We start from the raw sequence: 461,373 nt of genomic DNA, 5'->3' as shown, positions 1-461,373 counted from the left end.
GCTCTATTTAAAGACACAGTTACAAAAGCATTATGAAGTAATTACAGCACGCAATGGTGAGAGTGGGTTACACAGGGCAAAGAAATTCGGTCCGCAACTCATTGTTAGTGATGTAATGATGGATGAAATGGATGGAATTGAGTTGTGTCGGCAAGTGAAGTCGGACATTACGCTCAGCCATATTCCAGTTATTTTACTCACAGCCAAAGGAACAGATACCGATCGGTTGACAGGTTTAGCAGAAGGCGCGGACGATTATGTTGCAAAGCCCTTTATTATGCGAGAATTGGAACTGCGCATGGCAAACATTCTTACTAATCGCAAGCGCGTTCATGAGCTTTATCATAAAACAAACAGGTTTGTTCCAGAAGCGATTAAGGTCACCAGCCACGATGAAAAGCTTATGGAAAAGTTTATAAAAACCGTGGAATTAAATATCAGCAGTGAAAATCTTTCGGTTGAATACATTAGGCAGGAATTAGGATTGAGTCGCGTTCACCTATTTCGAAAAATTAAAGCATTAACAGGTCAGGGGCCGGCTGACTTCATTCGTAATTACCGTTTGCAAAGAGCTGAACAATTACTTCAGCAGAATAATCTGAGGGTTGCAGAAATTTCCTATGAGGTCGGTTTTCAGGATGTTACCTATTTTAGCAAATGTTTTAAAAAAGCATATGGCTGCAGTCCTACCGAATACATGCAAACTATACAGACAAAAGTATAGAAACGCTTTATCGCCACATTCATGAGTGAATACTATTATGTTTTACTATTGCTTCTTACCATCGGCTTCATTATTCTTTCGGGCAGCTATCTTAAATGGCATCCGTTTTTAAGCTTAGTAGTGGCTGCTATTGGTTTTGGTTTGCTTGCCGGCATTCCACTTCTTCAACTAGTTTCTGCAATGGGTTCAGGCTTTGGCACATTGCTTGGAGCCATCGGACTCATTGTTGTACTCGGCAGCATCCTGGGAACAGTACTGGAAGAATCAGGCTCCGTTCAGCGCTTAGGCAATGCTTTACAAAAACAAGCCAGAGGTAATCCTTCGCTGGGCATTTCTTTTCTGGGGATGATATTAGGCATTCCTGTTTTCTGCGATTCGGGATTTATCATACTAGTAAGTCTTGCTAAATCCATTTCTGCAGCTGCAAAAATTCCATTACCTGCCATGACCTTGAGTTTGTCAGGTGGGTTATATACAACACATACATTAGTACCGCCCACGCCCGGACCGGTAGCAGCTGCTGGTAACCTGGGTGTAAGCAGTTCCCTGGGGCTTATTATATTATTGGGTATAGTGATTTCCATTCCGGTGGTGTTTGTTGCTCACTATTACGCCAGGCGTATTGGTAAATATTTACATTTTGAAATCACCACACATCAAACAGAAGCTCGGCCGATTCAAGGTTCCCTGTATAAATCTTTGTTGCTACTGGCATTACCCGTTGTCCTTATTGCTACAGCTTCACTATTGGAACTGTTGTATAAAGGAGATAGTTTCATTTTTACTATTCTTCGATTTGCCGGCAACCCCATGATAGCTTTGTTACTTACAGTTTCATTGGCACTTATTTTCTTTCAATCACAAAAGCAATCCAGGGTGTGGATTGAAAAAGGAATTCGTCAGGCAGGGCCAATATTGGTATTGACCGGATGTGGCGGGGCATTGGGGGCGGTGTTGAAAGCCAGTCCGATAGCCGATATGATCAGCGCATGGGCAAAGGATCAAACACTTTCCGGTATGGGTTTTTTGTTCATTGGATTTTTGATCAGTTCACTGTTTAAAACGGCACAAGGCTCCAGTACAAGCGCCATTGTCATTGTGAGCGCGTTAATGGCACCACTTACCATAGAGGCAGGGTTTAGTGACCCGATAGAATTATCGTTGTTGGTGCTGGCCATTGGGGCGGGATCAATGGCCGTTTCACATGCCAATGATTCCTACTTCTGGGTGGTGTCGCAGTTCAGCGGGTTCGATCTGAGTACTGCCTATCGTGGCATTACCATAATGTCTCTTATTCAAGGGGTAACTGCATTACTTATGGTTTTACTTCTTTATCTCATCGTGGTATGAACATCCTGATTGCCCCTGATAAATTCAAAGGTACACTAACGGCCTCGCAGGTGTGCAATGCCATTGAAGCGGGATTAAACAAATCAGGAAAAGAATTTAGGATTCGAAAATTTCCGTTGGCCGATGGGGGCGATGGCACATTGGATATTTTTCTTTATCACCAACAGGGTGTACTTATTGAAGTGGAGGTTCATGATCCGCTCATGCGAAAGATAAAAGCTGTTTATGCGCTGTCGAAAGATGGTAAAACAGCCTTTATTGAAATGGCAAAGTCGAGTGGGTTGATGTTATTAAAACTGGAGGAGCACAATCCATTAAAATCCAGTTCTTACGGAACGGGAGAGTTAATCAGCCATGCGCTGAGCAAGGGTGCTGAACAAATTATAATCGGGATTGGTGGCAGCGCTACCAACGATGCTGCTTTGGGTGCAGCGGAGGCTTTGGGGTTTCAATTTTTTGATTCGGCTGGCAATCGTGTAAGCCCTGATGGGGAATCACTTGCAAAAATTGTACGCATTGACCGAAGTAATGTTCATCCACGACTGGAGCAAGTTTTGCTGACCGCCATCTGCGATGTAACCAATCCGTTTTATGGTGAACATGGTGCTGCTTTTGTTTATGCGCCTCAAAAGGGTGCTTCACCTGCTGACGTTATCAGATTGGATTATGGGTTGCGGCAAATTGCCGTGTTTTTTAATGAACAATTTGGGATTGATGTTCAAGCAATACCGGGTGCAGGTGCCGGGGGTGGTTTTGCGGGTGGGGCATATGCGCTGTTTGGCGCTGAGCTTAAACGTGGAATAGACGTGGTATTTGAACTAACCAGCTTTAATGAGGCAATTGCCTGGGCTGATGTTGTGATTACTGGTGAAGGAAAGTTTGATCAGCAATCCTTACAGGGCAAAGTAGTGGACGGGGTGGTTAGACGCGCAAAGAAGTCTGGGAAGAAAGTATACGTTGTATGCGGACAAAACGAAATAGGCGAAGCAGCGTGGAAATCGCTGGGTGTAGAACGAGTTGATTCTCTTACAGAATTTATTGGAAAAGAAAAAGCACTTTTGGAAAGCAAGAGTGGACTGGAGGAACTTGCCTTCTCAGTGATGAGCCAATATCTGTAAAAAAACAAAAGGCAACCTTGGGCTGCCTTTTTGCTTCGTATAGTGCAATAATTAACAATACTCTTCAAACACTTCCAACAAATGATTGCCGATCATTTGTGCATTGCGCCCTTCAATATGATGACGTTCAACAAAGTGAACCAACTCACCGTCTTTAAATAAGGCAATAGATGGAGAAGATGGTGGATAGGGCAGTGTGTATTCTCTTGCCTTTGCCACAGCTTCCTTATCTACACCGGCAAACACGGTAGTCAGGTGATCAGGTTTCTTGGTGGACTGTTCAATAGCCCAACGCACACCTGGCCGTGCAGCGCCTGCTGCGCAGCCACAAACGCTGTTAATTACAAGCAGGGTGGTTCCTTTATGGTCTTTTAAGTGGTTATCGACATCTGCAGCGGTTTTCAATTCAGTAAACCCTGCAGTGGTTAAATCGGCCCGCATGGGGGCTACTAATGGTTCGGGATACATATTTTAATGATTTGTTGATTTGTTTATTTAGTGATTTGTTGATTGAACATAGTTACATAAAGCCTAGTTCCAGTTTAGCAGCCTCGCTCATCATATCCTGTGAATAAGGTGGGTCGAAGGTGATTTCCACTTTTACATCGTTAATACCTTCGATACCTTTAATCTTCATTTCTACTTCTCCGGGTATTACTTCTGCCGAGGGGCAGGATGGAGAAGTAAGCGTCATTAAAACATAAACGTTGTTGATTGGATATACGTTGATTTCGTAAATTAATCCGAGCTCGTAAACATCAACCGGTATTTCCGGGTCGTATACCGTTTTGATGGCCTGAACGATTTTCTCCTTCAGGTTTGGAATATCAATTTCGTTTTTTGGTTTGCTATCGTTTGTTGTTTCAATCATGCTTCCTGTTTGGTTTTAAACGCCAGTGCATACAATTTCATCTGCTTGATCATAGCGGCAAAACCATTGGAACGTTGCGTTCCGATAAACCGTTCCATGCCAATTTTATGCATAAAATATAAATCGGCATTCAGAATATCATCCGGATGCTGACCGTTGAATATTCTGACCAACAAGCTTACCAGACCTTTTGTAATTGCCGTATTGCTGTCGGCTGCAAAATAAATTTTTTCATGCTCCAGCGCAGCCGTTAACCACACCTTCGACTGGCAGCCTTTTACAATATTGTCTTCAGTTTTATCTGCTTCATCCATGGGTGGTAATTTCTGCCCGAGTTCCATCAGATAAAACACGGTCATCTCCATGTCGCCATCCAGTAAGGCAAACTCGCTGATTATTTCATCTTGTATGGTGGTGATGGTGGCCATTATTTAAACACTGTCAGTTCAAGCTTCGAAATTCTTTTTTCATGTTCGGCAACAAGTCGAATTTCATCCGCTAGCTTAAGGATGGCTCTTGAGTTTTCTGCGGTCTGAAGTCCCTGCTTCATGATTTCAACATTCATTTGTTGAATTTCTCCCTTGACACTTATTATCTCTTCCTTCATTTCGGATACTTCTCCCACAAGCCTATCTTGTCCACGGACCATTTCGGCCAGTAACTCAATAATTTTCTCTTCGTTTTTCATGATAGCGTTATTTTGATGACATGAAGTTAATGATTCTGTCCAGCCCTTCCACCAAACTATCAATTTCCTGTTTTGTATTATATACTGCGAAGGAGGCCCGCACGGTTCCCTCAACACCAAAGTGATCCATTAACGGTTGTGTGCAATGGTGTCCGGTTCGAACGGCAATTCCGCGGGTATCCAGCATTTGTCCGATGTCGAATGGATGAATGCCATCAATAAGAAAAGAAAGCACACTTACTTTGTTTTTTGCAGTGCCAATAAGTTTTACACCCTTAAGCGCTGATACTTTTTCAGTAGCATAGGAGAGCAGTTCATGCTCATGAGCTGCTATATTCTCTTTGCCTAATTCATTAATGAATTGCAAAGCAAAATTAAAAGCCACCACATCGGCAATATTGGGTGTGCCGGCTTCAAACTTATAGGGCAAATCGCTGTACGTAGTTTTTTGATAGGTTACTTCTTTGATCATTTCACCACCGCCCTGGTAGGGAGGCATCTTTTCCAGTAGTTCCTTTTTGCCGTAAAGAATTCCAACCCCTGTTGGGCCGTACATCTTGTGGGCCGACAAGCAATAAAAATCGCAGTTCAATGCCTGTACATCAATTTCAAGATGGGCGCCTGCTTGTGCACCATCAATCAACACCACTGCACCTGTTTCATGGGCAAGATCAATGATTTCCTTAATCGGATTAATCGTACCCAAGCTGTTGGATGCATGGTTAACCGAAACAATTTTTGTTGTAGCGGATAGCAGTTTTTTAAAAGCATCTAAATCCAATTCGCCATTTTTCAAAACAGGAATAACTTTTAGTGAGGCCTGTTTTTCTTCACAGAGCATTTGCCACGGAACAATGTTGGAATGATGTTCCAGTCCGGAAATAATAATGTCATCACCTGCTTTTACAAATGCTCTTCCGTAAGTCGATGCTACCAGGTTGACAGCTTCAGTAACGCCACGTACAAATACTATATCCTGTTCGGAACTGGCATTGATAAATGCTTTTGCTGAGTGCCGGGTATCTTCGAATGCTTTGGTTGCTTTCTCGGCCAGTGTGTGAATGCCACGATGGATATTGGCGTTATAGCCTTTATAGTAATCCACTAATGCATTTATTACACTTACCGGCTTCTGACTGGTGGCGGCATTGTCGAAATACACCAGTGGTTTTCCATTTACCTGCTGGTGAAGTACCGGAAATTGCTGCCGTATTTTTGTACTATTCAAAACACCGGTGAGAGGAGCATTCATGGAATTAAAAGTTTTTATGAAGGCGTTCGCTGATCAATGAATCGAAATAGTTTCTCAAGGGTTCAGAACTGATCTTTTCTAAAACTTCCCCTGCAAACGCGTATAACATCATGGCACGAGCGGTTACTTTATCAATTCCTCGTGCTTGCAGGTAGAACATAGCCTCTTCATCTAACTGGCCGGTAGTGCAGCCGTGTGAACATTTTACATCATCGGCCCAAATTTCAAGTTGGGGTTTGGTGTTTACGGTTGCTTTATCGGAAAGTAAAATATTCCGGTTCGACTGAAAGGCATTGGTCTTTTGTGCATCGGGGCGAACATAGATTTTTCCATTGAACACGCCCTTACCATTACCATCGATTACGCCTTTGTACAATTCGTTACTGTTGGCATTTGGCTTTCTGTGATCAACAACGGTGTGATTATCCGCCAGTGTGTCCCCCTGAAGAATATACAATCCGTTCATATGCGACTCGCAGCCTTCACCATCCAGTATCAATTGCAGGTTATTGCGTATGAGCTTGCCATCCAGCGTAAGGGTGAATGTGTTTACCCGGCTGTCGCGATCTTGCCAGATGGTGGTTTGACTAAAATGAATTCGCTTTCCGCCATCTGCATGGATACTGTAAAGATGTAACTCGGCATTCGCTTCTACGAAGCCTTCGGTAACAACATTAGAAAATCCGGCATGTGTTCCAACGGTATCCTGCTTTTCAACAACGGTAAGTTTACTGCTCTTGCCCAATCGTATAATGTTTCGGGTAAAGGATTTAGCATCACCCTGCGTAGTGTCATTAATGTAATGTAGGATAACAGGCTTATGAACTTCTGTATTGGCAGAAACATCGAGTGAAATTCCACTGGTCCATGCTGCAGTATTCCAGGCCACCAAAGCATCGGATTTAAAATCTGCTAATGAAGCGAATCCTTTTTCTTTACCATCAATTGGTTTGATGTGAAGCTCCTTGTGATTATATGTTGAAAGTTCTTCTGAGAAGACTCCGTTTATAAATATCAGGGTGTTGCCTTCAAGGTCGGGGATAAGAAATTCATCAATATTTGAAATATTGGTTTCGCGACTCGTCTCACCAAATGAAAAGTTTTTCTCCAACAAACGGGTTATAGGCGTGAACTTGTATTCTTCGCTTTTATTACCGGGCAGACCGAGTTGTTCAAGTATGGCAAGCGCATCAGCCCTTAAGCCTGCCTCAGGTTTGATGGAGGCAAGAATATCAGCGAGAAGGGGAGTTGTTTCGGTTGTTGTGCTCATACCAGTCTACACTACAGCTACTTCATCTTTAATCCAGTCGTAACCTTTCGCCTCCAGTTCTAAGGCAAGATCCTTGTTTCCGGATTTTACAATTTTTCCTTTGTACAGTACATGAACAAAATCAGGAACTATGTATTCGAGCAGTCGCTGATAATGGGTTACAACAATAATTGCTTTGTTCTTATCGCGAAGTTTGTTCACGCCATTGGCCACAATACGCAAGGCGTCAATGTCAAGACCTGAATCTGTTTCATCTAAGATGGCAAGCTTTGGTTCCAGCATGGCCATTTGAAAAATTTCATTGCGTTTCTTTTCTCCACCTGAGAAACCTTCGTTTAGCGAACGGTTTAAAAGGGATTGATCAATTTCAACCAGTTTCATTTTTTCTTTCATCAAGCTCAGGAAAGAGACGGCATCCAAAGGTGCTTGTCCGCGACCTTCACGCACCTGGTTTACAGCAGTTTTCATAAAGTTGATGGTGCTCACGCCTGGAATTTCAACCGGGTATTGAAAGGCTAAGAAAACACCTTCGCGTGCGCGTTCTTCCGGTGCAAGTTCAAGTAGGTTTTTGCCCAGGTAATCAACAATCCCCTCAGTCACTTCAAACTCCTCACGACCAGCCAATACAGATGCTAACGTGCTTTTGCCTGAACCGTTAGGGCCCATAATGGCATGCACTTCACCAGCTTTCACTTCCAGGTTTAAACCATTTAGTATCTGATTATCTTCAATCTTTGCGTGTAAATTTTTTATCGACAACATATGATTATTCAAAATTCATGATTTAAAATTCAAAATTTTACCCATAGTCTTCACTCGGTTCGCTAACGTATTTAGAACCTTTCATTTCAGATTTACTCAGATAAGTCATGAAGCCCGATAGTTGTTTACCCACATCAACCGTTTTTTCTTTTAATAATTCAAATTCAGATGGATTAATATGGTTCCGATCGAGCGCGCGATAGAGTTGTGATCTTACTTCCGCAGCAGAACCTTTGGCTATGGAAAGGAATTGAATGAACTCCCTGTTTCCACCTCTGTCAAAACCTTCTGCTATATTATCCATGATTGATCCGGTCGTCTTATTAATTGGATCTTTCAAAGAGTAATCCTTTGAAAAACTCCCAATTTGAGTGAGCTCAAAGATGGCTATTGAGAGTTCACTGGCTTTTTTCCAAACTTCCAAATCTTCGAATGTATTAATCTTGGCCATCTAATTTTGAATCTTGAATCCGGAATCTTGAATCTTGAATATTGAATTAATTACCCAACACTCCCTTCCAACGTCAACGCTAAAAGCTTCTGCGCTTCTACCGCAAACTCCATAGGCAGTTGATTGAGTACTTCTTTTGCATAACCATTTACAATCAGGGCCACGGCCGATTCTTCATCAATACCGCGTTGCAAACAATAAAATATCTGATCCTCACCAATTTTTGAAGTGGTTGCTTCATGCTCAACCTTGGCGGATTTATTTTCTACATCGATATAAGGAAAGGTATGGGCGCCACATTTATCACCCATCAACAAGGAATCGCATTGCGAAAAATTCCGGGCACCTTCAGCGCGCTTCATAATATGCACCTGTCCGCGGTAACTGTTTTGTGAGTGTCCTGCGGAAATTCCTTTCGATACGATTCTTGATTTGGTGTGCTTACCGATGTGAATCATTTTGGTTCCGGTGTCGGCTTGCTGATAATTATTGGTTACAGCAACTGAATAAAATTCGCCTGAAGAATAATCTCCTTTTAAAACACAGGAAGGATACTTCCAGGTAATGGATGATCCTGTTTCCACTTGAGTCCATGATACCTTTGAATGATCGCCAAAGCAAAGTGCGCGCTTGGTTACAAAATTGTAAATGCCGCCTTTGCCTTCTTTGTCGCCCGGGTACCAGTTTTGAACCGTGGAGTATTTTACCTGCGCATCCTTCATGGCGTAAATTTCTACCACTGCAGCGTGCAATTGATTTTCATCGCGCTGGGGGGCAGTACAACCTTCGAGATAGCTGACATACGAACCTTCATCGGCAACGATTAATGTTCTTTCAAACTGACCTGTGTTAGCTGCGTTGATACGGAAGTAGGTGGAGAGTTCCATTGGGCATCGAACGCCTTTTGGAATATAGCAGAATGAACCATCGCTGAATACAGCTGAGTTCAAGGCTGCAAAGTAATTGTCGTTCATGGGCACTACTGAGCCCAGATATTTTTTGATCAATTCAGGATGTTCTTTTACAGCTTCGCTGAATGAGCAGAAAATTATTCCGAGTTCTCCCAGCTTTTCTTTAAACGTTGTTGCCACAGATACACTATCCAACACAGCATCAACGGCAATGCCTGTTAGTCTTTTTTGTTCGGTTAAGGATATGCCAAGCTTTTCGAAGGTCTTTAGTAATTCAGGGTCCACCTCATCCAGGCTGTTAACTTTAGGCTTTTGCTTGGGAGCAGCATAATAAATTACATCCTGATAGTTGATTTTGGGATAGCTTACGTTTGGCCATGTGGGCTCCTTCATGGTTAGCCAGTGACGGTAGGCCTTAAGTCGCCATTCCAGAAGCCATTCGGGCTCATTTTTCTTAGCAGAAATAAAACGGACAATATCCTCATTTAAGCCTTTGGGCGCAGACTCCATTTCGATGTTGGAAGTCCATCCATGCTCGTATTCCTTAGAGGTTAGTTCTTCAAGAACCTGATTGTCTTTGCTCATTTCAGCCTATTTAGACTAATTTTAAATATCCGCAAAGATATAACAGAAAGGCCAGTTTTTGGTTCGAAATGCCGATAAGTTTGTATTCAGGCAAGGTCCAAGTTACGGTCCAGGCTTTCCTCCAGGCTTATCATGGTCTCGGTTCGCTCAATCCCATCAACCTGCTGAATTTTGTCGTGGAGGACCTCTTTCAAATGGTTTGTATCACGGCAGTGGATTTTACAGAACATGCTGTAGTTGCCGGTTGTGTAATGAATGTTTGTAATCTCCGGAATGGATTTAAGTTTGGCCAGAACGCGGTCATATAACGCACTCTTTTCCAGGAAGATACCCAAAAATGCTGTAATGTCGTAGCCGAGTTTTGCATAGTTTACCTTGAGTGTTGTCTTTTCTACTATGCCAGCCTCTTCCAGCTTATTCATTCGAACATGCACCGTTCCGCCCGATACAAATACCTTTTTGGCTACCTCGGTATAAGGTCGTTTGGCATCCTGCATGAGTATTTCCAGGATCTTGAGGTCGGTATTGTCAACTTGATAATTCTCGGCCATTTCCAAGCTATTAAATTTTAAAAATTTTAATAAAATTATAAAATACTAAATAATTCATAAAATTTATGAATATATGTTGATGTATATTCAATAAAATTGTTGTTTTGATGCATCAATTACACTGTAGGGTGTTGAAATTGGCAGACAAGCCCTCCTGTCTCGGGGGTGGGGAGCCAAGGATAAACGCAGGATAATGCCTGCCAGGGCTTACGCTTCGGCAGGCTGGGGTTGACCACTAATGTTCTCTCTGTATGTCCTGTAGCTAACTTCCCCGTGGAGGTTCGAACCCTCCCTCTACAGCAAACTCTTCGTGGTTAATTAAGTTTGAGTAAGTCCTGGCGGTAACGTCAGGACTTTTTGTTTTTGATGCCAACGGCATTCATGTTTTAGGATTGTCCTTTATATTTGATTCAAACAAACGTTTGTAATTTTTTAAAGCTGTTTAATCATGATAGAATCGCCCTGGATTAAAAATTACCCCGCAGGAATTCCAAGTGAAATCCATATGCACGACTATGATTCACTCACGGATTTGTTTGAAAAATCTTGCAAGAAGTTCAGTGACCGTGTTGCCTTTGAAAACATGGGTAAAGCCATGACCTATGCTGAGGTGGACAGGCTTTCCTTACACTTTGCCGCGTACCTTCAAAGTCTTGGTTTACAAAAGGGCGATCGCATAGCCATTCAAATGCCAAATGTCTTGCAATTTCCGATAGCCTTTTTTGGTGCATTGCGGGCCGGGCTCATCGTTGTGAATACCAACCCCTTGTACACACCGCGCGAAATGGAGCACCAGTTTAAAGACTCGGGTGCAAAGGCAATTGTAATCGTGGCCAATTTTGCGCACAGCCTCGAAAAGATTATCGCTAACACACCTATTAAACATATTATTGTTACGCAGTTGGGAGATATGCTGGGTGGTTTGAAAGGGTGGCTGGTAAACTTTGTTGTGCGGAAAATAAAAAAAATGGTGCCGGCTTACAGCTTGCCAACGGCCGTTTCCTTTACTGAAGCACTTGACAGAGGAGCTTCCGTATCCTTTACAAAACCATCCATCACATTTGATGATACAGCCGTTTTACAATACACCGGTGGAACAACAGGGGTTGCAAAGGGTGCTCAGCTCTCGCATGGCAATATTGTTGCGCATAACTCCATGGTAACCTTTTGGTTCCAGCCGTTCCTAAAACAATCACCGGGTGTTCAAGAGGTAATTATTACGGCTATTCCCATGTACCATATTTTTGCACTTACCGTAAATGGTGTGCTTATGTTTAGCGTAGGGGCAAAGAGCATTCTGATAACAAACCCGCGGGATATACCCGGTTTTGTGAAGGAGTTGAAGAAACATAAGTTCTCTATTATCACGGGGGTTAATACGTTATTCAACGGGCTGCTCAATAACCCTGATTTTGCAAAACTTGACTTTTCCTTTCTGAAAGGAGCCGTAGGCGGTGGCATGGCCGTGCAAGATGTTGTGGCAAAAAAATGGGAACAGGTTACCGGCAAGCCCCTGGTTGAAGGGTATGGGCTAAGTGAAACATCACCTGTACTGTGTTGCAATCCACTGGATGGCACTCACCAAATGGGAACCATTGGCTTGCCCATGCCCAGTACGGAGGTTGCTATTTTTGATGATGACGGAAACCTTGTTCCACAGGGCGAAATCGGTGAGATATGCGCCCGTGGTCCCCAGGTAATGTCTGGCTATTGGCAAAAGGATAATACAGGTGTATTTTTCCCGGGAGGATGGTTCCGCACGGGCGACATTGGGTTTATGAACGAAAAGGGCTTTTTCAAAATTGTCGACCGGAAAAAGGACATGATCAAGGTTTCGGGGTTCAATGTTTACCCCAACGAAATTGAAAACGTGTTGGCAGCCCATCCGAAGATACTTGAAGTCGCGGCCATTGGTGTGGAGGATGAAAAATCGGGCGAGGCCATAAAAGTATTTATTGTTAAGCGCGATCCATCCTTAACAGAGGACGAAGTAAAAGCTTATGCACGGGAAAACCTTACTAACTATAAGGTGCCGCGCCATTATGAGTTCCGAAACGAACTTCCTAAAACCAACGTAGGCAAAATATTAAGGCGCGCACTGAAAGAGGAAACATCAGCGGCTGCCTGACAGCCTGGAACAAGCGGTATTTATCTTTCGTGATGGGGTATAATTAAATCCTCCATCCTTATACTTTTGCGGCTTCTTAACTTAACTAAAATGATCTATCGAATACTTCTTATCCTAAGCGCAGCTTGTTTTGCCTTTTCGTGTACTTCAAAAAGAGAGACTGTAGGAGAAACACACCAACCGGATAATTTAAAATATGAACAGGAAACCCACCTTAAAAACCTTCGCCAGTTAACCTTTGGGGGCGACAATGCCGAGGCATATTGGAGTTTTGACAATTCCATGCTGGTATTCCAATCTAACTATAAAACCTGGGGCGTTGGGTGCGACCAGGTTTTTTTTACTAAAGTTGGTCACGATGATTTGAAGCATAACAAACCCGTTATGCTTAGTACAGGAAAGGGCCGCACAACCTGCTCTTATTTTTTACCGGGCGATACCACTATTGTTTATGCTTCCACCCATTTGGGAGGTGATGCCTGCCCACCAGATCCTGAACGTGTTCCGGGCGGCAAGTACCTGTGGCCGATTTTTCCTTCGTTCGATATTTTTGTGGCCGATCTGAAAGGCAATATTGTAAAGCAACTGACGCGCGAAACCGGGTATGATGCCGAAGCAACGGTTTCCCCAAAAGGTGACAAAATTGTTTTCACCTCAACCCGCAATGGAGATTTGGATTTGTACACCATGAACATTGATGGATCAGATGTGAAGCAAATAACGTTCGAGTTGGGTTACGATGGTGGCGCCTTCTTTTCGCCTGATGGAAGTAAAATTGTTTTTCGTTCGTCACGTCCAAAAACTGATGAAGAGATAAAAGAGTATAAAGATTACCTTTCCAGGGGACTTGTGGCACCGACCAACATGGAAATTTTTGTCTGCAATGTTGATGGTTCTGAACTTAGGCAAATAACAAACCTGGGCAAGGCAAACTGGGCGCCATTCTATCATCCATCGGGCAAAAAAATTATTTTCTCATCGAACCATCATGGCCAGCGTGGTTTCCAGTTTAACCTGTTCATGATCAATGAAGACGGAACCGGGCTTGAGCGAATCTCGCACGATGAAGTATTTGACTCATTCCCCATGTTTTCGTACGATGGCAAATACCTTGTGTTTTCCTCAAACCGCAATAATGGTGGTACCCGCGATACCAATCTGTTTATTGCTGAATGGGTAGACTAACCTTACATAGGTGCCGGGTAATGCAAACGGGGCTTTTGACCAAAAGCCTCGTTTGTTTAATTTGCCAAGCCAATTAATGCAACCACAGCCATGAAAGGTTTTTTCGAGCACCAGTATCTATCCTACAAAAAGAACCACTTAAAAAACCTGTTAGCCCTGGCCAATGCCGATGGGAACATCCATAAAAAGGAGCTTGAACTCCTTTTTAAAATCGGGAAAAAGTACGGATTGAAAGATTGGCAAATTCAAAACCTTGTCGATTCCAAAGAAACGTTTGAGCTGAACATTCCGGATAATTTCCACGACCGGATGAACCTGCTTTATGATTTAATGCTTATGGTATATGCCGATGGCAAAGTGGAGAAGCGTGAAATTGAGTTTTGCGAAGATGTAGCCAAGCGATTTAAGATGCAAAAAGCAATTGTTACATGGCTGTTGGATAAATTCGACCGGGGCTTGCCGCCACCACCTGATTTGTGGGAAGAAATGAAAGAATATGCGCGTGAAAAGTACACGAAAGCTTAGTGCATCGATTTTTCAATAAGCAAGCTGCGGTACTTATTGAAAATATTCGATTTTGAAATAAACCCTAAGTATTTCCCATTCTCGGTAACTGGTAAATTCCACGACCCGGTCGAATCAAATTTTTTCATCACCTCATCCATCGATTCAAAAGGTTCAATTACTGCAGGCGATTTACGCATCAACTCCTTAACCAATACCTGGTCATACAATTCTGTATTGAACATAATTTCGCGAATGGAGTTGAGTTCCACCACACCCGCAAGTTTACCATCCGCTGTGATAACAGGTATTATGCTTCGTGTTGTTTTCTCAATCACCTTAATCAGGTCGCGAAGCCGGGCGGCTTCCTGAATCGTTTGAAAATTGGTTTCGATTAAATTAGATAGTGATAAATCAGAAAGAATTTTTTTGTCCCGGTCGTGAATGATTTCAGCACCTCGTTCAGCAAGTTTTCTGCTTTCAATGGATTCAGACTGAATAAATTTAGCCACGGTATAACTGATGGAGGAAACAATCATGAGGGGGATCATTAGTCCATAACCTCCAGTTACCTCGGCAATAAGAAATATGGCGGTGAGTGGGGCATGCAGTATTCCACTCATTACACCAGCCATGGCTACCAGGGTAAAATTGCTTTCCGGTAATTTGCCTAGCCCTGAAAGATTGACAGCCCGTGCGAAGAAAAACCCCAGAAAAGCTCCGGTCATTAAGGATGGGGCAAAGTTACCTCCATTTCCTCCGCTGCTTATAGTGGCACTTACGGCTACAGCCTTAATAAGCATAATCGAACCTATAAAAAACAGAATTATCCATTCATTGGTGATGAAATCTTTAAGCAGACTGGTATTTAATAATGCGGCTGTATTTTTTTCGGACAGTGCAATAACACTCGAATAGCCCTCACCAAAAAGAGGAGGGAACATCAGAATCAATACTGCAAGTATGATACCTCCCAGTAATGCCTTCGTATAAGGACTTTTCCTTTTACTAAACCACGAGTCAATCTTTAAAAAAGTTCTTGAATAATAGGTTGATATCAATCCGGCAAAAACAGCCATCAATAAATAGTAAGGAACATTATGGAAATTAAAAGGCACTTGCGTTTTGAAGGATAGCAGAATGCCATCCTGAAGAATGATGTTGGAGCATAAGGCGCCCATCGCGGCCGCAATAATCAATGGAATAAAAGCGGTGGCGCTGATGTCAAGCAACAGTACTTCAATGGCAAATAGTACGCCCGCTATAGGCGCGTTAAAAGCTGCTGCAACTCCCGCTGCAGCACCGCAGGAAAGCAACAGTGTTCGTTGCCGGTAATTCAGGTGATAAGTGCGTGCATAGTTCGAGCCAATGGCCGAACCTGTTGTAGCAATAGGTGCTTCCAGGCCAGAGGATCCTCCAAAACCAATAGTAACGGCACTGGTAATGATATGGGCAATCATGTGGAAGGGAGCCAGTAAGCTTGACTTGCGGGTTATCGAGTAAAGTACAAATACAGTCCCCTTATCAAAGGTGTCTTTGTGAAATCGTTGCACATAGAATACCGAGAGTAGTAAACCAATAAACGGAAGGAAGATGTAAATCGAAAATTGAAAAGGCAGACTGTAGTCGCTGGAAACTACTTTGTAGATAAAGTGAACAAGTGTCTTTAAAAGTACCGCAGCAAGACCTGCCGTTAAACCCACCAGCACGCTGGAAAGAATTAAAAATTGTCGTTCGCTAAGTCGCTGCTGAAGCCAGTTTAAAACAAGTGCATGTTTGCCTAACCATGAATTCATTGAGAAGGGTAAAAATGCCTGCTACTTCAATCCCAGTTTGTCAAAACCAATAAACTTGTCAATAATGATCATGAGAGAAAATATACCGAGCAATACCGGGCATATGTAGCGAATGGTAAAATTAATGTAGCGTTCATAAAATGAACCTATGTAGGTAGGATTGCCATGCGCTAATTCCTCGCTCATATTTTTTGTGCCCCACCGGGTGGCAATAAAGTAAGTCATCAAACATCCGCCCAGCGGCAAGCTGATATCGGAAAACACCTCGCTCACAAAATCCAGGGTTGATTTGCCGTTATAAAAAGGTAATGACGAAAACATTTTCACCGCACCTTGTGAAAGCATGCTGGGTAAACCCAGTAAAAAAACCAGGGTAGCCAACGTCCATACGCTGATTTTTCGCGGTATTTTCTTTTCATCTACAAAATAGGCCACCGGTACTTCAAGCAAAGAAATGGTTGATGTAAGCGCGGCAAAACAAAGCAATAGGAAAAAACCCCCGCCAATAATTTTGCCCAACACAGGCCCCATGGCCTGAAAAATTCCGGGTAACACCACAAACACCAAAGCAGGGCCCTGTTCAGGCGATTGCCCTTGCGAAAAAACCAACGGGAAGATGAGCAAGCCCGCCAGGAAGGCCACGGCAATATCCAGTAATGTAATGGTGGCGGCCGATTTTAGTATGTTTTGGTTTTTGTCAACATACGAACCATAGGTAATCAGGGCGCCCATACCGAGCGATAATGAAAAGAACGCCTGGCCCATGGCCGAGTATAAGGTCTCGATGGTTATTTCACTGAAATCGGGCAGCAGGTAAAACCGAACTCCTGCCATAGCATTGGGCAGGGTGAGGCTATATATAATGAGTGCTATAAGAATGATAAACAACGTGGGCATCATGATTTTGGAAGCCCGCTCAATGCCTTTTTGAACTCCTTTAATAACAATAAATGCAGTGATAAACATGAAGCACAGGGAAAAAATCAGGTTGTCCCAGAAATCAACCACATAACGCCCGAAAAACGCCCCGTAATTTTGTTCCTCCAGCAAATCGCTAAATGAAATTTCAAGGAAATAACCGAATGCCCACCCGGCTACAACATTATAGAAGGATAGGATCATAATTCCACAGATGATACCGTACAAACCGAGGTAACCCCATTTTTTGCCTCCTAGTTTAGAATACGAACCGAAGGCATCAAGCCCGGCCCCCCTGCCAATGGCGATCTCGCCAATCATAACCGGGTAGCATAATAAGAAGGTTAAGGCTAGGTAGATCAGCAAAAAAGCTGCACCACCGTTCTGACCGGTTTCGTAAGGGAATTTCCAGATGTTGCCTAGGCCTACGGCCGAACCTGCCGCTGCCAGTATAAATCCTATCCTGCTGGTAAAACCTCCGCGTAAATCCATGTGTTATAGATATAAGTAAGGATGGAAAAATAGGCCTTAAAGGTCAATTATCAAAAAAGCAATAAAGGATGGGGCGTTCGTTAATAGGTTGTTTAACTTTGAAATGATTTTTTTAACAGGGCTTTAATCAACAGTTGGGTTATGGATGAATTTAGGAAACTTACCACGCAAGAGAAGGCGCTCAGAATAAATTTGAGCAAAGAGGTCTACGGCTCTTTCGCTGAAATTGGAGCAGGGCAGGAGGTAGCAGCAAATTTTTTCAAGGCAGGTGGCGCTTCTGGCACCATCGCTAAAACCATGTCAGCTTATGACATGAAATTCAGTGATGCTATTTACGGGTACTGCGAACGCTACGTGTGTGAGCCCCGCCTCATGAAAATGCTTGAGCATGAATTTCCATTATTGGCCGAGCGGCTTCCGCACCGTGTAGAGACCACCCGCTTTTTTGCTTTTGCCAACACGGTTGAGATTTTGAATTTTGAACGCACCAACCAGGCGCATGGCTGGATTGGGTTGCGGTTTCAGCTGCAACCCAAGGCCGAATACAACGATTGTGTTATCCATGTGAAAATGCACGATAACGACCCATTGCAGCAGCAATACGCACTGGGTGTGGTGGGTGTTAATATGATTTATGCCTGTACGTTTTTCAGCGATCCTGAACAAATACTGATGTCGTTGTTGGATGGCCTGCATGGCCGTAGGATTGAAATTGATATGTTTCGTATTACCGGCCCCGATTTTAAACATGTGGATAACCGGTTGATGGCGTTGAAGCTGGTAAAAAACGGTTTGACAAAAGCAGCTATGTTTGGTCCCGATGGTGAAGTGATGCAGCCATCAGACGAGCTGTATAAGAAAAATGTGTTGGTTTTGCGCGGCAGGTTCCGTCCACCCACCCATGTAAACGTAGATATGCTGCTGGCCGCACGGAGAAAGTTCAAGCACGAGCCAGACGTTGAGCGGTCAAAAATTGTGGTACTGACCGAACTTACACTAAACGATTTGAGTGCTGACGGCACGATTGATGAAACCGATTTCCTGCACCGTGCCGATATTATATGCTCGCTGGGTCAACACGTTTTAATTTCAAATTACTTCGAGTATTACCGCTTGGTTGATTACCTCTCGCGCATTACCAAAGGCAAGAAAATCGGTATTATCATGGGCATAAATGCCTTGCAAAAAGTTTTTGACGAAAAAACCTATGAGAATACCCGTGGCGGAATTTTGGAATGCTTTGCATCGTTGTTTGGAACTAACGTTAAGCTTTACATCTATCCGGCACTCATACGTGATTCAGAAAAATTGTTAACACTGAATGACTTTGAGGTTGATCTTCCGGTCAACTTAAAAAATTTATTTAGGTACCTGATGGATAATAACAAGTTGGAGGACATTCAAGACGCCAACGTTAAAAACCTGCATATTATCTCCGATAATGTTTTGGCCATGATTAAAAACGGTGCCACCGGCTGGGAAAAGTATGTTCCGCACAAAGTAGCTGAAGCCATAAAGGAGCGTGGCCTTTTTGATTATCATGCCCGCCCGGTAGAAATTTCTTAACCTTCGTTCTTCTTCAAATCGGCAAAGTAGCGTCTGGCTTCTTTCATCACTTTAGGCGCTAGTGCAAACCCCGACAGCATTGTGGGGATAGCCATTAACGCATAAGCAATATCAATGATGTTCATGATATCGTGCATGGATGCGATTGCGCCCAGTACAATGGTGAGTAAATAAAAATAATTGTACCATTTGCTGGCCCTTACACCAAGTAAAAATGAAAGCGACTTACTCCCATAATAACTGTATGAGAAAACAGATGTAATGGAAAAGAAAAATGCGCACAGTAACAGAACGTACTTTCCATACCCGGGCATTGCTGCTTGAAAGGCAGCCGCAGTAAGGGATACACCTTTCGCATCTGAAGTTTGCCACACATCGGTAGCCAGTATTGCCAATGCTGTCAATGTGCAAACGATTAATGTATCGATCGCAGGGCTTAACATAGACACAAGGCCTTCACGTATAGGTTCTGTACTTTTGGAAGCCCCCAAAGCAAGGGGCGCTGTTCCAATTCCGGCTTCATTAGAAAAAGAAGCCCTTCGGATACCCATGATAATTAAGCCACCGACTATTCCTCCCAATGCCGGGCTGCCATTGTAATTTTCTGCAGCAAAGGCATCGGCTATTATCATCCATAAATAATGGGGTATCTGGTTCAGGTGCATAATTAATATCCCGAAAACAGAAAGAAAATAAATAATGATCATCATGGGCACCATCTTACCGGCCCAGTTTCCAATGCGTTGAATGCCACCCAGTATAACAACGCCTGCAATAAGCATGAGGGTGCTTCCGATAATAAATTTTGGTGTGCTGATAACAAAACCAACAAACGTAAAGGTGGATGTCCTGATTTTCTCATCGTCAATCCCAATATCTACAATGGCCTGTGTAAGTTGGTTAGCTTGAAAAATCGGTAAACAACCGATCAGGCAGCACACGCTAAATAGAATTGCTAAGGGTTGCCACTTTTTTCCAAGTGCTTCGCGGATTACGTACATAGGGCCTCCCTGTATTTCACCTGCTGAATCTTTGCCACGATACATCACGGAAAGTGTACTGGTGAAAAAGTTAGTCGACATGCCCACTAAGGCAGTAACCCACATCCAGAAGAGCGCCCCGGGACCACCCAATGTGATGGCTGCAGCAACCCCGGCAATATTCCCCATGCCAACCGTGGACGCCAACGCTGTAGAGAGTGCCTGATAGGGATTAATCTGTCCGGGATCGTTGGGATTGGCGTACTTGCCCCGCAGTATGTTAATGGCGTGCTTGAAATACTTGTATTGCACAAAGCGTGAAAAAACTAAAAAGAACAGCCCGCCAAGTATTAAAAGAAAAGCAACGGGAGTATAAATTTCGTTTGCTATTTGTGCAATAAGCTCGCTCATGAAAGATTGATTAGTGCTTGTTAACGCGCTAAAAATATAAATTCTTTCCGGATAAATAATTTTTGCCTGCTTGTGGCCACGATACGCAATTATTTGCGCTTGCAGTGCCTTCGTTAATAAATTTTAATGATGCATTTCTGGTATTTCAATTCAAGCATTTTTTGTTTTGCATTAGCATGGTTTGGAACCGGCTTGATACGACTGTTAATCAGCACTTTGTGCAACGTTTTATACTCGCTTTTCAACATCATTATCAAACTATAAAAATGGGTTGCTACACGATCAGCAAACCATCATCAATGATTTGTCAAATTTGATTTTTTAAAATTTTACAGATATTTGGGCTCTTTGATAATGTGATGACATGGGAAAAAATCTTGTAATTGTTGAGTCACCTGCTAAAGCAAAAACCATTGAAGGATACCTGGGAAAGGATTTTAAGGTGGCCTCCAGTATGGGGCATATCCGCGATTTGCCCAAGGGCTCTGGTGCAATTGATATTGAAAATGGTTTTGAACCAACATACGAAATCAGCCCCGATAAAAAAGATGTTATCAATAAACTGAAGAAGCTTGCCGAAGAAGCCGAAATGGTTTACCTCGCAAGCGATGAAGACCGTGAAGGAGAGGCTATAGCCTGGCATTTAAAAGAGTCGCTTGATTTAAACGATAAAAAAACCCGCAGGATAGTTTTTACCGAGATCACTAAAAAGGCAATACTTAATGCCATTGAAAACCCCCGCGGTATTGACGTTGACCTTGTTAATGCACAACAAGCGCGCAGGATATTGGATCGGCTTGTGGGGTATGAACTTTCGCCAATACTTTGGAAAAAAATCAAAACAGGTCTTTCGGCAGGACGCGTTCAATCGGTAGCCGTTCGCCTGGTTGTTGAACGTGAGCGTGAGATAACCGACTTCAAAGCAAAATCGGCTTTTCGTGTAACCGCTCAGTTTGATTTAGGTAAAGGCAAACAACTGCAGGCCGAACTTCCTGAACGCTTTGATACGGAAGAAGAAGCCTTGGAATTTTTGGAATCCTGTAAAGGTGCTACATTTTCCATTGCAGATTTGCAGACCAAACCCCTCAAGCGTTCACCGGCCCCGCCCTTCACTACGTCAACTTTGCAACAAGAAGCTTCGCGAAAGCTCAGTTTTTCGGTCGTACAAACAATGATGGTGGCACAGAAACTGTATGAAGCAGGTAAAATCAGTTATATGCGTACCGATTCGGTTAATCTTTCGGACGAGGCGCAACAAGGTGCCAAGCGTCAGATCGAAACGGCTTACGGAAAGGAGTTTGTTAACCTTCGCCAGTACAAAACCAAATCATCGGGTGCACAAGAAGCACACGAGGCCATTCGTCCTACCGATTTTTCCCTACTCGATCCGGGTATGGACCGGAATGCACAGCGCCTGTATGAGTTAATCTGGAAGCGCGCCATTGCTTCGCAAATGGCCGATGCTGAGTTGGAAAAAACTACGGCTACTATCGGAATATCCACTAATCCACGAACCCTTACAGCGTCTGGTGAGGTAGTTAAATTCCAGGGATTTTTGTCTGTATATATGGAGTCGGGCGATGATGAAGATGATGAGCAGAATGGTAAAGTTCTTCCGCCATTAAGCGTTGGCCAGGTGTTGAGCCTGGATGCGTTAATGGCGCGACAAACATTTTCACGCAATCCGCCCCGGTATACCGAAGCAAGCCTTGTTAAAAAGCTTGAAGAACTAGGCATCGGCAGGCCTTCAACCTATGCGCCAACAATCTCCACCGTGCAAAAGCGTGGGTACGTTGTCAAAGAAACCCGTGAAGGTGTTGAACGTGCTTATCGCGTATTAACGCTGGCTGGAGATGAAATCTCAAAACGTGATGAAATGGAGATAACCGGTGCCGAGAAAAACAAATTGTTTCCTACTAACATCGCCATGGTGGTAAACGATTTCCTGGTGGATCATTTTCCCGACATTACCGATTACTCTTTCACATCAGAAATTGAACAAGAGTTTGATGAAATTGCCACCGGTAAATTAGAGTGGCATCAGATGCTCGATAATTTCTACACACCGTTTCATAAAAAAGTAAAGAAGACCGAACAGGTTGAGCGATCGTCAGCCAGCAAAAACCGCGAACTTGGGGTTGATCCGAAAACAGGCAAGAACGTTTATGTAAAGCTGGGCAAATTTGGTGCTTATGTACAAATTGGTGAAAACCCTGATGACAACGGTGGTGAAAAACCTAAGTTTGCAAGCTTACGCCCCGGCCAGTTCATTGAAAATATTACCCTTGAAGATGCATTGGAACTGATGAAAATGCCCCGTGAATTGGGCATGTTTGAGGATAAGCCGGTGGTGGCTAATATCGGAAGGTTTGGGCCATACGTTTTGCACGATAAAAAATTTGTATCCATACCCAAAGGAGAAGATCCGTACACCATCACCCATGCGCGCGCTATTGAGTTGATTGAACAAAAACGGATTGCAGATGCCAACAAAACCATTAAACTCTTTGATGAGAACCCGGATATACAAATATTGAATGGACGCTTTGGTCCCTATATCAAAGCCGGCAAGAAGAATGTAAAAATCCCAAAAGACAAAGAACCAAAGGAACTGACTTTAGAAGAGTGTTTGGAACTTGCCGCCAATACCCCGGAAAAGAAGGGAAGATGGGGTAGGGCTGTTGTAACTAAAAAGAAAGAGGATGTTGAAGGACCTGTAGCAAAAGCTGAGAAAGCAGTAAAACCCAAGGCAAAAAAGACAGTTAAAAAAGCTGTCGCCCGAAAGAAGAAATCTTAATAAGGATTTAAGTTAAATTCCTCTGTAGAAGTAAGTTAAGCAACCGGGTTCACAAATAAGTTTTCAACACACTTAACCCGACAATTCGGGTATTTTCGGGATTTCGTCTGATAATTTTTAAACCACGCGATGAAGAAGAAACTGGTAGTGCTAACCGGGGCTGGTATTAGTGCTGAAAGTGGTATACCAACCTTTCGCGATGCCGGAGGATTATGGGAAGGCTACCGGGTAGAGGATGTAGCCTCGCCTGATGGTTGGGCACGTAATCCCCAACTGGTGCTCGACTTCTACAATCAGCGAAGAAAAAAAGCGCTTGAGGTATTTCCCAACCGGGGGCATGAAATTTTGGTTGAATTGGAAACTCATTTTGATGTTACCATTATAACTCAAAATGTTGATAATCTTCATGAACGTGCCGGATCATCACAGGTAATTCATCTTCATGGAAGCTTGTTTGAGTCGCGCAGCACAGGCGATGAATCTTTGGTATATCCCATAAAAGGTTGGGCTTTAAATTGGGGCGATATGTGTGAAAAAGGTTTTCAACTTCGCCCAAACATTGTATGGTTTGGTGAGTTGGTTCCGATGATAGAAGTTGCAGCAGACTATACATCACAGGCTGATATTTTTTTGGTGGTGGGCACCTCCATGTTGGTTTACCCCGCAGCGGGCCTGATCAATTATGTTCGCTACGATGTCCCGAAATTCCTGGTCGATCCTAAAGTTCCGGATATCGCCTATATTCGAAACCTGGAAACGATTCAGGAGAAAGCCAGTACTGGCCTTGCGCGTTTAAAACCCAAACTGATTGAACTTTCATGATACTTGTACTCGATATTGGCAACTCAGATATCACCATTGGTCTTTTTGACCAGCAGGCGTTAAAATACACATGGAGAATACCTGCCGTGGCCGACAGGCCTGAGTTGTATTATGGTATCAAGTTTCGCGATTATTTGTTCGAAGCAGGGTTGTCAATCAGCAATGTTGAAAAGATCGTGCTGAGCAGTGTCGTACCAAACCTAACCGATAAAATCATCAATGTAACGGTAACTCTTTTCGAGAAAAACCCGATTGTGCTTGGGCCGGATATTTATAAGAAACTTCCCATTGTGGTTTTGAACCCTTACGAAATTGGCTCCGACCTGGTGGCCAATGCCGTTGCTGCGCACACATTGTTTAAGAACAATTGTGTGATCGTTGACTTCGGTACAGCACTTACCTTTACAACCGTATCCGGGGAAGGTAAAATTTTAGGCGTTGCCATCGCGCCCGGGTTGAAGACGGCTATTAGGGCCCTTTCTCAAAACACAGCCAAACTTTTTGAAGTGCCGTTAGAACTCCCGCAATCTGCCCTAGGCAAAAATACAGTGCATGCCATCCAGGCTGGTATTTTGTTAGGATACGAAGGGTTGGTAAAATCCATGCTTGACAGGATCCGGACAGAGTTGAATGATCCTGATCTTTCAACGGTTGCCACCGGAGGTCTGTCATCCGTTATTACCCCGGCATCAAACGGAACGTTTACCAGGATTGAACCTAACCTTACACTGGAAGGATTACGCCTGGTGGCAGGTTGTGTTTAAAGCTTTTTCGCGGCAAGTTCTTGCAGCATTTTTCTGTACTTTTCAGAATTGTAGTTGGTGCTGCCGATTTTCTGATGTGTTATTTTACCATCTTTACTAATGATAAAGGTTGTTGGAATGGAAGGTACATTAAGTTGTGTTGACATTTTTTCAGTAGGCATATACGCAGTAAAGGTGAAGTTATTGCGTTTCAAATAGGCTGCAACCTTGTTTTGGTCTCCTTCCTTATCTACCGATAGCATTACAAATACGATATCATCCGATTTTGTATTTTCAAAGAGTTTCTGGATACCCGGCATTTCGTCCCGGCAAGGGCCACACCACGTAGCCCACATATTTAAAAAAATAACTTTGCGCTTCAGGGTTTCCATTGATAGGCGATCGCCCTCCAGGGTTTTAAGCGTAAACTGGTAATTGAAATCCTCATCTTTTAAATTAGCCGTCCCTGTGTGGTTAAAGCCGGTAAGGTAAACGCCTATGACCAAAAATACGATTAGCAGAAGGAGTATATTTTTTATTTTAAGCATCGTGGGCTCGGTAGTTTAAATTTTTGGCGTGGTAATTGAAAGCGGTAGTAGTCTATAATCAGAATTTAATTAATTTCGAAACTAATAAGTTCCAAGGTAATGCGCAACGTACTGATAGCCAAGCTTTTTGTTTTACTTTTATTGCCTGCTCTTTCACAGGCCCAAAAGCTTAAATACAAAGAAATATTCACCTTGATCGAAGCCAAGCAATATGAAAAGGCTGAACCGTTTTTACGGTCATACATCAATGAAAACAAATCGCCAGAGCCTAGTTCCTTTCTTTTTATGGGCATCATTTGCCAGGAAAAAACCAACAAGGACGATATTTTAAAAAATGTGCAGGGTGCTCTCAATCATATCGATTCGGCCTTGTTGTTTTACGACAAAGCCTATAAAACCATAAATGATAAAGAATTTAAAGGCAGTACAAAGGACTATTATGCCATGTACAGCAAACGTGATTTGCGTACAGGCGAATTTGGTGTGAAACTATCGGATGTGCAATTTGATATTGAAAAGCGCACAGCGGCAATGCGCGAACGTAAGGACAAGATTGGATTGGTGAAATTGTATTTCTCGCAAGCCGAAGATTTGTACAAGCGTTCAAACGAACTATTCAAAGTTATCCAACATGCCTTTCCGGGTGAACGTGAATTTTACCTTCGTACCGATGACCTTGTACTCAAGCAGCTTGCGCTACTGGCTGCACGGTACGATTCAAGTAAGCGAGCCTTTGATCTCTATAAATCGAGTGTGGGGCACTTGGGAAAAATTGGGTATAACCACTCCTGGAATGCGCGCGAGATCAAGGATTTTAAACGCGATGGTATTACACTTACTGATTTTTACCAGGATAACCTGGAGGTTTGGGATTATAAAAAGTTTGCTGATCAATCCGTAGCGGTTGTGAATAATGAGTTGAAACCCATTCGCGAAAATTTATTGAAATACGATATTGAGATCAACAAACTCAGGGAAAAATTGAAGGAAGATTCTGTGTCGGTGAAAAGTGATTTGACCAAACTTGTGGCCAGCTTACTGGGTGAAAAACTTAAAAAGTTTGACCCCGATCCGTTACCCATGAATGTGTTTGCCTTAAAAGTTGCTAACCTTGAATATCGTTCAACACTTGTCGAACACATTAAAGGCGAAAAGACTAACAACGTTTTCGACCGTTTAAAACAAAAGGAGGAGGAAGTAAAGCGCTTAGGTAAACTGGATAGTGTTGCCGCCAAACTTCAGTCGGTGAATATTGATGAGGAAGCCCTGAATTACAAAACGTTCATCGCAGAAGCTTATACCAATACTGTCATCCTAAAAAGTTATGTAAAAGCCGAGAAGGAATACGCAGAACGCGAGAAAAGAATCAAGGAAAGGGAGCTGGCGAACCGGAGGCGGGCATTAAACTGGCTTGTTAACGGTAACGATTCTATTCCGCTGGTGTTAGAGCCTACCAATGCAAAATTCAAGCCTCTTGTTGTTGAAGCTGAAAATTACACCGCAGGCATTTTCTTTACCGATTCTGTATCAGGTGAAGGTTATTTTTATACCATAACCGGATCGCGCATTCCGGATGTGCGTGTAAAATTCCCGATCGATAAGACAGTATTCCGGGAACAGCGAATGCGCACCACCAAAGCCTTGGCAACCACCAATGAGGGAAATCAAATCTTCTTTGTGCTGCTGTATTCAGAAAATAAAGTGAAGGACAAATACCCCGTAACCGTAGCAAAAATATATCGCTCGGATGGATTGTCGTGGAGCCAAAACTATACACTGGATTTTACCCCTGAAGAATTACAGTTTACACAGGAAACAGGGGAACTTCGGGTTAAGGGAAGTGATAAGACTGCCTTACTCGACAAAAACGGAAAGTTGAAATAGTGCAGGGGGCGTTATGAGCCCACCAACTTCTTCCAATCCTGAAAGCGCATTTCAATCCTGGTAGCCATTTTTTCGTAGTTTTCCCAGCTGTCGGTTACATGGTAAATAGAAGGTAACGACTTAACCAACAACTCATCATAGTCATTACGGTATAAACCGCCACCATAATAGTAGTAGGTAAACATGTTTCCTTGTCGGTTAAACAGTTCATACCCTAAATAACCGTCCCAGATTTCGCTGAGGATTGTACAGGAAATTTCACGCCTCTTAAAACGGAAAATCTGGATGGAGGCCTCTTCTTCAAAAAAGTCTGAATACAACTCATGGTCTATGATCCAACCCAGGTACATGCCTATATGTACATAGGCCTGTTCGATGGGCAATGAATCGGGAAAATTCCCCAAAAAATGCGACTTGGCGTTGTCGTAGATGGTTTTTTGAATTTCAGCTTTGCGTGGTTCCATAATACAAGTTTAACAAAAATATGAATAGCCTCTGTGGTGTGGTAGTTTATTCAGTTACCCTTGGCACCCATGTAATAAAGCGTTAAGTATTTACTAAATTGAGAATATGACAGGCGGCAAGGCCCGCGGTTTCTGTTCGGAGCCGGTTATTGCCCAAGCTTACTTTTTTATAACCCTTTGCCAGTGCGGTAGTTAGCTCATCCGGTGTAAAGTCGCCTTCAGGGCCTATCAGCACCACGTACTGTTGGCCAGGCTTTGCGGCTGATAGTAAATGATAGGAGTTAGCGGTATCTACAATAGCTATAAAACTTTCCGAGTTGGTAAGTGGTGAAATGTTCACGAATTCCTGAAATGAAATTAAAGGGCCGATTATCGGGGCGGTAGCCCTGAATGATTGTTTCATAGCACTCAGGGAAATCTTCACGATCCGTTCATATTTAAGGGTTTGCCGTTCGGTGTTTTTGCAATTCAAAAAGGTAATCTGGTCAATGCCTAACTCAACACACTTTTCCACCATCCATTCTATGCGGTCGGGGTTTTTGGTAGGGGAAATAGCCAGATGGATGGAGAATTTTTTCGTTGGCTCCTGCCAGGTGTCCTGAACCGTAAATTGGCATTGATTGGCGTTGTCATCGGTTATCAGGGCGTTGTAGAAATTACCCGAGCCATCCGTAAGGATTATGGAATCACCATTTTTTTTCCGGAGGACTCTTATGCAGTGTTTTGACTCTTCCGGTGAAAGGTAGTATGTTCCCTGATTGATGCCTGGTTGGTAAAAAAGGTTCTCCATTCAGGAGCCGTGAAGTGAATTATTTATACTCTTGAGAAAGGGCGTCCATAAAGCTGATGTACTCCCGCATGGCATCTTCTTTGGATTTGCCTTTCAATTCGGCCCACGCATCGTATTTGGCAATTGCTTTAAAGTCAAAACCACCCGGGCGATCGCCCGCCACATCACCTTCCGATCCTTGTTTAAAAAGGGCATACAGTTTTAGTAACTCTTCATTGGAAGGGCGCTTGGTTAACTCTTTTGACCGGGCAACCGATGCTTCGAATTGCTGTTGCAGTTCCATAGTTGAAGGAAATTTTTCGAGCGTTGAAAAATCCATGCAGTGAAGCCTCATTGGTACACTGCATGGACAATAGGATCATTATTTGCGTTTGCTTATTTCTATGTAAGGTTTCACCACGCTGCCGGTATAGATTTGTCGTGGCCGGCCAATGGGTTCATTGTTTTTACGCATCTCCAACCATTGTGCAATCCAGCCGGGCAACCTGCCCATGGCAAACATCACCGTAAACATATCAACCGGTATGCCCAGGGCGCGGTAAATGATGCCTGAGTAGAAGTCAACATTAGGGTAAAGCTTACGCTCAACAAAGTATGAATCTTTCAAGGCTATTTCTTCCAGTTTCATAGCGATTTCGAGCACGGGATCATGCACGCCTAATTTCTTCAGCACATCGTCAGCGGCTTTTTTGATAATCTTGGCGCGTGGGTCGAAGTTTTTGTAAACGCGGTGACCGAAACCCATAAGCCTGAAAGGATCATTTTTATCTTTCGCCTTGGCCATCCATTTGTCGGCATTGCCGCCATCGGCCCTGATGTTTTCCAGCATAACAATTACCTCTTGGTTGGCACCGCCATGCAATGGCCCCCAGAGGGCATTTATACCTGCCGAGATGGATGAATAAATACTGGCTTTTGATGACCCGACAATCCGTACGGTAGAAGTTGAACAGTTTTGTTCGTGGTCCGCATGCAGGATGAAAAGTTTATCCAATGCATCGGCAACTACGGGGTCAACTTCATAGTCCTGGCCGGGCAGGGCAAACATCATTTTCAAAAAGCGTGCACAGTAATCAAGTTTGTTATCCGGATAATTGACCGGATGGCCTACGGCATTCTTATACGACCATGCTGCAAAGGTTGGCATTTTACCCAATGACCGGATAATACTTAAATAGACACCATCCGGTGGTCGATTAGGATTTAGTGATTCGGGATAGAATGCTGTTTGTGCGCAGAACAAAGAAGACAAGACACCCATGGGGTGGGAAGTGGAGGGAAAGCCATCCAAAATTTTCTTGATGTCCTCATGTACAAGGGTACGCTTGGTTATGTCACTGTTCCACTTGTCGTATTGCTCTTTGGTGGGCAGTTCGCCAAAGATCAACAGGTAGGCAACTTCCAGGAAGTTAGATTTTTCGGCCAGTTCTTCAATGGCATAACCACGGTAGTGCAATACTCCTTTTTCGCCATCCAAAAAGGTAATAGCGCTTTTGGTGGCCCCGGTATTTTTATAACCTACGTCAAGGGTAATGTACCCGGTTTTGTCGCGCAAGTCACTAATATCAATGGCTAATTCGTTCTCCGTTCCTTCCACTACGGGAAAGGTGTATGACTTACCGTCAATGATCAATTCTACAGTTTTGGACATAGTAAAAAGGCTAAATTTTTAACGATTTAAATATATAGGTTCAGGTTCGGAGAATGAAGCCCTTGGTGTAATTTAAAGGCTAATTCCCGCCCAAAATCAAGGGCAAACCACCGTCCTTGCCACTGCCCACAACAATAACTTTGGCATTGGGCGATTTGGACAATTCAAGGGTGGCTTCAATACCCCTCATTTTTAAAAGCTTATCGGTTAAACTGTTATTGATGATGTTGTTGGCACGGGCTTCACCCTCTGCCTGGATGCGCTTGCGCTCGGCTTCACTCTTTTCCTTATCCAGGCGGAACTGATAGGCCAAAGCTTCTTGCTCCTGTTGTAACTTGTTTTGTATGGCTACTTTTATTTGTTCAGGGAGTTGAATGGAACGGATAAGCAGGGCTACCATAGTCACGTTATTTTGGCCCAGTATTTTCTCTGATTCAGTTTTAATGGTTGCCTCAACTTCTGCTCGTTTGGTTGAATAAATTTCCTCTGCCGAATACCTGCCCATGATCTGACGTACTACCGAACGCATTTCTGGGATAACCAAAACGCTTACATAGGCGCGGTTGAACTTTTCATGGATGTATCCGATTTTTTCGGGCACCGGGTGAAAGCGCACCGAAACTTCAACATGAATAGAGAGTCCATTCCTGTCCAGCACATCCATGTTCTCATCGGCTGAGGTTTCGCGTACGGCATAGATGTACACTTCATTCCACGGTGCTTTCATATGAAAGCCGGGCTGTACAATGTGGTCCTTATCAAGCCCTTCACCGAACTTGTAAAAGATCACGGCCCGCTCATCGGCCTGAACGGTAAAAAATAGGCTGGAGGAAATTCCTGCGACCACAAAAAGGGCGATGACGCCAAGGATTATAAAAGGTAAAAGTCTGCGGTTGTTCATATTAATTTTCTGGTTTAAGATTCGGAAGATTCAGGAGGTTTAGGCAGGATCATCAGGTTGCCGATGATCAGTACGGTGAACAAAGTTCCCCAAACTGCTTCAATAACGCTAATGTTCTTGATTAGTTTATTTGCATCGGGGTAGTCGGTATCAATACCGCCCAGTACGTGAAAGGAATAGGACACACACTCGGAATAGTTGGGAATGCCCAACGCGATATCCACGCCCAGGCTTCCCGGCATGGCAATGCATATTAAATCATACAGGCTGCCAAAAGAAATACCGATCATCAGGAAAACACAGGCTGAACCCCAGAGCTTATCCGTAGTGAAATACTGCCCCATAAAAATGTCGCGAATAGCGAAACTGATAATGGTAACCTCAATCGGGAAAAGGAGCCCATGGATGAGCAGCAAGGCGCCCTGCCGGTTCTCAATATGGATAGCTTTGTAGTAGGGGAATTCGATTAAAATGCCAAAAATGGAGATGGCAATGAGGATGACCAATATGGTTAGGATAAGCGTTCTGCTTTGGGTGAAGTTCCTCAGCAAATCCCAAAGCAAAAAAGCATACAAACCACCGAAAGCTGAAAAAAGGGTAATCAGGAATTTGGATACCTGACTGGTGGGGTTGTCTAATAATGGGGCATATAAAACCAGCCCCAGGGTAACGATTATAACCTGGGTTATCACCACGTTTCGGTAATCTTTTTGTTTTTCGCGTTGTAATTCAACCCGGCTTAACAGCGACTTTAAGGACTGGATTTTCATAAATTTATTGGACGTGAAAGATAATTTACTTTTGTCAATTGCCTACGGTAATAATTGTGGGCCCTTATGAGTAAATTAGGTTACCATTTTTTTAAAAATCACAGTAAATCATTGAAAAACAATAGGATAGGCGGTTTTAATAAAAAAGCCAAATGCATTTGGTTTACCCTAATCCTTTTAAGTAGTGCGACCTTCCATGGCTTAGCGCAAACCCCTGCGGCTGACAGCCTTCAAAACCTTTTGAAACGGTTGCCTGATTCTGAAAAGCGGGTCGACCTGTTAAATGCCCTTGCATTTGAATTGTATGATCATAGCGACAGCATGGCGCAAGCATATGCAGAACAGGCTTTGTCCCTAAGCCAACGAATCAATTACCCAAAAGGGCTTAAAGATGCCAATACCCTCGTTGGTTTAGGGTGGATCAGCAAGGGTAATTACAAACTTGCATTCCGGTATTTACGGCTGGCCGAGCGCATTGAAGTTAAAAATGCTCCTGAACTGGATGCCTATAATTATACCCTTATGGGCAACATCTATAGGGATATCAGCCAGTATGATTCTGCCATATTCTTCTACAACAAAGTGCTTGGGTTTGAACAGGGCAAGCTTTCGGATAACACCCTGGCCACAGTCCTGAAAAACCTGGGTTATCTATATAGCATACTTTGGCGGAATGATGAAGCGTTGAAGGTGCTTCACCAGGCGGAATCACTCGTAGCGGGTACTCATGATCTTTATTTGTTGGGGGAAATATATTCTACGTTGGGCGTTGTTTATGAGAATATAACGGAGTTTGAAAAAGCTGATGCCTACTTTAAAAAGTTTTGCTCGCAATTAACCCCTGGTACAAACTATTTTCATTTAATAAAATGCGAGTTACGACAGGCTGAGCTTTTGCTCCGACAAGCCTTATATTCCGAAGCCTTATCACATTGCTTTAATGCTTTTACCCTTCTTGAACATTATGAATACCCACCCCAAACCGCTGAAGTATATACGTTAACCGGTGAAGTGTATGCAGAACTTGGGCAATATGATCTCGCTTCACGTTATTATTTTCAAGCACTTAAAATAACGGAGCAGTTAGGCTTAAAAAGAACTACAGCAAGGTTGTATGCCGAACTGGGTTGGGTATATAAAGAGCAGTTTAATTTTGATCTGGCCCTTAATTATTTGAACCGATCGCTTGCATTACGTGAAGCAATCGGTGATAGGTATGGTGTTTCGAATTGTTACAACATACGTGGGTTAGTATACTACCAACAAAAGAAATATGCCCAGGCCATACAGGATTTAAATACTGCAATCTCCATGCGTAAGGCAATCGGTCATGTTAGCGGGGTGGCGGCATCAATCTTTAACCTTTCCCTGGTTTACGAAGCGCAAGGACGTTTTCAACAGGCACTCAACTTACTGTATGAATCCAAAGCAGTCGAGGAAAATAACCCGGATCTGGTTAATGTTGGGATAACGTATAACCAGTTGGCTGCCCTGCTCATAAAAATGAAACGGTTGGATGAGGCCGAACAATACTTAAACCTGGCGGCTGTCAATGCCGGCAAAGCCTCTTCGTTGCTGCTTAAGCGCAACAATTTCCGGTACTACAGCCAGCTTTATGAAGCAAAAGGTGATTTTAAGAAGGCCTTTGAATACCTGAAACTATTTCAACAGTATGACGATAGCGTATACACGCAGGCCAGCGCTACCAAGCTGGCCGAACTGGAGGCACTTTACCGGGTTGAACAAAAGGAGCAACAAATTAAATTACTAAACCAGGAGAAGGAATTGCAGGGAAATAAGATGGCCTTGCAACAATCACGTATCCGTGCACAAAATATTATCATTGGCTCCGCACTGCTGGGCCTTGTTTTGGTTTCGGTTTTTGCTTTCAATATTTTCCTGTTAAACAAACGACTACAAAAAGCAAATTTTGAAATACTTGAGCAGAAAGAAGAAATACAAACACAAACTGAAGAGTTGGTTGATGCCAACGGGATATTGGTTCGCTTGAACCGCGAAATCAGTGAAAAGAACGAGGAGATTCAGGCCCAATCGGAGGAGTTAATGGAGGCCAATCAAACCATAAACGAAATTAATGTTGGCCTGGAAGAAAAAATAAATGAGCGTACCAACAAACTCAAAGAAGCATATAAAGAACTGGATACATTCTTCTACCGGTCATCGCACGATTTCAGGCGTCCGCTCACCACATTTATGGGCTTGTCCGAAGTGGCCAAGATAACGGTGAAGGATCAAAATGCTTTAGAACTTTTTGCTAAAGTAAATGAAACTGCGCACACGCTTGACCGCATGTTGGTGAAATTACAATCGATAAGTGATGTAGGTGCACAGCAACTCGTTTATAAGGAAGTTTTCCTCACGGAAATGATCAGCGAAGTATTGCTGGGCTTTAAAGATGATATCCAGCAAAAAGGAATAAAAACACAAATCAACGTTCGGCTAAGCGATGTATTCTGTTCGTACCCTGCTATGGTAAAAATCATTCTCGAAAACCTGATCGAAAATGCCGTACAATTCAGTTCACCTAATGAGCCCTATATTCAGGTATCTGCTTTTCAAGAGCACGGTGAGGTTGTGCTAGAAATACGGGATAACGGACAGGGCATCGATGACGAGCTTAAGGACAGGATATTTGATATGTATTTCAGGGGCACCGAACGATCAAAGGGGAATGGCCTCGGCCTCTACATTGTAAGGAAAGCTGTCGAGAAACTTAACGGAACAGTTACCTGGTCGGGCAAGCAATATGCCGGTACAACCTTTATCGTCAGGCTGCCCATGTCGGCACCTGTCCATTCATGAGGTTTATCATTTGCTAATCGGTTTTAAACCTGTATTTTTCGAACATCATGTTTAGCGTGTTCAAGCATAAAAGTTTTTCTATTGACCTGGGTAATAACAATACCCTGCTGGCCAGCACCGATAAAATGCTGTTGGCACAACCTTCATATATTGTATTCAATGCCAACCATTCGGTGAAGGCAGTGGGTGAGAAGGCTTTTGAGATGTTTGAGAAAACTCACGAAGAACTTACCCCGGTTAAGCCCCTAAAAGGTGGGGTTATTGCAGATTTCGATTCGGCGAGTACCATGTTGCGTGAAATGGTAAACCGGGCTTACGCAAAACGTTCTTTCCTTTCCGGCTTCGATCATATTATATCAGGCGTTCCTTATTATACTACCGAAGTGGAGCGCAGGGCGTTGCGCGATGCCTTGGATCAATTCAATCCGCGCAAGCGATCATTGTTGTTCGAGCCGTTGGCTGCCGCTATCGGCATGGGGTTAAACATTCAGGAACCTGATGGCAAACTGGTGATCGACATTGGTGGGGGGATAACGGAAATCGTGATTATCTCCCTTTCCGGGGTGGCAGCATTCCAATCACTAAAAGTAGCTGGCGATACCTTTGATGTAGCTATACAAGATTACTTTCGCAGAAGCTACAACATGGCTATTGGCCTGAAGACAGCCGAGTACATTAAGATTGCCGTTGGGGCGGTTTGGGAGCCTTTGGAAATGACACCTGAAACGTTGGCCGTTAAAGGTAAGGACATGGTTACGGGCATACCGGTTGTGCGCAAGATCAATCACCGCGAGGTGGCTTTTATCCTTGAAAAGTCTATCTCAGCCATTGAGCGAGGCATCATTCAAACCCTTGAAACCTGCCCACCCGAGTTGGCTGCCGACATTTACCAAAACGGAATGCACCTTACCGGGGGAGGTGCTTTGTTGAGGGGAATAAAGGATCGTTTTGAACATACGATAAAACTTCCCGTTCATGTCGATAAGCATGCCCTATCCTCTGTGAGTAAAGGAATTGCCGGGGTGCTGGCCAACCCAAAGAAGTACGCAGCAGTGCTAATTGACTAGTCCATGTTCCGTTTACTGGCCTCCTGCATTTTAAGGCTTATGGGTTGGGATACCACACCACAGGGGTATTTTCCCGTAAAGCCAAAAAAGTATATACTCATCGTTGCGCCCCACACCAGCAATTGGGATTTTATTATCGGTGTTTTGTACCGGAGTGTTTTGGGCATGACCAAGGCAAAATACCTGGGTAAAGCAGAGCTTTTCAGGCCACCGTTCGGGTTTATGTTCAGATGGCTGGGCGGCACACCGGTTGATCGGAGCACGAGCCAAAATATGGTTGACCATGTTGCAAAGTTGCTTGAGCAACATACCGAATTGGCAGTAGCCTTGTCACCCGAGGGTACCCGCAAACGGGTAGACCGGCTCCGCACAGGTTTCTATAACATCGCCAAAAAAGCCAACGTGCCTATTGTCATGGTGGGTTTCGATTTTAAAAACAAGCAGGTGATTTTTGCCGAACCCTTCTATGCTTCGATGGATCAACGGAAGGACTTTGATCACATCTTGCGCTTTCTTGGCCCCGTGCAGGGCAGGTATCCTGAAAAGGGTTTAACTCATTTAATGCCGGGACAACACGTTATCTAAAACAAAAACCCTGTCGGTTCGGACAGGGTTTTTTGTGCTTGGTAAAAAGCAGTTTAGTTTCCTGAACCTGTAGGGTTGTCGAACAGGGAAGGGGCTGGAGCGGGGGCAACCGGAGTTATAGGGGCTACCGGGGCAGGTGCAGGTGCTGCTTTTTTAGGCGCAGCCTTCTTCTTTTTCGGTGCGGCTTTCTTCTTGGGTGCAGCCTTCTTCACTACTTTTTTAGCAGCCTTTTTCTTGGCAGGCTTACTTACCTTTTTACCTTTTGCCTTTGAGGCAGACTTCTTAGCGGCCTTCTTTTTGGCAGGTTTCGCTTTTGATTTTTTAGCAACTTTTTTCTTAGCCATAGCAACGTTTATTTAATGAAGCGAAAAGTTAAGTATTCTTTATCAATACAAACTTCAACTACGCTAATTTTTTTACTAACTGTTGGTTCAGGAAATTACCTTCTTCGGCCTGCACCTCTCCGGTTAAAGTTGCCTTGCTTTTTTGAGTCGTTGTTCCTGCCCGAACGACCTGACTTTTCTTTACGGCCTTCGGTTAGTTCCACCCGTACCTGTCTTCCTTCGTACTCAACACCTTGTAATCCCGGGATAATGGCATCGCTCTTTTCCTTCTCCACTTCAAAAAAGGAGTAGGCACCCTTAATGTCGATTTTGCCAATGTATTTCTTGCCTACGCCACAACAGTCATCGAGCATCTCCAACAGATCGGCCTTATCGAGGTTATCCATTTTACCAAGGTTAATGAAATAGCGGTCGCCCGTGCTATACCGTTCTGCCCCACGGTCGTTCGACTGGGCAGAGATGTTCAGGTCGGGGGCATTTCGATAGTAATCGAGAAAGCGGTTGAATTCAATGGAAGCAAACCGTTTAATCAATTCATTCTTTGTAAGGTCCTTAAGTTCTTCATAAACAGCGGGTAAAAAGGCCTCAATTTCAGTTTCATTTACCTTAACATCGTGCACCTTCTTCATAAGGGCCAGCAGTTGCTTTTGGCACACTTCCGGGCCACTGGGTACCTGCATTCGGGTAAAGGGGGTTTTAACCGTCTTTTCAATCTGCCGTATTTTACCCACTTCTTTGGCGTTAACCAAGGCAATGGAAACACCCTTTTTTCCGGCACGTGCCGTGCGGCCGCTGCGGTGGGTATAAAACTCCATTTCATCGGGTATGTTCATATGGATAACATGGGTAATGCTTTCCACATCAATGCCACGGGCGGCCACATCGGTTGCCACTAAAATCTGAACGGCCCGGTTCCGGAATTTCATCATCACCTTATCGCGCTGGGCCTGGTTCAGGTCGCCATGGAGTGAATCGGCATTATAGCCATCTTTCATAAGCATTTCGGCTATGCGCTGGGTATCAATGCGGGTGCGGCAAAAAATCAGTCCGAATATGTCAGGGTTAAAGTCCAGTATGCGCTTTAAAGCATTGTACTTATCCTTATCATGTACCACCACATACTGGTGATCGATGTTGGCATTGCCGGTATTTTTATCGCCCACCGTCAACTCTACCGGGTCGGTCATGTAATTGTTGGCAATAGCCCGCACTTCGCGTGGCATAGTTGCCGAAAACAACCAGGTTGTTTTGGTTTCCGGGGTTTTGGACAGTATTTCGTCTATATCTTCCTTAAAGCCCATGTTCAGCATTTCATCGGCTTCATCCAGCACCACATATTCAACGGTACCCAGGTTGACGGCCTTTCGGCCAAGCAAATCAATTAACCTACCGGGGGTGGCCACCACGATTTGAGCGCCCCGTTTTACTTTGCGTATCTGTTCGCTAATGCTGGCCCCACCGTATACGGCCACGATGTTCAGCTTTTTGAATTTTTCGGAAAAGTCTTCCAGGTCGCTCACAATTTGTAAGCCCAGTTCACGGGTTGGTGCTAATACCAGGGCCTGGGTGGCCGATGAATTTTCATCGACAAGTTCTAACAAGGGAAGCCCAAAGGCGGCTGTCTTGCCTGTGCCGGTTTGTGCTAACCCAATGAAATCGCGGTTTCCGGTAAGCAACATTGGAATGGCTTTTTCCTGGATAGGCGTTGGTGTTTCAAAACCAATAAGTTGTACTGCATCGGCAAGTCCTTTCGACAAGCCGAGCGCTTGAAAATTTTTCATGTAATGTTTCGTATGTTAAGGTTTGCAAAACAACGTCATTGCGAAGAGATCCCGTGTGTGCCCGATGCCAATCGGATGGGGGATGACGTTGCAAATCCCGTATGTTAAGATTCTACAAAGGTAGGCTTAATAATCGGTAAAGCCGCATGCTTGCTTAAATTAGGGAGCTTATACGGTTTATCAGCTTTATGACAGAAGTATCTGTAGTCATTGTCAAAAATACCTTCAACATATTTTGTGTAAAACCAGAAGCGTAATGAAAAGTATTTCATTATTTACCTATAGCGCGCCTGATATTAAGGTTAGTATTGAGGCTTATTTCGATGGGGATAAACTCATTATTGACGGATATGATATCGGCAAACGGGTTGAGGAATATTGGGGCGATTCGGATTATGAATATGTGCTGACGATTCCTCCAGCGGGGGTTGATTTTTTGTTTGGGTACTTTAACCTGGCCGGTAAAAACAAGGAGGATTTACTGAACTCGCTTGCCGTAAAATTCAATACCAATACATGCTATTCCGACATCCAAAAATTACTGAGCGATAACGGGATTACCTATGAGAGTTTTAGCTGGCGCTGACATAAACCTTTTTTATCCGTTCGGGGTTAATAACCGACTGAACTAACACTTGATATTTGATTAAGATCAACACACAACTGACATGATAAAAAGCATAAAGCCCCTTGGCTTCCCCTGGCAAACGCAAGATCCTTTTTTGTTTTGCGTGCACCATCATGACGACTACCCGAAAGGTAATGAAGTGATGGGGCCGGCAGCCTCCTTATCCGGAAGGTCAATCGGCCAGGATTTTACGCCCAACAAAGAAGGTTGGCGGATGTATCATGGTACACAGGTTCCGGGGTTTCCGGCTCACCCGCATTGCGGTTTTGAAACGGTAACCATCACCACAAAAGGATTTATCGATCACTCCGATTCGCTGGGTGCTGCCGGGCGCTTTGGTTTTGGTGACGTTCAGTGGATGACTGCTGGTAAGGGTGTGCAGCACTGTGAAATGTTTCCATTGATACATCAGGATAAGGGAAATCCATTGGAGCTTTTCCAGGTATGGCTGAACTTGCCTAAATCAAAAAAGAAAGCTGATCCCTACTTTGCTATGCTCTGGAGTGATGAGATTCCTGAGGTTAATTTTAAAGATGAAAGCGGTAAATCAACAACCGTAAAAGTAATGGCAGGGAAAATCGGTGATGTTCATGCTCCTTCCCCTGCGCCTGATTCCTGGGCGGCCAATCCTGAAAATGAAGTGGCCATTTGGACCATTCGGATGGAGCCCGGTGCCGTGTGGTCGTTGCCGACCGCATCTGCCGGGACCAATCGGTCTTTATATTTCTATGAAGGCGATTCAGTGGAAATTGCCGGCCGGGAGTTTTTGAAACATCAGGCGGTTGAGCTCTATGCTGATAAAATAACATCACTCAAGAATGGTTTGAGCCATAGTTATTTCCTGCTTTTACAAGGCAAACCTATTAACGAGCCCGTAGTTCAACACGGTCCCTTTGTGGGCAACACACAAGCCGATATACAAGAGGCGTTTCGGGAATACCAACAAACTCAATTTGGCGGTTGGCCTTGGCCCAGTTATGAACATGTTCACGCGCGCAACAGGGGCAGGTTTGCTAAATACCCTAATGGCAGGGAAGAGACGAAGCAGTAGTTGATATAGATCAATCGCTGCCAATAATCATCCCGTTCACTAACAAACATCATGTCCGGTCTTTACGATTTGTGGTAAAATCGTTTAATAAAAACCACAAACCATGGGCCTCTTTCATGAACCCAAAAAAACCAATCATGCAGACCTCGAAAGGATCAGGCCTGTCATTTTCAATATCAGTTTAATCATTACGCTATTGCTGGTGATTGCAGCATTTGAATGGCGTACCGCTGAGAAAGTAGAGCAAAAAGTTGTTGCCCTTCAGACTTCCGATTTTGAAGAAGTGATGGATGTTCCGCAGACCGAAATCCCGCCACCACCGCCACCTGTTTTGCAGCAGCCCCGTATTGTAGAAGTGCCGAACCAGGAGGAGATTAAAGAAGAGATTAAAGTACAATTTGATATTGATGTAACCAACACTACCGTTTCGCAGGAGTTTACCATTGAAACAGCGCCTGTAGTGCAGGTGGAGGAAGAAGAAACCGACAAGATATTCCTGGTGGTAGAGCAGAGTGCAGCACCTAAAGGCGGTATGGCCGCTTTTTACGATTATGTTTCCAAAAACATTAATTATCCGGCACAGGCCAGGCGAATGAATATTGAAGGAAAAGTATTTGTTGAATTTGTAGTGGATAAAGATGGCACCTTAACCAATTTTGTTGTGGTGAAAGGCATTGGAGCCGGTTGCGATGAAGAAGCTTTGCGGATTATACAAAGTGCGCCACCGTGGACACCTGCCAAACAACGCGGTAAGCCGGTAAGGCAACGGATGGTGTTGCCTATTTACTTCAAGCTGGCGGCTCGCGTTTAAATGTTTCAAAATTACGGTGCTGTTGCCAATTAAAAGGTAAATTGAAATCATGAAACTGGTACTTGTTCCTACTGATTTTTCTGAAAATGCTTCCCATGCTTTAGAGTATGCCGTTGAGACGGCCAATGCAATAGGAGCAGGTTTGCTGGTCATGTCGGTTTATAGCCCACCCGTTTCTGTACAAAGTGCCCTGCAAACAGTAGTTGCCGAGGATACTGCACGCGTTACCAAAATTTATCGCGAAAAATTAAACACAATAGCCGAAACCGTTAAGACAGAATTTCCATCGGTTTCTTGTGCTGTTCAGGTGACGGTTGGGGATGTGGTTAGTGAAATCGTTTCGTTAGCCGGTGAGAAAAAAGCTGACCTGATTGTTATGGGTACCCAAGGTGCCAGCAAAGTTGTGAATGTTTTGTTTGGCAGCAATACGGCCTCTGTTATTGAAAAAGCAGCATGCCCAGTGTTGTGTATTCCTCAAGGCTTAAGTTACCAAACACCCAAAAGGATACTCTTCGCCACAAACTTTGCCTACAGCGATATTGAAGGAGCAAAACAGTTGGTGGGGTTAGCCAAAGCGTTTGGTGCCGAGGTTGTTTTTGGTCATGTGGTGGTTGGTGCTGAGGAAACTGAGGAAGAGAAAGCAGTTGTTGATAAGTTTGCCATAGAAATCCGATTGCTGACAGGATATGGGAAAATCAGCGGAAAGGTAATCAGTGATGCGCATGTCAATGCCGGGCTTGATGCGCTTATTGAACAAAGCCAGGTAAATATGATTGCTCTGTCTACCCGTAAGCGTAACCTGTTTGAAAAAATATACAACCCAAGCATCACCAAGAAGTTTTCATATTATACCAATATCCCGTTACTGGCCTTTCATGCACCAAATGATATGTAGAAGACCGGTAGAGGTTTCTCAAGTAATACCTCAGGTTTATCCATTTAACATTTACCGCTTAAATAATTTCAGTATACACGGTAACTATTCTGTTTGATTTCTCCGGTGTGTTTCTTCATTCTTGCGTTTTCAAATCCATTGCTATGATGAAAAAGATAAAGTGGGTGACAGGAATGTTAATCATGCTTGCCCTAACTGTATTACATCCCTTACAGGCGCAAAAGAAATCAAAGGCAGCGCCATCTTCAACGCCAACCCAACAACCGGTAGCACCAAAAGCCGACACGGCCAAAGCACGCAATGCCGGAGCCCTAAAACCCTATAACCAGGTGATCACAGCCAAAGCCAAAACACAACAAGGTTTATTCACTGTTCATAAGGTTAATGATGATTATTTCTTTGAAATTGAGGAGGCTATACTTGATAAAGAATTTATGGCGGTAACACGTATCGCCAAAGCACCAACCGGTGCCGGGTATGGTGGCGAAGAAAGGAACCGCCAGGTGTTGCGTTGGGAAAAGGGGCCTAATAACAAGCTTTTTTTAAGGGCGGTTTTGTACATCAATGCCAGTGGCGACTCCACAGCGCCTATCATGGAGGCTGTTCGCAATTCGAATGTTGAGCCTATTGTTTCAGCGTTCGACATCAAGGCCATCAACAATGGTAAAAGTTATGTGATCAATGTCAACGAATTTTTCAATGCCGATAACCAATTGGTATCGCTTAGCCCGGTTGTTAAGAGAAATTTCAGTTTAGGAGCCATTCAAAAGGACCGCTCCTACATTTCCAGTATCAGGTCTTATCCTATTAACACTGAAGTACGGGCAGTAAAAACATTTGCCTCCAACTTACCTCCTCAAACATCCGGGCCTTCAACCGTTAATCAATTGCCTGCCGGAGCCAGCACTGGGTTTGTTACACTGGAAATGAATGTTTCCATGATTTTACTTCCGGAAAATCCCATGCGTAAACGCTTGTTCGATAACCGTGTTGGATTTTTTGCGAATGGTTACACGGTTTACGGTGAAGAATCCCAGCGTGCCGAGCGTGAAGTGTTTGCCGTGCGGTGGAGGTTGGAACCGAAACCTGAAGACGTTGAGAAGATGAAGCGGGGTGAGTTGGTTGAACCAATAAAACCCATTGTGTTTCACATCGATCCGGCCACGCCTGAGAAATGGAGAAAATACTTAAAGCAGGGTGTAGAAGACTGGCAGGTTGCTTTTGAACAAGCTGGTTTTAAAAATGCCATCCAGGCGAAAATTATTCCGGCAGGGGATACGTCCATCAGCACGGAGGATGCCCGTTACTCCTTCATTCGTTATTTCGCTTCTGATATTCAAAATGCTTACGGCCCGAATGTTCATGATCCACGTACCGGTGAAATACTGGAAAGCCACATTGGGTGGTATCATAACGTAATGAACTTGCTGAATAATTGGTACACGATTCAGACAGCAGCTGTTGATCCGCGTGCCCGCACCCGAAAGTTTGATGATGAACTGATGGGGCAACTGGTTCGCTTTGTGGCTGCGCATGAAGTAGGGCACACGCTTGGCCTGCGACATAACTTTGGAGCAAGCTTTGCTACACCGGTAGAAAAATTACGCGACAAAGAGTTTTTACAAAAGTACAGACATACATCGTCCATCATGGACTATGCCCGCTTCAATTATGTAGCTCAACCTGAAGATAATATTCCGGCTGAGTTGCTTTTCCCCGGTGTAGGTGTGTACGACCGTTGGGCGATTGAGTGGGGGTACAAGCCTATCTTCGACACAAAAAGTCAGGAAGAAGATAAAAAGATTTTAAACAAATGGGTGCTTTCCCATGCCAACGATCCCATGTATTGGTTTGGCACCGAAAGCAACCCTTACGATCCGCGCACGCAAAGCGAAGACCTGGGCAACAACGCCATGCTGGCCAGCGATTATGGTATCAAAAACCTGAAGCGCATCCTTCCTTCTTTGTCCGACTGGTATAAGGAAGAAGCTGAGAAGTATGCCATGCTCAATGAGATGTATAACCAGGTGGTAGGACAGTATCGCAGGTATATGGGGCATGCTACCAAAAACATTGGTGGCATTTATGAAACGCCAAAAACGTATGAACAGGTAGGTGCAGTATATGAACCCACACCGCGAGCTATCCAGCGCGATGCGGTTACCTTTTTAAACAAGCAGCTTTTTGAAACGCCAACATGGTTAATGAATCAGGATGTGCTCAGTAAAATCCGACCAGGCTCCGGTGTAGAGCAGGTAAAGACTATTCAGGAAGCCACGCTAAACAGCATTTACGATTACGCACGCATGCAGCGCCTAATTGAATCCAGTGCTCAATCCAGTAATGCGTATAGCCTTGATGATTTATTCACCGATATGCGTTCAGGCATCTGGTCGGAGTTGCGTACAAAAAAAGCAATTGATGTGTACCGCAGGAATCTGCAGAAAGTTTATGTGGAGAAAATGGTGAGTTTGTTAAACCCACCCGCTACACCACCAGCAGGCGGACAGGGATTTGTAAATCCAAATGCCTCACCGGCTTCACCGGTTGCCGATCCAAAGAAAAGTGATGTGATTTCAGTTGCACGAGGTCACCTGATTGCCCTTCGCAGCGATATCAATGCTGCACTTCCCGGCACTACCGATAAGATGAGCCGCTACCATTTGCAGGATGTGGTGACACGAATTAACCAGGCATTGGAGCCGAAGTAAGCCAATGTTAATATTGTATTTAAAAAGAAGTCTGTGTTTTACAGGTCTCTTTTTATTTTATGCGGGTTCTTCATTCTGAATTACCTTTACCCCTTATGCAATACCCGATTCTGGAGATACTTCCATCATTAAAGGCAAGTTTGGAGCTAAGCAAGAAGGTAATCTTACAAGCTCCACCCGGTGCGGGTAAGTCAACCCTTGTGCCGTTGGAGTTGATGGATGAGCCTTGGCTGAAGGAAAAGAAAATCATCATGCTGGAGCCGCGCAGATTGGCTGCGCGATCAGTGGCCATGCGGATGGCCTCGTTACTGGAGGATGAGGTGGGGAAGAAGATTGGATATCGTGTACGCTTTGAAAATAAAGTAAGCAATCAAACACGTGTTGAAGTAGTTACAGAGGGAATCCTTACCCGCATGATTCAATGCGACAATGCCCTTGAAGATGTCGGACTAGTCATCTTTGATGAATTTCACGAACGAAGCCTGCAAGCTGATTTGGCGTTAGCGCTTTGTATTCAAACACAACACGTGCTGCGTGATGATTTGCGCATACTGATTATGTCAGCTACGTTAGATGGGCAAGCACTATCAGAAAAACTAGCGGCCCCGCTCATCAGCAGTGAAGGAAAACAATACCCGGTAGAGGTACACTACCTGGGCGATGATAAGGATGTTCATGCGTCTGTGTATACGGCACGGACAATCCGAAAAGCTTTGATGGAAGAAAAGGGCGATGTACTGGCATTCTTTCCCGGTACGGGCGAAATCAGACGCACAGTTGAATTATTGGAGCAGGAAAATTTACCTGTGATTCTTTTTCCGCTGTATGGCGACCTGCCGTTCAAAAAACAACAAGAAGCTATTTTACCCGATCCACAAGGAAGGCGTAAGGTTGTTTTGGCAACGAGTATTGCCGAGACATCGCTGACCATTGAGGGTATTCGTATGGTTATCGATTCAGGACTTTCACGTGTACCTAAGTTTGATCCGCGTAGCGGGTTAACCCGTTTGGAAACTATTCGTGTTACTAAAGACGCAGCCGATCAGCGCACGGGCCGTGCCGGGCGACTTGGCCCCGGTGTTTGTTACCGGTTATGGAGTGAAGCAACACAACGAAACCTTCAACCAAATCGCAAGCCAGAAATTTTGGAAGCCGATCTTAGTTCATTGGTGTTGGAACTAGCGGCATGGGGCATAACAAATGTTAATGAGTTGACATGGATAACACCTCCACCACAAGGAGCGGTAAGTCAGGCGAAAGAATTATTGACACAGTTGGGCGCTTTGGAAGATGACCGCGTAACAAAACATGGACGGGCCATGGCCGAGTTGCCAACACATCCGCGGATTGCGCACATGCTGGTAAATAGCGCAGATGAATCTGCTTTGGCATCCGATGTTGCCGCGTTATTAGAGGAGCGCGATCCATTAAGTGCTTCAGGAAGTGCTGATCTTACCTTACGCCTTGAGGCTTTGCGAAAATGGCGAGGTAAGGAATTTGTTCAGGCCGACCGGAACGTATTGGAGCGAATCGAACGTTTGGCACAGTCGTGGCGAAAATCATTTTCCATACAAGCCGATAATAAAATTGTCAGTGATTATGAGGTTGGGAAATTATTAGCCCTTGCATACCCTGATCGTATTGCCAAGCGAATGGAGAAGCACAGTGAGCGCTATAAACTCATGAACGGTCGTGTTGCAAAACTTCCTGCTCACGATCCGCTGATGCATGCCGAATGGATTGTGGTGGCGCAACTTGATGCAGGCTCAGGTGAAGGAAAAATATTTCTGGCGGCTCCGGTGCACGAAGAAGACCTGAAACTGATTGCCAGACCGGTGCAGGAAGTCAGGTTGAACAAAGAACGTGGAGTAGTTGAAGGGGTAGAGGAATTTCGAATTGGAAATCTTGTATTGTCACAGAAAAAGCTTACGCCAATTCCTGACGATAAGCGAATCAGTATACTATGCTCGGCCATACACGATGAAGGGATTGGTGTATTGGGTTTCCCTGAATCTATTCGTGAGCTGCAGTTGCGTGTGGGTAGCTTAAAAGTTTGGCGGAAGGATGAGGCATGGCCTGATATGTCGGATCAATCTTTATTGAATCACATATACGATTGGCTTCCGCCTTTTTTAAATCAGATCAATTCATTAAGCGAGCTGCAAAAGCTTGATTGGTATTCAATTTTGCTCACGCTGATTCCATGGGAGCTACAACGAAAGATTGATGAGCTTGCTCCTGCTCGACTGGAAGTACCGAGTGGATCGTTGATTAAAATCCAGTACAACAGCAATGGACAACCACCGGTGATGGAAGTACGGTTACAAGAATGTTTTGGTTTGCTTGACACCCCTGCTGTAAATGAAGGTCGGGTGAAGATAACCATGCATTTGCTTTCGCCCGGTTATAAGCCCGTTCAGGTTACACAAGACCTGAAAAGTTTCTGGAACACCACCTACCACGAAGTAAAGAAAGAGTTGAAAAGACGTTACCCCAAGCATTCATGGCCGGATGATCCGTGGACAGCGCAAGCGGTGAGGGGAGCGGTTAGGCGCAGGTAATAATAGTTGTTGGTTGTTAGTTGTTCGTTGTTCGTTGTTAACTTAGACTCACCTAACAACAAACAACCAAGAACGAACAACTAATGGAGAATAACGATGAACAAACAACTATTTCTTTAATTCCAACACCACCATACTCACCGGCTTGATTTTAAATGGAGCAGAGATTTGTATGGATTCACCCGTAAGGACATTGTTTGCATTTGTAAAACCAGCAGTACGTTCGATGTATTTTGAAAAATCTACCATCATTTCCTTTTCACCGGTATTCATCACACACATAACGGTTTGATTATTATCGTAGCGGAAGTAAACATACAATCCATCCACGGGTACGTACTGCATCATCTTCCCAGTTTTTAGGGCGCTTGAAGTTTTGCGGAAGTTGGCCAACGTACGAATTAACGTAAAAACCTCTTGTTCTTCTTTTGTCCTTCCTTCGGCAGTAAACTTATTTACTTTATCATCAGGCCAGCCACCGGGAAAATCCAGCCGAACCCATCCATCCGGATTGGCAACACCTTTCATCAGTATTTCACCACCGTAATACATTTGTGGTATGCCACGTGAAGTCAACAGCCAGGTAAAGCCTACTTTTATTTTGTTTAAGTCTTCATTTACCACTGAGAAGAAACGACTCAAATCGTGGTTGTCCAAAAAGATAACTTGTTTCATTGGGTCCTTATAAACCAAGTCATTCGACATGGTTTGGTAGAGCCGACTTGCACCCTCCGTCCAGCCAAACTTTTCATTTAATGCGGCCTGAATTCCATAAAAAAGTGTTTGAAAGTCGTTTGTCGCAGGAAGATTACTCTTAAAAGAAAAATTCAGATTGTTTTCTACAAAGTAAGCTTGATTAATGACGCCATGTACCCAAGTTTCGCCAAACATAGAGATAGAAGGGTACTCATCCATCAGTGCCTTGTTACAGCGGTTCATAAATTCAAGGTCGTTGTAATGGTAGGTATCAATTCGCCAGCCGTCAACACCGAATTCTTCCACACTCCAGATGGCATGCTGAATCAGAAACTTCTCTACAAAGGGATTTTGATGGTTAAGGTCGGGCATCATTTTCGTAAACCAGCCATCGCTCATTTTTTTCTTTTCAGATGGAGCCACATAGGGATCAAACAAGGTTTGATCGCGGTAGCTGGTATTGGTGTATTCCGGCCATTCGTGCAGCCAGTCTTTCATGGGCTTGTCTTGAACAGTGAAATGGTATAGTCCAACATGATTGTACACAGCATCCTGGATAAGTTTCATGCCCCGCCTATGCAATTCGTAGCTAAGTTTTTTATAAGCTTCTTCTCCGCCAAAGCGTGGTTCAATTTTGTAATGATTGGTAAAAGCATAACCGTGCTCGGTTCGGTTTGGCATATCGTTTTGGATAACAGGGGTCATCCATAATGCGGTTATGCCTAAATCCTGCAGGTAGTCGAGTTTATTGATTACACCTTGCAAATCACCGCCATGCCGGTGAAAAATCGAGTCGCGGTTAAGGGATTGATCGCGCATGCCGGGAAGCCTGTCATTTGAAGGATCACCGTTGCTAAACCGGTCGGGCATTAACAGGTATATAAAGTCGGAAGATGTAACACCTTGGGCAAATTCTGTCCCCTTGCCATTGCGCCTCGGTTTCAAGGTGTATTCGATCACAGCCGGTTTTGCTTTTTGATTGATCGTCAGGTTGAATTTTCCTGGCGCGGCTTTTGGTGAAACATCCAGGTCGATGAACAGGTAATTATTGTTTTCTGGATAATGCACCTTCTTAAGGGTAACACCGGGATATTTGAGTGTAACCGTTGGGTTATCTTTACCGATATCGGTACCATGCACCATAAGTTGCAGTGAAGTATTTTTCATACCACTCCACCAGTGGGGCGGATAAACTTCCGGATTTTGTGCGTTTGCAAAAAAACTAAGCAGTACAAAGAGTAAAAAGGGTGCTGACGGTTTCATGTTTGGATATCGTTTTTAGTTAGAGGCCATATCAAAAATAAGTTTAACCACTAAGGACACGAATAAAGCACAAAGTTTACAGAGACGAAGCCGCTGAATTGTAGGGCCTTTGTGCAGATCTTTGTGTACGCTGTGGTTTCAACAATTGTATTTTGAGATGGCTTTAAAAAAATGGCACCGGTTCAGGTGCCATTATATACATACAATTAAGGTCAATATTAATCCTGCAAAATTTCTATTTCAATGCGGTTATTAAGTTTGGCGGCAACGGTGGATCCTTGCTTCACGAGCATTTCCATTCCGCCCCAGGCGTAAATTTCGGTACGCTTTTTATCGATGCCATTATCCACCAGGTACGATTGAATCGTTTCTGCCCTCAACTTCGACAGTTCTTTTCCGTTGCCGTTTTTGGTAGATGAACCTGCCATGGCAAAATAGTTTTTGTCTTTGCCCAACGTAGTGATGCGAATGTTCTTATCGTTACCGTTGTTGTGCCCGTGAATTTTGATCCGGTAATTCGGATTCATGCGCATCATGTTAACCAACTCATCTAACTCCGTTTTTGATGCAGGCGTCATAATGGCCGCATCCTTATAAAAGGCAACATCGTACATAACCGACACATCGCCTTTTTTTAGCCGCTCGAGTTTATAGGGCACAACCCATGCGCCCTTTTCATCGCGGGTAACATCGGGTGTTTGGCCGGGGTCGTTGTAGTTGATGATTTTGATCTCTTCTTTAAAGCCGAAAATGCCGCAAACGATCGTCAGGGGTATGGCGGGGTCAGCCGGACGAAGGATGTCAACATATTCATCGGTTTTGTAGGTGGCCAAATCACGGCCCTGCATCCGGTCAACATTGTGTACCTGCGAACTTAATGTTTGACCGTCTTGTGTCATGACCACAAATTTAAAGTACTGTCCGCGGGCAGGAGGTAAGGGCTTATCCTCTACGACCGGTTCGCGCTTAGGTTCTTCTCTAGGCTCGGGCTTGGGTTCAGGTTTGGGTTCTGGTTTAGGTTCTGTCTTTGATTCTTCCTTTACCACCACAGGCTCAGGCTTTTGCTCAGTAACAGGTATTTTCTCTTCCTTTGGTTCTCGTTTAACGATGGGTTGAGTGGGTTCACCCGTGGTTAGTGGCCCTTCGTACAACCAGGCATCTTCAAACTCGGTCTCCTTCTGTAGCCTGCGCGTCATGGCCGATGCCTCCTTCTTATCGTTTGTTTTTAATACATAGATGTAGGTAAGGTTTCGTTGTTCGTGTTTTCCCTGTTGGGCATCGAACTTGGCATTTCGGGCATAACCGGTAAAAGCATCAGCATATTTTTGAACGCGATAGGCGCCAATAACAACGTAGTAATCTTGTGCGAAAAGTCCGGCTGAAGATAAGATCAACGCTACGATAAATAGCGATTTCACAGTGGGGAGGGTCATGGGCAAAAGTTTAGTGCTATCAATTGGCTAAGATAGCATTCAGGCTTTAAAATTCAAGGTTAAATCCTTACCGGATGGGTTATTACTTCCCGATACAAAACTTACTAAAAATATTATCCAGCAAATCTTCCGTGGTAATGGTGCCGGTGATTTCGCCTAAATAATGGAGTGCCTGCCGAATATCCATGGCCAAAAAGTCTCCGGTTATGCCATGGTCCAGCCCATCCAGTACGCGCTGAAGCGCATCGAAGGTCTGTGTCAGGTTATGGTAATGGCGCAAGTTTGTAACCATTACATCGCCTTGCTTTACGGTGTTGATGTGAAAATGGGCAAGAATCTTGTCTTTTAATTCCTGTATGTTGTTTTTCTGCGCTGCCGATATGAAAACAAAGGCACGATCTGTGAGTTTTTGCATTAACTCGGGGTTGGCCTTATCGAGTTTGTTCCCCACTTTAAGGTAGGGTATGCCCAAGGCTTTTAAGTGAGCTTCTTCCTTTTCGATTTCTTCCCAGGATGTATCGGCAAGATCGAACAGGTAAATAATCAAAGCGGCCCGTTTCATATGTTCGCGTGTGCGCTGCACACCAAGGGCCTCGATAACATCATCGGTTTCGCGTAAACCGGCTGTATCCATAAACCTGAAGTTGATTCCGCCCAGCACAATTTCGTCTTCAATGGTATCGCGTGTTGTACCGGCTATTTCAGAAACTATGGCGCGATCTTCATTCACCAACGTATTCAACAAAGTTGATTTTCCGGCATTGGGTTTTCCGGCTATTACGGTAGGTACCCCGTTTTTAATAACATTACCGGCATCGAATGAATCGATCAATACGCGCAGGTATGATTGGATACGAAGGATCAGTTTACGCAAATCATCCCGCTTAGCGAACTCTACATCTTCTTCGCCAAAGTCAAGTTCAAGTTCAATTAATGAAGCAAAGTGGATCAGCTCTTCACGCAGGTGGTTGATTTCTTTTGAAAAGCCGCCACGCATCTGGTTAATGGCTGCTTGTCGGGCATTATCCGTTTCAGCACTGATAATGTCTGCTACAGCTTCGGCTTGGGCCAGGTCTATACGGCCGTTCAGGAATGCCCTTCGGGTAAATTCACCCGGCTCGGCCAATCGTGCGCCTGATTTTAAAAAAAGTTTTATCAGTTCTTTCACCGCTATGGGTGAGCCGTGACATGATACTTCTACTACATTTTCACGCGTAAAAGATTTTGGCGCTTTAAAAATTGTAACCACTACCTCATCAATCACCTTTTCGCCCTCCGCAATCAAACCAACATGCGCAGTATGGGTAGCCTGCTTTTCCAGGTCTTTTCCGTGGAAAACTTTATTGACAAGGGTAATAGCATTTGCTCCGGACAAACGGATAACGGCAATTGCACTAATGCCTTGCGCAGTGGCAAGAGCAACAATCGTATCGGTATGGTCGAAAATTTTGGCTGCCATGGGCGGCAAGTTAATGCTTAAAGTGCTTGGCGCTAATGTGCCCCGGCCTTGATTTTCCGGAAGAAGATACCATGTACTGGTGAAAAGATCAGGGCTAACCCAAACTGCAAACCGTTCATGGCTGCTATGGCCCCGGCAATGGATCCATCCAGCCAAACCGCCAGGTAATAACCAGTTATGGAAGAAGTGGCTCCGGCAAAACAAGCTATCGCCAGCATGGTTTTAAAATTATCGGTCAACAGATATGCTGTGGCGGCAGGGGCAATGAGCAGCGCCACCACCAGTATGGCACCAACAGATTCAAAGGATGCCACGGTTGTCATGGAAACGGCACCCATTAGTGCATAATGCCAAAGGGTGGTGGATATACCAATGGCACTGGCAAAAGCCGGATCAAAGGTTGTAAGAAAAAGTTTGCGGTAAAAAAGCAAAATGAACAGCAGGTTTACGATAAGGATAGTACCCGATACGTACAAGGCTTTTGGGCCCAGATTTATTCCACCTTGTGTAATGATAACATCCAATGGTACGTATGCAATCTCACCATAGAGCACACAGTCCTGGTCGAGGTCAACTTTTCCGGCAAAGATCGAAATCATGACCACACCTATGGCGAAAAGCCATGTAAAGGTTACGCCAATGGATGCATCGGTTTGCAGACGTGCTTTTTTGTGGAAGAATTCAATTAAAAAAGTAGTGAACATACCAATAACCCCGGCACCAATCAGCATGGTTAATGAGTCACGCGATCCGGACAATAAGAAGGCGATAACAATACCGGGCAGCACAGCATGCGAAATGGCATCGCCCACCATAGCCATCCTGCGTAAAATCAAGAAACTTCCCAGCAGGGCACAGCTCGCAGATACCAGGGAGGCGGTTAGTATGATGGATAAATCGTTGTTCATGAACTTTTTAATTGTAAAAGTTTTAAAGCCTATTAGCTGCAAGCTTTAAGTTACAAGCCGCAAGCTTATTGCAACTTTTAGCTTAAAGCCTGGAGCTCGTGGCTCGTAACTTTTAAGAAATGACTCATGTATTACCATAGGGTATCTCAGATTTGTGCGGATCAACTTTGGGATAGCCCAAAAGTTTTTCCAGTTGTTCTTCCAGTTCGGGTGTTAATAAGTGCTCAATGGTGTCGGCATCTTCATGCACGTGATCGGGTGCAATGCGCATGTAGGTAGTGAGGTACAATTCCCAAAGCCGGTGAATTTTTACCACACGCTGCGCACGTTTTTTTCCCTCTTCGGTAAGTGCCCAAAGGTTGCGGGTGCGTTCAATGTATCCTTGCCGTGCAAGGCGTTTAAGTATGCTCATCAAAACCTTTTTATCGTAAAACCTTTTGCGGATAATTTCTGTGGTTAATCGCGGGATAAAAAAGTTCCGGTTTTCTTCACCAAGCTGGTAGATAATCTTTAAAACATTCTCGTCATTTATCGTTTTACGGATTCGGGTTTGCCGTACCAACCGGCTTATAACGCCACGGTTTGGGGCCAGAAAGAATGAAATAAATGCGATGGATGATATAACAATAACAATCCAGGGGCCGGTGGGCATAGAAGGCGCAGTATAGGAAATGAAGGCCCCGCTTAATCCGCTGATAGCACCAAACACACTGGCCAATAGAAACATCGTTGTAATCTTATCTGTCCAAAACCTGGCCGCGGCTGCCGGGGTAATAAGTATGGCGGCCATTAACACTACCCCCACAGCCTGAATGCCAATAACCACGGCCAACACAATCAGTGAGGTGAGGATCAATTCAATTCCTTTTACAGGAAGCCCGATTGAGCGGGCATAATCTTTGTCAAACGCCAGCAATGAAAACTCTTTAAACAAAGCAAATACCATCAGCAATAAAATAACAGCCACTATACTAAACGTTAGCAGGTCGCTACCGACCAGCGAAGCAGCCTTTCCGAACAGGAAATGATCGAGGCCGGATTGCGAAGCATTGCCACTTTTTTGAATTACGGTAAGCATAAGGATACCTATGCCAAAAAAAACCGAAAGGATTAAACCGATGGCCGTATCTTCTTTTATACGTGTTTTTGATACAATAAATTCAACCAATACAATGGATAACCAACCGGTAACAAATGCACCGGCAATAAGTGCAACCGGGTTTTTGGTTCCGCTCATAATAAAACCCAGGCAGATACCGGGCAATACGGCATGCGCAATAGCATCGCCCACCAATGATTTTTTGTTCAGGAAGGTAAACGATCCTACCAGGGCCGAACTGGCCGTAAGCAAAACCGAACCAAGCGCTACGTAGCGGATGTTTGCATCGCTGAAGGACAAAAATTCCCAAAGGGCATTCATGATTTGATAATGTTTTCTTCGCGGCTCGGATAACTTTCCCTGCGCATCAGGTCCGCCACATCGGTAAGTAAGGTGAGTTTGCCACCGTAGGTCGCTTCTAGGTTTTTAGAAGTAAAAATCTTGGATGTTTCACCGGCAGCCACCAGGCGGGTATTTAGCATAACCACCCAATCAAAATACTGGCTTACCGATTGTAAATCGTGATGAACAACGATTACGGTTTTATTTTGATTTGTCATTTCGCGCAATAGTGTAACAATTGCTTTTTCCGTGGCCGCGTCTACACCGGCAAAGGGCTCGTCCATAAAATACAAATCGGCTTGTTGTGCCAGCGCCCTGGCCAAAAAGGTGCGTTGTTGCTGGCCGCCTGAAAGCTGGGATATCTGCCGGTTTACCAAACCCTCCATACCAACCTTCTTCAGGCAATCTAGGGCTACATCTTTATCTGCTTTGCGTGGTCGCTTAAATAAACCCAGTTTGGCGTAGCGCCCCATCAGCACTACGTCCATTACCGAAGCCGGAAAATCCCAATCCACTGATTCGCGTTGGGGAACATAACTTACACGATGGCGCACTTCGTTAAGGTCCTTGTCGAAAAGTTTAACGAAGCCGCTACTCAACGGTAAAATGCCCATGGAGGCCTTAACCAAAGTAGATTTTCCGGCACCGTTAGGGCCAATAATGCCTACCAGCTTTCCTTGTGGGATAGTGAGGTCGATGTTCCACAAAACTGGTTTGCGGTCGAACGCTACGGTAAGGTCATGTATCTCCAGTGCAGTATTCATACTTTATTTTATCATCATTATTTCAAGGCGTCAACAATGGTTTTTACGTTGGCATGCACCATGCCTATGTAGGTGCCTTCCGGTGTGCCGGGGTTGCCCATCGCATCGGAGTATAGATTTCCACCAATTTTAACCTGCCAGTTTTTCTTTTTACATCCTTCCTCAACAGCCTGGATGGATTTTGGCGAGATGGACGACTCGACAAAAATCGCTTTGATTTTTCGTTCGATAATAAAATCAACCAGTTCGGTAACATCACGCAAGCCGAATTCGGCCATGGTTGAAATTCCCTGCAGCCCGCGAACCTGAATGTTATATGCTCGCCCAAAATAACCGAAGGCGTCATGCGCGGTTATCAGCACCCGTTGTTCCTCAGGAATGGTTAGCAACTGTGCCCCAATGGCGCGGTGCAGGGAGTCAAGCTGTGCCGTGTAGGCCTGTGCAGCCGAATCGTAATAAGATTTTTGAACAGGGTCTATTTCAACAAGAAAGTTGTGGATGGTGCTTACTACCTGCATCCATAGTTTTACATCAAACCAGACGTGCGGATCGATTATCCCATTAAAACCTTCAACGTGGAGCAAGGCGCTGTCGGGCAAAGAGGCTGCAACGGCCAGTACCGGTTTGCTACGCGATAACTTCTCCAATACTTCACCCATTTTACCCTCCAGGTGCAGGCCGTTGTAGAATACAATATCGGCTTCGGTTAATTTTTTTAAATCACCTTGTGTGGCTTTGTATAAATGCGGGTCAACCCCCGGCCCCATAAGTGCCTCAACGCGGGCATGTTTACCGGCAATATTTTTAACAGCATCTTGTATCATGCCGGTGGTGGTAACGATTTTTAATGCCCGGTTTTCTATGGTTTCGGTTTTTCGCGAACATGCAAAGACAATTAAACCACTGACTATTACTGTGAATATCGGGCGCATCATTCTGTTACCAGTATATTTTCACCGGCCTCCTTAGAGATGAAAACTCTTTTCTTTCCGTCAATTGCAATTTCGAGTGAGCCATCAAACTCCAGTCGTTCCAGCACCTGCACGGTTGCCCCGATATAGATGCCGATTTTGCTCAGGTAATCCAAAAAAGAGGGTGAGCTGTTCCGCACGGCCCGCACTTTGGTTTTTTTTCCGGTGGCTTCAACCAATGGGATTTGTCGTGAAACGTGAAACTTTCCGTTTTTGTCGGGTATTGGGTGGCCGTGCGGATCGGCAGCTGGAAAGCCCAGGAATTCATCCAGTTTTTCAATCAGCAAAGCAGATTGTATATGCTCCAATTGTTCGGCAACATCGTGTACCTGGCCCCAGTCAAAACCCAGTTTCTCTACCAAAAACGTTTCCCATAACCGGTGTTTTCGGATAATGGAAAGCGCTTCTGATTTGCCGAGTTTTGTCACGTTAACGCCATAATATTTTTCATAAGTGATCAGGTTTTTACCGGCCAGTTTTTTCACCATATCCGTTACGGAAGCAGGCCTTGTTTGTATCGATTCGGCAATCTCATTGGTAAGGACTGCCTTTAAGCCGCCATCCGAAAGGTGATAGATAGCTTTGAGGTAATTTTCTTCGGTAAGACTAAGCATACGTCAATAATAACGGTACGCAAAGGTATAAAGTTTAGGTTAGTCTAAAAAAATATTTAGGTAGTTTATTTACCCAGTGCCTCTACCAAAGCCAAAACATCCTCATCAAAATAGCTATGCTGTCGTTCCTGGGGCAGGCTAAAGGTCTTCATATTCATGAGTAATTTCTGGTAATCAACAGGTTGTGCGAGTATAATTCCGGCTCCTTGCTGTTGAACAAGTTGTTCCGTCTCCGGAGTATGTGAAACCAAAATCGCCAGGTTTAGCCCTAAATACTCGAATAGTTTTGTTGGAATGGAACAGGCGGTACTGGGGTTAGGCGGGTACCATACAATTCCGAAATCGGCTTGGCCCACAGCCTTAAGAATTGTTTTGTGGGGCACGGGATGTTCACTTCCACGATAATCAATGCAGCTTTTTTGTCGAGCAAGCTCAAGCAACTGCAGGTGTGTGGTGTGGGATGTACAATGACCGATTAGGGTTAGGTGGATATTATTATCAAGGTTGTGCAATTCTTCTGCAAGTTGAATGGCGTGAAACACACCCGTTGTTTCGGCCAGTGTACCGCTGAACAGCAATCGCGAATAGCCCGTATGTTTTTCCTTTTTGAATTGCCCGGCCATGACCCGGGTTATCTTGTTTTGCAATATGATATGAGGTTTTGCAAACCGAAGTTCTTGTTGATAGCCTTTTTCGGCCAGCAGGTAAACGTGAATGATTGGGTGCAGCAGGCGCTCTTTAAGCCTTACCCAACAAGCCAACACAATACGCATACCGGCAGGAAAAGCATTGGTAAAGCGAATGTTTCGGTAATAGTTTTCTTGTACATCATAGATTACTTTGCATCCTGTGATCAGTTTGCACCACCACGCCATAAACAGTAACTCATGCGTGGTGATAATGAGATAATCGGGCCTTACCTGAAGGGCAATACGCAGCGCTTTAAAAGGTGTCAACAAACGCGTCAGGCTAAGCCTCGAAAAAGCTTGGTTTGCAATCGGGTGGAATTTTACTGCCGGGTCAGGCTTAGTGTGTTGGGTTGGAAAGCCTATAATGTGAACTTCATGCCCTGCCTGCGCCAACGCAGTACCTATTTTTGCAAACATGCGGGTTTCATCCACAGGTTTCAGCACTGAGGCAATAACTATTCTGCTGATTTTGTTTACTTGCGGCAAAATTTAATCGCATTAAAACCGGTGCTAAAGATGGAACTAAAACAGATCATTGAAAAGACATGGGAAGACAGAAGCTTGTTGCAGCAACCCGATCACCAGGCTGCTATCCGTTCGGTTGTTGAAAAGCTGGATAAAGGCGAGTTGCGCGTAGCCGAACCAGTAGCTAATGGCTGGCAGGTGAACGAGTGGGTTAAGAAGGCCGTAATTTTATACTTCCCCATCCAGCAAATGGAAACCCTTGAAGTTGGCCCATTTGAATTTCATGATAAGATCGCACTGAAAAAAAATTACAAGGCCTTGGGTGTTCGCGTAGTGCCGCATGCCATTGCGCGTTATGGTGCCTACGTAAGCAAAGGTGTAATTATGATGCCTTCGTATGTAAACATTGGCGCCTATGTTGATGAAGGCACCATGGTGGATACCTGGGCGACCGTTGGCAGCTGTGCCCAGATTGGAAAAAACGTTCACCTGAGCGGTGGGGTAGGTATTGGCGGTGTTTTGGAGCCTGTTCAGGCAGCACCGGTAATTATTGAAGACAATGCTTTTATCGGCTCACGCTGCATCGTTGTGGAAGGAGTTCGGGTTGGTAAAGAGGCTGTATTAGGCGCAAATGTTGTGCTAACGGCCAGTTCAAAAATCATTGATGTGACCGGTGCCGAACCCATCGCGTATAAAGGATACGTACCTGATCGCGCTGTGGTCATCCCCGGATCGTATACAAAAAAATTCCCGGCCGGAGAGTTTGCGGTGGGCTGTGCACTGATCATCGGTAAACGCAAGGAGAGTACCGATAAAAAAACCTCGTTGAACGATGCTTTGCGCGAAAATAATGTTTCCGTTTAGGTCCATCGTTTTGGCATCGGGTTTGAAAGGTTATGTTTAGGAAACAACTGTTTTATACCTTTGCGTAATCTTTGCAGTATGCGAACCCTGATTGTAAGCGCAACGTTAGTAGTCATTCTTTCGGCTTTTACATCCGGTCAAAACGATATTTACCCCTTCGTTAAGAACAACAGCTTTACCAAAGGCGAAGTGCTGGAGTATAAAATGAGTTACGGCATCTTTACAGTAGGGAAGGGCTCCACCGTCATTCACAGCAATTACCACAAAATGAACAATCGCGATTGTTTTAAGGTGGATGTATACGGGAAAACAACCGGTATGGTCGATTGGGTTGCCGATGTGAACGACCAATGGGGTGCTTATATTGATACCGTGGCACTGGTGCCGCACATGACTTATCGAAAAATCCGAGAAGGAAAGTATAAGAAAGATGAAGTAGTAAACTTCGATCATGTAAACGGTAAAATTGAAGCCAAAGTGCTGAACCAGAAGACCGGAGAATATAAAGAGCCGCACCACTACGATGCACCGCCACAGGTGCGTGACCTTATTGCAGGGTTTATGTACATGCGTACACAGGATTTCAGCAAGGTTAAGGTAAATGATACGATTGTAGTGAAAGGCTTTTTTGAAGATACCCTTTATGAGTTGAAAATACTGTATAAGGGTAAAGAAGTAGTGAGGACAAAAGCCGGTAAATTCAACGCTATTGTTTTGAAACCCCTGATGCCCGACAATAAATTATTCAGTGGGGAAAATTCTATAACCGCATGGTTCTCGGATGATAAGAACCGTATTCCGTTAAAGATCAGCGCCAACATGTTTATCGGTAGTGCCGGGGTTGAACTCACCGCTTACTCGGGCGTGCGTAACCCACTTAACCGGGTGAAGTAACTTTTTGACTTTCGGGTTGTTACCTTACTTGTGCGTAAATTCCTGCTAAAAATATTTCCATTACTTATTGCCGCTAATTTACAAGCCCAATCGGGTTTAGGCCAATACAGGTTAATTTACCTTTTCGGTGATAGCACCCAGGTCGTGAAACAGCAACGTTGGCTTTCAAGCGATGCGGCAGGTTGCAAGGAACGGTCCATTAAAATCATTCTGGCAGACTCTTCTGTGCATGGGCAAGCATTGTATAGGCAGTTCAATGTTACGAACCCGGTTTTTACATTGATCTTAATGGGCAAGGACGGGGGAGAGAAATTCAGGAGTTATGAGCCTGTTACCCCCCACCAGCTTTTTGCCATTATTGATCAAATGCCCATGCGCAAGCAGGAACTTAAATTAAGGCCAAACCACTAAACATTTCCCAATAACTTTTTATGTTTACAACCTAACCTCTTAACCTATGTTACAAGAATTCAAAAAGTTTGCCATGCGTGGCAATGTTATCGATCTGGCCATTGGTGTGATTATCGGTGGCGCCTTTGGCAAAATTGTAAGCTCATTAATTGATGATGTGATTACACCTTTGTTGCTCAAACCTGCCCTTGAGGCTGCACAACTCACAGAACTAAGTGAATTGACGCTGTGGGGAACGGTGAAGTATGGTAATTTCCTGGCCGGTGTTTTAAATTTTATCATTATTGCCTTTGTACTCTTCCTGATCGTGAAAGGAATAAATGCAGCTAAGAAGAAAGAAGAAGCTGCCCCGCCACCACCGCCACCGGCTGATGTGCAATTGTTGACGGAGATCAGGGATCTGCTTAAGAAGTAGATCGTTGTTCGTTGTTGGTTATTTGTTGTTGGTTTTTTTACGAACAACGCATAACCATCAACTAACAACTATTTGAACTGATCAGCAACAACCAAATCTTTACTGCCAGCCGAGTATTTATAAAATCCGCTTCCGGATTTCACACCTTTGTGACCAGCCTGTACCATGTTAACCAACAACGGGCAGGGCGCATATTTGGGGTTTCCGAATCCATCGTGCAGTACCTTAAGGATCGATAGACAAACATCCAACCCGATAAAATCTGCTAGCTGTAGCGGACCCATCGGGTGGGCCATCCCTAATTTCATTACGGTGTCAATCTCGCTTACGCCCGCGACCCCTTCATAAAGGGAGTAGATCGCTTCATTGATCATGGGCATTAAAATACGGTTGGCCGCAAAACCAGGATAGTCGTTCACTTCAACCGGTACCTTTTCAAGCATTTTGGAAAGGTTCATGATGGTGTGCGTTACTTCATGGCTGGTATTATAACCACGGATTACCTCAACCAACTTCATCACGGGTACCGGGTTCATAAAGTGCATACCAATTACTTTGTCGGGCCGGTTGGTTACAGAAGCTATTTTTGTAATGGAAATGGAGGAGGTGTTGGAGGCCAGGATAGCATCGGCCTTGCAGTATGCATCCAGGTCTTTGAAAATTTTAAGCTTTAATTCAATGTTTTCAGTGGCGGCTTCAACAACCAGGTCGGCTGTGGAAACCCCAGTCTTCAGGTCGGTAAACGTGCTAATGTTTGCCAATGCAGTTGTTTTGGTTTGCGGGGTAATCAATTGCTTTGATACCTGTCGTTCAAGGTTTTTTTCAATGGTGTCGAGGGCTTTTTGCAACGCACCATCGGCTATATCAACCAGGTTTACAGCATAACCATACTGCGCAAAAACATGAGCAATGCCATTGCCCATAGTGCCTGAACCAATTACTGCAATCTGCTTCATATCATTTCGTATTTTGTGGCGCAAAGATATACTTTACACCATGGTTGAAAAACAAAAAACCATTCGTTTATCCTCACGTTTTTTGGGTTCGTACCGATGGGTACTCTATGTGCTCTACATTGTTTTTTTTGGATTAATTGTAATTTCATCTATCCGGGTAGGATGGTTTTATGCAATAGGTCAAACTGTCGTATATGGCTACTTTTTATATGCCGGTATCCGCATCGTGAAAAAATTTCAACAAGCATCGTTCGATGAGGAGTTTTTATATGTTTATCAGAAACAACAGGATTATGTTATCCCCCTGGAAAACATTGAATCCGTAGAAATTGAATCGCTCGGTGGTGTGTACAAAGTAAACCTGTACCATCCCGAACAATTGGGGAAAGAGTTCTATTTCAAGACCTCACTAATCTATCCATTGAATTACAAATCGAAAGATGAATTGGTGAATGTGCTTCGCAGGGCCATCGCCAACGCAAAGGCGCGCAGGCAACAGTTGCCCCACAACGCATTGATGAGTTAGTGTGTTATTCGTTACGCCTGAGGTGGGGCAGTACTTTACTGGCACTCCTGGGTGTGCCAAGTTTCAGGATATCGGACGGTTGATGACAAACGATAGCCTTACCATTAAAAATGGCAATGGGATTTTTAATGAGCTGGGGATTGTGCATAATAATGTCCAGCCAACCTGTCATCGTATAGGTTTGATCACCCACTTTTAATTTGTAATCCGGATGCGATTGATCAAGCAACTCCTGCGGGTCAACGCCCAACATGGATATAACTTCTTTCCAATACGTGGGGCCAACTTTTTCGTGAAGTGAATCTACTTCGTTAATGTGGCTGCAAATGTCCAAGGCCATAGCTTTTGTCTTTTTCCCATCGCTGGAATGAGGGTTATAAAGCAAAAACATTTCATTGGGGTGAAATTGCATGGCTACATTGTTTAGTTGGATGGAAGTTACAAAATTCCTAACCAACATGAAAGGCAAATCACTCAACCGTTACCTCATTGGCCAGGCCCATGGCATTGAAGCGTACAATAAGCTTTAACGGTTGCCCTGGGGATGGATCGCAGGCAGGGCCGTGTGCCAAAAAGTAGGTATAAAATTTCTGGTTACGTTTATACAATTCATTTTGATCAGGCCGACCAAGTATGGTAATCACCTGCTTTTCGTCCAGGGCAAGCAATTTATCTTTCTCACTTCGTATGGCTTGTTCCATTCCTGCCCGTTGCCCGTTGCAACCCTCACGGTCGCTTCGCCATTCGTCCAGGTTTAAATTGTTTAATGCGGGCAATGGCTTACCACACGAAGCAAACAGCAAAAGGATTGATACAAAGCTAAGCCAACTGTAATGACGCATGTTTTTTGGTTATCGAATAAAACCAGGTAAATGAGATGATAAAATACCCAACCCCAACGGCATAATACCATGTGGGCAAACGGAAGTAAAATGTTAGGGCCAGCAGTAAAGCAGGATAGAAGATAATACGAATCCACTCCGACCAAACTACCCATTTCCGGTTTTCAAACAGCACGCCACAATTTACCACGGTAATGGAAATCAGTAGGGTAATTATGGTTTTCTCCGCAAGCGAAAAAGTTGATGACTTGAACAGGAATAAAGCAGTAGCCAACAGACATAGTGTGTATTGGAACAAGACATAAAAGTTGAGCCTAAAGGGTGCGGGGGTATCGTACTTTTTGTAAGTAGCTTTATCTACTGCTGGTGCTGCCCGGTAGCCACCCATGTAGTCCGGTAGCCACCCGGGCTTCTTGAACAAATAGCGCAAGCGGTCACCCCACTTCGGAATTTGCTTTATATCCTTACTCATTTCGGCATAATGGCTAATGTTGGCCCAGATGGGATTCCAACTGTTGATGGGCTTTGTGATGCCGTAGGTTGGCCGTTCTTCTTCTTCCTGAAAGGTGCCGAACATTTTATCCCAAATGATCAGTGTTCCGGCATGGTTCTTATCGATGTATTTTGGGTCGCGCCCGTGATGCACGCGGTGGTGTGAAGGCGTATTGAAAATATATTCAAACCATCCCATTTTATTAATGGTTTCGGTGTGTATCCAGAACTGGTAAAGGGTAATGAAAGCCGACATTAACGCAAAATCAAGTGTTTGAAAACCAATAAACGCCAGGGGCAGGCTAAACGCAAATGTCCAAACCACTTGCAACGAACTTTGCCGCAGCGCTACCGATAAATTATATTCTTCACTCTGGTGATGCACCACATGCCCGCCCCAGAATAAATTGATTTCATGGCTCATCCGGTGTGCCCAATAGTACGCCATGTCGGCCAGTAAGAACAACATAAGCCAATACAGCCAGGTGCGTTCCAGGGTGAAAAAGGCAAAGTGTTCGAACAAAAACTGGTAAGCGCCAATGGCAAATATTTTAAGGAACAACCCTGATAGTTGGCTGGTAATCCCACAGCTCAGGTTGGCAATGGAATCCGGTAATCGGTAAAGCTTCTGATGTGTCAGGCGCTCAACGATCAGTTCAATTCCCATCAGGATGAAAAAGATAGGGATGGAAAGTACAATCGGGTTTACGTTCAAGGTGATTTGTTGTTTATTTGCGGGGCTAATTTACAAACATGATTTCAAAAGTTTTCAGAGGGGTTTGGTTCATATCGTTTCTGGCTGTTGTGGCCAATTTAATGTGGGTATATGCCGGGTTGCCGGAACAGGTAGTGATCAGGGAACTGGAGGTTTCGACATACGCCATGGATAAAGAAGTTCTTTTTTACGCCTGGCTGGCTATCATTGGCATGGGCAACACCATGGCATTTGTATTTGGTAAACCAAAGGGTCCGGATGAAGGATTTAGGACCTGGTTTACAGGGTTGGTGATCACCATCAATATTTTTCTGGTTATTGCCTTTAGTTTTATTGGCCTTTATAACAGCACCGAGAAGTTTGATTTTGCCAGGGCAGGTGTGGTGCTTTATTTCGGTGTAGGGTTAATCGGGGTGTGGATTACCAGTTGGCCTATAATTGTCCTCTACCGAAAAATCTTTTCTTGATTTATCAGTTCTATACTCAGTACAATAGTATTTGTTAATCAGTCTTTTATGATTACCCAGTTTACAAATTTTTGTAGTTCAACATTGTTGAATAAAAGTTGCAGTGATCCAAAATTTCGCGTTATTGGCAAATAACCTCATTTTTTTAACTGGTTCTTGAATTTTTATGGCTAAAGCTTCTAAACCTGAAAAAGCTTCTAACATGTTTGAGTACACCGAAGCCAGCATCAAGTCACTGGACTGGCGGGAGCATATTCGGCTGCGGCCAGGCATGTACATCGGTAAGCTGGGGGATGGTTCATCCAAGGATGATGGTATTTATGTGCTCGTCAAGGAAGTAGTTGACAACTGTATCGATGAGCACATGATGGGCTATGGAAAAACCATCGACATCACCATTAACGAAAAAAATGTTACCGTGCGCGATTATGGCCGGGGCATTCCGCTGGGTAAGGTGGTGGATGTGGTCTCCAAAATCAACACCGGTGCGAAATACGACTCCGGTGCCTTCCAAAAATCGGTAGGGTTGAATGGTGTTGGTACGAAGGCGGTTAATGCACTCTCCAACTATTTCAAGGTTCAGGCTTTCCGCGATGGCCAGACCAAACTGGCCGAGTTTAAGAAAGGTATACTGACCAGCGACCCCAAGGTGGCCAAGACCAAAGAGCGCAACGGTACATTGGTTGAGTTTGAGCCTGACAATACCATGTTTAAAAACTACCACTTCATTCCCGATTATCTCGAGGACCTGATGTGGAATTATGCATTCCTGAATGCCGGGCTTACCATCAATTATAATGGTAAAAAATTCTTTTCAAAAGATGGTTTGCTTGACCTGCTAAAGCAGAAAACTGATCCCGAAGAAATACGGTACCCTATTGTCCATGTAAAGGGCGATGACATTGAGTTTGCCCTAACGCACGGCAATCAGTATGGTGAAGAGTATTACTCATTTGTTAACGGACAGAATACCACACAAGGCGGAACGCACTTAGCCGCCTTCCGCGAAGGCATGATCAAGGGCGTTCGTGATTTTTATAAGAAAGATTTTGATGCATCCGACATCCGGGCCAGCGTAATCGCTGCCATTGCCGTGCGCGTGCAGGAGCCCGTGTTCGAATCACAGACGAAAACCAAGCTGGGTTCGGTTAACATGGCACCCGAGGGCCAATCGGTACGATCTTACGTGGGCGATTTCGTAGCAAAAGAACTGGAAATATACCTGCATAAAAACCCTTCGGTAGCCGATGCCATGCTCAAGCGCATCATGCAATCAGAGCGGGAGCGGAAGGAAATAGCCGGTATTAAAAAGCTGGCCAACGAACGGGCTAAAAAGGCCAACCTGCACAACAAAAAGCTACGCGATTGCCGCTTTCATTTCGATGAGCAGGACCAGCTCGGTTTCGGTTCCATGATTTTTATTACCGAAGGGGACTCTGCCAGTGGCTCGATTACCAAGTCAAGAAATGTGGAGACGCAAGCTGTTTTCTCGCTGAGAGGTAAGCCGTTAAACTGTTTTGGCTTGACCAAAAAAGTGGTGTATGAAAATGAAGAGTTCAACCTGCTTCAACATGCGTTGAATATTGAAGATGGCCTGGATGGCTTGCGTTACAACAAAGTGATCATCGCTACCGATGCCGATGTGGACGGCATGCACATCCGTTTGCTGTTGATGACGTTCTTCCTTCAATTTTTTCCCGATTTGGTGAAAGCAGGGCACGTGTTCATTCTGGAGACGCCCTTGTTCAGGGTTCGCAATAAGAAAGAAACCATTTACTGCTACAGCGAAGAAGAAAAGCAAGATGCGATAAAGAAATTGGGCAGTAAGCCGGAGATTACCCGTTTCAAGGGCTTGGGTGAAATCTCTCCAGATGAATTCGGCAAGTTTATCGGGGACAACATCAGGCTGCAGCCAGTGCAGTTGGATAAAGACAGCCACCTGCGCGATGTATTGGAATTTTACATGGGTAAGAACACGCCCGATCGCCAGGATTTCATCATTGACAACCTCCGGATAGAGTTGGACAAAGTAGAAGCCACAGAAGAAGTTGAAGCAACCGTTTAGTTATCCCTGCAAATGAGCAAGAAAAAGAAAGTTGTAAAAGCACCTGATGTGAAAGGTAAGAGCAAGAAAGGCCAGGAGGGGATTATTTCTGTTGGTGTGGATGGCCTTTACCAGGATTGGTTCCTTGATTATGCTTCGTATGTAATACTGGAGCGTGCCGTACCGCGCATTGAAGATGGCTTTAAGCCGGTGCAGCGCAGGATCATGCACTCGTTGAAAGAGATGGATGATGGCCGCTTCAACAAAGTGGCTAACGTAATCGGTAACACCATGCAGTATCACCCGCATGGCGATGCTGCCATCGGAGAGGCCATAGTAAACATCGGTCAGAAAGATATTTTGATCGAAACCCAGGGTAACTGGGGCGATGTGCGCACAGGTGATAGTGCCGCTGCTCCCCGATACATAGAAGCCCGCCTTTCCAAATTTGCGCTGGATGTGGTATACAATGCCCAGACAACCGAATGGCAGCTTTCGTACGATGGCCGTAAAAAGGAGCCGGTAACGCTTCCGGTCAAGTTTCCATTGTTGTTGGCACAAGGTGTTGAAGGCATTGCCGTAGGTCTTTCCACCAAAATACTCCCGCATAACTTCTGTGAGTTAATTAAGGCATCTATTGATGTACTCAAAGGCAGGAACCCAAAGATCTATCCGGATTTCCCGACAGGGGGTATTGGCGACTTTTCCGAATACAACCAAGGTTTGCGGGGTGGTAAAATCAAGGTGCGTGCAAAGATTGATATAGTTGATAAAAAGACCCTTGTAATCAGGGAGATACCTTTTTCTACCACTACTACTTCTTTGATGGAATCCATCGTTAAGGCCAGCGAGAAGGGACAGATTAAAGTTAAACAGGTGGTGGATAACTCAGCTAAGGATGTAGAAATCCAGATCAACCTGCAACCGGGCCAATCTCCAGAAGTGGCCATGGATGCGCTGTATGCCTTTACGGATTGCGAAATCAGCATTTCGCCCAATGCCTGCGTGATTGTGGAAGACAAGCCGCAATTCATGACAGTAAACGACATTCTGAAGTACAACACCCATCAGACGGTTAAGCTGCTCAAACAGGAGCTGGAGATCAAAAAGGCCGAATTGAAGGAGAAAATCCTGTTTTCGTCTTTAGAGAAGATTTTCATCGAAAACCGTATTTACCGCGACATTGAAGAGTGCGAAAGCTGGGAGGAAGTCATTTCAACCATCGATAAGGGCCTGAAACCCCATAAAAAGAAGTTTTACAGGGAAATCACCACCGATGATATCGTTCGGCTTACGGAAATCAAGATCAAGCGCATTTCCCGATACGATTCATTCAAGGCGGATGAGTTGCTCAAAGACCTTGAAAAGCAGTTAAAGGAAACAGAACACCACCTAAAGCACCTTACGGACTATGCAATATCTTATTACCAGAACCTGCTGGATAAGTACGGTAAAGGCCGTGAACGCAAAACGGAGATTAAGAGCTTCCAATCGGTTACAGCAACGGAAGTAATTGCCATCAACCAAAAACTTTATGTAAACCGTACCGATGGTTTTGTGGGTTACGGCTTGAAGCGCGATGAGTTTGTGTGCGATTGTTCCGAGTTGGATGACATCATCGCCATCCGCAAAGATGGCAAAGCATTGGTGAGTCGCATTTCTGAAAAAGTCTTTATGGGTAAAGACATTCTGTATGTAGGCGTGTGGAAGAAAGGCGATGACCGCATGGTGTATAACCTGATCTACTCCGATGGTAAAACCGGAAAAGGTTTTGTAAAGCGATTCACCATGCCGGGCGTTATCCGCGACAAGGAATATGATCTGACTCAAGGCCATCCGAACTCGAAGATTCATTATGTGACGGGCAACCCGAATGGTGAAGCAGAAATTGTTGAAGTGAAGTTATCGCAGTCGAGCACAGCGCGTAAAAAAATATTCGAATTTGATTTTGCCGACCTTGAAGTAAAAGGCAGGGGAGCGCGTGGTAACATTCTCACCAAGTATCCCATCCGTAAAGTCGACTTCCTGCAAGCGGGTACATCAACTTTAGGTAAACTTAATTTGTGGTACGATGCCGATGCCGGTAAGCTGAACAAAGATGAGCGTGGCAAATACCTTGGGAAGTTTGCTGGGGAGGATCAGATTATTACCTTCCTACGCAACGGTTCGTACCGGATAACCGGGTATGATCTCACCACTCGGTTCGATCCGGAAAAAACACTGACCGTAGAGAAGTTCAGCCCCAAAAAAGTGATCTCGGCCGTGTACATCGATGGGGAATCGAAGCAGCATATGGTGAAGCGATTTGTAGTTGAAACCAGCACAGCCGATAAGGAATTTGGGTTCATCTCCGAAACCATAGGATCACGTCTGGTATTGGTAACCACAAGCGATACACCGGAAATTGAACTTGAGTTAATTAAAGGTAAAGACAAAAAGAAGGTTACAGAGGTTATTAACCTGGAGGATGTAGTGGATGTGAAGGGTTGGAAAGCTTTAGGCAACCGACTCAGTCAGTTTAAGGTAACGAAGGTGCATTTACCGGACGAACCGGAAGAGCAATCTCCAGGCGAAGCTGACGACATTGAGGCGACCGAAACCGGAAAGGGTGGCGAGTCGCCAAAAAAAAAAGAGGGGGAGCCCAACGAGCAAGCCAGCCTCTTCGAAGAGCCCAAAAAGCAAAGCCAGGAAGGCAACCCAAGCGGCAAAAAAGCAAAGCAAAAAGTCGAGCAAGCCAGCCTCTTCGAAGCGCCAAAGCCCACCGAAAAAAGCGAGCAAAACCAAAACGAAAAAAGTGAGCCGAAAACGGTAGCCAAAAAAACCGACAAGCCATCAAAAGGCGGTAAGGCTTTTGGGGTGGGTGAGACGATTGAGTTGGAGTTATAAGATGGTGTATTATTTATACTTTTGATCTGAACCTGCATGTTCAGTAATGCTTCTTATACCCTTCATCTCCATTGCCGGAATTGCCATTGCGCTGTTTACCTGTAGCCTTATTGCCACACGAGGCACTATCCGTCTTGCTGATGGATTATTGATTTCATGGCTCCTGGCACTTGCACTAAACCAAACTTATTTTCTGCTAACCGGAATTGAATTTGCTGATATCGTAACCCTACCGGCACATTGGCATTTATTCGGTATTTCAACTGTTCTGCTGCATTCGCCCTTGCTTTTTTTGTTCGCAAAGCATGCCTTTTCATCAAACTTGGGGCTCAGGGAAATAATTCATGCATTGCCGTTCGCTCTTTTTATGATTGGCTTTAGCATACTGGTAAGCAAACATCCCGATAAAGTTATCTTTCGGTATGGTCTTATCGGGTTTAAGGAAAACCTGATTCCGTTCACATACTATGGACTTTATATCGCTTTTATTTCGGGACTTTACACAGTTGCGGCTTTTTTTACCATCCGAAAGCACAAACAGCATTTAAGTCAAACACAATCCAGCGAAATAAGAAACGTACTTAACTGGCTGCAATATTGGATTGTAGCTGCGATGATCTTTTTTGTTGCGACTTTTATTATCGTGGAGGTATCAGTTTCCGGCCAACAATTCGATTCCCGGTTTACATTCCAGGTGGTGAGCGTTTTTATCACGTTTTATATCGTTTATGTTAGCTTTTGGGGAATACGTAAAACAGATGCGTTCCGGAATTTAGCACCAATCGAGCTGAATGTTTCGGTAACGATCGTTGAAAATAATAATGATGCGGATGAGCTTTTGCAGGTTTTGCAGGAAAAAATCGAACGAGGTCAGCACTACCTTGATCCTGATCTTTCTTTAATCAGGCTGGCTGAAATCATTAAAACTCCGCCCGGTAAGCTATCCAATGCTATCAATAATCGTTTGGGTAAAAACTTTTATGACTTTGTAAATGAATATCGGGTAAAGGAATTTTTAAAACGGCTTTCTGAAAAGCAATATACCCACCTCTCACTGCTTGGTTTGGCCTTCGAATGTGGATTCCGGTCCAAATCAACTTTCAACGCCTTTTTCAAGAAGCAAACCGGCCAAACACCCTCAGCATACAAGAAAACCTTGGAAAAGAAGTCCGGTTAAATTTCTGCGGACGCGCAGACTTTCGGTTGGAAATACTTTTGGCTCATGGATTCCAAAAATCTGTTTGAGCTATGATACGACAAATTTTACTCGCTGTTGCCTGCGTTTCATTTACGATGCTGTGGGCGCAAGACACTACCCTTAAAATAGTTGTACAAAAAGTTCAGCCCGGGCAAGGACGCATTCGAATATGTCTATTCGATAATGAGAAGGACTTTTTAAACCGTGCCAGGCAATGTATTGATGTTGATGCTACCGGTGAAACTTCTGTTCAAACTACTTTTCAACAGGTAGAGAATGGCACTTATGCTGTAGTTGTTTACCAGGATATGAACAGTAATGGTAAACTCGACAGAAACTGGATGGGGTTACCTGCAGAGCCGTATGGTTTTTCCAATAATCCATCAACGCTATTCGGGCCACCGTCATTTAGTAAAGCGTCCTTTTCGCTCACAAAGTCAACCTCCATAATCATTCTCTTATGAAGGCATTTATTCGGTTGTTGTATCACCAAAGCGGGGTTCTTTATTATACCGGACTTATACATTTTGTTCTCGCTGTCGTTTTCCTGCTGTTGATGGGTATAGATTCCCGTACTGTTCAATTGGAGAGCGTTTGGCTTAAGCCATTTCGGTTTGCTGTTTCCATCGGTTTATTCACGTGGACATTCGCCTGGTTTACAGGCTTTGTTCAAAAATATACCTGTACAATCAGAATACTTAATGGGATGATAGCTACATGCATGTTTATTGAAATTATATTGATCAGTATGCAATCAGTTAGGGGAGTAGATTCCCATTTCAATGTGAGCACATCCTTTGATGCAACTGTTTTCTCCATTATGGGCGGTGTTATAGGATTTAATGCCATTGTTGTAACCATTTGGTTTATAGTTTACAGCTTTCTCGAGAAAGGCGGAGAGGGATACCGTTCATCTGTTATTTGGGGATTGTTGCTCTTTCTGTTGGGCAACTTTTCGGGATACTTGCTTACCCGGTATGGTTGGCCATCAACTGAAGCAGAAACAATCCAGAACATGCCGCTTACGGATTGGAAAATGAACCTTAAAGATCTCCGTATATCCCATGCTTTAGGCTTGCACGCGATACAGGTACTGCCACTATGCCGATATGTTATTGGTAGGTTGCTATGGAATAGGGTGATGGTGCATTTCGTGGGGGTTACTTATGGAATTGTTTATGTAGTGGCTGTGATCTATGGCTTCCTATGGTGAAGTCTTAGATTTTTTCGTATTCAAAAGTATGCCAATTCCGATTCCAACACGCAGGCCAGCCCATTGGGCCGTCAGGTCTTTACCCTCGGGTGTAGTTAATGCAGCATCTTTTTCGGTTTTCAATTGTCCGTTGCCTTGAAAGTCGTAGCCAAGATTTGCCTGAGTCACAAAATTATCGAACTTCCGTTGGATCATTAACCCAGGCCGAAACCCAAAGTTTACTGACCTGAGAGAAATTTGTTCAGTTGCTTGAGTTGTTCCGATCACCAATTCTGTTCGTATTGTTTCCTTAGAAAAAATTGCTGAAAAATGTGAGGTTATAAAGAAAGGCCACATGTTGGAAGTATTCACTTGCCATTGATAAAAAACACCAGTTTGCACGCATTTCAAAAGTTGGTCCATTCGTGCATAGCCCGAATAATCCTTGTAATGAAGTGTACCGCCTGTTGATGTATAATCAAGCCATAAACCCACGGCTGATTGATCGAAGGCTTTGAAAGCGACTTCGCCACCAAAAGTAAGATATGCAGGAAAGGTATGAACAGGCTTTAGTGGTATATCAGTGCTTTGCATAAATCCTTCCTGAAATTCTCTCTGCGTTTTCATCCTAAAAGTTCCAACACCTACCCGAAACAGCAGGCTAGTGTTCTGGGGCATTGCCAGCACAGGGGTAAATATGAAAATGAAAAAGAAAAAGAAATACTTGCTCATTGTATTGGTTCAATAAATCCTCTTCCGGTTAAGTGATAGTTATTCGCATAAGCATGCCCATGTGTGGTATACGACATGGCTTTTTCTGTACCTAACAGTTGAAAATTACTTATAGTGTATAGCCTGATGATCGAAAAAGCATTTTCCATATATCGTGTATACAAGATTTGTGTAGCAGGATCATAACGCAATTCCCAAAGCATTTCATCGCCCAGCCACATTGGTGTAGTGAATGATCTGATTTTAGTGAAGGTACCCTCTGGGTCAGTTGGTGGGGCGTTAAGGTCAAAAATACTAAAGCCGTATTGTGAATAGGATTCATATGGCTCTAATGCAGTTGCACTGATCAGTTCGGTAGTATTCCTTCTGAAGAATTTTCTACCACTTTCGATGTTGCCTAATAAATTGAACTCATCCCCCGAACGAATATATACCTTACCGTTTGGGCTGCCGGGCTGGTCATAAACCAGATATTCGCTGTTGCTGGAAACAACCGGAGGCCTTACAATGTTAAAGTAAATGAACTTTGCTGAAGACCACCGCATCACATCAGCATTGATGTCATACACCATTCCCCATTTGTCGTTAAGCTTGGTTAGTGTTAGCGTAAGAAGACCAGTGTTTGAAAGATTTCCCAACACAATATTGTTGACGTTGTTCGTATTGCCGGTTGCCGGTATGGACGCATTGTAAATGTTATAGCTTGCACGATGGCTGAAATTCAATGGATCGAAGCTAATTATGTCAGCAGTACCAGCCACAATCATCGCTTTCGATTCATCTTCATTCACAACCAGCGAAGATAAATTACCCAACCCCATTTGAAGTGCTGTAAGGCTGTCTTCTAAAATCAAAGCCGGGAGACTATAGCGGTAGACAGCACCTGAAGATTGAATCAAAAGTTTATTATGCTGTGGAAGCATAGCAAAATTATTGAACGCTTTGAGGTTTGGAACTGAGTTCACCCCTTTGATGACTGTATTGGCCTGTAAAGGGTAACCTGCTCGACTGGTTTCAATAAAATAATTTCGGTCTTCAGCTAAGGCCAGTGTATCAATTACCAATTGCCCCATTTGCTGCAATGGAAAAGTAATCGGTTCCCCACCGGACTGAATAACAATCGAAGTATTATTTGTATTGATTTTGGAGTGAGTCCATGATAACGTAACTACACGGTTAGCATCATAGTTTACTGTAAAATCTACGGGAGGTTGATCAAATAAATCAACAGACCCAATCTCATGTTGATAAAATCCGTAACCTGTTACCACAATCTTATATGTAATATCACCGCCTACATAGCCAAAATCTACAAGGTGATCTTGTTGTGTATTGATAATCAATGTATCCTTTAATTGATAGTAGGGTTTATATATGCGTTTGATTTCATAATAGAAGTTTTTCTTTGCAGGAGCATTCCAGCGCAGTGTCAGGTAACCATTTTCATAGGCAAGTCTTGGCGGACTGCTGAGTGTTGGTGGGGTACGATCGGTAATAACCGCAAAACTCTTTTCAATCAGATAATACTCAGCCCCCAACTTTTCTGCCAGGCTTCCGGTTTCAGTAGCTACCCTTATGCGAATATCTACACGGTGGTATCCATCCGGATAGGTGTTCGGAAACAAATGAAAGGAAATGACATTTTCACCGTTCTCTGATGCAGTAACCGGGTAATCATTAAACGTAACCTCATAGCCAATAATCCGCTGTGAGACACCTTTTAACGTAAACTGAAACTGTGTAGGCCTAATCAAATAATAAGGGTCAGTAAATTCGGGATGATTTACTTCAATGATGTAACTAAGCGGACCCGGTGGCTGTATTGGGTTGATATATTCATTGTGTGGAGTAAACGTACATCCGCCACTGAACAAGATAAAAACAGAAACTAACGATGCGTAGCGTCTCAAACAAAACATTTATTTAGAACTTGAAATATAAATATTTAGTTTGAGATAAATCTACTACCGCTTAAACTTCTCCTTCAGTAAGGCCAGTTTTTCTTCCATGCTCAACTCGGGTTGTTTAGGCTTGTGTTGGGGTTTTTCTTTAGGTTTTGACGATGACAGTTTACCTGGGCTGGCCTTTTTACTGGGAGCAGGTTGCTGGGGCAGTTCAGCAAACGGATCACTTTTTATAGATAATCCAATGCGTTTGCGGGCAACATCAACTTCTACTACCGTTACGTTAACCTTCTGTTGCACGGCAACCACTTCTTTCGGGTCTTTAATGAACCTGTCGCCTAAATGGCTGATGTGTACCAAACCATCCTGGTGAACGCCTATATCGACAAACGCGCCAAAGTTGGTTACGTTGGTCACAATGCCGGGTAGTTTCATACCCACCTTTAAATCGGCTATTGTATTCACACCTTCTGTAAAACTGAATACTTCGAAAACCTTTCGTGGATCACGACCGGGTTTTTCCAGTTCGGTAACAATGTCGGTAAGGGTGGGCAAACCTGTTTTTTCGGTGATGTAATTTTTCAGATCAAGCCTCCTGCGCAATTCCACGCTGCTCATCAAATCTTTTACGGTACAGTTCAGGTCTTTTGCCATCTGGTTCACGATCGGATAGCTCTCAGGGTGCACAGCACTGGCATCCAACGGATTTTCAGCTTCACGTATGCGCAGAAAACCTGCTGCTTGTTCAAATACTTTCTCTCCAAAGCGAGTTACTTTCGTCAACTCTTCACGACTTTTAAACGGTCCGTTTTGATTGCGGTATTCAACGATGTTACGCGCCAGGGCAGGGGTTAATCCGGAAACATAGGAGAGTAGTTCCTTGCTTGCAGTATTTACTTCAACCCCAACGGAGTTCACACAACTGATCACCACATCATCCAGGCCTTGCTTGAGTTTAGTTTGATCTACATCATGCTGGTATTGGCCCACACCAATGGATTTGGCATCAATCTTTACCAGTTCGGCCAACGGATCCACTAATCTACGGCCAATGGAAACGGCTCCGCGCACGGTTACATCCTTATCCGGAAATTCTTCACGCGCAATATCGGAAGCGGAGTAAACAGAAGCACCACTTTCATTTACCATCATAATAATGATGTTATGCGGTAAGCCAATCTTCTTTACAAATGTTTCTGTCTCACGGCTGGCCGTGCCATTACCGATGGCTATCGCTTCAATTTGATATTGTTCGCAAAGGTTTTCAATCAAGGCAGCTGATTTCGCTGTTTCCCGTTGTGGTTCATGGGGATAGATCACATCGTGATGAACCAGTTTTCCTTGCTTATCCAAACACACCACTTTACAACCACTGCGAAAACCAGGATCAAGCGCCAGCACATTTTTTTGCCCGAGGGGGGCAGCTAACAATAACTCTTTCAGGTTGGTAGCAAATACTTTTATGGCTTCTTCATCGGCCTTCATCTTCGACTCCATGCGGATTTCGGTTTCCAGCGATGGGCGTAACAGCCTTTTGTAGCTATCGTGAACGGCTAACTTTACCTGTTCTGCGGCAGCGTTGACACTTTTTATAAACTGTTGCTCCAACAGGGCAATGGCCGATTCTTCCGGAGGGAATATATCCAGTGTAAGAACACCTTCTTTCTCGCCCCTGCGCAGCGCCAACAACCGGTGTGAGGGGGCTTTTGATATAGGCTCACTCCATTCGAAGTAATCTTTAAACTTCTGGCCTTCTGTTTCCTTGTTCTTAACAACTTTTGAGGTTACTGTACCTTCTTTCCAAAAGAGTTCGCGCAGGTTCTTTCGTGTTTCGGTGTTTTCGCTTACCCACTCGGCTATAATGTCGCGCGCACCGGCCAGCGCTTCCTCCACATCAGCCACACCTTTACCGGTATCAATGAACGATTGAGCAAAGGTTTCAAGGTCAAACTTTTCCTGGTCAAATAGTTTCACCGCCAGTGGTTCAAGACCTTTTTCTTTGGCTACGCTGGCACGTGTTTTACGCTTGGGCCTGAAGGGCAGGTAAATATCCTCAACTTCTGCCAGTGTTTTTACCTTGGCCAAAAGGGCCAGTAGTTCAGGAGTAAGAAAACCCTGTTTCTCAATAGAGGTAATCACGGCCTCCCTGCGCTTGTCCAGTTCCTGAAGCTGTTCCAGCCGATCACGAACGGTGGCGATACTCACTTCGTCCATGCTACCGGTCATTTCCTTGCGGTAGCGCGAAATGAAGGGGATGGTAGCGCCTTCGGCCAGTAATTCGGCCACAGCACGTACATTTTTTACGGGTTGGTTTAGTTCCTCAGCAATCAGGTCGGTATAGCGGACCAGCGTTTCTTGTTCCATTATCTTTTAAAGCAGGTGGCAAAAATAGGATAAGGTTCTTAACCCGCAAGGAGATTTCACTAACAGATTTTGGTGCACTTTATGAACTCATTTGTGACCTATGTGGAATCTTTTTCACGCAAAGGTCGCCAAGCAAATGCGCAAAGAAATCGCAAAGAGTAACAAGTGGATTTTCAGATATATTCTTCTATCCAAATTTATATTATGTTAGCCCTAGCATTTATAAAACCTGATCTTCTATGTCTCCCTATCTCGCTGAATTTTTGGGCACATTAACACTCATCTTGTTAGGTGATGGTGTGGTTGCCTCTGTTGTGTTGAAACAAACCAAATCGGAAAATGCCGGCTGGCTTACGGTCGTCATTGGCTGGGGGCTTGCTGTTACACTGGCCATTTATGCGGTGGGTCAGATCAGCGGTGCGCACATCAATCCCGCAGTAACCCTGGCGCTGGCATATTCAGGAAGTTTTTCGTGGGATCTTGTTCCCGGATATTGTCTCGCCCAACTTGCGGGCGCATTTACCGGTGCTATACTGGTTTGGCTGCATTACCTCCCGCATTGGTCGGCTACCGATGATCCTGCCGGAAAGCTCGCAATCTTTTCTACGGGTCCTGCCATTCGTTCAACCTTCAGCAACTTGATCAGTGAAATCATTGGAACGGCCGTATTGATTTTGGGATTGCTAACTATAGGTGCAAATAAATTCACCGAAGGGTTAAACCCGCTGGTGGTTGGCTTATTGATTATTTCAATTGGACTATCCCTGGGTGGCACCACAGGTTTTGCGATAAATCCGGCACGGGATCTTGGTCCGCGCCTGGCTCATTTCCTTTTGCCTATCAATGGCAAGGGTTCTTCCGATTGGAGCTATGCGTGGATACCGGTAGCGGGGCCTGTTTTCGGTGGTTTGTTGGGGGCGTGGCTGTATCAGGTGCTTTTTTAAATACACTATCAAATACAAACTCTATGTAAGTTTAGGAGGCACTTGATTGTCAGGTTGAGCTTGTAGAAACCTGACTTCTAATCCTTTTTCTTCTTCGATTTGTTTAGCTGAAGTGTGGTATTGCCTCCGGAAACCCGACCATCTTTGTCATACACGTAGTCAGACTTTACTTTCTTCTCTTCGGGTGCCGATCCGGTTTCGATTTTGTAGGAATTTTGTTTTGCGTTCATTCGCAGGGGTGAGGAGTTGGCTATTCGGGTTGAATCGGCTTTCCATCGCGCAATGGAATCGATCCGGTGCAGCGAATCACGTTTAGGTTTTTCTTCCGATTGACCAAAGGCTACGAGCGTGGTTAAGGTAAGGGAAAGGGTTAAAAAAAAGGCTTTCATTTTCTGGAAGAGTAAGTTAATCGTTAACAATACTAAGCACTAAATGTTTTGTTAAGTATGGAAAAAATCAAATCTGTTATCAGCAACCTGGTTTCAGTAACGGAAAATGAATTCAGTAAGTTGCTATCTGACTGCCCTGTAATGAATTTTAAACGTAATGAGATAGTAAGCTACCCGGGAGAAATCCCTCAGGCAGTGTTTTTTATTAATAAGGGAATAATCAGAGTAACGGTAACCGACAACGAGGGTAATGAACATACGATTCACTTTGCACTTGAAAATCAATTTATAGCCGATTACTCCAGTTTCATATTAAAGCAACCTGCATTGTATGCATTACAGGCCTTAGAAGATACTGAAGTGGTGGTTATGTCCCGGAAGGCTATTGAATGGGGCTACAACAACATGCGTGAGGGTGACCGGCTCGGGCGTTTGATAGCCGAATTTTATTTCCTTTACCAGGACAATCGGATAAAAAACCTTTACGCAAGAACACCCAGGGAGCGTTACGATTCTATTGCTGAAGTTTTTCCCAACATCCACAACCGGGTACCTCAACATATGATTGCTTCCTACCTGGGCATTACACCGGTGCATTTAAGCCGGTTAAAAAAATCAGATCTTTTGAAATCATAACATTTGTTATCGTTCCATAAGTCAATGCCTCCGTTGTTTTGTAGTAAAAACGCTATGAAACTATCATCTGAAGAAAAGTTGCGCTTAAAAACTTCCTATGGTCCGTGGGCTTTAATAACCGGGGCATCCTCGGGTATAGGTCTTGAACTGGCCACGCAATTGGCCGGGTCGGGGCTGAACATTATGCTCCATGGACGCAGGGCATTGGCATTACAAAAGATTGCGCAAGAACTGAAAGAACGCTATGCCGTACAAACCGAAAATTGTTTCGGTCGATTTAGCGACTGATGATGGGGTGCAGGAATTGCTGCAGGCGACAGGAAAAAGACCAATTGGATTGGTAGTTGCATCGGCCGGTTTTGGTACCTCAGGTTTATTTTACAAGGCTAACCTGGACGATGAGGTAAACATGCTTCGCGTCAATTGTGAAGCAATGATGTTGTTGGTCCATTATTTCAGTAATCAATTTATAAAACAAAAGCGTGGTGGTTTTATTCTATTAAGTTCTATGGTTGGTTTTCAGGGAGTACCTTTTGCGGCCCATTATGCTGCTACCAAAGCGTACGTGCAATCGCTTGGTGAAGCCCTGGCGGTTGAACTTAAGCCTTATGGTGTTGATGTATTGACCGCGGCACCGGGCCCGGTATCCAGTGGTTTTGAAGCACGTGCCAACATGAAGATGAACATGGCCATGCAACCTGAGCAAGTTGCTATTCCGATGCTGAAAGCATTAGGTAGAAAATCTATGATCCTTCCCGGATTCTTAACCAAATTTTTGGTGGGCTCGCTGCGTACTGTGCCGCGCTGGGCCAAGGTAAGGATTATGCAAAAGGTGATGGGCGGAATGACGGCTCATCAACGTACTGAAATCGGGTAAGGGTATGAAAGAATTTTTATTCCTGTTGAAAGAGCGCAATGAAGTGCTCTACTATTTTGGTTTGATCTGCCTGATTGCTGCTGCGGGTTGCCTGGTTCTGACCAAAGTATCAACGCTGCAGGTGTTGGGTACAAGTGCCTGGCTTAAGCCTTTAAAATTTTTTCTGTCCTCTGCAGTTTTTGTATGGTCCATGGGTTGGTATCTTCATTACCTGGGGCAGTCGCCTGGCATTCAATGGTATTCCTGGGGCATGGTGGTTCTCTTGGGGCTTGAAAATTTGTACATCCTCCTTCAGGCATATCGTGGAATAACCTCTCATTTTAATGTAAGCACACCGGCATTTGCATCCCTTTGGGGTTTAATGGCTGTTGCAGCCGTGGGTATTTCCTTATGGACTGCACTAATAAGCGCTCGTTTTTTTACCGATGCATTTCCAGCGTTACCGGTTGCCTACTTATGGGGAATACGACTTGGTCTGGTTGTTTTTGTAATCTTCAGCCTTCAAGGTTTAACCATGGGTGCCCGTATGGCGCATAGTGTTGGAGGGCCCGATGGCCGCCCGGGTTTACCCTTGGTGAACTGGAGTACATTGCATGGCGATTTGAGAGTGGCTCATTTTATGGGCATGCATGCCTTGCAGGTTTTACCGTTATTAGGATTTTTTGTGCTCCGTAAGTCACCATTAATCCTGTTGGCAGGATTACTTTATATGGGCATTACTGTTGGGGTATTTATTCAGGCTATGCTGGGTAAACCGCTTGTGAAGTTTTAATGAATCGTTATTGGCTATAAATACTCCGACAATTGTTCAAACACATTCGGCCATGAAATGTTGCCCTCGCGCCTGCCAAGCCGGACCATAATCAGGTTTTTCGTTGGGTGAACATAGATGTATTGGCCATGCAACCCATTGGCATAAAATCCATTTTTACTTAACCACCATTGGTATTTATAGTACTTCACACCGCCCGTTTCTGTTGTGGCCGTGGTGGATGCCTCCACCCACGATTGGGGTAAAAGTTGGGCCCCGTTCCAATTGCCTTTGTTCAGGTACAACCTCCCGAATTTCGCGAAGTCACGTGCTTTGGCGTTGATGCAACAAAAAGTTTTTTCCAGTCCGTTGTTCTTTTTATCGATGCTCCAGCTTGCATCATACTCCATATCGAGGTGCCCCCAGATTTTTTCATTCATGTAATCGGTAACAGGTTTGTTGGTTGCGCGCTCAACAATTAGTCCGAGTAATTGAGTGTTGACACTTCGGTAGGCAAATTTTGTTCCGGGTGGGTAATCTGTTTTTAAATGCTTCAGGTAGTTTCTTAGTGTTTTGCCGTAGTATAATTTGGCGGCCTGCCCAAATGGGTTATAGTAGCTTTCGCTGGCTTTAATCCCGCTGGTCATTTGCAACAGGTGGCTGATGGTGATGGCCTCAAAACCCTTTTTATTTTTTAATTCAGGAATGTAATTGGTAATGGGTTCGTCCACGCTTTTAATGTAGCCATCGGCCAATGCTGCGCCAATCAGTGCTGATGTATACGATTTAGCCATTGAAAACGAAGCTACGGTTGAACTTTCTTTATAGCCTTGGTAATACCGTTCCAGAAGCAACGAATCGTTTCGGATGATCAGGAATGCTACAGAATTATTGGCGATGGCTATGCTATCAATCCGGTGAACGCGGGCTTTGCCCACCATTTCGGTTTGAGGGGTTTCAACAAAACGAAACGGCTCAATGGCCTTGGGCAATGGCCGTGATGGAAATATTTTGTGGTCGGTTATATCCGAGAAATTGTAGAGGACAAACCGCCCTACCAGGCACGATGGAAGGATCAGCAAGGACACGAAAAGAAAGGAATAGATAGTTTTTTTCATAGCTTATGGATAGACGTAATAACCTGTGAAAAGTTATCATGTTTTATTTTTTTGGCTGTAATAATGCTTTGGCTCATGTTACTCATTCAAAAAGTCAGTTTATGAGTATTAAAAATCATTCTCCTAAACCCAAGAGCACCCACTTAATGGCAACGCTGATTGGAATTGTTGCCGGTTTTATATGCCTGGGTGCACTTTATGCCGGCTATACCGGAGAAATGCCAGCAGAATTTTTGGTTCTGCTGACAATGATAACCGTTTCCATAAGCCTTTTGCTGTTACCAACCCGTCCTTCTGGAATTAAGCAATCTTTAAAAAATCAAAACCGATGACAACAATACAGACAACTCCTAAAAAAGCCATGCGCGATTGGTCAGGCCCCTTTAACCGGGTACTTTATTTTTCATTTGTGTGCCTGGCCATCTACTTTCTTTCCGTAAGCCGTGATGTGGGTTCAGCTATGAGTAACCTTGGACTGGCACTCATCTTCGATCCTTTCAAACAGGAAGTCTCGTGGAACAAACGTCCGACTTATCAGAAAGTATGGTTGCTTACACATGTTACGGTAGTGTTTCTTCTGTTGGGTATCATCCTTGTAAAAAAATTCATGTAACACCGGAAGACACCGTCATTTAACTTCCTTCGTTCTGCAATTCTTTGTAGTTTGGGAAGACTATGAACGTGTTTATGCGCCAGTCCCATCTTCAGTCCATTCAGCTGGAAAAATTTGATTTATTGATTATTGGTGGCGGTATTACGGGGGCAGGTATAGCATTGGATGCTGCTTCGCGCGGATTAAAAACAGCCCTCATCGAAAAAAATGATTTTGCTTACGGTACAAGTTCACGTTCTACCAAACTTATCCATGGCGGGCTGCGCTATTTAAAGCAACTTGAATTTGGTTTGGTTAAGGAAGTGGGCAGTGAACGTGCCATCGTGCACAAGCTTGCCCCGCATTTGGTAATAGCCGAAAAAATGCTCCTACCCTTAAAGAAGGGAAGGGGATTTGGCACGTTGCTTACTTCGTTCGGTTTAAAACTTTATGATTGGCTGGCCGGAGTAAATGAAATTGACCAGCGTAAGATGCTTACCCGGCATCAGACGCTTCATCATGAACCGCTGTTGAAACCCGATGATGTTAAAGGTGGCGGTTTGTATGCCGAATACCGTACCGATGATGCACGCCTTACCCTCGAAATAATGAAAACGGCTGCCGCACATGGCGCATGCGTGGTCAATTATGTTCAGGCTACCGATTTTAGTTACGAAGGTGGCGCGGTGTGCGCTGTGAAAGCTACTGATGTGCTAACACAACAAACCATCACCATCAGCGCCACTACTATTGTAAATGCCGCAGGACCGTGGGTAGATGAATTACGCGTACTGGACAAATCGAAAAAGGGAAAACAACTGCACCTCACCAAAGGTGTTCATATTGTGGTTGATCGTAAAAAATTTCCGGTGCGCCAGGCTATTTATTTCGATGTGCCCGATGGGAGAATGATTTTTGCCATACCCAGAGGAAGAACCACCTACATTGGCACAACAGATACAGATTATCATCAGGCGATTGATGAGGTAAAAACAACAGTGGAAGATGCCCGGTACCTGATTGAGGCTGTGAACGATTCCTTCCCGGAAGTTAACCTTCAGCTTGCTGATGTAGAATCGAGTTGGGCAGGGTTGCGGCCACTGATCCATGAAGAAGGAAAATCAGCCTCCCAACTTTCGCGAAAAGATGAAATCTTTCAATCACCCTCCGGATTGATTTCCATAGCCGGTGGTAAACTAACCGGTTATCGTAAAATGGCCGAACGGGTGGTTGATATGGTCATCAGCGAATCGTTCGAGGGCCGCGATTTAAAATCCTGTTATACCGATAAGATCAGTCTGTGTAATGAAGCTTTCAGTAACGCTGATGATGTGCGTGCCTATAAAAAAGCTGTAGCGTCAAACCTTACGCCTTTTGGTTTGGAGCGCTATGCCGATTATCTGGTTGAAACTTACGGCAGGCAAACGGATGATATACTGTTTGGACTCGAAAAATTTTCGGGTAATGATACGGGCATAAACCTGGCCCGGTCAGAACTCTTTTTCACACTTGAAAACGAAATGGTTCAAACCCTCCTTGATTTTTTTATTCGCAGAACAGGCATGTTATTTTTTGAAATGCCCCGTCTTAAGCTGGTGATGAATACCATTCTTGTTGACTTCAAAGAATATTTCAGTTGGAATGATGAGCAATACAATCAGGAATTGGCTAAGTTGGAACACGCAATTCAGGAGGCACAACTAATTACCTATGACTAATGACTAAACACATCATCGCCCTAGACCAGGGAACCACCAGTTCACGCGCTGTACTTTTTAATGAGCAGGGAGAAATAAAAGGTGTCGCTCAAAAAGAATTCAGACAAATATTTCCACAGGCCGGCTGGGTGGAACACGATCCTATGGAAATTTTAAGTTCACAATTAGGGGTACTGGATTCCTTAATCCGCCAGCATAAGGTTGATGTGGCTTCTATTCAAGCCATCGGCATTACCAACCAGCGCGAAACAACAGTAGTATGGAATAAAGCTACCGGTGAGCCTATTTATAACGCTATTGTGTGGCAGGATAAACGAACCGCTTCTATTTGTGAAGATTTAAAAGAAAGGGGACTCACAGCCTACGTTCGCGAAAACACCGGGCTGGTTATCGATTCTTATTTTTCAGGAACAAAGATTAAATGGATATTAGATAACGTAAAAGGAGCGAGGGAACAGGCCAATAGGGGAGAACTAGCTTTTGGTACTATTGATACGTGGCTGATCTGGAATATGACTAACCGAAAAGTACACGCTACGGATGTTACCAATGCATCGCGAACCCTCCTGTTTAATATCCGAACACTACAATGGGACGAGCGCTTGCTTCACGAACTAACAATTCCTGAAAACATGCTGCCCTCCGTCCATCCATCAGCGCATAATTTTGGTTATATTCAATTAAACGACACCTACATTCCTATTTGTGGTGTTGCAGGTGATCAGCAAGCTGCTTTATTCGGGCAGGCGTGTTTTGAACCGGGCATGGCAAAAAATACCTATGGCACAGGTTGCTTTATGCTGATGAACACCGGCACTAAAATTCAGCAATCAAAAAATGGATTGATCACCACCATTGCGTGGCGACTGGGCGATAAGGTTGAATATGCGCTGGAGGGAAGTGTATTCATTGCCGGTGCAGCCGTGCAATGGCTGCGCGACAGTTTGGGCATAATAGACGAATCAAAAGACTCGGAATATTTTGCAGCGAAAGCATTGGGGTCAAGCGAAGTGTATGTTGTTCCTGCCTTTGCCGGATTAGGTGCACCGTATTGGGATATGTATGCACGGGGTGCTATTTTTGGTTTAACGCGCGATACCGGTAAAGATCACATTATCAAGGCTACGCTTGAGTCATTGGCGTACCAGACCAAAGATGTGCTGAATGCCATGGAAGAAGATGCCGGATTGAAACTTGCGAAACTCAAAGTGGATGGTGGAGCCTGCGCGAATAACATTCTCATGCAGTTTCAGGCCGATATACTGGGAACCGAAGTGGAGCGTCCCGAAGTGATTGAGTCTACCGCCATGGGTGCAGCCTTTTTAGCCGGCATATACGTGGGGTTATGGAAGAAAGAGGATATTATTGCGAACCGAAGGATTAACAAAACATTTAAAGCTTCAATGGATGCCTCTACACGTGATCGGCTTTATAGCGGCTGGAAGAAGGCCGTGGAGCGGTCCAGGGGGTGGATTGATCCTTAGGTAACTAAATTATTGTACATTCGATTTTACAAATCAACCATTATGAAGTTTACGCTTTTCCTGTTCACGGCTTTTGTTTTTCCATTTCTGCTTTTCGCCCAGGCCGATGTATATAAAATTGTGGCCAACGAAACCTGCGCGTGTTTGCAGCAGAAAGATATTTCAAAACTGAAGAACCGCACAGAAGTAGAAATGGCCATGGGCTTTTGCATGTTGGAAAGTGCCGGCCGTCAAAACCTGGATATCGATTTTTCCGACCAGGAGGCCATGCGAAAATTCGGGGAGAAGGTGGGCGTGCAGATGGCATTGATTTGCCCGGAAGTGTTCTCTTCTTTTTTTAATAAGGATGAAAGCGAGGAGCCGGCACTGCTTTCAGGCCAGGTTAAATCGGTTGATGTTGGGGAATTTGTTTACCTCAATTTCAAAGAAGATGGGGGCAAAGAACACCGGTTGATCTGGACACGGTATTTCCCCGGCTCCGATGATTTTATGGACAACCCCAAAAAACTGGTGGGCAAAAAAGTAAATGTTGCTTTTGCGGGGGCCGAGTTTTACTCGCCAAAGTCAAAAGCCTACTTTATTGCCAAGGAGATAACCGAGCTTCACGTACGCTGATTAAATTTCTATTGGAATGAATAATACCGCACCACATCCTTTATCCGTTCGCCAACACGTGGTTAGGATTTGCTTGTTTCTTGTTGCCGCTATTGCCCTTACAGGCGGGGCGTTGCAATTTTACCTGGGCCAACCCGATACTTCGCCCAGGTTAGATAACATTCATAGGTTTATGGCCGGTATTTACTTTTCGTGTGGGGTAATTGCACTTTGGGCTGCGGTAACCGTGCGCCAGCAGGGCACACTTATTTACCTGATTGCCCTTGCCATATTTATGGGTGGCGCAGGGCGTTTAGTGTCCATGGGCATGGTGGGGATCCCGGAGCCGCAATGGCTGTGGTTAGCTTATCTTTTTCCCGAGCTGCTGGTCCCCATTGTTATGGTAAGTGCGCATCGGCCTGCCGGTTACAAAATGCATTAATGGACTTAGTTCAAGTCACTTTTGGTGTGCGTAAAATCTTTTCCATGGCCCTGCCTTTTGCCAGTTCATCCACCAGCTTATCTAAATACCTGACTTGCCGCGTTACCGGATTTTTTATTTCCTCTATCCGGTAACCGCAAATTACACCGGTTATCTGGTTAGCGGCCGGGTTTAACCTGGCCTGCCTGAAAAATTCTTCAAACGTTACATTTTCCTGAATCAGTTGCCTGGTTTTATGTTCATCGAAACCGGTAAGCCAGGTAATTACGTTTTGCAATTCTTCTTTTGTTCTTCCTTTGCGCTCAACTTTTGCAACGTAATGCGGGTATACCGAAGCAAAGGTAAGGGTGGCTATGCGTTTATCATGCTCGGGTGTGGTGTTCATGCCATTCTGGTTTAGATAAAGGTTAGCTTGTACAGGCAGGCAGCATGTGCCATACGCTTATTTTCTTCCAGTTATTGTTGGGGGCGATTGAAATAGCCTTTTAAAATACGGGTGCCTGAATACGATCAGCAAGATAGCCGTATAGGTCACTAATTCTGCGGTCATGGCATAATACCTGGTGGGGCTTGTCATAAATCCTAAAGTTTCAATAACGCAGATTGTGAAAAGCATCGTGTATGCCGCCAGCAGAAACGATGGGGTTTTGCTCCAGGCTGTAAAATAGCCAATCAGGAATCCTGTTGAGGCAATTATTACAGAGCCCCAATGAATGGGTAATAACCACTTCGGAAAGTCATGATTTGTATAGGGAGGCCAGGGTACTTGCGGAGAAAGTAATTCTACCATGCCACCGGTAGCCCATAGCAGCAGAAAAATATGGATGAGTACTAAAAGATATCCAAGGTATTGCATGACTGTTGTATTATAATTTGAAGTAGTTTAGCACTCAACTGTCATAGTAGCACTTCACCCGCCATTATGCCAAACTGCTGTTAGCTGTGGTTTTTTCTATTTCGTAAATCGTTTTTTGAAGGCCGTTTTCGTTGCTAATTAAACTTTGTATATGTTTTGCATTGGTATAAAGTTGTTCGTTTGTCAATAGTTCGTTTATGCTTTGCAAAAATATCTTTTCTGTCATTTTACTAATGGGTGTCGGTTTAACTGCAAGTCCTTTTTTGTAAGCGTGATTTCCCCAAAACTTTTGGTCGCCAATAGGATAAAGTATTGGGCAAATTAGAAAAGGCTTTCCTGCTCTCAAACATTCTGCTGTTGTCCCTATGCCACCGTGATGAATAATTGCTTTTGTCAAAGGGAATAGTTTTTCGTAAGGTGCTGAAAAAATAACTTTAATATTTGGGTTGTTTTCAAGCCTCTCGGTTTGGTCAAGTCCCCAACCTTTCACTACAACTATTCTTGTGTCAAATTGTTCTGTTAGCTTAACAATGGCTGTCTGTAAATCAAATTTGCTCTTAAACGGCATACTCCCAAATGTCAATAGCAATGGTGGTTCTCCTGTATTGATGAAGTCTTTAAGGTCTGTTGTCAATTCAGTAGATGAAGTCCCAAACCAAAATCCTGTAAATTTTGAATGAGTTGGAAAGTCTTGTGGAACTGATAAAAAATGAGAACTTATTCCGTAAATATTCTTCACTGTCGGAAGTAAAAACTTTTTAGGTAAATCAAACTTTGCTCTAAATTGTTCGATTGGCTTTGATAATAGTTTAATGCTCAGATTTGAAAACTTGTAAGTCAGTTTGTTCAGAAAACTTGGTATTGGCAAGCCACTAAATACAGGATTTGCAAATTCACTTGTCAGCTCAACGATAGGTAAAACATTAGCTCTAATCATTTTGTGAGGAAATTGGTCAGCAAAACTGTCCGCCAATGTCTTTACGTGATAGAGGACGATGTCGCTATCCTTTGCTAATTTGTAAAACTCTGTCAACGAGTTTGCAATTAAAGGATAAACCCAGGTGTTTAGATTTCTTTTCACTGCAAAAGGATTTCCTTTCATCATCTTTTTCCCTTCGTCCGAGTTTAAGATTTCTTGAAAATCCGCTTCTACTGGGACAAAGTCAATGTCGTAAGAATTTACAAGTTGTTTAAAGTTTTTTGCTGTGGATAAAGTTACTTGATGTCCACGTTGTATGAGAGCTTGTCCCAAGACCGCATATGGTTGAACATCTCCACGAGTTCCAAGTGTCAATATGGCTATCTTCATTCTGTTACAGTCGTCTTTTTAAGATTGCCTACAACGTTTCGGGGTTTGCGATGGCGGGGAGTTTTAGCACTAAACTTTGTTCGGAGAGCTGAACTTCCACCTTGCACAAATGTGTCTGCGAAGCACGAAACCCCCGCTATCGCAAACCCCTTGTTATCTGCTACCTTTCCCATCTGTCAATGCACTGCTGTTATGTTTACCTTTTCAATTCCTTTCAAGTGAAGTTCAATATGTCTGTCGTGTGCTTTGTTGTGAAACTCACTTATGATTTCTAAAATGTCGTAGTCAATGAAATTACACTCGCTGCCGTCAATTGTAAGCACACTGTATTCGGGTATTTCGTCTAATGCTTTACGCAACTTTACTTTATTTAAGAAAGTAACATTGCTATTGAGTTTGATGTAATAAGTTTCTATACCTTCATGTATTGACTTGGTGAATTTATATTCAGCTTTGAAATTGTTTTGAACGATAAAGTAAATAGAAACTAAAAGTCCGATACTTACCCCAATTAATAAATCAGTTGAAAGAATTACAAGTATGGTAATGAGAAACGGAAGAAATTGTTTCCACCCTAAGCTCCACATATTCCGAAGCAGTTTCGGTTTGGTAAGGTTATAACCTGTAACAAGCAGAATGGCTGCAAGCGAAGCGTAAGGAATTTTGTTTAGCAGAAATGGAACAAGCAACACTGCAAGCAAAAGAAACAGTCCGTGAGTGAAGGCGGAAAGTTTTGTTCTGGCTCCAGCGTCCACATTTGCAGCACCCCTCACTACAACGGCTGTCAGCGGTATTGCTCCTAAAAGTCCACAAATCATGTTTCCAATTCCTTGTGCAATGAGTTCACGATTAACGGGAGTGATGCGATTGACTTTATCTAGTTTGTCAATTGCCTCAATGCAAAGCAGCGTTTCTAAAGTTGCAAGAAGCCCGATGATGATTCCGTCTTTCCAAATCTCTGCTGTGGAAAACAGCTTTGAGAAGTCAGGGAAAGTTATGCTTGCAAAAATGTTGGAAGGAATATTTACTAATTGAGTTTGCTTGAGTGAAAAATCAGAAGCTGCGTTTGTGAAAAGAATGTTTGTGATGATGCCAACAATAACAACTAAAAGCGGTGCAGGAATTACTTTCAATCTTTTCGTAAAAGCTTGTTGAAGTATAACAAGAATGATTAAAGAAACAATAGTGATTAAAATTGCTCCTCTCGTTATGTGATGATTGAAGTTGTCAAAGCTGCCAAGAAAGTTGTCAGGAGAAAACAATTTTAGAAAACCACTTGTCCAAAAGTCGGGTTGGTCGTAACCCAATGCTAACGGAATTTGTTTTGAAATTAGAATGATGCCGATTGCTGCTAACATACCTTTTATAACTGATGAAGGAAAATAGTTTGCGATTGCCCCAAGTTTTAAAAGTCCAAGAGTAAGTTGAAATAAACCTGCAACCATAACAGCAAGAAGAAAAATTTTGTAGTCGCCTAGCGAAATGATTGAAGCAGCAACCAAAGTTGTCAAGCCCGCGGCAGGTCCCGAAACTGCAAGCGGTGAACCGCTAATAAGTGCAACTACAAGCCCGCCAATGATGCCCGATAAAAGTCCTGCATAAAGTGGTGCTCCTGAAGCCAAAGCTATACCCAAACAAAGAGGAAGTGCAACAAGGAAAACCGAAAGTCCGGCAGGTAAATCGTGTTTGAGCCAAATTATACGATAATATTTGATTGTTCTTTTCATGTAATTAGTTGTCTGAAAAATGTTCGTTCAAAGGTAGAATGTTTCAAGTTAGCAGTGTCCCCAAAGGTTGCCGTTAACGTTTTGCCGCTTTGCGAAGGCGAGGATTTTTAGACACTGCCCAATTAACTGTGTAAGTGCTGGTAACGACTAAGCAACTGCGTAAAGGTTTTATATTTTGCATCTACCTTCGAAGATAGTTAAAAATTGATTTACGATTATTGGCCAGTTCCTCACGGGCAATGTCCATTTTTTGGTGATCTCCCGTAAAGCCAGGTACACCGCTTTCATTACAGCCTGGTCGTCAGGGAACGAAAGTTTGTTGTTGGTATACTTGCGGATTTTTCCGTTGAGGTTTTCGATAATGTTCGTAGTATAAATCAGTGTTCGGATTTCGATCGGATAATCGAAGAAGTGCGTGAGGTTATCCCAATTTGTTTTCCACGATTTGATGGCATGCGGATATTTTTTGCCCCATGTTACCTCAAGCTGCCCCAAAGCCTGTGCAGCCAGCTCTTTGTTAGGCGCGCCATAAACATTTCTCAAATCAGCTACAAATTGCTTCTTGTCTTTCCAGACTACATAGCGAAGCGCAAATAACCACTTTTAAAATTGCTACTATCAGCTTTAGCTTTAATAATGTTCTTCGCCAACAAGGCCGGGAGAATGGTATATCCGGTCATGAATTGTCCTTATATGCTAAAAAAGCAATTTCTAATTCTGTAAAATACTTTGCCCTTAACCGTCTTGGAAATTGGCTACAGCAACCGAAACATGAAAGAAAATTTTATTTATTTTGTTGCTGTACCCGGTTATCTGTGCAAATAATCTTACATTAAAATGCTGAAAATAGTAACATCGAATTTAATATTATGTCTTGCCACTTGCATCCTCCTGTCGTGCCAACCCAAACGGGGTCCGGAGGAAACATCTGTTGATGTTGATAAACTTGAGTTGACCGGTAAAATACTTATTTACGGGCCTGATGTGGACGCTACCACCTGCGAGGTTTTCGGGCAGTGCGATTGCTGTGCAGGACATTATGTGTTTATCAATGAAAGCGAATTTATCGCTATTGATTATTGCGAGGCGGATCAAACTTACCGGATGGGAACTTATAAAACCAACAATAATATAGTTAGCCTGCACGTTAAGGAGTTGGTTGTAGACCGCACGGCCAATTGGCCTGCAGAAGGTGATGAGTCCGGTATGGAAGAGATGAGCTATACACTAACCGAACGAAAAGTTGACCCTATTACCATTACATTAACGCTTCAGCAATGCGAAAAAAATATTTTGTTCGAGGTTGATTCGCAGGAAACACCCTTTGCGGCAGTTGATAAGAATACCCTGTTTTCGGATGTTGTTGACCGAATGAAACAACACGGTGTTTGGCCTTTGCTTGGCTTAAAGGAATAGGTCCGCAGATAATTACCCAAAATTTTACTTTTTCTATTTTCAGGCATGAAACGCGTTCAGGTATTTATAGGTGCATTTTTAGTGTTGGTTCATTTCAGTAGGGCGCAAAGCTTTGACGAGTTTATTTTTCGCAACCGCTACATTACCTGCATGGATGTAACCTATAATGCGGCCAGCATTATTGCCTCGCTTAGCCAAGCCCAACGGTACGATAGTCTGTACAGCTTTTTAACCTATTGGGAAAATAAGTGCGGAAAGGTGGAGCCTGTTTACAGGCTGCAACTGATCCTGGACATTAAAACCGGCAGGTTCAACCCCGACCAGGTTACCCGTGAGATGCTGGTTTATATGATGGAATATCGAAACGTTGTTGACGATCGGTTTAGTTTATTCTATCGCGATCGTGAACCTTATATCGACTATCAGCAAAGCATCAGCAACATTAATTTAGAAATCAAACGGTTGGCGCAATCGGTTTCCTTTTCAGGCTCAACCGATGAAGCTTTGATTGTACAGTTCTATTCCATGGAAAAAGCTGATTTTTCGGCTGTAAAAAATACACCTGTTGGCGAAAGTAACCTGAGACGGGTATATGATGAGTACAAGGCCGAAACCGAGCGGATTACCGAAGGGCATTTAGCCCTTATTGTGGGGCATTACAAACCTTATGGAAAAATCGGTCTGTTTGGTTCACATCCTTCCATTGGAATGGTTTATGGATTTCGCAAAATGCAGCATTCGGTTGATCTTGTCCTTGATTTTCGAATCGGCCCCTCGAAAGAAAACTATACAGTTTATTACCAGGGCCAGTTTATCACCGACAATACCTGGACAGGGGTGTTTGCAGGTGTTGAGTACACCTACGATTTCATCCGCCACAAAAAACTTCGGATTGGTTTATCGCCCGGTGTTGCTTACGAAGGGATAACCGCCCTTACAACTGACAACGATTATGGTGAAGACTCCAAAATACTACCAAGCCTGAACATTAACGGAGGGCTTGTGGTGAAACAACAATTAAAACGCAATGGCTACCTCGGCCTGCACGTTCGTTACAACCATGTTGACCACAAGAATGTTGGCGGTACAGAGCTGAATGGCAATTATTTAAACGTGCGGTTTATCCTCGGTAATTTTTTCAATTATGCGCGCGACAGCCGCATGCGCTTATTGGAATAAGTTATTTACCGTATACAGGCGATAACCATTTTTCAGGAGCATCATACTTACTGGCGCTGGCCCATTGAATACCCCGCTTTAGCAACGTTACGGCATCGGGTTGGGCGGTAATGTGTGCCAGGTTATGGCCTAATGAAGTATAGAAAATCCTGCCCTTGCCATACATTTTCTTCCACGCTACCGGCATTACGCTGCCATCAATCCACGGGTCATGTTCTCCGGTAAAGCGTGTGGTGGCCAAAACTTTTACGTTTGGGTCAACATGCATAAAGTATTGTTCGCTGGTCATGTTAAAGTCGCGAAGGCCCTGGGTTAATGCATCGCTCTTGTCGGTGATGTTCACACGATAATCAATAACACCACCCGGGTGCGAAACCCATTGGCCGCCTGTCATATACTGGTACTCGGTATTGTTCCGGAATGCATCGCACAAGCCACCATGCCAGCCGGCTATGCCGGTGCCGTTCACCTTTATGGCTTCAAGCAAGCCGGCTTCCTGTTCTTTATTGATTTGTGACATGGTAAAAATCTGAACCACCAGGTCGATGGTGTCTATTATTTTTTTGTTGGTGTACACATCCAGCGTATGGTGCAACAACACGTCAGCGCCTTCTTCTTTCATCCACGGTACCAGGTAGTCTACAAATTTTTGCGGTTCATGTCCGTCCCATCCGCCATGCGTGAACAAAACCTTTCTTCCGCGCAGTGCTGGAAGTGGTGGAGCAGGAGTTACGTGCTGGCGAAATCCAATGAGCGGAAAGGTTGAAGCCATACCGGCTGCCACCAATAGTTTTGACAGGAAAGATCTTCGGGTGCGGTTCATGTTTACTGTAATTAGGAATGACCTAAAGATACATCAGGCGTAGTCCTCATACCAACTGAAACGCTCTTTAATAATGCGGGCTTTTTCGCGTTGAAGAAAGCCGGCAAAGGCCTGGGCCACCGGGGAGAATTTTTTTCCTTTTAAGGATATAAGCTGCCATTGCGACTTAATGGGCAAGCCCTTAACGGGGATAACCTTAAGTTGACCGTTGTTAAGTTCGTTGCGTATCCCGATCAACGGCATAATGGAACTGCCCAGCCCGGCAATAATGGCCTGCTTCACGGCTTCATTTGAAGTGAGCTCAAGCTTCCTGCGGATGGTGAGCCGTTTTGCATGGATGTATTTTTCCATGATTTGCCGCGTGCCCGATCCGGCCTCGCGGTAAATAAGCGGGGTACTGTCTAGTATTGAGTTGACTTTCGCACCTGATTTTAATTTGGCTTTTACTTCAGGGCTGCTTACCCAATAAAGTTTGTTCTGGAGCAATTCGATGCGGTTAACATAAAGATTTTTTGGGAGTATGGATACGAGGGAAAAATCTACAGCATTGCTTTCCAGGCTTTCAATCACTTTCGATTTATTGGTAACATCCAATTCAAGCTCAACTTCAGGATGTTGCTGTAAAAAGTCAGCAAGAAAAAAGGGCATTACGTACTTGCCGGTTGAAACGGTGGAAATCTTGAGCCTGCCGGCCAGGTGCCCGCGGTAGGCTTCGGATTTGTAATTGATGGCGTATACTTCGTTCAATATATTTTCGGCAGCCTCGGCAATTTCGTTACCGAATTCCGTAATAAAGAGCTTTCGGCCCACCACTTCCGTAAGCGGAATCTCAAATTGATCCTGGAAATTCTTCAATTGAATGGAAACCGCTGGCTGCGTAAGGTGAAGCTCCTCGGCAGCCTTGGTAATGCTTTTTACTTGCGAAACTTTCAGGAAGATATGGAGTTGGTGCAGTGTGTAGTTCATAAAAATGATTAATGATTTTGATTATAAAGTTAAATAAAAATATATAATCATTCCACCCCATCTTTGCGTTGTTAAACCAAACGAAATACTATGTTGCTGAAAGAAAAGAATAATCCCGCCAAAGAAAAGTCGCAGGACTATAAACTGATCGATGGCACGTTTATGCCTGCCGATGCCAACCGGTTTTTAATGCAATTGATCAACAGCAAAATTGATTACCATAACCTAGAAATATTATCCATGCGCGAGCGCTTTAATGGCGATGTTTCGCATTCCCTGAAGCGCATTGAAGAACTGAAGGAAACACAGGAGGCGCTCCGCCAATTGCTCAACATTGCCTTCGACAATGAAATGGAGGTGCGTGTGCACTGCTCCGTTCAAATTGAATTGGTGAAGTAGAATGGATTTAAACCTGCTGCTGGAGAACCTCACCAATCCGGCACTTCTCTTCTTCGCGTTGGGAATTCTGGCCGTTCGTGTGAAAAGCGACCTGGAGATACCCAACAATTCTTCCAAGTTTATTTCGCTTTATTTATTGTTTTCCATCGGTTTTAAAGGCGGACAGGAGCTGGCCCACAGTAATTTTTCCTTTGAAATTGTGTGGTCGCTGTTGTTTGGCATGCTCATCGCGCTCATCATCCCGATCTACACCTTCTATTGGCTTAAGCGAAAATTCAATATCGATGATGCCGGAACAGTAGCTGCGGCTTATGGATCGGTGAGTGCTGTTACCTTTGTAACCGCAGTATCTTTTTTGGAGAGCCACGCGATTGACTTTGGCGGCCACATGGTTGCCGTAATGGCGCTAATGGAAGCCCCGGCAATTATTGTAGGCGTTATTCTAATTCGCTGGTACACCCCCGATAAATCAAGCGTGCCTCGGCTTCGTTCCATCATTAGTCATTCCATTACCAATGGCAGTGTGTTTTTGATTGTAGGCAGCCTTATTATTGGATTTTTAGCCAACGATCAGCAAGCTCAAGGTATAAAGCCTTTCACTACGGATATCTTCAAAGGTTTTTTAGCCATATTTTTGTTAGACATGGGCATTGCCAGCGGCAGGCGACTAAATGACTTTTTCAAATGTGGGTTGTTCCCGGCTTTTTTTGCCGTGATAATACCAGCTCTGAATGGTTTGGCGGTTGCTATACTAAGCAGCCTTATCACAAGTGATGTTGGTAATCGTTTTATGTTTGCTGTATTGGCGGCCAGCGCCTCTTACATTGCAGTGCCTGCTGCCATGAAGATTGCTGCACCAAAAGCTAATCCGGGTATTTACCTACCCATGACGTTGGTCGTTACTTTTCCGTTTAACATAACGGTGGGCATGCCCTTATACTTGTCGGTAATAGGATTTTGATGAGCCTTTAGTTGGCCATCGATTATGTAGGGAATAGGAGGGTTTAGGTTAAAACAAAACTTAATTTACCCTTTCTATAGCCGGCAGAACAATTTCAAATTCAGTTCCTTTGCCAGGTTCACTATGAACGGTAATGTTGCCACCTATTTTTTCAACGGCCTCCTTAACAATATACAGGCCTAAGCCCGAGCCTACGCCCTTCGTTGAAGCCCGGTAAAACATATCGAATATTTTAGGCAGTGCCTCATGGGGAATACCCTCACCATTATCAGTAACCCGCAGTATGGCTTGTTGTGGGTTGGCGTTTACGCGCACTTCAAGCGATGGATTTTCCTTCCGCAGGTCGGCATATTTTATGGCATTTGAAATTAGGTTGTTCAGGATGATCGCAAGCCGGCTGGGTGCACTGTAAAAATCACCCTCTTGCTTCACATCCACCACCCGCCAAATGCGCTCCATATTATCCATAAACTGAAGTTGTTCGAAAGCATTATGGATAAGCGTTTCGAAATTAACTGCTACAGCCTCTACCTGAAGGCGCATATTCCGGGAGTGATCAACAATATCTTTGATGAAGTGATCGAGGCGTAAAAGACTTTTCTTCTTTAGGTCGAGTAGTTGCTCCAGTGAGGTCGGGTCTTTCTCCAAACGTGCAACTTCAATGAGCCCCAGCAGCGATGCTATGGGCGCACGTAAATCGTGTGATGCTGAATAAACAAAGCGGTCTAATTCAGCATTTATTTTAACCAACTCTTCGTTGCGTTCTTCCAATGCCTGTTGACTTTCCTTTCGTTCGGTAATATCACTTTCAATGGCGATAAACTTGCTCACCTTTCCATGTTTATCGTAAACAGGCTGCACCTCTATGGATACCCAATATGGTTTAAGATCTTTCGTATAATTGATGAGTTCTATATTTTTAAATCCTTTACCAGCACGCAGTTGGCCTCCCATCAGCTTTGATGCCTCAGGGTCTGTTAACGGTCCGCGAAGAAATGTGCCAGGTTTTTTCCCGATCACTTCGTTGAGGGTATAACCCGTGGTGCGTTCAAATGATGGGTTGACCCACTCGATTTTTCCTTCACTATTGGCAATAACCACCATGTTGGTAGTTGCATTGGCCACCAAGGCCAGCAATTGGTTTTCGGCTTCGGCTTTTTTGCGGTCGTTGATGTCGCGTACAATGGCCAGTATTTGCACATCGCCTTCCAGGTCGAGGCGGTTAAGCGAAACTTCTGCCTCAAAGGGTGTTCCATCAAGACGGATGTGCCTCCATTCAAAAAACTGGGGTTCTCCGGCCAAAACGGCATTGATTTTTTCCATAGCAGCTTCCTCCGATGTTCGGCCATCGGACTGATAGGCAGGGGAGAACCGGTAAGGTGTTTGACCAACTATATCCTCTTTCTTACATTGAAAAATCCGCAGGGTAGCATCGTTACAATCCGTAAAAGTTTTGTAATCCATTGTAAAGATGGCATCATGTGCGGAATTAAACAGTGTTCTTAAGCGAAATTCATTTTGACGGATTAATTCAGTTGCCCTTTGTAAGGCTTCCTTTTCGCTAAGCAGTTGTGCAGTCAGGTTGGGCGGGTTATCACTCATCATGTGCAATTTTGCTCATTTGGCGGGTTTGAAAAATCAACAATTGAACAAATACTTACATCTTTATCACCTATATTGAACTACAACTTTAGCTTATGTACGTACGTAGAAATTATAGTTTTTGGATGACCGTGAACTGGTCGAGAAAACCATTCCTATATGGATTTATTTATGCTGCTGCCATCACGGCTCTTCATAAGTTCACACCGTTGAGCATTGTTATTCCCTGGCAACCGCTTAGTGTTATGGGTACTGCCGTAGCATTTTACCTGGGTTTTAAAAATAACAGTTCCTACGACCGTACCTGGGAAGCACGCAAAATCTGGGGGGCCATCGTGAATAACAGCCGGTCATTTGCTGCATTGGTACTCGCCTATATCAAAACCGAAAACAAAGATGAAGAGTACTCCATCAAACAAGCACTGATTTACCGGCACATTGCCTGGCTTACAGCTTTGCGTTATCAGCTTCGTTTAAGCCGTCAATGGGAGCATATCCACGAGCGGTTAAACGGAGTATATGTACCCACGGTATGCGAAGCATACTTTAACCAGTTGGATCGTGAGGTTGTTTCGTTCATCCATGCCGATGAGCTTGAACACTATAAGCGGCAAACCAACATGGCTACACAATTGCTTGCCACCCAAAGCAGTAAGGTAAAACTACTTAAAGACAAGGGATACATAAGCGAGATAGAGCAGTTGAGGTTGCAGGAATTGATTGGTGGTTTATACGATGAGCAGGGGAAATGCGAGCGCATAAAAAACTTTCCATTTCCGCGGCAATATGCTTCAACCGCCCTATGGACCACTTTGGTTTTTAGTTTGCTTGTGCCTTTTGGATTATTGGGTGTATTTAATGAATCGTATTGGATTTGGTTAAGCGTACCTTTCTCGGCTCTGATTATTTGGATTTTTTTTCTGATGGAAAAGATTGGCGACTACTCGGAAAACCCATTTGAAGGGACTTACAATGATGTACCGATTACCTCCATTGCGCGTACGATTGAAATTGACCTGCGTGAAATGCTTGGCGAAACGGATATTCCTCCACCAATACAGGAGGAGAATGGCTTTTTAATGTAGTTGGAAAGTTAATTGTTGCTGGGGCGTATCATTTCCATTAAATCGGGGTTAAGCATAAAGGCAATAATCATAACCACGGCCGTAAACAGAAAGAGTGACAACCAAAAAAATAATTGTACGAAAACACCTCGTACAAAAGCCCAGCCTGGCCGATAGGCTTGATACAGTTGGGTGCAAGCCCAGGCGTAATAAATGGCACTGGTGACGGCAAACATAAAAATGTTGAAGTAATGCCCCGTAAATTTAAAGAGAAACAAAAATGCAATGGAAATCCACTGGAAGTGCCCCTGGGTGTAAAAAACCAAAATGGAGTGTTCCAGTAAATTGAATTTACTTTTTCGGAAAAACAATGCGGCACCAAAAACATAGAACGGAACAAATATAAACGACACAATGCGTTGATTATCTTTAATCCAGCCCATAAGCCCCCGGTTGAACTGTTCCTGCCCGCTTCCTTCCTTAATTTCAGCATATGGATTTACCACTTTCGCCATTTCGTTCATGTCGATCTGCAGAAATGAAATGACTAGAATGTAAAGCGTGAGCATCAGGAAAAAATATCCCACCGGGCCGTAGTAAAGCACACGGTTTCCGTTTACATAATGCCGGGCAACAACGCCCGGGCGTAACGTCAGGTCGCGGATGGTTCGTGGAAACATACCGTCAAATCCGTACACGCGCGACCAAAAGTCGTTCCAGCCTTCACGGAAAGTAATCCGCTTCACGTTTGTTCGTTGCCCGCAATTCGAACAGAATTTTCCGGTTACTTCTTGCTGGCAGTTAATGCAGGTCATACTATTTGAAATGGTACAAGAAAACTATGGTAGCTGTAAAAGCCGGTTTAGGATTGTCTTTTATTTCAAGGGTCACCTTCATTTCGGTTTTGGTAATGCCGCGCAGATTGGTAAGTGCCTGAAGTACAACATGCAGTCGCACGTATTGATTTACCAAAACCGGCTGATTGAATTTCAGGTTTTCAATACCATAATTTACCAGCATGGTAAAATTGTTAACCTGTGCAACTTGCTCCCAAAGGTAGGGGATCAGTGACAGCGTGAGGTATCCATGTGCAATTGTGCTTTTAAACTGGCTTTCTGTTTTAGCGCGCTCCGGATCGGTGTGTATCCATTGCCTGTCGAGGGTGGCTTCGGCAAACTGGTTGATTTGTTCCTGGGTAATCTGATGATAATCGGAAACCCCGAGTTCTTTGCCGATGTGTTGCTCAAATTCAGCAAAGTTATTAATGGTAAGTTTTGGCATGGTGGTTAAAAATAAAGAAAAATCCGGAACCTCACGACTGTACACCATTGAACATTTAACTGTACAGATACGGATAGTGTTAGGTACTGCTCGATTTTAAAGTTCTATTATTCAGACACTTATAGATATGGCTCGATTATGAATCCGGATGTAAGAAAAACTCTTGTATGCGCACGCTACTCGCTCTCATCCTCTGGTGTATTCTGTTTGTCCTTTGCTGGCCTTTGGCCATTCTCCTCATCTTTATCTTTCCCTTGGTTTGGTTGATTCTGCTGCCCTTTAAGATAGTAGGCTTATCCATAAGCCTGCTGTTTCAACTGATTGGGGCTATACTGATGTTTCCGTTTAGGATTCTTGGGATACGGTAACTGAAGGTCGATAGAGACCTTTGCGTCTCAGCGCCTTAGCGGTATTTTAGTCAGCATATGATTGCCATATTTTAACCGCAGGGACGCAAGGACGCAAAGGATAAAATTATTTCTTAACAATCGGTAATGTGATTACTGATGGATATTTCTTTGAGTGATGGATTGAATTTGTCGCCACTACACCCTTCGCCTCATCAAAATTATTTCCACCTGTGTTCAGGTTTCTCTCGAAGCGTGGAAAATTACTGCTGGAGACCTCAATCCGAATCCGGTGGCCCTGTGCAAAATAGTTGCTGGTGCTCATCGGTGTTAGCTTAACTTCATATACTTTTCCTTTCTCCATAAACACTTCCTTTTCGTATCCTTCGCGGTAACGAACACGCTGAATAGTTTCATCAAGGTTATAGGCTTTGCCATCCGGATGCACATCAATCAACTTGATGGTGACATCGGTGTCCTTTACATCAGAGGATAAGTATAATGTTGATTCAATGAAACCACTTACCTCAACTCCCTCTTTTAATGGTTCGGATGTGTATACCAGAATATCGTCACGCAACTCCATTTCCGACTGATCAAATGCGCCTCCCTGAACAGCATTTCCTGTGCAACACACATTGCCACCATGAGATTTAACAGGATTCATCGGATCATACTTGAACGTGTCAGACTTGTCGGATGAGGGAACTTTTGTTACCAGTTTGCCATCACCATTTCGGGTGTTGGCCTTTCCTTCGCTGCTCAGGAAGTAATTTGTCATCACTGAATTTTTAGGTGGCCACGTTTCTGATGTTTGCCATTTGTTGCTACCCATGGTGTAGTACTGAACACGCGGAGTGGTTTTCTTGAAATCATTTTGCTCACCTTTCAGCAACATATCAAACCAGCCCCAGGTGAGGTCATCATAGTTTAATCGTGCATCGCCCACACTGCGTTCGCCTACAATTGTATTTTCTGAAGCACGCTTAAAAGCACAATGCAGGGTAGGGGCAATAACCAGGTATTGGTTGTCGGCTATGGCTTTGTTTGAATTATTACGCGCATGGTTGAACAATGCCAGGTTAGGACTGGAGGCAACATCGTACCACGACACAAACCAATAAGTAGGAACATCCAATGGCATGGTGTCGTGATACAGTCCACCGGCAAACCAGGCCGGGTCGTTGGGCTTACGCCTGATCATGTGTTCATATATACCATCCTGGCCATTTACATTTTTGATAATGTCTTGTACGGGTAAATGCTGTAGCGCTTGTGCCCAGTCCACACGTGGCATTTCGGTGGCCAAATCGTAAAACCGTTGCACGCGGATCAAATCCTGTTGTGTGATGTCTTTCGGGAAGGCAGGCCTGAATTTATCGTTTTGTGTCCCGTAAAGCCATGCCGTAAACAACATTTGTTGTGCTCCGCCACGGTACCAGTTTCCCTGTTCGTAATATTCGCCTACCTTACCTACTCCTGCTCCATAACCTTGCGCCACCATAGCGGCCAGTGCAGGGTGATTAAGGGAGGCAACGGCCATTTGCCACTCGGCCGTTGATGAACAACCTATTACGCCAACCTTTCCATTCGACCAGGGTTGTTTGCTCATCCATTCAAAAGCATCATACCCATCGGTTAGCGGTGTGCCCAGTATATCCCATTCGCCTTCAGAGAAAAAACGGCCGCGTTCGTTTTGCACAACATAGGCATAGCCGCGCTGCACGGCTTCCATGGCGGCTTCGAGTGTGCGCGTGCGCATTTCACCATCTACCCAGGTATTGAAGTTGTAGGGGGTTCTTGAAAAAACGATCGGCACTTTCGCATTTCCCTTTGGCCGGTAAATGTCGGTGGCTAAACGAATGCCATCACGCATGGGCATCATTACTTTTTGATCGATGATGGCGATTTCTTCGAGTTTCCTGTAAACATCCTGTGGGTTTTGGGCGAATATAAAAGCCGTTATGAGCCAGCCCGACAATAAGAGTAGATAGTTTTTCATGGACGATTAGGTTATGCTTAAAGTTGTAAAAACTTTTTAAAAGGTTTTCAGGTTTTTACGGGTAATTGCCTTTTCAATTACATTAACGGTAAATGTCAACTTGTTCTTCAGGAAAGCGATCGTATTTAAATGAGGATATAGCAGTAGAAGCCCTCATAGAAGCACACGTGCATTTTGATTATCGGAAGCATTCTGGCCCTGTTGCCGTATATCGTTGTGATTCGTGCGGTCAGTTTCACCTTACCTCTTCAGGGCCGATGAACCAGAAACTGATACAGGCTATTGATGATGGTACACTTGAAAAATTACGCACGGCAAAAAAGTGGTCATCAAAATGGGAATAGGGAAGTAGCTGCTAATCCTTAGTGGGTGGATTGATCATAATATGTGCCCGGTGTGTTCCCGGATCCATGATCCACGGCATGCCGGGAGCTTCAGGCTTCAACGGTAAGCCCGTGCTTTCTGCGGTGGCCCAGGGAATATAGACCACATAACGGAATGTGCCTTTTGTTACCTCACCGGTTTGTGAGTTATAGTTTTCGGCAGGGGCGGTAAACACCTGTAAGTTGGTAGGTTGTTTGGGCATAAAAAGTTTTCCTGATTTCACTTCTTCTTCACGCATGTTGAAGATTTCCTGGAAAGATTTTCCTTGTGCTTTCAATTCGCGCCCTCGTGCCATAAACGGTTCCAGGTCTTTGTGATAGCACGAAACATTTAAGCCGCTTGCTTTGGGATCATCCGCCAGGCACACAAATTCGTTGGTACCTTTTCGAAGCACTACAAATTCACCTTTGGGGTTGTAACCATAAACCATTGCTCCATCCCGTTTATCTTCCGGGGCGGCAAGTACCGCTGTTTTGATTTGAATTTCAGTTGTGGGTATTTGTGCTAACGATACTTGTATCGTTAGCATAAACATGCATATGGTTTTCATATTGCTTAATTTAATTTTATCTACTTCTTAGTACTTCAGCTTTAAGTCTAATTAAGTTTTTTGTTTTTTCTTTTGGGCCGAAGGAAATAATACATTATTCAAAATCAACCGATAACCCGGTGAATTTGGATAAAGGTTTAAATCTGTAGGTGCCCTTCCCCGGCCGGGAATTCCTTCCGGGTCGTGCCCGCTGTAAAATGTCCAGAAGCCTTTTCCCAATTCACTGAACATATACCGTACATTCCTTTCTTTTCTGTTTTCACCCAGCAGCAGCACCTCAGGTTTCACCAGGTCCTTATTGAAAGCCGTGGTGAGTCCGGAAAATTCACGGATAACATTGGCGTGGTTTTGTGTAAGTAGTGAGGGTATGAGGTCCCACTTAGCGGAGAATGTAAATAGGGAAAAGTAATCACCGCTCGGCATGAAATCGCGCCTTCCAACATTAATATCCGAGAATCTTCGGCTGTACGGTGGTTCAATGCTAAAATTTTCAAAGGCAAATGTTTGGGTGTAATCCAGCCGGGAGGTGTCGTGCATTTCTTCATCCGAAAGTTCGTAGAGTTCCGAACCGTTCATGGCCAGGGCAACATCAATGGATTCGGCTGCCGAGCACATGGCAAACAAGTAGCCACCTGAAGCTACAAAGGTTTTAATTTTTTTTGCCATAACCAGTTTCATTTCAGGTACACTGGTATACCCTAGCTTAGCAGCTGTTAGCTCTTGCGCTTTGTATTCCATCACGGATGATTCGCGCCAGCGTGACCGGCCCGGTTGGCCGGTAAAATCTTCGTGGTGGAGATGGAGCCAATCGTAGCGTGCAAGTGCTTGGTTATGGATTTCCTCATCATAAATTATGTCGTAAGGTATTTCGGCATAATCCAGTACCAGTATTACGGCATCGGTTTCATCCAATATAAATTCGTTTTTAGGCGAGTACACGGCAATACGGGGCACGCGTTCCAAACGAACGGCATTCATGTTTACGGCCGGGCTTGCCAGTTCATTCAATATGCGGTTAACGGATGCTGCACTTAATATTTCATAGGAAACGCCACGGATCCTGCATTCAGTTTCTGCCATGGGCGAGTATTCTATCAAAAAACTTCCACCGCGATAGTTCAATAACCAATCTACGGTTACATCCTTTTGCAGCATGAAATAAGCTATGCCATAGGCTTTGAGGTGGTTTCGTTGTGCTTCGTCCATGGCGATAAGAATGCTGTTGGACCATGCATGTCCCCACACCACAACAAGGAAAAAAAGAAAACACTTTTTTTGCATGACGAAGCTATAATGAATGGATTAAAGCTCCGCAGATTTTAGCAGAATTTCAACTGGCTTTGTTATGACCGTGTAAACGGCTTTGTTGGTTCAGCAACGTGTATTAATAAGCAGGGTACCAATTACGAAGCCTTACATCAATGGCCAAATTCCCTTTTTGAATTAGCTTTTTAAATGCTTCAACATCACTTAACCCACCTTGGCCACGATAATGAAAGGGATAAACGATTTTAGGTTTAAATTCCAGCACAGCACTAGCGGCTTGCTCAATGGTCATGGTAAAGGGTTGGTTCATGCAAACAAATGCAAGGTCAATATTTTTCAAAGCTCGCATTTCAGCAATGTCTTCCGTATCTCCTGAAATATAGATTTGTTTTTCGCCCAAGCTTAATACGTAACCATTGCCGCGGCCTCGCGGATGGCGCGAATCATCCGTTTCAGGCAAGTTGTACATGGGTATGGCGGTAATGGTAATATCAAACTGTTTAATGGAAGAACCATTGGCAAGGGGTATGGTTTGATTGGCCAGGTTTTCGGGGAGTTGCTCTCGCACCGCATGCGGTGCGATAATGATAGCGCGTGCCGTTTCGATGGTTTTTAAGGTTTCCATATTCAGATGATCGCCATGGATGTCGGTGATCAGAATAAGGTTTGGTGCGGCTAATCCTTCAAAAGCTTTTGCACCACCGTAGGGATCGACATAGATGGTAATTCCATTCCAGGTTAGGACAAGGGTGGCGTGCAGGATGGGTTGAATGGTTAAACTGCCTTTAGCGGTTTCAATGGCATCGGGTTTAGGGCGTTGCGCCTGTATTAATGAGAAAGAAAAAATAAGAAAGTATAGGGCAATGATTTTTTTCATGCGATAAAGGTAAAAAATTCAAACGCGCAATAAAAAACCGGCCGAAGCCGGTTAATTAAACTGTAAACTATTGTGCTCTATAGCTATTTACAAACCTGGTCGAAAGCAAAAACATGACCGGCTACATCGGCCCACTTTATTTTTTCGCCTTCAAATGCCTGCAGCATGGCCGGGCATTTTGCATATAGTTCTTCGAAGTTTTTCTTGTAGCTGCCTTTTTTTACCAATACGGCTTTTTCGTTGTTTTGTACAAACAAATACGACTTGTCGATTCCTCCGGTAAGTTTTACCCCTGCAACACCCACACCTGTAGTTTCTTTGGCATTCGGGTCGGCAAACACTTTTATTTGGCTGTCGAACCCGGGGTTAAGCAATTGCATTAACCTGAGTTTGCTGGCTTTGTTATGACGCATGGCCGTTTCGAAGATGAGGTATTCGCGGTTTACAATTTCATCAAAGTTGGTATTGGTCATTTCCTTTATCGACCCGGTTGATTCTGCCATCATGGCCAGCTTCGCCATTTTTGAAGCTTTGATAGAAAGCCGCTCAACATCTTCTGGTTTAAATTTGGCCTTTTCACCGTTATCCAAACGGATGTTGAAATTACTTAGGTACCCGTTTACCATGGTGCCACCTAAAAACTTACCTGTAACTTCTTCTCCGGATGCAAGCTTAACGATGCATTCTTTATTGTTTGCAAAAATGGGCATGTCATCGGCATCAAGTGGAGTTATAAAACCTTGAGCCATTGCTGCGCTGGAAATACATACCAGCATGATGAGGATAAAGTTTTTCATACGTTGGGGGATTAGAGTTTAATGTTACTCAAGATAGCACATTTCGTACCAATTCGGGCGGCAGTAACAAATCCATACTATAAGTTTATATAGATTCCACTTCACGGATAACGACCTTTTCCATAACATCGCCCTGGCGGATCTGGTCAATTACGTCAAGCCCTTCATATACTTTGCCAAAGCAAGTATGGTGGCGATCGAGATGGCTGGTGTTGTCGCGGCTGTGGCAAATAAAAAATTGTGAACCACCGGTGTTCCTGCCGGCATGTGCCATCGACAATACACCCCTGTCGTGGTATTGGTTGTCGCCAGTTAGTTCGCACTTGATTTGATAACCCGGCCCACCGTTGCCTATTCCATTGGGACATCCGCCCTGGATAACAAAGTTGGGGATTACCCGATGGAAAGTCAGCCCATCATAAAAGTTATGCTCGGCCAGGTCAATGAAATTCTTAACGGTATTGGGCGCATCTTTTTCAAAGAATTTGATTTTCATAACGCCCTTTTTGGTGTGGATTTCTGCAATTTTCATAAGTAAACATTAGCATTTAAAGGTGCAATATTAACAGGTGGCACGCATATTCCTTGGATTAATTTTTTAAGTTTAAATCAAATCAGCCAACACAGCCATTTTTATGGAAGACATTATTGCACAACTGCAGTCCAGTATTGAAGATGAGTTCTTTTCAAAATCGGAGCGCAGATCGTTAAAAGCTATTTTAGCTGACAAACCGTTGGATCAGCACCAGTTGAATTTTTTAAGAAGTAAAATTTATGAGTTGGCCAACGCACGCGTTAACGCCCAAAATTATCAGTTTATAATTGAATGGATAAAAAACGCCAACAGTGCTTTGCAACCTGCTTCAAGTACCGGCCTTGACTCTTCCGATGCTTTTTTTAGCCCTGGCGAAGCATGCCAGGCAGCCATAATCCACCAGATAAACCAAGCCATTCGGGAATTGAAAATATGTGTGTTTACCATTAGTGATGACTCGATTTCGGAGGCACTTATTACCGCGCACAAAAAGGGTGTTAACGTACAGATTGTTACCGATAATGATAAGTTATTGGATGAAGGTTCCGACATTGAAGCGTTGGCAGAAGAAGGAATTGCTATACGCATAGATGATACCCCATACCACATGCACCATAAATTTATGGTAGCCGATGAGCGGGTGCTGCTAACCGGAAGCTACAACTGGACACGCAGTGCCGCCCGGTATAATCACGAGAATATTTTGCTTACCCGCGAAGGCGGTTTGGTCAGGTCTTATTTAAAAGAGTTCAGCCAATTGTGGAAGGTTATGAAACCATTCGGTTAGAGGCCTGCAAGTGGGGTCGCAAATCATGCCGCTGCATGATGTAAGTCATAGTAAAGGCTTGCCCAAACCGATAGTATTCGGTATGAATATATACCGAAGCGCGATAAACCATGAAAGGATTGTCGGCCAGTTGGAAACGCTGGCTGCCGACATGAAACATATTGAAGACTCCTTTCGGACAACGCTGGAAAATATCCATATCAGTAACCGGATCAGCGCGGTAAACCTGATCCATTACCTGGTGTTGCGCACAGCCGAAATCAGGCAAGTACAGGAATACCTGCACCAGATAGGACTTTCATCCCTTACCAGTTGTGAGAGTCATGTATTGTCACAACTCAGCAATGTTTTGCGTTGGCTCTCTCCAACCTATGTTCAACGGGATGACATCGCCTGTACCTTTGAAACGGCCGGAAGAATACGCCAGGAGAAAAGGGAACTGCTGCTTGGTGCTGATCCCTATGCCGGAAGGCCCCACATTATGGTTACCTTATCGGCCGAGGTGGCCCATGACCGTATGCACATGGAAGAAATTTTATTGGCAGGCATGACGGTAGCCCGCATTAACTGCGCACATGATGGCCCTGATACATGGCTGCAGATGATCAATACCTTAAAAAAATCGGTAGCAAAAACCGGTATTCCGTGCAAAATCTACATGGATCTTGCTGGTCCCAAAATCAGGATAAAATCCATAACCTTTAATGCCGAACAGCAGGATAAACTTAGAGTAAAAGAGCAAGATCAATTGTGCATTGTTGGTAATTTGATTGATGCAACCTTGAATGAAAAGATTGTTCAAGTTGAACCTGCTGAAATCGTTTCTATGATTAAGCCGGGTGAGCACGTATTTATCGATGACGGTAAATTTGAAGCTAAGGTTTTAAAAGCAGGAGCAGGCAAAGCAATCATTCAAATTGTTCGTATCTCTACCAAGAAACCATTTTTACGCCTTGACAAAGGCATTAACCTGCCTGATTCTGAATTATCCATTGATTCGTTAACGGCATCAGATTTATCCTGCATACCTTTTATTTGCAAGCATGCCGATATGGTTGGTTATTCATTCGTAGGCACACCCTATGACCTGGAGCGGCTCAGGAACGAACTGCGCAAACACGGCAGCGAAAACAAGTTACCTGCTATTATTTTAAAAATTGAGCGCTTGTTGGCCATTCAAAATCTACCGGGTTTATTACTTACCGGTATGCGCGATGAAAGTATGGGGGTAATGATTGCCCGTGGCGACCTGGCTGTTGAAATTGGATTTGAACGGTTAAGTGAAATACAAGAAGAAATTTTATGGATTTGCGAAGCTGCCCATGCTCCGGTTATCTGGGCAACCCAGGTGCTTGAATCATTGAATAAAACCGGCTTTGCCACCCGATCGGAAATGACAGATGCCGCTATGGGCGTAATGGCCGAATGTGTCATGTTGAATAAGGGCACACACATGGTAAAAACCATACAGGTGCTTGACAATATACTGAAGCGCCAAATAGGCCATGTGGATAAGAAGCGCTACATCATGCGGCCATTGGGTATAGCAAAAAATTTTTTAGACGAAACGCGGTTGATGGAAAAATTGTAGCGTTGGATTTATGTGATAATTCCGGTCAGGTTAAAATGATGATATTTACAAGAAGCAGTAAGGGCTTATGAGAAATGGATTATTGTGTGGCTTTCTTTTTGTTGCTTTTTCCGTGTTTGGGCAAACGGAAATGGTGCTTTCGGCCAGGGACAGTCAATTGATCATCAGCGGAACATCATCTTTACATCCCTGGCAATGCAAAGCCGAGCAACTGTCAGGACAGCTAAAGGGCGAGTTGCAAAACGGGACGATTAAAGTAATCCATTCGCTGGTGATCAATTCGGCAACTTCATTTATTCGTAGTATCAAAGAGAATGGCGAGTACTACGACAAGAATATGGATAAAAATATCTACAAAGCCCTTGATGCAGGCAGGCACCCTAATATTACATTTACATTTAACCGGCTTATTTCCAGTAAACCTTCGGGTGTAGAAATTACCGGAATACTGCGCATTGCCGGAACCAGTAAGGAAATTGTTTTATCCGCAAGGGCAACCCCAGTATCCAATGGTATAGTCTTTGAAGGTAAAACACCAATAAAAATGACAGATTATAATGTTGATCCACCCACAGCACTTTTTGGCACCATCAAAACCGGGAATGAGGTTATCGTTGAATACAAAGCAACTTTTTTTGCTGTTAAATAATCTGCACATTCGTTTATTGCCAAATTATTAATGCCTGTATGTTTCGCCTTACTACCGTGTTTGCTTTTATTACGGCATTTGTACTATTGGGTTACGAAGTTGGTGCCCAGGAGTATCGTATCTTCATACATCCCACCAGTAAGGTCACTGTTTTTGGTTCAACCAATGTTAATACCTTTAAGTTTGAATATACCGAAGAAATTTCAATTGATCGTCCTGTCCGTGTTACTATGAAGGATGGGGTGCTACGCTTATCAGGCGGAATAATTAATCTAAAGGTCCGCGCTTTTGATTCAGGCAATGGTATCATGAACAAAGACTTTCGAAAAATGTTATTGGAAGAAGAAAACCCTTTTATACAGGTGGAATTGCAAGCCCTTATGCCAACCTGGCAACCTAACGAAGTGTGGCAAGAGGGTAAAGCAGAAATTACGATAAATATTAACCAAGTTGTTAAACGCTATACCGTAAACTGTAAGGTTGAGAATCCGGGCAGCTTATTGATTTATGGAAAACAAAGGGTGTTGCTTACCGATTATGGTTTGGTACCACCCGTGCGCATGATGGGTATGGTAAAAGTAAGTGAACATGTAGACCTTGATTTTGCTTTACGCTTTGCTACCGATAGGTAAATCAGGAGGCTTTATTATGGTTTGTATTTTTTCTTTTACTTCTTCATCATTATTATTTAAATTTCGATCCATCCTTTAGATTTTAATTACTTTGGCTTACACCAGAATCATGTATGGTTCCTGATGAAAACTTTATGCGCAAAAGAAATCTTTATCCGGTAGCGACTGGTATTGCTGTTTTCCTGTTAATCAGCATTTACCTGAGCTATCAAAATAGCGTTACTATCGAAAATAACCGCAAGATTCAGGATGAAGCAGAACAAATGAAAATCAAAACGGGAAGCATAATCAGGAATTTACACCTTGCCGACCTGGGGCTTCGTGGAACAGCGCTGGTTCCTGAAAGTAGAGCGCTAAGACTTTCAACCGATTCGGCACGTCAGGCTGTTGAAGAAGCTTTTACTTCTATGGCACCGGTTTTGGAACGTCAAGGGTTCGACATGCCTTCCTTCGTAAATTTTAAAGTTAAAGTTGACTCCTACTTTCAACTTATCGATAGCATGTTTCAACTAATCGATTCAAAAAAATTGATTGAGTTTAAAGCTGTGCTGGCGGAAGATCGCGGGTACGCCCTTTACCTTGAGTATATGAAATTCCGAAATGCAGTTTTTAGTTTAGAAAACTCCATAAAAGACAAAAGTGAAGAAGAGTACCATGTTGCGCTGCGCAATGCATATCTCATCCAGTTGTTGATTTTTTTTATTACGGTGCCCATGGTTTTCTATGGCGCTTACCGATCGCTGCGGTTAATAAAAGTGGCCGAGCAACTTCGTGAATCAGAGTTGGCGCGAAACAAACTATTGGCCGATCAGAACGTCATTCTTGAAAAACTGGTGGCTGAGCGAACCAAAGAGATTTTAGCGCAGAATGAAGAAATATCTGCCCAGAATGAAGAAATATCTGCCCAGAATGAAGAGATATCGGCACATAACGAGCAACTATCGCTGCAACAAAAGGAAATTGAACTGCAGCGGAATGCACTGCTCCAGCAAAACGAAGAACTAACCGCTGCAAACACAACCATTCATGAACAAAACCTGACTATTGAGAATATCAATAAAGACCTTAAACATGAGGTTGAGCGACAAACACTTGAGTTGCGCAATGCCAATGCAGAATTGGTAGAGCACAACAGCAGGTTAAAGCAGTTCTCCTACATTGTGTCCCATAACCTGAGAGCTCCAGTGGCACGTATTTTAGGCCTCAGTTCAATTCTTAAAGCAAGCCAAAGCAAGCAGGAGACTGAAGAAATTCTGAACCATATTACGCAAGCCATAAGCGACCTCGACCAGGTAATACGTGACATCAACCAGATATTGGAAATCGAAAACCTTAATACAGCGCAATTAGATCAGGTTGATTTAAGGAAGTCGGTTGAGCGGGTACTCGATGTGCTTCAACCGGAATTGACCCTTACCAATGCCAATGTAAAATTGAATCTTGATGCCGTTAACGCTGTCAGGTTCCTTCAGCCCTACATGGAGAGTATACTTTATAACGTAATCAGTAACGCCATTAAATACCGTAACCCCGATCGGAAACTCGAAGTTGAGATAACCGCAATGGAGGAACGTGATTTCGTTCGCCTTGAAGTAAGGGACAATGGATTGGGTATAGACCTTGGAAAATACGACCAGGATTTGTTCAAGCTGTACAAAAGGTTCCATACCCACGTTGAGGGCAAGGGACTTGGCCTTTACCTGGTAAAAACCCAGCTAACTACATTGGGTGGAAAACTAAAGGTAGAGAGCAGGCTAAATGAGGGTACGGCATTTATTCTTTATTTTAAGAAGAATGTTTGATCTGGTCAGAATAAGCGCCCGGAACTTGTTGATTCTTCAGAATATCTATCGGATTTTTTGGTTTTTGACGGATGGCAAGGTAGTACAGCCTGTTAAGGCCCAGGATTGGTTTCCGGTAGCCGTTGTTTGCCAGCCCGTGTTTTCTGGGGTTTGTCTTTATATAATGGCCTTTTTGAACTATTTTTGCACGAAATCGTTCATTCCTTCATGAGACAGTTAAAAATCAGCAAACAGATTACGAATCGGGAAAGTCAATCGCTCGATAAGTATTTACAGGAAATCGGAAAAGTAGACCTCATTACGGCAGAGCAGGAAGTGGAACTTGCCAAGCGTATAAAAGCTGGAGACCAGGTAGCCCTTGAAAAGCTGACAAAAGCAAATCTGCGATTTGTTGTTTCTGTGGCAAAACAATATCAAAACAACGGCCTTACCTTAGGCGACCTTATTAATGAGGGTAACGTAGGCCTTATAAAAGCGGCTACACGCTTTGATGAAACACGCGGGTTTAAGTTCATTTCTTATGCCGTTTGGTGGATTCGCCAGTCTATCATGCAAGCCCTGGCCGAGCAATCGCGTATTGTACGGTTACCCTTGAACCGTGTAGGGTCTTTAAATAAGATTTCGAGGACATTCTCAGAACTGGAACAGAAGTTTCAGCGTGAGCCCTCGGCCGAAGAATTAGCCGAAGTATTGGATATAACCACCCAAGAGGTTCGCGATAACCTGGGTATATCCGGCCGACATGTTTCAGTAGATGCCCCATTTGCCCAGGGTGAAGAAAGCAACCTGTTGGATGTGCTGGAAAACAACAGCGAAGAAACACCCGACTCAAGCCTGATACAGGACTCACTCCGCAAAGAAGTACAGCGTGCTTTGGCTACGCTTACACAACGCGAAGCTGATGTAATTGCTTACTATTTTGGTTTGAATGGCGAACAGGCCATGACCCTGGAAGAAATAGGAGAGAAGTTTAACCTTACCCGTGAACGTGTACGCCAGATCAAAGAAAAGGCAACCCGCAGGTTAAGGCATAGCTCGCGAAGCAAGAGCTTAAAAGCATATTTAGGGTAATCGATTATCGCCCCGTCAACACAAAGGCCCCCCAGTAATACGGATCTGGGTGGGTCTTTTTAATTTCCTGCTGGGCAGCCCGAAATGCAGCACGCATGTGGCCCGGATGTTTCAACCATCGCCTGTAAAAGGCAATCATCAATTGTTGCGTAACAAAATCATCCACCTTCCATAAACTCATAATTATGGTGGAAGCACCCGCTGCCGATAAAGCCAGGCGCAATCCGTATACGCCCTCGCCCGGGTAATATTCACCAAGCCCTGTTTCGCAAGCTGATAGCACTACCAGTAGTGTATTATCCAAATTCAGGTTTACGGCTTCATAGGCTGTAAGTATTCCATCGTCCTGGTCCAGCAATGCGGGCTGATTGGCACCCGCAAGCACAACACCCGAGTTGATTAACATCCATACCAATGAATTTGATTGGCCATCATGGCCGCTAAAAAAACCATGTGTGGCCAGGTGTAAAATTTCGTTTTCTTTTATCGACTTCAACCGGGTTTCCGTTGCTGAAGAACCTTTGTACCGATCGACCGACCATCCTTTGTTTTTTAGTAGTGTATAAATCGCATCAACCTCTTTCTCAGTTCCTGGAAGGTCAGTAAACAATTGATTGGTTTCGGAAGTGATTACGGAAAATGCCGGATTTCCAAAGAGCGTAGCGCGTTGCATTACCGATTTATTTGCTTTGGGTTTTGGGCCTACGAGTTCTTTGGTATTGATGAGCTGGTGGATTTCTACCTGGTCGATCAGGTATTTTCCAGATTTTGTGTCATAAAAGGTATTCAGGTTTATCTGGTTATAGATGCCATCCGGAGAAAAATAGACACGCTTCAATTTTTGATTTTTAGGAAGGGCTTGCGAAATAGCATCGGCTATGGGTTTCCAATAAACCGCATACGAAAGGGTATCGGTGTACCTGAAGTTTATGGCATTAATGTATTGTCGTGCATACTCTTTTTCAAGTCTTCTTATCTCACTACCCTTCACAATAGCCATGCGCGGCCGGTCATCCGTTTCTTTTGTAACAATAAGGGCGGCATAGAGCAAACCGTTGTACATGCTTACCATTTCCACGGCTGCTTCACCTGGTTTTAATTTTTTCTGAATATCCCTCCATGAAATTTCTTCAACCAGGAAGCCCTTTTTGAAAGATGCTGACGCGCGACTAAGTTTTATTTCCATTTCCTCTACATAGACTGTGAGTTCGGCTATTTGATTTGCAGATGGGGTTTCGCTTCGAATCAACTGTGCAAGTTCATTTTTTAAGTATTCCCACCGTTGATAATCGGCCTTTAGTTGTTGGTTATCCCCGTTTAGAATGATTGTTTTCATTTTATGGCTTGCATTCAGAATAATGCCCTTTGTTGAAAGCTGAAGATCAAAGAGCCTTTTAGTGATATCGGGATTTTGGAAGTCTTGTCCGGGTATTGTGCCCGAAACGGTTAAAGCGAAGAGTAAATATTCCTGGAGGATATCCCGTTGGTTTCTGTAAAATGAAATTTTTTCATTCTCGCTAAGGTAGGTGAAGTTGTGTTTTACTTCTTTAAGCAAGTGGTCTGTTAGACTGTTGAATGCTGCGTCTGCTTCTTTAAAATTGGAATTATAGAAATAAGTTAGTGCCAAATTAAGCAATGTGGTTTGGTATATTCTTGGATTAATACTACCTGTTTTTTCAAGTAATGCCCTGGCTGCACGCAAATGCCCAAGAGCCTCTTCATAATTCTCCAGATAACTATATACCTCACCGAGGTTAGTTAATATTGAAATGTGGAGTTGGCTGCCATAGTAGAGGCCGTGTTCAATCATTCCCAATGCCTTTTGCCAGGAATGTATGGCTGAATCGGTTTGTTCAAGCCTTCGAAAGATATTTCCATGATTTTGAAGCGCATATAGGTAGGAGAGTGATTGTTTATTTTTTATGAGGGAAATGTACTCTGTATTCAGCAAGGTCGCTTTTTCGACCGCTCCATACTCCAGATAATAATTACACAGGTTACTGAGTATGGTTTTGTATTCGTTCAGGCCCAAAACTTCTTGCCCCATTGCTTCTTTTAAAAAGGTAATGGTTTCTTCCAATTCAGTTATTGCCTTCTTAAGCTGTCCGGTTCTTCGATGTAGGGAAGCCATAGAATTTTGAATGTGTGCAAAAGCCAGGATAAAATTCAATATGTTGTTGCTGTAGTACTCACGGTTATTGGTATATGCCAACTGAATAAAATCAAGGCATTTTCTCAGGTAAATTTCACAGCTATCGTATTGTCCTGATTCTAAAAATAAATTGGCAAGCTCAACCCGTGTTTGAATACGGTCGATATGGCCAAAATCGTATTGTTTGTCGGCAACAAAAATGGTGAAACGAAACATATCAGCAGCTTTTCCATAATTACCGGTAGCCTTATTGATTTGCGCGAGCGTTGTGAGGCTGCTGGCGTAGGCTGAACTGATTTTTCCTGAATCAACTTCAGCTCGGATCAAAGCTTTTTCTATTATTTCCTGAGCCAACGTATAGTTACCTTCAATGTAAAGTTTTAGTCCTTTGGTATTCAGCGAATCCCATGTTTGCGCCTTAACTGTTGGTATGATAAGGGTTACCAGGAGACTATAGACTATACGCATCATAATTGTTCAATGCTGATCAATTTTATCCTTTAGCCAATCTTCAGCTGCTTGCCGATCCGTAAAAATTTTAAACTGATAGCCGCGTATGCGGCAAATTTTTTCCCAAAAAGCATCAAATTGTTCTTCGGCCGGGTTAATAACAACGGCCATTACAATATCTTGAAATTCAGAAACACGGGATTCATAAATCCTAACAATATTAAAGGCATCGGTAGCAAGAAGCCTGGTTACAACCTCGGAGTAGTCGACTAATAAGTATTTACTTTTTGTTTCACTTAAAGCCATGGCAATTTGCCGTGTACCTTCTAAAACTTCAGCTAATGTGTTGCGTCTTCCATAGCCTTTTGCCACGAGATAAGAATCAGATAGTTGAATTTCTAAGGTAAAGGATGACATGAGAGGAATAAACCTCTAAAGTATCAATTTTAAGCAACAGAATATGATTATTTTGATCGTTGAATAGCCTAGGCTGGAACAGCCCTGATTTCGTCAATGCACTTTTTCATTTTGTACAGTGTGTCTTCAATGTTCGCATCCAATCCAATACTCATACGAATAAGGCCATCGCCAAGTCCCATCGCCTCGCGCTCGCCTTCGGGTATTTCAGACGAAGTGCTGCTTCCGGGAGCGCTGAATAAGGTTTTATAAAACCCAAGGCTGACAGCCAGGTACCCCAGGTTTTGTTGCTGCATGCGTTCCATAAGCTTGTATGCATTTTGTTTTGTTCCAACATTAAGCACCAACATACCTCCGTAACCAAATTCAGGGTTCATTGTCGCTTTCATCAGGGTATGTTGCGGATGGTCAGTAAGTCCGGGATAACGGACTTCCATGCCTGATTTTGAAAGTTCAGTGGCCAGGTAGAGTGCGTTTTTACTATGTTGTTGCATACGAACGTGCAGGCTATGTAGATTTTTCAGTACAGAAGCTGCACGCAGGCTATCCATTACTGGCCCCAATAACATAATCATTCCATTGTTCACATCACTTAGTTTATGGATAAATTCATCCGAAGCGCAAATTGCACCAGCCACGGTATCGCTGGTTCCGTTTATGAACTTTGTTAAACTGTGAACAACAATATCTGCTCCCAGCTTGGCAGGCGAAATAATCAATGGGGTAAAGGTGTTGTCCACAATCAGTTTTAGGCCATATTTATTACTTAGTTTGGAAAGTGCCTTAATATCCGTAACCTCAAGTAAAGGATTACTTACCGATTCACAGTAGATGACTTTTGTTGCCGGTGTTATGGCCTTTTCTACACGATCAATGTTGGTGATGTCAACAAAGTTGGTCTTAATACCAAACCGGGGAGCGACATTTTTTAAGAACGCATATGTTCCTCCGTATACCATGCGATTACAAATAATTTCATCGCCTTGCCTGCATAGCTGCAGCAAAGTTGTGGTTATCGCTGCCATTCCTGACGCGGTTACTGCAGCCGATTCTGTATTCTCCATTTTGGCCAAGGCCTGGCTCAGGTATCGGTTGGTTGGATTCCTTCATGGCCCGCACGTTGGATCGACTGGGTAAGGGTATTCGTACCGGTGCCCGTGATGCCATGCTTTCGGATGAAGCTACATCAGAAACAAAGGGGAGGGTGTTTGGGCTTCATCGGGCTATGGATACGTTGGGTGCTGTAGTTGGTCCGCTATTGGCGTTGCTATTCTTATACATTTACCCGCAGCACTACAAAGCACTATTTCTGATTGCTTTCATTCCGGGTGTTATTGCAATTAGTTTCACCTCTTTACTAAAAGAGAAAAGTAAACACATTACAAAAGTTGATTTCAGAGGCACATCAGTATTTGCGTTTGCCCGATATTGGAATGAAAGCTTACCTTCGTACAAACGACTTGTCGCTGGATTACTGGCCTTTGCATTGATTAACAGTTCGGATGTTTTTTTATTACTCAAGGTAAAGGAGAGCGGAATGGATGATACTGTAGTTATCGGGGTTTATATTTTTTATAACCTCATTTACGCACTAACGGCTTACCCGATGGGCAGGCTTAGTGACCGGATTGGTTTTAAAAAAACTTTTATAATGGGCTTGACCTTTTTTTTGTTGGTGTATGCCGGCATGGCTTTCGGTACTACGCTTGTGCACTTCCTCATACTATTCACCATTTACGGATTGTTTGCCGCTGCTACTGAAAGTGTGGCAAAAGCCTGGATCACTAACATTAGTCATAACCGCGATACAGCAACGGCCATTGGTACTTATACCGGATTTCAAAGTGTATTTACCATGATGGCAAGCATAATTGCCGGTTGGTTGTGGATGGCTTATGGGGCAAGCACTGTTTTCCTACTAACATCTTTTTTCACTGCCCTAGTAGTATTGTATTTTTTGCTTGGTGGTATCAATGAAAAATCAGTAACTGAGTAATGACCATTCGGTCAATGCTTCATTGATCTTCTGTAGGCAATCTGAACTGAAATTCTCAAGCTCGGCAACCGTTGGACTTGACTTTATTAGTTGCTGCTCATCGGAAATAAATTGTTGTTGTAATGAAAGCCTATTCTCATTTATCAATGATTTTCTATGCTTATAATCCTTACCTATCCACTTGTGAAGCATTTCGGCTTTCCACCAGAGTGAATCATCAGGTTTTGCTGATGGCTGCTTAATCTTACTGATAACATTCGTCCCAAAAAAGAATGGTATATATACGGATAAGCAGGGGTGCGGAGTGCCTGTTAACCATACAGTAGGTGGCCCCTCAGTCCTGATTTGTGCAACCATACTTCCGGTGGTACTGCTTGGATTTAGTAGTCCTGTAGCATGCATGCAAATTGAACCTGTATTCGCTCTAGAAGGTTTAAATGTTGATTCCTCCGTATTATGAGTTTGTAGAATAGTCATACAGTCCGCTGCTGTAATTTTTCCTCTTTTGCGAATGGCAAGTTCTGCCGTGCAGGCTTCACGTTTGGCGGCCCTGCCCATGCGCGTGTAAAACCAATCTGAATAAACTTGGTGAAAATCAAATGTTTCCTCCTCATTCCACCATTTATTCTTTTTGGCGAATGCCATTGCACCCGAACTTAGCTGATCATAGCGAGTTCCTATACTCAAACGGTTTGAAATACTTCTTATGTCTTTTACTTCTTGTACAACCCATTCCCGTCCTGCAGTTTCCAACACAAATGCGGATTGACTGTCGGCAATCAAAAAACTATTATGATAATAGAATCGCTTGTTCTTATAGCCACCACATGCATTCTGACCATACAACTCAAGAAGTGAAGTAATGCAGGTAACAGCTTCACGTGCCGACTGACTTCTCTCCAGGGCCAACCGTAGTAAATCCATTCCCGTGAGACCATTATTATGCTTTTCAAACTTTGCTTTGGTAAACACCGCTTCGTTGCCAATGGCTACGCCATATTCATTGACCCCCATTTCCGCACCCCACATCTGAAATGGTTTTGATAAAATGCATTCGTAGGTCTCGGAAACTTGCGGGATAGAAATGAAGGTACAATGAACAGAGGCTTCTGTCCGGAGCATTCGCGGACAATAGATTATGGATTGCGCTTCATCAGGTTCGCGATCAGAGTTCTTGGCTAACAGCAATTGACCATCATGTGTGGCTTTCGGAAGGGCAACAAACGTATCGCACATAAGTTAAAAGCAAAGATTCCAGATTCCAGCCTGATCAGATTTCTGCACGGGAAGTAATTGACCATCCTTAATGAAAAAAGGCTGCCCATCACTGCCTAAATCCCACAATTCTCCTCGCAAGAAAACATTTACGCCAATCGTTGCCCCGCAACTTTTTAGTCTGCCAGGTAGTGCGTACTTTATCCAAGCTTCCTGTTCGGTGAGTTTGCCAATGTCATCATCAATTACATCACCGGGTTCATTACCTCCATCATATCCTTTCCACTCCATAGCCATAGTATTTTCACCGGAGCAATAGGAATTAACCAATACCACATCAGCTTTCAGTTCACTAATCTGTGCATAACTTTCAGGATACCACGAGTCGGCACAAACGAGTACAGCTGTTTTACCAACTGAAAGATCGTAAGCCTGCAACTCATTTACCGGATAGGCACTTACAAAGGGTTGTTCACTGCTAATGGGGAAAGATTTTCTTGTTACGATTTGATCAATTTTACCATCAGGATAGAAAATGAAACTGGCATTATATAATGGCTTTGATAAAACAACATTGATCTGGTTTGTGTTGCGAATAGTCGGGCCGGGCAAAACAATAGAACCCGCATTTATAGTGACGGCATACTCACTGGAGAGTTTCGTAAAAACCTCGGCATAAATGTGAGCCATGGCTTGTGCCTTCATTCTGAACAGGGCAGCAGCAAATGCATCTTTTTCATTTTGCCCCTTTCTGTAGGCTTGTATGAATTGAATCGGATTGCTCAGAACCATCAAAGTCATGGCAAAATTGATGGAGGAGGCTTCAATAACAGATTGTTTTTCATGGCTCACCACCAGCCAGGTTCCAAGGTATTCCGGAAGAAGTACAACGGTATTGGTCTTGAAATACCCCGCCTTACTGGCTTCATCAAAGTATGTCCTCAGCTTTCCATAAAAATGGTCCTTGCTTTGGTAATCGGTGGGAAGCATGTAAGGCTGAATACCCACAATATTTCTGTGGCACAACGAGTCGTCTGCTGAGATAACTTCAATCTGATCTAAGTAAGAATCTGGCTTTAGTGGCAGTTCATCGCGACCAATAAATGTCCAGGTACTATAAAGAACAGCAATAATTACTAAAACAAGTATTATTCTTTTCATTTATCAAATTAGCTTAACTACTTCATTTGCTGCACGTTCGCCTGCCCGAACAGCACCTTCAATATAGCCATACCAAATATCCGATGTTTCGGTGCCAGCCCAGTGTATCCTTCCAAAGGGTTTGGATAATTCATCTTGAAAGTTAGTCCATGCCCCGGTTGGATAAATGCCGGCATAGCATCCACGGCTCCATGCCTCGTCAGCCCAACAATGATCGATATAGTGCTTAGGGTATGAAGCTTCCTTGCCGAAGTACCGCGCAAAGGAGTTGAGGGCAATTTGCTTACGCATTGTTTCTTCTTTAGAAAAGAAATCACGTGCCCGGTTGGCAATACAGAAAGCCAGCAATACTCCATATTCTCCGTCAACGGGTGAGGAATCAAAAAAAGTTTGAAATGGACTTAGCTCATCGGCCACTACTTGTCCGCTAAAACCTTTATCGCGCCAGAATGGCTTTTCATAGATGCCTAACACCTTTCCAACAATGCCCATCGACATTTTATCCAGCAATTGAGATTTATGTAATGGGAGCGATGGTTGAAAATCAATTGCTTTGATAAGCGGTGGGGGAATGGCTACAATTGCCCGCCTGGCTTCATAGGAGAATCCTTCTCCTATGACAGTCACCGAGTTATCATGTTGAATAATCTGCTTTACTGCACTATTCAAGCGTATAGAATGCATCAACGATTCAGCAATTCGATCGGTCAACTCCTGCATACCACCTTTAATACGATGCTGCTGTGCGCCATCTTTAATACTTAAGAGTGTATTCAAATTGGTGCCCGAGCGAATGTAGAACAATGCGTGCAGCAATGACACTTCATTTAGCTCGCAGGCATAAACCGTTTCGAGACCGGCCCGAACAACTTTATAACAATTTTTTGTGTAGCAGTTTTTCCTTACAAATACTTCAAGCGATAGGCCGTCCCATGCTGCTGCGTGTTTGTTCTTCCACGGTTGCTCCACTGAAATGCCTTTTGCTAAACGATCCAGTTTCTTCAACAAAAGATCAATATTGATTAGTGAGGCAACATCCATTTTTGGAATTAAGCCGGTGTAGGTTTTAATGATCTGGTTTAGATCAATAATATTTTTCCCTTCGTTGTAGGTCTCGTACCACTGAACATTGTGTTGTTTGCAAAGTGCATACATACGGTCTTGTGTGGGGCCAATCCACTGCCCGCCAAGGTCTACATAGCTTCCATCCTCAAGTCTTTGCGTATGAGTTCTTCCGCCCAACCTGTCGCGTGCTTCCAAAAGCATAAATGATTTGTGAGACTTCAGTAAAGCCTGTGCCGCAGCCAGCCCGGAAAAACCTCCGCCTATCACGATTACATCAAGCATAAAGTAAGTAGTTATTTATTTTGTTCATCTTGAATAATCTTCACTGCCCAGTAAATTCCCTTTACATTTTCGCGCCAGGTGGGCAATATGCCGATCATGATAATCTCTTCAATGATTTCGATGGCGGTTAATGCAACAGCAACGTAGAATAACCTATAAACGGGTTGTTCTATAAAAAACATAGTACACATAAAAACGCCTTGAAAAACGGCAGCAACCTTAGCCAGTAATGTATGAAAGCTGGTCATTTTGCGGTAACGGATTAATGCATACACCAGTTGTACCAGGTAAATGATAAAAAGAAAGAGAATAATTAGCCCCTGATCTTTTAGGAATTGAGGGTGCACAAAGAACAGCCCGATTATTGCTGCCAATACGGTTAAGTCATCGCCAATGGAATCAAGACGTGAACCAAGAATACTGGTCACGTTGAATTTCCGTGCAAGGTATCCATCCAGTGCATCAGTTAAGAAGCTGATTACCAGCAACCACTTAAAGTAATCGTATTTACCCTGGACAAGCAAAAAGATAAAAATGGGGAAGGCCAATATCCTGAAAAAGGTGATGAAATTTACCAGGCGCATAGGGCGCCTTGCTCGGAAAAGCAAGTAATGCAAAGAGCGAATCGGTCCGGAAGAAAAGCTGGTATTATTCATCTCAATTAAAATTGAGATAAATATTTAACACCGCAAAGCGGCTAAATTATTGAAAGCTCAGTTGTGTAAGGTTTAAGAGCAGCTGACTATCGGGCAGGAACTTGTTTTTGGAAACGCAACAGACCTCTCTCTTTCACCAGGTACTCAAGTATTTCTTCGTGTTTACCGGTACTATCTTCAATTACCAGGGTATATTTCCCGTAGGGCAAGCCATTAAAATTATACGGGCGGGAGAACGTGCTCACGTTTACAATGACCTCGGAAAACACAGCCCTGTTCTTGCTATCGTAAATGCTCACCTTAATTTTATCGGATTGCCTACTGTGGTACGAAACAGTGAAGATACCTGATCCATTGTTTTCTACAGAATAAAAACGATCTGGATCGGATGCCAGAGTAGAAATGGAGAGCAATACTAAAATGATGCAATAAAAGGCTTGTTTCATTTTTCCGTTATCTTATCCGTAATGAGTTGACCGCAAATTTCACTTAATGAAACGCTAAATGATGCTAATGGTTTTGAAGTAACCGTTGCGTGTAAGGATATGGTCAAGATTCACAAGACCGAATTTTAGGATGTAAATGGTTGCTTTCAGCATATTTTCGTTGGTGTAGCCGTGCTCTGTTCCATTTGTATTGGTTCGCTACGACTGCCATCAAAATTTTATGTGGAAACTTATTGTTGATCACTAAAAATAAGTTAACAAAACCTTAACCTTTTGCTGGCGCGCCCGTCAGGTGCTGAGGCTATTTCACTTGCGTTTGGTAATTCCTCCCGGAAGTTGGAGGAACCAAAACAACAGGAATGATGCCGTCATCAGTATGATAAAGCCAAAGAAGATCGAAAGAAGGATCATTGAACTCCATAAAATTTAAAGGTGTAACAAATAAATACGATATGGTCTGCATAACCTTACCTTACTTTAAAGCAATCTTATCCATTTCATTAGGCGCAATTGGGGAAGGCACCAGGTTTTCAACAGGCTTCAGTGAATGGAGGTATGCGAAAATGGCTTTTAACTCGTCATCGGAAAAATTTCGGTACATTTCCCAAGGCATTGGCGGTAATAAACTTCTGCTTCCTTCAAGACCTTTATATTTTCCTTTGCGTATAGCGGTTTTAAATTGCTCGAAACTCCAGTTTCCAATACCCGTATCGTCTGGTGTTAAATTGGCAGCATACGATATGCCCCATGATCCAACAAACCCAGTTAACCCTTGACTGAACAATATCCAATTCTGGCTGCCGGCCGGTATTGCAGGGAGTTTTTCATCCTTCGGGTGGCCAGACAATAATTTCTCAGGATCGGGAACTGGCCCTTCAGGTGTCATTATTTTTGGCGAGTGACAATCATGGCATGCGCTAACCGTAACTAAATGCTGACCTCTTTTTATTAGCTCTTTATCCGAGAAATCAATACCGGTTGTTTTCTCAGGTGAGCGGAACATACATCCGGTTATTCCAATAATTGTAGCAAAGCCAATGAGGGTTATATGTTTCATAAAAGATTGTTTTTGGCATATACACGGCTGATGATTTTGTGGGTAGTACGCGAAATCACTTTTTTGTTTAATGGTATGGACTTAATTAATTAAAATTTCGATGTAACCTTAAGCGCTTTATTTCGTCCATATGCACCATAAGCCATTCGTACGATGCATACAGGTAAACACAGTACTATACAAAATCCTCGTAGCACTGTGGTTTTGCACCCACATGCGGATTCCTTAATGCCGGTCAGCTACAATGATCTGGAATGTGGACACTTCAATGATAAAGATGGTGAGGTTTGCAGTTCGATACGACATTACCTGATACAGCATTTTTTAGAAGATCATACACTGGAAAAGCTATCAAGGTACTTTGGTATTAATCCAAATAAGCTCATGTACCTGTTTCGTAAGGCCTTTAACAAAAGTGTTTTCGAATATCTTGCCGAATTACGAATGGAATTTGCAAAGCGCCTTTTGCAGAAGGGTAATATGCGTGTGGTAGATGTAGCCCGAGCCATTGGCTACAAAAACCCGAATCACTTTTCTACGGCCTTTAAAAGACGGTTTGGGGTTTCGCCAACTGCAATAAAATAGCATATAAGAATGTAACCTTTTAAAAAGGGTATGGTAAATCCTAAGCAACCTTTTTAATTGGAATAGGTCTCTTTTGAAATTTACATCCATGCTTAAACACAACCTGGTCATTATTTATAGGAATTTTCTTCGCAGTAAAGGATACTTCCTGATTAACCTCATAGGCCTTGCTGCAGGCCTGGTGTGTACATTATTAATATTTCTATGGGTTCGTGATGAACTTACTATGGATAAGTTTCATAAAAAGGAATCCCGGTTGTTTCAGGTTATGGAACATCAGCAATATGCCTATAATATTATGACCACAACGTCTACTCCGGGTATCTTGGCTGAAACCCTGAAAGAGGAAGTTCCTGAAGTAGAATATGCTGCCACTACCATGTGGATAGAGCCTTATACACTAAGTATTGGTGAGCATAATGTAAAGGCTGATGGATACCATGTGGGCTCGGACTATTTCAATATTTTTTCATTTCCATTACTTGAGGGTGATGCCAATACAGTATTGAATGACAAATATGCTATGGCTATTTCAAAAGATTTGGCACTCAGGCTTTTTAACACTACTGAAAATGTTGTAGGTAAAACGGTGGAGTTTCAACACGAAAAGGTATTTACTGTAAGTGGCATATTTGAGCCGATACCCTCTACTTCATCCTTTAAGTTTGACTTTGTAATGAACTATGAGGAGCGTAAAGCCGAGCAGGAATGGCTTCGTAGTTGGGGAAGCAATGGGCCGTCAACCTATGTTGTTCTTCATGAGGGGAGCGATGCAACTGCTGTAAGTGAAAAGATCAAGGACTTTGTAAAAGCAAGAAATGAGCAATCAAACGTAACCCTGTTCCTCAAACCATTTTCCGAGCGCTATTTGTATGGTCGTTATGAAAACGGAAAGCCTGCCGGAGGGCGCATAGAGTATGTGCGGTTATTTGCCATTATTGCTGTATTCATCTTGCTTATAGCCTGTATTAATTTTATGAACCTTTCCACAGCTCGCGCATCGCGAAAAGCAAAGGAAGTAGGCATCAAAAAATCCGTGGGTGCGCAACGATATTCACTGGCTGTACAATTTCTGAGTGAGTCTTTGATTACTGCGTTGCTGTCATTGTTTTTAGCATTAGCCGTAGTGTGGTTGTTTTTGCCTCAATTCAATTTAATCACCGATAAACAAATAGCGATGTCATTCAATAACCTTACCGTAATGTTGGTTGTTATATCAATTACAATCATAACCGGGTTGGTTGCCGGTAGTTATCCGGCTATTTTTCTTTCGGGTTTTAAACCAGCAGCAGTGTTGAAAGGTGAACTGAAGGGATCGTGGGGTGAGTTATGGGCGCGTAAGGGTTTGGTGGTATTCCAGTTTTTTCTTTCGATAATACTGATCGTTTCAGTACTGGTTATATACAAACAGATTGAGTTTGTTCAACAGAAAAGTCTTGGGTATAAGAAAGACAACCTGATTAAACTTCCCATTGAGGGTAAAGTTGAAACCTCACTGGATGCATTTTTGAATGAAGTAAAAAACATTCCGGGTGTTCTTAATGCTTCCAGTATGGGCCATAGTTTGCTGGGACGTAATAACAACACCAGCGGACTTACCTGGGAGGGGAAGAATCCGGATGACCTGATCTTATTTGAAAATGTCAGGGTGAATTATGATTTGCTCGAAACGCTTGGTGTGCAATTGGCTGAAGGTCGTTTTTTTTCAAGAGATTATGGCGCAGATACAGCAAAAATCATTTTCAATGAAGCTGCTATTAAGGTAATGAACCTTGAAGATCCCATTGGAAAAGTAATCAGGCTGTGGGGGCAGTATGATCTGGAAATTATAGGTGTTGTGAAGGATTTTCATTTTTCATCACTGCACGAACAGGTTAATCCTTTGTTTTTTGTGCTCAATCCGGGCAGCACATGGAATGTTATGATAAGGATTGAAGGAGGTAGAGAGAAAGAGGTCATATCATCGCTAACACAATTTTATTCATCGTTTAATCCAGGTTTTACTTTCGATTACCGTTTTCAGGATGAAGACTATGCACGGTTATATAAATCAGAAAAGCGTGTAGCTTCCTTATCGGGATACTTTGCCGGATTTGCCGTGCTTATTTCGTGCCTGGGCCTGTTTGGATTGGCCGCCTTTACGGCTGAACGGAGGCAAAAAGAAATTGGGATACGAAAGGCTTTGGGATCTACTTCGGCAAATATTGTACTGCTCTTATCGGGTGATTTCACACGCATGGTATTGACCTCTATTCTGCTTGCCCTGCCAGTAAGTTATTGGTTGCTGGCCAAATGGTTGGAGCAATTCGCCTTTCATATTGAACTGGAGGCCTGGTACTTTGTAGCCGCAGGTTTACTAGCTTTGGTAGTAGCGTGGTTAACGGTTGCTTCCCAGGCTATTAAAGCATCATTGATAAACCCTGTACTGTGTTTACGAAATGAATAACAAGGTGCTGAACGGATGAAAACGAAAATCAGGACTGATCACTTTTGTTCTTGCCCAGGGATATTTTGTAATTGTCAGGAGTACCGGTTAACCGAAGGTTAATAAACCTGACCTTCTTCGACTCATCACGGTATTGGATTTCATCTTCCTGGTCAGCATTATCCTGCCTTTTTCCAAATAATTTTGTCATGCCCACTTGGGTAACCAGTTTCAGGGGAATGCTTAAGTAATATTCCATGTTCATGTTCAAATCCTGCTTGCCCGAAAGTTCAATAAACCCCAGGGTTGAGTTTATGGTCATACGGGGAATGGTTAGTGTACCGTTATTGATCGTAAATGTATTTCGCAGTGTATCGAATCGTATCCTGTTAAGGTTTTTGTCTTTAAAATAGTCGGCCAAAGCATCCAATGCAGCGTAGCGTTCTAATCTTCCTTGCGTCACTTCTACATCCAACTGTATTTCTGAATCATCCAGTATGGGAACCATATCAGCGTGTACATGGATTTTACCTGTGAGCCTGCCATTGAGCTTTCCATGCAGGTTCTCGGAAACCAGGTGCTCCTGCCCAAAGTTTTCAAATTTGAAGAGTAATTTATCCAGGTCAACGTTTTTTATTCGCATATCCGGACTTAGGTAAATTTTATTCCTGTCAGATCCGTTAAAATATCCTTTCATTGATATTGCTCCTCCTGCGGCCCGTAATGACAGTGTATCAATAAATATATAGTGATCTTCCCGGGTCCGTGCACGGCCAAAGAAATCATCGATCAAGTATCGGTGATAGTTAAGATGCTTGATGTCAAAAACAAAGTTCATATCCGTAAAGGGAAGATCGTATATATTGAACACGGCTTCGTGGTCTTCCGGAGTAAGTTGTTTACCCGCTGGTGGCGGATTGTAATTGAATAGTTCGTCAAAATCGAGATGAGCTGACTGCAGCGAAAAGTGATTGTCTTTTTTTCTGATGGCCTTATCCTGACCTAAGTAGTAATTCATGTTTGCCAGAAATTCACTTTTACCAACTTTACCGCTCATATTTTCAACCGCCAGGTGCTCATCTTCATAATGAATTCTTCCCTTAAATTTCTCGAAGCGCATGGGGTGTACCTTCATCTGCGCCTCAAGTTTATCGATGTATATATCGGAGGACGCCAGTCCTTTGTTAAAATGCAAATCGGCCTGTCCATGGATTTTTAAATCTTTGAATTCCTCATGCCGGTAATCCTCGGGCACGTAGTTCTCTCCGCCATATGAAAACAGATCTTCCAGTTGCAATAATTTCGAGTTGAGGTTAAATTCGATTCGTGTGTCGCCAAGTGGTTGTTGCAAAAACCATAGATCGTAATGGCTCAGTTTTCCGTTGAAGTGGAAATCGCTTTTATCGATCATTCCGGTAAAGTCAATGATCCGGAAATTCTCATCATCAATAAATACATCTGCATGAAAATCGTGAAGCGTATGAGGATAATGCGTGAGCTTGGCATATAAATCCTCAATAAAAAACTCGCCTACCGGTAAGTTAGGTGATTCCGTAAATGCCCGTGCAGAACTGTTGAACTTGAATTTCATACTCAGGTCCCTGATTTGCTCATTTACTGGTTTATGTTTCAACGTGTCGCCTGAGGTGAGTTGCTTAACATCTAACAAGTTTGATTTAATCAGCAATATGGCACTTACAGGGTCAGCGGTGTGGTGGAGTATGGCCGGTAAATCGCTTATGCTGGCTTCAATCGAAAGATCGGATTCGCCAACCTTCATACGAAAATGGTCAATGATAGCTTTATGACCATCCATGGACGCTTTTATATCAATATCCCGAAAGGGCAAGTGGAAGGCTGAGGACTTAAAACCAAGTTTGCTTACTTCCAATTCTGTGAAGTAAGATTCATTCAGTTTCTCGATACTTTTTTCGGGATTGGCCAGGTCAACGATATCATGAAAATTCATGGTGAGCACAACGTGGCCCCTCAGGTCTTCGATATCGGTTATGTTTAAGAAATCTGTTAAAAAGTCAAGTTCAAAATCAGAACGTATCTGCATGTCAATTTCAGGTGACTCAAAATTTTTTACCACTAAATTGCCGCTAAAGGTTCCGGCTTCAGGCCTTGCACTAAAGTCCATCAAGCCAAATTCCATGGTAGAAACTTTTCCTGAATCACCGGTTGTGAAGTAGCCCCTGAAAAACAAGTCATCCAACCTTTTGCTGGAGCGTTTATTGCTGAAAAATGCTTCTGCACATCCAAACTCGGCCAGCACCATGGGGTTATATCCGTTTATGGTTTTGCCTTTTACAGATGCTTTAAAAAATATTTTACCGGCATTTTCATAACGTTGAAACACGGGCGTGATTTCTTCGGGCGCGAAGGCGAGGAATAAATCAAAGTTTGGCTTTTGTCCTTCAATGGCTATATCAACATACAAGTCGTCATCAAAATCGGCCTGGCCATACATTTTGAACAGCGCATTTTCAAGTTGTACTTCTGACGGCTTTATGGTTAAAATTTTCTCAGTCTCTACATAATCAAGTTGCGTGTTCAGGCGGAAGTGCTTGTGCTTGACAAACGTAGTGTCGCCTTCTTTTACGATGGTTAGCTCAAACTTACTGTCAATGCCAACCATAATCCGATTCTCACTTGTTTTAAATTTTGATTTAGCATGCGCAATGAAAACGTCCAGCAGTATCCCGGTTTCTTCATTAAGTTTAAGCAAGTCTATGTTTTGCAGTTGTATGGTTTTAATGTCCATAGCAAAGCCAGTATCAGATGATTCCTCTTCTTTGGTGCTGGATAGAGCATTGGCGATGTTAAAACTTCCGTCCGCTAATTGAACAAGGTTGATTGCGCCATCTGAAAGTTTCACGGATTTTATTTCGAGGGAACCACGAAGAAGGGTGAAAATATCAAACCCTACGTACACATCAGCCACGTCCAGTATTGGCAATGCGCCTTGCAATTTGTTTTCATAAACCGTTACATGATCCAGGTCGATGGATACGTAAGGGAAATTAACAAAGGGGGAGATGTGGCTATCTTCAATTTCAAGCCTGCCCCTGAAGTCTTCATTTACCGTTGAGAGCAAGTGCTGTACAATGGCATCCTGTTTCCAGAAAAGGATTAGCGTGACCGAACAAAACAGCACAACAGGAGCAAGTAAAGCTAGTATGATAATCCGCTTCCAGAATTTGCTGTTTTTTAGAAGATTTTTATTCATGGCCTACAACTTCAATCAACAATTAATGACGCGAAGTTAGCAAACCCGGTTAAAACGATTTCTGTTTTCCTTGCCATCCGGGGCCACGCACCACCCGGCCAGGCTTGGCCCCGGTGTGTTCACCGTCATTTAATACTTGAACACCGTTTACAAAAACATGCACCATACCGGTGCTGTATTGGTGTGGTTTTTCAAAGGTTGCATGGTCTTGCACTTTAGCAGGGTCAAAGATGGCTATATCTGCAAAGTAGCCAGGTTGCAGCAAGCCCCGTTTTTCAATTTTTAGATTAGTAGCCGGTAATAAGGTAAGCTTACGGATGGCCTCTTGTAAGGTGATGACTTTTTCTTCGCGAACATATTTGCCGATTAACCGGGAAAAGTTGCCATAAGCGCGTGGATGGGGATTGTATTTTAAAAAATGACCCTCTGTAGCCGGAGCCTCTGCATCCGAACCAAAACTCATGTAGGGGAGAGCGATCTGGCGTTTCACATTTTCTTCCTTCATTAAAAAATACACTGTGCCAACCCGGGTACTATCGGCACATACCAGGTCCATGGCCGTTTCCTCTGCACTTTTTTTATGGATGTCAGCAACTTGCTTCAGGGTCATACCGGTAAAGCGCTTTAGCGAGTCGTTTGAGAAGCCAACAAGCAATACATTGTCAGGATTACCGGCCAACAGCAAAAGATTTTCCCATGCCTCAGAAGGCTCGCGCATTTCGCGCAAAGCTTTTGAACGGGTTTTAGGATCTTTCATACGGGCAATCCATTGGTTTATGCCGCCTTCCTGCAACCAGGTGGGCATGGAGGCATCAAGGCCTGTAGCACCGGCTGTGTAAGTATACATGTCAGTAGTGATGCGAAGCCCCTCGCGCCTGGCCGCTTCAATCATGTTTATTACCGAATCGATTTTGTTCCAATTTCGCTGGCCAGCAAATTTCAAATGGTAAATCTCAGCCGGTATGTTTGCTTCCCGTGCAATGCGAATAGTTTCGTTTACCGCACTGAAAATATTATCGCCTTCGCTACGCATATGGGTAATATACATGCCCTTGTAAGCTGATGCAGCCTTACACAAGGCGATCAACTCTTCGGTAGAGGAATAACTGGCCGGTGCATAAATGAGGCTTGAGCCAATACCCAGTGCACCTTCTTCCATAGCTTGCCGGGCCAATGCTTCCATGCGTTCCAATTCTTCCGGGGTGGGCGGACGATTGGCATACCCCATTTCATGGATGCGAAGCGTGGTTGCGCCAACAAAAGAAGCAACGTTTACTGCACTACCACTTCGCTCCAGAAATTCCAGGTATTCGCCCAGGGTAGTCCAACCTATTTCATGGTCGAGGCCTGATCGTTTAACGTCTTTCCGCATCTCTTCTTTCATCTGGTCGTTGAGCGGGCCCATGGAGAAGCCTTCACCCATCACCTCAAGGGTAACTCCTTGACGGATGTCGGATTGTGCGTTTCCATCAATAATCAGCGACTCGGTGGCCCAACTTAACATGTTTATAAAACCGGGCGAAACGGCCAATCCGGAAACATCATGTTGAGTTTTTGCTTTCGCTTTCGATAAATCACCTATGAAGGAAATGGAATTGCCTGTTATGCCAATGTCGGCAATAAATGGATCTTCGCCTGACCCATTATAAATCGTGCCACCCATTAAAATAACATCGTATTCGGGTGCCGTGGAACAGGTGGTTAATAATAAGATAATGCCGGTGATAATCAGGGAATTTCTCATAACGGGTAGATTAGTGTAGTAAAATACAACATTATCCAAATATGGATTGTTGTTTTGTGTGGAAGCGAGTTTAGATTAGTCCAGTGGTAAGAAGAACATTAGCAAAATTAAAGAATGTAATGCTGTTGGCTTTAAAGCGAGGCACCACTCCACGTATGTTGGCCATAACCTGTGCATTGGGCGCTGTGCTGGCTGTTTTCCCCGTGTACGGAGGCACTACACTATTGTGTTTTGTTGCAGCTATTGTATTTCGTTTGAATGTTGTTGTAATACAGGCCGTAAACTATGCGCTTACACCCGTTCAACTGCTTTTGATCGTGCCCTTTATGCAGGTTGGTATAGCCTTGTTTGACCTGCCAGCAAAATCGCTTGAGTATGATGGACTTATTGATCGTTTTAAAGATGACTCCAACTCCGTTATTTCAGAATTTTTGGGGGCATTGTTTGGAGGGATAGTGGTTTGGTTTTTTATCGCCATACCGATCTTTTTTGTGCTTTTTTATCTGTTTTACTTCCTATTCTCCAGACGGAACAGTAAATCCGGCTGCAACAGTTGATTTCCAAAACATTTTTTTGCGCTTAACGTTATAATAGCATTACTATCATCTTCGACAGTATGCGTATCAAAAAGCTTTTTTTAATTGTTTGCGCCTTCTTATTCCTTGGTGCTGATTTACAAGCAGCCACAGCTACCTGCATCAACGAAACTTACGAGCAGGAAGCTTTTGATTTTACGCGAACCCGGAATTTTGGAGTGGCCAGGGCAGAGAGTCAGCGTTCCTCAACCACTAACTTCATTGTTATTTTATTTCCCAAACCTGAAAAATCAAATAGGGTTAACTTCAGCATCAGTGAGAAGTTTCCGTTCGTTCAATCCCTCACCATCCTTTTCCAGGTCTTTAGGATTTGAAACCACAGCTTCGATTATACCACTGGTAATTCGACAGCTTATACACCCATCCGGTGGGTTAGCTAATTAATTCACTTCTAAAATCTCATTTTATGATTAAAGTTAATCAAATGCTTACGGGCATAGTTGGTGCCGTTGGCGTATTCATATCATCTGTATTGCCTGCGCAATCGGCAAAAAACTATACCTCGCTTGAACAAGCCTTATTTTTTCCTGACAGCGTGCAGTGGTTGTCGTTGCGTAATAAAGGGCTTACCGAAATGCCAGCTGGACTGTTTGCTTTGCGCAACACCCGGTATCTGGACTTAAGCCTTAACCCAATAAAGTCTATTTCGGGTAGGATTGAAAATCTGGAAAAGCTTTTTTATTTGGATTTATCAAATGGCGAGCTTACACAATTGCCTGAGGAGATAAAATCGTTATCCTTTCTCCGCTATGTTCATTTGCGGTATAGCAAGCCAGTAAATCTTGATCGTGACTTGCAACTGCTTGCCCAACTGCCAAACCTACGGGCCTTACATTTGAAAATACCGGGGCTTGAGGAATTGCCGGAATCAGTAGGGCAGTTAGCGCATATTGAGTACTTCGAATTGTCTGATACGCATATTAAAAACCTGCCGGAGACATTTGCCGAATTGAAAAACCTTAACGTACTCTATATCAATAATGATATGCGCTTTGATATGCTAAACAACATACGCGTGTTGGCCAGGTTGCCTAAGTTATCCGAACTGCACCTTGAGGGTGACCAATTCACCAAATTGCCTTCTTCAATCAACCAGTTGCGATCGTTGGAGTATCTATACCTAAATAATAACAGGCTAAAAGAATTGCCCCCAGAAATTCAGGATTTGAAAAAGCTGCGCTATATCGATGTAAGCAACAATGATATACCGAACCTGTTGCTTGATCAGTATCGCGATCAATATGCGCCAACGTTGCGTATTCGATTCTAAATTTTTTTAACCGTAAAATTTATACGATTATGAAAACATCAATGCTAGAATATTGTAAACAAGTTCTTCAACGTGTAACCTTTGACAGGCGACTTTGGACTAAAGAGTACCGAAAATCCCTCCAATGGTTAACCGTTAGTGAGTCCAAGCAGTTGCGTGAATGGGTACGTTCCTCTAAACAACAAATGAACCAACTATGAATTTTTCGATGGAGCATACCACCTTATATTGGGTTGCGTTTAATGTATTTGTTCTGGCCATGCTTGTTTTAGACCTGGGCGTTTTTCATCGGAAGACCAGGACGATTGGCGTTCGTGAGGCACTGGGCTGGACATTCTTTTGGATTGTGCTCGCCTTACTGTTTAATGCGGTAGTGTATTATCAGTTTGGACAGCAACGCGCTGTTGAATTTTTCACCGGGTACCTGATCGAAAAATCACTCAGTGTTGACAATATTTTTGTGATGCTGATAATATTCTCCTATTTCAATGTGCCGCAGCAGTATCAGCATAAAGTGTTGTTTTGGGGAATATTAGGTGCTTTGGTCTTTCGTATCATTTTTATTGTTGCAGGTATTGAACTGATCTCCAGGTTTCACTGGCTTATTTATTTATTCGGGGCATTTTTGGTTTACACCGGAATCAAGTTGTTATCTTCTACAGATGAAAAAATTGAACCTGAGAAAAACCCAGTGCTCCGTTTTGTACGAAAGATAATACCCGTAACCAGTTCTTATCATAACGATAAATTCTTTACCCGTATTGATGGTCGCTTATGGGCTACTCCTTTGTTTTTGGTGGTGATGGTTATTGAAGCAACCGATGTGGTTTTTGCGGTAGATTCTATTCCGGCTATCCTGGCCATATCAAACGATTCGTTTATCATTTATACCTCCAATGTGTTTGCTATTTTAGGATTACGGTCACTCTATTTTGCCATGGCAGGTATCCAACAGTACTTCAGTTATCTTAAATATGGTTTGTCCATTATCCTGGTTTTTGTTGGAGGTAAAATGTTATTGAGTGAACTTTACCCAATACCGGTTGAGGTCTCTTTACTGGTAATCTTGTCCATACTAACCGGGGCTATTGCACTTTCATGGATTTTACCAAAAAGGTCAGGTGCCATAGCGGTTAATGCTGAACATCCAGGTAAAGCTGGCCATACTCCATAAACTTACCGATGTCCGGCTTCCTTCGGGAACAACCGGACATCGGATTATTTAAAGTTTACATATCCATTGATTTGGATAATCATTTGCCCGCGATGCGAAATTATCGGTGAGATGCCGGTATGCGGATCGCATTACCTTTGGTATGTTTTGATTTCGGAAACTTTTAATCTTGTTTCAGTTAAAAATTAGGGTAGTTTTAAAACTTTATCAGTTTGATATTTCAGCACCCTATGTTTTTTTGGAAAGCAATATCTGTGCTTCTGTTTTTAATGCTATCCTTTAGCAGCAGCGGACAGCGAAAAATTTTTGGCATCAGCCCGCTAACCGATACGGTGGCCATAGAAAAGAAAGGTTTTTTTCTGTTACCCTTGATTTACTACACGCCTGATACCCGTTGGGCTTTTGGCGGAGCCGGTGTATACTATTTTAAAGTCGAGCCAAAATATGAATATGAACAATTGACACGGATTTCTTACGTGCAGTTTCTAGCCGACTATACACAGAACGATCAGTTAGATGTATGGGGCTTATGGAATATTTTTACACGCAATGAAAACTTTCTGTTTAAAGGTGAGCTACGTTACCGGAATTTTCCTGACCGGTTTTATGGGATTGGCAACGCCACTTTAAAAGCACAGGAAGAAAAGTATGCTTATAACCTGGTAAGCATTAAAAACCTGGCGCTAAAAAAAATCAAACCTTCATTGTTTGTTGGTCTGGATTATCATTTTGAACGTGAATATGGATTTTCCTATACAGCAGGCGGAAGCCTTGAACAAGGTACAATTACCGGTTATAAAGGAGGGACGGGATCAGCGATTGGTATGGTTGGTGTTTTAGACAGCCGCGATAATGCGATTAATGCGCATAGCGGCAGGTTAGCAGAACTTTCTACCTATTTATATACACGTGCCCTGGGCAGTACGTTCTCTTTCTTTAACCTGAATGGTATTTACCAGCACTATTGGTCCCTTGGAAAAAATAAAACACTAGCCCTGCAAAGCAGGCTTCGCTTAAGTTTTGGCGATGTTCCCTTCCTGGATATGTCTACCGCAGGTGGTGACGATCTTTTACGGGGTTATCCAAAAAACCGTTTTCGCGATCAGCATTTTATTGGTTCACAACTCGAATATCGTTATCCTTTATTTTGGCGATTAGGACTGGTTTCATTCGCTGGGTTAGGTGATGTATTCAATAGCATCAACGACATTAAGGCTAATACCCTTAAATATTCCATTGGATCAGGATTGCGGTTTGTAGTGAACCCTGCTGAACGCCTGAACATTCGTGTTGATTATGCCCTTGGCCGGGAGGGAGGGTACTTCTATTTTTCAGTAGCAGAAGCTTTTTAACAACCCATGTTAAATCCTTTCAATAACAGTTGCATAACCTTGCCCCAACCCGACACACATAGTACATAGTGCATATTTTTTCTTTTGTTGTTGAAGTTCAACGGCAGCAGTAAGTAAAATGCGAGCGCCCGACATCCCCAGCGGATGACCTAATGCAATTGCCCCACCGTTTGGATTGATACGTGGGTCATCATCAGTTAAACCCCATGAGCGAATACAGGCCAAACTTTGAGCTGCAAATGCTTCATTCAGTTCAATCACATCAATATCGCTCATTTTTAGACCGACTTTCTTCAGTGCTTTGTTGGAAGCTTCCACCGGTCCAATGCCCATAATGCGTGGTTCAACACCTACAACCTGTGACGCAACAATGCGTGCCATAGGTTTAAAGGAATATTTTTTTACAGCATCTTCAGAGGCAACCAACAAAGCGCATGCGCCATCATTTAGTCCGGATGAATTGCCGGCTGTAACGGTACCATTTTCACGGAAGGCCGGTTTAAGATTAGCCAAGGCTTCAAGTGTAGTGTCGGGTTTTATAAATTCGTCTTCTGAAAAGAATAGTGGAGAACCTTTGCGTTGCGGAATTTCTACAGCAAAAATTTCCTGAGCTAGCCGTTTTGTGTCTCGTGCCTTTGCTGCCTTTTGCTGACTGCCAAAGGCAAATAAATCCTGATCGCTGCGGGAAATGCGATGTATGTCCACCAGGTTTTCGGCAGTTTCGCCCATGGCTTCAGTGCCGTAAAGCTTCTTCATTAAAGGGTTAATAAAGCGCCATCCAAAACTGCTATCGTAAAGTTTGGCATCGCTGCCGTAGGGTAATGAAGTTTTTGAAAGTACATATGGGCTACGGGTCATGTGTTCGACACCACCTGCGATAAACACCTCGCCATCACCTGCTTTTATAGCCCGATTTGCATGAATTACAGCCGACATACCTGATGAACATAAGCGATTGATGGTTTCACCCGGCACAGAAACCGGCAAGCCGGCCAGCAGGGAGGCCATACGGGCGACATTTCGATTGTCTTCACCGGCCTGGTTACTACAGCCAAGAATTACATCGTCTATGGTGCTGGGGTCAAAGTGAGGTAGTCGTGTGATCAAAGCTTTTATGGTCAGTGCAGCCAGGTCATCAGCTCGTACTTCTGACAACCCGCCTCTAAACCGTGCAATAGGGGTACGTACTCCATCGATAATAAAAGCGTCTTTCATATAGTGTTCAATGTTTGTTTATGAAGTTTTAACATTTGTATCTCTTATATAGAAGTGATTGAAGTTTTCTATGAAAACCTGGCCGCTCATAAAATATTTTCATCGCCAAGTTAAACATTTTAATATACTGTAGGTTTTTATACGATACCAAAAGCTAAAACACACTCTATGAAGATTCAATTTTTAAAAGGTAACCTCCGTAAACAATTAGCGGTACTAAATAACCAGAATGATACCTATCAAGCTTATATTAAAGAGGCTTCAGAATTTATAAACAATATCGAAAAGGGGAATTTCAATCTTGACATTTCAGAGAGATTACTGGAAAGTGAGTTAGGGGCTGCTTTGGCCTCCATGAAAGGACACCTGCTGGAAATTGCTGAAGAAGAGCAGAAACGGAGTTGGTCAAATGCAGGGTTGGCAAAATTTTCTGATATCCTGAGGAACAAACAATCCCTGACTCTTGAAAATCTGGCAGACGATATCCTTCTGAATTTGGTAAAGTATGTTGGTGCCAACCAAGGGGCTTTATTCATACTGGAAGGAGAGGGAACGGAGCGGGAGCACCTTAAGATGATTGCCTGTTACGCATATAACAGAAAAAAATTCCTGCAAAAGGAAATCCTTCCTGGTGAAGGTCTTGTCGGGCAATGCTTACTGGAAAAGGAGGCAATTTTTATGAAGGAAATTCCTGCCGACTACGTAAACATAACCTCTGGATTAGGAGAAGCCACCCCTCGCTCAGTACTTATTTCGCCATTAATGATCAACGAAAAGGTGTTTGGAATAGTTGAACTTGCATCGCTTAAGGAATTTCAGCCACACCAGATCGATTTTATTAACAAGCTGGCGGAAAATATTGGTGCTACAATCAAAAACGTTAAAGAGAACGAACGGACAATTGCCTTGCTGAATGACAGCCAGCAACAAGCTGAAGAGTTGCGTTCACAGGAAGAAGAAATGCGTCAGCATATGGAAGAGATGCAGGCTACTCAGGAAGAGATGAAACGTCAAAGCGAAGATTTAAATCGGACTACGGCTGAGATGAAAGTAAAATTTGCAACAGATATTACTGCGGAACAGGAACGATTAGCTGAGAATAAAGGAATATTAAATGGCATAGATTCCACCATGGCAACCATTGAGTTCAAGCCAGATGGAACCATTATAAGTGCGAATCATAACTTTCTTAAAACGGTTGAGTACTCGCTGGCTGACATCAGTGGTAAGCACCACAGGATGTTTGTTCCGCAGGAGATACAAGAAACACCTGACTACAAATCATTCTGGCTGCGGCTTGCTGCAGGCGAATCAATCACGGGTACCTTTAAGCGGATAGCTTCCACCGGTAAAACTATTTGGTTGAATGCTATCTATAACCCAATCCTAAATGCCAATGGTGACGTAGCGAAGGTTATCAAATTCGCTACCGACATAACAATAGAGCGCGAGATGTTGGCAGAGGGTGAAGGGCTTTTAAAGGGAATTGATTATTCCATGATAACTATTGAGTTTAAACCGAATGGTACAATTATTAAAGCCAATGCTAATTTCCTGAAAGCCATGAATTATTCCCTAAAGGAAATTCAAGGCAAGCATCATAAGATTTTTGTTCCAGACACCATAAAAAAATCTAAGGAGTATGAGGATTTCTGGTCGCGTTTGGCCAAAGGTGAACCTATGACCGGAGTTTTTGAACGTGTTACTGCCGATGGAAAGCCTGTTCTGTTAAATGCCATTTATAATCCAATAGTAAATGCAAACAATGAGGTTACTAAGGTTGTGAAGTTTGCTACCATTGTAAATTCATAACAAGAGCAATAATGCTCTTCTTATAATTGCTCCGCTTTCAATCATATTAGTGCTATCTTAGATGATCGCAAAGTGCAAGTAGTGCTCATTAAGTATGATTGAAATAGTTATAGAAGCAAGAAATACTGCTTTGGCCCCCGGTATGGAGGTAAAAAGAATACTTCCATTCCGCCAGAAGCGTATGGTTGGCCCATTTATTTTTATGGATCATGCCGGACCAGTTCATGTACAGCCCACTGAAGCTTCGAACATGGATGTTTTGCCTCATCCACACATAGGTTTGTCAACGGTAAGTTATCTGTTTGGCGGAAAAGTAATGCACCGTGATAGCCTGGGAGTTGAGCAAATGATTGAACCGGGCGAAGTAAACTGGATGACAGCCGGCAGTGGCATTGCGCATTCCGAACGCTTTGAAGACCCTAAAGTATTGACAGGAGGGGAGTTGGAAATGATCCAGACCTGGGTAGCCTTGCCTGAGAAAGATGAAGAAGCAAATCCTGCTTTTACTAACTATAAACCCGAAGTATTACCTGTTTTTACAGATACCGGTGTATGGATGCGATTGATTGCCGGAAATGCATATGGATTAAAGAGTAATGTAAAAACTCACTCGCCCTTGTTTTATCTGCACGCCACACTCGAACAAGAAGCACGGTTTGGTCTGCCGAAAGAGCATTCGGAACGGGGCGTTTATATAGCCAAAGGAAGCCTTGAAGTTTCGGGAAGAACCTATTCGGCAGGGCAGTTACTGGTATTCAATAAGGGCATTGATCCAGTTATTGTATCAAAAGAACCGAGTACACTAATGTTGTTAGGTGGTGAGCCTTTGGGTGAACGTTTTATCTGGTGGAATTTTGTTTCCTCGCGCAAAGAGCGAATAGAGCAAGCTAAGGAAGATTGGAAGCAGGGCAGGATTATACTGCCACCAACCGATAATCACGAATTTGTACCCCTTCCGGAAGATAAATCCAGGCCGGCCGGAAGTCCTTCACCGGGGTTGCTTTCTTAAGCCTAACATCAGTTTTATCCCTTGAAGCTGTAAAAATAGTTCTATAAATTATTGCTTTACTTTGAAATACAAAGTACTTTTGAATCAATAAAACAATAAAAGTATATGAAGGCATTACTGAAATTTCCCCAATCCATCTTTGGGGTTGCTTTAATCACCGCACTCATCTTAATGGTGCCGTTGGTTGCCATGCAATTTACCAATGAAGTAAACTGGAGTTTTAGCGACTTCCTCATTATGGGTATTCTGTTGTTCAGTACCGGGCTTGGCTATGTACTACTAACCCATTACTCACCAGGCTTAATCAATCGGGTGGCATTTGGTTCGGCTATCGGTTCAACATTCCTTTTGATTTGGGTGAACCTGGCTGTGGGATTAATTGGTGGTGGGCCAAATCCTGGTAATCTAATGTACATAGGGGTAGTGGCCATAGTTATTATCGGTACCTACTTTTCCCGATTCACATCAAGGGGTATGGAACGAACCATGCTTGCTGCATCACTAGCAGTAATCTTGGTCGCTGTAATCGCCTTGCTAACGGGTATGCAACATTATCCAGGCAGCTCAGTTGGTGAGATTATTGGAGTGAATGCATTCTTTGTTATGTTGTTTGCAGTTTCAGGCTTAGTTTTTCGGAAGGCAGCGTTAGAGCAAGCAGCTAAAGGCAAATAAATCACTATTCACTTTTCAATGATTCAATAGGATTAGTCCTGGCGGCCACAATGGATTGGTAGCCCATCGTTAACAACGCCAGTAAAAATGTAATAATACCTGCACCTGCATAAATCCACCACGTGATCTGACTTCTAAAGGCATATTCCTGCAAATACCAGTTGATGGAATATGCGGCAATGGGTACCGCCAACGCAAAGCCGATGAGAATTAATTTGCTGAAGTCGAGAGATAAAAGCAAAACAATGTTTTGTGCTGTAGCTCCCATTACTTTTCGTATTCCTATTTCTTTGGTGCGTTGTTCTGCCGTGTAAGCAGTTAGGGCAAACAAACCAAGACAGGCAATGATGATAGCCAGTGCAGTAAATGCCGTGAACAATTTCCCCACCTTTGCCTCAGTATTGTACAGGCTCTCGAAGTTCTCATCCAGGAAACTGTAATGAAACGGCTCTCCGGGAGCAAGGGCTTTCCATTTCTTTTCAAGAGTGTTGATCACTTCTTGTGTATTAGTGGTTTCGTAACGAAAGGCGATGGATTGACGGCTTGAGCCAAAAAACAATCCAAGAGGGGTGATGTTCTTTCGCAACGATTCAAAGTTGAAATCTTTCACCACACCAATTATTTCCCAATGCTCAAGGTGCGATTGATCCTGCGAGCCATCAGCATTTTGACGGAATAAGGAAATCTTTTGGCCAATCGGGCTATCTGGAAATGCAAACCGGGCCACGGCTGTTTCATTTAGAATTACCGCAGAGGAGTCGGAGGGATGATCGGGTGAAAAATTACGTCCTTCAATAATTTCTAAACCAAGTGTTGGAATGTATTCATAATCCACCATCCACTTTTCTCCATTCACTGAGTTTTCCGGTAATGGTAGCGATCCGAACTTCCACATGAGTGGTGTATTTCGTGCAGAACCAGGACCGGGGAGATAAGAAGACACCGAACCCGATTTGATCAGGTTATTATCCATCAGTTCATTCCTGATGGCCTCTAACTGTGCACCTACATTTTCAACATCACGTAGCACAACAACCTGCTCTTTATTAAAGCCTAATTTTTTGTGGCGCATGTAATCCATTTGCAGATGCAACGCAATAGTACCAATAATAAGGAAGATGGAGACCATGAACTGGAACACTACCAGTCCGCTTCGCAGCGTGGAAGAACCACTACCGGTTAATTTTCCTTTGAGTACATGGGCTGGCTCAAAAGCAGACAACACAAAGCCGGGGTAAAGCCCAGACAGAATGCCAACCACAATGGCAGCTATTAGCAAAACAATACCCAGCCAGATATTGGTGATGGGAATCGCCAGGTTCATTCCGGTAAGCGCGTTGAATACTGGAAGCAGCATGGAGGTTAGTGCCAATGCCAGTATAAATGCCAGCAGGCTTAGCATAGTAGATTCACCAATAAACTGCAGCGCTAAAAAGAAACGACTCGATCCAATTACTTTGCGAATACCCACCTCGCGTGCGCGCCTGGCCGATCGTGCCGTTGCAAGGTTCATAAAGTTGATGCAGGCAATAACAAGCGTGAACACGGCAATGCCCGTAAAAAGGTATATATAGTCAATATCACCATTGCCTTCAAGTTCATTTCGTAGATTGGAGTGAAGATGAATATCCGTTAACGGCCTGACACGCAAGGTTAGCGTATTACCTTGAGTGATAAAGCTGTCCATGAAGGACGAACCCAATGAAGATTGTGCATTCGGTAGTACATACTTTTCAACCATTACCTGAATTTTTTCTTCAAAGTCTTTTACATCCGTGCCCGATCGCAAAAGAAGATAGGTGTTGAATGGCCCGCCAATCCAGTTGCCGTTTTTTGATTCCGGCAATCCTTCCATCGACAAAAACATTCGATAATGAAAATGACTGTTTTCCGGAAGGTCTTTAACAACTCCGGTTATGGTGTATAGTGTTTGATTGTCTTTTAGTAAGGTTTTACCGAGTGCATTCTCACCCGGAAAAAATTGTTCGGCACATTTCTCCGTAATCACCATCGAGTGGGGGTCTTTCAATGCCATAGACGGATCGCCATAAATAAATGGAATGGTAAAAATGTTAAACAAGTCATTATCGGAATAGACAACCCGCCATTCTACAATATTCTCCACATCGCGTTTAAACTGAAATGAACCGCTGTAGCGGAATCGTGTGGCCGCTTCTACTTCCGGAAAATCGCGCACGAATACTTCAGCCATGGGTGGCGTTACTGCAGCATTGTAGGTACGGGTTTCTCCCATTTGAAGATCCCAGTCAATGCGCACAATCCTGTCCGCATTAACATTGAACCGATCGTAGCTTAATTCAAAGCGAACAAAAAGTAGAATGATCAGGCATACGGTTATGCCGATGGTAAGACCAATAACATTGATAAGTGTGTAGAAACGGAACTTATAAAAGTTGCGCAGGGCGGTGATGAGGTAGTTGCCAAACATAGATTTAAAGTATAAGCATGCATTATGAACACTCCAAGGCACATGCCACCGTGCATATTGCAATCAATTTCGAATTTATCAGATTATGGGGCATCAAACCATGATCAAAATCATACACCAAACGTCCGTTGACGAACAGGTTAAAAAGGGTTGTATTCAAGCGGATATCTTTATAGTATTGAGAAGATCATTTAATCAGTAATTACAATGAACCGGGCCTTTTTTACAGTCTTACTTATTCTTTCTACCGCAATAATTTATGCACAGGAACTCCGCTCACCCAACAATCAGTTGGTGATGAGCTTTTCACTTCAGGGCAATGGCATCCCCACGTATCAACTATCCTATAAAGGAAAACCTGTAATCAAACCCAGTTCCCTCGGATTGGAATTGAAAAACGATTCGAAATCACTAATGAATGATTTCTCCATAAGCAATGCACAAACTTCTACACATGATTCATCATGGCAGCCTGTGTGGGGTGAGGTTAAAAGCATCCGAAATCATTACAATGAGTTGGCCATTACACTAATCCAAAAGGAAACTAACCGACAACTGATCATCCGGTTTCGGCTGTTTGATGATGGACTCGGATTTCGCTATGAATTTCCCCTTCAGTCAAATTTGGCATACTTCATTATTAAAGAAGAGCGAACCCAGTTTGCTATGACGGGCGACCACACCGCATTTTGGATTGCAGGTGATTACGATACGCAGGAATATGATTATACCACCTCTCGCCTTTCCGAAATCCGCAAGCTGAGTAAAGACGCTGTTACACCAAATGCCTCACAAACACCGTTTTCGCCAACCGGAGTGCAGACTGCCTTGATGATGAAAACCGATGATGGACTGTACATTAACCTGCACGAAGCTGCGCTGATCAATTATTCCTGTATGCACCTTAACCTGGATGATACGAATATGATATTTCAATCGTGGCTGACGCCCGATGCCACAGGCGATAAAGGAAATATACAGGCCCCAGCACAATCACCCTGGCGCACCATTATGGTAAGTGACGATGCGCGCACCATTTTGGCTTCTGCAATGACGTATAACCTGAATGAACCATGCAAGATTGAGGACACTTCGTGGATTAAGCCCATGAAATATATGGGCGTGTGGTGGGAGATGATTACCGGAAAAAGTTCATGGACTTACACAAACGATTTACCGTCTGTACAATTGGGCATTACGGATTACACCACTGTAAAACCAAATGGTACCCACGGGGCAACTACCGCAAATGTGAAACGCTATATTGATTTTGCTGCCGAACATGGTTTTGATGGACTATTGGTAGAGGGTTGGAATATTGGTTGGGAAGATTGGTTTGGAAACGAAAAAGACTACGTGTTTGATTTTGTAACACCGTATCCGGATTTCAATCTGCCGGAAGTTCGTGATTACGCCCGCCAAAAGGGAGTGAATATGGTGATGCACCACGAAACTTCCGGATCGACACGCAATTATGAGCGCCACCTGGACAAGGCTTTTCAGTTTATGAAAGACAATTATTATGATGCCGTTAAAACAGGTTATGTCGGGCCAATCCTTCCGAAGGGATATCACCATTATGACCAATGGACGGTAAATCATTATCAGTATGTGCTCGAAAAAGCTGCCGATTATAAAATTATGATCAACGCACATGAGGCAGTGCGACCTACCGGTATTGCGCGCACGTATCCAAACCTTATCGGTAATGAATCTGCCCGCGGCACGGAGTTCCAGGCGTTTGGTGGATCAAAGCCAAACCATGTTACCATCTTGCCTTTTACACGGTTGATTGGTGGCCCGATGGATTATACGCCCGGAGTTTTTGAAATGGACATTAGTAAACTTAATCCCAATAATAACTCGCATTGCAATAATACATTGGCTAACCAATTGGCCTTGTATGTAACCATGTACAGTCCATTGCAAATGGCAGCCGACCTTCCTGAAAATTACAGCAGGTTTTTAGATGCGTTTCAGTTCATAAAGGACGTAGCAGTAGATTGGGATGATAGCAAATATCTGGAAGCCGAACCCGGACAATACATTACCGTTGCCCGCAAGGCAAAAGGAAAAAAGGATTGGTATGTTGGTAATGTAAATGGCGAAACGCCACGAACATCGACTATTTCATTTGGCTTCCTTGAAAATGGCAAGACTTACCTTGCTACTATTTATGCCGATGCCGCAAATGCACATTACAAAACCAATCCACAGGCATACACCATACGAAAAGTTGCAGTAACTAATAAATCAAAACTATCACAACGTTCGGCTGCAGGTGGCGGATTTGCAATTAGCATAGTAGAGGCTAATAAAGCGCAAGTGAAGGGGTTGAAGAAGTTATAGAAGTGCCAGATGCTTAGCTTCAATCTAATAAGTAGAAGCCATCTCAAAAATAAGGTTAACCACTAAGGGCACGAAGAAAGCACAAAGTTCACAGAGAAGAAGATTCTGAATTGTAACGCTTTGTGTCCTTTGTGCAGATCTTTGTGTACTCTGTGGTTTAAATAATTGCATTATTGATATGGATTCTAATTTCTTTAATAGGCGAGATGTATACCCCTCAACTTCAGATAGACGTATGACCTGTAACTTTATGGTGGTCAGAATCGTCTCTAACCTTTAAATAATCAATATGAATGATCAGCAAAAGGATTTGGTTGCTACTGCCCGCATAACAGGCATGTGGTATTTGGTTTTGGCCGTTTCTGGCGTGGTAGGTTTTCTTGTTGTGCATCCGCAGGTTTTTGTATCCGGTGATGTATCAAAAACAACTGCCAATTTAAGTGAACATGAAACCCTTGCCCGCCTGCGACTTTTGCTGGAGTTTGCAATTTTGGTTTCACAAGCCCTGGCTGCGGTTTATTTCTTTAAGCTGTTTAAAGACATCAATCATTTCGCTTCGTGGGCGTTGGCCGCCTGGGGCATGATGAATGCGGGGGCAATCATGATAAGTGCTATAGCAATGGGTGGGGCTATTAACGTTGCAAACGCTGATGCAATAGTGGGAGACAAATTGATCATGATTCAGATTTTCGATCAGCTTATTAAAAACGCCTGGGGGGTAGGAAGCCTCTTCTTTGGCCTTTGGCTTATCCCGATGGGGTATATCGTGGTACAATCCCAGCGGATGCCGGTCTGGTTGGGTAGGGTACTGATACTCGGTGGAGCCGGTTATGTCGCCAGTGCCTTCTTGAATTATGCAGACATTAACTTTCCAGGCGATGATTTGATAACAATACCGGCAACGGTTGGAGAGTTTTGGATGATTGGCTATTTGTTGCTATTCGGAATACGGCCAAAACAATGATTAACCGGTTCTTAACTATAGTAAATTAATGCCCGCACCGGTGAGAAAAATTTTAACCAAATGATTTTGGTGTTTATTGTGGCTGTATTTAGCTTTCGGTATCCATAAAATGAATTTTTCAAAATATGACCAAGCCTGACACAAAGCGTACCACCATCGTGTTCTGGATTTTTACGGTATTGTTCTGCGCTTTCATGATGATGTCTACCATACCCAACATTCTTTCAGCACCCGAATGGGTAGAGGTTTTTAAACAACTTGGGTACCCCCTGTACATGTTGCCCTTTATTGGTGTTGCCAAATTGCTGGGCATCATCGCCTTACTGGTGCCTGGTTTTCCCCGCATTAAAGAGTGGGCCTATGCCGGTATGTTTTTCGATTTAACCGGGGCTGTTTACTCTGGTTTGATGACAGGTGGCTTCCATCCGCAAATGTTGATTATGTTAGTGCCCTTTGTTTTAGGAGGATTATCGTACATATATCATCATAAACGACTATCGGCAATAAATTAAAATGCGTTTTATTTATTGTGCAATGGTCGAGTACACAAGAACTGCCGAAATCGACAAATAATCACCAACCTTTTGTGTAACGAGCATGCATCGGGTACTGTGCGCATGACTAATCATGTATTGAGCGGAATAAAGTTATGAGTTTTTTATATCCGTTTTTTTTTGAACAGTTTACCTTTTCAACGAAAGAAACCCTGTGCGAACAGTACCCCTTTTAAAGACTATTTTGTATAGGTAGGTTCCTGAGGGAAGTTCACTTCCATTTTTAGATGTGCCCCTAAAAGCCCGGGTGGTATTGTTGTAGTCCTGAGTTTCCCAGACTACATCGCCCCATCGGTTATAAATGATTACCCGGTTTTCCTTTGTTTCGGGCAATAAGTCAATGTATTCAAGGTATAAGAAGTCATTTTTTTCATCGTTGTTTGGCGACAGTGCATTGTATACCGTGATATCGCCAACCACCTCCACTTGAAATTGCTGATCGGTGCAGGTGCCCAACACATCACAGGCTCGTAAGGTAAAGAGGTCTGTTCCTGTAAACCCAATACCTGTATAATTAATAGTAAGAATGCCGGTGGCATCAATGAAGGTAGGTGCACCGCTAACGGTAGGGATAGTGATTTGCAGCGAACTAATATCAAGCGTATTGGAAGTTGTTATAAGCGGTATCAAATCTATGGTTACAATACCTCCGATTTGTGTCAATAACGGAACAGGATTTATTACTGGCGGGATCAGCACAACTGTGAAGTTCGATGCACTTAAAGTAGAATGGCACCCAACGGTTACTTCAATAAATCCGCTAGTTGTGCCTGCCGGCACTTGTGTAAGTACGCTGGTTGTAGTGCTAGCCGATACAGACGCGGTTAGGCCATTAAATTTGACAAGGTTATTGGCTGGGATGTCACTGAAGTTGGTACCCGTTATCGTAACGATCGTTCCGATGGGTCCGCTGGTAGGCGAAAAGGAAGTAATTGTAGGAGCCAATATGGAAAAGATTGGCGAGCAGGTTGTTCCAACCGTTATTCCGTTTACGCTTGCCCCGGTAGCGGTGGCGCTGTTTGCCACGGTTATTCCCGCACCCTGGCCGGCCTCATTCAATTTATAATAGGCTACCAAACCGGGCTCATTTCCGGTAAGAGCGGTATTCATGTTTGCGGCAATATCGGTCTGGGTTCGGGGAAAATTCCAAAGCCTGACTTCGTTTATTCTCCCGTTGAAAAACCCCTGAAAGACACCGAAATCACGATCAACCCCAATAGCAAACAGATCATTGTCATAGATAGGAAGCGGTGCAAACCCACTGGCAACCAAAGCACCATCAATATAGAGGTTCTGTGCAGTTGAAATATGATCATAGGTATAGGCCACATGGTACCACTGATTGATCAGGGGAGACCAGGGTGCAAGGATTCGATACGCCAGGTTTGATGGATCGATACCTGCGCGCAGCGAGCCGTCCTGATACCATATAGCATACGAATTTCTCAGGGTTCCGTCTGTGTTATAACCTTTACCTGCAATTGCCTGGTAAATGCCGGCCAGCGATGTGAAATTTACTTGTGCTTCGATGGTTAAACTGGAAGGACGTAAGGCAGGATTATCAGGAACCTGAACATAGTCTGTAATACCATTCAATAGAATGCCCTGGGCGCAAGCCACGAAGGAATGGAAAATCAATGCAAGCAGAAAAACTACTCTTGTGGTTCTTATTGACATCTGCTTATCAATTTGCGAATAACTTCTCATGATCTGGTTAAAATACCCGTTTGTTTACTTCACCGTAAACATCCAGGTAGTCTGAATAAAGGTTCCATTATTATTTTTATCCGTAACACTAACCTGGCACGTGTACGTCTTGCCAACTTCCATGGGTGCTCCTACTGTAAATGTTGCCCGCAGTACCAAAGCATCTTCCACCGACATACCTTCTGAGTACGAAGCCAGCAAATCATCTTCGCCCACCACGGGTCCGGTATCGCCCATTAAAATCATTCCGAGTTTAGGGTAGGCTTTACCGTCTTTAAGTGTGTAGTTTTTAATTCCCTCCAGCACGATGGAGAATTTGGAGTTGAGCGGCACTTCTTCTCCTTTTATCTTTTTATCGTTGCCATCAACGAGATGTATCTTTTCAACCGTAAGCCCCTCATAAATGGTTTGCAGGTTCGTATTGTCGATGTCACCTTTAAAGCCTTTGGTTCCATCCGTTGTGGTAATTTCATTAGCCTTGATTTCCATGTCACCTAACTTTATGGTTTCAGATTCCTTTTTTGATGAGCCGCCACATCCAGTGAGCAATAAACTTGTAAGGGTCATTGCTACGATTGCTTTCTTAATGTTCTTCATATGGTTTGGTTTAATTCTGTTGAGCATTTGTTTACTTCACTTTTACTAAAGGATAATGAACACCCGGGGCATCTTTCTTGGCCATGTGTAATATCCGGCCACCTCGCACCGCTTCAAAGTAAGCGGTGAAGACTTGTGTTTTGCCACCATAACCGGTGAAGGTAATTTCCCAATCGGTTACGTTAAATGTCCCTTTGTGTTTGTCATTAAAGAATACCTGCGAGCCTCCCATGGTTCCTATGGCACCCGAAATGTTAGCGTTGTAGTCGTCTGTGCTTCTGAAGAAGAACTCCTGTCCGCCTTGCGAATATTGCATTCCCGCACTCTGCCCCGTATACACATTATAATATTGGAGAGCTGAACCATCCGAACCGCTCCAATCGCCAACCACATCCTGCTTGGTTACGGCAAAACGATTACTTCCGCGCATGTCTTTCAAACTGGCTATGCTTGGAAAATGCTTCAGGTATTCCTCCTTGGTGGGGGCAACGGCTTCTACACAGAAATAGGCTCCGTTAATGATCGTGCGGAAGCCAATAAATACCTGGTTGCCAGTGCTACGCTCAATGGCTGTTCCTTCGGCATAGTAGTTATATAATCCACCAAATGAACCTACATCAGGATTTAGCCAAAGGTTGATTACATCATATCGCGGAGTAATCAGTTTATCCCAGTTTTCCTTTGTAGTGCCCGACTCACTTGACAGCGAATTGGGTGGAATGGGAAAACCGTAGTGGATATAAAACTTTGTGTTTTCCTTGGTTACTAAAACATAGTCATCCATCGCTTTTGCTGTCCAGCCATCATCAAAGTATGTGGTGGATTTGGTAATGCCGCTTCCGTTGGCGCCACTGGTAACGGGCTTTGGGTCGGATTGTGTCAGGGTTGGCGCTGGTACAGTTGATGACGGGGACTGTGACGGCTTTTGTAAATCGATGGAATTAAGAAATGCCTGAATATGGCTCATATAGGTTTGCGAATTCATGGTTACGGTAATCACAACTTCGCGTCCATAGCCGGAAATGGTATTAAGCAAAATAAGGGACGACTTACCTTGCCACGTAAACGGACTTACACCTGAATGGGCTGTCCAGCCGTCTTCAACAGATGTTTCCGGTACAGGTTTGGTAGAGCCTTGGTAGACTTTGGTAACTAGTTCATTCCACTCATGATCAAAATCTGCGGCAGGGGTACGATTACTGATGATACTTTTGTAAACTGAAAGCCGGCTCCAATTACCCGTTTTGTTATTGGTGATGACAAACGAAACAACATTATTGGTGCTTTCCCTTTGCCATCCCTTTGGAGGAGTGAAGGTAATGATATCGAAGGTTTCGCGGAGTTGCGCCTGTGCGGCATAAACGGATAGTATAAGCAGCAAGGGGAAAACAGGTTTTGCAAATGGTTTCATTTCCCGAGCATGGTTTTGAGTGAAGTAAAGTCAATTGCGTTCAATAAATCTTCCTTTGCCTTCTCAGACAAAAGGTTATCGCCTGTTTCAGGCATCCGGAAATGCACGGTGAAAAATTGGGGCGATGATTTGGGCAACTGAGGGTTGAAATAAACGGGATTTGGCCGTATAGCATACATGGCATAGCTGTGATCTTCGGTCACAAAACCTTCAAATTCATTGAAGCCTTTTATGTGATCGATGATGGCCGGCTCCTGTAGGGCGGGATGGTCGGGTGATTTTAGTATGCTCTCAACTACGGCCAGCGATTTGCCGTACATTCCTAGTTCAATGCTTCGTTGCCTTTCTGCCGCTACCTTACTTTGATCCCTGAAAGCAGTAGCTTCTTTTTCATTGAATTTCTTTATGTTCTGATAGGCTTCTTCGTTCGATTTTAGAGTTTGATTGAATTGAGCTTCTGTTTCCTGAATTTTCTTTTGGTAATAGACTTTAAGACGCTCAGCCATTTCTTTACGGCTAATTACCACAAAGGGTAATTTTGAATCCTGCGAAATTACCCAACGGTGATCACCGGTACTCCCTTTTCCATCCCGCCAGTACCACATGCCATTCTTTAACACCGGCTTTTGATCAATTAATCTGAAAGCATCTGTCTTGGGATTCTCTTCATTCGGTTTTGTTGGTACGAAAAAACTCTGCCCGAATTCAAGGGAAAAATCATTCGCACAAATCCATAAATAGGCGCTTGCTCCGCGGTTTTCCATTGCTTCTTTGGTATAAACACAGGGATGTTCAGCGATATAAAAATAAGCGTAGTAATAATTTCCAGGCTTGGAAATTTGAGGTAACCTGGAATTCTCAAAATGAGCACCACCAAATACAATGTCAACTCCCCTGGGAGAAACGTACTTCTTTTGAATAGGCTGAATAATGTTGTTAACGATTGTTTGTTGTTTGGCCAGGTCGGCTACGGCAACCCCGTAGGTTGAACTTTTCATGCCTGGGATCCAGTTACCGGGTTGCTTCAAAATGTCTTCTTTTGTACAGGGCTGAGAAGTAGCTGCAATGGCGCTCATTAAACAGACAATAGTGACGAGCGTGGCTTTAGTTTTCATTTTTATATCAGTTTTAGTGTTTAATCCCTCTTGCTTCAACTGCTATTTGAGAGTATAAAATTGCAGCAATAGTGTATCTCATCTCTCCCCGAAAAAGGGGATTTTTAAAAAAGACAGTTTGTTACCCGACTACCATGTGAACGGATCGGTTAGATTTGTATAGGAATCTACTATGCAACTGCGACTCATTCTATTCTTTGCTCTTCTTTTTCAGATTATCCATGTCTGCGCTCAGGATTATCTTGATCGGGATAGTTTATGGCGTGTGCTTAAAAATTCGAAGCCCGACACAAATCAAGTCAAGCTATACATTCAGCTCGGACAGCAGTATGAAAATAATAACCCCGACTCCGCATTGTTGCTTTATGAAAAAGCACTTGAACTCAGTGCGCATCTAAATTATACAAGAGGGATCATAAGCTATTACACCAATGCCACGTATGTCTATAACCTGATGGGTCGGTATGACACTGCGCTTACTTTAAATCTTAAATCGGTTGAAATAGCCCGCGCCTTTGGTGACCCGGAACGACTGGCAGCCTGCCTGGGAAATGTTGGCGCTTCGTACATGCAACTGGAGCGACAGGAGGAAGCAGTTGAAACATATTTACAGATTGTTCCAATCTATGAGAAACTTGGCGACAAAAGAAGATTGAGTTCTATATACGATAACCTTTGCACCATCTATTTTAACCTGTATCAGTTTCCAAAATCTATTGAGTATGGCGAAAAGTCACTACAACTTAGCCGGGAGATCAATAATGTAGTTGGAATAATTTCAGCTTCGGTTAATCTTTCCATGCCACTCAACAAGACCGGACAGGTTAAAAGGTCAATTGAATTACTCAAGGAGGTTCAGAAGTTGGCAAAGAAAATCGATCACCAATACGCATTGCTGATTTCAGCGATGCACTTAGGTGATGCGTACATCAGGCTGAGTAATTTTCAGGAGGCCAAACGATCCTATCAAGATGCACTGGCGCTCGCACGGAAACTAAATGATTTAGTCTCGGAAGTAATTGTTTTGCGGGGGTTGGCAACTTGCTTATATACGGAGGGGCAAATCGCTGAAGCGGAAAGCAATGCCCGGCAGTCGCTACGGTTGGCGATTACCAATAATTACCTGAGTCATATCGGTCATGCATACGCGGTGCTGGCAGAAATCGCACTTTTCAAGAGAGACTTCAAAGGGAATGTAAATTATTCTTTAAAAAGCGATTCCATTCGAACGTTGTTATTAAACGAATCGGTTACCAAAAACATCCAGAATGTCGAGGCCAAATATGAATCACGGCAAAAGGAGCAACGTATAATGGAACTCCAGCAGGAGACCGCCATTAAAGATCTTACCATCCGGCAAAGCAGGTTATTCAATTACATACTTGTTGTATCGCTATTGGCTTTGACGATCATTGCTTTGTTAGCCAGGCGTACGTACCAACAAAAGAAAAAAATATTTGAGAAAGATAAGCAGGTGCAGGCGGCACAGATTGCAAAACTGGAAAGTGAAAGGCAATTACTGGCCAGTGAAGCCGTCATCAAAGGACAGGAGGAGGAGCGGGGTCGGCTCGCCAGAGACCTTCACGATGGACTGGGCGGTCTGTTATCAGGTGTAAAATTTTCACTATCGAATATGAAATCAAATGTCATTCTTGATACAGACAACCAGTTGGTATTTGAGCGGTCGCTGGATATGCTGGATCATTCTATCTCTGAGCTCAGGCGCGTAGCGCACAACATGATGCCGGAAGTGTTGGTGAAGTATGGGCTTCCTGAAGCCTTGAAAAGTTATTGTGACAATCTGCGGCAGTCACAAATTTTTAAAATTGACTTTCAATCCATTGGTATGGATAAAAGGCTGGAGGGAAAGACAGAGATTTTTATTTTCAGGATCGTGCAGGAATTGCTCAATAATGCTGCACGCCATGCGAAGGCTACTGAAGTGCTGGTGCAAGTAGCACGTCAAGAGAACCAGATCACCATAACAGTAGAAGATAATGGAACCGGTTTCGATGTTGTAAAGGAAAGTAATACTATTGGCGCGGGTTGGACTAATATCCGTTCGCGGGTTGAGTATTTGAAAGGTAAACTCGATGTGCAGTCCACTGCGGGTCAGGGTACTTCCGTACACATCATAATCCCCGCCACATGATCCGCGTGTTTATCGTTGATGACCACCCCATGGTGATAGAGGGCATCAGGAGTATGTTGCTGCAACTACCCGAAATGGAAGTGGCCGGTCACGCCATGAATGCCGCTTCGTGCCTGGGATACTTTGTGAAGAATACAGCTGATGTTGTGTTGCTGGATATTAATCTTCCCGATCAAAGTGGAATGGAACTATGTAACGCACTGCTCAAAAGAAATCCGGAAATGAAAATCATTGCACTTACCAATCTGGATCAACTTACTTATTTGCAAGGCATGAAAGAAGCTGGCGCGTGTGGCTATCTGTTAAAGAATTCCGCAGCGGATGAAATTGAATTAGCCATTCGGAAAGTGATGGAAGGAAAGGAGACCTGGCTGGGTCGGGACGATGTGCGTGACAGTATTCACGACCATAACAGATTATTATTAACCCGGAGAGAACTCGAAGTACTTAAATTGATTGCCGAAGGTTTAACCAATCATGAGATAGCTGAAAAACTATTTGTGAGCGACAGCACGGTGGATTCGCACCGAAAGAACCTGATTTCAAAATTACAGGTTAAAAATACTGCTGCATTGGTGCGAACTGCCTTAGAGAGGAAAATTATTTAAAGCTAAAATTTCAACTTTTCATCCTTATCCCACAAACCCCAGTAGGCACCCACATCACCTTCAGCACCTACTTTCCAGGCTTCATCAAAGGATGAGAAGTAAAAAACTTTAATGTTATCCTCCGCTGACCACTTCTGGGTGTTGATGAAGTACTTGATGAAATTTTCCTCTGATGGCATGGCAGCTCCGAAGTTGCTGCCCTGGCTTGGCCAGCCCGTTTCGCTGATGATCACCGGCTTTCCGTTGGCAGCGCGTGTGGCCCTGTTGTACATCTCTTTCATGTACAGCAGGGAATAGTCGATATGGCAACCTTCCCAGTACGGGTAACAGTTGGCCAGGACCACATCGCATGCCGCAGTGATCCTCGGCTTCACATCAAATTCGAAATAGGCGTCAACGTAACCAACCGGAATTCCGGGTATGGCCTGCTTCACGCGATTGATGAAAGCAATTAATTCATCTTCAGTCAGGTCGCCACGAAGCATCACCTCATTGCCGACAGCGGCTATATCAACATAGCCTTCCTTTGCCAGTTTGATGAGATTCTCTATCTCCTCCTGGTTGATCTTGTCGTCCTTACCCAGCCAGGCGCCTACCAATGTTTTGATTCCGTATTCTTTGGCTATTTTCGGAATGAGCTCGTTTCCTTCCGTGCAGGAAAATGACCGGACCCATTGGGTATACGGCCGGATGATTTCCATCCTTCTTCGTATCTGCGCTTCGCTGAGGATATCGCCCGGTTTTTGTCCTTCGGTATACGCGCTGAAACCGATGCCGTACATGCCGGCATTCAGCACTTTTCTGAACAGTTGTCGTAATGATTCCACAGTGGCACCTTCGAACGAGACACCTGCCAGTGCTAAAATTTTATCAGCCTTAGTCGACATAATTATGTATATTTCAGATTTTCATTTTTATCCCATATACCCCAGCGCTGGCCCACATCGCCTTCGTGCCGCACTTTCCACGATTCATCAAAGGATGAGAAGTAGAACATTTCGATGTTCTCCTGCTGTGCCCAGTTTTGGGTATTGATAAAGTACCGCATGGCATTGACATCCGAAGGTTGTGCCGCACCGTTGCTTGAACCCATATCCGGCCAGCCGGTTTCCGTGATAATTACGTGCTTGCCTCGTGCAGCTTCTTTGGCCACCAGGTACATTTGTCTAAGGTACCCCGAAGCCTTGTCGATATGACAACCTTCCCAGAAAGGATAGCAGTTCGCCAGCACCATATCGCAGGCATCCACCAGCGCGGGTTGTTCCTTAAACTGGTAATAGGCATCAACATAACCTACCGGAATATTGGGCAGCGCTTTTTTCACGCGATGAATATACTGCAGCAATTCCTGTAATGATAAATCATTGCGCAGCAGTACTTCATTCCCCACCACGGCAATATCCACATAGCCCTTTTCTGCCAGGCTGATCAACCCTTCAATTTCCTTTTCATTATTTGCCTTATTCGCATCTATCCATGCACCAGCCATCACCTTCAGTCCTTTTTCCCGTGCCACCTTCGGGATAAATTCATTTCCTTCCGTGCAGGAGAATGAACGCACCCATTTCGTGTAGGGGGAGATGATCGCCATGCGTTGCCGGATCTGCTCTTCTGATAAAATATCACCGATATTCTGTCCTTCACGATAGGGGCTGAAGCATATGCCGTATAATCCGCGTTGTAAGGTGTTATTAAACAATTGCCTGATTTCAACAGTTGATTTAGCAGTGAAGTTAACATCGGACGACAATGCCGGAATCGTGTTAAGGGAAAGAAATTTCTCCTTCTGATAGTACGAAGTATATTTTTCCTTCTTGCCTTCCTTGCGCTTATTCAGCTCCGCGCGTATCTCGTTGGCGCGCTGTTCGTCTACATTGTAATTGCGCATGACAAACATGGCAATCAGTGTACCTGTAATCGGGAGGCCGGAGAAAAACGCCCTTAAGCCAGTAATGGCACCTTCAGGCTGGACTTCCGCACCGGAATCAAATCCCACAATCGTCATGATGGCTCCGCTAAGTCCACCGGCAATGGCAAAACCAAATTTCACCATCCACCAGTAGATGGCACCAAATGTTCCTTCTCTTCGCAATCCGGTATTCAGTTCATCCATATCGATCACATCAGCCGTCATCGACATCATCAGCACGAAAAGGCTCCCGATACCAAACGAGAAGAGCGGCAACGCAAAAATGAACATATACGGTTTGCCCGGAATGAAGAGAAACCACAGCAGGATATAACCTACAATCGACACGCCCTGCGAGGCAATAAAGGCATTCCGCTTACCAATTCTTTTGGAGAGCCGGGTAACAATCGGGATGACAATAAAGGTTGTACCCAGTGCACCCAGACATCCAAACAGTGTAGGCCAGACGCCCGCGGCACCGGCATCTCCGTTAAAAAGATGGTAGACGATAATGAAGAAGGAAAATGCTGCAATGGTGTTGAAAGCATTAAAAACCAGGAAGGTCGCAATGCAAAGTTGCCTGAACGGTTTAAGTTTAAACGCTTCTTTGAAGCCGGAAAGAATTTGCTTCAGACTGGCCCCGATGTTAGCCAGGTTCAGGGGGGAGTAGTTTTCATTCAGTGTGGATTTACTCGTAATAAATATTGCCGGCACCATGGCACACATCGCAAACAGGATACCCACCCACACAGCTAATGTTCGGGTTGCCACATCCGCAGATTCAAAAAAAGATTTGTCGTACATAATCACCCAGAACCAGGGAGCGATCACCCATGCCCACTGACCAATCCACTGGGCAACGCCCATAATGCTGGTGCGTTCATGAAAATCACTGGTCATTTCATAGCCCATCGCCACATAGGGCACACTGAAAATGGTAAGCCCCAGATAGAAGATGAAAGACCACAGCATGAAATAGATAAAATTGTATTCAATTCCATTGTCCCTGTACAATTGCCACATGGCCACAAAGGCAAGCCCCATCACCACCGCCCCGATAAAAACATATTGTCTTCGTCTTCCCCATTTTGATTTGGTGTTGTCGGAGATGAAGCCCATGATGGGATCCGTAAACGCATCAAATATTCTCGGGAAAAAATAAATCGTTCCCCACATCCAGCCGGGAAAGCCCAGGTCTTGTACCAGTACCACCATAAAAATTCCCAGCACGGCTGGGAACATCTGATTGGCAAGCATGCCTAAACCGAAGGCTACTTTCTGACCGAACGGAACTTTAGTTGTAATGGCTGACATGGAGTAGAATTTTAGTTATCCTCGAGTATGATTTGTATTGCTGCTGAATTATCAGTGAATGGAATGTTTCATTTTGCCGGTGGCGCCTTGACATCATTCATCAGTTTCTTTACATCTCCGTCATAAGTTTTAGTGATCGGATGGCCACCCCGCGTGAGGCCTTTAAAAATCCCTGTGTCCACCAGCTCCCACATCGGATATTTTGCTTTACCCGTAACATCAAATAGTCCGAAGTGATTTTCCGAGCCGTTCGGATTACCGGCATCTTTCCATATTTCATCAAAAGCTTCAAAGTAAAAACACGATATGCCTGCCGAGTTAGTCCATTCCAGCATGTGCTTATAATAGAGTCCCTGCTTGTACTCATCTGTTGCCCTTGATCCTTCAGGACCATAGAAGCCATCGGAAATCGTAGCCCAGCCTGTTTCACCGATGTGAATGGGTTTTTCCACCCCCAGGCTTTTCACATACCTGGCAACGGAATCATATTGCGATTTGGCAAATGCCACGGCTCTTAGCATGGCGGCATCCACTTTTTCAATTTCTGAAAGCTTTGCTTCAGCAGCCGGTACCCGCCAGAAATCAGGGTTGTAGTGGGTGTTGTGATACGGATAGGTGTGCATGGAAATGTAATCAACTGCTTTGACGAGCTTTGCCAGGTCTTCTGTGTGATAGCCCGGATCTCCGCCACCCCAGGAGGCAAAATCATCAGAGCAGGTGATCCATAATTCTTTGGGAAGTTTACCTGACGCTTTGAGTGACTGCAGGTGGTTAACCCACTTCAGTATGACGGAAGGCTGAACGTAATAACTGGCGGCCCACTTCACCATGGCTTCATTCCCCACGGCCAGTATCTTAACGATGTCCGGATACTGATTGGTCAGTGCTACGGCACGTTCTATTTCACCCTCGTTTTGTTCGCTTTCAATATTATGATCGGGCTCCATGCCGGTCCAGGCATTTTTACAATCTATCCAGGCACCCAGCATGACATACATTTCAAATGCAGGATCGGCTTTCTTTAATTCGCTGATCGCCTTGAGTAAGTTTGATGCATGGGGAAACTGCACATTGTATGTGCGGATGATCCTGATTCCCATGGCGGACAAAATTTTCAGGTCTTCTGTCAGTTGCTCCACGGTGGGTTGAATCTCTCTTGATTTTTCCCGGTACCCTTCATAGCAAATGGCCTGGTAGGCTGGGTTGCCTAAAATATGTTTTGCTGTCACTGCTTGGTGTTTAGTTAATTGGTCTTCGTGTTCTTGTTTTTCTTTTTTGCTGCAGGAAAAGCTAATCACTAATGCTATCCCGAAACAAATGATGGCGGAAATCTTTTTCATGGTAATTGATGTCTTAAATCCATGGTTCATAGCGGTCGGTTATAGTGCAATCCGTATCCATAAGGAAAAAGCGGTTCAGTTGTAATGTCCCAATAATTCGGACCATACTTTCCGGTATAATCTTCTTCCGATTTGGGCCAGGCGTGGGGGAGCTTTCCCTTGAAGTCATGTGCACCGTACAGGACTTCAGCAATACCATCCCCTTCAGAGCCCGGCAACCATGCCGCCACAAAAGCATCGCACTGGTTAATCTGCCTGGTGACTACCAGCGGCCGTCCGGAAATCAGGATCACTACGGTTTTAATTCCTTTAGCTGTATAGGTATCAATAAGTTGCTGATGAGCTTCTGTCAGCGTGAGCTGGTACTTGTTCATCTCACCGCCAATGTCACCAAAGAACTCTGCGTAAGGTGTTTCGCCAATAACAATCACAGCCACATCGGCATGATCCATAGTGGCAAGACCATCTTTATCATATAGTATTTCTCCGGTTGAATATTTTTTGAAGCCATCCAGGATAGTAGTAGCGCCTTTGTAATTTTCTGTTGTACCCTGCCAGTTCACCGTCCAGCCACCGGACTGCAAGCCGGAGTTATCGGCAAATTCACCCACCAGCACAACCCTGGCATCTCTCTTCAGCGGCAGTATGTTGTTGTGATTTTTGAGCAGCACCAAAGATTCCCGCACGGCTTGTCGCGCCACATCACGATGTTCTTGAATGCCGATCTTGCTGATCAGCGTTTCATCCGGAAACGGATGATCAAAAAGACCCATCCGGAATTTCATTCGTAAAATCCTGCGCACGGCATCATCAATTCTCTCCGGGGATATTTCACCGTTCAGCACTCCGTTCCTGACACCTTCCTGGAACATGCCCAAGTCACCGTCAACGGCCATCACCATGTCGATGCCGGCATTGATGATGTCGTTACCGCCAAAGCGGGAGTAGGCTTTCCAGTCGGAGACGACAATGCCACCGAAATTCAAATCCTCTTTTAACAATCCGGTGATCATGGCTTTGTGCGCATGCATCGGTATTCCGTCCAGCGTATTGAAGGATGCCATCACGGAACAAATACCATTGTCAATAGCCACTTTGTAGGGCGGGAGGAGCCGTTGCCTGATTTCATCCAGGCTCAGTGTAGTATTGCCGCCTTCCACACCAAAATCAGTAGCACCGTCACCAATAAAATGTTTGGCGGTTGCCATCACGGTAAAAGCATCAGATGCTCCCTGGTGCCCGCGGACGGAAGCTCTGGTTAATTCAGCCGTGAGTTCGGTGCTTTCGGAGAAGGCTTCATACACACGGCCCCACTTTTCATTGAACGGAATCGCCACACAGGGTGAAAACACCCAGTTGAATCCCGTGGCTTTCGATTCAACCGCGGTGATGGCCGCGGCTTGCTCTACCAGTCCGGCATTGCGCGTAGCGCCCAAGCCGATGTTATGCGGAAAGATGGTGGCGCCTTCATAGGTGTTCTGCCCATGCACGGCATCTACACCAAACAGCAGCGGTATGCCCACGCGTGTTGATAAAGCCTGCTGTTGCAGTTCGGTAAATTTTGCCTGCCACTCGGCTGCCGTATTGCCGGGCAACGGACCCTGTGTATGGATGACTGACCCGATGAATTTCGTTCTGATATCGTCTACGGTAATGTCATCAAAATGCCGTACCTGTGTCATCTGCCCGATCTTTTCATCCAGGGTCATCTGCGCCAGCAGCGCTTCCACTTTTTCTTCCAGGTGCCGGTTGTTCTTCATGGCATGAGCATGGATTGGTTCATGTGAACAACAAGGCGCACCACGTCACCCGTTCTTTGGGCAATTTTCTGGCTGGTGAGTTTATCCAGGCTGAGGCTCTCTGATTTAGCAATGCTGCCATCTGAAAAAACTATTTCAAGTCCGGGCTGATCGGTAAGTTGATAGATTACCGGAACCTGGCAGTACGTAAAGCATAAAGATTTCTCTTTCAATGGCAACGCAATAGCTTCACCTTTCACATTGATGTAGCTAAAGACTTTGGGAGCGGATAAGAATTCATTCTTCCGCAGCATGGCCGGATTAAAATACAGTTGGCCGTTCAGCACAAATACCCCCAGCTCACCAAAGCGTGATATGATGTCTTCTTTCACCTGGCCGGTCATACCAGGCTGCTGGGCGCCTTTTGTTGCCGGTGTATGTGAGTACGGATCTGTTGGAAACGCTCCGTACAGCGAAGGGGACTTATGAACACCAATACCTTCGTTGATCTCGTAGTAGTGCGTTAGCAATTTACCAATCACAGCATCCTCTTCCTTATCCCGGATGGCTTTGACACAACATTCCTGCACGGCCAGCTGGAGTTTGGAAACCATGTGCCAGTATATCGACCCCAAACCTTCATAGCCGAAGAATGTACCCGACCGGCCTGTGAACGCTTTATGGTAGAAAACTTTTTCAAAAATTTTCAGTACCTGATCTTTTTCGGAAGGGGATGCCTGGTACTTTTCTTCCAGTGCATCCAGCGCTTTTTGTAAGCCTGATGCATGGTTGAAATTCCCGTTGAAGTGGTAACCGCCAACGACATCCTGCTCAACGATTCGTGTGTTGCCGTCACTCAGCAGTTTGGTAAGCAATGTCGATGCGGCAATATCCGATGGGGCGATGTTATTCTTGACAAGGAAGCCCGGCAGGTTTTTGTTGGGGTACAACAGGTAACTGAACTGATCCTCCTGGTAGAGTTTGCTCGCCCGCAGGCTGTCTAATGTTTGAAGTACTTGATTGGATGTTAAATAACCGGAGCTCAACACAGCCACTTGTCCTTCCAGCATTTCGCTGAGGTAGGATATGGAAACCTCCTGGCTGTTTTCCACTGTCATTAAATTATAGGCGTGATACAGGTTATCCTGTCTTTTATTGGCCCGGATAGTATGCTCCAGGTATTCGAGGCATACGGTTGAAAACGCCAGGAGATCACTAACGGATAATGTGCTGCGCTGATCGCTGAAGGGCTGCTGGTATATCCTCAGCCGGTAATTGCTGCCGGCCATGCCTAATCCGTCCAGAATCGTTTTTCTGTCCTTGTCGCTGATTGATCCGGACAGCAAATGCTTATTCTTTAACAGCGTATTCCTGATTTCGTCATAGAAGGCATGCAACTCTTCTGAAACTTTTACTTCCCTGATTGTGCTCTGTTCAAGCAACTCTTTAAAGAATGCCATAAACCTTCTCAGGTAGCACAGCGTCACCACCGATACACCATTGCCTACGAGGGCATTGTTGGCATCATTCCACTCAGGCCGTTGTGTATTCATCCAGATGCCGCCTTCGGGTATGAAGTTGGAAAGCTTGGATAACACGGTGGCAAGAATCTTTTCAATGAAGTTGACATGATGAATTTCTCCCTGCGTGTTTTGAAGCAAAGCACTGTCTGCACCAAGCGATGACCAGCGTTCCTGTATGGCATGGTCTAACGTATGATCAAAGTCAATCGTGTCTTTGGGATTGCTGAGGATGTCTTTGTAGGGCTTAATCTTGTAAGGCACATTGGCGTACACGAAAATATTTTCCTGGAAATACCTGGCCAGTTTACCCGGCTCATAGTTTTCCGCAAACTCCAGGAACTTCAGCAGGTAGATAATCTGGTGGTCGCCCCAGTAGCCGATATACGACCACGGATCATCCGCTTCGATTTTTTCCCAGTCGATGCCGTTCTTAGTGATCCGGTAGGGATTATATCCGTCAAATGTAGAGGCATTTAGAAATTTGAAGATCATGCCGTCAATAAAGGCGGGATAGGAATGGGCCAGCGCCTCCCAGTTCTGGAAGATGTCCCGCCAGTTACCCGCATAGTCCAGCACTTTTGATCCGTCAGCCTCATTGACAAGGTTGATGGAAAACTGGTTCCACGGCCTGCTCGGATCACCGTGCCTTCTGCTGAATTTCAACGGCAGGTATTCCATGCACAGGCGTTTCAGATCCTGGTCATCCGATGCTGAAGCGAATGCTGTGAGGTCGGTGAGCGGAATACTACCTGGAAGTTTTTGAATGCTTTGTTTATGCCGCCTGCAGACTTCCTGATTTGCATTGGCAAGATATTGCTCCAGGTCGTTCCTTTCGATCTGATAGTGGTTATCGAATATGCCTCCGCGCATGATGTTGAACATCACGTTGGCAAAGTGCCGGGTATCTTTCAGTCCGTCAGCGGTCAGTTGCAGGCCATCGGCAGCCGCATTGAGCCTGATGAGTTGCTGGGTACCAGCCGCAATGTCTTCACGGATCCTGGATGCCAGGTGCTTGTCGCTTTGAATTGTTTTCGACAGGGCAATGACTTGTGAAACAGTCTGATTGACATCTGCCACAATCATCCATTCCTTTTCGCTTTTGGGCGCCAGCACGAGATCAGCCTGAATGAAGTAGGCACCTTTTTCCGCTTTGATGTCTTCTTCTTCATGGACAGGCAATCCCTTTCTGAAATGTTCGAGTTGCAGGGAGGATAGGAGCCACTTCGCATGTTCCAGTCCGACAGACCAGGCCATATTGGCTTTCAGTGCTTCACTGGGTTCGGCCTTATCCACAATAATGGCGCTGAGGGAAAAGATTCCCACTCCGCTGGTTTTATCCAGTTCGTTTCTTTTGTAAGCATCCACGAGGTTGCTCCGCATGTTTTGCAGAGCGCTGCCCACGCCATAGGGCAGAATATTTTGGATGCCATCCAATACCGAGACATGAACTTCTGCTTCCGAATGATTGATCAGCCTGCTGGTTTTTACAAATCCGTAGGCATTGCTGTTACTCCATTGGTACTGAAAGGTGAGGTTCAGGTCATGATTGATTTCTTCAAAAATGATTTTGTTGCCGTAAATGCTCTTGTAGAGGTTGCGCTGCAGGTTGTAGAGGTTGGCAAAGTGAACCGAATAAGGTTCCCATACCTGTTGTTTACTTCCCTGCTTCACGCGGATAATGGTTTTCGATCCGGTGAGTTCGGCAGATTCAATGATCTTGTCATCGGTGTAATACGGAAACAGCGCATACTCAGCATTCTTTCTTCCGGCAGACAATCCGCCATTGCTTCCGATGAACATCCAATGGTTGGAGTCGCTGATGATGCTCATGAAGAACGGGCGTATGCTGTCACAATTCAATATCTTCAAGAATACCTCCGAGTTAAGCGTAACCATTTCCAGGGTTACTTTGTGCTTAAGCTGCTGATCGCCACTAACACGTTGCATATAATTAGGTAAGCCTTATACAATGAAAGCGTAAAACGAACCGGGTTAATTAACCCGGTTCGTTGAAAATTACTTACTTGATTGATACTCTATTGTTCTTCTATCCTGACGTTATCAATCAACACCGCTCCTGAACCTCCACCACCGGTAGCAAAATTGAAATCAATGATAAATAACGTCCCGGCAGGATCGATTGAATTTACATTCTGGGAAATCGTTGTAAATGTTGAACTATTTATTGATCCCTGGGTATCAAATGTATTCGTTGTAATTACTCCACCACCCGGTTGGGGTGTTTGTGTTTGCATGTGCAATGCTGAACTAACAATAGGCGTAACGACTTTAACATCATACTTTATCCGGATGTTTGTTTTTCCATTGTAATTGACGGCAGCGTTTGTATATCTGAAAATATATGCGCCACCTGCCGGATCATTCAAGGTTAATAGAATAGCACCGGTTCCGTTTACACCGCCTGTTGAGCTATACGTTACCGTAGCATTACTGTTGTTGTCGGCATTTGCAAGTTTTGACCATTTGTCTATTGAACTCGCATTATTAAAGTTCTCCAGGAAGAAAGCTCCATCGGTTCCACCGGGCCCACCGGCTTCTAGTGTTAGATCATCAAAATAATACGTCTCAGTAGCGCTGGTCACTTGGCCATCCGTGCCATCCGGGTTATCGGGTTTAATCACCAATTGATTTACTCCGGTATTGCTGGGGGGTATGCCTGTGAAGTTAACTTCAACAGCAACCCAGGTATTAGCTTGTACTATGGTCTTGAACTGAGGAGGTGGATTGCCCGACCCGGGATCTTGAGGATTGCCGTTCACTTCAAACCTCATAACAACATTCGCTTTTGATGAATATACCTTAAGCTTAAGTGTTTTGGTGAGGTCAATATTGCTGGCAAATGTATTTTGAAATCCTGCCCAACGGTTCGTGCCGGCAGCTTTCACAACTTTTAATGAGTAATTGGAAAGGTTGATTCCAGATTTTGATGGGTTGGCGGCAAGCTCGGTGGAAATGCTTCCCGCATCGGTGAATGTGCTTAAAAATGTTTCACATGTTTCGAACGTTACCGGGAAAGCTGTTGCGGGTACAGGTGTCCCGGCACAGCCACTTGTTCCTCCTGAACCGGCTTGTTGTGCAAGGTCATCGATGTAGAAATCACCTGATGTATTGCCTGGACCATCAACGAATAGGGTAACTTGTTTATAAGAGGCAGTAGCCGAAGTAAAGTTAAAAGTGAGATCCTGCCATCCTGTGATCGCTGCGGTTACAGCTACTTCTACGGGATCAGCTGTTCCACTTTCAAATTTCATAAGAACAGGTACCCCTGCTGTAGTTGTATTGAACCGCATAGTGATTACTTTGCTGGTGCTAAAGTTTACGGCAGTTCCGAGGAAGAAGGTTACGCCTTCCCATTGTGCTCCTGAGTTGGTGATTTTTCCGACTTTGTTGGAAGCGTTGGATGGATCGTTCACTACTGCAAAAGAAGCACCGTTGAATACTGACGCCACTTCTTTTCCATTCTCAAAATTGAGTGGCAAAGCAGAAGTATTTTCGGCAACCAGTTCAAGCGATACATTATCAAGAACAACAACACCAATCTCTGCTCCCAAATCAAAAAGCACTCTGCTGTTTGAACTACTGAAATTGGCCACAAATTCCGCACTGAATCGTTGAACCGTAGTGGTTATGGTAAATTCATTGGTAACGTTGGTCCAGGGGGGTTCGTTTAGTCCAATACCAGCAATTATTTTACGTCCGCTTGGCCGATCAGTAGAAGCATTAAAGGAAAGCTTATATTTATTTCCAATTTGTAATGGGAGCACCTGGCTTACATTAACATCAAATGGGTTACCGGCCGAAGTAACGTTTGAGAAAGAGTATTTATTACCTCCTTCTTCGCGTACATCCAGTCCATTACCGATCCATCCGGCAGGGCCATTCTGAAAATCACCATTGGTTAGCAATCCGTCATCGAATGTAACGGTTACCGTGCGTGAAACTTCTGTGGCAGCATTACCGGCAGCATCACTTACATTGTATTTAAGCGTGTAAGCACCCGGTTGTAAAGTATTTACTGAACCCGTTACTACAATGTTACTGGTGATGTTTCCATCCACATTATCATTGGCTGTAGCGCCCGGGTCAGTAAAGGTAGCCCCAATGGGTATTTCAATACTTGTGGCGCCCAGTAAGGTAATTACCGGAGCCTCTGTATCTGTCATGTCCACAATCAGGTTGATGGTGACCGTTTGCGTGGCCACAGCTGAACCACCTTGATTGGTCGCGGTGAGGGACACATTATAATTACCATTTGCCATGTAGGTTTTTTGGGGATTTTCCAATGTGGAAAAAGTTCCGTCTCCAAAATTCCATTCGTAACTATCTGCATTTTGCGAAGTATTGGTGAACGTGACGATGCCACCCGTTACTGCATCGATGGTAAAGGTGAAGCTTGCAATGGGTTTTGGGATTTCTTCATCATCGTTACAACCCATAAAGACCGTGATCGCGCTAAGCGACAGGGCCAGCAAGACATGATTGATTTTTAGTTTGGTCATCATATTATCCTTGATTTAGTTTTACGTTAATTCTATTTATCTAAGCCTATTGATACACTCTAACATAGTCCACAATCATGGTTTGCGGAAAGCGCGAATTGGTTGAAGGCGCCCCCACATAATCTCCGCCCACCGCTACGTTAAGCAGGATGAAAAATGGTTTATCAAATACCCATTCGCTGGCATTCGGTAAATTTGCAGGGGATAGTCGCTGGTAAAGATTCTTGTCAACAAAGAAATCAATGAAATCGGGACCCCACTCAACAGCAAAAACATGATACTCCGTATCAAACCTTGCATCGATCAGGTGAAAACTTTTTCCTATGGCGTTACCTGCTGAATATCCCGGGCCGTGGATTGAACCGGCAATGATGCTGGGTTGCTGTCCCCTTAGTTCCATGATGTCAATTTCACCACATTGCGGCCAGCTTACCTCATCGATATTGTTACCGAGCACCCAGAAGGCCGGCCACAAGCCTTGGCTGTAAGGAGTTTTTAAACGAGCCTCCACACGGCCATATTTAAATTCTTTTAACCCCTTTGTTTTAATTCGTGCCGATGTATATGCACTGCCTTGGTAGGATTCTTTAATGGCCGTGATCACCATGTTACCGCGGCCATCAAGCGAAATATTTTGAGGGCGGTTGGTGTAAAACTGCAATTCATTGTTACCCCATCCATTGATACCCCGGCCAATGTCATATGACCAAAAATTTGGATTTGGCGGATCTCCGCTGTTTCCGTTAAATTCATCCGACCACACTAAAGTATAGCCCCTGTCGGGGAGTTCATTTTGGTTATCACAACTAAATGCTAATGCCAACCCAACGGTTACAATCAGCATTTGATTAAAAGAAGTATAGGTACCGATCTTCATTTTTTCTGGTTTTAGTTTTTTCGTTTATCGGTCATCTGTAGAAGTACACATTGTCTACATAAATGCTGGATATGGTGGCATCTGAAACAAAGAATATCAAATCGATATCATTCCGTGCGCCCAAGCCAACAAAATTATTGAGCGGTATGTCATAACTTACCCATTGGTTCTGCAACAACGGTTTGTAATCAACCAGGTTTATGCTGGCTGATGTTTCTGTCGGCCCGTTATTATTGATTAACACTATCCTGATGAAATCTCCCGGATTAACAGCTTCACGCACGTTTATATCTACATGCATGTGTGTCATGGCGGAAGCATCCACATTTGGGGAGTTGAACATGTTGATGCTGACAAAATTCAGGCTGGTATAACTCAGGATATTATCGCCTGCAATGTTTATGGCACCGCCCTGGGTGGTGGCGAATTGAAAAAAGCCATTGTAGTTATCTACCTGTACGTTGTTATAAGCATCACTGAAAATGGATACAACATCAGCTGGGTTTCTGGCTGGAGGGGTAGGTGCCGAAATAAACGGGCCGGCCGAATTAATTACGAGGGAACCCAAAGCATTCATTTGACTGCTGCCCGTTCCGATGGAGCCGGTGATCGTTGTTGTGCCTGCACTTAATACCGTTATTGCGCCAAGGTTATTCACTGTTGCAACCGATGGATTGGAAGATGCAAAATTGAAATAAGCGGGCGCTGCATAAACCGGCACATCAAGGCCATTTACATTATACGTAACACTTGTACCGGTAACGGGAATAGTGACACCATTAAATGATGCGGTAACCTGGTTATTGCCGTTGAGTATTTTTGGTAATGGATGCGCCACCGTTCCGAGTTTTTCAAACCGTAATTCATCAATCCAAAAGGAATAGCCAACTTCTTGCCCTGCAGGTCCGATACCGCCCGCGGCAAATTGAAATACGCCTCGCTCTTGCGTTAGCCGGGAAGGATCAGGCAAAGGAATAATAAATTTTTTCCATTGCGTGGTAAAACTCAGGTTGGTTGCAAAGGCGCGGAAAGTATCACCTAAAAAATCCTGACCGAAACCAACTTCAGCAATGGTGGCTGACTGACTTGCCCTGGCCCAAAATGTAAGGGCGTTATACTCTGTAAGGTCACGTCCTGCACCGTCAATTCTAAAAATAGCCCCCGCAAAATTTCCTCCGGGGTCATTGGCGTTGGGTACATCAATTCGTATCGATGCATTTCCCAGGTAACTCTCGCGCTGATCAACCGAAAACACATCGGGTTTTGCTCCCGCATAGGGGAAATAAAAATTGCTGCCTAACCCAACAAAGGTATCGTTGAAGATATAGCTGGTTTTACTAAACTTCGCCAGCGGAAGGTCTTCGATTTCTCTTGTGCAGCCGAATGCCACAAATGTTAACAGGGCGCCAAGGGCATACCTGAAGTTTTTCATAACCGTTGTTTTCATTTCATTTCCCATAATCTACTTGCCAACATTAATGTGTATATAAGTCCGCAGTTCCCACTCATTACCATTAGGAAAACCAATGGCCGTGGGATTGGGTACCACATTACCACTGATATCCACGGTTTGGGTTGGATTATAGCGGGGTGAATACTGATCCAACGAACGCCAGGTAAACCGCATACCCAGTGTGGTATTTGGCAGGATAAACCAGTCCTGTTTTCCCACCGTGGTGGAGATGTCGGCCATCACCTGTAATGGGAAGGTGAGGTTGAAATCCCGATGATAGTCGAAGGGTCCCCAATCGTTAACTTTAAGGTGTGATGAAAGCTTGATGGTCTTATAGATTAACCTGATGTCACCACCATAACGCTCAACGGTTCTCGGGTCGGGCCCATTGGCCTGACCATTGCCACCGTACAACAGTGCGATAAAACCAAGTTGAGGATTGATCTTAGACACGATGCGTGCATTAACTTCCCACAGGTCTAATCCAGGCGGTGCGCTAACTGCAGCCGTGGGTACACGACCCGTTCCCGGAAAAATAACAGCTGCATCCTGCGTGGTAGGAAGGTGACGAAAGACAAATCCAATACTGGCCGCCAGAGGAGCATCTTCTGCCCGGTCGTTATCCCATTCGTACATCCATGTGCCCGGAGTTGGATCGAATGTTAAAAGAAGTTCGCCCGCTACTGTTTCACGGTTTGATCGCACAACGAAAGGATCGTCCAGGATATTTCTTGATCGGGCAGGGGCGGGGGCATTTAATGGTATTGGATCGATGAGCGGTTTCTGCCACAAAAAATTTGGTGCGATTTGCCATTTACCGTAAGTGTACGTGAAGCCTGTCAGGAAATTATTTTTGTTTCCGCTTCCACTATCTTTGAGTGTCCAGCCGGTAAAGGTTCTTGTATAATCTCCACCGCCATTAGCCACTAATCCTTGTGCGGCAGCTTGCACATACCAGTTAATCCGCCCTGCAGCATAGCTGAGCTTAACCTTGCCGCCCCACGTGTCGGTTGATTGAACCTTATCATCATAAACCTGTTGGTTATTTTCCTCGCCCCGTACTACTTGAAACCCTCTGCCCACCAGCGGCTGGCCGCCCCAAATACCGCCTACTTCAATCTTTAGTTTGTCGAACAATTTTGTTTCAGCTTGCAAGGTTACCCTCCTGGTGCGGGGTTGCGGTACAGCAATCGAGCTGATGGCCACTCCGGGATCATCAAGGTCTTCGTGGAAAATTCCGGTAAGGTTTAGCTTGCCCACCTGACGTTGATATTTTACCAACACGGCTGGGTTTGCTCCCCACCACAGTTCGCGACCAAAGGCCACCTTTAACCCTTTTATCATTTTTTTTCCGGTAACTTCTATGCCTTGTGGGGCAAGGCCATTATAGATGTCGATATTGGGGCCATAATTGGCTTCTGGGTACAGCCCAAAAAAATCACCTTCATAACCCCAGTGATAGTGGCCTGTTCGGTAAAAACCTTCCAGTTCAAATAGCTTATGGTTCCACGAGTACTCGGCCCTGTAAACCGCTACACGATCCAGCGAAGTGATAACCTGGCTTCCGGGTTGGGTCTGTAATTCGATGGGGCGTCCCCTGTTTTCGTAGAATATTTCATTTATTGGATTTTGTGCAACATTGCCCAGCACATTAAATACAACATTTGCCCGCACATTCGATGCCGGATTAGCCTCAACACCAACAAAAAATGATTCCATGTGGTCGAAGCCCAGTTGATTGGGATACGTGGCGTAACCAGGGGTGGGAACATCGGGTGTGGTTACAAGTTTTCCTCCGGTCATAAACGTTGAAAATTCAGCACGCAACTCGCTGATGCGTAATTTTTGGCTTTGCTCCCCGATTAACGCAGCCTTATCGCTGCGCGCCTTAAGAACGGCATCAATTAATTGGATAGATGAAAAATGATTTTCGATGCCCTCAAGTGTCATTCCTACTGCGTAAGGATCGATGGAATGTGCTTCCTTTAATGCATAGTAGGCGGCACGCGGATAAAGTGTGTAGAGTCCTCGTGGTGTAGTCTTCCCTTTGGCGCAGATACCAAACCACTCTTCATTCATGTTGTTTTCACCCTCTACAAAATCGTTCTGGTATCCTCCGTTAGCCCACGAAGCGTTCGTATCATGCACATCAAGATTTTTTGTTTGCCCATATTTCCACCACCCGTCACTAAATTGAAAGGTGAAACCGCCTAACGAATTCCCAACTTTTCCCAAACCTGCAGCGTTTCCATAAATTTCTTTCCAGTTGCCTACCATATAATAAGCTTGCGACTGTTGATCTTCAGCATTGTCTATAGCATTGTAAGCATCGGCACCAAACTCAGTAAATAAAATAGGCTTGTTCAGCTCATCGCGCACTCTTGCAAAGGCATCACCAAATGAAATACCGCGATACATGTTTGTTCCAAAAATGTCTATGTCCTTACATTCCTCTTTTATGATTTCCAGGAAAAGCAAATCCCCATTGCAAATCGCTACCGGATGGGTGGTGTCTATTTTTTTCATGGCCACTGTAGCTTCATTAAACAATTTGTACATGGCTGTTGCCCGTGTAGTAGATTTCCTGTCCTTAATTGGAATATTTTCAGTTTCAGCTCCTTCCCAGAATAACCCGTAGTTGTTTTCGTTGCCCAGCAGGAACAGCAGCAGGCCCGGTGTGTTTTTGTAACTCTCCACCATTTCGGTTACTTCAGCCATCAGAAGCTTCTTTACACGCGGATCGGCATACTCGGTATTGGCAACCCACGTGCCGTCCAGGGTTAGTCCATACCTTCCAAAGGAATGATTGAGCATGGTGTATATCCCATACTTTTCGTAGATGTAGCGTATCCATCGGGCAGGCACCCCGGTATATTGGCGTATCGTGTTAACACCCATATTTCTTAATAGCGGCATTTCAGCATCTAAGGCAGCCATTATAATGTCATCGGGTTGTTTCCATAGGCTGTAGTTGAAGTTTGTACCTATAGGAAAATAATCCCAGTTCATGCCGTTGACTATAAAATCCTTCCCGTTCACCTGCAACTTCATGCCTGCGTTGTCCTGTAGAACAGTTACCTGCACAGGTTGTGAAATGGCGATGTGGGCAATTAGAGAGAGGCCGAATATTAGGTAGAAGCTCTTCATAACAGGTTTGTGTTTATCGTTTAAGGCAGTAGCACAATCGATTGACAGTTTACGCTACCGAAAACGTTTGAAAATTGAACAATAAAACCTGGTCAGTAAAAAAAATGACTACATCAATGCTTTCGCCTGACTACTACAAAGTTTCAATTTTAGTGTTCCAAGGGGCTTCAAATGCATATATTTGATAATGATCGACTATACAATAACCCATCAAAAGGGGTTTTTAGGGTACTTTTGGCGTGTTTTGGTCCGTGCATTCCTCTTCACTCCAATTTTATGTATATCATTACCATCTCACGCTGCCAATAATGGCAAATACCCGATCAAGAATTTTGCCCCGGCTGATTATGGGGCAGGCATTCAAAATATCGACTTTGCCCAAAACAGGGATTTGAATTTGTTTGTTGCAAACAACCTTGGGGTGTTGTCGTTCAATGGCAATCAATGGCAAACGCATGCCCTCAACACAGGCAAAAAACAACGGTCACTTGCATTTGATGAGCAAGCAAACCGCCTTTATGTCGGCTCCCAGGGCGACTTTGGTTTTTTTGAAGATGACTGGCATTACGTTTCCCTGCTTGAAAAGATCCCGCAAGGCTCGCGGGATTTTGATGAGGTATGGGATGTTTTTGTTTTTGATTCCAGGGTATTTTTCTGCACGTTTCAAGGGATATATTCTTTCGATGGTGCCCGGGTTTCGGTCATCAGCAATCCTTCGGGATTTAACCGTTCATTTCTGGCCGGTAATAAATTGTTCACTCAATCAACATCCGGTGAGCTTTTTGAGATTGAAGGTCACAAACTTATTCCAATTGCCCGAAGCAACCGAGCTAACCAGGTTATTGCAGGGATAATTCGTAATGAACTGGGCTACCTGTTCATACACAATTCAGGAAATGTTGAGTTTTTTGATTCATTTGGTGTTATACATGTGTATCCTGAACTGGCGAGGGCACTTTCTGGCAAGTACGTAAACCATGTAACACAAATTTCAGACGGGCGCATCGTAATCTCGACCCAACGGGCCGGATTATTCATTTATGATGTCCTTACCAATCAACTTGAAAATATTACTACTGAAGAAGGGTTAATGTCAAATGCATGCTTGCGGGTTTTTCAGGATAGGAGTGGTAACCTGTGGGTAGGCATGCAGAATGGCATTGCCTTGATTGACATAAAATCACCCTTACGATTAATCAATCAAAACATCGGGTTGCAGGGAAGTGGTTATGAGGCCTTTGAAGCGCAAGAGGGCACCTACTACACTACTTCCAATGGAATTTATTTTTTACCGGCAAATGCTTCGATAAGTTCTTTCCTAAATGGAACAGAAGGGCCTGCTTATGGAATGCAACTGATCAATAAAAAATTATATGCGGGCCATCACACCGGGTTGTTTTTGCTTGAAAACGGAAAGGCAACACGCATCATTACCAGCGATGGATTGTGGCAAGTGAAGCAACTACAAGCAAATCCTAACTATGCTATTGCAGGTACTTACTCTGGCCTCCTGCTGTTTGCGATTAATTCAAAAGGGGAACTTCGTGAAGTACAAAAAATAAAAGGATTTAACGAATCCAGCCGGTTTTTTGAAGAAGATAGGAAGGGCAGGATATGGGTAGGGCAGTATTACAAGGGTTTATACCTGCTGTCACTAACCGACTCATTAACCGAAGCAACAGTTACTAAAGTCTCAGATGGCCACAAACTTCCAATACAACAATACATTATTTTAAGTAAGATCGATGATGAATTATACATCAGCTCATCCAAAGGAATTTTTAAGCTTGATCAGTCAACGGATAACATTGAAGAAGAACGTGTGTTTTCTAAAACAATAGGAGGAAATTGGGTGTACCAGCTTGCTCAGGACAAACAGAAGAATGTTTACCTCTATTCCGAAAATAAAGTGGGTTTATTCAAACAGGTTAGCCCGGGTAATTACAGTTATGTTCCGTCATCACTATTTCAATTGCGTCAATCTTTTAACAACGATTTGCTCAATGTATCCAAGAATATACGGAATGGAATACTGTTCAACGCAAACGAGGGCTTTATACACTACAATGCCGATTTGGAAGATCGGGTTTCAATTCTAAGCGAGCCCCTGATAAACCGGGTATATAGTGTGGCAGAAGATAGCATATTGTATTCACGTATGCCTTTTCAAGACAGGCCCGTTTCAGTTGAACCTGTACGTATTACCGAGGGCACACGTGTTTTACAATTTGTGGTGGAATCATTTAAGTTTAAAGATGTCAACAATCAGCAATTCCGGTATCACCTAAGTGGCTTTGATGAGGGATTTGGTAAGTGGGTTAACACAAGCCTGAAAGAGTACACCAATCTACGCGTGGGCACTTATACATTTCAGGTGCAAACATTTGATTCCCGCGGAGAAATTATCACCAGCAGCCCTGTACAGGTTATTGTATCACCTCCATTTTACAAGAGTATTTATGCCTGGATGGTTTACACTGCCCTAACCCTTTTTATTTTATATCAGCTATACCGCATTCAACGGCAATACTACCGGGGTAAACAAGCCCGGTTGGAACAACTCAGACAAAAAGAACTGGCACAAAAACAAAAGGAGTTGCAGGAATTGAAAGAAGAACAGATAAAAACGGAACTCCATCATGTTAACAACCTGCTGGCAGCGTCCACCATGAACCTGGTTGTGAAAAATGAATTCATGGAAAACATAAAGGAGGAGATCCGTCAGGCTAAACTCACCGATAAAGTAGAAGATAAACAGCGGGCATTGGACCGCATTATTAAGGAAATTGATACAACGCTTAGGGTGCAGGAAGACTGGAAACAATTTGAACACCACTTCGACCGTGTTCATGGCGATTTTCTTTCGCGGTTGACGAGCCGGTTTTTAGATCTCACCCCCGGTGAACAAAAACTTTGTGCCTTCCTGAGACTGAAAATGGATACAAAAGAAATTGCAAACCTTATGGGCATTTCCCTGCGCGGAGTTGAAGTTGCCCGTTATCGACTGCGCAAAAAACTAGGGCTTGATGCCCATCAGAATCTTTCAAAGTTTATCCTGGAGTATTAAAAAGCCCGCCATTTATTGCAGGTAAGTATCTCAATGCAATTGAACCTCAACTCGTTGAGAGGTATTCCTTTTTAAGATTTCGCTCAACAACGAATGGCACTATAGGAAGGAGTGCAGCAATAAAATAGGATGCTACCCGCTTTATGCTCCACTGGTAATGCATCCAGCATTGAAGCAACAGGATCATGTACAGCATGAATAAAATGCCATGTGCCCATCCAACTACTTTTACAGCATAAGGAAAATCGAAAAAATACTTGAGCGACATGGCAATTGCCAGTAACAGTACATAGGAGATCCCCTCCAGCAAGGCTATTGTAGCAAATCGCTTAACTTTTGGATGCATCAGCAGACGTTATTCCTTAAAACAAAAGCGCAATAATACAAGAAAAATGGTTGTCTGCGGATATACTATTTTACATGACGTAATTGCATGATAAACACTATGTTTAATTGTATGTTAAATCAACCCTATGAATAAAATCATTACCCCCATTGTTATGGGTTAAGAAATAACAATTACCATCCGATTGCAAAGGCATTCAATTTTGAGTACTTTTCTTTTGAAGTAAGAAGCTTCATAATTAACACCTTGTAATTCTGACATTGAACAGACTGGTTTCTGATCATAGTCATTGTATGCTATTTCTGAAATGACTAGCATTAGCGCACATAGAAGCGGTCGGGAAAATGATTTTGAGTAATGTGGAACGGGTTAAATTGTTTTATTATAAACACTTGAATTAAGATATCATGAAAGTACTTTTTTACACACGTGAATACCCACCCTATGTATATGGAGGTGCTGGTGTTCATGTGGAATACCTGGCGCGTGAATTATCCCGTTTAATGGAAGTTGAAGTGCGTTGCTTTGGCGATCAAAATAATGAAGCAGAACAATTACGAATTTTAGGATTCAAAGCTGATCAATTGACCCTGGACAATACAAAACCAGAATTAGCCCCCATCTTTAAAACCCTGAATACCTGTATTCAAATGAATAGTGGCGTGATGCATGCCGATATCGTACACTGCCATACCTGGTATGCTCAGTTTGCAGGCATCTTGTCAAAACTCTGTTATGGAACACCGCTTATTGTAACCACTCACTCGCTTGAGCCACTCCGGCCATGGAAACGGGAACAATTGGGTAGGGGATATGACGCATCTTCGTGGATTGAAAAGACTGCCATTGAAATGGCCGATGCGGTCATAGCCGTATCGCAGGAAACTAAGCAGGATGTATTGAAATACTTTCATGTAGATGAAAACAAAGTGAGCGTAATTTATAATGGCATCGACCTGGAAGAATACAATGTAACCCATGAGACATCTGCACTGGACAAATTCGGTATCGATAAATCGAGGCCGTATGTACTTTTTGTAGGCCGCATCACCAGGCAAAAGGGAATTATCCATCTGGTTAATGCCATCAACTATATCAATAGTGATACGCAGGTAGTTTTATGTGCCGGTGCACCTGACACGGAAGAGATTGGCCGTGAAATGAAACAGAGCGTGGAAGAGGTTCAGAAAAACAGGAGTAATGTAATCTGGATAGCTGAAATGGTAAGTAAAAAAGAAGCAATCCAATTGTATTCGCATTCGGCCGTGTTCTGCTGCCCCTCCATCTATGAACCGTTTGGCATTATCAACATTGAGGCGATGGCATGTAAAACAGCGGTAGTGGCAAGTAGTGTGGGTGGTATAAAAGAAGTAGTGGTGGATGGTGAAACGGGAATCCTAATACCGCTCGAACAAGAAACCACAGCACCTTTCGAAGCATCGAACCCAGACAAATTTTCACGCGACCTGGCTGCAGGAATTAATAAACTGATGGCCGATGAAAAATTAAGAAAAACAATGGGAGAAAATGGAAGGAAAAGAGTAGAACAATATTTTGACTGGAAGGCGATCGCCCTCCAAACAGCAACATTATATAAAAAAGTAATGAATCATGATTAATGATGACGTGATAGCGATAATACTTGGCGGTGGCCAGGGATCGCGTTTGTATCCTCTTACAGCGAAACGATCTAAACCTGCTGTGCCTATTGCAGGTAAATACCGATTGGTAGATATACCCTTATCTAATTGTATTAATTCGAATATCAGCAGGATGTTCGTGCTCACACAATTTAATTCGGCCTCACTCAATCGTCACATCAAGAATACCTACAATTTTAGTTTGTTTAGCCGTGCATTTGTTGACTTGCTGGCAGCTGAACAAACGATGTCCAACAAAAGTTGGTTTCAGGGCACCGCGGATGCCGTGCGTCAGAGCATGCACCATTTCATTAATCATGAGTTCAAATACGTATTAATCCTTTCAGGAGATCAGTTGTATCAAATGGATTTCAATTTACTGATACAACGGCATATTGACAGTGGTGCCAGAATTACCATTGCTACACTTCCGGTGAAAGCAGAGGAAGGGGTGGAGTTCGGCATTATGAAAACTGACCATGAAAGCATGATCACCAGTTTTATTGAAAAACCGAATGCTGAAGAAATACTGAAATGGAAATCGGATGTGAGCGAATACATGCAATCAGAAGGGCGGTTGTATCTTGCTTCCATGGGCATCTATGTGTTTGACAGAGATTTGTTAATCGAGCTCATGAATGATCCAAGTACAAATGATTTTGGAAAGGAAATCATCCCGCAATCTATCGGCAAACATAAAGTGCTCAGCTACCAGTTTGAAGGATATTGGACAGACATCGGAAACATTCGGTCATTTTTTGATGCTAACATGGGATTGACCGACCACATTCCAAGTTTTAATTTATTTGACAATAGGAAACGCATTTATACCCACCCAAGAATTCTACCAACCTCGAAAATTTCCGGTACCTTAATAAATGATTCTGTTATTGCAGATGGTGCCATCATACATGCATCAAAAATAGATCGGTCTGTGATTGGTGTGAGATCAAGAATTGGAAAAGGAAGCACCGTTATCAGAACATATATGATGGGAAGTGACTCGTATGAAACGCTAAAAGAAATTGCAGAAAGGCCGGGTGAGATATTAATGGGCATTGGCGAGGAGTGTCATATTGAAAATGCCATTCTCGACAAGAATTGTAAAGTTGGAAATAATGTTACGATCATAGGAGGCCCGCATCTTGAAAATCGGGAAACAGACTTGTATGTTATTTCAGGAGGAATTGTGGTGGTAAAAAAAGACGCCACTATACCGCATAACTTTGTATTAAGCTAGGGAAAACTTAATACGAGATAAGCTGGTCAATCATCGTGGTTCAGGGCTTTTATTGTGCCTGTTGGTATAGGGAGGTTTGACAATGTGTGTTGATGTTGTAGGGGAAATTAAGGTTGCTGTAAAACTTGAACAAAATCGTACTTTATTAATTCCCAGTGCTTCCCTTTTAGACAGATAGGATCAAAGTCCCCATCAGCAATTGTGAAGTTTGTAAAATTTGTTCGGATCACCTCTTCATCATGATTGTATGGATACCTTGTTTTATGCAGTTCAATCATTTTGCTTGGAGTATACTGTGTCAGTAATTCATGTAAATCCCAGAAGTCTTTTTTTCTGGCAACTCGCTGAACAATATCAATTTTCATTGCAATTATCTCTTCTACAGTAGCTAGTCGGATTGGAGCTGCTAGTAACTCTGGCTGTATAAATGTATCGGTATAGTATAAGTCAAGCTTAACTGTATCATCTTCACTTTCTCCAATCAGATACGACCGACCAATTCCAATTACCCCTGCTTGAGGTTCAGAAACGTAAGTGAAAGAACCTCTCAAGAAATTGTCGATACCGTCAAAGTCGACTGAATCATATACAACGTCTGTGAATAAATCTATATCAAAAGAAATGCGGTGACCCAACTGAAGGCTTAGAGAAGTACCACCAGCTAGTCTGAACTGCTGAAATGGACCATCTTCCATTATCTTAGTTAAAGCATCTTTTAGCAACGGTGGTACAGTATCCCAGAACAATCCTTTAGGCATGCATTTGATCTGGTTTCTTAAGTGAACTGCTTAATTTCTGAATCACCATAGAAACGAGTTATTTCCTCTTTTTCTTTACTATTTCCTCTTTCGAAAACCCGTTGAATAACTGCTCGCTTTTGTAGCTGCCAATCAATTTTTTCCATGTCGGTATCCCAAAATAATCCTCGTCTTAACTTGGAGAAATCAGGACGTGCCTTTTCAATTTTTCTTTTCTCTAGTTTAATGTCATAAAAGACCTGCAGAGTCATTAGGAAGCCCTCTGTTAAATTAAGCTCCTGCTCAATCTTCAATGCGAGAGAGGTATTCATACTCCGCTTGCCATTAGTTATTGCTCCTAAAGTCTGTGGGTATTCATTAATCATGAGGGCAAAGCGGCCCTTTGAGAGCTTTCTCTCCTTGATTTTACGATCCAAAATAATCCCTGGATGAATGCCTTTCAGTATTTCAAGCTCCTTATTCATAAGGCAAGATAATCAAATAAGTATAAATAAGATATTGTAAACATATTTGTTTATATATACTACTAACGGAGTAAAAAGTTCATTTTTACTTCTTTTTAATGGAATTGATATGATTTTAGCTGTACCTCAGTGTAAGCTCCCCCGAAAATAGGACAGTTTTGAATTAGACAAAAGGTCTAACTTTAAACTGTTAAAAATGAAAAGAACACGATTTACCGAAGCCCAGATTTTCACTATTCTCAAGGAGTTTGATGCTGGCAAAAACATCCAGGACATTGCCCGTTCGCACGGAGTGTCCAAAGCCACTATTTATAATTGGAAGGCTAAGTACGGAGGTATGGAGATGAACGAACTTAAGCGCGTTAAGGAGCTTGAGGAAGAAAATCGGAAGCTCAAGCAGATGTATGGTGACCTGGCGCTGGACAACAAGATGCTCAAAGACGTTTTGGGAAAAAAGTTCTAAGGCCCGCTGAGAAGCGAACCCGTGTAGATTATCTGAGAACGACTTTTCAAGTCAGCCTCGGTCGGGCCTGTGAAGTGATGGATCTCTCACGTTCGGTTTACTACTATCGAAGTAAGACGGACGATCATGCGGTGATTGATAAACTCCAGAACTTAGCTGAGAAACGGCCTACCGAAGGATTTTGGAAAATGTATTTCAGGATAAGGAAAGAAGGATTGTTGTGGAACCACAAACGCATCCATCGGGTGTATAAATTATTGAAGTTGAATATGAAACGAAAAGGAAAAAGGAGATTACCAGCACGCGTTCTTCAGCCCCTGGAGGCTGTTAGCCACATCAATGCAAGCTGGTCGATGGACTTTATGAGTGATTCCCTTCTATCGGGTCGCAAGTTCAGAGTACTCAACTTGCTGGACGACTTTAACCGTGAGGCCCTTGCTATTGAAGTTGATACTTCGCTACGGGCTGAGCGAGTGATACGGGTACTTGAACAAGTCATTCAATGGAGAGGAAAACCACAGCGAATCAGGGTTGATAATGGCCCCGAATTCATCTCAAGCAAACTCGGCCTATGGTGCGAAGAACGCAACATCCAGCTTCAGTTTATTCAACCGGGCAAGCCTTCACAGAATGCATACATCGAGCGTTTCAATGGAAGCTTCCGAAGAGATGTTCTCGATGCGTACTTATTTGAATCCCTTATCCAGGTAAGAATCCTAGCTGATGAGTGGATGAATGATTACAACTATGACCGTCCACATGATGCGCTCGAAGGGCGCAGTCCTGCGGACATGCTGGCCGTGGATTTATGGGAAACTCGAAACGAGTTTCCCACAAACCCACAACCGGTTACAACAATAACAATGAATAAATTTCCTAATTTAGAGTTGTCCTAAAAATGGGGAGCTTACATCAGGAATAAATTAATACTAGACTTCACGCGCGGTCATTTCAGAACTTAATCTTCCTTCCTCACAAGGCTGGGGCAGCGACACTCTCCCGCTAAAAATCGGGATGAAACATTTGGGTAGGCTTTGTACTGCTGCTCTTTGCTTCCGCAGATTCAGCCAAATAATACAGATCGACTACTTCACAAAATGCAATATTCTTCTCGGCTTTGCGCTGTGGGGGATTTCTAGCAATACTGTTCATACGAAGCACTTCAGCCTCCATAACACAAAACCGATGTTAGCGGGTCGTTGTTTATTATTTTGTCTGTTTTACTTTCCATTTTTTCATTCCTCCTACTAAATACAAAAGTCCAACGAAAATCGCTATTAGTGAGTAGGTGTTTTCTAATAATGGACTTGCTTTTTGCCATCCTATATCAAAAATAAGTTCACCTATTCCACGTAACAAATAAATCCCTCCAATACAAAATACCATTGGTTTTAATAATGGCAGTTTTTTATACTTGTTGTCAGCCGAGAGCCCATACAAACCCATTATATAAAATAAAATTGCTACTACTACCGTAATAAAATACGGATACAGAGGATGTATATCTTGTTTAGCAAGAGCCATTCCCTCTGCTATACCAACAAGTTCAAACATTTTTTCAGCCCAAAGCAATCCAACAATATGTAAGATTGCAAATAGGATATTCAGGTATCCGCCAAGTTTAAGCATAGGTCTAATTAATTTGTTCCTAAGTAAATAAGTCCGTCAATAAGCAATATCCATTGTCCTAGTTCAAATAACTTTTCGGGAAACTGCTTTGAAATTGCAATTGTCAAAGTCCAACTATTGTATATCCTAAAATACATTTTCAATATTTGTAATAATGATTTTTCGTTATCAAAGAAGCCAGTGAAGTTAATGAATGCATTAAACCCCCGCCTTTGCAAAACCGTTGTTGGCTGATGTTTTTTATTTTGGTTTCATTCCGAAGAAGAACCTTGCCCAGTTATATGGTTTAACCAAAAATTCGTACACTCCCATAGTCAGTATAAACGAAACAAAAGTCAGAAATAGATATTTATTCAGTATGCTTTCGTTTTTTACTTGTACAACATAATATGCAATAATTACGATAAAAGTCTGGTGTAATATATAGAACGGATATATGCCTTCATTTGCATATTTTAAAATTCTATTGTTAAAATTGAGATATTTTTTTCCATAACCCAATATTGCGAGAACCCAAAACCAAGCATTAAAAACCATTAATGCCAAGAATAGTAAATTGGGCAAATTCCAGCCCCATACAGGCTCTATGTCATTCCAACGCAAGATGTTTATGGATATGATACTAAAAAACGCCAATTTTAGATGTAACCTTCTATTATTTTCTATTGTATTCCAAAAAGTAGCATGTGTGCTTATCAAACAACCAAAAATAAAATATAGAAAATAACGAGTAAAACCAGCCCAATCATCTATGAGTGCATGTGTTTCTTCTGTGAACCAGAAGTATAAAAAACTCGCGATAAATAGTATTAAACCCAATGCATATAAGCCAAAACCTTTCGGGATTTTTGCCACATAGTCAAGCGTAATTTTTCCATTTCTTGAGTTGAAATACCAAAAAAGTGGAATGGCAATTAATGAATAAATGAATAGGTATACAATAAACCAAAGGTGATGCCAACTTAGATTGCCACTCGGATAAGCACCTGTTGTGAAAATTGACGGAAAAAAATCAAAATAAGACGTGTAAGGCACTCCATTAGAAATTCTTTCGAAGTAAATTTGAGGGGGAACAACAACAAGCATACCGAATAAAAGAGGTACTATTAATCTTTTGGTTCTTTGTTGAATATAGTAATTCGCACTAAACTGATTAAGAACAAATACAGTACCTATCCCAGAAATAAAGAACAAGATGGGCATTCTCCATTTGGACAAGAAATAGTTAAATTCCAAAAACAAATTACTCGTTTCTGGATTTTTAATGTGCCATCCCCATTCTGAAACAAATGGCATTGCTGAGTGAAATAAATGCAATAGCAATATGGCCATTACTCTCAACCAATCTAAATCGTATCTTCTTTCATTCATACTTTTTGTTATTCTGAAAATTCAATTTGGATTGATAGATGTTTTCGACTCAGCAATAGTTACAAATTCAGATTCTATTACCTTATTTAAAAACGGCAATTTACCTTTCCCGAATGACAGTAGAGTTACCATATGGTAACTTCAAAGGCCATCATTAACTTCTGCTTTCCTTTTTGCGTCTGGAGGTAAATTTGTCGTAGACGTATTGGTAACTTTCACATATAGCTGTTGCTGTACGATAACAACCGCGCCAGCTTTACTACCTTCATCCCATCAAATTGCATGGCGGCTACCACGCCATGCATGGCCAGCAACCTTCTGTCGATCGATGCTGGATCGTGGGTACAAAACCGATCAATGGCGACTTTCGCTTGCTGGTAGCCTTCCGATTCCAGGGTTTCCAGAATGGATATGGTGTTTTCCTCCGGAGTGATGCCCCGCTTTTTGGGCACGTAACCCATCTGTTCGATGACCGACTCGGCTACCGTCCAGGTCGACCATGGATTTTGCCCCGTTACCAGATTTCCATCCTTGCTCACTTTGTTCAGGTATAGAAAACCCTCGTTAAAGCGTGCGCCCTTTTCAATGAGTTTATCCTGCAACAAAAAGGGAAATATTTCGGCAGCATCGGGAATCAGCAAAAGCTCTTCTCTGTTGGTAAAACTGCTGACTTGGCGATTCGCCAATAACAATTCACCGTCACTTAGCCTAACGTTAACAAGAGCCGCAGGGCCATGACATACTGCGCTAACTATTTTACCAGACTCATAATATTCTCTGACAAGCGCTTGAATGTATTCATTGTCAGGAAAATCGTACATAGTGCCTTTGCCACCCACAAAATACACCGCTAGATAAGCCGTGGGGTCCACGTCTTTCATCGCGATGGTCTGCTTCACCTTTGCTTGCGCGATCGTGTCATTCAAAAAGGCGAAATCATATCCCGTCATGTCATCACCATCGATAACCACTGGCGGTGCCCCACCCAGCGGACTGGCCACTTCTACTTCAAAACCATTGGCCTGAAATACATAATAGGCGCGCGACAATTCGGTTAATTCATACCCCGTGCTTTTGCCGCTGTTGCCCATTTGGCCGGTGCTGGTAACCACCGCCAATATTTTGCCACGGTACGGGACGATGTTTTCTGCGAGATAGGGGAGATCAGCAGGCGTAGTCGCCTTGATGTTCCTATCCGATTCAGGTACTGACGGAATCAAGCTGATGAACCATACCCCGAACAAGACGATGGATACAACCAATACCGCCACTGCGATTAGTGACCACTTTATGATTTTTCTTTTGCAAGACATAACTTTTTTTTTGGCAAAAGTGGGGTGGTGTCGTGTCAAAGGCTTCTTAAATGATCATTTCGAAAGACAGAAAGGTCATTTTGTCATTTGCTGGCGGTAGGTCAGGGGTGTTTCGCCCGTGTGTTTTTTAAAAGCCGTGTTGAAACTGGAAAGGCTGTTAAACCCGACCTCATAAGCGATCGCAGCGATGGTTTGGTTTTTAAATGCTTCCTGGTGGAGCAGGCGTTTCGATTCCTCAATACGGAACGCATTCACAAAAACATTGAAGTTCTTACCACTTTTTTGATTGATCACCTGCGACAGCACCTGTGGGCTTACGTGCAGCGATTCACTCAGCGATTTCAGGGTAAGCTCGGTGTTTTGGAATTGCTTTTCTTCCACCATGAGTTTCAGCACTTTGGCATAGAGCTGTTCGCTTTGCTCCTCCGAGACGGGAGTAGTTTTGTACTTCACATGGTCAATCCTGGAAAGGTACCCTCGGCTGATGACGATGAACGTGATGGCATAGGCCACCACAGAATAGAGGATAGGTCCCACCACGTAGGGTATCACATCGTCCAGCAGGTTGAGCACGTAGGCCACCCAAATCATAAGAAGGCCGTAAAAGAACAGGCGCAGTAAAACAAAGGTATCCGGGCTCAGGCCAGCGGCTTTTTGTTGAAGAACATACCGGTAACTCCACAGCAGGTAGATTAGCAAATGGAGGTAATAGAAAATAAAAATTGATACGAAAAAGCCGAGCGGTAGCGTTGATGTGTGGTGTTCCTCCAACAGCAAACCGATACCGAAGCCGATGAAAGCTGGGATGAAATGGAGAACATGCCGGGTAGCCAGCCGGAATGATTTACGTGTGCAGGAGAGGATGAAAAGGTAATACAGTGGCCCAATAGCCATGATGGTGCCAAGGCCTGCAAAAATGATTTTGATGTCAATTCGGTCGGTGAATGCCAGGAACACTGATTTACCAACCCGGAGGGAAAGTACAAAGAGCAGCGCACTAAGCAATTTATTGGAGAGCGCGTTCCCTTTCCGGTATACCCAGAGAAATACAGCCAGCAGTAGCCCGTGGATAACCCCAAGGCCACTAATGACCACCAACATGATATCCGCTGCGCGCATCGGGTGCAAAATAATTCAAACACGGCTACAATACTCAAATTCACGCTCGATTAACCAGATAAAATTTTCTCAAGATATGATAATTTATCGTCCCTGAATGGGCCCCAAAATGTGTCAGCCAGTATGTTAGTGAGACTTGAAGATGGTTGTTGATGTTAGGGTGGTAAAAGCAATAAAAATAGAAGCGGTAAACCAGGGCCGCGGGTGTTGACGCATTAGTCTTATTGCTTTTGCCTTTCATCATTTTTACTTTCTTTCATTGGTGAATTATTTCCTAAAAAAATTCATCTAACAATGTATAGAATTCAAGTTTGCTTTTGTCGATGTTTCGAAGGCCGTACACTTTATAAAATAACTCAACATGGTCAAGGGTGAAATTGTCAAGAATGCTTCTTACAGCAAGGGCCAGGTCCTGATACTTATCGGCCACTCCACCGTTTCCCAAATCAACGAAACCACTTAGCATTCCATCACTGTAAATCAGATTATCCAAGCAATAGTCGCCATGTGTAAATACAAGTTCTGCGCTTGATGGCTTACTCTTTTCTAGCCGAAGAAAAAGTTCATAAGGCTCGTACTGTTGGTTTTCAGACTTAAAGTGAGATGGGTTTACCAGGTTATTTTTCACATTCCTTTCCGCTTCAGCGATTCTTTTATCGAGATTACAAACAATTACTTTATTGTCTGTTTTCTGTGAGTGAAGTAGTTTCAGCGCCCTGGCATAGCTACTAACAATCACATCAGCCTCAACCGATCCAATGAATAAATCCAGTGATTTCCCCTGAACCTCGGTTATACATAAAAAATCCTGTCCGTCTCCATGGGTATAGAAAATGATTTCAGGAACCGGCACTTTATTTTGAAGCCATTTATAATTAAGGTATTCACTCTCTAAACTTTGGTTTTGTTTTTTGAGAATATAATTTCGATTATACTCCGTTTTAATTTTATAGAGCTCAGCTGCAGATTCCCCACCGGACAATCGAGAAAATGAAAAATCCCTAAAATACTTTCCAAGAAGTTTACGGACATAGTCATCTTTTGATTGCGAAAACTTCATAAATCACAAGTTCGCTTTGATGACGTTGGAGTGCTCCTTCATGTTACGGTCTAATGTATTTATTTCAGTGATTTGCTTTCTGTATGCACTCTTTGATGGAATTGCAAGAATACTCGCAACACTTCATCAGGTGCTTCCAACTGCGGCCAGTGACCAATAGCCTCCGGCAACAAAATGACTTGAGGATTCGGAATCAACTCTTTATACCGATTCGCCATGTGAATGCCGGAGTTGGGATCAGCAGGCCCATTGATGAATATCATCGGGACTTTTGTTTGTTGCATAGCGGCTATCCATCGTGATTGATGGGGTTCTTTATCAAAAATTAACCGCCCTATTTTCCAAGCCAGTAACTTGCCATTATTGTAATTGAGTATCTCCCAGAAATCGTGCAATAACTCAGCAGAAGGTTTTGTGGTAGCACCAAATACTTCTGCTGTTGCCCGGCTCACACTACGTTTTGTCATCAACCGGCTGATCAATTTTCCTATCGGTGGGGGAGTTTGAGAGAGTAGTTTCTGAATGAGGCGAGGCTTGTAGACATCAGTGAACAGTCCTCCGTTAAGAAAAGCTACAGAAAGGATTTCAAATGAATTAGTACCCGAATGTTGGCGTGCCAGTAATTCCTGAACTACGCTGTTGCCCAGATCGTGCGACAAGACATGTACTTTGTTTATGCCAAGCTTGTGCAACAATTTAGTATAAAAATTTGCATGATCCGCAAAGCTGTAATCATAGTTACTCGGCTTGTCAGAGAAACCCATCCCCAACATATCCGGGGCGATTACCTGAAACATAGAAGTAAGGGACGGCCAAATTTCTTTGAAGTCATAAGTATTATATGGGTATCCGTGGCAAATCAATAATGCCTGCCCACTACCTTCCATACGGTAGAATGCAGCATGGCCGCGATGCCGGTAATACTGACCTTTAGCTTTCCATTCTTTTAATTGCTGACTCATAGAATAAATTGATTGACTAGAAAGAGTAGGAGATAGTCGGTATTATCATTTCGCCCAGAGATCCTGCAGTGGCTGAGGAAGATTTTACTTCTTTGCCATCTACAACTATTTTGATCACAGCAGTTTGCCCGGGTGATCCAAGAGTTGATGCTTGGGCGCCAATGCCAATCGATGAAGTAGAAGCGGGATATTCCATTTCCATAGACCATCCCATTGGAACATTGTTTTCCACCCGACTGCCCCCGGTTAACGAGGTATAAACCACCGTAAGTGTTCCACTGAAATTACCGGTGATTTCATATCTCACTTTTCGAGGTTTGTTTGCCGTAGGCTCATCACCAGATGAGCAATTACTAAGTGTTGATGCTAAAAGAACCAGTATATGAGTTAATACTATCCGAGCATACCGAGTACCTAAAAAGAAGTAATTTTTCATTATTGGTAAAAGTCTATTTGAATATTGAAGTAAGGCTTTGTTGCAGGTTACTCTCTCCTTGAACTTTCAGGTGGGTTTTGCAAGGCAGCCTTTAGTACTTGATAGCATTTTATAGCGAAGTATGCCTCGCAGCGAAAGAAGAAAATAATTTCTGAGCATGAGTTGAAGTTATTTTACGTTTCACATTTTTGTAAATTTCAATCTATCTGTTATCGTTACTTAGTGATCGAAACGCACCTGTGTTAACTTATTGATTATTTTTAAATCCATGATGCCAGAATTCCATATCCACCGCAATCACAACAAGTTTTCGATTGACTTGCTTACTGCATTACATAAAATTGGCAAGCCTCGGCACGTGCAGCGGTTGGAGTCTGTTATGACGCCTGATACTACCAACGATTTCTTTTTCTATATCAATAAGGGCATTTTTAAAACCGTACGCCCAATCAATGATCGCGAATTTATTCTTGGCTTTACATTCCCCGGTGATGTTGACGGAGACCCCGCATCGCTTCTTGGCACAAGCCGAACTAATTTTTCTATTGTGGCTGTAGCCGATGCTGACATTACTGTGTGCCGCTGGCAAGACCTTGAGCAGGAAATGAAAAAGGAAAAATACCTCGCTACTGTGAATTTCTTTCTGGCCCGCTATGTTACTGTGCTGCAAAACCGATTGATCGATTCTCTGGCCATTACGGCTGAAGATCGCTATAAACAATTGGTAAACACTCATGTCAAGCATTTGAACGAAATACCGGTCTCTGATATGGCAGGTTATTTGGGTATCACCAAGCAAAGCCTTAGCCGAATACGCAACGGGCGGTTTTAGTGAATTAACGGAATTAGGAGTGACCAACATGAAATATTTTTTTACAAGGAAACACTTTATGTTGGTTTGACTAATTACCATATGATAACTTATTGTTGCCTCACTTTGATCTGCTCAGATAGTTATCAACTCTTTTTAGTTGCTTTAAAGGTTCCGTTTGGCTGCACCGAGGTAAAGCCTGTTATTTTGTCGTTGCTTTTGTGAAACGTGATGTTGTAGCCTTGCTTGTCTTTTACGGTGCAAACGTCTTTTGATACAGGAACAAATTCGCTGTCTGCCTGGCCAGGCACTTTCGATATCAACTTTCCATTTTTTAGCTCCAGAATATTTAATATAACGTCAAATTATATAACTGTGCGCCTGCCTGCCGGCAAAGGCAGGGTTGGCAAGCGCGGCAACTTCCCGTACTTCATACAGAACCGTAAACCCCCAGATGGCGCCCGCAGAGATTGTGTGATGGAGGCGCCAGTTGGTTAACATAATATGATTATATAAATGCGGGTCAGCCAGTTAGCCAAGCAATAGTTATATAATTTATATTATGTTAAGTTTAATAAATGTTGAAGTCATCCCGCCTGCTCCACCAGGCCCGGCACCCGACCCGGAGTGGTTGCTGTAACGGATGCCAATGTTCTGTCAGAATTAACTATGTAATTGCCATTCGTACAATCGCATTTGAAAATTGTCTTTTCCTTCTGCACTTTTGCAGCTACTTTTTACTACAGTGAAGGCTCTCTTAAGAAATTCCCTTACTAATTTCTTCATATTGATTTTCCTCAATGCAGCACTATTTGAGGATCATCAGCCCGATTTTGTGCTCCAATCAACTTATCAACCGGTATCCTTGGCTGAGTTTTTATTGGAGGCATTAAAAAAACGAGATATCCCGGCTGGCAACCAGGAGGAACTCGATGAGTTCTCACCTATAGTAAAGCGATCAGAACGTTCCCGGGTTAGTTTCTCGCCAAGCGGCAGCATACATGCCGACTGGCCTGCCAATGCTTTTAGTCTCTTAAAAACTACATTTAGGCATTCTGGTTATCAACAAGTTACCTATTTTGGAGCCTGTACTACTTTTAGCGAAGTCCTCCGCATACTTCATCTCAGAAAGCTCTTTTGATTTATTTCAAGCGTAAGTCTTTTACGCTTCCCAGGGTTTACCCATATAATATATAACCCCTTCAGGGTTTAACCTGTTCTATCCATAAGGTCAATTAATTTTTTTAAAACAAATCATGTACTGTAATCCATTTCACATTCTTAAGCTTATAGTGCTCACTGCCCTGCTGGCAGTTTCGTGTCGGTCAAAAGATCAATCGGCTGAATTAACCGAACCGGAGGAATTTCCGGTAACCACGGTCATCAAGCGCAATATAAGTATCCCGCTTGAGTACGTGGCCAATATCCAGGCGTTTCAAAATATTGAAGTGCGGGCGCGTGTTGAGGGCTACCTGGAAGAAATACTGGTTGATGAAGGTAAAGAAGTTAAGAAAGGTCAACTTCTTTTCAAGATCAATGAGGATGAGTACCGTGCAGATTTAAACCGTGCCAGGGCAAACGTGATCAGTGCCGAGGCCGAAACCAAATCGGCTTTGGTTGAACTGGAACGCGTCCGGTTACTGGTAAATAAGAATGTTATTACAAAGACCGAACTGGACCTGGCGGAAGCCAAAGTTGAAATTGCCCGGTCGCGTGTGGAACAGGCAAAGGCTGAAGAAGTGGCTGCTTCCATCCGCCTGGCCAATACCAGTATCCGCTCCCCGTTCAACGGTATAATCGACCGCATCCCATTTAAGATCGGAAGTTTGATTTCGGCTGGCGCGTTGTTAACCACCCTGTCGGATATTGAAACGGTCAACGCTTATTTTAACGTTTCGGAGGTGGAGTACCTGATGAATTTCAGCAAGGCAAAAAGCAGAAATGAGTTTTACCTTTCCAACGTTGAGTTGATCCTGGCAGACGGAACACTTTATCCGCTTAAAGGAACTATTGAAACCATGGAAAGTGAGTTTGAGGTAGGCACCGGGGCCATTGCCGTGCGCGCCAAGTTTCAAAATCCAAATCGATTGTTAAAGCACGGTTCAACCGGTAAAATACGGTTGCAGGATACCCGAAACGGGGCCCTGCTCCTACCACAAAAATCAGGTATTGAAATACAGGATAAGAACTACGTCTACTTGTTAAATGCCAACCAAACACTTGGGTTAAAGAGCTTCGTGCCCATCGGGCGCCTTGGCGACTTCTACGTAGTAGGCAGTGGACTTACCGAGTCGGATCAATTTGTTTATGAGGGTATTCAGAATGTGCGCGAAGGTATGGTCATAAAACCTCGGGCTGTAACAGCCGATGAATTGTTGAGGGAAAACACCTTAAATCAGTAAGCCATGCTGGATACTTTTATTCAACGGCCTATCCTGTCGCTGGTGGTATCGTTAATGATAACCTTGTTGGGTTTACTGGCACTTACCAGTTTACCGGTAACGCAGTTTCCTGAAATTGTTCCGCCATCGGTAACTGTAACGGCAAAATACACCGGTGCAAATGCTGAAGTATGCGCGAAAGCCGTGGCCACCCCTATTGAACGAGCTATTAATGGTGTACCGGGCATGACGTATATGTCATCGGTGTCTTCAAACAACGGTACAACACTGATTACTGTGTTTTTTAAAGTAGGCACCGATCCGGACGTAGCCGCGGTGAACGTGCAAAACCGTGTAAGCACCGTGCTTGATGAACTTCCGGAAGAAGTAATCAAGGCCGGGGTGCAAACGGAAAAAGAAGTGAACAGCATGTTGTTATACCTTAACCTGTTCAGCGATGATGAGGCTGCTGATGAAAAATTCGTTTACAATTTTGCCGATATCAACATCCTTCCTGAACTCAAGCGTATTGATGGTGTAGGCTATGCCGAAATTATGGGCATGCGCGATTACTCGATGCGCGTATGGCTGCACCCTGAAAAACTTGCTGCGTATTCCATTTCTACCGATGAAGTGATCGAAGCCATCCGCGCACAAAATGTAGAAGCTGCACCGGGAAAGACAGGTGAAAGCTCCGACAAGCTGGCGCAATCCTTACAGTATGTTTTGAAATACACCGGTAAGTTTATTGATGTTGAGCAATACGAAAACATTGTAATTAAATCCAATCAGGATGGCTCGCTCTTGAGTTTAAAAGATGTGGCTGAAGTGGAGTTCGGTTCGTTCAGTTACCACATGGATTCCAAGACCGATGGAAAGCCCTCGGCCTCTATCATGATCAAGCAACGCCCGGGATCAAATGCGCGAGAGGTTATTCAAAATGTCAAAAAGCGCATGGCCGAGTTGGAAGCTTCGGCCTTCCCGCCAAAAATGAAATATAATTTTGCCTATGATGTTTCGCGCTTCCTTGATGCATCCATTTCCGAAGTGGTGAAGACACTTATTGAAGCCTTTATACTGGTTTCTATTGTTGTGTTTATTTTCCTTCAGGATTTCCGGTCCACCCTCATTCCCGCCCTGGCGGTGCCGGTGGCCATTATTGGTACGTTTGCTTTTATGCAGTTGCTTGATTTCTCGATCAACCTGCTTACGTTGTTTGCCATGGTGTTAGCCATAGGTATTGTGGTGGACAATGCCATTGTGGTAGTAGAAGCCATTCACGCCAAAATGCAGGAAGACAAAATCGATGCAAAAAAAGCAACCCTTCGTTCCATGCATGAAATCGGTGGGGCTATTATCGCCATTACACTGGTTATGTCTGCTGTTTTTATTCCGGTTGCGTTTATGTCAGGGCCGGTAGGGATTTTTTACCGACAGTTTTCGTTAACCTTGGCCATTGCTATTTTCATTTCGGGTGTCAATGCATTAACGCTTACGCCTGCCCTCTGCGCGATCATTCTTAAACCAACACATGGCAGTTCCAATAAATGGCTACAGGCATTTTTCAACCGATTCAATTTCGGTTATGGAAAATTGGAATCAGGATATAAAGAACTGGTAAGGCGGTATGCATCTAAAAAGAGAATTACCATTACGGTTACCCTGGTATTTGTGTTGGGCATTTGGGGTGTGAATAAGTTTCTTCCTTCCGGATTTATACCAACCGAAGACCAGGGTGTGATTTATGTTAACGTAACTACTCCAGTAGGTGCTACCGTTGAGCGTACCGGCAAAGTGCTGGACGAGATCACCCGGGTGAGCCAGGAAATTGATGTTGTTGAGAACATTTCAACACTCGGTGGCTACAGCCTGATCACTGAATCTGCAGGCTCCTCCTATGGCATGGCCATGATCAACCTAAAGCCCTGGGACGAACGTGAGGAATCCGTAACCGACCTCATCAAAATACTACAACAGAAAACGAGTCACATCAACGATGCGGTAATTGAATTCTTCCCCCCTCCTACGGTACCCGGCTTCGGTAACGCCAGTGGTTTTGAACTGCGGCTGATCGATAAAACCGGAAGCGGAAACCTTAACCGGATGAATGAAGTTACGCAGGCTTTCATAGAGAAAATAAAAAGCCGCCCCGAGGTAGCCAACGCCTTCACCAGTTTTGACCCCAGTTTTCCGCAATACCTCATACATGTGGATTATAAAATGGCAGCCAAGAAAGATGTAAGCGTAGCCAATGCCATGAATACATTACAAACATTGGTGGGTAGTTTTTACGCCAGCAATTTTGTGCGCTTCGGATTGATGTATAAAGTGATGGTGCAGGCCGGTCCGGAGTACCGGGCCAAACCGGAAGACATACTGAAACTTTATGTAAAGAACAACCGGGGCGAAATGGTGCAGTATGGAACGTTCATTCGTCTTGAGCGGGTTTATGGCCCTGAGATGATCACACGTTACAACATGTTTAACGCCACCATGATTAACGGTGAAGCGGCTGCAGGTTTTAGTAGCGGCCAGGCCATAAAGGCCATTGAAGAAGTTGCTAAAGAATTGCCGAGAGGTTTTACCTATGAATGGTCGGGTATTACGCGCGAGGAAATTTTAGCAGGTAACCAGGCCATCTATATTTTCATCATCTGCCTGGTGTTTGTGTACTTATTGCTCTCGGCACAATATGAAAGTTTCCTATTACCGCTGCCGGTTATCCTTTCGTTACCTACCGGTATCTTCGGAGCTTTCCTATCCCTTCAATTGCTCGGGTTGGAAAACAACATTTACGCACAAGTGTCACTGATCATGCTGGTGGGGCTATTGGGTAAAAATGCCATCCTCATAATCGAGTTCGCCATTTTAAAACACAAGCAAGGCGCCAGTATATTGGAAGCCACCATCGAAGGTGCCGCAACACGTTTTCGCCCAATCCTTATGACTTCGTTCGCGTTTATTGCAGGACTGATCCCATTAGTGATTGCAACAGGCCCCGGTGAGTTGGGCAATCGCTCCATCGGAACGGCAGCAGCCGGAGGTATGTTAATCGGAACCATTTTTGGTATTATCATTATTCCCGGACTCTACTTCCTGTTCGCTACCATCAAAGAAAAATTGGGGAATACCATTATTGAAACATCGGTTGAAGAAAGGCCATTATCTGAGCTTGACTCCTATGAAAAATAAAATTAAAAAATTACAGTATAACGGCTACTTATGGCTTGCGATTTTAGTGGGGCTCAGTTCTTGCACGTTGCCCCGGCTACTGCAGGTAAAAAATGAAACGGTTGTACCGTCAACCTATTTTCATGTTGATAGTGTGCTGCAAAAAAATCAAAACGTTCCACAATGGCGGAGTTTTTTCAAAGACCCTTACCTGGTTGCCCTTATTGATACGGCTATTAAAAATAACCAGGATATGAAAATTGCCGGACAACGTATGGAACAAGCACACGCTAACATGCGCTACCACATCCGTAACTTCTATCCTTCCGTACAAGCCGGAGCTTCGTATGGGGTAACCAGGTTTGGTGATTACACGATTGATGGTGTTGGGAATTTTGACACCAACCTGTCGCAAAACATATCAGCAGAACAACGTATTCCAAACCCCATTCCGGATTACTTTTTAGGCTTGCAAGCCAGTTGGGAAATTGGTTTTGCAGGAAAATTGCGAAACCGTAAAAAGGCCGCCCTGGAGCGATTCAAAGCCAGTGGTTACTACAAGAACTATGTTCAAACTCAACTCGTTTCGGGAGTGGCGCGCCTCTATTACGAATTGTTGTCAATTGATAATGAGTTAAAAATCATTCGGCAAAACCTTAGTATACAAGAACGTGCCATGGAAATTGTAGACATCCAAAAACAAAGCGGGCAGATAAATGAACTGGCTGTAAAACAATTCCAGGTGCAGTTGCTGCAAACACGCGCATTGGAGGCAGAACGCAGCCAACACTTGATTTTTGTTTCCAATATGCTCAATGGTTTAACCGGCAAGTTTCCAGGTGAGATTCTCCGCGCTGACACGTTAATCAATACCAACCAACTTGCCCAACTGCAAACCGGCATTCCTATAGCCTTATTGGAAAATCGCCCAGATTTAAAAGAGGCAATGGCACAACTCAGATCAAATGAAGCCGACCTTCAGGCAGCACGCGCTTCTTTCTTTCCAGCATTTAACGCAACAGGTTTTGTTGCCTTTAATGGCTTCAATACGAGCTATTTGTTTAATCCTGCTTCTTTGGCCTATATGGGCCTTGGCTCATTAACCATGCCCTTGCTAAACCGAAAAGAATTGAGCTATCAATACCGGTGGCAAGCCGCAGAGAAAAATATAGCAATTTATAACTATCAAAAAGTGCTTTTGCAAAGTGTTGGCGAGGTTAGTTCGTTGTACAACACCATGCAAGCTTATCAGCAGGTAAGTAATTTTAAGCTTGCGGAGGTGACCGAACTAAAAGCTGCTATTAACATCGGCAACGATTTATTTCTAACCGGTTTTGCCAATTACCTGGAGGTATTGATGATTCGCAGGAACGTGTTGGAATCTGAGTTGCAATACACCAATGCCCAAAAGCAATTTTTCCATGCTTATATCGATCTATACAAAGCTATGGGTGGGGGGTGGAACTAAAGGGTTTTGTATATGCTGTTATTAAGGCGCAATACTTATATTCGCGCCTTATTTAAAAACCCATGCTGGCCGTAAACAAATTATCACTACAATTCGGTAAACGTGTTCTATTTGATGAAGTAAGCCTTCGCTTCACCCAAGGCAATTGTTACGGTGTAATTGGCGCCAATGGTGCCGGTAAATCCACTTTTCTGAAAATACTGTCGGGTGACATCGACCCTACCCGCGGAAATGTGAGCATGGAGCCAGGCAAGCGTATGGCTGTATTAAAGCAGAATCACTACGAGTTTGATGAAATATCGGTTTTGGATACTGTAATGATGGGCTACGCAAAGCTTTGGAGCATCATGCAGGAAAAAGATGCCCTATACGCCAAACCCGACTTTTCTGAGGCTGATGGCATGCGCGCCTCCGACCTGGAAGCTGAGTTTGCTGAGCTGAATGGATGGAATGCTCAATCGGATGCGGCTGCCCTGCTGAGTGGTTTAGGCATTAAAGAAGAAGATCATTTCAAGCTTGTAAAAGAACTGGATGGTTCCGGAAAAGTTCGTGTGCTTCTCGCGCAGGCGCTGTATGGAAACCCTGATATTTTAATTCTCGATGAGCCTACTAACGATCTGGACATTAATACGATAACGTGGCTGGAAGACTTCTTACTTGAATTTGAGAATACCGTTATTGTGGTTTCCCACGATCGCCACTTTCTTGATACCGTATGCACCCACATTGTTGATATCGACTTTCAGGCAATACGCTTGTATACGGGCAACTATTCCTTCTGGTATCAATCCAGCCAGTTGGCCCTCTCCCAGCGTTCGGCTGCTAACAAAAAAGCTGAAGAAAAGCGTAAGGAATTGCAGGAGTTTATAGCCCGCTTCAGTGCCAACGCTTCCAAATCGCGCCAAGCCACCAGCAGACGCAAATTGCTGGAAAAGATTAACGTGGATGAAATTCAGGCCTCTACCCGCAGGTATCCAGCCATTATCTTTAAACAAAACCGGGAAGCCGGTGATCAGATACTGCATGCCGTTGGCCTCGGATATTCCAATAACGACTCGCCCCTGTTCACCAACCTTGATTTTTACGTGAACAAAGGTGATAAAATTGCTTTCCTGAGCAAAGACAGCCTGGCAATCACTTCACTGTTTCAGATTTTAATGGGTGAGCTCAAAGCCACTGCCGGTACGTTTAAGTTCGGGCAAACCATTACCACGGCCTATCTTCCATCGAACAACGAGAACTATTTCCAATCCGATGATAACCTGATCGACTGGTTGCGCCAATATGCTGAAGAAGAAAACCGTGACGAGATCTACATCCGCGGCTTTTTAGGTAAGATGCTTTTTTCAGGTGAGGAAGTTTTTAAAAAATGCACCGTGCTTTCTGGTGGCGAGAAAGTGCGCTGCATGATTTCACGCATGATGCTCACCGGTGCAAATGTGCTGATATTGGATGAACCCACCAATCACCTCGACCTGGAATCTATCACGGCTTTCAACAATGCCTTAAAAGACTTTCCGGGTACTGTGCTGTTCACCTCGCACGATCATGAGTTTACACAAACTGTAGCGAATCGCATCATTGAACTTACTCCCAACGGCTGCATTGATAAGCTGATGACGTATGATGAGTATATTTCAAGCGAGAAAGTGGCTGAACAAAAGGAAGCGTTATACGTGTAGGTCAGTCTTTTATACAACGGAACCCAACCGTAGCGTTACGTTCAAAACCTTCACTTACGCGCAACAATGCCTGCCGGTAATGCAATTCACGTGGGCCGCCCTGCACATACCACCAGCTTGACGATGGTTTGAAATAGCTTCCCCCCTTCATGATGATGTACCGGTAACTTCCGCTTTCGTAGATGTCGTTGGTGAGTTGCCAAACACATCCTGATAAGTCAAGCAAACCATACGGATTGGCTCCGCGCGGATACTTGCCAACAGCATATAATTTCCCATCACCCAAGTTGGCATTACGCGGGTTGATACCTTCAATTGCCGATACCGTAAGTGTTTCGGTAACATATTGCGTTGTGCGCTTTACCGGTTTGGTTTGTTTCCAGGGCCACTCGTTGCCCTTTTCTGTTTGCGCTGCGTATTGCCACTCCAATTCAGTAGGTAGTCGCTTACCGGCCCATTTAGCATATGCCTGACCATCTTCGTAGGAAACGTAAACGACCGGGAAGTTTTCTTCGCCTGGACGAATGTTTCCTTTTATCCAGTGCTTTAAGAAGTTGGCAGTATCAGCAGGACGATAACCAGTAGCTTGAAGAAACTGCCTGAATTGTAAATTGGTTACCGGAGTGCGGTCCATCCAGAAAGATTTCATGCTGTATTCCCCCTCTCCTTCTTCCGGGTACGGAATAAAAGCATCTCCTTGCATGGATTTGAAAATAAATTTTCCTGCCGGAATACGCACCATACCTATTGGTGCTTTGCTGACAACTGATGAAGATGCAGTAACCTGAGACTTTGATATTAGTCGCGGTGTGCCTGGCTTGATATCGATAATTCGCTCATCGGCTAATTCATCGCCATCAAAAAGTTGTATCACCACCTTACCTTCATACCGCCCGATAAGGTCTGGAAGAAATAGTTCATGTTGCTCGCGGGCCAGCGTGTGGTAATCTTTGCCATAAGCCGGGCTACCCGCCCACAACCGTATTTCAGTTCCTTTACCGGCTTCTATGCTAAGGTAATTATTGCGATAAGATACACGCAGCAATTGGGGTAATTTTGCAACACAACCAACCGCGCCTTCATTATTCGTTCCCAGTTCATAACTGTTAAAAGCTTCAAGCTTTACTTGTGCATGCAACCTATTATTTACAGCTACCGGAATAATTTCTTCATGGTGCCACAGGTCAACGTAGTGATACCCAGCTTCCTGATCAATTTCAAATAAAGCACCTTTATAACCTTCGGGCTTCAGGCTAAAAATGGTGTAGATGGTTTTCTTCGGCCTGAATACCGTGTAGATACTGATGTCGCGGGCTGGCCATGCGTTAACCCAAATACTATCGCGAAGGGTTGGCACTAAAGGGGTCCAGTCAAATGAAGTAAAGGCTGAATTATTCTCGCGCAAGATGCGCGTAGTACGCCCCAGGAACCTGTACTGCTCTTCTTCCCACTCCGGATGACCAGGTGCAAATTGATTGATCTCCGTTCCGTAACCGTTGAAGAAAGCGAGTGCGTACTCCCGTTTTATTCTTTCCTTAAACACTTCGGCTACCCGAAAGATGGAGAAGTCGGGGCGGATAAATTTATTGAGGTTGAGCATTGGAGGGTAGTACAACGCATTGTGCACGCGACCACTGATGATGCCCGGCATATCCTTCGGCACCGCCATGCCTTCGCTGTACATAATCACGCCCGGCTTCACGGCATCAGCAGCTTCCTGCAACTCCCTGCTCGACTCGCCTTTGGTATCAAGCACAACACCATCCGCAGAAGTTTCCTTTATAAGATCGGCCAATCCTAGCAAGTGCCCTTCCGATCGGGTGCTTTCATCCCATGGATTGTACGCGATGAAAAACTTTGTACCATGCGCCCGAAGTGAATCAGCTAACACACGAAGTTTGCCCAGTCCACCCGGCAGATCGCGGTACAGATCAAACTGGTTACGTTGGTCCAAACCCAAGGTGGGCCATGTGGGCCACAGGCAAATAACATCGTCACCACCGTACCATTGCTGACCGCGCTTTTGAAATTGCTGCCAGTTAAATTGTCCGGTTTTGTAGTCATAGTAGTCTTTGTCCCACGCCATCATCAAATGCATGACATAAGTTTTTTTTATCCACTGTAAATCAGTCCGTTTATAAAGATCATCGTTAAACTCACTTAAATCGTACAAGTAGCGTTTTTGAAATACCTCACGAAGTCCCTCCTGCCATTCGCCCCTGTACAAATCGGCATAAATCAAATACGACACCGAGCCTACACCCGGTAGCAAAATGGTTTCGAATCGTTTTCGGTTGGCCTTAACAAATGAGTCCGGATCACGCCTGGCTAATCCAACTAGCCGGTATTCAGCATCAAGTTTCGATGCTGAATACCCAAGGTTCCAGGCATTATCGGGCACGATAACGTTTACGGGATTCCGGTTGGGTAAGAACAAATGCGTTCGCGATAATGGATGTTTGCCCAGTCCGGTAATAACAGCTTCTTTGTCGAGCTCACCAAAAGGAACAACATTGGTAAGGGTAAGCGTGTCTTTGGTTGGATTAGTGAATGTAATCCGAAAAGAAAGACCTTGATCTGAATACTGAAAATCGGAGCTATTTACTTCCAACAAACCTTTACCTTCTGAATGATGCAGAATGTCGTTAACCCTAAATGTGACTAACGGAAGTTTTACCAACCATGATCGTGAACCTGATTTGATTATCGTAACCCTTCCCTCCTGCGCAACCAAATCATCAAGGGGTTGAGCAATAACCACTCGTATGATCAGCACCAACAGGAATGAGCATGTAACTCTCATCGAATTAAAAATTCAAAGCGGCTTGTCTGGCGATAAATTTCGCCCGGTTGTAAAATCGTATTTGGAAAGTGTGGTTGATTGGGCGAATCCGGAAAATGCTGTGGCTCCAGACATAATCCGGCATGCTTAACATAAACGTGCCCGTTCTTTCCGGTAATAGTGCCATCGAGAAAATTGCCTGAATAGAATTGCAGACCGGGTTCTGATGTATACAGACGCATCTCTCTCCCGCTCAAAGGGTCGTAGAGTTTAGCTGCGGGACGCGACAACCCGGTTTCTTCTGCTTCCAGCAATACAAAGTTATGATCATAACCACCGCGTACTTGCCCCATATCCCGACCAATGCTCCTTGCTTTGAGAAAATCGAAAGCCGTACCAAATACTTCCATGAATTTTCCTGTTGGAAGAAGGTAATCATCCACTTCCGTTATCCGTTCTGTGAAAAGCTGCAGTTCATGGTCCAGAATGGTGGAACTTTTTCCGGCTGACAAGTTAAAGTACGCATGGCTGGTTAAATTGACCGGTGTTGCCTTGTCGGTTGTTGCCGTATAATCAAGCGTAAGAGAATTTTTACTTCCTAATGTGAACACAACTTCTACGTGAAGATTGCCGGGAAACCCCTCTTCCCCATCGGGGCTATCATACATCATGCGCAAAGAACTATCGGATTCAATCTTCACATCCCATATCACTTTGTCGAAACCTTTGTTTCCACCATGCAACGTGTTGCCATTATTATTAGCCTGAAGTTTGTACTGTTGTCCATCAAGGCTAAACGCAGCGCTGCTAATACGGTTGGCATAGCGCCCGATCAATGCGCCAAAGTACGGATTGTTTTCACCTAGATAACCTTCAAGTGTTGGAAAGCCAAGTACAATATTTTCAAAGTTACCGTTTCGATCAGGTACTAAAATTTCTGTAATGGTTCCGCCATAGTTTAGTACGCTAACCTTCATACCTGCCTTATTCCTGATCGAATACTGTTTAATAGTTGTTGTGTCAATCATACCAAAATCGGTAAAGGTTATCCCAATATCTGTATTCTTCTGCTTACTGCAGGCTGATGCAATCCACATCAAAAATATAATGTAAACTCGCATCGATAGTTCCATATCCATTAATTCTCCGGGTTAATTCTAACTTCCTTGACTTTCTTAGGAAGCCATACCTGCATTTCATTGGCGCCACGATTATTCCAAGCATAGTAAGGAATAGCAGTTATGGTTTTGGGATAATGCAATACATCGGCTGGGGATGATCCACCCTTCAATGCCTGGGCTTCGAATGTAATAACAACTACACCACCCAGCAGATCCGGCTTAAACTCGGACGTATAATGGGTATTGTCTGGAACAATGAAATCCCAAGCCGCCCCGTTATTATCAACACCTTCGACACAGTACATCAATGGCCCTCGCTGTAGTGCTACACGATCAGTGTTTTGCTTTACTTGTTCGTGAGCTACAACCTCCTGTACTTCCATCGGAAAATCCCACTCCACTACATCCCCCTTTTTCCAGGTGCGCTTAATTACAGCATATCCATATATGATTTCAGGAGAAATAACTTTATCGTTTAACCGGAACGTAATCGTTGTGTTTTTATTTTCCTTGAAGCTGTAGAGGTCACCCGGAACAGGTTTGCTTTGCGCCCAACCTGGTATTCGAACATGAAGATCAAACGAGCCTTGCTTATCCGGGTTCACCGTGAGTTTTCCTTTTCCATCCCAAGGATAATTTGTATCCAGTTCAATTGAAACGGATTGTTTTCCTACAGCAAGTTTTGCTTTGTTTGCAATAAACAGGTTGATCCACAGACCCGTTGTAGAAGTGGCGTATATATAATCACCAACTGACGCGGTTAATCGGGCAATGTTAGATGGGCAACACGCAGTGCCAAACCATTCCTTTCGCGTATGCGTACCAAACGATGCCAACGGGTTACCATAAAAGAACCGGTCACCGGTTAAGGACAATCCGGATAGTGAACCGTTATATAAACTCCGCTCGAGCACATCAATAAATTTACTGTCACCGTTTAACCGGTTCATGCGCTGGTTCCAGAATACCATGCCTACGGAAGCACACGTTTCACAATAAGCATTCATATTTGGCAAATCATAGTCGATTGAAAAACCCTCATTGCGACCTGATGATCCGATGCCACCGGTGATGTACAGATTTCTGAAGACAACATCTTCCCATACTGCCCGCATAGCCTCAGCATATTGTTTATGACGTAAGGCAACTGCGACATCTGCCGCACCCGTGTATTGATACATGGCACGAACGGCATGACCAGTAATTTCGGTCTGCTCATGTACAGGCTTTAAATCCTGCCAGTAATCGGGCGTAATCCAATTCGTGCCATAAGGATAATGCCCTTTGCCGCGTTGCTGCAGGTACCACTCACTTAGCTTCAGGTATCGATCATTTCTGGTAACATTATAGAGTTTGACCAATGCCAGCTCAATTTCCTGATGTCCACTGAACCAGGGTTTGTTGCCCAGCCGAAAGGTGGAGTCAATATGATTGGCGAACCGTATGGCAGTTTGAAGCAGTTTGTCCTTTCCGGTTGCATGGTAATAAGCAACGGCAGCTTCGATCAAATGTCCTGCATTATAGTCCTCGTGCTTTTCAATGTCGGTCCAGCGTTGCGAAAGATCACCGAGCTGGTAATAGGTGTTCAAATACCCATCCTGAAGCTGGGACTTGCTGATTACATCAATCCAGCGATCAGCTGTTTCTTCAAGTTTCTTATCCGGAAAATTGTTAAGTGAATAGGCAATCGCTTCAAGGGCTTTATAAACATCACTGTCATCATAATAAATCCCTTCATGTCTCTCGCCTGTTTTATTCACAATCTTCTCAAAATTTCGAATCCGTGGAGTTTTAATTTCCGTTTGTGCAATGCAGGCATTCAAGGTTTTGGTGGCAATGGTTTGCAGCCGGGGTTTCCAGAAATTATCGGTGATGGTCAGCGATGAGAAACTTACACCTTGAAGGGACTCTTGCGCATACACGGATTTGGTCAGGCCAATAGTCGTTAGAATGACAAGTAATAGTTTGCGCATCCGATTTTATGTTTGACCTAAATTCAAAAGAAAAAGCCGGAATGAAAAATTCACTCCGGCTTTTAATTTAATTACTTTAAAGAATACGAATTATTCTATACCCAGCTCTTTTAAACGCTTTTCAACTCGTGCTGCTTTAGCATCTTCACCAAGGTAGTAGTAGATAATACTTAATTTATCTAAAACATCGGTATCGGAAGGATTCAGCTTCTCGGCTTTTTCCCAATAGGGTAACGCTTCCTTATAGCGCCTTACAAGTTCTGCGTCCAATTCAACTTTTTTCTTCTTATCAGCAGCAGAAATTCCAAGGTTATTCATTTCACGTTTGATCTTATCGGCTTCGATCAGGTAAAGTTGTGCCAGGTAATACTGTGCATCAAAATAGGTTGGGTCAACTTTTAGAGCAGCTTCAAAATTTTTCTTGGCATCATCAAACTTATCAAGCTTTGAATTAACATAGCCCAGATAGAAATGCAAGGTTTTATTGGTTGGATCATTCTTTACAGCCTGCTCAAGCCCCCCTTTAGCCTCTTGGGTCTTATCAAGGTCAATCAGGTACCCTATTTCCATCAATGGAAAGTCTTTATGGTTAGGGTGTTTCTTTCGGGCTTCACGGGTTAATGCCAAAGCTTTTTCCTTATCTTCTTTCACCCCTCCAACTATATTGATAATTATGGAATAGGCATCAGCAGATTTACCTCCAAGGGTATTGTATTCGTTGAAATTTGACAACGCTTTGTCGTATTCTTCCAAAGCATAAGCAACATAACCAGCGTAGAAATAAGCGGTAGTGTCTTTGGGAAGAAACTTCTGAGACTTTTCAAACGCTTTCAGGGCTGCTTCATAATCATCATCCTGATAGGCCTTGGCACCTTCGTTAATGTAATAGCCACCTAAAGCGCTTATGGCAGTTGATTTGGTTACGGGAAAGAAAGAATTATCCTGGTAAAACAGTTCGTTTTTTGAGTTTTTGTTCAGTTCATCAGACTTTGCAAAAGCATCAAGGGATTCCTGAAGTGCGTTCCCGGAAAGGGCCTTAAACGTTTTGTTTGATGTCGTGTCCAACGATGCGTAGATCAAGCCTTTGTAAAACCAGGTTTTGGCATCTAAAGATAACTTAGGATCAGTTGCACAAACATCGATCATGTCCTTGGCATCCTTAAGTTTACCTTCTTTCCAGGAGGTCAATGCTTTATTTAAATTAGGCTTTAAGGGCTTCTGTGCATACATCGCCAATGGCAAGGCGATCAATAGAAGAATAACTACTTTTTTCATTTTTGTTTTAGGTTATAATCGTGGTTTAGTTCTCGTCAGGCTCTTCAGCCATTTTTTGTATTTTCTCTACGGATGAAATCCTGTCTTCATCGTTCAATTTTATAAGCCTAACCCCTTGTGTGGCCCTGCCCATTACACGAAGTTCGCTTACTTTTATGCGAATGGTAATTCCGGAACGGTTAATAATCATCAGGTCGTCTTCATCAACAACTTCCTTGATTGCAACAAGCTTGCCAGTTTTATCCGTGATGTTTATGGTTTTAACGCCTTTTCCACCTCGTTTGGTAACCCTGTAATCATCTATCGAAGAACGTTTTCCATACCCTTTTTCCGAAACGACCAGCAAATTAGCATCTTCCCGGGTAATGCAAACCATGCCGATAACTTTATCGTTATTGGAATCCAGCGTGACGCCCCTTACACCGGCAGCGGTGCGTCCCATTGGGCGCACGTCCTCTTCGCTAAAGTGTACGGCCTTACCTTCTGATTTGGCTATAATGATGTGATTCTTACCGTTTGTTAATGAGGCTGTTAAAAGCTTATCGCCTTCGTGAATGGTAATGGCATTTATTCCGCCTTGCCGCGGCCTCGAGTAAGCTTCAAGCGAGGTTTTTTTAATGGTACCTTTTTCGGTACACAGAATAACAAAGTTGTTGTTGAGATAATCCTGATCTTCCAGACTGGTAATGTTAATTACCGATTTAACCATATCACCCGGTTCGATGTTTATTAAGTTCTGGATAGCCCGGCCTTTTGATGTTTTATTCCCTTCCGGTATTTCATATGCCTTTTTCCAGTATACCTTGCCGCCTTCCGTAAAGATCAGCAAATAGTTATGGGCATGGGCGATGAACAAGTGCTCGGTAAAGTCATCTTCTTTGGTAGCTACCCCGCGTGAACCGGTACCACCCCTGCCTTGTGTACGGTATTCGGACAGGGAGGTGCGCTTGATGTAGCCCTGGTTGGAAATGGTAATTACCATCTCCTCGTTCGGGATCATGTCTTCGGGAAGAATGTCATCTTCTTCAGTATGAACGATTGACGTTCTGCGGTCATCACCATATCGCTCCTTTAATTCGGTAAGCTCGTCTTTGATGATCTGCATGCGCAAAGGCTCGCTCGAAAGGATTTCTTTCAGACGACCTATAAGGTCCATTACTTCTTTATACTCCTGCTGGATTTTGTCGCGCTCCAGGCCGGTTAATCGCTGCAAGCGCATCTCAAGGATTGCCTTCGACTGGATTTCGGATAGACCGAAACGTTTCATCAATTCGGTCTTGGCGGTATCCGGGTCTTTTGAGGCCCTTATTAAGGCAATAACTTCGTCCAGGTTGTCCAGGGCAATCAGGTATCCTTCCAGGATGTGGGCACGCTTTTCAGCTTCATTTAACTCAAATTGTGTACGCCTGATAACCACCTCGTGTCGGTGGTCAACAAAATGCTTGATCAGCTCTTTTAAGTTAAGCGTTTGCGGCCTGCCCTTTACAAGGGCTACATTATTAATTCCGAAGTTAGATTGTAACTGTGTGTATTTGAACAAATTATTCAGTACGATGTTGGCGATCGCATCCTTTTTCAAATCGTAAACGATGCGATAACCATCCCGGTCTGATTCATCACGGATATCGGATATGCCTTCGATTTTCTTTTCATTTACCAGGGCGGCTGTTTTTTCAATCATCAAAGCCTTATTAACCTGGTACGGAATTTCCGTGACCACGATTTGTTCCCTTCCATTGGCCTGGGTTACAATCTCAGCTTTCGATCGGATCACAACCCTTCCTCGTCCGGTGCGATAAGCTTCCCGAACGCCCCCAATACCATAAATGGTCCCTCCCGTAGGAAAGTCAGGGGCGGTGATCAATTTCATTAAGTCTTCAATGGTAATATCATTATTGTCGATGTAGGCCACGATGCCATCGGCTACTTCGCGTAAGTTATGAGGGGCCATATTGGTGGCCATGCCCACGGCAATACCAGAAGCACCGTTTACCAAAAGGTTAGGCAACTTACCGGGCAATACAGTAGGTTCGGTAAGGGAATCATCAAAGTTGGGCTGAAAGTCAACGGTATCTTTATTGATGTCCGCCAGAAGTTCCTCAGCAACCCTGCGCAGGCGTGCTTCGGTATAACGCATGGCTGCCGGGGCATCGCCATCAATGGATCCAAAGTTTCCCTGGCCATCTACTAAAGGGTACCGCATGGACCAATCCTGTGCCATGCGAACCATGGTATCGTAGACTGATCCATCGCCATGCGGGTGGTATTTACCAAGCACTTCCCCTACTATCCGGGCTGATTTTTTATATGGTTTGTTATAGTTTACACCCAGTTCAAGCATGCCATATAAAACCCTGCGATGTACCGGTTTTAAACCGTCACGTACATCGGGCAATGCCCTCGACACGATAACAGACATCGAATAATCGATGTATGCACCGCGCATTTCATCTTCAATATTTATGGGGATGATGTTCTGTCTGCCGGGAGGCAAACCACTGGTTTCTTCAGCCACGTTCAGGGTATTTGATTAGTTGTCAATATACTCTCAAAATCAGCACGTTAGAGGCTATTTTTTGAGCGGTGCAAGATAACAAAATGATCCTAAAAATGGGCTTTTTCGGACGGCTAAATTCATGCTTAAACAGGCATTTTTGTGAGCCGGCCTGTGGTGTTAATAAGGGTTCAGTTTCCGCTTGTTCTTGCCCTTATATTTGATCAGGTTCGGATAGTTTTCGCCATAATGGGGGTTCTGCTTTTTGTAAACAGGATGCACCCTGCTGCGATACTCCCTGTTACCATGGGCATGGTTTATTTGGGCGCGGCATTCTTTCAAAAAACATCTGCGTAGCTCGGGTATCCGATAAGATGCCCCCACATTAAAATAAAATGCATTTATTTTATGACGGATACTCGTGCCGGTTTCGGCAATGTTCAGGTTGTAGCCCTTAAACTCAAAGGATGGGCGTACAAAAAGTCGTAAATACTCCGACATTTCGCGTTCAATGGTCGCACCCAGGTTAAAAAACATGCCTTTATCGATAACGGCCTTATCGAATTTTTTTCCCAACGAATATCCGCCAATGTTAGCATCAACTGTAAGCAAATAGTTATCGTAGCGGTAAACTGATGCACCTAAAAGCAGAAAATATTTTTTTAGGAAGAAGGAAGAAAACTCAGGGCTATAAGGTCTTATATCCCCATCGAAATTCTGGGGCATAAAATCCCGTACACGGGTGTACTCAAAGGAGTACCCTCCCCCAACACGATAGCGCTGCCTGATTTCCACGTGGGCCGTAGTGCGTATAGGAATGGTAAATGACTTACTCTTAAACCCAAGCTTGGCTGTGTCGGAATTAACCAGGAAGTCGCCAGGATTAAATGTTAAGGAAGAATCAGCCACTGCATTAAACCAATTGCTCAATCCATTGGCCGGGGCTGCCGGATTAAATAAAAACGGATTATCGGTGGCCGGTTGATAGATGCCAAACCCATCCACATTATGTTTGAACACGGTGGAACTATACCCGGTACTTAATCCAAAATTTACTTTGCTCAACAGTTTCCTGAACAACCCGGCACCTTGCCGATCGACATAAAAATGATCCAGCGGAATACTTACATCCTTATCCTTCTGTGCAAGCAAATAACCTGGCATGCTCAGGAACAAACTAAAAAGGGATATGGCAATCTTGCGGTTCAGGTGATTATTCGCTTAAGGACATAAGGTTCATAAAACCCTCATTATCTGAAATTTAAACATCAAAAATAGCGAAATATCGGCAGCATCCTACTCTTAACGACCGCGAACTCTTGTTTCTAACGATGTAAAGGTATGAAATAGTGTTTGCCCTGCTTTTGCACGGTACGTAAAGGAGTGATCTTCTTCCGAACCGTTGGGAAGACGCATGGTAAACCGCGTTGTATTGGTTCCTTCTTCAAGCGGAACGCGGGTATACAAAATGCTATGGGGCAAGGTTTGCCAGTTACGGGTATCGGCTTTTTCTGTTATAGCGTTAACCATACCGATAAGGGCCCCAAAACCTTCATCTTCTTTTCGTGCACTATGTGCTGCGGCCTTTTTTAACGCCACCCGTATAAGCGCTTTGCTGAACTCAAGCCACATCCGTTCCTGCAACGATTTAAAAGCTATGCGGTTAATGTCTTCTGTGAGTTCCAACGGAAATACTGCATCGTCTTTAAAAATTACAGCTGAACTGTATAGCGGTGGTCGCTCGACATATCGAGGAAAAGCCACCCTGACTATTTCAAGGCTACTTAATGCCTTTCGATCATCATCATTGGCAACCGGGAATGTATACGACAGCCCGAGATGCTCATTAAAAAATACAAAAGCATCACCCGACCGCCTGATCATAAAATTAATACTCCACTCATCCTTAACCGGTCCCAATCCATTGTGCCAGAAAAAAATCAAATCAGCTGAACTTTTACTCACTGTAAAATCGTCCCAACCAAACTTATCCTTATAAAAAGAATATTCCTCTTTAAAGCCAGTATTCCATGCAGCCGTCAACAAGTCAGACTTTAACTGATCAGGAGGATAAACCCCAAACATTCTCATATAGTCCTCTTCATAAATCTCAAGTGCATTGCGGTACGCAATAAAAGCATTATTCCAGTCTTTGTTTGCCTGATAAATAATTCCCATCAAATTATGAATAAAAGCATCTCGTCTGTACCGTTCGGGCGAGTTGTACCGGTCTGACAACTGCATTAACCGAATGTTTAACCTGCGGCATTCCACTAACGCATCCTCATAACGTTCCATCTTTACAAAATTCAGGGCCTTGTAATAGAGCAGCATTAAATGTTCATGGTCTTCACCCTTGTAAATGGTAACGGTAGGATTAGTCAGGTAAGATGCCGCTTCGCGTGCATAATTTATGCGGTAGTCTTCACCAAAAATGTAAGCCTTTTCAAAGTAAGCATTGCTCTCTTCATACCGCCCCATTACTGAAAGCAAAAGACCATTGTTTACATGTGCAAGAAATTGGGCATGCTTGCGGTTATACAAGGAACTGGATCGAAGGGATTTTAGTGCTTGCTCGAGGTTACCTTGCTCGAACTGCCGGTTATATTCGTATGTGCCTTCGTAGAAGGAAGCACATGCTGAAAGCAGCATCAACATACTGATGACTGATAAACCCTTCAGCATACAAGGAGCAGATTAGTTTTTTACAAGCTTTTTAATTTCGTGTTGGCCATACCAAATACGTCTGTTGGTCTCCACATCGGTTAAATACAACGTAGTAATATAGTTCACCACACGCTTCTTGTTATAAACATCCGTTTCGGAATTCATTTCGCCAAATAGGATTACATCGGCCCCCAACTCCTTGCCCCAGCGTGCGGCTGTTGCCGGATCGGCAAAGTCCTGCTGTTCGGCACGCTCCTTCCTCACCTTATCACGAAACTCTCCGGATTCTACTAAATCAGCCATGCCTGAGTTATGGATAACGATTTCAAATTTGCTGATGTAATTTCCAGGCTCAATGTGCTCACTGGTGCGGTTACGGATGGAGCTGATCATGATTACCGGTTTTCGGCCCAAGGCATCGGTATATTTTCTAAAGGTATCTGACTTAAACAAATCATGTATCATTTGGTCGGCAACACGCCTTGAATCGGTATCATTCCATCGCCCACTTAAATCAATTTGTGTATCCGGATCAATCCGCGTTACTGATCTGGAACAGGAAAAGAAAATTAACACCGAAAATAGCAGAGCACACTTCTTCATGATGACTTCGAATTTGTTGCGTAAAAAATCAAAAACCTTGCCGGAAATGCTTTATGGTAGCTCCTTCAACTGGCTGATTACTGCCTGAGGTGCTGAAGAACTGAAAACAAAATTACCGGCCACCAAAACATCGGCACCTGCAGCTACTAACGCAGAAGCATTATGAAGGTTTACACCGCCATCAATTTCAATTTTAGCGGGTGAGCCGGTTGCATCAATAAGTGAGCGCAACTGCCTTACCTTATGGTAAGTATGTTCAATAAACTTTTGGCCGCCAAAACCAGGGTTTACGGCCATCACACAAACCAGATCAATATCTTTTATGATAAGCTCCAGTGAGGATATTGGTGTATGCGGGTTAAGGGCTACACCGGCCTGGCACCCAAGCGATTTAATTTGTTGGATGTTACGGTGCAAATGTGGGCACGCCTCAACGTGCACCGAAATAACTGCCGCCCCGGCTTTATAAAAAGTCTCAACATAGCGCTCTGGTTGAACGATCATCAGGTGAACATCCAGAGGCTTTTGGGCATGCCGCTTTACGGCTTCCACTACCGGAAGCCCCATGGAGATATTGGGAACAAAAACCCCATCCATGATGTCAACATGAATCCAATCCGCCTGGCTTTCATTGATCATTTTTATTTCGCGTTCAAGGTTGGCAAAGTCGGATGCCAGGATGGAAGGGGCAACTATGGGTTTGGGCATGAAGTCAAAAATTTCCCAAATATACAGATAGGCTGGATACCAACTCAGTACTTTACAATCCGCCAGGAGTAGCGGGCTTGCCGGTTGACAACCTGAAGAATATAAATACCGGCAGAGAGGGCGGATATATCGGCATTGAACTGAATGTTCGACCAACCGAATTCGACTTTTTGTTCAAATACGCGTTGCCCTTGGGTGGACATAATGGAAACAACAGTCGCATCAAAATCCTCAGGTTTTTTGGGCCGGATACTTAAAGAATTATTTACTACGGGATTCGGAAATACAGCAATCAACTCTTGCTGCCCGGCTAATTCGATATAATTGAGCGCAGCCAGATAGCCAGGCAAACCATGGCCAAGAAAATTGTCAGGATTTGTACCCATTGATGCGGATTCACGAATAACCCTAAGCAGCTCTTTATTCGTAAGCGTGGTTTTATGTTGCCATATACCGGCAGCCAGGGAAGTTACCAGGGGAGCTGAAAAGGATGTGCCCGATCCTGTAGTTATCGTGCCGTTTGCACGCACTACTGATGTTCCGGAACCCAAAGCCACCACATCGGGTTTTATGCGCTCATCGGCCGTGGGCCCTATTGAACTGGTGGGCGAACGAACCATAAAACTGTTAATGCTCCCCACGGCCAACACATCTTTTGCATCAGCTGGTGCTGTAATTATTCGCCACGATGCATCAAGCCCTTCATTGCCTGCGCTAACGACCACCAGCATACCTTTATCTGACGCGAATTGTGCAGCCCTGGTAACCACGGCTGTTTTACCATCCATCTCGCTTTTACTATAATCCATGGAGGGATCATCAAAGCCTATATTATAACCCAATGAAGAATTGATGATATCAACCCCTGCGCTATCGGCACGTTCGGCAGCAAACAGCCAATAGTACTCTTCTATCCTATACTCCGTTGGCACAACTTCCGTGACATAAAGCTGAAAATTTGCTTTATACGCACCCCCTACAAATGATCCGTCAGCATAACCAGCGATGACAGACCACACCCGCGTGCCATGATCATCATATAGAAACACGTTATTATTTCGTTGAATAAAATTATACGAAGCTGAGGCGTTGAAACGATTTTCTGAAAATATGTGCGCAAAAGGAGGTGTTTGATCGGCCCCAAGAAAACCACCATCAAATACGGCTATGGTAATGCCGTCTCCTCTGTATCCATCGGCATGCATGGCATCCATACCAAGCATGTAAAGTTGTGTGTCTGTGGAAGCTTGTTTTAAATATTCAGTATCGTTTTTTGATTTTTTTCTTCCTCCTGCAGAGGCGTGCGCACCCGGTGCTACGTATTCAACCGAACGTACCTGTGGCAAAGCTTCCATTACCGGAACAAGGGTCTCATCACATGAAACCAAAACCCCATTTAGCCACTTCGATTTATAGATTACAGATGCGCCTGTATTTTTTATATCCTGAATATAGACCGGATTTACCGGAAGGTCATTTTCTTCTATTGCAATTTGCTGTGTAACCCTTCGCTGGATTGCTTTTGCCGAAAGGTAAGTTGCCGGATTACTAATGCTATGGGGTGTGCCGGTCTTGTCCGTGAAGAAAACCATGTATTGATTTACCTGGGCAAATCCAACCGATGTGCTGAGAATAAAAATCCATAAAACGAAGCGCCTATCCATGCTCTTTCAACACTTGCTTCAAGTATTTTCCACTGTTTATCTGCCCGGTACAAGTACCACCGGAACAATTGTAACTCCAGACTTTGCTTTCCTTAAACACCAGCCCAAGGCCTGGGCTATACACTTCAATCCGTTCATCTTTAAATACCAAATTGCTTTCATTATTCTGGGTTACCACAGCCGCATGGGAAAAGGTAAGCCCATTGCCTGCAGCAAACACTTCACCTTTACTTTGTAATGTATATTCATCCACACTTAAACCATTAAACAAGTTTCCGTTCCACTTTGACCCGCGTTGTAGTGGAAAAATGAGCTTTACGTACGAAGTATTACCCTCCGTTGCAATAGCAAACTGACTGGTCCTTCGAACCGACCATGTTTCGTTGAAAACCCATGGATCTTCCTCATTCATTCTTGTACTGCGGTGCTGTATGTAAGTGACACCGCCTTCGGAGTTGGTAAAAGAATCGACAATCTCCACTTTCAGATCGTACGCAAGCGATTCCGGTGGATTAAATGCCGTATAGCGTATTTCTTCTACAGCATAAACCTGAAAAGAGCCCACTTGCAATGGAAAGTATTCCTCATCCCTGGCCCGAAGGTTTTCACCGTCATGGCAAGCGGCCATTAGTAATAACAATACAATGAAATATGTGATAAACCGTTTCAAGTGTCAGTTGTTTTTTAGTAATTCAGGACCTGGAATAAAACGTAACCAGTCCTGGAATCTTATTTAGTCTAACCCCAAAGATACCGATTTAGCATGGGCTTAAAAACAACGGTTAAAGTAGGCAGTATTACCAACCTGAGTGATGCACGGTATTGTGCCGGCATGGGCGTGGAACTGCTTGGTTTCAATGGCGTAGAAGGAAAACCGGACTACATTAATCCAATTCAATTTCAGGAACTGCGCGGGTGGTTTGTGGGGCCGAAGGTGGTTCTTGAAATTTATGGTATCGATAATCCTGAAGAATACCATACTTTGCTTGAGAACTATCAGCCCGATATGATCGAACTATCCTGTCATGAGTTGCTGAAGCTCAGGCCAAAAGATATTCCACTCGTTTTGGCGTTGCAGGCAGAGCAGTATTACGACCAACCTGCTGTGCTGCGCGACTTTAAATCTGTTATTAAAATTCTTCAGGTACCGGCCAGTACTGATAAAAGTATAATCAGGGAGATTTCCAGTCATTTTATGGTATTACTTGACGTTGAAACTGGGGTTGAGCCTGATGTTGAGTTTATTAGAAATACGCCCCGAGTTGGTATTTCGCTGAAAGGTTCTGCAGAAGAGAAGGCTGGTTACAAAAGTTACGATACCCTGTCAGCAGTTTTAGACAGGCTTGACCAGGATTAAACCCGGAAGCTGTATTGCCCCTCATCGTTTCGATGGATATACCCCTTGCCCAGCTTTTGCTCCAGGCTATCGATATAAAGATCAAGCGATGATTCTGAAAGGAACAATTCAGAGCCCCACAAAAACTGGAGCAGTGAACTTTTATTTACAACTTTCCCATGATTTTGAGCCAAAAAGAAAAGCACTTCAAATTCCGGTTTATTCAAAGCAACATCCTGCTCACCCACCTGCACCAGGAATTTCTTTCGTTTTAGAACAATTTTACCTACGGCAAGCTCGGCTTCGCCTTTACGGATAACATAATCCTTTTTAAGTACCGCAGCGATTTTATGCGTAAGTGAACGCAGCCCCATAATTTTTTCGATGTAGTCATCGGCTCCGGTATCCAGGGCGGCTTGCTGATAGTAAGGTTCTGATTTAGCGGTAAGGAAAAAAATGTAGGTATCCTCAAACTGCTTCATCTTTCTAAGTTCACGACAAAGCTCAATACCGTTAGGGTGCGGCATCATTAAATCAAGTACAATTAAATCGGGCGAAAAGGATTTTGCTGCCTTAATGGCCTTGGAGCTTTCTTCCAGCACTTTTACTTTATACCCCTCCTTCCACAAATTATACTTCAACAACTCAAGAATATCCCGGTCATCATCCACCACCAATACCCGCAACGGTTTCTTTTCCGACATAGCAACAGTGTTTCGGAAAAGTATGGCACAAACGTTAACAGGAGTTTACAATCGCATTACCGCAGAATTAAATATTTTAATTCAGCCTCTGGCTAAAACGAGTAACCGCCAAGCCGAAGGGCATGTTCAATAGCTTCCTGGGTGGAGTCGGGGTAATTGATTTCGATTTTTTGTTTTGATTCAATCCACTCTACGATTTTCGGAAGTCGCTTCTTTTTGATGTTCTTAAGCACGGGAACACCCAAATCGCGAAGTGCTTCGGCATTGTAGTGTTGTTCGTACTGCTTCTTCATGGGTACCACCATTAGTTTCTTACCTAAGAACAAGGCTTCAGCAGGGGTTTCAAATCCGGCACCACACAAAATACCTTTGGATGAAACCATACTGGCTACAAATTCTTCATTATTCACCGGGTAAACAGAAAGCTGCCCTATATGGTAAGGTTTATGCGCATGCTTTGAAAAAATGTGCCAACGAACGTTGGGCACACGCGCCAGCAACGGCACAAGCTTCCGGTCGTCATAAGCAGGAAGATAAACCGTATAATGTTCACCCTTTTTTATGTTGGCCTGCCGGATAGAAGACCGGATAACTGGTGTGTAGATGGCTTTATCGAAGCGGGCAAAATGAAAACCTACCGAAGCATCGGCCGGGGCATAATTGTTCAAAATCCATTCCCCTACCGGATCAAAATGTTTGGGTTGTGGCACTTTATTGGAAAGCAAAGCCGATTGGTGACTGAGGGCAACGCAGGGGATTTTCTTTTTTCGGGCAGCCCAAGCCGATATTGGCTCGAAATCATTTATAACCAGGTCATACTTTTCAGCCGGAAATTTTTTGATCTCGCGGTAAACTTCCTTCGAACTGTTTTGCTTGAACGTTTTAAGGAAATCGATACCACCTGATTTGCCAAAGAAAAAACTCAGGCCTTTTGATTTATACTTCACCGGAAATGGCAGTTTGATATCGGCCTGTGCGCCACTTAAAAAAATATCAAGATCCCCATATTCCTTTAAAATGGGTACGACATCCAACGCGCGGGCTACATGGCCGTTGCCGGTTCCTTGTATGGCATATAATATTTTCACTTTTTGGCGAGCAGGAATTCGTTTACCAAGTCTCGGAAAATTTCGTCATTATCCAATTTACTTCTCAGGCGTTTAGGCAATTTCATGGCTTTGGCGTGTGCATCATTTTTGTAGCGGTAAACACTCCAGCTTGTGCCGTCATACTCCAAAGCTGTAAGATTTTCAATCCAGTCGCCCGAATTTAAATACATAACTTCACCTTTATCGGTTTCAATTTTCCTGATTTCCGGTTGATGGATGTGGCCACAAACAACATAGTCGTAGCCGTTTGAAATGGCTATGTCGGCTGCTGTCTTCTCAAAATCGTTGATAAACTTTACTGCGGTTTTAACACTGTCTTTCACCCGTTTCGATAACGATATTTTTTGACGACCAAAGCGGGTCAGGCACCAGTTTACAAACGTGTTGATAAGGATTAAGGTATCATACCCCACTGCACCGAGTTTGGCCAGCCATTTTGAATATTTCATGGTAACATCAAATACATCGCCATGGAAAATCCAGGCGCGCTTACCATTTAGCTTCAGTACCACCTTGTTCTCAATCTGGAATGATCCCAACTTAAAACCGGCAAATTTGCGCAGCATCTCATCATGGTTGCCGGTCAGGTAAATGATTTTAGTGCCTTTGGTGAGCAACCCGGTAATGTGCTTTATCACCTGCATGTGAGCTTTGGGCCAGTAGTGCTTGCTGAACTGCCACATATCAATAATGTCGCCATTAAGAATGAGCTTTTTTGGCTTGATGGTTTTGAGGTAGCGGAGAAGCTCTTCGGCATGGCAACCGTAAGTGCCCAGGTGGATGTCGGATAAAACTACAATGTCGAGCTCGCGCTTCTTTCTTTTACTCATGCAGCGGATATAAAGAAACCTGGAGACTAAAGGCCTCCAGGTAACCTAAACCTTAAAGAAGTTCTTTCATGCAAAAGTAAAGTCATGCCATTACGCCAGCTTCAATGGCGTATTACCGAATTGTTACCCTTTAAAAGTGATTTAATTACGCTAACGATGCACCGGGTAGTTATAGGTTTTGGATCTAGGTATAAGCAAACCTGAACCGAAGGTACTTTATGGTTTCTCCCTGACTGGCAAATGCTTCTTCATACCGTGTTTTAATATCAAAACATTCGGGCCGTAAATCCGATTGGTACAGATCAAAGGTATACACAAGGTCAGTAATGTCCGACCGGTTCTCCAACTCCTCAAGGGTATATTGAAAGAGACTTGTGTTGTCGGTTTTTAAACGAACAATTCCTCCAGGCCGAACCAATCGCTTATACATTTCAAGAAACCGGGGGCTCGTAAGCCTGCGCTTAATGTCGCGCTTGCGCGGCCGTGGATCCGGAAAAGTAAGCCAGAGTTCATCAATTTCTTCCCGGTCAAAAAAATTCTCGATGTGCAGGATTTGAGTTCGAAGGAAAGCAACGTTGGCCAGTTGCTTCTCAACGGCTATTGTACTCCCCTTCCAGATACGCTCGCCTTTTATGTCAACACCAATAAAGTTCCGGTCCGGAAAAAGCGATGCAAGGCCTACGGTATACTCTCCCCTGCCACAAGCCAACTCAACGGAAATGGGATTTGTGTTTTTAAAATAGCCGGTAAGCCAGTTTCCTTTTATTTGTCTGAACAACGGTTTAGTTGGCTCAAGCACATTGTCACGCTCTTCAATTATCCTAAACCGTTCTTGCTTTCTTTTCATGTTACCTAAAGCTCATTTAACGCTGCCACCACAAAGGTGCTGCCACCAATAAATATTAAATCTTCAGCCGATGCCCGCGACCTTGCTTTGCTCAAGGCTTCGTTAACATCCGGCACTACTTCTCCCATAAGCATAAACTCCATGGCTTCATTGGCCAGCGTATGGGCATCTAAGGCACGTGGTATATTGGCCTGGCAAAAATAATAACAGGCCTCACGTGGCAATACATTCAGGATGGCTTCGCGATCCTTATCTTTCACCATTCCCCATACCATATGCAATCTTCTGTAGTCGAGTGTTTCAATTTGTTCTACAATCATTTTAACGCCATCAATATTATGCCCTGTGTCGCATACGGTAAGCGGAGCTTGACCAAGTTGCTGCCAGCGCCCCTTTAATCCGGTTTGTGTAACCACATGTTCAAGCCCATGCTTAATCTGATCAAGACTAATCGAATAACCAAGGCTTTGCAGTACCTGCAGGGCTTTTAAAACACCCGAAACGTTTCGCTGTTGGTAGTTGCCAAGAAGTGGAAGATTAAAGGATTCATTAACATGGTTTACAGAACACTCCATTACACCCGTAGAAGTTCTCCTGCATGTAATATCTTCATCGGCAAAATGTATTCTTGCTGCATGTGCACGCGCAACCGACTTGAATAAACCAGCAAGATCAGGTTGTGTTTCGCTGATGACTACCGGAACATCCTGTTTAATTATACCGGCTTTTTCCGTGGCGATTTGTTCCAGGGTATTGCCCAATAAATCCATATGATCGTAACCGATGTTGGTAATCACAGAAACGACTGGTGTGATAACATTCGTTGAATCCAGCCGGCCGCCTAACCCGGTTTCAATTACGGCTATATCTACCGGGTGCCTGGCAAAATAATCAAAGGCCATGGCTACCGTGATCTCAAAAAAAGAAGGCCTGAGTGTTTCGATGTGTGGCTTAATCCGTTCTACAAAGTCAATTACAAATTGCTCTGTCACTTCCTCTCCGTTAATCTTAATCCTCTCCGTAAAGGATTTTAAATGAGGTGATGTGTATAGTCCGGTTTTATATCCTGCAGATTGCAATACAGATGCCAGCATATGGGAAGTGCTTCCTTTTCCATTTGTACCGGCTACATGTATACTCTTGAATTTACGGTGCGGATCACCCAGCATGCGGCAAAGTTCCAGGGTGTTGGTAAGATCCTTTTTATACGCAACAGCCCCCACCCGTTGAAACATCGGTAAGCTGGCGTATAGAAAATCGAGCGTTTGCTGGTAGGTCATGCAGGCGCAAAACTGCATGGGATACCGCCAAATTCCAAATGTGAGTTTCTTAAGTTACTTTCAACAATTCTTCCGGATCGCTTCGTGTATCAAATATTACTTTAATGTATACCGTTTGAATTTGGGCATGATAACTATAAATAATTTTATAATTACCTTCTACAAGGTATCTGTACTCTTGATTTCTTTTGACCAAAGTCTGCTCGATAGCCCCTGATTGCGGAAACTCTTCAAGCTGATGTGTGCGGGAAAGTATGTTTTGGATAATTTGATGAGCGTTTTTTGGTGAGTGCTGGGCTATAAACTCATGAATACATTCCAAATCCACGAATGCCTCTTCCGTCCAGATTACTCGGGCAACGATCAAATTTTAATCCTTTCGTTTAAAATAAGTCTCAATATCTCGCTGAGAATAGATACGTCCTGACGCGATGTCAGCTTCTGCCCGATCTAATTTCTTTTCAATTTCTGCTAAAGAAGATGGAGTTCTAGTTTTATAGGTATCGTTTACTGAATCCTTTCGGACTTGTTCAATAATCCGAATGAGCTCTTCATCCTCTACCCGGGTAAGCCACTCGATAAGCTGAATTTTTTTTTGTACGATGTCCATAAACGAATATACCTATAATTTTATTCAATAGTGAATTAAAATGTCCCTTCCTATTCTTGAATCAGTTCGACCGGATAAGAAAGGTAATTGTACCAGTTGTTGTCGAACGTATGATTGCCCCATCTTTTTTCGTAAAAGTTAGCTTTTCAATGGCCTCTCGACAAGCATACTCAGCCTCTTTCGTGTGCAAAGTATTTACAATTACTTTGTAACCTTCTAGTTCACCCGCAGCATCAACTCTTATTTCAAACACAATACGCCCCCCGGATTCACTACTTGGAATAGTTGGTTTTGGAATATAATCCCAAGTCCATCCTTCAATATCAAGTCCTGCACCTCCTGCCCCACCACCTTGTTTGCCATAAAGTGCATCGGCATCAATTTTACCTTTCGGGTCACCTTTATCGCCTGTTTTGTTGGCGTCATCACCATGACTAACCGGCTTACCTTCTTTATTGTCTGTTGTAGTTTTATCCGCAGTTGTCTTGGTGGCGCTCTTAGCTTCGGTAACCGTTTCTTTGGGCTTCGTTTCTGTTTTTACAACTTCTTTTTGTTCCCTTTCCTTAGGCTTTTCAACCGGCTTAGGGTCAACTTTCTTTTCTTCTTTAAGCGTTACCGGGCTTTCCTGTTTGGTCACAACCGGTTGCTCAATTGGTTTAGCTTCCTGAGGTTTTGATTCTTCTACCTGGGGTTTCTCTTCCACTTGTTGCTGATCATTCTTGGCTTGCTCTACTTCATCTTGCGAAGGTTGCGTTGAGCCCGCTGGTTCTGTTGGCTGTACCGGTCCCGAGCCAACATCATCGGTTCCGAAATTTAATTCTATTCCATATTCCGGAAGCGGTGGATTTGGTGCGCGCCAGGCGACTACAAACAGGAAAGCAAGCAATAACAAACCGTGCACGCCAATAGTAGTAGCTAATGCTATTCGCTTGTTTTGCTTTTCTTGTTCTTCTGTGATATGATTTTGCTCGGAATACACTTTTCGGAATCTATTTAGGTTTTGTAGCGGCTATTACCTTTGCTTCAAGGGCTGTGGCAATTCCGGTAACGTACATGGCTTCACCCCACGGCACATCTTTGTCAATATGCAATACAACGGAGCCGCCTTTTCCGGTAAGTTTGCTTTTCAACTCGCCTTCCAGTAAACTCTTGGATACTTTCTTTTCATTAACGTAATACTGAAGGTCCTTGGTTACTGTAACGGAAACTTTTTGCATTTCAATAGTACTGGACTTTGTAGAAGGCAGGTTTACCGGAAGTCCCGATGGCGTAACAAATGATGATGTTAACATGAAAAACACGAGCAAAAGAAAGATCAGGTCTGTCATGGAGGACATACTGAACATCGGCTCAACCTTGTTTTTCGAACTTAGTTTCATCGTGGTTCTTGTAACAAGTCAACAAAATCAATTGAGGTATACTCCATTTTATGGATTACTTTCTGCACGCGCGACACCAGGTAGTTATAGGCCAGGTAAGCAATAATGCCTACAATCAATCCTGCTACGGTTGTAATCATGGCTGTATAAATACCATCGGAAAGAAGTTTGGGGCTCACTGACCCCTCTTGTTGTGAAATGGAAATGAAAGCCTTAACCATACCGATTACCGTTCCGAGGAAACCCATCATTGGGGCTGCGCCTGAAATAGTGGCGAGTGTTGAGAGGTTCTTTTCCAATTTGAATATTTCAATCTTACCAACGTTCTCAATAGAGGCTTCGATGTTTTTTAGCGGGCTTCCAATGCGCGAGATGCCCTTCTCGATCATACGCGCAATGGGCGAATCGGTTTGTGAGCAGAGAAGTTTTGCTCCGTTAATATCGCCTTTCAATACCTGTTCTTTTATTTTATGCATAAATGCATTCGGATCCTGGTTGGCCTTCTGGATGGTAAGGAAACGTTCAAAGAATATATATATGGCAACAAAGGAGAGTATTACAATGGGCACCATCATAAAACCTCCCTTCAAGGTAAGGTCAATAACCGATAATGACTGGCTTACGGATTCTGATCCGCTTGTCTCAGTCATGATTTGTAGCAACATCATGATGTCAGTAGAAAGGATTAAATTAAAAAATACGTTCCCTTAAGGGTAAAAAATCAGTACTTAAGTACCCACACACCATCACCATACTGGGCTTTCAGTTCATTTGCCTTGGTTTGGGCTGCATCAAACGTATCGCCTTCTGAAACAGCCATGCGCGAAACCTTATGCTTACCAAATGGAGGTATTATTTTAGTGCTCACACCCTCATTACTTAACTTCTTTGCATAATCCATAAGCAGGTCACGGTCCAGTGCACTGGTAATGATAACGTAATAACGGCCCGTGCGTTCCGATAGTGTTTCGATGGAACCTTCCTTTGGAATAGCCGCCAATGAATCAAGCCTGCGCTGTTCAGCGGCCTGGCGTTGCAAACGAAGTCGGTTTTCCTCTTCTTCCCTGGCTTTACGGGCAGCTTCACGGGCAGCTGCTTCAGCCTGCTCGGCTGCCATGCGCTCTTTTTGTTTTGGTTGGTAAATAACAAAATACCATGTAGCCCCTAAAGCCAGCACGATAACGAACAGTATGCCCAATACTTTGGGCCATATGGATGATTCTTCCTGATATGGGGTGTAGCGATAAGGCTCCTCAGAAACCGGCTCTTCCTGCTGGTCTTGTCCAAACCCCGTATAACTATTCTCCTCTTGTTGAGGTTGTGGCTCATTGTCGCCTGAAGATGCGGAGGTGCTTTCGGTTGGCTCGTCCCTGCGGATGGGTTCGTATTCTATTTCAGGAAGACCGAAGGAATCATCGGAGTCGTTACCCGTATTTTCGTTTGATATGTCTTCTTCGTTTTGCTTTTTTCTTCTTGCCATGAAGGTTCAAAAGTTGGTATGTACAAAATTAAGTGAATTTTTGAGGCATCCAAATAGGTGTAAACGTGTGCACTCGCTCATCAGAAACTCCAGGTTATACCGCCCATAGCCTGAAAGGCACGCACCGGGTAATTGAAATACACCTGGTACGCGTTGGAGGTTATGTTGTTCAAATCTACAAACACAGAGAACTTGTCGGACACGAAATACTCCACCCTGAAGTTAAGGTCAAAGGCAGGATCGAGCTTAACGCTTTGCAACGTTACCGGGTCAAGTGCCTTAATGCCACCCAACGCCAAAATATCAGAACTGAAGGCCAACTTACCTTTTAAGTTGTACCGACCGCCAAGGGTTAAACTATACGCTGGCCGGTGCCATGCTTCTGCTTGGGAACCTGTATTATAACTAAAGTAATCTCCACGAAGGCTTAACCGTGCAGTATTGCCGTAATTCATGTTCATGGAGGCAAACAGATTGGTGCGCTTTGTGGCACCTTCATCGTACACCATATCAAATTTTGCCTGGTTATCGTCATTGTTCACGAAGAAGTACAGGTTCTTCAGGCTGGCAAAAGAAAGTCCGGTGTTTACAAATACATTACTGTTCAGTCGCATATTCAAGGCAGCCTGAAAGTCAAATACCTTATTGGTGTGATAAATGGGTATGGCGGCATTAAGCCATCGGTTTTGGCGCATCAAGGTCTGCAAGGAAACGCGTTCAATGCCTCCGGTTAATGTGCCCACTACATCAATCGATGGCGTTAAGGGATAGGTAACCTTTACATCAGGATAGAGGTGCAGGTTTTTGGCATCAAGGGTATCATTCTCTACGGCAAGCACGGCTCCTACCTGTAGCTTCAGGTTGTCTTGTGTCCTGAATGAATAGTACGGGTTAACCTGAAAGAGATTGCGTGCCTTCTTATCAATGCCCTCATCTTTCCGGTTGATTAAGGTATAAAAAGCCTTCAGTTCAATGGCATTATCGTTACCGATTTTATAGGCACTTGAAAAGTTCAGGTCTACCGTACTCTCACTAGCCTCGAACTTATCGTTTAAAAAACTGAAGTTCCCGCCAAGGTTGTAGGAAAAATCGGTGTTGCGGGCATTGGTAATGCCCAGGCCTATAGTAAAAAGATTGTACGATTGACGGATGGTATCACGCAGCACGTTTTCACCTTCGGGGTAACCATAAAAATGGGTAGATAGGTTTTCAAAACCTGCATTACCCTGAAAGGCAAACTCCTTACTGAAGGTTTGTGCAAAAACGGAAAGGCCGGAATTACCACTACCGGAATTTTTTCCATCCACCGGCCCTTTACCAGAACTGTTGAGGAAAGCATGCGCGCCAATCAGTTTATTTTTGTTCTCTTTTGAATTTACAAATGCTTCGAGGTAAGGTGATGCATAATTACCATACCCTGCACTTACAAATCCTCCATTTACCGCTTTCGAGTCTTCTTGCTTTAAGCGTAACGGACGGATGGCCGGATTGGACTCAGGCGTAGTAAATGTTAATGGTCTGAAATTGTAAGTTATCTCGGGCTTGATCGGTTCAACCGGGCGTGGTGGAATTTTATCAAACAATCGGTTTGCCTGTGGAAGGGTTATTTCCCGCTCCTTTACAATTTCAATCTCAACGGGCTTCATCCGAACATCATCTTCCTGTTGGGCCACTGCTGCCGGTGCTACACTAACCAGTATCAGAAGTGTAAAAATGTAACTGTAAATTTTAGGTTCTTTCATGGTTTACCAGCCTAATTGTTACCAACTGTGTCTGCGGCCACTTGTTTTTTACGTGAATCTTCGTCAGCATTTATTTTTCTCAACTTTTCCTTTGCAGCATCCTTTATATGCTGTAGCGGAAACTTGTCAATGAGTGACTGCAGCGTTGCTTTGGCCTGAAAGACATTGTTCATGGCGATGAAATTATCTGCCAGCAATAAAAACGAACGGCCAACCCATTCTTCGTAGGCACCAAACTCAGCATCAATGCCCACTAATGTTTCATAGCATTGCTTGTATTCTTTGGTCAGGAAAAATATTTCACCGAGGCGGTATTTAGCTTCTGCCCCAAACTCATCGCGGGCCGTGTTGAGGGTATTAATAAACTCATCTTTGGCCACATCATACTGTCCACGGGCCATGGCCGATTTACCCAAATACAAGGTGGCTTTGTTTTGGGCACCGGCATTTATATTACCTTTTTCAAGAATGATATTCGCATAGGCATTCACTGAATCATATTGCGCCAACAAGAAAAAAGAATCCATCATGCCGGACCAGGCATTGAACTGATCCTTTTTATTTACCGCCAGTCGCTCCATTCTGCGGTAGCTTACAATGGCCTTTTCATAGCGCCCTAGCCTGAACTCGATTTCAGCCATACGCGCTACCACCCGGTTGAGCATGCTAAACGTTGGGTCACTGCTAAGGGCTGTGTAAATGGAAAGGGCCTTCTCCAATTCACGTTGCCGGTAATGCGATTCAGCCAGGTAGTAATGGGCTTCCTGAATGCGGGAACTTTGTGGGTAGTTAATCAAAAAGCCATTGAAGGCTGTAATGGCGCGTGCATACTGCTGATCGAAGTAAAGGGTTTTGGCTGCTTCAAATTCAACCACTTCAAGGTTCTTGCTTTCAGGGTTAGCCTTTTTGTAAAGGGCCAGATAATTTTCAAACTCGCCACTCCTGCCGGCAAGCCCCAGGGCCTCCTGCAAGGGAAGCAACACTTGCTGTGCTACGGGGTGTTGCGGAAATTTTTGAAGTATGGCAGCATAATCGTTTGCTGTCCGGTCGTACTGTTTCATGTTAAAATAGGATGCAGCCCTGCGCATATAAGCGTAGGGTAAAAACCGGCTGCCTGCACCTTCATTGATGAGCTGTGTAAGTCCGTTGGCAGCGGCTTCATAGTTACCTTGTTCAATTTCAAATTGTGCGCGTTGAAAAATTGCCTCATCGCGGTATTGTGATTTGGGATAGCTGGATATTAATACGGAAAACTGGTTTCGTGCATCGGTATAGTTTCTTAGTATGCCATTAATAACACCGGTTTGAAAAAGGATATAATCATCATCGGGCGAATTAAGCTGCCGTGCCCGGTTGTATGTTGAAAGTGCATCGGGATAAACTTTACGCACATAATAGCAATCGGCCAGGCGTACCAGCCCATCTACGTACATGGCCCCACTTTTAGGGGAGCGATTCGTAAAATCCTTAAAATTAAAGAGCGCCTGTTCGTATTGCTGAAGATTAAAATGAGCATACGCCAACCCGTAGCGGGCTTTGGCCAGCGTTTCGGGTTCAGCCCCAGTACCCAGCGAAACAACTTTTTGATAACGCTTTATAGCTTCCTCATATTTACGATTGAGGGAGTAAGCCTCGCCACTCCAAAAGCTTGCTAATGCAGTATAGTTTGCTGCTATCGGGTAGCGCAACGATTTATCAAAAAACTGTTCAGCACCTTCATAGTCGTCTTTATTAAAAAGTTCTGATCCTTTCAAAAAGGTTGCTTTCTGGTAGGCCTGGTCCACCGCTTGCGACCTGCGCGGCAAGGACTCAATATATTCAATGGCTTTGTTGTAATTGTTTCCGTTAACGTAGGCCTGGGCTAGCAATTCCTTCACTTCAGTTGTGTATGTGCTGGAAGGAAAGCCCTTGAGAAAACGTTCGAATTCTGCAATGGCCTGATCAGGCTTACCCAAATCATACGATACCTTAGCATACTGAAAGGTGCTCTCTTCAACCAGGTCTTTATCTTTTAAATACTTACGGGCATTGTCAAACGATGTTGAAGCAAATGGTTTATTCCCTTGCTTGAGATATAATATGCCCAGGTAATACGATGCATAATAACCTACGGAATCACTGGAGGTGGCAGAATTCTTAAGGTATTCGATTGCCTTATCATCCTGACCTAATGAATAATATGCGTGGCCTGCCCGGTAAAGTAAAGATGCCGGTGCTTTAGATTTGTTTTCTTTCAGGTAGGTTTCGTAAGCGGCTACCGCACTGCTATAATCTTTCTTAAAGTAGTAGGCATCAGCCGCAAGCATGGAAATTTCCGAGTAATTGGTAATGGTAGTTGCACGGGGCCTCAAAGCAATTTCATACTGGATCAGATCATCGTAACGCTTTTGCTTGTACAGTACGTTGGCCAGTAATTGCGGGACAACGGTGGCATACGATGCATTTAATTCAGCCCGTTTTAAGTCGGTGTAAGCGTCATCATAGTTGCCGTTGGCAAATTCAATGAAGCCTGCATAGTAATTGGCTGCGGCCGCATACTCGCTGTTCTGGATTTTTACTGCATTAAACTTAGTCAATGCCTCATCTAATTTTTTTTGGCTAAAAAGGCTGTAGCCCCATTTAAAGTTTGCCTCGGTTCGTTGGTCAGGTGTGAGGGCCGAGATGTTTACTTTAGCATAGCTGGCTGAAGCTTTTGCATAGTTTTTTTCGTTATAGAAAAAATTTGCCAGGTCCAGGTAAGCGGTAATGCTTCTTGGGTTAGCCGGGTTTGAGTCAATAAAATCTTCAATGCGTTTTTCGGCATCGCTATGCCCAAGGTTTAAGGCACAATATGCCAGGTAGTACTCAGCCTCTGCCCTTCGGGTATCCGGACCGGCAGATTGTTGTAAATACTGAGTGAACACCTCGCGGGCAGCACCGTAGTTAGACAGGTTAACCAATTCAAGTCCCTTTTTGTAAAGGTTATCCAATCGCCCCCTCGAAAGTTGGTCCTGCGCAAAAGCACTATGGGTAATAAAGCTTAATAAGACAACGCTTACAAGCAAATTCAATCTTGCCACAACAGTCGTTTCTTGTTTAGAACTTCGAACGGTAAAAAATATTGCAAACGGCAGACCAAAAATAAAAGTTAAAAAAATGCGTGACGTGTGCACGGACTCAAAGGTAAACAAAATAAAAGATAAGAATCAAAACAACGCTGTATTCACCGCTCAGTTAATTCATCAGTCGGTAAACCAACTCGCGCAACAACTGACCTTCATCTGCCGAGCCGGTATTGACACCTTTCAATTTAAGGTCGGCCTCTTTCAAAAGGTAAATATTCTCAACAATCTTTAATGTCTGGTAATAACGTAAAGCCAATGCATAATCACGTATAGCATACGAACTGATTTTCAACACACTAAGCAATCCCTTCTCACTTTTGTCCGAAGCCGAGGAAGCGATGAGTAGTTTGCTAAAGAATGCGTAAAGAAAAGCCACTACGGGTATAACCGGGTTCTTTTTTGTATTCCGTTCAAAATAATTTACGATGCGGGCCGCCTGCAGCCTATCACGATGTATTATGGCTTTTTGAAGTTCAAAGATGTTATACTCTTTACTAATACCAACTTTTGCCAGCACATGATCTACCGTTACGGGTTCGCCAAGCGCCATACCAATGGTAACTTTATCAAACTCATTGGTTAATCGGTTTAAGTCATTGCCTACAAATTCGCAAAGCGCCTGTAACGCCTGTCCATCTATGCTTACCTGCTTTTCCCGGGCATAATCGGCTAAGAAGTCGGGCAATTGATTATCGTAAAGTTTCTTCCCGCTAATAGTGGTTGCCAGTTTCTCGATATTTTTTCCAAGTTCTTTCCGCTTATCAAGGCTTTTATGCTTATGGCAAAATACCAGTATGGTACTCGGAACCGGTTGTTTGAGATACTCCAATAATAGTTTGGTTCCCAGCTCTTTATTTAAGTCCTGTATATCCTGTGCTTCCTTAACAATTACAACTTGCTTTTCGGCCATCATGGGAAATCGCCTGGCATTGGTTAGCACAGTGGCCATGGTAACATCCTTGCCATAAAGGATTACCTGATTAAAACCTTTCTCAGCGTCACTCAATGCATGTTGTTCGATGTGATCAGCAATAATGTCAATGAAGTAACTCTCCTCTCCCTGAAGGAAATAAACCGGATCAAATTTCCTGGCCTTTAATGCAGCCATTATTTTCTTTACTGAAGCATCCATTACCCCACCCGTTTTTTTGAACTAAATGTAAACGCTGATGTAATGCCAACCAAGGCACCTGCCAAATGAGCTTCCCAAGAAATGCGAGGATCGCCAGGCAAAACTCCGTAAAAAATTCCACCGTAAAGAAGTATGGTGATGACCGAGATAAGTATGGATAGAAAGTCGCGCCTGAACAGCCCGAAGAATATCAGGAAAAAGGCCAACGCATAAACAATGCCGCTGGCACCGATATGGTTAGCCGGCCTGGCAAAAAGCCAAACCAACGCATTGGTCCAAAAAAAAGCGCGGAAGAATATTGCATTGGCTATGCGATCGTAAAAGTAAAAGAGCGTGGCACCGAGAAAAAGTAACGGCAACGTGTTTGACACCAAGTGGTAGATGTCACCGTGGGCAAGCGGGCCTAAAAATATGCCTATCAATCCAATAAGGGTACGGGGTTGAATCCCGTATTGGCTTATCGCCCAATGATAATTATGCTCCAGGAAAAAGCACAACCACATAAAGAAAACAAAGCGGAACGGAACAACCGAGCTTCCAATAATTGTCGATCTAGGCATCCGCAATCAAGTTGTTTCAGGATTGTTGATCATGCCCAGGTTTACATATCGCGCTTCTTCTGCGCCCACGGCATTATACCCTAAAACCCCACCAGAGGAAGTGGCGATTTTTGCAGCAATGTCTAACAAGGTTTGATAAAACTCTCCGGCAAAGGTGCGGTCAATCTTTGGCCAGATGGAATTGAGTTGCATCAACTCCTCGGCAATCATCGGATTTCGTTGGGCGGATTCATAAGGATAATTCTGCAAAAGGATTTTTAGTTTATCTTCAAAATCGGTGGCAATTTCATGAATGAGGGTAGAAACTGAAGAAGACGATTTTTTCTTTTTCTTTTCGGCAAACTTTATGGCCTCTTTTATTTCTTTACGGTCAATCGTTCCGTCAGCACCGGCTATCAATATGCAAACCAAAATGGGCGACTTGTAAACAAGTTCCATCTCAGTTGCAGCGAGTTGATAGAGTTCGGGTACCATAATCCAAAAAAGACCATGCAAAAATGCCTAATAAAAGCCTGTTTTTATACTTTTAGGGGTTAAAAAAACTATTGTAACTTACTCCATTCAACACACACATGTACGAGAAAGATCCTGTTAAAATCTTTGTAGTAGAGGATGATGTGGCCTACACCAAGTTCCTGAAGTATGTTTTGGGCCTGAATCCCGACTTTGAGGTTGAATACTATACCACAGGCAAAGAATGCATCAGTAACCTGCACAAAAATCCATCAATCATAACGCTCGACTATTCCTTACCGGATATGACCGGAGAAAACGTGTTGGAGCAAATCCGCAATTATGATCCGAACATAAACGTGGTCATAGTCTCTGCCCAGGAGAAGATCGGTACTGCCGTGGAGCTATTGAAATCAGGTGCATACGATTACATCACCAAAGATCAGGATACTAAAGACAGGCTGTTAAACTCCATTAACCACGCCCGCAACAAATCCTCACTGATAAAAGAAATCGATCACCTGAAGAAGGAAATCACCGAAAAGTACGAGTTTGAAAAGAGTATTATCGGAAACAGTATAGCGCTAAAAGGTGTGTTTCAATTGCTCGAAAAAGCTGTAGGCACCAATATATCTGTTTCTATAACAGGTGAAACAGGAACTGGTAAAGAGCTGGTAGCCAAGGCTATACACTATAACAGCAAACGAAAAAATAAACCCTTTATAGCGGTGAATATTGCGGCCATCCCGCGTGAATTGCTGGAAAGTGAGCTGTTCGGCCATGAAAAAGGCTCCTTTACCGGTGCGGTGTCCAGGCGCATTGGAAAATTTGAAGAAGCAGAAGGTGGTACGTTGTTTTTGGATGAGATTGGCGAAATGGATCCTTCGCTGCAGGCTAAAATACTGCGGGTGTTGCAAGAGCGGGAAGTAATACGTATTGGCGGCAACCAGGTGATTAAACTGGATGTGCGCATTATTACGGCCACCCATAAAGACCTTGCCGAAGAAGTGAAAAATGGCAAGTTCCGCGAAGACCTGTACTACCGGCTTATGGGCATGCCCATAAACCTTCCTCCCCTGCGCGAACGCGGCAACGATGTAATACTCATTGCCAAATATTTTCTCGACCAGTTTTCAAAAGACAACCAATTGCCAAAATTTTTGCTTTCGCAGGAAGCCCAGGCCAAGTTGCTGGAATATCCCTTTCCGGGTAACATCCGCGAACTTAAATCGGTTATTGAACTGGCCGCGGTAATGTGCGAGGACAACATCATTGAACCCAGGAACCTTACCTTTGGCAATGCCAAAAGGCCCGAGTACTTGCTTAACCAGGAAATGAGTATGCAGGAGTACATGTACCGCATCATTCGGCACTACCTTAACCGTTACGATAATAACGTGCTGGAAGTAGCCAAGAAACTCGACATCGGAAAATCATCCCTCTACCGTTACCTTAAAGAGATGGAAGAGGCAGGCATCTGACATGAAGAACCTGATCAACTACATCAAAAAGGGGAAATTTTACCAGGCTGCCGTTGAGGACGGTTCGGATATTATTTTCATTGTTGATTTCGATGGTACCATCTTGTACCACAATGCATCCGTACGGGAAACACTCGGGTACAGGGCCAGGAGTTTGGTCGGCAAGAACTTTTTCGATTTCATCCTTCCGGAAAAGCTAAATGAATTCAGGGGCGAGTTCCATAAAAGCCGAAGAAAAGCCTACAACCAAAAAGTTGAGTTTCAGTTTCTATGCAAAGATAAAACCTACCGCTTCCTTGAGTTTAACTCCATTAACCTGAAGCACAAGGACAAATTAAATGGGTTAATACTCGATTGCCGCGACATTACGCAACGTAAAAGGGACGCGGAAGAAATGGTGCGTTTACAAAAAGCCAAGGAACAATTTTTAGCAAACATCAGTCATGAAATACGCACGCCCATAAATGGAATTGCCGGAATGGCAGGCTTGCTCAGCAAAGAACAAAATCAAGAAGAAAGGCAAACCTATCTGAACGCCATTCTCCATTCGGCTGAGAACCTGAAAGTAATTATCAATGACATCCTTGATTTGGCCGCCATTGAATCGGGTAAACTGAAATTTGAAAAAATTGCTTTTAACCTGGCCGATCTGTTACCCTCGCTGATCAGCACTTTTAAATACCAGGCCGAGGAGAAAAAGATATTATTGGACTACACCCTTGAAGAGAAAGCAAACCGCATACTCTTAGGTGACCCGGTAAGGCTTAACCAAATATTGATCAACCTCATCAGTAATGCCGTAAAATTCACACACACTGGATCCATTTTAGTAAATGCATCGGTGCAACGTGAACAAAAAGGCAAGTGTTGGATTGAAATTTCCGTTACCGATACAGGTGTGGGCATACCGGAAGAAAAGTTAAAAACCATATTCGAAAGCTTTAGCCAGGCCGATGAAAGTGTAACCAGGCGTTATGGCGGTACAGGCCTCGGCCTTACCATTGCCAAACAACTGGTAGAACTTCAAAAAGGATGTATTAGTGTAAAAAGTAAACAACATGTAGGCTCTGTCTTTTCCATTGTTATCCCCTACGCTACCTCACAATCAAAACGCCTGGTCACCTCTACTCACCCAAGGCGTAACCATCAAAAGCACACTACCCTTCAGCAGCCCGTAAACGTACTGCTGGTGGAAGATAATGATATTAACCGCCTGTACGCCCAAAGCATTTTGCGGGGCTGGAATTGTAAAACTGATGTAGCCGAAAACGGGTTGGTAGCGATTGAGAAATTGAAGAGTAAGGAATATGATGTTGTTTTGATGGACATACAAATGCCCGTAATGGATGGCTATGAGGCCACCAAAGTCATTCGCATGATGGCGCCCCCGATCAATTCCATTCCCATAGTTGCCCTAACCGCCAATGCTACCAAAAACGATATTGACCGGTGCCGCGAAGCCGGTATGAATCATTATTTGGCAAAACCTTTTACACCCGAGGATTTATACAACAAACTCTTTGAAGAACTTAAGCTGAACCATGAAATTGTACCTGTAGCCAGCGTACAAAATGAAAAGAAGCTGTATGATTTAAGTTACCTGAAAAAGGTGTCGAATAATAATAAAGCGTTTATTGACGAGATGGTGCAAACGTTTATACAAACTATTCCTGGTTCGCTTGATCAAATAGAGGAAACCTTTCAGCAAGCCGATTGGTTGAAGACTTCGCGGTTGGTTCACCAGATAAAGCCTTCATTAACTTTGTTGGGTATACATGCCCTGAAAGATACGGCAGTAATACTGGAGGAAGCGTTTAAGACAGAACCAGAACCATCGGAAGAAAATATTGATTCGCTAAGAAAATTCACCAAGGCACTTCGCCAAACGGTAAACGAGCTTAAAGCACACTTTAAAGCCTAGTGGCTATTCATAACCGCCAACTTGCGTTGCGTCACTATCCGATCGCTCTTATTGAAAATAATGATATACATGCCATTGGCTAGTCTATCAATAGCTACTTCCTGCGGATAGGTTAAGTCTTCCTGAAGCTCACCCCTCTGAACAATGATTCCGCGCTGATCAACTATACTCCAGGTGTATCCTTCCGCTTTGGCCAGTTGGTTAAATCCATTTTCCAGCGCGAAGTTTACATTCTTCGAAGCCGGGTTAGGGAATACGATGATATCACGGATTTGGGCTAGAACCGGATCATCACCCAGGCCAACAACAGTAGAGGTTGTCTTAGGCAACGACCTCACCACATACGACTGATGGATTCGTTTAGTCGTGCGATCCTGAACAAAAGCCACCAACCATAAATTATTGCCATTCGCAACAGGTACATCAATGATGGATTTAACAGGAACACTTTGTGAGGTTCCGGTAGACCATGCCGTGCTCACCGTGAGCCCTTCCGTACCAAGCAATAATTTCCTGAGCACATGAATGTTGGCGTTGGGGCCGGTACCCACAATGCTGTCGACCAAGGCCAGTTGGAAGGTAACCGGTGAATTGAATGTGCCCGTGCCGATGTATTCAAAACTTAGCAAGGCACTAATTGAATCGGTAGGGATAGCATTTTGCGTTAACGAAATTCGGAATAACGGATCTTCCAGGGCTCGTTTGTCGGCTTCGCGGGCTGTAATTTTTGCCTGATCTCCATTAAACACAGTACCATAGTAATTGCCCAAAATACCGTCCATAATGGCAGCCGGGGGTTGCGACACACCGTAAAATAAACTGCGAGACGCAGGATCAACCGGATTATTCTGGTTGAGCACATCGCTTAATGGATTGGCAATGTGGTACTGGATTTTAAAGAAATCGGACTTCTTTTTGGCAAACGGAGGACCCGGTAGAGATACATCCGTTTGGGTGAAATAAAGGTTATTCAAATAATTGTTGGCGGCCGGGTTTATGCCTGCATTGGTAAAGTATTCAACCAGTACCTCTCGTTGCTTTTCACCGATAAATATATTATCGAAAGCGAAACCTTCGTACGGACGTGTTGGCGTACCGTTATTCTCATCACTGCCGAAAGCAATCCTGAAAATAACTTCATCTCGATCGGCAGGATCAATCATATCCAGATTAAAACGTGCTGTCTTCCAGTTATTTTGTATTCCAGTCCACCCAAATTGTCCTATATTTTGCAAGCCCGGATTTCCAACCAAAGCACCTCGGTTGTACCAATTCAATCCCGCCCCACTGATGTCACCCACAGCGAACCAATTTACACCTCCATCAACGGAATATTGTAAAACTGCGCCATCACGCTGATCCTCCAAATCTGCCCAATAGTCTACCGAAACCATTGGTCGTTCGATGTTCGAGAGATTCAAACAAGGTCCAATTACAGCTGATTTTTCAGTATTATAATAAGTAGAATTTGTAGTGGATGAGCCTGGATTCAACCCTGTCCACCAGGCATTAATTGAACCACCGGAAGCTGAATTAATGATTAAACCTGAGGGTGTAGTCCAAACCCAACTATTCTCTGTTATGATCAGGTCGGCCACCTGGGTTCCGTTATTTGCTTTGGTAGCAACCCAGGTTCCCGCAGAAAGTTCAAAGTCTTCAAAATAACCTGTTGTTGGCGATGGGGTTCCATATGATTGAATAAAAACTCTTCGCACCAAATCGTTAGTACAACCATCATTGGTTTCAACCGTCAGCCTTACATCATACTGTCCGAAATTATCGTACCTGTGATTTGGGTTTGTAAAAGTACCTGTTGTTCTTCCCCCATTCGTGCCGCCCGGTATGGGTGAACCAGCAGGGCCACTTACGGTAAATCCATCATTGAATTCCCAAGTATAAAAGTCAATTGTGCTTATGCCAGGATTTGAGTTATCAACAAATTTTGTATCGTTACCGTTACAGAACTCAGACCAGTTAAAGGCCATTAAAGGCACTGGGCCTACACGTATTGTTTTAAGTGTATCCCGGAAACAACCCTCATTTGTGGTTACGCGAAGTTTAACATCATACTGTAATGGGGTATTGTATTGATAGGTTGGCTCTTGTTGAGTACTGCCGTTTCCATCGCCAAATTCCCACAGGTAATTAGAGATTGTAGCTCCATACGGGTTTGTTCCTGGTATGAAGGAGGATTCAGTAAATGTGATGTCAGAGGTTATACAAGAATTGGTAACATCAATAATGGCTTTTGGTCCAGCCGTAACCCGTATTATCCTTGCAACAGGGTTTGGCGCACCAAAGCTATTGGTGAATGTATAGACTATTGTATACAAACCGGGTGCAAGACCATCTGTTCTTAACTTAAATTTTTGATTTGCAGGAACACCACTGCCATCAAAATAAATTCTTCCGGGCGGTAGATCAGGACTTGTGAAAAGTGCCTCTTCGGGAGGAGTAAGATTTGGTATTACAACCAGTGGATCTTCAATTAAAACAAGGTCACCTTGATTAGCACAAATATATCCATTTGCCAATCCCAAGGGATCAACCTGTTCATTCTGAACCCTGAAGTTTACGTCAGTTATTGGATTAACAATCACTTGTTTGTTTGGCGAGCTAAAACAACCCGTAACAGGGTCTTGGTAGGTGTAGGTAATGATGTTCATTGCCGGAATAAGATTGGCAATTGAAGGAAAAAATGTATTTCCTGATATACCTGGGCCGGAGAAAACTCCACCACCCGGAACACCTGAAATATTCACAGGATCGCTGTTTTCAGCATACACCGGATCAAGTCCCACAATTGTCACAAAGTTCAACGTATCCCTTACCGCTACAACTACCTGATCGGATACTGCCGGGCAAACGCCCGGAGGGTCGTTGGTGGTTAACGTAAACGTAATCGATAAATTGGTGGCTGCCCGTTCGGCTGCAGAGAGCGAATATCCGGTAATCGGATTTGTGGCAATATCAAAATTGTTTGTTCCGCCTGTCCAGGTTACGGATGTTGTTGACCCGCTAAACGAGCCATTGAGTATAATATCATCGTACTCACATATGGCGAAATCCACACCGGCATTTACCTTGGCCGATTCATCCACCGTAAAATCAACATCAATAAAGGCCGGCACACAAGGTCCTGCACCATCCGGATCATTGGTTGTTAAGCGGAAGGTTACTGTATTTCCAACATCGGTTAAAGCAGTTGTGTAAGAAGCACCTACAGTAAGCCCTGTAATGCTGCTTGTGGAAAGGGTCCCATCACCGGTAATCAACGACCAACTACCTGCATTTGCGCTACCCCCTACTGTTCCCGTCAACGGTATCGAGGTGGGCTCGCATACATCTACCGTAGTACTTGGCACAAAAACAAGCGCTTGCGGATTTACGCGCAATTGAAATGTACTAGCGGCTACTGCACAAACTGCCGAAGGACTGGTTACGGTTAACGTGAAGGTTACAATGTTGTTGACATCTCCGGCACCAACTGTATAAACAGGGTTCAACACGGTCGGATCATTCAAACTACCTGTACCATTATGCGACCATACCAGGGTTCCATTGGCAATCGATGCTGTTATGGAACGTGAAGCAAAATCGAACGTGGGTGTTCCCTGGCACACGGCATCATTACTACCCGCTATGGAAACCGGTGCAGGCGTAATCGTTAATTGCATGGCATCGTTAATGCTCGAGCAACTTCCGGCACTGAAAGCAGTCAGCGTAAACGTGACAAGGCCGGTTTCGGAAGGTGATGCAAAGTAGGTTGGCGCGAGGGTGTTGGCATTGAACAATGATCCTGAGCCTGTATGGGACCAGAAAACACTCGCAATATTGGATGCGGAGGCGCCTACACTTTGACTGGCAAAGCTAAAGGTTGCACCTTGGCAAATTTCTTCATTGCTTCCGGCATCTACGATTATACCCGGTGTAATGGACAATACCATTTGATCCTGCACGCTGGGGCAAACGCCATTACCAAAGGCCGTTAAGGTGAAGGTTACCAGACCTGTTTCACCAACACCGGGTGTATAAACTGGAGATAAAGTATTCGCTCCTGCGATGGTACCAGTACCGGTACTTGTCCACAACAGCGAGCTGTAGTTGATTCCGAATGCAGGAATAAACTGTGTAGCAAAATCAAATGCCACACCTTCACAGGTCTCGGCATCGGTACCGGCATTGATAATGGCAGAAGGCGTAATGATCAGTTGCATAACATCATTTACCGCAGTGCAAGTACCGGCTGCATTCGCGGTTAACGTAAACGTGAGCGTGCCCGTCTCACCGGTTGTTGGCTGGTATATCGGTGTAAGTGTGTTGGCATTAAACAAGGTTCCTGTACCAGTGGTTGTCCATAATATTGAACTGAAGTGTGTAGCACTAGCCAAAGTGCTCTGGCTGGCAAAACTAAAGATAGAACCCTGGCAAATGGATTCTGTACTGCCCGCATCAACAACTGGTGAAGGCGTGACGGTTAAGTTCATCTGATCCTGAACGGAAGTACAACTTCCGTTTCCTGTTGCTGTCAGGGTAAAAGTAATGAGACCAAACTCCCCTACTCCGGGCGTGTAGGTTGGTGTAAGGGTGTTGGCATTAAATAAAGTCCCGGTTCCTGTGGTTGTCCATGTAAGGCTAAAAAAGTTTGAGCCGCTTGCTGGTACTGCACGCGTTCCAAAATTAAAGGATGTAGTCTGGCAAACTTCGGCATCGCCCCCTGCATGGATTAGCGGACGCGGGGTAATCACAAGATTCATGGTGCTGTTTACCGGAACACAGCTTCCGTTTCCTGTTGCGGTGAGTGTAAACGTAAGCGTACCCGTTTCACCAGGTGAAGGCACATAGGTTGGCGTTAATGTGTTGCCATTAAAAATAGTCCCTGTTCCATTGGTTGTCCAGGTGATTGAACTGAAGTTAGAAGCCGTAGCCGGTGAGGATTGCGTATTGAAATTAAAGGTAAGGCCTTCGCAGATTTCCTGGTTGCTACCAGCGCTTACAACCGGTGCCGGTGTAATCGCCAACTGCATCTGGCTTTGCACTGTGGGGCAGCTTCCATTACCCACAGCCGTTAATGTAAAGGTGATACTTCCCAAATCGCTGACAGCCGGTGTGTATGATGGCGTTAGGGTAGTCTCGTTCACAAGAGTACCTGACCCCGTTGTTGTCCAGAGCAGGGATTGAAAATTGGTTGCTGTTGCCGGGGTGCTTTGCGATGCAAAATTAAAGGTGACACCGGCACAGGTTTCGGCATTGCTTCCCGCAGATACGGTTACTGATGGTGTAATCGTCAAAACCATGACATCGGTAACTGCACCACAACTACCTGTGCTGTTAGCTTGTAAAGTAAATGTTACCAAACCAGTCTCTGCGGGCCCTGGCAAATATGTTGGGGTTAAGGTTGTGCTGTTAAATAATGTACCGGTACCCGTATGGCTCCAGGCCAATGAACTAAAATTAGCCGCTGATGCCCCTGTCGTTTGAGATGAGAATGGGAATAATGACCCCTGGCAAATTTCAACATCACTACCGGCATCTACTACAGGTGTAGGGGTGATGGTTAAAATCATTTGATCATCAACAGTGGGGCAAGCCCCGGTTGCGGTTGCTGTTAACGTAAATGTTACAAGCCCAAACTCACCAACACCCGGCACATACGTAGGTGTTAGGGTGGTTTGATTTGAAAGGGTACCTGTGCCTGTAGTAGTCCAAAGCAATGAACTGAAATCCGATGCTGTAGCAGGAGTTACCTGGGACGTAAAATTGAATGTGGAACCCTGACATATTTCGGCATCACTGCCAGCATTAACCGAAGCGCTCGGGGAAATTGTTACCAAAAGTGGGGCTGTGGTAATGGCACAACCCGTTGCTGTAATCGTTTCAGTAAGTGTAACGGAACCAACACCTGAACCCGCCCAAGTAACCTGAATCGTTGAAGTACCCGACCCCGAAACAATGCTACCGCCTACTACTTCCCACAAGTAGGAATTACCGATAACATTTGGTGTAGTGTATACAACGCCTGTTTGGTTAGAACATACTGAGTTTGATCCGGAGATAACGGGAGTCGGGTTTGGATTAATTGCTACAGTGTAAAAAGGAGTTGTAACGGAACATATGCCGACTGTTTCAAGTAATTGAAGTGTGCCCGTTCCGGCTGAGCCCCAATTAATTGTAACGGTGTTATCGGTAGACGAACCAACAATCGTACCCCCTGCTATTGACCAACTGTAGGTGTTACCTGCTACAAGCGGAGTACTGTAAACCACATTGGTAGCATTAGCGCAGACTGAATTTAACCCACTGATGACAGGTGTTGGTATGGGATTGATATTAACCACGTAAGGCGGTGTAGTAACCGAACAACTGCTGGCCGGGATAAACTCGGTAAGCGTTACTGAGCCTACCCCTGCACCTCCCCAATTAACGGTGATGGAACTGGTGCCCGCCCCGGAGACTATACTTCCGCCAACAACAGTCCATGTATAACCGTTACCAGGCACATTGGGCGTTGTGTAAGTAACTCCCGCTTCATTCGCGCAAACAGATGTCAACCCACCAATAACCGGAGTTGGAATGGGGTTAATATTTACGGTAAATACCGGGGTTGTTATGGAGCAGCCCGTGGCAATAATGGTTTCGGTTAATTCAATAGTACCGGTTCCTGCACCGCCCCAATCAACAACAATACTGTTCCCGGTCGAAGGTCCATCAATAACGCCTCCGGTTACAACCCATGCATAACTTCTGCCGGCAATTAAAGGTGTGCTGTAAACTTTATCCTGATCGTTGGCACATACGAAATTGTTTCCGCTGATTACCGGTGCAGGTCTTGGATTTATCGTTACTGTAAGTGGCGTGGCGCTTACTGCACATCCTGTTGCAGTAACAAACTCGGTTACTGCAACCTCCCCGATTCCAGGCGCTCCCCATTGAACATAAATTTCATGGGTGCCAATGCCACCAACTATTGCTCCACCTAATACGCTCCAGTTATAAAAATTACCCGGTGTGTTTGGCGTAGAGTATATTGTGATCTCACTTATTTGGTTGGCGCATACTGCGTTAAGTCCTGAAATTACCGGGGAAGGTGCCGTGTTTATAGTAACGTTAAATAAAGAAGTTGTTACCGCGCAGCCCGAAGCCGTGATCGTTTCCGTTAGCTGAACTGTTCCGGTACCTGGTGTAGCCCCCCAATCAACAACGATACTGTTGCCAGTAGATGAACCATTAATCGTACCCCCGGTAACTACCCAACTGTAGGTATGACCCACAACATTCGGGGTGCTGTAAACACTGCCCAGTGTGTTGGCACAAACGGTATTGGCACCGGTAATAAAAGGCGTTGGGTTTGGATTGATGGTTACCGATAACGGTGCGGATGTGGTAACACAACCTGTGGTTGGAATAAACTCAATAAGCGTAACGGAACCTGCTCCTGCACTGCCCCAATTAACGGTAATAGAATTCGTACCTGCACCGCCTGCAATTGTGCCTCCCAATACTGACCAGATATAGATATTTCCGGGAGTGTTGGGTGATGAATAAACCAACCCTGTCTGATTAGCACAAACCGTTGACGTGCCGCTAACCACTGGCGTTGGCACAGGGTTGATAATAACTGTTAAAGGAGCAGCAATTGTTGAGCAAGAGCTTGCATCGATGGTTTCGGTAAGTTGTACGGTGCCTGTTCCGGATGCGCCCCAGTTAACCTGTATACTTGCAGTCCCTGCACCAGAGGCTATTGTTCCTCCGGTTACTGTCCAGGAGTAACTCCTCCCGGCATTTGCAGGTGTTGAGTAAATAACCCCTGATTGGTTTGCGCAAACTGTATTAGGTCCGGTAATTACCGGAGTTGGCTTGGGATCAATCGTTACTGGATAAGCCGGTGTGGTTATTGAGCAACCGGTTGCTGTTATGGTTTCCGTAAGGGTAACTGTTCCAACACCTGCAGCACCCCAATTCACCGTTACCGCATTTGAGGTTGCTCCGGAGGCAATTGATCCTCCGGTCACAGACCAGGAATAGGTATGACCAACAACATTCGGGGTAGAATAGACTATTCCTAATGTATTCTCGCAAACAGAAGAAGCACCGCTGATAACGGGTGTTGGATTGGGATTGATAACTACATTAAGTGGTGTGGCAATTGTCGTACAACTTGTTGCATTTATGGTTTCTGTAAGTTCAACCAGGCCTACCCCTGATCCACCCCAGTTTACCTGGATGGTTGCCGTGCCTGCACCGCTCGCTATAGTTCCACCCGTAACATTCCAACTATAAGTTCTACCTCCGGCAGATGGCGTAGAATACGTAACATTCAATTGATTGGCGCAAACACTATTTACACCCGAAATAACCGGAGTTGGGTTAGGGTTTACAGTAACATTTAAGTTTGGCGTTGTCGAAGAGCAACCCGTTATTGTATTGGTACGGATAACCCTGACTTGCTTTGCACCTGTTGTTGCCCACGTAACGACAATATCAGGTGTACCATCACCTGAAAGAATTGTTCCCCCACCCGTTACTACCCAACTGTAACTAATATCGGGTATGTTGGCCGTTGAATATGTTGCGCTTGCCCCCTGGCATACTGATGTTGACCCGGTAACTGTTCCGGTGGGCAATGGGTTTTTGGTTACATTGAAAATAGGGGTAAGCGTTGAACACCCGCTTGCTGTAATGGTTTCGGTCACGCGTAAAGTACCGGTTCCTGCTGCACCCCAATTAACTGTAATATTGGCAGTGCCCGCGCCTGATGCAATAGTACCCCCTGTAATAGTCCATGCATAGGTATGGCCAACCGTTGATGGTGTGCTGTAAGCAACGCCATTTTGGTTTGCACAGACAACATTAGGCCCTGAAATCACAGGAGTTGGATTAGGATTGATCGTTACGTTATACACCGGTGATAACGTTGAACAGCCGGTAGCAGTAATAGTCTCGGTTACACGAACGGTACCGGCACCTGCTGCACCCCAATCTACCGTAACTGAATTATTGATGGCCGGTCCAATAATGGCTCCACCGGTAACTACCCAACTATAGGTTCGTCCTGCAACAAGTGGTGTGCTGTAAACAACCCCAGCTTGATTGGCGCATACTGCAGCAGGACCTGAAATAGTTGGTGCTGGGTTCGGATTTATCGTAACATCATAAGCCGGAGAAAGTGTAGAACAACCGGTAGCGGTTACTGTTTGAAGAACCCTTACTGTTCCTGCTCCGGCAGCATCCCAGGTAACGGTTATGGTATTGGTTCCCGCCCCTGCCGTTATTGTACCTCCCGTAACATTCCACACATAAGTATTACCCGAAACGGATGGTGTGGTGTATTGAAGACCTGCTTGATTTGCACAAGCAGCGGCTGGCCCTGAAATAGAAGGGCTGGGATTGGGGTTTATCGTTACCGGATAGTCTGTTGTTTGTGTTGAACAACCGGTAGCCGTTATGGTTTCAGTCACGCGTAACGTACCCGAGCCCGCTATACCCCAGTTTATGGTTACGCTGTTATTTGTTGATGGTCCAACGATAGTACCCCCAGTTACAATCCACGAATAAGTATGTCCCCCAATATTTGGAGTGCTGTAAACAACACCAGATTGATTCGCACACACCGAGTTTGGCCCACCAATTACCGGGGCAGGACCTGGATTAATCGTAACATTAAATAAAGGCGAAACCGTTGAGCAACCTGTGGCCGTTACGGTTTGCGTAACCTGAACACTTCCCGAACCGGCTGAGCCCCAAGTAACGGTTATTGAGTTAGTGCCAGCACCTGCGGAAATACTTCCGCCTACCACTGACCATGCATAAGTATTTCCAATTACGTTGGGAGTCGAATAAACCTGACCACCCTGATTTTCGCACACTGGTGAGGAGCCGGTAATGGAAGGTGTTGGATTTGGGTTTTTAGTGACGTTGTAAAAAGGTGTGATGGTTGAGCAACCAGTAATCGAATTGGTTTCCGTTACCCTCACTGTACCTGCGCCTGCAACACCCCAATCGACAACAACAGTGCTTATGTTGTTAGCACCAACAATTGTTCCTCCGGTTACTGTCCATAAATAAGTATTGGATGTTTCATCTGTAGTGCTGTACACCACCCCGGTTTGGTTGGCACATACCGAGTTGGGGCCACTGATCGATGGCGTGGGGTTCGGGTTGACGGTGACGTTGTACAACGGTGTGGTGGTCGCGCAACCGGTGGCGGTCACCGTCTGCGTTACCTGTACCGTGCCTGCACCGGCAGCCCCCCACGTTACCGTGATGCTGTTCGTGCCCGCACCGGAGGTGATGCTGCCCCCCACTACCGACCAGGAATACGTATTGCCCACAACATTTGCCGTGCTGTACACCAGCCCCCCCTGGTTGGCACAGGCCGTGGTCGGCCCTGCAATCGAGGGCGATGGGTTGGCGTTGATCGTTACGTTGTATAACGGTGTCACCGTTGAACAGCTTGTGGCCGTGATCGTTTCGGTAACCTGTACCGTGCCCGGGCCGGCTACGCCCCAGTCCACCGTTACACTGTTATTGGTCGAGGGGCCTACGATCGTGCCACCGCTAACCGACCAGGAATAGGTGTGCCCAACGGTGTTGGACGTGCTGTACACTACCCCGGCCTGGTTGGCACATACCGAGTTGGGGCCACTGACCGATGGCGTGGGGTTCGGGTTGACGGTGACGTTGTACAACGGTGTGGTGGTCGCGCAACCGGTGGCGGTCACCGTCTGCGTTACCTGTACCGTGCCTGCACCGGCAGCCCCCCACGTTACCGTGATGCTGTTCGTGCCCGCACCGGAGGTGATGCTGCCCCCCACTACCGACCAGGAATACGTATTGCCCACAACATTTGCCGTGCTGTACACCAGCCCCCCCTGGTTGGCACAGGCCGTGGTCGGCCCTGCAATCGAGGGCGATGGGTTGGCGTTGATCGTTACGTTGTATAACGGTGTCACCGTTGAACAGCTTGTGGCCGTGATCGTTTCGGTAACCTGTACCGTGCCCGGGCCGGCTACGCCCCAGTCCACCGTTACACTGTTATTGGTCGAGGGGCCTACGATCGTGCCACCGCTAACCGACCAGGAATAGGTGTGCCCAACGGTGTTGGACGTGCTGTACACTACCCCGGCCTGGTTGGCACATACCGAGTTGGGGCCACTGACCGATGGCGTGGGGTTCGGGTTGACGGTGACGTTGTACAACGGTGTGGTGGTCGCGCAACCGGTGGCGGTCACCGTCTGCGTTACCTGTACCGTGCCTGCACCGGCAGCCCCCCACGTTACCGTGATGCTGTTCGTGCCCGCACCGGAGGTGATGCTGCCCCCCACTACCGACCAGGAATACGTATTGCCCACAACATTTGCCGTGCTGTACACCAGCCCCCCCTGGTTGGCACAGGCCGTGGTCGGCCCTGCAATCGAGGGCGATGGGTTGGCGTTGATCGTTACGTTGTATAACGGTGTCACCGTTGAACAGCTTGTGGCCGTGATCGTTTCGGTAACCTGTACCGTGCCCGGGCCGGCTACGCCCCAGTCCACCGTTACACTGTTATTGGTCGAGGGGCCTACGATCGTGCCACCGCTAACCGACCAGGAATAGGTGTGCCCAACGGTGTTGGACGTGCTGTACACTACCCCGGCCTGGTTGGCACATACCGAGTTGGGGCCACTGACCGATGGCGTGGGGTTCGGGTTGACGGTGACGTTGTACAACGGTGTGGTGGTCGCGCAACCGGTGGCGGTCACCGTCTGCGTTACCTGTACCGTGCCTGCACCGGCAGCCCCCCACGTTACCGTGATGCTGTTCGTGCCCGCACCGGAGGTGATGCTGCCCCCCACTACCGACCAGGAATACGTATTGCCCACAACATTTGCCGTGCTGTACACCAGCCCCCCCTGGTTGGCACAGGCCGTGGTCGGCCCTGCAATCGAGGGCGATGGGTTGGCGTTGATCGTTACGTTGTATAACGGTGTCACCGTTGAACAGCTTGTGGCCGTGATCGTTTCGGTAACCTGTACCGTGCCCGGGCCGGCTACGCCCCAGTCCACCGTTACACTGTTATTGGTCGAGGGGCCTACGATCGTGCCACCGCTAACCGACCAGGAATAGGTGTGCCCAACGGTGTTGGACGTGCTGTACACTACCCCGGCCTGGTTGGCACATACCGAGTTGGGGCCACTGACCGATGGCGTGGGGTTCGGGTTGACGGTGACGTTGTACAACGGTGTGGTGGTCGCGCAACCGGTGGCGGTCACCGTCTGCGTTACCTGTACCGTGCCTGCACCGGCAGCCCCCCACGTTACCGTGATGCTGTTCGTGCCCGCACCGGAGGTGATGCTGCCCCCCACTACCGACCAGGAATACGTATTGCCCACAACATTTGCCGTGCTGTACACCAGCCCCCCCTGGTTGGCACAGGCCGTGGTCGGCCCTGCAATCGAGGGCGATGGGTTGGCGTTGATCGTTACGTTGTATAACGGTGTCACCGTTGAACAGCTTGTGGCCGTGATCGTTTCGGTAACCTGTACCGTGCCCGGGCCGGCTACGCCCCAGTCCACCGTTACACTGTTATTGGTCGAGGGGCCTACGATCGTGCCACCGCTAACCGACCAGGAATAGGTGTGCCCAACGGTGTTGGACGTGCTGTACACTACCCCGGCCTGGTTGGCACATACCGAGTTGGGGCCACTGACCGATGGCGTGGGGTTCGGGTTTACTGTGGTTACAATGGGTGCGCTTTCAGCACTGCAACCAACTGCACTGGTTACTTTAACTTTTATATTTTGCCCGTTGGTGAGCGAGCTGGTAACGTAAGTATCGGAGGGTCCATTCTGAACTGTGAATCCATTTAGAAAGAACTCATAGTTAGCCTGGCCGGCTGGAAGACCAGTAAAGGTTACTGTTTGACCAGCACAAATCGTATTATCAGCATCACTGCTGGTAAGGGCAGCGGCCGGGGGCAACGCGCTGGTAATCGTACCCACAATGGTTCCATTAACCAATCCCTGGATATTTGCAGTGCCGCCAGTTCGTGTGATGTTCAAGGTTTGGGCGGGGCCGCTAACGGCACGTACCTGAAGTCCGGATATGATAATAGCATCAAATTTGTCTGTGCCGGTATTATTAAAGGCGCTGAATGTTATAGATATAGAATTGGCAAGAATTGTAAATGAATTGATAACCACATCGTCAACTCCAGGTGTTGAGAAGACAGAACCGACCCCTGGCACAAACTGAAAATCAGCCGGGATCCCAAGAGTTAAAGTAATATCAATCCAGTCCCCGAAAGGGCCACCTATAGCATCATCATCTAGTGCATTTCCTGCATCCGTTTCTGCAATTACAATACTGGTAAGGTTAACAGCATCGCCACCCACACAAATGGGCACCCCGCCAGAGGTAATAGCAGGCGTAATGGTAACATTGGCCTGAGAAAAAGCGGAAAAAGCCCCAACCACGAAGAGAATTCCGAATAAAACACGGTAGAATTGAGGCATAGGTTAAAGTAATCCGACTGTAGACAATTAATAACGCATTATCAAAATTGTAACCCTAAAAACAAAATATTTACTACGTTAAAATGTACCATTTGGACGCAGTTTAATCAAGGCGATTTTATCTTGTTCTGCAGCCAACTTCATAGTACCCAAAATCAGCAAGTCGCCAGTTGGCAACTCCGCTACCGCTGCTCCGCGATCGTCATTATCAACAGCCCCAAACTTTACCGTAAACTCCGGCACCAATCCAGTACTCATTTTAGCAAACACAATATCGCGATTGCCGGCCGGGTTTATTTCATTCGCTAAAATCAAGTATGAAGTTGACGCTGCGGTAACTGCAGCACCTTCGTATTCGTTGGCCCCACTAAGTATAACGCCTTCTGCAATTATGGAACTAAGCGAACTCGAAACCACAGTAGCATAGACTTTGCGATTGGCCCCGTTAAAATCGGATTGTGTTCCAATTGCACAAAATGTGTTTAACAATGGTTTATCGGAAAACGCAACCATTTTTTCATCCAGGTTGAGACTTCCGGAAAACATTGACACAGCAGCGGCTGAAGGATTGCCAGCGAATAACCTGAAAATCAGATTATGTTCATGTTCATTATTATCGGGCAAGTTACCTGATGTCAGCTCATCGGAATAGGCTGCATAAACAAATGAACTTCCCGATGGAACAACCTTTACGGCTGAACCTTCATAAGAGCCGCCTATCCGGTCATCAAATTCGATAGTATAATCACTCCGCAAACGGACGATTAAATAATCTTCCAAAATGGGTGGTGGGGTGTTGAGCAAAACATTTTTATCACTACCGGCATCAATATCGGTTGTCAGTCCCGACAGGTAAAAGATGCCCGAAGGGATTGATGATACCGATAGGCCTTTTAAGCTTAAGTATTGAGAATAGGTGTAGCTTTTAAGACTGTCACCATTCGAATTGATTACCGTGAGCCTTATGTTCTTTCGATCAACAGCCACATCAAAATTGGAGAGCACGAGGTAATTTCCCGCATCAGGCCCACCAATAATCGGTTCAATATCGGCAGCCTCTTCATTAAAATCTGAACCAAGCGTTTTATTCCAAATTTCCTTGCCATCAACATCAGTCTTGACAAGATAAATGCGTTTTGTTTGCACCAATTGGCCAAAGGTGACTGTGCCCAGGATAATGACAGAACCATCATTGCCCACTACAAAATCCATGGCTTCGTGATTTCCATCACCGCCATAAAACTTGATAAAATAATTTTTAAATGCCGGATCGATATTATTCTTCGTGTCGCAGGTAAAAAGTGAAAGCGATCCCACGATAACTAACCATCCCACCCATTGTTGCTTTACTTTCATTTTGCAGATTTATTGATGTCTCTCAGGATAGATTTGGTGCGTGCGTGCTTCAACTTACGCGGGTTGTAAAACGGATGATAATATCCAATGCTGATGGAAAAATTATCCATCCGGAACATATCATCTGCATGACCGAGTTCAGCCAAAACACCTGAATAACTTGCCGATGATGTCGGCACAACGAGGTTAGACAACCCCAGGTAATAACGAACATCAACAAAGAAATAATCAAGCCCATATTTATACCGCAAGCCACCCCCTACCAGTAGCGATCGATTAAGGGTATTCCTGAAGTCCATCAGCGATCGTTTGGGGATTTCGCGTTCGGGCAGGATTAAAGGATTAAGGTCTGAGAGATCGCGTTTTTGCGAAACAAACTTAGCGTTATCGGAGGTGATTAAGTGGATAGCAAATCCACCATACCCATAGGGACGCAATTTACCCGTTGTGTAAGAATACTTAACGAAGACAGGTATAGTAAACCAGGATTGGTTAGAGGTCAAATCCAGGAGATCGTCACTAAACCTTGTTTGTACCTTGCGGTATGATGTAAAACGCCACTCGCCCTCTGCGCCAATGGACAGGAATCGATTAAAATTAAAATCAATACCGCCAGCCAACTGAAAGCCTAAGCGCAAATTATAGTTGTTGTTAACAGGAAGGCCTGAGGGGCTAACCGTTTCAATTACCCTTACCGGAGCGGTATTCCCACCTACCCGGGCAAATACAGAGAAGATTGGGTCGGCTGTAAACTTTTTACTCAGGTAGACCAGGTCAATCGGGTGTAATGCGGTGTCCGTTTCAAACTCCGGGTTGGCGCGAAGTACTTCAAGGTAACTATTTTCGGCAGCCAGCGGATCGTCCAGCAAAAGATAGGTTTGCGCCAATAATAAAAATGCACGCTGTCTTTGCTCCCGGGAGAACCCACGGTCAATACAGGGCTTTAGCATTATTGGAACACCGTAAAACCTTCCGGCATTAAACTCTTCAATGGCATTGATAAGCGTTCGCTCACAATCGGTGCGGTCCTCCTGGGCAAAGGCAGGCCAGGTAAACACACTGATGATGAAAAAGCCAACTATAAATCGTATCAATCCCATGCCATGGCTAATAATCTTTGATGAGCAGGTTAACGCAGGTCGATTCATATTTTATATCATCCCCTACGTACTTCTTCCACTCCTCTTCTGTCATATTTCGTTTTAACTGCGGGCATATTTGGTTAGCCAGCAATTGCGGATCGGTTGGCCATACCCTTATCTCCGATTCATGTCCTGCGGCAATTAAATATTTTGAGTCGTTAGAGAACGCTATGTCCCAAATAAACCCGTTGTTGTTGTCCATTTTAACCGGAAGGTCTTCAATGAAATCAAGCACCCACATCTGCAGCAAACGGTCACTGCCGGCACTGGCCAATAGTTTCCCATCCGGGCTAAACTCAACATCATAAACACCTGCCTTATGGCCGGTGAATTGTCTTTCTTCCTTGCGCTGGCCTATGTTGTATAACTTCACCAAACCACGCTTCTCATTCTTTTCAAAAGTTCCGTAAGCAACCATTTTTCCATCGGGGCTATAGTTAACGGAAAGTATTTGCGATGCTTCATAGCTAACCAGTGTTTCGATGGCATTGGTCTCAAGATTGACCAAAACTAGTTGGCCTGTCCACGAAGCTCCTACCAGGTTTTTGCTATCGGGGCTAATGGATATGGCCTTAAGTTCTGATGGTGTTGTAACTAAGGTTCGTACTTTTCCGGTTTGATGATCGACAAATGAAAGTGTTTTATCGGATTTGCTCACAATAAAACCTGAATTATCCGGAAGGAATTCAATCGCATTGGTTGCGCCTTTAAGGTTGCTGACGAGTAACGGTTTGGCAGTTTCTTTTTGCAAATCAAATACCTGGACCGTTGCGGAATCTGTTCCATTAACCAGGTAGCGTTCGTCTTTACTTAAGGCCAGCACTTTGTTGGGGAAAGGATTTTGATAAGCTGTTGGCTTACCGGTGCGCTTTTCATAATCCCCCATAAAAATCCTTCCATCGGCCCCAGCCGCATAATAAGTTGTGCCCTTATCGGAAATCGCCAGTGCATTCATCCGGTTGCGTGAAGGCCCAGGTACTTTAATGGCATTATAACTTAAACCGGATGAAACGGTTAAGGCATGGTACAACGCATTGTATATGTACGGATCATAACGCTTACCGTCATACCGTTTATGAAAGTGATAGGCCTGCATGGCCAATGTGCCGGCCAGGTCCTTGTCGTCATCTTCCTGAACAGATTTACCTGCCATCTCCTGGGCTTTAGCCAGAAAGTATAATCGGTTGGCTACTTCAAAATTTGCTTCAGCGCGGGCTGTCTCCTGTTCGGCAAATAATCTGGCTGCCCTTTCCTGTTCACCTGCGGTAATTGCTTCTTGTGTACGTTGCTGTGCTAATAGCAATAAGGCTTCTGCCCTATCCCTTTCAATTTTTGCTATTTTCAAGGCGTCTTCAACGGCACCTTTTGCTTCTTCCAACTCTTTATTGGCTGCTTCAACTTTTAGTCGCTGCGCCTCTGCATCTTGCCTGGCTAACTCAGCAGCATTGGCCTGCTCAATGGCTTTGGCTTCCTGTAATTTTGCTTCAATAGCACTGTTATCTGCGGCAATCTTTTGCGTGTAAGCAAACACCAGGAACAGCAATGCTATCACGGCAGCTATACCTAAAACAATAGCGGTAACACGTGCCCGCTGCAGCATACGCTTCTGCTGCAACTCCTGGTTTTTTAACTCCGCTTCATAGGTAATGCGGCTGGTGTCCAGAAATACAATAGCCCGCTCAAAAGCTTCATCGTAACGTTGCGCCCATTCGCGTGTAGGGCGTTGTTTCTTCTGCCAGTTAAGGGCCAGTTGCAAATCGGGAGGCCTCCACAAACTGGTCTTTCCGATCTGGTACATCGCGGCCGCCTCCGAAATGCGCTTGTACATGGCGGCCGATTCAAACTCCTCCTCTACCCAGGTGTTCAATCGGTTCCAAATACGCATCAAGCTTTCATGAGAAAGTTCAACCTGTGAATCGGCATTTAACGAAATGGTATGGGCAGGCATAAGGAATGATCGCCCTGGTTTGCGAAAATGTTCTACCACCTCGGCAATCTCATCTTCATCGGCATCGGATATTTCAGCAATCAAGCCTAACCGGGCAGGCCTACGCATACCCCGGTTATCGGCACTTTTTTCAGTTACGCTTTTAAAAAGTATTTCGGCAATCTCCTTTTGGCGCGGAGATAATTCATCAAAAATTTCATTGGCATGAAGGGATAACGCCTGGCTTATTTTGCCAATGGCATTGTAATGCCGGATGTCCATCGGTTCACCGGGTTCGCGATTGGCAACCCAGTAATCCCAGGTGCGCATTAATGCGTGCTGCAGGATGGGCAACTGATCCTGATTGCGGCCCATATCGGCCAAAAGGCGTTTCACTAAGCGTTGTGATATACGACCACCGCCAACCGCAATAGGCCCCTCAATGGCCATACGTTTTTGATCCCGCGTCATTTGCGGAACCAGGTAATTACTTTCGTTTATTATTTCTGTTAATCCACTGAAGGCAGAACACTTGGCAATAAAATCTGACCGCATGGTAACAGCAATATATACCGGTGTATCTTGTTGATGGATAGCATTGAGAATAAGGTTTACGTAGAGCTGAGTCTCGTCAAATACTTCATCAGATGACTCAGTCTCGTGAAAGCGAAACAACTCCTCAAACTGGTCGACCATGAAAAATACATTGTCGAGTTTGTGCTGCTGTAAATATTTTGAAACTTCGATAAGTCCATGTGACCCGCTGCGCAATACTGAATTAATAATTGCTGTGTGAACGGCACGGTCATCTTCAGCAACCCTATTGTGCGCGATCAGATAATCAACAACAGCATCGGTGAGGTTTTGTAGCGGTGAGGCTCCCGGCCGGGCAATGATAACATGCCAATGCGGACTTGAATGGGTAACAAAGCCGCCATACAATACGGGTACCAATCCACACGACATTAAAGAAGATTTTCCGCTCCCGGAATAACCCATTACACAAACAAACCTGTTGCGGGAGAGCTTAAGTAAAATATCATCAACTTGTCCCTCACGGCCAAAGTAGAGATGACATTCATCTACCGTAAAAGGGCGCAATCCGGGAAAGGGATTGGAACCATCCGGTTGAATCTCAGTCAACACATCGTACTCTGCCTGGTTTCTTTCCGTATGGGATGATTGCGTCAGCATGCAGCGCTACAAACAACTTGAAAGTTAACCAATTGGAGGTGAAATCTTAAGACCACGCTTCAATAATTAGTTTAAAAAATCAAAAAAGTATACTAAGGTTAAAAAATGGTACCGAAAAGTAGTAAAAAAACCTATTTCAGCCAAATTTAAACGAATTCCAATACCTTATCGGCTAACCGCACATCATCGGAGAGCAACTCATAGAACTGATCTTTATTGATGCCCAGCAAACTAATGTTCGATTTTGCTTTTATCAGGTTGGTCGTTACAAAATTGGGTAACGATAGCAACTCACCAATAAACTGTCCCCGGCCAAATGATGCCCTGTAATCACCTTGCTGATAGAAGTCAACTTCCCCCCTGGCTAAAACATAAAAATTGTTGTTTAATTTTTCGTCCAAAGCAAGGGTATCCCCTTCCTTTAAATTGATCTCCGTACTTATATCGGCCAAATGACTGAGGGTGATGCCGGGTACACCATCAAAAATTTCTACCTGCTGAAAGAACATCACTTTGCTAAAGCGGCTCATCCGTTCAGAGAGCACTATTTCATCCAATGCCTTACATTGTTCAGGTGGTAAGCGTTTCACGTTCTTCCTATACTCTGCCGAACTTATTTGCGAAAGCGACCATGCCGCCACTTCCCGAATCAGCAAATCGGGATTGAACATTTGGGCGATCAGATCAAGCTTAAAATCCTCAATGCACTGCAAACCAATTTCATAGAGAACGCAAGCCTTAGTCCACCGGTTAGATTGGGTAAAGTCGCGGTTGATGATGAACTTAAGCACTAACCTGGAGTCAAGTTTTACACGGGGATAAAACAGGTCGAGTTTAGCGATACGCTCATTATCGGAAATATCATCCAGGATGGGGATAACCCTTTGCTTTAGTTGTTCGGATAAGAATACGTCCAACAACTCAACGGCATAGGTTATGCCCTCCGGGGTTCCGCTATCTATATTCTCCTTTACAAGTTGGATGGACCGCGTGTCGTAAAGCATGGCCAACAGCATGTATATGTGTTCAATGTCATTTTGGATTTCCCAACGTAATGAGTTGACAATGTTAATATTAAACCCTTCTGATCCAATTTCCTGTACAGCACTCAAGTTCCATCGTATATCGGCAATATCGGCTTCAATAGCGTACTTGATGCGCGTTACCTGGGAGATGCCCGCTTTAAACCCACACTCTCCCAATGAAAGCAGCACTTGGGAAACAACTACCTTATTGGGGTAATCTATTTTATTCCACAACAGGTCGCGTGCACGCTGTCCTCCTATCCTGCCCGCGGCTTGTATAATGCGTTGCATCAGGTGTGTGCTTTGTCCACTGCGGAAAAAGGCCGCATCCAAAGCGGGCAAGGTTTTAGGGCCAATCAAAACCAATGCATTCATGGCCTGGTTGCTGTACACCGGGTTGCTCATGTTCTCAATTAATGCATTGATAACTTCAGGATTGTTTTTCTTGATGGCCGACTTGATTGCGGTATTCCTCACCTTTGATTCGGTGTCAGATAATAGCTCGATTAGAAACGATATACACTCCTCGGCCGATGTATGCAACAACAGTTCAGCAGCATACTGCCGGTCGCTTGGGTTTTGTGAACGGGACAACCGCTGAATGCGTTGTTTGGTGATATCCCCGTTGTTGTCGATGATCATTTGCAAATCGGCCACCGACAGCATGCTTTTATCTTCCCGTTCAACTTTGTTCTGGTCCAGCCGGATGACATACTTATCGGAAACCGAAAGCCCCTTCATTTCATTCATCTTTTCCTGGGCATAATGCCGCACCGAGTCATCCTGGTTTTTTATCAGGTCATTGATCCAAACCGTGGTTTGACTGGCGTTAATCTTTTCCAATAGCTTATAGGAAAAAACAGCTTTGCTGCTGTCGGGAATTGCCATCATACTTTCAAGCCTGTGGGTTATTTGGGTAAACCCTTTCTCAAGTTTATCCTGTTGAAATTCAGAGCTTTCCAGCTTTTGACGAATCTTATCTTTATAGCCTGAATAGAGCCTGTTAACCACAAAAAAGTAGGCTATGGCCAACAGTACCAACAGCACTGAAATATGAATGACCTCGAAAGCCGGTATAAAGGCAAGCCCAAAAATCAGGAGACCCGCGATAAACCTCGAACTCTCATTGACCAATCCTTCAACGCGAGCCTGAACGTTAAAGCGGATGCGGTTATCAAGCGGGATAAAGAAAAGTTTAAACACGGGGTTCTCCAGGGATTCGCGCAACGTCCAGTTAAACAACCGGCTCATGGCCACAAACAGGAAGAAGAAAATGAAACCCGTGGGGGAACTTACTTTATCCACCCCAAAAAAAGTCCCGGCAATGATCGACCCCAGGGACAGAACACCTAATACAATGGGAAGTATAAACAGGGAAACGCGCAAGCCGTAATTACTGATAATACGGTTGTTCACAAATGTTTGCATGATAAGGCTTAACGCATAAACGGCTCCTGTAAAAAAGGCATTGAAATCGGTAAGGTCACGTTGGTTGGGGTATTGTTCCCGCACCAGTTCCTGAAAAGAAAACTGGTTAAACACAAATGCCGTCATGGAAACCGCTAATAGCATTGACATGAGCAGTATGTACTTGTCCGAAAACATCCTGCGCACGCTCGATTCCTTTCGTACTTCAGCATCAAACTCGCGCGGGTTATTTTTGGAAAGTTCGAACCGGCCAGAAATCAAGGCCAATAAAACACCTACCATAAAAATGGCCACGCAGCAAACCAGTAAATAGTCTGACGTTTCGGGCACAAGCCTGGCCGTAAAGGGGATGATAAAAGATGCCCCGATGGCTGCAATAAGTTGGCCGGTGTCAATCCACCCGATAATGCTTTTTGATTGACGGAAATTGAAGAGGCGTCCGAAAGTGCCCCAATAACTTAAAAACAACAGCGCAATAATTGGCCCTGAAAAGGCAAACATGGCAAACACCAGTAGGTTCTGCCATGCTGGATTGCCGTAGTTAAGTAAAATGTAAACGCCTAAACTGAATGAGAAGACACCCGCAACCACAAGCAGGGTGAGCATAGAAAAGCGTATGTAATTCTGAAGGATGGAAAAAATACCGGTTGAAAGAATACCTAGGATACCCGTAATCAGAAACGCTTTGTCAAGGTGTTCGCCAAGTTTGTTCAAGAACAATGAATCGGCCGTAACCTGGTAGGTGGCAATGAATACCCCCATAAAAAAACCGGTTGCCAGCATAAAGGCAACCTGCTTTTGTTCTTGAGTTCGTGTGCGAACGGAAACAGGAAAAAATTTTGCCATATAAGCGATGAACAAATATAAAATAAAAAACCGGCTTTGATTCAAATCAAAGCCGGTTAGTGATCTCGATAGAGTAGTTGCTATTTCTTTGCCGGCTCTTTAGCCTGACCTTTTTCAGTGGCATAAGCTGCGTTTAGTCCTTCAATCACATCCTGGGTAATATCCAATGCTTCTACCCCAAACAACACATCGCTTGTAGTATCAAATTTCAGTACCAGATGAAGGCCTCTTTCCTTTCCGTAATTTTTTAGAAAAGCAGTGATACGATCGTACAACTCCTTGTTAAGTTTTGACTGATCGTTCATCAACTCCTGGCGGATGCTCTGTTCATACAACTGGAGGTTCTGTTGTTTCTTGCCCAGGTCTTCCTCTACGGCACGCACCTGGCCTACCGTCATATTGTTCATGTTGCGCTGGTAAGCAGTAATTTCATTTTGTAGGCTTTGTGCACGGTTAATGTAATCCTGTTCAACTTTTTTTGTTTTAGCCTCCAGAATTTCGGCACTTGCTTTCAGGTAATCGTATTTTTCCAACACCGAGTCGGAATTGATATAGGCAACCTTTAACTCACCAATATCAAAAGCAGCTTCTGAGCTGGATGAGGAAGTTGATTTTGGTGAAAAATGCAAGTAGTACAACACGCCTACAGCAACTAAAAGCACTACGTTTAAGACAAGGGATAAGTTCTTCATCAGTAATTAATTTAGGCCCAGCCTAGCGGCAGGCAGGCGCAAATATATAGGAAAAGCCTTTCCGGCAACAAGGCCGCGCCACTAAAATGGGAAATAATGAGGTCACTAAGTTTCTATTCCTTTGGTTTGAAAGGAATAAAGAGTGGGGTCTAACGTCAGTGTATCAGCGTTAAAATCACAGATGAATTGGTCGATGATTTTGGGCGTAATTTTATCTACATGCAGCCCTATATCCAGGGCTATCCCGAAATCCACGTGAACATCCTGGTCAACATGCTCTTTTACTTTAACCGTGCCATCCTCTTCCAATTCCATAATCACCTCGGCCATGAACAACCCGATTTCTTCCTCCTGGTCGTCAAGCGGTTCGAGGTTACCATTTTCATCCTCATCGTAGGTTATTTTTTTATAGTTTGGGAAATGCCTGGCCGCCCGGTGTTCAGCAAGTTCAAATAATTCACTTTCATGGTGCAAGCGCAAGGTGTAGATCACTGCATCAAAAATTACCTCGTTCCCTTCATGCATCCCGATGAAATAAAAATGGGCGTATTCATCGGTGTTGTCGTCTGTTTCATCCAGCAGGAACACACGCCCTGCCTTTTCCATTCTGGCTTTGTAGTCTGCTATTACTAATGGGTCAAAACCCTTGTTGCCCCTGCGCTTCATATTTTATTTTCTCAGTTCAATATATGGATTTTAAACTTCCCATGTACTGAATAGTTGAACTGATATTTATCAATCTTTAAACCAGGTTGCGTACATCGGGTAATTTTTTGCGGTACGCTCAATAACGGCACGCATGTCATCACCAATGGCCTTTACCCGTTTGGCGGGAATGCCAGCATAAATACTTTCAGGCTCAACGATCGTTCCGGGCAACACCACTGCCCCCGCAGCAATTACAGAATTTGACCCAATCACAGCATGGTCCAGGATTATGGCCCCAATACCGATCAACACATTATCTTCAATGGTGCAGCCGTGTACTACTGCGTTATGCGCAATGGAAACGTTATTTCCTATGGTGAGTTTTGCCCGCTGATAGGTGCAATGCAATACTGCGCCATCCTGTATGTTGGTATTATTGCCAATGGTAATGGAATGCACATCGCCCCGAACCACCGCATTGAACCAAACCGTGCAATGGTCTCCTATAGTAACTTCACCCACCACTACGGCACCATCCGCGATGTAGCAATCTTTCCCAAAAACCGGTGTGAACCCTCTAACTGATTTAATAATTGACATAAGCAAATGGCAAACGTTAAACATTAAAACTCATCAACGGCAACTTAAGTAAAATACCCTGACAAGATGTCACAGAACCAATTAAATCGTATTTTTGTCCCCTGATTTTAATTGAGATGCAGCAAATTATTGAAGATTTAGGGGTTTTGGATGGTACGGAAGCCTGCGAAACTGTTAATATTTCTAAAGAGCAGAATACCGGTAAAAACCGCAAGATTTACATCGAAAGCTATGGTTGCCAGATGAACTTTTCCGATAGTGAAATCGTGGCTTCTATTTTAGCAAAAGAAGGCTTCGATACCACGGCTGATATTCACCACGCAGATGTTGTTTTTCTGAACACCTGTTCCATCCGTGAAAAAGCCGAGCAAACTGTTCGCAACAGGCTTACCCAAATCAACACATTAAAAAAGCAGAAACCCGAAATGCTGGTGGGCGTGTTGGGCTGCATGGCCGAGCGGCTTAAATCCAAATTGCTGGATGAGGAGAAAATTGTTGACCTGGTGGCCGGCCCCGATGCTTACCGCGACTTGCCCCAACTGATCAGCCAGGTAGATGAAGGCGAAAAGGCCGTGAATACCTTTCTTTCACGCGAAGAGACTTACGCGGATATATCACCCGTTCGCCTGAACTCAAACGGGGTAACGGCATTTATTTCCATTATGCGGGGGTGCGATAACATGTGTTCGTTTTGCGTGGTGCCCTTTACCCGTGGGCGTGAACGCAGCCGCGATCCGTATTCCATAGTAGCCGAAGCCACCGATTTGTTTAACCGTGGTTACCGTGAGGTAACGTTGCTGGGGCAAAATGTAGATTCATACAAATGGAGCCACCAAGAGAACAATAAAGCTTTGCTGGAGAAAAAAGGAATTAACGAGGTAATCAATTTTGCCCAACTGTTGGAAATGGTAGCCCTGGTAAACCCGCAGTTGCGCGTGCGTTTCTCCACATCCCATCCGAAAGACATAACCGATGATGTACTGCATACCATGGCCCGGTATGAAAATATATGCAAATACATCCACCTGCCTGTGCAAAGCGGTAATACCCGCATACTGGAGGTTATGAACCGGGGGTATAGCCGGCAATGGTACATCGCAAAAATTGACCGCATAAGGGAAATACTGGGTAACGATTGCGGAATATCATCGGATATGATAACCGGTTTTTGTACCGAAACAGAGGAAGAACACCAGGACACGTTAACCCTTATGGATTACGTGCAATATGACTTTGCCTACATGTTTTTTTATTCGGAAAGACCCGGAACCCTGGCGGCCAAAAAATTCGCTGATGATGTTGCTGAGGATGTGAAAAAGAGAAGACTTCAGGAGATTATCCAAAAGCAAAATGAGCATTCGCTGATACGGAACCGACAGGATGTTGGGAAAATATTCAATGTTCTGGTTGAGGGACCGTCAAAAAAATCGAACGATTACCTGCAGGGCCGGAACAGTGCCAACAAGGTAATTGTTTTTCCAAAGGAAAATTTTCAAAAAGGCCAGTACGTAAATGTGTTGGTCGAAAACTGTACCGCAGCAACCTTATTGGGTAAAGCCATTTCATAAAGATGAGTTTTTCAGAAGCAGAAATTCAAAGTGTAAAGCAGCGTTTTGGGATTATTGGCAACTCACCCTTGCTGAACAACGCAGTGCGGGTAGCCATGCAGGTTGCCCCTACCGATATGTCGGTACTGATTACCGGTGAGAGCGGAAGTGGCAAGGAATCGTTTTCGAAAATCATCCACCATTTAAGTTCTCGAAAGCATGGTCAGTTTATCGCCATAAACTGTGGGTCCATACCGGAAGGAACAATTGATTCAGAATTGTTCGGCCATGAAAAAGGCTCCTTTACCGGGGCCCACGAAGCCCGAAAGGGTTACTTTGAAGTAACCAATGGCGGTACCATTTTTTTGGATGAAATCGGTGAGATGCCGCTGGGCACACAAGCCCGTTTACTGCGCGTGTTGGAGAATGGCGAGTTCATTAAAGTAGGCTCATCAAAGGTTCAAAAAACCGATGTTCGCGTAGTGGCCGCCACCAACATTAACCTTCAGCAACGGGTTGAAGACGGAAAATTCCGTGAGGACCTGTATTACCGGCTAAGCACTGTACCCATTTATGTACCGCCTTTGCGTGAACGGGGAAAGGATATTGAACTCCTGTTCAGGAAATTTGCCTCCGATTTTGCCGAAAAGTATAAGGTAAAGCCGGTATCGCTTACAGAAGATGGAAAGGAGCAATTGCTGAAGTACCGCTTCCCCGGAAACATCCGGCAACTGAAAAACCTGGTGGAGCAGATCTCTGTGCTGTCAACGGACAGTAAGGAGATTTCAGCCGAAAACCTGCTGCATTACCTGCCGCAGGAAAGTAGCTTGCCAACCCTGTACCGTAACGGCATTTCAAACAATGAATCATTTTCCGAGCGCGACATCCTTTACAAGGTACTGTTTGATATGAAAAAGGATGTGATGGACCTGAAGAAGATAGTGCTCGAATTGTATAACCACCAAGGCAATGCTGCCCAACTTGTTAAAGACCATCCCACGTTGTTTGAAGGCATCGAGTCAACATCCGAGCCTGTCGTACTGAACATACCCCCCGTACACACAGCCGTGCACCCCGAACAAGAACAGGAAGATGTTCAGGATATTGCGCATGAAACAGAGGAAGATTCACTATCCATCGAGAAAAAGGAGAAAGAATTAATTATGCGTGCGCTGCGAAAAAATAACAACAAGCGAAAATATGCGGCACGCGATTTGGGAATTTCCGAAAGAACCTTGTACCGTAAAATCAAACAGTACGATCTTGAAGAATAAACTAATTACCCGGTTCAATCTTCTCTTGGCTGCCGTTAGCCTCGCCACGCTTATGAGTGGGTTTTCTTCGTGCGGTATCTATTCATTCACCGGATCAGGCACAAACGCTAAAACTATATCTATTCAAGAGTTTTTTAACAATACCGATCTGGGCCCGGCTAACCTGGGCCAGGTATTCACCAACAGCCTGAAAGATTACATGATCCAAAACACCAACATCAGTGTGGTGCAGGAAAACGGTGAATTGCACATGGAAGGGATTGTTACCGGCTACCAGATAACCCAAATTGCCCCACGGGCCAGCGGTGACCCATCCCAAATTGATGCAGCAGCTTCATCACGACTTACCATTACCGTACGCGTTACTTATGTAAACACCCTTGACGACACCATGAGCTTCAAGGACAAGTCATTTTCATTCTACCGCGACTTCCCCAACGATTTGAATTTGCCCGACATTGAAGACTTGCTTATACGCCAGATTTTTGAACAGATCATCCTGGACATCTTCAACGCTTCAATTGCCAATTGGTAAAATTTGCCTACTTTTACCATAGCCCCCTTCGCTGTGGAAAAAAGTCAATTCACCAACCTTCTTAAGCATTATTCCGGTTCTTCGCAAGAAGAAGCGCAAGCGGTAAACACCCTGGTTGCCCATTATCCCTACAGCCAGCTGTTAGAAGCATTGGCCGCCCGTGTTTCTAAAGACCACCAATTACCGGATCAGCAACTCGTATTGCAGCGCGCTGCTGTTTATGCTACCGACCGGTCTGTGCTCAAGGAAATAATGACTGCGGTTACCGAAGCCAATCAAGAACATGAGTTAAATAAATCCTCTGGCCAACACGAAAATCCGGTTACAATACACAAACCGGTAATTACAACGGCCTCTACCGATTATGCCGATGAAGTGATTCACGACCTTGAAAGGCTTCAGGAATTGAAGCACAATTTTGAAGCACTGTTTGATCAGGATGGGGTTGCCCTACCGGTAGCAGCAAAACCTGTTCAATCTATACCTCAACCGGATAAGAAGAAAGAAAAAACCGTAGGAAACGAAAAAAAGCTTTCCAAAAAGGAACGCATTGTTCAACTGGCCAGGGAACTGGAAAAGAAAGATGAGCCAACACCTTCAACCGGGCCAGGGCCGGTAAAAAAGAAATCAAAAAAATCAGCTGACCTTGACCCGATCGTAAAGGAGATAAAATCAACCCGAAAAAAGGTTCAACCGGAGAGCGAAAAAACAAAAGAACAAATCGAAATTATTGATCAGTTTATAAAAACCAAACCACAACTTGCCCCGGCTACCCCTACCGCGCCAATTGAAAATCAAGACCTGGCATCAACCTTAAAAAGTGGTGAATTTGGCGACCACATTGTGTCGGAAACCCTGGCTGAGATATTAATCCGGCAAGGCAAAAAAGACAAGGCCATTGAGGTGTACAAAAAGCTTATTTGGAAGTTTCCCCAAAAAAAGACTTACTTTGCGGCTCAAATTGAAGATTTAAGGAAATAAGTTATGTTCAGTTTCATTGTAGGGTTAATCATTTTCGTGAGCTTTCTGCTGGTAGTTGTTATCCTGGCACAGAATTCAAAAGGCGGAGGGCTCTCCAGCCAGTTTGGTGGTTCAGGTGCCGCCAACATTATTGGTGTTAAGAAAACAGGGGATTTGTTGGAACGCCTCACATGGGGTTTCGTGGTTACCATTATGGTCCTCTCCCTTACGCTTTCAACCAACCTGGTTACCCCTTCAACACGGTCGGGTAATGACATTTTGGACAAAGCTGGTGAACAAGCCGCACCGGCCAGTACACCGGCAATTCCAACGGAACAGGAGGACAATAACGAATAAGCCTCAACATAGAATTTTCCAAAAAACCTGCCGGCATACCCGGCAGGTTTTTTTTATTAGGCCGCTGCCGAAATATGCTTTACAAATAATCGCTTGGCCACCGGCATAAATGTTTCATGAAACGGAAACCTCATCCGGGAAAGAATCAGGTAAGTAGCCGGGTTTGGCATATCGCGAAATTTCCTGATCAGGCCCAGCTTCAGTTGTTCATAGGTAACAACAGGTGTTTTTGAAATCGATTCAATAAACTCTGTGTTCAAACTGCGCAGTTGTTCATGCGCATCTTCAAATATACTTACCTGATAACGGTAAACCTGGGTTTCCTTTTCCGGAGGCTGAGCAACAAACAAATAACCCTCTTTGGCATACAACGGTGTAACACCAACAGGTGAAATCTCGCATTGTGACTCAACATACTCGAATATCACCGAGCCCTCCTGCAACGAATCCTTTACCTGCGGAATAGAAAATTCAATGATGGACTCCAACTCGCTCATGATCGCATCATCTTCAATCAATTGTCGATAGCTCAGCTCAAGTTTTTTAAATTCTTCGAGCGAAAGCTCCTTCGGAAAAGAATCCTTTAACAACGTTTTGTTCTCTTTAATGGCCAGCAGGTTCCTGTAGTGAAACACCAGGTCGGCCATATCAGGGTAAAGTTCAACCCGGGCAAACGAGGCTTTTACCCGCTTTAAGTAGGCCAGTAAAATGTACTTTTTGTATTCAAAATCGATTAGCCCCTGAGTGATCCAATCCTTTGACAAACGGTCCATAATCTTGGTTTTTGACTTAAAATTTACCGAAATGCCAAATCCATGTCAATTGTACAGAAGAGAATGGGTGCAATACTGACAAATGAAATGCACAACCCTGACAATTTTGTCAGTAAAAGGCCTTAATGGGCCTGCCAAAACCAAAGTTAAAACGGCCCAAAAGCCTTGATTATTGAAATTTTGTCCGTTATTCGCGCCCTCAACGCGCATGGCATAAAAGCTGTTAAGCGCTGACTGACAAATTTGTTAAACCTAAAATCCATTACTTATATGGCAAAGATCAACTTTAAACCAAATGAAGACCGGGTATTAGTTGAACCCGCAGAAGCTGAAACCAAAACCTCTTCCGGACTGTATATTCCGGATTCCTCCAAAGAGAAGCCACAAAAAGGCAAAGTGATTGCCGTGGGTGAAGGCTTGAAAGACAAGCCTGTTACCGTAAAAGTTGGTGATCAGGTTTTATACGGAAAATATTCCGGTACCGAAATCAACATCGATGGCAAAGAGTACCTCATCATGAGAAACTCAGACATTTTCGGAATCATTTAATCAACTTAAAACATAAATAGAATCATGGCTAAAGAAATTACATTCGATACATCCGCCCGCGACAGACTGAAAAAAGGCGTTGACAAACTGGCTGATGCCGTTAAAGTTACCCTAGGCCCTAAAGGACGTAACGTTATCCTGGATAAAAAATTCGGTGCCCCTTCAGTAACAAAAGATGGTGTTTCCGTTGCAAAAGAAATTGAACTGAAAGACCCCATTGAAAACATGGGTGCCCAGTTGGTGAAGGAAGTTGCCTCTAAAACTGCCGATGCAGCCGGTGACGGTACTACTACCGCTACGGTTTTGGCTCAATCTATTTTCAGCCACGGTATTAAAAACGTTGCTGCCGGTGCTAACCCTATGGATTTAAAGCGCGGTATCGATAAGGCCGTTCAGGCCGTTATCGACAGCTTGAAGAAACAGTCTAAGAAAATCAAAGACTCAAGCGAAATTGAACAAGTAGCATCTATTTCCTCTAACAACGATGAAACCATCGGTAAAATGATTGCCGATGCCATGGAAAAGGTTGGTAAAGATGGTGTAATAACCGTTGAAGAAGCCAAAGGAACAGAAACCGAAGTAAAAACGGTAGAAGGTATGCAGTTCGACCGCGGTTACTTGTCACCTTACTTCGTAACCAACACGGAGAAAATGGAAGCTGACCTGGACAGCCCTTACATCCTGATCTACGATAAAAAGATCAGCAGCATGAAGGAACTGCTTCCTATCCTTGAACAAACTGCACAAACCGGTAAGCCTTTGCTGATTATTGCCGAAGAAGTTGAAGGTGAAGCGTTGGCTACCCTGGTGGTGAACAAAATCCGTGGTGCCCTGCGCGTGGCCGCTGTTAAAGCCCCGGGCTTTGGCGACAGAAGGAAGGCTATGTTGGAAGATATTGCTATCCTGACTGGTGGAAAAGTTATCACGGAAGAACTCGGATTTAAACTGGAGAACGCCACCCTGGACATGCTGGGCCGTGCCGAAAAAGTTAACATCGACAAGGACAATACCACCATTGTTAACGGTGCCGGCAAGAAAGCTGACATCACCGGCCGTGTAAACCAGATCAAAGCACAAATCGAAACAACAACTTCCGACTACGATAAAGAAAAACTTCAAGAGCGCTTGGCTAAACTTAGCGGTGGTGTGGCTATCCTTTACATCGGTGCTTCAACCGAAGTTGAAATGAAAGAGAAGAAAGACCGTGTTGACGATGCCTTGCACGCTACCCGCGCTGCTGTTCAGGAAGGTGTAATCCCTGGTGGTGGTGTGGCATACGTTCGTGCCATCGAGGCCTTGAAAACCGTAGAAACCGAAAATGAAGATCAGGCAACCGGTGTAAACATTATACGCCTGGCGCTTGAATCACCGCTCCGCACCATCGCAGAAAATGCCGGTCAGGAAGGTTCAGTGATTGTGAACAAGGTGCGCGAAGGCAAGAAAGACTTCGGTTTCAATGCCCGTACCAATAAGTTTGAAGATTTCTTCAGCGCAGGTATCATTGACCCTACCAAGGTGTCGCGCCTCGCGTTGGAAAACGCTGCCTCTATTGCCGGCCTGCTGTTAACAACTGAAGCAGTTGTATCAGAAATACCGGAAGAAAAAGAAGCACCTGCTATGCCACACGGTGGCGGCATGGGCGGCATGATGTAATCCATCCACGCTTCCGTAAATCATAAAGGTTCCATCCATAGGATGGAACCTTTTATTTTATCCTTATTTGTGGTTTAACAGGTTGTAATGTAACTTGGAGCTATTAATCAAACCATTATGGTAATCCATAAAAACTTTGCCGACTTTGTACTGTTCCTCTACATCTACATGGCTCATGCCGATGGTGAATTTCATGAGGCCGAGCGGGAAGTGATCAAAGAAAAAATGAAACGTTTGTACCCCGAAGATGTGGACTTCAATAAAAAGCTAAATGAGGAATTGAATTTATTTGATGATTTCGATAAGAACCAACTTAAAACCTTATTCAGGGATACGTTCAATCACTTCTCGTCTATAAAATTCCCACAAAAGTATAAGGTTTTCACCGATATGTACGACATTATCAATGCCGATGGAAAAGTGGACGAGTCGGAAACAAAAGCATTGAATGCTTTAAAGGAAATTATCGATATCTCTAACTAGTAACAAGCCCGAGTTCACTAAGTTGAGAATGATTCTCCACCTGTGGCGTATCGCGAGGACGTCAACATTTTTTTTTCTGACTTCCAACAAAACAACCTCATCCAATAAAAAAGTCCTGACTTCTAGTCAGGACTTTTTTATTGATAGCGAACTCAGCTCAGGAATTAATCTTTGCTTTCGCAAAACGAAAAACAATCAAACCCAGCAATAGGAACATGATGATGGAAATCAAATCGCCTCCTTCCGGAATAATACCATGCACAGCATAATGTATAACGGCAATTACAGATTGAGGTCCTTCAGCAGTATTTACATTAGTACCTAATAATACCGCCACCAAAATTCCGGTTAGTGCACCTCCGGCAATTAAGCCTGAACTAAACAACGCTCCTGAACTTACTTCTGATTCCTCCCCTTTACGCTTGGTGATTTTATCGGCAATTAATTTGATTAGTCCACCGGCAAAAATGGGTGATGTCGTTGATAACGGCAGGTAAGCCCCCACAGCAAACGCCAGTGAACTTACACCACATAGTTCCACCACAGCCGATAACCCCATGCCGGCAATAACAAGTCCCCACGGTAAATTCTGACTTAACAAGCCTTTTATTACAGTTGCCATCAGCATAGCCTGAGGAGCTGGCAATGGATTTGGATGTGCTTCCGTAACTACACCAATACCTAACGTGTCATTCAATAAAAGTAAGGTAAAACCTATGGCTACGGTTGACACCAGAACACCAATCAGTAATCCAATTTGTTGCTTCATGGGCGTAGCCCCTACTAAAAATCCGGTTTTCAAATCTTGTGAGGTTGCCCCGGCATTTGCCGCAGCAATACAAACAATTGAACCCACTACCAGCGCAATGGGCTGATAGAAATCGCCCGTCCAGCCGATGCCGATAAAAATTAATGAAGTGGCCATGAGTGTGGCTATGGTCATTCCTGAAACCGGGCTTGATGACGAACCAATCAATCCTACAATACGTGAAGCAACGGTAACAAAGAAAAACCCAAACACCACGATCATAATAGCTGAAAGAAAGTTGGTAGGAACATTCGGTAAAATGGCCATCAATAAAACCAATACGATGGAACCTATCACCACAAAAATTAAAGGAACATCTTTTTCGGTACGTACTTGTGTTTCAGCATTTGCAGTATTTCTCGACCGCAGGTCTTTAAAGGAATCTTTAAACGCAGTGATAATAGTAGGCAGTGTTTTAATCAGTGTGATGATACCGCCAAAGGTTACTGCGCCTGCGCCAATGTAACGTATGTACTTACTCCAGATTTGTGCTGGCGACATTTCAGAAATCAACATGGTTGTTTCGGGCGCCATGGGCGAAGTCAGGTTATCGCCCAGCAGGGTAATTAATGGAATCAGCACCAGCCAGGATAATACCCCGCCCGCCACCATAATGCCGGCAATGCGTGGTCCTATGATGTAACCCACGCCCATTAGTTCAGGCGTAATTTCAGCGTTCACCGTTCCATTGGGTAATGCGGATGTACGCCCGAATACATATTGCGGAACTTCCTTCCAAAGACCAAGAATGGACATCAATCCTTTGTACAAAAAGGCAATGCCCAGGCCATAGAAAACATTTTTAGCCAGTGCCCCACCCTTCTCACCGGCAATCAGCACATCCGCGCAGGCGGTTCCTTCCGGATACGGAAGATTACCATGCTCTTTTACAATAAGGGCTCTTCGCAACGGCACCATAAACAAAACACCCAGTACACCACCCACTAAGGCGAGTACAAAAATCTGGAAGTATTGAAAGTAGGCTTCTCCTCCTGCCAGGAACAGTAACGCAGGCACGGTAAACACAACACCAGCAGCAACCGACTCACCGGCTGAGCCAATAGTCTGCACCATGTTGTTTTCAAGGATGGTTGCTTTTCCTAACTTTTTGAAGATGGAGATGGCCAGCACGGCAATGGGTATTGATGCACTTACGGTAAGGCCCACTTTAAGGCCAAGGTAAACGGTTGCCGCTCCGAAAATTATTCCGAAAATAGAACCGAGTATTACCGCTTTGAGGGTGAACTCCGGAATAAAATCTCCCGGGGAAATGTAGGGTTTGAAGTTTGATTTGGTGTCTTCCATCTTATTAGTGTTAAGCTTGAGATTGGTTTCGTGATACGATCATATTATAGATCACCATTAAAAATGTAGATATGAGCCCAATGCCCGCCAGCGTGTACCACATCATGGCCGGGTTTGTCTCCAAATAAGAAATCCGTAACCAATCCGCAATAATGCCGGCCGTAAACGAACCAATGGCAACGGGCAAAAAGGCGAATCCCATAAAAGTACCCACCTGGCTTTGGGGCGCAAGTTTACTTACATATTCGTAAAATCGTGGCGCCTGTATAGCTTCACCTAAAGCGAACAGTGCTATACCAAAAATTGTCATGGGTACAGTGGCCCATGTTCCGATTACCATCCATGAAAGACTGGCAATGGTAAAACCAACCGTCATGGCGCGAATGGGTTTCCATTTTGCCACCAATGCAGTTACCGGAACAGTTAAGATTATAATGGTAAAGGCATCAACTGTTTCAAGCAGTTCAAAGCGTTCAAATTTTAATACATCGGTTACATAGAATGGAAAAGAGTAGAAAATCTGCCAGAACATCATCCAAAAACCGGAAAAGATCAAAAGAAATGTCATGAATTTAAGGTTGCCGAAAACCAAAACCATATCACTAAAAACTTTCTTGAATGTTCTTTGTTCTTCCGCCTGGCCTTGTTCCATTGGCTCATTAAAAAAAAGCAGCGTACCAATAATCAGGAAGAAAGAAGTAACGGAGGACATCATCAACACATATTCAATACCCCATTGCTCGCGTACATTTAGCGCCAATATAGGGCCGATGGCCCCACCCAGGTTTACTAGTGTATAATAAATCGAAAAACCTAATGCACGTGTATCGGAGGAAGATGTTTTAGCTACAGTACCAACAATGGCGGGCTTTATTAAAGAACCTCCAACAGCCGTTAACAACAGAACACCTAAAACATAATTCTTCTTACCAATTGCAGTAACTATTTCCTGGCCATACTCCATACCGGCCATGCCAATTAGAAAATAGCCGATGCAGAAAAAAATAAAGCATGCTGTTAGCGTTTTTTTAAATCCATACTTATCAACAAAAACACCGGCAACAATAGGAAGCGAATACAGCACCAGGTTAAAAACACCAGCTAAAAAACCAGCTTCTTCATGAAGACCAACTTTGGTTGCTAAGTAAACGGTGAGGATTGCTTTCGAACCGTAATAGGCCAGGCGTTCGAATAACTCGAGTGTATTGGCAATCCAAAAGGTTGAGGAAAATCCATTACGGATTTGCTGAAGGCGTTGGCTTAGGTTCATCGAAAAAAAGTTAATTCAATCGAATGCGGTACCCAAAGTATGCCTATTAATCCATTTTACAAAGTATTTTGGCAGAACATAAACCGCTTCTTAATAACCATCAAAACGTATACTCTATGCCTATTGAAACACGTGGCTCAAAAAATAACCCCATCAATTTATCTTGCGTGGTTCCTGTGTTTTCCGGGTCAGTCAAAGAATATGTAATTGTTTTGCCGCCCGTTCTGCCATAGGTGATGAGTGCTGAGAATTCAGCAAGGCATAGAAGCCGTTTGCCCAAAGGATAGTTGAACCCAACAAGCGGTGCAACACCAACCGTGAAGCCCGATGGAATAACGGAGTAGGTTCGATAATCGAATGGTAGTGAGCCGGTTGTTTTTTTATTGATAAATTCGGTCTCTACCTTACCGTGAAAGTATAATGGCAACTCAAAGCCGCCATAAAATGTTCCACTATTTGCCGTTGCAAAAATAAAGCTAATCCCTGGGGCAACCTGATATTTGTTTTGGATGGATTGTGCTGAGTTTACAAATCCATTTCGTATTTGATATTCCCGCAGGTTTACGTATAGCCAACTTGCCCTAAACGTGAAGTGGACTGCTTCGTTAAGGGCGTGTGTATATTTCAACCCTAATGATAATGGAAATTGCGCTACGTCATGGTCATCGAACGATTCAATATCAATTTCATACCATCCTATCTTGAAATCCCATGGGGCATTTCCAAAAAGTAGCGACAGCGATGAAGCTTTATGTTGGGCATAACAGCACGAAACGTGAAGCCATAAACCAACGAGAAACAAACAAACTCTTCTAACAACCATAGAAAATAATCGTGTACGACTTTAACGAGAAAGCAATACACCTTATTTCAATTCTTAAAAATTATGTGCCCTGCAGCACAACATCGGCCTTTAGAAAGACTACAAAAAAAAGTATCCTAAAAATATCATCCGCTTAAAAACGCTCCGGCTCCAGTCTCCATTTTTCGGGCGAACGCCACAAGTTTGAAAGCAGTAGCTCTCGCATGAAAATAAATTCCTTGGGGAGCTTGTCGTACATGCGCTCAAACAATTCGGCATGCTGCAACAACTCAGCTTTCCATTCTTCCCGATCAATAGCCATGATACTTTCAAACTGATCTTCGGTGAAATCCAGGCCTGTCCAGTCCATATCGTCATACGTAGGCATCCAGCCAATCGGGCTTTCTACCGCATTCACTTCACCCCTGCTCTTTTGGACAATCCATTTCAACACCCGCATGTTGTCGCCAAAGCCCGGCCAGATAAAATTGCCGTTGGCATCTTTGCGGAACCAGTTCACTCCATAAATGCGGGGTGGTGCCGGTAACCCACGACCAAACTGCAACCAATGATTAAAATAATCGCCCATGTGATAACCGCAGAAGGGAAGCATCGCGAACGGATCGCGCCTTACTTTGCCCACATCACCAAAGGCAGCTGCTGTTGTTTCTGAGCCCATAGTAGAGGCCAGGTAAACGCCAAAGGCCCAGTTGGCCGATTGATAAACCAACGGAATGGTGGTACTTCTTCTTCCACCAAACACAAATGCACTGATGGGTACACCTTTCGGGTTTTCCCAGTTGGCATCGATGGCAGGGTTTTGATGCGCGGCCACCGTAAAGCGGCTGTTTGGATGTGCAGCCGGTTTTCCGGAAGATGGATCCCACTTCTCGCCACGCCAATCGGTAAGGTTTTTAGGTGGTTCTTTGGTTAAACCTTCCCACCACACATCCCCATCTTCGGTTATGGCTACGTTAGTGAAAATGGTATTCTTTGAGATGGTGGCTATGGCATTCGGGTTGGTTTTTTCATTTGTGCCGGGCGCTACACCAAAATACCCCGCTTCGGGGTTGATCGCGTACAACTTGCCGTCCTTGCCGGGCTTTATCCAGGCAATGTCATCACCAACCGTTGTAACTTTCCAGCCCTCAAACTCTTTTGGGGGAATGAGCATGGCAAAATTGGTTTTACCGCATGCGCTGGGAAATGCTGCAGCCACATAATCTTTTTTACCATCAGGGCTTTGAACGCCCATCAGCAACATATGTTCGGCAAGCCAGTTTTCATCATTGCCCATTACCGAAGCAATACGAAGTGCAAAACATTTTTTACCCAACAAGGCATTTCCGCCATAGCCCGAACCATACGATACAATGGAACGCTCCTCAGGGTAATGCACAATATACTTTACCGTAGGGTTAGTTGGCCACTTGGCATCTTGTTGACCTGGCTTTAATGGGGCACCTACGGTATGCAGGCACTTCACATATTCTTCGTCTTCGCCCAACAACTCAACAACTTTTGAACTTACACGGGTCATTAAGTGCATGTTCACCACTACATATTCCGAATCGGTGATCTCCAAACCAAGTTGTGAAATATCGGAACCAATGGGCCCCATGCTGAACGGTATAATGTACATGGTGCGGCCTTGCATGCAACCCTCCAGCAAGGGTTGAAGCGTCTGTTTCATTTGTTTGGGATCAACCCAATTGTTCGTGGGCCCTGCATTTTCCTTACGCTTACTGCAGATGTAGGTCCTGTCTTCAACACGTGCCACATCGCTGGGATCGGAAAAGCAGGCAAAGCTGTTGGGTCGTTTTGACGGGTTAAGCCGTATAAAAGTACCCTTGTTTACAAGCTTCTCGCACAATTCCTGGTACTCCCCGGCAGAGCCATCACACCACCGCACCTGGTCCGGTTTTACAAGTTCGGCTATTTCCTTTACCCAATTCAGGGCTTCCTGATGCCGCACCGGATAGGTGTGGGTGGCAATCAATTCATCGATCATAAGGTTACGTTGTTGATTTAAACAGGCGCGAAAATTACGGAGAGAATGTTGGAAAATGAAATTTCGCAAACGGTTGCATACCCTAAAAAAGCCATTTCAGCACCGCTTGCCGCAAGGCCATTTACATACATTTTGCTTGGCATAAACGGCAAAAGGTCCTATACTGCACAACAAGAAAACCGAAGTTTTACCAAAACACTGATGAGATGAAGAAGCCTTTGAAATTTTTACCCGCATGGTTAGCGTTCGTGTTAATTGCCTGTAACGGTGCCGTGGCACAGGATGCCGTTACGGATGAAGAGCTGAAGAAATATGCCTTTGTTATGGATTCCATCGACAACATGAAGAAAGATCTTATGGAAACAATATCGGGGATGGTGAAGAACAACGAAGCCATTTCAGGCGCACGCTATAATGAACTTTCAAAAATCATTAACGATGAAGCTAAACTTACGGCCGCCAAAGCCACGGCAGAAGAAATAGCTGCGATAAAGGAAATTATCAAAGCCAGGGATGAGGGCACGGCCAAAATCCAGGAAACGTTTAAAACACTGGCCAGCGAATATGTTGGCGCAGCGGTTTACAACAAGGTAAAAAAAGCCATTGCCGAAAATGCCGAAATCAAATCCAGGTATGAAGCCATACTGGCCGAGTTAAAGACTGAAGATTCGGAGTAAATCCATCGTTAAACCAGCCTTCGACAGGCTCAGGCTGACAAGTGAGCCTGATTTTGAGCGGGGTTCTACCAATATAAGATTAGCCGTGTCACCAGAAATGACACGGCTTTTTCATTTGCCCGTAACTTTTTGATTTATAGCAACAACCGCATACCTTTGCCTTTTCTAAACAATGGCAGCAATGCGTTTTTTCATTGGTGGACTACTTTTTTACCTGCTTACCGATTCCTTTGCCAGCCTGGCACAAAGTTCTCTTTTCGAACCTTACGATTGCCGCGCAGAGGTTGAAATCATAAACCGCATTGAAAAAGAAAAACTTGCGCGTGAAACCGCCCTGCGCGATTCGATACAAAAAGCCGAAGCGCACCTGGCCTTTTTAAAACGCGAAGAAATCCGCCTGCTGATGGAAATGGAAGAAAAGGGCTGGCAATACTGGTCAACTGTTGGCAATTATACCTTCGGCAAAAACCGTGGCGGACTGCCCATGATCACCGACCTGAATGCCCTTCACCCCTACTTCCGCGATAAAGTTTCCAGGCTGATTTATCTGTGCAAACAAAAAGGGATTGAACTTGAAATTGTGGAAACCTTTCGCACCCATGCCAAGCAAGATGAATACAAAAGCATGGGAAAAAAATATACCCGCAGCGGTGCTGGTAAATCGAAACACCAGTATGGCCTGGCCATTGATGTGGTGCCTATTGTAAACGGTGTGGCCGAATGGCACAATAAAGCATTGTGGAAGAGGATAGGCATTATTGGTGAGCAACTTGGGTTGCGGTGGGGCGGCCGTTGGCGATACCTGTATGATCCCGGGCATTTTGAATGGACCGGTGGATTAAGCGTTTACGAACTTGCCAACGGGCGTTTTCCTTACATTCCTAGGCAAGAAACTCTTTACCCCTGCCTTACCGATGACCTTGAACTGCTAAGCCGCTACTGGGAACAATGGGAAACCGAGCAGGCCTCGTACGCGAACAACGACCAATGAGCCTTTCATTTCCCGAGCATTTCATCTTCGGCACCAGCACAGCTGCAGCACAAATTGAAACCGCCTTTGAACACGACTGGTAGTGTAAGCTCCCCCGAAAATAGGACAGTTTTGAATTAGACAAAAGGTCTAACTTTAAACTGTTAAAAATGAAAAGAACACGATTTACCGAAGCCCAGATTTTCACTATTCTCAAGGAGTTTGATGCTGGCAAAAACATCCAGGACATTGCCCGTTCGCACGGAGTGTCCAAAGCCACTATTTATAATTGGAAGGCTAAGTACGGAGGTATGGAGATGAACGAACTTAAGCGCGTTAAGGAGCTTGAGGAAGAAAATCGGAAGCTCAAGCAGATGTATGGTGACCTGGCGCTGGACAACAAGATGCTCAAAGACGTTTTGGGAAAAAAGTTCTAAGGCCCGCTGAGAAGCGAACCCGTGTAGATTATCTGAGAACGACTTTTCAAGTCAGCCTCGGTCGGGCCTGTGAAGTGATGGATCTCTCACGTTCGGTTTACTACTATCGAAGTAAGACGGACGATCATGCGGTGATTGATAAACTCCAGAACTTAGCTGAGAAACGGCCTACCGAAGGATTTTGGAAAATGTATTTCAGGATAAGGAAAGAAGGATTGTTGTGGAACCACAAACGCATCCATCGGGTGTATAAATTATTGAAGTTGAATATGAAACGAAAAGGAAAAAGGAGATTACCAGCACGCGTTCTTCAGCCCCTGGAGGCTGTTAGCCACATCAATGCAAGCTGGTCGATGGACTTTATGAGTGATTCCCTTCTATCGGGTCGCAAGTTCAGAGTACTCAACTTGCTGGACGACTTTAACCGTGAGGCCCTTGCTATTGAAGTTGATACTTCGCTACGGGCTGAGCGAGTGATACGGGTACTTGAACAAGTCATTCAATGGAGAGGAAAACCACAGCGAATCAGGGTTGATAATGGCCCCGAATTCATCTCAAGCAAACTCGGCCTATGGTGCGAAGAACGCAACATCCAGCTTCAGTTTATTCAACCGGGCAAGCCTTCACAGAATGCATACATCGAGCGTTTCAATGGAAGCTTCCGAAGAGATGTTCTCGATGCGTACTTATTTGAATCCCTTATCCAGGTAAGAATCCTAGCTGATGAGTGGATGAATGATTACAACTATGACCGTCCACATGATGCGCTCGAAGGGCGCAGTCCTGCGGACATGCTGGCCGTGGATTTATGGGAAACTCGAAACGAGTTTCCCACAAACCCACAACCGGTTACAACAATAACAATGAATAAATTTCCTAATTTAGAGTTGTCCTAAAAATGGGGAGCTTACAGTCTATAAAGTAGTCAAGAATCTCCGGATGAATCTGAGTCTCCATTCCGGGTCTGTCCCCCGTTACATAAACAAGTAATTTGGACTTTCTTAGTCCTTCAATTTTCTTGTAATTCTCAAGTCTCTCTTTATACATAACTCTATTTATTTAAAGGCAATTGTGCACAACGTTTGTGTTTGCGCAGTGGTGGGCTTTTGAAAACGTATTTGTCCCACGTGACCAAACGTTGAAACGAAGATATAAACTTATAGCTTACACCAAACCCCACCATTGCGCAAACATTTTGTTGCCGGCTGTTATTTTTTACACCAATCCTTTTTTCCTTAAGTCGTCTAAAAGAGTCCGAATGATTCCTTTTAACCGATGCGGCATTGAACTATGTGTCCCTCTTATTCTTCTTAATTCATTGTCCCCGTACTGGAATGTGATTGCTAAACTCCAATCGTCATCGGAACCATAATAGTCAGTCGTGTCGATGTTGTTAATATTTGACCATTTAAACAAACTGTCAATTTGATGTTTTGCTTGAACGTCAATTGAGTAAATCTTTGTCCCCTGGAACTTACTGTTTTCAAGTCCTTTAAATTCTGTATTCCCTTTGTCGTCTATTGTTAGGTAAAACTCTGGGCATTCACCAAAACATTGTCCGCCTTGAAGAGTAATTTTTTGAAACCTTAGGTTATTGTCAAACTCTAAGATTCTATTGTAGTATTTTAATGTGTCGGTGTAACCATAAAGAATTAATGAGTCCTTTGTTAATTTGATTATTTCAAAGTCTGTTGAGTCCTCGTCAAATACCTGAATTTTATTTCCATTAACTGAATACCGTCCTTCATGAGTCAACCAAAGGTCTGAAATTGTTATAAGTGTGTCGTTTCGAAATCTTAGTCCAATGTATCTTGGGTCGAATTGAAACTTTGAAGTGTCCCTAACGAAAATCCAGTCCGACTCAAACCATGTTATCTTCTCAGTCTTTGTCGGTGTGCACGAAACTATTATTAGAAGTCCAAAAATTAGTTGGGTACACTTTCTCATAAAAATAATTGCCGGCAACGTTTTGGGTTTGTTTAGTGGCGGATAAATCCAACGAATTTGTCCGCCTTATACGAATATAAATAAACTTGCTGACACTACGGGCGACTGTGTCGCCCGCCATTAAACAAACACGGTGTTGCCAGCTGGCCCGCCTACTGTTTTATTTCAGTTGGTCCTGATTTTAATTCCTTTTCCAACAACTCCTTAATCTTTGGAACTAAATTCTTTAGTGTCAAATAACTATTGTCGGAGGCATTTAGAACGATAACCGCAATCGTATACTTTTTGAAATTCTGTTGGTATTGAAGATTCTTGTCAAACGTCAATAGAGCTTCAAACTTATTTTCAATTAAAAGCTCCAATAATTTTCCATTTGTAATTCCAGTCCAACCCTTGTCTGCTGCTGTGTAAATTTCGTGTTCATTTAAATCGTTCTTCAGTCTTTTAGGTAAGTTCTCGTCAAGCAGCAGTCTCATAAATCTGTTCAATATTCTTAGAAGTCAAAATTTTACTTGCTATCTCGATTACTGCTATAGCTTGTTCCTTTGTCACAGTAGGAAAATCACTTAAAAATTCGTCTAACGAAATTCCTTTTTCCAAATGGTCAAACAATGTCTGAATAGGTACTCTAGTCCCTTTAAAAACCGGGTTTCCTGAAAGGATTTCCTTGTCAATGTTTATATAGTCCTTTACTTTATACATATTCCAAATTTACAAATTATTTGTCACTTTTTTGTCGTGGCGGGCTTGCTGGCAACGTTTTGTGTTTATTTAGTTGCGGGAGTAGGAGGGCTTAAAAATGGAGCGTAGCGGAATGTTAAGCCCGACTTGCTCCGCAACTGTCCGCCTACAGCGAACTAAATTATGAAACGAATTTGAATTAGGACACAAAACCCCGCAATTAAATAAACACGGTGTTAACGGCATGCGGCCTAGTCCTCATTTAATATCTCTAAAGCTTTGTCAAATAATGGGTCTTTTCCGTTTAATAAATCTTGATAACTCTTCTCTATATAGATGTCAGGAATAAACTTGTTAGCTTTCAATTTGTCTGGTCTAACAAGATATTGGCTTGAAATTGAGGCTCCAATTTTTGTATTTGGAAGTTTAAATGGTGTCCAAGTGGTTGGTCCTGTCGGATTGTTTGACACATCTGTTCCAATTACTTTAGCTACTTTATTATCTTGGATTAAGGTTGTAAATAATGCACCTGCGCTGTGCGTTGTGAAGTCAGCTAAGACTACAATCTTTCCTTTAAAAACAGGTCTTTCTTTAGGTATGAAGTATGGAGACTTTGGGTCTGTTATTTTATCAAATAATTTTTCGTTACTGTTATTGTATCCAGCGTAAAATAATGAGTCTTTTGGCGGCTGAGTTCCTTGTTTTTTAGTGAATAACTCAATTTTTTCTTTATAGTCATTCTTAAAATAATGCTTATAAAAGTCAGTATTAGGAACATACAGTTCGAAGTCTTTCAAATTTTCTTTGTCCGTTAAATGGTAAAGTAATTGAAGACATATTAATTCGCTTCCACCGCTATTATTTCTCAAATCAAGAATCAGTTTATTTACACCTTTTTCATTTGACTCTTTTACCATTTGAGAGACGTACTGACTAAATATTGGTCTTTCTGGGTCAAAATACTTTTTTATTCTTTTTGATGGCTTCTTTTTACTTGTTTGAATGTTTACATAAAGCCTTGCTATTGGTCTTAACCAAGGTCTAACATAAGATTTCATTCCCTCTTTAATTTCAATTTTGTCATAACATTGATGAAATTGGAAATAGGTGACGCCAATTGAATCTATAATTTGATAATCATAAATTCTGTCTTTCGGTGTGGTTATTGGATGCTTTTTAAAGTCTTTATCGGATAGTTGAAAATTAATTTGTCCAGAGGTAATTTTTGGGACATTGAGAATTTCACCATTGTCAAGTGCCAATTTTAAAGAGTCTATTTTTTGACCTTTTAAAAACTCATGAGATGCAGGACGATTCCACCAAAATGAAACAGATTTCCGTTTTGAAATGTCGTTCTCTGCCGAAACAAAATTGAATAGTTGCTTTTCATAATCATTAATGGGTACATTATTGATTAATAAAACCTTTTGTCCAAGGAAACCAGCGTTCAGTTGGGTAGAGAGGTTTGAAACGTACCAATTTGATTCTTGACTGTATAGAAAAAAAGGATAAATACCTGTAATCGTTACTCCTTTTAAACCTGTCCAAGTATGCTGGTTTTCAAAGTGTGAAAGGTATTTTTTCAGATATAATTGAAATTCTAAATCAGTCAAATTCGAACGACTAAATTCTTTAAGTATCATTTCCTCAAGCCGAACTCTTTCATTTCTTGGGAAATATTTATCCGCTAGAGGAAAATATTTCTCACAAATAGTTTTTAGATACAGAAAATCCTGCTGAAACCTGTTTAGTGATTTATACTCCTTAGTCTTAGTAACTGGGTCTTTAAAATTTTTGGTTGCTGTATTTTGAAGAATTAGTCCACATGATGTGCAAAGGAAGATTAGTCCAAAAGTTAAAAGTCTCATGATTGTCATTAGAAGTTCTCATTTTTCCGGCCGCTTGCCGTTAACGTGAGTGCATGTTGCGTTGCGGGGTTAGGAGCGCTTGTTAAATGGCCATCGGCCATGACAAGCGCGACCAGCTGCAAAACTGTCCCACGGGACCGAACTAAATTAAGAAACAAAAACTATAACGCAACACTGAACCCCGCAATGAAATATGCACAGTGTTATGCACCTGTGCCGCAATTGTCCGCACTAAGCAGCACGGATGACAAAGCTTTGGATGTGGGCTGAAATCGCGTGGCTTTGGCATTGGTGCTGCTATTCGGAAAATCAATCTTTGTTAAATCCCATGTTATTAAATTTTAGAAATCTGTCAGGGAACACAAATTTTGTAGCTTGTACCTTGTACCGTATCTTTTCTTAATGCTGAATTATGAATTTATGTCTTGCGGTACCCTTTACATTTGAAATAGTTAAAAAGTAAATCCCATTAGATAGTTCTGTTATTGGAATGGTAATTTTTCCAGTCCCTGTAGTCGACAATATTTTTTGCCCAGCGATACTTAAAATGGTCAAAGTACTTGTGCCTTCCAATTCGATATTAAGGGTCTCTGATGCCGGATTTGGATAAGGAACACTACTATTAATTTGTGTTTCTTCAATATTAATTTCCCCTGAATCAGTCTGTTGCGAATCACCCCTTACTCTAAGTGGGGTACCTCCGCCACTTGAACTAATATTAATGCCAAGACTATTTGTCCAACTGGATCCACAAGTATTATTGACTTGACAATACATTGTATAACTACCATTTGTTGAACTTGTCATTATATACGGAGTGGATGTGGTACTTCCACTATAGAATGAAAAACCTGATGGCAAGACCCATGTCCAAGATGTCGGGAACCCACCAACTGGGTCGCAACGAAATTGATAAATTGAGGCGGGACCTAGGCTTACAGGATTAACACCGCGTAAACCTGAAGGATAAATTAATGTTGTAATTGAAGCTCCAGGATTGCCAACCCAGATTGATAAAGTATATAATGCCGGGTTGCATCCACCCGGCATTTGAACGGATGCAGTAATTACTATGGAGCCACTGTTACTATTTTGTCTATTAGCCACTCCGGTATTAGGATCAATTGTAAGTATGTTTGGATTGCTGGAAGTCCAGTTAATTGTTGATCCAGCCGGCTGGTTCTGTAATGAGAACGTACCATTTGTACATATTAAAGTTGGTCCAGTTACAAAAGGAATCCGCCTTGAGTCAGTCGTCATGGCGCCTGAGTTAGAGGGATCAAGCCAGTTACTCAGTCTTGTTGCATTTGTGCCATCTCCATCCCATGATACATTAAACCGACCTCCGAACTTATTTGTGTTGAGACATTGGTCAGCATTATTTTGATTAATGCCGTGATGTTGAGCGATAATTCTATGGTTTTGATCATAGTATGGTCCGCCTGAACTTCCACCATTTGTTGCTCCTTGATCTAAAACCAACTGCCATGATTGTGAACCAAGAAAAGTAGCAAATACTGGAGGTTGCTCGTCCCTAGAAATTTTCATAACGTCCCCTGCGGGATGGTGGATAATTGTTGTATTTTGTATTCCTACGGTATTTCGGGACCATCCGGAATAAGTAATACCCGAATTCCCAGACGGCACTTGATTTAATTGAACCAAACAGAAATCACTTCCTGCGCTTCTTGCTCTAAGAGCTGATCCATTAAAGGTTATTCCATTAGCATTCTGCGAAGGATTACATGCTGGACTCCATGCCTGAAAGGTGAATTTCCACTGTCCAACATTGGTGTTCGCCTCAAAACAATGATTGGCAGTTAAGAGATATGGTATATTTAAATTACACGTGTTGTTAATCAACGCCCCGCTACATAAAGCAGAACTGTTTCCATTCAAAATCAAGGCAACAGAATTTCTTTCAAGATCCCAGCCATTGCCTAAAGGGCAAAGTACATTTATGTTGCATGCTGAAGACTCACCAAAGCCTCCAACCTCGGTTCTGTAAATATCTTTGTATCCGTAAGCAATACTTGAGATATGAAGCCTGAGCAACGATTTGTTCTCAAGTAGAACTCTAAGGTCAATAGTTAGCCTGCTACCCTTATAGACCCAAGTTCCCCAAAATAACTCTGCATTGTTTTCATTTTCCGTGATTGGACCAGTAATCATTTCACCATTATCACTATACGCAAATAATTCCGTTCCTGGCGGAAGATAAAACTGATCAAAATTTGCACTAATTGATTTTGCACCCGAGGCCAAAATTGTAAACTTTGCAAAAGCTGAGTCCCCTTCAACTAGCCATTCAGCTTCTCTTACCACATCGATGTCGACATTTACAGGTTCGGCTATTCTGAAAGGTTTTGCCTCGCCTGATGCATTCTCCTGAGTTTCTCTTTCCAGTAGAGATTTGATATCCCTTGCCGGAATTATGTATGGACTTTTACCACGGAAACTCTTTGAATATTTTCCTCTAGATCCTATTTGCTCCGGATTATTAAAATTCGTTTTTACTTGTGCATCTACAAAGGAGGCACACAATAGCAGGAGTGACAGTAAAAGTATAATTTTTTTCATAGGGCAATATTTTATGGTTGAGAGTTCTTACTAATGCGATATGATACACTTAAATAAGTGCCAAGACCAAATTTTGGGTGATAATATGTGGTTGGGTCGTCCCTAAAAATTTTGTCGTTGCGCCACCGAGTGTATAATGGAGCCACGACATGGAGCCCTAACCAGAATCTTTCTCCCAAATATTTATTTAAACCAACATTTAAGGATACTATTTTTCCAAAGTTTATTTTCTCATGATTTACTTGTGTCTCAGCGGTAAACGTGGGAACATAATCTTGTCGAAACGAATAAAGGGCGTTGTATGTTAAAGTTCCCATCAGAAAATAGTCTTTTTTGAGCTGATAATTGTAAGACAAACCAATTAATCCTTGCCAGCAATGATAAGAGTAATGATCGGTGCGAAATATTGGTTGAACAGGTGAATTGTAATCAAAAGGTCGGGTTACATTAAATCTCTGTTTGAAGTATCCGGCACCAATGTTCATGAAAAAGTGCTTGTCCTTAGTTAAAAGCTTTGGTTGGAACGAATAATACAAATTGATTCCGTATCCGACTGCAGAACCGCTATGATATTCTTTGTAATTGGGTGCCGTTGGTGGTGTCCAATTGTCCTTTACCTTAACCTCGCTCCAAATGACCGGAACGGATACCGACAAGTTACTTTGTCCACTGGAATTAAATATTGTGAGTGTGCAAACAACAAGAATTGTAATGGATAATACAGTGCTTTTCATTGCTAAATATTATTGTAATAATAAATATGGACTGCGTTACCGGGCATTCGGTTGTAAGTCAAATCTAATAAATTTTTAAATATCGTTTGGCTCTTTTGCTTGCTTTGGTGTCGCGCGGGAAAGTGCGGCAAGCAAAAGTGCCAATGTTCGAAGCACCGAATCTGTCCGCGGCATTGTGCATAACGTGTTGGGTTTGTTTAGTGGCGGATAAATCCAACGGATTTGTCCGCCTACACGAATATAAATAAACTTGCTGACACTACGGGCGACTGTGTCGCCCGCCATTAAACAAACCCGGTGTTGGCGGTTTGTGCCGTTTTAGTAGGCTTGTATTAAAACGTCTGTCGGAATATTTAATTTTTCATGAAGCTGTCTAATCATGTCCAACGATAGTTTTCTTTTTTTGTTTAGTATTTCACTTGCTCTACTCTTAAGTCCAACGACTTTCGCTAAATCTGTCTGAGTATAACCAAGTTGTTCCATTCTGAATTTTATCGCTTCAATTGGGTCTGGTAGGTCAATTGGGAAATGTTCATTTTCGTATTGGTCAATTAAAATACCCAATATCTCAAGTTCGTCTCCTTCCTTTGTTCCTTTTTTTGCGTCAAAGATTAGCTCAAGTCTGTCCAATGCTTGTTGGTAGTCCTTTTTAGTTTTTATTGGTTTTAAGTTCATAGTCGTCAAATTTTATTCGCATCAATTCTGTCATATTCTTTATGAGTCCCGACAAATCGAATCCACATCATTTGATAATGGAAATTAATCTTAACAATTAGTCGGTAGTTGTTCCCCTTTATGTTGAAAACTACTCTATTGTCCCCAAGAATACTTGCTGTTGGATACTCCTTTTTGATTTCATTGGTATTTTTCCACTCACTCTTTTCAGCTTCTCGATACCAAGATTTAAGTTGTTGTTCACAGTCCGAATGTTTAGTCCAAAACTCTCGGAGTACCTTTTTAGCAATTACTCTCAAGTATTAATCTTTTGTCAAAGGTACGCAAAAGTTCCCGTATTGGGAAATGTTATTTTACGTATTTTTCTTGATTTTTGGACGTTCTGGAGGCATAACCGCCAACGTTTTGGGTTTGTTTAGTGGCGGATAAATCCAACGGATTTGTCCGCCTACACGAATATAAATAAACTTGCTGACACTACGGGCGACACGGTCGCCCGCCATTAAACAAACCTGGTGTTGGCAGCTGGGCATATTAAACCATCCATCCTCCACTGCACCATTTAATTACTTGACCATATTTATCCATTTCAATATGGTATGTTTTACCATGCCATCGATGTACTTCAATGATTGTCACAATAATTTGATTTTCATCGTTGCTGAAAGGAGCTATTAAAAAAACTCTAGGATAACTTCCTTTCCCATTTTTTTTGTGTTTAAATCTCTTGTCACCTGTGGCGTCAATAACTTTTATTTTAGAATTCTTTGAACTCATTGAAATGTATTCACTCCATTTTTCAATATTTATATTCTCTAGACATCTCGGGAAACTGAATAGTTGTTCTACTGTCTCAATTTTTGAATAAAATGTAGCACGTTTTTTTAAGGGGTGTTCTGTCAATATATTATTTCTGTAATAGTCAAATGCTTTTTGCTCATAGGATATAATCTGTTGTCCAAAAGTGTTAATCGAAACTGTAAACAGAAACACTATTGTTAGAAATTTCATATGCCTTGCTGCCAACGTTTGAGTTTATGCAGTGCGGGGGAATAGGAGCGCTAAAAAATGGAGCGTAGCGGAATGTTTAGCGCGACCTGCTCCGCTCTGTCCCACGTTACTGAACGAAATTAAGAAATTACTTTTAATAGCTACACTGAACCCCCGCATTGCATAAACTTTTTGTTACCGCCTGTGCCCCTTCTCTTTGTCGTTTGAGTCTGATTTGTCCAACAATAGGGTCTTGTTTTTTATTCATTTCTTTAATTTTTAGTCACTGTACACGAGCGTGGCGGCAACTTTGGAGAAATTTGTCGGGTTACACGAATTTGTACCTAAATTTTATTTGAAACACAAAGAAGCACTCTTGCCTTAGCTTTGATTGTGGATGGGCATGTGCGGCTAAGGCATGTGTGCTTCATTAATTTGCAAATACACGCTTTGTTGAGCAAATTTAAGAACTAGTGTCTTTAGTCTATGCGTTGGTTTCTCTTAAATTTTATTCTAATAGTCCTTACATGGTCAAATGTATATGGGAGTGATTCACTCAAATTAGCGCTTGAATATCATCAAGTTGGTGAGTTTAAAAAGGCAGTGCCCATACTTATTAAATTGTCTGAAACGTACCGAAGACAAAATGATATTTCTAATTACGCCCTTTGTCAGATTAAGCTGGCGGATATTGTAAGAATGTATGGAGGGCCAAATCTCGCTATTGAAATGCTTAATAAAAATCAGGACTTAATACGTGTACGTCTTGAAAATTTATCAGTGTTATTAGCACAAAATCATTTAGCAAAAGCGGAAGCGCATTATAGTTCTCTTCGGTTAACTGAGTTTAAACAAGAGATTTTAAAATCCTTGAAGGTGAAAACACAAGCCAAACTACCGGAAAGGTATTTAGCGGAAGACTATTTGCACTTAGCTCGATACTATAAGGAAATGCCAAACCAAAATGATAGTTGTTATTTTTACGTGAATAAAGCTTTACGACTAGCTAAAGTTGATGCAGTCAGTAACCTTTCCATGCTGGCAAGAATTTATAATCTATTTGGATACTATTATCATCCTGCTTCGATTGCTTACTTCATCAATAAGCGCGATTCATTCTATACTAATTTGAGAATGTCAAGGCTTTACTATGATTCTGCACTTTTAATGATTAAGAAGCAGAAGTTAAAAGATTTAGTGTCGCTTAATCGCATCTATCACAATCTTGGAAATTCTTATAATAATGAATATAGCGATAATTTGAGCAAAGTGACAATGGATAAGGCTATGCATTATTATGGTGTTAGTTATGAAGCTTTTAAAAAATATGGTTCACCCGCTGATTTAGCTTTGCGTAATTGGGTTATCGCAAGAGGTTATGAAAGGTTAAACGAAAACGATTCAGCTATTTTAAAAATTAATACTGGACTAAATATTTTAATGCCTGAATATAGTACTAATAGTTATTCAAAAGTTCCACCTTTAAAACCCACATTGAATGACCAGCGTTTCATAACATTACTTTCTCAGAAGACAGCACTTTTACAACGAATGTCAATCAATGCTGCTGATACTGCCTTACTGAAGGATGCTTACCATAATTGGGTTTATCTGATGAAGTTCTATCAATATGTTATTTCAAAATCAAGCAATGAGATAGAAGCGCTGCACTGGAGTTATTTATATGGTTCAAATGCTTATCAAAATTTGATGGCAATGATTTACGAGTTAGCTGATAGAACCGGAAGTAATAATTACATGATTGAGTCATTCGGGTTATTAACATCTGGCAAGTATGCTTATTTAAACCGGAACGACATAAATACCCAAATAAACCAACAAATTAATACTGACTTACTTTATAAGGAATATGATATTGTATTAAATAATCTAAAAGGAACAACGAATATTGAAGAATCCCAAATTCGAACTATACTACCACAATTGCCAGAAAGGCAGACTGTATATAAAAAGTCAATTGAAGTAGACAAAACACTTACAGATTTAGTTACCATTGATTTTATTCAACAGCAAATTCTTGATGCTAAATCAGCTTATATAGATTATTATGTTGCTAATCAGAGTATTTATGCTGTAATTATTCTAAAGGATAACGTTAAACTTCTAAAACATAATCACCAGCCGACTACACAGGCAGTTATTAGACGATTAAATAGGAACGTCCTTTCAATGAGTCCGCAGCAACATGCAAAAACAACTTATACTTTATATAAAGAATTGCTAGAGCCTCTTCTGAAAGAACTTCCTAATTCAGTCAACAGACTAATCATCTGTCCGGATGGTTATTTGCAGAATGTCGCTTGGGATGCTCTGGTTGTAGATACTTTAAACACTGAATCTTTTAAAAGACTCAGCTATTTGTTAAAGCGTTATACTATTTCAACCGTATTAAGTCCGGTGCATTTAAAGAAGAAAAATAATGAAACAAGTGTGTCTTTTGTTGGCATTTCACCAGATTTTAAAAATTCTAAACGCCTGGCGGAGATTCCGTTTTCACGAGAATTAGTTAGGAAAAGGTCGGAGAAATATTCCGGAAACTTTCAGGAATCATTTTCAAGCAATAATCAAAGTACATCCATTTTGCATATTGCTACTCATGTAAAAACCGATACGCTTCACCCATTTAATTCAGCCATGTATCTGGCTGATGATAGTATTACAATGGAAACGTTAGTACATGTGCCGCTAAAACCAAGACTAGCAGTGTTAAATGGATGTTCATCGGGTGTTGGAGCATCGCTCTATACAGAGGGAACTATAAGTTTCGCAAGAGCATTTTATCGCTTAGGTGCAGAGAGTGTATTGATGACGTTATGGGATGTGGACGATAAAAGCACTGCCAGCATTTTGGAAGAATTCTATAGCCAGTTAGATAAAGGAAATGACCTTTCATTTTCATTGCAAGAGGCGAAAATTGTGTTTCTTTCTAATCAAAAATCGGATGAACTCGCTAATCCTTATTACTGGGCGGGACTTCAATTAAGCGGAAAGACTTTGCCTTTATTTAAGCCATCGTACTGGCGCTGGTATTTAGTATTTTCGCTCCTCGCACTAAGTCTGGGTTTTTATTTTTATCGAACTAATGGCAAGGTTAAGGGATAGCATTTAACGCTTTTTTGGCTTCTTCCTTTAAAGTTGAATCTTTCGTTGTTGCAATCACTTCTTCCAATAGCACCTTCGCATCTATAGACCTATTGTTAGTCCAGTGTGTTATGGCCAAGCGGTAAAGTGCTTTTTCATAAAATTCACTTTCTGGCTTAATCCGTTCGAATTTGTCTGAGGCCATATCTGTGTTCTTTAGTCTGAAATCGCATAATCCTGAATAGTACAATAAAGTGTCATTGGTGCTTTTTTGAGAAAGTAAATTTTCAAAAACTATTCCGGCAGCTTGAAAATCACCCATTTTAAATTTACTCATGGCATTATTGAGTTGAACTTGGTTTGAGTGGTTCATGGTGATAGGTAAACCTGGCTCATAAAAATCAAAATCACTGGGCTTTGGTTTCAAAAATATGTTGTAAGTGAGTAGGCTAGTAAGAAGAAGAAATGCAACCGAGGCTGCAATTCTCCAATTAATTGAAAATTTCTGTTTAGTACCCAACTTAGTGTCATATTGAATCAATTTCTCCTTTAGTTCCCTTGTATAGCCCTCATGAATACTATCAATAATAAGTTTGCGAATGGCAACCTGTCTTTTTAACGTTATGTCGTTTGTCATACGTACTTCAAAGTCTGCCGTTTGTTCGGTAGTCAATCTTTCTTTTAAATAATCATCTATTAAATCACTTTCATTCATCTGCTTTAATTTAAAATGTCCTTTAGCCTGCTCATATTAATCCGGTCTTCCAGTGACTTTAGGCATTCATATTTCTTCTTTTTTGCAACATCGGCATTCTTATAACCAAGCCGCATGGCAACTGACTCCATATCAAATCCCTTTTCGTAGTACAATTCCAGAACGTCTTTACAAGGCGAACCCAAAGCACGGTAAATTCTGCTTACCAGACTCACTAAATGTTCACGGTCATAATAGTCAAGATTTCCCGTTTCTTGAGTTTCAGTAAAATGCTCATAGGCTTTACTTTCAATTCCTTTCCGCTTTAATAGGTTCAGGATAATATTTTTACCAATACCGAATAAATATGTTTTAATGGATGACTCCAGCGAATCAGCCTTTCCGCCTTTTACATTTTTATATAACCCTACAATAGCTTCCTGAAATACATCTTTTGCTTCCTCAATGGAAATCTGATGATTTCTTATTGCCCAACTTACAAACTCATCCCGATAGCTTTCGTAAAGCTGAAACAGTATTTTTTCACTGCCCGCTTTAATGGCTTCAAGAATGGCTGAGGTCTCTAGGTTCAAGAAATAGTTCTTAGAATTCAAATGGTTAGTAAGTCTAGCAGTTAAAAGGTAACTAAAAAAAATAAATGAAAGTTTTGGTTACCTCTTGGATTTATAATTTACAAACATCTTAAATAACACTTATGAATGAAAATAGACTAAATCTATTAAAGCAACTATCGTATGTTCATGCATATAAGTGCATGATGACTAGTGATTGGGAGGTTGCTGTTTCGTCCTTTGAAACTGTTAGCAAGCTAAAAAATAGGATTACTTCTGGTGAAACAGATGGAGTCCTTAATGAAATGCGCGAATATGCAGAGAAAGAACCAACATATAATGTTAAATAATATGGCTATGAGAGAATTTACTATAAGTCGTTCTGATTTTGATGCGATACCAGATTCATTTAAAAGGGAATTAATCGGGATATTTAGAGAATTACTTGCTTTTGAAGGCTACGTAATTCGAATTGATAATGTTGAACTCAAAGATCGAGATTCTCTAGCGGATTGGATACTTGAAAATGGGTATGCATTAATTGCTCAATAATGCTCATGGCTTGTCAAATTAATTATAAGAATAAATTAATGAATTATACGATATGAAAAATACAAATACGAAAATTAATTTCTTTCGTCTTCTTCTTCTTCTTCTTCTTCCGCTTTCATTCAGCATCATCTCTTGTGGTGATAATGAAGATGATACTAAATCTTCAAATCCAAATGAAATTACTATAGGACAATTGAGTGGTTTGTACAAAACAACTTCAGTAGTTTTTAATGGTAAAACAATTACTGATGCATGCGATGTTAATTGGCCAAATGGTGCAAGCAATATGCGAAGGATTGATCTTAATTTTAAAGGAGGTGCAAATAATTTTACCGATCTGATTAATTATCGATGCGTAAGCGGCTCAACTGTAAGCAATGTTATTAATGATAACATTACTTCATTAACAAATAATGAACTTAATTTGGATGGTGCATATAGGTTCAAAGTTATTTCTTTCAATAACGGAATCTTAAAATTAGAGCTACTCAGTACTACAGCAATAACTACACCTATTGGTGCTGTATATACAATGAGTAAATAGTACCTTAAGAAGCTACTAAATAAAAAAGTAGAGCTAATCGCCAAAGGTGTAATTTAAAAATGAAAATCAATCTTAGTACTAGTGTGTTGGAATTTGGCTCTTACCATTGCTTTGGTGGCGGGGTGGATTTGCGCGGCAATGGCATGTGCCAAATGTGCGGTGGGTGAGAATCTCTCCAAGTTGCCAGCGCGGGGGCATTCGTAACCGTTAGCGTTGTTGTCCACCATTATGGTGTTAGGTGGATGTCTACCGTTTTATTGTTTCTCGGTCTGTCGTTATTTTTTACTTGTCTGCGGAAACGAGTCTTTGTCGTCTGGGTCGTCATTGTCCGCGGGGTGAGGGGCATTGGCGGTAACGTTTGTGTTTATGCAGTGCGGGGAATAGGAGGACTTAAAAATGAAGCGCAGCGAAATGTTAAGCCCGACCATCTCCAAACTGTCTAACGTTACTGAACGAAATTAAGAAATTACTCTTAATAGCTACACTGAACCCCCACATTGCATAAACATGTTGTTGTGCACTGTGCTGCAGTCTACCGTTACTTAACCACACGGATGCCAGTGCTTTGGCTGTGTGTCGGCATGCGCGGCACTGACATTGGTGTGGATTTGGATGTGGTTTTTTTCAATCCTACTTCTAACGCTTCACAATTACCTTTCTTTGTAACACTCCTTCTTTATTTATAATATTAAGATAATAGGTTCCTTGCGGGAGATTGTTTACTGGGATCGCTGTAGTCGGTGAATTCGGTTTGCTTAAATAAACAAGTTCTTGTTTATCGTTATAAAGCCTGAGCTCAGTTGTCCCGTAGTCAGTTACCGACACATTGAAGCTTTCATCAGCAGGGTTTGGATAAACAATGTGACAAGGGTTGCAGCCACCCTCGGTTGTCACTTCCACGTTCAGCTCTGTTCGTTCAAAGCCGCACGCATTTTGGGAAGTCATTGCAACTATGCCGCTTTCAATCCAGTTAGCAATGCAGAAGTCATAATTCAGCCCCATAAAAATGGCTCCATAAAGTTCCCACGCATAACCAGAGCTGACATCTACGTGTGGGGGTGTTGCGCTGTAGTAGAAATAATTCTGACCAGGATATACGCTTGAAGGACCAGAGATACCTCCATTGGGAAGACCTATCCATAAGGATTTGGTTCGCGTATAGGGGAGACTAAATCCACATTCGGATGTTCCGCCTCCTGATATCTGATAGGTAAGTGTTGCCTGCCCTTTTACACCAGAATAAGCCTGGAGGTAGGCCGTTGTACCCGTACCTGAACTACTAGTTGTCAGATAGGCCGGTGAAACACTCCAGGTAACGTTTAAACCTGGAGGGACATTGTTCAATGTGAACTGTGCCCCGCTCGTACATACCACGGCTGGGCCAGAGACCATGTTTTGTGCTGCTTGTACGGCTGCAAAGGCATCTACTAAACCGTAACCCATCTCGTTGTTCCAGGTGCCATGCGGTCTTCCGGTTGTTGCTGAGTATGAATAACTCCCTACTTTTTGAGAAGTAGCTTCAATAATATTTATTACCTGGCATCTGCTTAAATTCGGGTTAGCAGAAAGCATTAAAGCTGCAATACCAGCAACATGAGGGGAAGCCATTGAAGTTCCGCTAAATGATGATGTGCTATCGCCAGGGACTGTTGATCGAATGCCACTACCGGGCGCAACAACATCAAGTTTAGAGCCATATCCTGAAGCAAAACCCTCTTGGAAAATAGATCTAACGCCTGTAGCTGTAATCGCACCAACTGTTAATATATCGTCATGAAAGTTCGCAGGGTAGTTAATAACCGGACCATAATAACCATGGTTACCTGCTCCAAAAACCACCACTGTCCCACGTCCATTACGACCCAAAGTCATTGCATCTATGATGGAGTTTTCAAGTATAGCACTATGAAAGTGGTAATAAAATATTCCACCTTGATCTCCCCATGAATTATTGATGACATCTGCGCCATTTTGCCACGCAAAACTTATTCCGCTGGCCAGTTCTGCTGACATATTGGGGCGAGCAAGTGGCTCAAGTGAATGACTAATACTCATTAACTTTGATTGAGGTGCTACACCAACAACATGCAAATTATTCTTGGCTGCCCCAACAATGCCCGCGACATGAGTGCCATGAATGCGAGGGATGCCGCTCGGAGAAGTCCCTGTTTCACAATTAAAACTTATCGGAGAAATATTGGCTGCCAAATCGCTGTGTGTTTTGGCGATACCAGTGTCCACAATAGCTACGGTTGTTCCGGCACCCAGAGAAATGCTCCAAGCCTGACAGGCATTAATGTCAATGTTGGGATTTGAACTGTTGTTCAGTCCCCAAAGGCTGCCAAACATGGGGTCGTTCGTGCAGATTGACTTAAAGTCAAAGATAAAAGCTGGGTCAACATCTTCAAATAAACCGGTTTCATAAAAGAAATTGGCAGCCTCAAATGAATATTCTTTCGCATCAGGGTTTAACGACAAAAGATACCATAGGGGCATGTTGGGAACTTGCTTTTCAATTTTCACATTTCTTTGCGCGGCTACCTGTTGTAGTTTGTCAAAATCATGACGGTCTTTCAACTTTATGTAAAATATATCAGAAGTTCCTATTGAACTATTCTCACCTTTCTTAAAATATAGGGCAACATTAGCAATATCTGAATTTTGCTTTATGGATTGTATCGCTTCAAAAAAAAATGCATCAGTTGGTTCAGAATGAAACTCAATTTTTGTGATCTTTGGATCGTCCGATGCGGAATCAAAGACTCTGAAGTTTGAAAAAGCCATCGAAGATTTTTCAATGTCAGCACGAGGGATGATGTTTAGAAAATTCTTCTCCAACGTCAGGTTAATCTTTTGTCCTTTGTAATAATAGAAATAATTGTTCTGGGCATCTATAGTCATGCTTATGACCATAAATGAAAACAAGAATAAGCTGCGCATCGCAGCAATGCTGTTAAGCATAAGCAAACTTATTTAAATGGATGGTGAAATTACTTGAGTTATTTATTTGGAGCTAAATGAATACAACAGGCTTAGATGATTTGGTAAATTTTACAATGTGATAAGGCTGAGTAATAATCAGCGTTGCATCTCCAGTTTTCAGGTTTTCCACCTTCACATTAATGCTGTCTTCCGCCTCAACCACCTCAGTTATATCTATACTGTGTCCGCCATTTCCTTTAACCTCATCAAAAACTGCAATTATATGAAACCGGGTAAAATCAACATTGGTTTCAGTAATGTTGCTGACTGTTTCCATAACATTCAGTAAATCAGTCCACTCGGTTTGGTTGGTGATAACAAGGTTCTGCTTGGGAATATTTTGGGTACCGTTCAAATCTCCTTTACCTATCGTAATCACTTCAAAAATTTGAGGCTTATCTACTTTTTTTTCTTCACAGCTAAACGCAAATAGAAATATTACTGCAAGTATAAATGCTATTTTTTGCATATCGGTATCTGGTTAAGTCATTTTGTTATCATGCTGTCCGACTTAACAAATATAGTTAATTTTTTTTTGACTTTTGGCTCTTTTGCTTGCTTTGGTGTTGCGTTGGAATGTGTGGCAAGCAAATGTGCCAATGTTCAAAGTAGCTAAATCTGTCCCGCAGCATTGTGCACAACGTTTGTGTTTATGCAGTGCGGGGAATAGGAGGGCTAAAAAATGTAGCGCAGCGAAATGTTTAGCCCGACCTGCACGTCTCTGTCCCCCGACACAGAACTAAATTAAGAAAATACTTTTAATACCTACACTAAACCCCCGCATTGCATAAACATTTTGTTAGCAACCGTGCGCATGTCCCACATTATTTTGTTAGCTATTTTGAAAACCAATTTGTCCACCAACCCAAATTGAGCGCACTTATTGACCGGCTTTGGTTGTGCGATGGTTGTGTGGCCGGGCAATGTGTGCGCGGATTGGTGGTTTAATCTTTGGTCTCAACAGTTTTAATTTCTCTGTCCGATAGACCGTAAAGAGTGTAAACAAGGTTGTCAATTTTGGATTCAAGTGTTTTACTGTCCTTGTCAGTCTGTTTATACTCAATAATAGTATCAACGAGTTTTATTAACTCATTCTGTTGCTTTTCTGTCATTGTCGGGATGGGAAAATTTTGAATGTCATCCACTAAAATTTTTGGAAATGCACCTTTGGTCGCTTTAGGTGAGGAATTGAAATGGTAGAATGTCGCAAGTCTTGAGTTGAGGAGTGCTAATAATACTTTAATGTCCACTGGTCCTTTTTTGTTCTCAAGGATATTAATAATTGCAGGGTCATTATATGCCTCTTCTGTTGTGAAACCTGCATATATTTTTGGATTTGTTATTTCACGAACTAAAATTCTTGACCCTTTAAAATATTTTGGTTCTCTTGGATTGGCAATTCCGTCACAATAGTTAATATACTCCTTTTCATTCCATTTAACTTTGTACGGTGTTACGTCTTCGCCCCATAACCATTTTTTCCATCCTGCTTTTTTTGTTAAGCTGTGATAAACTCTATTTTTAATTGTCGCCTTGTCTTGACCCTGATATTTGTCGTATGCGATAAGACCTTGACTTATCTCTGGGAATAAATCAATTAGTGGCTTACTCTTCTTTCTAATTTTTGAGGTTATTCCTAAAATTTCAGAATTCAATTTGAACACCAAAGCCCAATTTTGATTATTGGCTAATAGTATTTCTTTTGTCGTTGATGTAAGCTCTCTGCTTGTCAACTCCTCAAATGAATTAGCATTAGCAGTAGGACGATAAAACACCGTATCATCTGATTCTTTGTTGATTAGGACTGTAATTATACACCTAACTGTTGCTGAACCTTCAAAGATGTTGAACTCTGTACAATCTAATATTTCTTGAATTTGCCATTGATTAAATAGTTCTTCTCGGTAAGACTTGGCAAAGACATTAAACAATATCGTGTTCGGAATGATATATGATTTTATGCCATTAGGTTTCAGAATTTTACGTGCAATATTTATAAAGAAATAGTAAATCTCGTAGTCAGGAACTTTATTTAGTGTTTCAACTACAGCTTCTCTTAGAGAACCTTTGATTGAAACACCATAGGGTGGATTTCCAATAACAACGTCAAAGCCTTCAAATTCACCACTATTATTCAGCACTTCAGGGAATTCAAAACGCCATTCGAATGCATTCTTGTAAATGGCATTCGTTCTTATGTCATTTAATACCGTTTCGTATTTTTTTAGTTTCTCACTTGCTTCCTTTACGTCATCGTTAAATTTCTTCTTTTGCTTCGCGTCCATTTCAAAGAAACTGAATTGGGCTGTCAATTTTTCAAGTTTACCTTTTGCAGCAGACCAATTGATATAGTCCTTACTTGATTTTGTAATCTCTGTTTTAAAATCGTTTTTAATTCCGTCAATTATTTTCTGTAAGCCCTTTTTGGTATCTCGATTTTTGGCGTTTTTATATTCATTTACAAAACCTCGATATGCTTCTATGTCGTATTTTATACTCTTCAATGCTTTACTTAAATCAGAGTCCAAAGCAAAGCGACTAATTAAACTATTTCCGCATTTTATGTTTATATCAATGTTCGGAAGAGTCTCTAACTCTGTGTAGTTAGCTTCTTTGTAATAAGCATTTTTTAATAGCTCAATCCATAAACGTAATCTGCATATGAGAACCGATTTCGGATTTATGTCAACACCAAACAGACAGTTCTCAATTATGATTTGCTTTTCGTGGAAAAGAGATTTTTGAAGTCTTTGTATTTCTTTATTTATAGGCTTACCGTTTTGAATTTTATACTCAACAGGGTTACCATTTGTATCTGTAATAATTAATTCATCATTTATGATTTCTATTTCATAGCCACTTATAACGTTTCCTTTTTCATCTGATAGTATACCCAACTCCGATTTAATTGCAATTAATTCGTTTAGTGCTGAAACCAAAAAGTGACCGGAACCAACAGCTGGGTCACAAATATGAATTGAGTTTATTATTTCATTTGCCCTTAGTACTTCTTGTGTTTTGAATAGGCGTGAGGTGTAGTTCTTTATATCGTCAAACTTGTCGAATGTCTTTTTTCCTTTTTCAGATAGTGATGCGTTAAACTTATCCACTACAGCCAATCGAATAGATTGTCTGCACATGTACATTGTGATAAATCCTGGAGTAAAAACTGAGCCGTCTTTGTACCCATTGATTTTTTCAAAGACTTTACCTAAAACTGAAGCATTTATAATTTGCTTATTGTCCTCTTGAATGTCTTCAGTACCCTCACTTGCGAAGTCATAAGCATCTAAGAAACGTAACAAGTATTCAAGTGTCGGTAGATTCTTTTTTGATTTCTTAAATGACTCTAATTTGGTTCCATTCCATATTTCGAGTTCGTCACCGTTTCCAAGTGAGTTTATCTTAATTGTTTGGTCTTCTAAATCACTTATTTCAAACAATGAACTATTTAAATATGGAACTTTACCATATTTATTTTGTACTGCTTCCGTTCTGTCTGAAATGTTTACCGCAAGAACTTTATGAAACAACTTAAAAAGTTCGTCAAAGTCTTTAATCATCTCGGGATTCAAGAATTTGTATTCCTTTTCATTCCCTTGATGGTAGTTGACCAATTGTCCTTCAAGTAGCTTTAGGAATAGAACTCGATTAATCCAAGTTATTGCAAGTTCTAATGCAATGTTAAATGTTCTTTCTTCTTTATCATCTCCGTAGATACTTATGTCTGGTATCCTGTGAAATGTGTCCTCTGTTTTGAGTGCTTCAATTGTCAATTCAATTAATGAAGCGGCATTTCTCTTTTCCTTTTTCCTTGTTATTATGATTTTCGCTCCGTCCTTTACTTCTTCAAGTCCAATAATATGTAATAACTCCCTGTAAAATCCTGCGTCAAGTCTATTGCTATCATTTGGAGAGGCAAGTTTAAGAAGGTGTTGTGGAGAAAGGATTTTGTAAAGAGCAATCAACTCTTTATCATCTTCTTTTTTCGTATTTCTTAAAACAGTTTCAAACTCACGAATATCAAAGTATACACAAGGAATATCTACTTCAATCTTATTTATGATTTTGGTAACCTCTTCGTAGAAGAATGGATTATCTTTTTTGTCGTTTAACTTAGTCTCGTATAGCTTTTTTATTTGAGTGTTTCTATAAATGTGTTTGTCAAAATAATTTGCATCAATTATAAACCACTCGTGGATGTTCGTGATGATAAGTTGTTTTAGCTGATTATTCTCTGATTGATTCCGTTCATCCAAATAGTACAGAATTAGTTCGTGAAGGGCTTTTTTGTTTGGACTGTCAGCAGTGACCATTTCGTTTATGTTTGCTGGCCTTTTTGCTTCGATAATCACTCCAACGTTTGAGTCAGTCCCTTTGTCCAAATGAATAACTAAATCCTTTTTCTGTTTTGTGTTTATGGCATTTGTGTCCTTATAGTACGTGTCTCTCAAAAAATCCCTGATATTATTTTTTAGATGTTCCTCGCTTTCGTCTTTGGGCTGTTTTTCGATGATACTAATCTTATCTAATAGGGTAATGAGGTTAGATTTGAAGCTATCAATTTCACTTCTTAGGGGTTTCTGCTTTAATAATGCCTTTAATGCCTTTTTTGGGGATTGGGGTATGAGTCTCATTATTTGTCCTTAGTCGAAAATTGATGGCTAATTTACATTTTATCGGCTTATCTGACCCATGCGCGGTAGGTAATTTGGCTCTTTTGCAGGCTTTGGAGTCGGGTGGGTTTGCGCGGCCTGCAAATGTGCCAAATGTGGGCGGGCGATTCTTGGGCTACATTGTCCGCGTAAACTATTAATGATTTATTTGTCCGCGTGTTGAGTCTTTTTCGGTTGTTGTTATTCGTTAGCTTGGTCGTCTTTGCGCATGGTTGCTAACGTTTCGTGTTTATGACGGCTGCGGTTTTCGAAGCTGTCTCTGTCCACCGTTACGGAACGAAGTTAATAAAACAATACTACATATCAGAGTGTCACCCGCAGCTGGCATAAACACTGTGTTGCCGCCAGTACGCGTCCACCGTTATTTTGTTTTGGACTCGATAGAGTCCACCGATAATTTAGTTTGGACGCGTCTGGCTCCAAATAAAACGAAACGTTGTTGTGGTTACCTGTCTGTGTCGGGAAAACTGTCTAAAAAATTTTTAAAAGCGATTTTTCAAAATATCCTTCACCAAACCTAAAAAAATTCGCGCTTACGCGCGTTCACTTGTATACGGTGGGGGGTCGGATTTCGTGCGTGTCGCGCGCGGCACCGGATTTTAATTGAGGTCTTTTTTGTCCTGTGTTAGAAGTCGGAAACTCTCCCGCGCGTCCGCGTATACGGATTGAAAGTCAAATATCAGAAGTCCGTTTATTTTTTTTATCCGGCATTTTGTCCGCGTATCTGCGCACACGGAACTTTTTAAAAAGTCCTAGTCAAAAGTCCCGTTACCGTCCGCGGAGACGAGACTTTGTAAGTCAGTCAAACGTTGTCTGCGTAGATTTTTTTGCGTATTGGCGGCAACACCCAAATATAGCTATTGAATATATTTCGCATATAGCATTAGCCTTAAACCATAAAATGGCTATGTACACATTTTAGCCAAACGAACTCACCAATTTAGCTCCATTGCGACTTTTTGCAGCCCGAAGTAGTACAAATCTCCATCAAAAAATAGTACAAAGTGCCACTTTATCGTAGCCTACTTTGGGCGGGTAAACACCGGCTTGCCACCCACATAAGTTTGCATTACCCTTATATCCTTTATTTGTTCGGGGGCAATGGCAAACGGGTTTTTATCCAGCACTACAAAATCGGCCAGCTTACCGGTGATGAGCGTGCCCTTACGGTGTTCATCAAACGAGGCATAGGCAGCGTTACGGGTATAGGCCACCAGTGCTTGCGCTACAGTTATTTTCTGTTTGGGAACCCAACCTTCTGGGTTTAGGCCATCAAGCGTGCGCCTGGTTACGGCTGCGTAAATGCCTTCCAGTGGTGTGGGCGGAGCCACAAACCAATCGCTACCAAAGGCTACGGTTGCACCGGCATCGAACAAGCTTTTAAACGCATAACTGGTTTTGCTTCGCTCAGCACCAATTACTTTCTCCGCCCAACGGCCATCATCAACAGCGTGGTAAGGCTGCATGCTCGCAATCACGTTAAGGTGGGCAAAGCGCGGAATGTCAGCGGGTGCAATGTGCTGAGCATGTTCTATGCGGAAGCGCCTGTCTTTAACACCATTTTCCTTTTCAACACGTTCGTAGATATTCAACAAGGAATTAATGGCGCGGTCACCAATGGCATGAACCATGAGTTGCAGTCCGGCTTTGTCTGCATGGCTTATCCAGTGGTAGAGTTGCTCCGGTGTATTTACCCATAACCCGTTATCGGTTGGGGCATCGGTAAAGGGTTCAAAAAATGCTGCCGTGTGTGATCCAAGTGATCCGTCCACAAAACCTTTCAAGCCGCCAATCTTCAACCAGTCATCACCCCTGCCCTGTTGTTTTACTTTTTCACTCAGTTGTTGCCATTGGCTTAGCGGGTACATGGCATAGATACGCGTAATCAAGTTATTGTTTTGGTGTGCACGTTCAAGGGCATCCATGTAACCTACCATATGGTGCACGGAAGTAACACCTTTAGAGGCAACATGGTGCATGGCGGCTTCCAGCGCATTATCGGTTTGTTGTGGTGTGGGTTCAGGTATGTGTGGATAAATAAGGTCAGCGGCATTGTCTTTCAAAATCCCGGTAAGTTGCCCTTTGCTGTCGCGTACGATGGTGCCGCCCGGAACGTCCTTAACGGTATTAACAATTTTTGCAGCGTGCAGGGCCACACTGTTGGCAAGCGACATGTGCCCGTCAAGCCGGGTAACAAACACCGGGTGATGCGGGGTAATGGAATCGATCCAGTGGCGTGTGGGTAATTCTCCACCCCAGTTTTCATGGTCCCAGTCGCCACCGAGTATCCACGTGCCTTCCGGCTGGGTTGCCGCAAAAGCTTTAATGCGCGAAATAAATTCTTGCGGGGTGCGTGCATCCCGCAATTGTACGGATGAGAGGTTGAACCCACCCTCAAAAAAATGCACATGACAATCGATGAAGCCGGGTGTAACAAAAGTGCCTTGCAAGTCGAGGACTTTAGTTGATGCGCCTTTGTATTTTAGTATGGCTTCGGTGGTACCCACCGCCACCAGGGTATCACCGGCAATGGCCATAGCTTGCGCAGAAGGATTGTTTTCATCCCCCGTCCAGATGGTGGTGTTGGTGATGATGAGATCGGCCGGGGGAAGTTGACGGGTGCAGGAGAAGAGTAGTCCCGCAAGGAAAAGGATGAAGATGGTTTGATTCATGTTAGTTTACTTACTGATTAATAATAATCTTTATACCGATTGTCATCATTAGACACCCTTCGACAAGCTCAGGGTGACAAAATCTAAATTGTCATGCTGAGCTTGTCGAAGCATGACTCAAGAGTCCTTTTTTCCTTTCGACTTTGCCAAAATTTTTATACGTGCCCAATCCTGTTCAAAGAGTGCCTCCTTCTTCTTACGGCTCCAACCTTTGAGTTGCTTCTCCCAGCTGATTGCGTTATTAATGTCGGAAAAGTATTCATAGTAACGTAACACAACCGGACGTCTGCTATAGGTAAAACTTCCGTTGTCAACACCTTCATTATGTTCCCAAATCCGTCTTTCAAGATTATTCGTTACACCGGTGTAATACATGCCGTCAGCACACTCAACGATATAAACAAAATAATTGTGATTTTTAGGCATTATCGCGCTTGAACAGTTTGTATAAAGATAGTGTAAGTTATTCACCCTTTGACACCCTTCGACAAGCTCAGGGTGACAAATTCCATAAGCTCAGGGTGACAATTTCGACAGCCTAAGCGTGACAAGAATCAATTGTCATGCTGAGCTTGTCGAAGCATGAATTTGTCAGGAACCATTAGCTTGTCGAAGCATGACCAACGTAACATGCACACTACAATCCTGGTTTGTATTTTCTCTTGGCTCTCTTCTCTACATCCTCCTTATAAAAGGCAACATCTTTAAACTGCACATCGGCATAACGCTGGGCCTGGTCGAAAAAGTGGGGCGATGACGGGTCACCACTCTGGCCGCCTGCTAAAATACTTTTAGCCTTTACTCGTTCGCCAAACTCCACCACTGCCACAAAGCTGTTGCCGTGCACTCCGTATAACTTTTTTGTATTTGGTCCGGGGCGAGAAGCATATGCACCCAATGCCCCCCAATTACCGGACGCCATACCAATGGCGATGCTCGGTTCATTATCATCTAATTTTGGAACGATTGATCCATCCAGTCGCTGAAAGCGGTTAACCTCACCCCACGGCTTGTTCCAATCACCAAAATCATCCTTTAGTTTTTGTATTGCCTCGGCAAAAATTTCAAGACGCTGTTCATGGGGTGTACCGGTTCCGAAATAATTCACGCCCTCCATAGGCGATAATCCTTCCGGCCGTGGACCTTTCTGCAAATACAAGGTTCCATAAAAATGTGCCAGCGTCATCCCCACCGATTGCTTTGCTACCTTCAGGTCCCACGTCCGCAACATTTCAATGGCCGGTTTTAACCCAGCATATTTCTTCCCCGATTGATCAAAGGCTGCTATCAAACCCGGTATCAATTTTTCAAAGCCGGTAATGTACGGATCGTACGCAGTTTCAATCAGTTTATCCAACGTGTATCCGCTCCTTCCGGTGAGTACTCTAATGGCATGAATGCCCCGGAAGTTTTCCGGTTCGGTGGCCATGTAGTAAGGATAATCTTCTTTCTTGGGACTAAACTCCAACGCTGAGGTAAACGGTGTGGAGTTACAATTCTGTATCCAGCCGTTTGGCGGATTTAACAATTGAATACATTCATCTACTTCGTGCAAACCTTTCCAGTCGGTTGCCGGGTTGCTACCCTCTACAGGTTTGCTGTAATCAAATTGCACATCGCGCTTTGGGATAAAATTTCCCTGGAAGTATGCAATGTTACCATCGGCATCAGCATATACCGTATTGTTCGATGAATTGGTTTTCAACTCCATTACCTGCTTAAACGCTGTATGCGAATTTGTTTTGGTACGGCTATACGATTGCTGCAACGCTTTCGATGGGCTCCACATCATGGCGGTGGCTACCCACTTATCATCCTGCTTATGGGTAACCGGGCCGTGATGGGTTCGGTAAATAGGAAATTCTTTTTGAATAAGGGAATCACCACTTTTATAGTGAAGCAATACCTGCTTTTCTATAACAGGTTTCAACTCATCGCCATAGCGATAGAAATACTTACCATCCTGCTCTTCAATGGTTTCTAAAAACTCATCCATCACATCCGTGTAGGATGAGGTGTGCATCCACCCATTTTTCTCGTTGAAACCCTGGTACACAAAAAACTGCCCCCAGGTTACGGCACCATACACATTCAAGCCCCGTCCGACCGGGTCGTCCGGGCTGGCCTCTTCACTCACCACGTGCACTTCGCCCCGGAAGAAGAATGATGTATGCGGATTAATCAGCAACATGGCATTACCGGATTCTGTTAATTTACCAGCGATGGCAAAACCGTTTGAGCCCTGCGGATCGGCCAGTATAAAAGGCTCTTCAGCTTCCGCTAATGCCACCGATTGATTTTTATAAAATGCCTGGATTTTTCTTGTGGAGATAGACTCAATATCACCGCCAATACTTCCTTCACTAAAATACATGGGCATCCACGGCTCAAAGCGGGTGAGCAATTTCGGTTTTACTTCCGGGTGGGTGTGCAAATAATAGTTGATGCCATCCGCGAAAGCATGGCAAAGTTTCTTTAACCACTCCGGGCTATTTTCATATTCGGCTATAGCTTCTTCTTTGGTCATAAAAAGGTTGGCGCGCAAATCACTATAAAGCATCTCCTCTCCTTCCACTTCGGCCAACCGGCCAATAGCCCAGGTATAGTTTCGCTCCACGCGCGGAAAATCATCTTCACACTGCGCATACAACAACCCGAATATGGCATCTGCATCGGTTTTTCCGTAGATGTGTGGCACGCCAAAGTCATCACGAATAATCGTAACATTAGCTGCCTGATTTTGCCAACGTTCTACTTCACGGTTTTGCCGGTTACAGGATAGAAATACAAAAACCAACAAAAGGGTAAGCACTTGTTTCATAGGACTAACTCAATTTCAATTTCAATATACCATTGTCATCTGTTGCTTTACTCACCACTTATCAGAAAGTTAGTGAGGAAGAAAACAGGATTAAACCCAATCTATTTAAACGATTTATGCGGTTGGGTACCGAACAGTACCGCTAATACAACCAGAATCAATACACTATACTCTACCCCGTTGGTTCCGTGCCCCACTACAAACCAACCATTTTTAAGATGTACCATAAAAATACCCGCGCCTATTATGATGGCATGAAAAGCAACACAATACCGAACAAAGTAACCGAAGGCCAACAATGCACCGCTTAGTATTTCGCCTGTGGTAATAACCATGGCTATCCAAAACCCAAACGGCAAACCCTGGCTTTCCAGGAAACTACCAAAACCCGGAACCGACCAATAGTATAAACGCGCTACTCCGTGGGTGATAAAAATTAAACCCATAACGATGCGTAAAAGCATCAATACATTTTTTTGGTTTGCCATCATATAAGTGAAAGTAAAGCATAGCAAAACCAAATCAAAAAGGCACTGACCACTAATCCTTAAAATATCAAACGATTGCAAACAATCTGGTAGAAAGGTTAGCTGACAATTATCAAGCCGGGCATTGCTTATTGTCAGCACATGATTTTCAGGAACGCTGTAATTTGATACTGACAAAAAAGAACAAACCATGCTACCCCGCATTAAATTTTCAACATCAATTGCCGTCTGTTTACTTGCGCTTTCAGGCGCAGTAACACTGTGCGCCCAACCGCGCGAAGTAACCGACAATAACCAGGTGTGGTTTGGTTATATGACTTCCACACGGATCAACGCTAACTACTCCATCTGGAACGATTTCCATTACGTGCCTGAGGGTTTTCTGGTATTGCGCACCGGCCTAACAAGGCACTACAAGCATACAGCCATTACCGCAGGTTACGGTCACCTGTGGTTACCTTTGAGCCAGGCAAACCCGGTACTAAAGCGAAACGAGCAAAGGCCGTGGGCGCAGGTACAATTTAATCTGCCGATCAGCGAGCGGTATTCATTGCTGCAACGTGTTCGCTACGATGGCCGCTTTCGGCAGCATGTTAAAGACGGTGAGCTGACGAATGATTATAGTTTTACGAACCGCCTTCGGTTTTTTATGAGTGTTAAACGAACTTTAGGCTATACGGAAGGAAAAAAAACAATACCCTATGTTACCATTAGTGACGAAGTGCTCTTGAACTTTGGAAAGGATATTACCTGGAACACCTTTGATCAAAACCGTATATCTCTTATGCTGGGCATCCAACGGGGAAACATCCAGGTGCAAAGCGGTTATATGAACAGGTTTGTACAAACCGGCTCTGCGCACTTCAACCAGAACCATATGTTTGTGGTGTGGGTATTCCATAAATTCAAATTAGAAACCGGAAAGGCGCGTGTCCAGCGGCAGGAAATTATGCACAATTGATGTACTGAAATTTGAAAATCAAAAAAGCTAAAGTACATTAGGGTAACCTATGCCTGATCGTTTTCCCGCAAGTTGCCCGGTAATGATATTCTTAATCGGGCTGGCTTTAACGGTATCTATAGTAGCCACCGCCCAGGAAAGAGTCTTAGATTTTAAAAGTTCCCTTGTACTCCAACCGAACCATACCCTTGATGTGACCGAAACCATCACGGTACACTCATCGGGCATTAGCATCAAGCGTGGTATTTTCCGGACACTCTCCATAAATGAAACCAATCTTAACTACCAGGTGCTTGGCTGCACACGAAATGGATCAGAAGAACCTTATGTCATCGACCGGAACAACACCTCATTATCCATTCAAATCGGCAGTAGTGATCTGTTAAAACCGGGTGAACATACCTACGTCATCCGTTACCGGGTTTACCGAAAACCTAATTCGTTCCAACCGCTTCAATGGCCTGTAACAGGTAATTGGAGCCTGGCCATGGATCACCTTGAAGCTGAAGTAATTGCTACCGATGGAAAACTATCTGCATTTAACGTCACGCTAAATGGTCAGTTGGGTTGTAACTGTTCAGTTGAATCAAAGAATGATAATTCTTATCGTATGGCCGTACACGGTGGGCTAAAGCCAGGTGATGATTTAACCTTGCAAGTGAACTGGGAAACCGATGCGAACCCAACCCGTAGTTGGGAAAATACCGAACGTATCCTTTCTTTTAAAAGCCTGCTGCAGGTACATGACGACCGAACCCTTACGGTAACTGAGAAAATTAACGTTCAGTCCAAAGGTGTAAACATAATACATGGAATTTACAGAGAGTTATTGCCTCAGGCAGATCTGGGAGGTTACGAAGTGCTGACCGTGTTGCGTAATAACCAACCGGAACATTACCAGGTAGAAAACATGGGCAAAAAATTTAAAATAAGAATTGGTCATGAAAATATTTTTTTAGAACCCGGGGTGCATCAATACCTGATTCGGTATAATGTTGAACGGGAAGTCCATACCCGGTTAGATTTTCACTTTGTTTACTGGAATGTAACGGGTAACGATTGGAAATTTCCTATCGACACTGTTGAAGCCACCATCATAATTCCTTCAAAAGGGTTTATCTCCTTTGATGGCTATTCAGGAAAGCGCGGAAGCAAACAATGTGAGGGTTGTGTAATCGGTCTACTGAATGATACTACCTACCACGTTCAATCGGTAACCACACTTCCACCCGGTTCAGGATTAACGATACTAACCAAATGGAAACATAACCTGAAATTTTCAGCGGTTATCACCAACAGTATGCATGACTACGTAATCACTTTAGGTTGGATTATTATTATTGCATTAATGGTTTTCTTGCTTGAGCGATCGCGAAGGCATGTTAAAACAGAAGAGCAGAAACTACAACCCCGTGATATTAACCCCGATGATTATTCGCCAGCGTTACTTACTACGCTGGCCAGCAAGTATATTATAACGGAGCACCGTATGAAGGCTTTATTGTCGTCCTTATTCAATCTGTCGATGAAAGGTTATCTTGAAGTTGAAGAGGGTTCATCAAAACGGAGGAGTATTGTTCGTGCCAAAGAGAATACTGAGCCTGTTTATGAAGAGGACGCAGAATTGTTCAAACTATTGTTTAAGGAGGATACTTCGTTTGAATTTTCAAAGAGGAAATCACATAAGGTGCAACGCCTGCTAAGCGATTTCATTTCCTTTATGGAAACCCACTATAACATGGAACAATTTATCCGTAACAATTATGGCAAAGTTATTGGCCCGTTCCTGCTTTATTTAGCTGCTATACTGCTCACCGTTGTACTCCATTCAGGTGCTGAGCGGTGGATACTACTCGCACCGATACTTGGTTCCGGAATGTTTCCTGCCTTGGCAGAAAGTTTACGACATATGTTTCTTCACGAAAGGGAATTGTTCCACCAGGCCAACTGGCTGCACATATTTTGGATAATGGTTTGTGCCGGGCTTTCCATTGGGGTGTTCATTCTTTTCAATTACCTCGACATGGCCAGGCCGGTAAACCTTGTTTTGTTTGCGGCCGCTCCCTACCTTTTAACCTACTACTATTACACCATGCGGGTAAAAACTTCAGAAGGAATGGCCGTGCTTAATTATATAAGAGAGCAGGGCACTACTGCCAAACGGTTAATGAAACAAAAGTCATTTGCAGAAGATGATGTTAACTGGCTCAAAAACAACCTGCCCTTCCTGCAAGCCTACGGTATTAAACCCAATATGCTGGATAAACAACTTGGCGTATTGGATAAGAATTTATCAGCAGCGATGGAAGAGTTCTATCGTACAGTCAGGGCTGCAAGTACCATCAGTATTTCTGCCAGTTCATCGTCCTCCAGCGGATCATCCGGAGGTGGTGGCGGTGGCGGAGGTGGTGGCGGCTGGTAAACTTTCAATGATCGTAGCTGATCACACGGGAAATTTTCCATTGTTGATGCTCGAACTTCCACACATGAACAAACCGGAATGTTCCACAATCTTCTTTTCCATTTTCCATATGGCAAAATCTATGCGAGCCTAGCTGAACGGCACCGTAATCACCTATCGGGTAAACTTCCATACTACCCGGTACCAATGTTCGGGTAAGTCCGAGTTTACGATCACAATTGCCTTTAATAGAATTAATAGTGTATGTATAATCCGTCAGACCTCCTTTATCGTGGTAAAACTCAAGGTCTTTCGTAAACATGGAACCAAATTTTTCAATGTCACAGGTATTGAGAGCCGAAAAAACGATGCTGTCCAACGATTCAATCTTCTTAAACAAATCATCAGAACGCTGAGCTGCTACAGCAAGTGAAACAGCCATCAGGAGTGGAGTCAGGTATAATTTCATAAGTGGCCATGAAGAATTTGTACTCCGGAAACGAAAAATGATGCCAACAAGAAATCCATCAATTCCACTCAATAGAAACAGAGAATATCAAATCAGTGTCCAGAAACGCATAGCTGGTTGTACAATAATGAACAACCCAATTGGCTATACATTACCGTTTTCATTTATTTTGAAAGAAAAAAATTATACGATAGTCCGGAATCATACCACCTATAGATTGCTTACTTCTATTTTCAGTATGTTCAGACAACGCCTTGGCCAATCTTTGGTCTGGCAAGGGCATGTGTGGATTGGGCACAGCGTTGGATGAACATACGGGGCCATACGGCCCTGGAGCGCAGTTATTTGAATCGTTTCTGATCCCATTTAGGTATGTTTGCGGATTATCAGAAAAAATTATGACCATTGACCCAAAATACAAACCCATACTCCTTGAGGCTTTGGAGGAAATGATGTACAAACTATCCCTTCAACTGGCCGAATTAAAAGGCGGACCGCTGACGCCTGAACGCAAGAAATTAACAGCTAAACAAAATTCAGTGGAAGAATTGCAACACCTGATCTCTGCAATGAAGTGATGTTTTATCAGGACAACTATTCAACAACAGGTTTACCTGATTCTTTCCATGCTTTAAAGCCACCATCCATATGGGCAACATTTTCGTAACCCATTTGCTTTAAGGTGGCAGTAGCCAGGGCTGAACGTCCACCCGAAGCACAATGCAGGATGATTCGCTTGCTCTTGTCGAATTCGGGTTTATAATATGGCATCGAAGGATCGGCATAAAATTCAAGCATACCGCGTGGTGCATGCACGGCACCAGCAATTTTACCACTCTGCTTAAGCTCCTCAGCCTCCCGAATATCGATTAATATGGCATTACCTTTTGCCAACTCTTCCTGCACTTGTTGTGGCGTCAGGTTTTCAATCTGCGCCTTTGCTGCCTTCACCATTTCTGTTGCCGTTTTTGGCGAAGGATTGGATTGTGCGTTTACCATATTCGGGAAAATAATTCCGGAAACAAACAGTAAACAAATGTTGATTTTTTCAATGCTGTTTTTCATGCTTTAGTCCTCCTGGGTTTGGTTCGGTAAATAAATTTACCGCTAATTCATATACCGTTTGATAATACCCGGTTTTTTTAAAATTACCGAGTTTTTGTTGCTGTAAAGGCATTATAAAAGGTCAATGCCAAAACCTGACTGAACCGATCAGATTGTTTCCTATCTTTAACCAACACCAATGTTGCTATTGTATGGTCGATTCACCCTTTCTTAAAAACAATCCCAACCTGTATGTTTTTTTACCCCTACTTTATACGGTTTGGTCCGATGCTGTACTTACGCCCAGTGAAGTTTCAACACTGGAAGGACTGATCAACAGCCAGGCGTGGCTTAATGATGATGAACGTAAATTTTTATTAAGCCAGCTTGATCCTTCATCTCCCCCATCACCCGATCAATTGATGGACTGGCGGGCAGAAATCAAAAAAGTAGCCGGGCAAACCGGCACGAAAGATAGCCTTGTGGACCTGGGTATTCGGCTGGCAGGCTTATACGGAAACGGAAGTGTTGCCGATACGTTGATAAAAGCAAAACCATCGTTGGCTAACATCGAGGCTACCTTAGGTTTTATCAGTCATGAAATGGTGTACAATTTTAAGGATGTACACGAAACCATTACTTCGCAACAGGAAACAAAACACAATTTCGAAATTGATACCTTGGCCAGGTTGCTGGATGGCGATCAGGCAGAAATTATTAGGAAAGTAAAAACACTTATTTCCGATCCGGAATTTCAATACATCGATCCGGGAGATTTGGGTAAATACCGGGCACAAGTTTTAACCTGGTTAACGTATCTAGCCGAACAAGGCTATGGCGCAATGGCCTATCCAAAAACGTATGGTGGGCAAGATGACATGAAGGCCTACTTTACCATTATGGAAACATTAAGCTACCATGACCTTAGCCTGGTGGTAAAGTTTGGAGTACAGTTCGGCTTGTGGGGCATGAGCGTTTATTTTCTGGGCACCGAAAAGCATCATAAAAAATATTTGAAAGACATCGGCTCGCTGGAACTGCCCGGTTGTTTCGCCATGACGGAAACCAATCATGGATCGAATGTAAAAGGTATTGAAACCACGGCTACCTACAATCACGTCACAAAAACATTTACCATTCATACACCAAACGAATACGCACGCAAAGAATACATTGGCAATGCTGCGTTGCACGGGCAGATGGCCACCGTATTTGCAAAACTTATTCTTGATGGCAAGGATTATGGCGTAAGTGCCTTTGTTGTTCCCTTACGGGATAAGAATGGAAAACTGGAAAAAGGTGTAACCATTGAAGACTGTGGCAGAAAAATGGGACTGAATGGTGTTGATAACGGCATCATCTATTTCAACAATGTGGTTATCCCCAAAGAAAATATGCTCGACCGGTTTGCCGGAGTAAGCGAAGAGGGAAAATTTACCAGCCCTATCTCTAGCGACAACCGCAGGTTCTTTACTATGTTGGGTACATTAGTTGGCGGACGCATTGGCATACCACGTTCAGGAGTAGCCGCGTGTAAATCAGGGTTAACCATTGCTGTTCGGTATGGCGACCAGCGCAGGCAGTTTGGGCCGGAAGGTGGAAGTGAAGTACCCATCCTGAACTATCGCACCCACCAGCGCAGGCTAATGCCTTTGTTGGCAAAAACGTACGCCCTTCATTTTTCATTGCAATACCTTACTGAACGGTTTTTACAACGCACCGAAAAAGAGATGCAGGAAATTGAAGCGCTTGCCGCGGGATTGAAAGCCTACACCACCTGGCACACTACTGAAACTCTACAAGAATGCCGTGAATGTTGTGGTGGAAAGGGTTACCTGTCTGAAAACAGGATTGATGCACTGAAAAACGATACCGATATCTATACCACTTTCGAAGGTGACAATACCGTGCTGATGCAACTGGTAGCAAAAAGCAGGCTTACCGAATTCAGGCAGGAATTCAGCAACATGAATGTATTTACAATCCTCAATTATGTTGCCGACCAGGCAAAGACCTCGATTACCGAAATGAACCCGTTGATTGTCCGTAATACCGATGATGATCATTTACTGGATTCTGAATTTCAACTCAATGCTTTTAAATACCGTGAGCGCGATATACTAACCTCTGCAGCCAAGCGTCTAAAGCGACACATCGATAGCGGTATGGACTCATTCGATGCGTTTAATGTGTGCCAGCACCATTTGGTAGAAGTGGCTTTCGCGTATGTAGAACGGATTGTACTGGAGCAATTCCAATTAACTGTTAAGAAAACTGAAGATAACGGCTGCCGTAGCGTGCTGAAAAAATTGTGCGACTTATATGCACTGGCACAACTCGATAAGTATAAAGGCTGGTACCTGGAACAAGGGTACATGGAAGCCGTAAAAACAAAAGCCATTCGGAAGATAGTCAATCAACTATGCTGGGAAATCCGGCAGGATGCCGTACCCCTGGTAAATGCTTTTAATATTCCAGATAGTAGTTTGAGTGCACCGATAGCCGTTAATCAATAACCAAACGTTTGCTTATGATTGCACGGGCCGATCGGAGTGTGACAATATAAATTCCCCTGGCCAGGGTGCTTGCAGGCAAAAGTTGAGTAGCCATTCCAGCATCGTCCGTAAAGGCTGTCACCGTGTACACTTGCTTTCCAAACGTATCGGTTAGCGTGAACAATAGAATCTCGGCCTTATCAAACCCGGTGGCACTCATCACCACTTCCTTTCCCAGGGAAGGGTTCGGGAATACAGAAAGAGCAGCAGCATCGTTGGCTGTATTGTTAATGGCCACGATACCAACATACTTAAAAGAACCATCAAAGTCGGTTTGTTTTAAGCGGTAATAAGAAACGCCTTTCAATGGGGTACGATCAACAGCAGAATAAGTAGTTCGCTGATGTGTGGTTCCTGAACCTTCAACACGGGCCAGTTCTGAATACAACTGTCCGTCTTTTGAGCGCTCAATTGTAAAGAAATTATTGTTAAGTTCAGAGGCCGTCACCCAGTCCAATAGTACAACTCCTTGTTTTAATTGAGCGGTGAAGCTTTCCAATTCAACCGGCAGCGGGTTGGTATCATCCAATGATGAGATTGTAAAGGGGCTAAATGAAGAAACCAACCCCAATGTACGAACTGTGCCCGTTGCCGGACTAACGCCTCCGGTTGTTGCTCCATTGCCCAGGTTATTCCATGAGCTACCATTCCATCGGGCAACGGCAAGCGTGGCCAGGTTGGCAATTGTTCCGGAGTAATCATCCCAACTTAAGGTCACAAAGGCATTGGGTGTTCCCGCTGTTCGGTCGAGCAACCAATACTCACCTGTGTTTACCCGGAAAAGGCTTACATCTTTTAATGAAGTATTATACCCGGCCCCGTTCGGGTCATTGTGAAAATATTCTGCACGGAAAGTTCCTACTGCGGATAGACTGGATATACCGATCGGGCGATAATAGCCATCCTTACCCACCGGAAAAGTAAAATTGGTATTACCCGCTTTGGCGACAGGCCCCTCTACAAAACTGTCGTTTGATGCCCCCGAAACACTTGAGCCCGCAGCCATGGTTAAAAGGTTGGCGTTGGTGGTGACCAGGTTTCCCTGGGTTAAGGTAAACACACCGTTTACGGTTATGGGTTGGTTTAGGATAACACCTGTGGAACCGGAATTATTGATTTCAAGCCTGGTGAATGTAGTGGAAACCGTTCCGCCAATCACCTGGTCATCCGAACCAGAAAACAAAACATTTGTATTCACATTTAGGGTTAACGTTCCACCATTGCGTGTCCAGCCGCCAGGTTGATTGATTTCTAATGTAAACGCGCCAACAGTGAGTATACCCGCGGTTAGGGTAAAAGTACCAACCGTAACATCGTTGGAAAGCGTTGATGTACCCGTACTAGAGCTGTTAAAAACAAAATCATTGTTAACGGTCAGTGCTCCATTAATTGTTCGAATCCGTGAAGCACCTCCTAAAGTAGCTGTAAGATTATTTTCAATATACACGCCATCTTCAAAATCGAAGTATGAATTCGCACCGGTGGACGTGGCCGCCAGGTTAAGATTATAGTAATCAACTGCGCGGATGGAATACTGAATATTATTTCCGGCTTGATTAAACACAACAGTACCACCGGTTAAGGAATAGTTGCCCGTCAATTCAGGGTAAGTTCCGTTAGCCGTTCTGCCAATCCGATATTCTGAATTATCTGTCATAACCAAATCGGCATTAGTGCCAGTAAGGGTATTTGTGCTCTGGTTAAAAATGGCATTGTCCTGAATAGTAAGAACACCGCCTGCGCTAATCGTTACATTTTGCCCCGGTGCAAACTGGGCATTATCTTGGACCAACAGGTTATTGTTAACCGTTACTGCAGCACCAGCTGTTTTTATACCAGCATTGGAGATAAAAAGGTTATTGTAGGTAGTACCCTTTACAATCTGCGCACCGCTACCATTGTAGTTAACGGTGTTGGGCGAAGAGGATGCCAGCAACGTACCGGTTGTCAAAACATCACCCGTAGTATTTAATACAGCGTTGGCAGCATTACCCCATACCGAGCTCGCGCTATTAACGCCTGTCAGGTTATTCAAATGGGTAATTGTACCCTGATTAGTAACCAGTGTAGCAGGGTTGATATTGATAACTGGCCCTACCGTTAAGTTCGAGCCAGTTGTGATTGTTTTGTTATTTGTTATGGTAATCGTTCCTGATCCGGTTATCGTGGAGGCTCCAAGGTTTCCACTAATTGTGGTACCTGACCCATTAAGTGTAAGCCCATTGGTACCCATAGCCAACGTGCCATGCACGGTTAGGTTTCCAGCCAGGGAAATCGTATTACTCATCGTTAATGTATTGGCCGCATTGATGGTTAGGTTACCACCAATGGTTAATGGTGCCGCTGAAGATGAGGCGCTCGTTCCGGCTACAGTCAAATTTCTGGTTATGCTCCAGGTGCCTGAGGTTGGGGCAATACGGCCAGTCCCAAATGTGGTAAGGTCATAGTTAACAGTGAGGTTTGCCGTTCCGTTTAGGGTAGCGCCATTAAGTATGTTTATGAAGTCTGCGGTGGCAGATCCATCTACTGTTACCGTATGGCCAGGATTAATATACACTATCGAAGAAGCAATAGGTGTACAGCCACAAGGATCACCACCATCTGTGAGTGACCATGTTTGATCTGCAACTATCGTCCATCTTCCACTTAAACGGGAGTAATAAGTAGCCACTAACGGTGTTGTGCTCTTATTTCTGGTACCTATTACAAACGTGTTATTCAGGTTCGCTACCGTTAATAATGTCCTTCTCCCTATCGGGCTGGTGGTTGTTCCGCCAGTGGCCAATGATGTTCCAACCCCATATGGAGGTCCGGCTAATGTTTCTAGTTTCAGGTCGGTTGTTGCTCCTGATGCAGAAAGCGCACTCATGGTAACATTCAAACTATAGATTCCCCCTGCAAGCGTAGTCGTTGAAATAACTGAGCGCATATCGGTAATACGTTGGATAGCATCGCCTTCATTGTCGGTATAGGCTACATCCGTGGCGGTGGTGGCGTCAATGTGCTGCACTGAAACATAACCCGCAGTTGTTGGATTGGTGGTAGCCACAATCTCAACAGGCCGGTAATAGATATCCGTACCTACCGGAAATAATCCATAGCGGCTAGGTCCGGCTAAGTCAATTGTTCCTACCGGCCAATATCGCCTGAACACGCCACCATAAGCAGTTCCACTGGTACGTGTTAGAAAGGAAGCAGCGCCATTGCCCAGCGTAAGCGTTCGGCCGTTTAAATTGATATTTCCGGTTGTCATGGTAAGGGTGTTGGTAATGGTCACGCTGCTGCTACCCTCAATTGTTAAAGGTCCCGTTGTATTTACTGTAACACTATAAAATGATTCTCCGGCAGTATTGGTTATGGTTTGAGTACCCGCGCCTGCAAATGTTACCGTAAAATTGCCAGCCAGGGTTGAGCCTGTATTGGTCCAGTTGGCGCGAACAGTAATGTTACCCGCTAAGGTTTTTATGCCTGGCCCAGCCAAGACTATGTTATGGTAATTGTTAGGAACTGTATTTAAACTTCGGATAGTTTGCGCTGCTGAGCCGTTAAAGGTTATGGTGCCACCGGTAATGTTATACGTGCCAGTGAACTCAGGCAATATTGTTGATAACTTGGCAAGGCGAAGGTCACCACCAGTGGCAATAAGATTGGCACTGCCCGAGGCCTGGCTCAACGTATTTGCACCAACATCAAAAATTCCGGAAGTCATCCGCAAGTTGCGGGTGTTGGTAATGGTAACATTTCCGGTTGCGGTAACAGAACCACCCGCAAACGTGTTATTGATTGTCAGATCATAAAAGGTTTCTCCCAGGGCCCCAGCAGGCGGGTTTAAGGTTTGATTGTTGGTACTGCCATTGAAAACAACGGTACTGGTGTTTTCTACAAATGATCCGCCCAGGTTATTATTCCAGTTGCCGGCAATATTAATGGTTCGTGCACCTGTGTTGGTATTAAAGGTAGAGCCATTGCTAATGGTAAGGTTACCACGGATAGTTGTTGTAGCCGCATTAATTCTTTTCACTGCAGCCCCACTAATGATCAAATGGTGGTAGCTGCTTTGCGTGTTCATATTCCATGGGCCACCGGTTGCGGAACCAAACTCAACGGTATTACCTGTGGCGGTTGCTGTTAGGACAACATTATTAGGCCAATTTGCCGGAGGTGTATACAACAAATAAGCCGTGGATGAATTATTGATAAATGTACCCCTAATAAAATTAGACGAACTCAGAATGGAAATTCTGCCATTGTTTGTTGCAGTTCGTCTGTTCAAGTTAAATTGTCCGGTACTATTGAATTTAAGATCTGTCCCAACGAGTATAGTGACGTTATTCTGAATTCTCAGGTGAGCATTAGTGTTGGCCACGCTAAATGACCCAATACCACTCAGGGTTTGCCCGGCTGTTCTTCCAATTCGAAGATCTCCACCCCCGGTACCGTTTACGGTGCCATCCAATACCAAAGAGTTTAAGGTAATGTTATTCCCTCCGCTTATTGTTAAAACTCCGGTAAGTTCGATGGTGAGGTTGGAGATTGTGGTATTAGCTGAGTTATAGGTTACCGTGCGGCCGGCACATATAATAACATGGTCATTTGGCCCGGGCACTGTAGTTGCAGCAATGGTCGAAGCACAATTAACCGTTGTCCAGGTATCCGGGTTATTCCAGTTTCCATTTCCGCCCGGCCGCGCATAGTAGGTGGTTTGGGCAGTTACCTCGAAGAAAAAAAAGCCTGAAAAAAAGGCCGCAAGAAAAATTACCTTAAAAATAATCCTGGATGTTGATTGTAAAGCCATACTCACTCTCTATTTGCGCGTTTTAATCAATAAAAACCCCCAAAGGTAATCGGAAAATGCTGATTAATAATGTCTTGTGAGGTATTATTCGTTTTGCAGGGTCAAATCCCGTACAATATCGCGCATAGGCCTTATGGCATGCACATACTCAATTGAAGGCCCGGCACACCAAATGGTTTTGTAAGTAGCTTTTGAAGCGGCATTTTCAATAGCTTTAATTCCCCTTAGGGCAACGAACATCTTAACATACTTTTTCAACCATTTATTCTTAAGCATAATGCGTTCAAACCATGTTGCTTTTGTTCCTATCTGCTGAACATAAGGAGTATTGATAACCGTTAATGCCGATCCGGAAAGCTTGGTGGTCTGCACGATGTCTTTCTCACCATAGTCAACCAAAGCTTGCTTATATTCCGGTGTAACATCGGCCTCCTCCGAGGCGATAAAAATTGTGCCTACCGATACCCCGGCAGCACCCATAGCCAATGCCTCTTGCACATGTTGTGCAGTGGCAATTCCACCGGCAGCAATAATCGGTATCGAAATATTTGCCTTCAGTAAATCAATAAGTTCTTGAGGGGCAATTTTTCCGGTGTGCCCCCCTGCCCTGTTATTGATGGCAATAACCATATCCGCCCCAAGCGATTCAACCTTTCGGGCATACTCTAAATCAATTACATCGCAAAAAACTTTTATGCCCAATGGCTTACACACCGCAATGGTTTCCTTTGGATTGCCTAATGAAGTAATTACAAAAGCCGGTTTCAATTCAGCCACGGTTTTTAACTGTGTCTTAAACTTGTAGTTCGATTTATTGACGATAAGGTTAACACCAAACGGTTTATCGGTATAAGCCTTTATCTCAGCAATTGCCTCCCGCAATTCTTTATCGGTTCGGTAATTGAGGGCGGGGAATGCCGCTGTAACGCCACTGTCCAATGCTGCTTTCACCATTCTGGTATTGGAAATCAAAAACATGGGCGCCACAATAATCGGGTAATCAATGCCCAGCATTTTATCCAGCGTCAAGATGTTCATTCGCACTACGGGTTTAAACTACCAAGCTAACCTAAAATACCCAATCTTGTTAAGAAATTGTTACGCGAATCATCCCGTCATCAAAATTTCATTTTCAATGACTTTCGTCATGCCCTTTCATGATTAAAAAATGGTTTGTCATGAACGATTTAACAAGGCACTTTAAGGCAATCGAACTATCTTTATAAGCATTTAAAAAACAGCCTGCCATGAACGAGAGCATCCAGCAACTGACTGAAAAAATTTACCGGGAAGGCATCGAAAAAGCAGAAGCACAGGCGAAAGAAATCATCGATGACGCTACCCAAAAAGCCTGCGACCTGGTGGACCATGCTGAAGCCAAAGCAAAACAAATCATTGACAATGCAGAACGCAAAGCCACGGAAATGAAACTGAAGGCAGAAACGGAAATGAAACTCTCCGCACGCAATGCGTTGGTTAACCTCAAACAACAAATTACCAATGTCATCATCTACAAATTAACGCACGACACTGTAACCACGGCCGTGCAAGACACCGCATTTATGCAAACCCTGGTTAGCAAACTAATGGATTATTGGCTCACACACGTTGGCCGTGAAGAGCGCCTGCGGATACTGTTACCGGAAAATGAATACCAGCAATATCGGCAATACCTTGAGGAGCGCGCAGCCACTTTATTGAAAACAGGCATTAGTATAGAATTTAACGGAGCCATCAAGCATGGCTTCCAGGTGGATGCCGTTGACCAGGGCTTTAAGGTAAACTTCACTGATGAAGATTTTGAACATTACTTTAGTTCGTTCGCCCGGCCGCGCATTTACAAATTATTGTTCGGAAAAGAAGACTGATCATGCGCCAGGGGTATTACTATCTCATCACCTCGCTTCCCGAGCTTAACCTAACCGATAAAAATCCGGTGTACGATTTACTGCGCTTCCGTGAATTCATTTGGGATGAACTGACACCGCACGATAAGGAATTGTTCAGTGTGCTATTCTATCTATACGACATTGAAAATTTGGTAAAACTGATAAAAGAGACCAATACCCGTTGGCATCCCTTCGGCAATTTTTCACAAGAAGATTTAACCAACATATTAAAAATGCCGGATGGGCTACCTGAATTTCTCCAAAACTTTATAGCTGATACCCGAAAACTTTGGGAACGCGCCAGTGCAAAAAAATTAATCAACCTGGCCACCACCTATTTCATCGGCTGGTCACAACATGTTCCTAACGCTTTCTTAAAAAAGTGGTTATACTTCGATCAGAATTTGAAGAACCTGCTCATTTGGTTGAACTGCCATAAATTCGGATTAAATCCTGAAGAAGAAGTTCTAGGCAATCATTATGAAGCCCAATACCTGCGCAGTGTTAAACCGGACGCCATCGATTTACACGCCTGGGATTTTCAATTCAGGGAAGTACTTCGGCATTACGACAACCCCGACATTGCCTTGCGCGAATCGATCATCAATGAAATGCGCTGGCACTACCTGGGTGAAATATCGTCAACAACGTTTGGTATTGAGCGACTGCTGGCTTATGCCATCAAACTGCAATTGATTAACCGCAACTTTACAGACACCGAACTAAGCGGGCAGCAACGGCTCGGTGCCTTACTGGATTCCGTAACCAAAAATTACCGGGTTCCTGAAAATTTTTAATGCATGAACGATGTAAAACATAAAGCAGGAAAAGTAACGGGCATTATTGCCAACCTGGTAATTGTTGCAAGCCATGAACCGGTTGCACAAAATGAAATATGCTTTATAACCGTAGGCGAAGAGCGATTGCTGGGCGAAGTGATCAAAATTATCCATGGCGATATTTTCGTTCAGTGTTTTGAAAGCACCCGGGGCCTGAAAGTGGGTAACCTGGTTGAGTTTACCGGTGAAATGCTGGAGATAACGCTCGGCCCCGGCATGTTGTCAAAAATCTATGACGGCCTCCAAAATGATCTTGACCAATTCGAATCATTGTTTATACAACGCGGGCAATACAGTGCAGCACTTAACAGTAACATACAATGGTTTTTTAAACCCTTGGCGAAAGCAGGTGATCGTGTGCAAGCATCGGACTGGCTAGGTGAAGTAAATGAAAATGCCGTTACCCACCGCATTATGGTACCCTTTAAAGTGGACGGGCAATATACTGTCAAGTCTATTGTGCCTGAAGGGGAATATTCCGTTACCGATGTTGTTGCTGTATTGGTCAACAGTGCCAATAAAAAAATCGAAGTTACCATGGCACAGCGATGGCCCATCAAGCGACCGATAAGATCGTATGCTGAAAAAGTTAGGCCATTTGCCTTGTTGGAAACCGGAGTGCGCGTGATCGACACGCTTATTCCACTGGCCGAGGGCGGAACAGGATTTATACCCGGGCCCTTTGGTACCGGTAAAACGGTGTTGCAGCACGCTATTGCAAAGCAAGCTACAGCCGATGTAATTATTTATGCAGCGTGTGGCGAACGCGCCAACGAAATCGTTGATGTGTTTACCGAATTTCCCGAACTGGACGATCCGCATACGGGGCGTAAACTCATGGAACGCACCATTATTATCGCCAACACATCCAACATGCCGGTGGCAGCACGCGAGACTTCTGTGTACACCGCCATGACTATAGCGGAGTACTATCGGAACATGGGTTTAAAAGTTTTGATATTAGCCGACTCCACTTCACGCTGGGCACAGGCGTTGAGGGAGATGAGCAACCGGCTGGAGGAACTGCCCGGCCCGGATGCTTTTCCAATGGACCTTACTGCCGTCATCGCCAACTTCTACGCTCGGGCAGGGTATGTTTCGTTAAATAATGGCGAATCCGGCTCCATAACTTTCCTGGGAACTGTATCGCCCAGTGGTGGTAACCTGAAGGAGCCGGTAACGGAAGCCACAAAAAAAGCTGCCCGATGTTTCTATGCCTTATCGCAAAAGCGTGCCGACCAAAAGCGCTATCCTGCAGTTGACCCCACAGAGAGTTACTCCAAATACCTGGAGTACCCGGAGATGCAGAGCTATTTACACGAGCACATCTCTACACGATGGACACAACAAGTAACCAAGGCAAAAGATATTTTACTGCGCGGCCGCGAGGTACGCGACCAGATAAACATTTTAGGCGATGATGGCGTGCCGTTAGATTACCATGTGCAATTCTGGAAAGCGGAAATCATCGACTTCATCATCCTTCAGCAAGATGCGTTTGATGCCATCGATGCCATGACACCCCTGCCCCGGCAACGCTACATGCTGGAGCTGGTATTACAGATCAACAGTATGGATTTCAAATTCAACACCTTTGAAGAAGTATCCGCTTACTTCAAACGGATCATCAACATACTCAAACAATTGAACTATAGCGAATTTGAAAGTGAAGAATTTAATACCAAACTAAAGTCGTTCAAGAAATTAATTAATGAAAAAAGAATTTCCTGATGGAATCGAAAGCCTTTCAAAAGATATTCTATAAAGTATCCCGCATCAACAAAGCCACCTGCGAGCTTCACAGCAACATGGCCGGTTATGATGAAATGGCGGTTGTACACGGAAGGCTTGCGCAGGTAGTTAAGATTATTGGCGATAAGGTTACCCTCCAGGTTTTCTCCGGCACCGATGGCATACCCACCAATGCCGAAGTAATGTTTACCGGAAGCCCGCCCCAATTAAAAGTTTCAACCGAATTGGCCGGGAGGTTCTTCAACGCATACGGTAAGCCGATTGATGATGGGCCGGAAGTGGAAGGAGAAAACCGACCACTGGGTGGCCCCACTGTAAACCCCACACGCAGAAAAAGACCTTCTGAGCTAATCCGCACCGGCATTGCCGGTATCGACCTGAACAATACCATTGTAACGGGACAGAAGATACCCTTCTTTGCCGATCCTGAACAACCTTACAATCAGGTAATGGCCGATGTAGCCTTACGCGCGAAGGCCGATCGAATTGTATTGGGTGGCATTGGCCTTACGCACGATGATTATCTCTTTTACAAAAATGTGTTCGAAAATGCCGGGGCACTGGACCGTATTGTTTCCTTTATTAACACTACAGAAGATCCCAGCATTGAACGGCTGCTGATACCCGATATGGCTTTAACTGCCGCGGAATATTTTGCCGTTGACCGGAACGAAAAAGTATTGGTCCTCCTTACCGACCTCACGTTGTATTGCGATGCCCTCAGTATTGTAAGCAACAACATGGACCAGATTTCATCAAAAGACAATATGCCAGCTTCGCTTTACAGTGACCTGGCACGGCTCTACGAAAAGGCCGTGCAGTTTCCGCAGGGTGGCTCAATTACCATCATTGCCGTTACAACCCTTTCCGGTGGAGACATTACCCATGCCATACCGGACAATACCGGTTATATCACTGAGGGGCAATTGTTTTTACGCAGGGACTCAGAAATCGGAAAAACTATTGTCGATCCGTTCAGGAGCCTTTCCCGGCTTAAGCAACTTGTTATCGGTAAGAAAACCCGCGAAGACCATCCACAGGTAATGAATGCTGCCGTTCGCCTGTACTCCGATGCCGCAAACGCACGCACCAAACTTGAAAATGGTTTTGACCTGAGTGATTACGATAAACGTTGTTTGAATTATGCCAGAGAATACAGTAAAAAACTGTTGGCCATTGATGTGAACATCGACATTGAAAAAATGCTGGACATTAGTTGGGAACTCTTCAGTACATATTTTTCGCAAGAAGAAGTAGCCATTAAACAAGAGCTTACCGAACGTTATTGGCCAACTAAAATTTAATATGGCCCTGAGTTTTAAATACAACAAGAGTGCACTTTACGAGTTGGGTGAACAGCTCAAAATCAGGGAGAAAGCTTTGCCTACTTTGAAAAGCAAAGAATCGGCTTTGCGGATGGAGATTAAGCGACTAAAAAAAATCGCGGTTGAGTATGAAGAAAAACTAAGCTTCAGGAAGGAAGAAGTGAAAAACCTTGCGCGCTTATGGGTTGAATTTGAAGAAGGGCTGGTTTCAATAAAATCGGCTATTTATAAAAAAAAGGCTATAGCAGGAGTAAAAATTCCTGTACTGGATACATTCGAATTTGAAGTCCGGGAAATCAGTCAGTACCATAAACCCGATTGGTTCTTAGATGGCATCCACATCCTGAAAGAACTGACCGAACTGAGTTTACTGCGTGAAGTTTCACATCGGGCAACCCACATTCTTGAACTGGCACGAAAGAAAACAACCCAAAAAGTTAACCTGTACGAAAAAGTTCAGATTCCCGAATACCAGGAAGCCATCCGAAAAATTAAGCGCTTTCTGGAAGATGAGGAAAACCTGAGCAAAGCAGCCCAAAAAATTTTAAAACAAAGAAAGGAGAAACAGGTAGCCTTATGATTGTACCCATGATCAAATATGGCCTGCTCGTGCATCACCAGGATAAGGATGCCTTCATGGATAAACTCATGGACCTTGGGCTGGTGCATATCCACACACAGCAAACCGAGGAAGATGCCACAACGCATGAACTGTCTTCCATTATTCGCGAAACGGAAGAAGCCATCCGAAGATTTAAACAACGTAAAGTTAAAGTTCTGGAATACAGCCCTACAGAAACCGAACCTACATTGTCAGAAATCGGGGCTATGGAAAAGGAACTGGAGCGCACCACTAATGAGGTAGAAGCACTGGCTATTGAAATAAAACTACTTAAACCGTGGGGGAATTTCAATCGTACTGAACTGAAACGATTGGAAACAACCACTGGTTTTGAAGTAAAATTTTTTGAATATCCACAACGCCATTTTGAACAAAAATGGTTAAATCAATACCACCTGCAGGTGGTAAACAAAATTGGTGGCAACCTCTATTTCATAATCTTTCGAAAGCCCGGGCAGGAATTACCCATTTCGCCTGTTGCCTTGCCTGAAGAATCACTGGATGAGCTTATTAAGCTGCAACACAAGGCAAAGGAAAAAGTAAAGCACCTTAACCGAAAGCTGGATTATTATGCCTCCAGCCTGAGCAATGTTTTGAATCAACGCCTGGCTGAAGCAAAGGACAAACTTAGTTATCACCTGGCCAATACGTCAGCCAGCGCGGTGCACGATGGTGGTCTTTGGTTGATTGAAGCATGGTGCCCGGCAGAAGTTGAAAAGAAACTAATACTTTTCCTGAACCGTTCACAAACAGTATTCGTGAAATCAGCACCGCAACCTGGCGAAGCACCCCCAGTTCTGCTTCGCAATAACAGCTTTGCCAGGCTTTTTGAACCTATTGGTGCATTGTTCTCACTTCCAAACTACTACGAACTTGATTTAACCGTGTTGTTTGCACCCTTTTTCCTTCTCTTCTTTGGATTATGCCTGGGAGATGCCGGCTACGGCCTGATTATTCTGGTGTTGGCTACAATACTTAAACTTCGTGTTAACCAGGCCAACAGAAATTACTATACCCTTGGACAATTGTTCGGGCTCGCAACCATAGTAGCAGGTATTGTATCCGGAACTTTTTTCGGCATTGAACTCATTAACCTTCCTGCTGCAACGCAACTGAGTTCAGTATTTCTTAACCAGGATCAACTCTTTAACCTTGCACTGGCCATAGGTTTTATCCAAATTATTTTTGGCATGGGTGTGCAGGCCTATAAGCAATGGAAATTTAAAGGCTTTGTGCATTCCATTTCGCGTATCGCGTGGATTATTCTGCTGCTATGCCTGGTCGACATGTATGTGATGAAATTGATGCCTGCAATTACCCACGTAACATTATGGGTTTCACTGGGTGGGATCGTGCTTTTTGGTGCCCCTGAAAAAGGATGGCTTAAATCATTGGGCATGGGCCTGGCCGATCTTTACAATATTACAGGCGTATTGGGTGACCTGCTCAGTTACATAAGGTTATTTGCCCTAGGGGTGGCGAGTGCTATACTTGGTTTGGTGGTTAACAGCATTGCGCTATCCATGAAAGACGTCCCGTACGGTGGTTACATTTTATTTATTGTTGTGTTACTCATTGGCCATACCATTAACTTTTTACTCTCAACATTAAGTGCTTTCGTGCATCCCATGCGCCTCACCTTCGTTGAATTTTACAAGAACAGCGGCTTTATAGGCGGTGGTAAACCCTTCCGGGCATTTCGTAAGCAATCAATTCATTCTGTTAAAACATAAAACAACTATTATGGAAATCACATTAGCGTATTTCGGACTCGGCCTGATGGTATTCCTTTCAGGGATAGGCAGTGCCATTGGTGTAAGCATCGGTGGTCAATCCACCATTGGTGCATTAAAACGCAAAGACGATGCCTTTGGCAATTACATGTTGCTAAGTGCACTACCCAGCACGCAAGGATTGTACGGGTTTGCCAGTTTTTATACCATCAATGCATCGGGCATCCTTACCGATGGCATTACCATGCTGCAAGGCGCGGCAATATTAGGCGCAGGTATTATGATGGGCGGAGTTGGATTAATCAGTGCTATCCAGCAAGGTAAAGTTTGCGGTAACGGTATTAATGCCATAGCGGGTGGGCACGATGTATTCGGCAAAACATTGATCCTGGCCGTATTTCCGGAACTCTACGCAATCATTGCTTTTGCAGCTACATTTTTGATTAATGCATCCCTCTGATTTCAGAATTGCAAAACCTTGCAGCGTACAGTTAAAAGTTGCTTTGTTTCTTTCCAGGTTGGAAAAGCATCGGTCTCGTAAGTTAGTGTTCTGATTTCTTCGGCCAAATCATTACTTATCTTCATGACTTGCAGATGGGCACCTCTTTTTGCAAAGGCTTTTAATCCTTCTCACTTTTCCATTAGGTAATCGAATAGTGCAAGGTCCAGATACCACGCGGCTTCTTCTGCAAAAAATTTGGTTCTTTCAGTTGCCCAATAATCTTCATGGTATTATAAGAAAATGCAAAAATCTTCCAGTGAGATTTTAGCTTAATACTTGTAATGGTAACCATCATAACCTTAAAAATTAATTAACTAACTCGGCCAACTCCAGCCACCGGGCTGTCTTTTGTTCTATTGATTCAGTTGTTGTTTGTAATTGCTGCCCCAGTTCAACTAATTTACTATGATCGGAAATACCTGAGTTGATTTTAGCTTCCAATTCACGCTTCTGCGCCTCCAGTAAATCAATCTCCAACTGCAACTGCTCGTACTCCTGCCTCTCTTTATAGGAAATCTTTCTTACGGCCGATTGTTCAGTTCCTCCTTCACGCTTTTCCGATGACTTACGGGTTTTTATGGACTCTTGCTCATCTACCCAATCGCGGTAATCGGTATAGTTTCCAGTGAAGAACCTGATCTTGCCACCGCCTTCAAATACAAAAAGCTGATCGACCAGGTGATCCATAAAATACCGGTCATGCGAAATCAGCAACAAACATCCGGTAAATTTTTCAAGAAATTCTTCCAGCACATTTAACGTGTCGATATCAAAATCATTGGTGGGCTCATCCAAAATTAAAAAGTTAGGATTGGTCACCAGCATCTTTAGTAATTGCAATCTCTTTTTCTCTCCCCCGCTTAGCTTCTCCACATACGTATATTGCTTTTCGGGAGGAAATAAAAAATTATCGAGAAACTTCGATGCCGATACCTGCGATCCGTCTGATAAAGTAATAAACTCGGCAATCGATTTTACTTCTTCAATCACGCGGTTTGCGGGGTTCAGGTTCATTGAGTCCTGGGTGAAGTAGCCAAACTTGGTGGTAACACCTGGCAGCACTTCACCGGCATCGGGCTTAAGGCGCTGGGTAATTAAATTCAGGAAAGTGCTCTTCCCCACCCCGTTATTTCCTACCACTCCAATTCGATCGTGTTTCTTAAATACGTATGAAAAATTATCGACCATCGCCTTTCCATCGTAAGCTTTCGAAAGATGGTTGACTTCCAATATCTTTCCACCTTGCCGGGTTTCCTTGATATCGAGTTCCAATCGGTCTTTTCGTAAATCCTGCGAAGCCTTTTCTTTAAGTTCGTAAAAAGCCTCAATACGGTATTTTGCTTTTGTGCCCCGTGCTTTCGGCTGACGCCTCATCCATTCAAGCTCCTTCTTTAATAAATTTCGGGCTTTGGCTACTTCAGCTTTAAGCATTTCTTCACGTGCTGATTTTTTTTCCAGGAAGTATGCGTAATTGCCTTTATAGCGGAACAATTGTTGCCGGTCAAGCTCAACAATTTCGGTAGCCACTGCGTCCAGGAAATACCGGTCGTGTGTGACCATGATCAAAGTAATCTGTTGACCTGCAAGGTAGTTTTCCAACCATTCGATTGCCGAAAGATCAAGGTGATTGGTGGGTTCATCCATTATAATCAAATCAGGCTCGTTTAGCAGAAGCTGGGCGAGGAAAATACGCTTCTTCTGTCCTCCCGATAATGCTTTAAAGGGCTTATCCATGTCTGGGACACCCAACTTACCGGTAACTTCCTGCACTTTTGAATCATAATCCCATGCACTCAGTTCTTCCATTTTCTCCAGGGCAGCTTGCATACGTTCGGGCGCAACCTCCGGATGGTGCAGGCAGTCTTCATATTCCTTTACAGCGCGAGCCACATCGTTGCGGTCATTAAAAAGAATATCTTTCACCAATAAGTTTTCATTTACCGCGGGCTGTTGGGTAAGGTAACCAAGCCTGATACCCTCCCGGATCACAACCGTGCCGGAGTCCGGAGAGAGTTCACCTGTTAAAATCTTGAGCAAGGTTGATTTACCCACACCATTGTTACCCACAAAAGCAAGTTTTTCGCCTTGTGCTATACCCAAGGACAGGTCTTTAAAGAGCCATTTATCATTGAAAGATTTTGAAATGAGTTCAGCGGAGAGAAAATTCACAGATTACCCGATTATATAAGCCACAAAAGTACAGTGAAGGATGCAAGAATTAGCGAATCGCCTGATAAATATCATAAAGGTCTTACCTGATAACTGCTATTTTCGTTAAGCGTGGATTCAATTACCCATATTGCCCTGGGTGCCGCAGTAGGCGAAGCACTTGCCGGTAAACGGATTGGTAAAGGAGCACTTCTTTTAGGGGCAGTCGCCCAAAGCCTCCCCGATATAGATTTTGTTGCTTCATTTTGGATGAGCTTTTCTGAAAACCTGTTGGCGCATCGCGGATTCACGCACTCTTTCTTATTTGTAGGGCTAACTGCGGTTGGCTTAGCCTTGCTTACCGACCGGTGGTACCGACAACCCAACATGCCCTTTCGCTCGTGGTTGCTATTCTTTTCAGTACAAATGCTCATTCATATTGGCATAGACGCCTGCAATGCCTACGGCACAGGCTGGTTCGAGCCCTTTACTCATGATCGATTGTCGTTTAATTTTTTATTTGTGGCCGATCCGTTTTTTTCTGTGTGGCTAATTATTGCAAATGTGGCGCTGCTCATCCTCAAAACCGATAATCCTTCCCGAATAAAATGGGCCACGTATAGTATAATGCTCTGTTCGATATACGTACTCTACGCGCAGATTAATAAACAGATCATTGACTCAACCGTAAAGTCGGCATTATCAAAACAAGGCATTGACTTCAAACGCTATATGACCACACCTACTCCACTAAACACATGGCTTTGGTTTGTAGCTGTTGAGGATGATAACGGTTTTTATGTCTCGCACCGGTCGGTTTTTGACAAGCGGGAGACGATTGATTTTTATTATTTCCCCCAAAACAAAAATCTGCTAAACGAGGTGGCCGGGCATGAATCCTTGAAACACCTTATACGATTTTCACAGGGCTACTATATCCTAAAGGAAAAGGATGGTAAACTAATCTTCAACGACTTGCGCTTTGGACAAATTACAGGTTGGGCTACTCCCGACAATGAATTTGTTTTTCATTTTTACCTAAGCCATCCTGATGATAACTTAATGGTGATTCAACGTGGAAGGTTTGCTAATTGGGACTCCAAAACAATAAGCGAACTAATTAATAGGATAATGGGCAATTAACCAATCGAGCAACCAACAACTAACAACCAAAAGCAACTAACAAATCAGTCTCGCTGCTTAAAATAAAACGTAAATAAGAAAAGCAGTATCCGAAATATATCATAGGCACTGCGCTGTAAAAATCGCTCCCAAAGGGTTTGCTTTTTAGTATACAATTCTGGCGTTATCTGCACACACTCCAACTCCATTATTCGTTTCAACCGCCTTTCCACATCGCGTGCAAATCCTTCATTGTAAATATCAATATTTAACTCAACACTGGCGTACGCGCTAATGTTATTAATGTTGTATGATCCAATAGTAACCCACTGCCCATCGTAGGTACTTAATTTAGCATGCAAAACTTTTCGTTGGTATTCCCATATTTCTACCCCGTGCCGTAAAAACCAACCATACATGTATCGCTCCGCATATTTGGCAAGCGCTACATCGGAGATGCCGGCAACAATAACTTTTATTTTAACACCGCGTTTAGCAGCCGCTGCAATATTTTTTAGCAGCAGGTTGCCGGGAAGGAAATAACTCGACATCATGTAAATCGAATCCTCAGCATGCCTGAACATTTCCAGGTAACTTTTTGTAATTTCTCTTTTTCTGCGAACCCAATCATTGATGCGCGGCCTGGCCAATATAACCGGCTTATTCTTTTGTTGTATTTCCAGCATCGTATGCCGAACGAATGATCTCCTTCCCTTTCCCTGTACGCGGGCTTCGCAAATCTTGCGCAGCCTTGCACTGATATCGCCATCACAATAAACGGCCCAATCGATCCAGGCAACATTATGGGCCGTATCATTATAGTGATTGCCTATATTTATTCCACCGACCAAACTGTAACGGCCATCAACAACAAAAACCTTGTGGTGGAGCCTTCGTCCGAAGTAGAAGTGTTTGCTTTTAAAATAGGCTGCAAAAAACCTGAAGTAAATACCCGCTTCACGCAGCACCCGAATGAAATCTTTCGAAAGCTTTTGGGAGGCATACCCATCGACAATTACATACACTTTTACACCACGTTTTGCGGCTTGTATAAGTGCCTTGGCTACACGCGTTCCGGTTTCATCAGGCTCAAAAATATAAGTTTGCAAATGTATGGAGTCGTGTGCTTCGTGTATAAGTTTATCGAGCAGGTTAAAATATTCATGACCAGCCCTAACGAGCCGAACCGTTGCATTGGGCCGGTAACCCCCTCTGGCGGGTAAGGGTCTAGTAGACTTCTTCATGAATAAGTATAAGAATTTGTAAAGCTATAGTGGGTAAACATGCGCTTATGTAAGGGCAATAAAAAAATACTCAACCGCTCCACTTTCCGAACCTTATTACACGAGTTTCGTTATAAGAGCATCGAAGTTAAAATAATTTGAATCACAGTAGCTTACAAATAATTTTTCACGAATACACCACAACCCTATTATCGTTGGTTTGCCGGTGGAAGCCCGTACGTAAATACTGTGAAAGATGAGAGAAGGAGTATTCGCTATGGAATGGATAACAGTATACATTTCCGGTAAACCGGGGTTTACGGAAGAAGTGTTACGCAATCTTGATAAATCTAACTTTCCGTTTATGCCGGGCTCGGCAGAGAGCGACTCGTTGTATTTGTTATGGATTGATGACCGTTCAACTTTGCGCGACTTGAAAAAAGCCATTGGAAGCAAGGCTGTCTTCAAATACAGGCTGCAGTTTTATTCCAGTCTTGAAAAGTATTTTCAGTCCCTCCGCAAATCAAAAGAGGCTGACTTTTCACCACAAGAAAGGGAACTTATCGATCAAATGACGGAGTGGGAAGCTGGTTCACGTTTGTACAGGCATAGCGCCTGAGCCTATTTTTTGGTTTTGAAACGAGTCTCGAAAAACAAGCGCACACGTTCGATTATTTGATTTTCGGTCAGGCTATCACAGTACTTTGCTTTCAAAATTCTCGACTTCAGGTTAGGATCGCTCTTTAGTTCCTTTTCAAGATCAAATTTTACTTCGGCTGGGTAAAAATTGTTCCTGGCGTGAAATGCCCAAATCAATTGTTGCCGAGATTAAGGAGCGAAACAAATGATTTAGGTATTTTTAGCTTACATCAAGTATACCTTGCAAGCCCGGTTAAATCTCCTCCAAAAAATCTTCAAAGCCCGTAACAAATCCGAGGTTGATAGCCTTGTACAGTTTATTGGAAATAACCCAAAAAAATTCGATGATTTAGTTAACATATTCCTGGCCGAACCTTACCAGATTTCGCAACGCGCTTCGCGGGTATTAACGTTTTGTGCTGAGCGTCATCCAAAATTGGTAAAACCTTACCTGAAAAAATTAATCAGCAACCTGGACAAAAACCCGATCCATAACGCGGCAAAGCGGAATACTATCAGGCTTCTTCAATTTGTAGATATTCCTAAAAAGCTTCAAGGACGTGCCGCTGCAATCTGTTTCCAGTACCTTGATAATACCGGGGAACCGATAGCCGTACGTGTATTTTCTATGACCGTGCTGGCCAACATCGCTTCCGATAAACCTGAACTGAAAAATGAATTACTTTTGCTTTTGGAAAAGCATTTGCCCTATGGATCAGCCGGGTTTGTTTCTAGGGCGGGAAAAATTATAAAGAAATTAAAGCCACTAAACCTTGTCTGAGCTTCACCAACATACCTGCAAAAGCTGCGGTCATATTTTTGAAGGTAATTACTGCAACTTTTGTGGCGAAAAGATTATTACCCCAAAGGACCGTACGTTGCGAACCTTTTTAAGTAACGTGCTTATTGCCGTAACCTTTGCGGATAATAAGTTTATCAAATCCTTATGGTTATCGGTTGTTAACCCAGGGTTTATTTCAAAAGAGTATGCCGAGGGCCGGAGGGTTAATTACATTCGTCCACTACAGCTCTTTTTTATTCTCAACCTGATATACTTTTTATTTCCCATACTTCAATTGTTCAGCTCTTCATTGCGCACACAAATGTATTTCTTGTTCCATAGTGCCATGGCAAGAAGTATGGTAATGAACAGGCTTGCCGAAGAAGGTATGAGTTTGGCAGCGTTCGAATTAATGTACAATGCCAAAACAACTACCCTTGCCAAATTGTTGATTGTGGTTTTCGTGATATTGGCATCGTTGCCCCTGAGCATTATCTATCGGAAAAAGAATCGATACTTCACTGATCATACTACACTGGCTGTTGAACTGGCTTGTTTTAACATCTTTGTCAACGCTATTGTACTATCTATCATACTGTGGATTGTGAACAATATACTGCGGTGGGGGCATTTGGGATGGGAAGGATATTTGAATGATACCACACTTACAATTGTTTTCGTATCAACCAACCTGTATTTTCTACTTCGTGCATCCCGCACGTTTTATGCTCAAAAAGGAAAACGGCTTATCGTAAAGTGTGCTTTGGGAATATTGGGCCTGTTTCTGGCGCTTGAAGCCTACCGGTTTATCTTATTCTTGCTCACGTTTTACCTGGTGTAAGCTTAAAGCAGTGAAGTCAATTGCTCAATCAGTTGGTTCACTTGTTTGTGGTCATCACCGGGTGACAGCTTTGTAAATTTACGCAAAGCTTCCACAGCGGCAGTAAATTCTTTGGTTACGGCAAGGGTCAACCCCAGGTTAAAATAGCTGTTGGGGTAATTTGGTTCAAGTTCGATGGCAATGGTGTAATGTACTTTTGCCAGGTTATAGTTTCCAACTTCGGCATACAGGTTGGCAAGGTTGTAGTGCGATTCGGAATGCCGCGGATCTTCTTTTAGTGCACGGGTAAAATAATCAATGGCACGGGTATGGTTGCCCTCAACGGATTCCATTATTCCTAAATTACAATTAGCATCGGCCAGGGCCTCGCCCTCTTCAATGGCTTTCAGATAAAGATTTTTTGAGTTTAGGCGGTCGCCCTGTTCGTCTAAGAGCAAGGCTTCTTCAAAGGTTGAAAGCTGACCAAGCTTAACAACCCTACCTCCCTGAAACAAGTTAAGCTGGCCATGCACCTCCGGCTCATTTTGCTTTCTTTTCTGAGCTTTCTGCAGCCCAAATTTAACGGGTTCAGGCACCGGAAATTTCACCACTTTAGCCATGCCACAAAGGTAAGCATGAATGGGCAATCAAGTACAAATGGCCCATGGCATTTGAGGAACTATGCTGACTTTCGCTTTGCCGAAACCTTTTTCTGTTCTTCGGGTTTTCCCTTTGCTTTCTCCATGGGTTTCTTTTTGGCCTGTTCGATGCTGGCTTTCAAGGCTGTCATGATATCCACCACCTCGGGCTCCTCTTCGGCAACGGAAATAATTTCTTTGCCCTCTATTTTTGCCTGGATCATCTTCTTCAGTTCTTCCGTGTAGTGATCCTTCATTTCAATGTCAACGAACTGGCGTGTCATGGAATCCACCAGGGTTTTGGCCAGTTTAAGTTGTTCTTTATCGGTAATGGTTGTTTCCAATAGTCCCGGAACTTCCTGTATCCTTCTCACTTCATTGGGATACCTCAGCCGATAAACCATCAACCCATTTTCATGCGGGGCAAGCAGTACCACCGTTTCCCGGTCGCGCAGAACAACACGCCCAACACCAACACGCCCGCTCTGCTTCAAGGTTTCGCACAATAATCCATAACTTTTGGCAGCCACATCGCCATCGGGCCCGATGTAATAAGGGGATTCAAATAAGGTAGCATGAACTTCTTCAGCCTGAACAAAGCCCTCAATATCGATAATGCGGGTGCTTTTCAATTTTACTTTATCGAAATCTTCCTGCTCAATAATCACAAATTGACCTGGTTCATATTGATAGCCCTTTATGATGTCTTCATTTTTTAAAACCTCCCCAGTTACCTTATCCTTCTTTTCATAGGCTACCGGGTTGTGCCCTTTTCGGGAGAGCAGGTTAAAGCTAATCGTTTGGGCAGAATCAATGGCATTGTAAATCCGAACGGGTATTGTAACCAGCGAAAAACGGATATGGCCTTTCCAGATGGCTCTCATATATACTTAGTTTAAAAAATTAAATAAGTACCACTAAAGTATTGATAATGAATATATTTAACAAATTCATATTATGACTGTTATCTTTAGGGATATGAGGTTTAAGAAGTTTCAGTTGCTATTGATCAGCGCTAACCTGGCATTATTTGTTGGCTCAAATGCACAATCGGCAATGGATTCGCGTGAGCCCTATAACCCGGCTAACATGGAGAGCAGGCTTAACATTGATTTTGACTCCTATTACTTTGTTGCCGAAAACAGGTTTTTTGCCTTCAGGCCTGGCTTTTATTACGGGCTGCCCGGAAAGCGGCACTTAATGGGTATTACCTTTCCCATTGTGCATTCAATTTTCAGCGGGGATTTTGCAGGTTTCGAAAATACCACCGGTATTGGCGATGTGAAGTTTACCTACATGGGTGTGCCCATTGAAACGAAAGATGCCTTAGGGCTGCAGAAGGTTTCAACGTTTCTTGAAGTAACCGCGCCTACCGGCAACGAAATTTTAGGACGTGGCACGGGTGCCTGGGTATTTAAGCCCGGGGTAATTTTTTCTTTCCGGCCCGATGCAGCCTTTCACATTTTTCCGCAGGTTAATTTTCAGTTTTCTTCAGCCCGGCTCAACAGCTTGGGCGGTGGCGATGGCGTGCCCGATCTGGAGGACCCATCGTTCAATGATAAACTAAAGGTGATCAGCTTAAGCATGCCGGCAACTTTTGTGGTGGATGATTGGGCCGGTTGGGTTTCGCTTCACCCGGAATATATCCACACTTTTGTTGAGGATACGTACTTTCTTTTTTTACGCTTTGATCTTGGAAAAATGATTGGTGACCGAACAGCTGCATCCCTTAACATTACCAAGTTTATTGCTGGTCAACCCCGTTTAGAAACAATGTTTCGCGTAAGGGTAAGTTACTTCCTCAACAATCAAAATCGCTGAAGCTACGCAGGTACTGTACGCACATTCGCCTTCAGGTCGTGCAGTAAATTGTACAACCCAAAATAGGTGCGGTTAATGTACAAAGCATCGCGTACGCCTCTCGCCTTCTTCGATTCACGCAGTTCTTTCATGTTTGAAAGTTTCTCTCCAAAGTTGTAAAGCGTTTCAAAGTAAGTAGAATCAGCGAAATCAAAATACTCTGCATTAAACGGGCGGCTAAGCAGTTCAACAAGCTGGGTGAAAAGTTTTATAAAGAACTGCTTGTCTTTTACGGGATCATCCGGGTAGATAAAATGAAGATCATAAAATACCCTTTCTAACTCTTTTTGATCTGAAAGCAGTGCACGATTTAATAATCTAAAGTAAAGCTTATAGAACTTATCGGGTATTACCTTAACACAGCCAAAGTCGATAATGCCAAGTTGAAAATTGGGCGTGACAATAAAATTGCCCGGGTGAGGGTCGGCATGAACGCTGCGCAAATCGTGCATCTGAAAATGATAAAAGTCCCACATGGCCTGACCCAATGCTTGACCAGCCTCTGTGGGAATTCCTTCCTTGATTATTTCACCTAAGGGTTTTCCATCAATCCAATCCATTGTGAGTATGCGTTCGGAAGAATACTGTGGATAGTATTGTGGGAATACAAGGTTGGTAATATGGCTGCTTTTTTTCGACAACTCCATGGAACGTTTTAATTCCAACGTGTAGTCAGTCTCCTCCATCATGCGTTGCTCCACCTCCTGGATAAACTCATTGTATTCGGCAGGATTAAGGTTAAACATACTTAGCGCGATGGGCTTAACCATGGCCAGGTCTGACTTAACACTGTTGCCGATGCCGGGATACTGGATTTTTACGGCAAGCTTTTTCCCGTTAAGGGTAGCCTGATGCACCTGCCCCATGGAGGCAGCATTTACAGCTTTGTGGGTAAACGCTTCAAAAATCTTGTCAGGGCCTTTTCCAAAATATTGCTGGAATGTTTTTACCACCAACGGGTACGATAGTGGTGGCGCACTGTACTGTGCCATGGAAAACTTTTGCTGATATGCCTTGGGGAGCAGGTTCTTGTCCATGCTAAGCATTTGGGCAACTTTCAAGGCACTGCCTTTCAATTCACTCAGTGAATTATAAATATCCTTGGCATTATCCTCATGAAGCTCATTTCGGGAAACCGATGGATCAACCAGTTTTTTGCTGTAATGCTTAAGGTAGTTAGTACCGATTTTCGCGCCTGTAGCAATGAACTTTGATGCCCGTTGCACCTTGGTAACGGGAATTTTATCGAATTCTTTCACGTGCCTGCCCTGCTGATTAATTCATCCTACTCTGGTACAAAAATTTTCCGAAGTCAATGGCAGAATCCAGTGCTCCCTTCCCTATCAAATCAAACGCAAGATTCACCGACTTCTCAATAAAAGCATCTGTCTTTTCAAAGTCTGCACTGTCGTCATCTTTCCAAAAAAGCAGCAACAGACTCAAATGTACCCAAAACAATTGTGGGTATCGCTTATCGAGATATGGCCGTTCGGCTACTTCGCCTTTCGATTTTCCATCATTCAACAACTGGCCGACAAACTCTTCAAACTTATTCTTAAAAGGTTTCAAAAAACCGGGCACTACTTCCAACCTGGAATGCCGGCTTAGCAACAACACACAAAAGCTTCGGTTGGCCTTCAACGTTTCGGCCAAGGTAAAATAAAAGGCCAATAGCTTTTCCCGGGCACTGAAATTTACATAATCACCATCGCCCTCCAGCCGACTTATAGTTTTCTGGATGTAGTCCAACCAAATAAGTTTTTCAAGTGCCTCAAAAGACCCTGCAACTTTATAGAAATCAGCTTCTTTAAGGCCCAGTTCAGTACAGAACTTATAAACTGTTGATGGTTGTTTTCCATGCATGAGCAGGTACTCCTGGTAGGCAGCGATCAGCGCAGCAGCTGAAGGGGATGCTTTGGCTTTACGGGTTGATTTTTTTGTCTTTTCCATGACTTTTTAACAACTACTCAAACCAAAAGTTCGATTTATTTCAGGTAAAAGTTGTTACTTGGTTATGCCCTGCATTATTCGACTATGCGAATTGTAATCCCCCTCATTAGCCTTTTCATTTCCCTTTCCGGCTTGGCCCAGGTAAAAAAGCAGCGGGCCGAAGAATTCTATAACCAGGGCATTTTGGCGATGGGATCAGGCAACTTTGAAGAAGCCAGAAGCCTGCTGACAAAGAGCATTGCGGAAGATCCGGGTTTTGCCGAAGCCTATGCCACCCGCGCTGCTGTTTGCGAGCGGTTAAGTGATTTTAACATGGCTTTGCGCGATTATACTATAAGCCTGGAGTTTATCCCTGATCAGTTTGAGGTACTGTTAAGTCGGGGTGCCTTGCGTTTTCAACTAAATCAGTACATCCTTGCACAAGACGATTTTAAAAGATTATTAAGACTACCACCTGGTGAAACCAATACTATTTACTATCGACAGTCGGCTCATAGTCCGGGCACCGACCAGATACTGACGGCCCAGGGAGCCATTCAATCGCAAGTGTATAATTACCTGGGCTTGATTGAAACACAACTAATGAATTGCCCTGCCTCTATTCAATACTTTGATTCCGCTATCAGGCTTAACACAAGCGAGGCAGATTATTATATCAATCGTGCCATGGCCAAACAGGCTTGTGGTGAGGCCAGTACTGATGAAGATTTTCAAAAAGCCTTGACAATAAATCCAGATCATCCCATCGCCAAGCATAACCTGGCATCTCTTTCAGCACGAAAAGGTGACTTTAATACAGCCGAGCGACAATTAACCGAAGCCATTGAAGCCGATCCGCTCATGCTTGATCCTTATCTTGAGCGGGCATATTACCGCTTATTGCGAAAAGATTATGCCGGTGCATTGGCCGATTACAGTCAGGCAATAAAACTGGACCGTGCCAATCCGGAAATATGGCTTAACCGTGGAATGGCAAAAGAAAAACTACATGACCTTGCTGGTGCCTTCCGCGATTATACCGAAGCTATTGAGTTGGATGAAGGATTTGTGAAAGCGTGGCTTAACCGCGGAAACATTCTTGCAGCACAAAAAAAATACACAGAAGCCATTGAGGATTACAGCGCAGCGATCACCTATCAGCCGGATTACGGGGTGGCTTATTATAACCGGGCGATTGCTTACTACAAATTAAATAAATTGGCTGAAGCATGTGATGATTTGAAAAATGCTGCAAGATTGAACTATCCGATAGAAGAGCGAATTACAAAAAGTTTTTGTCGGAACCATTGATTGACGATTTTTAGCGGTATCCAAATCACCAATACCTGCTTAAAGCGGAGCATTTGCAAGTTCGTTTGACTTCCTGTCTTTCAGGAATCTCCTGCCAAGCCATAACCTTAATATTAGTGCAAGCACAATCATACTGGTTTGTGCAAATGTATTTAGTTCAGGCGAATCAGGTATGGGCAGCAAACCTGTAAGCCCAAAGCGGAAGAATGAACCATGCACAGCGGCAAAGTTCACAGCTACGCCATTCATATGTTGCGACAGGTGCCAGTTCTTAGGAACAGTTTTACTCCACACACTCCACCACATGCTTGCGCCCAGTACCAGGCCGACAGATGAAAATGCAATTTGAAGCAATGAACCATTACTAATACCTATAATACATATACCAAAACCATAGAAAAATAATATGGTAGCAGTAATCTTAAATACAGGAGAATGATAATCTTCCCTTGCTCCTTTTTTTTGGATGGCAAACCAGGTAACGTATGTGGCCACTGCCGCAATGGAAAACAAGTAGCCAAGAATGATACAGAAAACTATATCACCTTCGTTGGCCTTAACCATGATCATGGGGATAACGCTGGCGAGAATAACCAACATGCTAAGCATAAACACTTTGCCGGCTGTACGGTGAATATACGATCCCTTTCGACTAAGTGCCGCAACCCAAAATGAGCCTAAAGCTGAAAAACCAATAATAGTGTGGATGTTGATGATTGCTGAATAGTCCATAACGTTGATTTTTTTACGAGCTAAAATCAACGATTACGGCTTTCCGGGATAGAAAAAAAATTACCTCACCTCGCGCAATAGCTTATCGGTTGAAATGGTGTGTTGGTGCTGCAACTGAACGGGTGTAAAACCGGTAAAACGCTTAACTTCCCGAATCATGTGGCTTTGATCGCTATATCCCAACGCATACGCCAAGTCCGGTAGGTCTAAAGCATTTTTTGTTGAAAGGTTTTTAATAACACTATTCATCCGATAGATTTTTTGTACTGCTTTAGGCGTTAGGCCTGCCCTTTCACGAAATAATGATACAATGTGTTTGTGTGAGTAACCCATTACTTGGGCAAGCTTAGTTTGAACCGAGCCAAACGGTTCCCGAAGTATTTGTTCAATCCGGGCCCAATTTCTGATGTCCGGTGGCCTGCTGTCGGCCTTGGCTTGCATCCATTGTTCAAGCACATTGAATTTATCGGGTATTGATTTACAATCCATGAGTTTGGCGTACAGTATTTGTGCTTCCTTTCCAAGCACATCAAATTGAGTATAGTTCTGATCTGTAATTTCAACAGCGGGTATCTTAAAGAGGTCGAAAAATCCGAATAGTGTAAATCGTATGCCAACAACTTCAAAATAACTGGAAGGCCTTATCTCCATAAAGCTCGTCCTTAATCCTGAAACAATACAATCCTTAAACTCAAACGAGTTTGGGTTCCTGAATAGTTTACCATTATTGGAGTCACCCAGGTTAAAAAAAATATCTACATGGTTATTTGGAAATACACGTCTCTCAGAAAATTGAGGCCATCCTTTCGCAATTAAAAAATGATCAACCCACAAGTTTAACGGTACGGTAGGCTCACCGATAAGATACTGTACACCGCCTTGCATTATATTAATTACGCGTTTCATAACGGTATGTTATGAATGACATGAACAAATATAATTAAAGGTATTATTATACCATCAAATCCTCCCGCAACCGCACAAACACCGGTTCCCTGAAGTTTTTGTCGGGTGTTAACGATGAATAAGTCACCTCAAGCATCAGTTTAGGTTCCACCCAAGTGGATACTTTTTCATCGAGCACCTTGCCCCCCACAGGCTTCTTGATTTGTTTCAATTTTTTAATGCGCGAGAAAATTTCTTTTATCGTGGCATCGTCAAAGCCGGTTCCTACTTTGCCGCGATAAACCAACTCATCACCTTCCCATTGGGCCAGGTGCAGACCACCAAACGCTTCCTTACGATTTCCCTTTCCCTCATTGTACCCAATCACCACGCATTCGGTTGTATTCCTGATCTTGATCTTCAACCACGAATCACTTCGCCTGCCGGGAAAATAACGTCCATCCTTGCGCTTGGCCATTACACCTTCCAGGTTGTGTACTTTGGCAGCTTCCAGCAGGGCATCCCCATCTTCAACCCATTCGCTCACGCGGTAAGGCGTTTCCTTTTTGATCACATCTTTCAACCATACTTTGCGTTGCATTAAGGGCTCATTGATCAGGCTCCTTCCATCCAAATACAGACAATCAAAAATATAGCAATAAACAGGAGTTGATTTCGAAAGCTTGCTGATGTTAGTCTCACCCGAAGCCATAAGGCGGTTGATCACTTTTTTGAATTCAGGCTTCCCTTTTTTATCAAGGCAAACAATCTCGGCATCAAACAATCCATTTGTAGCACGAAAGGCCTTATCGGCAAGCAGCAGTTCGGGAAATTGCCTGGTAATATCGTTTTGGTTTCGGCTTCGAATACGAAGTTGACCATCTTCCAACGCAATCAGGGCGCGAATACCATCCCACTTGACTTCATAAACGTAGTCCTCAGAATTACCTGGTAATATAGTGGCGCTATCGGAAAGCATGGGCGCTATCTCATCCTTCAGAAAATCAATTTGTGGAATATCAACACGCTCTAACAGAAATTCTTTTTGCTTGATTTGGTAAATGCGATACTCCCCCGTCAGTTCTTTACTGCTCAGCCTGAAATAAAATCCATCTTTCTTTTCTTTCGTAATGGTGTACTTGCCTAATGCGTAAATCCACATATCACCACCGCCATACTGCCCTTTCGGGATTTTGCCATCAAAAGTCAGGTATTTCATCGGGTGATCTTCGGTTTGTACCGCCAACCGTTTTACCCCCGGATGTGGCGGCATTCCTTTCGGCACCGCCCATGATTTCAATACACCATCCTGCTCTAACCGCAAATCATAGTGAAGGTGTGAAGCATGATGACGGTGGATCACAAAATTGTTTCCACCTCCCTCAACAACGCGCGCATCGGGTTCCGGTGTTTTCTTAAAGTCGCGTTTCTTTTCGTAGGATTCAAGCTGGGCGGGTGTCTTTCTCTTCCTGGAAACTGGTAACTCTTTTGCTACCACGCGCTTTCGATGGTTGTGCAGTTCTACCGCAAAAGCATCCATGCCTTCCCAGGCATCGCCATCATTCAAAACTTTATCAATCACGTTGTGAATGTTATGTTCCAGCGGACTTTTTAGATTCTCCAGTTCGTCCCACCGTAATGGCATGGAAACCGGTGCACCTACCCTGCCGCGCAAACTGTACGGAGATACAATACTTTGTCCGGATCGGATACGATAGATATCAATTAATACACGCCCTTTGCGAGCATCCTTTTTGATGTGCAGGGTTGTTTCCTTTGCGTTGGCCTCTGCAAAGGGTTGAGCGATGAGTTGTGCTGATTCGAATACTGTATGAAAATCAAACTTCGGCTCAAGCGGACAACAAATATGAACACCCTTACCACCGGTAGTCTTAACAAAAGCGGTATACCCAAACGATTCGACATGAGCCCTTAGGTCGAACGCAAGGGAAACAATTTTTTCAAATGAATATCCTTCCGGTGGATCCAGATCAAACACCATGTAATCCGGAAAATCGAAATTCGGCCTGCGGCTATGCAGCTGGTGCAACTCAAGCGATGCAAGATTGGCCAACCAAACCAACGAGGCCGGTTCTGTGGCAATAATATAGTCTTTCTCCTCCTTCCCCAATCGCTCAAACTCCAGCCACTTGGGCGCCCACTCCGGTCGGTTCTTCTGGTAAAACATTTCGCCATGAATACCATCCGGAAAACGGATCAGTGTTAATGCGCGACCTTTGATGTGATTTAAAATTGTAGGGGCAATCTTCAGGTAGTAGGCAATTACTTCGGCCTTCACAATGCCATCTTCAGGAAACAAAACCTTATCCAGGTTGGATAATTCCAACTTGCGTTTCCCTACCTGCGTCCAGTGTGATTTCTTAGCCATACTTTACCAGTCATTTGGCACCAGTCATTGGTCATTAGTTTCAAATGACTAATGACCATTGATTATTTTGACTAATTTACATCCTCCAATACCTCGCCTTTTATTTTTTTCGGGAGAAAGATCATACCAATTATAAAAGTAACCACCGCAATTCCGATCGGGTACCACAATCCTGCCAGTACATCACCGGAAGGATTACTTTCAGATTTACTGAGTTCATATAAACTGGCCGCAATAAAAGGTGTAAGTCCACCAAAAATGCCATTACCTATGTGATATGGTAGCGACATAGAAGTATACCGTATTCGTGTTGGGAATAACTCAACCAAAAATGCAGCAATCGGCCCGTAAACCATCGTTACAAAAACAACCTGAATGAGAACCAGAATAATCATTAACCATTTCGCATCTTCATTTAAAATTATTTGCCTGCTTACACTCAGTGTTTCGCCTGCTGAAGTATACTTAACAGTTTCATAAAGTTGATATCCATCGGTGTAGTGTCGGATTTGTGTAATAACTTTTACAGAGTCATCCTGATCATTTATACTAAAGGATGTTGAGGATTGAAGCTTTTCCACAACTTCAGTTTTGGCAGAAAGATCAGCCAACGCGTGCATTTTACCGTATATCGGCCTGTAAAATAAAACGGCTAGCAACATGCCCGCCATCATAATATATTTCCTCCCGACTTTATCCGACCACCACCCAAAGTAAATGAACAAAGGAGTTCCAATTAGTAAGGCAATGGCAATGATGTGATAGGATTGAACAAACTCAACATTACAGATTTTCTGAATAAACGTAAGAGCATAGAATTGCCCCGTATACCAAACCACACCTTGGCCGGCAGTGGCACCAAACAGTGCAAGCAGCACGAGTATCAGGTTCTCTTTTTTCGTAAAACTTTCCTTAATGGGATTTTTAGAGAGCTTTCCTTCAGATTTTATTTTAGCAAACAATGGCGACTCCTGCATGCGCAGGCGGATGTAAATAGAAATGGCTACCAATACAGCCGACAGAATAAACGGAATACGCCACCCCCAGCTTGTAAAGTCTTCGATGCCCACCCACTCGCGCACAGCTAAGATTACACCTATTGAAACAAATAGTCCCAGTGTAGCAGTTGTTTGGATGAAGCTGGTGTAGAAACCCCGTTTCGCAGCGGGTGAATGCTCTGCAACATAGGTTGCAGCCCCGCCATACTCACCCCCTAAAGCCAGGCCTTGCACCAGGCGAAGAATCAATACCAATATAGGTGCGGCTACACCGATGCTCGCATACCCGGGCACGAGCCCTATGGCAAACGTGGAGGCTCCCATCAGCGTAAGCGTGACGAGAAAAGTATATTTTCTTCCCACGATATCTCCCAACCGGCCAAACACTAACGCACCGAAAGGGCGCACAATAAAGCCGGCCGCAAAAGTTGCCAGGGTAGAAAGGAAAGCTGCAGTTGGATTTGTTTGTGGAAAGAATTGCTCAGATAGGATTACCGCTAAACTTCCAAAGATGTAGAAATCGTACCACTCGATTAAGGTACCTACCGAAGAGGCGGTGATAACCGACCATAGGGTCTTACGGCTGCTGATATACTCCATATAAAAGGCGTATTTACAGCAAAACAGGTTAAAAAACTACTGACTGAGCAAACGTTTTACAGACGGATGAAAGGCTATTCCTGCTAAAATGAATCCAAGAAAAATGCAACTCAAGAATGCAACAACAAAGTCACCAAAAAAACGGAAGCCGAATACCCAGCGGATCAAAAAGGAAACGGCAAAGAACAACAACACAAAAAACCAGTAACGCCAATTGATTGAAAAAGTATTGATACGAGCTGGAAGGAAATGAAAAAATACCCCGATAATGATAGCACCAATCACTGTGCTGATGTGTTGAACATACCGGTAAAGAGGTTTGTCGGGTATGCCTTCATACTCAACCCTCCATGTCAGAAACTCCATATGATCGACAAAGTAGGCATTGGAATGTGTGAAGCTATCCCAAAAGACATGCGATAAAATCCCTATCTGCAAACACAATAAATAGCCAACATAGTTTTTGCGGAAGGCCTGAGTAAAATCCAACGCGTACAAATCCATTAAGCGTGATTGAAAATAGGTTGGCAAATTTTCAATCAATGGTCTTTTTACGATTTGGTGAAAAATAAATATCAGCATTAAAGCGATGGGAAGATCAACCATGAAAGCGCCATGCCAGGTGTGGCTGATCTTACCTTTCAATTTCATTTGAAGAAAATATTGAAAATCGGGAGTCATGCTGCCCACCACCAGGCACGACATAGAAATATAAGCCGACCTGATTTTGGCAAACGGAAGAATAATGGCTGGATGTGAAAAAGTAAAAGGCATTGCTCAAAAGAAAATTTCCTGGGCTAACCGGTAGGTGTTGGCATGCGCCTCAATAATATCACGAAAGTTCTCGGAATATCCCCCGCCCATACTCGCCACCAGAGGAATGTTATTTTGTTTGGCAGCTTCCAATACAATCCGGTCGCGTTGTTTGCATCCTTCGCGTGTAACAGAAAGTTTTCCCAACTTATCGGTATCCAAAATATCCACACCCGATTGAAAGAAAAGGAAATCGGGTTGAACCGTATCCAGCAAGTTTTTAAGGTTAGTGTCAAGTGTTTTCAAATAGAAAGCATCATTCGTACGATCGGGCAAACCAATATCCAGGTCTGAATTTTCTTTAAGCAGTGGATAGTTGTTAGCGCCATGCATGCTAAAGGTGAAAACACGGGGTTCGTTCCGGAATATTTGTGCCGTGCCGTTTCCCTGGTGAACATCAAGGTCTACTACCAGAATTTGTTTTGCCAATTCATTGTCGAGCAAATAGTTTGACGCAATGGCTATATCATTCAACAAACAAAATCCCTCACCCTTGTTTGTAAAAGCATGATGTGTACCACCTGCAATGTTCATGGCAACACCATATTGAAGCGCATAGTGTGTGCATTGCAGTGTCCCTTGCATTATGGTTACCTCCCGTTTCACCAACTCCGGTGATAACGGAAATCCAGTCCTGCGTATTTCCTGTGGCGATAATCTTTGCGAAGCTAATTTCTTCCAGTAAGCATCATCGTGTGTGCGTACAATCCAGCGTTCATCAACGGGTTCGGGGGTAAAAAAATTTCCAGGTTTAACAGTGCCTTCGTATAACAACTGCTGAGGCAATACTTCATATTTACTCATCGGAAACCGATGATTGGGTGGAAGTGGCAAAACGTAAGACGGGCCCCAGGCAATTTTTAACATTGTTGCAACGTAACAAATAATAAAGCACCACGGGGAATACCCGCGTGGTGCCTTATGTTAAGTTTAAAGGAATTAATGCTTATGTCCATGCCCTCCATGTTCGCCATGGTACCAGGCATCCTGCAACTTATGGAATAAATCGTGCAGGTCCTTAAGGGCTGCGCCAATGGCGGCTTCATCGCCACCTTGAACCAACTCAGCAAAAGCAGCTGTTTCGGTTTTCAAGGTTTGCAAATTAGTTTTAACCTCATCGTTATTAACTTTTGACGGAAGTTCTGCATTGCTCCATTTTTCTGCGAGCGCTGCCATTTCAGCCGCATGGGCAATGGCCGGTGCAATGTTGGCCGAATCTTTAAAGGGGTGGAAACTTTCCGCCATCACCATGTGAAATTCATCCATCAACGGCCACTCTTCATCAGCCACAGTAGCCTCAGCTTCCTTTTTTGTGGTGCAGGCCGCAATAACCACGAAAACTAAAAGGGTTAAATACCTAAACATATCATTTTTCATTTTTGTAAGTGTTTTAGTGCGCGCAAAAATAAAAAATATGACCAAACCGGCCTTAACCATTCAAATGATTTATGTCACTCAAGATTGCATAAAGTGCGCCCGCTTTCGGCACCCCTTCAGCCTCCTGGTCAACTCTTGTCCACCCTGCGGTATCGCCTGTTCTCAATCATTTGTATAACCTTTCTCAAACCATCGAAATACAACAGAACATAGAACGCTAAGGTCATGCTCCAGATCACCGCGATGTTAAAGTACAGTGTATCTATAGTGTACCCTGCAAAATGCTTGGTAGGTTGGTACAGGTTGGCCGAAAAATCAAACCAATAGCGCGGCTTGTGCTCATCCATGTATATGGGGTAAAGCTTCTGGATAAGCTTTCCGTCATATTCAACAATCCGATGCATGGTATTGATATTCCTTACAGCATCGGCTACTGATTTGTTTTGATACGTGTTCCTCATCTTGTCGTAGGCAGCACGTTTTTGAGGAGTATCGGTCATGGATTCCTTCAATAACTCTAATTCTTTCATGGCTTTGTTTTGTCTCAACAGGTAAACATTTTTAATGGTTGACAAAAATTGCTGCGTGCTCACGTATACTGTTGAGTCAAACCGGCCCACCGCCAGTTTATTCAAATCGTCAAAACTACTTCCGCCAATCTGGGTCAGCTCGTTGGTAATTTCATTTTGCAGAATTAATAGTGAATTTTTAATACCCTGGTGATTAACATTTCGCCATTGCGCCCTGTTAACCATACAATACGATAATTTTGATTCCAGCTCGGGTATTAAATAGATTCGTTTATACTCCGATTGCGCAACTATTTTATCCAATTCATAAAATTGTTTTTCAAACGGGTTATCCTTGTACTGGGTAACCATGTATGCCTCAAATGCCCAACGCGAGGCCATAATATTACCCATAAGCGGCACACCAATAGGCTTGGTAACCCTGGGGTTAAACTTATCAAACTCAATTACTACTCCGCTCAACAGCAGTTGAGGTATTATCAATATGGGTATTAAAATATAGATCGTAACAGCACTATTAAAGGAAGCTGATATATTCAACCCCAACACGTTTGCAAAACAAGCAACACTAAATAAGATCAGCCAATACCGAACCTCCGTTAAGGGTATCTCCAGCACAAAATGCCCGACAAGGATGAACAAGAAAGTTTGAAATGCAGAAATGGTAAACAGCACTGCTATCTTTGAAAAAAGATAACCCGTACGGCTAAGGTGCAGAAACTGCTCGCGCTTAAGTATTTTACGGTCTTTAAAAATTTCTTCTGCACTTAACGTCAATCCAAAAAACAAGGCTACCACTACACTCATAAAAAAGAAAACCGGAATATTCTGGTTCTCATAAAAAGTATAAGCCCCGTTTTCACGCGTTACCACGTTATAATACTTTACCATAAAGCTGATAAAGAATGCCAGCACCGGAGCCTCAAGCAAATTAATATACAGGTATTGAGTGTTGGATAACTTGGATAATGTATCGCGGATAGCAAATATTTTAAATTGATGCAGCCGATTGGCTATTTTCTGTGTAATCGGCAACGGATCGTTTACATGCTCAACCTTCGGTATTTTCAGCTTCTGTTTAAAATACTGATACCATTGCCCGGCAGAAATTTTTCGTGTGTTGGTAAGCCTTCCGTACTCATTTACAACTTTGGTTTCAATAATATTAAAAACCTGTTCGGGGTTAATATTACCACACTCCGGACATGCACCCTGTGTCTTATTGGCCGCATTGATGATATCACGAAAGTAAATAACCGCTTCAACCGGGTTACCATAATATATCTGAAAGCCTCCAACATCCAGGATCAGCAACGTGTCAAACATCTTAAAGATGTCGGACGATGGCTGGTGAATAACCACAAACACCATTTTACCGCGTAAGGCAAGTTCCTTTAGCAGGTCCATAATGTTTTCGCTGTCGCGCGATGACAGGCCGGATGTGGGCTCATCCACAAATAAAATGGTAGGTTCGCGAAGCAATTCAAGCCCGATATTTAACCGCTTGCGCTGGCCGCCACTGATTGTTTTTTGCAAAGCTGAACCAACCTTCAGGTTTCTTATTTCGCTTAAACCCAATTGCACCAAAAGCTTTTCAACTTTCTCCGCACATTCTTCTTTAGCGGTTTGGCCGAAACAAAGGCGCGCGGCATAGTACAGGTTTTCAAACACGGTAAGGTCTTCCATCAGCAAATCATCCTGCGGAATGTACCCGATCACGCCCTGTACTTTCTCCGGATTTTCATGAATATCAATGCCATTGATGCGCACCCGACCACTGGAAGGTTTTTCGGTTCCGTTTAAAACGTTAAGCAAGGTTGACTTGCCCGAGCCACTGGCCCCCATAATACCAATAAGCTTACCGCCATTTTCGGCAATATTGATATTTTGAAGACCGGCTTTACCGGATTTAAAATGATAAAATATATGATCGCAGGTAAAGGTTAACTTTTGCTGGTTCGCCCCTACCAGGAATTTGCCGATGATGTCGCTATAGTAAATGGGGTCAATCTTATCCCCACGAATGGTGCTGCCGGTAGGAAAAACATCAATCTTGCGGCTTTTTAATAAAATGCTGTTCAGGTATACAACCGAAATACCCAGGTATTTGATGAAGTACGAATCGGATAATTTAAGGATTGCAATAAGCCCCGTAAGGTTTTTTTCTACAATACGCGGCCCGGGGTAAGGTACATCGTCATACCCCTCATCAATCACCAGTACATTCTTTGATGCCAGCTCATCTATATCCTGGCCGGCCACAAAATTGCGCAGTTCATTAATATCCTGCCGGGGTACTTTAAGCGCCTGGCCAATGTAGTATACAAGATTTTCCTGGCGCTCAGAGATTTCACCGTCAGCATAAATCAACTCAATAATTTTAATGATCAGCACTAACTTTTGTTGCATGGTAAGCGCCTGGTTTACCTGCTTGCTGATCTGCATGATCTTCGCCCAGTCATCTACAAACTGAACGGTGTCTTCATCCAATGAACTCAGGTCCTGCTCCGAATCGATCTTGTGGTTCTTACAAAACTCATCGAACAAATTGAGGTAGTATTTTATGGCATCGCGGTTCAGGTGCAACCCCAGGAATTCCTTGATGTTGTTGCGCTCGTCATCCGTAATCCGTTCGCGGGCTACAATGGCAAAAAGTTGAATAACAGCTTTTAGCAGTTCTTCACTCATACAAAGGCAAGGCTTGGATTAACCATCATTTCGGCTAAAAATAGCTATTAAATTGCAGAAATTAGCGGAATCAGGAAGAGGATGACATTGTCTCAAACGGAAACCTTATAAATTTGTTAAGTACTGTAATCACAAAAGGTTAACCCCGACTAATTTTAACAAACAACTAAAACGCGTATGAAAAGCAGACTACTCTTTACCCTTTTAATCTTATTTGCCGCCAACCTACAGGCCCAAAACGTTGACCAGATACTGGAAAAATATTTTGAGGCTATGGGCGGAAAATCTAAACTTCAAAACCTGAAGGGAATTAAAATGACCGCCAAAGTTAATCAGGGAGGCATGGAAATCCCCCTTGAGATTGTAAGCCTCGCTGATGGAAGACAATATACTTCTTTTAGCGTGCAGGGAATGACCGGATGGCAAAACGTTTATGATGGAACGTCTTTATGGTCAACCAACTTCATGACCATGAAGCCTGAAAAAAGTGATGCCGAGACTACTGAAAATTTTAAATTAAACATTGGTGATTTCCCTGACCCATTCCTTAACTACAAAGCCAAAGGTTATAAAGTTGAACTTGTTGGTAAGGAGACAGTAGATGGATCAGAAACATTCAAACTGAAACTGACAAGAAAACCACTTTCAGTTGATGGTAAAAAAGAAGATAATATAGCTTTCTACTACATCGATACTGATAATTACGTTACCCTGATGGTGGAACAAGAAATTAAAAGTGGTCAAGGAAAAGGAATGGTTACACAAACTACCATGAGCGACTACCAGGAAGTGGATGGACTGCTCTTCCCCTTTTCAATGGCACAAGGTGTTAAAGGCATGGGTTCGCAACCCCTGGTGATTACAAAAATTGAGCTAAACCCTAAAGTGGAAAATAAAGCTTTTGAATTTCCATCCGGAAATTAATGATTAAAGATCGTAAAAAGGCTATGCTCGTTGCATAGCCTTTTTTTTACACTGCACTTTACACTATTTCTCAATTCACATTCTATGGTCTATGAAAAAAATATTTCAAGTAACTAACACTATTGCATTAATCCTATTGATCGTCATTAGTCAGCAAACAGCGGCACAAGATGCAGTTACCCGCGGCAAAGAACTTTTTGGTGACCTGAAAGCCCGGCATATAGGCCCCGCAATCATGAGCGGCCGTATTACAGACCTGGAGCCCCATCCAACCAATAACCGGATAATCTATGCCGGTACCGCGGGTGGTGGGGTTTGGAAGAGTAACAACGGTGGCGCAACGTTTAATTCAATTTTTGACGACTATTGCCAATCCATTGGAGCGGTTGCCGTTGATCCTTCACAACCTGAAACCGTGTGGGTTGGTACCGGTGAAACCTGGACACGAAACAGTGTTTCAATAGGTGATGGCCTGTATAAATCGATGGATGGTGGCAGCACCTGGAAATTAGTGGGGTTAGAGAAATCCGAAAGGATCGCGGGCATACAGGTTAACCCAAAAAATCCAAATGAAGTATATGTTGCCGTAATGGGTGCATTATGGAGCGACAGCCAGGAAAGAGGGCTCTATAAATCTTCAGACGGTGGAAGTACTTGGCAAAAAATCCTCTATGTAAATGAAACTACCGGTTGCAGCGACCTGGTTATTGACCCAAACAATCCCAATGTGGTTTATGCATCCTTCTGGGAGTTTCGCAGAACCCCCTGGTCTTTCAACTCGGGTGGCATCAATAGCGCGCTTTACAAAAGCACCGATGCAGGCAAAACCTGGAATAAAATCCACAATGGTTTCCCAAAAGGAAAATTAGGTCGAATTGCTATTGGCCTGGCCCCTTCCAATACGGCCATTGTATATGCTGTCTTAGAGACTGAACAAGATAAAGACAAAGGCCTTTACCGAAGCGATGATTCAGGCGCATCCTGGAAACACATTAACGGGGATTTTGGGTTGGTGGTACGCCCTTTTTACTTTTCAAGAATTGTTGTTGACCCTAAAAATCCTGATGTAGTGGTTAAAGCCGGGTTATCAGGGTCTATTTCGCGTGATGGGGGTAAAACATTTAAGAACCTTGGCCCCATGCATGCGGATATTCACGACATCATTTTTGACATCAATCATTCAGACCGGATGTATGCCGGTACCGATGGTGGTATTTACCGCTCATGGGATGGCGGCACTACTATGGAAATAGTGGAAAACCTGCCGGTATCGCAATTTTACCAGATCAGTGTTGATGATGAAGAACCCTACCATGTTTATGGCGGGTTGCAAGACAACGGATCGTGGTATGGCCCATCATCATCACCTGGTGGCGTAGAGGCACGCGACTGGAATGTGGTGGGTGTTGGTGATGGCTATCGTGTTCTCCGTCATCCAACCAAAAAAATCATCTATTCCGAAATGCAAGGTGCCCAGAACGTTTGGCGTTACGATCCGGTTAAGAACCTCCATAAAACCATTCAACCCCTGGCTGCCCCCGGTGATCCTCGCCTTCGGTTTAATTGGAACGCTCCCATGGCGATAAGTGTACACCAACCCGATCGCTTTTATATGGGAAGTCAGTTTGTTCACCGCTCAGAAGACATGGGCGATACCTGGGTAAAGATATCGCCCGACCTGACCACCAATGACAAGAACAAAATCAATGCAGGTGATTCGGGTGGGCTTTCAAAAGATAACTCAGGTGCCGAAAATCATTGTACCATTTTTACCATTACCGAATCACCGCTTGACGAAAATGTAATCTGGGCCGGTACCGATGACGGCAATGTGCAAGTTACCCGCGATGGTGGCAAAACCTGGAAAAACGTTACCCCGAACATACCCGGATTGCCTAAAAACACATCGTGCTGGCACATCGAAGCCAGCGTATTTGGTAAGGGAAACGCCTATGCCGTGTTCACGGGGTATCAGCAAGGCGATATGAAACCCTATGCCTACAAAACAACAGATTTCGGCACAACCTGGAAGTCGATTATCAGTGCCGATGTAACATCCTTTGTACGGAACATACAAGAGGATTATAAAAACGAAAATCTGTTGTTCCTTGGAACAGAACTTGGCCTTTACATTACCCTGGATGGCGGCAAGACCTGGATGAAATTCACCAATAATGTTCCCGCGGTTTCCGTGCATTTTATTGACTTGCATAAAAAAACAAACGACCTGGTCCTGGGAACACACGGACGTGGGGTAATCATTATCGATGACATCAGCCCGTTACGTGAACTCACCGAAGAGGCATTAAATAAAGAACTCCACTACTTCTCACGCAAGCCCTCCATCATACCGGAGTCCAATGGGTTTGGCGGAACAGCGGGAGAAACCCAATTTGTGGGCCCTAATGCAAGCCAGGCTGCCAAAATTATTTATTACTTGAAAAAGCGGCATACCATCGGTAAAATGACATTGGAAATCCAGGATAAGGATGGGAATCTGGTAACCGAACTCACGGCAGGAAAATCCAAAGGGATAAATGTTATTGAATGGAACTACACTACAAAAGCCCCTAAAACAGCAGTAGGTAAAACCTTTGTATTCGGTGGTTTCACCTCTCCGCGTGCCGCAGCAGGAACTTACAAAGTAGTTATACAGAAGGGAAAAGATACCTATACCACAGACCTGGTTATACAATACCCCCCTTCTTCATCAGTAACTGTAGCCGACAGGGAATTGCAACAAAAAACTACACGCCAGCTATTTGCCATGACGGAAGACCTGGCTTACCTGGTTTATGAACTGGATGAGTTGCTTGCCACATGCGATAAACTAAAATCCAAAAATCCCGCTGCCGCAAAAAGCAATGCAACCTTCGAAAATGGATTGCTCAAGCTCAAGGAAACATTACTGATTACAACAGGCGATAATTATGTGGGTGCGGGCAATCCGCAATTGCGCGAAGACTTAAGTGAGCTTTACGGAAAAGTTGCTGGCTCCTTCTTTGGCCCATCCGCTGCCGAACTGGAGAACATGAAAGCACTGGAAAGCCGTTTTGCTAAAGCCAAAGAAACCTTTTTAGGGCTTAAGTCTAAACACGGAAAAAGTTTTGAAAGCCTGCTGGTGAAAAACGGAATTGAACCCGTTACATTAAAACCATTTGCTGAGTTTGTGAAGTTGCCCTAACAGATAATATATTGAAATAAAAAAAGCGGGTTCAAGACCCGCTTTTTTTATCCGATTTTGGAGGTAATCAAATCCGTAAGTACCAGTAAACCCTCGCGTAGGTATTCATCGCTTATGTTGAGCATGCTGGTAACAGGCTTGCCTTCTTTGTCCAGTGCTGTGTTGCCCGGTTGCCGTGTAGAACTCACTTTACGTTCAGCCTCTTCCATCTCTTTTCGCCTCACATTTTCATTCAGCGAAACTTTTGTTTGATTGATGTTCCTTCGGGTTTCTTCGGTTTGATTTACGAACTCGCTTAAGAAACTATCATTCCTTAGCCTGTCCTGGTATGATTTATTAAGGCTTGATAATACTTTGCTGTTCACATAAGGAGTTTTTTGGTACAATGCACTTCTTATTTCATCCCAAGGCAACGCACCTGGGCTGGCGCTTTCACCAAACTGCTCCGGATCAAGTGCCGTTGGCAATTTTATGTCGGGAATAACACCTTTGTGCTGGGTACTGCTTCCGGTAACACGATAAAATTTCTGAATGGTTAACTTTAATGAACCGGCCGGGTCTTTATCCTGAATATAGCGGTCAAGCTCAACCATGGTTTGTACAGTTCCCTTTCCGTATGAAGATTCACCCACTACAATGCCCCGGTTGTAATCCTGTATGGCACCGGCAAAAATTTCTGAAGCGGATGCGCTGAAGCGATTAATCAATACCACCAGGGGGCCACTGTAAACAATAGATTGGTCATCATCATTCAGGACTTCTGTGCGCTTCATGGAATTTTTAACCTGAACTACCGGGCCACCCTTTATGAACAAACCCGTAAGGTCAATCGCTTCTTTCAATGAGCCGCCACCGTTGTTGCGCAGGTCAAGCACCAGGCCATCAATACCCTCGGCTTGCATTGCCTTAATGTGCTTTTTAACATCGCCTGAGGTACTGTTGTAATCAGGATCTCCCTTCTGGTAGGCCTCCCAATCCATATAAAAGCTGGGCAGGGTAATTACGCCCAACTTCATGTTCTTGCCATCTTTGGTGTATTCAACAACCTTCCTTTTCGCTGTAAGGTCTTCCAGTTTTATTTTGTCACGTACAAGTGTAATCACTACGGGAGGACCGGTTACCCCTGTTTCAGCCGGCAATATGCTTAACCGTACGCGGGTTCCTTTTGGTCCTTTAATCAGTTTCACAACCTCGTCCAATCGCCAGCCGATAACATCCACCATTTCACCATCGCCTTGGGCTACCCCAACAATCCGGTCGTTGGCATGGATTAATTTGCTTTTTTCTGCAGGTCCACCGGGAAGAATCTCGGCCACTTTGGTATAATCGTTGTCAGATTGAAGGCGCGCACCTATTCCCTCAAATGACTGCGCCATGTTCTGCTTAAAAACATCGGCCGTGCGGGGTGAAAAATAGTTGGTATGCGGATCGTATGATTCAGCAATGGCATTTAAATAACTACCAACAATATCATCAGCCGTGGTTTGACTCATTGATTTAATAAACCGTTCGTAGCGTTTTTCCAATGCATCGGTGATTTCATCCTTGTTCTTACCTGCCAATTTTAAACTCAACGCCTGGTTTTTGATGATCTTCGTCCATATTTCATTCATCTCCTTTTCGTTGGACGGCCAGGGTTCATGCTCGCGATTGGTTTCATAATATTCATCCAGCGAATAGTCATAGTCTTTTTTTACCAGGTATTTCAGTACGTAGTCCATTCGCTCCTTAAAACGCTTTTGAAAAACTTTGTAAATCTCAAAAGCAGGATCAACCCGTTCGGCACGCGTGGCGTCATCAAGCGTATAGCGGTATTTTTCAAACGAATTGATATCGGACTTCTGAAAATAGATTTTATTGTTATCCAGGCTGGAGATATAACTATCGAGCACCACGGAAGAGAGGGAATCATTGAACGGCAGCTTGCGGTAATGCCCTGTTTCCAATATCGAAACCACTACTTTGGCTTGCTTGCCGTAAACCGGCTTAACCTGAAATACCGAGTCAGGTGTGTTGCCAGCCCATCCATAACTCACAACAAAAATCCCTAAAGCCAACAACCAACGCTTCATCATACGCTCAATTTTTAGTTTATATACGTGCAAGTGGTAGCAAATGATATGCTAAAAGCCTACTCCGATTCAAATTCGGATAAAAATTTCTGGGCCTGCTCAATATTCTGGAATTCATAATGCTTACGCTCACCCGACACAGCGTGCACTTCTACTTTAACCAGGTCAATGTTTTTATTCTTGCGGAACTTGAACTTATCGCGCTTATAATCATCGGCTTCTTTGGTGGATATCCGGAATGAGGTAGCCCGCACCGATTTACAATAGGTGCATTGGTAGCTCTTCACTAACTCCCCGGGCTCTGACCCTTCAGGTTGTTTCGTCACTTCTTCTTTAACCACACGCATGGTATAAAACCCGCAACTGTTGCATTGAAGTGCCTGTAGCCTGCCTTCATATTTTTCAATCTTCACGTCTCCGTTCTTCTCATCAATCCATACATCGTAGTCAATTGAAAACACATTCTCCTCAGCAATCATTCCCGCATCGAGGTGAACATCCTCCTCTTCTTCGCTTAACAAGCGCATCTTATTACCTGTTTTAGGGTTAATCCGTGGTGCATAACGCCACCGTTTAAGTTTCTTATCAAGTTTGGTAGGGTAGTAATATTCCAATACCAAATACGCCACATAGCCCACTAATGTACCTCCGGCCAGCGCCATAAACATCCTCACGACAAACCATATACCCACCTCTGTAACTTCGCCCATACCATAGGTATTAATGGCAAAGGCAACTGCCACGCCCCAGCAATAGAATACTTTTTTATAGTTCCTTATTTCATGCTTGTTCAGGTAATCGTATTTATGATGATATTCACGGATGGACGAAACCCGCAGGCTGTGAACAAGGTATATCAACAACCCCACTGTCACCATAATAATCGCCCCAACGATCATGGCATAGTGCCACAGGTCCAAAAAAGTAGCAGATTGCAAAGATTCCATAACTTTAAGTAGAATTGTTAAAGGCCGTGGTCTTAAAGCGTTAAAGATAATGATTAATCGCTATTGAACTTAAGCCGGTAAAATAACGCCACCATGAAGAAGCTATTTTTTAGAAGCCTTGCCAAAATCAACAAATACATTATGCCCAGGTTTAGCCAGCGCAACCTGAGCAAACTAAAGAAGTGGGAACAAGCATTGGTTGCCTACCGCTATTGGGTTACTATCAATGCCCTTGAATAAACTTAATACAGGTCCAACTTACCAGCTGTTTTTCAGGTATTTATATTCCTGAACAGGAATTTTAATTTAATCCAGGTCGATCTGCCGTGTGCTGCGGCATTCAATTAAACGAACAACAACTTTATCATGCATAAAAAATTTGTGCAATTTTGCACGATTAATATTGATTTTAACATAAAAAATAACATATATTGTGCATTAATACACAAAAATAATGAGCGACTTTGAACGCAAAAAACTAGAGCTTGAACTGAAATCCTTTACCGTAAGGAATTTTGAAAGGCCAGCCGATTGCAAAAACGCAGACCAGATAAGGTTTTATGTACAGGAATTGTGCAATAAAATTGAGGAGTACAACAGCCGCTTTAACTATGTACCGGGCTGGGCATATTCCCTATTGGCACAGTATAATGCCCGGCAGAATGCATTTATTCAAAAGGAATTTGGAAACACTTACCGGTAATGCGCTACATCCCCTCCCCTATTCCGATACAAGCCAGCCTTGTGTACCGGGCCGAAGCCAATAAATCGGGCCGGATGCAATACCATAAAATTCAGCCCGGCCGAAGCAAAATCAGGATAAGCCGCACTGAGTTTATCCGGGCATTCAACAATTCTTCCATTGTTGCCCTTAATCCACTGCCTGTAAAAAATAATGAGGTTGATTTTCAAATCGAATTTTACGTATGATGTAAAATCCGCTCCAGGTTTGCGGGTGAATAGTTGATTGACTTGATCGTTTTATTGTCTGATTTACGGTAAACAAGCCACTTGTTACCCGCCTGCTTATAATAACACTCAGTCCCATCCTTGGCTTTATAGTGTTTAACCGTAGCCCTGGCTTCATCTTCTGTAAGGCAAGCTTTACTCATGTTTGAGCGTTGAACTTCCTCAAACAATTCATTGAATTTTTCGGCCAAGCCAAATTCCAGTATAGCGCCTGAAAGAACATATTGGATATCACAGAGTGCATCGGCAACTTCAACAATATCCTTTTCAAGTATAGCCACTTCCAGTTCCTTTAGTTCTTCGGCAATCAAAGCCACACGAAGTTTACAACGCTCCTCTGGGGGTATTCCAGGCTCATCTAAAATCGGGTGTTTAAAGGTTCTGTGGAAATCGGCAACAAGGTTTAGCGAATCAGGCTGTTTCATAGCAAAGTGTATTAACGGCTCAAGAAAGAAAATTCTGCTGCAATGGCAAAATTGAGTATTTTTGAAATCACCACAATTAACTTAAAAACTATGGATGTTTACAGATCGCTGTTAGAAGGAAACAAAAAATGGGTTGAGGAAAGATTGGGGGAAGATCCAAACTTCTTTAACGACTTGGCGAAGGGCCAATCGCCCCAGGTGTTGTGGATAGGTTGTTCAGACAGTCGCGTTCCAGCCAATGAAATTACCCGTACCAAACCCGGAGAAATTTTCGTACACCGCAACATTGCCAATATGGTAGTGCATACGGATATGAATATGTTAAGCGTACTCGACTATGCCGTAAATGTGTTGAAAGTAAGGCATGTAATTGTTTGCGGGCATTACGGTTGTGGTGGTGTACTGGCGGCCATGGGCAGCCAGCAATTTGGTTTAATCGATAACTGGCTTCGAAATATAAAAGATGTTTACCGGATTCACGCAAAAGAGCTTGATGCTATTGAAAATGATCAGGCACGGTTTGACCGATTAGTGGAGTTAAACGTAATGGAGCAGGTTTTTGATTTGTCCAAAACATCCATTATCCAAAATGCCTGGCGTGAACGAAACCTTCCTATCGTACATGGATGGGTGTACAGCCTGCATACTGGAATTATTAAAGACCTGGGTGTAAGCCTGGATAAATCTTCACAGTTATCTTCTATTTATCAAATCAATGCGAAGAGAGTTGAACTGACATAACCTGAAATTTGGTCCAACCAAAGGGACTGTAGCTTCAGCTAATGTGCTGTGGTTATAGTCCCTTTTTCATAACATTGTACATAGAATTTACCAATGGGCCCTTTACATCCACTGAATAATTTCAGGAGTGACATACCGGCTTCAATAGTCGTATTTTTAGTGGCGTTGCCGCTTTGCCTTGGCATTGCGCTGGCTTCGGGAGCTCCACTATTTTCAGGTATTATTGCAGGTTTCGTGGGAGGGATAGCCGTTGGCTTTTACAGCAAATCGGCCTTGAGCATTAGTGGGCCGGCTGCAGGGTTAACCACCATCGTATTGGCATCCATCCACCAGCTTGGAGATTATAAATTTTTTCTGGTTGCAGTAGTACTGGCCGGTGTGCTGCAAGTGGTATTAGGTTATTTACGGGCAGGCACTATCGGAAATTATTTTCCCTCGTCTGTAATCAAAGGTATGTTGGCCGCCATCGGGCTCATCCTTATCCTCAAACAAATTCCGCATGCAGTAGGCTATGATGCCGATTATATTGGCGATGAAGATTTTTTGCAACAAGATGGAAGGAATACATTTTCAGAACTCATATATTCGTTAAATGTCATCCAACCGGGTGCTGCAATAATCTGCCTGCTATCGATTGGTATTCTCATACTATGGGAAAAGCCGTTTATACGCAATACCCGGTTTGCCAAAGTAATACCCGCCCCACTGTTGGTTGTATTCTTAGGTGTTGCGTTAAATGAATTATTCAACGTAGCCATTCCTGGCTTTCATGTAACCTCGGGGCACCTGGTTTCATTACCTGTATCCGAAAATCTGGCTTCATTTTTTAATCAATTCACGTATCCGGATTTCAGTGCCTTATTCAATCAAAACGTGTGGGTAGCGGCTGTTACTATTGCCGTTGTCGCAAGCCTGGAAACGTTATTAAGCATTGATGCCATTGATAAACTTGACCCCTATAAACGCCTGACCCCCTTGAACCACGAGTTAAAAGCACAAGGTGTTGGCAATATGCTTAGCGGGCTTATGGGCGGGTTACCCATTACATCGGTAATTGTAAGAAGCTCGGCCAATGTAAATTCAGGAGGGAAAACAAAAACCTCTGCCATGGTTCATGGGCTGCTGCTACTGATGACGGTGATTGCAATACCAGGGCAACTGAACAAAATACCACTGGCTTGCCTGGCAGCCATCTTATTGATGACCGGTTACAAACTAACAAAGCCATCGCTGATTGTTACCATGTTCAAAAAGGGTTGGGGACAATTTATACCATTTGCGATAACCATTGTGGCCATTTTGCTTACCAACTTGTTGCAAGGTATTTTTATTGGATTGACCATTGGGCTTATTTTTGTGTTGCGAACGAACTTTCACAAAGCTTTATTCTGTGTTCGTGAAGGCAACCGTTACCTCGTACGGCTTACGAAAGACGTTTCGTTTTTAAACAAGGCGCTACTTCGAAACACCTTGCGCGAAATCCCTAACAACAGTCATGTGATTATTGATGGCGTGCGTTCAACCTTTATCGATCATGATATACTGGAAACCATACAGGAATTCCAACAATCGGCCCTAAGCCGGAACATTTCGGTAGAGTTGAACCAATCTGTAACTGCGGCAAATCCATTTTTTAAAGCATGACCGTACGCGAACGACTATTATTGGAAAGCAAGGCCTGGGTGTTGGAAAAACTCGCCCTTGACAAGGGTTATTTTGAGCGGCTTTCATCCATGCATGTTCCGGAGATTTTGTGGATTGGTTCTTCCGATAGTCTGATACCCGTCCGCGAAATTACCAACACTGAACCTGGCCAGGTATTGGTTTATCGTAACATGGGCAACCTGGTTAAAGAAGACGACTTGAGCCTGATGGCATTACTTGAAGATGCGGTGGAAAATGCCCGTGTAAAAGTCATTATACTTTGCGGTTACAGCCATTGCAGTAGCCTTCGTGAAGTTATAAAGGGAACAGAAAAACCCTTTATTCGCGAGTGGCTTGCAGACCTTCGAACACTGTACGGACAACATCGGGAAACATTGGACCTACTTGCTTACGAACAAAAAGAAAGGCGACTAGCCGAACTTAACATTGCGCAGCAGGTTAAAAATCTTAGCAACCTTGAAATCATAAAAAAGGCCTGGCGGTTAAGTGCTTACCCTAAATTATACGGCTGGTATTTTGATTTAAATACCGGTTCCTTTACGGAAGTAGTGTCTGTCGATAAAGGCATACCTATCGACACGGATCGCTTAAATTAAAATACCTACTTTACTTCTCTCTGTTATATTTGCAGCCAAAGCAAAGGCTTTCATGAACAATTTTGTAGAAGAATTACGATGGCGGAGCATGTTGCACGACATTATGCCGGGCACCGAAGAGCAACTCCTGAAAGAACCAACCGGTGGTTACATTGGCTTTGATCCAACGGCAGACTCCCTGCATATCGGGCACCTGGCGCAAATCATGACACTCGTTCATTTCCAGCAAAGCGGGCATAAACCCTTTGCCCTTGTAGGCGGGGCAACCGGTATGGTGGGTGATCCATCCGGTAAATCGGCTGAACGAAACCTGCTTTCTGAGGAGGTACTTCACCACAATGTTACCTGTGTAAAGAAACAACTTGAAAAATTCCTCGACTTTAGTGCGGGAACATCAGGCGCTGAAATGGTTAACAACTACGATTGGTTTAAAGATTTTCGGTTTCTTGATTTTATCCGCGATGTTGGCAAACACATCACGGTAAATTACATGATGGCCAAAGACTCGGTAAAAAACCGTTTAGAATCGGGCTTATCGTTCACAGAATTCAGCTATCAGTTAGTACAAGGCTACGACTTCTACTACCTGTACACCCATAAAAATTGCAAATTACAGATGGGCGGTTCCGATCAGTGGGGTAACATTGTCACCGGTACCGAACTGATCAGGAGAAAAGCCAATGGAGAAGCTTATGCCTTAACCACTCCCCTCATTAAAAAAGCAGACGGAACCAAATTCGGAAAAACAGAAGGCGGAAACGTTTGGCTTGATCCAAAAAAAACAACGCCTTATGCGTTCTATCAGTTTTGGCTCAACACATCCGATGAAGACGCGGCCAATTACATCAAAATATTTACCCTAAAATCAAAAGCGGAAATTGAAGGGTTGGTACAACAACATGCCTCCGCACCACATTTGCGGGCACTGCAACAAGCCCTGGCCAAAGATATAACCGTTCGTGTCCACACCGCAGCAGCCTATGAACAGGCTGTAAAAGCATCCGGTATTTTGTTTGGAAATTCAACTACTGAAGACCTTGAAAGCCTGGATGAAGAAACCTTATTGGCTATAATGGAAGGCGTACCCAAGGCAACAATCAACCGATCCGTTTGGGAAAAAAAGCCGGGTATTGTCGACTTGCTTTCTGAGCTTACAGGCAACCAGATTTTTGCTTCCAAAGGCGAAGCGCGAAAGATGATACAGGGTGGCGGGGTTAGTTTGAACAAGCAAAAGATTACCGACTTTAATCAGGAAGTAGAGCAATCTTTGTTGCACAACAGGTATATACTGGCGCAGAAAGGGAAGAAGAATTATTATTTGATTGAAATAAACTAGAAGAGCCGAACTAAGTCAGCTCTTCTAAAAATTTTAAGCAGCAGGCTCTCACTTTATTTTTTACCAAACAATCTGTAACCTGCTGATATCTGGAAAACATTATTCGTGATTTTTCCATCATTATTATCCAAATCATATACATTTGAGAGGCCTAGTACGTAGCGAGCCGAAAGGTTTAAACCCATCGGCAAGTTAATCCCTAAACCAAATCCAGCAGCAACTTCTAATGATTGAGTATCCTCAATGTCCTCAGAATTACCATCGAACTCACCTTTAGCATTCATTAAAAAACTAAACTGTGGACCAACATGAAGATTAATCATGTCGTTAATATTGTACCGCAACATAACTGGAACTGCAACATAGTTCCAGGTTTCCTTGTAAGTATCTCCACCACTTTCCACCTTAAAACCAACGCTATTAAACAATAGCTCAGGCTGAACAGAGAAGGAGCCACCAAAAGGCAAATTCAAATATCCTCCAACATGAAAGGCGAGCTTTGAATCAGGTGAAAAATTGAAACCTTCAACATCAATCTTTTGGTTAGCAATATTAACACCAAACTTAACCCCACCCTCAATTTGCGAATAACTGAGAAAAGTTATACAAACAAGACTGGCAACTGCAATTATTTTTTTCATGATTTTTAAGTTTTGTTATTACTAAAGATGTAAATAAAAACTTTAATCACCAAATTCCTACTTGCCTAACTTTATGAGTTTGTAACCCAGGGATACCTGTAGCACTTGGTTTTTTACCGCATCAAAAGAAGGATCATCTTCAATTTTTGAAAGCCCCAAATTGTAGCGTGCATCAATGGTCAAACCAAATGGCAAATCCCAACCGGCACCGATGCCCAGACTAAGGTCAGAACCTTTAAAGCTGTCCTTTACATTGTTGCCATCAATTTCTGCTTTGCTCAAGAATCCGAACTGAGGACCAACCTGTAAGTTGATACCTGCAATGGTGTACAATTTCAACATTACCGGTATGTTGATGTAATCAAAATTACCTTCTCCCTCATCGGCATTGAAGCGAAACTTTGACCCCTGTTGAGAGAAAATCAATTCGGGTTGAATACCAATCTTTGAAAGTTTGATCAACGCAAAAGCACCACCATGAAAACCGGTTTTGTTCTTTACACTCCCACCAAAATCGTTAACATCAAACTTTGCAAAGTTCAAGCCGCCTTTTACACCCAGGGCAAACTGGGCTTGTGAAAACGCAGTGGCAGAAAACAATACCATAAATGCTACTACTAAATTTACTTTTTTCATATGAATTAAGGGTTTAAGACTTTTCTTTTTAGACAACATTTATACCAATTCTCCACTAAACTATATGATTTAGAAGATTTTTATCAACCGGGTAGGGCAAAGTGGCTTGAAGGCCACTAAAACTCTGATTTTCAAGCTGAATAGTCGTTAATGCATGCTCATTACCAGCCCAAGCCCTGCGGGCAATACCGTTATTAACATCAAAGTACAGCATGTTTCGCAGCTTCCTTGCTGCATCTTCACTTCCATCCAACACCAAACCAAAACCGCCATTGATAACCTCGCCCCAACCTACGCCCCCACCGTTGTGTATGGACACCCAGGTGGCTCCCCTGAATGCATCACCAATAACGTTGTGGATGGACATGTCGGCTGTAAATTTTGATCCATCATAAATGTTGGATGTTTCGCGGAACGGACTGTCGGTTCCGGAAACATCATGATGATCGCGACCTAAAACAACCGGCCCGATCTTTCCTTCTGCAACGGCTTTGTTGAATACTTCCGCTATCTTAATCCTTCCTGCAGCATCGGCATAAAGAATACGCGCCTTAGAGCCTACCACTAACTTATTTTGCTTGGCCTGGCTGATCCAATTTAAGTTATCGGTTAACTGCGGTTGGATTTCACGGGGAGCTGTTTTTAAAATTTCTTCCAGGGTCTCCTTTGCAAGTTTATCGGTGTAGTCAAGATCAGCATCCTTACCCGAGGTACATACCCACCTGAACGGACCAAAACCATAATCAAAACACATAGGTCCCATAATGTCCTGAACATAGGATGGATACCTGAAATTTATTCCATCCGAAGCCATTACATCTGCACCGGCACGTGAAGCCTCAAGCAAAAAAGCATTCCCATAATCAAAGAAGTAGGTTCCTTTCTTCGTATGCTTGTTAATGGCATCGGCATGTCTGCGTAAGGATTGCTGAACGCACTCTTTAAACTTCTCTGGATTTTCTGCCATCATCGTATTGGCTTCATTGAAACTCAGTCCTACCGGATAATATCCACCCGCCCAGGGATTATGCAAGGAGGTTTGATCGGAGCCTAAATCGATATAAATATTTTCCTCATCAAACTTCTCCCAAACGTCTACAATGTTTCCCCGATAGGCAATGGAAACTACTTCTTCATTTTCCTTTGCTTTGCGCACACGGATGACCAATTCATCAAGATTTTCAGTCACCTCATCAACCCAACCTTGTGCATGGCGCTTTTCGGTGGCCTTATCATTTACCTCAGCAATCACTGTGATACAACCGGCAATGTTTCCTGCTTTTGGTTGTGCTCCGCTCATACCTCCCAAACCCGATGTAACAAACAGTTTTCCTGCAAGGCTTTCACCGGATTTGGCAATCATTCTTCCCGCATTCAAAACTGCAATGGTGGTGCCGTGCACTATTCCTTGCGGACCAATATACATGTATGAGCCTGCAGTCATCTGTCCGTATTGTGTAACGCCTAAAGCATTGTAGCGTTCCCAATCATCCTGTTTCGAATAATTGGGTATCATCATACCAGTGGTAACAACAACCCGAGGTGCATCTTTTGAAGATGGAAACAAACCCATGGGATGACCGGAATACACATGGAGCGTTTGCTCGTCCGTCATGGTGGCGAGGTACCTCATGGTTAATAAGTATTGTGCCCAGTTTTGAAACACGGCCCCATTGCCACCATAGGTAATCAACTCATGCGGATGTTGTGCCACAGCCGGATCAAGATTGTTCTGGATCATAAGCATGATTGCTCCGGCCTGTTGTGATTGAAACGGATAGTCACTTAAGGGACGAGCATACATTTCATAATGCGGACGAAACCTGTACATATAGATTCGTCCATATTGAATCAGTTCCTGATAAAACTCCCGGGCTAAAACTTCATGATGCTTGGGATGAAAATACCGTAAGGCATTGCGTACCGCTAACTTCTTTTCTTCCTGAGTGAGAATGTCCTTTCGTTTGGGCGCGTGATTTGCTGAAGTGTCATAGTCCCGAACAGGGGGTAACTTATCCGGAATGCCCTGTAGTATCTGTGCTTTAAAATCCAGCATCAATGTTTAAGTGTTTCGTTAATCTGAAAATCGATGGCTTTGTAGTTGGCCTTTGTATACTTATAGCCAATATCAAAAATTTCTTTACCCTTCGCGAGGTCGAACGTATTGAACTTGCCTAAATCGGGTGGTTCAATAACGTATGTACAATGTGTTTTACTAATGGTCGTATTAACGTTTATTGCAATGAGCAAACTGCGTTCGGTTATATCTTTTACGCTGCCCAGGTCGAACCGTTGTTGCACCGGGTTGCAATGGCTTCCAATAATCATGTCGCACTTGCCTACAAGGGGCCTGACGGGAAGATTATCCATAATGCCACCATCCACATAGAAATTATCCTTTTGCTGAACCGGATTAAACAACGCTGGGATGCTGGATGAAGCAATCACTGCCGGGATAAGCTCCCCTTCATTAAAGTAGACAATCTTAGCCAGGCGTATTTCGGTAGCGGCAACGGTAAGCGGAATTTTAAGCGTGCCGAAATCATTTTCGGGCATGCAACGAAGCATCATGTCTTTAAAACCGTCCATGCTCAGTAAACCGGTCCACGCCCAGGCAGGCCGCACGGAGTTTAGAAAACCCATCTGACTGATAAGGCTCAGCGTTTCATCGGGCGTATAACCGTAGCAATAAAACGCTCCGGCAATAGCTCCGGCACTGGTACCCGATACCTCATAAAACCGAAGACCAAATTCTTCCAAGGCTTTGATCACACCCAAGTGAGCCATTCCCCTTGCTCCTCCTCCCGATAATGCCAGCCCTATCTTCATAATTCTGCAAGCTTAAATACCTGATCAACACGTACTCCTTTACCGGTATGCCTAACCGTACAGCATTCATTTACCGGGTCATGTTCAAAAAATAAAACATAACCGTAATCGGCTGCTTCCTGAAGAAATTTGTTCTTTTCTTCAAGGGTTATTAACGGTCGTGTATCATAACCCATTACATAAGGTAATGGTAAATGGCCAACAGAAGGAAGCAGATCTGCCATATAGCAAATGGTTTTTCCTTTATAACGAATCATAGGGATCATCATTTTATCCGTATGGCCGGAGGCGAAGAAAATATCAAATTGAGAAAAAGGTGATTCGTTGTGTTGGTCAACAAACTCCAACTGACCGCTTTCTTTGATGGGCAAAATATTCTCTGTAAGAAAACTTGCCTTCTCGCGTGCATTCGGTTCGGTAGCCCATTTCCAATGATCGGCATTTGACCAATAGCGTGCCTTGGGGAATGTAAGTTTAAATTTATCATTTATCCGTTCCACACCTCCTCCACAATGATCGAAGTGGAGGTGGGTATGGAACATATCGGTGATGTCATTAGCAGAGAACCCAGCCTGATGGATTGATTTCATCAGCGACTCATCGCCATGCAGGTAGTAATGACTAAAGAATTTTTCATTTTGTTTATCTCCTATACCATTATCGATTAAGATCAACTGGTCGCCATCTTCAATAAGTAAACAGCGCATGGCCCATGCACACATATTGTTGGCATCGGGTGGATTTGTTTTTTGCCAGATGGACTTCGGGACTACACCGAACATAGCTCCGCCATCAAGTTTAAAATATCCGGTATGGATTACATGAAGGTTCATCTTTCTACACGATCAGTATGATGTTAAAAAATCTTATAAAAATAAAAGCTTCAAGCCGTAAGCTACAACCTGTAGCTAAAAGCTTGAAGCTTAAGGCATTTTTAACAATCATTCCTTAACAACACCCATCGCACAAAACTTATCAATGCGTTGCTGAATGCGTTGGTCTGCCGGAAGCTTGTTTAATTCTTTCGTAGCTGTAAGGATAATTTTTTTAATTTCTTCGGCCATCCACTTAACATCGGTATGCGCCCCGCCCAAGGGTTCCTTAATTATGCCATCAATCATTTTTAATTGCAGCATATCTTTAGCGGTAAGTTTTAAAACTTCCGCAGCCTGTTCTTTATAGTCCCAACTTCTCCACAAAATGGAGGAACATGATTCGGGCGAGATAACGGAATACCAGGTATTCTCCAACATGTATACGCGATCGCCAATACCAATGCCCAGTGCACCACCCGAAGCACCTTCACCAATAATAATACAAATTACGGGTACCTTAAGGGTGAACATTTCTTTCAGGTTACGGGCTATTGCTTCACCTTGTCCGCGTTCCTCGGCTTCAAGGCCCGGGAAAGCCCCTGGGGTATCAATAAAAGTTATAATGGGCTTGTTAAACTTCTCAGCCATCCGCATAAGCCGTAAGGCTTTGCGGTAGCCTTCAGGGTTGGCCATACCAAAATTCCTGATTTGGCGCTGCTTGGTATTCCTGCCTTTTTGCTGACCGATCAACATAAATGTATGGCCATCGATTGTGCCAAAGCCACCCACCATGGCTTTGTCATCCGAAACATTCCGGTCGCCATGCAATTCAATAAAATCGGTAGTAATGGAATAAATGTAGTCTAAGGTATACGGCCTATCGGGATGACGGGAAAGCTGTACCCGCTGCCACCCGGTAAGGTTTTCAAAGGTTTCCTTTTTAAGGTCGAGTATTTTTTTTTCTAAGGCCTGAATGGCATTGTTTACCGATTTGTCATTATCACCTGCCAATTGCTTCATATCATTTAACTTGGCCTCCAGTTCTGCAATAGGTTTTTCAAATTCAAGCAGCATAGCATAAAATCTTAGGGGACAAAGTTAGCAGTAATACCGAATTAGAGAACGAAACTAACCTAAAAGTACATAAACAAAAAACCCTGTAAATTTTTGATTTACAGGGTTTTAAGCGGACCGGACGGGACTCGAACCCGCGACCTCCTGCGTGACAGGCAGGCATTCTAACCAGCTGAACTACCGGTCCTTAAAAGAGTGTGCAAAGATAGCTTTGCCAATGGTTTCTCCAAAAATTAGTGTTAGAAAATTGCCGGGCTTATCCATGGGTTTGGTCATCTATAGTAAGCTTACGAACCATAACCGGGCTTAATGCATCGGCATATACACCGTAGGCATCAACCAGTAAACCTTTCATGCCTGTTGTAGATGAAATAGCAAAAAGTATTGCGCTGTCATCCGGGTTTGTCATCCCTTCAAAACGATGGACTTCATCCACATGAAATTCTTCCGGTGCCAACCTTACCTTAAGCGAAGGGCACTCAATCCATTCAGGGTGCAGGTTGAAATCCTGTACGTAACCTTGCTGCTGACGGGCCTTTATTGCACCGGCCAGTGAATCGTACGTCTTCATTGTGTTATTTCAAAAATGAAGTATACATCCAAACCAGTTTTTCCTGTTCGCGAATATAATCGCTCATCAATGCATTGGTGCCTTCATCATCTGCATCACTTGACATTCTCAATAGTGTACGCTCCTTAAAGAGTAATACTTTATAGCCATCCACTATTGCCTGAACCGCCTTAAAGCCATCGGATATGTTTTTATGTTCTTTGATTTCCGATTGTTGGATATAATCCGAAAAAGTATGCAAAGGTGTGTAACCCAAGGTTAAGATGCGCTCGGCTATTTCATCAACCTTCACCAGGGCATCGGTATAAATTTCTTCAAATTTAAGGTGCAGTTCAAAAAACTTCTCCCCTTTTATGTTCCAGTGAAAGGCCCGGGCGTTCATATAAAAGATCTGGTAGTTTGCCAACAGGTCGTTTAGCGCGTTGGCCAAAAGCTGCATATCCTGTGCGGCTAATCCAATTTGATTTGTCTTGGTCATAACAAATAGGTGTTTAATTAAAAATACTATTTTTAGAACATAATTGACCATGAAAAAAATCGTCCTCCCGGCACTTTTGTTCTTTATTATTTTTTCTTCCTGCAGCCCATCGGCAAGCAGTGCCAAAGCGGTAAAACCCAGGTACCATCATACCTGGTATAAAAACCATGTGTATAAAAGGAAGTGGCAAGTGGGGCGAATAAAAATACAACCCGAAAAACAGGGCGTTAAAAAGGTGAAAATGAGGGGATGATCACTGAAGCCCTTTCAATATCAGGTCAAGGTTCTTTCGAAAGAAAAATTTAAGCGGGCTAATTTGATTGATATGACCGGCAACAATAGAGCCGAGTAAGGTCGTCAACAGCAAATTTGTTATATCCCTTGTTGATGATGACTTGGTAAACTCACGCCTGAAAATTGCTTCCAGCGTAAACTTCTCCAACATCTGATCCAGGGAATGGATCTCCAATGATTGAATCGTGTTAATTTGCGGGTACAAAATAGCTTTCTCTTCAGCCTTAACCGGAAACGGTTTTAGCGACCGTTTGGCATCGGCCAGGTAACCTAACAAGCTAAGCATCATGCCTGGGTGCTTTTCGCACTCTTCACTAAGTTTATCGCTCAGGTAATAGATGCCTTGCAGTCCTTCTTTAGGTTTGGCCAATAGTTCCACGGCCCTGTCGAGGCACCAAACCCTGAAATAGTACAACAACAAATCTTCTTTTTGCGGAAAGTACTTGAAGAAAGTAACCTTACTTACTTTTACACGGGCACAAAGATCATCTACGTATAAGTCTTCAAACGGTCGTTTGCCAATCAACTTCAATGTATTGTCCAGTATATGGACCTTTAAGCGGGCAGCTTTTTCCTTTCGTAAACTCATCAGCTAAACTTTACTTAAGTTGGTATTTAATTAATACATTTAAGAAAACGTAACCAATATATTTATGCTAAAGCGTACAATCCTGCTTTTAATTGTTGTCGCAGTCGCTGCATGTAAACCCGAGATAGGTCGCGAGCCATTAAGAGGCCTGGTTGCCGATTCGGCCATGGTGGTGTCCGCTCACCCCTTGGCTTCGAAAGTTGGATTGGAAATTTTGAAAAAGGGAGGCAATGCAGTGGATGCGGCCATTGCTACACAACTAGCCTTGGCTGTGGTGTTTCCAGCTGCCGGAAATATTGGTGGCGGTGGGTTTATGGTGGTACGACTGAAAAATGGTGAGGTGGCGGCATTGGATTACCGTGAAAAAGCACCGGCTGGCGCAACTACACATATGTATTTAGATAAAGAGGGTAACGTAATTGAAAACCTGAGCACGGCCGGCCACCTGGCGTGTGGCGTTCCCGGTTCAGTGGACGGCATGGTGGAGTCGCATAAAAAATACGGGTCGTTACCTTGGGCAGAACTGGTACAGCCGGCCATTGATCTTGCACAGAATGGTTTTCCGTTAACTGAGCGGGAAGCAAAATGGTTGAATGAACTACAAGAGCGATTATTGAAGTACAATACGGTTAAACCTGATTTCCTTCTTCGCGAAACATGGCGTGCCGGTGACACCATTTACTGGAAGGACTTGGGAAAAACACTCGAGCGCATACGCGACAACGGACGGGCGGGATTTTACGAAGGAAAAACAGCCGATGATATTATTGCGGAAATGAAACGTGGCAAAGGATTGATCACTGCTGCAGACTTAAAAAATTATTCATCTACCTGGCGCGAGCCGGTAACTGCGTCTTATAAAAACTACAAGATCATTTCCATGCCTCCCTCATCCAGTGGCGGGGTATGTCTTGTTCAGCTATTAAAATCAGTTGAACCCTACCCCATCAGCCAATGGGGCTTCAATAGCCCCGAAACCGTTCACCTGATGGTGGAAGCAGAACGCAGGGTTTATGCCGACCGATCCAAATACCTGGGCGACCCGGATTTTTACGAAGTGCCTGTTCAGCAAATGATTGATGCCGAATACAACAAAAGCAGGATGCAATCCTATGATCCAAAGAAAGCCACACCCAGCACAGAAGTTAAACCAGGCCTAATTGAAGGATACGAATCAGAAGAGACCACTCATCTCTCAGTAGTTGATAAGTATGGCAATGCTGTTGCAGTAACCACAACTATTAACGGCTGGTTTGGCAATTATGTGGTGGTGGCCGGTTCAGGATTTTTCCTGAATAATGAAATGGACGACTTTAGTGCCAAGCCCGGTGTACCCAACATGTTTGGCGTGTTGGGTGGTGAAGCAAATAAAGTAGAACCTAATAAACGCATGCTCAGCGCGATGACACCCACCATTGTTGAAAAAGACGGTAAGCTATTCATGGTTGTTGGAACACCTGGCGGAAGTACCATCATTACCTCAGTATTTCAGGTTATTCTTAATGTGATTGAGCATGGCATGGGCATGCAGGAAGCCGTTAATGCTAAACGGATACACAGTCAGTGGTATCCGGATGAAATTGCTCCTGAGTACAAAACCTTTTCAGAAAAGGATAGTCTGAAATTGGTTTCGATGGGGCATTCGTTCAAATCGCGCAAAGCAATTGGCCGGGTTGACGCTATTCTGGTATTACCCGATGGAAAACTAGAAGGTGGAGCAGATCCACGAGGCGATGATAAGGCAGCGGGTTTCTAGAAAGTTTATTTCTTCTTGATAATAAATTCCACCCTGCGGTTAAGTACCCTGCCTTCCTCGGTATCGTTACTGGCCACAGGTTTGCTTCCGCCATAGCCCTTGCCGGTAATTCTTTTTTTATCAATGCCTTTTGAAACAAGATAATCTTTTACCCGGTTAACCCGCTGTTGAGAAAGTTCCATAAGTTGCCGAAATGATCCCCGACTATCGGTATGACCTGCCAGTTCAATTTCAACCGTTGGGTTAGTCTGCATAAAAGCTACCACCAAATCAAGTTCCTGATAAGAATCCGGAAGCAAGGCGGGTTTACTTTGTACAAACAACACACTCTTCAGGTTTACTGTGGCACCAATGGCAATGGGCTGAAGCCTGAAATTCATTTCAAGCTCGCGTAACTCAAGTGTATGCAGATCAAGTTTTTCCAATGAACTGATGTACCCATCGGCAATAACCTCCAGTGAGTAGGATTCTGTAGAAATTACGTTTATAGAATAACCCTGTGCTCCCTGAGCTTGTGAAGAAAATGCTTTTCCTGAACCCGTGAATTTCAAATTCGCACGAACAGGAGAATCGTTGATAGCATCGTATACTTTTCCAAAGATGCGGATTTCATTTTCAGCAAGTACATCATATTTTTTCTCCCTCATTTTGATGACCGTATCCGGAACGACCACTAAAATTACTGTACTGTCTTTTGGTTCAGGAATGTAGTAACGAATGTCGCCATAGCCATCACTATTCTTGGTACTGGTGTATAAGGAATATCCAAACGAATCGTAGGCTCGAAAAAATAATTCCCGGCCTTCTGAATTGATCGGGGTATTGATGTTTACCGGTTCGGACCAACGTAAAAAAGAATCATCCAGGCGCTTGCTATAATACACATCGAAACTACCCAACCCTCTTCTTCCATTACTTGAAAAATACAATATGCTGCCATCTTCGCTTAATGACGGACTAAGTTCCTGAAACTGGGTGTTGATTGTTGCACCAAGATTTCGTGGCTCCGACCATTTTCCATCGGCACCGCGTACGGAGATGTACAAATCCTCTACACCATATGAGCCATAGGTTTCTGCGGAATAAACAAACAAACTTCCATCTGCTGCTACATGGCCACTCTGTAAGGAAGACTTGTTTTGAAAGTATGGAATAAAAATATTCTCAGGCCTTGACCACCCTGATCCAGTTTTTGTGGAAACCGAAATTCCCTGCGTACGTGCCAGCCCTGATGGATCATAATGGCTTAACAAAAACATCCGGCTCCCGTCATTAGAGAAGCCGGCAACGCCATTATAGCCACGGTTGTTTAACACAGGGCCAGCATGCACCGGAGCCGACCAGCCATCGCCTATCCATACCGAAAACCAGATATCACCAGGGTCTCGTTTTCCATCAATGTTTTCAGGATGGTTGCCTCGGGTGAAAAAAAGTGTCTTACCATCAGGACTAATCACAGGATTCTGCTCATCAAAAGCTGAATTAACCAGCGAAAATGAAGATGGAGAAAAAGCCGATTGTGCTAACCCGGAAAAACTTAAACAGAAAAGTACAAAACCAAAAAACCTATTCATGAATACCACACCTTAAATCTTAAATCTTAAATCTTAAATTTTGAATCCTGCTCACCCACTTATTCCCCCTCACCCAAAAACGCCAGGGCAAGTTAGCATCGGCACCTGCATAATCAATGCCAATACGTTTACCTGCTTCAATATACTTTGAGTTGATCTTCATGCCGATATCTTCTATCCAAACATCATCATCATATAAGCCTTTGCCATTATAGGTGCGATCAATGCCTAATGCACGGGTCAATTTACCCGGCCCGGAGGTAAGTTGATAAAGACTTACCTGCCCCCTGCGCCTATACATCTCCTCCACTCCGGTTACGGGCTCAATAGCACGGACCAATACAGCATCCGCCACACCGCGTTGATTGGTAACAACATTAAACAGGTTATGCACGCCATAACACAGGTATACGTACGCTCTTCCTCCTTCCTCAAACATAACTTCATTGCGAGCTGTTTTTCTTCCGCCATACGCGTGGCAACCCCGCTCCTTCCACGAATAAGCCTCAGTTTCAACGATTATGCCACTTGTTTGTGAACCATCGTTGGTTGTGACGAGAAGTTTTCCGATCAGGGATCTCGCCACGGAAACAACATTTTTTCGTGTATAAAAGGATGGTTCAAGCTTCATACGATCAACCTTTCTTAAACCAAAAGAATCACTATTTTTGCTTCCCTCAAACGATTTAACCCTTATTAAAAATGAGTGCTATGAAAAAAGTATTGCCCCTTTTATTAGTGGTGGCTTGCCTGGCTGTTGAAGCCCAGATACAAACCCCTGCTGCAAGCCCGGCTGCTACCGTAAGTACCGTTGTTGGTTTAACGGATGTTAAAGTAACCTACGCGCGCCCTAAAATGAAGGGCAGAAAGATTTACGGATCAGGCAGCGACTTCCTGGTGCCTTATGGAGAACTCTGGAGAACCGGTGCCAACCAAGGTACGGTGATCAGTTTTTCGGATGATGTGAAAGTTGACGGAAAAGACGTTAAAAAGGGTGACTACCTCCTCCTTACCATCCCCGGTGCCAGTGAGTGGACAGTAATCCTCTACAGTGATGTGGCCATGGGTGGTAACACAGCAGCCTACGACAAGTCTAAAGACGCTGCACGTTTTACTGTGAAGCCTGAAAGGCTAAGCGAGCGCATAGAAACCTTTACCGTAAACATCACGGATGTTTCCGATGACAACACCAAAGCCAACATTCAGGTAGCCTGGGAAAACACATCGGTGAAATTTGGTATTACAGTGGACTACGATGCCAAGGTGATGAAAGCCATTGAAGCAGGCACCAAGGTAAATCCAGGTAATTACATAGCAGCTGCCAACTATTACTTTGAAACCGGCAAAGATTTGAAGAAAGCATTGGAATGGATAACCATAGGAATCGACACCGGCAATCCAAATGCCTTTTGGAACATTCACACCAAAGCAAAAATTCAACATGCTTTAGGCGACTATAAGGGCGCATTGGCCACAGCCCAACTTTCTATGGATAAAGCTAAGGCAGCGCCAAGTGATTTTGGTTATGTTAAACTAAACGAAGACCTGATTGCGAAAATCAATGCCGAGATGCCAAAGACTCCGGCTAAGAAAAAGTAAACCGGTCAAATAAATATTCAAGAAGGCAGTCTAACCGGCTGCCTTTTTTGTTTACTTGTAAAATGGCTGATTCTCACTTCGACTACATTGTTATTGGCTCCGGTTTTGGAGGCTCCGTTTCGGCTATGCGCCTGGCCGAAAAAGGTTATAAAGTTTTGGTAATTGAAAAGGGCAAGCGTTGGTCGGCCAAGGACTTCCCTAAATCCAACTGGAACCTGAAAAAATATTTGTGGCTTCCATTTTTACGTTGGTTTGGTTTTTTACGGTTGAGCTTTTTTAAAGAGGTATTTATTTTAAGCGGTGTTGGGGTTGGCGGTGGTTCACTAGTGTATGCCAACACGCACATGATGCCTCCTGATGCATTTTTTAAAAACCCGATCTGGTCTGGCCTTAAAGACTGGAAAAGCATACTCGCTCCGTTTTACAACAAAGCACTTTTTATGCTGGGCAGTGAAAAGTATGAAAAGGAAAATACCGAGGACCTGGTTTTAAAAGATGTTGCAAAAGAAATGGGCAGGGAATCAACCTACGGACGAGTGGATTATGTGGGTGTTTACCTGGGGGACTCAAAAAAAGAAGTTGATCCATATTTCAAAGGTTTGGGGCCATTGCGTAAAGGGTGTACAGAGTGTGCAGGTTGTATGGTTGGTTGCCGGTACAATGCTAAAAATACATTGGATAAAAATTATCTCTGGTTTGCTGAGAATTTGTTTGGTGCCAAAGTGCTGGCAGAAACAAAAACAACTAAAATTGAAGTCCTAGCCGACCAATCGTACCGGGTGCATACACAATCCAGTACAGGTTTCTGGAAAAAAAAGAAATCAACATTCACAGCAAAGGGTGTTGTAGTAAGTGGTGGAGTGTTAGGTACTCTTGACTTGCTACTGAAACAGAAACATGTCTACAAAACCCTTCCCCTGCTTTCCGATAAACTGGGTGATAACCTGCTGACCAATTCCGAAATGCTATCGGGTGTAGTAGCAGCCGACCGAAAATTAAATCATGGCTTGGCCATCAGTTCAGTATTTAACCCGGATGAGCATACGCACATAGAGCTTTGTAAATTTCCAGACAAATCGGGAGCTATGATTCGCCTGGCCACTATGGCGGCAGGAAATGGCCATCCTGTTGTTCGCACCTTAAAAATGATAGGTAATTGCATTCTTCATCCGTGGGATTTTCTCCGCTCCCTATTTCAAACCAATACTGCGCGTAACTCCATTGTTTTCCTCATCATGCAATCGTTACCCAATGCTATGCAGATGAAACTAAAGCGAGGGCTATTTGGTCATTCACTTGCCTTCAAGAATAGCAGTGGCAATAAAGTACCCAGCTATATACCGATTGGCCAGGAAGCGTTATACAAGTATGCCGCTAAAGTAAATGGCGTGCCACAGAATGCATTCAGTGAAATCATGTTTGGTCTGGCTTCAACAGCACATATTTTAGGCGGATGTCCGATGGGTAAATCAGTAAAAGAAGGTGTTGTTAATGAACGCTTCGAAGTCCATGGTTACAAAAACTTTTACATTCTGGATGGCTCGATAGTTCCGTGTAACCTGGGGGTAAATCCATCGCTTACCATCACGGCATTGAGCGAATATGCAATGAGTCATATTCCTTCAAACACGGGTAATCCTGTAAAATCATTAGATCAACAACTAGCCGAAAGATAAACCTACATAGACACGACTATGAATTGGAATTTCACAAAAAGTTGCTCTACCTTTAACCAATGATTAACGTCAAATTGCTTTTATTAATTGCTCTTTGCGGCTTACTTTCCTGCCAGCGTGTAGAAAGAACGCGTCAGTCAACCGAAGAGACATCAGCAAAAATTGATTTACCTGAACCGCAACGCTTACCGCAGGACTTAAAAGTACTTACACTCAACGAGTCGTTTGAACAAGAACGACCTTTCCTTGACGATTACCTGTTTGGTAAATTTTTTCAGGACAGGGCCGAATTCTTTGTTATCCAGCATTCAAATTCAACAATTTTCGATACTCCCGTGAGTACGGTTGTGCTGTATTACCTGGATGGGGATCATTGCAAGACAAAATTCGTCATGACGAAAGATATTGGCGCACGATTAATGGCCGAGTATGGAAACTTCAAAATCGTTCCGTTGGATGAACCCACCAAGGAATTGCTATCGCAAGAAGAAATTGTTGTAACGGATAAGGATAAGAAAGTAATCAACAAAGCATTCAGGAAATACGAACTGCTCTGGAAACTGAATTCCAAAATTGTACGATACAAGGTCGATCTTGACAATCCAACCGAGCCATTCGTTTATACTGAGCATGTTCCCCAGTATGATAACCTGTACCGGAACCTGGAAAGCTCCAGCTAAAACCAGCACTTCGGTGTGCTTTTCGTGCTGATAATGCCCTGAAGCAGAATTGCTCCAACCACAACAATCACGCAACCTATAATATTATATAATAAAAATGCCAGGTCGGTAAAAAAGTAGCAATACAACACGACCACTTCTGCCAATAGCGCAGCCCAGAAAACAGCCGTGCCCTGAACACGCTTTACATAAAAGGCAGTTAGAAAAATTCCCAGAATAGTTCCGTAAAAAAGTGACCCAACAATATTCACAAACTGGATTAGGTTTTCAGCAAAGCTGGCCAGCATAGCAAATACCATAGCCAGTAAAGCCCAAATAATGGTAAACCCTCGTGAAGCTTTAAGGTAATGTTCGGGTGATGCATTTCTATTTATGGAGCGCCTGTAAATATCGGAAGCCGTAGTGGAGGATAAAGCACTCAACTCCCCTGCCATGGAGGACATCGCTGCCAGAAACATCACCGCCAGCAACAAACCAATAATTCCATGCGGCAGATTACTGAGCACAAAATTTAAAAAGATGTAATCACGATCCTGGGTTTTGGCCAAAGGAATTGCCTCTTTAATGGTAGCTTTAACCGAATCGCGTATCGACTTTTCTTTCAAGCCAAAACTTAGCACCGCCTCGCGTGATGTTTTGATTGCCAATTCATCTTCAGCCTGAATAGCCTGCACAAGTTGGTCAACCGCTACACGTTTTTCGGCATACAATTGGTCATACTCCTGTTCCAATGCACGCAGGTTATCACCTTGCGCAGTTTCAACAACGCGATTCTTCAAAACCTGATTATGAAAAACCGGGGGTTGGTTAAATAAGTAAAAGACAAAAACCAAAACCCCGATAAAAAGAATAACAAACTGCATGGGAATTTTTAGTAATCCGTTAAAAATCAATCCCAACCGGCTTTCCGCAATTGACTTTCCACCGAGGTAACGACCAACCTGCGATTGGTCCGTTCCGAAATACGATAAGAATAAGAATGTGCCCGCAATTAACCCCGACCAGATATTATAACGCTCATTCGGATTGAACTCCAGATCTACAAGATTAAGTTTACCCAACTCGCCTGCCAGGTTAACAGTATCAGAAAAAGAAATATGATCAGGTAATAATGTAAACGCCAGGATACCCGCCAATATCATCCCACCCATTACTACCGAAAGTTGCATGCGCTGCGTTAAACTTACCGCCCGCGATCCGCCCGAAACACTGTAAATGATAACCATTGCACCAATCAATAAGGTTGTAGCCGTAATCGGCCAACCTAAAATGGTTGACAGCACAAGTGATGGCGCAAAAATGGTAATGCCTGCCGAAAGACCACGGAGGAGTAAAAACAAACCGGCTGTTAGTGAGCGGGTCTTGAGGTCAAATCTCGATTCAAGGTATTCGTATGCCGTAAGAACATTTAACTTATAATAGATCGGCACAAAGGTTACCGAAATGATAATCATGGCTATAGGCAATCCAAAATAGAATTGAAGAAACCGCATACCATCTTCAATGGCTTGCCCGGGCGTTGAAAGAAACGTTATCGCACTGGCTTGTGTAGCCATAATGGAAATACCAATCATCCACCATTTTAGTGTGCCATCACCTTTCAGGTAGCTTTCCATGGTTTTATTACCGCGGGTTTTCCACGCACCATAGGAAACAATCGCGAGGATTGAGCCGAACAATACAATCCAATCCAGCAAACTCATGAATAGGAAAAGGTTAGGCAGAGATAAAGGATAATCTGTATCACGAGTGCTCCCAGCAACAATCCGTACCAGTGGCTCCACTTTTTAAATACAGGAGGATTTTCTGAACTCATGAGATAAGATTTTAGACTTCAATATTGAAATTACAAGTTACTTTTTCTTCTTGTTTTTCTTTGCGCTGTTACTGGAAGTCGCTGGTTGTTCAGCAGGCCTTTTTCCCAGCGAAACAAGATTAGCAAAAAGTTTGTAGGCGCCCGGGACGCCTTCTGGCAACTCGCGGAAGAATGATAAACCGGTATAAACATAATAACCCTCGCCATATTTGGCGATAAGTAAACTTCCGTCCTTTGGCTTCTCACCCTTATCATTCATCGAAAGCAAGGTTTCAAAATTCTGATCCCATGTATCCGGGAAATACAAACCGCGCTCCTGTACCCATCCCTCAAAGTCGGCTGTGGAAATTTTATTCGGAAAGTTTAAAGCCGGATGATCAGGCTTGAGAATCCTCACTTCAGCATCTTCTTCAGCTACACGTTCACGAGATATTTTTAGCGGATATGGGGAATAGATTGAACCTAAATCAAAATTAGTATTGTATTGAACCACAAGTGTACCGCCATTCTTCACATAATTCAAAAGCTCAGGCATCAAAAACCGCAGACGCTCATTGGTGTTAAATGCCCGGACACCCAACACTACCGCATCCAGTTTCGCGAGGTTTGCCGCGGTGACTTCACCATTTTTAAACTCTGTTACTTCATACCCCATGTTGCGCAATGCCACTGGTATGTCATCACCTGCCCCCTTGATATAGCCAATAGTGTTCCCTTGGTGTTTAATGTCTACCCGTACAAGCCGGGCTTCTGCTTTAGGCAATAACGTCTGAACAGGAATGTGATCATACTGAATGGTCTGCAGTGCATAATCATAATCTTTGTTACCGATAGTCATAACGGCTCTGACCGTTCCGATCATTTCGCGGGAAGCAGGGTAAATAGTAAAGGATTGCGTTGACTCTTCGCCTTGTTTGCTTAATGATACAGAAACTGATGATGGTTCCGATCGCCAACCTTCAGGAAGTTGCAGCGATAAATCTCCCTTAATCAAATCAGTTGATGACTTTACCACCACATTGACCTGCCGGGGTGAGTTATCTTTAAAGATCAAAACCGGATCAGTCAAATTCACAAACACTGGCGGCACTATTTCAAATGGCCGATAAAGTTCACCTTTAACCGGATCTGTCCACTTGTACACAACCGGTACAGTGAACACAAGTTTTTCACCCTCGATGGCAACCTGAACATCAACCATTACAGCCGGATCATTTTCAGGTTTACCGATTAATGATTTATCACTTACCGTAAAGCGACCAAGTTCATGTGGTTCACGTAACCAATAGGGATCAGAATAAGATTTATCAGGGTGAATTGTTTTTCTTGATTTGAACAGAAGTGGTACATTATTCTTTAACGGTGTTGCAAAAGCAGAATCAAATTTTAAGTCAGTAGAGCTTAAACGCTGAACGACAACTTCAATTGGCGACCGATTGATGATTTCGTAATTCAATAGTACGTTTTGTCCAGGTGAAGCATAGTATGTTGCTGCCGCTACTTCAATAAAAAATCCACTACAATCTTTAATTAATTGTTCTACTTCGCGCAACTTCCTTTCTTTCCATACACCGGGCTCAACTTTATCAATCGCCTTCCGGATTTGCAGCAGCAACGGTATTGAACGGAAAGGTTTCTCCGCATCAAACTCACGGATAGCCCTTTCGACAAGTGGTTGAACAGCATTGCCGCCTTTCACCCGGCTCCATGATGTATTCACGCCATCAAAAATATCAGCGGTTGCCGCAGCACCTTTAGCCAACTCAAAGAATTCCTGCGCATCTCCCCTTCTGCCTGAAGCACCAAACCCCTGGCTTTTATGCTGACTGCGACTGGCGGCTGCGATCTCCGCATAGGAAGCACCCAGTAAAGCATTATATCCGCCCACGTTAAGTGTAGTTACACCCGGAGTGTTCTCATCAATCGTATTACTGAAAAACCTGCCGGTGTTCGTATACACACGTATCGGTTTCCAAACCGGAAGTGCAGTTAATTGATCGGGGTAAGCTGTAGTTAAGCCCGACAAATCAAAAGCTTCTTGCGCCAGCATAGCGGAAGCTGTATGATGGCCGTGCCCGGCACGCTCATCGGGTGGGAAACGCGTTATCACCACATCAGGTTGAAAGGCCCGGTAAACCCTGACTACATCAGAAAGTATTTCATCTTTTTTCCAAATCACCAGTGTTTCATCGGCAGACTTTGAGTATCCAAAGTCGTTTGCCCGGGTAAAGAATTGTTCACCGCCATCAATTTTTCGGGCAGTGATAAGTTCCTGTGTACGGATCAATCCCAATTGATCACGGATTTCCGGACCAATCAAATTCTGACCTCCGTCACCCCGTGTCATGGAAAGATAAGCGGTAGCAGCCATCCGCTCGCTCGCAAGCCACGCAATTACGCGTGTATTTTCATCATCGGGGTGAGCCGCAACATAAAGGGCTGAGCCCAAAAAGTTGAGTTTTTTTAAGGATAGCTTTAGCTGGGCCGCATTAGGTTGATGCGGTTGTGAAAAAAGTAGGGTTGGCAAAATAAAAAACAAAAACACCAGGCTTCTCATGCATTAAAATTTTGTGCTAATAAACGGATAAAAGTTGAGTTGATTGGAAGAATTACCGCCTGCTTACACGATTAGCCTTATAACCTTTTGAGCGGTGCCTGGCTCATAATCTTCCACGCTTTTGGCCATTCACGAAGTAATCCCCATTAGGGTCGATGGAAATGACAATACGGTTAACGTCCTTCTTATCGCTGGTAACAAAATATATGATATGCTCGTAACCCGACACCCGGTCCTTGGCATCATCGGTAAAGCCAACCTCTAATTTAAATTCCTTCCCCAATTCAATTTTCTTGTTGTTCATCATAATCCTTCCATCGCGCAGGATGCGCATACGCGTTTCACCGAGCTTAACCTCGTTAATTGTTACAAACAACGTAAGGAATGGAAGCTGGTCGTTGCTGGTACGTTTTTTATACTCCGCCATGGTTTCCGAAACATTAACCGTGGTGCTTGAACTTTGCGGGCGGACTTTGAATTTCATATCGAGGCGGATAGCAAACTCTGCATCGGGTTTATAAGGAACCGTATCCTCAAAGAAAACGCTCAGGGCTAATGCCAGGAAAAAGGGAAATTTCATAGGTGTAAAATAGAAAATAAACCTTAGAATTTCTACATCATGAACTGAACACTGGCATTTACATATTCATAGTTTCCGGTAGGGCCAAACCGATAACGATTCCCATTGAAATAGTGAAGCCCAAGTTTAAGCTTATCACGCATAATCAGGTAGTTCACACCGGCCTCCCACAGGTACTGACTTTGCGCTCGGGTATATGGATTTAAGTCCTGATTGCTAAAAGCGGCATCAACAATTTCATTGCTATACATAGTAACAATCTGCCATATCCTGCCATTATCGCGTAACCAATTCCATCCTGCCTTTAGGGTCAGCATACGATCGGTAGTAGGGATAAATTCATGGTTGGAAATATCCAGCCTGTTTTTTCGGTATAGCCAGTTATACTCGGCCAAAAAATCCAGTGGACCGTAATTCACTTGCATGTCGAAACCCATCACACTATTGTCAGAGAAAAGTTCAGTCTCCTTTTGATAAGTAGCATTGGCACCGAGGCTTATTCCTTTTCGCAAACCATAACCCGACTGTAAATAGGTTAGTGTGTAGTGGGTAGTAGCCCACCGATATTAAGGCCGGTTTCACGGCCAATGCCCCGGCCCACCATGTGGATGCGGGGCTGGAAACTCGCCCAAGATTTTTCCTGTGAAATGTTAAACGATGAACTGTAGATCGATTCCTTGCCTGCGCGTGGCCTGAAATACCCTGTGGTAATGTTCAATAATTTATGAAACTCATACGTGATGAAAATATCGCGTGGAAAAAAAGTAGAGTTGTCCTCTGCATTAGGCACGCCCGCAGCAGCGGAGATGCTGTCTTTTCCAACGCCATCATAGGCAAACGAAGCATTAAAAAAAACTTTCGGATGAATCCTTCCCGATGTTCCCAACCTGCCCCTGCGGATGAACATGTCATATCTTGGATTATTTTCAAGGCCTGCATAATCTAGCGTAACCACGTTCCACCATTGGATATACATATTTACATCCAGGTATCCACGGTTCGGAAGGTTAATTCTTGCTCGCCACTCGTCAAGCTTGTCCGGATTAACAAGCGTGTCGGTCTGTGCCCATAAATCTTGACCGAGGCCGATGTTGATCCCAACGGATGCGATAAATGCCCATGCAATTGATGACGTAAATTTTATAGCTTTACTATCCACAAATAACTGTATCAAAAGCGCAATATATCCGAAATACCGAAATGCGACAGGTTACCAAATTATTAACACGCACTCTGCTGCATGGGGCAAGTATATACGCTTTGCTCTTAATCTGCTCGTGCCAAACTACACTGTCCAGTTCACAAACTGCAAATGAAAGTGAAAGCAGCACTAGTGGTACGGTGGCCCCGGTTGGCTTTTCCGGTCGGTTGGAGTTACCACTCCTGGCGCACAGCGACAAGCTAATTGAACACACGGGTTTTACGTTGGTTTACAATACTCACCACAGAAATGCACAATGGGTTGCTTATGAGCTTACCCGGGAAAAAACCATAAAAGGAGTTGAACGAACCGACAAGTTCATTGCCGACCCCAAACTTTCAGAAGTTACTGCACTTGATAAAGACTATTACAAAAGCAGTTACGACCGCGGTCATCTTGCTCCTGCTGCCGATATGAGTTGGTCGGAAACAGCTATGAAAGAATCATTTTATTTCAGCAACATTAGCCCACAAGTACCTTCCTTTAACCGGGGCGTTTGGAAGCGGTTGGAAGATCAGGTGCGGTGGTGGGCAGCATCCGACTCGATCATTTATGTTGTTACAGGTCCCGTTTTACGCGATAACCTTCAAAGGATTGGGCCGAACCAGGTATCGGTACCGGAATTATTTTATAAAGTAATTTTGGTTTACAAACCTCATGAAAAAAAAGGTATTGGCTTTATTATGAAAAACGAGGGCTCATCTCTGCCGGTCAAAAATTTTGCGATCAGCATCGACAGTGTTCAGCGTGCTACCGGTATTAATTTCTTTCCATTATTGCCCGATGATGAAGCTAAAAATCTTGAACAATCCATTTGCAGAACATGTTGGAATTGGAAATAACTTTAAACCGATGAAAGTAATTTGCTATTCATTCTTCTTTATCCTGCTCATCATCAATTGTCAACCAAAAACGAACTTCGTTAACGATAACCTATATATGCGCGAACAACACAGGCCTCAATTCCATTTTAGCCCCATGGCTCATTGGATGAACGACCCCAACGGTATGGTTTACCACAACGGTGAATATCATTTGTTTTATCAATATTATCCCGATGGCAACGTTTGGGGCCCTATGCATTGGGGGCATGCCATTAGCACTGATCTTACCCGTTGGCAACATTTGGACATTGCCCTTTATCCGGATTCATTGGGCTACATTTTTTCCGGAAGTGCCGTGGTTGATCGCAACAATACCTCCGGTTTTGGCACCAAAGAAAATCCCCCGTTGGTAGCCATCTATACCTACCACCACCCCGATCAGGAAAAGGAAGGCCGAATGGATTACCAAACACAAGGCATTGCCTACAGCACTGACAATGGGAGAACGTGGAAAAAATACGACAGGAATCCGGTACTCAAAAATCCGGGGATTAAGGACTTTCGTGATCCCAAAGTTTTCTGGCATGAACCCACCGGGCAATGGATCATGATTTTGGCTGTATTGGATCATGTTCAACTCTTTCGGTCACCTGATTTAAAGCAATGGGAAAAAGTAAGCGAATTTGGGGTCGATCACGGAAGCCATGGTGGTGTATGGGAATGTCCCGACCTCTTTCCACTGGTTGTTAATGGTAAAGAGAAATGGGTAATGCTCGTAAGCCTGAACAATGGCGCGCCCAATGGTGGCAGTGGCACCCAGTATTTTATCGGATCATTCGATGGTAAGGTGTTCGTGAATGAAAACCAGAAGGAGAAAATATTGTGGATTGATTACGGTACAGACAACTACGCGGGCGTTACCTGGTCGGATGTTCCAAAGCGCGATGGCAGGCGCTTGTTCATTGGCTGGATGAGCAACTGGAATTACGCGAATGTTGTTCCTACCACAGTATGGCGTAGCGCCATGACTATACCGCGCGAACTTAAACTTGCGCAAACACCCGTGGGCACTCGCCTGGTATCCGTTCCTGTAGAAGAACTGAAGGGCTTACGCGGTAAGGAACAGCGTTGGGAGAATAAAGAAATTTCTGCCCCGCTGGATTTATCAAACGCTACTACCCAAACCGGGTTATATGAGGTTATTATTGATTTTAACCCGGGGATAAAACAAAGATTCTCCCTTGAATTGGCTAACGGAGCAGGCGAAAAACTACTGATTAGCTATGATAAAGAAAAAAACCTGCTTTCAATAGACCGTAACCAAGCCGGCAACCACTCCTTCTCGGAAAAATTTGGAGGCACACACACAGCACCCCGCGAAATGGAAGGAGCCATACAATCCCTTCAGCTTTTTGTGGACCACTCCTCGGTTGAACTGTTTATCGATAACGGACTTACGGTAATGACAGAACTGATGTTTCCATCTGAAATTTTTAACCGCCTTACTTTACATCCGGATACGAAAGACAGCCTTAACGTAAAAAGTATTTCACTTTATGAGATTAATCGTATTTGGCCATAGGGCTCAATAAATTCAAACTCCTGACCGAAATCACTTTAGGCGTTAAGTTTAACAGGCTACAACCTGCCAAAAGTCATTTCTAAATACTTTATGGAAAAGTAGCTTCCGAAAAATTCTCCCCATGGGCGAGCATAGGATTGCTATAGCCGAACAATCAGAGGAACGAAAGAAGTTTCTGCGCCACTTGCTGCACGATGTGCAGGCATTGGATAAAATGCTGGAGCAGGACATGCTGGAAAGCGGCATTTCACGGATTGGTGCCGAGCAGGAATTTTTTATCGTTAATAAACACCATAAGCCTTCACGAAACGGCCCTGAAATACTTACCCGGCTTAACGATCCGCATTTCACAACTGAACTGGCCCGGTATAATCTCGAGATTAATCTTGATCCCCTGGAACTTAAGGGAAAATGCTTTAGTCAAACCGAAAATACTTTGCGCACCATGCTGCAAAAGGCCGATGAGGCAGCCCACGCTTTTGATGACACAATAATACTTACCGGTATTCTGCCCTCCATTGATTTACGGGCTGTTGAATTGGATTATCTTACCCCTAACCCACGATACCATGCCCTTGGTGAAATTGTAAAACGGTTGCGCGGACAGGATTTTGAATTGAACATAAACGGGGTTGATGAGCTACTGCTTGCGCACACCAATATTTTATTTGAAGCCTGCAACACAAGTTTTCAGGCCCACTTACAGATTGACCCAGTAGAATTTGTTGACAAATACAATTGGGCGCAAGCCATTGCCGGTCCGGTGCTGGCTATAGCGACTAATTCCCCGCTCCTTTTTGGCCGCGAACTTTGGGCAGAAACCCGCATCACATTATTCCAGCAAAGCGTGGACATGCGCAGGCGACAAGCGCACCTGCGCGAGAAACAACAACGTGTTTCGTTTGGCAACCAATGGATTAAAAACGTTACGGAAGTTTACAAGGACGATATTTCACGCTATCCCCTCATTTTCATGTCGGACATTGAAAGGGATTCGCTGGAAGAATTAACTGCCGGCAGGTTACCGGCTTTAAAAGCGTTACGCATCCATAACGGAACCATTTGGAAATGGAACAGGCCATGCTTTGGCACAACAAACGGCAAAGCACATTTACGCATTGAAAACAGGTACTTACCCGCTGGTCCAACCGTGCCGGACGAAATTGCCAACATGGCCTTTTGGGTTGGTTTGATGAACGCCATGCCTCAAAAATTCAAAACCATCTGGAAAGAAATGGACTTTGAAGATGCCAAAGACAACTTTTACAAAGCTGCACGGTTTGGCATCCACACCAGTATGACGTGGGATAAAGCCATCTTTCCTGTTCAGAAACTAATTATCGAAATACTACTGCCATTGGCTAAACAGGGCCTCACAAAAGCCGGGATCTCAGATGAAGATATCAAACGATACTTGAACGTAATTGAGGAGCGAACGCTTTCAGGAAAAACCGGCAGCCGCTGGATGGTGAATGGTTTCCGAACATTAAAAAAAGAAATGGGGCGTGATGAAGCCATGGTTGCGTTAACAGCTGCATTATATCATCGAAGATTAACCAGCCTGCCCGTGCACCAATGGCCCGGCATAACGGATAATGACAGGCAACACGCCAACATCCAATACGATATTGTAGGCAATGTAATGACTACCGACTTGATCACTGCGCAATCCACCGACCCGATAGAATTAGTGCTTACGATAATGGAATGGAGGAACATAAGGCACATGCCGGTAGAAGATAACCACGGAGAAGTCATTGGTATACTAACCCGTAAACGAATAGAAAACTACCGGGCCGCTAATCCAACTGGTAATGAAGCAACCGCACACGATGTAATGATCAAAGACCCGGTTTGCATAGATGCTTCCTGCACGATTCTCTACGCCATGGAAATTATGATCCAGAAAAAAATCAGTTGCCTGCCGGTTATCCATAACCACCAACTGGTTGGGTTAATAACCGATTATGACATGACCAAGCTGCAGGAGAAATTGCATTCAAAGATTCACACGCCTTGAATTGCCGTTAACCAATTAATGGTTACTTTTGACAATAAACCATAAAACATGAAATCGAAAATCATTACACTTTTTTCATTGTGCCTGCTGGCCTCGGTCACTCTTTTTCTTGATTCTTGCAGTAAGGACAAGGATGCTTCCCCCATAGTTTTAGTGGTTGTTGAACGCAATTCAGGAAAACTGTTTATCGTGGATGCAACCACAGGTGCGAAAACCGAAGTAGCCACCATTACTTCACCAACCGGAGGCACGCTTACGAATATCCGGGGAATGATCTACCATTCACCCACAAATAAAATTTTTGCCTCAACAACAACATCCGGAGGTGGTATAATCTATGAAATAGATATTAACAGCCTGTCTGCCTCTATTATCAATTTAAATGCTGATGACCATTGGTATGGTGTTACCGACCTTGTTATGACCGCTGACAATAAAATCTTGGCAAGTTTATACTTCAAATCTTCTTCCTCAGTGGGCTATGGTCCCGGGCTGCTTACCTTAAATACAAATGGCACAATCAGCAACAGTGTGCGTTTCTCAAACGAGGACCTTCTGGGTGGTATGGGTTTAACCTATGGAAGCAATTCAAATGAACTTCTCATTTCCAACTCTGGATTGGAAATTTACAAATCAACATTATCAGGAACCACAACACTGGTGGATTCGCTTGTGCCGGATGGTTTTGATTCAGAAGATCCGTATGACTATTCCATTCAAAATATGGTTAAAGATTCGAAAGGCACTATTTACTCAACTGTTTATGGATACGAAGATGGCAACACATACCTGGCCAAGGTTGATCTTTCTGCCAAGAAACTCATCAAAATCGGAATGCTGGGCGAAGGTTCCTCTAATCGATACCATGGATTGATGTTAATACCAAAAAATAAGGTGTAACACATTTACAAAGGCTGGTTAACCAGCCTTTTTTTATAGACTTGACTTAAGGATTAGTAATGGTTCTAAAACATCCTATCAACCTCCATAAAGGCACCACAGCTTTTTTTGTCAGCGGTTTAATGCTCTATTATTCAAACTTCAACCAAGGTGCCTGGTTATACCTTTCACTCCATGGCAGTTATGGATTTTTGTGGCTCATGAAGAGCCGTATTTTTCCGGATAAACAGTGGGAACAAAATGTATCGGTTTGGTATGGGCTATTTGTCTTCCTGGTATTGGGCCTTTATTGGATTGCCCCTTGGGTACTGATCAGCAATTATTACGATCCACCACCGCACATACAGGCCTTCGCAGTGGCGTTAAATGTTTGCGGAACAATGCTTCACTTTAGCAGCGATGCACAAAAGTATTTCACGTTAAAGCTCAAACCCGGCTTAATAACAGGGGGTTTCTTCAGCCGATGTCGCAACACCAATTATGCCGGTGAACTAATGATCTACATTGGCTTCGCCCTGCTTTCAGGAAGTTGGATAGGCTTCATAGGTATTACGGCATTTTTTGTTGGCGCGTTTATTCCCAACATGATCAAAAAAGACAAATCACTGAGTCGCTATCCGGAATTTGCAGCCTATCAACAAAACACCGGACTTCTTTTCCCAAAATTTTGGTAAGCAAACATTTTTCTCATTATCCAGTTAGTTACCTATGCGCCTGCTGTTTTACCTGATTACCCTCGTTGCATTAGCAACATCGTGCAGTAAAAAAATACATTCATATCCGCCTTATGATTCCGGCAAAATTCCTGCAGCGCCTGATTATGCATCGCTTTCATTTTGGGCAGCGCATCCCGAAAAGGAAGATGAAGCTGACCGCTTGCCCGGCAAAAACAATTTCAGCAAAGATGATCCTCTTCCGGATGTCGATGTGTTTTTTGTTCACCCAACCATCTATACTCAAAAGCATAACCCCAACTGGCCTTGGCAAGGTGACGTATTTAATGCTGAATTGAATGAAAAAGTGGATAACTCCACCATCCGATACCAGGCAAGTGTTTTTAACGGAAGCACACACGTGTACGCACCACGTTACCGACAGGCTCATCTGGAAGTATTCACAATTGATAATACAACACTAAAAGACCAAGCGCTACAATTGGCCTATGAGGATGTGAAGAAAGCATTTGAATACTACCTGGCTAATTATAACCGAGGCAAACCATTTATACTGGCTTCACATAGCCAAGGCACCGTGCATGCTGCCAGGCTTGTTAAAGACTATATCGAAAACAAACCCCTGGCCGGCCAACTTGTTGCAGCTTACCTGGTGGGAATTGCTTTGAAGACTGATTTATTTGATACGCTCCAGCCATGCACCTCTGCAACACAAACAGGATGTTGGATGTCGTGGAATACCTATGAGCGAAACTACTATCCACCAAAGCATAAAGAAATATTTGCCCAAGCACTCAGCACCAATCCACTAACTTGGTCAATTGATACAACCTACGCTCCGGCTTCACTCAACCGTGCATCGGTATTACGAAACTTTAATAAGGTTTATACAAACCTATGCGATGCCCAAAACCACCAGGGATTATTATGGATTACCAAACCAAAATTTTTTGGCAGCATGTTATACCGCTCAAAACGCTATCACATTGCCGACTACAATTTATTTTACGGAAACATAAGAAGAAACCTGAGTGATAGGATTACCACATTCAAAACTATGCATCAGGGTCAATCACAAAAATAGCAAGCTTACTAAGTGAACGCTATTTTTCAGTTGGTGAATTGCTAATTTTAAGGATTATAAAGGATTATAAATCATTAATAATGGTATGAAAACAGCACTAATCACCGGAGGAAGCAAAGGCATAGGCTTAGGCATTGCAGAAGTGTTAATAGCTAATGGATGGCATGTGGCCATTACAGGTCGTAATAAACATTCTATCGATCAAGCAATCGGTAAACTCAATACGATAAAGAAAGATCGTGCCCTTGGTTTGATTGCCGATGTGCGTAAACTAAATGAACAACAAACAGCCGTTGAAACACTATTGGAAAACTGGGGGCAGTTGGATGTGCTGGTGGCCAATGCAGGCATCGGGCACTTTGGTTCCATTGAAGAATTGAGTGCGGAACAATGGCATGAAACCATTGACACCAACCTCACTGGGGTGTTTTACAGCATTAAAGCAAGTCTACCTGCTTTGAAAAAATCGAAGGGATACATTATCACCATGGCCAGTCTGGCCGGTACCAATTTTTTTGCGGGGGGCAGCGCCTATAATGCCAGCAAATTTGGTTTGGTGGGCTTTACTCAAGCTGTTATGATGGATGTTCGCGCACACGGTATTAAAGTCAGCACGATAATGCCCGGTTCAGTGGCAACATATTTTAATGATCATGTTCCTTCACCATCAGATGCCTGGAAAATTCAACCCGAAGACATCGGTCAATTAGTACTCGGCTTACTCACGATGAACCCTCGTACGTTACCCAGTAAAATTGAAGTTCGTCCGAGTATGCCTCCCGGCAAGTGATCCATTGTGTAACTTGTGTTACACATAACAAGCATGCTACGGTTACTTAAGTTACAGAGCCTCAATATTGTATGATTTAAATCACGCATCATACTGAGTGGCGTCATTTCCCTTCCTATTGGTTCAGGTTACTTTTAGGTAACCAATCAACAAGAACCATGAAAAAGATTTTGATACTCGGGGCCGGCACGGCAGGTACCATGATGGCCAACAAACTTTATCGCAACCTGAACAAAGAAGTTTGGGAAATTACCATTGTCGATAAAGATGAGAATCACTACTATCAGCCTGGGTTTCTTTTCATCCCGTTTGGCATTTACCAACCCAAAGATGTAATCAAATCCAAAAAAGATTTTCTACCTAAGGGTGTAAACTTCCTGATCAACGAAGTTGAAAAAATAAACGCGGAAGGCAATCAGGTATTTCTGCAGGACGGGACAATTCTTCCTTATGATGTTCTGGTTGTTGCCACCGGCACAACTCCGGTACCCGAAGAAACAGAAGGGCTAAAAAATAAACTATGGTATAAAGACATTTTTGATTTTTACACCTATGAAGGCAGCACCAAGCTGGCAAAGAAACTGGAAAACTGGGAAGGTGGAAACCTGGTGATTAACCTTGCCGAAACTATTATCAAATGTCCGGTGGCACCACTTGAGTTTACTTTCCTGGCCGATGCCTACTTCACTGAAAAAGGTATACGTGATAAGGTGAACATCTCTTATGTAACCCCACTGTCCGGTGCGTTTACGAAACCAAAAACTACAGCCTTGCTTAGCAAGCTCATGGAAGAAAAGAACATTACCGTAGTTCCTGACTTCTATTTACAACGTGTGGATATCGAACGCAAAGTGCTGGTCTCCTACGATGAACAGGAAGTTCCGTTTGATTTACTGATCTCCGTTCCTGTAAACAAGGGCGATCAGGCTATTCAAAACAGCAACATGGGCGATGAGGATGGCTTGAATTTTATACCTACCGACAAGCACACCTTACAACATAAAAAACATGAAAACATTTTTGTTATCGGTGATGCCACCAACCTGCCAACATCAAAGGCCGGATCAGTGGCACACTTCGAAGCTGAAATATTAACCGATAACATTTTAAGCTACATCAACGGGCAACCGCTGGAAGCCAAATTTGACGGTCACGCGAATTGTTTTATAGAAACCGGTTATGGTAAAGGAACGCTGATCGATTTCAACTACACTACAGAACCCTTGCCTGGAAAATTCCCCTTTGCCGGCATCGGCCCCATGAGTTTATTGAAAGTTAATCGTGCCAACCATTATGGAAAGCTGGCCTTTAAATGGGTGTACTGGCACATGTTGCTTACAGGTAAAAAACTTCCGGTAAGCACCAACATGTCCATGGCCGGTAAAATTGTAGAAGCATAAAAGAAACCTTAAAAATCAATTATATGGAAACCTTAACACTTGCAGGAACTTCAGTTGATGTGAATGCCGAAGGGTATCTCACCAACATGGATGAATGGACACCTGAACTCGCCCGCGAAATGGCGGCACAGGTAAATATCGAATTAACCGATAAGCACTTTGAAGTATTGAACTGGCTGCGCGCCAAACAAAAGGAGGGCGTACAACTTAGCATTAGAAAATTAGGAAATTCCGGTATTGTGGATATCAAGCAATTTTATGCCTTGTTCCCTGGCGGACCACTTAAAATTTCAAGTAAGCTTGCCGGTATACCTAAACCAGCCAGTTGCATTTAAAAATTTAAGCCTTCAAACTAAAAAAATTATGACAGACGTAATGGAAAAACCAGTAGCAAAACAAGTTGATGTTACGGTTAATAAGGATAAAGGAAAACTAAAAAAAGTATTAGTTATTTGTTCCAAAGGAAGACTTGAAGACGTGTATGCTGCGTTGGTCATGGCCAACGGAGCTTTGATGGAAGGAATAGAAGCCAAAATGTTTTTTACCTTCTTTGGTTTGGATGCGATCACCAAAAAGAAAGCTGATCATTTACATACGGCAACGGTGGGCAATCCGAATTTTATGCCCGAAATGCCAACCATCCTTGCAGGCTTGCCTGGCTTTGAGGCATTTGCATCCTACATGATGAAAAAAGAAATGGATAAACTGGACATGCCTCATGTTACCGAGTTTATTCAAATGATTGATGCCGGTGGCGGAGAAATTTATGCCTGCAAACTGGCAGCCGATATGTTCCATCTGAAACAAGAAGATTTTTTGGATGAAGTAAAAGGAATCATAACCGTGGGTGATATGTATGCCCTGGCCGAAGGCGAGGGAACACAGATCATCTTCATATGATTGGTTCTGTTGAGGTTGGCCGCCCTGAGAAATCGGGGCGGCTTTTTTAGTGACCTTATTTGATATGAACCACAGAATTTCCCGAATAGAATTATATTGCTTCTATGGAACGCAAACTTGTTCTGCAGGAAAATGATTTAACCATCTGGAAATACCATGGTATTCCTGAAGAAGGTATTGCGTTTTTTAACCATACTAACTGGGGAAGTGCAGGCACGGTATACGAGCGTAAAAATTCAAACGAATTAATACGACTATTAAAAGACCCTTACCTGTATGCCATTGAACAAAATAATGTCATTGTAGGGACAGCCGTATTTTGTCATACACAGCCGCTGGTGGCGGGTCAGCCCTACAATTGTTATATCATCCGGTACTTCGCTGCCGGTGCAGCCATACAGGGTAAAAAGATAATCAAGCACTTTGCCGGTAAAGTAATGGAGGTTGTGCGGGAAGACGAAACAGAAAAGACAATCTATGTTGGCTGTGTGGAGAAAGGAAACATCCGTTCGTATAAGGTGGTTGAAAATGCCGGCTATGAAAAATTAGGACTCTTACAGGTACAAGCGTTTAGCCGATTTTTTCCAAAAGAGCAAAAAGACATGGAGCAGATTAGTGCAACGGAAAAACAGCATGAAGTATTAACGCTACTCCAGCAACACTATAAAGATCACGCACTTTTTCATACAGATTACCTCTTTCTGAAAAACAACTATTTTGTTATCCGGGAAAACGATGAAATAGTTGCCGGTTGCCAATATCACCGGGTGCATTGGGCTATCAATCAGATGCCGGGTATCATGGGCAAAATTATCATGAATATTCTTCCGCGTTTACCCTTGATAAACAAACTATTTAATCCAAAGCGATTTGAATTCCTGGCCTTTGAAGGTTTGCATTTTAAGCCGGGTTATGAAAAAACATTACTTCGATTATTTGAAGGGTTACTTCACCGCGAAAAAATAAACTCCTCTCTTTTCTGGATGGCTGAAAACTGTCCGTATAGAAAATCAATTGTTGACTATGGTAAACTGGGATTGTTAAATTCATTTGTGAAAGATTCCGGAGTATACATTATGACATCCTACAAGCATTTGGATGAAAAGGAAATCGGTACCTTACAATCAAAACCATTATACGCCTCTGCATTTGACTACATCTAATCGAAAAACAATGAAAAAGATTTTTACTAAAAACGCCCCCGCTGCCATTGGACCCTACAGCCATGCTATACAATCCGGAAACCTGGTATTCTGCTCCGGTCAAACCCCGCTAAATCCGCAAACCATGATCATTGAAGGCGAAACGGTTACTGAACAAACTGAACTGGTCTTGTTAAATCTTGAAACTGTTTTAAAAGCCGCGGGATGCGACCGCTCACACATTATAAAAACATCGGTGTTCTTAAAAAACTTTGCCGATTTTGAAAAGATGAACAAAGCGCATGAAGCCTTCTTTGGTGCTCATAAACCAGCAAGAACTACGGTAGAGGTAAGCCGCCTGCCCAAAGACGCGTTGGTAGAGATTGAATGTGTAGCCGAGAAGAGTTAGATAGTTTTTCCCACTCTTTCCAACAAAGCCTTGGTGGCTCGTATTCCATCAGGTTCGGAAAGTTTACTTCCCTCGTATTCAATGCCAATGTAACCGGTGTAGCCGCTGGCCTTTACAATTCTTAGTATTCTGTCATAGTCAGTTTCTATACAATTACCGGCTTCATCAAAATCATAACTTTTCGCACTCACTCCTTTTGCAAAAGTCATCATTTCTTCAATCCCCTTATAACGATCATACCACTCCAGGCATGCTCCTCCCCATTCACTTCCGTCAGCTCGCTTCAAACAGAAATTACCAAAATCCGGAAGTGTACCACAATTGGGCATGCCTGTACCGGCAATTACCGTAGTGAGCCATTGCCCGTTTGACGAATAGCTTCCATGATTCTCGACAATCACGTTGATATCAAAATCGATGGCAAATTCAGACAATGATCGCAATCCATCGGTGGCTGCTACAGCCACTTCCGCCTCACTTCCCTGACCAAATGCATTCACGCGAATAGAATGGCAACCTAGAAAATTTGCAGCCTCTACCCATTTTTTATGATTGTCCACCGCTTCCTTTCGTTTGGCTTCATTCAGATCACCCAGGTAACCTTCACCATCGCACATGATGAGCAGGCTGGTTACACCATTGTCGTCACAACGTTGTTTTAACTCTGCAAGATAAGTCTGGTCCTTCACCTTGTCTTTAAAAAACTGATTGACATACTCTACAGCTGAAATACCGTAGTCCTTTTTCGCCACAACAGGAAAATCTAGGTTAGTCAGTTCATTCGCAAAAAGTGCTTTATGCAGCGACCATTCTGCCAAGGATATTTTAAAAAACATGTCGGTTGAATTTTCTTTTGATTTTGGTGAACAGGATGTGGCTAAAGCAGGAACCATGGTAACGCCCAAAGTGGCCATACCCAAATGACGAATAAACAGTCTGCGGTTAGTTTCGTTTTTCATAGCTCAAATCGTTTATAGTAAACTCGTATTGGTTACACCCTACTTAAGTGGCGAAAATGGAAGCGTTTTAAAATATTTTGATTCTATCCGCTCTACAATAGGTCCGCTAACTTCGGATGCATCACGCACCCTTTTCCAATCCGGATCATCGCGAAATTTATCAAAGGAATTCTTTGCCTCTTCAACACCTTTATGGGCCAGCAGATACACCAGTTTGGGTTGAGCATTGTCAGGTTCAACGGTATACCAGTAAACTACATTGGTCATACCGTGGCGCTCAAATAATGCACGGGTATGATCACGAAAACGGGCGTTAATCGCATCCACTCTTCCCGGATGAAGGAAGTAAGTTCGCAACTCAAAGATGCGCTCTTCTGAGGGCAGCTTAGCAATACCCGAACTTAACTCTGGTGCCAGCGTCATAAATGTTTGATCAATCTTAGTCAACAGCGGTCCGTTAGCTTCCGATTGCTTAAACACAGCTTTCCATTCCGGATCATTGGCAAAGGTATTCCATAACCTATCCCGCGATTCGCGGTTGGGATACGCGAGTATAAAAGTTAATGTATTATTACTTTCATCTACCGGCAAAAAGTAAGCAATGTTTTCGATGCCGCTTTTCTCAAACAATTTCACGGTATGATCCTGAAAGCGTTTTATTAAATCGGGGCGCTTCCCTTCATGACAATGATAGGTGCGCATTTCAAAATATCGGGAATCCGTTTTTTGCGCTAATGCCGGATAAGCGATTCCTCCGATAAGTATTACCAGAAGCCATCTCAAAAATAAAGAGTACGTCATTGCGAGGGAGGAACGACCCCCGCCTGCCGGACGGGCAGGGAAGCAATCCCGTTCTCTATGTTGAAATTGGGATTGCTTCTCCGCCTGTGGCGGATCGCATGACGGTTGTATTTTTGAGCTGGCTTCTATTATAAATAAATTTATCATAACACGTTTAGGAGAAATGAACATTCTGAAAGTTAAAATATTTTCAGTTTTTAAACTTTATAAATCGTTCTTAAATATACATAATTGAGGTAATAAACAGGTGACAGGAAATTCACTCAACAGAAAGAATAGAGAATGTTTTACCCTGAAAAGAGACTTCCTCTCCTACATCTTTACCCATCAGCGCTTTGGCTATTGGTGCATCTGCAGAGATGCAGAAATATTTTTCACGGTCAACTTCGATAAGCCCAAGGCTTACGCTAATAAAGTATTTGCCATGGGTTGTTGTTACCAATCCTCCTGGCACTATCTTATCAGCGCCAATAATATCCTTTAAACTTAATAATTTGTCCTTTAGCCTTTCTGCTTCCGCTAATTGACCAGTCAATCGTTCAATTTCCAGTTGAGCCATAGCTCTTCCGGTTTCATACTTATCACCCGAACTGCTTTTGGTTTCCTGATTGGCAGAAGCCTGAACAAGTTTTAGCTCATCTTTAATCTGCCTAATACGGTTTTCAGCGAGTTGACTACAGCTTTCTATCAACTTTTGTTTTACCAGCATTTTATTACACGACTATATAGTTACTTTGAACAAGTTAAGATATTGCATATCTTGTTCAAACCTAAACCAATACCCTATGTACGAGATCATTACTAACCGGCACACCTTCAGGTTGTGCCATACCTTCATTTTATTGCTGATAGTATCAGCCTTTCAAACATCCGGAAATTCGCTGGATGTGTTTCAGAATACAAAAACTATTACCGGTAGCATTATCGATTCAGAATCGGGTGATGCCATTGCGGGGGCAACCGTAATAATACTGGGCACCCGCCAAGGCACCACTTCGGATGCTTCCGGCAGATTTAGTCTTCAGGCTTCCGTTGGCGATGTGCTGGAGATAAGCTTTGTTGGTTACGTTACCCAATCGGTTGAAGTAACTTCACTAAATTCTTACACAATAACACTCAGTCCGCTTTCACAGCAATTATCAGAAGTAGTTATTGTAGGTAGCCGCAACCAGAACAGAACGGTTATAGAATCTCCAGTTCCGATTGATGTAATTGATGCTGCAAGCCTGGCGAATACCATGGGTAAAGTGGAAATCAATCAGATACTACAGTATGCTGCACCGTCTTTCAATGCTACCAAACAATCGGGCTCTGATGGTGCTGATCATATTGACCCGGCATCACTGCGTGGACTTGGCCCTGATCAAACACTGGTACTTGTTAACGGAAAGCGCAGACATCAGTCTTCTCTTGTAAATATTTTTGGAACCCGTGGCCGCGGAAACTCTGGTACTGATTTGAATGCTATCCCGGCATCTGCCATCAAGCGTATCGAAATACTTCGTGACGGTGCTTCGGCCCAATATGGATCAGATGCTATTGCTGGCGTAATCAATATTGTTTTAAAGGATAACCATGATGAAGTCTCCGGAGGACTCACCTATGGTGCATACAGCACGGCCATTGGCGAGGGCTGGGAAGACGAAACAGGTGAAACGCTTTGGAACGTTGAAGGCAAAAACAGGCTTGACGGTAAAGACCGTAAGTTTGATGGTAATACCTTGAGATTTGATTTGAACTATGGTGTCGCCCTTGGCGAAAAAGGAGGTTATGCCAATTTCACAACTGAATACATGACGCGTGAACGTACACTTCGCCCAGGTTTTTCATGGCGTAAAGGATATGGAACAGCAGCCATAGATGGGTTTAATTTCATGATCAACTCAGCTATACCCATCAGCAGTACCACAGAATTCTATTTCTCCGGTGGCTCAAACTTGAGAAAAACCGATGCCTATGCATTTTCACGTGAAAGTTTTGCCGATGGAGATAATCGTTCGGTACCAAGCCTATACCCCAATGGATTTACACCTCACATAACTTCCGACATTCGGGATATTGCTGCTTCCGCTGGCATACGGCATACCATGGACAATGGATGGAAGACCGATTTCAGCAATACATTCGGAAGTAACAATTTCCACTACTACATAAAAGGCACCAACAATGCCTCGTTGGGTGCGGCTTCGCCAACTGATTTTGATGCCGGTGGACATAGTTTATCCATGAATGTTACCAACCTTGACCTCAGCAAATATTATAAAAATGTTGCGGCTGGTTTTAACCTCGCATTTGGTATGGAATTCCGGGCTGAGCGCTTCACTATTTTTGCAGGTGAAGAGGGTTCTTACGCCATTTATGACGAGAACGGAGTAGCCATTACAAATCCAGCAATACAAGTACCAGCCCAGGATCCAAATGGTGATGATTTGCCAGGAGGTGCACAAGGATTTCCCGGATACAGTCCATCCAATGTGGTGGACAGAGGGCGTACAAATTTTGGTCTCTATGCTGACGCAGAATTAAATATAACTGAAGACATTCTGCTCAGCGGTGCACTTCGCTTTGAGAACTACAGCGATTTTGGTCAAACACTTAACTTCAAAGTTGCCTCACGCTATAATATTGGTGAAAAATTTTCTATTCGCGCATCTGTTTCCAGCGGCTTTCGTGCTCCTTCACTGGCACAGATTCATTACAATCTGATTTTCAATAATATTGTTGCTGGTGTCTCGGTGCCATCCCTTCTATCAGCCAATACAAGCACTGTAACAAAAGCATTCGGTATTGGTCCGTTGCAAGAAGAAACCGCGTTTAACAGTAGTGTAGGTTTTACATTCAAAACCGGAGGCTTCACAGCCACAGTTGACGCATATTCAATTAGTGTAGACAACAGAATTATACTGACTGATAACTTTGATGCTTCCGGACTGGGGTTAGGTGTTGATGCTGCACAGTTTTTTGCAAATGGCGTGGATACAAAGACAATGGGTGTAGATATTGTGCTGGCGTACCAACTGCAACTTTCTCAGAACCGTAAATTAACAGCAGGGCTTTCTGGCAATTTCAACTCCCTGGACATTAAAAAGGTCAACAACGGAACCCTCAACCCCTATACTTTTTTCGGCCCCTTTTCGCAAGCCTACTTAAAGGCAGCGGCACCCGACTATAAGTTTGGCGCACAAGTTGGTTATACGGCCGGAAAATTATCAGCTAATCTTTTCCTTACTCACTTCAGCCAGGTAATACTTCAGGATTTTCAATGGGTTGACTCACCTCCTACCAACGAAGCCGAAGCAGATGCTTTACTGGCAGTTGCAACTGATACCTATGATGCCGCTACAACAGTTGACATAAGTGTTTCTTATCAGATTACTCCAAAATTGAATTTTACCATTGGAGCAAATAATCTTCTAAATAAATACCCCACTCCACAATTCGATGCCTGGACCGATCAGGGAGGATTGATGGATTCGGTACAAATGGGTTCAGATGGCGCTTACTATTTTGTCAGAGTCGGATTTAGATTTTAAACTTTTTAATCCTTAACGAAATGCCGTTCGGTTCATTACAAAGACTGAACGGCATTTCATTTTTTGATATGCGAAAAGAACTGGCTACCCAGGAAGGTGAGCGAAAAAGATTCAGGGCGGTGTTTAGTCGCCTGGGAAAAAAAACGAATTTCAAAGGCTATAGTGAGGAAACCATATTATTAAGTAATGTAGTTGATGCTGGTACGAATAAACTTGTTACGGATCATGTGTGGTTTAGCTATTCCAAAGCATTTGAAAAAATTGATCTCACAAAAGGGTGTATGCTGGAATTTGATGCCCGGGTAAAGGCCTACAAAAAAGGTTATGTAAACACCCGTTACCGAATGAATAACCGATCGTTGGATTTTAAACTTAGTCACCCTACAAAAATCAGAAGAATTGAAGTGTGATTTCTATTACTGATTAAGACTCGACTTCTCCGGATGACGGGCGGTAAACTTTCGATAGAAATTCTGAATTTCCAGAAGATCCTTTTGATAGTCGCCTGTGGGGTAAAACAAGTCGCCAAAGCCAGCAACCTTTTTTCCATAATCGAGATATCCCATCGCAATAGGTACACCAGCACCAACAGCTGTGTGGTAAAATCCTGATTTCCATTCTTTCACATAACTGCGCGTACCTTCCACAGCAATCATCAAAATAAGCTCTTCATGCTGGTGAAATTTATGCACCAGTGCATCCACCAAATTATTGTGTTTTGAGCGATCTACCGGCATGCCTCCGGTAGCATGCATGAGTATACCAAGTGGAAACTTAAAAAGACTGTCTTTAGCCAGAAAGCGAACCTTTACCCCGCTGGCGTACAGGGTAGCCAGCGCAATCGGGTAATCCCAGTTGCTGGTGTGGGGCGCAGCAACCAATACACATTTTTTAACTGAAGGATCAAGTGTACTGCCGGTTCTCCAGCCTATCAACTTCAAATAAAACCTGCAAAGCCATTTCATAGCCTAAAATTATACTACAAGGTGTAACATTTTCACCTTTTACAGAAACAGATTAGCTTTTGTTCATGTACATTTAACTTCTTCAAATTATATAGTATAACCAAGATTAACACCTCACCAATTCCCCTCTCCTTCAGGAGAGGGGTGTCCGAGGAACGAGGACGGGGTGAGGTTTTTATTTGGAAATCAAGCGGACATTCAAGATTAGCTCTCCAGGCTTACCTGATTTAAATCATAAACGGCTCTGTATTTAAGATGTACTTTTGTGCAATTATCAATCAAATAAGCATCATGTCCGAAAAGAAAGAACCTGTTAAGGAAAGTTTACCTGCGCAAGTCACTACACTCGAAGAACTTATTACCTACCAACCGGATGCTGTTGTAAGTAAAACTATTATTAAGAAGTCAACCGGTACAGTAACTTTATTTGCGTTTGATAAGGGGCAAGGATTAAGTGAACACACAGCACCCTTTGAAGCGTTGGTTTACCTGGTAGATGGTGAAGCAGAAATTTCCGTTGCAGGTAAGCCCAATGTAGTCATGAAAGGCGAAATGATAATTTTACCAGCTAATGTTCCGCATGCGCTTCATGCTTTGCAGCCTTTTAAAATGCTGCTGACGATGATTAAGTCCTCATAGATGCCGTACTTCAGGAGTTACTCAAACTCCATGTTATCCGTATACTGCATGCGAAGATTCACAAACATCAAGGTCAGTTTGGAAGTGGTAGAAATCTCGATTTAACTGAAAGTAAAATAAGAAATTTGTTATGTTACTTTCGATCGATAAAGTAAAATAACGAAAAAAGTATGTTACTTTAGTAGGATGATTGAACTGGAGCAATTTAAGGCTGGCCAATACGAGAAAAGCCCTACTGGGTACACATATTTCGTTCCCAATCGGGTAAACGATGCCTGGATATGGAACAACCCCCAGATTAACAGCTTGTTGGAAAAGGCTGCTCTAAAGCTGGGCGAATTGAATTCGTATGCACGCCTGGTACCAAACATCGATCTTTTCATTCAACTGCACGTAACCAAGGAAGCGGTAATCTCCAGTCGCATTGAAGGCACGCAAACCCGCATCGATGAAGCCTTATTAAGTGAAGCGGATATCGCCCCTGAAAGACGTGATGATTGGAAGGAAGTGCAGAACTACATCAAAGCGTTGAACAAAGCCATCAAAGAATTAGAAACACTGCCCATTTCATCACGACTAATCCGTAATACACACAAAATATTATTGGGTAGTGTGCGCGGTGAACATAAACAACCGGGTGAATACCGCAACAGCCAGAACTGGATTGGCGGCACCAGCCCTGCTGATGCAAAGTTTGTCCCCCCCCATCATCAATACGTTGATGAACTGATGGGCGATTTAGAAAATTTCATTCACAATGAAGAAGCTAACGTGCCTTCACTCATACGCATTGCTATTGCACACTACCAGTTCGAAACCATTCACCCATTTCTGGATGGTAACGGAAGAATTGGCCGCCTGTTGATTACTTTATTCCTGGTTGATCAGGGAATACTATCCAAGCCACTGCTCTATCTCTCAACGTATTTCGAAAAAAACAAAGGCTTGTATTACGATAACCTCACTTTCGTACGCACGAAGCACGACATGATCCAATGGATAAAATACTTTCTGCTAGGGGTAGAAGAGACTGCACATCAAACTACTCAAACATTACAAAAGGTTTTAATCCTAAAAGAGAAAACAGAAATTAAGATTAACATCAACTTTGGCCGCAAGAGCAACAACGCCATCATATTACTCAATCATTTATTTAAGCATCCTATTGTTGATGTGCGTGAGGTGCAAAAGGTCACCAAGGTTAGTTATAAGGCAGCCAATGATTTAGTGAACGATTTCACAGAGGCTAAGATACTAAAGGAAACTACGGGCCAAAATCGAAACCGTTTGTTCTCATTTGATAAATACCTGGAGTTATTTATTAAAAATAGAGGCTAACTGGCCTGCATTATAGATGACGAAGTAGAAATTTCCATTGCGGGTAAGCCCAATGTAGTCATGAAAGGCGAAATGATAATTTTACCAGCTAATGTTCCGCATGCGCTTCATGCTTTGCAACCTTTTAAAATGCTGTTGACGATGATTAAATCCTGATGGGTTACCGTACCTGAAGATGAGTTTATTCAAACTCCATATCGTCCGTGTACTGCATGCGAATGCGCATATACTCCTTCTCTAACCGATCCCATAAACCATTCTCCCACGTATAGCCACTGATTTTTATGGCTTCCTTGCTGGCCGCCTTACCGGTTACCGGAGGGGTCATGCAACTTACATTCATACCCGCCTGCTGCATACCATAGGTTTTATTGGTAAACGCATTTTCATTGGATATCTGCCCGCAGACTTCAAAGGTTCGTTTAGTATCATCACGAATAACCAGCCAGTATTTAGAAAACATAGGTATTCAGTAAGCGCTTTAAAATTAACAAACACAAGCTACAACAACACAATCACATAAATACACTATCTTAAGGCTGGAAATTAATAATCATGAAAAAACTCAACAAAGAAGATATCCGCCAGGAGGTTTTTGATCTTTACGATGATTACGCCCATAACCGGATAGACAGAAGGCAATTTTTAGATAAGCTTTCCACTTATGCCGTAGGTGGACTTACCGTAGCAACGCTTTCAAGTTTTCTGATGCCTGACTATGTCAATAAAATTCAAGTACAATCAAATGATCCACGTTTAATCAGCGAATACATAACTTACGATTCCCCGAAAGGCGGAGGAAAAATTAAAGGATTGCTTTCGCGACCCAAAGAAGCAAAGGGCAAACTGCCCGGCATTGTGGTAGTTCACGAAAACCGTGGCCTTAACCCGCACACCGAAGATGTAGCCAGACGTTTTGCGCTGGAAGGATTTATATCGCTGGCACCCGATGCCCTTAGCCCGTTAGGTGGCTACCCGGGCACCGATGATGAAGGCCGTTCCATGCAAGCCAAGCGCGACCGCAACGAAATACTGGAAGATTTTATAGCGGCCTTTGATGCGTTGGTAAAAAATGAACACTGCACCGGTAAAGTGGGTGTGGTGGGCTTTTGTTTTGGCGGATGGGTGTCCAACATGATGGCCGCACGCGTACCCGGACTCTTAGCAGCAGTCCCCTACTATGGTGGTCAGGCCCCGGTTGATTTGGTGCCAAACATCAAAGCTCCCTTACAACTGCACTATGCCGGTTTGGACACGCGCGTAAACGAAGGCTGGCCGGCTTATGAGGCCGCATTGAAAGAACATAACAAATCATATGAAGTTCATTTCTATCCCGATGTGAATCACGGCTTTTTAAACGACACTACACCACGCTTCGATAAAGCCGCCACCGATCTGGCCTGGAGCAGAACAATAGCGTTTTTTAAGAAGCAGCTTGGGTAAGATGAAGTCAGCTTAGGTATTATCAAATAGCTACCTTTAGCTATCAGTTAAATTTTAAGTAATGATTTACATTCGAGCATCAAGCCTTTTGAAACTATTTATCATTTCGCTTCTAATAATCATTTGTTTTGAAGCTACGGCACAACAAGACAAAGATGAAATTCTCAGACTTCGTGATGTTTCCAATGCCTCTTTGAAAAATTTTGATGATGCACATCTGAACATGCTCACAGATGATGTATTGATCACCACCGGTAATGGCACACTGATCCAAGGAAAGGAGAATCTAAAAACCTATATAAGCAAAGCCAGTGGTCCTAAAATGTATTGGGTACGTACGCCAATTGAAATAGAAGTGAACAATAAACTTGGGCTGGCATGGGAAACAGGAACCTGGAAAGGCTACAGTGAATCGGGAGAAAAATCGGTTACTGGCGGAAAGTACTCCGCTCATTGGTCAAAAATAGAAGGAGTATGGAAAATAAAATCGCAACTTTTTGTAACGCTGGAATAATAAAAAAAGCACTCATCATTAACTGATAAGTGCTTTTAGAAGAGCCCCCTGCCGGAATCGAACCAGCGACCTACTGATTACAAGTCAGTTGCTCTACCAGCTGAGCTAAGGAGGCGAAGTAATTCTGGTTTTACCTACTGATTACAAGTCAGTTGCTCTACCAGCTGAGCCCTGCCTGCCGGCAGGCAGGTAAGGAGGCGTTTTTTCGTTAATCGTTGCCCGTTATTTGTTATCCGCTCTACCTACCAACAACGAATAACGAACAACCAATAACTAATTAGGAGGTGCAAAAATAGCGGTTGATTTGTTCTTTGCAAATGCCGGGTTAAGAAACTGTGCGCAGCAGCTTGATTTGCTGTTTTAATTGTTTAAGGTGCTCGCTGGCCTCCTCTATTTTGGCATTAAATTCTTCCCTAACCTTTTCGCCATTCTTGGCCCGGGCAAAAAACTCCAGGTTATTGCGCCATACCGCAATATCATTCTCTACCCTCTGCATCTTCTTACGAATGGCCTGCTCCTTATGGTAAATTTTCTGATCGGCCATCGGATCGTTCCTCAAATCCTGCAATTGGTTTTCCAACACCAACTTGCTCTTCTCATCCTCTGAAACACCTTCCAGGGCCGCTACAAATTTTTCAGCGGCCTGATGGTAACGTGCACGGATAGTTGCAATGTACTTTTTAGGCACATAACCGATAGCATTAAACTGTTGTTCAAGTTCTTTCAAAAGTTCAGGATTGGCCGTCCGCTCCTCCGCGTGCTTTTCCAGGAGAGCACAAACAGCTTCCTTGGCTTTGAGGTTATCCTCCTGTTCATGGTCCTTTTTGCCCTGCTCGGACCTGCGGTTATCAAAGAAGAAATCGCAGGCCTGCTTAAACTCCTGGTAGATTTTTTCCCTCACCTTCTCCGGCACCGGGCCAATCTCCTTCCATTGTTGTTGCAAAGCCTTCAGTTCCTGCGTGGCTTTTTCCCAGTCGGTGCTCTCTTTCAAATCCAATGCACGCTGCAACAATTGATTTTTCTTTTCAAGGTTTTGTGACCGCTCGGCATCGAGTTTCTTAAAGAAAGCATTTTTATTTGCGAAGAATGTTTTAAAGGCCGTCCAGAATTTTTTGTTCAGGTCTTTTGCTTTACTGCGTGGTAACCCCCCTTTAACCTCCCACTTTTTCTGCAACTCCAGTATGTCTTTGGTTTTTTGGTTCCATTCCTTAATGCGGGCCGAATGAAAAGCAGCGAAAGGCTGAACCTCATCGGCCAAGGCCTGCTTAATGGCAAAATTTGCAGCCAGTTCCTGGTTAAGGTTTTTTACAAATTCATCCCTGCGGGCATACACCGCATCAGAAGCAGCCTTAAACCGCTGCCATACATTTTCCTTTTCTTCAATGGGCACTGGGCCGATATGCTTAAACTCGTGGTGAAGTTCGTTCAATTCACGAACGGCATTTCGAATTTCCGCAACCTCCTTTAACTTTTCTGCGCGCAAGCAAAGGTCGAGCTTGGCTTCAAGGTTCTTTCTTCGATCAAGTTCCTTAAGTTCAAAATAAATACTTTGGTTATCATAAAAGCGGTCTACCAAAGCGTGATAATTCGCCCACAAAGTTTTGGCTTGCGTACCAGGCACTGCACCAATGGATTTCCATTCCTTTTGAAGTTCTTTAAACTGATCAAATTGATCCTGCACATCCTGCGAATCGGTAAGGGTACGCAACTTTTCAAGCAAAGCCTGCTTCCGTCTCAGGTTTTCATTTCTTTGCTCTTCCTGGCTGCGCACAAGCTGGTTGCGCTTATCGCGGAAAGCTTTAAAGAGGGAATCAAAAGCAGCATCCAGTTCATCACCCCGGTATTCGAAGTCGTCAGCATTGCTGCCATCAAGAATAAAGCGGTTCAAGGCAAGGGTACGCTCCTGGTCACGGTGTTCATCAATGAAAGGCTTGATGTTCCTGAGTCTCCGTTCAGCACGCTGAACATCCGTTTCTTTAACCAGGTCTTTGACCAAGTCAATGAGTTGCGCTTTGGTTAATTTGCTGTAGTCTGCCTGATCGCTATCGTCATCGTGCGTTTCTTCCGCATGATCGGTTAAGTCGGCTTCCGTATGCAAAATGGTTTGTCCGCCATGGCTTTCATCCAACCCGGCCTCACGCACATCTTCCAACTCCGCTGTTTTTTCGTTCTCCAATTCCATGGTGTTTCAAGTTCTTCTGTTCCGATAGTAAAGGTACTAAAATTGGTCTAATTGAGCCGTGGATCAACCGGGTAGTTAGCATAAACGGAAAACCGGCCGCCCATGTTATCCAGGGCTTTTCGCCACATCATTCCCGATTCAGTTTCAAAGAGAAGGTCTTCAGAAACAAAGTTGCAAACGATCCACGAATTCTGCTCCAGTTCTTCCTCCAATTGCCCCGCATCCCAACCGCTATACCCTAAAAAGAATTTGATGTCGGCAGGGAACAACTGGTGTGTATCAGAAAGTGTCAAAACCTGATCGAATGTTCCGCCCCAATAAATCCCATTCAATATTTCAACTCCATTTTCAATGGATTGTGTACGGTGAATAAAATGAAGGGTGTCCTGCTGAACAGGGCCACCAACATATATTTCGTGATCGAAATTTTTTAATTCGTCCATCACATCACCGGCTTTCATAATGGATGGTTTGTTCAGCACAAAACCAAAGGAACCTTCTTCGGTGTGTTCGCAAAGCAATACAACGGTTCGTTCAAAATTAGGATCGGGCAGAAAGGGTTCTGAAATTAACAGTCGCCCTCGTTCAGGCTTGATTTTGTTCTTATAATTGAAAAATTCCACGTGTATTTGCCCCTAAAAGCCTTCAATAAAATACTTGTTAGGGTAGGATGCAAATTTTATTCTTTTAGGTGAACTTTCGAGTGAATTATGCAATGACCAATGTCCAGTATTTCCAACATCCGAACCGAATACACCAAAGCCACGCTTGATGTTGATTCCGTTCATCCGCATCCGATTGAACAGTTCTCCATCTGGTTTAATGAAGCCCTGGCTGCTAAACTTCCCGAGCCCACAGCCATGCACCTGGCCACGGTAAATGAACATGGAAACCCCTCTTCGAGAATTGTGCTATTAAAGGGCGTAGAGGATTCTAAATTTGTTTTTTACACCAATTACCAAAGCCATAAAGGAAAACACCTGGATAATCACCCGGCATGTGCCCTCACCTTTTTCTGGCCTGAACTGGAGCGGCAAGTACGGATTGAAGGCACAGTTTCGCGTATTGAGGCCGAACGCTCGGACGAATATTTTAAAAGTCGCCCCCGTGCCTCGCAAATTGGGGCATGGTCATCACCACAAAGCCATGTTATTGCCAACCGGGCAATATTGGAAGAACGCGTAAAACAAATGGAGAAACGATTTGAGCATCAGGATCCGCTACCACGCCCCAGGCAATGGGGCGGTTATGCGGTCGATCCATTAATGATTGAATTTTGGCAAGGCAGGCCAAGCCGCTTACATGACAGGATACTTTATGCTAAAGCCAATAACACATGGTCCATCAGCAGGTTGGCTCCTTGACAAAAACCTACTATTATATCTTATATCAGATCAAAAAGGTTTCGCACCCCAGGATACCTGCGGAGTGTGAAGCCTTCGCCATAGTTAACACCAATGGCATGACCAAACTCTATTGCGCGTGCCTCAATGAGCTTAAGAAATTCTGGTTTAGATATGTAGGTTTCAGGTTCTGTGCTTTGCGGATCGTACATCTGGCTTTTGTAGGCCAGGTACGAAGCCATTTTTACTTCCCAGAAATCTGAAATATCAACGATAAAATCGGGCTCAATAAACTGACTTTGGATATAATGATAAACTGCCTTCGGTCTCCAGGGGGCTTGTTGAAGCCCATGGGAATGGGTTTCGATCTTGGCCAGCCCAGCCAAAAAGCAGGCATCTGCTGCTAAAGCAGCCGCCCTCCCATGATCGGAATGGCGGTCGTGAATGGCATTGGCCAACACAATTGCGGGTTGGTATTTACGGATTGCAGTTATAACCTTTCGCTGGTGCAACTCATCATTTTGAAAAAAACCATCGGCAAGGCCTAAATTTTCACGGACAGATAGTTTTAGGATTTCAGAGGCTTTGGCAGCTTCCTTTTCGCGAAGTTCGGGCGTGCCACGCGTGCCCAATTCACCTCGTGTAAAATCCACAATGCCAACTTTATGGCCGAGACTGATATGCCTGGCTATTGTACCGGCACAGCACAATTCTGCATCATCGGGGTGTGCAGCCAGTACAAGGATATCAAGTTTCATTTATAATTAAATTAACTGACCAATTCAGCCTCGCGCGCAGCCAGGAATTTTTCGGCATCCAGTGCACCCATGCAACCTGTTCCTGCTGCAGTAACTGCCTGCCGGTATATTTTATCGGCTGCATCGCCTACCGCGAACACGCCTTCAACGTTTGTTCTTGTACTACCGGGCTGCACTTTTATGTAGCCGGTTTCATCCATTTCTATATAGTCTTTAAAAATATCGGTGTTAGGCTTGTGCCCGATCGCCAAAAAGAATCCTTGTATTGGCAATTCTTTCTTTGCACCGGTTTTGTTATTCACCACGCGAACACCAGTAACCCCGGTACCATCGCCTAAAATTTCTTCGGTTTCGGTATTCCAATGAATTTCTATGTTGGGTGTATTTTTAACACGTGCCTGCATGATTTTAGATGCGCGCATCTCATCACGTCTCACAATCAAGTGAACTTTTGTGCACAACTTCGCCAGATAGGTTGATTCTTCGGCAGCCGAATCGCCTGCTCCTACTACGGCCACTTCTTTTCCCCTATAAAAATAGCCATCACAAACTGCACAAGCCGAAACTCCACGATTGGCAAATTTCTCTTCAGAGGGGATACCCAGGTACTTTGCAGTAGCGCCCGTGGCAATAATCACTGTTTCTGCCTCAACCACATCTTTATCATCTATAGTCACCGTGTGCGGATAACCGGAGAAGTCAACCGATGTAACCAGTCCGTAATTTATTTTCGTACCAAAACGTTCGGCTTGCTTTTGTAAATCAACCATCATTTGAGGACCGTTAATCCCATCCGGGTAACCGGGGAAATTCTCAACATCGTTTGTCGTAGTCAACTGCCCTCCGGGCTGGCCGCCCGTATACAAAACAGGATTAAGCCCGGCACGGGCAGCATAGATGGCAGCGGTGTAACCTGCAGGCCCCGAACCGATAATCAATACTTTAACTTTCTCTGACATAAATTTTTAGGGTTAAAAGAAAGGCCCCCCTCATTTCTTTGAGACCCTTCAAATTAAATGCTTTTATGTATTATTAACCTAAGTAAGGTTTTAAAGCCTTACTTCTTGAGGTGTGGCGAAGTCTTCGTATGGCCTTTTCTTTGATCTGGCGTACCCGTTCGCGGGTAAGGTTAAACTTCTCCCCAATCTCTTCGAGGGTCATGGCGTGTTCACCATTCAACCCAAAATAAAGCGTAATAACATCTGCCTCGCGTTGGGTAAGTGTTGATAATGCACGCTGAACTTCCTTCCGGAGCGAATCGTTCATCAATCCCGAATCAGGGGTTTCTTCACTGTCGTTTTCAAGTACATCAAGCAAACTATTTTCTTCACCTTGAACAAACGGTGCATCCATGGACACGTGTCGCCCGGAAATCTTCATGGTGTCAACAACTTCAGCAGTGGTTACATCCAATACTTCAGCAAGTTCTTCCGGAGAGGGCTCTCGTTCATACTTCTGCTCCAACTCAGAAAATGTTTTGGAAATTTTGTTGAGCGAACCCACGCGGTTCAACGGTAGCCTTACGATACGGGATTGTTCGGCCAAGGCCTGTAGTATGGATTGGCGAATCCACCAAACGGCATACGATATAAACTTGAAGCCCCGCGTTTCATCAAAGCGTTGCGCAGCCTTGATCAAACCTAGGTTGCCTTCGTTGATCAAATCGCCTAAGGACAAACCTTGGTTTTGGTATTGCTTGGCTACCGATACAACAAAGCGAAGGTTTGCCTTTGTGAGTTTCTCCAGGGCAATTTGATCACCTGCCTTTATACGTTTGGCTAAATCAACTTCTTCATCCGGGGTAAGCAAATCAACCTTACCAATCTCCTGAAGGTACTTATCAAGAGACTGGCTTTCGCGATTGGTGATCTGCTTGCTGATCTTAAGCTGCCTCATCAGGTCCTAAATGTTAAGTGGTGTAACAATATAGAGCACAAAGATAGTTCCTGTCAACAAGCGGGGAAATTATTCAGTTTTCGCGGCCTCGGGTTTTGATGGCTTAGGTAACAATGCTTTACGTGACAACCTGAACTTACCCGTTTTCTTATCAACCTCAACCAGTTTCACTTTAACCTCCTCACCGACTTCCATTACACCTTCCATGCTTTCCAGGCGTTCCCACTTTATTTCCGAAATATGCAGCAAACCATCTTTGCCTGGCATAAATTCTACAAAGGCACCAAAGGGCATAATGGACTTAACTTTACCATCATATACCTGCCCGATTTCAGGCACGGCAACAATGGCCTTTATGCGCCTTAAGGCGGCATCCATTATTTCTTTACTGGTAGCAAATACATTAACAATACCCTTTCCGTTAACTTCTTCAATAACCACGGTTGCACCAGTTGTATTTTGTATGTCCTGAACAACCTTTCCGCCCGGACCAATGACTGCACCGATCATTTCTTTTTCAATAACTACGGTTTCAGCACGAGGCGTATGTGGCTTAAGTTCAGCCTTAGGGGCTGATAAGGTCTTCTTCATTTCGTTAAGAATATGAAGGCGGCCTTCCTTGGCCTGAAGAAGCGCTTCTTTGAGCACATCGTAGGTCAGGCCATCAACCTTTAAATCCATTTGGCAAGCGGTAAGCCCTTTTTCGGTGCCGGTAGTTTTAAAGTCCATATCCCCAAGGTGGTCTTCATCACCAAGAATGTCGGATAGGATAGCATACTTACCGGTTTTAGAATCGGAAATCATGCCCATGGCGATACCTGAAACAGGTCCCTTTACCGGTATACCGGAGTCCATCAAAGCCAATGATCCGGCACAAACTGTAGCCATTGAAGATGACCCATTGGATTCAAGAATGTCGGATACCACGCGGATAGTGTACGGGTTTTCAGCATCTGACGGGAGAACTTGTTTCAACCCGCGCAAAGCAAGGTTACCATGGCCAACTTCCCTTCTTCCTGGACCTCGGTTCGGCTTTACCTCACCGGTTGAGAAACCCGGAAAATTATAATGCAGTATAAACTTGTTCGATCCTTCAAACATAGCCCCGTCAATCATCTGCTCGTCAAGCTTGGTACCCAACGTAACGGTGGTAAGCGATTGTGTTTCACCACGTGTGAAAAGCGCTGAGCCATGTGCCGAAGGTAAAATATCAATTTCACTAAGTATTTGCCTGATCTCCTTAGTGTTACGACCATCTAAACGAATTCCTTCATTAAGCACAAGGTCGCGGGCAGCTTTCTTCTCAATATCGTGATAATAGCGCTTTACCAAATCTTTATTGATGGCTGAATCTTCTGGTAAAGAAGCCAAGTAATCTTCAATGATTTTTTTGAATGCCTTGCCCCTTTCTTTCTTGTTCTTGATCTGCTGTTTGGCAACAGCATAAACTTTAGGGTACAGCAGCGAATTCAATTCTTCGCGAAGTGCTTCATCGTTTACCTCATGGCAATACGTGCGTTTTTCGGTTTTGCCTAATTCTTTAGCCAGTTCAAGTTGCACCTGGCATTGAACTTTAATGGCCTCATGGGCCAACTTCAATGCTTCAAGCATTTCATCTTCGCTTACCTCTTTCATCTCACCCTCAACCATCAAGATATTGTCAATGGAGGCAGCAACAATCAGGTCGATATCTGCCCTTTCCTTATCGGCAAGGGTTGGGTTGATCACAAATTTTCCGTCTACGCGGGCCACACGAACTTCGGATATGGGTCCACCCCATGGGATGTCGGATATCGATAGTGCAGTGGAGGCAGCAAAAGCAGCCAATGAATCAGGTAGGGCGTTGGAATCCCCTGAGATAAGGAAAATATTTACTTGAGTTTCAGCATGAAAATCGCTTGGGAATAACGGCCGCAAAGCCCTGTCAACCAGGCGGCTAATCAGTATCTCGTAATCGGATAATTTACTTTCACGTTTCAAAAATCCACCAGGTATTTTACCAGTTGAGGCAAATTTCTCTTGATAGTCTACCGACAAGGGCATGAAATCCACACCTTCGTTTACGTCTTCTTTTGCAACAACAGTTGCGAGCAGCATGGTGTTGCCCATTTTCAATACTACAGATCCATCGGCCTGACGGGCCATTTTGCCTGTTTCGAGTGTGATCTCCCGTCCATCAGGGAGTTTGCAGCTTTTTGATGTTACAGTTAATGTCATAAAAAATCGGGTTAATGCTTGCCACGAAAGGGCACGCAGGAATAAAAGGTTAAAAATGCAAAAAGGGAACCTTGATTCAGATTCCCCTATGCTAAATATTGAATGTTATTTCCTCAAATCTAACTCTGCAAGTATTGCACGATACCTGTTTATATCGGTGTTTTGCAGGTAATTCAAAAGTCTCTTTCTTTTACCCACCAGCTTAAGCAAGCCGTTTTGGGTCGAAAAATCCTTCTTGTGATCCTTCAGGTGACTGGTCAAATGGTTGATCCTGTGGGTAAACAGGGCAATCTGGGACTCCGTAGATCCGGTATCCTTATCAGTCTTGGCAGCCCCGTGCTTCTTAAACAGCTCTTTTTTTGTTTCCGCGGTTAAATACATCGTTTTATACTCTTGATTTAAGCGGCAAAGATACGGGAATAGGCCTGAATTATCCAAAAATGCCTTCATTTTCCTTTTCCCCGCAACCTAAATTGCTCAAGCCATCGTGAAACCTTATCGAAAACAACATTGTAAAAATCAGCTTCAAAAAGGCGGGCATCAATCCGTGCTTGCCGCAAAAATATCAGCCCGATAAACAGCAGGATCACATCAGCAGCCCATACCCCAACTTCTACGCTAACGATGCCCTGTTTGGCCCACTTTTCACCAGTCATGGTAAGCAGGTAATACACAATAAAAAACAGGATAGAGACCAGGAACGGGACCCCTAAACCACCCTTTTTTATTATGGCCCCCAAGGGTGCACCAATCAGGAACATGGCAATACAGGCCAACGAACTTGCCAAAATCTTATGCCATTGTATCCTGAAAACACGCTCATCAACGGTGTAGAACTCAAGCGTACTTATAGAACCCGCTAATTGGGACTTTACCACTCGAGCTTTATTCACAGCCGAGGTGTACCCGCTTTTTTCGACCGATAGGGACATGATGCTATCTACCTTAGCCAAACGGGCTGAGTCGGTGAGTATACGTTTCTTTTGTTGCGCCAACGCTAACCGCTTTGATTCTTCCTTTTGCTGCTCAACCTGTTTTACCCGTTCCGGATTTCGCGCCCGTTTTTGTTGCAGAAGTGTTGGAGGTTCTATCACACGGGTTGTTGAATCATGCTCCACCATCGTTTTATCAATTAAAGAATCCGCAGCAATTATAGGCGACTGCAGGGCTGCTGGTGTAACTGAAAGTGCAGGATCGTCAGATGAATTGAATGGAGCATTAAACGAAGCCGAATCCTTCATATTTTTGTAACTCAGTAAATCAACCGGTAAGGCCACCGAATCTTTTCGGGTAAAATAGTTAAAGAAGTTTCTGTACGCTGCATAGTGGCTCAACTGGTAATTCATCTTTTCCCGGTTGAGCGAATCCAGGTCGTAATCAAGCTCGCGCAGGTTGCGCATAATACGGTTACCCTGAAACCACTTTTTCTCGGTACGGATCAGCCCAAATGAAGATAAGTCGAAAACAACTTGTGTTTTGGCGAATTTACTACGGCTGATAGTCTCTGTTCCATAAGCCACACTTTTGCCAACAACATCCTGACCGGCACTGGCCCCTTCTGTATAGTTGTAACCGTTGAACAACTCCAATTTCAGGTAACGCTCATTTAAAATCGTATACATCTTCCCGGAGTCGGCAATGGTCACGTCTTTATTTCCATCGTGCTTGCGATGGTCGTAAATGATAACATCCTTCAACGTAATATTGTCCGGAAACTTATGGTTGACCTTTATACTGATATCAGGGATGCCATTGTAAAAGGTACCCTCTCGTAAATCAAGGGCTGGTTTTTTTTGTTTGATATCATAGAGTAAGCTGTAGGCTTCGAGTGCAGCCTTGGGGACCAGGTTATTGTTTATGTAGAAAGCACATACCGTTAACACCAGCACAAAAAAGAAAATGGGCTGAATGGTACGTAACAAAGAAATGCCGGCACTTTTAATGGCGGTTAACTCAAAATGCTCACCCAACGCACCGAATGTCATTAACGATGATAACAAAACAGCCAATGGCAGTGCCACGGGAGTCATAAATACGGCAAAATAAAAAAGCAACTGACCGATAACATCAAAACCCAAGCCCTTACCGATGATGTCATCAAAGTATTTGAGCATGTGCTGCATCAACAGAATAAAAACTACCACCAAAAAGGTTAGGATGAATGGCCCCAGAAAGGAAGACAGGATTAGTTTGTCTAATTTTTTCATCAGGATCAAATGACCCTTTTAGGATCAAATAACACGCCAAAGATAACGGCTTGAAGCATTATTGGAATTGAACTACTACCCGCCTACGGTTTTCCGAAGGGCCTCAACCAATCCATCCCAAAGATCATTTAGCTCTTGCAGGTCATCAAAATCGGAATAGTCGGTAACTTTAAGGAAAACAGATTGCGTAAGCTCATTGAATTCGAGCCGAAGTTCAAAATACGCAGGATCTTTCTCGTCATCTTCATTTTCGGGCAGAAACTCGAAGCGGGCAAAATGATTGGTTCGGTGGGAAGCAAGCCGGGCTTTATGTTCTTCGTGATCCCAAATGAAATTATATGTTTTATCAATATTGTTGATGGTCACATTATCAGCAAACCACTCCGATAACCCGCTGGCTGTTTGGATATAAGGGTACAGCATCTTAATAGAAGCATGTATCTCATAATCGGCTGTGAAGAGTTTCTTTTTTGCCATGATTCGCATATGTGTTTGAAATTATAAGAAATATTCCGCAAGGGCAAAATAAAAATCAGTTTTGGCAGAATACGATCAATCTTTGTAAGTTTGCGCCCCTGTCAAGTGGAGCTTCAGGTTATCAGAGCGTTGGATTTATCGCTGTATTGGCAAAGATGAGTTCGATCATTTATAAGAGAGGTTAATTGGCGCGGTAGCTCAGGTGGTTAGAGCGTTGGATTCATAACCCAAAGGTCGGGGGTTCAACTCCCCCCCGCGCTACTAAATAAGCAGCAGTCCGCTGCTTTTTTTGTATCACTATTTTTCCAAGTGGGGCTTAAAATTCCATGGTCGCAACCACGTTCAATGCTGACGCTTTCGGTCAGCATCCTGACATTCGCTTTGACGCGAATCGTCAGGACTCCCCCCGCGCTACTAAATAAGCAGCAGTCCGCTGCTTTTTTTGTATCACTATTTTTCCAAGTGGGGCTTATAATTCCATATTGGGTAATCAGGTTCAATGCTGACGCTTTCGGTCAGCATCCTGACATTCGCTTTGACGCGAATCGTCAGGACTCCCCCCCGCGCTACTAAATAAGCAGCAGTCCGCTGCTTTTTTTGTATCACTATTTTTCCAAGTGGGGCTTATAATTCCATATTGGGTAATCAGGTTCAATGCTGACGCTTTCGGTCAGCATCCTGACATTCGCTTTGACGCGAATCGTCAGGACTCCCCCCCGCGCTACTAAATAAGCAGCAGTCCGCTGCTTTTTTTGTATCACTATTTTTCCAAGTGGGGCTTATAATTCCATATTGGGTAATCAGGTTCAATGCTGACGCTTTCGGTCAGCATCCTGACATTCGCTTTGACGCGAATCGTCAGGACTCCCCCCCGCGCTACTAAATAAGCAGCAGTCCGCTGCTTTTTTTGTATCACTATTTTTCCAAGTGGGGCTTATAATTCCATATTGGGTAATCAGGTTCAATGCTGACGCTTTCGGTCAGCATCCTGACATTCGCTTTGACGCGAATCGTCAGGACTCCCACCCGCGCTACAAAGATTAAGGCAGCAGTCTGTTGCATTAAATATTCACGCTTGCCAAAAGCCCTGCCCAGATTTAGTATCGGTGCAGGGCTTTTTCGTTATATATTGCGTGCCTTAATCCGTATTCCATGCTGCCTAACGTAAACCCAACTGAAACGCAATCGTGGCGAAACCTGGAGATCCACTTTCTTTCTATGCAGGCCACGCACATGCGCGATCTGTTCAGCGAAGACCCCGAAAGGTTTGAAAAATTTCACCTCCAATTCAATGATATTCTTATTGATTACTCGAAAAATATTATTCTGGAAGAAACCCTTCAACTTTTAACCAGCCTGGCCCATGAGGTTGAGTTAACAGCTTCCATAGAAGCAATGTTTAAAGGCCTTAAGATTAATCAAACCGAAAACCGGCCTGTACTCCATGTGGCTTTACGCAACCGGTCGAATCATCCCGTGTTGGTAGAGGGTGTTGATGTAATGCCCGAAGTTAACCGGGTATTGGAACAGATGAAGGAATTCTCCACCGCTTTGCAGAATGGTTCGTGGAAAGGATACTCCGGCAAAGCCATTACCGATATTGTAAACATCGGTATCGGTGGCTCGGATCTCGGACCCTACATGGTCACGGAGGCACTTCGCCCCTATTGGTCTACCATCACACCGCATTTTGTTTCTAATGTTGACGGAACCCATATCGCGGAAGTGTTGAAAAAAGTAAACCCTGAAACAACACTTTTCATTATTGCTTCCAAAACATTTACAACACAAGAAACCATGACCAATGCCGAATCGGCCAGGCAATGGTTTATGGAGAAAACGGGGGGCAAGGGTGCGGTAGAGAAACACTTTGTTGCCGTATCGACCAATAAAAAAGCAGTAACTGAATTTGGCATTGACCCCGCCAACATGTTTGTATTTTGGGATTGGGTAGGCGGTCGCTATTCATTGTGGTCATCTATCGGGTTATCGATTTCTTGTACGATTGGTTACGACAACTTTGTTAAACTGCTGGAGGGGGCCCATGAAATGGATAATCATTTCCGCACGGAGACCTTCGAAAAAAATATCCCTGTAATACTCGGCTTGTTGAGCATATGGTACAACAATTTTTTCGGTGCCGCTTCAGAAGCTATACTTCCCTATGATCAGTACCTGCATCGCTTTGCTGCTTATTTTCAACAAGGCAACATGGAGAGTAACGGAAAATCAATCGATCGTGCAGGTCAGCCCGTTAATTACCAAACTGGGCCCATTATCTGGGGAGAGCCCGGCACAAATGGCCAGCACGCTTTTTACCAATTGATCCACCAAGGAACAAAATTAATCCCGTGCGATTTCATAGCCCCCGTACACACGCATAACGCAGTAGGCGATCACCATAATAAACTACTCTCCAATTACTTTGCACAAACAGAAGCACTCATGCGCGGAAAATCTGCTGAAGAAGTTGAAGTGGAGTTGCGTGAAGCCGGTTTTACCAACGACCAAGTTAAATTTCATTTACCCTACCGGGTGTTTGACGGAAACAAACCAACCAATAGTATTTTAGTTAAGCAAATAACACCGCACACTTTAGGTAGCCTCATTGCTATGTATGAGCATAAGATTTTTGTTCAAGGTGGTATTTGGAATATCTTCAGTTTCGACCAATGGGGTGTGGAACTTGGCAAGGCGTTGGCCAAGAAAATCCTTCCCGAATTAACATCCGAGGGAGCGATCGCCACGCATGACGCATCTACAAACGGCCTCATAAACCATTTCAAACGATTGAAATCCAGATAGCGGTTTAACGTGCAAAAAATCCATTTGAAGCACTATTTTTGAATGTTTTAGCATATTCAATGTCATCATCTATTCAACGAATTGGCGTATTTACCTCAGGAGGAGACGCACCCGGAATGAATGCCGCCATACGCGCAGTTGTGCGTACCGGAATTTTTCACAACAAAGAAGTTTTTGGGATCATGCAGGGATATGAGGGCATGATTGAAGGTGACGTTGTAAAACTTGGCGCCCGTTCAGTGGGCAACATACTGCAGCGCGGTGGAACCATTTTAAAAACAGCCCGAAGCGAAGAATTCAAAACAAAAGAAGGTAGAAAGAAAGCCTACGATGAGTTGCGCAAGGTAGGTATCGATGCATTGATTGCCATTGGCGGTGACGGTACGTTTACCGGTTTGCATGCTTTGTATAACGAATTCAAAATGCCTTCACTGTGTATACCGGGAACCATCGATAACGATATTGCAGGTACCGATTATACCATAGGCTTCGACACGGCAACCAATACTGCAGTGGAGGCGATCGATAAAATACGCGATACTGCCCTTTCGCATAACCGATTGTTTTTTATTGAAGTAATGGGTCGAAATTCAGGATACATTGCCTTGTACAGCGGTGTGGCGGGTGGCGCTGGCGCTATTATCATACCTGAAAGCGAAACTTCATTTGAACGTGTTTATGAATTGCTCACCGCTGGCGAAATAACCAATAAACGATCAAACCTTGTAGTGATCGCTGAGGGTTCAAAAATTGGCGGAGCCAACGAAATTGCCCGCAAGGTGGCAGAACGTACTTCGTACTTTGATATTAAAGTAACCATACTCGGCCACCTGCAGCGTGGCGGGTCACCTACATATTTCGATCGTGTGTTGGCCAGCAGAATGGGTGTTGCTGCCGTAGAAGGCGTACTGGCCGGGCAAACAGATGCCATGGTAGGTATTCGCGACAACAAAATTGTTTTTAATGCCTTTGATGCTGTTATGAACCGACCCCATGATATTGATCACGATATGATGCGGATCGCCAAAATACTTTCCATTTAAACCGGTACTGTCATGAAGGAGATTACCATCGGTATTGACATTGGAGGAACAAACACCAAGTTTGGTATTGTGGACCGTGCTGGAAATGTATTGTTTCAGGATCGGATTAAAACACAGGAACATGAAGAAGTTTTTGATCTGGTTAATGATTTGGCTAAGGCCATAAAAGAATCTATAACTAACCTGGGTAACGATTACTCGTTAGTGGGTATTGGTGTTGGTGCAGCAAACGGCAACTACTACAAAGGCACCATTGAACATGCCACTAACCTGAAATGGAAAGGAATTATTCCTTTGGCTGATATGCTTTCTAAACCCTTTGGAGTACCAACCCTGGTTACCAACGATGCCAATGCAGCCGCAGTGGGTGAAATGGTATACGGTGCAGCACGAAACATGAAAGATTTTGTTGTCATAACACTGGGAACGGGGTTAGGTAGTGGCTTTGTCTGCAATGGACAACTCATTAATGGCAAACATGGCATAGCCGGAGAACTCGGTCATACTACAGTGAATTATGCAGGCCGGTATTGTAATTGCGGAAAACGAGGTTGCCTTGAAACCTATGTTTCGGCTACGGGCATTAAGCGATCGGTATACAAACTTCTTGCCGATCACCTTGAGCCAAGCGAACTTCGGGGTATCAGCTTTGATAACCTGAACACAAAAATGATTACCGAGGCGGCAATCCGTGGAGACATTGTTGCCCGTGAAGCTTTTGAATATACAGGCCGAATACTCGGAACCAAGCTTGCCGAAACCGTTGTGCATACCGATCCCGAAGCAATTTTTTTATTTGGTGGCCTTTCGCTCGCAGGCGACCTGATCTTCAAGCCTACCATTAAACACATGGAGGCTAACCTGATGCCGGTGTTTAGAGGAAAAGTTAAAATTCTTCCCTCCGGACTTCAGAACCAGGCAGCACCAATTTTAGGGGCAAGCAGTCTGGTGTGGAATTACCTGGAGGAAAAAGGAAAGGTTCACGCCTGATATTTTTCATAACCGCCTACAACCACTCTCTGCGGTTGATCCTTCAACCCGATGGCAAAAGAAGCATTTAGTGCTTACCTTCACCCTTTCGATAGACAAGTTCATTTTTGTATTCTTATAAAAACTGATACCCACTTATGGTACCTATTTACCCCATGCAACATCAACAAGCCTTGAAAATGAATGGGGCTTTTATCCGCATTGATGTACAGGATTTTCAGAACATTTTAAGGAAAGCTGAAGGCCTTTTGGTGATCGAATCGAAAACAGGAATTTTTTCAAATACTTTCCTGTACCTGACTTCCTACAAAGGCTTTATCTGTTATTGCAAAACAAAAGAACAACTTGGAGTTCCGGGCAGTCACGAAAAAATATATGCCTCACAGGTAAGTCTCCCCCAAATGTAAATAGCTTCGAATATGGAAATTAACGAGTTAGAATCATCGCCAAAACTAAAAGCAAAACTGGAAGACTTTGGCATGAGCAAAACCTTTAAAGAAGGAGAAGTAATATTAAATGAAAACGCATACATCAAATCCATACCCATTGTAACCAAGGGAAGTATTCGGGTACTGCGAACCGATGAAGATGGTCGCGAAATTTTACTGTATTACATTAAGGCTGGCGAAAGTTGTATTATGTCGTTTTTGGGTGGCATGCACCAGGACACCAGCAAAGTAAAAGCCGTAGCCGAAGAAGAAACCGAAATACTTTTTATTCCGATTGATAAGGTAAGCCTGCTGATCAAAGAATATCCGGAATGGCTCGATTACATTTTCCGATTGTACCACAAGCGTTTTGAAGAATTGCTGGATGTGGTGAATGCCATTGCATTTAAAAAACTAGACGAACGGTTACTGGACTTCATTCATAAGAAAGTTGAGCTGGCTAAAAGCAACACCCTGAATATTACCCATGAACAATTAGCCAACGAGCTCGGTACAGCACGCGTGGTAGTTTCCCGGCTCTTAAAAAGAATGGAGGAAGAAGGATTGGTGACGTTGGGAAGGAATAAGATTACGGTTGCTTGATGATATATCTAAAATATATGCATTACATATAGCCAATTGTTGGCCGCAATGCCGTCAAAAAAAATTAGGCACATGGACAAATTAATAATTGGGACAATTTTCATTCTGACAATTCAACAAGCGACATCTCAACAGATAGTAGCGGACAATATAAAATCGACTCGACAACTTTATTTTTCAGTTGACACTGTTCAAACTAAGTATAAGTACAACCCTACTCTTAGAATAAATTGGATGGATTCAATTATCGAACTCGATTACACAACCAGAATAAAGTACGACTTAGATGAAGCTAGAAAATTTAGACGAGACTCGTCATATATTCCTTCGACATCGGACACAATTAACATGAACAAGTTACGGACGACAGGAGCGCAAAATTGCCATAGTTACGCTTTGGACAAGTTTTTCAGTAGCACTCAAATTGACAATTTATTATTTACAAAGTGGACATCATTAAAGGAGAATAGATACATGAATAGTATCCTTGCGACTTCCTTCATAAAAACAAAATCATTTGAGGTTAAGAAAAAGAAATGCGCAGAGTGTTCCTTTTGACAAAGGAACAATAGTTGTTTTTCGCAACAAATGGGACTCACCTATTCATACAGTTTACTTTGACGGACAATTTTTTCACTCAAAATATGGAGCTTGGCCAGCAAAAGCTGAGGAAAAGGTGGACTTCATTTTAAAAAAATATTGGGACTCGACAAAAATTGAGGAGTACAAACTGGACAATAAAAAAATAACGGACTTTATAAACAGGAAAATAGAAAAGAGTTGAGTAACGGCACAGCGGCCAACAGTGTGTTTGCGCTATGGCCGGGTTCGGTGTAGCATTAACTTCTCGGTTTCATTATATACATTTGTCACAGGCGACAGGTCGCAACTGGTCGGGCTTGACATTCCGCTTCGCTCCATTTTCAAGCCCTCCTATTCCGGCCACATCGCAAACACCCACGTTACTCCACCTTTACCTTCAAATTCTCGCCTAGTAATTTAAACTGTGCAACCCACTCTGGTTTTTCAGAACCATTTTCTTTGGAAATTTCGAAATACAGGTTTTGACTTTTATAGAGAATGGGTTCCAGTTTGAATTTTTGCAGCAGTGGAAACACCCTGTTCAACCGCTCAATGCGTTTTACGTTACTTCGCTCGGCACTGATGCGCTTGAGTTCTTTATAAATACTCTCCCCTGCCAGGCGTTCAATTTTATCCGGGTCTTCAATGGTTAGTTCCCATTTCACCATTTCGCCCATAATGCGCTCAATCTCTTTTACATTGATTTTTTCCGGCTGAAATGAATTCACCAGGTCGGCATTAAGAATGTATTCAAACGTAGTGGTGTACGCACGCGGTATCGGTATATCGTTGTTTGATAAAGCATTCACGAGCGGATAATCGCGGTTATATACCCTGCGCAACGATTCCTCCAACTCGCGCATACTTTGCTGGGTAATCATATCCAGCACCTTGCGCTTTTCATCCTTGAACAATTGCCACAAGGTATATTTATCCGGGCCAAAGTAGGTCTGCATGTATCCCAATACATCGCCCAACCGGCCTTCATCGAAGGCGGTTCCTACCCGAAACTTCATGTTCTCAAAATCAACCGGATCCATATCCAGTGCCAGGTTGCCAATAATATTATGCTTGCCCATATATACCACGGCAAATGCCATTCGCCTTTCGGAGCGGGTTACGTTGGACTGTACTCGTGTTATGCCGAGCGTTAGTATTTGCTCTCCGGCCTCCTTGCGCAAAAAGAATTCGTTGGCCGTAGTGTAATTAAATACCGGTGTCTCCTCAGGATCATCTTCAAACAACGAGGCCACTGCATAGTGCATGCCCACTCGTTGAAGGTTGGTTTTAGAGGGCAATACATAACGCCTGTACACATTGCCTGCATTGCCCAACGATTCAATATTGCTTGGTGCTTTTTCAAGTTTCCGGATAAATTCCTCTTCAAAATCAGCCCCGGCTGTTTGATGCAACAGTTGAATGGCACGACACGCATACTGCAATATCTGAATGGTTTCAATTCCTGATATCTCGTCAAAAAACCATCCGCAACTCGTGTACATGAGCAAGGCATTACGTTGCATTTCCATCAGCCGGAAGACTTTATTCTGCTCTACATCTTTAGCGCAATGATCCTTTAAAAACCTGCGTATGTTTTCATCGTTGCGCTTCAGGATCACATTAATGTATTCATCCCGGGCCTTCCAGGGGTCTTTCAATACATCAGCCGCCTTTGACTCATAAATTTTAATCAACTCATCGCGTAACCAATCCAGGGCTTCACGCAGAGGCTGTCGCCACTTTTGGCTCCAGGTGGGGTTACCTCCTGTGCTACAACCGCAGTCACTGCGCCACCGCTCTACCCCGTGCGCACAACTCCACGAACTGTTTTCATGGATTTGCACCTCATACAACGGAGGGAATCGTTCCAAAAACTGACCATAGTTCATCAGGTGATTGTGCTTGAGCCGGTGGATATGGTCCAGGCAAAACGCCAACGCCATATCGCCATGTTTGTGGTGGTGCCCGTACGACTCGCCATCGGTAGCAATGTGAACCAATTGCGGTTCGGCATCATCCTTATCGAAAGCGTTTCGCAACCGGTGGGAGAATTTTTCGCCATCGTTCAGCAAACCATTAAAGGCTACGCCCTGCGCAATGTCACCATCATAAAAAAATACGGAGATGCTTTTACCTGAAGGAAGGTTAACCTGGTATGCCTTTCGCGGATTGATGCCCGTACCGTTCAATTCATCCCAACGTTCATCTCCAACTCTTCGGAAAGCTTTTGCCTGCCGGGGTGCCAGTATGGTAAACTTAATATTATAATCAGCCAACGCTTCAAGGGTTGGCGTGTCAACCGCGGTTTCGGCTAACCACATACCTTCAGGCGATCGGCCAAAGCGATGTTCAAAATCGCGGATGCCCCAAACAATTTGTGTGCGTTTATCGCGCTCATTGGCCAGGGGCATAATCATGTGATTATATACTTGTGCCAGTGCGGAACCGTGTCCATTGAATGTTTTGATACTCTCCTTATCGGCCTGCAGGATGGCCTCGTAGGTTTCGCGGTCATACTCTTCCATCCACGAGAGCAACGTGGGGCCAAAGTTGAAACTTATGCGACTGTAGTTGTTAACAATATTTTTGATTACGCCACCTTCTAAAATCCGCGAGGCAGCATTGGGCGCATAACACTCAGCCGAAATGCGTTCGTTCCAATCGTGGTACGGATGGGCGGAGTCCTGGACTTCAATTACTTCAAGCCAGGCATTTTCGCGGGGTGGTTGATAAAAATGTCCGTGAATACAGATGTACTTCTCCATTTGTTCTGTCAATAGTCAATGATCAATGGTAATTGATGACTCATCCGTGATTGGTGACACTAAATGATTGCTTATTGTTAATTGCTAATTGTAATTACTCCAGTTCAAATTCTGCCTCTTCTTTTTCCAGTTTTAGCACGGATATACCCAACGGTGGCAGTGTAAGCGATAGGGAATAATCTTTTTGGTGGTATTTTATGGGAGAGGTAAACAATGCCCCCTGGTTTAACACACCGCTTCCGCCATACTTCATGTCATCGGAATTAAAAATTTCCCGCCACTGGCCCCGGTAAGGCACGCCTACCCGGTAATGGCTCCGTGTTTCGGGTGTGAAATTGCAGGTTACCAACAATAAATCTTCTTTCTTATCGGATTTGCGCTGGTAAATAATTACGCTATTCTGATGGTCGGAGTAATCTACCCATTCAAACCCACGGTCGTCAAAAGCATAATGATAAAGCGCGGCCTCTGTTTTATACAACGCGTTCAAATCTTTCATTAACTGGTAAACACCCTGATGATTAGGATATTGCAACAAGTGCCAGTCCAGGCTCTGGTCATGGTTCCACTCGGCCGATTGCCCAAACTCCCCGCCCATGAACAAAAGTTTTGTTCCAGGATGTGTATACATGTACGAAAACATCAAGCGCAAATTGGCAAACCTCCGCCATTCATCACCGGGCATACGCCCTAACAATGAACCTTTACCATGCACCACTTCATCGTGCGATAATGGTAACATAAAGTTTTCAGTAAAGGCATACATGATGCTAAAGGTAATTTCATTCTGGTGGTACCTGCGATGGATCGGATCGTTCTTAAAATATTTTAGCGTGTCGTGCATCCAGCCCATCATCCACTTCTGTCCAAAACCGAGCCCGCCTAAATAGGTTGGTTTTGAAACCCCTGGCCATGCCGTTGATTCCTCGGCAAAGGTTACAATATCCGGAAATTGTGAATAGGCAACTTCATTAAACTCTTTCAGGAAAACAATGGACTCAATATTTTCGCGACCACCATATTGGTTCGGTATCCATTCACCTTCCTTACGGGAGTAATCCAGGTACAACATGCTGGCTACAGCATCTACACGAAGCCCGTCAATATGATAGCGGTCGAGCCAATACACAGCGTTGCTGATGAGGATGGAACGCACTTCGTTGCGGCCGTAATTAAAAATATAACTCTTCCAGTCGGGATGAAAACCCTTACGGGGATCGGAATGTTCGTACAGGTGTGTGCCGTCAAATTTATACAAGCCATGTTCATCGCCCGGAAAATGTGAAGGCACCCAATCAAGGATAACACCAATACCGGCCTGGTGGAGGCTATCGACTAAGTACATAAATTCTTCAGGAGAACCAAAGCGGCTTGATGGGGCAAAATAACCGGTGATCTGATAGCCCCACGATCCAAAGAACGGATGCTCCATAATGGGCAGGAACTCTACATGTGTAAAACCAAGATCAGTAACATACGCCACCAACTCATCGGCCATTTCGCGGTAGCTCAATGAGCGGTTTCCGTCTTCGAACTTTCTTCTCCACGAGCCAAAGTGCACTTCATAAACCGAATAGGGTTTCGGCTTACCGGTTTCAGATTTCCGCTTGTCAAGCCATTTAGCATCTTTCCATTTATAGTCAGTGTCCCAAATAATAGAAGCTGTTTTGGGTGGTGTTTCAGCGAACATGGCAAAGGGATCAGCCTTCTCCAGAAAATCACCTGTATTGGAGTGGACAGCATACTTGTAGGCCTCACCACTATGTACACCGGGAAAGAAACCTTCCCATATTCCGGATTCATCCCACCGCGGAGAAAGTTTATGGCTTTCGCTATTCCAGTAATTAAAGTTTCCAATCACAGAGACAGCTCGGGCATTGGGTGCCCACACGGCAAAGTAGGTTCCTTTCTTACCGTTAAAATCAACCGGAAAAGACCCCATTTTTTCATAGAGCTTAAAATGCTTGCCGGTTTTAAACAGGTGTATGTCAAAATCTGTAAACCGGGTGTAAACATCTGCGGCAATACTTGCTTCGGATGATATTTTTTTCTTTTTACCCATAGTAATCGTCATTGGTCATTGATCAGTTGTCATTGGTGAAATCTCTGTATTCCTCAGAAGGCTCAGAAACTCTTCCAATTGAATGAATATATTTGTTAGCATTTTTCCAAGTAGCGAAATATCCACAATCAATTTATTTTACCTTCTTGTACACATTTAATTCCTCAAGTTCGATAAATCTAATTGATGACCAATGACTGATTACTTCTTCCCCTTTTTCTTACTTTCCCGTTCTTCTTTAGCCTGCATGTACCGGTTCATGTGATAACTGATTCCACGCAGCGGAATAACAACCCAATCCGGGCGGCCGTTTAATTCATAACCCAGTTCATAAATTGCTTTTTCAATCAGGAACGTCCTGATAAGCACTTCATTCTCGTACGAAAGTTCTTTACCAAGGCCCAAACGCTCCAGGTACGCACCAAAATAAAAGCGACTTACATAATGCTGCCACTGCTCGGCCCACGACTCCAAAAATTCCATGTCACGGTCGCGGTAATTTTCATTCAGTAAAATTTTTCCAAAAGCTGCATACTGAAATGAACGCATCATGCCCGCAACATCCTTCAGCGGGTTTTTCTTTAACCTGCGCTCGCTGAAAGAGAAACCTGGTTCGCCCTCAAAGTCTATAATCACAAAGTCCTTACCGGTAAACAGCACCTGCCCCAAATGATAATCGCCATGGATGCGTGTTTTCATTGCATTAATACGTACTTCATAAATTTCCTTGAAGCACTCAAGCACCTCATTTTCCATAGCCAACACTTTCATGGCCAGCTCGCGAACTTCAGGATCAAGCTTTGCCAGCGATGACTCCAATAAATTAAACCTATCGCGCACGAGCTTGCGTAGCGAAGAATACAATGATCGTTGATAATTGGCCGTGAATGGCTCAGGTGCAAAAGCAGGATTGCTTTGATCGGAAGCCAAAGCCAGGTGCATTTCGGCCGTTCGCTGCCCCAGGCGCACTACACGTTCATAAAAACCACGCCCTATAAATTCCTGTATGAGTTCAGGGGCTTCTTCAAAGGCAATGCTTGATTTATTGATAAGCTTGGGCAATTTCTCTTTTTTAGCTTTTGTGATTACACGTTCATAAAACCGCCCTACCGAATCTATGGTCATGCTCCACGCCTCGCCCTGGTTCTCCACTTTCTCCTGCAACAGGCCAAATACAATAACACGATCTTCGTCATCTTTAAATTCAATACTGCCCGCATATTTAGGGCTATTGGTAAAGCTTGTATTTTCAGAAAGAAAGCGGACAATTTCCAGGTCTGGATTGATTTCACGCTCCAGCTTGCGATAGAATTTAAAAAAGTACTTTTCGTTATAAATGATGGCCGTGTTGCTTTGGTCGGCCTTCAGCACTTTTGAGTCTACTGCTCCGTCTATGCTGATCTTATTAAATACACTTGAGTTGAACTCCAGCACACCATCGTCAAATTTTATGCGCGCTTTTTTGTCCATGTTAATCAGCAAGTGGTCGCGGAATAGTTTATCATAGCTGCTGTCCATCACAAAGCCCACCTCGTCCTGAATTTCAGCACGGCAGATCACACTTTGAGCATGGTACTCCACCCGGTCAATAACGGTATCTGCCGGGGCAAACGTAAGCGGGATGAAATATAACTCGGGCAAACGCTGTACGTAATGCACTTCCACCAGGGTAAGGTAGTGAGTTTGACCGCTCACTTTGAGGGGTATCATTTTTTCGATACCCATTTTGCTGATGACTTTAGCTTTACCGCCAAACCACCGGCACTTTTTCATAAAGGGAGGAAGTATTTTCCGTTCGAACTGGCGCTTCTCATTATAGGAATTAAAAACCTTCTCCCATGAAAGATCCGTTGCGAAGAGTGGAAGTTCACCGCTGGTTTCGGGTTTGGTTTTCTTGTCAACCGTATCCAATTGTAACCAATAGTAACCATAAGCACCTATGGTTATTGAATACTGACCTTCACCAACGTTCATAAACCGGTTTTGGCTGAACACTTCGGTTACATCACAATCTTTAAATTCGGTTAGGTTAAGCGTTGTGAATTGCGAAAACTGCGACAGGTTGGCCACCAAAATTATGCGTTGCTTTTCATACGAGCGCAAAAAACAAAGCACTTTACTATTGGTGCTTTCAATGAATTTCATTTCACCCCGACCAAAAACGTTCAGGCGTTTGCGCATGGCAATCACCTGCCGCACCCACCACAGCAACGAAGATGGGTTTTCATCCTGTGTGGCCACATTTACAGACTCGTACCGGTAAATCGGATCGGTGATAACCGGCAGGTAAAGCTTTTGCGGGTTAGCGTTTGAAAACCCTGCATTAACGTTCATACTCCATTGCATGGGTGTACGCACGCCAAAGCGGTCGCCTAAATAAATGTTATCGCCCATGCCAATTTCATCGCCATAATACAATACGGGTGATCCGGGCAATGAAAGCAAAATGGTGTGGAGCAATTCAATCTTTTTACGATCGTTGTTCAACAGCGGTGCCAACCGCCTGCGGATACCCAGGTTGTACTTGGTGTGCGGATCGTTGGCGTAGGCTTTAAACAGGTAATCCTTTTCCTCTTCGGTTACCATCTCCAACCCCAGTTCATCGTGGTTACGCAAGAACAACGCCCACTGACTATTTGGGGGCGTATCGGGTGTTTGCTCCAGGATATCTACAATAGGATAGCTATCTTCCGTTCGCAACCCCAGGAAAAGCCGTGGCATTAACGGATAATTAAAATTCATGTGGCACTCTTGCCCATCGCCAAAATACGAGGCCGCATCTTCAGGCCAGAGGTTAGCCTCCGAAATCAAAATCCTGTTTTTGTAATGCTTGTCGATGTGCGCGCGTATGCGCCTTAAAAAGGTATGCGTTTGCGGAAGGTTTTCACAACTGGTCCCCTCTTCCTCAAACAAAAAAGGTGCAGAAGGTAACCGGAATCCGTCAACACCCATTTTCATCCAAAAGTCGATGACCTTGATCATCTCCATTTGCACTTCGGGGTTATCGTAATTTAATTCTGGCTGATGACGATAAAAGCGGTGCCAGTAATATGCTTTGGCTTCCGGATCCCACGTCCAGTTGGAAGATTCATCATCCTGTACAATAAGCCGGGCTTCTTTGTATTTATCAGGTGTATCGCTCCATACATAAAATTCGCGGTAGCGTGAGCCGGCTTTAGCTTTGCGTGCACGCTTAAACCACGGATGCTGGTCGGAAGTATGGTTAAGGACAAGTTCAGTGATAACCCGGATACCACGCGCATGGGCTTCTTTTAAAAATGATTTAAAATCAGACAGGGTACCATAGTCGGGATGGATTTCATAATGGTCGGTAACATCGTAACCGTCATCCTTTAATGGTGAAGGGTAAAATGGCAAAAGCCAGAGGGTGTTAACACCCAGGTCTTCCAGGTAATCAAGTTTCTGCACCAACCCGTTAAAGTCGCCAATACCATCGTTGTTACTATCGTAAAATGCACGTACCGATACCTCGTAAAAAATGGCATCTTTAAACCATAGCGATTCATTAATTTTTGGTGCACTCATCTTACATAAAGGATTCGTGTATATCTACTTTAAATAAATGAAATGGGATTTTATGCGGGTTCAATTCCACATAATTCCACTCCTGCGTCCAGGTGTAGTGTTCATCGGTCATCAGGTCGTGCAACTTTGCATTAATCTTGCCCCGCATGTTTAATAAGTGAGTGGGAAGTTGCACATAACCATGCTGCGTATTGTGCTGATCGAGGTTAACGATCACCAGAATAATACTCTTAAGGTCATCTGTAAATTTGAGGTACGCCAACATGGCATCATTTGCAATTGAACAGAAATGGAGGTTCCAGGTTGATTGCAAGGCAGCATGTTCTTTTCGTGCCTTGTTTACAATAGAAATAATGTCCGTCATTCGATTGGTGCGCCTCCAGTTGTACTGCCTGATTTCATACTTCTCCGAATCCATGTACTCTTCTTTACCGGGCACGGGGTTGTTCTCATAAAATTCGTACGGTGGACCATAAATTCCGTAATTCGATGAAAGTGTGGCAGCCAATGCCAGGCGAATTATAAACATGTTTTCGCCCTGGTGCTGGAGGTGGTAAGGAAGTATGTCGGGCGTGTTAGGCCAGAAGTTAGGCCTGAAATAATTGCGCGATGGCCCATAGACCAATTCATTCATGTAATCAGTCAACTCCTGCTTACTAACCCGCCAGGTAAAGTAAGTGTACGATTGCGTAAAACCCGATTTAGCCAACGAAGCCATAATGCGTGGCCGGGTAAAAGCTTCCGACAGAAAGATAACATCCGGATAGTTTTTATGCACTTCATCAATGGCCCACTCCCAGAAAGGAATTGGTTTGGTGTGCGGATTATCCACGCGAAAAATCATTACCCCTTGCTCCACCCAATACACGATAACCGATTTTAGTTCCTCCCACAAACCCTTCCAGTCATCGCCTTCAAAATTGAAAGGATAAATATCCTGGTATTTTTTGGGTGGGTTTTCTGCGTATTGAATTGAACCATCGGGGCGTTGTTTGAACCATTCCGGATGATCCTTGACATACGGATGGTCAGGTGCACATTGAAAAGCCAAGTCAAGCGCAATGTCAATCCCGATTTTTCTGGCCTCGGCAATTAGCCTTTTGTAATCGTCAAGTGTGCCCAGCTGTGGGTGTATCGCCTTGTGACCGCCCTCATCGCTACCAATGGCCCAGGGCGAACCCGGCTCACCTTCAGTTGCCCTTACGTTGTTGTTTTTTCCTTTACGGTTAATTTTTCCTATCGGGTGGATAGGCGGAAGATAGAGCACATCAAACCCCATGGCCGATACCCGCGGAAGCAATTTGATCACGTCTTTAAAAGTGCCGTGCTTGCCATCAGAAGCAGCCGAACGTGGGAACAATTCGTACCAGGTGCTGAACAACGCTTTTTTCGTTTCGACAATAACCGTTAATTCTTTTTTATAACGGCTTTCAAATTCACGAAGCGGATGACGGTGAACCAGGTCGCCAAACTCAGCGCTTTGAACATACTCAACATTCTCCAGATATTTTTTATCGTCCCTGAACCGGGTGGCCAATTGAGTGAGTTCTCTTTCCTTTTTACCGGCAACTTTCTCCAATAAAAGGGCACCCTCCAACAGTTCAAGTTTAACGTTAAGCATGGCCTTGGCCTTCTTTTTTAGTCCATCGTGCCATGTTTCTAAATGGTCTATCCAGGCTTCAACGGTAAAAATATAGTTAGTCTTTTCGGTGGTATAGAAAGATGCCTTCCAGGTATCATTTCCCAACTCGGTCATGGGTGTGCGTTGCCATTCCCTGGCGCCAGCCTTCTTATACAGTACGTCTGCCCGAACATGGTCATGACCATCGGCAAAAATATCGGCAGTAACATCCACCCGCTCACCAACAGTGCGTTTGGCCGGATAGCGTCCGCCATCAATTTCAGGTTGTACATTTTCAATTATTACCCTAACCTGGCCAGCAATTTTTTCTACGTTCATAATACTTATATGCTTATCTGCACACAACTTAAAATTCAAAAATAAATGCACTGAATGGAGGAAGATCAAGGGACAAGGTTAAATTGTCCAGTTGTTCACCTTCAGCGTTCCATAAAATTTCCTTTAGCGGGTACTCAGCTTGTTTATCCAGCGAAATCGTATTTGCCAATGCTTCGGGTATGGAAATTTTTATCCTGCGGGTTGACGTATTAAACGCGGCCACAATCAATAAGCGATGTTTATCATAATAACGAATGCAGGCAAAAACATCATCGTTAAAATTTCTGAGGTCAATGTTGTACGAGGTAATATCGGCATACTCGCCCAAAACAATAGCCGGATGTTTGCCTGCTAAATTTAATAACGATGAATAAAAATTTCTTAACCGATGTTGGTCATCACTTAATGAAGCCCCATCAAAAGCACCACCGTTCATCCACTTTTGGTGTTCAGGCACACCCCAGTAATCGAAAATTGTGGTTCGGCCATCATCACCCTGAAAACCTTCGGCCCCGGCACCGGGCTCCCCTACTTCCTGGCCAAAGTAGATCATGACCGGTGCCTGATCAATAGCCGCACTGATTACCATGGCCGGCATGGCCTTCCAGGGATTACCGGCAAAATATTTTGATGCGATGCGTTGCTCATCATGGTTCTCCAAAAAATGAAGCATCTGTGCATTGATACCCCTCAGGTCATTTTGGATCACCTCAATGTCTTTTGTACTCCGCTGGCCATTGACCAATAACCTAAGCGTATCGTACAATTGAACTTTATCATATAGGTAATCGAATCTTCCGGTGTGGATATAATTACGATACTGGTTTGGGTTATAGATTTCAGCGATGAAAACTATTTCAGGGTTAACCGCTTTTACCTGGGGAATAGCCCATTGCCAGAATTCCACGGGCACCATTTCGGCCATATCGCACCGAAACCCATCTACCTTTTTGTTTGCCCAGAAAACAAGTATGTCTTTCATCTTTACCCATGTATCGGGCACGGGGTTGAAGTGAGATTGCCTTCCGTTCTCTATGTCAACACCGTAGTTGAGTTTCACGGTTTCAAACCACTCATGCAGGCCGGGGCTTGCCGTGAATTGATCGTTACCCGTAACCTTTGCCGGGGTTTCTTCAAACTTACCATCCTTGGTTGGAAAATCATTATTCGGACCGAGTGGTTCATACTCCCTGGGCACCACAAAGGATTGGCCTGGTAAATAATAGAAGTTGTTGTCGGGTTTAAAGCGAACCCTCTTATCATCAAACTCGCCCAGGTCAACAACGCCTTTAGGTTTGGCATCGGATTTATAGGCACGTGCCACATGGTTGGGAACGAAATCGATCAATACTTTTAAACCATGCTTGTGGGTACGCTCTATCAATTGTTCAAATTCCTTCATCCTGTTGGGCACTGAAACGGCCAAGTCGGGATTAACATCATAATAGTCTTTAATAGCATAAGGCGACCCTGCCCTGCCCTTCACCACATCGGCATCGTCAAGCGGTATGCCGAATTGCGTGTAATCGGTAAGCACGGCATGCTCCAATACACCGGTATACCAAACATGGGTAATGCCCAATTCTTTAAGGGCCACTAACGCCCGGTCATTTATATCTGCAAACTTCCCTACACCATTTTCCAGAAGCGTTCCATACGGTTTGTTTACGGTTTCTTTGTTGCCAAACAACCGGGCCATTAGTTGATAAACAATAATCTTTCTGGGGGTTGTGTCCATGCCGGGTAAGGGTGGTTGTTCCTCTTTCTTTTGGCTGCACCCTGCTAATGCTAGTATGCCTAAAATAAGGGTAAATCGGTACATTCTGAAAGATAAGGAATGATATGAACCCGCTGCGCTGAGGAGGCACAAAATTTCATGCAAACGATTGCGATAAAATTTTACCGTAAACCAAAAAACCCTTTCAATTACCCTTAGAAAAAATGTCAATAAACAGATCGAACAAGTATATTTACTTTTAGTCGAAATCGAACCCTTATGTACCTCAACATTGACGCACAAAACCAAAACACATTTGATGCTATTGTAGTTGGCACTGGCATTAGTGGTGGCTGGGCCGCCAAAGAACTTACAGAGAAAGGTTTAAAAACCTTAGTGCTTGAACGCGGCCGCGATGTAAAGCACCCCGATTACCCAACGGCAACAAAAGACCCCTGGCAGTTGCCCTTTGCCGACAGGCCAACAGCCGAGGACCTGGAAAAGCAAGGCGTACAAAACCGAACCGGTTATACTGTGCGACAGTCCACCAAGCATTGGTTTGTCAACGACCTTGAAAATCCATATACGGAAAAAGAAGGAAAGCGCTTTGACTGGATGCGTGGCTACCATGTAGGTGGCCGATCTATTATGTGGGGACGGCAGAGTTACCGCTGGGCACCATTGGATTTTGAAGCTAATCTTAAAGAAGGAATAGCTATTGACTGGCCCGTTCGATACAAAGAAATCGAGCCGTGGTACGATTATGTGGAAACATTTGTAGGCGTTAGTGGCCAGCCTGAGGGGCTGGACATATTGCCGGATAGCAAATTCATTCAAGCCATGGAATTGAATTGCGTAGAGAAGGAATTGAAGAAATCCATGATGGAAAAATTCGGAAGGATACTTACCATTGGCCGTGTGGCCAACCTGGCCGGTCCCCTCGCCCATGATAAGAGCCCACAGCGCGGCACGTGCCAATACCGTAACCTTTGCAGTAGGGGTTGTCCGTATGGTGCATACTTTAGCAGCAATTCAGCAACACTACCGGCAGCCGCAGCAACCGGAAACATGACCCTGCGCGCCAACGCAATTGTTTATGAAGTGATTTATGATGAACAGAAGGGAAAAGCAACGGGTGTAAAAGTGCTGGATGCAGAAACCGGAGAACAAGTTGAATACTATGCCAAAGTAATTTTCCTTTGTGCATCAACCATGGGCTCTACGTTCATTTTAATGAATTCAAAATCTAAACGGTTCCCCAATGGCCTTGGCAACGACAGCGATCAATTAGGACGAAACATTATGGATCACCACTTGGGTGTTGGTGCAAGCGCAGAAGTTGAAGGCTTCGAAGATCAATACTACTATGGAAGAAGGGCCAACGGAATTTACATACCACGCTTCCGCAACATTGGCAAAGATAAGCGCGACTACCTGCGCGGCTTTGGCTACCAGGGCGGTGCCGGGCGCAGCGGATGGTCCAGGCTTGTTGCCGAAATGAGCATTGGTGAACAATTGAAGGAGGCCGTAACGACACCCGGTAAATGGAGCATAGGCATGGGTGGCTTTGGTGAAGTATTGCCCGACCCAACAAACCTCGTTACCATAAATCCGGATAAGAAGGATAAGTACGGATTACCCACCCTGCTGTTCGATACAGAATTTAAAGAGAATGATTTCAAAATGCGCAAAGACATGGCCAACGATGCCGCTGAAATGTTGGATGCGGCAGGTTTTAAGAATGTCCGCTCATACGACAATCCTTCTCAACACGGTCTTGGCTTAGGCATTCATGAAATGGGCACAGCACGTATGGGTAAAGACCCAAAAACTTCGGTACTGAACAAATGGAACCAGGTACATGCCTGCAAAAATGTTTTTGTTACTGATGGTTCCTTTATGACTTCCGCTTCGTGCGTTAACCCCTCGTTAACCTATATGGCCTTTACAGCACGTGCCGTGAATTATGCGGTGGAGGAATTCAAAAAGCAAAATCTTTAATCGATTGACCTATGAACAGACGAGAAGTAATTAAACGGACAGCATTATTGATGGGCGGTGTAGTTTCAACACCGGCCATTATGGGTATATTAAAAGGTTGTCAGGCAAAACCTGGTATTGACTGGACACCTGAATTTTTTACCGCTGATCAGGCCTTTGTAGTAACCGCAGTAGCCGAAATTATTATTCCCAAAACCGATACACCTGGCGCTAAAGAAGCTGGGGTGCCGGCCTTTATTGAGGAAATGGTTTATAAAGCCTACAAGCAAGCCGATCGGGAAAAGTTTATTGCTGCACTTGATGAGTTCACAAACTTTTCTGGCTTTCTTAAATTAGGCAGTGAAAAACAAAAAGAATATGTGCTTGAGGCACACCAAAAAGCAATAGAGGAAAAACCGGAACAACGGCCATTTGTTATGATGATGAAGGAGCTTACCATGCTCGGATTCTTCAGCAGTAAACCAGGGGCAACTGAAGTACTGCGCTATGAAGCAGTGCCTGGATATTACAATGGCTGTATGCCTTTGAGTGAGGTTGGTAAGACCTGGGCTACTTAAACAGTTATCTCTTTAACTTGAAAGCCAGAACAGAATTGTTTCTGGCTTTTTTTGTTTGACTATGTACACGTTGTTGCGATGAGTATCGTTTATGTCAAAACAAACGTTTGCGTAATTTTTCTAATGAAATAAGAGGCACAGACATTATATTTAACGAGATTTTAATTGAATTGAAATGAGGCGAATTTTACTTTTTACACTGTTTTCAGCATCCGTATTTTCAGCAGTTGCTCAATTAGTCATATTAAGCCCTTGCCAAAGTCCATCGCCCGACCAAGAAGTTACCATTACATTTGATGCCTCCGGTACTTCGCTGGAGGGAGAAACCAAGGTATATGCCCATGCTGGTGTTGTTATTAATAATACAAACACGCCTACTGGTGGTGACTGGACTGCCGTTAAAGGCAGTTGGGGTCAGGATAATGGTGTGGGGCTGATGACTCAGGTTCCGGGACAACCTAATAAGTGGACACTTGTACTTGGGCCAACGCTGCGGAGCTATTTCAACACACTTTCCCCGGCTAATGCTCCTATCTATTGGCTAGCCGTAGTTTTTCGAAATGCAAATGGTTCAAAACAAACATCTCCCGACATTTTTATTCGGTTAAATAAACCTATTGCGCTTACACAACCTCAACAACGAGAAATTTTTATTCCAGCCGGTAATGCAATACCCGTCTCTGCCTCCATATGCTCCACTGCATCTTCTATTAAAGTTTCTGTAAACGAAGGAAGTGGTTTTGTTGATATCGGATCTCCAGTATTAAATACAAATTCGATTTCCGTAAATTTCATCCCAACAGGATCCGGGCAAAAAATTGTTCGTGTTACTGCAACAATTGAAGGAACAGACCAATTTTTAGAGGAAACCCTAACGGTATTTAATCAACCACCGACAGTTATTCAAGCCTTGCCTGCAGGCGCTAAACGCGGAATAAATTACAATCCATCAAATCCATCAAGTGTTACACTCGTATTAGAAACACCATTAGAAAAAAACTTTGTATATGTAGCCGGGGATTTTAACAATTGGCAAGCTAACGATGCATACTTTATGAAAAAGACACCGGATGCCAAATTCTTTTGGCTTACGCTAAATGGGCTTACACCGGGTCAACAATATGTGTTTCAGTATTGGGTTGATGGTAACGTTAAAATCGGAGATCCTTATGCGGAAAAAGTGGCCGATCCATGGAATGACCCCTTTATTCCTAATAGCACGTACCCCAATCTGCCAATTTATACCAAAACAGAGTACGGTATTGCCAGCGTTCTTCAAACCAACCAAACTGCTTATACCTGGTCACCCAATGAAATGACGTGGCAAGCACCCCCTAAGGACCAACTGATTATTTACGAATTATTACTTCGCGATTTTATTGGTACACGGAAATACCGCGACCTTGCCGACAGCTTATCGTACCTGAAAAAGCTGGGAATAAATGCAATTGAGTTAATGCCTATCATGGAATTTGAAGGTAACTTAAGTTGGGGGTACAACCCCTCCTATTTTTTTGCACCTGACAAATTTTATGGAACCAAAAATGATTTAAAGTATCTGGTAGACAAGGCCCATCAGGAAGGTATTGCTATTATCCTTGATATTGCACTTAATCATGCTTTTGGACAATGTCCTTTGGTTCAGCTCTATTCCAATGGCGGCCAGCCCGCTGAAAATAATCCATGGTTCAATGTTGTGGCACGCCATCCGTTTAATGTTGGGTACGATTTCAATCATGAAAGTATTTACACACAACAGTTTGCCGATAGTGTTATCCGGTTTTGGATTGAGGAATACCACATTGATGGTTATCGCTTCGATCTGTCAAAAGGCTTTACACAACGATTTTCAAGTAATGTAAGTGAATGGAATGTCTATGACCAAAGCCGGATTGATATCTGGAAAAGGATTTCTTCAAAGATTTGGAGCTACAAACCCAATGCATATATAATTCTCGAGCACTTTGGCGGAGACGCAGAGGAAAATGTCCTGGCCAATGAAGGGATGTTACTATGGAGAAGGCTGGACGAGCAATACGCAGCTTTACTAAAAGGTAACACCAGCACGGTTATATCCGGTGCTGATTCCAGAACACGGGTTACCTACATGGAAAGCCACGATGAAGAAAGACTTGCATACGAACTCCGAACTTCCGGCCAACAAACTGGCGGATACAATATTCGTTCGGTAAAAACTATGCTGGACAGGATAAAACTTGGTGCTGCGTTCTTCTATACTCTTCCGGGGCCAAAAATGTTATGGCAATTTCAGGAACTTGGATACGACAAGAGCATTAATACGTGCACAAACGGCACAATCTTACCCTCTTGTCGGTTGGATAATAGACCGCTTCCATGGGGTACGGCTGGATTGGGTTACTACGAGAATGCCGATCGTCAACGCTTGTACAAAGCCATGAGCGCTATTTTTAAATTAGTCAATACCAATCGTTCAGTTTTTACAAGCGGAACTATACTTTGGCAACAGAGTGGTGATACCCGAAGGATAAACATTACACATCCATCCATGGATGTTGCCATCCTTGGAAATTTTTCTACTTCTGCACGAAGTGCTAGTGCAAACTTTAGCAAAACCGGAACGTGGTATGATTATTTTAGTGGGTTACCATATGAGGTCACCGATCGTCAGCAGCAAATTTCATTAAGCCCCGGTACATTTTATATTTTCACCACCGTTCAGCAACCCACACCAGAACCTGAATTGATAGTTGGTTTGGAGGAACCTGCCTTATACAACAAAACCATACAGGTTTTTCCAAACCCGGCCAATGGGCGAGTATTTGTTACCGCAGATGAAACAATACCAGGACCGGTAATAATTAAATTGTACAACCCTAACGGCCAGCTCGTTTACAAAAAACAAATGGAAGGATTTGCTATTGAAGAAATTGAGACCAATCAATACCCTTCAGGACTATACTTGCTTCGTATAAACACAGCTCGCGGTTTTATAACCAGGAAACTTGTTATTGCTGACAACTAACTGATAATTATACTTAAATGCTTGAAGCCCTGGCTTATAGCCTCTATTTGCGGCTTGGTAAAATATTCCTGTTCCAGAAAGAAATGCTTCATACCGGATTGGTCGGCTGCGGCAAATATCGATTTATAGTCAATTGAGCCTGAGCCTACATCGGTTTGCAATTTTCGATCGGTTTTGTCCATATCTTTTACATGCCAAAGGTGTATCCTGCCTTTGTTCTTACGGAATAACTCCAGCGCATCAACCTCTGCAAAAGTACTCCAGTAAATATCCAGTTCGAGAATTATAGAAGGATCCATTCCCGCAACCATCACGGTATAAGGTACCTCCCCATCAACCGGAATAAACTCAAACTCGTGGTTATGATAACCCAATGTTATGCCCGCTTTCCGACATGTTTCATTTGCGTTATTCATTAAATCAATAACGCGCTTGTAACCGTCCATTGTTTTACGCTCCTCCGGATGAAGCCAGGCTATAACCATATACTGTTGCCCGGCTTTTGCTGCATCATCAACCGCTCGTTCCCATTCATTAACCAGGGTACCCTTCATAGTGGGGAAAGCCTGCCCGGTCATGTAATGTCCGCTTACAATTTTCAAGCCCAGGTCCGAAGCCATAGCCTTAAATTCTGCGTAGGGCATATTAAAAACCTTTCCATCATTATGCCCATACAACTCCAACTCCTTAAATCCAATCTTAGCTACTTGTTGCAACGTTCCTTTAACATCCTTCAGTATTATATCCTTCAAGGTATAAAGCTGAATACCAATGGGTTTTTCATGGGCAGGTGTTTTACAACTGATTAAAGACGGAAGCAAAATTCCACCTGTAGCAGCAAAAGCAGATTGTTGAATAAAAGTTCTCCGTTTCATGTGTTTATAGTTATCGCGTTCTAATCCATTCATACGCCTCATCCTCATCGGAAAAAACGGCCAGTTGAACACCGTGCGCAGCAAACTTTTCCTCAGCATTCAACTTGAATTTCTCCATCGGGTAATCGGCAAAAAGATCATCCCCTAAGATGACACCATGATATTTTACACCTGCTTTTACAAAAAGCAGGTCGTCCCAAACCTGAACAAACCAATCTTCTGTTTCCTGATCTACTTCACCCAACATTTGGGTGTCGGCCAGCCAGGCCAGGTTATCATAGGCTTTGGCCAATTCAATGTAGCGCTGTTGAATGGCTATTAAGTTACTTCGAAAAACCTCACCCGAAGGCTCGGTTTTCCAACGGTGCTTCAAAACAGGCAAGGCATCATCCAGTTCACAAATGACATACTCGTTTTCAAACACCGGGTGAACCATGTTTATTTAATTATTTTCTTTCTTCACCATCCAGCGAAAGGACATAAATCGCCATTTTCTCAGCATCTTCCTGCTTCATGTCAGGATGACCATTCATGGGCACCTCACCCCAAACGCCACTGCCACCTTCAATAATTCGTTTGGCCAGGTATTTAATGTTCGCATCGGTGAACTCATACTTCTCGGCAACTTCTTTGTGGGCAGGCCCAATTATTTTATTGGTTGGATGATGGCAGGTTTTACAATCGGACTCATCCACCAGGATTTTACCGATGGCGGCCAATTGGTTGGTGGAGAGTTGAACGGGCTCATCCTGGGCTTGATCTGTAGTTTTATTTCCGCCACAAGATGCTAACCCGGAAATAAATAGTGCCATCACCAAAATTTTCTTTGTCATATGCCTAATATTTTTTTATTCAATTTAACATCAGTTCCAACCGAAGCAAAATCATCAAAGGTTTTATCCGTTACCCTTATTATATGTTCCCGAATAAAGGGTGCACCTTCCTTTGCTCCCTGCTCCGGATGCTTTATACAGCACTCCCACTCCAACACAGCCCAACCATCATAATTGTACTGTGCCAGTTTAGAAAAAATGCCTTTGAAATCAACCTGGCCATCGCCCAATGAACGGAAGCGCCCAGGACGGTTTATCCAATCCTGAAAACCACCATAAACACCACTTTTACCGGTAGCATTAAATTCTGCATCCTTTACATGGAACATTTTTATGTAGGGATGATAGAAATCAATGTACTGAAGGTAATCAAGTTGTTGAAGCACAAAGTGGCTGGGATCGAAAAGCAAATTCGCACGCGGATGGTTGCCCGTTTCGTTCAGGAATCGTTCAAACGTTATACCATCGTGTAGGTCTTCACCCGGGTGGATTTCGTAACATACATCTACACCGGCTTTATCAAAAGCATTGAGTATTGGCAACCAACGTTTTGCCAACTCTTTAAATCCAGCTTCTACTAATCCGGCCGGACGTTGCGGCCAAGGGTACACCGTATGCCAGAGCAGGGCACCCGAAAATGTAGCATGCGCTTTTAACCCAAGGTTTTTACTTGCTTTTGCTGCTAACTTCAATTGGTCAACAGCCCATGCTGTTCGTGCTTTATAGTTGCCTTTAATGTTTTTGGGTGCAAAGCCATCGAACATCACATCATATGCCGGATGCACCGCAACCAGTTGGCCCTGCAGGTGCGTACTTAGTTCTGTAATTTGCACACCGCAATCTTCAATCATCTCTCGGTACTCATCAGCATATGTTTTGCTTTCGGCCACGCGTTTCAGGTCAATGCAACGTTCATCCCACGTAGGTATTTGCACGCCAACATACCCCAACGATGCAGCCCATTTGCAAATAGACTTCATATCATCAAACGGTGGTTCGGCACCCATAAACTGGGCAAGAAAAATAGCTGGTCCTTTAATGTTCTTCATCTATGCTCTTAGATTTTAACCCACTTTTGTTTTCCCTTTGATGATTTAATGGCAGCCTCAATAAAGGCCATCCCTTTCACTCCATCATCCACATCAGGGAAGTCGTATTTTTCAGGATCTATTCTTTTTCCAGGTTTAAAATCGCGAACGGCCTTGGCAAAGGCTACGTAAAGGTTGGCAAATGCTTCCAGGTATCCCTCCGGATGGCCTGATGGCGTTCTGGTATTTTGCTTTGAACTATCACAGGTATACCCCATAGCTGAACGGTATATTTCTTTGGCTTTATCGGGCCATTTTAATAACAGTGTGTTAGGCTCTTCTTGTCGCCATTCAAGCCCGCCTTTTTCACCATACACGCGAATGGACAGATTATTTTCTTCACCGGCAGCAATTTGTGTGGCCAACAATGTGCCATGCGCACCATTATCGAAATGTAAGAACATCATGTCGTCATCATCAAGCAACCGGCCGGGCACAACGGAATTCAGTTCAGCACAAAGCTCAGTAATAGTTGCACCGGTTACATATTCGGCAAGATTAGCCGCATGCGTACCGATATCGCCAAGCGCACCACCCAGCCCGGATTTTTTAGGATCAGACCGCCAGGTGGCTTGCTTTTGGCCGGTCTTCTCAAGGGGTGCATGCAGCCAACCTTGTATATACTCTACATAAACCTTGCGGACTTTGCCCAATTTGCCAGACTTGATCAATTGCCGTGCTTCCTTGATCATCGGGTAACCAGTATAGGTATGCGTTAATGCGAACACCAATCCAGATTTATCAGCAACTTGCTTTAGTTTTTTTGCTTCGGCCAGCGAAAGCGTCATTGGCTTATCGATAATCACGTGGAAACCATTTTCCAGTGCTGCTTTGGCAGGAGCAAAGTGCATATGATTGGGCGTTACAATGGATACAAAATCCATGCGCTGATCGGCCGGCAGTTTTTTCTCTGCTTTAATCATTTCATCATAGCTCGAATAAATACGCGAAGAATCCAGGTAAAGTGAATCTCCGGTTGCTTTTGATTTTTGCGGATCGCTGCTAAACACTCCACATACTAATTCAATTTGGCCATCCATAGCGGCAGCTTTCCGGTGCACAGCCCCGATAAAACCATCAAGGCCACCGCCCACCATGCCCATGCGTAATTTTCTTTTCACCGTTGGTCAATTTTTAGGTTGTTAAGCAATATATCCAAAAGATCGTAAAACATTAATACTGATTTTACGCAAACGTTTGCAATTATTTAAAGGGCTTGCGCAATCGATTTATTCGTGCAATTTTAGGTGCTCAAACCAAACCAAAACATGACTACTCAAACCAATCTTCAATTAAGGCTTAGTGTAATGATGTTCTTCCAGTTTTTCATCTGGGGAGGTTTTTTTGTTACCATGGGCAGTTACCTGCTGGAAGTATTTAAGGGAACTGAGGGCATCAACACCATTATCGGCAGTGCATACGCTACCCACAACTGGGCGGGGTTGCTGGCACCCTTGTTTGTTGGCTTGATAGCCGACCGCTACATAAATGCCGAAAAGGTTAACGCCTTTTGCCATTTGGTTGGAGGGGCGCTACTGTGGTACGCAGCATCGGTTACCGACCCGGGAACATTCATCTGGATTATGTTCGCCTACTTTATGCTCTTTATGCCAACCCTGGCCCTGGTAAATGCCATTGCTTTCGCAAACATTGCTAACCCCGACAAACAATTTCCGGCTATTCGTGTGTGGGGAACCATCGGTTGGATTGTGGCTGGGTTAGTGGTAGCCCAAACGGTTTTAGGCTGGCTTGATATACCCCTTATTAAAGCACTTACCGGTGTTGCCAATGCGCAGGCTACTAACATACCCTTAAAGATGTGTTCCATCATGTCGGTTATTTATGGTTTATATAGTTTCACCTTGCCTGCGGCACCCCCTCAAGCCAAAGGTCAGGCCTTTAGCATTAGTAAAGCGCTGGGATTGGATGCTATTAAACTGATGGGGCAACGGAACTTTGGAATTTTTGCGCTTTGCAGTTTTCTCATTTGTATCCCGTTGGCGTTCTATTATGCACGCACCAACGATTTTATTTCTGCCATGGCCTTTGGTGAAAAGTCTGCTTCGTTTATGACGATTGGGCAAGTAAGCGAAGTTTTGTTCATGCTCCTTGTGCCTTTCTTTATCGTTCGGTTAGGGGTTAAGTGGATGTTATTGGTGGGCATGCTTGCGTGGACTTTGCGTTACTTTTTGTTTGCAAGTTTTCCCGAATCTTCAGCTTTGCTGATTGTAGGTATTGCCCTTCATGGCATCTGTTACGATTTCTTTTTTGTTACCGGCCAGTTATATGTTGACCGCAAAGCGCCCAAAGATATACGGGCCAGTGCACAAGGACTATTTGCCCTATTGACTTATGGCGCAGGTATGCTGATTGGCAACTACATATTGGGATGGTGGGGTGACAAAATCAACCTGGACGGCTCGTCACAAGCAGGCTGGTTAGACGGTGCCTTTACCTTTTGGATTATGCCTTCATCACTCGCACTGGGGGTAGCTATACTCTTCTTCCTTACTTTCTGGGAAAAGAGGGATGAAGTTAAAGCATAACTGAACAACATGCTTCGTTTTTTTAAGCACTAACCATACGTAGCCTTCATAATCGATTGTACTTCGGGTAGTGATTTAAAAACAGAAAAAGTTTTGCCTTGCGTGCGAAGTGCACCCAGGATATTTCCATATTGCGAAGCAGTAATATAACCGAGAGGGTTTTCAAGTAAACCATACCCAACCCCACCGGCAAAAGAATCGCCACAACCTGTTGTATCTATTACTTCCTTAACTTTCACAGCCGGAACCATCGTTTCAACAACCTTTCCCTTTTCCTTAAAGTAAACCAAACAGCCGGTTGAATCAGCCGTGATGTATACACATCGCACGCCTTGGTTAAGACAATGAGTTGCAAATTTCAACAACTCCGCACGGTCCAGATGCGAAGTATCGGTATAATCACTGGTTTCGTATTCTTTTTTAAACCATGAAGCATGAGCCTCTTCCAGGTTCATTTTTAAAACATCGATATACGGAAGCCACTGGTCACGGTCAATCCAGAACTTGCGCTGTCGCTCACCATTAAACAAACACGCTGTGGTAGGGCCATGAGCATCGAAAATAATAGTACCCTTACTTTTACTTTTAATAAACTTCAAGGTATCGATCGAAATTTCGTAGTCGCTGATGGGTACAAACACAAACACATCGCAATTCAGGATGTCCTTCACATCATCAGGCAAAATAGGATCCATAAAACCGGTTTGACGCTCTACCCGGTTATTCATATCAAGAAACTTCAAACTAATAATGTCGCCCTGATCGTTTTTAGTGGTTATGCATTTCATGTTGATGCCCTTATAGCCTGCAAAAACTTCTTTCACATTGTCCAGGTCAACCTTGCGCACGTGTGCCACCGGAAAAATTTCCAGTTGATCACCGGCCATTATGGACAAGGCAATTACGGGGTGTGTAATACAACCCCATTTTTGGATCAGGTCACCGTTATGGGTTACAATATGATCGCGGGGTATCGGGCCAAGCACTGCAATTCGCTTCATAAGGTATTAGTTTTCAGTTAGGAAAGCTGCACCGAATACACCCGCACTATCGCCCAGCAAAGGCTTTACTACCGGTGTATCGAGGCGGTCGTTAAAAACATTTTGCTTAAGGTAGCTAATTCCATCCGAATAAATGGAAGGTATGTTGCCCACGCCACCACCTACAACAATTACATCCGGATCTAGGATATTGATCACCACACTCAATGCTTTACCAAACATTTCATGTAAGCGGTTGATGGTTTTAACCGCTGCACCGTCCGCTTTATCCTGGGCACGGGAAAATATTTCTTTTAACTTAAGGGAATTGCCGCTTTGCTCGCGATAAAAACGTTCCAAGGCAGGACCAGCAATAACATTCTCAACGCATCCGGTTTTGCCGCAATAACATTTTCCTCCTGATTCATCTAAAAAATTATGGCCCCATTCGCCTGCTATACCTTGTAGCCCGTTTATTACTTTGTTGTTTACCACGATACCACCTCCACAACCCGTACCCATAATAACACCAAATACAACTTCGGCTGTCGGGAATCTTTCTTTTACTACACCCAACCGGGTTTCGGCAAGCGCAAAACAGTTTGCATCGTTAGCGGTAAGCACCTGCATTCCCAATAATTTTTCAAGGTCCTGTTTAAGTGGTTTGAAATTTAAAACAGTTGAGTTACTGTTCTTAAAAAGCCCTGTGTGCGTATCCATAGTGCCCGGTGTACCGATACCAATTTTATCAGGTTTATACCCGGCTTTTACCACCATCATATCCACCAATTTCTTAATTTGATGAAGCACATGTTCATAGCCAACATGGGCTTCGGTAGGCACTCGGTCGCGAAAAACAGATTCGGCACTTGCCGAAGAGTTCATAATAATGCCTTCAACTTTTGTACCGCCTAAATCAATACCCCAAAGTTGATTTGTATTAACTGACATATTTCTTACTCCTTTTAATTGCTCAAATCTTTAATTAAATATCGAGAGGTATTTTTATTGAATGTTCTCCACGAGTGCCAGAATTCCTGGTAGGCTTGAAGGGGCTCAAGCTGCCTGCCCTTTAAACTTCCTGAAACACATTCACCATGCGTATTCCATTCTGATTTAGTTTGTTTATCCTTGATAAAAGCTGAACCCGCCTCAGTATAAAATACCAATGAGTCACGTTTCCATACATGGAACGATGAGGAGTCAGGTTGAAGATGAATTAAAATGGGTACACCTTTTAATGTGTCATTGATTGTGGACATTTGTATAAGGTCATTCCAATCATACGCGCGAGCCCTATCGCTGATCTTAACGCCCAATACCCACGATTTATCTTTCCAGGAAAGTGAATCGCGGTATTCAAGGTGGCTTGCAATAGTGCCTCGGTCAAAGCCTTCCAGCTTTTTATACTTATCGGTGAATGAACTGTCGGGTTGCATAATTTTGGAAGCAGGGTAAAGGGCAAGCCATGCCTGCAACGTCATTTGCTGCGACTGATATTCGGTAAGCACTTTACCGGTTAATGGGCCGGCTACAGCAACACCGGTAGCTTGCCTCCACCAACTTTTAGTGGTAGCATCTTCGAACATGGCATTGAAATGATCCATGCCTACCAACCTAAAATGCTCAAGCGCTCCGTCAACAACCGGGTCAAAAACCCTACCAGTTCGGCATACCGTACAATACGTTATCATTACCGGTAAACCACCAATGCTATCACGCACCTGGTGATGATACCCAATAATTTCTATTGGGTATGCCTTAGCTTCTCCGTTCAACTGAACCCCCAAAACCAGGCTTGATTGATTAACCTTATTGTCAATAAGGATGGAAAAAGTAAGTTGCCTTGGTTTCAAAAACATTTTATCGGCCAGAAACCTGAAGTTGAACATGTAAAAAACAGTAGCATAAGCTGCCAAGCCCGCTGAAAGAAAAATTTTCCAACCCCAGGATAATTGTCTCAATAAAAATGCAAGGCTGCCCAACAAAACCACACCACCGATCAGGCGAAGCAGCAGCATATGGCCATTCAAAAAGTAAGCGATACCAATCGTTTCGCGTTGCTGGCTTCCAGGAAAGGGCATGATGAAATATACCCTTAGTATCTCAACTGAAATTAAATAGAGGATGGATGCAACTGTTAGTATTCGAAATGCTTTCATGGCTAATGTCCTATCCCTCCTTTAAATTCTAATTCATTTTGCGATACCGGCTTCACCTTTATAAACAATACAGCAATTGCCGCCAATACCAGTAATATCCCGGCAAATAAAATAGCATAGCGCGAATCATTGCTAAGGAAATGCTTGATTACAAATCCAAAAGTTAGGTTTTGCAAAATCATAGGGATAACAATCATCATATTCACGATACCCATATACACACCATAGCGTTCTTTCGGTATTGAACTCACCACCATCAGGTAAGGTATGCCCATCATACTGGCCCAGCCAACACCAAAACCTGTAATAGCAACAAACAAGAGCATTTTATTTGTAATAAATGGAAACCAAATGAAGCCTGCAGCCGCGAGGGTAAGGCATAAGAAATGAACCACCTTTGGGCTGTATTTTTTTGCGAGCCAGGCAAGACCGAAAGCCGTGAGAAAAGTAACAATATTATACCATCCATTAACCAGCCCGGTTAAACTAACGGCCTGTTCATAGCCTTCCGGATCAGCAGATGGTGTTGCCTTAAAAATGGAAAGTGCAATGCTTTTAGATGAATTCTGCCAATAACAAAACAAGGCATACCACTGAAATAAATAAACAAGGGCTAATTGCCACATTACCAGGGGCATTTCCTTTATTGCCGCAGCAATATCCTTAAATGAACCAAAAAGACTTAACGGTTTCGATCGGATTTCATCCAACGCTTCAGGCGATGGTGGAATTTCAGGAGTGGTGCGAATGCTCCAACAAACGGAAGTGATAGAACAAAAAGCTCCCAGGAAAAAAGAAGCGAATACCCAGTTCGGAATCGCACCGGTTTTACCAACGATAACTAAAGGAAAAGCAAACAGAGAGAAGTTGGCAAGGGTTTGACCTAACCCCGTGAAAAAACTTTGCGCCTGGAATCCAATGCGCTGTTGGTCCTCCGGCAACTTATCTGCAATAAATGCGCGATAAGGTTCCATGGCGGTATTGTTACCAGCATCTAAAATCCATAACAAGCCGGCCGCCATCCACAACGAACTGCTGAATGGATAAATCAACAAGGTGATGCTGCACAGCAATGCACCGATAAAGAAATAAGGATGTCGCCTGCCCCAGCGCGGATGCCAGGTTTTATCGCTTAAAGCACCAATGATTGGCTGTACTAACAAACCTGTAACCGGACCAGCCAGGTTGAGCAACGGGATTTCATCCGGGGCCGCACCTAAAAAATCATAGATAGGATTAACGGCACTCTGTTGTAAGCCAAAGCTATATTGAATGCCAAAAAAACCGACATTCATATTAATGATTTGCCAGAAAGAGAGTGAGGGTTTAAAGGTCGCCATGAACTGACATTAGGTAACAACCGGTTGCCTAAAGTATCAATTTATAGTTGAAAAATCTATTGGCCGATTGGTATAAATGACCAAAAATATACACCTCAAAATCAAGTAGTTACACTATTCAAACACAAGCCCATTTTCCTTCCGGGTGCGGATATTCGCTATGACCCACTGCCCTACTTTTGTTCCCTGCTTAATCCCCTCATCAATAGCTGGGCGGTAGTGAATGCCTCCATATAAACGGCTCACTGAGGCCTCATCCGAAGCATGCTTGAAAGAAGTGAAACTTCTGGGAGGCAGTCCAAATTCCAATTCGGTTGAGTCTATAAAATTAAAATTCTCACCGATTAGTTTTGTGAGTACCACGGAGGCAGCGCTTGATATTACGCTATGGCCACTGGTATGTTCAGGAAAGGGAGGTGTTTGTAACAGGGGTAGCCAGTTCTCGTCAATAAATTGGTTTATGTAAGTCTCTGGCCTAACCAATTTGCTCCGGTACTTTTCATCCCAACACGAAATAAATCCATCAGCAAGAGCGAGCGATACGGTGGCATAGGCCTCAGCCGTTTCGAAAAAATCTTTACCGGTACTGGTACAACTAATGCGTGTAATGTTAATCCAATGGCCGCCTGGTGAAATTTTTTTAGTGGCAAACATAACATGCCCGCGCACATTCATTTTAAAGGGATTGCAATCCCAAAAATTAGCAATTTCCTGGTACTCACTGTTAGCACTATTTACCGCATCGTAAACTTCCATTGCTTCCTGATAAAATTTACTTTTCGGATCGGTACTGAATTGCGTGGGAGGAGCCGGTATATACTGAGTAGATGAATCCAGAACAAAGGGTCGGATTTTCGTCCAGCTTGGTTCAATACCCTCCATGTAAGCAGGTGGTGTGGGCTTCCACCTGGAAGGGTCATTTAACAATACCGTATATTTTTCAAAGGTTCGCGTCTGCTTATAATTGTCTTTACCAGACCAATCCAAAATATGCTTTGCCACAGCTTCACCATAAGCCAATGAATTCTTGTACATATCATCCGGCATGCCTGAATTCTTAAACGCTATAAGTGTTTGCTGATGAAAAGTCTCCATGTCTGCCTCAGAAAATATCAAAGCCTTTCCGACAAGCGACAACGCATGAACGGAGGATAACTCAAAACAATATTTTTTGGCAGAATCAGGTTGTGGAAGAGCCTCGAGCCCGTTTAACTGACCCGCCAGACTTATGAATTGAGGATTACCCGGTATTGCAGCTTCATAGGCAGCAATACTGCTGTAGGCGTAAATCCGACTGGCAACTGGGGGTGAGAAGATATCATGAACAATGATATCGGTAATCTTTTTCATGGTACGGTGCAAATGATTGGGATCAACAGCACCCGGATCAAAATCTACATTTTCCTTTCTGCTACAGCACACCAGCATACCGCCAGTGAGTATCACTAAAATCAACTTCCTCATTTTCCTTTCAATTGACCGTACAAAATTAGCTATTTCACAGAGTAGTTCATGCGGCTTACGCCAACTCCTTTTAACTCCAGCGTGCGCCATTTGGAAGGCAGCTTAGCCTTGGTTTGCTGTATTCCCTGATCAGTAATCGACAGGCCGCCAAAACCAAAAATAACCGCCTGAAGCATACCACCTGCTCCTGTTGCAAAATATGGATTGGTTCCTCCGGCAGTTTCAGCCAAGACGCCAAACGGGGGAACTTCATTCGGTTTGTACGACTTAATAAACAGTTCATGTGCCTTGTCCATGTTGCCTAACCTGGCATACAGGGTAGCCAAAACAGAATTGCCCATGGCCGGTCCGTCTTTAGCCATTCGTGGTTCATAATATCTCAAATCCTGTTCAATTTGATCACGTGAAGTGATTACATCCAATGGAAAAGCAAGGAGGTTAACATCAGCTTGTTTAATATCTACACCGTTATAGGTAGCGTTCTCTCGTGTGGTGCCATCAGCAAATTTAAGAATGGGTATATTATTGGCCACCAGCATCCAGTCGGGATCAGGCTTAATACCCAATAAGGTTGCAGCCTGGGTAGCATATTTCAAAACAGTAATAGCCATACCATTGGTAAAGGCATTATTATCAATATTCTCTTCCCATTCATTGGCCCCAATAACGTTATTGATTTCGTACTTCCCCGGACCTTTGCGTTCCACCCTGCTGGCCCAAAAATCGGCCACCTCTTTAAGCACCGGGTAGGCCCGTTCGGCCAGAAACTTTCGGTCTTTTGTTACCTGGTAGTATTTCCAGAAAGCCCAACCAATGCAGCCCGTAATATGATGCTGAAAAGGACCCGTAAGCGCCCATACAGGCGTATCTTCTGTTCCATCGGCAGATGATTCCCAAGGAAACATGGCACCCTTATAACCGTGTGAAAATGCGTTTTGTCGGGCTGCCTCCAATCGCTCGAAACGATACTCTAAAAGCGAGCGGGCCATTTCTGGCTGCATGACCAATAAAGGCGGGTACATCCATAATTCTGTATCCCAAAAAACGTGACCGTTATAGCCCAAACCACTCAACCCCATGGGCGACAAACTATAGGCTGTGCCCTCGCGCGCAAAAGAGTACAAATGATACAAAGCAAAGCGAACATCGCGTTGTGCCTGCTCATCACCATCAATAATAATATCACTCTTCCAAAGTTTTTCCCATTCAGCCTCATGGCGCATCAGTAAGCGATCGGTACCCTCCAGCATGGCATACACGCTTAATCGCTCGGCTTCATTATGAGGATCCTTATAGTGCGCGGTGGAAACAGTTGATGAGACAATGCTGAAGGTATACGTCTCCCCCGCTTTTATTTTCTTATGAAATTTGGCTAAGTGCATGTTGTAATCCCAATCCTCGTGGATCAATTGAGGTTCGTTGCCATGAGGTTCTGGAAAAACAAAGCTGTTGCTGGCGGCTACGGTATGTTTTCCAGACGGACTTTTTGCCACCGATGTGAGCAAGGGGATTTTTACATGTGGTCTATCGATTTCGCTGTAGTAATTCCTTACGTTAGCCAGATGATCGGGTGCTTCAATTACGCTCATCGGTGTAATGCCTACATCCTTCTTTGCCGAGATAGAAACGATGCTTAGTGCTGTGTATGGCAAGTGTCTCAGCGCCATCATAGTATGCTTTACGCTTACTTTATCAGCCACATCGAAAGTGGTAATAAGTGCAGCCTTTTTCATGTCCAATGTTTGCTGATAATTACTAATGGACTTGGCATTTATGCGCTGGCCATCCACATCGAGATTCATATTAACATGGTTAAATGACTTCAGAATGTTTGATACTCGCCCACGTTGATAATGGTCGTAAACTCCATTTAACACTACATCCTGCACACGCAATGGATTGGGTGATGAAACTATGCCCACCATGCCATTGGCCACGGTTACGCCATAGTAATGTGATGGATTGATGTTGGTTGCTGGAACTTGCCAGGTACTTTGATTTTGTGATTGAGCATCAATACTGAAGCAGGAATAACACAAAACGATCTTACAAATTAGGAACCGCATAAAATCAGGGATTAAATTCAAGTGAATACACTTTAACCGGTTGGTTTGGCCCAACAAGCACAATATGTTTCTTACCTCCGATGGTAATTGATCGTACCTTTGTAAATTCATAAAAATAATCATCCTTGGATAGAAAGCTAATGAATTGGGCTTTAAATCCATCTGCTCCACCGCGGAGTAAAACTGCCGCTTGTGCGGATTGATTACCCAAGCCAATGGTATTGCTTTTCGAATTGCCAACAAGTAATACATCCTCGAATCCATCCCTATCAAAATCTTCAACGAACAAATCATTAACCATACTTAACTGGAGAAGATTATCGATTTTACAACGCTCGTAACTGTTATCCTTGGCAGGAGAAAATACTGATGTCTTAAACGTATAAGCGTATTTAACTTCAGCCTCTTGCAATTTATCATCGGTAAACATGTCGGCTGGGCCTGATATAGTAGAGAAACTCAAATAATTGTTAAATTTTTTATTGAGTGAGGGCAACTGCTTGCCCAGTTGCATTTTTGTATGAAAGGGAATATTCCGCTTACCCAGATAATAAAACAATACCGGGTCGACAGTACCGTTGCTGTCAAAATCATTCACTAGCAACGTTATCGGCTGGGTTGAAGATGGTTTTAACCTTAGGTTATCACCAACATTTCCTGCAATTATTTCGGCACGTTTGTCCCCATTCAAATCGGCCACTTTTATTGACTTCCACCATCCATGAGTTTTCGTGAACCCGGATATTTCTTTCGCAATAAATTTATTGATAGAATTAATGAAAACAGAAATCGGCATCCAGTCACCCACTACAATAATATCCAAGATACCATCATTGTTTACATCGTGCCAGGCGGCATCGGTAACCAAACCCGTTTCAAGTTCCGTATGTACTGAGAACTTTCCCCGGCCATCATTAACCAAAATATAGCTTGTTGGAGCAACCCCATATTTAAAGGGAGTATTACGCGCTCCTATAAAGAAGTCAATAAATCCATCATTATTAAAATCAGCAGGTTTCACACAAGAACCGTTAAAATAAACGGAAGGCAATAAATCAGCAGCTTTAGAAAACTTTCCTTTACCATCATTTATATACAATCGATCGGCTAATAATTTATGCCCTTCAGGATATTCATTTCCTCCGCTCACCACATATAAGTCAGGAAAACCGTCATTATTTACATCTGCAAAAACAGCATCCACATCTTCATGAAGTTTATCTTTTTCAAAGACATCGAGGTTTATCAAGCTGAACGAACCATTAAGCTTTTGAATATAAAGAGCTGCGGCCTGATGTTTGCTCCCACCAATAAAGATATCATCGAAACCATCACCGTTCACATCAGCTACCGCAACTGCAGGTCCTTCGCGTGACAATAAATACGGAATAAGGGGCTCAGCCAGATAATCTTTGTAATCATTCTCGTTATGCCTGAAAGGTATTATAACAGATGCTTCACGAAGCTGGACATTGACACTACTTTTTTCAGACTTTCTGATCGACAAATCAGCGTTTTCATGAAACGTTACTGTACTGTTTACTGTAATTTCTTTTTCAACTTGAACAGCATTACCTCTCCAATAAATTTCAACGCTATCAATTTTATCAATATCTCCTAAACCAAAATGAATAACCGGGGAAACAGCTGATTGGAATCCCCGTGACAATATCGCTTCACGCATAAAGACTTTACCCTTGGCATAAACATTTACACGAGAACCAATACCGAAATAATTCTTTGGCGAACGTAATTCAACTTTCAAAAAATTGTTTGAAAACTTTTCATTTGTTTTATTCTCATAGATAAAGGCAGGTTGATTCACATTGTTGATAATCAACTCAAGATCTCCATCGTTATCCAAATCGGCATACGTTATGCCATTTGAATATGATGGCAAATTCAAGCCCCATTGTTGCGCCAGGTTTTCAAATTTTAAATCATCACTTTGCTTAAAGATAAAGTTGGGAATGCGTAAGGTAGGAAGCCGCTTAATCATCTCACGCTCTAAACTGTCACTATCAAGATTCTGATACCGCAGATTAGCAAGGTCAGCCGTATATTGAATGTAATCCAGGTCGTTTGGTCGTTTATATATACCGGTTGATATAAACAATTCGGTTTTACCGTCATTTGTAAAATCGCCCATCAATGCACCCCAACTCCAATCGGTAGCGTGTATACCTGCATATTGGGCAATCTCCATAAAATGATCACCTCTGTTAACCTGTAAACTATTGCGTACATACTGGTGCCCATAACCATAACCTTGCTTTATATCCGAAACCTCCTGCGTATCTTCAGCAGCAGATTTCATCAGTATTTGAGGATCCTCCGGCAGCATATCCAGCGTAACAATATCAGGTAACCCGTCACCATTAATATCGGCAATATCACAACCCATTGAATACCTGCTGGTATGAGCAATGAATTTTTCAAGGCATTCGGTAAAGGTGCCATTACCATTATTTAGGTAGAGGTAATCATTTTCATGAAAGTCGTTGGCCACATAAATATCCAGCCAACCATCCTGATTGATGTCGGAGATTGAAACACCTAATCCATAACCAATATGGGATGAATAGATTTTGGATTCTATTGTTACATCTTCAAACTTCTTTATTCCATTTTCAGCCAGGTTTCGGAAGAGTTTATCACCGGAGGTAGCATTTAATTCTTTACGCAATTCAGATGACCCATAACTGTGGATGGTATGAATGGAATGGTTAAGCAGGTACATATCCATGTCCCCATCATTATCGTAGTCAAAAAAAACAGCTTGTGTGGAGAAACCTGTAAAATCCAAGCCATATTCAACTGCTTGCTCAGTAAACGTTAAATCACCGTTGTTAATATACAATAGGTTATGGCCTTGAAGCCCTTTATAACCACCTACCTGGCAAACATAAATATCAAGGTATCCATCATTATTAATATCTACTAAAGTAACCCCGGTTGTCCAATCACCTTCCCCGGCAACACCGGCTGCATGTGTAATGTCTTCGAATTTTAAATTTCCTTTGTTCAGGTAAAGCCTATTAAGTTCTTCATTGGCCGTAAAATACAAATCTATCAGGCCATCGTTATTAAAATCACCGGCCGCCACTCCACCACCATTGTAGTAATACATGTACTGAATGATGTCGAGTTTTTTATTGGAAAGATTATTGGAAAAGTGGACTCCTGTTTGAATAGGTGAAAGGAACTTAAATAACGTATCTTTCGACTTCTCCTGGCAACCTATAGTTAAAATAAAAATACTCAAAATGAATACTCTCATGGACTCAGTTTGAAGAACACAACGGAATCATTATTTCGGGCAATTAGTAAGTAGGGTTTTCCGGCTATTTGTATACGTTGCATCTTGCGAATGGCTCCTGTAACGGAGAATCCACATAATCGCGAGGGGATATTCACAAAATTACCATCACCTGAGCCTTTCAGGAAGGTTCCGTAGCTTGCGTCATAACGGCCAGCTTCAGGTTTCGCCTCATACAAGTTACCCCCCAGTAATAAATCGGTATTACCATCTTTATCAAAGTCATCAGCAAGAATAGAGTATACCGGGGTAATTTGCGCTTCTATAGGAAGTGCTTGAATTTTAAATTTTTTACCACCGTTGTTAAGCATTATTGACGAACTTAAAAAGTTAGCCGTTAGAACATGAGCATCCTTTAATTGGGTGGGTGTAAAAATATCCTGAACAGTATGCTTATTATAACTTTCGTACTTGAGGTACTTTTTTTTCAGGCTTGGCATCTGTGCTACAATTTCATGCTTTAGCGTAAAGGGTAATATTTTTCCTCCAACATCGCGGGCATAGATGTGCTCAAGGGTTCCATTTCCATCAAAATCATTTGTAAACAGATACAAAGGTGTATGATCAGAACCTTTGAACCTGCTATTTAAACCATGATTGCCCAAAACAAAATCTGTGTATCCATCTGAGTTTAAGTCCGCTTCTTGAACAGTATTCCACCAGCCTGAATACTTATCGAAACCCACTTCTGTACTTCGATCTCTGAAATAACCTTTACTATTTTCAAGCAATACTGGGTGCATCCACTCCCCCACCACTAGCAGATCTAAATCACCATCTTTATCATAGTCTGTCCAACATGCATCCGTTATATGCCCTAATCCCGAAAGCATGGGCGCAACCGCTTGGGTTACGTCCTCATAATTTCCCTGTCCGTCATTGCGATAAATAAAACCAGAAGGTGGGATTCCATATGCAAATGGATCAGCGCGAACACCAACAAATAAGTCAAGATATCCATCACCATCAAAATCACCTGCTTTTGCCGTTCCGGTAATTCGTGCTTGAGTAGATAAACCGCGTTGCGGTGTGCGCACAAAATTACCTGAACCGTCATTCTTGTAAATCCGATCTACCAATTCTGGTGCACCTACGGTAAATTCATTCCCGCCACTGGCCACAAAAAGATCCAAATCACCATCATTGTCAAAATCAAAGAAAATAGCCTGAACATCTTCCGAAGCAGCATCGTCATTAAAAGCAGGTGCAGTTGCTCGCTGAAACTCTCCACTTGTTTGCTGCATATATAAGGCAGCGGCATAGCCTCGGGCGCCACCCAAAAAAACATCTTCCCGGCCGTCACCATTTACATCGCCAACTGCCAAGGCTGGGCCCTGGGTTGATAGCATATGATAAGTCAGCCGGTCACGATCAAAATCTACAAAAGGGTTTTCACGATGGGTGTACTCGAAAAAGGGTTTACGCTCAAGTTTTGAAAATACTGCGGGACCATTGAACATGGCCTTGGCCCGAATTTCCAAACCATCCTTTTCATTGAGCTTAAGCTCCTGATTGGATTTGACGGTTGCCAGAGAAGTTAGCCTTCCCGATGGCCAGTATACCTTAACCGAATCAAGCAACTGGTGGCTCCCTACCCCAACAATAAGTTTCTGATCAACCGATGATTGAAAGCCACGGTTAGGCATTTGCTCCACTATGAATAGGTTATCACCAGCCTTTACTTCAACGCGGGCACCAATGGCAGAAGTATTTTTTCCTATTCCCGTTAATTCAAACTTGATGAAATTGTTGGAAGGGCTTACCTGAAGTTGCTTATTTTCATATATGAAAGCATAATTATTAACGTTATTAATTACAAGGTCTAAAGCACCATCATTGTTCAAGTCTGCATAAGCAGCGCCATTACTATGGGTCTTTTCTGCAAGCCCCCATTTGCCCGCCTTATTAACAAATTGAAGGTTTCCTTTATTTTGAAATAAATAATTAGGTACCGGATGGATAGGAATAGGCTCAATTAAGGCCTTATAATCTACCCCTTGCTTACTTACAATTCTTTTAATGGTTTTTTCATCAGCGATAAAACTCAGGTAATCAAGGTCTGTAATATCCTGATGGATTCCATTCGCTACAAAAATATCCTTAGATCCATCATTGTCTACATCAAAAATCAAAGCCCCCCAACTCCAATCAGTTGCTTCAACACCTGCTAATCGGCTTATATCGCTAAAAGTTTGATTACCATTGTTCAAATGAAGCATATTTCGGGTAAGCTGGTAATGATAACCGTTTGAATGCCCATACGTAAAACGATCCCAGTTATCGAAAGTAGTGATTTGCTTGAGTCGATAATCGTCTTCTGGAAGCATATCGGTTACAAAGATGTCAAGCCAACCATCGTTGTTGATATCGGCTACATCAGCTCCCATAGACGCTGCACTTATGGATGGCATGGCCGATTCAAGAACTTCTTTAAAAGTTCCATCATGGTTATTGATATACAAATAATCACGCTCAAAAAAATCATTGCTTATGAAGATATCCATCCACCCATCATTATTTACATCACCCACGGTTATGCCCAATCCGAAACCAATTATGCTTCCATAAATACCTGCAGCTTCACTGACATCAGTAAATCGATCACCATCATTCCGGAATAGTTTGTCTCCCCCAACCGAATCACGAACATGCCTGATATTTTGCATCAGGTTAAAACTACCAATGGCTTGGTATGAATTGTTTAAAAGATAGAGGTCCAGGTCTCCATCGTTATCATAATCAAAAAAAACAGCGTGTGTTGAAAAGCCCTGATCAGCCAAACCATAGCGCTCAGCTTGTTCAGAGAATGTAAGATCACCGTTGTTGATAAAAAGCTCATTTTGCTTATTATCTCCTTTAATGTCCCCTGAATTACAAACATAAATATCAAGTAAGCCATCGCCATTTATGTCAGCTACCGCAACTCCTGTAGACCACGCCCTCGAACCACCAACCCCCGCTTGTTCTGTTATATCTTCAAAACGAAAATCACCTTTATTCAGGTATAATTTATTCTGACCTTGATTACAAGTGAAATAAATATCAGGGAGCCCATCTTTATTAAAGTCACCAATACCAACACCACCACCATTATAAAAATTACGATACGTAAAAATATTGAAGGCTTCATCGAACACAAGGTCATTCCTGAATTTAATACCCGTTCGCTCAGGGGGCAAAAAATCAAATAACCGTTCATCGGTTTTTGCTTTTGGGTTGCAACCAAAAAGCCATACCCCGATGGATAAAGGCAAAATTATATGGCCTACTAAGCGCAAATCAGTTTTCATTCTTGACTCTATATAGATCGGTAATATCAGCACCAACAGTTGAGGCGTTCTTTATGAAAAGCCTGATACGCCTGTTGCCCATAACCATGACCCAAAGTTTTTTTGTCTTATCCTTATTCTCCAAGTAAATAAATTCCGAACCATACCAACGCTCCAGCAATTGTTTTACATCCATTAGCAAACTATCAGACGAAAGCATGGGATTCCAGGGTGCCCACGCCAGGTATGAAAATTCAACTGGCATACGGTTTAATTCACCATCCTGAAAATCAGGGTAAAACCACATGTACGTATCTGAACGCATTAACGTGGTATCTAATCGGTATTGTACCGATAAATTACTTGGCCCCTGAAGTATAAGTCCTTGTTTATTCAACTCCCAACAGTGCGTATAAAAATCCTTTTGACTCATACCAAACTTGATACCGAGGAAAATTGAATCATAACGAATACCGCTTGCCATTTCCCTATCAACAAGCTTATCGTAGGGTGATTGTTTACATGAAACCAGGATGGATAACAATAGAAGCAAGCACGAAATTTTAAAAAAATTCATCAAGGCTTATTGATTTTAAAGGTTAATACTGAATCATTATTGCGTAAAACTAAAACATATGAGTCGGATCCAATAGCAATTGCTTTAACGGAACGGATTTCTCCGCGCAAATGGAAACCCGATTTTTGGTTAGGTAAGTGCACAAAAGTACCGTCTCCTTTACCAAGTAAGGTAATCCCAAAAGTACTATTGATTGATCCCCACTCAGGCTTTATCTTCGTTTGATTTCCTCCAAGCAGCAAATCCGTATGGCCATCACCATTTAAATCCAGTGGCAAAATAGAGTATAAAGGAGTCAATTGCGCTTGCCATGGCAATTCAACAGAGCTGAACTTTGCACCCCTTTCATTGATAAACACGGTAGAGAAAGAATAATTTATTTGGGACTTTATTGAGGCCCGAATGAGATTCCCTGAAAATAGCTCCTGGACACTGGCCAATTTATAACTGTCAAAATCGGTAAATTTTTTTTTAAGCATGGGCATCTGCTTGGTGATGTCAGGATAAAGAGCCAAAGGAAAATCCTTACCATCAATCTGTTTACATATTATTTGCTCCGTGTCGCCATTGTTATCAAAATCATTTATATACATTATCAAGGGCGAATTTTTATCACCAGTATACATGCCGTTTAAACCTGTATTCCCGGCAACAATATCAGGAAAGCCATCGTGATTAACATCCACACCTGCAAGCGAATGCCATTTCCCTGAAAACTTATGAAGTCCAACATCTCTTGTAGAATTTATAAATTTTCCATTTTCATTCCGGAAATACTGTAAAGTTGACCACTCTGCAGCAAACAGTATATCCAGATCACCATCAGCATCAAAATCAATAACAGCTGCATCACTTAACATTCCCAGGGAATAAAATTCAGGAGCCATGGTTTTTGTTACATCAAGAAACAATCCATTTCCCTGATTCAGTAGAAGATAAGCATTCGTGTTCACTCCATATTTAAACGGATCAGCGCGAATACCAATCAATAAATCCGGTAAGCCATCATTGTTAAAGTCTGAGGACCTTACGAAGGAGGTACTTTCCATTTTATCGCCATTGATCTCAATTGAGGCTGCTCGCATAAAATTTCCCATCCGATCATTTAAGTAAAGCCTGTCTGTTAACCAAAATGAACCTGCAGCATATCTTTTACCTCCACTACACACATAAATATCTTGGTAACCATCACCGTTGGCGTCAAGAAAAATCGCATCCGTATCCTCAGCATGCTTATCTTGTTCAAAAACAAGTTGACCTGAGGACAAAAATCTACCATCGGTTTGCTGAACGTATAGGCCCCCTGAAAAATTAGCTGCACCCCCAATAAACAAGTCGGTTAGCCCATCATTGTTAACATCGCCTAAAGCTAGTGCCACACCATCGTTTATCATTTCAAACAACAGTCTATTTCTGTCAAAATCAACAAAATCCATTTCCTGATGAGAATGGTCTAGCAAGCCATCCGTTTTAACCATATATGCCTTACCGATTTCAGGCCTTACCATATTAAGTATAGTTTTTAAAGAGTCTTGGTGAAGCAAAATACGCTGGTTCACATTTACTCCATTAACCAATTGTTTCTGTCCCCCTGGCCAAACAACGATTAATGAATCTATATGCTCAGCACGCCCCAGACCAAGGTGCAAAATATGGGACACTGAAGATAAGTATCCCCTTACAGGGGCTTGCTCTACATAATACTTATTGTCGCCCTTAAATACAGTAACTTGTGCCCCGATACCAGAGGTATTTAATCGTGCACCACGAAGTTCAATGGCTAGGTAATTTGAGGTTCCTTTCTTATCAAAAGATCGACTCTTATTCTTATAAATACGTGCCGGATCATTAATATTATTAATCACCAAATCGATCGCCCCATCATTATCAAAATCCCCATAAGCAGCACCATTTGAAAAAGTTAAAGCTGAAAGACCTTCTTGGTTTGCCACACTTTCAAATTGAAAAGCACCATCATTTCTATACAAAAAATTCGTTAACTTTTGTGATGGCAATTGATTCAATAAACTGGTCATTAGCGTACTGTCCTTTTTCAGGCGCGCAGCATCCACCATGGTGTTGGAATAAAAATTTATATAGTCTTGATCGGTCAGATCTTTGGCTATACCATTGGCTACAAAAATGTCCTTTAGGCCATCGTTGTTATAATCGAATAACAAAGCTCCCCAACTCCAATCAGTTGCATGTACTTTTGAATACCGGCCAATCTCAGAGAAAAAAACCTTATCAATCGAGCCTGGAATATACCCCATATTGCGTTGCAAAACATTTCGCGAAAACTGATGATAGTACCCACTTTTAACGCTTGCTAAATACTTATTCCAATCT

At 43.6% G+C, this 461,373-nt stretch carries 378 protein-coding genes, 3 tRNA genes and 3 pseudogenes (2 of these 384 running past the window's edge); 158 read left to right on the top strand and 226 right to left on the bottom strand.

Going from position 1 to position 461,373, the window contains the following annotated elements; translation table 11 throughout:
• The 3 genes in view from KIT51_11300 to KIT51_11290 are tightly spaced (at most 21 nt apart) and all read left to right on the top strand, a layout consistent with a single transcriptional unit that may run on beyond the window.
• On the top strand, nucleotides 1-724 hold the 3' portion of the coding sequence (locus KIT51_11300) for a response regulator (GenBank protein ID UYN85470.1). Its footprint begins 3,359 nt before the window's first position; 724 of the gene's 4,083 nt are visible here — the last part of the coding sequence; its start codon lies off the left edge, out of view; it ends in the stop codon at nucleotides 722-724.
• Between the two features lie 21 nt (nucleotides 725-745).
• Nucleotides 746-2,074: a GntP family permease gene (locus KIT51_11295; protein UYN85469.1), complete on the top strand. Its 1,329-nt coding sequence runs from the start codon at nucleotides 746-748 to the stop codon at nucleotides 2,072-2,074.
• Nucleotides 2,071-3,192, top strand: coding sequence for a glycerate kinase (locus KIT51_11290; protein ID UYN85468.1), 1,122 nt, complete (start codon nucleotides 2,071-2,073; stop codon nucleotides 3,190-3,192). Before KIT51_11295 ends, KIT51_11290 begins: the two co-directional genes overlap by 4 nt.
• A gap of 51 nt (nucleotides 3,193-3,243) precedes the next feature.
• Here KIT51_11290 and KIT51_11285 read toward each other — a convergent pair whose 3' ends face one another.
• The 10 genes from KIT51_11285 to KIT51_11240 form a co-directional block, all read right to left on the bottom strand.
• Nucleotides 3,244-3,660 (bottom strand): BrxA/BrxB family bacilliredoxin, encoded by a 417-nt coding sequence (locus KIT51_11285; protein UYN85467.1) that lies wholly within the window; start codon nucleotides 3,658-3,660, stop codon nucleotides 3,244-3,246.
• 52 nt (nucleotides 3,661-3,712) lie between these two features.
• Nucleotides 3,713-4,063: a DUF59 domain-containing protein gene (locus tag KIT51_11280; GenBank protein UYN85466.1), complete on the bottom strand. Its 351-nt coding sequence runs from the start codon at nucleotides 4,061-4,063 to the stop codon at nucleotides 3,713-3,715.
• Complete coding sequence (locus tag KIT51_11275; protein ID UYN85465.1) at nucleotides 4,060-4,491, bottom strand: SufE family protein; 432 nt, start codon at nucleotides 4,489-4,491, stop codon at nucleotides 4,060-4,062. Before KIT51_11275 ends, KIT51_11280 begins: the two co-directional genes overlap by 4 nt.
• Entirely contained in the window at nucleotides 4,491-4,751 is a 261-nt protein-coding gene (locus KIT51_11270; GenBank protein ID UYN85464.1) for a hypothetical protein, read from the bottom strand. The genes KIT51_11275 and KIT51_11270 overlap by 1 nt, the downstream gene beginning before the upstream one ends.
• A 7-nt stretch (nucleotides 4,752-4,758) precedes the next feature.
• Nucleotides 4,759-5,979, bottom strand: a complete 1,221-nt coding sequence (locus tag KIT51_11265) for a cysteine desulfurase (protein ID UYN88569.1) — start codon at nucleotides 5,977-5,979, stop codon at nucleotides 4,759-4,761.
• Nucleotides 5,980-6,007: 28 nt separating this feature from the next.
• Nucleotides 6,008-7,273 carry a Fe-S cluster assembly protein SufD gene (gene sufD / locus KIT51_11260; GenBank protein ID UYN85463.1) on the bottom strand — a complete coding sequence of 422 codons (1,266 nt, stop codon included), beginning with the start codon at nucleotides 7,271-7,273 and terminating at the stop codon, nucleotides 6,008-6,010.
• 6 nt (nucleotides 7,274-7,279) lie between these two features.
• Nucleotides 7,280-8,035 carry a Fe-S cluster assembly ATPase SufC gene (sufC, locus tag KIT51_11255; protein UYN88568.1) on the bottom strand — a complete coding sequence of 252 codons (756 nt, stop codon included), beginning with the start codon at nucleotides 8,033-8,035 and terminating at the stop codon, nucleotides 7,280-7,282.
• A gap of 37 nt (nucleotides 8,036-8,072) precedes the next feature.
• A complete protein-coding gene (locus KIT51_11250) occupies nucleotides 8,073-8,486 on the bottom strand; it encodes a four helix bundle protein (protein UYN85462.1) in 414 nt (137 codons plus the stop codon).
• 50 nt (nucleotides 8,487-8,536) lie between these two features.
• Complete coding sequence (gene sufB / locus KIT51_11245; protein ID UYN85461.1) at nucleotides 8,537-9,982, bottom strand: Fe-S cluster assembly protein SufB; 1,446 nt, start codon at nucleotides 9,980-9,982, stop codon at nucleotides 8,537-8,539.
• A gap of 86 nt (nucleotides 9,983-10,068) precedes the next feature.
• Nucleotides 10,069-10,533, bottom strand: a complete 465-nt coding sequence (locus KIT51_11240; GenBank protein ID UYN85460.1) for an Lrp/AsnC ligand binding domain-containing protein — start codon at nucleotides 10,531-10,533, stop codon at nucleotides 10,069-10,071.
• 448 nt (nucleotides 10,534-10,981) lie between these two features.
• On the opposite strand from KIT51_11240, the gene KIT51_11235 reads away from it, so the two are divergent.
• From KIT51_11235 to KIT51_11225, 3 genes are all read left to right on the top strand, one after another.
• Nucleotides 10,982-12,661 (top strand): AMP-binding protein, encoded by a 1,680-nt coding sequence (locus tag KIT51_11235; protein UYN85459.1) that lies wholly within the window; start codon nucleotides 10,982-10,984, stop codon nucleotides 12,659-12,661.
• 90 nt (nucleotides 12,662-12,751) lie between these two features.
• Complete coding sequence (locus tag KIT51_11230; protein ID UYN85458.1) at nucleotides 12,752-13,846, top strand: PD40 domain-containing protein; 1,095 nt, start codon at nucleotides 12,752-12,754, stop codon at nucleotides 13,844-13,846.
• Between the two features lie 90 nt (nucleotides 13,847-13,936).
• Complete coding sequence (locus KIT51_11225) at nucleotides 13,937-14,371, top strand: TerB family tellurite resistance protein (protein UYN85457.1); 435 nt, start codon at nucleotides 13,937-13,939, stop codon at nucleotides 14,369-14,371.
• On the opposite strand, the gene KIT51_11220 is transcribed toward KIT51_11225, so the two are convergent.
• Nucleotides 14,368-16,146 carry a chloride channel protein gene (locus tag KIT51_11220; GenBank protein ID UYN85456.1) on the bottom strand — a complete coding sequence of 593 codons (1,779 nt, stop codon included), beginning with the start codon at nucleotides 16,144-16,146 and terminating at the stop codon, nucleotides 14,368-14,370. The two genes, KIT51_11225 and KIT51_11220, sit on opposite strands and share 4 nt — an antisense overlap.
• A gap of 21 nt (nucleotides 16,147-16,167) precedes the next feature.
• On the bottom strand, nucleotides 16,168-17,556 hold the full coding sequence (locus tag KIT51_11215) for a sodium-dependent transporter (protein ID UYN85455.1): 1,389 nt from the start codon (nucleotides 17,554-17,556) through the stop codon (nucleotides 16,168-16,170).
• Nucleotides 17,557-17,697: 141 nt separating this feature from the next.
• Here KIT51_11215 and KIT51_11210 point away from each other — a divergent pair, with 141 nt between their 5' ends.
• Complete coding sequence (locus KIT51_11210) at nucleotides 17,698-19,122, top strand: TonB-dependent receptor (GenBank protein ID UYN85454.1); 1,425 nt, start codon at nucleotides 17,698-17,700, stop codon at nucleotides 19,120-19,122.
• Here the strand turns inward: KIT51_11210 and KIT51_11205 are convergent.
• A complete protein-coding gene (locus KIT51_11205; protein UYN85453.1) occupies nucleotides 19,119-20,513 on the bottom strand; it encodes an alanine:cation symporter family protein in 1,395 nt (464 codons plus the stop codon). The two genes, KIT51_11210 and KIT51_11205, sit on opposite strands and share 4 nt — an antisense overlap.
• A gap of 364 nt (nucleotides 20,514-20,877) precedes the next feature.
• Between KIT51_11205 and topA the strand changes: the two genes are divergently transcribed.
• The 3 genes from topA to KIT51_11190 all read left to right on the top strand — a co-directional run bounded on the left by topA (nucleotide 20,878) and on the right by KIT51_11190 (nucleotide 24,896).
• Nucleotides 20,878-23,310 (top strand): type I DNA topoisomerase, encoded by a 2,433-nt coding sequence (topA, locus tag KIT51_11200; protein UYN85452.1) that lies wholly within the window; start codon nucleotides 20,878-20,880, stop codon nucleotides 23,308-23,310.
• A 129-nt stretch (nucleotides 23,311-23,439) separates the two neighbouring features.
• Complete coding sequence (locus KIT51_11195; GenBank protein UYN85451.1) at nucleotides 23,440-24,132, top strand: NAD-dependent deacylase; 693 nt, start codon at nucleotides 23,440-23,442, stop codon at nucleotides 24,130-24,132.
• Nucleotides 24,129-24,896 carry a type III pantothenate kinase gene (locus tag KIT51_11190; GenBank protein UYN85450.1) on the top strand — a complete coding sequence of 256 codons (768 nt, stop codon included), beginning with the start codon at nucleotides 24,129-24,131 and terminating at the stop codon, nucleotides 24,894-24,896. Before KIT51_11195 ends, KIT51_11190 begins: the two co-directional genes overlap by 4 nt.
• On the opposite strand, the gene KIT51_11185 is transcribed toward KIT51_11190, so the two are convergent.
• Nucleotides 24,893-25,423, bottom strand: a complete 531-nt coding sequence (locus tag KIT51_11185; protein UYN85449.1) for a TlpA family protein disulfide reductase — start codon at nucleotides 25,421-25,423, stop codon at nucleotides 24,893-24,895. The genes KIT51_11190 and KIT51_11185 overlap by 4 nt on opposite strands.
• A 99-nt stretch (nucleotides 25,424-25,522) precedes the next feature.
• Here KIT51_11185 and KIT51_11180 point away from each other — a divergent pair, with 99 nt between their 5' ends.
• On the top strand, nucleotides 25,523-27,307 hold the full coding sequence (locus KIT51_11180) for a hypothetical protein (protein ID UYN85448.1): 1,785 nt from the start codon (nucleotides 25,523-25,525) through the stop codon (nucleotides 27,305-27,307).
• Nucleotides 27,308-27,318: 11 nt separating this feature from the next.
• Here KIT51_11180 and KIT51_11175 read toward each other — a convergent pair whose 3' ends face one another.
• From KIT51_11175 to KIT51_11150, 6 genes are all read right to left on the bottom strand, one after another.
• Nucleotides 27,319-27,771, bottom strand: a complete 453-nt coding sequence (locus KIT51_11175; GenBank protein ID UYN85447.1) for a hypothetical protein — start codon at nucleotides 27,769-27,771, stop codon at nucleotides 27,319-27,321.
• Nucleotides 27,772-27,853: 82 nt separating this feature from the next.
• A complete protein-coding gene (locus KIT51_11170) occupies nucleotides 27,854-28,561 on the bottom strand; it encodes a 16S rRNA (uracil(1498)-N(3))-methyltransferase (protein UYN85446.1) in 708 nt (235 codons plus the stop codon).
• 19 nt (nucleotides 28,562-28,580) lie between these two features.
• The gene (locus tag KIT51_11165; GenBank protein ID UYN88567.1) at nucleotides 28,581-28,844 is read right to left on the bottom strand and encodes an acyl-CoA-binding protein; all 264 of its coding nucleotides are present in this window, start codon (nucleotides 28,842-28,844) and stop codon (nucleotides 28,581-28,583) included.
• Nucleotides 28,845-28,922: 78 nt separating this feature from the next.
• Nucleotides 28,923-30,212, bottom strand: coding sequence for a citrate synthase (locus KIT51_11160; protein ID UYN85445.1), 1,290 nt, complete (start codon nucleotides 30,210-30,212; stop codon nucleotides 28,923-28,925).
• Nucleotides 30,213-30,291: 79 nt separating this feature from the next.
• Entirely contained in the window at nucleotides 30,292-31,113 is an 822-nt protein-coding gene (locus KIT51_11155; protein ID UYN85444.1) for a prohibitin family protein, read from the bottom strand.
• A 14-nt stretch (nucleotides 31,114-31,127) separates the two neighbouring features.
• Nucleotides 31,128-31,883, bottom strand: a complete 756-nt coding sequence (locus tag KIT51_11150) for a hypothetical protein (protein ID UYN85443.1) — start codon at nucleotides 31,881-31,883, stop codon at nucleotides 31,128-31,130.
• Nucleotides 31,884-32,132: 249 nt separating this feature from the next.
• On the opposite strand from KIT51_11150, the gene KIT51_11145 reads away from it, so the two are divergent.
• Genes KIT51_11145 through KIT51_11135 form a run of 3 tightly spaced genes read left to right on the top strand, consistent with a single transcriptional unit; the run spans nucleotide 32,133 to nucleotide 36,358 of the window.
• On the top strand, nucleotides 32,133-34,706 hold the full coding sequence (locus tag KIT51_11145; protein UYN85442.1) for a tetratricopeptide repeat protein: 2,574 nt from the start codon (nucleotides 32,133-32,135) through the stop codon (nucleotides 34,704-34,706).
• Nucleotides 34,707-34,753: 47 nt separating this feature from the next.
• Nucleotides 34,754-35,773: a rod shape-determining protein gene (locus KIT51_11140; GenBank protein ID UYN85441.1), complete on the top strand. Its 1,020-nt coding sequence runs from the start codon at nucleotides 34,754-34,756 to the stop codon at nucleotides 35,771-35,773.
• Between the two features lie 3 nt (nucleotides 35,774-35,776).
• Nucleotides 35,777-36,358, top strand: coding sequence for a 1-acyl-sn-glycerol-3-phosphate acyltransferase (locus KIT51_11135; GenBank protein ID UYN85440.1), 582 nt, complete (start codon nucleotides 35,777-35,779; stop codon nucleotides 36,356-36,358).
• A gap of 53 nt (nucleotides 36,359-36,411) precedes the next feature.
• Here KIT51_11135 and KIT51_11130 read toward each other — a convergent pair whose 3' ends face one another.
• Both KIT51_11130 and KIT51_11125 read right to left on the bottom strand, forming a co-directional pair.
• The gene (locus tag KIT51_11130; protein ID UYN85439.1) at nucleotides 36,412-36,702 is read right to left on the bottom strand and encodes a hypothetical protein; all 291 of its coding nucleotides are present in this window, start codon (nucleotides 36,700-36,702) and stop codon (nucleotides 36,412-36,414) included.
• A 95-nt stretch (nucleotides 36,703-36,797) separates the two neighbouring features.
• The gene (locus KIT51_11125) at nucleotides 36,798-38,483 is read right to left on the bottom strand and encodes a DEAD/DEAH box helicase (protein UYN85438.1); all 1,686 of its coding nucleotides are present in this window, start codon (nucleotides 38,481-38,483) and stop codon (nucleotides 36,798-36,800) included.
• A gap of 256 nt (nucleotides 38,484-38,739) precedes the next feature.
• On the opposite strand from KIT51_11125, the gene KIT51_11120 reads away from it, so the two are divergent.
• The 6 genes from KIT51_11120 to hrpB all read left to right on the top strand — a co-directional run bounded on the left by KIT51_11120 (nucleotide 38,740) and on the right by hrpB (nucleotide 47,140).
• Nucleotides 38,740-39,069 (top strand): hypothetical protein, encoded by a 330-nt coding sequence (locus KIT51_11120; GenBank protein UYN85437.1) that lies wholly within the window; start codon nucleotides 38,740-38,742, stop codon nucleotides 39,067-39,069.
• 82 nt (nucleotides 39,070-39,151) lie between these two features.
• Nucleotides 39,152-40,162 carry a pirin family protein gene (locus KIT51_11115; protein ID UYN85436.1) on the top strand — a complete coding sequence of 337 codons (1,011 nt, stop codon included), beginning with the start codon at nucleotides 39,152-39,154 and terminating at the stop codon, nucleotides 40,160-40,162.
• 103 nt (nucleotides 40,163-40,265) lie between these two features.
• Nucleotides 40,266-40,973, top strand: coding sequence for an energy transducer TonB (locus KIT51_11110; GenBank protein ID UYN85435.1), 708 nt, complete (start codon nucleotides 40,266-40,268; stop codon nucleotides 40,971-40,973).
• 49 nt (nucleotides 40,974-41,022) lie between these two features.
• Entirely contained in the window at nucleotides 41,023-41,868 is an 846-nt protein-coding gene (locus KIT51_11105; protein ID UYN85434.1) for a universal stress protein, read from the top strand.
• A gap of 146 nt (nucleotides 41,869-42,014) precedes the next feature.
• Nucleotides 42,015-44,579, top strand: coding sequence for a zinc-dependent metalloprotease (locus KIT51_11100; GenBank protein UYN88566.1), 2,565 nt, complete (start codon nucleotides 42,015-42,017; stop codon nucleotides 44,577-44,579).
• A gap of 59 nt (nucleotides 44,580-44,638) precedes the next feature.
• Entirely contained in the window at nucleotides 44,639-47,140 is a 2,502-nt protein-coding gene (gene hrpB / locus KIT51_11095) for an ATP-dependent helicase HrpB (GenBank protein UYN85433.1), read from the top strand.
• A gap of 108 nt (nucleotides 47,141-47,248) precedes the next feature.
• On the opposite strand, the gene KIT51_11090 is transcribed toward hrpB, so the two are convergent.
• From KIT51_11090 to KIT51_11050, 9 genes are all read right to left on the bottom strand, one after another.
• Nucleotides 47,249-49,099 (bottom strand): glycoside hydrolase family 13 protein, encoded by a 1,851-nt coding sequence (locus KIT51_11090; GenBank protein UYN85432.1) that lies wholly within the window; start codon nucleotides 49,097-49,099, stop codon nucleotides 47,249-47,251.
• 218 nt (nucleotides 49,100-49,317) lie between these two features.
• Nucleotides 49,318-50,532: an OmpA family protein gene (locus tag KIT51_11085; GenBank protein UYN85431.1), complete on the bottom strand. Its 1,215-nt coding sequence runs from the start codon at nucleotides 50,530-50,532 to the stop codon at nucleotides 49,318-49,320.
• Between the two features lie 82 nt (nucleotides 50,533-50,614).
• Nucleotides 50,615-51,991 carry a tRNA uridine-5-carboxymethylaminomethyl(34) synthesis GTPase MnmE gene (gene mnmE / locus KIT51_11080; GenBank protein UYN85430.1) on the bottom strand — a complete coding sequence of 459 codons (1,377 nt, stop codon included), beginning with the start codon at nucleotides 51,989-51,991 and terminating at the stop codon, nucleotides 50,615-50,617.
• 32 nt (nucleotides 51,992-52,023) lie between these two features.
• Nucleotides 52,024-52,899: a metal ABC transporter permease gene (locus KIT51_11075; protein UYN85429.1), complete on the bottom strand. Its 876-nt coding sequence runs from the start codon at nucleotides 52,897-52,899 to the stop codon at nucleotides 52,024-52,026.
• A 124-nt stretch (nucleotides 52,900-53,023) separates the two neighbouring features.
• Nucleotides 53,024-54,319, bottom strand: coding sequence for a metal ABC transporter permease (locus KIT51_11070; protein UYN85428.1), 1,296 nt, complete (start codon nucleotides 54,317-54,319; stop codon nucleotides 53,024-53,026).
• Nucleotides 54,316-55,104 carry a metal ABC transporter ATP-binding protein gene (locus KIT51_11065; protein ID UYN85427.1) on the bottom strand — a complete coding sequence of 263 codons (789 nt, stop codon included), beginning with the start codon at nucleotides 55,102-55,104 and terminating at the stop codon, nucleotides 54,316-54,318. The genes KIT51_11070 and KIT51_11065 overlap by 4 nt, the downstream gene beginning before the upstream one ends.
• 17 nt (nucleotides 55,105-55,121) lie before the next feature.
• The gene (locus tag KIT51_11060) at nucleotides 55,122-56,036 is read right to left on the bottom strand and encodes a zinc ABC transporter substrate-binding protein (GenBank protein UYN88565.1); all 915 of its coding nucleotides are present in this window, start codon (nucleotides 56,034-56,036) and stop codon (nucleotides 55,122-55,124) included.
• Nucleotides 56,036-56,689 (bottom strand): metal-dependent transcriptional regulator, encoded by a 654-nt coding sequence (locus KIT51_11055; protein ID UYN85426.1) that lies wholly within the window; start codon nucleotides 56,687-56,689, stop codon nucleotides 56,036-56,038. Before KIT51_11055 ends, KIT51_11060 begins: the two co-directional genes overlap by 1 nt.
• A gap of 65 nt (nucleotides 56,690-56,754) precedes the next feature.
• Entirely contained in the window at nucleotides 56,755-57,864 is a 1,110-nt protein-coding gene (locus KIT51_11050; protein UYN85425.1) for a glycosyltransferase, read from the bottom strand.
• Nucleotides 57,865-57,894: 30 nt separating this feature from the next.
• Here KIT51_11050 and KIT51_11045 point away from each other — a divergent pair, with 30 nt between their 5' ends.
• From KIT51_11045 to mscL, 4 genes are all read left to right on the top strand, one after another.
• On the top strand, nucleotides 57,895-58,707 hold the full coding sequence (locus KIT51_11045; GenBank protein UYN85424.1) for a 2,3,4,5-tetrahydropyridine-2,6-dicarboxylate N-succinyltransferase: 813 nt from the start codon (nucleotides 57,895-57,897) through the stop codon (nucleotides 58,705-58,707).
• A 78-nt stretch (nucleotides 58,708-58,785) separates the two neighbouring features.
• On the top strand, nucleotides 58,786-59,601 hold the full coding sequence (locus KIT51_11040; protein ID UYN85423.1) for a DUF3108 domain-containing protein: 816 nt from the start codon (nucleotides 58,786-58,788) through the stop codon (nucleotides 59,599-59,601).
• A 30-nt stretch (nucleotides 59,602-59,631) separates the two neighbouring features.
• A complete protein-coding gene (locus tag KIT51_11035) occupies nucleotides 59,632-60,012 on the top strand; it encodes a DUF4174 domain-containing protein (GenBank protein ID UYN85422.1) in 381 nt (126 codons plus the stop codon).
• A 46-nt stretch (nucleotides 60,013-60,058) separates the two neighbouring features.
• Nucleotides 60,059-60,427, top strand: coding sequence for a large conductance mechanosensitive channel protein MscL (gene mscL / locus KIT51_11030; GenBank protein UYN85421.1), 369 nt, complete (start codon nucleotides 60,059-60,061; stop codon nucleotides 60,425-60,427).
• Nucleotides 60,428-60,495: 68 nt separating this feature from the next.
• On the opposite strand, the gene KIT51_11025 is transcribed toward mscL, so the two are convergent.
• Nucleotides 60,496-61,383: a 3-hydroxybutyryl-CoA dehydrogenase gene (locus KIT51_11025; GenBank protein ID UYN85420.1), complete on the bottom strand. Its 888-nt coding sequence runs from the start codon at nucleotides 61,381-61,383 to the stop codon at nucleotides 60,496-60,498.
• Nucleotides 61,384-61,423: 40 nt separating this feature from the next.
• Between KIT51_11025 and KIT51_11020 the strand changes: the two genes are divergently transcribed.
• Nucleotides 61,424-61,909, top strand: a complete 486-nt coding sequence (locus tag KIT51_11020; GenBank protein ID UYN85419.1) for a hypothetical protein — start codon at nucleotides 61,424-61,426, stop codon at nucleotides 61,907-61,909.
• Nucleotides 61,910-61,913: 4 nt separating this feature from the next.
• Here the strand turns inward: KIT51_11020 and KIT51_11015 are convergent, their stop codons facing one another.
• The 3 genes from KIT51_11015 to KIT51_11005 are packed head-to-tail and all read right to left on the bottom strand — an operon-like array spanning nucleotide 61,914 to nucleotide 63,958.
• Nucleotides 61,914-62,321: a glutaredoxin gene (locus KIT51_11015; protein ID UYN85418.1), complete on the bottom strand. Its 408-nt coding sequence runs from the start codon at nucleotides 62,319-62,321 to the stop codon at nucleotides 61,914-61,916.
• Between the two features lie 58 nt (nucleotides 62,322-62,379).
• The gene (locus KIT51_11010; GenBank protein UYN85417.1) at nucleotides 62,380-62,751 is read right to left on the bottom strand and encodes a hypothetical protein; all 372 of its coding nucleotides are present in this window, start codon (nucleotides 62,749-62,751) and stop codon (nucleotides 62,380-62,382) included.
• Nucleotides 62,729-63,958, bottom strand: coding sequence for a sterol desaturase family protein (locus KIT51_11005; protein ID UYN85416.1), 1,230 nt, complete (start codon nucleotides 63,956-63,958; stop codon nucleotides 62,729-62,731). The genes KIT51_11010 and KIT51_11005 overlap by 23 nt, the downstream gene beginning before the upstream one ends.
• A 38-nt stretch (nucleotides 63,959-63,996) precedes the next feature.
• Here KIT51_11005 and KIT51_11000 point away from each other — a divergent pair, with 38 nt between their 5' ends.
• From KIT51_11000 to KIT51_10975, 6 genes are all read left to right on the top strand, one after another.
• On the top strand, nucleotides 63,997-64,425 hold the full coding sequence (locus KIT51_11000; GenBank protein ID UYN85415.1) for a hypothetical protein: 429 nt from the start codon (nucleotides 63,997-63,999) through the stop codon (nucleotides 64,423-64,425).
• A gap of 202 nt (nucleotides 64,426-64,627) precedes the next feature.
• Nucleotides 64,628-66,490, top strand: coding sequence for a type IIA DNA topoisomerase subunit B (locus tag KIT51_10995; GenBank protein ID UYN88564.1), 1,863 nt, complete (start codon nucleotides 64,628-64,630; stop codon nucleotides 66,488-66,490).
• Between the two features lie 12 nt (nucleotides 66,491-66,502).
• Entirely contained in the window at nucleotides 66,503-69,355 is a 2,853-nt protein-coding gene (locus KIT51_10990) for a DNA gyrase/topoisomerase IV subunit A (GenBank protein UYN85414.1), read from the top strand.
• Between the two features lie 46 nt (nucleotides 69,356-69,401).
• Nucleotides 69,402-70,532, top strand: coding sequence for an AraC family transcriptional regulator (locus tag KIT51_10985; GenBank protein UYN85413.1), 1,131 nt, complete (start codon nucleotides 69,402-69,404; stop codon nucleotides 70,530-70,532).
• 71 nt (nucleotides 70,533-70,603) lie between these two features.
• Entirely contained in the window at nucleotides 70,604-71,017 is a 414-nt protein-coding gene (locus KIT51_10980) for a DUF2141 domain-containing protein (GenBank protein UYN85412.1), read from the top strand.
• The gene (locus KIT51_10975; protein UYN85411.1) at nucleotides 71,014-71,766 is read left to right on the top strand and encodes a hypothetical protein; all 753 of its coding nucleotides are present in this window, start codon (nucleotides 71,014-71,016) and stop codon (nucleotides 71,764-71,766) included. Before KIT51_10980 ends, KIT51_10975 begins: the two co-directional genes overlap by 4 nt.
• On the opposite strand, the gene KIT51_10970 is transcribed toward KIT51_10975, so the two are convergent.
• The 3 genes from KIT51_10970 to KIT51_10960 form a co-directional block, all read right to left on the bottom strand.
• Nucleotides 71,758-72,372 carry a hypothetical protein gene (locus tag KIT51_10970; protein ID UYN85410.1) on the bottom strand — a complete coding sequence of 205 codons (615 nt, stop codon included), beginning with the start codon at nucleotides 72,370-72,372 and terminating at the stop codon, nucleotides 71,758-71,760. The genes KIT51_10975 and KIT51_10970 overlap by 9 nt on opposite strands.
• Before the next feature lie 101 nt (nucleotides 72,373-72,473).
• Nucleotides 72,474-74,387, bottom strand: a complete 1,914-nt coding sequence (locus KIT51_10965; GenBank protein ID UYN85409.1) for a hypothetical protein — start codon at nucleotides 74,385-74,387, stop codon at nucleotides 72,474-72,476.
• A 54-nt stretch (nucleotides 74,388-74,441) separates the two neighbouring features.
• Nucleotides 74,442-76,745 (bottom strand): RNA-binding transcriptional accessory protein, encoded by a 2,304-nt coding sequence (locus tag KIT51_10960; protein UYN85408.1) that lies wholly within the window; start codon nucleotides 76,743-76,745, stop codon nucleotides 74,442-74,444.
• A gap of 239 nt (nucleotides 76,746-76,984) precedes the next feature.
• Between KIT51_10960 and KIT51_10955 the strand changes: the two genes are divergently transcribed.
• On the top strand, nucleotides 76,985-77,689 hold the full coding sequence (locus KIT51_10955) for an aquaporin family protein (protein ID UYN85407.1): 705 nt from the start codon (nucleotides 76,985-76,987) through the stop codon (nucleotides 77,687-77,689).
• 77 nt (nucleotides 77,690-77,766) lie between these two features.
• Here KIT51_10955 and KIT51_10950 read toward each other — a convergent pair whose 3' ends face one another.
• Nucleotides 77,767-78,078, bottom strand: coding sequence for a hypothetical protein (locus KIT51_10950; protein ID UYN85406.1), 312 nt, complete (start codon nucleotides 78,076-78,078; stop codon nucleotides 77,767-77,769).
• Nucleotides 78,079-78,135: 57 nt separating this feature from the next.
• Here KIT51_10950 and KIT51_10945 point away from each other — a divergent pair, with 57 nt between their 5' ends.
• The 3 genes and pseudogenes from KIT51_10945 to KIT51_10935 all read left to right on the top strand — a co-directional run bounded on the left by KIT51_10945 (nucleotide 78,136) and on the right by KIT51_10935 (nucleotide 80,363).
• Nucleotides 78,136-78,714 (top strand): Crp/Fnr family transcriptional regulator, encoded by a 579-nt coding sequence (locus tag KIT51_10945; GenBank protein UYN85405.1) that lies wholly within the window; start codon nucleotides 78,136-78,138, stop codon nucleotides 78,712-78,714.
• 54 nt (nucleotides 78,715-78,768) lie between these two features.
• Nucleotides 78,769-79,591, top strand: a pseudogene (locus KIT51_10940) (SDR family NAD(P)-dependent oxidoreductase).
• 4 nt (nucleotides 79,592-79,595) lie between these two features.
• A complete protein-coding gene (locus tag KIT51_10935) occupies nucleotides 79,596-80,363 on the top strand; it encodes a hypothetical protein (protein ID UYN85404.1) in 768 nt (255 codons plus the stop codon).
• Between the two features lie 14 nt (nucleotides 80,364-80,377).
• Here KIT51_10935 and KIT51_10930 read toward each other — a convergent pair whose 3' ends face one another.
• Nucleotides 80,378-81,460, bottom strand: a complete 1,083-nt coding sequence (locus tag KIT51_10930) for a serine hydrolase (GenBank protein ID UYN85403.1) — start codon at nucleotides 81,458-81,460, stop codon at nucleotides 80,378-80,380.
• Nucleotides 81,461-81,498: 38 nt separating this feature from the next.
• On the opposite strand from KIT51_10930, the gene KIT51_10925 reads away from it, so the two are divergent.
• The 6 genes from KIT51_10925 (at nucleotide 81,499) to KIT51_10900 (ending at nucleotide 86,290) form a co-directional block, all read left to right on the top strand.
• Nucleotides 81,499-81,792, top strand: coding sequence for a hypothetical protein (locus KIT51_10925; protein ID UYN85402.1), 294 nt, complete (start codon nucleotides 81,499-81,501; stop codon nucleotides 81,790-81,792).
• A gap of 29 nt (nucleotides 81,793-81,821) precedes the next feature.
• Complete coding sequence (locus tag KIT51_10920; GenBank protein ID UYN88563.1) at nucleotides 81,822-82,073, top strand: hypothetical protein; 252 nt, start codon at nucleotides 81,822-81,824, stop codon at nucleotides 82,071-82,073.
• 62 nt (nucleotides 82,074-82,135) lie between these two features.
• Entirely contained in the window at nucleotides 82,136-83,770 is a 1,635-nt protein-coding gene (locus KIT51_10915) for a glycerol-3-phosphate dehydrogenase/oxidase (GenBank protein UYN85401.1), read from the top strand.
• The gene (gene glpK / locus KIT51_10910) at nucleotides 83,770-85,254 is read left to right on the top strand and encodes a glycerol kinase GlpK (GenBank protein UYN85400.1); all 1,485 of its coding nucleotides are present in this window, start codon (nucleotides 83,770-83,772) and stop codon (nucleotides 85,252-85,254) included. The genes KIT51_10915 and glpK overlap by 1 nt, the downstream gene beginning before the upstream one ends.
• A gap of 42 nt (nucleotides 85,255-85,296) precedes the next feature.
• Nucleotides 85,297-85,869 carry a hypothetical protein gene (locus KIT51_10905; protein UYN85399.1) on the top strand — a complete coding sequence of 191 codons (573 nt, stop codon included), beginning with the start codon at nucleotides 85,297-85,299 and terminating at the stop codon, nucleotides 85,867-85,869.
• Nucleotides 85,870-85,885: 16 nt separating this feature from the next.
• Nucleotides 85,886-86,290, top strand: a complete 405-nt coding sequence (locus KIT51_10900; protein UYN85398.1) for a DUF4345 domain-containing protein — start codon at nucleotides 85,886-85,888, stop codon at nucleotides 86,288-86,290.
• Nucleotides 86,291-86,300: 10 nt separating this feature from the next.
• Here the strand turns inward: KIT51_10900 and KIT51_10895 are convergent, their stop codons facing one another.
• From KIT51_10895 to KIT51_10875, 5 genes are all read right to left on the bottom strand, one after another.
• Nucleotides 86,301-86,675 carry a DUF2200 domain-containing protein gene (locus tag KIT51_10895; GenBank protein ID UYN85397.1) on the bottom strand — a complete coding sequence of 125 codons (375 nt, stop codon included), beginning with the start codon at nucleotides 86,673-86,675 and terminating at the stop codon, nucleotides 86,301-86,303.
• A 57-nt stretch (nucleotides 86,676-86,732) separates the two neighbouring features.
• Entirely contained in the window at nucleotides 86,733-87,146 is a 414-nt protein-coding gene (locus tag KIT51_10890) for a hypothetical protein (protein UYN85396.1), read from the bottom strand.
• 64 nt (nucleotides 87,147-87,210) lie between these two features.
• Entirely contained in the window at nucleotides 87,211-88,455 is a 1,245-nt protein-coding gene (locus tag KIT51_10885; GenBank protein ID UYN85395.1) for a glycosyltransferase family 1 protein, read from the bottom strand.
• Between the two features lie 176 nt (nucleotides 88,456-88,631).
• Nucleotides 88,632-90,182: a SulP family inorganic anion transporter gene (locus KIT51_10880; protein UYN85394.1), complete on the bottom strand. Its 1,551-nt coding sequence runs from the start codon at nucleotides 90,180-90,182 to the stop codon at nucleotides 88,632-88,634.
• 168 nt (nucleotides 90,183-90,350) lie between these two features.
• Complete coding sequence (locus KIT51_10875) at nucleotides 90,351-90,725, bottom strand: transposase (protein ID UYN88562.1); 375 nt, start codon at nucleotides 90,723-90,725, stop codon at nucleotides 90,351-90,353.
• 294 nt (nucleotides 90,726-91,019) lie between these two features.
• Between KIT51_10875 and KIT51_10870 the strand changes: the two genes are divergently transcribed.
• Nucleotides 91,020-91,598, top strand: coding sequence for a hypothetical protein (locus tag KIT51_10870; protein UYN85393.1), 579 nt, complete (start codon nucleotides 91,020-91,022; stop codon nucleotides 91,596-91,598).
• 45 nt (nucleotides 91,599-91,643) lie between these two features.
• On the top strand, nucleotides 91,644-92,777 hold the full coding sequence (locus KIT51_10865) for a hypothetical protein (protein ID UYN85392.1): 1,134 nt from the start codon (nucleotides 91,644-91,646) through the stop codon (nucleotides 92,775-92,777).
• A gap of 1 nt (nucleotide 92,778) precedes the next feature.
• On the opposite strand, the gene KIT51_10860 is transcribed toward KIT51_10865, so the two are convergent.
• Entirely contained in the window at nucleotides 92,779-93,600 is an 822-nt protein-coding gene (locus KIT51_10860; protein UYN85391.1) for a ThuA domain-containing protein, read from the bottom strand.
• Between the two features lie 33 nt (nucleotides 93,601-93,633).
• A complete protein-coding gene (locus KIT51_10855; GenBank protein UYN85390.1) occupies nucleotides 93,634-94,566 on the bottom strand; it encodes a LysR family transcriptional regulator in 933 nt (310 codons plus the stop codon).
• Between the two features lie 90 nt (nucleotides 94,567-94,656).
• Here KIT51_10855 and KIT51_10850 point away from each other — a divergent pair, with 90 nt between their 5' ends.
• Both KIT51_10850 and KIT51_10845 read left to right on the top strand, forming a co-directional pair.
• A complete protein-coding gene (locus KIT51_10850) occupies nucleotides 94,657-94,965 on the top strand; it encodes a hypothetical protein (protein ID UYN85389.1) in 309 nt (102 codons plus the stop codon).
• Between the two features lies 1 nt (nucleotide 94,966).
• Entirely contained in the window at nucleotides 94,967-95,926 is a 960-nt protein-coding gene (locus tag KIT51_10845) for a sodium-dependent bicarbonate transport family permease (GenBank protein UYN85388.1), read from the top strand.
• Between the two features lie 60 nt (nucleotides 95,927-95,986).
• Here KIT51_10845 and KIT51_10840 read toward each other — a convergent pair whose 3' ends face one another.
• Nucleotides 95,987-97,531 carry a PAS domain S-box protein gene (locus tag KIT51_10840; protein UYN85387.1) on the bottom strand — a complete coding sequence of 515 codons (1,545 nt, stop codon included), beginning with the start codon at nucleotides 97,529-97,531 and terminating at the stop codon, nucleotides 95,987-95,989.
• A 92-nt stretch (nucleotides 97,532-97,623) separates the two neighbouring features.
• On the opposite strand from KIT51_10840, the gene KIT51_10835 reads away from it, so the two are divergent.
• Nucleotides 97,624-98,613: a hypothetical protein gene (locus KIT51_10835; protein UYN85386.1), complete on the top strand. Its 990-nt coding sequence runs from the start codon at nucleotides 97,624-97,626 to the stop codon at nucleotides 98,611-98,613.
• A gap of 8 nt (nucleotides 98,614-98,621) precedes the next feature.
• Here the strand turns inward: KIT51_10835 and KIT51_10830 are convergent, their stop codons facing one another.
• The 3 genes from KIT51_10830 to KIT51_10820 all read right to left on the bottom strand — a co-directional run bounded on the left by KIT51_10830 (nucleotide 98,622) and on the right by KIT51_10820 (nucleotide 102,222).
• Nucleotides 98,622-99,407 (bottom strand): DUF3667 domain-containing protein, encoded by a 786-nt coding sequence (locus KIT51_10830; GenBank protein UYN85385.1) that lies wholly within the window; start codon nucleotides 99,405-99,407, stop codon nucleotides 98,622-98,624.
• Between the two features lies 1 nt (nucleotide 99,408).
• On the bottom strand, nucleotides 99,409-99,873 hold the full coding sequence (locus KIT51_10825) for a MaoC family dehydratase (protein UYN85384.1): 465 nt from the start codon (nucleotides 99,871-99,873) through the stop codon (nucleotides 99,409-99,411).
• Nucleotides 99,874-100,347: 474 nt separating this feature from the next.
• Nucleotides 100,348-102,222, bottom strand: coding sequence for a CocE/NonD family hydrolase (locus KIT51_10820; protein UYN85383.1), 1,875 nt, complete (start codon nucleotides 102,220-102,222; stop codon nucleotides 100,348-100,350).
• A gap of 92 nt (nucleotides 102,223-102,314) precedes the next feature.
• Between KIT51_10820 and KIT51_10815 the strand changes: the two genes are divergently transcribed.
• Nucleotides 102,315-102,566 carry a hypothetical protein gene (locus tag KIT51_10815; GenBank protein ID UYN85382.1) on the top strand — a complete coding sequence of 84 codons (252 nt, stop codon included), beginning with the start codon at nucleotides 102,315-102,317 and terminating at the stop codon, nucleotides 102,564-102,566.
• A gap of 11 nt (nucleotides 102,567-102,577) precedes the next feature.
• Here the strand turns inward: KIT51_10815 and KIT51_10810 are convergent, their stop codons facing one another.
• The 5 genes from KIT51_10810 to KIT51_10790 all read right to left on the bottom strand — a co-directional run bounded on the left by KIT51_10810 (nucleotide 102,578) and on the right by KIT51_10790 (nucleotide 106,628).
• The gene (locus KIT51_10810) at nucleotides 102,578-103,156 is read right to left on the bottom strand and encodes a hypothetical protein (GenBank protein UYN85381.1); all 579 of its coding nucleotides are present in this window, start codon (nucleotides 103,154-103,156) and stop codon (nucleotides 102,578-102,580) included.
• A 51-nt stretch (nucleotides 103,157-103,207) separates the two neighbouring features.
• Complete coding sequence (locus KIT51_10805) at nucleotides 103,208-104,437, bottom strand: asparagine synthetase B (protein UYN85380.1); 1,230 nt, start codon at nucleotides 104,435-104,437, stop codon at nucleotides 103,208-103,210.
• 103 nt (nucleotides 104,438-104,540) lie between these two features.
• On the bottom strand, nucleotides 104,541-105,299 hold the full coding sequence (locus KIT51_10800; GenBank protein ID UYN85379.1) for an MBL fold metallo-hydrolase: 759 nt from the start codon (nucleotides 105,297-105,299) through the stop codon (nucleotides 104,541-104,543).
• Between the two features lie 83 nt (nucleotides 105,300-105,382).
• The gene (locus KIT51_10795) at nucleotides 105,383-106,096 is read right to left on the bottom strand and encodes a hypothetical protein (protein ID UYN85378.1); all 714 of its coding nucleotides are present in this window, start codon (nucleotides 106,094-106,096) and stop codon (nucleotides 105,383-105,385) included.
• An 85-nt stretch (nucleotides 106,097-106,181) separates the two neighbouring features.
• Nucleotides 106,182-106,628, bottom strand: coding sequence for a peptidylprolyl isomerase (locus KIT51_10790; protein UYN85377.1), 447 nt, complete (start codon nucleotides 106,626-106,628; stop codon nucleotides 106,182-106,184).
• Nucleotides 106,629-106,731: 103 nt separating this feature from the next.
• Between KIT51_10790 and KIT51_10785 the strand changes: the two genes are divergently transcribed.
• From KIT51_10785 to KIT51_10760, 6 genes are all read left to right on the top strand, one after another.
• Nucleotides 106,732-107,418 carry a DUF1669 domain-containing protein gene (locus tag KIT51_10785; GenBank protein ID UYN85376.1) on the top strand — a complete coding sequence of 229 codons (687 nt, stop codon included), beginning with the start codon at nucleotides 106,732-106,734 and terminating at the stop codon, nucleotides 107,416-107,418.
• An 82-nt stretch (nucleotides 107,419-107,500) separates the two neighbouring features.
• On the top strand, nucleotides 107,501-109,009 hold the full coding sequence (locus tag KIT51_10780) for a pyruvate kinase (GenBank protein UYN85375.1): 1,509 nt from the start codon (nucleotides 107,501-107,503) through the stop codon (nucleotides 109,007-109,009).
• A 67-nt stretch (nucleotides 109,010-109,076) separates the two neighbouring features.
• Nucleotides 109,077-109,658, top strand: coding sequence for a YceI family protein (locus KIT51_10775; GenBank protein UYN85374.1), 582 nt, complete (start codon nucleotides 109,077-109,079; stop codon nucleotides 109,656-109,658).
• A gap of 38 nt (nucleotides 109,659-109,696) precedes the next feature.
• The gene (locus KIT51_10770) at nucleotides 109,697-110,290 is read left to right on the top strand and encodes a hypothetical protein (GenBank protein UYN85373.1); all 594 of its coding nucleotides are present in this window, start codon (nucleotides 109,697-109,699) and stop codon (nucleotides 110,288-110,290) included.
• A gap of 134 nt (nucleotides 110,291-110,424) precedes the next feature.
• Entirely contained in the window at nucleotides 110,425-112,092 is a 1,668-nt protein-coding gene (locus KIT51_10765) for a hypothetical protein (protein ID UYN85372.1), read from the top strand.
• A 207-nt stretch (nucleotides 112,093-112,299) separates the two neighbouring features.
• Nucleotides 112,300-113,163, top strand: a complete 864-nt coding sequence (locus tag KIT51_10760; protein UYN85371.1) for a sigma-70 family RNA polymerase sigma factor — start codon at nucleotides 112,300-112,302, stop codon at nucleotides 113,161-113,163.
• A 4-nt stretch (nucleotides 113,164-113,167) separates the two neighbouring features.
• On the opposite strand, the gene KIT51_10755 is transcribed toward KIT51_10760, so the two are convergent.
• From KIT51_10755 to KIT51_10745, 3 genes are all read right to left on the bottom strand, one after another.
• Nucleotides 113,168-115,786 (bottom strand): CHAT domain-containing protein, encoded by a 2,619-nt coding sequence (locus KIT51_10755; protein UYN85370.1) that lies wholly within the window; start codon nucleotides 115,784-115,786, stop codon nucleotides 113,168-113,170.
• A gap of 6 nt (nucleotides 115,787-115,792) precedes the next feature.
• On the bottom strand, nucleotides 115,793-116,182 hold the full coding sequence (locus KIT51_10750; protein ID UYN85369.1) for a hypothetical protein: 390 nt from the start codon (nucleotides 116,180-116,182) through the stop codon (nucleotides 115,793-115,795).
• Nucleotides 116,183-116,250: 68 nt separating this feature from the next.
• Nucleotides 116,251-117,246 carry an aminotransferase class I/II-fold pyridoxal phosphate-dependent enzyme gene (locus KIT51_10745; protein UYN85368.1) on the bottom strand — a complete coding sequence of 332 codons (996 nt, stop codon included), beginning with the start codon at nucleotides 117,244-117,246 and terminating at the stop codon, nucleotides 116,251-116,253.
• 44 nt (nucleotides 117,247-117,290) lie between these two features.
• On the opposite strand from KIT51_10745, the gene KIT51_10740 reads away from it, so the two are divergent.
• Nucleotides 117,291-118,178 carry an MFS transporter gene (locus KIT51_10740; protein ID UYN85367.1) on the top strand — a complete coding sequence of 296 codons (888 nt, stop codon included), beginning with the start codon at nucleotides 117,291-117,293 and terminating at the stop codon, nucleotides 118,176-118,178.
• Here KIT51_10740 and KIT51_10735 read toward each other — a convergent pair.
• The 6 genes from KIT51_10735 to KIT51_10710 all read right to left on the bottom strand — a co-directional run bounded on the left by KIT51_10735 (nucleotide 118,164) and on the right by KIT51_10710 (nucleotide 124,060).
• Entirely contained in the window at nucleotides 118,164-119,414 is a 1,251-nt protein-coding gene (locus KIT51_10735; protein UYN85366.1) for a C69 family dipeptidase, read from the bottom strand. The genes KIT51_10740 and KIT51_10735 overlap by 15 nt on opposite strands.
• 3 nt (nucleotides 119,415-119,417) lie before the next feature.
• Nucleotides 119,418-120,554, bottom strand: a complete 1,137-nt coding sequence (locus tag KIT51_10730) for a carbon-nitrogen hydrolase (protein ID UYN85365.1) — start codon at nucleotides 120,552-120,554, stop codon at nucleotides 119,418-119,420.
• Between the two features lie 3 nt (nucleotides 120,555-120,557).
• Nucleotides 120,558-121,901: a flavin monoamine oxidase family protein gene (locus KIT51_10725; protein ID UYN85364.1), complete on the bottom strand. Its 1,344-nt coding sequence runs from the start codon at nucleotides 121,899-121,901 to the stop codon at nucleotides 120,558-120,560.
• An 11-nt stretch (nucleotides 121,902-121,912) separates the two neighbouring features.
• Nucleotides 121,913-122,557, bottom strand: coding sequence for a CDP-alcohol phosphatidyltransferase family protein (locus KIT51_10720; protein ID UYN85363.1), 645 nt, complete (start codon nucleotides 122,555-122,557; stop codon nucleotides 121,913-121,915).
• Between the two features lie 86 nt (nucleotides 122,558-122,643).
• Entirely contained in the window at nucleotides 122,644-123,003 is a 360-nt protein-coding gene (locus tag KIT51_10715) for a hypothetical protein (GenBank protein ID UYN85362.1), read from the bottom strand.
• A gap of 472 nt (nucleotides 123,004-123,475) precedes the next feature.
• Nucleotides 123,476-124,060 carry a c-type cytochrome gene (locus KIT51_10710; protein ID UYN85361.1) on the bottom strand — a complete coding sequence of 195 codons (585 nt, stop codon included), beginning with the start codon at nucleotides 124,058-124,060 and terminating at the stop codon, nucleotides 123,476-123,478.
• Between the two features lie 228 nt (nucleotides 124,061-124,288).
• On the opposite strand from KIT51_10710, the gene KIT51_10705 reads away from it, so the two are divergent.
• Together KIT51_10705 and KIT51_10700 are read left to right on the top strand one after the other, a co-directional pair.
• Nucleotides 124,289-124,645: a helix-turn-helix transcriptional regulator gene (locus KIT51_10705; GenBank protein UYN85360.1), complete on the top strand. Its 357-nt coding sequence runs from the start codon at nucleotides 124,289-124,291 to the stop codon at nucleotides 124,643-124,645.
• Nucleotides 124,646-124,733: 88 nt separating this feature from the next.
• On the top strand, nucleotides 124,734-127,091 hold the full coding sequence (locus tag KIT51_10700) for an ABC transporter permease (GenBank protein ID UYN85359.1): 2,358 nt from the start codon (nucleotides 124,734-124,736) through the stop codon (nucleotides 127,089-127,091).
• 28 nt (nucleotides 127,092-127,119) lie between these two features.
• Here the strand turns inward: KIT51_10700 and KIT51_10695 are convergent, their stop codons facing one another.
• Both KIT51_10695 and KIT51_10690 read right to left on the bottom strand, forming a co-directional pair.
• The gene (locus KIT51_10695) at nucleotides 127,120-130,302 is read right to left on the bottom strand and encodes a membrane biogenesis protein (GenBank protein UYN85358.1); all 3,183 of its coding nucleotides are present in this window, start codon (nucleotides 130,300-130,302) and stop codon (nucleotides 127,120-127,122) included.
• Nucleotides 130,303-130,351: 49 nt separating this feature from the next.
• Entirely contained in the window at nucleotides 130,352-132,046 is a 1,695-nt protein-coding gene (locus KIT51_10690) for a D-aminoacylase (protein UYN85357.1), read from the bottom strand.
• A gap of 119 nt (nucleotides 132,047-132,165) precedes the next feature.
• Between KIT51_10690 and KIT51_10685 the strand changes: the two genes are divergently transcribed.
• The 5 genes from KIT51_10685 to KIT51_10665 all read left to right on the top strand — a co-directional run bounded on the left by KIT51_10685 (nucleotide 132,166) and on the right by KIT51_10665 (nucleotide 136,438).
• On the top strand, nucleotides 132,166-132,603 hold the full coding sequence (locus KIT51_10685; protein UYN85356.1) for a DUF2062 domain-containing protein: 438 nt from the start codon (nucleotides 132,166-132,168) through the stop codon (nucleotides 132,601-132,603).
• 59 nt (nucleotides 132,604-132,662) lie between these two features.
• A complete protein-coding gene (locus tag KIT51_10680) occupies nucleotides 132,663-132,956 on the top strand; it encodes a hypothetical protein (protein ID UYN85355.1) in 294 nt (97 codons plus the stop codon).
• A gap of 92 nt (nucleotides 132,957-133,048) precedes the next feature.
• Nucleotides 133,049-133,912 (top strand): leucine-rich repeat domain-containing protein, encoded by an 864-nt coding sequence (locus KIT51_10675; protein UYN85354.1) that lies wholly within the window; start codon nucleotides 133,049-133,051, stop codon nucleotides 133,910-133,912.
• 208 nt (nucleotides 133,913-134,120) lie between these two features.
• Nucleotides 134,121-135,086 carry a TerC family protein gene (locus KIT51_10670; protein UYN88561.1) on the top strand — a complete coding sequence of 322 codons (966 nt, stop codon included), beginning with the start codon at nucleotides 134,121-134,123 and terminating at the stop codon, nucleotides 135,084-135,086.
• A gap of 254 nt (nucleotides 135,087-135,340) precedes the next feature.
• Entirely contained in the window at nucleotides 135,341-136,438 is a 1,098-nt protein-coding gene (locus tag KIT51_10665) for a BamA/TamA family outer membrane protein (protein UYN85353.1), read from the top strand.
• Nucleotides 136,439-136,447: 9 nt separating this feature from the next.
• Here the strand turns inward: KIT51_10665 and pcaF are convergent, their stop codons facing one another.
• A complete protein-coding gene (gene pcaF / locus KIT51_10660; GenBank protein UYN85352.1) occupies nucleotides 136,448-137,653 on the bottom strand; it encodes a 3-oxoadipyl-CoA thiolase in 1,206 nt (401 codons plus the stop codon).
• Nucleotides 137,654-137,821: 168 nt separating this feature from the next.
• Between pcaF and KIT51_10655 the strand changes: the two genes are divergently transcribed.
• The 3 genes from KIT51_10655 to KIT51_10645 all read left to right on the top strand — a co-directional run bounded on the left by KIT51_10655 (nucleotide 137,822) and on the right by KIT51_10645 (nucleotide 141,146).
• A complete protein-coding gene (locus KIT51_10655) occupies nucleotides 137,822-139,465 on the top strand; it encodes a PAS domain-containing protein (protein ID UYN85351.1) in 1,644 nt (547 codons plus the stop codon).
• Nucleotides 139,466-139,559: 94 nt separating this feature from the next.
• Nucleotides 139,560-140,474 carry a pirin family protein gene (locus tag KIT51_10650; protein ID UYN85350.1) on the top strand — a complete coding sequence of 305 codons (915 nt, stop codon included), beginning with the start codon at nucleotides 139,560-139,562 and terminating at the stop codon, nucleotides 140,472-140,474.
• A 105-nt stretch (nucleotides 140,475-140,579) separates the two neighbouring features.
• Nucleotides 140,580-141,146 (top strand): hypothetical protein, encoded by a 567-nt coding sequence (locus tag KIT51_10645; GenBank protein ID UYN85349.1) that lies wholly within the window; start codon nucleotides 140,580-140,582, stop codon nucleotides 141,144-141,146.
• A gap of 4 nt (nucleotides 141,147-141,150) precedes the next feature.
• Here the strand turns inward: KIT51_10645 and KIT51_10640 are convergent, their stop codons facing one another.
• On the bottom strand, nucleotides 141,151-143,595 hold the full coding sequence (locus tag KIT51_10640) for an ABC transporter permease (protein ID UYN85348.1): 2,445 nt from the start codon (nucleotides 143,593-143,595) through the stop codon (nucleotides 141,151-141,153).
• Between the two features lie 207 nt (nucleotides 143,596-143,802).
• On the opposite strand from KIT51_10640, the gene KIT51_10635 reads away from it, so the two are divergent.
• The 3 genes from KIT51_10635 to KIT51_10625 all read left to right on the top strand — a co-directional run bounded on the left by KIT51_10635 (nucleotide 143,803) and on the right by KIT51_10625 (nucleotide 147,420).
• On the top strand, nucleotides 143,803-145,944 hold the full coding sequence (locus KIT51_10635) for a glycoside hydrolase family 97 protein (protein ID UYN85347.1): 2,142 nt from the start codon (nucleotides 143,803-143,805) through the stop codon (nucleotides 145,942-145,944).
• 283 nt (nucleotides 145,945-146,227) lie between these two features.
• Nucleotides 146,228-146,908, top strand: coding sequence for a DUF4386 domain-containing protein (locus KIT51_10630; GenBank protein UYN88560.1), 681 nt, complete (start codon nucleotides 146,228-146,230; stop codon nucleotides 146,906-146,908).
• A 125-nt stretch (nucleotides 146,909-147,033) separates the two neighbouring features.
• On the top strand, nucleotides 147,034-147,420 hold the full coding sequence (locus KIT51_10625; GenBank protein ID UYN85346.1) for a DoxX family protein: 387 nt from the start codon (nucleotides 147,034-147,036) through the stop codon (nucleotides 147,418-147,420).
• Between the two features lie 171 nt (nucleotides 147,421-147,591).
• Here the strand turns inward: KIT51_10625 and KIT51_10620 are convergent, their stop codons facing one another.
• Genes KIT51_10620 through KIT51_10605 form a run of 4 tightly spaced genes read right to left on the bottom strand, consistent with a single transcriptional unit; the run spans nucleotide 147,592 to nucleotide 152,292 of the window.
• Nucleotides 147,592-149,169 (bottom strand): gliding motility-associated C-terminal domain-containing protein, encoded by a 1,578-nt coding sequence (locus tag KIT51_10620; GenBank protein UYN85345.1) that lies wholly within the window; start codon nucleotides 149,167-149,169, stop codon nucleotides 147,592-147,594.
• 24 nt (nucleotides 149,170-149,193) lie between these two features.
• Complete coding sequence (locus KIT51_10615; protein ID UYN85344.1) at nucleotides 149,194-149,766, bottom strand: hypothetical protein; 573 nt, start codon at nucleotides 149,764-149,766, stop codon at nucleotides 149,194-149,196.
• 31 nt (nucleotides 149,767-149,797) lie between these two features.
• Entirely contained in the window at nucleotides 149,798-151,177 is a 1,380-nt protein-coding gene (locus KIT51_10610) for a hypothetical protein (GenBank protein UYN85343.1), read from the bottom strand.
• Complete coding sequence (locus tag KIT51_10605) at nucleotides 151,174-152,292, bottom strand: hypothetical protein (GenBank protein UYN85342.1); 1,119 nt, start codon at nucleotides 152,290-152,292, stop codon at nucleotides 151,174-151,176. Before KIT51_10605 ends, KIT51_10610 begins: the two co-directional genes overlap by 4 nt.
• 172 nt (nucleotides 152,293-152,464) lie before the next feature.
• Between KIT51_10605 and KIT51_10600 the strand changes: the two genes are divergently transcribed.
• Together KIT51_10600 and KIT51_10595 are read left to right on the top strand one after the other, a co-directional pair.
• Nucleotides 152,465-154,444 carry a sensor histidine kinase gene (locus KIT51_10600; GenBank protein ID UYN85341.1) on the top strand — a complete coding sequence of 660 codons (1,980 nt, stop codon included), beginning with the start codon at nucleotides 152,465-152,467 and terminating at the stop codon, nucleotides 154,442-154,444.
• Nucleotides 154,441-155,052 (top strand): response regulator transcription factor, encoded by a 612-nt coding sequence (locus KIT51_10595; GenBank protein UYN85340.1) that lies wholly within the window; start codon nucleotides 154,441-154,443, stop codon nucleotides 155,050-155,052. The genes KIT51_10600 and KIT51_10595 overlap by 4 nt, the downstream gene beginning before the upstream one ends.
• 2 nt (nucleotides 155,053-155,054) lie before the next feature.
• On the opposite strand, the gene KIT51_10590 is transcribed toward KIT51_10595, so the two are convergent.
• From KIT51_10590 to KIT51_10550, 9 genes are all read right to left on the bottom strand, one after another.
• Nucleotides 155,055-155,939: a glycosyl hydrolase gene (locus KIT51_10590; protein ID UYN85339.1), complete on the bottom strand. Its 885-nt coding sequence runs from the start codon at nucleotides 155,937-155,939 to the stop codon at nucleotides 155,055-155,057.
• Nucleotides 155,940-155,941: 2 nt separating this feature from the next.
• Complete coding sequence (locus tag KIT51_10585) at nucleotides 155,942-158,275, bottom strand: MFS transporter (protein ID UYN85338.1); 2,334 nt, start codon at nucleotides 158,273-158,275, stop codon at nucleotides 155,942-155,944.
• Nucleotides 158,276-158,343: 68 nt separating this feature from the next.
• Nucleotides 158,344-159,615: a glycosyl hydrolase family 17 gene (locus KIT51_10580; GenBank protein UYN85337.1), complete on the bottom strand. Its 1,272-nt coding sequence runs from the start codon at nucleotides 159,613-159,615 to the stop codon at nucleotides 158,344-158,346.
• Between the two features lie 26 nt (nucleotides 159,616-159,641).
• Nucleotides 159,642-161,375 (bottom strand): glycoside hydrolase family 3 C-terminal domain-containing protein, encoded by a 1,734-nt coding sequence (locus tag KIT51_10575; GenBank protein ID UYN85336.1) that lies wholly within the window; start codon nucleotides 161,373-161,375, stop codon nucleotides 159,642-159,644.
• Complete coding sequence (locus KIT51_10570) at nucleotides 161,372-164,773, bottom strand: hypothetical protein (protein ID UYN88559.1); 3,402 nt, start codon at nucleotides 164,771-164,773, stop codon at nucleotides 161,372-161,374. Before KIT51_10570 ends, KIT51_10575 begins: the two co-directional genes overlap by 4 nt.
• A 140-nt stretch (nucleotides 164,774-164,913) precedes the next feature.
• Nucleotides 164,914-167,400 (bottom strand): DUF5011 domain-containing protein, encoded by a 2,487-nt coding sequence (locus KIT51_10565; protein ID UYN85335.1) that lies wholly within the window; start codon nucleotides 167,398-167,400, stop codon nucleotides 164,914-164,916.
• Nucleotides 167,401-167,443: 43 nt separating this feature from the next.
• Nucleotides 167,444-168,274: a glycoside hydrolase family 16 protein gene (locus tag KIT51_10560; protein UYN85334.1), complete on the bottom strand. Its 831-nt coding sequence runs from the start codon at nucleotides 168,272-168,274 to the stop codon at nucleotides 167,444-167,446.
• Nucleotides 168,275-168,305: 31 nt separating this feature from the next.
• Nucleotides 168,306-169,706, bottom strand: a complete 1,401-nt coding sequence (locus tag KIT51_10555) for an Ig-like domain-containing protein (GenBank protein ID UYN85333.1) — start codon at nucleotides 169,704-169,706, stop codon at nucleotides 168,306-168,308.
• Nucleotides 169,707-169,736: 30 nt separating this feature from the next.
• Nucleotides 169,737-172,874, bottom strand: a complete 3,138-nt coding sequence (locus tag KIT51_10550) for a glycosidase (GenBank protein UYN85332.1) — start codon at nucleotides 172,872-172,874, stop codon at nucleotides 169,737-169,739.
• A gap of 187 nt (nucleotides 172,875-173,061) precedes the next feature.
• On the opposite strand from KIT51_10550, the gene KIT51_10545 reads away from it, so the two are divergent.
• Nucleotides 173,062-175,941 carry a hypothetical protein gene (locus KIT51_10545; GenBank protein ID UYN85331.1) on the top strand — a complete coding sequence of 960 codons (2,880 nt, stop codon included), beginning with the start codon at nucleotides 173,062-173,064 and terminating at the stop codon, nucleotides 175,939-175,941.
• A gap of 46 nt (nucleotides 175,942-175,987) precedes the next feature.
• Here KIT51_10545 and KIT51_10540 read toward each other — a convergent pair whose 3' ends face one another.
• Nucleotides 175,988-176,287 (bottom strand): DUF3817 domain-containing protein, encoded by a 300-nt coding sequence (locus tag KIT51_10540; GenBank protein UYN85330.1) that lies wholly within the window; start codon nucleotides 176,285-176,287, stop codon nucleotides 175,988-175,990.
• A 407-nt stretch (nucleotides 176,288-176,694) separates the two neighbouring features.
• Between KIT51_10540 and glgA the strand changes: the two genes are divergently transcribed.
• Complete coding sequence (glgA, locus tag KIT51_10535) at nucleotides 176,695-177,906, top strand: glycogen synthase (GenBank protein UYN85329.1); 1,212 nt, start codon at nucleotides 176,695-176,697, stop codon at nucleotides 177,904-177,906.
• Complete coding sequence (locus KIT51_10530) at nucleotides 177,899-179,167, top strand: glucose-1-phosphate adenylyltransferase (GenBank protein ID UYN85328.1); 1,269 nt, start codon at nucleotides 177,899-177,901, stop codon at nucleotides 179,165-179,167. The genes glgA and KIT51_10530 overlap by 8 nt, the downstream gene beginning before the upstream one ends.
• 107 nt (nucleotides 179,168-179,274) lie before the next feature.
• Here KIT51_10530 and KIT51_10525 read toward each other — a convergent pair whose 3' ends face one another.
• Nucleotides 179,275-179,925, bottom strand: a complete 651-nt coding sequence (locus KIT51_10525; protein ID UYN85327.1) for a nucleotidyl transferase AbiEii/AbiGii toxin family protein — start codon at nucleotides 179,923-179,925, stop codon at nucleotides 179,275-179,277.
• Between the two features lie 17 nt (nucleotides 179,926-179,942).
• On the bottom strand, nucleotides 179,943-180,389 hold the full coding sequence (locus KIT51_10520) for a plasmid maintenance system antidote protein (GenBank protein ID UYN85326.1): 447 nt from the start codon (nucleotides 180,387-180,389) through the stop codon (nucleotides 179,943-179,945).
• Nucleotides 180,390-180,585: 196 nt separating this feature from the next.
• On the opposite strand from KIT51_10520, the pseudogene KIT51_10515 reads away from it, so the two are divergent.
• Nucleotides 180,586-181,649, top strand: a pseudogene (locus tag KIT51_10515) (IS3 family transposase).
• Nucleotides 181,650-181,854: 205 nt separating this feature from the next.
• Here the strand turns inward: KIT51_10515 and KIT51_10510 are convergent.
• Both KIT51_10510 and KIT51_10505 read right to left on the bottom strand, forming a co-directional pair.
• The gene (locus KIT51_10510) at nucleotides 181,855-182,004 is read right to left on the bottom strand and encodes a hypothetical protein (GenBank protein UYN85325.1); all 150 of its coding nucleotides are present in this window, start codon (nucleotides 182,002-182,004) and stop codon (nucleotides 181,855-181,857) included.
• Nucleotides 182,005-182,058: 54 nt separating this feature from the next.
• The gene (locus KIT51_10505) at nucleotides 182,059-182,481 is read right to left on the bottom strand and encodes a hypothetical protein (GenBank protein ID UYN85324.1); all 423 of its coding nucleotides are present in this window, start codon (nucleotides 182,479-182,481) and stop codon (nucleotides 182,059-182,061) included.
• Nucleotides 182,482-182,623: 142 nt separating this feature from the next.
• Between KIT51_10505 and KIT51_10500 the strand changes: the two genes are divergently transcribed.
• A complete protein-coding gene (locus KIT51_10500) occupies nucleotides 182,624-182,665 on the top strand; it encodes a hypothetical protein (protein ID UYN88558.1) in 42 nt (13 codons plus the stop codon).
• A gap of 56 nt (nucleotides 182,666-182,721) precedes the next feature.
• Here KIT51_10500 and KIT51_10495 read toward each other — a convergent pair whose 3' ends face one another.
• The 6 genes from KIT51_10495 to KIT51_10470 form a co-directional block, all read right to left on the bottom strand.
• Complete coding sequence (locus tag KIT51_10495) at nucleotides 182,722-183,852, bottom strand: acyltransferase (GenBank protein UYN85323.1); 1,131 nt, start codon at nucleotides 183,850-183,852, stop codon at nucleotides 182,722-182,724.
• A gap of 215 nt (nucleotides 183,853-184,067) precedes the next feature.
• The gene (locus tag KIT51_10490; protein UYN85322.1) at nucleotides 184,068-185,165 is read right to left on the bottom strand and encodes a type 1 glutamine amidotransferase domain-containing protein; all 1,098 of its coding nucleotides are present in this window, start codon (nucleotides 185,163-185,165) and stop codon (nucleotides 184,068-184,070) included.
• A gap of 75 nt (nucleotides 185,166-185,240) precedes the next feature.
• Nucleotides 185,241-186,284 (bottom strand): AraC family transcriptional regulator, encoded by a 1,044-nt coding sequence (locus KIT51_10485; protein UYN85321.1) that lies wholly within the window; start codon nucleotides 186,282-186,284, stop codon nucleotides 185,241-185,243.
• Nucleotides 186,285-186,558: 274 nt separating this feature from the next.
• Nucleotides 186,559-187,344 (bottom strand): aminoglycoside 3'-phosphotransferase, encoded by a 786-nt coding sequence (locus tag KIT51_10480; protein ID UYN85320.1) that lies wholly within the window; start codon nucleotides 187,342-187,344, stop codon nucleotides 186,559-186,561.
• A gap of 59 nt (nucleotides 187,345-187,403) precedes the next feature.
• On the bottom strand, nucleotides 187,404-188,306 hold the full coding sequence (locus KIT51_10475; protein UYN85319.1) for an alpha/beta hydrolase: 903 nt from the start codon (nucleotides 188,304-188,306) through the stop codon (nucleotides 187,404-187,406).
• A gap of 16 nt (nucleotides 188,307-188,322) precedes the next feature.
• On the bottom strand, nucleotides 188,323-188,613 hold the full coding sequence (locus KIT51_10470) for a hypothetical protein (GenBank protein ID UYN85318.1): 291 nt from the start codon (nucleotides 188,611-188,613) through the stop codon (nucleotides 188,323-188,325).
• Nucleotides 188,614-189,010: 397 nt separating this feature from the next.
• Between KIT51_10470 and KIT51_10465 the strand changes: the two genes are divergently transcribed.
• Nucleotides 189,011-189,574, top strand: a complete 564-nt coding sequence (locus tag KIT51_10465) for a Crp/Fnr family transcriptional regulator (GenBank protein UYN85317.1) — start codon at nucleotides 189,011-189,013, stop codon at nucleotides 189,572-189,574.
• 125 nt (nucleotides 189,575-189,699) lie between these two features.
• On the opposite strand, the gene KIT51_10460 is transcribed toward KIT51_10465, so the two are convergent.
• Nucleotides 189,700-189,876, bottom strand: coding sequence for a hypothetical protein (locus tag KIT51_10460; protein ID UYN85316.1), 177 nt, complete (start codon nucleotides 189,874-189,876; stop codon nucleotides 189,700-189,702).
• 37 nt (nucleotides 189,877-189,913) lie between these two features.
• Nucleotides 189,914-190,054: a hypothetical protein gene (locus tag KIT51_10455; protein ID UYN85315.1), complete on the bottom strand. Its 141-nt coding sequence runs from the start codon at nucleotides 190,052-190,054 to the stop codon at nucleotides 189,914-189,916.
• Between the two features lie 244 nt (nucleotides 190,055-190,298).
• On the opposite strand from KIT51_10455, the gene KIT51_10450 reads away from it, so the two are divergent.
• The 5 genes from KIT51_10450 to KIT51_10430 all read left to right on the top strand — a co-directional run bounded on the left by KIT51_10450 (nucleotide 190,299) and on the right by KIT51_10430 (nucleotide 198,255).
• Nucleotides 190,299-190,694 carry a hypothetical protein gene (locus KIT51_10450; GenBank protein ID UYN85314.1) on the top strand — a complete coding sequence of 132 codons (396 nt, stop codon included), beginning with the start codon at nucleotides 190,299-190,301 and terminating at the stop codon, nucleotides 190,692-190,694.
• 115 nt (nucleotides 190,695-190,809) lie between these two features.
• Complete coding sequence (locus KIT51_10445) at nucleotides 190,810-191,955, top strand: efflux RND transporter periplasmic adaptor subunit (protein UYN85313.1); 1,146 nt, start codon at nucleotides 190,810-190,812, stop codon at nucleotides 191,953-191,955.
• 3 nt (nucleotides 191,956-191,958) lie between these two features.
• A complete protein-coding gene (locus KIT51_10440; GenBank protein UYN85312.1) occupies nucleotides 191,959-195,126 on the top strand; it encodes an efflux RND transporter permease subunit in 3,168 nt (1,055 codons plus the stop codon).
• Complete coding sequence (locus tag KIT51_10435; protein ID UYN85311.1) at nucleotides 195,116-196,573, top strand: TolC family protein; 1,458 nt, start codon at nucleotides 195,116-195,118, stop codon at nucleotides 196,571-196,573. The genes KIT51_10440 and KIT51_10435 overlap by 11 nt, the downstream gene beginning before the upstream one ends.
• Nucleotides 196,574-196,635: 62 nt before the next feature.
• On the top strand, nucleotides 196,636-198,255 hold the full coding sequence (locus KIT51_10430; protein UYN85310.1) for an ATP-binding cassette domain-containing protein: 1,620 nt from the start codon (nucleotides 196,636-196,638) through the stop codon (nucleotides 198,253-198,255).
• 1 nt (nucleotide 198,256) lies between these two features.
• Here KIT51_10430 and KIT51_10425 read toward each other — a convergent pair whose 3' ends face one another.
• The 11 genes from KIT51_10425 to KIT51_10375 all read right to left on the bottom strand — a co-directional run bounded on the left by KIT51_10425 (nucleotide 198,257) and on the right by KIT51_10375 (nucleotide 214,212).
• Nucleotides 198,257-201,058 (bottom strand): SUMF1/EgtB/PvdO family nonheme iron enzyme, encoded by a 2,802-nt coding sequence (locus tag KIT51_10425; protein UYN85309.1) that lies wholly within the window; start codon nucleotides 201,056-201,058, stop codon nucleotides 198,257-198,259.
• Nucleotides 201,055-202,158: a galactose mutarotase gene (locus tag KIT51_10420; GenBank protein ID UYN88557.1), complete on the bottom strand. Its 1,104-nt coding sequence runs from the start codon at nucleotides 202,156-202,158 to the stop codon at nucleotides 201,055-201,057. The genes KIT51_10425 and KIT51_10420 overlap by 4 nt, the downstream gene beginning before the upstream one ends.
• Before the next feature lie 17 nt (nucleotides 202,159-202,175).
• Nucleotides 202,176-204,131, bottom strand: coding sequence for a glycoside hydrolase family 127 protein (locus KIT51_10415; GenBank protein UYN85308.1), 1,956 nt, complete (start codon nucleotides 204,129-204,131; stop codon nucleotides 202,176-202,178).
• 90 nt (nucleotides 204,132-204,221) lie between these two features.
• The gene (locus KIT51_10410) at nucleotides 204,222-205,406 is read right to left on the bottom strand and encodes a tetratricopeptide repeat protein (GenBank protein ID UYN85307.1); all 1,185 of its coding nucleotides are present in this window, start codon (nucleotides 205,404-205,406) and stop codon (nucleotides 204,222-204,224) included.
• 25 nt (nucleotides 205,407-205,431) lie between these two features.
• Entirely contained in the window at nucleotides 205,432-207,852 is a 2,421-nt protein-coding gene (gyrA, locus tag KIT51_10405; GenBank protein UYN88556.1) for a DNA gyrase subunit A, read from the bottom strand.
• A 228-nt stretch (nucleotides 207,853-208,080) separates the two neighbouring features.
• Nucleotides 208,081-209,064, bottom strand: a complete 984-nt coding sequence (locus tag KIT51_10400; GenBank protein ID UYN85306.1) for a hypothetical protein — start codon at nucleotides 209,062-209,064, stop codon at nucleotides 208,081-208,083.
• Between the two features lie 138 nt (nucleotides 209,065-209,202).
• Nucleotides 209,203-210,585 carry a hypothetical protein gene (locus KIT51_10395; protein UYN85305.1) on the bottom strand — a complete coding sequence of 461 codons (1,383 nt, stop codon included), beginning with the start codon at nucleotides 210,583-210,585 and terminating at the stop codon, nucleotides 209,203-209,205.
• Between the two features lie 12 nt (nucleotides 210,586-210,597).
• Nucleotides 210,598-211,170, bottom strand: a complete 573-nt coding sequence (locus KIT51_10390; GenBank protein ID UYN85304.1) for a penicillin-binding protein activator LpoB — start codon at nucleotides 211,168-211,170, stop codon at nucleotides 210,598-210,600.
• A gap of 51 nt (nucleotides 211,171-211,221) precedes the next feature.
• Nucleotides 211,222-211,878: a ribulose-phosphate 3-epimerase gene (locus KIT51_10385; protein UYN85303.1), complete on the bottom strand. Its 657-nt coding sequence runs from the start codon at nucleotides 211,876-211,878 to the stop codon at nucleotides 211,222-211,224.
• Nucleotides 211,879-211,922: 44 nt separating this feature from the next.
• A complete protein-coding gene (locus KIT51_10380) occupies nucleotides 211,923-213,542 on the bottom strand; it encodes a S8 family serine peptidase (GenBank protein UYN85302.1) in 1,620 nt (539 codons plus the stop codon).
• Nucleotides 213,535-214,212, bottom strand: coding sequence for a hypothetical protein (locus tag KIT51_10375; protein ID UYN85301.1), 678 nt, complete (start codon nucleotides 214,210-214,212; stop codon nucleotides 213,535-213,537). The genes KIT51_10380 and KIT51_10375 overlap by 8 nt, the downstream gene beginning before the upstream one ends.
• Nucleotides 214,213-214,305: 93 nt before the next feature.
• On the opposite strand from KIT51_10375, the gene KIT51_10370 reads away from it, so the two are divergent.
• Nucleotides 214,306-214,899: a hypothetical protein gene (locus tag KIT51_10370; GenBank protein ID UYN85300.1), complete on the top strand. Its 594-nt coding sequence runs from the start codon at nucleotides 214,306-214,308 to the stop codon at nucleotides 214,897-214,899.
• Here KIT51_10370 and KIT51_10365 read toward each other — a convergent pair.
• From KIT51_10365 to KIT51_10290, 16 genes are all read right to left on the bottom strand, one after another.
• Nucleotides 214,896-215,582, bottom strand: coding sequence for a response regulator transcription factor (locus tag KIT51_10365; GenBank protein ID UYN85299.1), 687 nt, complete (start codon nucleotides 215,580-215,582; stop codon nucleotides 214,896-214,898). The genes KIT51_10370 and KIT51_10365 overlap by 4 nt on opposite strands.
• 92 nt (nucleotides 215,583-215,674) lie before the next feature.
• Nucleotides 215,675-216,670, bottom strand: a complete 996-nt coding sequence (locus tag KIT51_10360; GenBank protein UYN85298.1) for a glycosyl transferase — start codon at nucleotides 216,668-216,670, stop codon at nucleotides 215,675-215,677.
• Complete coding sequence (locus KIT51_10355) at nucleotides 216,667-217,521, bottom strand: UDP-2,3-diacylglucosamine diphosphatase (GenBank protein UYN85297.1); 855 nt, start codon at nucleotides 217,519-217,521, stop codon at nucleotides 216,667-216,669. The genes KIT51_10360 and KIT51_10355 overlap by 4 nt, the downstream gene beginning before the upstream one ends.
• 184 nt (nucleotides 217,522-217,705) lie before the next feature.
• Nucleotides 217,706-218,368 (bottom strand): tRNA (guanosine(46)-N7)-methyltransferase TrmB, encoded by a 663-nt coding sequence (trmB, locus tag KIT51_10350; GenBank protein ID UYN85296.1) that lies wholly within the window; start codon nucleotides 218,366-218,368, stop codon nucleotides 217,706-217,708.
• A 5-nt stretch (nucleotides 218,369-218,373) separates the two neighbouring features.
• A complete protein-coding gene (locus KIT51_10345; GenBank protein UYN85295.1) occupies nucleotides 218,374-219,648 on the bottom strand; it encodes a bifunctional folylpolyglutamate synthase/dihydrofolate synthase in 1,275 nt (424 codons plus the stop codon).
• A 49-nt stretch (nucleotides 219,649-219,697) separates the two neighbouring features.
• Nucleotides 219,698-220,015, bottom strand: a complete 318-nt coding sequence (locus KIT51_10340) for a type II toxin-antitoxin system RelE/ParE family toxin (protein ID UYN85294.1) — start codon at nucleotides 220,013-220,015, stop codon at nucleotides 219,698-219,700.
• A 3-nt stretch (nucleotides 220,016-220,018) separates the two neighbouring features.
• Entirely contained in the window at nucleotides 220,019-220,258 is a 240-nt protein-coding gene (locus tag KIT51_10335) for a hypothetical protein (protein UYN85293.1), read from the bottom strand.
• Between the two features lie 61 nt (nucleotides 220,259-220,319).
• Nucleotides 220,320-221,237, bottom strand: coding sequence for a hypothetical protein (locus tag KIT51_10330; GenBank protein UYN85292.1), 918 nt, complete (start codon nucleotides 221,235-221,237; stop codon nucleotides 220,320-220,322).
• A 10-nt stretch (nucleotides 221,238-221,247) separates the two neighbouring features.
• Nucleotides 221,248-221,637 (bottom strand): biopolymer transporter ExbD, encoded by a 390-nt coding sequence (locus KIT51_10325; protein ID UYN85291.1) that lies wholly within the window; start codon nucleotides 221,635-221,637, stop codon nucleotides 221,248-221,250.
• Nucleotides 221,634-222,305 (bottom strand): MotA/TolQ/ExbB proton channel family protein, encoded by a 672-nt coding sequence (locus KIT51_10320; GenBank protein UYN85290.1) that lies wholly within the window; start codon nucleotides 222,303-222,305, stop codon nucleotides 221,634-221,636. The genes KIT51_10325 and KIT51_10320 overlap by 4 nt, the downstream gene beginning before the upstream one ends.
• Before the next feature lie 53 nt (nucleotides 222,306-222,358).
• Nucleotides 222,359-223,117, bottom strand: coding sequence for a hypothetical protein (locus KIT51_10315; GenBank protein UYN85289.1), 759 nt, complete (start codon nucleotides 223,115-223,117; stop codon nucleotides 222,359-222,361).
• 80 nt (nucleotides 223,118-223,197) lie between these two features.
• Nucleotides 223,198-224,859: a hypothetical protein gene (locus KIT51_10310; GenBank protein UYN85288.1), complete on the bottom strand. Its 1,662-nt coding sequence runs from the start codon at nucleotides 224,857-224,859 to the stop codon at nucleotides 223,198-223,200.
• A gap of 11 nt (nucleotides 224,860-224,870) precedes the next feature.
• Nucleotides 224,871-227,918, bottom strand: a complete 3,048-nt coding sequence (locus KIT51_10305) for a tetratricopeptide repeat protein (protein UYN85287.1) — start codon at nucleotides 227,916-227,918, stop codon at nucleotides 224,871-224,873.
• Nucleotides 227,919-228,072: 154 nt separating this feature from the next.
• Nucleotides 228,073-229,095: a DNA polymerase III subunit delta gene (holA, locus tag KIT51_10300; GenBank protein UYN85286.1), complete on the bottom strand. Its 1,023-nt coding sequence runs from the start codon at nucleotides 229,093-229,095 to the stop codon at nucleotides 228,073-228,075.
• Entirely contained in the window at nucleotides 229,095-229,598 is a 504-nt protein-coding gene (locus KIT51_10295; protein UYN88555.1) for a rhomboid family intramembrane serine protease, read from the bottom strand. The genes holA and KIT51_10295 overlap by 1 nt, the downstream gene beginning before the upstream one ends.
• 63 nt (nucleotides 229,599-229,661) lie before the next feature.
• The gene (locus tag KIT51_10290) at nucleotides 229,662-230,129 is read right to left on the bottom strand and encodes a hypothetical protein (GenBank protein ID UYN85285.1); all 468 of its coding nucleotides are present in this window, start codon (nucleotides 230,127-230,129) and stop codon (nucleotides 229,662-229,664) included.
• Nucleotides 230,130-230,227: 98 nt separating this feature from the next.
• On the opposite strand from KIT51_10290, the gene KIT51_10285 reads away from it, so the two are divergent.
• The gene (locus KIT51_10285) at nucleotides 230,228-231,589 is read left to right on the top strand and encodes a sigma-54-dependent Fis family transcriptional regulator (protein UYN85284.1); all 1,362 of its coding nucleotides are present in this window, start codon (nucleotides 230,228-230,230) and stop codon (nucleotides 231,587-231,589) included.
• A gap of 1 nt (nucleotide 231,590) precedes the next feature.
• Nucleotides 231,591-233,510, top strand: coding sequence for a response regulator (locus KIT51_10280; protein ID UYN85283.1), 1,920 nt, complete (start codon nucleotides 231,591-231,593; stop codon nucleotides 233,508-233,510).
• Here the strand turns inward: KIT51_10280 and KIT51_10275 are convergent.
• The 8 genes from KIT51_10275 to KIT51_10240 form a co-directional block, all read right to left on the bottom strand.
• Complete coding sequence (locus KIT51_10275; protein UYN85282.1) at nucleotides 233,507-247,003, bottom strand: hypothetical protein; 13,497 nt, start codon at nucleotides 247,001-247,003, stop codon at nucleotides 233,507-233,509. The genes KIT51_10280 and KIT51_10275 overlap by 4 nt on opposite strands.
• 78 nt (nucleotides 247,004-247,081) lie before the next feature.
• Complete coding sequence (locus KIT51_10270) at nucleotides 247,082-248,359, bottom strand: hypothetical protein (GenBank protein ID UYN85281.1); 1,278 nt, start codon at nucleotides 248,357-248,359, stop codon at nucleotides 247,082-247,084.
• The gene (locus tag KIT51_10265; GenBank protein UYN85280.1) at nucleotides 248,356-249,507 is read right to left on the bottom strand and encodes a PorT family protein; all 1,152 of its coding nucleotides are present in this window, start codon (nucleotides 249,505-249,507) and stop codon (nucleotides 248,356-248,358) included. Before KIT51_10265 ends, KIT51_10270 begins: the two co-directional genes overlap by 4 nt.
• Nucleotides 249,467-252,622, bottom strand: a complete 3,156-nt coding sequence (locus KIT51_10260; protein UYN85279.1) for a High-affnity carbon uptake protein Hat/HatR — start codon at nucleotides 252,620-252,622, stop codon at nucleotides 249,467-249,469. Before KIT51_10260 ends, KIT51_10265 begins: the two co-directional genes overlap by 41 nt.
• A gap of 146 nt (nucleotides 252,623-252,768) precedes the next feature.
• Nucleotides 252,769-255,921: a HEAT repeat domain-containing protein gene (locus tag KIT51_10255; protein ID UYN85278.1), complete on the bottom strand. Its 3,153-nt coding sequence runs from the start codon at nucleotides 255,919-255,921 to the stop codon at nucleotides 252,769-252,771.
• Between the two features lie 80 nt (nucleotides 255,922-256,001).
• Nucleotides 256,002-256,613 carry an OmpH family outer membrane protein gene (locus KIT51_10250; GenBank protein ID UYN85277.1) on the bottom strand — a complete coding sequence of 204 codons (612 nt, stop codon included), beginning with the start codon at nucleotides 256,611-256,613 and terminating at the stop codon, nucleotides 256,002-256,004.
• Between the two features lie 105 nt (nucleotides 256,614-256,718).
• Entirely contained in the window at nucleotides 256,719-257,279 is a 561-nt protein-coding gene (locus tag KIT51_10245; protein ID UYN85276.1) for a hypothetical protein, read from the bottom strand.
• 69 nt (nucleotides 257,280-257,348) lie between these two features.
• On the bottom strand, nucleotides 257,349-257,861 hold the full coding sequence (locus KIT51_10240; GenBank protein ID UYN85275.1) for a gamma carbonic anhydrase family protein: 513 nt from the start codon (nucleotides 257,859-257,861) through the stop codon (nucleotides 257,349-257,351).
• A 116-nt stretch (nucleotides 257,862-257,977) separates the two neighbouring features.
• On the opposite strand from KIT51_10240, the gene miaB reads away from it, so the two are divergent.
• From miaB to secG, 5 genes are read left to right on the top strand one after another with little or no spacing between them, the layout of a single operon-like run.
• Complete coding sequence (gene miaB, locus KIT51_10235; protein ID UYN85274.1) at nucleotides 257,978-259,429, top strand: tRNA (N6-isopentenyl adenosine(37)-C2)-methylthiotransferase MiaB; 1,452 nt, start codon at nucleotides 257,978-257,980, stop codon at nucleotides 259,427-259,429.
• Between the two features lie 2 nt (nucleotides 259,430-259,431).
• Nucleotides 259,432-260,682, top strand: coding sequence for a sigma-54-dependent Fis family transcriptional regulator (locus KIT51_10230; GenBank protein UYN85273.1), 1,251 nt, complete (start codon nucleotides 259,432-259,434; stop codon nucleotides 260,680-260,682).
• 52 nt (nucleotides 260,683-260,734) lie between these two features.
• Nucleotides 260,735-261,217: an LptE family protein gene (locus tag KIT51_10225; GenBank protein UYN88554.1), complete on the top strand. Its 483-nt coding sequence runs from the start codon at nucleotides 260,735-260,737 to the stop codon at nucleotides 261,215-261,217.
• Nucleotides 261,218-261,250: 33 nt separating this feature from the next.
• Entirely contained in the window at nucleotides 261,251-262,198 is a 948-nt protein-coding gene (locus KIT51_10220; GenBank protein ID UYN85272.1) for a hypothetical protein, read from the top strand.
• A gap of 3 nt (nucleotides 262,199-262,201) precedes the next feature.
• Nucleotides 262,202-262,534: a preprotein translocase subunit SecG gene (secG, locus tag KIT51_10215; GenBank protein ID UYN85271.1), complete on the top strand. Its 333-nt coding sequence runs from the start codon at nucleotides 262,202-262,204 to the stop codon at nucleotides 262,532-262,534.
• Nucleotides 262,535-262,590: 56 nt separating this feature from the next.
• Here secG and KIT51_10210 read toward each other — a convergent pair whose 3' ends face one another.
• On the bottom strand, nucleotides 262,591-263,307 hold the full coding sequence (locus KIT51_10210) for a hypothetical protein (protein UYN85270.1): 717 nt from the start codon (nucleotides 263,305-263,307) through the stop codon (nucleotides 262,591-262,593).
• A gap of 270 nt (nucleotides 263,308-263,577) precedes the next feature.
• Here KIT51_10210 and KIT51_10205 point away from each other — a divergent pair, with 270 nt between their 5' ends.
• From KIT51_10205 to KIT51_10195, 3 genes are all read left to right on the top strand, one after another.
• Complete coding sequence (locus KIT51_10205) at nucleotides 263,578-263,856, top strand: co-chaperone GroES (protein ID UYN85269.1); 279 nt, start codon at nucleotides 263,578-263,580, stop codon at nucleotides 263,854-263,856.
• Between the two features lie 24 nt (nucleotides 263,857-263,880).
• Nucleotides 263,881-265,509: a chaperonin GroEL gene (gene groL, locus KIT51_10200; GenBank protein UYN85268.1), complete on the top strand. Its 1,629-nt coding sequence runs from the start codon at nucleotides 263,881-263,883 to the stop codon at nucleotides 265,507-265,509.
• A gap of 117 nt (nucleotides 265,510-265,626) precedes the next feature.
• Nucleotides 265,627-265,992, top strand: a complete 366-nt coding sequence (locus tag KIT51_10195; GenBank protein UYN85267.1) for a TerB family tellurite resistance protein — start codon at nucleotides 265,627-265,629, stop codon at nucleotides 265,990-265,992.
• Between the two features lie 157 nt (nucleotides 265,993-266,149).
• On the opposite strand, the gene KIT51_10190 is transcribed toward KIT51_10195, so the two are convergent.
• From KIT51_10190 to KIT51_10175, 4 genes are all read right to left on the bottom strand, one after another.
• Entirely contained in the window at nucleotides 266,150-268,105 is a 1,956-nt protein-coding gene (locus tag KIT51_10190) for an oligopeptide transporter, OPT family (protein UYN85266.1), read from the bottom strand.
• Nucleotides 268,106-268,115: 10 nt separating this feature from the next.
• Nucleotides 268,116-269,375, bottom strand: coding sequence for an MFS transporter (locus KIT51_10185; protein ID UYN85265.1), 1,260 nt, complete (start codon nucleotides 269,373-269,375; stop codon nucleotides 268,116-268,118).
• 100 nt (nucleotides 269,376-269,475) lie between these two features.
• A complete protein-coding gene (locus KIT51_10180; GenBank protein UYN85264.1) occupies nucleotides 269,476-270,198 on the bottom strand; it encodes a hypothetical protein in 723 nt (240 codons plus the stop codon).
• A gap of 133 nt (nucleotides 270,199-270,331) precedes the next feature.
• Nucleotides 270,332-272,188, bottom strand: a complete 1,857-nt coding sequence (locus KIT51_10175; GenBank protein UYN85263.1) for a phosphoenolpyruvate carboxykinase (GTP) — start codon at nucleotides 272,186-272,188, stop codon at nucleotides 270,332-270,334.
• A 206-nt stretch (nucleotides 272,189-272,394) separates the two neighbouring features.
• On the opposite strand from KIT51_10175, the gene KIT51_10170 reads away from it, so the two are divergent.
• The 4 genes and pseudogenes from KIT51_10170 to KIT51_10155 all read left to right on the top strand — a co-directional run bounded on the left by KIT51_10170 (nucleotide 272,395) and on the right by KIT51_10155 (nucleotide 275,069).
• Complete coding sequence (locus KIT51_10170; protein ID UYN85262.1) at nucleotides 272,395-272,865, top strand: hypothetical protein; 471 nt, start codon at nucleotides 272,395-272,397, stop codon at nucleotides 272,863-272,865.
• 181 nt (nucleotides 272,866-273,046) lie between these two features.
• A complete protein-coding gene (locus KIT51_10165; GenBank protein UYN85261.1) occupies nucleotides 273,047-273,856 on the top strand; it encodes a M15 family metallopeptidase in 810 nt (269 codons plus the stop codon).
• Entirely contained in the window at nucleotides 273,814-273,939 is a 126-nt protein-coding gene (locus KIT51_10160; GenBank protein ID UYN85260.1) for a family 1 glycosylhydrolase, read from the top strand. The genes KIT51_10165 and KIT51_10160 overlap by 43 nt, the downstream gene beginning before the upstream one ends.
• 66 nt (nucleotides 273,940-274,005) lie before the next feature.
• Nucleotides 274,006-275,069: pseudogene (locus KIT51_10155) on the top strand (IS3 family transposase).
• 418 nt (nucleotides 275,070-275,487) lie between these two features.
• Here KIT51_10155 and KIT51_10150 read toward each other — a convergent pair.
• From KIT51_10150 to KIT51_10110, 9 genes are all read right to left on the bottom strand, one after another.
• Nucleotides 275,488-276,237 carry a hypothetical protein gene (locus KIT51_10150; GenBank protein UYN85259.1) on the bottom strand — a complete coding sequence of 250 codons (750 nt, stop codon included), beginning with the start codon at nucleotides 276,235-276,237 and terminating at the stop codon, nucleotides 275,488-275,490.
• A 134-nt stretch (nucleotides 276,238-276,371) separates the two neighbouring features.
• Nucleotides 276,372-276,695, bottom strand: coding sequence for a DUF5615 family PIN-like protein (locus tag KIT51_10145; GenBank protein UYN85258.1), 324 nt, complete (start codon nucleotides 276,693-276,695; stop codon nucleotides 276,372-276,374).
• A complete protein-coding gene (locus KIT51_10140) occupies nucleotides 276,679-276,921 on the bottom strand; it encodes a DUF433 domain-containing protein (GenBank protein UYN85257.1) in 243 nt (80 codons plus the stop codon). The genes KIT51_10145 and KIT51_10140 overlap by 17 nt, the downstream gene beginning before the upstream one ends.
• 230 nt (nucleotides 276,922-277,151) lie before the next feature.
• A complete protein-coding gene (locus KIT51_10135) occupies nucleotides 277,152-278,768 on the bottom strand; it encodes a hypothetical protein (protein UYN85256.1) in 1,617 nt (538 codons plus the stop codon).
• 399 nt (nucleotides 278,769-279,167) lie between these two features.
• Nucleotides 279,168-281,348: a T9SS type A sorting domain-containing protein gene (locus KIT51_10130; protein UYN85255.1), complete on the bottom strand. Its 2,181-nt coding sequence runs from the start codon at nucleotides 281,346-281,348 to the stop codon at nucleotides 279,168-279,170.
• 11 nt (nucleotides 281,349-281,359) lie between these two features.
• Nucleotides 281,360-282,082 carry a hypothetical protein gene (locus KIT51_10125; GenBank protein UYN85254.1) on the bottom strand — a complete coding sequence of 241 codons (723 nt, stop codon included), beginning with the start codon at nucleotides 282,080-282,082 and terminating at the stop codon, nucleotides 281,360-281,362.
• Nucleotides 282,083-282,400: 318 nt separating this feature from the next.
• A complete protein-coding gene (locus KIT51_10120; GenBank protein ID UYN85253.1) occupies nucleotides 282,401-282,757 on the bottom strand; it encodes a helix-turn-helix domain-containing protein in 357 nt (118 codons plus the stop codon).
• Between the two features lie 5 nt (nucleotides 282,758-282,762).
• Nucleotides 282,763-283,056, bottom strand: a complete 294-nt coding sequence (locus tag KIT51_10115) for a type II toxin-antitoxin system HigB family toxin (protein UYN85252.1) — start codon at nucleotides 283,054-283,056, stop codon at nucleotides 282,763-282,765.
• A gap of 235 nt (nucleotides 283,057-283,291) precedes the next feature.
• Entirely contained in the window at nucleotides 283,292-283,783 is a 492-nt protein-coding gene (locus tag KIT51_10110) for a hypothetical protein (GenBank protein ID UYN85251.1), read from the bottom strand.
• A 450-nt stretch (nucleotides 283,784-284,233) separates the two neighbouring features.
• Here KIT51_10110 and KIT51_10105 point away from each other — a divergent pair, with 450 nt between their 5' ends.
• Nucleotides 284,234-286,870 carry a CHAT domain-containing protein gene (locus tag KIT51_10105; GenBank protein ID UYN85250.1) on the top strand — a complete coding sequence of 879 codons (2,637 nt, stop codon included), beginning with the start codon at nucleotides 284,234-284,236 and terminating at the stop codon, nucleotides 286,868-286,870.
• On the opposite strand, the gene KIT51_10100 is transcribed toward KIT51_10105, so the two are convergent.
• Together KIT51_10100 and KIT51_10095 are read right to left on the bottom strand one after the other, a co-directional pair.
• A complete protein-coding gene (locus KIT51_10100) occupies nucleotides 286,860-287,564 on the bottom strand; it encodes a hypothetical protein (protein UYN85249.1) in 705 nt (234 codons plus the stop codon). The genes KIT51_10105 and KIT51_10100 overlap by 11 nt on opposite strands.
• Nucleotides 287,565-287,569: 5 nt before the next feature.
• The gene (locus KIT51_10095; protein ID UYN85248.1) at nucleotides 287,570-288,136 is read right to left on the bottom strand and encodes a sigma-70 family RNA polymerase sigma factor; all 567 of its coding nucleotides are present in this window, start codon (nucleotides 288,134-288,136) and stop codon (nucleotides 287,570-287,572) included.
• 336 nt (nucleotides 288,137-288,472) lie between these two features.
• Here KIT51_10095 and KIT51_10090 point away from each other — a divergent pair, with 336 nt between their 5' ends.
• Nucleotides 288,473-288,667, top strand: coding sequence for a hypothetical protein (locus KIT51_10090; protein ID UYN85247.1), 195 nt, complete (start codon nucleotides 288,473-288,475; stop codon nucleotides 288,665-288,667).
• A gap of 52 nt (nucleotides 288,668-288,719) precedes the next feature.
• Nucleotides 288,720-289,211, top strand: a complete 492-nt coding sequence (locus tag KIT51_10085; GenBank protein UYN85246.1) for a hypothetical protein — start codon at nucleotides 288,720-288,722, stop codon at nucleotides 289,209-289,211.
• A gap of 636 nt (nucleotides 289,212-289,847) precedes the next feature.
• Here the strand turns inward: KIT51_10085 and KIT51_10080 are convergent.
• The 7 genes from KIT51_10080 to KIT51_10050 form a co-directional block, all read right to left on the bottom strand.
• Nucleotides 289,848-292,172 (bottom strand): S8 family peptidase, encoded by a 2,325-nt coding sequence (locus KIT51_10080; GenBank protein ID UYN85245.1) that lies wholly within the window; start codon nucleotides 292,170-292,172, stop codon nucleotides 289,848-289,850.
• A 52-nt stretch (nucleotides 292,173-292,224) separates the two neighbouring features.
• The gene (locus tag KIT51_10075) at nucleotides 292,225-292,662 is read right to left on the bottom strand and encodes a protease complex subunit PrcB family protein (protein UYN85244.1); all 438 of its coding nucleotides are present in this window, start codon (nucleotides 292,660-292,662) and stop codon (nucleotides 292,225-292,227) included.
• Between the two features lie 475 nt (nucleotides 292,663-293,137).
• A complete protein-coding gene (locus tag KIT51_10070) occupies nucleotides 293,138-296,830 on the bottom strand; it encodes an Eco57I restriction-modification methylase domain-containing protein (GenBank protein ID UYN85243.1) in 3,693 nt (1,230 codons plus the stop codon).
• Nucleotides 296,831-297,891: 1,061 nt separating this feature from the next.
• Nucleotides 297,892-299,541, bottom strand: coding sequence for an amidohydrolase (locus tag KIT51_10065; protein ID UYN85242.1), 1,650 nt, complete (start codon nucleotides 299,539-299,541; stop codon nucleotides 297,892-297,894).
• A 117-nt stretch (nucleotides 299,542-299,658) separates the two neighbouring features.
• Nucleotides 299,659-299,967, bottom strand: coding sequence for a GIY-YIG nuclease family protein (locus tag KIT51_10060; protein UYN85241.1), 309 nt, complete (start codon nucleotides 299,965-299,967; stop codon nucleotides 299,659-299,661).
• A 211-nt stretch (nucleotides 299,968-300,178) separates the two neighbouring features.
• On the bottom strand, nucleotides 300,179-302,362 hold the full coding sequence (locus KIT51_10055) for an acylase (GenBank protein ID UYN85240.1): 2,184 nt from the start codon (nucleotides 302,360-302,362) through the stop codon (nucleotides 300,179-300,181).
• Nucleotides 302,363-302,463: 101 nt separating this feature from the next.
• The gene (locus KIT51_10050) at nucleotides 302,464-302,853 is read right to left on the bottom strand and encodes a DoxX family protein (GenBank protein UYN85239.1); all 390 of its coding nucleotides are present in this window, start codon (nucleotides 302,851-302,853) and stop codon (nucleotides 302,464-302,466) included.
• 187 nt (nucleotides 302,854-303,040) lie between these two features.
• On the opposite strand from KIT51_10050, the gene KIT51_10045 reads away from it, so the two are divergent.
• Nucleotides 303,041-303,811, top strand: coding sequence for a DUF2490 domain-containing protein (locus tag KIT51_10045; GenBank protein UYN85238.1), 771 nt, complete (start codon nucleotides 303,041-303,043; stop codon nucleotides 303,809-303,811).
• A gap of 49 nt (nucleotides 303,812-303,860) precedes the next feature.
• On the top strand, nucleotides 303,861-306,233 hold the full coding sequence (locus KIT51_10040; protein UYN85237.1) for a DUF2207 domain-containing protein: 2,373 nt from the start codon (nucleotides 303,861-303,863) through the stop codon (nucleotides 306,231-306,233).
• Between the two features lie 4 nt (nucleotides 306,234-306,237).
• Here the strand turns inward: KIT51_10040 and KIT51_10035 are convergent, their stop codons facing one another.
• Nucleotides 306,238-306,681, bottom strand: a complete 444-nt coding sequence (locus KIT51_10035; GenBank protein UYN85236.1) for a nuclear transport factor 2 family protein — start codon at nucleotides 306,679-306,681, stop codon at nucleotides 306,238-306,240.
• Nucleotides 306,682-306,935: 254 nt separating this feature from the next.
• Here KIT51_10035 and KIT51_10030 point away from each other — a divergent pair, with 254 nt between their 5' ends.
• On the top strand, nucleotides 306,936-307,259 hold the full coding sequence (locus tag KIT51_10030; protein UYN85235.1) for a hypothetical protein: 324 nt from the start codon (nucleotides 306,936-306,938) through the stop codon (nucleotides 307,257-307,259).
• Nucleotides 307,260-307,275: 16 nt separating this feature from the next.
• Here the strand turns inward: KIT51_10030 and KIT51_10025 are convergent, their stop codons facing one another.
• Nucleotides 307,276-307,746 carry a rhodanese-like domain-containing protein gene (locus KIT51_10025; protein ID UYN85234.1) on the bottom strand — a complete coding sequence of 157 codons (471 nt, stop codon included), beginning with the start codon at nucleotides 307,744-307,746 and terminating at the stop codon, nucleotides 307,276-307,278.
• 191 nt (nucleotides 307,747-307,937) lie between these two features.
• Between KIT51_10025 and KIT51_10020 the strand changes: the two genes are divergently transcribed.
• The gene (locus KIT51_10020) at nucleotides 307,938-310,241 is read left to right on the top strand and encodes an acyl-CoA dehydrogenase family protein (protein ID UYN85233.1); all 2,304 of its coding nucleotides are present in this window, start codon (nucleotides 307,938-307,940) and stop codon (nucleotides 310,239-310,241) included.
• Here KIT51_10020 and KIT51_10015 read toward each other — a convergent pair.
• Both KIT51_10015 and KIT51_10010 read right to left on the bottom strand, forming a co-directional pair.
• Nucleotides 310,231-315,075 (bottom strand): T9SS type A sorting domain-containing protein, encoded by a 4,845-nt coding sequence (locus KIT51_10015; protein UYN85232.1) that lies wholly within the window; start codon nucleotides 315,073-315,075, stop codon nucleotides 310,231-310,233. The genes KIT51_10020 and KIT51_10015 overlap by 11 nt on opposite strands.
• A gap of 84 nt (nucleotides 315,076-315,159) precedes the next feature.
• Entirely contained in the window at nucleotides 315,160-316,113 is a 954-nt protein-coding gene (locus tag KIT51_10010; protein ID UYN85231.1) for a nitronate monooxygenase, read from the bottom strand.
• A 209-nt stretch (nucleotides 316,114-316,322) separates the two neighbouring features.
• Here KIT51_10010 and KIT51_10005 point away from each other — a divergent pair, with 209 nt between their 5' ends.
• The 7 genes from KIT51_10005 to KIT51_09975 are packed head-to-tail and all read left to right on the top strand — an operon-like array spanning nucleotide 316,323 to nucleotide 323,695.
• The gene (locus tag KIT51_10005; GenBank protein UYN85230.1) at nucleotides 316,323-316,943 is read left to right on the top strand and encodes a hypothetical protein; all 621 of its coding nucleotides are present in this window, start codon (nucleotides 316,323-316,325) and stop codon (nucleotides 316,941-316,943) included.
• A gap of 2 nt (nucleotides 316,944-316,945) precedes the next feature.
• Nucleotides 316,946-317,761 carry a DUF2764 family protein gene (locus KIT51_10000; protein ID UYN85229.1) on the top strand — a complete coding sequence of 272 codons (816 nt, stop codon included), beginning with the start codon at nucleotides 316,946-316,948 and terminating at the stop codon, nucleotides 317,759-317,761.
• A gap of 3 nt (nucleotides 317,762-317,764) precedes the next feature.
• Nucleotides 317,765-319,534, top strand: coding sequence for a V-type ATP synthase subunit A (locus KIT51_09995; GenBank protein UYN85228.1), 1,770 nt, complete (start codon nucleotides 317,765-317,767; stop codon nucleotides 319,532-319,534).
• A complete protein-coding gene (locus KIT51_09990; GenBank protein UYN85227.1) occupies nucleotides 319,534-320,859 on the top strand; it encodes a V-type ATP synthase subunit B in 1,326 nt (441 codons plus the stop codon). The genes KIT51_09995 and KIT51_09990 overlap by 1 nt, the downstream gene beginning before the upstream one ends.
• A 1-nt stretch (nucleotide 320,860) precedes the next feature.
• Nucleotides 320,861-321,460, top strand: coding sequence for a V-type ATP synthase subunit D (locus KIT51_09985; protein UYN85226.1), 600 nt, complete (start codon nucleotides 320,861-320,863; stop codon nucleotides 321,458-321,460).
• Nucleotides 321,457-323,235 carry a hypothetical protein gene (locus KIT51_09980; protein ID UYN85225.1) on the top strand — a complete coding sequence of 593 codons (1,779 nt, stop codon included), beginning with the start codon at nucleotides 321,457-321,459 and terminating at the stop codon, nucleotides 323,233-323,235. Before KIT51_09985 ends, KIT51_09980 begins: the two co-directional genes overlap by 4 nt.
• A 10-nt stretch (nucleotides 323,236-323,245) precedes the next feature.
• On the top strand, nucleotides 323,246-323,695 hold the full coding sequence (locus KIT51_09975) for an ATPase (GenBank protein UYN85224.1): 450 nt from the start codon (nucleotides 323,246-323,248) through the stop codon (nucleotides 323,693-323,695).
• Between the two features lie 348 nt (nucleotides 323,696-324,043).
• On the opposite strand, the gene KIT51_09970 is transcribed toward KIT51_09975, so the two are convergent.
• Entirely contained in the window at nucleotides 324,044-325,906 is a 1,863-nt protein-coding gene (locus KIT51_09970) for an ABC-F family ATP-binding cassette domain-containing protein (protein UYN85223.1), read from the bottom strand.
• Between the two features lie 111 nt (nucleotides 325,907-326,017).
• Here KIT51_09970 and KIT51_09965 point away from each other — a divergent pair, with 111 nt between their 5' ends.
• Nucleotides 326,018-327,028, top strand: coding sequence for a metal-dependent hydrolase (locus tag KIT51_09965; protein UYN85222.1), 1,011 nt, complete (start codon nucleotides 326,018-326,020; stop codon nucleotides 327,026-327,028).
• A gap of 44 nt (nucleotides 327,029-327,072) precedes the next feature.
• Here KIT51_09965 and KIT51_09960 read toward each other — a convergent pair whose 3' ends face one another.
• Nucleotides 327,073-328,251, bottom strand: a complete 1,179-nt coding sequence (locus KIT51_09960; GenBank protein ID UYN85221.1) for a hypothetical protein — start codon at nucleotides 328,249-328,251, stop codon at nucleotides 327,073-327,075.
• Between the two features lie 235 nt (nucleotides 328,252-328,486).
• On the opposite strand from KIT51_09960, the gene KIT51_09955 reads away from it, so the two are divergent.
• From KIT51_09955 to KIT51_09945, 3 genes are all read left to right on the top strand, one after another.
• A complete protein-coding gene (locus tag KIT51_09955; GenBank protein ID UYN85220.1) occupies nucleotides 328,487-328,849 on the top strand; it encodes a hypothetical protein in 363 nt (120 codons plus the stop codon).
• A 261-nt stretch (nucleotides 328,850-329,110) separates the two neighbouring features.
• On the top strand, nucleotides 329,111-329,650 hold the full coding sequence (locus KIT51_09950) for a hypothetical protein (GenBank protein UYN85219.1): 540 nt from the start codon (nucleotides 329,111-329,113) through the stop codon (nucleotides 329,648-329,650).
• The gene (locus KIT51_09945; GenBank protein UYN85218.1) at nucleotides 329,643-330,491 is read left to right on the top strand and encodes a DUF3667 domain-containing protein; all 849 of its coding nucleotides are present in this window, start codon (nucleotides 329,643-329,645) and stop codon (nucleotides 330,489-330,491) included. The genes KIT51_09950 and KIT51_09945 overlap by 8 nt, the downstream gene beginning before the upstream one ends.
• Before the next feature lie 2 nt (nucleotides 330,492-330,493).
• Here KIT51_09945 and KIT51_09940 read toward each other — a convergent pair whose 3' ends face one another.
• Both KIT51_09940 and KIT51_09935 read right to left on the bottom strand, forming a co-directional pair.
• Nucleotides 330,494-331,090, bottom strand: coding sequence for a tetratricopeptide repeat protein (locus tag KIT51_09940; GenBank protein UYN85217.1), 597 nt, complete (start codon nucleotides 331,088-331,090; stop codon nucleotides 330,494-330,496).
• A 59-nt stretch (nucleotides 331,091-331,149) separates the two neighbouring features.
• A complete protein-coding gene (locus tag KIT51_09935) occupies nucleotides 331,150-331,992 on the bottom strand; it encodes a Ku protein (protein UYN85216.1) in 843 nt (280 codons plus the stop codon).
• A 94-nt stretch (nucleotides 331,993-332,086) separates the two neighbouring features.
• Here KIT51_09935 and KIT51_09930 point away from each other — a divergent pair, with 94 nt between their 5' ends.
• Nucleotides 332,087-332,929, top strand: a complete 843-nt coding sequence (locus KIT51_09930) for a hypothetical protein (GenBank protein ID UYN85215.1) — start codon at nucleotides 332,087-332,089, stop codon at nucleotides 332,927-332,929.
• A 2-nt stretch (nucleotides 332,930-332,931) separates the two neighbouring features.
• On the opposite strand, the gene KIT51_09925 is transcribed toward KIT51_09930, so the two are convergent.
• Nucleotides 332,932-334,227, bottom strand: a complete 1,296-nt coding sequence (locus tag KIT51_09925) for a phosphotransferase (protein ID UYN85214.1) — start codon at nucleotides 334,225-334,227, stop codon at nucleotides 332,932-332,934.
• Nucleotides 334,228-334,243: 16 nt separating this feature from the next.
• Nucleotides 334,244-334,918, bottom strand: coding sequence for a TetR/AcrR family transcriptional regulator (locus KIT51_09920; GenBank protein ID UYN85213.1), 675 nt, complete (start codon nucleotides 334,916-334,918; stop codon nucleotides 334,244-334,246).
• 84 nt (nucleotides 334,919-335,002) lie between these two features.
• On the opposite strand from KIT51_09920, the gene KIT51_09915 reads away from it, so the two are divergent.
• Nucleotides 335,003-336,208 carry a tetratricopeptide repeat protein gene (locus KIT51_09915; GenBank protein ID UYN85212.1) on the top strand — a complete coding sequence of 402 codons (1,206 nt, stop codon included), beginning with the start codon at nucleotides 335,003-335,005 and terminating at the stop codon, nucleotides 336,206-336,208.
• Between the two features lie 39 nt (nucleotides 336,209-336,247).
• Here KIT51_09915 and KIT51_09910 read toward each other — a convergent pair whose 3' ends face one another.
• From KIT51_09910 to KIT51_09875, 8 genes are all read right to left on the bottom strand, one after another.
• Entirely contained in the window at nucleotides 336,248-336,940 is a 693-nt protein-coding gene (locus KIT51_09910; protein ID UYN85211.1) for a hypothetical protein, read from the bottom strand.
• A gap of 60 nt (nucleotides 336,941-337,000) precedes the next feature.
• Nucleotides 337,001-337,846: a helix-turn-helix transcriptional regulator gene (locus KIT51_09905; GenBank protein UYN85210.1), complete on the bottom strand. Its 846-nt coding sequence runs from the start codon at nucleotides 337,844-337,846 to the stop codon at nucleotides 337,001-337,003.
• A gap of 46 nt (nucleotides 337,847-337,892) precedes the next feature.
• Nucleotides 337,893-340,214, bottom strand: coding sequence for a non-homologous end-joining DNA ligase (gene ligD, locus KIT51_09900; protein UYN85209.1), 2,322 nt, complete (start codon nucleotides 340,212-340,214; stop codon nucleotides 337,893-337,895).
• A gap of 71 nt (nucleotides 340,215-340,285) precedes the next feature.
• A complete protein-coding gene (locus tag KIT51_09895; protein UYN85208.1) occupies nucleotides 340,286-341,812 on the bottom strand; it encodes an MHS family MFS transporter in 1,527 nt (508 codons plus the stop codon).
• A 36-nt stretch (nucleotides 341,813-341,848) separates the two neighbouring features.
• A complete protein-coding gene (locus tag KIT51_09890) occupies nucleotides 341,849-342,586 on the bottom strand; it encodes a DUF4184 family protein (protein UYN85207.1) in 738 nt (245 codons plus the stop codon).
• 3 nt (nucleotides 342,587-342,589) lie between these two features.
• The gene (locus KIT51_09885) at nucleotides 342,590-343,492 is read right to left on the bottom strand and encodes a histone deacetylase (protein ID UYN85206.1); all 903 of its coding nucleotides are present in this window, start codon (nucleotides 343,490-343,492) and stop codon (nucleotides 342,590-342,592) included.
• Between the two features lie 72 nt (nucleotides 343,493-343,564).
• Entirely contained in the window at nucleotides 343,565-343,990 is a 426-nt protein-coding gene (locus KIT51_09880) for a hypothetical protein (protein UYN85205.1), read from the bottom strand.
• A 140-nt stretch (nucleotides 343,991-344,130) separates the two neighbouring features.
• Complete coding sequence (locus tag KIT51_09875; protein ID UYN85204.1) at nucleotides 344,131-347,220, bottom strand: ATP-binding cassette domain-containing protein; 3,090 nt, start codon at nucleotides 347,218-347,220, stop codon at nucleotides 344,131-344,133.
• 177 nt (nucleotides 347,221-347,397) lie between these two features.
• Between KIT51_09875 and KIT51_09870 the strand changes: the two genes are divergently transcribed.
• Nucleotides 347,398-348,144 carry an outer membrane lipoprotein-sorting protein gene (locus KIT51_09870; GenBank protein UYN85203.1) on the top strand — a complete coding sequence of 249 codons (747 nt, stop codon included), beginning with the start codon at nucleotides 347,398-347,400 and terminating at the stop codon, nucleotides 348,142-348,144.
• 91 nt (nucleotides 348,145-348,235) lie between these two features.
• Nucleotides 348,236-351,328 carry a hypothetical protein gene (locus KIT51_09865; protein UYN85202.1) on the top strand — a complete coding sequence of 1,031 codons (3,093 nt, stop codon included), beginning with the start codon at nucleotides 348,236-348,238 and terminating at the stop codon, nucleotides 351,326-351,328.
• A gap of 47 nt (nucleotides 351,329-351,375) precedes the next feature.
• Here KIT51_09865 and KIT51_09860 read toward each other — a convergent pair whose 3' ends face one another.
• Together KIT51_09860 and KIT51_09855 are read right to left on the bottom strand one after the other, a co-directional pair.
• On the bottom strand, nucleotides 351,376-353,403 hold the full coding sequence (locus tag KIT51_09860; GenBank protein ID UYN85201.1) for a carboxy terminal-processing peptidase: 2,028 nt from the start codon (nucleotides 353,401-353,403) through the stop codon (nucleotides 351,376-351,378).
• A gap of 56 nt (nucleotides 353,404-353,459) precedes the next feature.
• Entirely contained in the window at nucleotides 353,460-354,299 is an 840-nt protein-coding gene (locus KIT51_09855; protein ID UYN88553.1) for a hypothetical protein, read from the bottom strand.
• Between the two features lie 141 nt (nucleotides 354,300-354,440).
• Here KIT51_09855 and KIT51_09850 point away from each other — a divergent pair, with 141 nt between their 5' ends.
• From KIT51_09850 to KIT51_09840, 3 genes are all read left to right on the top strand, one after another.
• The gene (locus KIT51_09850) at nucleotides 354,441-354,587 is read left to right on the top strand and encodes a hypothetical protein (GenBank protein ID UYN85200.1); all 147 of its coding nucleotides are present in this window, start codon (nucleotides 354,441-354,443) and stop codon (nucleotides 354,585-354,587) included.
• A 214-nt stretch (nucleotides 354,588-354,801) separates the two neighbouring features.
• Complete coding sequence (locus KIT51_09845; GenBank protein UYN85199.1) at nucleotides 354,802-355,050, top strand: hypothetical protein; 249 nt, start codon at nucleotides 354,802-354,804, stop codon at nucleotides 355,048-355,050.
• On the top strand, nucleotides 355,050-355,277 hold the full coding sequence (locus tag KIT51_09840) for a hypothetical protein (GenBank protein ID UYN85198.1): 228 nt from the start codon (nucleotides 355,050-355,052) through the stop codon (nucleotides 355,275-355,277). Before KIT51_09845 ends, KIT51_09840 begins: the two co-directional genes overlap by 1 nt.
• Here the strand turns inward: KIT51_09840 and KIT51_09835 are convergent.
• Entirely contained in the window at nucleotides 355,268-355,741 is a 474-nt protein-coding gene (locus KIT51_09835; protein UYN85197.1) for a nucleoside triphosphate pyrophosphohydrolase family protein, read from the bottom strand. The two genes, KIT51_09840 and KIT51_09835, sit on opposite strands and share 10 nt — an antisense overlap.
• 90 nt (nucleotides 355,742-355,831) lie before the next feature.
• Between KIT51_09835 and KIT51_09830 the strand changes: the two genes are divergently transcribed.
• The 4 genes from KIT51_09830 to KIT51_09815 all read left to right on the top strand — a co-directional run bounded on the left by KIT51_09830 (nucleotide 355,832) and on the right by KIT51_09815 (nucleotide 360,079).
• A complete protein-coding gene (locus KIT51_09830) occupies nucleotides 355,832-356,482 on the top strand; it encodes a carbonic anhydrase (GenBank protein ID UYN85196.1) in 651 nt (216 codons plus the stop codon).
• Between the two features lie 93 nt (nucleotides 356,483-356,575).
• Complete coding sequence (locus KIT51_09825; protein UYN85195.1) at nucleotides 356,576-358,126, top strand: SulP family inorganic anion transporter; 1,551 nt, start codon at nucleotides 356,576-356,578, stop codon at nucleotides 358,124-358,126.
• Nucleotides 358,123-358,743 carry a hypothetical protein gene (locus KIT51_09820; GenBank protein UYN85194.1) on the top strand — a complete coding sequence of 207 codons (621 nt, stop codon included), beginning with the start codon at nucleotides 358,123-358,125 and terminating at the stop codon, nucleotides 358,741-358,743. Before KIT51_09825 ends, KIT51_09820 begins: the two co-directional genes overlap by 4 nt.
• 52 nt (nucleotides 358,744-358,795) lie before the next feature.
• Nucleotides 358,796-360,079, top strand: a complete 1,284-nt coding sequence (locus tag KIT51_09815; GenBank protein UYN85193.1) for a tyrosine--tRNA ligase — start codon at nucleotides 358,796-358,798, stop codon at nucleotides 360,077-360,079.
• Nucleotides 360,080-360,132: 53 nt separating this feature from the next.
• On the opposite strand, the gene KIT51_09810 is transcribed toward KIT51_09815, so the two are convergent.
• The 10 genes from KIT51_09810 to KIT51_09765 all read right to left on the bottom strand — a co-directional run bounded on the left by KIT51_09810 (nucleotide 360,133) and on the right by KIT51_09765 (nucleotide 368,006).
• Nucleotides 360,133-360,720, bottom strand: a complete 588-nt coding sequence (locus tag KIT51_09810) for a PorT family protein (protein UYN85192.1) — start codon at nucleotides 360,718-360,720, stop codon at nucleotides 360,133-360,135.
• 57 nt (nucleotides 360,721-360,777) lie between these two features.
• Nucleotides 360,778-361,356 (bottom strand): PorT family protein, encoded by a 579-nt coding sequence (locus KIT51_09805; protein UYN85191.1) that lies wholly within the window; start codon nucleotides 361,354-361,356, stop codon nucleotides 360,778-360,780.
• A 55-nt stretch (nucleotides 361,357-361,411) separates the two neighbouring features.
• On the bottom strand, nucleotides 361,412-363,409 hold the full coding sequence (locus KIT51_09800; protein UYN88552.1) for a urocanate hydratase: 1,998 nt from the start codon (nucleotides 363,407-363,409) through the stop codon (nucleotides 361,412-361,414).
• Between the two features lie 2 nt (nucleotides 363,410-363,411).
• Nucleotides 363,412-364,185 carry a patatin-like phospholipase family protein gene (locus KIT51_09795; GenBank protein UYN85190.1) on the bottom strand — a complete coding sequence of 258 codons (774 nt, stop codon included), beginning with the start codon at nucleotides 364,183-364,185 and terminating at the stop codon, nucleotides 363,412-363,414.
• The gene (locus KIT51_09790) at nucleotides 364,182-365,018 is read right to left on the bottom strand and encodes an MBL fold metallo-hydrolase (protein ID UYN85189.1); all 837 of its coding nucleotides are present in this window, start codon (nucleotides 365,016-365,018) and stop codon (nucleotides 364,182-364,184) included. The genes KIT51_09795 and KIT51_09790 overlap by 4 nt, the downstream gene beginning before the upstream one ends.
• A 108-nt stretch (nucleotides 365,019-365,126) precedes the next feature.
• The gene (locus tag KIT51_09785) at nucleotides 365,127-366,074 is read right to left on the bottom strand and encodes an acetyl-CoA carboxylase carboxyltransferase subunit alpha (GenBank protein ID UYN85188.1); all 948 of its coding nucleotides are present in this window, start codon (nucleotides 366,072-366,074) and stop codon (nucleotides 365,127-365,129) included.
• A 113-nt stretch (nucleotides 366,075-366,187) separates the two neighbouring features.
• Nucleotides 366,188-366,261, bottom strand: a tRNA-Asp gene (locus tag KIT51_09780).
• Nucleotides 366,262-366,330: 69 nt separating this feature from the next.
• Nucleotides 366,331-366,645, bottom strand: coding sequence for a phosphoribosylpyrophosphate synthetase (locus KIT51_09775; protein ID UYN85187.1), 315 nt, complete (start codon nucleotides 366,643-366,645; stop codon nucleotides 366,331-366,333).
• 4 nt (nucleotides 366,646-366,649) lie between these two features.
• Nucleotides 366,650-367,123, bottom strand: coding sequence for a DNA starvation/stationary phase protection protein (locus KIT51_09770; protein UYN85186.1), 474 nt, complete (start codon nucleotides 367,121-367,123; stop codon nucleotides 366,650-366,652).
• A gap of 253 nt (nucleotides 367,124-367,376) precedes the next feature.
• Nucleotides 367,377-368,006, bottom strand: a complete 630-nt coding sequence (locus tag KIT51_09765; GenBank protein ID UYN85185.1) for a helix-turn-helix transcriptional regulator — start codon at nucleotides 368,004-368,006, stop codon at nucleotides 367,377-367,379.
• A gap of 64 nt (nucleotides 368,007-368,070) precedes the next feature.
• Between KIT51_09765 and ggt the strand changes: the two genes are divergently transcribed.
• A complete protein-coding gene (ggt, locus tag KIT51_09760) occupies nucleotides 368,071-369,762 on the top strand; it encodes a gamma-glutamyltransferase (GenBank protein UYN85184.1) in 1,692 nt (563 codons plus the stop codon).
• Between the two features lie 5 nt (nucleotides 369,763-369,767).
• On the opposite strand, the gene KIT51_09755 is transcribed toward ggt, so the two are convergent.
• Both KIT51_09755 and KIT51_09750 read right to left on the bottom strand, forming a co-directional pair.
• Complete coding sequence (locus tag KIT51_09755; protein UYN85183.1) at nucleotides 369,768-371,336, bottom strand: OmpA family protein; 1,569 nt, start codon at nucleotides 371,334-371,336, stop codon at nucleotides 369,768-369,770.
• A 19-nt stretch (nucleotides 371,337-371,355) separates the two neighbouring features.
• Nucleotides 371,356-371,967, bottom strand: a complete 612-nt coding sequence (locus KIT51_09750) for a DNA-3-methyladenine glycosylase (protein UYN85182.1) — start codon at nucleotides 371,965-371,967, stop codon at nucleotides 371,356-371,358.
• An 80-nt stretch (nucleotides 371,968-372,047) separates the two neighbouring features.
• Between KIT51_09750 and KIT51_09745 the strand changes: the two genes are divergently transcribed.
• The 3 genes from KIT51_09745 (at nucleotide 372,048) to KIT51_09735 (ending at nucleotide 375,291) form a co-directional block, all read left to right on the top strand.
• Nucleotides 372,048-372,935 (top strand): DUF2911 domain-containing protein, encoded by an 888-nt coding sequence (locus tag KIT51_09745; protein ID UYN85181.1) that lies wholly within the window; start codon nucleotides 372,048-372,050, stop codon nucleotides 372,933-372,935.
• A gap of 62 nt (nucleotides 372,936-372,997) precedes the next feature.
• Nucleotides 372,998-374,611: a GMC family oxidoreductase gene (locus tag KIT51_09740; protein ID UYN85180.1), complete on the top strand. Its 1,614-nt coding sequence runs from the start codon at nucleotides 372,998-373,000 to the stop codon at nucleotides 374,609-374,611.
• Nucleotides 374,612-374,670: 59 nt separating this feature from the next.
• Entirely contained in the window at nucleotides 374,671-375,291 is a 621-nt protein-coding gene (locus KIT51_09735) for a hypothetical protein (GenBank protein ID UYN85179.1), read from the top strand.
• On the opposite strand, the gene KIT51_09730 is transcribed toward KIT51_09735, so the two are convergent.
• From KIT51_09730 to KIT51_09710, 5 genes are all read right to left on the bottom strand, one after another.
• Entirely contained in the window at nucleotides 375,288-376,994 is a 1,707-nt protein-coding gene (locus KIT51_09730; protein UYN85178.1) for a sodium:solute symporter, read from the bottom strand. The genes KIT51_09735 and KIT51_09730 overlap by 4 nt on opposite strands.
• A gap of 150 nt (nucleotides 376,995-377,144) precedes the next feature.
• Nucleotides 377,145-379,664, bottom strand: a complete 2,520-nt coding sequence (locus KIT51_09725; GenBank protein ID UYN85177.1) for a PIG-L family deacetylase — start codon at nucleotides 379,662-379,664, stop codon at nucleotides 377,145-377,147.
• 103 nt (nucleotides 379,665-379,767) lie between these two features.
• Complete coding sequence (locus tag KIT51_09720; protein UYN85176.1) at nucleotides 379,768-380,244, bottom strand: hypothetical protein; 477 nt, start codon at nucleotides 380,242-380,244, stop codon at nucleotides 379,768-379,770.
• Between the two features lie 32 nt (nucleotides 380,245-380,276).
• On the bottom strand, nucleotides 380,277-380,756 hold the full coding sequence (locus KIT51_09715; protein ID UYN85175.1) for a hypothetical protein: 480 nt from the start codon (nucleotides 380,754-380,756) through the stop codon (nucleotides 380,277-380,279).
• A 23-nt stretch (nucleotides 380,757-380,779) separates the two neighbouring features.
• Nucleotides 380,780-381,403: a hypothetical protein gene (locus KIT51_09710; protein UYN85174.1), complete on the bottom strand. Its 624-nt coding sequence runs from the start codon at nucleotides 381,401-381,403 to the stop codon at nucleotides 380,780-380,782.
• Nucleotides 381,404-381,444: 41 nt separating this feature from the next.
• On the opposite strand from KIT51_09710, the gene KIT51_09705 reads away from it, so the two are divergent.
• The 12 genes from KIT51_09705 (at nucleotide 381,445) to KIT51_09650 (ending at nucleotide 393,170) form a co-directional block, all read left to right on the top strand.
• Nucleotides 381,445-382,287: a DNA/RNA non-specific endonuclease gene (locus tag KIT51_09705; GenBank protein UYN85173.1), complete on the top strand. Its 843-nt coding sequence runs from the start codon at nucleotides 381,445-381,447 to the stop codon at nucleotides 382,285-382,287.
• Nucleotides 382,288-382,297: 10 nt separating this feature from the next.
• Nucleotides 382,298-383,851: a glycoside hydrolase family 32 protein gene (locus tag KIT51_09700; protein UYN85172.1), complete on the top strand. Its 1,554-nt coding sequence runs from the start codon at nucleotides 382,298-382,300 to the stop codon at nucleotides 383,849-383,851.
• Between the two features lie 121 nt (nucleotides 383,852-383,972).
• Nucleotides 383,973-385,871, top strand: coding sequence for a CBS domain-containing protein (locus KIT51_09695; protein UYN85171.1), 1,899 nt, complete (start codon nucleotides 383,973-383,975; stop codon nucleotides 385,869-385,871).
• A gap of 48 nt (nucleotides 385,872-385,919) precedes the next feature.
• Nucleotides 385,920-386,771: a hypothetical protein gene (locus tag KIT51_09690; protein UYN85170.1), complete on the top strand. Its 852-nt coding sequence runs from the start codon at nucleotides 385,920-385,922 to the stop codon at nucleotides 386,769-386,771.
• Between the two features lie 59 nt (nucleotides 386,772-386,830).
• On the top strand, nucleotides 386,831-387,445 hold the full coding sequence (locus KIT51_09685) for a DUF1295 domain-containing protein (protein ID UYN85169.1): 615 nt from the start codon (nucleotides 386,831-386,833) through the stop codon (nucleotides 387,443-387,445).
• A gap of 34 nt (nucleotides 387,446-387,479) precedes the next feature.
• Nucleotides 387,480-388,529, top strand: coding sequence for a DUF3089 domain-containing protein (locus KIT51_09680; protein UYN85168.1), 1,050 nt, complete (start codon nucleotides 387,480-387,482; stop codon nucleotides 388,527-388,529).
• An 85-nt stretch (nucleotides 388,530-388,614) separates the two neighbouring features.
• Entirely contained in the window at nucleotides 388,615-389,319 is a 705-nt protein-coding gene (locus tag KIT51_09675; protein ID UYN85167.1) for an SDR family oxidoreductase, read from the top strand.
• A 158-nt stretch (nucleotides 389,320-389,477) separates the two neighbouring features.
• Nucleotides 389,478-390,719 (top strand): NAD(P)/FAD-dependent oxidoreductase, encoded by a 1,242-nt coding sequence (locus tag KIT51_09670; protein UYN85166.1) that lies wholly within the window; start codon nucleotides 389,478-389,480, stop codon nucleotides 390,717-390,719.
• Between the two features lie 23 nt (nucleotides 390,720-390,742).
• Nucleotides 390,743-391,054: a TusE/DsrC/DsvC family sulfur relay protein gene (locus tag KIT51_09665; GenBank protein ID UYN85165.1), complete on the top strand. Its 312-nt coding sequence runs from the start codon at nucleotides 390,743-390,745 to the stop codon at nucleotides 391,052-391,054.
• Between the two features lie 28 nt (nucleotides 391,055-391,082).
• A complete protein-coding gene (locus KIT51_09660) occupies nucleotides 391,083-391,619 on the top strand; it encodes a DsrE/DsrF/DrsH-like family protein (GenBank protein ID UYN85164.1) in 537 nt (178 codons plus the stop codon).
• A 104-nt stretch (nucleotides 391,620-391,723) separates the two neighbouring features.
• Nucleotides 391,724-392,782, top strand: a complete 1,059-nt coding sequence (locus tag KIT51_09655; GenBank protein UYN85163.1) for a GNAT family N-acetyltransferase — start codon at nucleotides 391,724-391,726, stop codon at nucleotides 392,780-392,782.
• Between the two features lie 10 nt (nucleotides 392,783-392,792).
• A complete protein-coding gene (locus KIT51_09650; protein ID UYN85162.1) occupies nucleotides 392,793-393,170 on the top strand; it encodes a RidA family protein in 378 nt (125 codons plus the stop codon).
• Here the strand turns inward: KIT51_09650 and KIT51_09645 are convergent.
• The 3 genes from KIT51_09645 to KIT51_09635 form a co-directional block, all read right to left on the bottom strand.
• Nucleotides 393,167-394,129 carry a sugar phosphate isomerase/epimerase gene (locus KIT51_09645; protein ID UYN85161.1) on the bottom strand — a complete coding sequence of 321 codons (963 nt, stop codon included), beginning with the start codon at nucleotides 394,127-394,129 and terminating at the stop codon, nucleotides 393,167-393,169. The genes KIT51_09650 and KIT51_09645 overlap by 4 nt on opposite strands.
• A gap of 39 nt (nucleotides 394,130-394,168) precedes the next feature.
• Nucleotides 394,169-394,930 carry an NIPSNAP family protein gene (locus KIT51_09640; protein UYN88551.1) on the bottom strand — a complete coding sequence of 254 codons (762 nt, stop codon included), beginning with the start codon at nucleotides 394,928-394,930 and terminating at the stop codon, nucleotides 394,169-394,171.
• A gap of 259 nt (nucleotides 394,931-395,189) precedes the next feature.
• Complete coding sequence (locus KIT51_09635) at nucleotides 395,190-395,639, bottom strand: GreA/GreB family elongation factor (GenBank protein UYN85160.1); 450 nt, start codon at nucleotides 395,637-395,639, stop codon at nucleotides 395,190-395,192.
• Nucleotides 395,640-395,715: 76 nt separating this feature from the next.
• Here KIT51_09635 and KIT51_09630 point away from each other — a divergent pair, with 76 nt between their 5' ends.
• Both KIT51_09630 and KIT51_09625 read left to right on the top strand, forming a co-directional pair.
• Entirely contained in the window at nucleotides 395,716-398,463 is a 2,748-nt protein-coding gene (locus KIT51_09630; GenBank protein ID UYN85159.1) for a TonB-dependent receptor, read from the top strand.
• Between the two features lie 20 nt (nucleotides 398,464-398,483).
• Nucleotides 398,484-398,873 (top strand): hypothetical protein, encoded by a 390-nt coding sequence (locus tag KIT51_09625; GenBank protein UYN85158.1) that lies wholly within the window; start codon nucleotides 398,484-398,486, stop codon nucleotides 398,871-398,873.
• 6 nt (nucleotides 398,874-398,879) lie between these two features.
• Here the strand turns inward: KIT51_09625 and KIT51_09620 are convergent, their stop codons facing one another.
• Nucleotides 398,880-399,428: a lysophospholipid acyltransferase family protein gene (locus KIT51_09620; GenBank protein UYN85157.1), complete on the bottom strand. Its 549-nt coding sequence runs from the start codon at nucleotides 399,426-399,428 to the stop codon at nucleotides 398,880-398,882.
• A 291-nt stretch (nucleotides 399,429-399,719) separates the two neighbouring features.
• Here KIT51_09620 and KIT51_09615 point away from each other — a divergent pair, with 291 nt between their 5' ends.
• Nucleotides 399,720-400,067 (top strand): cupin domain-containing protein, encoded by a 348-nt coding sequence (locus KIT51_09615; protein UYN85156.1) that lies wholly within the window; start codon nucleotides 399,720-399,722, stop codon nucleotides 400,065-400,067.
• A gap of 186 nt (nucleotides 400,068-400,253) precedes the next feature.
• Nucleotides 400,254-401,405, top strand: a complete 1,152-nt coding sequence (locus KIT51_09610; protein UYN85155.1) for a Fic family protein — start codon at nucleotides 400,254-400,256, stop codon at nucleotides 401,403-401,405.
• 181 nt (nucleotides 401,406-401,586) lie between these two features.
• Here KIT51_09610 and KIT51_09605 read toward each other — a convergent pair whose 3' ends face one another.
• Nucleotides 401,587-401,868, bottom strand: a complete 282-nt coding sequence (locus KIT51_09605; protein ID UYN85154.1) for a hypothetical protein — start codon at nucleotides 401,866-401,868, stop codon at nucleotides 401,587-401,589.
• Between the two features lie 92 nt (nucleotides 401,869-401,960).
• On the opposite strand from KIT51_09605, the gene KIT51_09600 reads away from it, so the two are divergent.
• Together KIT51_09600 and KIT51_09595 are read left to right on the top strand one after the other, a co-directional pair.
• Entirely contained in the window at nucleotides 401,961-402,848 is an 888-nt protein-coding gene (locus KIT51_09600) for a dienelactone hydrolase family protein (GenBank protein UYN85153.1), read from the top strand.
• A 223-nt stretch (nucleotides 402,849-403,071) separates the two neighbouring features.
• Nucleotides 403,072-403,362 carry a nuclear transport factor 2 family protein gene (locus KIT51_09595; protein UYN88550.1) on the top strand — a complete coding sequence of 97 codons (291 nt, stop codon included), beginning with the start codon at nucleotides 403,072-403,074 and terminating at the stop codon, nucleotides 403,360-403,362.
• A gap of 42 nt (nucleotides 403,363-403,404) precedes the next feature.
• On the opposite strand, the gene KIT51_09590 is transcribed toward KIT51_09595, so the two are convergent.
• The 3 genes from KIT51_09590 to KIT51_09580 form a co-directional block, all read right to left on the bottom strand.
• Nucleotides 403,405-403,477, bottom strand: a tRNA-Thr gene (locus KIT51_09590).
• Nucleotides 403,478-403,687: 210 nt separating this feature from the next.
• The gene (locus tag KIT51_09585) at nucleotides 403,688-405,544 is read right to left on the bottom strand and encodes a DUF349 domain-containing protein (GenBank protein UYN85152.1); all 1,857 of its coding nucleotides are present in this window, start codon (nucleotides 405,542-405,544) and stop codon (nucleotides 403,688-403,690) included.
• 47 nt (nucleotides 405,545-405,591) lie between these two features.
• Entirely contained in the window at nucleotides 405,592-406,167 is a 576-nt protein-coding gene (locus KIT51_09580; protein ID UYN85151.1) for a YqgE/AlgH family protein, read from the bottom strand.
• Nucleotides 406,168-406,266: 99 nt separating this feature from the next.
• Between KIT51_09580 and pdxH the strand changes: the two genes are divergently transcribed.
• Complete coding sequence (gene pdxH, locus KIT51_09575; protein UYN85150.1) at nucleotides 406,267-406,908, top strand: pyridoxamine 5'-phosphate oxidase; 642 nt, start codon at nucleotides 406,267-406,269, stop codon at nucleotides 406,906-406,908.
• Nucleotides 406,909-406,928: 20 nt separating this feature from the next.
• Here pdxH and bshB1 read toward each other — a convergent pair whose 3' ends face one another.
• The 7 genes from bshB1 to KIT51_09540 form a co-directional block, all read right to left on the bottom strand.
• Entirely contained in the window at nucleotides 406,929-407,645 is a 717-nt protein-coding gene (gene bshB1 / locus KIT51_09570; protein ID UYN85149.1) for a bacillithiol biosynthesis deacetylase BshB1, read from the bottom strand.
• A gap of 11 nt (nucleotides 407,646-407,656) precedes the next feature.
• Complete coding sequence (trxB, locus tag KIT51_09565; GenBank protein UYN85148.1) at nucleotides 407,657-408,604, bottom strand: thioredoxin-disulfide reductase; 948 nt, start codon at nucleotides 408,602-408,604, stop codon at nucleotides 407,657-407,659.
• 73 nt (nucleotides 408,605-408,677) lie between these two features.
• Nucleotides 408,678-409,541 (bottom strand): RNA polymerase sigma factor RpoD/SigA, encoded by an 864-nt coding sequence (locus tag KIT51_09560; protein UYN85147.1) that lies wholly within the window; start codon nucleotides 409,539-409,541, stop codon nucleotides 408,678-408,680.
• Nucleotides 409,542-409,610: 69 nt separating this feature from the next.
• On the bottom strand, nucleotides 409,611-411,758 hold the full coding sequence (pnp, locus tag KIT51_09555; GenBank protein ID UYN85146.1) for a polyribonucleotide nucleotidyltransferase: 2,148 nt from the start codon (nucleotides 411,756-411,758) through the stop codon (nucleotides 409,611-409,613).
• Nucleotides 411,759-411,863: 105 nt separating this feature from the next.
• Nucleotides 411,864-412,139: a 30S ribosomal protein S15 gene (gene rpsO, locus KIT51_09550; GenBank protein UYN88549.1), complete on the bottom strand. Its 276-nt coding sequence runs from the start codon at nucleotides 412,137-412,139 to the stop codon at nucleotides 411,864-411,866.
• Between the two features lie 65 nt (nucleotides 412,140-412,204).
• Nucleotides 412,205-413,965, bottom strand: a complete 1,761-nt coding sequence (locus tag KIT51_09545; GenBank protein UYN85145.1) for an LptF/LptG family permease — start codon at nucleotides 413,963-413,965, stop codon at nucleotides 412,205-412,207.
• A 75-nt stretch (nucleotides 413,966-414,040) separates the two neighbouring features.
• Entirely contained in the window at nucleotides 414,041-414,442 is a 402-nt protein-coding gene (locus KIT51_09540; protein ID UYN85144.1) for an ATPase, read from the bottom strand.
• A gap of 187 nt (nucleotides 414,443-414,629) precedes the next feature.
• Here KIT51_09540 and KIT51_09535 point away from each other — a divergent pair.
• From KIT51_09535 to KIT51_09505, 7 genes are all read left to right on the top strand, one after another.
• Nucleotides 414,630-414,703, top strand: a tRNA-Met gene (locus KIT51_09535).
• 891 nt (nucleotides 414,704-415,594) lie between these two features.
• Entirely contained in the window at nucleotides 415,595-417,247 is a 1,653-nt protein-coding gene (gene pgi, locus KIT51_09530; protein ID UYN85143.1) for a glucose-6-phosphate isomerase, read from the top strand.
• Nucleotides 417,248-417,306: 59 nt separating this feature from the next.
• Nucleotides 417,307-418,290: a 6-phosphofructokinase gene (gene pfkA / locus KIT51_09525; GenBank protein ID UYN85142.1), complete on the top strand. Its 984-nt coding sequence runs from the start codon at nucleotides 417,307-417,309 to the stop codon at nucleotides 418,288-418,290.
• Between the two features lie 12 nt (nucleotides 418,291-418,302).
• Nucleotides 418,303-419,280: an ROK family protein gene (locus tag KIT51_09520; GenBank protein UYN85141.1), complete on the top strand. Its 978-nt coding sequence runs from the start codon at nucleotides 418,303-418,305 to the stop codon at nucleotides 419,278-419,280.
• A gap of 137 nt (nucleotides 419,281-419,417) precedes the next feature.
• Nucleotides 419,418-419,687 (top strand): hypothetical protein, encoded by a 270-nt coding sequence (locus KIT51_09515; protein UYN85140.1) that lies wholly within the window; start codon nucleotides 419,418-419,420, stop codon nucleotides 419,685-419,687.
• A gap of 12 nt (nucleotides 419,688-419,699) precedes the next feature.
• Nucleotides 419,700-420,311, top strand: a complete 612-nt coding sequence (locus tag KIT51_09510) for a Crp/Fnr family transcriptional regulator (protein ID UYN85139.1) — start codon at nucleotides 419,700-419,702, stop codon at nucleotides 420,309-420,311.
• A 517-nt stretch (nucleotides 420,312-420,828) separates the two neighbouring features.
• Complete coding sequence (locus KIT51_09505) at nucleotides 420,829-421,095, top strand: hypothetical protein (protein UYN85138.1); 267 nt, start codon at nucleotides 420,829-420,831, stop codon at nucleotides 421,093-421,095.
• A gap of 178 nt (nucleotides 421,096-421,273) precedes the next feature.
• Here KIT51_09505 and KIT51_09500 read toward each other — a convergent pair whose 3' ends face one another.
• From KIT51_09500 to KIT51_09480, 5 genes are all read right to left on the bottom strand, one after another.
• Nucleotides 421,274-423,658 carry a DUF3536 domain-containing protein gene (locus KIT51_09500; protein UYN85137.1) on the bottom strand — a complete coding sequence of 795 codons (2,385 nt, stop codon included), beginning with the start codon at nucleotides 423,656-423,658 and terminating at the stop codon, nucleotides 421,274-421,276.
• 94 nt (nucleotides 423,659-423,752) lie between these two features.
• Entirely contained in the window at nucleotides 423,753-425,732 is a 1,980-nt protein-coding gene (gene glgB / locus KIT51_09495) for a 1,4-alpha-glucan branching protein GlgB (protein UYN85136.1), read from the bottom strand.
• Nucleotides 425,733-425,921: 189 nt separating this feature from the next.
• Nucleotides 425,922-429,266, bottom strand: a complete 3,345-nt coding sequence (gene treS, locus KIT51_09490) for a maltose alpha-D-glucosyltransferase (GenBank protein ID UYN85135.1) — start codon at nucleotides 429,264-429,266, stop codon at nucleotides 425,922-425,924.
• 1 nt (nucleotide 429,267) lies between these two features.
• Nucleotides 429,268-431,226, bottom strand: coding sequence for an alpha-1,4-glucan--maltose-1-phosphate maltosyltransferase (locus KIT51_09485; protein UYN85134.1), 1,959 nt, complete (start codon nucleotides 431,224-431,226; stop codon nucleotides 429,268-429,270).
• Nucleotides 431,227-431,254: 28 nt separating this feature from the next.
• A complete protein-coding gene (locus KIT51_09480; protein ID UYN88548.1) occupies nucleotides 431,255-432,964 on the bottom strand; it encodes an alpha-amylase in 1,710 nt (569 codons plus the stop codon).
• A gap of 258 nt (nucleotides 432,965-433,222) precedes the next feature.
• Between KIT51_09480 and KIT51_09475 the strand changes: the two genes are divergently transcribed.
• From KIT51_09475 to KIT51_09465, 3 genes are all read left to right on the top strand, one after another.
• Nucleotides 433,223-434,944 carry a GMC family oxidoreductase gene (locus KIT51_09475; protein ID UYN85133.1) on the top strand — a complete coding sequence of 574 codons (1,722 nt, stop codon included), beginning with the start codon at nucleotides 433,223-433,225 and terminating at the stop codon, nucleotides 434,942-434,944.
• A gap of 80 nt (nucleotides 434,945-435,024) precedes the next feature.
• On the top strand, nucleotides 435,025-435,501 hold the full coding sequence (locus tag KIT51_09470) for a gluconate 2-dehydrogenase subunit 3 family protein (GenBank protein UYN88547.1): 477 nt from the start codon (nucleotides 435,025-435,027) through the stop codon (nucleotides 435,499-435,501).
• Between the two features lie 175 nt (nucleotides 435,502-435,676).
• Nucleotides 435,677-438,505, top strand: coding sequence for a T9SS type A sorting domain-containing protein (locus KIT51_09465; protein UYN85132.1), 2,829 nt, complete (start codon nucleotides 435,677-435,679; stop codon nucleotides 438,503-438,505).
• Here KIT51_09465 and KIT51_09460 read toward each other — a convergent pair.
• From KIT51_09460 to KIT51_09440, 5 genes are read right to left on the bottom strand one after another with little or no spacing between them, the layout of a single operon-like run.
• Nucleotides 438,502-439,380, bottom strand: a complete 879-nt coding sequence (locus KIT51_09460) for a sugar phosphate isomerase/epimerase (protein UYN85131.1) — start codon at nucleotides 439,378-439,380, stop codon at nucleotides 438,502-438,504. The two genes, KIT51_09465 and KIT51_09460, sit on opposite strands and share 4 nt — an antisense overlap.
• A 10-nt stretch (nucleotides 439,381-439,390) precedes the next feature.
• On the bottom strand, nucleotides 439,391-439,816 hold the full coding sequence (locus KIT51_09455) for a hypothetical protein (GenBank protein UYN85130.1): 426 nt from the start codon (nucleotides 439,814-439,816) through the stop codon (nucleotides 439,391-439,393).
• Between the two features lie 10 nt (nucleotides 439,817-439,826).
• A complete protein-coding gene (locus KIT51_09450) occupies nucleotides 439,827-440,213 on the bottom strand; it encodes a cytochrome c class I (GenBank protein ID UYN85129.1) in 387 nt (128 codons plus the stop codon).
• Nucleotides 440,210-441,262: a sugar phosphate isomerase/epimerase gene (locus KIT51_09445; GenBank protein UYN85128.1), complete on the bottom strand. Its 1,053-nt coding sequence runs from the start codon at nucleotides 441,260-441,262 to the stop codon at nucleotides 440,210-440,212. Before KIT51_09445 ends, KIT51_09450 begins: the two co-directional genes overlap by 4 nt.
• Before the next feature lie 8 nt (nucleotides 441,263-441,270).
• The gene (locus KIT51_09440; GenBank protein UYN88546.1) at nucleotides 441,271-442,404 is read right to left on the bottom strand and encodes a Gfo/Idh/MocA family oxidoreductase; all 1,134 of its coding nucleotides are present in this window, start codon (nucleotides 442,402-442,404) and stop codon (nucleotides 441,271-441,273) included.
• A 165-nt stretch (nucleotides 442,405-442,569) separates the two neighbouring features.
• Here KIT51_09440 and KIT51_09435 point away from each other — a divergent pair, with 165 nt between their 5' ends.
• Nucleotides 442,570-443,847, top strand: coding sequence for an MFS transporter (locus KIT51_09435; protein ID UYN85127.1), 1,278 nt, complete (start codon nucleotides 442,570-442,572; stop codon nucleotides 443,845-443,847).
• A gap of 29 nt (nucleotides 443,848-443,876) precedes the next feature.
• Here the strand turns inward: KIT51_09435 and KIT51_09430 are convergent, their stop codons facing one another.
• From KIT51_09430 to KIT51_09385, 10 genes are all read right to left on the bottom strand, one after another.
• A complete protein-coding gene (locus KIT51_09430; GenBank protein ID UYN85126.1) occupies nucleotides 443,877-444,848 on the bottom strand; it encodes a carbohydrate kinase family protein in 972 nt (323 codons plus the stop codon).
• A 6-nt stretch (nucleotides 444,849-444,854) separates the two neighbouring features.
• On the bottom strand, nucleotides 444,855-445,778 hold the full coding sequence (locus KIT51_09425) for an ROK family protein (protein UYN85125.1): 924 nt from the start codon (nucleotides 445,776-445,778) through the stop codon (nucleotides 444,855-444,857).
• A 14-nt stretch (nucleotides 445,779-445,792) separates the two neighbouring features.
• A complete protein-coding gene (locus KIT51_09420; protein ID UYN85124.1) occupies nucleotides 445,793-446,989 on the bottom strand; it encodes a DUF3179 domain-containing protein in 1,197 nt (398 codons plus the stop codon).
• 2 nt (nucleotides 446,990-446,991) lie between these two features.
• Entirely contained in the window at nucleotides 446,992-448,329 is a 1,338-nt protein-coding gene (locus tag KIT51_09415; GenBank protein UYN85123.1) for an MFS transporter, read from the bottom strand.
• A gap of 114 nt (nucleotides 448,330-448,443) precedes the next feature.
• Nucleotides 448,444-449,793: a vanadium-dependent haloperoxidase gene (locus tag KIT51_09410; protein UYN85122.1), complete on the bottom strand. Its 1,350-nt coding sequence runs from the start codon at nucleotides 449,791-449,793 to the stop codon at nucleotides 448,444-448,446.
• Nucleotides 449,794-449,822: 29 nt separating this feature from the next.
• Nucleotides 449,823-451,859: a glycoside hydrolase family 65 protein gene (locus tag KIT51_09405; protein ID UYN85121.1), complete on the bottom strand. Its 2,037-nt coding sequence runs from the start codon at nucleotides 451,857-451,859 to the stop codon at nucleotides 449,823-449,825.
• A 4-nt stretch (nucleotides 451,860-451,863) separates the two neighbouring features.
• Nucleotides 451,864-455,139 (bottom strand): VCBS repeat-containing protein, encoded by a 3,276-nt coding sequence (locus tag KIT51_09400; protein ID UYN88438.1) that lies wholly within the window; start codon nucleotides 455,137-455,139, stop codon nucleotides 451,864-451,866.
• Nucleotides 455,136-458,468 carry a VCBS repeat-containing protein gene (locus KIT51_09395; GenBank protein UYN88437.1) on the bottom strand — a complete coding sequence of 1,111 codons (3,333 nt, stop codon included), beginning with the start codon at nucleotides 458,466-458,468 and terminating at the stop codon, nucleotides 455,136-455,138. The genes KIT51_09400 and KIT51_09395 overlap by 4 nt, the downstream gene beginning before the upstream one ends.
• Nucleotides 458,458-459,000 (bottom strand): hypothetical protein, encoded by a 543-nt coding sequence (locus KIT51_09390; GenBank protein UYN88436.1) that lies wholly within the window; start codon nucleotides 458,998-459,000, stop codon nucleotides 458,458-458,460. The genes KIT51_09395 and KIT51_09390 overlap by 11 nt, the downstream gene beginning before the upstream one ends.
• A 23-nt stretch (nucleotides 459,001-459,023) precedes the next feature.
• Nucleotides 459,024-461,373: the 3' portion of a VCBS repeat-containing protein gene (locus KIT51_09385; GenBank protein ID UYN88435.1), read on the bottom strand. Its footprint extends 611 nt past the window's final position; only the last 2,350 of its 2,961 coding nucleotides appear in the window; its start codon lies off the right edge, out of view — the gene reads right to left on this strand; it ends in the stop codon at nucleotides 459,024-459,026.

This window comes from Cyclobacteriaceae bacterium, assembly GCA_025808415.1.
In the GTDB taxonomy this organism is placed as follows: Bacteria; Bacteroidota; Bacteroidia; order Cytophagales; family Cyclobacteriaceae; genus UBA2336.
The sequence above is the reverse complement of the archived record's forward strand: the minus strand, read 5'-3'. Positions and strand labels throughout refer to the sequence as shown.

Coding starts and splice junctions, on each gene's coding strand:
- KIT51_11000 (UYN85415.1), top strand. CDS start 63,997: ATGATTTCAAAAGTTTTCAGAGGGGTTTGGTTCATATCGTTTCTGGCT.
- KIT51_10795 (UYN85378.1), bottom strand. CDS start 106,096: ATGAAAAACTTTATCCTCATCATGCTGGTATGTATTTCCAGCGCAGCA.
- groL (UYN85268.1), top strand. CDS start 263,881: ATGGCTAAAGAAATTACATTCGATACATCCGCCCGCGACAGACTGAAA.
- KIT51_10730 (UYN85365.1), bottom strand. CDS start 120,554: ATGAAAAGAATAATACTTGTTTTAGTAATTATTGCTGTTCTTTATAGT.
- KIT51_11040 (UYN85423.1), top strand. CDS start 58,786: ATGCGAACCCTGATTGTAAGCGCAACGTTAGTAGTCATTCTTTCGGCT.
- KIT51_10000 (UYN85229.1), top strand. CDS start 316,946: ATGCGCCAGGGGTATTACTATCTCATCACCTCGCTTCCCGAGCTTAAC.
- KIT51_09690 (UYN85170.1), top strand. CDS start 385,920: ATGAAATCGAAAATCATTACACTTTTTTCATTGTGCCTGCTGGCCTCG.
- KIT51_10380 (UYN85302.1), bottom strand. CDS start 213,542: ATGGATAGGCGCTTCGTTTTATGGATTTTTATTCTCAGCACATCGGTT.
- KIT51_10075 (UYN85244.1), bottom strand. CDS start 292,662: ATGCAAAAAATAGCATTTATACTTGCAGTAATATTTCTATTTGCGTTT.
- KIT51_10970 (UYN85410.1), bottom strand. CDS start 72,372: ATGAAAACGCAGAGAGAATTTCAGGAAGGATTTATGCAAAGCACTGAT.
- KIT51_09480 (UYN88548.1), bottom strand. CDS start 432,964: ATGGACACAACCCCCAGAAAGATTATTGTTTATCAACTAATGGCCCGG.
- KIT51_09770 (UYN85186.1), bottom strand. CDS start 367,123: ATGACCAAGACAAATCAAATTGGATTAGCCGCACAGGATATGCAGCTT.
- KIT51_10315 (UYN85289.1), bottom strand. CDS start 223,117: ATGGCAAGAAGAAAAAAGCAAAACGAAGAAGACATATCAAACGAAAAT.
- KIT51_10590 (UYN85339.1), bottom strand. CDS start 155,939: ATGTCGACTAAGGCTGATAAAATTTTAGCACTGGCAGGTGTCTCGTTC.
- KIT51_10725 (UYN85364.1), bottom strand. CDS start 121,901: ATGCTTGATGTAATCGTGATAGGCGGAGGTTTTTCCGGGCTGGCTGCG.
- KIT51_09655 (UYN85163.1), top strand. CDS start 391,724: ATGGAACGCAAACTTGTTCTGCAGGAAAATGATTTAACCATCTGGAAA.
- KIT51_10275 (UYN85282.1), bottom strand. CDS start 247,003: ATGCCTCAATTCTACCGTGTTTTATTCGGAATTCTCTTCGTGGTTGGG.
- secG (UYN85271.1), top strand. CDS start 262,202: ATGTTCAGTTTCATTGTAGGGTTAATCATTTTCGTGAGCTTTCTGCTG.
- KIT51_11065 (UYN85427.1), bottom strand. CDS start 55,104: ATGAATACTGCACTGGAGATACATGACCTTACCGTAGCGTTCGACCGC.
- KIT51_10900 (UYN85398.1), top strand. CDS start 85,886: ATGAATAATACCGCACCACATCCTTTATCCGTTCGCCAACACGTGGTT.
- KIT51_09825 (UYN85195.1), top strand. CDS start 356,576: ATGGGCCCTTTACATCCACTGAATAATTTCAGGAGTGACATACCGGCT.
- KIT51_10580 (UYN85337.1), bottom strand. CDS start 159,615: ATGAAAAAGATTTCCGCCATCATTTGTTTCGGGATAGCATTAGTGATT.
- KIT51_09445 (UYN85128.1), bottom strand. CDS start 441,262: ATGAAGAACATTAAAGGACCAGCTATTTTTCTTGCCCAGTTTATGGGT.
- KIT51_11235 (UYN85459.1), top strand. CDS start 10,982: ATGATAGAATCGCCCTGGATTAAAAATTACCCCGCAGGAATTCCAAGT.
- KIT51_10010 (UYN85231.1), bottom strand. CDS start 316,113: ATGAACATCTTGACGCTGGATAAAATGCTGGGCATTGATTACCCGATT.
- KIT51_10800 (UYN85379.1), bottom strand. CDS start 105,299: ATGAAAAAAATCATTGCCCTATACTTTCTTATTTTTTCTTTCTCATTA.
- KIT51_09510 (UYN85139.1), top strand. CDS start 419,700: ATGGAAATTAACGAGTTAGAATCATCGCCAAAACTAAAAGCAAAACTG.
- KIT51_10555 (UYN85333.1), bottom strand. CDS start 169,706: ATGAAAAACTTCAGGTATGCCCTTGGCGCCCTGTTAACATTTGTGGCA.
- KIT51_11140 (UYN85441.1), top strand. CDS start 34,754: ATGTTTAGCGTGTTCAAGCATAAAAGTTTTTCTATTGACCTGGGTAAT.
- KIT51_11090 (UYN85432.1), bottom strand. CDS start 49,099: ATGAAACCGTCAGCACCCTTTTTACTCTTTGTACTGCTTAGTTTTTTT.
- KIT51_09725 (UYN85177.1), bottom strand. CDS start 379,664: ATGAGAAGCCTGGTGTTTTTGTTTTTTATTTTGCCAACCCTACTTTTT.
- KIT51_09750 (UYN85182.1), bottom strand. CDS start 371,967: ATGAAGCTTGAACCATCCTTTTATACACGAAAAAATGTTGTTTCCGTG.
- KIT51_11020 (UYN85419.1), top strand. CDS start 61,424: ATGGTTGAAAAACAAAAAACCATTCGTTTATCCTCACGTTTTTTGGGT.
- KIT51_09935 (UYN85216.1), bottom strand. CDS start 331,992: ATGAGAGCCATCTGGAAAGGCCATATCCGTTTTTCGCTGGTTACAATA.
- KIT51_09860 (UYN85201.1), bottom strand. CDS start 353,403: ATGATGAAGCGTTGGTTGTTGGCTTTAGGGATTTTTGTTGTGAGTTAT.
- KIT51_10260 (UYN85279.1), bottom strand. CDS start 252,622: ATGCTGACGCAATCATCCCATACGGAAAGAAACCAGGCAGAGTACGAT.
- KIT51_10370 (UYN85300.1), top strand. CDS start 214,306: ATGGGCTTAAAAACAACGGTTAAAGTAGGCAGTATTACCAACCTGAGT.
- KIT51_10675 (UYN85354.1), top strand. CDS start 133,049: ATGATTAAAGTTAATCAAATGCTTACGGGCATAGTTGGTGCCGTTGGC.
- KIT51_10855 (UYN85390.1), bottom strand. CDS start 94,566: ATGAACTACACACTGCACCAACTCCATATCTTCCTGAAAGTTTCGCAA.
- KIT51_09685 (UYN85169.1), top strand. CDS start 386,831: ATGGTTCTAAAACATCCTATCAACCTCCATAAAGGCACCACAGCTTTT.
- KIT51_11150 (UYN85443.1), bottom strand. CDS start 31,883: ATGAAAATCCAGTCCTTAAAGTCGCTGTTAAGCCGGGTTGAATTACAA.
- KIT51_09980 (UYN85225.1), top strand. CDS start 321,457: ATGATTGTACCCATGATCAAATATGGCCTGCTCGTGCATCACCAGGAT.
- KIT51_10650 (UYN85350.1), top strand. CDS start 139,560: ATGATTGAAATAGTTATAGAAGCAAGAAATACTGCTTTGGCCCCCGGT.
- KIT51_11070 (UYN85428.1), bottom strand. CDS start 54,319: ATGAATGCCCTTTGGGAATTTTTGTCCTTCAGCGATGCAAACATCCGC.
- KIT51_09975 (UYN85224.1), top strand. CDS start 323,246: ATGGAAATCACATTAGCGTATTTCGGACTCGGCCTGATGGTATTCCTT.
- KIT51_10925 (UYN85402.1), top strand. CDS start 81,499: ATGTTTTATTTTTTTGGCTGTAATAATGCTTTGGCTCATGTTACTCAT.
- KIT51_09540 (UYN85144.1), bottom strand. CDS start 414,442: ATGGCAAAAAAGAAACTCTTCACAGCCGATTATGAGATACATGCTTCT.
- KIT51_10890 (UYN85396.1), bottom strand. CDS start 87,146: ATGCAATACCTTGGATATCTTTTAGTACTCATCCATATTTTTCTGCTG.
- KIT51_10510 (UYN85325.1), bottom strand. CDS start 182,004: ATGAACAGTATTGCTAGAAATCCCCCACAGCGCAAAGCCGAGAAGAAT.
- KIT51_11185 (UYN85449.1), bottom strand. CDS start 25,423: ATGCTTAAAATAAAAAATATACTCCTTCTGCTAATCGTATTTTTGGTC.
- KIT51_09470 (UYN88547.1), top strand. CDS start 435,025: ATGGGTATATTAAAAGGTTGTCAGGCAAAACCTGGTATTGACTGGACA.
- KIT51_10530 (UYN85328.1), top strand. CDS start 177,899: ATGATTAATGATGACGTGATAGCGATAATACTTGGCGGTGGCCAGGGA.
- KIT51_10410 (UYN85307.1), bottom strand. CDS start 205,406: ATGAAAAAAGTAGTTATTCTTCTATTGATCGCCTTGCCATTGGCGATG.
- KIT51_10165 (UYN85261.1), top strand. CDS start 273,047: ATGCGTTTTTTCATTGGTGGACTACTTTTTTACCTGCTTACCGATTCC.
- KIT51_10230 (UYN85273.1), top strand. CDS start 259,432: ATGAGTTTTTCAGAAGCAGAAATTCAAAGTGTAAAGCAGCGTTTTGGG.
- KIT51_10145 (UYN85258.1), bottom strand. CDS start 276,695: ATGAGACTGCTGCTTGACGAGAACTTACCTAAAAGACTGAAGAACGAT.
- KIT51_09875 (UYN85204.1), bottom strand. CDS start 347,220: ATGAGTGAAGAACTGCTAAAAGCTGTTATTCAACTTTTTGCCATTGTA.
- KIT51_10240 (UYN85275.1), bottom strand. CDS start 257,861: ATGTCAATTATTAAATCAGTTAGAGGGTTCACACCGGTTTTTGGGAAA.
- KIT51_10895 (UYN85397.1), bottom strand. CDS start 86,675: ATGAACACCACACCCGAGCATGATAAACGCATAGCCACCCTTACCTTT.
- KIT51_10090 (UYN85247.1), top strand. CDS start 288,473: ATGAGAGAATTTACTATAAGTCGTTCTGATTTTGATGCGATACCAGAT.
- KIT51_11285 (UYN85467.1), bottom strand. CDS start 3,660: ATGTATCCCGAACCATTAGTAGCCCCCATGCGGGCCGATTTAACCACT.
- KIT51_10850 (UYN85389.1), top strand. CDS start 94,657: ATGTTGCTGAAAGAAAAGAATAATCCCGCCAAAGAAAAGTCGCAGGAC.
- KIT51_09560 (UYN85147.1), bottom strand. CDS start 409,541: ATGAGGCAGCTTAAGATCAGCAAGCAGATCACCAATCGCGAAAGCCAG.
- KIT51_11075 (UYN85429.1), bottom strand. CDS start 52,899: ATGAACAACGATTTATCCATCATACTAACCGCCTCCCTGGTATCTGCG.
- KIT51_11110 (UYN85435.1), top strand. CDS start 40,266: ATGGGCCTCTTTCATGAACCCAAAAAAACCAATCATGCAGACCTCGAA.
- KIT51_09645 (UYN85161.1), bottom strand. CDS start 394,129: ATGAAAAACGAAACTAACCGCAGACTGTTTATTCGTCATTTGGGTATG.
- KIT51_10395 (UYN85305.1), bottom strand. CDS start 210,585: ATGCTGAAGGGTTTATCAGTCATCAGTATGTTGATGCTGCTTTCAGCA.
- KIT51_11165 (UYN88567.1), bottom strand. CDS start 28,844: ATGGAACTGCAACAGCAATTCGAAGCATCGGTTGCCCGGTCAAAAGAG.
- KIT51_10070 (UYN85243.1), bottom strand. CDS start 296,830: ATGAGACTCATACCCCAATCCCCAAAAAAGGCATTAAAGGCATTATTA.
- KIT51_09840 (UYN85198.1), top strand. CDS start 355,050: ATGCGCTACATCCCCTCCCCTATTCCGATACAAGCCAGCCTTGTGTAC.
- KIT51_10205 (UYN85269.1), top strand. CDS start 263,578: ATGGCAAAGATCAACTTTAAACCAAATGAAGACCGGGTATTAGTTGAA.
- pfkA (UYN85142.1), top strand. CDS start 417,307: ATGTCATCATCTATTCAACGAATTGGCGTATTTACCTCAGGAGGAGAC.
- KIT51_10490 (UYN85322.1), bottom strand. CDS start 185,165: ATGTCTTGCAAAAGAAAAATCATAAAGTGGTCACTAATCGCAGTGGCG.
- KIT51_09500 (UYN85137.1), bottom strand. CDS start 423,658: ATGGAGAAGTACATCTGTATTCACGGACATTTTTATCAACCACCCCGC.
- KIT51_10640 (UYN85348.1), bottom strand. CDS start 143,595: ATGTTTGGCAACTACCTCATCACCGCCCTGCGCAACTTTTATAAGTTC.
- hrpB (UYN85433.1), top strand. CDS start 44,639: ATGCGGGTTCTTCATTCTGAATTACCTTTACCCCTTATGCAATACCCG.
- KIT51_11120 (UYN85437.1), top strand. CDS start 38,740: ATGAAAAGTATTTCATTATTTACCTATAGCGCGCCTGATATTAAGGTT.
- KIT51_10035 (UYN85236.1), bottom strand. CDS start 306,681: ATGAAATTATACCTGACTCCACTCCTGATGGCTGTTTCACTTGCTGTA.
- topA (UYN85452.1), top strand. CDS start 20,878: ATGGGAAAAAATCTTGTAATTGTTGAGTCACCTGCTAAAGCAAAAACC.
- KIT51_10820 (UYN85383.1), bottom strand. CDS start 102,222: ATGAAAAACTATCTACTCTTATTGTCGGGCTGGCTCATAACGGCTTTT.
- KIT51_11055 (UYN85426.1), bottom strand. CDS start 56,689: ATGCTTAGTCTTACCGAAGAAAATTACCTCAAAGCTATCTATCACCTT.
- KIT51_10250 (UYN85277.1), bottom strand. CDS start 256,613: ATGAAGAACTTATCCCTTGTCTTAAACGTAGTGCTTTTAGTTGCTGTA.
- KIT51_10495 (UYN85323.1), bottom strand. CDS start 183,852: ATGAATGAAAGAAGATACGATTTAGATTGGTTGAGAGTAATGGCCATA.
- trmB (UYN85296.1), bottom strand. CDS start 218,368: ATGAAAAGAAAGCAAGAACGGTTTAGGATAATTGAAGAGCGTGACAAT.
- KIT51_10825 (UYN85384.1), bottom strand. CDS start 99,873: ATGCCAAAACTTACCATTAATAACTTTGCTGAATTTGAGCAACACATC.
- KIT51_09425 (UYN85125.1), bottom strand. CDS start 445,778: ATGTCAGTTAATACAAATCAACTTTGGGGTATTGATTTAGGCGGTACA.
- KIT51_11100 (UYN88566.1), top strand. CDS start 42,015: ATGAAAAAGATAAAGTGGGTGACAGGAATGTTAATCATGCTTGCCCTA.
- KIT51_10610 (UYN85343.1), bottom strand. CDS start 151,177: ATGAAACCATTTGCAAAACCTGTTTTCCCCTTGCTGCTTATACTATCC.
- KIT51_09695 (UYN85171.1), top strand. CDS start 383,973: ATGGGCGAGCATAGGATTGCTATAGCCGAACAATCAGAGGAACGAAAG.
- KIT51_09890 (UYN85207.1), bottom strand. CDS start 342,586: ATGCCTTTTACTTTTTCACATCCAGCCATTATTCTTCCGTTTGCCAAA.
- KIT51_10655 (UYN85351.1), top strand. CDS start 137,822: ATGAAGATTCAATTTTTAAAAGGTAACCTCCGTAAACAATTAGCGGTA.
- KIT51_11060 (UYN88565.1), bottom strand. CDS start 56,036: ATGCGCCCGATATTCACAGTAATAGTCAGTGGTTTAATTGTCTTTGCA.
- KIT51_10085 (UYN85246.1), top strand. CDS start 288,720: ATGAAAAATACAAATACGAAAATTAATTTCTTTCGTCTTCTTCTTCTT.
- bshB1 (UYN85149.1), bottom strand. CDS start 407,645: ATGAAACTTGATATCCTTGTACTGGCTGCACACCCCGATGATGCAGAA.
- KIT51_11230 (UYN85458.1), top strand. CDS start 12,752: ATGATCTATCGAATACTTCTTATCCTAAGCGCAGCTTGTTTTGCCTTT.
- glpK (UYN85400.1), top strand. CDS start 83,770: ATGACTAAACACATCATCGCCCTAGACCAGGGAACCACCAGTTCACGC.
- KIT51_10950 (UYN85406.1), bottom strand. CDS start 78,078: ATGAAAGCCTTTTTTTTAACCCTTTCCCTTACCTTAACCACGCTCGTA.
- KIT51_10265 (UYN85280.1), bottom strand. CDS start 249,507: ATGAATCGACCTGCGTTAACCTGCTCATCAAAGATTATTAGCCATGGC.
- KIT51_10210 (UYN85270.1), bottom strand. CDS start 263,307: ATGGACCGTTTGTCAAAGGATTGGATCACTCAGGGGCTAATCGATTTT.
- gyrA (UYN88556.1), bottom strand. CDS start 207,852: ATGCGCGGTGCATACATCGATTATTCGATGTCTGTTATCGTGTCGAGG.
- KIT51_10835 (UYN85386.1), top strand. CDS start 97,624: ATGTACGTACGTAGAAATTATAGTTTTTGGATGACCGTGAACTGGTCG.
- KIT51_10390 (UYN85304.1), bottom strand. CDS start 211,170: ATGAAGAAGTGTGCTCTGCTATTTTCGGTGTTAATTTTCTTTTCCTGT.
- KIT51_09600 (UYN85153.1), top strand. CDS start 401,961: ATGAAAAAACTCAACAAAGAAGATATCCGCCAGGAGGTTTTTGATCTT.
- KIT51_11105 (UYN85434.1), top strand. CDS start 41,023: ATGAAACTGGTACTTGTTCCTACTGATTTTTCTGAAAATGCTTCCCAT.
- KIT51_09905 (UYN85210.1), bottom strand. CDS start 337,846: ATGAAACGCGTAATTAATATAATGCAAGGCGGTGTACAGTATCTTATC.
- mscL (UYN85421.1), top strand. CDS start 60,059: ATGTTACAAGAATTCAAAAAGTTTGCCATGCGTGGCAATGTTATCGAT.
- KIT51_10625 (UYN85346.1), top strand. CDS start 147,034: ATGACCAAGCCTGACACAAAGCGTACCACCATCGTGTTCTGGATTTTT.
- KIT51_10430 (UYN85310.1), top strand. CDS start 196,636: ATGCTGGCCGTAAACAAATTATCACTACAATTCGGTAAACGTGTTCTA.
- KIT51_11010 (UYN85417.1), bottom strand. CDS start 62,751: ATGCGTCATTACAGTTGGCTTAGCTTTGTATCAATCCTTTTGCTGTTT.
- KIT51_11135 (UYN85440.1), top strand. CDS start 35,777: ATGTTCCGTTTACTGGCCTCCTGCATTTTAAGGCTTATGGGTTGGGAT.
- KIT51_11125 (UYN85438.1), bottom strand. CDS start 38,483: ATGAAAAATTTTCAAGCGCTCGGCTTGTCGAAAGGACTTGCCGATGCA.
- KIT51_10385 (UYN85303.1), bottom strand. CDS start 211,878: ATGCCCAAACCCATAGTTGCCCCTTCCATCCTGGCATCCGACTTTGCC.
- KIT51_09885 (UYN85206.1), bottom strand. CDS start 343,492: ATGTTAAAAATTGCCTGGGGCCCGTCTTACGTTTTGCCACTTCCACCC.
- KIT51_09930 (UYN85215.1), top strand. CDS start 332,087: ATGAGGTTTAAGAAGTTTCAGTTGCTATTGATCAGCGCTAACCTGGCA.
- KIT51_10365 (UYN85299.1), bottom strand. CDS start 215,582: ATGTCGGAAAAGAAACCGTTGCGGGTATTGGTGGTGGATGATGACCGG.
- KIT51_10065 (UYN85242.1), bottom strand. CDS start 299,541: ATGAATCAAACCATCTTCATCCTTTTCCTTGCGGGACTACTCTTCTCC.
- KIT51_11250 (UYN85462.1), bottom strand. CDS start 8,486: ATGGCCAAGATTAATACATTCGAAGATTTGGAAGTTTGGAAAAAAGCC.
- KIT51_11220 (UYN85456.1), bottom strand. CDS start 16,146: ATGAATTCATGGTTAGGCAAACATGCACTTGTTTTAAACTGGCTTCAG.
- KIT51_09605 (UYN85154.1), bottom strand. CDS start 401,868: ATGTTTTCTAAATACTGGCTGGTTATTCGTGATGATACTAAACGAACC.
- KIT51_10585 (UYN85338.1), bottom strand. CDS start 158,275: ATGTCAGCCATTACAACTAAAGTTCCGTTCGGTCAGAAAGTAGCCTTC.
- KIT51_10690 (UYN85357.1), bottom strand. CDS start 132,046: ATGAGAAATTCCCTGATTATCACCGGCATTATCTTATTATTAACCACC.
- KIT51_10980 (UYN85412.1), top strand. CDS start 70,604: ATGATACGACAAATTTTACTCGCTGTTGCCTGCGTTTCATTTACGATG.
- KIT51_10570 (UYN88559.1), bottom strand. CDS start 164,773: ATGGTTACGCTTAACTCGGAGGTATTCTTGAAGATATTGAATTGTGAC.
- KIT51_10125 (UYN85254.1), bottom strand. CDS start 282,082: ATGAAAAGCACTGTATTATCCATTACAATTCTTGTTGTTTGCACACTC.
- KIT51_10505 (UYN85324.1), bottom strand. CDS start 182,481: ATGCTTAAACTTGGCGGATACCTGAATATCCTATTTGCAATCTTACAT.
- KIT51_10840 (UYN85387.1), bottom strand. CDS start 97,531: ATGATGAGTGATAACCCGCCCAACCTGACTGCACAACTGCTTAGCGAA.
- rpsO (UYN88549.1), bottom strand. CDS start 412,139: ATGTATTTAACCGCGGAAACAAAAAAAGAGCTGTTTAAGAAGCACGGG.
- KIT51_10805 (UYN85380.1), bottom strand. CDS start 104,437: ATGCAAAAAAAGTGTTTTCTTTTTTTCCTTGTTGTGGTGTGGGGACAT.
- KIT51_09910 (UYN85211.1), bottom strand. CDS start 336,940: ATGGACTATTCAGCAATCATCAACATCCACACTATTATTGGTTTTTCA.
- KIT51_09730 (UYN85178.1), bottom strand. CDS start 376,994: ATGAGTTTGCTGGATTGGATTGTATTGTTCGGCTCAATCCTCGCGATT.
- KIT51_10765 (UYN85372.1), top strand. CDS start 110,425: ATGCGCAAAAGAAATCTTTATCCGGTAGCGACTGGTATTGCTGTTTTC.
- KIT51_10055 (UYN85240.1), bottom strand. CDS start 302,362: ATGAAACAAGTGCTTACCCTTTTGTTGGTTTTTGTATTTCTATCCTGT.
- KIT51_10620 (UYN85345.1), bottom strand. CDS start 149,169: ATGAGAAGTTATTCGCAAATTGATAAGCAGATGTCAATAAGAACCACA.
- KIT51_09620 (UYN85157.1), bottom strand. CDS start 399,428: ATGAAATGGCTTTGCAGGTTTTATTTGAAGTTGATAGGCTGGAGAACC.
- KIT51_11290 (UYN85468.1), top strand. CDS start 2,071: ATGAACATCCTGATTGCCCCTGATAAATTCAAAGGTACACTAACGGCC.
- KIT51_11210 (UYN85454.1), top strand. CDS start 17,698: ATGGATGAATTTAGGAAACTTACCACGCAAGAGAAGGCGCTCAGAATA.
- KIT51_10455 (UYN85315.1), bottom strand. CDS start 190,054: ATGTTAACCAACTGGCGCCTCCATCACACAATCTCTGCGGGCGCCATC.
- KIT51_10105 (UYN85250.1), top strand. CDS start 284,234: ATGCGTTGGTTTCTCTTAAATTTTATTCTAATAGTCCTTACATGGTCA.
- KIT51_09610 (UYN85155.1), top strand. CDS start 400,254: ATGATTGAACTGGAGCAATTTAAGGCTGGCCAATACGAGAAAAGCCCT.
- KIT51_10865 (UYN85392.1), top strand. CDS start 91,644: ATGAAACGCGTTCAGGTATTTATAGGTGCATTTTTAGTGTTGGTTCAT.
- KIT51_11195 (UYN85451.1), top strand. CDS start 23,440: ATGAAGAAGAAACTGGTAGTGCTAACCGGGGCTGGTATTAGTGCTGAA.
- KIT51_10560 (UYN85334.1), bottom strand. CDS start 168,274: ATGAAGATCGGTACCTATACTTCTTTTAATCAAATGCTGATTGTAACC.
- KIT51_10720 (UYN85363.1), bottom strand. CDS start 122,557: ATGAATAATACCAGCTTTTCTTCCGGACCGATTCGCTCTTTGCATTAC.
- KIT51_11155 (UYN85444.1), bottom strand. CDS start 31,113: ATGAACAACCGCAGACTTTTACCTTTTATAATCCTTGGCGTCATCGCC.
- KIT51_10475 (UYN85319.1), bottom strand. CDS start 188,306: ATGAGTCAGCAATTAAAAGAATGGAAAGCTAAAGGTCAGTATTACCGG.
- KIT51_09960 (UYN85221.1), bottom strand. CDS start 328,251: ATGAAGAAGTCTACTAGACCCTTACCCGCCAGAGGGGGTTACCGGCCC.
- KIT51_09895 (UYN85208.1), bottom strand. CDS start 341,812: ATGGAGTATATCAGCAGCCGTAAGACCCTATGGTCGGTTATCACCGCC.
- KIT51_10945 (UYN85405.1), top strand. CDS start 78,136: ATGGAAAAAATCAAATCTGTTATCAGCAACCTGGTTTCAGTAACGGAA.
- KIT51_09615 (UYN85156.1), top strand. CDS start 399,720: ATGTCCGAAAAGAAAGAACCTGTTAAGGAAAGTTTACCTGCGCAAGTC.
- KIT51_10320 (UYN85290.1), bottom strand. CDS start 222,305: ATGATGTTGCTACAAATCATGACTGAGACAAGCGGATCAGAATCCGTA.
- KIT51_09700 (UYN85172.1), top strand. CDS start 382,298: ATGAAAGTAATTTGCTATTCATTCTTCTTTATCCTGCTCATCATCAAT.
- KIT51_10005 (UYN85230.1), top strand. CDS start 316,323: ATGAACGAGAGCATCCAGCAACTGACTGAAAAAATTTACCGGGAAGGC.
- KIT51_09640 (UYN88551.1), bottom strand. CDS start 394,930: ATGACGTACTCTTTATTTTTGAGATGGCTTCTGGTAATACTTATCGGA.
- KIT51_10615 (UYN85344.1), bottom strand. CDS start 149,766: ATGAAGAACATTAAGAAAGCAATCGTAGCAATGACCCTTACAAGTTTA.
- KIT51_10295 (UYN88555.1), bottom strand. CDS start 229,598: ATGTGGTTGTGCTTTTTCCTGGAGCATAATTATCATTGGGCGATAAGC.
- KIT51_09400 (UYN88438.1), bottom strand. CDS start 455,139: ATGAGAGTATTCATTTTGAGTATTTTTATTTTAACTATAGGTTGCCAG.
- KIT51_10710 (UYN85361.1), bottom strand. CDS start 124,060: ATGAAACATATAACCCTCATTGGCTTTGCTACAATTATTGGAATAACC.
- KIT51_11275 (UYN85465.1), bottom strand. CDS start 4,491: ATGGCCACCATCACCACCATACAAGATGAAATAATCAGCGAGTTTGCC.
- KIT51_10830 (UYN85385.1), bottom strand. CDS start 99,407: ATGACCTGCATTAACTGCCAGCAAGAAGTAACCGGAAAATTCTGTTCG.
- KIT51_09450 (UYN85129.1), bottom strand. CDS start 440,213: ATGACAAAGAAAATTTTGGTGATGGCACTATTTATTTCCGGGTTAGCA.
- KIT51_10985 (UYN85413.1), top strand. CDS start 69,402: ATGCTTCTTATACCCTTCATCTCCATTGCCGGAATTGCCATTGCGCTG.
- KIT51_09545 (UYN85145.1), bottom strand. CDS start 413,965: ATGAAAAAATTAGACAAACTAATCCTGTCTTCCTTTCTGGGGCCATTC.
- KIT51_10680 (UYN85355.1), top strand. CDS start 132,663: ATGCGTATCAAAAAGCTTTTTTTAATTGTTTGCGCCTTCTTATTCCTT.
- ligD (UYN85209.1), bottom strand. CDS start 340,214: ATGGCTAAGAAATCACACTGGACGCAGGTAGGGAAACGCAAGTTGGAA.
- KIT51_09870 (UYN85203.1), top strand. CDS start 347,398: ATGAAAAGCAGACTACTCTTTACCCTTTTAATCTTATTTGCCGCCAAC.
- KIT51_09650 (UYN85162.1), top strand. CDS start 392,793: ATGAAAAAGATTTTTACTAAAAACGCCCCCGCTGCCATTGGACCCTAC.
- KIT51_10175 (UYN85263.1), bottom strand. CDS start 272,188: ATGATCGATGAATTGATTGCCACCCACACCTATCCGGTGCGGCATCAG.
- KIT51_09755 (UYN85183.1), bottom strand. CDS start 371,336: ATGAATAGGTTTTTTGGTTTTGTACTTTTCTGTTTAAGTTTTTCCGGG.
- KIT51_10550 (UYN85332.1), bottom strand. CDS start 172,874: ATGAAGAGCTTCTACCTAATATTCGGCCTCTCTCTAATTGCCCACATC.
- KIT51_10180 (UYN85264.1), bottom strand. CDS start 270,198: ATGGTTGTTAGAAGAGTTTGTTTGTTTCTCGTTGGTTTATGGCTTCAC.
- KIT51_10345 (UYN85295.1), bottom strand. CDS start 219,648: ATGACCTACCAGCAAACGCTCGATTTTCTATACGCCAGCTTACCGATG.
- KIT51_09435 (UYN85127.1), top strand. CDS start 442,570: ATGACTACTCAAACCAATCTTCAATTAAGGCTTAGTGTAATGATGTTC.
- KIT51_10290 (UYN85285.1), bottom strand. CDS start 230,129: ATGGTACCCGAACTCTATCAACTCGCTGCAACTGAGATGGAACTTGTT.
- KIT51_10525 (UYN85327.1), bottom strand. CDS start 179,925: ATGCCTAAAGGATTGTTCTGGGATACTGTACCACCGTTGCTAAAAGAT.
- KIT51_10225 (UYN88554.1), top strand. CDS start 260,735: ATGAGTGGGTTTTCTTCGTGCGGTATCTATTCATTCACCGGATCAGGC.
- KIT51_09475 (UYN85133.1), top strand. CDS start 433,223: ATGTACCTCAACATTGACGCACAAAACCAAAACACATTTGATGCTATT.
- KIT51_11180 (UYN85448.1), top strand. CDS start 25,523: ATGCGCAACGTACTGATAGCCAAGCTTTTTGTTTTACTTTTATTGCCT.
- KIT51_10195 (UYN85267.1), top strand. CDS start 265,627: ATGGTAATCCATAAAAACTTTGCCGACTTTGTACTGTTCCTCTACATC.
- KIT51_11015 (UYN85418.1), bottom strand. CDS start 62,321: ATGCAATTTCACCCCAATGAAATGTTTTTGCTTTATAACCCTCATTCC.
- KIT51_09920 (UYN85213.1), bottom strand. CDS start 334,918: ATGGAAAAGACAAAAAAATCAACCCGTAAAGCCAAAGCATCCCCTTCA.
- KIT51_09515 (UYN85140.1), top strand. CDS start 419,418: ATGGTACCTATTTACCCCATGCAACATCAACAAGCCTTGAAAATGAAT.
- KIT51_10440 (UYN85312.1), top strand. CDS start 191,959: ATGCTGGATACTTTTATTCAACGGCCTATCCTGTCGCTGGTGGTATCG.
- KIT51_11240 (UYN85460.1), bottom strand. CDS start 10,533: ATGGCCGAGAATTATCAAGTTGACAATACCGACCTCAAGATCCTGGAA.
- KIT51_10080 (UYN85245.1), bottom strand. CDS start 292,172: ATGCTTAACAGCATTGCTGCGATGCGCAGCTTATTCTTGTTTTCATTT.
- KIT51_09835 (UYN85197.1), bottom strand. CDS start 355,741: ATGAAACAGCCTGATTCGCTAAACCTTGTTGCCGATTTCCACAGAACC.
- mnmE (UYN85430.1), bottom strand. CDS start 51,991: ATGGCAGCCAAAATTTTCGACCATACCGATACGATTGTTGCTCTTGCC.
- glgA (UYN85329.1), top strand. CDS start 176,695: ATGAAAGTACTTTTTTACACACGTGAATACCCACCCTATGTATATGGA.
- KIT51_10955 (UYN85407.1), top strand. CDS start 76,985: ATGTCTCCCTATCTCGCTGAATTTTTGGGCACATTAACACTCATCTTG.
- KIT51_09845 (UYN85199.1), top strand. CDS start 354,802: ATGAGCGACTTTGAACGCAAAAAACTAGAGCTTGAACTGAAATCCTTT.
- KIT51_10545 (UYN85331.1), top strand. CDS start 173,062: ATGATCGACTATACAATAACCCATCAAAAGGGGTTTTTAGGGTACTTT.
- KIT51_09680 (UYN85168.1), top strand. CDS start 387,480: ATGCGCCTGCTGTTTTACCTGATTACCCTCGTTGCATTAGCAACATCG.
- KIT51_11160 (UYN85445.1), bottom strand. CDS start 30,212: ATGTCCAAAACTGTAGAATTGATCATTGACGGTAAGTCATACACCTTT.
- KIT51_11295 (UYN85469.1), top strand. CDS start 746: ATGAGTGAATACTATTATGTTTTACTATTGCTTCTTACCATCGGCTTC.
- ggt (UYN85184.1), top strand. CDS start 368,071: ATGCTAAAGCGTACAATCCTGCTTTTAATTGTTGTCGCAGTCGCTGCA.
- KIT51_11190 (UYN85450.1), top strand. CDS start 24,129: ATGATACTTGTACTCGATATTGGCAACTCAGATATCACCATTGGTCTT.
- KIT51_09635 (UYN85160.1), bottom strand. CDS start 395,639: ATGCTGGTAAAACAAAAGTTGATAGAAAGCTGTAGTCAACTCGCTGAA.
- pdxH (UYN85150.1), top strand. CDS start 406,267: ATGTCCAGTATTTCCAACATCCGAACCGAATACACCAAAGCCACGCTT.
- KIT51_10870 (UYN85393.1), top strand. CDS start 91,020: ATGCTGAAAATAGTAACATCGAATTTAATATTATGTCTTGCCACTTGC.
- KIT51_10600 (UYN85341.1), top strand. CDS start 152,465: ATGCAACTGCGACTCATTCTATTCTTTGCTCTTCTTTTTCAGATTATC.
- KIT51_09660 (UYN85164.1), top strand. CDS start 391,083: ATGACAGACGTAATGGAAAAACCAGTAGCAAAACAAGTTGATGTTACG.
- KIT51_09880 (UYN85205.1), bottom strand. CDS start 343,990: ATGTTTAGGTATTTAACCCTTTTAGTTTTCGTGGTTATTGCGGCCTGC.
- KIT51_09440 (UYN88546.1), bottom strand. CDS start 442,404: ATGGGCATGGTGGGCGGTGGCCTTGATGGTTTTATCGGGGCTGTGCAC.
- KIT51_09415 (UYN85123.1), bottom strand. CDS start 448,329: ATGGCGACCTTTAAACCCTCACTCTCTTTCTGGCAAATCATTAATATG.
- KIT51_10635 (UYN85347.1), top strand. CDS start 143,803: ATGAACCGGGCCTTTTTTACAGTCTTACTTATTCTTTCTACCGCAATA.
- KIT51_11280 (UYN85466.1), bottom strand. CDS start 4,063: ATGATTGAAACAACAAACGATAGCAAACCAAAAAACGAAATTGATATT.
- KIT51_09705 (UYN85173.1), top strand. CDS start 381,445: ATGCGACAGGTTACCAAATTATTAACACGCACTCTGCTGCATGGGGCA.
- KIT51_10905 (UYN85399.1), top strand. CDS start 85,297: ATGAAGTTTACGCTTTTCCTGTTCACGGCTTTTGTTTTTCCATTTCTG.
- KIT51_10735 (UYN85366.1), bottom strand. CDS start 119,414: ATGTGCGATACGTTTGTTGCCCTTCCGAAAGCCACACATGATGGTCAA.
- KIT51_10465 (UYN85317.1), top strand. CDS start 189,011: ATGATGCCAGAATTCCATATCCACCGCAATCACAACAAGTTTTCGATT.
- KIT51_10885 (UYN85395.1), bottom strand. CDS start 88,455: ATGAAGATAGCCATATTGACACTTGGAACTCGTGGAGATGTTCAACCA.
- KIT51_10130 (UYN85255.1), bottom strand. CDS start 281,348: ATGAAAAAAATTATACTTTTACTGTCACTCCTGCTATTGTGTGCCTCC.
- KIT51_10025 (UYN85234.1), bottom strand. CDS start 307,746: ATGAAAAACAGCATTGAAAAAATCAACATTTGTTTACTGTTTGTTTCC.
- KIT51_09765 (UYN85185.1), bottom strand. CDS start 368,006: ATGAGTTTACGAAAGGAAAAAGCTGCCCGCTTAAAGGTCCATATACTG.
- KIT51_10355 (UYN85297.1), bottom strand. CDS start 217,521: ATGAGTAAAAGAAAGAAGCGCGAGCTCGACATTGTAGTTTTATCCGAC.
- KIT51_11085 (UYN85431.1), bottom strand. CDS start 50,532: ATGACCCTCCCCACTGTGAAATCGCTATTTATCGTAGCGTTGATCTTA.
- KIT51_09745 (UYN85181.1), top strand. CDS start 372,048: ATGAAAAAAGTATTGCCCCTTTTATTAGTGGTGGCTTGCCTGGCTGTT.
- sufC (UYN88568.1), bottom strand. CDS start 8,035: ATGTTGTCGATAAAAAATTTACACGCAAAGATTGAAGATAATCAGATA.
- KIT51_10990 (UYN85414.1), top strand. CDS start 66,503: ATGAGCAAGAAAAAGAAAGTTGTAAAAGCACCTGATGTGAAAGGTAAG.
- KIT51_10245 (UYN85276.1), bottom strand. CDS start 257,279: ATGAAGCGCAGGGGCAACAAGGGTTTTGACCCATTAGTAATAGCAGAC.
- KIT51_11115 (UYN85436.1), top strand. CDS start 39,152: ATGATAAAAAGCATAAAGCCCCTTGGCTTCCCCTGGCAAACGCAAGAT.
- KIT51_09395 (UYN88437.1), bottom strand. CDS start 458,468: ATGAAAACTGATTTGCGCTTAGTAGGCCATATAATTTTGCCTTTATCC.
- KIT51_10715 (UYN85362.1), bottom strand. CDS start 123,003: ATGAAACAAGCCTTTTATTGCATCATTTTAGTATTGCTCTCCATTTCT.
- KIT51_09665 (UYN85165.1), top strand. CDS start 390,743: ATGGAAACCTTAACACTTGCAGGAACTTCAGTTGATGTGAATGCCGAA.
- KIT51_09990 (UYN85227.1), top strand. CDS start 319,534: ATGGAATCGAAAGCCTTTCAAAAGATATTCTATAAAGTATCCCGCATC.
- KIT51_10565 (UYN85335.1), bottom strand. CDS start 167,400: ATGATGACCAAACTAAAAATCAATCATGTCTTGCTGGCCCTGTCGCTT.
- KIT51_09670 (UYN85166.1), top strand. CDS start 389,478: ATGAAAAAGATTTTGATACTCGGGGCCGGCACGGCAGGTACCATGATG.
- KIT51_10880 (UYN85394.1), bottom strand. CDS start 90,182: ATGAAAAGAACAATCAAATATTATCGTATAATTTGGCTCAAACACGAT.
- KIT51_10040 (UYN85237.1), top strand. CDS start 303,861: ATGCCTGATCGTTTTCCCGCAAGTTGCCCGGTAATGATATTCTTAATC.
- KIT51_11130 (UYN85439.1), bottom strand. CDS start 36,702: ATGGCTAAGAAAAAAGTTGCTAAAAAATCAAAAGCGAAACCTGCCAAA.
- KIT51_10780 (UYN85375.1), top strand. CDS start 107,501: ATGAATATATACCGAAGCGCGATAAACCATGAAAGGATTGTCGGCCAG.
- KIT51_11225 (UYN85457.1), top strand. CDS start 13,937: ATGAAAGGTTTTTTCGAGCACCAGTATCTATCCTACAAAAAGAACCAC.
- KIT51_10845 (UYN85388.1), top strand. CDS start 94,967: ATGGATTTAAACCTGCTGCTGGAGAACCTCACCAATCCGGCACTTCTC.
- KIT51_09460 (UYN85131.1), bottom strand. CDS start 439,380: ATGAAACGGAGAACTTTTATTCAACAATCTGCTTTTGCTGCTACAGGT.
- KIT51_10810 (UYN85381.1), bottom strand. CDS start 103,156: ATGAAAACCATATGCATGTTTATGCTAACGATACAAGTATCGTTAGCA.
- KIT51_10975 (UYN85411.1), top strand. CDS start 71,014: ATGAAGGCATTTATTCGGTTGTTGTATCACCAAAGCGGGGTTCTTTAT.
- KIT51_10045 (UYN85238.1), top strand. CDS start 303,041: ATGCTACCCCGCATTAAATTTTCAACATCAATTGCCGTCTGTTTACTT.
- KIT51_10435 (UYN85311.1), top strand. CDS start 195,116: ATGAAAAATAAAATTAAAAAATTACAGTATAACGGCTACTTATGGCTT.
- KIT51_09465 (UYN85132.1), top strand. CDS start 435,677: ATGAGGCGAATTTTACTTTTTACACTGTTTTCAGCATCCGTATTTTCA.
- KIT51_11270 (UYN85464.1), bottom strand. CDS start 4,751: ATGAAAAACGAAGAGAAAATTATTGAGTTACTGGCCGAAATGGTCCGT.
- KIT51_09790 (UYN85189.1), bottom strand. CDS start 365,018: ATGAACCTTCATGTAATCCATACCGGATATTTTAAACTTGATGGCGGA.
- KIT51_11215 (UYN85455.1), bottom strand. CDS start 17,556: ATGGATTTACGCGGAGGTTTTACCAGCAGGATAGGATTTATACTGGCA.
- KIT51_10285 (UYN85284.1), top strand. CDS start 230,228: ATGTACGAGAAAGATCCTGTTAAAATCTTTGTAGTAGAGGATGATGTG.
- KIT51_09810 (UYN85192.1), bottom strand. CDS start 360,720: ATGAAAAAAATAATTGCAGTTGCCAGTCTTGTTTGTATAACTTTTCTC.
- KIT51_10750 (UYN85369.1), bottom strand. CDS start 116,182: ATGTCATCCTTTACCTTAGAAATTCAACTATCTGATTCTTATCTCGTG.
- KIT51_09675 (UYN85167.1), top strand. CDS start 388,615: ATGAAAACAGCACTAATCACCGGAGGAAGCAAAGGCATAGGCTTAGGC.
- KIT51_10920 (UYN88563.1), top strand. CDS start 81,822: ATGCGCGATTGGTCAGGCCCCTTTAACCGGGTACTTTATTTTTCATTT.
- KIT51_10325 (UYN85291.1), bottom strand. CDS start 221,637: ATGAAACTAAGTTCGAAAAACAAGGTTGAGCCGATGTTCAGTATGTCC.
- KIT51_11175 (UYN85447.1), bottom strand. CDS start 27,771: ATGGAACCACGCAAAGCTGAAATTCAAAAAACCATCTACGACAACGCC.
- KIT51_10170 (UYN85262.1), top strand. CDS start 272,395: ATGAAGAAGCCTTTGAAATTTTTACCCGCATGGTTAGCGTTCGTGTTA.
- holA (UYN85286.1), bottom strand. CDS start 229,095: ATGGATGCTTCAGTAAAGAAAATAATGGCTGCATTAAAGGCCAGGAAA.
- glgB (UYN85136.1), bottom strand. CDS start 425,732: ATGACGATTACTATGGGTAAAAAGAAAAAAATATCATCCGAAGCAAGT.
- KIT51_09850 (UYN85200.1), top strand. CDS start 354,441: ATGAAGAAGCTATTTTTTAGAAGCCTTGCCAAAATCAACAAATACATT.
- KIT51_10860 (UYN85391.1), bottom strand. CDS start 93,600: ATGAACCGCACCCGAAGATCTTTCCTGTCAAAACTATTGGTGGCAGCC.
- KIT51_09855 (UYN88553.1), bottom strand. CDS start 354,299: ATGATCGTTGGGGCGATTATTATGGTGACAGTGGGGTTGTTGATATAC.
- KIT51_10670 (UYN88561.1), top strand. CDS start 134,121: ATGGAGCATACCACCTTATATTGGGTTGCGTTTAATGTATTTGTTCTG.
- KIT51_10520 (UYN85326.1), bottom strand. CDS start 180,389: ATGAATAAGGAGCTTGAAATACTGAAAGGCATTCATCCAGGGATTATT.
- pcaF (UYN85352.1), bottom strand. CDS start 137,653: ATGAAAGACGCTTTTATTATCGATGGAGTACGTACCCCTATTGCACGG.
- KIT51_10255 (UYN85278.1), bottom strand. CDS start 255,921: ATGGCAAAATTTTTTCCTGTTTCCGTTCGCACACGAACTCAAGAACAA.
- KIT51_10790 (UYN85377.1), bottom strand. CDS start 106,628: ATGAAAATTGCAGAAATCCACACCAAAAAGGGCGTTATGAAAATCAAA.
- KIT51_09815 (UYN85193.1), top strand. CDS start 358,796: ATGAACAATTTTGTAGAAGAATTACGATGGCGGAGCATGTTGCACGAC.
- KIT51_10160 (UYN85260.1), top strand. CDS start 273,814: ATGGGAAACCGAGCAGGCCTCGTACGCGAACAACGACCAATGAGCCTT.
- sufD (UYN85463.1), bottom strand. CDS start 7,273: ATGAGCACAACAACCGAAACAACTCCCCTTCTCGCTGATATTCTTGCC.
- KIT51_10015 (UYN85232.1), bottom strand. CDS start 315,075: ATGGCTTTACAATCAACATCCAGGATTATTTTTAAGGTAATTTTTCTT.
- KIT51_11170 (UYN85446.1), bottom strand. CDS start 28,561: ATGGAGAACCTTTTTTACCAACCAGGCATCAATCAGGGAACATACTAC.
- KIT51_11045 (UYN85424.1), top strand. CDS start 57,895: ATGGAACTAAAACAGATCATTGAAAAGACATGGGAAGACAGAAGCTTG.
- KIT51_10755 (UYN85370.1), bottom strand. CDS start 115,786: ATGATGCGTATAGTCTATAGTCTCCTGGTAACCCTTATCATACCAACA.
- KIT51_10645 (UYN85349.1), top strand. CDS start 140,580: ATGAAGGCATTACTGAAATTTCCCCAATCCATCTTTGGGGTTGCTTTA.
- KIT51_10135 (UYN85256.1), bottom strand. CDS start 278,768: ATGAGACTTTTAACTTTTGGACTAATCTTCCTTTGCACATCATGTGGA.
- KIT51_10740 (UYN85367.1), top strand. CDS start 117,291: ATGGCCCGCACGTTGGATCGACTGGGTAAGGGTATTCGTACCGGTGCC.
- KIT51_09595 (UYN88550.1), top strand. CDS start 403,072: ATGCTCACAGATGATGTATTGATCACCACCGGTAATGGCACACTGATC.
- KIT51_09410 (UYN85122.1), bottom strand. CDS start 449,793: ATGAGGAAGTTGATTTTAGTGATACTCACTGGCGGTATGCTGGTGTGC.
- KIT51_10685 (UYN85356.1), top strand. CDS start 132,166: ATGCTGTTGGCTTTAAAGCGAGGCACCACTCCACGTATGTTGGCCATA.
- KIT51_11025 (UYN85420.1), bottom strand. CDS start 61,383: ATGAAGCAGATTGCAGTAATTGGTTCAGGCACTATGGGCAATGGCATT.
- KIT51_09785 (UYN85188.1), bottom strand. CDS start 366,074: ATGCTGCTTGAATTTGAAAAACCTATTGCAGAACTGGAGGCCAAGTTA.
- KIT51_10020 (UYN85233.1), top strand. CDS start 307,938: ATGGTCGATTCACCCTTTCTTAAAAACAATCCCAACCTGTATGTTTTT.
- KIT51_09805 (UYN85191.1), bottom strand. CDS start 361,356: ATGAAAAAAGTAAATTTAGTAGTAGCATTTATGGTATTGTTTTCTGCC.
- KIT51_10745 (UYN85368.1), bottom strand. CDS start 117,246: ATGGAGAATACAGAATCGGCTGCAGTAACCGCGTCAGGAATGGCAGCG.
- KIT51_09735 (UYN85179.1), top strand. CDS start 374,671: ATGATTAACGTCAAATTGCTTTTATTAATTGCTCTTTGCGGCTTACTT.
- KIT51_11205 (UYN85453.1), bottom strand. CDS start 20,513: ATGAGCGAGCTTATTGCACAAATAGCAAACGAAATTTATACTCCCGTT.
- KIT51_10120 (UYN85253.1), bottom strand. CDS start 282,757: ATGAACTTAAAACCAATAAAAACTAAAAAGGACTACCAACAAGCATTG.
- KIT51_10960 (UYN85408.1), bottom strand. CDS start 76,745: ATGGAACAAGAAACGCTGGTCCGCTATACCGACCTGATTGCTGAGGAA.
- KIT51_10785 (UYN85376.1), top strand. CDS start 106,732: ATGGAAGACATTATTGCACAACTGCAGTCCAGTATTGAAGATGAGTTC.
- KIT51_10280 (UYN85283.1), top strand. CDS start 231,591: ATGAAGAACCTGATCAACTACATCAAAAAGGGGAAATTTTACCAGGCT.
- KIT51_09585 (UYN85152.1), bottom strand. CDS start 405,544: ATGGAATTGGAGAACGAAAAAACAGCGGAGTTGGAAGATGTGCGTGAG.
- trxB (UYN85148.1), bottom strand. CDS start 408,604: ATGTCAGAGAAAGTTAAAGTATTGATTATCGGTTCGGGGCCTGCAGGT.
- KIT51_10605 (UYN85342.1), bottom strand. CDS start 152,292: ATGAAAACTAAAGCCACGCTCGTCACTATTGTCTGTTTAATGAGCGCC.
- KIT51_09820 (UYN85194.1), top strand. CDS start 358,123: ATGACCGTACGCGAACGACTATTATTGGAAAGCAAGGCCTGGGTGTTG.
- KIT51_09995 (UYN85228.1), top strand. CDS start 317,765: ATGAACGATGTAAAACATAAAGCAGGAAAAGTAACGGGCATTATTGCC.
- KIT51_09940 (UYN85217.1), bottom strand. CDS start 331,090: ATGGCTAAAGTGGTGAAATTTCCGGTGCCTGAACCCGTTAAATTTGGG.
- KIT51_10335 (UYN85293.1), bottom strand. CDS start 220,258: ATGGACATCGTACAAAAAAAAATTCAGCTTATCGAGTGGCTTACCCGG.
- KIT51_09720 (UYN85176.1), bottom strand. CDS start 380,244: ATGAAATTTCCCTTTTTCCTGGCATTAGCCCTGAGCGTTTTCTTTGAG.
- KIT51_10480 (UYN85320.1), bottom strand. CDS start 187,344: ATGAAGTTTTCGCAATCAAAAGATGACTATGTCCGTAAACTTCTTGGA.
- KIT51_09405 (UYN85121.1), bottom strand. CDS start 451,859: ATGCGGTTCCTAATTTGTAAGATCGTTTTGTGTTATTCCTGCTTCAGT.
- treS (UYN85135.1), bottom strand. CDS start 429,266: ATGAGTGCACCAAAAATTAATGAATCGCTATGGTTTAAAGATGCCATT.
- KIT51_09630 (UYN85159.1), top strand. CDS start 395,716: ATGTACGAGATCATTACTAACCGGCACACCTTCAGGTTGTGCCATACC.
- KIT51_10775 (UYN85374.1), top strand. CDS start 109,077: ATGAGAAATGGATTATTGTGTGGCTTTCTTTTTGTTGCTTTTTCCGTG.
- KIT51_09915 (UYN85212.1), top strand. CDS start 335,003: ATGCGAATTGTAATCCCCCTCATTAGCCTTTTCATTTCCCTTTCCGGC.
- KIT51_10420 (UYN88557.1), bottom strand. CDS start 202,158: ATGCGAGTTTACATTATATTTTTGATGTGGATTGCATCAGCCTGCAGT.
- KIT51_10995 (UYN88564.1), top strand. CDS start 64,628: ATGTTTGAGTACACCGAAGCCAGCATCAAGTCACTGGACTGGCGGGAG.
- KIT51_09520 (UYN85141.1), top strand. CDS start 418,303: ATGAAGGAGATTACCATCGGTATTGACATTGGAGGAACAAACACCAAG.
- KIT51_10425 (UYN85309.1), bottom strand. CDS start 201,058: ATGAGAGTTACATGCTCATTCCTGTTGGTGCTGATCATACGAGTGGTT.
- KIT51_09775 (UYN85187.1), bottom strand. CDS start 366,645: ATGAAGACGTACGATTCACTGGCCGGTGCAATAAAGGCCCGTCAGCAG.
- KIT51_10100 (UYN85249.1), bottom strand. CDS start 287,564: ATGAATGAAAGTGATTTAATAGATGATTATTTAAAAGAAAGATTGACT.
- KIT51_10595 (UYN85340.1), top strand. CDS start 154,441: ATGATCCGCGTGTTTATCGTTGATGACCACCCCATGGTGATAGAGGGC.
- KIT51_10270 (UYN85281.1), bottom strand. CDS start 248,359: ATGAAAGTAAAGCAACAATGGGTGGGATGGTTAGTTATCGTGGGATCG.
- KIT51_10415 (UYN85308.1), bottom strand. CDS start 204,131: ATGCGCAAACTATTACTTGTCATTCTAACGACTATTGGCCTGACCAAA.
- KIT51_10700 (UYN85359.1), top strand. CDS start 124,734: ATGCTTAAACACAACCTGGTCATTATTTATAGGAATTTTCTTCGCAGT.
- KIT51_09865 (UYN85202.1), top strand. CDS start 348,236: ATGAAAAAAATATTTCAAGTAACTAACACTATTGCATTAATCCTATTG.
- KIT51_10540 (UYN85330.1), bottom strand. CDS start 176,287: ATGCATCCAAAAGTTAAGCGATTTGCTACAATAGCCTTGCTGGAGGGG.
- KIT51_10575 (UYN85336.1), bottom strand. CDS start 161,375: ATGAAGAACAACCGGCACCTGGAAGAAAAAGTGGAAGCGCTGCTGGCG.
- KIT51_10185 (UYN85265.1), bottom strand. CDS start 269,375: ATGAACCTAAGCCAACGCCTTCAGCAAATCCGTAATGGATTTTCCTCA.
- KIT51_10060 (UYN85241.1), bottom strand. CDS start 299,967: ATGCCTAAAAATCACAATTATTTTGTTTATATCGTTGAGTGTGCTGAC.
- KIT51_09955 (UYN85220.1), top strand. CDS start 328,487: ATGAGAGAAGGAGTATTCGCTATGGAATGGATAACAGTATACATTTCC.
- KIT51_09985 (UYN85226.1), top strand. CDS start 320,861: ATGGCCCTGAGTTTTAAATACAACAAGAGTGCACTTTACGAGTTGGGT.
- KIT51_09455 (UYN85130.1), bottom strand. CDS start 439,816: ATGGTTCACCCGGTGTTTGAAAACGAGTATGTCATTTGTGAACTGGAT.
- KIT51_10695 (UYN85358.1), bottom strand. CDS start 130,302: ATGAATAAAAATCTTCTAAAAAACAGCAAATTCTGGAAGCGGATTATC.
- KIT51_10930 (UYN85403.1), bottom strand. CDS start 81,460: ATGAAAAAAACTATCTATTCCTTTCTTTTCGTGTCCTTGCTGATCCTT.
- KIT51_10445 (UYN85313.1), top strand. CDS start 190,810: ATGTACTGTAATCCATTTCACATTCTTAAGCTTATAGTGCTCACTGCC.
- miaB (UYN85274.1), top strand. CDS start 257,978: ATGCAGCAAATTATTGAAGATTTAGGGGTTTTGGATGGTACGGAAGCC.
- KIT51_09420 (UYN85124.1), bottom strand. CDS start 446,989: ATGAAAGCATTTCGAATACTAACAGTTGCATCCATCCTCTATTTAATT.
- KIT51_10705 (UYN85360.1), top strand. CDS start 124,289: ATGCCGGTCAGCTACAATGATCTGGAATGTGGACACTTCAATGATAAA.
- KIT51_09485 (UYN85134.1), bottom strand. CDS start 431,226: ATGAACGTAGAAAAAATTGCTGGCCAGGTTAGGGTAATAATTGAAAAT.
- sufB (UYN85461.1), bottom strand. CDS start 9,982: ATGAGCAAAGACAATCAGGTTCTTGAAGAACTAACCTCTAAGGAATAC.
- KIT51_09625 (UYN85158.1), top strand. CDS start 398,484: ATGCCGTTCGGTTCATTACAAAGACTGAACGGCATTTCATTTTTTGAT.
- KIT51_09830 (UYN85196.1), top strand. CDS start 355,832: ATGGATGTTTACAGATCGCTGTTAGAAGGAAACAAAAAATGGGTTGAG.
- KIT51_10915 (UYN85401.1), top strand. CDS start 82,136: ATGAACGTGTTTATGCGCCAGTCCCATCTTCAGTCCATTCAGCTGGAA.
- KIT51_10310 (UYN85288.1), bottom strand. CDS start 224,859: ATGAAAGAACCTAAAATTTACAGTTACATTTTTACACTTCTGATACTG.
- KIT51_09795 (UYN85190.1), bottom strand. CDS start 364,185: ATGAAGATAGGGCTGGCATTATCGGGAGGAGGAGCAAGGGGAATGGCT.
- KIT51_09740 (UYN85180.1), top strand. CDS start 372,998: ATGGCTGATTCTCACTTCGACTACATTGTTATTGGCTCCGGTTTTGGA.
- KIT51_09430 (UYN85126.1), bottom strand. CDS start 444,848: ATGAAGCGAATTGCAGTGCTTGGCCCGATACCCCGCGATCATATTGTA.
- KIT51_10485 (UYN85321.1), bottom strand. CDS start 186,284: ATGCGCGCAGCGGATATCATGTTGGTGGTCATTAGTGGCCTTGGGGTT.
- pnp (UYN85146.1), bottom strand. CDS start 411,758: ATGACATTAACTGTAACATCAAAAAGCTGCAAACTCCCTGATGGACGG.
- KIT51_10400 (UYN85306.1), bottom strand. CDS start 209,064: ATGCCAGGTTATTTGCTTGCACAGAAGGATAAGGATGTAAGTATTCCG.
- KIT51_10770 (UYN85373.1), top strand. CDS start 109,697: ATGTTTCGCCTTACTACCGTGTTTGCTTTTATTACGGCATTTGTACTA.
- KIT51_10050 (UYN85239.1), bottom strand. CDS start 302,853: ATGATGGCAAACCAAAAAAATGTATTGATGCTTTTACGCATCGTTATG.
- KIT51_10140 (UYN85257.1), bottom strand. CDS start 276,921: ATGTATAAAGTAAAGGACTATATAAACATTGACAAGGAAATCCTTTCA.
- KIT51_10760 (UYN85371.1), top strand. CDS start 112,300: ATGAGACAGTTAAAAATCAGCAAACAGATTACGAATCGGGAAAGTCAA.
- pgi (UYN85143.1), top strand. CDS start 415,595: ATGCTGCCTAACGTAAACCCAACTGAAACGCAATCGTGGCGAAACCTG.
- KIT51_10190 (UYN85266.1), bottom strand. CDS start 268,105: ATGGAAGACACCAAATCAAACTTCAAACCCTACATTTCCCCGGGAGAT.
- KIT51_10815 (UYN85382.1), top strand. CDS start 102,315: ATGTCAACTTGTTCTTCAGGAAAGCGATCGTATTTAAATGAGGATATA.
- KIT51_10935 (UYN85404.1), top strand. CDS start 79,596: ATGAAAGAATTTTTATTCCTGTTGAAAGAGCGCAATGAAGTGCTCTAC.